The 457,883-nt window shown below is 69.9% G+C and carries 423 protein-coding genes, 5 tRNA genes, 9 pseudogenes and 1 riboswitch (2 of these 438 only partly in view); of the genes and pseudogenes, 183 read left to right on the forward strand and 254 right to left on the reverse strand.

The window, feature by feature from the left end; all coding sequences use genetic code 11:
* From U8D42_RS17815 to U8D42_RS17840, 6 genes are all read right to left on the reverse strand, one after another.
* Positions 1-430 carry the 5' portion of a PE family protein gene (locus tag U8D42_RS17815; protein ID WP_085240534.1) on the reverse strand. The gene continues 323 nt to the left of window position 1, outside the view, so the window shows 430 of its 753 coding nt (coding positions 1-430); it begins with the start codon at positions 428-430; its stop codon lies off the left edge, out of view.
* A 132-nt stretch (positions 431-562) separates the two neighbouring features.
* Positions 563-1,753, reverse strand: a complete 1,191-nt coding sequence (gene tuf / locus U8D42_RS17820) for an elongation factor Tu (protein WP_067921884.1) — start codon at positions 1,751-1,753, stop codon at positions 563-565.
* A 110-nt stretch (positions 1,754-1,863) separates the two neighbouring features.
* Positions 1,864-3,969: an elongation factor G gene (gene fusA, locus U8D42_RS17825; RefSeq protein ID WP_085240535.1), complete on the reverse strand. Its 2,106-nt coding sequence runs from the start codon at positions 3,967-3,969 to the stop codon at positions 1,864-1,866.
* Positions 3,970-4,053: 84 nt separating this feature from the next.
* The gene (rpsG, locus tag U8D42_RS17830) at positions 4,054-4,524 is read right to left on the reverse strand and encodes a 30S ribosomal protein S7 (protein WP_007167813.1); all 471 of its coding nucleotides are present in this window, start codon (positions 4,522-4,524) and stop codon (positions 4,054-4,056) included.
* Positions 4,524-4,898, reverse strand: a complete 375-nt coding sequence (gene rpsL / locus U8D42_RS17835) for a 30S ribosomal protein S12 (protein ID WP_007767794.1) — start codon at positions 4,896-4,898, stop codon at positions 4,524-4,526. The genes rpsG and rpsL overlap by 1 nt, the downstream gene beginning before the upstream one ends.
* Before the next feature lie 301 nt (positions 4,899-5,199).
* The gene (locus U8D42_RS17840) at positions 5,200-5,844 is read right to left on the reverse strand and encodes a TetR/AcrR family transcriptional regulator (RefSeq protein ID WP_085240536.1); all 645 of its coding nucleotides are present in this window, start codon (positions 5,842-5,844) and stop codon (positions 5,200-5,202) included.
* Between the two features lie 138 nt (positions 5,845-5,982).
* Here U8D42_RS17840 and U8D42_RS17845 point away from each other — a divergent pair, with 138 nt between their 5' ends.
* The 3 genes from U8D42_RS17845 (at position 5,983) to U8D42_RS17855 (ending at position 7,723) form a co-directional block, all read left to right on the forward strand.
* Positions 5,983-6,351 carry a DUF3060 domain-containing protein gene (locus U8D42_RS17845; RefSeq protein WP_085240537.1) on the forward strand — a complete coding sequence of 123 codons (369 nt, stop codon included), beginning with the start codon at positions 5,983-5,985 and terminating at the stop codon, positions 6,349-6,351.
* Between the two features lie 63 nt (positions 6,352-6,414).
* Positions 6,415-6,900, forward strand: coding sequence for a DUF3060 domain-containing protein (locus tag U8D42_RS17850; RefSeq protein ID WP_431523785.1), 486 nt, complete (start codon positions 6,415-6,417; stop codon positions 6,898-6,900).
* Between the two features lie 88 nt (positions 6,901-6,988).
* Positions 6,989-7,723 (forward strand): DUF732 domain-containing protein, encoded by a 735-nt coding sequence (locus U8D42_RS17855; protein WP_322858755.1) that lies wholly within the window; start codon positions 6,989-6,991, stop codon positions 7,721-7,723.
* A gap of 20 nt (positions 7,724-7,743) precedes the next feature.
* On the opposite strand, the gene U8D42_RS17860 is transcribed toward U8D42_RS17855, so the two are convergent.
* From U8D42_RS17860 to U8D42_RS17905, 10 genes are all read right to left on the reverse strand, one after another.
* A complete protein-coding gene (locus U8D42_RS17860) occupies positions 7,744-8,511 on the reverse strand; it encodes a crotonase/enoyl-CoA hydratase family protein (protein WP_085240539.1) in 768 nt (255 codons plus the stop codon).
* Positions 8,508-9,227, reverse strand: a complete 720-nt coding sequence (locus tag U8D42_RS17865) for a PaaX family transcriptional regulator C-terminal domain-containing protein (protein WP_085240540.1) — start codon at positions 9,225-9,227, stop codon at positions 8,508-8,510. Before U8D42_RS17865 ends, U8D42_RS17860 begins: the two co-directional genes overlap by 4 nt.
* Positions 9,228-9,229: 2 nt before the next feature.
* Complete coding sequence (locus U8D42_RS17870) at positions 9,230-10,168, reverse strand: crotonase/enoyl-CoA hydratase family protein (RefSeq protein WP_322858754.1); 939 nt, start codon at positions 10,166-10,168, stop codon at positions 9,230-9,232.
* Entirely contained in the window at positions 10,165-11,793 is a 1,629-nt protein-coding gene (locus U8D42_RS17875) for an acyl-CoA dehydrogenase family protein (RefSeq protein ID WP_085240542.1), read from the reverse strand. The genes U8D42_RS17870 and U8D42_RS17875 overlap by 4 nt, the downstream gene beginning before the upstream one ends.
* 53 nt (positions 11,794-11,846) lie before the next feature.
* Complete coding sequence (locus tag U8D42_RS17880) at positions 11,847-12,677, reverse strand: alpha/beta hydrolase family esterase (protein ID WP_322858753.1); 831 nt, start codon at positions 12,675-12,677, stop codon at positions 11,847-11,849.
* 9 nt (positions 12,678-12,686) lie between these two features.
* Positions 12,687-13,442, reverse strand: coding sequence for a deoxyribonuclease IV (locus U8D42_RS17885; RefSeq protein WP_322858752.1), 756 nt, complete (start codon positions 13,440-13,442; stop codon positions 12,687-12,689).
* A gap of 122 nt (positions 13,443-13,564) precedes the next feature.
* Positions 13,565-17,515 (reverse strand): DNA-directed RNA polymerase subunit beta', encoded by a 3,951-nt coding sequence (locus tag U8D42_RS17890; RefSeq protein WP_322858751.1) that lies wholly within the window; start codon positions 17,513-17,515, stop codon positions 13,565-13,567.
* Between the two features lie 40 nt (positions 17,516-17,555).
* Positions 17,556-21,077, reverse strand: coding sequence for a DNA-directed RNA polymerase subunit beta (locus U8D42_RS17895; RefSeq protein ID WP_090421541.1), 3,522 nt, complete (start codon positions 21,075-21,077; stop codon positions 17,556-17,558).
* Between the two features lie 392 nt (positions 21,078-21,469).
* A complete protein-coding gene (locus U8D42_RS17900; RefSeq protein WP_068061608.1) occupies positions 21,470-22,480 on the reverse strand; it encodes an ABC transporter ATP-binding protein in 1,011 nt (336 codons plus the stop codon).
* A 169-nt stretch (positions 22,481-22,649) separates the two neighbouring features.
* Positions 22,650-24,146, reverse strand: a complete 1,497-nt coding sequence (locus tag U8D42_RS17905) for a carotenoid oxygenase family protein (protein WP_322858750.1) — start codon at positions 24,144-24,146, stop codon at positions 22,650-22,652.
* A gap of 62 nt (positions 24,147-24,208) precedes the next feature.
* On the opposite strand from U8D42_RS17905, the gene U8D42_RS17910 reads away from it, so the two are divergent.
* Entirely contained in the window at positions 24,209-24,919 is a 711-nt protein-coding gene (locus U8D42_RS17910; protein ID WP_431523786.1) for a TetR/AcrR family transcriptional regulator, read from the forward strand.
* 55 nt (positions 24,920-24,974) lie between these two features.
* Here U8D42_RS17910 and rplL read toward each other — a convergent pair whose 3' ends face one another.
* From rplL to U8D42_RS17935, 5 genes are all read right to left on the reverse strand, one after another.
* Complete coding sequence (gene rplL, locus U8D42_RS17915; RefSeq protein ID WP_083073979.1) at positions 24,975-25,367, reverse strand: 50S ribosomal protein L7/L12; 393 nt, start codon at positions 25,365-25,367, stop codon at positions 24,975-24,977.
* A 36-nt stretch (positions 25,368-25,403) separates the two neighbouring features.
* Positions 25,404-26,027 carry a 50S ribosomal protein L10 gene (rplJ, locus tag U8D42_RS17920; protein WP_085240548.1) on the reverse strand — a complete coding sequence of 208 codons (624 nt, stop codon included), beginning with the start codon at positions 26,025-26,027 and terminating at the stop codon, positions 25,404-25,406.
* Positions 26,028-26,287: 260 nt separating this feature from the next.
* Entirely contained in the window at positions 26,288-27,193 is a 906-nt protein-coding gene (locus U8D42_RS17925; RefSeq protein ID WP_322858748.1) for an ROK family protein, read from the reverse strand.
* Positions 27,194-27,198: 5 nt separating this feature from the next.
* Positions 27,199-27,810, reverse strand: coding sequence for a DUF7158 domain-containing protein (locus tag U8D42_RS17930; protein ID WP_322858747.1), 612 nt, complete (start codon positions 27,808-27,810; stop codon positions 27,199-27,201).
* Positions 27,807-31,988, reverse strand: coding sequence for an NEW3 domain-containing protein (locus tag U8D42_RS17935; protein ID WP_322858746.1), 4,182 nt, complete (start codon positions 31,986-31,988; stop codon positions 27,807-27,809). The genes U8D42_RS17930 and U8D42_RS17935 overlap by 4 nt, the downstream gene beginning before the upstream one ends.
* A 59-nt stretch (positions 31,989-32,047) precedes the next feature.
* Between U8D42_RS17935 and U8D42_RS17940 the strand changes: the two genes are divergently transcribed.
* The 7 genes from U8D42_RS17940 to U8D42_RS17970 all read left to right on the forward strand — a co-directional run bounded on the left by U8D42_RS17940 (position 32,048) and on the right by U8D42_RS17970 (position 38,909).
* Entirely contained in the window at positions 32,048-32,632 is a 585-nt protein-coding gene (locus U8D42_RS17940; RefSeq protein ID WP_322858835.1) for a DinB family protein, read from the forward strand.
* A 40-nt stretch (positions 32,633-32,672) separates the two neighbouring features.
* A complete protein-coding gene (locus U8D42_RS17945) occupies positions 32,673-34,019 on the forward strand; it encodes an ABC1 kinase family protein (protein WP_322858745.1) in 1,347 nt (448 codons plus the stop codon).
* Positions 34,019-34,924, forward strand: coding sequence for an alpha/beta fold hydrolase (locus U8D42_RS17950; protein WP_322858744.1), 906 nt, complete (start codon positions 34,019-34,021; stop codon positions 34,922-34,924). The genes U8D42_RS17945 and U8D42_RS17950 overlap by 1 nt, the downstream gene beginning before the upstream one ends.
* A gap of 86 nt (positions 34,925-35,010) precedes the next feature.
* Positions 35,011-35,871 carry a cyclopropane mycolic acid synthase family methyltransferase gene (locus U8D42_RS17955; protein WP_322858743.1) on the forward strand — a complete coding sequence of 287 codons (861 nt, stop codon included), beginning with the start codon at positions 35,011-35,013 and terminating at the stop codon, positions 35,869-35,871.
* 116 nt (positions 35,872-35,987) lie between these two features.
* Positions 35,988-36,884 carry a hydroxymycolate synthase MmaA4 gene (gene mmaA4, locus U8D42_RS17960; protein WP_322858742.1) on the forward strand — a complete coding sequence of 299 codons (897 nt, stop codon included), beginning with the start codon at positions 35,988-35,990 and terminating at the stop codon, positions 36,882-36,884.
* Between the two features lie 105 nt (positions 36,885-36,989).
* Positions 36,990-37,682 carry a YciI family protein gene (locus tag U8D42_RS17965; protein ID WP_322858741.1) on the forward strand — a complete coding sequence of 231 codons (693 nt, stop codon included), beginning with the start codon at positions 36,990-36,992 and terminating at the stop codon, positions 37,680-37,682.
* A gap of 9 nt (positions 37,683-37,691) precedes the next feature.
* Entirely contained in the window at positions 37,692-38,909 is a 1,218-nt protein-coding gene (locus U8D42_RS17970; RefSeq protein WP_322858740.1) for an RNA polymerase sigma factor, read from the forward strand.
* Positions 38,910-38,921: 12 nt separating this feature from the next.
* On the opposite strand, the gene rplA is transcribed toward U8D42_RS17970, so the two are convergent.
* The 12 genes from rplA to U8D42_RS18030 all read right to left on the reverse strand — a co-directional run bounded on the left by rplA (position 38,922) and on the right by U8D42_RS18030 (position 43,867).
* On the reverse strand, positions 38,922-39,629 hold the full coding sequence (rplA, locus tag U8D42_RS17975; RefSeq protein WP_007167783.1) for a 50S ribosomal protein L1: 708 nt from the start codon (positions 39,627-39,629) through the stop codon (positions 38,922-38,924).
* A 70-nt stretch (positions 39,630-39,699) separates the two neighbouring features.
* Positions 39,700-40,128 carry a 50S ribosomal protein L11 gene (gene rplK / locus U8D42_RS17980; RefSeq protein ID WP_068087268.1) on the reverse strand — a complete coding sequence of 143 codons (429 nt, stop codon included), beginning with the start codon at positions 40,126-40,128 and terminating at the stop codon, positions 39,700-39,702.
* 43 nt (positions 40,129-40,171) lie between these two features.
* Positions 40,172-40,924, reverse strand: a complete 753-nt coding sequence (gene nusG, locus U8D42_RS17985) for a transcription termination/antitermination protein NusG (RefSeq protein WP_085240557.1) — start codon at positions 40,922-40,924, stop codon at positions 40,172-40,174.
* 26 nt (positions 40,925-40,950) lie between these two features.
* Positions 40,951-41,397, reverse strand: a complete 447-nt coding sequence (secE, locus tag U8D42_RS17990) for a preprotein translocase subunit SecE (protein ID WP_085240623.1) — start codon at positions 41,395-41,397, stop codon at positions 40,951-40,953.
* 93 nt (positions 41,398-41,490) lie between these two features.
* Positions 41,491-41,563: transfer RNA gene (locus U8D42_RS17995), tRNA-Trp, on the reverse strand.
* 149 nt (positions 41,564-41,712) lie between these two features.
* Positions 41,713-42,213, reverse strand: coding sequence for a (3R)-hydroxyacyl-ACP dehydratase subunit HadC (hadC, locus tag U8D42_RS18000; RefSeq protein WP_322858739.1), 501 nt, complete (start codon positions 42,211-42,213; stop codon positions 41,713-41,715).
* Positions 42,214-42,227: 14 nt separating this feature from the next.
* Positions 42,228-42,656, reverse strand: a complete 429-nt coding sequence (hadB, locus tag U8D42_RS18005; protein ID WP_067211706.1) for a (3R)-hydroxyacyl-ACP dehydratase subunit HadB — start codon at positions 42,654-42,656, stop codon at positions 42,228-42,230.
* On the reverse strand, positions 42,643-43,122 hold the full coding sequence (hadA, locus tag U8D42_RS18010; protein WP_085240559.1) for a (3R)-hydroxyacyl-ACP dehydratase subunit HadA: 480 nt from the start codon (positions 43,120-43,122) through the stop codon (positions 42,643-42,645). The genes hadB and hadA overlap by 14 nt, the downstream gene beginning before the upstream one ends.
* A 47-nt stretch (positions 43,123-43,169) precedes the next feature.
* Positions 43,170-43,337 (reverse strand): 50S ribosomal protein L33, encoded by a 168-nt coding sequence (rpmG, locus tag U8D42_RS18015; protein WP_007167776.1) that lies wholly within the window; start codon positions 43,335-43,337, stop codon positions 43,170-43,172.
* Positions 43,338-43,383: 46 nt separating this feature from the next.
* Positions 43,384-43,457 (reverse strand) — tRNA-Met (locus U8D42_RS18020).
* A gap of 52 nt (positions 43,458-43,509) precedes the next feature.
* Positions 43,510-43,582, reverse strand: a tRNA-Thr gene (locus U8D42_RS18025).
* 75 nt (positions 43,583-43,657) lie between these two features.
* Positions 43,658-43,867, reverse strand: coding sequence for a type II toxin-antitoxin system VapB family antitoxin (locus U8D42_RS18030; protein ID WP_085240560.1), 210 nt, complete (start codon positions 43,865-43,867; stop codon positions 43,658-43,660).
* A gap of 99 nt (positions 43,868-43,966) precedes the next feature.
* Between U8D42_RS18030 and U8D42_RS18035 the strand changes: the two genes are divergently transcribed.
* The 3 genes from U8D42_RS18035 (at position 43,967) to U8D42_RS18045 (ending at position 46,292) form a co-directional block, all read left to right on the forward strand.
* Entirely contained in the window at positions 43,967-44,680 is a 714-nt protein-coding gene (locus U8D42_RS18035; RefSeq protein WP_085240561.1) for an MBL fold metallo-hydrolase, read from the forward strand.
* 62 nt (positions 44,681-44,742) lie between these two features.
* Positions 44,743-45,600 carry a hypothetical protein gene (locus U8D42_RS18040; RefSeq protein ID WP_322858738.1) on the forward strand — a complete coding sequence of 286 codons (858 nt, stop codon included), beginning with the start codon at positions 44,743-44,745 and terminating at the stop codon, positions 45,598-45,600.
* Positions 45,597-46,292, forward strand: coding sequence for a crotonase/enoyl-CoA hydratase family protein (locus U8D42_RS18045; protein WP_322858737.1), 696 nt, complete (start codon positions 45,597-45,599; stop codon positions 46,290-46,292). The genes U8D42_RS18040 and U8D42_RS18045 overlap by 4 nt, the downstream gene beginning before the upstream one ends.
* Before the next feature lie 271 nt (positions 46,293-46,563).
* On the opposite strand, the gene U8D42_RS18050 is transcribed toward U8D42_RS18045, so the two are convergent.
* The 3 genes from U8D42_RS18050 to U8D42_RS18060 all read right to left on the reverse strand — a co-directional run bounded on the left by U8D42_RS18050 (position 46,564) and on the right by U8D42_RS18060 (position 48,616).
* A complete protein-coding gene (locus U8D42_RS18050) occupies positions 46,564-47,577 on the reverse strand; it encodes a patatin-like phospholipase family protein (RefSeq protein WP_322858736.1) in 1,014 nt (337 codons plus the stop codon).
* Position 47,578: 1 nt separating this feature from the next.
* Positions 47,579-48,034: a cyanase gene (gene cynS / locus U8D42_RS18055; protein WP_322858735.1), complete on the reverse strand. Its 456-nt coding sequence runs from the start codon at positions 48,032-48,034 to the stop codon at positions 47,579-47,581.
* A gap of 66 nt (positions 48,035-48,100) precedes the next feature.
* On the reverse strand, positions 48,101-48,616 hold the full coding sequence (locus U8D42_RS18060; protein ID WP_322858734.1) for a nitroreductase family protein: 516 nt from the start codon (positions 48,614-48,616) through the stop codon (positions 48,101-48,103).
* A 189-nt stretch (positions 48,617-48,805) separates the two neighbouring features.
* Here U8D42_RS18060 and U8D42_RS18065 point away from each other — a divergent pair, with 189 nt between their 5' ends.
* A complete protein-coding gene (locus U8D42_RS18065; RefSeq protein ID WP_322858733.1) occupies positions 48,806-49,672 on the forward strand; it encodes a cyclopropane mycolic acid synthase family methyltransferase in 867 nt (288 codons plus the stop codon).
* Between the two features lie 18 nt (positions 49,673-49,690).
* On the opposite strand, the gene U8D42_RS18070 is transcribed toward U8D42_RS18065, so the two are convergent.
* Positions 49,691-50,125: an SRPBCC family protein gene (locus tag U8D42_RS18070; RefSeq protein ID WP_085240568.1), complete on the reverse strand. Its 435-nt coding sequence runs from the start codon at positions 50,123-50,125 to the stop codon at positions 49,691-49,693.
* Positions 50,125-50,958, reverse strand: coding sequence for a lysophospholipid acyltransferase family protein (locus tag U8D42_RS18075; protein WP_085240569.1), 834 nt, complete (start codon positions 50,956-50,958; stop codon positions 50,125-50,127). The genes U8D42_RS18070 and U8D42_RS18075 overlap by 1 nt, the downstream gene beginning before the upstream one ends.
* An 84-nt stretch (positions 50,959-51,042) precedes the next feature.
* Here U8D42_RS18075 and recC point away from each other — a divergent pair, with 84 nt between their 5' ends.
* Genes recC through U8D42_RS18095 form a run of 4 tightly spaced genes read left to right on the forward strand, consistent with a single transcriptional unit; the run spans position 51,043 to position 60,126 of the window.
* Positions 51,043-54,324 carry an exodeoxyribonuclease V subunit gamma gene (gene recC / locus U8D42_RS18080; RefSeq protein WP_322858732.1) on the forward strand — a complete coding sequence of 1,094 codons (3,282 nt, stop codon included), beginning with the start codon at positions 51,043-51,045 and terminating at the stop codon, positions 54,322-54,324.
* Entirely contained in the window at positions 54,324-57,617 is a 3,294-nt protein-coding gene (locus U8D42_RS18085; RefSeq protein WP_322858731.1) for a UvrD-helicase domain-containing protein, read from the forward strand. Before recC ends, U8D42_RS18085 begins: the two co-directional genes overlap by 1 nt.
* On the forward strand, positions 57,614-59,374 hold the full coding sequence (gene recD, locus U8D42_RS18090; protein ID WP_322858730.1) for an exodeoxyribonuclease V subunit alpha: 1,761 nt from the start codon (positions 57,614-57,616) through the stop codon (positions 59,372-59,374). The genes U8D42_RS18085 and recD overlap by 4 nt, the downstream gene beginning before the upstream one ends.
* Before the next feature lie 38 nt (positions 59,375-59,412).
* Positions 59,413-60,126, forward strand: coding sequence for a TVP38/TMEM64 family protein (locus U8D42_RS18095; RefSeq protein ID WP_322858729.1), 714 nt, complete (start codon positions 59,413-59,415; stop codon positions 60,124-60,126).
* On the opposite strand, the gene U8D42_RS18100 is transcribed toward U8D42_RS18095, so the two are convergent.
* Complete coding sequence (locus U8D42_RS18100) at positions 60,123-61,070, reverse strand: class I SAM-dependent methyltransferase (RefSeq protein ID WP_322858728.1); 948 nt, start codon at positions 61,068-61,070, stop codon at positions 60,123-60,125. The genes U8D42_RS18095 and U8D42_RS18100 overlap by 4 nt on opposite strands.
* Before the next feature lie 158 nt (positions 61,071-61,228).
* On the opposite strand from U8D42_RS18100, the gene U8D42_RS18105 reads away from it, so the two are divergent.
* A complete protein-coding gene (locus U8D42_RS18105) occupies positions 61,229-63,607 on the forward strand; it encodes a lysylphosphatidylglycerol synthase transmembrane domain-containing protein (RefSeq protein WP_322858727.1) in 2,379 nt (792 codons plus the stop codon).
* A gap of 14 nt (positions 63,608-63,621) precedes the next feature.
* Here U8D42_RS18105 and U8D42_RS18110 read toward each other — a convergent pair whose 3' ends face one another.
* Positions 63,622-66,252 carry a GH92 family glycosyl hydrolase gene (locus U8D42_RS18110; protein WP_322858726.1) on the reverse strand — a complete coding sequence of 877 codons (2,631 nt, stop codon included), beginning with the start codon at positions 66,250-66,252 and terminating at the stop codon, positions 63,622-63,624.
* 189 nt (positions 66,253-66,441) lie between these two features.
* On the opposite strand from U8D42_RS18110, the gene U8D42_RS18115 reads away from it, so the two are divergent.
* Entirely contained in the window at positions 66,442-67,119 is a 678-nt protein-coding gene (locus tag U8D42_RS18115; protein ID WP_322858725.1) for an LpqN/LpqT family lipoprotein, read from the forward strand.
* A 66-nt stretch (positions 67,120-67,185) separates the two neighbouring features.
* The gene (locus U8D42_RS18120) at positions 67,186-67,671 is read left to right on the forward strand and encodes a hypothetical protein (RefSeq protein ID WP_090420486.1); all 486 of its coding nucleotides are present in this window, start codon (positions 67,186-67,188) and stop codon (positions 67,669-67,671) included.
* Between the two features lie 5 nt (positions 67,672-67,676).
* Here U8D42_RS18120 and U8D42_RS18125 read toward each other — a convergent pair whose 3' ends face one another.
* The 5 genes from U8D42_RS18125 to galT form a co-directional block, all read right to left on the reverse strand.
* Positions 67,677-68,357 (reverse strand): PAS and ANTAR domain-containing protein, encoded by a 681-nt coding sequence (locus U8D42_RS18125; protein ID WP_322858724.1) that lies wholly within the window; start codon positions 68,355-68,357, stop codon positions 67,677-67,679.
* Positions 68,342-68,707: a hypothetical protein gene (locus U8D42_RS18130; protein ID WP_322858723.1), complete on the reverse strand. Its 366-nt coding sequence runs from the start codon at positions 68,705-68,707 to the stop codon at positions 68,342-68,344. The genes U8D42_RS18125 and U8D42_RS18130 overlap by 16 nt, the downstream gene beginning before the upstream one ends.
* A gap of 68 nt (positions 68,708-68,775) precedes the next feature.
* Complete coding sequence (locus U8D42_RS18135) at positions 68,776-69,534, reverse strand: Mut7-C RNAse domain-containing protein (protein ID WP_322858722.1); 759 nt, start codon at positions 69,532-69,534, stop codon at positions 68,776-68,778.
* Positions 69,531-70,622 (reverse strand): galactokinase, encoded by a 1,092-nt coding sequence (locus U8D42_RS18140; protein WP_322858721.1) that lies wholly within the window; start codon positions 70,620-70,622, stop codon positions 69,531-69,533. The genes U8D42_RS18135 and U8D42_RS18140 overlap by 4 nt, the downstream gene beginning before the upstream one ends.
* On the reverse strand, positions 70,619-71,698 hold the full coding sequence (gene galT / locus U8D42_RS18145) for a galactose-1-phosphate uridylyltransferase (protein ID WP_431523787.1): 1,080 nt from the start codon (positions 71,696-71,698) through the stop codon (positions 70,619-70,621). The genes U8D42_RS18140 and galT overlap by 4 nt, the downstream gene beginning before the upstream one ends.
* Before the next feature lie 114 nt (positions 71,699-71,812).
* Between galT and U8D42_RS18150 the strand changes: the two genes are divergently transcribed.
* Both U8D42_RS18150 and U8D42_RS18155 read left to right on the forward strand, forming a co-directional pair.
* Complete coding sequence (locus U8D42_RS18150) at positions 71,813-74,056, forward strand: FUSC family protein (protein WP_322858720.1); 2,244 nt, start codon at positions 71,813-71,815, stop codon at positions 74,054-74,056.
* 146 nt (positions 74,057-74,202) lie between these two features.
* A complete protein-coding gene (locus U8D42_RS18155; RefSeq protein ID WP_322858719.1) occupies positions 74,203-75,456 on the forward strand; it encodes a cytochrome P450 in 1,254 nt (417 codons plus the stop codon).
* Here the strand turns inward: U8D42_RS18155 and U8D42_RS18160 are convergent.
* Together U8D42_RS18160 and U8D42_RS18165 are read right to left on the reverse strand one after the other, a co-directional pair.
* A complete protein-coding gene (locus U8D42_RS18160) occupies positions 75,453-76,823 on the reverse strand; it encodes a cytochrome P450 (protein WP_322858718.1) in 1,371 nt (456 codons plus the stop codon). The genes U8D42_RS18155 and U8D42_RS18160 overlap by 4 nt on opposite strands.
* 59 nt (positions 76,824-76,882) lie before the next feature.
* Entirely contained in the window at positions 76,883-77,755 is an 873-nt protein-coding gene (locus U8D42_RS18165) for an alpha/beta fold hydrolase (RefSeq protein WP_322858717.1), read from the reverse strand.
* A 110-nt stretch (positions 77,756-77,865) separates the two neighbouring features.
* On the opposite strand from U8D42_RS18165, the gene U8D42_RS18170 reads away from it, so the two are divergent.
* From U8D42_RS18170 to U8D42_RS18185, 4 genes are all read left to right on the forward strand, one after another.
* Positions 77,866-78,765: an NYN domain-containing protein gene (locus tag U8D42_RS18170; protein WP_085240586.1), complete on the forward strand. Its 900-nt coding sequence runs from the start codon at positions 77,866-77,868 to the stop codon at positions 78,763-78,765.
* Positions 78,752-79,942, forward strand: a complete 1,191-nt coding sequence (locus U8D42_RS18175; RefSeq protein WP_431523788.1) for an MFS transporter — start codon at positions 78,752-78,754, stop codon at positions 79,940-79,942. Before U8D42_RS18170 ends, U8D42_RS18175 begins: the two co-directional genes overlap by 14 nt.
* Positions 79,943-80,100: 158 nt before the next feature.
* Positions 80,101-81,339: a cytochrome P450 gene (locus tag U8D42_RS18180; protein ID WP_322858716.1), complete on the forward strand. Its 1,239-nt coding sequence runs from the start codon at positions 80,101-80,103 to the stop codon at positions 81,337-81,339.
* 113 nt (positions 81,340-81,452) lie between these two features.
* Positions 81,453-82,802 (forward strand): hypothetical protein, encoded by a 1,350-nt coding sequence (locus tag U8D42_RS18185; protein ID WP_322858715.1) that lies wholly within the window; start codon positions 81,453-81,455, stop codon positions 82,800-82,802.
* Positions 82,803-82,937: 135 nt separating this feature from the next.
* On the opposite strand, the gene U8D42_RS18190 is transcribed toward U8D42_RS18185, so the two are convergent.
* Entirely contained in the window at positions 82,938-83,882 is a 945-nt protein-coding gene (locus U8D42_RS18190) for a ferritin family protein (RefSeq protein ID WP_322858714.1), read from the reverse strand.
* Positions 83,883-84,055: 173 nt separating this feature from the next.
* On the opposite strand from U8D42_RS18190, the gene U8D42_RS18195 reads away from it, so the two are divergent.
* The 3 genes from U8D42_RS18195 to U8D42_RS18205 all read left to right on the forward strand — a co-directional run bounded on the left by U8D42_RS18195 (position 84,056) and on the right by U8D42_RS18205 (position 85,533).
* A complete protein-coding gene (locus U8D42_RS18195) occupies positions 84,056-84,799 on the forward strand; it encodes a hypothetical protein (RefSeq protein ID WP_158089963.1) in 744 nt (247 codons plus the stop codon).
* A gap of 229 nt (positions 84,800-85,028) precedes the next feature.
* Positions 85,029-85,211 carry a hypothetical protein gene (locus U8D42_RS18200; protein WP_249025861.1) on the forward strand — a complete coding sequence of 61 codons (183 nt, stop codon included), beginning with the start codon at positions 85,029-85,031 and terminating at the stop codon, positions 85,209-85,211.
* A 76-nt stretch (positions 85,212-85,287) separates the two neighbouring features.
* Complete coding sequence (locus U8D42_RS18205) at positions 85,288-85,533, forward strand: hypothetical protein (RefSeq protein ID WP_141659179.1); 246 nt, start codon at positions 85,288-85,290, stop codon at positions 85,531-85,533.
* Between the two features lie 82 nt (positions 85,534-85,615).
* Here the strand turns inward: U8D42_RS18205 and U8D42_RS18210 are convergent, their stop codons facing one another.
* The 3 genes from U8D42_RS18210 to U8D42_RS18220 form a co-directional block, all read right to left on the reverse strand.
* Complete coding sequence (locus U8D42_RS18210; RefSeq protein WP_085240590.1) at positions 85,616-85,837, reverse strand: hypothetical protein; 222 nt, start codon at positions 85,835-85,837, stop codon at positions 85,616-85,618.
* Positions 85,838-85,856: 19 nt separating this feature from the next.
* A complete protein-coding gene (locus U8D42_RS18215) occupies positions 85,857-86,045 on the reverse strand; it encodes a hypothetical protein (RefSeq protein ID WP_322858713.1) in 189 nt (62 codons plus the stop codon).
* A 149-nt stretch (positions 86,046-86,194) separates the two neighbouring features.
* The gene (locus U8D42_RS18220) at positions 86,195-86,482 is read right to left on the reverse strand and encodes a hypothetical protein (RefSeq protein ID WP_322858712.1); all 288 of its coding nucleotides are present in this window, start codon (positions 86,480-86,482) and stop codon (positions 86,195-86,197) included.
* Between the two features lie 186 nt (positions 86,483-86,668).
* On the opposite strand from U8D42_RS18220, the gene U8D42_RS18225 reads away from it, so the two are divergent.
* The gene (locus tag U8D42_RS18225) at positions 86,669-87,718 is read left to right on the forward strand and encodes a cation diffusion facilitator family transporter (protein ID WP_322858711.1); all 1,050 of its coding nucleotides are present in this window, start codon (positions 86,669-86,671) and stop codon (positions 87,716-87,718) included.
* Positions 87,719-88,158: 440 nt separating this feature from the next.
* Here U8D42_RS18225 and U8D42_RS18235 read toward each other — a convergent pair whose 3' ends face one another.
* The 5 genes from U8D42_RS18235 to U8D42_RS18255 form a co-directional block, all read right to left on the reverse strand.
* Positions 88,159-89,241: a PDR/VanB family oxidoreductase gene (locus U8D42_RS18235; protein ID WP_322858710.1), complete on the reverse strand. Its 1,083-nt coding sequence runs from the start codon at positions 89,239-89,241 to the stop codon at positions 88,159-88,161.
* A gap of 4 nt (positions 89,242-89,245) precedes the next feature.
* Positions 89,246-90,166 (reverse strand): alpha/beta fold hydrolase, encoded by a 921-nt coding sequence (locus U8D42_RS18240; RefSeq protein WP_431523789.1) that lies wholly within the window; start codon positions 90,164-90,166, stop codon positions 89,246-89,248.
* Between the two features lie 4 nt (positions 90,167-90,170).
* Entirely contained in the window at positions 90,171-91,079 is a 909-nt protein-coding gene (locus U8D42_RS18245) for a metal-dependent hydrolase (protein WP_322858708.1), read from the reverse strand.
* A gap of 25 nt (positions 91,080-91,104) precedes the next feature.
* Positions 91,105-94,344: a thioester reductase domain-containing protein gene (locus U8D42_RS18250; RefSeq protein ID WP_322858707.1), complete on the reverse strand. Its 3,240-nt coding sequence runs from the start codon at positions 94,342-94,344 to the stop codon at positions 91,105-91,107.
* A gap of 458 nt (positions 94,345-94,802) precedes the next feature.
* Complete coding sequence (locus tag U8D42_RS18255) at positions 94,803-95,789, reverse strand: diacylglycerol kinase family protein (protein ID WP_322858832.1); 987 nt, start codon at positions 95,787-95,789, stop codon at positions 94,803-94,805.
* A gap of 92 nt (positions 95,790-95,881) precedes the next feature.
* Here U8D42_RS18255 and U8D42_RS18260 point away from each other — a divergent pair, with 92 nt between their 5' ends.
* The 8 genes from U8D42_RS18260 to U8D42_RS18295 all read left to right on the forward strand — a co-directional run bounded on the left by U8D42_RS18260 (position 95,882) and on the right by U8D42_RS18295 (position 103,819).
* Positions 95,882-96,778, forward strand: coding sequence for an oxidoreductase (locus tag U8D42_RS18260; RefSeq protein ID WP_322858706.1), 897 nt, complete (start codon positions 95,882-95,884; stop codon positions 96,776-96,778).
* A gap of 9 nt (positions 96,779-96,787) precedes the next feature.
* The gene (locus tag U8D42_RS18265) at positions 96,788-97,714 is read left to right on the forward strand and encodes a DMT family transporter (protein WP_322858705.1); all 927 of its coding nucleotides are present in this window, start codon (positions 96,788-96,790) and stop codon (positions 97,712-97,714) included.
* A 143-nt stretch (positions 97,715-97,857) separates the two neighbouring features.
* Entirely contained in the window at positions 97,858-98,934 is a 1,077-nt protein-coding gene (locus U8D42_RS18270) for a cytochrome P450 (RefSeq protein ID WP_322858704.1), read from the forward strand.
* Between the two features lie 288 nt (positions 98,935-99,222).
* Entirely contained in the window at positions 99,223-100,143 is a 921-nt protein-coding gene (locus tag U8D42_RS18275; RefSeq protein ID WP_322858703.1) for a universal stress protein, read from the forward strand.
* 107 nt (positions 100,144-100,250) lie between these two features.
* On the forward strand, positions 100,251-100,934 hold the full coding sequence (locus U8D42_RS18280) for a class I SAM-dependent methyltransferase (RefSeq protein ID WP_322858702.1): 684 nt from the start codon (positions 100,251-100,253) through the stop codon (positions 100,932-100,934).
* 442 nt (positions 100,935-101,376) lie between these two features.
* On the forward strand, positions 101,377-102,075 hold the full coding sequence (locus U8D42_RS18285; RefSeq protein WP_322858701.1) for a metal ABC transporter ATP-binding protein: 699 nt from the start codon (positions 101,377-101,379) through the stop codon (positions 102,073-102,075).
* Positions 102,076-102,081: 6 nt separating this feature from the next.
* Positions 102,082-102,849, forward strand: a complete 768-nt coding sequence (locus tag U8D42_RS18290) for a metal ABC transporter permease (protein WP_322858700.1) — start codon at positions 102,082-102,084, stop codon at positions 102,847-102,849.
* Between the two features lie 244 nt (positions 102,850-103,093).
* Positions 103,094-103,819 carry a peroxiredoxin gene (locus U8D42_RS18295; protein WP_322858699.1) on the forward strand — a complete coding sequence of 242 codons (726 nt, stop codon included), beginning with the start codon at positions 103,094-103,096 and terminating at the stop codon, positions 103,817-103,819.
* Positions 103,820-103,844: 25 nt separating this feature from the next.
* On the opposite strand, the gene U8D42_RS18300 is transcribed toward U8D42_RS18295, so the two are convergent.
* The 3 genes from U8D42_RS18300 to U8D42_RS18310 all read right to left on the reverse strand — a co-directional run bounded on the left by U8D42_RS18300 (position 103,845) and on the right by U8D42_RS18310 (position 104,956).
* Positions 103,845-104,399 (reverse strand): DUF2202 domain-containing protein, encoded by a 555-nt coding sequence (locus U8D42_RS18300; protein ID WP_322858698.1) that lies wholly within the window; start codon positions 104,397-104,399, stop codon positions 103,845-103,847.
* 162 nt (positions 104,400-104,561) lie between these two features.
* A complete protein-coding gene (locus tag U8D42_RS18305; protein WP_322858697.1) occupies positions 104,562-104,840 on the reverse strand; it encodes a hypothetical protein in 279 nt (92 codons plus the stop codon).
* Positions 104,841-104,872: 32 nt separating this feature from the next.
* A tRNA-Tyr gene (locus tag U8D42_RS18310) sits at positions 104,873-104,956 on the reverse strand.
* Between the two features lie 69 nt (positions 104,957-105,025).
* Here U8D42_RS18310 and U8D42_RS18315 point away from each other — a divergent pair.
* On the forward strand, positions 105,026-105,517 hold the full coding sequence (locus U8D42_RS18315; protein WP_068062458.1) for a YajQ family cyclic di-GMP-binding protein: 492 nt from the start codon (positions 105,026-105,028) through the stop codon (positions 105,515-105,517).
* 96 nt (positions 105,518-105,613) lie between these two features.
* Positions 105,614-107,125, forward strand: a complete 1,512-nt coding sequence (locus U8D42_RS18320) for a flavin-containing monooxygenase (RefSeq protein WP_322858696.1) — start codon at positions 105,614-105,616, stop codon at positions 107,123-107,125.
* Positions 107,126-107,146: 21 nt separating this feature from the next.
* On the opposite strand, the gene U8D42_RS18325 is transcribed toward U8D42_RS18320, so the two are convergent.
* A complete protein-coding gene (locus tag U8D42_RS18325) occupies positions 107,147-108,490 on the reverse strand; it encodes a trypsin-like peptidase domain-containing protein (protein ID WP_322858695.1) in 1,344 nt (447 codons plus the stop codon).
* Positions 108,491-108,803: 313 nt separating this feature from the next.
* On the opposite strand from U8D42_RS18325, the gene U8D42_RS18330 reads away from it, so the two are divergent.
* Positions 108,804-109,829: an NAD(P)H-dependent glycerol-3-phosphate dehydrogenase gene (locus U8D42_RS18330; RefSeq protein WP_322858694.1), complete on the forward strand. Its 1,026-nt coding sequence runs from the start codon at positions 108,804-108,806 to the stop codon at positions 109,827-109,829.
* 244 nt (positions 109,830-110,073) lie between these two features.
* On the forward strand, positions 110,074-111,627 hold the full coding sequence (locus U8D42_RS18335; protein ID WP_322858693.1) for a SulP family inorganic anion transporter: 1,554 nt from the start codon (positions 110,074-110,076) through the stop codon (positions 111,625-111,627).
* A gap of 12 nt (positions 111,628-111,639) precedes the next feature.
* Here U8D42_RS18335 and U8D42_RS29390 read toward each other — a convergent pair.
* The 3 genes and pseudogenes from U8D42_RS29390 to grcC1 all read right to left on the reverse strand — a co-directional run bounded on the left by U8D42_RS29390 (position 111,640) and on the right by grcC1 (position 114,151).
* Positions 111,640-111,996, reverse strand: a pseudogene (locus tag U8D42_RS29390) (type II toxin-antitoxin system HicB family antitoxin).
* A gap of 198 nt (positions 111,997-112,194) precedes the next feature.
* On the reverse strand, positions 112,195-113,055 hold the full coding sequence (htpX, locus tag U8D42_RS18350) for a zinc metalloprotease HtpX (protein ID WP_322858691.1): 861 nt from the start codon (positions 113,053-113,055) through the stop codon (positions 112,195-112,197).
* A 79-nt stretch (positions 113,056-113,134) separates the two neighbouring features.
* The gene (gene grcC1 / locus U8D42_RS18355; RefSeq protein ID WP_085240897.1) at positions 113,135-114,151 is read right to left on the reverse strand and encodes a nonaprenyl/(2E,6E)-farnesyl/geranylgeranyl diphosphat synthase; all 1,017 of its coding nucleotides are present in this window, start codon (positions 114,149-114,151) and stop codon (positions 113,135-113,137) included.
* 21 nt (positions 114,152-114,172) lie between these two features.
* Between grcC1 and menJ the strand changes: the two genes are divergently transcribed.
* Positions 114,173-115,414, forward strand: coding sequence for a menaquinone reductase (gene menJ, locus U8D42_RS18360; RefSeq protein WP_322858690.1), 1,242 nt, complete (start codon positions 114,173-114,175; stop codon positions 115,412-115,414).
* 92 nt (positions 115,415-115,506) lie between these two features.
* Complete coding sequence (locus U8D42_RS18365) at positions 115,507-115,860, forward strand: DUF732 domain-containing protein (protein WP_085240896.1); 354 nt, start codon at positions 115,507-115,509, stop codon at positions 115,858-115,860.
* Between the two features lie 7 nt (positions 115,861-115,867).
* On the opposite strand, the gene U8D42_RS18370 is transcribed toward U8D42_RS18365, so the two are convergent.
* On the reverse strand, positions 115,868-116,560 hold the full coding sequence (locus U8D42_RS18370) for a demethylmenaquinone methyltransferase (protein WP_322858689.1): 693 nt from the start codon (positions 116,558-116,560) through the stop codon (positions 115,868-115,870).
* A gap of 55 nt (positions 116,561-116,615) precedes the next feature.
* On the opposite strand from U8D42_RS18370, the gene U8D42_RS18375 reads away from it, so the two are divergent.
* Positions 116,616-117,437, forward strand: coding sequence for an SDR family oxidoreductase (locus U8D42_RS18375; RefSeq protein WP_322858688.1), 822 nt, complete (start codon positions 116,616-116,618; stop codon positions 117,435-117,437).
* Between the two features lie 8 nt (positions 117,438-117,445).
* Here U8D42_RS18375 and U8D42_RS18380 read toward each other — a convergent pair whose 3' ends face one another.
* Genes U8D42_RS18380 through U8D42_RS18405 form a run of 6 tightly spaced genes read right to left on the reverse strand, consistent with a single transcriptional unit; the run spans position 117,446 to position 124,194 of the window.
* Positions 117,446-118,600, reverse strand: coding sequence for a glycosyltransferase family 4 protein (locus U8D42_RS18380; protein WP_322858687.1), 1,155 nt, complete (start codon positions 118,598-118,600; stop codon positions 117,446-117,448).
* A gap of 38 nt (positions 118,601-118,638) precedes the next feature.
* Complete coding sequence (locus U8D42_RS18385; protein ID WP_322858686.1) at positions 118,639-119,172, reverse strand: DUF3592 domain-containing protein; 534 nt, start codon at positions 119,170-119,172, stop codon at positions 118,639-118,641.
* A 7-nt stretch (positions 119,173-119,179) separates the two neighbouring features.
* Positions 119,180-120,805, reverse strand: coding sequence for a 2-succinyl-5-enolpyruvyl-6-hydroxy-3-cyclohexene-1-carboxylic-acid synthase (gene menD / locus U8D42_RS18390; RefSeq protein WP_322858685.1), 1,626 nt, complete (start codon positions 120,803-120,805; stop codon positions 119,180-119,182).
* Between the two features lie 28 nt (positions 120,806-120,833).
* Positions 120,834-121,616, reverse strand: coding sequence for an alpha/beta fold hydrolase (locus U8D42_RS18395; protein WP_085240891.1), 783 nt, complete (start codon positions 121,614-121,616; stop codon positions 120,834-120,836).
* The gene (locus tag U8D42_RS18400) at positions 121,613-122,539 is read right to left on the reverse strand and encodes an o-succinylbenzoate synthase (protein WP_348636979.1); all 927 of its coding nucleotides are present in this window, start codon (positions 122,537-122,539) and stop codon (positions 121,613-121,615) included. The genes U8D42_RS18395 and U8D42_RS18400 overlap by 4 nt, the downstream gene beginning before the upstream one ends.
* A 50-nt stretch (positions 122,540-122,589) precedes the next feature.
* Positions 122,590-124,194, reverse strand: a complete 1,605-nt coding sequence (locus U8D42_RS18405) for an amidohydrolase (protein WP_322858683.1) — start codon at positions 124,192-124,194, stop codon at positions 122,590-122,592.
* 66 nt (positions 124,195-124,260) lie between these two features.
* On the opposite strand from U8D42_RS18405, the gene fadD8 reads away from it, so the two are divergent.
* Entirely contained in the window at positions 124,261-125,862 is a 1,602-nt protein-coding gene (gene fadD8, locus U8D42_RS18410; protein WP_322858682.1) for a fatty-acid--CoA ligase FadD8, read from the forward strand.
* Positions 125,863-125,974: 112 nt separating this feature from the next.
* Here fadD8 and U8D42_RS18415 read toward each other — a convergent pair whose 3' ends face one another.
* Positions 125,975-126,514 (reverse strand): TetR/AcrR family transcriptional regulator, encoded by a 540-nt coding sequence (locus U8D42_RS18415; protein ID WP_322858681.1) that lies wholly within the window; start codon positions 126,512-126,514, stop codon positions 125,975-125,977.
* Between the two features lie 82 nt (positions 126,515-126,596).
* Here U8D42_RS18415 and U8D42_RS18420 point away from each other — a divergent pair, with 82 nt between their 5' ends.
* From U8D42_RS18420 to U8D42_RS18470, 11 genes are all read left to right on the forward strand, one after another.
* Positions 126,597-127,517 carry an aldo/keto reductase gene (locus tag U8D42_RS18420; protein ID WP_322858680.1) on the forward strand — a complete coding sequence of 307 codons (921 nt, stop codon included), beginning with the start codon at positions 126,597-126,599 and terminating at the stop codon, positions 127,515-127,517.
* Between the two features lie 11 nt (positions 127,518-127,528).
* The gene (locus U8D42_RS18425) at positions 127,529-127,984 is read left to right on the forward strand and encodes a nitroreductase family deazaflavin-dependent oxidoreductase (protein ID WP_322858679.1); all 456 of its coding nucleotides are present in this window, start codon (positions 127,529-127,531) and stop codon (positions 127,982-127,984) included.
* 13 nt (positions 127,985-127,997) lie between these two features.
* Positions 127,998-128,900, forward strand: a complete 903-nt coding sequence (locus U8D42_RS18430; protein WP_322858678.1) for a 1,4-dihydroxy-2-naphthoyl-CoA synthase — start codon at positions 127,998-128,000, stop codon at positions 128,898-128,900.
* Between the two features lie 42 nt (positions 128,901-128,942).
* Positions 128,943-129,839, forward strand: a complete 897-nt coding sequence (locus U8D42_RS18435) for an SDR family oxidoreductase (protein WP_322858677.1) — start codon at positions 128,943-128,945, stop codon at positions 129,837-129,839.
* A gap of 27 nt (positions 129,840-129,866) precedes the next feature.
* Positions 129,867-130,274, forward strand: coding sequence for a VOC family protein (locus U8D42_RS18440; protein WP_085240882.1), 408 nt, complete (start codon positions 129,867-129,869; stop codon positions 130,272-130,274).
* Positions 130,275-130,370: 96 nt separating this feature from the next.
* A complete protein-coding gene (locus tag U8D42_RS18445; protein WP_090420331.1) occupies positions 130,371-131,609 on the forward strand; it encodes an inorganic phosphate transporter in 1,239 nt (412 codons plus the stop codon).
* Complete coding sequence (locus U8D42_RS18450) at positions 131,606-131,905, forward strand: hypothetical protein (RefSeq protein WP_322858676.1); 300 nt, start codon at positions 131,606-131,608, stop codon at positions 131,903-131,905. Before U8D42_RS18445 ends, U8D42_RS18450 begins: the two co-directional genes overlap by 4 nt.
* Positions 131,906-131,961: 56 nt before the next feature.
* Entirely contained in the window at positions 131,962-132,264 is a 303-nt protein-coding gene (locus U8D42_RS18455; RefSeq protein ID WP_322858675.1) for a DUF3349 domain-containing protein, read from the forward strand.
* A gap of 68 nt (positions 132,265-132,332) precedes the next feature.
* Positions 132,333-133,415 (forward strand): o-succinylbenzoate--CoA ligase, encoded by a 1,083-nt coding sequence (gene menE, locus U8D42_RS18460; RefSeq protein WP_322858674.1) that lies wholly within the window; start codon positions 132,333-132,335, stop codon positions 133,413-133,415.
* An 11-nt stretch (positions 133,416-133,426) separates the two neighbouring features.
* Positions 133,427-134,779, forward strand: coding sequence for a hypothetical protein (locus tag U8D42_RS18465; RefSeq protein ID WP_322858673.1), 1,353 nt, complete (start codon positions 133,427-133,429; stop codon positions 134,777-134,779).
* 105 nt (positions 134,780-134,884) lie between these two features.
* A complete protein-coding gene (locus tag U8D42_RS18470; RefSeq protein ID WP_322858672.1) occupies positions 134,885-136,333 on the forward strand; it encodes a nitrate/nitrite transporter in 1,449 nt (482 codons plus the stop codon).
* Between the two features lie 12 nt (positions 136,334-136,345).
* On the opposite strand, the gene U8D42_RS18475 is transcribed toward U8D42_RS18470, so the two are convergent.
* The 3 genes from U8D42_RS18475 to U8D42_RS18485 are packed head-to-tail and all read right to left on the reverse strand — an operon-like array spanning position 136,346 to position 139,354.
* Positions 136,346-137,008, reverse strand: a complete 663-nt coding sequence (locus tag U8D42_RS18475) for a TIGR04282 family arsenosugar biosynthesis glycosyltransferase (protein ID WP_322858671.1) — start codon at positions 137,006-137,008, stop codon at positions 136,346-136,348.
* Positions 137,005-137,658: a glycosyltransferase family 2 protein gene (locus U8D42_RS18480; RefSeq protein WP_322858670.1), complete on the reverse strand. Its 654-nt coding sequence runs from the start codon at positions 137,656-137,658 to the stop codon at positions 137,005-137,007. The genes U8D42_RS18475 and U8D42_RS18480 overlap by 4 nt, the downstream gene beginning before the upstream one ends.
* A gap of 7 nt (positions 137,659-137,665) precedes the next feature.
* Positions 137,666-139,354 carry a hypothetical protein gene (locus tag U8D42_RS18485; RefSeq protein ID WP_322858669.1) on the reverse strand — a complete coding sequence of 563 codons (1,689 nt, stop codon included), beginning with the start codon at positions 139,352-139,354 and terminating at the stop codon, positions 137,666-137,668.
* A gap of 374 nt (positions 139,355-139,728) precedes the next feature.
* Here U8D42_RS18485 and U8D42_RS18490 point away from each other — a divergent pair, with 374 nt between their 5' ends.
* Positions 139,729-141,303 carry a hypothetical protein gene (locus tag U8D42_RS18490; RefSeq protein ID WP_322858830.1) on the forward strand — a complete coding sequence of 525 codons (1,575 nt, stop codon included), beginning with the start codon at positions 139,729-139,731 and terminating at the stop codon, positions 141,301-141,303.
* 5 nt (positions 141,304-141,308) lie between these two features.
* Here U8D42_RS18490 and U8D42_RS18495 read toward each other — a convergent pair whose 3' ends face one another.
* Positions 141,309-142,340 carry an NAD-dependent epimerase/dehydratase family protein gene (locus U8D42_RS18495; protein WP_322858668.1) on the reverse strand — a complete coding sequence of 344 codons (1,032 nt, stop codon included), beginning with the start codon at positions 142,338-142,340 and terminating at the stop codon, positions 141,309-141,311.
* Positions 142,337-143,113 (reverse strand): S-methyl-5'-thioadenosine phosphorylase, encoded by a 777-nt coding sequence (locus tag U8D42_RS18500; protein ID WP_322858667.1) that lies wholly within the window; start codon positions 143,111-143,113, stop codon positions 142,337-142,339. Before U8D42_RS18500 ends, U8D42_RS18495 begins: the two co-directional genes overlap by 4 nt.
* Positions 143,114-143,187: 74 nt before the next feature.
* Here U8D42_RS18500 and U8D42_RS18505 point away from each other — a divergent pair, with 74 nt between their 5' ends.
* Positions 143,188-144,060, forward strand: a complete 873-nt coding sequence (locus U8D42_RS18505) for a 1,4-dihydroxy-2-naphthoate polyprenyltransferase (protein ID WP_322858666.1) — start codon at positions 143,188-143,190, stop codon at positions 144,058-144,060.
* A 166-nt stretch (positions 144,061-144,226) separates the two neighbouring features.
* Complete coding sequence (gene fabH / locus U8D42_RS18510) at positions 144,227-145,234, forward strand: beta-ketoacyl-ACP synthase III (protein WP_322858665.1); 1,008 nt, start codon at positions 144,227-144,229, stop codon at positions 145,232-145,234.
* A 6-nt stretch (positions 145,235-145,240) separates the two neighbouring features.
* Here fabH and U8D42_RS18515 read toward each other — a convergent pair whose 3' ends face one another.
* A complete protein-coding gene (locus tag U8D42_RS18515; RefSeq protein WP_322858829.1) occupies positions 145,241-145,558 on the reverse strand; it encodes a DUF4229 domain-containing protein in 318 nt (105 codons plus the stop codon).
* Between the two features lie 99 nt (positions 145,559-145,657).
* Here U8D42_RS18515 and U8D42_RS18520 point away from each other — a divergent pair, with 99 nt between their 5' ends.
* Positions 145,658-145,816: a hypothetical protein gene (locus U8D42_RS18520; protein ID WP_142274984.1), complete on the forward strand. Its 159-nt coding sequence runs from the start codon at positions 145,658-145,660 to the stop codon at positions 145,814-145,816.
* A gap of 8 nt (positions 145,817-145,824) precedes the next feature.
* Here U8D42_RS18520 and U8D42_RS18525 read toward each other — a convergent pair whose 3' ends face one another.
* The 8 genes from U8D42_RS18525 to U8D42_RS18560 all read right to left on the reverse strand — a co-directional run bounded on the left by U8D42_RS18525 (position 145,825) and on the right by U8D42_RS18560 (position 153,560).
* Complete coding sequence (locus U8D42_RS18525; RefSeq protein WP_431523790.1) at positions 145,825-147,186, reverse strand: AAA family ATPase; 1,362 nt, start codon at positions 147,184-147,186, stop codon at positions 145,825-145,827.
* Positions 147,170-148,147 (reverse strand): c-type cytochrome biogenesis protein CcsB, encoded by a 978-nt coding sequence (gene ccsB, locus U8D42_RS18530; protein WP_085240865.1) that lies wholly within the window; start codon positions 148,145-148,147, stop codon positions 147,170-147,172. Before ccsB ends, U8D42_RS18525 begins: the two co-directional genes overlap by 17 nt.
* Positions 148,144-149,733 carry a cytochrome c biogenesis protein ResB gene (gene resB, locus U8D42_RS18535; protein WP_322858828.1) on the reverse strand — a complete coding sequence of 530 codons (1,590 nt, stop codon included), beginning with the start codon at positions 149,731-149,733 and terminating at the stop codon, positions 148,144-148,146. Before resB ends, ccsB begins: the two co-directional genes overlap by 4 nt.
* 122 nt (positions 149,734-149,855) lie before the next feature.
* Positions 149,856-150,635: a cytochrome c biogenesis CcdA family protein gene (locus tag U8D42_RS18540; RefSeq protein WP_322858663.1), complete on the reverse strand. Its 780-nt coding sequence runs from the start codon at positions 150,633-150,635 to the stop codon at positions 149,856-149,858.
* Positions 150,632-151,219 (reverse strand): TlpA disulfide reductase family protein, encoded by a 588-nt coding sequence (locus U8D42_RS18545; RefSeq protein ID WP_322858662.1) that lies wholly within the window; start codon positions 151,217-151,219, stop codon positions 150,632-150,634. The genes U8D42_RS18540 and U8D42_RS18545 overlap by 4 nt, the downstream gene beginning before the upstream one ends.
* A 2-nt stretch (positions 151,220-151,221) precedes the next feature.
* Positions 151,222-151,830: a histidine phosphatase family protein gene (locus tag U8D42_RS18550; protein ID WP_322858661.1), complete on the reverse strand. Its 609-nt coding sequence runs from the start codon at positions 151,828-151,830 to the stop codon at positions 151,222-151,224.
* Positions 151,830-153,164 carry a glutamate-1-semialdehyde 2,1-aminomutase gene (hemL, locus tag U8D42_RS18555; RefSeq protein WP_322858660.1) on the reverse strand — a complete coding sequence of 445 codons (1,335 nt, stop codon included), beginning with the start codon at positions 153,162-153,164 and terminating at the stop codon, positions 151,830-151,832. The genes U8D42_RS18550 and hemL overlap by 1 nt, the downstream gene beginning before the upstream one ends.
* 51 nt (positions 153,165-153,215) lie before the next feature.
* Positions 153,216-153,560 (reverse strand): hypothetical protein, encoded by a 345-nt coding sequence (locus tag U8D42_RS18560; protein WP_322858659.1) that lies wholly within the window; start codon positions 153,558-153,560, stop codon positions 153,216-153,218.
* A 73-nt stretch (positions 153,561-153,633) separates the two neighbouring features.
* Here U8D42_RS18560 and U8D42_RS18565 point away from each other — a divergent pair, with 73 nt between their 5' ends.
* Positions 153,634-154,029: a nitroreductase family deazaflavin-dependent oxidoreductase gene (locus U8D42_RS18565; RefSeq protein ID WP_322858658.1), complete on the forward strand. Its 396-nt coding sequence runs from the start codon at positions 153,634-153,636 to the stop codon at positions 154,027-154,029.
* 107 nt (positions 154,030-154,136) lie between these two features.
* Here the strand turns inward: U8D42_RS18565 and U8D42_RS18570 are convergent, their stop codons facing one another.
* Together U8D42_RS18570 and U8D42_RS18575 are read right to left on the reverse strand one after the other, a co-directional pair.
* Positions 154,137-155,495, reverse strand: coding sequence for an amino acid permease (locus tag U8D42_RS18570; RefSeq protein WP_322858657.1), 1,359 nt, complete (start codon positions 155,493-155,495; stop codon positions 154,137-154,139).
* Between the two features lie 21 nt (positions 155,496-155,516).
* Positions 155,517-156,257: a class I SAM-dependent methyltransferase gene (locus U8D42_RS18575; protein WP_322858656.1), complete on the reverse strand. Its 741-nt coding sequence runs from the start codon at positions 156,255-156,257 to the stop codon at positions 155,517-155,519.
* Positions 156,258-156,616: 359 nt separating this feature from the next.
* On the opposite strand from U8D42_RS18575, the gene U8D42_RS18580 reads away from it, so the two are divergent.
* Both U8D42_RS18580 and U8D42_RS18585 read left to right on the forward strand, forming a co-directional pair.
* The gene (locus U8D42_RS18580; protein WP_276327150.1) at positions 156,617-157,483 is read left to right on the forward strand and encodes an alpha/beta hydrolase; all 867 of its coding nucleotides are present in this window, start codon (positions 156,617-156,619) and stop codon (positions 157,481-157,483) included.
* A gap of 9 nt (positions 157,484-157,492) precedes the next feature.
* Positions 157,493-159,640: an acyltransferase family protein gene (locus tag U8D42_RS18585; protein ID WP_322858655.1), complete on the forward strand. Its 2,148-nt coding sequence runs from the start codon at positions 157,493-157,495 to the stop codon at positions 159,638-159,640.
* A gap of 201 nt (positions 159,641-159,841) precedes the next feature.
* On the opposite strand, the gene U8D42_RS18590 is transcribed toward U8D42_RS18585, so the two are convergent.
* A complete protein-coding gene (locus U8D42_RS18590) occupies positions 159,842-160,528 on the reverse strand; it encodes an Rv0518 family GDSL lipase (protein ID WP_085240945.1) in 687 nt (228 codons plus the stop codon).
* Positions 160,529-160,619: 91 nt separating this feature from the next.
* Positions 160,620-161,855, reverse strand: a complete 1,236-nt coding sequence (locus U8D42_RS18595) for an acyltransferase family protein (RefSeq protein ID WP_322858654.1) — start codon at positions 161,853-161,855, stop codon at positions 160,620-160,622.
* A 324-nt stretch (positions 161,856-162,179) separates the two neighbouring features.
* On the opposite strand from U8D42_RS18595, the gene U8D42_RS18600 reads away from it, so the two are divergent.
* Positions 162,180-162,596 carry an STAS domain-containing protein gene (locus U8D42_RS18600; protein ID WP_322858653.1) on the forward strand — a complete coding sequence of 139 codons (417 nt, stop codon included), beginning with the start codon at positions 162,180-162,182 and terminating at the stop codon, positions 162,594-162,596.
* Here the strand turns inward: U8D42_RS18600 and U8D42_RS18605 are convergent.
* From U8D42_RS18605 to U8D42_RS18635, 7 genes are all read right to left on the reverse strand, one after another.
* Positions 162,583-162,846 (reverse strand): hypothetical protein, encoded by a 264-nt coding sequence (locus U8D42_RS18605; protein WP_322858652.1) that lies wholly within the window; start codon positions 162,844-162,846, stop codon positions 162,583-162,585. The two genes, U8D42_RS18600 and U8D42_RS18605, sit on opposite strands and share 14 nt — an antisense overlap.
* On the reverse strand, positions 162,843-163,355 hold the full coding sequence (locus U8D42_RS18610; RefSeq protein ID WP_085240941.1) for a DUF3093 domain-containing protein: 513 nt from the start codon (positions 163,353-163,355) through the stop codon (positions 162,843-162,845). Before U8D42_RS18610 ends, U8D42_RS18605 begins: the two co-directional genes overlap by 4 nt.
* Positions 163,356-163,404: 49 nt before the next feature.
* Positions 163,405-164,394 carry a porphobilinogen synthase gene (hemB, locus tag U8D42_RS18615; protein ID WP_322858651.1) on the reverse strand — a complete coding sequence of 330 codons (990 nt, stop codon included), beginning with the start codon at positions 164,392-164,394 and terminating at the stop codon, positions 163,405-163,407.
* Between the two features lie 94 nt (positions 164,395-164,488).
* Positions 164,489-166,150, reverse strand: a complete 1,662-nt coding sequence (locus U8D42_RS18620) for a uroporphyrinogen-III synthase (RefSeq protein WP_085240850.1) — start codon at positions 166,148-166,150, stop codon at positions 164,489-164,491.
* 23 nt (positions 166,151-166,173) lie between these two features.
* Positions 166,174-167,118, reverse strand: coding sequence for a hydroxymethylbilane synthase (hemC, locus tag U8D42_RS18625; protein WP_085240849.1), 945 nt, complete (start codon positions 167,116-167,118; stop codon positions 166,174-166,176).
* A gap of 14 nt (positions 167,119-167,132) precedes the next feature.
* Positions 167,133-168,512 (reverse strand): glutamyl-tRNA reductase, encoded by a 1,380-nt coding sequence (locus U8D42_RS18630; RefSeq protein WP_322858650.1) that lies wholly within the window; start codon positions 168,510-168,512, stop codon positions 167,133-167,135.
* 102 nt (positions 168,513-168,614) lie between these two features.
* On the reverse strand, positions 168,615-168,884 hold the full coding sequence (locus U8D42_RS18635) for a glutaredoxin family protein (RefSeq protein WP_085240847.1): 270 nt from the start codon (positions 168,882-168,884) through the stop codon (positions 168,615-168,617).
* Positions 168,885-168,943: 59 nt separating this feature from the next.
* Between U8D42_RS18635 and U8D42_RS18640 the strand changes: the two genes are divergently transcribed.
* The 5 genes from U8D42_RS18640 to U8D42_RS18660 all read left to right on the forward strand — a co-directional run bounded on the left by U8D42_RS18640 (position 168,944) and on the right by U8D42_RS18660 (position 172,090).
* On the forward strand, positions 168,944-169,252 hold the full coding sequence (locus U8D42_RS18640; protein ID WP_322858649.1) for a WXG100 family type VII secretion target: 309 nt from the start codon (positions 168,944-168,946) through the stop codon (positions 169,250-169,252).
* On the forward strand, positions 169,245-169,535 hold the full coding sequence (locus U8D42_RS18645) for a WXG100 family type VII secretion target (protein WP_322858648.1): 291 nt from the start codon (positions 169,245-169,247) through the stop codon (positions 169,533-169,535). Before U8D42_RS18640 ends, U8D42_RS18645 begins: the two co-directional genes overlap by 8 nt.
* 151 nt (positions 169,536-169,686) lie before the next feature.
* Entirely contained in the window at positions 169,687-170,598 is a 912-nt protein-coding gene (locus tag U8D42_RS18650; RefSeq protein ID WP_090420274.1) for an HAD family hydrolase, read from the forward strand.
* 45 nt (positions 170,599-170,643) lie between these two features.
* Positions 170,644-171,153 carry an FAS1-like dehydratase domain-containing protein gene (locus U8D42_RS18655; RefSeq protein WP_085240841.1) on the forward strand — a complete coding sequence of 170 codons (510 nt, stop codon included), beginning with the start codon at positions 170,644-170,646 and terminating at the stop codon, positions 171,151-171,153.
* A gap of 10 nt (positions 171,154-171,163) precedes the next feature.
* Positions 171,164-172,090, forward strand: a complete 927-nt coding sequence (locus U8D42_RS18660) for a cyclopropane mycolic acid synthase family methyltransferase (RefSeq protein ID WP_322858647.1) — start codon at positions 171,164-171,166, stop codon at positions 172,088-172,090.
* A gap of 81 nt (positions 172,091-172,171) precedes the next feature.
* On the opposite strand, the gene U8D42_RS18665 is transcribed toward U8D42_RS18660, so the two are convergent.
* The 9 genes from U8D42_RS18665 to U8D42_RS18705 all read right to left on the reverse strand — a co-directional run bounded on the left by U8D42_RS18665 (position 172,172) and on the right by U8D42_RS18705 (position 179,670).
* Positions 172,172-173,257 (reverse strand): lysophospholipid acyltransferase family protein, encoded by a 1,086-nt coding sequence (locus U8D42_RS18665; protein ID WP_208859336.1) that lies wholly within the window; start codon positions 173,255-173,257, stop codon positions 172,172-172,174.
* On the reverse strand, positions 173,239-174,366 hold the full coding sequence (locus tag U8D42_RS18670; protein WP_085240838.1) for an SDR family oxidoreductase: 1,128 nt from the start codon (positions 174,364-174,366) through the stop codon (positions 173,239-173,241). The genes U8D42_RS18665 and U8D42_RS18670 overlap by 19 nt, the downstream gene beginning before the upstream one ends.
* A 52-nt stretch (positions 174,367-174,418) precedes the next feature.
* Positions 174,419-174,520, reverse strand: coding sequence for a 30S ribosomal protein bS22 (locus U8D42_RS18675; protein WP_003402602.1), 102 nt, complete (start codon positions 174,518-174,520; stop codon positions 174,419-174,421).
* Positions 174,521-174,679: 159 nt separating this feature from the next.
* A complete protein-coding gene (locus U8D42_RS18680) occupies positions 174,680-174,934 on the reverse strand; it encodes a cell division/environmental response transcriptional regulator (protein WP_085240837.1) in 255 nt (84 codons plus the stop codon).
* Between the two features lie 140 nt (positions 174,935-175,074).
* Complete coding sequence (proC, locus tag U8D42_RS18685) at positions 175,075-175,950, reverse strand: pyrroline-5-carboxylate reductase (RefSeq protein WP_208859335.1); 876 nt, start codon at positions 175,948-175,950, stop codon at positions 175,075-175,077.
* Positions 175,951-175,977: 27 nt separating this feature from the next.
* The gene (locus U8D42_RS18690) at positions 175,978-176,820 is read right to left on the reverse strand and encodes a thioesterase family protein (protein WP_090420271.1); all 843 of its coding nucleotides are present in this window, start codon (positions 176,818-176,820) and stop codon (positions 175,978-175,980) included.
* A 16-nt stretch (positions 176,821-176,836) separates the two neighbouring features.
* Complete coding sequence (locus U8D42_RS18695) at positions 176,837-177,679, reverse strand: sugar phosphate isomerase/epimerase family protein (protein ID WP_085240834.1); 843 nt, start codon at positions 177,677-177,679, stop codon at positions 176,837-176,839.
* A gap of 24 nt (positions 177,680-177,703) precedes the next feature.
* Positions 177,704-178,657 (reverse strand): hypothetical protein, encoded by a 954-nt coding sequence (locus tag U8D42_RS18700; protein WP_322858646.1) that lies wholly within the window; start codon positions 178,655-178,657, stop codon positions 177,704-177,706.
* Entirely contained in the window at positions 178,654-179,670 is a 1,017-nt protein-coding gene (locus tag U8D42_RS18705; RefSeq protein ID WP_085240832.1) for a Ppx/GppA phosphatase family protein, read from the reverse strand. Before U8D42_RS18705 ends, U8D42_RS18700 begins: the two co-directional genes overlap by 4 nt.
* A gap of 242 nt (positions 179,671-179,912) precedes the next feature.
* Here U8D42_RS18705 and U8D42_RS18710 point away from each other — a divergent pair, with 242 nt between their 5' ends.
* Positions 179,913-180,698 (forward strand): hypothetical protein, encoded by a 786-nt coding sequence (locus U8D42_RS18710; RefSeq protein WP_085240831.1) that lies wholly within the window; start codon positions 179,913-179,915, stop codon positions 180,696-180,698.
* A gap of 4 nt (positions 180,699-180,702) precedes the next feature.
* Here the strand turns inward: U8D42_RS18710 and U8D42_RS18715 are convergent, their stop codons facing one another.
* Complete coding sequence (locus tag U8D42_RS18715) at positions 180,703-181,425, reverse strand: FadR/GntR family transcriptional regulator (RefSeq protein WP_322858645.1); 723 nt, start codon at positions 181,423-181,425, stop codon at positions 180,703-180,705.
* A 42-nt stretch (positions 181,426-181,467) separates the two neighbouring features.
* On the opposite strand from U8D42_RS18715, the gene U8D42_RS18720 reads away from it, so the two are divergent.
* The 3 genes from U8D42_RS18720 to U8D42_RS18730 are packed head-to-tail and all read left to right on the forward strand — an operon-like array spanning position 181,468 to position 184,612.
* Positions 181,468-182,424, forward strand: a complete 957-nt coding sequence (locus U8D42_RS18720; RefSeq protein ID WP_322858644.1) for a hypothetical protein — start codon at positions 181,468-181,470, stop codon at positions 182,422-182,424.
* Positions 182,421-182,750 (forward strand): hypothetical protein, encoded by a 330-nt coding sequence (locus U8D42_RS18725; RefSeq protein WP_085240828.1) that lies wholly within the window; start codon positions 182,421-182,423, stop codon positions 182,748-182,750. The genes U8D42_RS18720 and U8D42_RS18725 overlap by 4 nt, the downstream gene beginning before the upstream one ends.
* The gene (locus U8D42_RS18730; protein ID WP_322858643.1) at positions 182,747-184,612 is read left to right on the forward strand and encodes a GMC family oxidoreductase; all 1,866 of its coding nucleotides are present in this window, start codon (positions 182,747-182,749) and stop codon (positions 184,610-184,612) included. The genes U8D42_RS18725 and U8D42_RS18730 overlap by 4 nt, the downstream gene beginning before the upstream one ends.
* A 74-nt stretch (positions 184,613-184,686) precedes the next feature.
* Here U8D42_RS18730 and U8D42_RS18735 read toward each other — a convergent pair whose 3' ends face one another.
* Complete coding sequence (locus U8D42_RS18735) at positions 184,687-187,653, reverse strand: RND family transporter (protein WP_322858642.1); 2,967 nt, start codon at positions 187,651-187,653, stop codon at positions 184,687-184,689.
* Positions 187,650-188,072 (reverse strand): MmpS family transport accessory protein, encoded by a 423-nt coding sequence (locus U8D42_RS18740; protein ID WP_322858827.1) that lies wholly within the window; start codon positions 188,070-188,072, stop codon positions 187,650-187,652. Before U8D42_RS18740 ends, U8D42_RS18735 begins: the two co-directional genes overlap by 4 nt.
* A 445-nt stretch (positions 188,073-188,517) precedes the next feature.
* On the opposite strand from U8D42_RS18740, the gene U8D42_RS18745 reads away from it, so the two are divergent.
* A complete protein-coding gene (locus tag U8D42_RS18745) occupies positions 188,518-188,736 on the forward strand; it encodes a ferric uptake regulation protein (protein ID WP_085240824.1) in 219 nt (72 codons plus the stop codon).
* 93 nt (positions 188,737-188,829) lie between these two features.
* Here U8D42_RS18745 and regX read toward each other — a convergent pair whose 3' ends face one another.
* From regX to U8D42_RS18775, 7 genes and pseudogenes are all read right to left on the reverse strand, one after another.
* The gene (regX, locus tag U8D42_RS18750) at positions 188,830-189,513 is read right to left on the reverse strand and encodes a two-component sensory transduction protein RegX (protein WP_007167631.1); all 684 of its coding nucleotides are present in this window, start codon (positions 189,511-189,513) and stop codon (positions 188,830-188,832) included.
* A pseudogene (locus tag U8D42_RS29395) lies at positions 189,513-189,584 on the reverse strand (16S rRNA (guanine(966)-N(2))-methyltransferase RsmD); the annotation flags it as partial. The pseudogene U8D42_RS29395 and the gene regX, both read right to left, overlap by 1 nt.
* A 2-nt stretch (positions 189,585-189,586) precedes the next feature.
* The gene (locus U8D42_RS18755; RefSeq protein WP_090420257.1) at positions 189,587-190,807 is read right to left on the reverse strand and encodes a sensor histidine kinase; all 1,221 of its coding nucleotides are present in this window, start codon (positions 190,805-190,807) and stop codon (positions 189,587-189,589) included.
* A 151-nt stretch (positions 190,808-190,958) separates the two neighbouring features.
* The gene (locus U8D42_RS18760) at positions 190,959-191,708 is read right to left on the reverse strand and encodes a phosphoglyceromutase (RefSeq protein ID WP_322858641.1); all 750 of its coding nucleotides are present in this window, start codon (positions 191,706-191,708) and stop codon (positions 190,959-190,961) included.
* 10 nt (positions 191,709-191,718) lie between these two features.
* On the reverse strand, positions 191,719-192,228 hold the full coding sequence (locus U8D42_RS18765) for a YbjN domain-containing protein (RefSeq protein WP_322858640.1): 510 nt from the start codon (positions 192,226-192,228) through the stop codon (positions 191,719-191,721).
* Positions 192,225-193,496, reverse strand: coding sequence for a D-inositol-3-phosphate glycosyltransferase (gene mshA, locus U8D42_RS18770; RefSeq protein ID WP_085240820.1), 1,272 nt, complete (start codon positions 193,494-193,496; stop codon positions 192,225-192,227). The genes U8D42_RS18765 and mshA overlap by 4 nt, the downstream gene beginning before the upstream one ends.
* A gap of 59 nt (positions 193,497-193,555) precedes the next feature.
* The gene (locus U8D42_RS18775; RefSeq protein ID WP_322858639.1) at positions 193,556-194,866 is read right to left on the reverse strand and encodes an ROK family protein; all 1,311 of its coding nucleotides are present in this window, start codon (positions 194,864-194,866) and stop codon (positions 193,556-193,558) included.
* Positions 194,867-195,042: 176 nt separating this feature from the next.
* On the opposite strand from U8D42_RS18775, the gene U8D42_RS18780 reads away from it, so the two are divergent.
* Entirely contained in the window at positions 195,043-195,792 is a 750-nt protein-coding gene (locus tag U8D42_RS18780; protein ID WP_322858638.1) for an SDR family oxidoreductase, read from the forward strand.
* On the opposite strand, the gene U8D42_RS18785 is transcribed toward U8D42_RS18780, so the two are convergent.
* Both U8D42_RS18785 and U8D42_RS18790 read right to left on the reverse strand, forming a co-directional pair.
* The gene (locus U8D42_RS18785) at positions 195,776-197,137 is read right to left on the reverse strand and encodes a L,D-transpeptidase (protein ID WP_211279230.1); all 1,362 of its coding nucleotides are present in this window, start codon (positions 197,135-197,137) and stop codon (positions 195,776-195,778) included. The two genes, U8D42_RS18780 and U8D42_RS18785, sit on opposite strands and share 17 nt — an antisense overlap.
* Positions 197,138-197,170: 33 nt before the next feature.
* On the reverse strand, positions 197,171-198,277 hold the full coding sequence (locus U8D42_RS18790; protein ID WP_322858637.1) for a UDP-N-acetylmuramate dehydrogenase: 1,107 nt from the start codon (positions 198,275-198,277) through the stop codon (positions 197,171-197,173).
* Between the two features lie 26 nt (positions 198,278-198,303).
* Here U8D42_RS18790 and U8D42_RS18795 point away from each other — a divergent pair, with 26 nt between their 5' ends.
* Genes U8D42_RS18795 through U8D42_RS18805 form a run of 3 tightly spaced genes read left to right on the forward strand, consistent with a single transcriptional unit; the run spans position 198,304 to position 200,711 of the window.
* Positions 198,304-198,828: a DUF2505 domain-containing protein gene (locus U8D42_RS18795; RefSeq protein ID WP_322858636.1), complete on the forward strand. Its 525-nt coding sequence runs from the start codon at positions 198,304-198,306 to the stop codon at positions 198,826-198,828.
* Positions 198,829-198,852: 24 nt separating this feature from the next.
* Positions 198,853-199,683: a carbon-nitrogen hydrolase family protein gene (locus tag U8D42_RS18800; RefSeq protein WP_322858635.1), complete on the forward strand. Its 831-nt coding sequence runs from the start codon at positions 198,853-198,855 to the stop codon at positions 199,681-199,683.
* The gene (locus U8D42_RS18805; protein WP_322858634.1) at positions 199,680-200,711 is read left to right on the forward strand and encodes an LmeA family phospholipid-binding protein; all 1,032 of its coding nucleotides are present in this window, start codon (positions 199,680-199,682) and stop codon (positions 200,709-200,711) included. The genes U8D42_RS18800 and U8D42_RS18805 overlap by 4 nt, the downstream gene beginning before the upstream one ends.
* A gap of 60 nt (positions 200,712-200,771) precedes the next feature.
* Here the strand turns inward: U8D42_RS18805 and deoC are convergent, their stop codons facing one another.
* From deoC to U8D42_RS18835, 6 genes are all read right to left on the reverse strand, one after another.
* Positions 200,772-201,449: a deoxyribose-phosphate aldolase gene (gene deoC, locus U8D42_RS18810; protein ID WP_322858633.1), complete on the reverse strand. Its 678-nt coding sequence runs from the start codon at positions 201,447-201,449 to the stop codon at positions 200,772-200,774.
* Positions 201,449-201,862 carry a DUF2599 domain-containing protein gene (locus U8D42_RS18815; protein ID WP_322858632.1) on the reverse strand — a complete coding sequence of 138 codons (414 nt, stop codon included), beginning with the start codon at positions 201,860-201,862 and terminating at the stop codon, positions 201,449-201,451. Before U8D42_RS18815 ends, deoC begins: the two co-directional genes overlap by 1 nt.
* A 4-nt stretch (positions 201,863-201,866) precedes the next feature.
* On the reverse strand, positions 201,867-202,154 hold the full coding sequence (locus U8D42_RS18820) for a DUF2516 family protein (protein ID WP_067920761.1): 288 nt from the start codon (positions 202,152-202,154) through the stop codon (positions 201,867-201,869).
* Positions 202,155-202,232: 78 nt separating this feature from the next.
* A complete protein-coding gene (locus U8D42_RS18825) occupies positions 202,233-202,838 on the reverse strand; it encodes a heparin-binding hemagglutinin (protein ID WP_322858631.1) in 606 nt (201 codons plus the stop codon).
* Positions 202,839-202,980: 142 nt separating this feature from the next.
* Positions 202,981-203,403 carry a helix-turn-helix domain-containing protein gene (locus U8D42_RS18830; RefSeq protein WP_085240809.1) on the reverse strand — a complete coding sequence of 141 codons (423 nt, stop codon included), beginning with the start codon at positions 203,401-203,403 and terminating at the stop codon, positions 202,981-202,983.
* A gap of 83 nt (positions 203,404-203,486) precedes the next feature.
* Positions 203,487-204,713: a DUF445 domain-containing protein gene (locus U8D42_RS18835; RefSeq protein ID WP_322858826.1), complete on the reverse strand. Its 1,227-nt coding sequence runs from the start codon at positions 204,711-204,713 to the stop codon at positions 203,487-203,489.
* 288 nt (positions 204,714-205,001) lie between these two features.
* On the opposite strand from U8D42_RS18835, the gene U8D42_RS18840 reads away from it, so the two are divergent.
* Both U8D42_RS18840 and pcaA read left to right on the forward strand, forming a co-directional pair.
* Positions 205,002-205,724, forward strand: a complete 723-nt coding sequence (locus U8D42_RS18840; protein WP_322858630.1) for a TetR/AcrR family transcriptional regulator — start codon at positions 205,002-205,004, stop codon at positions 205,722-205,724.
* 186 nt (positions 205,725-205,910) lie between these two features.
* The gene (gene pcaA / locus U8D42_RS18845; RefSeq protein WP_085240806.1) at positions 205,911-206,774 is read left to right on the forward strand and encodes a cyclopropane mycolic acid synthase PcaA; all 864 of its coding nucleotides are present in this window, start codon (positions 205,911-205,913) and stop codon (positions 206,772-206,774) included.
* A 26-nt stretch (positions 206,775-206,800) separates the two neighbouring features.
* On the opposite strand, the gene U8D42_RS18850 is transcribed toward pcaA, so the two are convergent.
* The 4 genes from U8D42_RS18850 to U8D42_RS18865 all read right to left on the reverse strand — a co-directional run bounded on the left by U8D42_RS18850 (position 206,801) and on the right by U8D42_RS18865 (position 211,181).
* On the reverse strand, positions 206,801-207,661 hold the full coding sequence (locus tag U8D42_RS18850) for a cyclopropane mycolic acid synthase family methyltransferase (RefSeq protein WP_322858629.1): 861 nt from the start codon (positions 207,659-207,661) through the stop codon (positions 206,801-206,803).
* 115 nt (positions 207,662-207,776) lie between these two features.
* Positions 207,777-208,640, reverse strand: coding sequence for a 3-hydroxybutyryl-CoA dehydrogenase (locus U8D42_RS18855; protein ID WP_322858628.1), 864 nt, complete (start codon positions 208,638-208,640; stop codon positions 207,777-207,779).
* A 191-nt stretch (positions 208,641-208,831) separates the two neighbouring features.
* The gene (gene aceA / locus U8D42_RS18860; protein ID WP_085240803.1) at positions 208,832-210,118 is read right to left on the reverse strand and encodes an isocitrate lyase; all 1,287 of its coding nucleotides are present in this window, start codon (positions 210,116-210,118) and stop codon (positions 208,832-208,834) included.
* 268 nt (positions 210,119-210,386) lie between these two features.
* Positions 210,387-211,181: an acyl-[acyl-carrier-protein] thioesterase gene (locus tag U8D42_RS18865; protein WP_085240802.1), complete on the reverse strand. Its 795-nt coding sequence runs from the start codon at positions 211,179-211,181 to the stop codon at positions 210,387-210,389.
* 163 nt (positions 211,182-211,344) lie between these two features.
* Here U8D42_RS18865 and ramB point away from each other — a divergent pair, with 163 nt between their 5' ends.
* Both ramB and U8D42_RS18875 read left to right on the forward strand, forming a co-directional pair.
* The gene (gene ramB / locus U8D42_RS18870) at positions 211,345-212,769 is read left to right on the forward strand and encodes an acetate metabolism transcriptional regulator RamB (protein WP_085240801.1); all 1,425 of its coding nucleotides are present in this window, start codon (positions 211,345-211,347) and stop codon (positions 212,767-212,769) included.
* A complete protein-coding gene (locus U8D42_RS18875; protein WP_085240800.1) occupies positions 212,766-213,326 on the forward strand; it encodes a carboxymuconolactone decarboxylase family protein in 561 nt (186 codons plus the stop codon). The genes ramB and U8D42_RS18875 overlap by 4 nt, the downstream gene beginning before the upstream one ends.
* 7 nt (positions 213,327-213,333) lie before the next feature.
* On the opposite strand, the gene U8D42_RS18880 is transcribed toward U8D42_RS18875, so the two are convergent.
* The 6 genes from U8D42_RS18880 to exaC are packed head-to-tail and all read right to left on the reverse strand — an operon-like array spanning position 213,334 to position 217,902.
* A complete protein-coding gene (locus U8D42_RS18880; RefSeq protein ID WP_085240799.1) occupies positions 213,334-213,606 on the reverse strand; it encodes a hypothetical protein in 273 nt (90 codons plus the stop codon).
* Between the two features lie 7 nt (positions 213,607-213,613).
* Entirely contained in the window at positions 213,614-215,008 is a 1,395-nt protein-coding gene (gene lpdA, locus U8D42_RS18885; RefSeq protein ID WP_085240798.1) for a dihydrolipoyl dehydrogenase, read from the reverse strand.
* 33 nt (positions 215,009-215,041) lie between these two features.
* Entirely contained in the window at positions 215,042-215,608 is a 567-nt protein-coding gene (locus tag U8D42_RS18890) for a hypothetical protein (protein WP_322858627.1), read from the reverse strand.
* Positions 215,601-215,879 (reverse strand): putative holin, encoded by a 279-nt coding sequence (locus U8D42_RS18895; RefSeq protein WP_322858626.1) that lies wholly within the window; start codon positions 215,877-215,879, stop codon positions 215,601-215,603. The genes U8D42_RS18890 and U8D42_RS18895 overlap by 8 nt, the downstream gene beginning before the upstream one ends.
* A gap of 10 nt (positions 215,880-215,889) precedes the next feature.
* Positions 215,890-216,378, reverse strand: a complete 489-nt coding sequence (locus tag U8D42_RS18900) for a DUF779 domain-containing protein (protein WP_085240795.1) — start codon at positions 216,376-216,378, stop codon at positions 215,890-215,892.
* Positions 216,379-217,902, reverse strand: coding sequence for an acetaldehyde dehydrogenase ExaC (gene exaC / locus U8D42_RS18905; RefSeq protein WP_322858625.1), 1,524 nt, complete (start codon positions 217,900-217,902; stop codon positions 216,379-216,381).
* Between the two features lie 67 nt (positions 217,903-217,969).
* On the opposite strand from exaC, the gene U8D42_RS18910 reads away from it, so the two are divergent.
* The 4 genes from U8D42_RS18910 to U8D42_RS18925 are packed head-to-tail and all read left to right on the forward strand — an operon-like array spanning position 217,970 to position 221,760.
* On the forward strand, positions 217,970-220,015 hold the full coding sequence (locus tag U8D42_RS18910; protein ID WP_322858624.1) for a prolyl oligopeptidase family serine peptidase: 2,046 nt from the start codon (positions 217,970-217,972) through the stop codon (positions 220,013-220,015).
* Between the two features lie 10 nt (positions 220,016-220,025).
* Complete coding sequence (locus U8D42_RS18915; protein WP_085240792.1) at positions 220,026-220,337, forward strand: hypothetical protein; 312 nt, start codon at positions 220,026-220,028, stop codon at positions 220,335-220,337.
* A 7-nt stretch (positions 220,338-220,344) separates the two neighbouring features.
* Positions 220,345-221,262, forward strand: a complete 918-nt coding sequence (locus tag U8D42_RS18920; protein ID WP_085240791.1) for a crotonase/enoyl-CoA hydratase family protein — start codon at positions 220,345-220,347, stop codon at positions 221,260-221,262.
* 51 nt (positions 221,263-221,313) lie between these two features.
* On the forward strand, positions 221,314-221,760 hold the full coding sequence (locus tag U8D42_RS18925) for a DUF5078 domain-containing protein (protein WP_085240790.1): 447 nt from the start codon (positions 221,314-221,316) through the stop codon (positions 221,758-221,760).
* 63 nt (positions 221,761-221,823) lie between these two features.
* Here U8D42_RS18925 and U8D42_RS18930 read toward each other — a convergent pair whose 3' ends face one another.
* The 3 genes from U8D42_RS18930 to U8D42_RS18940 form a co-directional block, all read right to left on the reverse strand.
* Positions 221,824-224,754, reverse strand: coding sequence for an RND family transporter (locus tag U8D42_RS18930; protein ID WP_322858623.1), 2,931 nt, complete (start codon positions 224,752-224,754; stop codon positions 221,824-221,826).
* Positions 224,751-225,302, reverse strand: a complete 552-nt coding sequence (locus U8D42_RS18935; protein ID WP_322858622.1) for an MmpS family transport accessory protein — start codon at positions 225,300-225,302, stop codon at positions 224,751-224,753. The genes U8D42_RS18930 and U8D42_RS18935 overlap by 4 nt, the downstream gene beginning before the upstream one ends.
* Positions 225,303-225,365: 63 nt before the next feature.
* Complete coding sequence (locus U8D42_RS18940) at positions 225,366-226,052, reverse strand: TetR family transcriptional regulator (RefSeq protein ID WP_322858621.1); 687 nt, start codon at positions 226,050-226,052, stop codon at positions 225,366-225,368.
* Between the two features lie 82 nt (positions 226,053-226,134).
* Here U8D42_RS18940 and U8D42_RS18945 point away from each other — a divergent pair, with 82 nt between their 5' ends.
* Entirely contained in the window at positions 226,135-227,865 is a 1,731-nt protein-coding gene (locus tag U8D42_RS18945) for a cytochrome c biogenesis protein DipZ (protein ID WP_322858825.1), read from the forward strand.
* Here the strand turns inward: U8D42_RS18945 and U8D42_RS18950 are convergent.
* Together U8D42_RS18950 and U8D42_RS18955 are read right to left on the reverse strand one after the other, a co-directional pair.
* Complete coding sequence (locus U8D42_RS18950) at positions 227,862-228,722, reverse strand: hypothetical protein (protein WP_322858620.1); 861 nt, start codon at positions 228,720-228,722, stop codon at positions 227,862-227,864. The genes U8D42_RS18945 and U8D42_RS18950 overlap by 4 nt on opposite strands.
* Positions 228,723-228,740: 18 nt before the next feature.
* A complete protein-coding gene (locus U8D42_RS18955; RefSeq protein WP_322858619.1) occupies positions 228,741-229,265 on the reverse strand; it encodes a mycothiol transferase in 525 nt (174 codons plus the stop codon).
* Between the two features lie 54 nt (positions 229,266-229,319).
* Between U8D42_RS18955 and U8D42_RS18960 the strand changes: the two genes are divergently transcribed.
* The 4 genes and pseudogenes from U8D42_RS18960 (at position 229,320) to U8D42_RS18975 (ending at position 232,706) form a co-directional block, all read left to right on the forward strand.
* Complete coding sequence (locus U8D42_RS18960; protein ID WP_322858618.1) at positions 229,320-231,050, forward strand: N-acyl-D-amino-acid deacylase family protein; 1,731 nt, start codon at positions 229,320-229,322, stop codon at positions 231,048-231,050.
* A gap of 38 nt (positions 231,051-231,088) precedes the next feature.
* A pseudogene (locus U8D42_RS18965) lies at positions 231,089-231,661 on the forward strand (PPE family protein); the annotation flags it as partial.
* A 63-nt stretch (positions 231,662-231,724) separates the two neighbouring features.
* Positions 231,725-232,123, forward strand: a complete 399-nt coding sequence (locus U8D42_RS18970) for a hypothetical protein (RefSeq protein WP_085240781.1) — start codon at positions 231,725-231,727, stop codon at positions 232,121-232,123.
* A 22-nt stretch (positions 232,124-232,145) separates the two neighbouring features.
* On the forward strand, positions 232,146-232,706 hold the full coding sequence (locus U8D42_RS18975; protein WP_322858617.1) for a carboxymuconolactone decarboxylase family protein: 561 nt from the start codon (positions 232,146-232,148) through the stop codon (positions 232,704-232,706).
* Here the strand turns inward: U8D42_RS18975 and U8D42_RS18980 are convergent.
* From U8D42_RS18980 to U8D42_RS18990, 3 genes are all read right to left on the reverse strand, one after another.
* Positions 232,695-233,519, reverse strand: coding sequence for an SDR family NAD(P)-dependent oxidoreductase (locus U8D42_RS18980; RefSeq protein WP_322858616.1), 825 nt, complete (start codon positions 233,517-233,519; stop codon positions 232,695-232,697). The two genes, U8D42_RS18975 and U8D42_RS18980, sit on opposite strands and share 12 nt — an antisense overlap.
* 138 nt (positions 233,520-233,657) lie before the next feature.
* Entirely contained in the window at positions 233,658-235,283 is a 1,626-nt protein-coding gene (gene groL, locus U8D42_RS18985; protein WP_083177286.1) for a chaperonin GroEL, read from the reverse strand.
* Between the two features lie 203 nt (positions 235,284-235,486).
* Positions 235,487-236,053: a TetR/AcrR family transcriptional regulator gene (locus U8D42_RS18990; protein ID WP_322858615.1), complete on the reverse strand. Its 567-nt coding sequence runs from the start codon at positions 236,051-236,053 to the stop codon at positions 235,487-235,489.
* Between the two features lie 103 nt (positions 236,054-236,156).
* Here U8D42_RS18990 and U8D42_RS18995 point away from each other — a divergent pair, with 103 nt between their 5' ends.
* Complete coding sequence (locus U8D42_RS18995) at positions 236,157-237,071, forward strand: SDR family NAD(P)-dependent oxidoreductase (protein ID WP_322858614.1); 915 nt, start codon at positions 236,157-236,159, stop codon at positions 237,069-237,071.
* A gap of 54 nt (positions 237,072-237,125) precedes the next feature.
* Here the strand turns inward: U8D42_RS18995 and U8D42_RS19000 are convergent, their stop codons facing one another.
* Positions 237,126-237,821 carry a M24 family metallopeptidase gene (locus U8D42_RS19000; protein WP_322858613.1) on the reverse strand — a complete coding sequence of 232 codons (696 nt, stop codon included), beginning with the start codon at positions 237,819-237,821 and terminating at the stop codon, positions 237,126-237,128.
* A 30-nt stretch (positions 237,822-237,851) separates the two neighbouring features.
* Here U8D42_RS19000 and U8D42_RS19005 point away from each other — a divergent pair, with 30 nt between their 5' ends.
* Positions 237,852-238,349 carry a cupin domain-containing protein gene (locus U8D42_RS19005; protein WP_322858612.1) on the forward strand — a complete coding sequence of 166 codons (498 nt, stop codon included), beginning with the start codon at positions 237,852-237,854 and terminating at the stop codon, positions 238,347-238,349.
* Here U8D42_RS19005 and U8D42_RS19010 read toward each other — a convergent pair.
* Positions 238,334-239,773, reverse strand: a complete 1,440-nt coding sequence (locus U8D42_RS19010) for a flavin-containing monooxygenase (RefSeq protein ID WP_322858611.1) — start codon at positions 239,771-239,773, stop codon at positions 238,334-238,336. The two genes, U8D42_RS19005 and U8D42_RS19010, sit on opposite strands and share 16 nt — an antisense overlap.
* Positions 239,774-239,931: 158 nt before the next feature.
* Here U8D42_RS19010 and moeA point away from each other — a divergent pair, with 158 nt between their 5' ends.
* Positions 239,932-241,137 (forward strand): molybdopterin molybdotransferase MoeA, encoded by a 1,206-nt coding sequence (gene moeA, locus U8D42_RS19015; protein ID WP_322858610.1) that lies wholly within the window; start codon positions 239,932-239,934, stop codon positions 241,135-241,137.
* On the opposite strand, the gene U8D42_RS19020 is transcribed toward moeA, so the two are convergent.
* On the reverse strand, positions 241,134-242,339 hold the full coding sequence (locus tag U8D42_RS19020) for an MFS transporter (RefSeq protein ID WP_322858824.1): 1,206 nt from the start codon (positions 242,337-242,339) through the stop codon (positions 241,134-241,136). The genes moeA and U8D42_RS19020 overlap by 4 nt on opposite strands.
* Before the next feature lie 66 nt (positions 242,340-242,405).
* On the opposite strand from U8D42_RS19020, the gene U8D42_RS19025 reads away from it, so the two are divergent.
* From U8D42_RS19025 to U8D42_RS19035, 3 genes are read left to right on the forward strand one after another with little or no spacing between them, the layout of a single operon-like run.
* Positions 242,406-243,128: a phosphatidylserine decarboxylase gene (locus U8D42_RS19025; protein WP_085240771.1), complete on the forward strand. Its 723-nt coding sequence runs from the start codon at positions 242,406-242,408 to the stop codon at positions 243,126-243,128.
* A complete protein-coding gene (pssA, locus tag U8D42_RS19030; protein WP_322858609.1) occupies positions 243,125-243,988 on the forward strand; it encodes a CDP-diacylglycerol--serine O-phosphatidyltransferase in 864 nt (287 codons plus the stop codon). Before U8D42_RS19025 ends, pssA begins: the two co-directional genes overlap by 4 nt.
* Positions 243,985-246,162, forward strand: a complete 2,178-nt coding sequence (locus U8D42_RS19035; RefSeq protein ID WP_322858608.1) for an AAA family ATPase — start codon at positions 243,985-243,987, stop codon at positions 246,160-246,162. Before pssA ends, U8D42_RS19035 begins: the two co-directional genes overlap by 4 nt.
* Here the strand turns inward: U8D42_RS19035 and U8D42_RS19040 are convergent.
* Positions 246,136-246,744: a TetR/AcrR family transcriptional regulator gene (locus tag U8D42_RS19040; protein ID WP_322858607.1), complete on the reverse strand. Its 609-nt coding sequence runs from the start codon at positions 246,742-246,744 to the stop codon at positions 246,136-246,138. The genes U8D42_RS19035 and U8D42_RS19040 overlap by 27 nt on opposite strands.
* Before the next feature lie 21 nt (positions 246,745-246,765).
* Between U8D42_RS19040 and U8D42_RS19045 the strand changes: the two genes are divergently transcribed.
* Together U8D42_RS19045 and U8D42_RS19050 are read left to right on the forward strand one after the other, a co-directional pair.
* A complete protein-coding gene (locus U8D42_RS19045) occupies positions 246,766-247,551 on the forward strand; it encodes a DUF2867 domain-containing protein (protein ID WP_322858606.1) in 786 nt (261 codons plus the stop codon).
* Entirely contained in the window at positions 247,548-248,477 is a 930-nt protein-coding gene (locus U8D42_RS19050) for an SDR family NAD(P)-dependent oxidoreductase (protein ID WP_322858605.1), read from the forward strand. The genes U8D42_RS19045 and U8D42_RS19050 overlap by 4 nt, the downstream gene beginning before the upstream one ends.
* On the opposite strand, the gene U8D42_RS19055 is transcribed toward U8D42_RS19050, so the two are convergent.
* From U8D42_RS19055 to U8D42_RS19085, 7 genes are read right to left on the reverse strand one after another with little or no spacing between them, the layout of a single operon-like run.
* Positions 248,431-249,243 (reverse strand): enoyl-CoA hydratase/isomerase family protein, encoded by an 813-nt coding sequence (locus tag U8D42_RS19055; protein ID WP_322858604.1) that lies wholly within the window; start codon positions 249,241-249,243, stop codon positions 248,431-248,433. The genes U8D42_RS19050 and U8D42_RS19055 overlap by 47 nt on opposite strands.
* A complete protein-coding gene (locus U8D42_RS19060; RefSeq protein ID WP_322858603.1) occupies positions 249,240-250,262 on the reverse strand; it encodes a TIGR03617 family F420-dependent LLM class oxidoreductase in 1,023 nt (340 codons plus the stop codon). The genes U8D42_RS19055 and U8D42_RS19060 overlap by 4 nt, the downstream gene beginning before the upstream one ends.
* A gap of 21 nt (positions 250,263-250,283) precedes the next feature.
* On the reverse strand, positions 250,284-250,922 hold the full coding sequence (locus tag U8D42_RS19065) for an LON peptidase substrate-binding domain-containing protein (RefSeq protein WP_322858602.1): 639 nt from the start codon (positions 250,920-250,922) through the stop codon (positions 250,284-250,286).
* Complete coding sequence (locus U8D42_RS19070; RefSeq protein ID WP_085240762.1) at positions 250,922-252,052, reverse strand: glutamate--cysteine ligase; 1,131 nt, start codon at positions 252,050-252,052, stop codon at positions 250,922-250,924. Before U8D42_RS19070 ends, U8D42_RS19065 begins: the two co-directional genes overlap by 1 nt.
* Positions 252,042-252,761, reverse strand: a complete 720-nt coding sequence (gene sodC, locus U8D42_RS19075) for a superoxide dismutase[Cu-Zn] (RefSeq protein WP_085240761.1) — start codon at positions 252,759-252,761, stop codon at positions 252,042-252,044. Before sodC ends, U8D42_RS19070 begins: the two co-directional genes overlap by 11 nt.
* Positions 252,762-252,785: 24 nt before the next feature.
* Positions 252,786-253,262, reverse strand: coding sequence for a LytR C-terminal domain-containing protein (locus tag U8D42_RS19080; protein ID WP_322858601.1), 477 nt, complete (start codon positions 253,260-253,262; stop codon positions 252,786-252,788).
* An 18-nt stretch (positions 253,263-253,280) separates the two neighbouring features.
* A complete protein-coding gene (locus U8D42_RS19085) occupies positions 253,281-253,589 on the reverse strand; it encodes a DUF3263 domain-containing protein (RefSeq protein ID WP_007167558.1) in 309 nt (102 codons plus the stop codon).
* A gap of 202 nt (positions 253,590-253,791) precedes the next feature.
* Between U8D42_RS19085 and U8D42_RS19090 the strand changes: the two genes are divergently transcribed.
* From U8D42_RS19090 to U8D42_RS19110, 5 genes are all read left to right on the forward strand, one after another.
* Positions 253,792-254,385, forward strand: a complete 594-nt coding sequence (locus U8D42_RS19090; protein ID WP_085240759.1) for a peptide deformylase — start codon at positions 253,792-253,794, stop codon at positions 254,383-254,385.
* Entirely contained in the window at positions 254,385-255,161 is a 777-nt protein-coding gene (locus U8D42_RS19095) for a GNAT family N-acetyltransferase, cg3035/Rv0428c family (protein WP_322858600.1), read from the forward strand. Before U8D42_RS19090 ends, U8D42_RS19095 begins: the two co-directional genes overlap by 1 nt.
* 110 nt (positions 255,162-255,271) lie before the next feature.
* Positions 255,272-256,078, forward strand: a complete 807-nt coding sequence (locus U8D42_RS19100; protein ID WP_322858823.1) for an exodeoxyribonuclease III — start codon at positions 255,272-255,274, stop codon at positions 256,076-256,078.
* 166 nt (positions 256,079-256,244) lie between these two features.
* A complete protein-coding gene (locus tag U8D42_RS19105; protein WP_085240757.1) occupies positions 256,245-256,688 on the forward strand; it encodes a hypothetical protein in 444 nt (147 codons plus the stop codon).
* 50 nt (positions 256,689-256,738) lie between these two features.
* Positions 256,739-261,154, forward strand: coding sequence for a cation-translocating P-type ATPase (locus U8D42_RS19110; RefSeq protein ID WP_322858599.1), 4,416 nt, complete (start codon positions 256,739-256,741; stop codon positions 261,152-261,154).
* Here U8D42_RS19110 and U8D42_RS19115 read toward each other — a convergent pair.
* Positions 261,120-261,197 (reverse strand): annotated as a pseudogene (locus U8D42_RS19115) (hypothetical protein); the annotation flags it as partial. The gene U8D42_RS19110 and the pseudogene U8D42_RS19115 sit on opposite strands and share 35 nt — an antisense overlap.
* A gap of 63 nt (positions 261,198-261,260) precedes the next feature.
* On the opposite strand from U8D42_RS19115, the gene U8D42_RS19120 reads away from it, so the two are divergent.
* A complete protein-coding gene (locus tag U8D42_RS19120; RefSeq protein ID WP_090421510.1) occupies positions 261,261-261,536 on the forward strand; it encodes a hypothetical protein in 276 nt (91 codons plus the stop codon).
* On the opposite strand, the gene U8D42_RS19125 is transcribed toward U8D42_RS19120, so the two are convergent.
* The 3 genes from U8D42_RS19125 to U8D42_RS19135 form a co-directional block, all read right to left on the reverse strand.
* Positions 261,533-265,387 (reverse strand): SpoIIE family protein phosphatase, encoded by a 3,855-nt coding sequence (locus U8D42_RS19125; protein WP_322858598.1) that lies wholly within the window; start codon positions 265,385-265,387, stop codon positions 261,533-261,535. The genes U8D42_RS19120 and U8D42_RS19125 overlap by 4 nt on opposite strands.
* The gene (locus U8D42_RS19130; protein WP_322858597.1) at positions 265,384-265,740 is read right to left on the reverse strand and encodes an STAS domain-containing protein; all 357 of its coding nucleotides are present in this window, start codon (positions 265,738-265,740) and stop codon (positions 265,384-265,386) included. Before U8D42_RS19130 ends, U8D42_RS19125 begins: the two co-directional genes overlap by 4 nt.
* A gap of 103 nt (positions 265,741-265,843) precedes the next feature.
* Positions 265,844-266,485: a PAS and ANTAR domain-containing protein gene (locus U8D42_RS19135; RefSeq protein ID WP_244275253.1), complete on the reverse strand. Its 642-nt coding sequence runs from the start codon at positions 266,483-266,485 to the stop codon at positions 265,844-265,846.
* 139 nt (positions 266,486-266,624) lie between these two features.
* Positions 266,625-266,735, forward strand: a riboswitch (TPP riboswitch).
* On the opposite strand from U8D42_RS19135, the gene thiC reads away from it, so the two are divergent.
* The 5 genes from thiC (at position 266,727) to U8D42_RS19160 (ending at position 271,295) form a co-directional block, all read left to right on the forward strand.
* A complete protein-coding gene (gene thiC, locus U8D42_RS19140) occupies positions 266,727-268,394 on the forward strand; it encodes a phosphomethylpyrimidine synthase ThiC (protein WP_431523791.1) in 1,668 nt (555 codons plus the stop codon). It overlaps the preceding riboswitch by 9 nt.
* The gene (gene thiD, locus U8D42_RS19145) at positions 268,391-269,218 is read left to right on the forward strand and encodes a bifunctional hydroxymethylpyrimidine kinase/phosphomethylpyrimidine kinase (RefSeq protein ID WP_322858596.1); all 828 of its coding nucleotides are present in this window, start codon (positions 268,391-268,393) and stop codon (positions 269,216-269,218) included. Before thiC ends, thiD begins: the two co-directional genes overlap by 4 nt.
* Before the next feature lie 73 nt (positions 269,219-269,291).
* The gene (locus U8D42_RS19150) at positions 269,292-269,924 is read left to right on the forward strand and encodes an alpha/beta hydrolase family protein (RefSeq protein WP_322858595.1); all 633 of its coding nucleotides are present in this window, start codon (positions 269,292-269,294) and stop codon (positions 269,922-269,924) included.
* 46 nt (positions 269,925-269,970) lie between these two features.
* Positions 269,971-270,405 (forward strand): MarR family winged helix-turn-helix transcriptional regulator, encoded by a 435-nt coding sequence (locus tag U8D42_RS19155; RefSeq protein WP_322858594.1) that lies wholly within the window; start codon positions 269,971-269,973, stop codon positions 270,403-270,405.
* A gap of 20 nt (positions 270,406-270,425) precedes the next feature.
* The gene (locus tag U8D42_RS19160) at positions 270,426-271,295 is read left to right on the forward strand and encodes an LLM class F420-dependent oxidoreductase (RefSeq protein ID WP_322858593.1); all 870 of its coding nucleotides are present in this window, start codon (positions 270,426-270,428) and stop codon (positions 271,293-271,295) included.
* Between the two features lie 16 nt (positions 271,296-271,311).
* Here U8D42_RS19160 and U8D42_RS19165 read toward each other — a convergent pair whose 3' ends face one another.
* The 8 genes from U8D42_RS19165 to U8D42_RS19200 form a co-directional block, all read right to left on the reverse strand.
* Positions 271,312-272,811 (reverse strand): peptidase, encoded by a 1,500-nt coding sequence (locus tag U8D42_RS19165; protein WP_322858592.1) that lies wholly within the window; start codon positions 272,809-272,811, stop codon positions 271,312-271,314.
* 194 nt (positions 272,812-273,005) lie between these two features.
* On the reverse strand, positions 273,006-273,257 hold the full coding sequence (locus tag U8D42_RS19170) for a hypothetical protein (RefSeq protein ID WP_208859332.1): 252 nt from the start codon (positions 273,255-273,257) through the stop codon (positions 273,006-273,008).
* A 113-nt stretch (positions 273,258-273,370) separates the two neighbouring features.
* A complete protein-coding gene (locus tag U8D42_RS19175) occupies positions 273,371-274,822 on the reverse strand; it encodes an HNH endonuclease signature motif containing protein (RefSeq protein ID WP_322858591.1) in 1,452 nt (483 codons plus the stop codon).
* A gap of 71 nt (positions 274,823-274,893) precedes the next feature.
* Positions 274,894-275,334, reverse strand: a complete 441-nt coding sequence (locus tag U8D42_RS19180) for a hypothetical protein (protein WP_322858590.1) — start codon at positions 275,332-275,334, stop codon at positions 274,894-274,896.
* A 34-nt stretch (positions 275,335-275,368) separates the two neighbouring features.
* Positions 275,369-276,841, reverse strand: coding sequence for a M28 family peptidase (locus U8D42_RS19185; protein ID WP_322858589.1), 1,473 nt, complete (start codon positions 276,839-276,841; stop codon positions 275,369-275,371).
* Complete coding sequence (locus U8D42_RS19190; RefSeq protein WP_322858588.1) at positions 276,838-278,331, reverse strand: M28 family metallopeptidase; 1,494 nt, start codon at positions 278,329-278,331, stop codon at positions 276,838-276,840. The genes U8D42_RS19185 and U8D42_RS19190 overlap by 4 nt, the downstream gene beginning before the upstream one ends.
* A 53-nt stretch (positions 278,332-278,384) precedes the next feature.
* Positions 278,385-278,810 carry a DUF2752 domain-containing protein gene (locus U8D42_RS19195; protein WP_322858587.1) on the reverse strand — a complete coding sequence of 142 codons (426 nt, stop codon included), beginning with the start codon at positions 278,808-278,810 and terminating at the stop codon, positions 278,385-278,387.
* A gap of 15 nt (positions 278,811-278,825) precedes the next feature.
* Entirely contained in the window at positions 278,826-279,161 is a 336-nt protein-coding gene (locus U8D42_RS19200) for a CD225/dispanin family protein (RefSeq protein ID WP_085240741.1), read from the reverse strand.
* Between the two features lie 382 nt (positions 279,162-279,543).
* Here U8D42_RS19200 and U8D42_RS19205 point away from each other — a divergent pair, with 382 nt between their 5' ends.
* Both U8D42_RS19205 and U8D42_RS19210 read left to right on the forward strand, forming a co-directional pair.
* Complete coding sequence (locus tag U8D42_RS19205) at positions 279,544-280,071, forward strand: serine/threonine protein kinase (RefSeq protein WP_322858586.1); 528 nt, start codon at positions 279,544-279,546, stop codon at positions 280,069-280,071.
* Positions 280,072-280,135: 64 nt separating this feature from the next.
* On the forward strand, positions 280,136-280,657 hold the full coding sequence (locus U8D42_RS19210; protein ID WP_085240739.1) for a serine/threonine protein kinase: 522 nt from the start codon (positions 280,136-280,138) through the stop codon (positions 280,655-280,657).
* A 4-nt stretch (positions 280,658-280,661) separates the two neighbouring features.
* Here U8D42_RS19210 and U8D42_RS19215 read toward each other — a convergent pair whose 3' ends face one another.
* The 4 genes from U8D42_RS19215 to thiO form a co-directional block, all read right to left on the reverse strand.
* The gene (locus U8D42_RS19215) at positions 280,662-281,390 is read right to left on the reverse strand and encodes an SGNH/GDSL hydrolase family protein (RefSeq protein ID WP_348636925.1); all 729 of its coding nucleotides are present in this window, start codon (positions 281,388-281,390) and stop codon (positions 280,662-280,664) included.
* Between the two features lie 64 nt (positions 281,391-281,454).
* Complete coding sequence (locus tag U8D42_RS19220; RefSeq protein ID WP_322858584.1) at positions 281,455-282,213, reverse strand: thiazole synthase; 759 nt, start codon at positions 282,211-282,213, stop codon at positions 281,455-281,457.
* Positions 282,206-282,403, reverse strand: a complete 198-nt coding sequence (gene thiS / locus U8D42_RS19225; protein WP_085240736.1) for a sulfur carrier protein ThiS — start codon at positions 282,401-282,403, stop codon at positions 282,206-282,208. Before thiS ends, U8D42_RS19220 begins: the two co-directional genes overlap by 8 nt.
* On the reverse strand, positions 282,400-283,413 hold the full coding sequence (thiO, locus tag U8D42_RS19230) for a glycine oxidase ThiO (RefSeq protein ID WP_085240735.1): 1,014 nt from the start codon (positions 283,411-283,413) through the stop codon (positions 282,400-282,402). The genes thiS and thiO overlap by 4 nt, the downstream gene beginning before the upstream one ends.
* Positions 283,414-283,552: 139 nt before the next feature.
* Here thiO and thiE point away from each other — a divergent pair, with 139 nt between their 5' ends.
* Complete coding sequence (gene thiE / locus U8D42_RS19235) at positions 283,553-284,233, forward strand: thiamine phosphate synthase (protein WP_322858583.1); 681 nt, start codon at positions 283,553-283,555, stop codon at positions 284,231-284,233.
* Here the strand turns inward: thiE and U8D42_RS19240 are convergent.
* Positions 284,205-284,831 (reverse strand): NUDIX hydrolase, encoded by a 627-nt coding sequence (locus U8D42_RS19240; RefSeq protein WP_322858582.1) that lies wholly within the window; start codon positions 284,829-284,831, stop codon positions 284,205-284,207. The two genes, thiE and U8D42_RS19240, sit on opposite strands and share 29 nt — an antisense overlap.
* 134 nt (positions 284,832-284,965) lie before the next feature.
* Between U8D42_RS19240 and glnX the strand changes: the two genes are divergently transcribed.
* Genes glnX through U8D42_RS19255 form a run of 3 tightly spaced genes read left to right on the forward strand, consistent with a single transcriptional unit; the run spans position 284,966 to position 289,544 of the window.
* Complete coding sequence (gene glnX / locus U8D42_RS19245) at positions 284,966-286,285, forward strand: protein kinase G-activating protein GlnX (protein WP_322858581.1); 1,320 nt, start codon at positions 284,966-284,968, stop codon at positions 286,283-286,285.
* Positions 286,285-287,262 (forward strand): glutamate ABC transporter substrate-binding protein, encoded by a 978-nt coding sequence (locus tag U8D42_RS19250; RefSeq protein ID WP_322858580.1) that lies wholly within the window; start codon positions 286,285-286,287, stop codon positions 287,260-287,262. Before glnX ends, U8D42_RS19250 begins: the two co-directional genes overlap by 1 nt.
* Positions 287,262-289,544 (forward strand): serine/threonine-protein kinase PknG, encoded by a 2,283-nt coding sequence (locus U8D42_RS19255; RefSeq protein WP_322858579.1) that lies wholly within the window; start codon positions 287,262-287,264, stop codon positions 289,542-289,544. Before U8D42_RS19250 ends, U8D42_RS19255 begins: the two co-directional genes overlap by 1 nt.
* Here the strand turns inward: U8D42_RS19255 and U8D42_RS19260 are convergent.
* Positions 289,541-290,794 (reverse strand): low temperature requirement protein A, encoded by a 1,254-nt coding sequence (locus U8D42_RS19260; RefSeq protein WP_322858578.1) that lies wholly within the window; start codon positions 290,792-290,794, stop codon positions 289,541-289,543. The genes U8D42_RS19255 and U8D42_RS19260 overlap by 4 nt on opposite strands.
* A gap of 133 nt (positions 290,795-290,927) precedes the next feature.
* Between U8D42_RS19260 and U8D42_RS19265 the strand changes: the two genes are divergently transcribed.
* The 3 genes from U8D42_RS19265 to U8D42_RS19275 are packed head-to-tail and all read left to right on the forward strand — an operon-like array spanning position 290,928 to position 294,343.
* Entirely contained in the window at positions 290,928-291,815 is an 888-nt protein-coding gene (locus U8D42_RS19265; RefSeq protein WP_322858577.1) for a hypothetical protein, read from the forward strand.
* Between the two features lie 22 nt (positions 291,816-291,837).
* Positions 291,838-293,151, forward strand: coding sequence for a DUF1800 domain-containing protein (locus tag U8D42_RS19270; RefSeq protein ID WP_322858576.1), 1,314 nt, complete (start codon positions 291,838-291,840; stop codon positions 293,149-293,151).
* Between the two features lie 10 nt (positions 293,152-293,161).
* Positions 293,162-294,343, forward strand: coding sequence for a DUF1501 domain-containing protein (locus U8D42_RS19275; protein WP_322858575.1), 1,182 nt, complete (start codon positions 293,162-293,164; stop codon positions 294,341-294,343).
* On the opposite strand, the gene U8D42_RS19280 is transcribed toward U8D42_RS19275, so the two are convergent.
* From U8D42_RS19280 to fgd, 3 genes are read right to left on the reverse strand one after another with little or no spacing between them, the layout of a single operon-like run.
* Positions 294,332-295,489 carry an acetate kinase gene (locus U8D42_RS19280; RefSeq protein WP_431523792.1) on the reverse strand — a complete coding sequence of 386 codons (1,158 nt, stop codon included), beginning with the start codon at positions 295,487-295,489 and terminating at the stop codon, positions 294,332-294,334. The genes U8D42_RS19275 and U8D42_RS19280 overlap by 12 nt on opposite strands.
* Entirely contained in the window at positions 295,482-297,560 is a 2,079-nt protein-coding gene (gene pta / locus U8D42_RS19285) for a phosphate acetyltransferase (RefSeq protein ID WP_322858574.1), read from the reverse strand. Before pta ends, U8D42_RS19280 begins: the two co-directional genes overlap by 8 nt.
* Positions 297,553-298,563 (reverse strand): glucose-6-phosphate dehydrogenase (coenzyme-F420), encoded by a 1,011-nt coding sequence (gene fgd / locus U8D42_RS19290; RefSeq protein WP_322858573.1) that lies wholly within the window; start codon positions 298,561-298,563, stop codon positions 297,553-297,555. The genes pta and fgd overlap by 8 nt, the downstream gene beginning before the upstream one ends.
* A gap of 29 nt (positions 298,564-298,592) precedes the next feature.
* On the opposite strand from fgd, the gene U8D42_RS19295 reads away from it, so the two are divergent.
* The 3 genes from U8D42_RS19295 to U8D42_RS19305 are packed head-to-tail and all read left to right on the forward strand — an operon-like array spanning position 298,593 to position 301,848.
* Positions 298,593-299,333 (forward strand): MBL fold metallo-hydrolase, encoded by a 741-nt coding sequence (locus U8D42_RS19295; RefSeq protein ID WP_322858572.1) that lies wholly within the window; start codon positions 298,593-298,595, stop codon positions 299,331-299,333.
* 47 nt (positions 299,334-299,380) lie between these two features.
* Complete coding sequence (locus U8D42_RS19300; RefSeq protein ID WP_322858571.1) at positions 299,381-300,823, forward strand: amidase family protein; 1,443 nt, start codon at positions 299,381-299,383, stop codon at positions 300,821-300,823.
* A gap of 29 nt (positions 300,824-300,852) precedes the next feature.
* Positions 300,853-301,848 (forward strand): NAD-dependent epimerase/dehydratase family protein, encoded by a 996-nt coding sequence (locus U8D42_RS19305; protein ID WP_322858570.1) that lies wholly within the window; start codon positions 300,853-300,855, stop codon positions 301,846-301,848.
* A 15-nt stretch (positions 301,849-301,863) separates the two neighbouring features.
* Here the strand turns inward: U8D42_RS19305 and U8D42_RS19310 are convergent, their stop codons facing one another.
* From U8D42_RS19310 to U8D42_RS19345, 8 genes are all read right to left on the reverse strand, one after another.
* Positions 301,864-307,128 carry a non-ribosomal peptide synthetase gene (locus U8D42_RS19310; protein ID WP_322858569.1) on the reverse strand — a complete coding sequence of 1,755 codons (5,265 nt, stop codon included), beginning with the start codon at positions 307,126-307,128 and terminating at the stop codon, positions 301,864-301,866.
* Entirely contained in the window at positions 307,125-313,901 is a 6,777-nt protein-coding gene (locus U8D42_RS19315; RefSeq protein WP_322858568.1) for a type I polyketide synthase, read from the reverse strand. Before U8D42_RS19315 ends, U8D42_RS19310 begins: the two co-directional genes overlap by 4 nt.
* A complete protein-coding gene (locus tag U8D42_RS19320; RefSeq protein WP_322858567.1) occupies positions 313,898-314,989 on the reverse strand; it encodes an ATP-binding cassette domain-containing protein in 1,092 nt (363 codons plus the stop codon). The genes U8D42_RS19315 and U8D42_RS19320 overlap by 4 nt, the downstream gene beginning before the upstream one ends.
* 2 nt (positions 314,990-314,991) lie before the next feature.
* Complete coding sequence (locus U8D42_RS19325) at positions 314,992-316,035, reverse strand: ABC transporter permease (protein ID WP_322858820.1); 1,044 nt, start codon at positions 316,033-316,035, stop codon at positions 314,992-314,994.
* Between the two features lie 307 nt (positions 316,036-316,342).
* Complete coding sequence (locus tag U8D42_RS19330) at positions 316,343-316,861, reverse strand: GNAT family N-acetyltransferase (protein WP_322858819.1); 519 nt, start codon at positions 316,859-316,861, stop codon at positions 316,343-316,345.
* A 45-nt stretch (positions 316,862-316,906) separates the two neighbouring features.
* Positions 316,907-319,141 carry an MMPL family transporter gene (locus tag U8D42_RS19335; RefSeq protein ID WP_322858818.1) on the reverse strand — a complete coding sequence of 745 codons (2,235 nt, stop codon included), beginning with the start codon at positions 319,139-319,141 and terminating at the stop codon, positions 316,907-316,909.
* 130 nt (positions 319,142-319,271) lie between these two features.
* The gene (locus tag U8D42_RS19340) at positions 319,272-320,135 is read right to left on the reverse strand and encodes an SAM-dependent methyltransferase (protein WP_322858566.1); all 864 of its coding nucleotides are present in this window, start codon (positions 320,133-320,135) and stop codon (positions 319,272-319,274) included.
* A gap of 3 nt (positions 320,136-320,138) precedes the next feature.
* Positions 320,139-320,501, reverse strand: a complete 363-nt coding sequence (locus U8D42_RS19345; protein WP_085240721.1) for a DUF3054 domain-containing protein — start codon at positions 320,499-320,501, stop codon at positions 320,139-320,141.
* A gap of 68 nt (positions 320,502-320,569) precedes the next feature.
* Here U8D42_RS19345 and U8D42_RS19350 point away from each other — a divergent pair, with 68 nt between their 5' ends.
* The 6 genes from U8D42_RS19350 (at position 320,570) to U8D42_RS19375 (ending at position 326,823) form a co-directional block, all read left to right on the forward strand.
* The gene (locus tag U8D42_RS19350) at positions 320,570-321,316 is read left to right on the forward strand and encodes an SDR family NAD(P)-dependent oxidoreductase (RefSeq protein WP_322858565.1); all 747 of its coding nucleotides are present in this window, start codon (positions 320,570-320,572) and stop codon (positions 321,314-321,316) included.
* Between the two features lie 38 nt (positions 321,317-321,354).
* Positions 321,355-322,539 (forward strand): acyl-CoA dehydrogenase family protein, encoded by a 1,185-nt coding sequence (locus tag U8D42_RS19355; RefSeq protein ID WP_322858564.1) that lies wholly within the window; start codon positions 321,355-321,357, stop codon positions 322,537-322,539.
* Positions 322,540-322,550: 11 nt separating this feature from the next.
* The gene (locus tag U8D42_RS19360) at positions 322,551-323,696 is read left to right on the forward strand and encodes an acyl-CoA dehydrogenase family protein (RefSeq protein WP_322858563.1); all 1,146 of its coding nucleotides are present in this window, start codon (positions 322,551-322,553) and stop codon (positions 323,694-323,696) included.
* Positions 323,696-324,367: a TetR/AcrR family transcriptional regulator gene (locus tag U8D42_RS19365; protein WP_322858562.1), complete on the forward strand. Its 672-nt coding sequence runs from the start codon at positions 323,696-323,698 to the stop codon at positions 324,365-324,367. The genes U8D42_RS19360 and U8D42_RS19365 overlap by 1 nt, the downstream gene beginning before the upstream one ends.
* Positions 324,364-324,981 (forward strand): hypothetical protein, encoded by a 618-nt coding sequence (locus tag U8D42_RS19370; RefSeq protein ID WP_322858561.1) that lies wholly within the window; start codon positions 324,364-324,366, stop codon positions 324,979-324,981. The genes U8D42_RS19365 and U8D42_RS19370 overlap by 4 nt, the downstream gene beginning before the upstream one ends.
* Before the next feature lie 462 nt (positions 324,982-325,443).
* Positions 325,444-326,823, forward strand: coding sequence for an NAD(P)/FAD-dependent oxidoreductase (locus U8D42_RS19375; RefSeq protein ID WP_085240715.1), 1,380 nt, complete (start codon positions 325,444-325,446; stop codon positions 326,821-326,823).
* On the opposite strand, the gene U8D42_RS19380 is transcribed toward U8D42_RS19375, so the two are convergent.
* The 6 genes from U8D42_RS19380 to U8D42_RS19405 all read right to left on the reverse strand — a co-directional run bounded on the left by U8D42_RS19380 (position 326,820) and on the right by U8D42_RS19405 (position 332,835).
* Positions 326,820-328,046, reverse strand: coding sequence for an O-succinylhomoserine sulfhydrylase (locus tag U8D42_RS19380; protein ID WP_322858560.1), 1,227 nt, complete (start codon positions 328,044-328,046; stop codon positions 326,820-326,822). The two genes, U8D42_RS19375 and U8D42_RS19380, sit on opposite strands and share 4 nt — an antisense overlap.
* Complete coding sequence (locus tag U8D42_RS19385) at positions 328,043-328,468, reverse strand: rhodanese-like domain-containing protein (RefSeq protein ID WP_085240713.1); 426 nt, start codon at positions 328,466-328,468, stop codon at positions 328,043-328,045. Before U8D42_RS19385 ends, U8D42_RS19380 begins: the two co-directional genes overlap by 4 nt.
* Before the next feature lie 40 nt (positions 328,469-328,508).
* The gene (gene purT / locus U8D42_RS19390) at positions 328,509-329,723 is read right to left on the reverse strand and encodes a formate-dependent phosphoribosylglycinamide formyltransferase (protein WP_322858559.1); all 1,215 of its coding nucleotides are present in this window, start codon (positions 329,721-329,723) and stop codon (positions 328,509-328,511) included.
* 44 nt (positions 329,724-329,767) lie between these two features.
* The gene (locus U8D42_RS19395) at positions 329,768-330,406 is read right to left on the reverse strand and encodes a PaaI family thioesterase (RefSeq protein WP_085240711.1); all 639 of its coding nucleotides are present in this window, start codon (positions 330,404-330,406) and stop codon (positions 329,768-329,770) included.
* The gene (locus U8D42_RS19400) at positions 330,403-331,701 is read right to left on the reverse strand and encodes an adenylosuccinate synthase (RefSeq protein ID WP_090420120.1); all 1,299 of its coding nucleotides are present in this window, start codon (positions 331,699-331,701) and stop codon (positions 330,403-330,405) included. Before U8D42_RS19400 ends, U8D42_RS19395 begins: the two co-directional genes overlap by 4 nt.
* 255 nt (positions 331,702-331,956) lie before the next feature.
* Positions 331,957-332,835: a histidine phosphatase family protein gene (locus U8D42_RS19405; protein ID WP_431523883.1), complete on the reverse strand. Its 879-nt coding sequence runs from the start codon at positions 332,833-332,835 to the stop codon at positions 331,957-331,959.
* A gap of 330 nt (positions 332,836-333,165) precedes the next feature.
* Between U8D42_RS19405 and U8D42_RS19410 the strand changes: the two genes are divergently transcribed.
* The 3 genes from U8D42_RS19410 to U8D42_RS19420 are packed head-to-tail and all read left to right on the forward strand — an operon-like array spanning position 333,166 to position 335,530.
* On the forward strand, positions 333,166-333,810 hold the full coding sequence (locus U8D42_RS19410; protein WP_431523793.1) for a peptidase M50: 645 nt from the start codon (positions 333,166-333,168) through the stop codon (positions 333,808-333,810).
* Between the two features lie 9 nt (positions 333,811-333,819).
* On the forward strand, positions 333,820-334,593 hold the full coding sequence (locus U8D42_RS19415) for a site-2 protease family protein (RefSeq protein ID WP_085240707.1): 774 nt from the start codon (positions 333,820-333,822) through the stop codon (positions 334,591-334,593).
* Positions 334,594-334,633: 40 nt separating this feature from the next.
* Positions 334,634-335,530, forward strand: a complete 897-nt coding sequence (locus U8D42_RS19420) for a cation diffusion facilitator family transporter (RefSeq protein WP_322858557.1) — start codon at positions 334,634-334,636, stop codon at positions 335,528-335,530.
* On the opposite strand, the gene U8D42_RS19425 is transcribed toward U8D42_RS19420, so the two are convergent.
* Positions 335,527-335,940 (reverse strand): DUF3151 domain-containing protein, encoded by a 414-nt coding sequence (locus U8D42_RS19425; protein ID WP_322858556.1) that lies wholly within the window; start codon positions 335,938-335,940, stop codon positions 335,527-335,529. The genes U8D42_RS19420 and U8D42_RS19425 overlap by 4 nt on opposite strands.
* A gap of 124 nt (positions 335,941-336,064) precedes the next feature.
* Here U8D42_RS19425 and U8D42_RS19430 point away from each other — a divergent pair, with 124 nt between their 5' ends.
* Entirely contained in the window at positions 336,065-336,895 is an 831-nt protein-coding gene (locus U8D42_RS19430; protein ID WP_322858555.1) for a hypothetical protein, read from the forward strand.
* Between the two features lie 140 nt (positions 336,896-337,035).
* Complete coding sequence (locus U8D42_RS19435) at positions 337,036-337,728, forward strand: DedA family protein (protein WP_085240704.1); 693 nt, start codon at positions 337,036-337,038, stop codon at positions 337,726-337,728.
* Positions 337,729-337,743: 15 nt separating this feature from the next.
* On the opposite strand, the gene U8D42_RS19440 is transcribed toward U8D42_RS19435, so the two are convergent.
* Both U8D42_RS19440 and U8D42_RS19445 read right to left on the reverse strand, forming a co-directional pair.
* On the reverse strand, positions 337,744-339,093 hold the full coding sequence (locus U8D42_RS19440) for a 3-oxoacid CoA-transferase (protein WP_085240703.1): 1,350 nt from the start codon (positions 339,091-339,093) through the stop codon (positions 337,744-337,746).
* Positions 339,090-340,220, reverse strand: a complete 1,131-nt coding sequence (locus tag U8D42_RS19445; RefSeq protein WP_085240702.1) for a glycoside hydrolase family 76 protein — start codon at positions 340,218-340,220, stop codon at positions 339,090-339,092. Before U8D42_RS19445 ends, U8D42_RS19440 begins: the two co-directional genes overlap by 4 nt.
* 28 nt (positions 340,221-340,248) lie before the next feature.
* Here U8D42_RS19445 and U8D42_RS19450 point away from each other — a divergent pair, with 28 nt between their 5' ends.
* Together U8D42_RS19450 and eutC are read left to right on the forward strand one after the other, a co-directional pair.
* On the forward strand, positions 340,249-341,655 hold the full coding sequence (locus tag U8D42_RS19450; RefSeq protein WP_322858554.1) for an ethanolamine ammonia-lyase subunit EutB: 1,407 nt from the start codon (positions 340,249-340,251) through the stop codon (positions 341,653-341,655).
* A pseudogene (eutC, locus tag U8D42_RS19455) lies at positions 341,655-342,380 on the forward strand (ethanolamine ammonia-lyase subunit EutC); the annotation flags it as partial. The gene U8D42_RS19450 and the pseudogene eutC, both read left to right, overlap by 1 nt.
* Here eutC and U8D42_RS19460 read toward each other — a convergent pair.
* From U8D42_RS19460 to U8D42_RS19495, 8 genes and pseudogenes are all read right to left on the reverse strand, one after another.
* Positions 342,355-343,545, reverse strand: coding sequence for a vWA domain-containing protein (locus tag U8D42_RS19460; RefSeq protein ID WP_322858553.1), 1,191 nt, complete (start codon positions 343,543-343,545; stop codon positions 342,355-342,357). The pseudogene eutC and the gene U8D42_RS19460 overlap by 26 nt on opposite strands.
* Before the next feature lie 5 nt (positions 343,546-343,550).
* Positions 343,551-344,198, reverse strand: coding sequence for an SRPBCC family protein (locus U8D42_RS19465; protein WP_085240698.1), 648 nt, complete (start codon positions 344,196-344,198; stop codon positions 343,551-343,553).
* Between the two features lie 13 nt (positions 344,199-344,211).
* On the reverse strand, positions 344,212-345,099 hold the full coding sequence (locus U8D42_RS19470) for an AAA family ATPase (protein WP_322858552.1): 888 nt from the start codon (positions 345,097-345,099) through the stop codon (positions 344,212-344,214).
* A gap of 143 nt (positions 345,100-345,242) precedes the next feature.
* Positions 345,243-345,977: pseudogene (locus U8D42_RS19475) on the reverse strand (XdhC family protein); the annotation flags it as partial.
* Entirely contained in the window at positions 345,977-348,376 is a 2,400-nt protein-coding gene (locus U8D42_RS19480) for an aerobic carbon-monoxide dehydrogenase large subunit (protein ID WP_322858550.1), read from the reverse strand. The pseudogene U8D42_RS19475 and the gene U8D42_RS19480, both read right to left, overlap by 1 nt.
* On the reverse strand, positions 348,373-348,861 hold the full coding sequence (locus U8D42_RS19485; RefSeq protein WP_322858816.1) for a (2Fe-2S)-binding protein: 489 nt from the start codon (positions 348,859-348,861) through the stop codon (positions 348,373-348,375). Before U8D42_RS19485 ends, U8D42_RS19480 begins: the two co-directional genes overlap by 4 nt.
* A 2-nt stretch (positions 348,862-348,863) precedes the next feature.
* Positions 348,864-349,742 carry an FAD binding domain-containing protein gene (locus U8D42_RS19490; RefSeq protein WP_090420092.1) on the reverse strand — a complete coding sequence of 293 codons (879 nt, stop codon included), beginning with the start codon at positions 349,740-349,742 and terminating at the stop codon, positions 348,864-348,866.
* 43 nt (positions 349,743-349,785) lie between these two features.
* Positions 349,786-350,946, reverse strand: a complete 1,161-nt coding sequence (locus U8D42_RS19495) for an XdhC family protein (protein WP_322858549.1) — start codon at positions 350,944-350,946, stop codon at positions 349,786-349,788.
* Positions 350,947-350,969: 23 nt separating this feature from the next.
* On the opposite strand from U8D42_RS19495, the gene U8D42_RS19500 reads away from it, so the two are divergent.
* The gene (locus U8D42_RS19500) at positions 350,970-351,935 is read left to right on the forward strand and encodes a LysR family transcriptional regulator (protein WP_085240693.1); all 966 of its coding nucleotides are present in this window, start codon (positions 350,970-350,972) and stop codon (positions 351,933-351,935) included.
* 170 nt (positions 351,936-352,105) lie between these two features.
* Here the strand turns inward: U8D42_RS19500 and U8D42_RS19505 are convergent, their stop codons facing one another.
* Genes U8D42_RS19505 through ttfA form a run of 5 tightly spaced genes read right to left on the reverse strand, consistent with a single transcriptional unit; the run spans position 352,106 to position 355,885 of the window.
* Positions 352,106-352,750, reverse strand: coding sequence for a TrmH family RNA methyltransferase (locus U8D42_RS19505; protein WP_322858548.1), 645 nt, complete (start codon positions 352,748-352,750; stop codon positions 352,106-352,108).
* Positions 352,747-353,655: a hypothetical protein gene (locus U8D42_RS19510; RefSeq protein WP_322858547.1), complete on the reverse strand. Its 909-nt coding sequence runs from the start codon at positions 353,653-353,655 to the stop codon at positions 352,747-352,749. Before U8D42_RS19510 ends, U8D42_RS19505 begins: the two co-directional genes overlap by 4 nt.
* Entirely contained in the window at positions 353,656-354,204 is a 549-nt protein-coding gene (gene pyrE / locus U8D42_RS19515; RefSeq protein ID WP_322858546.1) for an orotate phosphoribosyltransferase, read from the reverse strand.
* The gene (locus U8D42_RS19520; protein WP_322858545.1) at positions 354,191-354,964 is read right to left on the reverse strand and encodes an SDR family NAD(P)-dependent oxidoreductase; all 774 of its coding nucleotides are present in this window, start codon (positions 354,962-354,964) and stop codon (positions 354,191-354,193) included. Before U8D42_RS19520 ends, pyrE begins: the two co-directional genes overlap by 14 nt.
* Positions 354,965-355,018: 54 nt before the next feature.
* Complete coding sequence (ttfA, locus tag U8D42_RS19525; protein ID WP_090420086.1) at positions 355,019-355,885, reverse strand: trehalose monomycolate transport factor TtfA; 867 nt, start codon at positions 355,883-355,885, stop codon at positions 355,019-355,021.
* A gap of 238 nt (positions 355,886-356,123) precedes the next feature.
* On the opposite strand from ttfA, the gene U8D42_RS19530 reads away from it, so the two are divergent.
* Positions 356,124-357,968: a DUF2207 domain-containing protein gene (locus U8D42_RS19530; protein WP_322858544.1), complete on the forward strand. Its 1,845-nt coding sequence runs from the start codon at positions 356,124-356,126 to the stop codon at positions 357,966-357,968.
* Between the two features lie 33 nt (positions 357,969-358,001).
* Entirely contained in the window at positions 358,002-358,571 is a 570-nt protein-coding gene (locus U8D42_RS19535; protein ID WP_322858543.1) for a LemA family protein, read from the forward strand.
* Positions 358,572-358,590: 19 nt separating this feature from the next.
* Here the strand turns inward: U8D42_RS19535 and clpB are convergent, their stop codons facing one another.
* Positions 358,591-361,137, reverse strand: coding sequence for an ATP-dependent chaperone ClpB (gene clpB, locus U8D42_RS19540; protein WP_322858542.1), 2,547 nt, complete (start codon positions 361,135-361,137; stop codon positions 358,591-358,593).
* 126 nt (positions 361,138-361,263) lie between these two features.
* Here clpB and U8D42_RS19545 point away from each other — a divergent pair, with 126 nt between their 5' ends.
* The 3 genes from U8D42_RS19545 to U8D42_RS19555 are packed head-to-tail and all read left to right on the forward strand — an operon-like array spanning position 361,264 to position 363,827.
* Positions 361,264-361,710, forward strand: coding sequence for a DUF3060 domain-containing protein (locus U8D42_RS19545; protein WP_322858541.1), 447 nt, complete (start codon positions 361,264-361,266; stop codon positions 361,708-361,710).
* A gap of 42 nt (positions 361,711-361,752) precedes the next feature.
* Positions 361,753-362,925: an FAD-binding oxidoreductase gene (locus U8D42_RS19550; RefSeq protein WP_322858540.1), complete on the forward strand. Its 1,173-nt coding sequence runs from the start codon at positions 361,753-361,755 to the stop codon at positions 362,923-362,925.
* Positions 362,926-362,936: 11 nt separating this feature from the next.
* Positions 362,937-363,827 (forward strand): aldose 1-epimerase, encoded by an 891-nt coding sequence (locus U8D42_RS19555; RefSeq protein ID WP_322858539.1) that lies wholly within the window; start codon positions 362,937-362,939, stop codon positions 363,825-363,827.
* On the opposite strand, the gene U8D42_RS19560 is transcribed toward U8D42_RS19555, so the two are convergent.
* The 4 genes from U8D42_RS19560 to dnaK are packed head-to-tail and all read right to left on the reverse strand — an operon-like array spanning position 363,828 to position 367,940.
* Positions 363,828-364,214: a heat shock protein transcriptional repressor HspR gene (locus U8D42_RS19560; protein WP_085240918.1), complete on the reverse strand. Its 387-nt coding sequence runs from the start codon at positions 364,212-364,214 to the stop codon at positions 363,828-363,830.
* Positions 364,214-365,392, reverse strand: coding sequence for a molecular chaperone DnaJ (gene dnaJ, locus U8D42_RS19565; RefSeq protein WP_068051208.1), 1,179 nt, complete (start codon positions 365,390-365,392; stop codon positions 364,214-364,216). Before dnaJ ends, U8D42_RS19560 begins: the two co-directional genes overlap by 1 nt.
* A gap of 50 nt (positions 365,393-365,442) precedes the next feature.
* Positions 365,443-366,084: a nucleotide exchange factor GrpE gene (grpE, locus tag U8D42_RS19570; protein WP_322858538.1), complete on the reverse strand. Its 642-nt coding sequence runs from the start codon at positions 366,082-366,084 to the stop codon at positions 365,443-365,445.
* A complete protein-coding gene (gene dnaK / locus U8D42_RS19575; RefSeq protein ID WP_085240662.1) occupies positions 366,081-367,940 on the reverse strand; it encodes a molecular chaperone DnaK in 1,860 nt (619 codons plus the stop codon). Before dnaK ends, grpE begins: the two co-directional genes overlap by 4 nt.
* Positions 367,941-368,309: 369 nt before the next feature.
* Between dnaK and U8D42_RS19580 the strand changes: the two genes are divergently transcribed.
* Positions 368,310-369,734 (forward strand): amino acid permease, encoded by a 1,425-nt coding sequence (locus U8D42_RS19580; protein ID WP_322858537.1) that lies wholly within the window; start codon positions 368,310-368,312, stop codon positions 369,732-369,734.
* 11 nt (positions 369,735-369,745) lie between these two features.
* On the opposite strand, the gene U8D42_RS19585 is transcribed toward U8D42_RS19580, so the two are convergent.
* Positions 369,746-370,309 carry a nucleotidyltransferase family protein gene (locus U8D42_RS19585; RefSeq protein WP_322858536.1) on the reverse strand — a complete coding sequence of 188 codons (564 nt, stop codon included), beginning with the start codon at positions 370,307-370,309 and terminating at the stop codon, positions 369,746-369,748.
* Between the two features lie 51 nt (positions 370,310-370,360).
* On the opposite strand from U8D42_RS19585, the gene U8D42_RS19590 reads away from it, so the two are divergent.
* From U8D42_RS19590 to U8D42_RS19605, 4 genes are all read left to right on the forward strand, one after another.
* Positions 370,361-372,709 carry a xanthine dehydrogenase family protein molybdopterin-binding subunit gene (locus U8D42_RS19590; protein ID WP_322858535.1) on the forward strand — a complete coding sequence of 783 codons (2,349 nt, stop codon included), beginning with the start codon at positions 370,361-370,363 and terminating at the stop codon, positions 372,707-372,709.
* Positions 372,706-373,593, forward strand: a complete 888-nt coding sequence (locus tag U8D42_RS19595; RefSeq protein ID WP_322858534.1) for an FAD binding domain-containing protein — start codon at positions 372,706-372,708, stop codon at positions 373,591-373,593. The genes U8D42_RS19590 and U8D42_RS19595 overlap by 4 nt, the downstream gene beginning before the upstream one ends.
* Entirely contained in the window at positions 373,586-374,071 is a 486-nt protein-coding gene (locus U8D42_RS19600; RefSeq protein ID WP_085240666.1) for a (2Fe-2S)-binding protein, read from the forward strand. The genes U8D42_RS19595 and U8D42_RS19600 overlap by 8 nt, the downstream gene beginning before the upstream one ends.
* A gap of 149 nt (positions 374,072-374,220) precedes the next feature.
* Entirely contained in the window at positions 374,221-374,769 is a 549-nt protein-coding gene (locus tag U8D42_RS19605; RefSeq protein WP_420845668.1) for a hypothetical protein, read from the forward strand.
* 30 nt (positions 374,770-374,799) lie between these two features.
* Here U8D42_RS19605 and U8D42_RS19610 read toward each other — a convergent pair whose 3' ends face one another.
* Positions 374,800-375,330, reverse strand: a complete 531-nt coding sequence (locus U8D42_RS19610; RefSeq protein ID WP_322858533.1) for a DUF488 domain-containing protein — start codon at positions 375,328-375,330, stop codon at positions 374,800-374,802.
* Positions 375,331-375,371: 41 nt separating this feature from the next.
* Here U8D42_RS19610 and U8D42_RS19615 point away from each other — a divergent pair.
* The 7 genes and pseudogenes from U8D42_RS19615 to U8D42_RS19645 form a co-directional block, all read left to right on the forward strand.
* Positions 375,372-376,061, forward strand: a pseudogene (locus U8D42_RS19615) (BadF/BadG/BcrA/BcrD ATPase family protein); the annotation flags it as partial.
* 138 nt (positions 376,062-376,199) lie between these two features.
* Positions 376,200-377,102: an N-acetylmuramic acid 6-phosphate etherase gene (gene murQ, locus U8D42_RS19620; protein WP_431523884.1), complete on the forward strand. Its 903-nt coding sequence runs from the start codon at positions 376,200-376,202 to the stop codon at positions 377,100-377,102.
* 64 nt (positions 377,103-377,166) lie between these two features.
* The gene (locus U8D42_RS19625) at positions 377,167-377,691 is read left to right on the forward strand and encodes a hypothetical protein (protein ID WP_431523885.1); all 525 of its coding nucleotides are present in this window, start codon (positions 377,167-377,169) and stop codon (positions 377,689-377,691) included.
* 55 nt (positions 377,692-377,746) lie between these two features.
* Complete coding sequence (locus U8D42_RS19630) at positions 377,747-379,471, forward strand: Hsp70 family protein (RefSeq protein ID WP_322858531.1); 1,725 nt, start codon at positions 377,747-377,749, stop codon at positions 379,469-379,471.
* A gap of 126 nt (positions 379,472-379,597) precedes the next feature.
* Entirely contained in the window at positions 379,598-382,492 is a 2,895-nt protein-coding gene (locus U8D42_RS19635) for a (Fe-S)-binding protein (protein ID WP_322858530.1), read from the forward strand.
* 32 nt (positions 382,493-382,524) lie between these two features.
* Positions 382,525-383,814: a pyridoxal phosphate-dependent aminotransferase gene (locus U8D42_RS19640; RefSeq protein ID WP_085240675.1), complete on the forward strand. Its 1,290-nt coding sequence runs from the start codon at positions 382,525-382,527 to the stop codon at positions 383,812-383,814.
* A 26-nt stretch (positions 383,815-383,840) separates the two neighbouring features.
* A complete protein-coding gene (locus U8D42_RS19645) occupies positions 383,841-385,118 on the forward strand; it encodes a YibE/F family protein (protein WP_322858529.1) in 1,278 nt (425 codons plus the stop codon).
* Here U8D42_RS19645 and rfbA read toward each other — a convergent pair.
* From rfbA to U8D42_RS19660, 3 genes are read right to left on the reverse strand one after another with little or no spacing between them, the layout of a single operon-like run.
* Positions 385,060-385,935 (reverse strand): glucose-1-phosphate thymidylyltransferase RfbA, encoded by an 876-nt coding sequence (gene rfbA / locus U8D42_RS19650; protein ID WP_085240677.1) that lies wholly within the window; start codon positions 385,933-385,935, stop codon positions 385,060-385,062. The genes U8D42_RS19645 and rfbA overlap by 59 nt on opposite strands.
* A 22-nt stretch (positions 385,936-385,957) precedes the next feature.
* Positions 385,958-386,332 carry a nuclear transport factor 2 family protein gene (locus U8D42_RS19655; RefSeq protein WP_322858528.1) on the reverse strand — a complete coding sequence of 125 codons (375 nt, stop codon included), beginning with the start codon at positions 386,330-386,332 and terminating at the stop codon, positions 385,958-385,960.
* Between the two features lie 36 nt (positions 386,333-386,368).
* Positions 386,369-387,124 (reverse strand): maleylpyruvate isomerase family mycothiol-dependent enzyme, encoded by a 756-nt coding sequence (locus tag U8D42_RS19660; protein ID WP_322858527.1) that lies wholly within the window; start codon positions 387,122-387,124, stop codon positions 386,369-386,371.
* A 121-nt stretch (positions 387,125-387,245) separates the two neighbouring features.
* Between U8D42_RS19660 and U8D42_RS19665 the strand changes: the two genes are divergently transcribed.
* The 3 genes from U8D42_RS19665 to U8D42_RS19675 are packed head-to-tail and all read left to right on the forward strand — an operon-like array spanning position 387,246 to position 388,394.
* Complete coding sequence (locus tag U8D42_RS19665; RefSeq protein WP_322858526.1) at positions 387,246-387,743, forward strand: hypothetical protein; 498 nt, start codon at positions 387,246-387,248, stop codon at positions 387,741-387,743.
* Complete coding sequence (locus tag U8D42_RS19670; protein ID WP_322858525.1) at positions 387,733-388,077, forward strand: hypothetical protein; 345 nt, start codon at positions 387,733-387,735, stop codon at positions 388,075-388,077. The genes U8D42_RS19665 and U8D42_RS19670 overlap by 11 nt, the downstream gene beginning before the upstream one ends.
* Positions 388,078-388,085: 8 nt before the next feature.
* Positions 388,086-388,394 (forward strand): hypothetical protein, encoded by a 309-nt coding sequence (locus U8D42_RS19675; protein WP_322858524.1) that lies wholly within the window; start codon positions 388,086-388,088, stop codon positions 388,392-388,394.
* Here the strand turns inward: U8D42_RS19675 and U8D42_RS19680 are convergent.
* The 6 genes from U8D42_RS19680 to U8D42_RS19705 form a co-directional block, all read right to left on the reverse strand.
* Positions 388,391-389,716, reverse strand: coding sequence for a UDP-glucose dehydrogenase family protein (locus U8D42_RS19680; RefSeq protein ID WP_322858523.1), 1,326 nt, complete (start codon positions 389,714-389,716; stop codon positions 388,391-388,393). The two genes, U8D42_RS19675 and U8D42_RS19680, sit on opposite strands and share 4 nt — an antisense overlap.
* A gap of 96 nt (positions 389,717-389,812) precedes the next feature.
* The gene (locus U8D42_RS19685) at positions 389,813-391,216 is read right to left on the reverse strand and encodes a DUF7159 family protein (protein ID WP_431523794.1); all 1,404 of its coding nucleotides are present in this window, start codon (positions 391,214-391,216) and stop codon (positions 389,813-389,815) included.
* A 145-nt stretch (positions 391,217-391,361) separates the two neighbouring features.
* On the reverse strand, positions 391,362-392,504 hold the full coding sequence (locus tag U8D42_RS19690; RefSeq protein WP_322858522.1) for a DUF7159 family protein: 1,143 nt from the start codon (positions 392,502-392,504) through the stop codon (positions 391,362-391,364).
* Between the two features lie 194 nt (positions 392,505-392,698).
* Positions 392,699-394,900, reverse strand: a complete 2,202-nt coding sequence (locus tag U8D42_RS19695) for a DUF7159 family protein (RefSeq protein WP_431523795.1) — start codon at positions 394,898-394,900, stop codon at positions 392,699-392,701.
* A 107-nt stretch (positions 394,901-395,007) separates the two neighbouring features.
* A complete protein-coding gene (dcd, locus tag U8D42_RS19700; RefSeq protein ID WP_085242786.1) occupies positions 395,008-395,580 on the reverse strand; it encodes a dCTP deaminase in 573 nt (190 codons plus the stop codon).
* A gap of 34 nt (positions 395,581-395,614) precedes the next feature.
* On the reverse strand, positions 395,615-396,271 hold the full coding sequence (locus tag U8D42_RS19705) for a hypothetical protein (RefSeq protein ID WP_322858521.1): 657 nt from the start codon (positions 396,269-396,271) through the stop codon (positions 395,615-395,617).
* A gap of 183 nt (positions 396,272-396,454) precedes the next feature.
* Here U8D42_RS19705 and U8D42_RS19710 point away from each other — a divergent pair.
* The 3 genes and pseudogenes from U8D42_RS19710 to U8D42_RS19720 all read left to right on the forward strand — a co-directional run bounded on the left by U8D42_RS19710 (position 396,455) and on the right by U8D42_RS19720 (position 398,170).
* Positions 396,455-396,528 (forward strand) — tRNA-Gly (locus U8D42_RS19710).
* A gap of 19 nt (positions 396,529-396,547) precedes the next feature.
* Positions 396,548-396,917 (forward strand): annotated as a pseudogene (locus U8D42_RS19715) (hypothetical protein); the annotation flags it as partial.
* A 344-nt stretch (positions 396,918-397,261) separates the two neighbouring features.
* Complete coding sequence (locus U8D42_RS19720) at positions 397,262-398,170, forward strand: DUF732 domain-containing protein (RefSeq protein ID WP_322858520.1); 909 nt, start codon at positions 397,262-397,264, stop codon at positions 398,168-398,170.
* 68 nt (positions 398,171-398,238) lie between these two features.
* Here the strand turns inward: U8D42_RS19720 and iniR are convergent, their stop codons facing one another.
* Together iniR and U8D42_RS19730 are read right to left on the reverse strand one after the other, a co-directional pair.
* Positions 398,239-400,665 carry an isoniazid response ATPase/transcriptional regulator IniR gene (iniR, locus tag U8D42_RS19725; protein ID WP_322858519.1) on the reverse strand — a complete coding sequence of 809 codons (2,427 nt, stop codon included), beginning with the start codon at positions 400,663-400,665 and terminating at the stop codon, positions 398,239-398,241.
* Between the two features lie 8 nt (positions 400,666-400,673).
* A complete protein-coding gene (locus U8D42_RS19730; protein ID WP_322858518.1) occupies positions 400,674-400,841 on the reverse strand; it encodes a hypothetical protein in 168 nt (55 codons plus the stop codon).
* A gap of 256 nt (positions 400,842-401,097) precedes the next feature.
* Between U8D42_RS19730 and U8D42_RS19735 the strand changes: the two genes are divergently transcribed.
* Together U8D42_RS19735 and U8D42_RS19740 are read left to right on the forward strand one after the other, a co-directional pair.
* Positions 401,098-401,652 carry an Rv0340 family IniB-related protein gene (locus U8D42_RS19735; RefSeq protein WP_085242791.1) on the forward strand — a complete coding sequence of 185 codons (555 nt, stop codon included), beginning with the start codon at positions 401,098-401,100 and terminating at the stop codon, positions 401,650-401,652.
* Between the two features lie 281 nt (positions 401,653-401,933).
* Positions 401,934-402,026 (forward strand): annotated as a pseudogene (locus U8D42_RS19740) (IniB N-terminal domain-containing protein); the annotation flags it as partial.
* Between the two features lie 138 nt (positions 402,027-402,164).
* Here U8D42_RS19740 and U8D42_RS19745 read toward each other — a convergent pair.
* Complete coding sequence (locus U8D42_RS19745) at positions 402,165-403,568, reverse strand: hypothetical protein (protein WP_348636986.1); 1,404 nt, start codon at positions 403,566-403,568, stop codon at positions 402,165-402,167.
* Between the two features lie 297 nt (positions 403,569-403,865).
* On the opposite strand from U8D42_RS19745, the gene U8D42_RS19750 reads away from it, so the two are divergent.
* The 6 genes from U8D42_RS19750 (at position 403,866) to U8D42_RS19775 (ending at position 411,550) form a co-directional block, all read left to right on the forward strand.
* Complete coding sequence (locus U8D42_RS19750) at positions 403,866-404,765, forward strand: hypothetical protein (RefSeq protein WP_322858838.1); 900 nt, start codon at positions 403,866-403,868, stop codon at positions 404,763-404,765.
* Between the two features lie 99 nt (positions 404,766-404,864).
* Positions 404,865-406,697, forward strand: coding sequence for a dynamin-like GTPase family protein (locus tag U8D42_RS19755; protein ID WP_322858517.1), 1,833 nt, complete (start codon positions 404,865-404,867; stop codon positions 406,695-406,697).
* Positions 406,694-408,193 (forward strand): dynamin-like GTPase family protein, encoded by a 1,500-nt coding sequence (locus U8D42_RS19760; protein WP_322858516.1) that lies wholly within the window; start codon positions 406,694-406,696, stop codon positions 408,191-408,193. Before U8D42_RS19755 ends, U8D42_RS19760 begins: the two co-directional genes overlap by 4 nt.
* A gap of 127 nt (positions 408,194-408,320) precedes the next feature.
* The gene (locus U8D42_RS19765) at positions 408,321-410,147 is read left to right on the forward strand and encodes an Hsp70 family protein (protein WP_322858515.1); all 1,827 of its coding nucleotides are present in this window, start codon (positions 408,321-408,323) and stop codon (positions 410,145-410,147) included.
* A gap of 122 nt (positions 410,148-410,269) precedes the next feature.
* A complete protein-coding gene (locus tag U8D42_RS19770; RefSeq protein ID WP_322858514.1) occupies positions 410,270-410,515 on the forward strand; it encodes a hypothetical protein in 246 nt (81 codons plus the stop codon).
* Between the two features lie 213 nt (positions 410,516-410,728).
* Entirely contained in the window at positions 410,729-411,550 is an 822-nt protein-coding gene (locus U8D42_RS19775) for a L,D-transpeptidase (protein ID WP_085238488.1), read from the forward strand.
* Positions 411,551-411,748: 198 nt separating this feature from the next.
* Here the strand turns inward: U8D42_RS19775 and U8D42_RS19780 are convergent, their stop codons facing one another.
* The gene (locus U8D42_RS19780; RefSeq protein WP_322858513.1) at positions 411,749-412,300 is read right to left on the reverse strand and encodes a hypothetical protein; all 552 of its coding nucleotides are present in this window, start codon (positions 412,298-412,300) and stop codon (positions 411,749-411,751) included.
* A 325-nt stretch (positions 412,301-412,625) separates the two neighbouring features.
* On the opposite strand from U8D42_RS19780, the gene U8D42_RS19785 reads away from it, so the two are divergent.
* A complete protein-coding gene (locus tag U8D42_RS19785; RefSeq protein WP_085238499.1) occupies positions 412,626-412,970 on the forward strand; it encodes a DUF732 domain-containing protein in 345 nt (114 codons plus the stop codon).
* 160 nt (positions 412,971-413,130) lie between these two features.
* On the forward strand, positions 413,131-413,475 hold the full coding sequence (locus U8D42_RS19790) for a DUF732 domain-containing protein (RefSeq protein WP_431523796.1): 345 nt from the start codon (positions 413,131-413,133) through the stop codon (positions 413,473-413,475).
* Positions 413,476-413,482: 7 nt separating this feature from the next.
* Here U8D42_RS19790 and U8D42_RS19795 read toward each other — a convergent pair whose 3' ends face one another.
* A complete protein-coding gene (locus U8D42_RS19795) occupies positions 413,483-414,973 on the reverse strand; it encodes a bifunctional phosphatase PAP2/diacylglycerol kinase family protein (RefSeq protein WP_322858512.1) in 1,491 nt (496 codons plus the stop codon).
* A gap of 28 nt (positions 414,974-415,001) precedes the next feature.
* On the opposite strand from U8D42_RS19795, the gene U8D42_RS19800 reads away from it, so the two are divergent.
* Entirely contained in the window at positions 415,002-415,775 is a 774-nt protein-coding gene (locus U8D42_RS19800) for a hypothetical protein (RefSeq protein WP_322858811.1), read from the forward strand.
* Here the strand turns inward: U8D42_RS19800 and U8D42_RS19805 are convergent.
* From U8D42_RS19805 to U8D42_RS19815, 3 genes are read right to left on the reverse strand one after another with little or no spacing between them, the layout of a single operon-like run.
* On the reverse strand, positions 415,763-416,434 hold the full coding sequence (locus U8D42_RS19805) for a GAP family protein (RefSeq protein ID WP_322858511.1): 672 nt from the start codon (positions 416,432-416,434) through the stop codon (positions 415,763-415,765). The genes U8D42_RS19800 and U8D42_RS19805 overlap by 13 nt on opposite strands.
* Before the next feature lie 10 nt (positions 416,435-416,444).
* Positions 416,445-417,095 (reverse strand): GAP family protein, encoded by a 651-nt coding sequence (locus U8D42_RS19810; RefSeq protein WP_322858810.1) that lies wholly within the window; start codon positions 417,093-417,095, stop codon positions 416,445-416,447.
* A 40-nt stretch (positions 417,096-417,135) separates the two neighbouring features.
* Positions 417,136-417,444, reverse strand: a complete 309-nt coding sequence (locus U8D42_RS19815) for a hypothetical protein (RefSeq protein WP_322858510.1) — start codon at positions 417,442-417,444, stop codon at positions 417,136-417,138.
* Positions 417,445-417,551: 107 nt separating this feature from the next.
* On the opposite strand from U8D42_RS19815, the gene U8D42_RS19820 reads away from it, so the two are divergent.
* Both U8D42_RS19820 and U8D42_RS19825 read left to right on the forward strand, forming a co-directional pair.
* The gene (locus U8D42_RS19820) at positions 417,552-417,779 is read left to right on the forward strand and encodes a hypothetical protein (protein WP_322858509.1); all 228 of its coding nucleotides are present in this window, start codon (positions 417,552-417,554) and stop codon (positions 417,777-417,779) included.
* A 57-nt stretch (positions 417,780-417,836) separates the two neighbouring features.
* Positions 417,837-419,354 (forward strand): glycosyltransferase family 39 protein, encoded by a 1,518-nt coding sequence (locus U8D42_RS19825; RefSeq protein ID WP_322858508.1) that lies wholly within the window; start codon positions 417,837-417,839, stop codon positions 419,352-419,354.
* Here U8D42_RS19825 and U8D42_RS19830 read toward each other — a convergent pair whose 3' ends face one another.
* Positions 419,355-420,185 carry a glycoside hydrolase family 16 protein gene (locus U8D42_RS19830; protein WP_085238481.1) on the reverse strand — a complete coding sequence of 277 codons (831 nt, stop codon included), beginning with the start codon at positions 420,183-420,185 and terminating at the stop codon, positions 419,355-419,357.
* A 152-nt stretch (positions 420,186-420,337) separates the two neighbouring features.
* On the reverse strand, positions 420,338-421,357 hold the full coding sequence (locus tag U8D42_RS19835; protein ID WP_322858507.1) for an NADP-dependent oxidoreductase: 1,020 nt from the start codon (positions 421,355-421,357) through the stop codon (positions 420,338-420,340).
* A gap of 56 nt (positions 421,358-421,413) precedes the next feature.
* On the opposite strand from U8D42_RS19835, the gene U8D42_RS19840 reads away from it, so the two are divergent.
* The gene (locus U8D42_RS19840; RefSeq protein WP_322858506.1) at positions 421,414-422,109 is read left to right on the forward strand and encodes a DUF3060 domain-containing protein; all 696 of its coding nucleotides are present in this window, start codon (positions 421,414-421,416) and stop codon (positions 422,107-422,109) included.
* 15 nt (positions 422,110-422,124) lie between these two features.
* Here U8D42_RS19840 and U8D42_RS19845 read toward each other — a convergent pair whose 3' ends face one another.
* The 4 genes from U8D42_RS19845 to U8D42_RS19860 all read right to left on the reverse strand — a co-directional run bounded on the left by U8D42_RS19845 (position 422,125) and on the right by U8D42_RS19860 (position 427,404).
* Positions 422,125-422,535, reverse strand: coding sequence for a hypothetical protein (locus U8D42_RS19845; protein ID WP_322858505.1), 411 nt, complete (start codon positions 422,533-422,535; stop codon positions 422,125-422,127).
* A 67-nt stretch (positions 422,536-422,602) separates the two neighbouring features.
* Positions 422,603-423,952, reverse strand: a complete 1,350-nt coding sequence (locus U8D42_RS19850; protein WP_322858504.1) for a DUF7159 family protein — start codon at positions 423,950-423,952, stop codon at positions 422,603-422,605.
* A 151-nt stretch (positions 423,953-424,103) separates the two neighbouring features.
* The gene (locus tag U8D42_RS19855; protein WP_322858503.1) at positions 424,104-426,023 is read right to left on the reverse strand and encodes an Hsp70 family protein; all 1,920 of its coding nucleotides are present in this window, start codon (positions 426,021-426,023) and stop codon (positions 424,104-424,106) included.
* 157 nt (positions 426,024-426,180) lie between these two features.
* Entirely contained in the window at positions 426,181-427,404 is a 1,224-nt protein-coding gene (locus tag U8D42_RS19860) for a hypothetical protein (RefSeq protein ID WP_322858502.1), read from the reverse strand.
* A gap of 37 nt (positions 427,405-427,441) precedes the next feature.
* On the opposite strand from U8D42_RS19860, the gene U8D42_RS19865 reads away from it, so the two are divergent.
* Both U8D42_RS19865 and U8D42_RS19870 read left to right on the forward strand, forming a co-directional pair.
* A complete protein-coding gene (locus U8D42_RS19865; protein ID WP_322858501.1) occupies positions 427,442-428,086 on the forward strand; it encodes a TetR/AcrR family transcriptional regulator in 645 nt (214 codons plus the stop codon).
* A gap of 105 nt (positions 428,087-428,191) precedes the next feature.
* Positions 428,192-428,683, forward strand: coding sequence for a nuclear transport factor 2 family protein (locus U8D42_RS19870; RefSeq protein WP_322858500.1), 492 nt, complete (start codon positions 428,192-428,194; stop codon positions 428,681-428,683).
* Between the two features lie 4 nt (positions 428,684-428,687).
* Here U8D42_RS19870 and U8D42_RS19875 read toward each other — a convergent pair whose 3' ends face one another.
* Complete coding sequence (locus U8D42_RS19875; RefSeq protein WP_322858499.1) at positions 428,688-429,344, reverse strand: L,D-transpeptidase family protein; 657 nt, start codon at positions 429,342-429,344, stop codon at positions 428,688-428,690.
* Between the two features lie 59 nt (positions 429,345-429,403).
* Positions 429,404-430,081 carry a phosphatase PAP2 family protein gene (locus tag U8D42_RS19880; protein ID WP_322858498.1) on the reverse strand — a complete coding sequence of 226 codons (678 nt, stop codon included), beginning with the start codon at positions 430,079-430,081 and terminating at the stop codon, positions 429,404-429,406.
* Positions 430,082-430,163: 82 nt separating this feature from the next.
* Between U8D42_RS19880 and U8D42_RS19885 the strand changes: the two genes are divergently transcribed.
* A complete protein-coding gene (locus tag U8D42_RS19885) occupies positions 430,164-430,646 on the forward strand; it encodes a hypothetical protein (protein ID WP_322858497.1) in 483 nt (160 codons plus the stop codon).
* Here the strand turns inward: U8D42_RS19885 and U8D42_RS19890 are convergent.
* On the reverse strand, positions 430,630-430,914 hold the full coding sequence (locus U8D42_RS19890; protein WP_085241788.1) for a hypothetical protein: 285 nt from the start codon (positions 430,912-430,914) through the stop codon (positions 430,630-430,632). The two genes, U8D42_RS19885 and U8D42_RS19890, sit on opposite strands and share 17 nt — an antisense overlap.
* Positions 430,915-430,987: 73 nt before the next feature.
* On the opposite strand from U8D42_RS19890, the gene bluB reads away from it, so the two are divergent.
* The gene (bluB, locus tag U8D42_RS19895; RefSeq protein WP_322858496.1) at positions 430,988-431,665 is read left to right on the forward strand and encodes a 5,6-dimethylbenzimidazole synthase; all 678 of its coding nucleotides are present in this window, start codon (positions 430,988-430,990) and stop codon (positions 431,663-431,665) included.
* A 39-nt stretch (positions 431,666-431,704) separates the two neighbouring features.
* The gene (locus tag U8D42_RS19900; RefSeq protein ID WP_322858495.1) at positions 431,705-433,108 is read left to right on the forward strand and encodes a sulfatase family protein; all 1,404 of its coding nucleotides are present in this window, start codon (positions 431,705-431,707) and stop codon (positions 433,106-433,108) included.
* On the opposite strand, the gene U8D42_RS19905 is transcribed toward U8D42_RS19900, so the two are convergent.
* The gene (locus tag U8D42_RS19905; protein WP_322858494.1) at positions 433,105-433,890 is read right to left on the reverse strand and encodes a trans-aconitate 2-methyltransferase; all 786 of its coding nucleotides are present in this window, start codon (positions 433,888-433,890) and stop codon (positions 433,105-433,107) included. The genes U8D42_RS19900 and U8D42_RS19905 overlap by 4 nt on opposite strands.
* Positions 433,891-433,972: 82 nt before the next feature.
* Here U8D42_RS19905 and U8D42_RS19910 point away from each other — a divergent pair, with 82 nt between their 5' ends.
* Positions 433,973-435,193 (forward strand): alpha/beta hydrolase family protein, encoded by a 1,221-nt coding sequence (locus U8D42_RS19910; RefSeq protein ID WP_322858493.1) that lies wholly within the window; start codon positions 433,973-433,975, stop codon positions 435,191-435,193.
* Here the strand turns inward: U8D42_RS19910 and eccE are convergent.
* The 15 genes from eccE to U8D42_RS19985 form a co-directional block, all read right to left on the reverse strand.
* Positions 435,183-436,160 (reverse strand): type VII secretion protein EccE, encoded by a 978-nt coding sequence (eccE, locus tag U8D42_RS19915; protein ID WP_322858492.1) that lies wholly within the window; start codon positions 436,158-436,160, stop codon positions 435,183-435,185. The two genes, U8D42_RS19910 and eccE, sit on opposite strands and share 11 nt — an antisense overlap.
* On the reverse strand, positions 436,157-437,551 hold the full coding sequence (mycP, locus tag U8D42_RS19920; RefSeq protein WP_322858491.1) for a type VII secretion-associated serine protease mycosin: 1,395 nt from the start codon (positions 437,549-437,551) through the stop codon (positions 436,157-436,159). Before mycP ends, eccE begins: the two co-directional genes overlap by 4 nt.
* On the reverse strand, positions 437,548-438,966 hold the full coding sequence (eccD, locus tag U8D42_RS19925; protein ID WP_322858809.1) for a type VII secretion integral membrane protein EccD: 1,419 nt from the start codon (positions 438,964-438,966) through the stop codon (positions 437,548-437,550). Before eccD ends, mycP begins: the two co-directional genes overlap by 4 nt.
* Before the next feature lie 66 nt (positions 438,967-439,032).
* The gene (locus tag U8D42_RS19930; RefSeq protein WP_322858490.1) at positions 439,033-439,902 is read right to left on the reverse strand and encodes an ESX secretion-associated protein EspG; all 870 of its coding nucleotides are present in this window, start codon (positions 439,900-439,902) and stop codon (positions 439,033-439,035) included.
* Positions 439,903-439,912: 10 nt separating this feature from the next.
* On the reverse strand, positions 439,913-440,203 hold the full coding sequence (locus tag U8D42_RS19935; RefSeq protein ID WP_007172528.1) for a WXG100 family type VII secretion target: 291 nt from the start codon (positions 440,201-440,203) through the stop codon (positions 439,913-439,915).
* Positions 440,204-440,244: 41 nt separating this feature from the next.
* Entirely contained in the window at positions 440,245-440,538 is a 294-nt protein-coding gene (gene esxG, locus U8D42_RS19940) for a type VII secretion system protein EsxG (RefSeq protein WP_085241797.1), read from the reverse strand.
* A gap of 62 nt (positions 440,539-440,600) precedes the next feature.
* Positions 440,601-442,079 carry a PPE domain-containing protein gene (locus tag U8D42_RS19945; protein WP_322858489.1) on the reverse strand — a complete coding sequence of 493 codons (1,479 nt, stop codon included), beginning with the start codon at positions 442,077-442,079 and terminating at the stop codon, positions 440,601-440,603.
* A gap of 2 nt (positions 442,080-442,081) precedes the next feature.
* Positions 442,082-442,390, reverse strand: a complete 309-nt coding sequence (locus U8D42_RS19950; protein WP_085241798.1) for a PE family protein — start codon at positions 442,388-442,390, stop codon at positions 442,082-442,084.
* Between the two features lie 10 nt (positions 442,391-442,400).
* On the reverse strand, positions 442,401-446,375 hold the full coding sequence (gene eccCa, locus U8D42_RS19955; RefSeq protein ID WP_322858488.1) for a type VII secretion protein EccCa: 3,975 nt from the start codon (positions 446,373-446,375) through the stop codon (positions 442,401-442,403).
* Positions 446,372-447,991: a type VII secretion protein EccB gene (gene eccB / locus U8D42_RS19960; protein WP_085241800.1), complete on the reverse strand. Its 1,620-nt coding sequence runs from the start codon at positions 447,989-447,991 to the stop codon at positions 446,372-446,374. The genes eccCa and eccB overlap by 4 nt, the downstream gene beginning before the upstream one ends.
* Positions 447,988-449,841: a type VII secretion AAA-ATPase EccA gene (gene eccA / locus U8D42_RS19965; RefSeq protein WP_322858808.1), complete on the reverse strand. Its 1,854-nt coding sequence runs from the start codon at positions 449,839-449,841 to the stop codon at positions 447,988-447,990. The genes eccB and eccA overlap by 4 nt, the downstream gene beginning before the upstream one ends.
* A 346-nt stretch (positions 449,842-450,187) precedes the next feature.
* Complete coding sequence (locus U8D42_RS19970; RefSeq protein ID WP_322858487.1) at positions 450,188-451,627, reverse strand: PPE family protein; 1,440 nt, start codon at positions 451,625-451,627, stop codon at positions 450,188-450,190.
* Between the two features lie 193 nt (positions 451,628-451,820).
* Positions 451,821-452,726 carry a class I SAM-dependent methyltransferase gene (locus U8D42_RS19975; protein WP_322858486.1) on the reverse strand — a complete coding sequence of 302 codons (906 nt, stop codon included), beginning with the start codon at positions 452,724-452,726 and terminating at the stop codon, positions 451,821-451,823.
* Between the two features lie 10 nt (positions 452,727-452,736).
* Entirely contained in the window at positions 452,737-454,332 is a 1,596-nt protein-coding gene (locus U8D42_RS19980) for a PPE family protein (protein WP_322858485.1), read from the reverse strand.
* Between the two features lie 97 nt (positions 454,333-454,429).
* Positions 454,430-455,341, reverse strand: coding sequence for an oxygenase MpaB family protein (locus U8D42_RS19985; RefSeq protein WP_322858807.1), 912 nt, complete (start codon positions 455,339-455,341; stop codon positions 454,430-454,432).
* A gap of 82 nt (positions 455,342-455,423) precedes the next feature.
* Between U8D42_RS19985 and U8D42_RS19990 the strand changes: the two genes are divergently transcribed.
* The gene (locus tag U8D42_RS19990; protein ID WP_090420004.1) at positions 455,424-456,092 is read left to right on the forward strand and encodes a TetR/AcrR family transcriptional regulator; all 669 of its coding nucleotides are present in this window, start codon (positions 455,424-455,426) and stop codon (positions 456,090-456,092) included.
* A gap of 7 nt (positions 456,093-456,099) precedes the next feature.
* Here the strand turns inward: U8D42_RS19990 and U8D42_RS19995 are convergent, their stop codons facing one another.
* Both U8D42_RS19995 and U8D42_RS20000 read right to left on the reverse strand, forming a co-directional pair.
* A complete protein-coding gene (locus tag U8D42_RS19995; protein ID WP_322858484.1) occupies positions 456,100-457,449 on the reverse strand; it encodes a hypothetical protein in 1,350 nt (449 codons plus the stop codon).
* 27 nt (positions 457,450-457,476) lie between these two features.
* Positions 457,477-457,883: the 3' portion of a condensation domain-containing protein gene (locus U8D42_RS20000; RefSeq protein ID WP_322858483.1), read on the reverse strand. The gene runs 1,015 nt beyond the window's last position; 407 of the gene's 1,422 nt are visible here — the last part of the coding sequence; its start codon lies off the right edge, out of view — the gene reads right to left on this strand; it ends in the stop codon at positions 457,477-457,479.

Here is a 457,883-nt window from a genome sequence, read left to right on the forward strand (position 1 = left end):
CCGGGGCGCTCGCCGCCGCCGACGCCGGCGCGACGGCGGACATCAGGGGCCCCGCCGGTACGCCCGGCGCCGCGCCGCCCGCGGCCGTCGCCGCCGGCAGCTGCGCCGCCATCGACGCGGGCGCCCCCGCGGCCTGCAACGGCGTGGTGTTGGCGGCCTCGGTGGCCAGATATTGCGCCGCGCCGCCGTTCATCAGCTGCACGAACTGGTTGTGAAACGCCGTCGCCTGCGCGCTGAGCGCCTGGTACACCTGCGAGTGCGCGCCGAAGAGCGCGGCAATGCTCGCCGACACCTCGTCGGCACCCGGGGCCAACACGGTCGACGTGGGGCCCATCGCCATTGAGTTCGCCGACGTGATCGTCCAGCCGATCCTGGCTAGATCCGACGCCGCGGCGGCGACATACTCAGGCGTCGCGAATACGAAGGACATCCGAACCTCCCGGCCATCTTCCGCCCCGACTCCTTATTGAGGAATCGTAGCGGAGCCGCCCGCGTTCGGCCCGGTAAAACGCATAAAGCCCGGATTGCCGTGATCGGCAATCCGGGCTTTAGCGCTGAGGAACTACTTGATGATCTTGACGACCCGGCCGGCGCCGACGGTGCGGCCACCCTCGCGGATCGCGAACCGCAGGCCCTCGTCCATGGCGACGGGCTGGATCAGCTTGACCGAGATGTTGGTGTTGTCGCCGGGCATCACCATCTCGGTGCCCTCCGGCAAGGTCACCACACCGGTCACGTCGGTGGTGCGGAAGTAGAACTGCGGACGGTAGTTGTTGAAGAACGGCGTGTGCCGGCCGCCCTCATCCTTGGACAGGATGTAGACCGAGCCCTCGAACTCGGTGTGCGGCGTGGTGGTGCCAGGCTTGGTCACGACCTGGCCGCGCTCGACGTCCTCGCGCTTGATACCGCGCAGCAGCAGACCGACGTTGTCGCCGGCCTGCCCCTGGTCGAGCAGCTTGCGGAACATCTCCACACCGGTGACCGTGGTCTTGGTGCTGGTCGGCCGGATGCCGACGATCTCGACTTCCTCGTTCACATTGATCACGCCGCGCTCCACACGACCGGTGACCACGGTGCCACGACCGGTGATGGTGAACACGTCCTCCACCGGCATCAGGAACGGCTTCTCGGTCTCGCGGACCGGGTCCGGGATCGACTCGTCGACCGCGTCCATCAGCTGCTCGACGGACTCGACCCACTTGGCGTCACCCTCGAGCGCCTTGAGCGCCGACACCCGAACCACCGGGGCGTCCTCGTCGAACTCCTGGGCGGCCAGCAGCTCGCGGACCTCCATCTCGACGAGCTCCAGCAGCTCCTCGTCGTCGACCATGTCGGCCTTGTTCAGCGCCACCAGGATGTAGGGCACGCCGACCTGACGCGCCAGCAGCACGTGCTCGCGGGTCTGCGGCATCGGGCCGTCGGTCGCGGCGACCACCAGGATCGCGCCGTCCATCTGGGCGGCGCCGGTGATCATGTTCTTGATGTAGTCGGCGTGGCCGGGGGCGTCGACGTGGGCGTAGTGCCGCTTGTCGGTCTGGTACTCCACGTGGGAGATGTTGATGGTGATACCGCGCTGACGCTCCTCGGGCGCGTTGTCGATCTGGTCGAACGCACGGGACTCGTTCAGGTCCGGGTACTTGTCGTGCAGAACCTTGGTGATAGCCGCGGTCAGCGTCGTCTTGCCGTGGTCAACGTGACCGATGGTCCCAATGTTGACGTGCGGCTTCGTCCGCTCGAACTTCGCCTTCGCCACTTCGTTGTCCTCCTGGACTTGTTGGTGCTTGTTAAAGCAGTGTTGGTGTTTTCAGTTGTGCCGCGCCCAAGGCTTTGCAATGACCCGGCAAGATTACTCCGAGCAGATGTTTACTGACCCGTCGCCTTCGCGATGATCTCCTTCGACACGTTCGCCGGCACTTCGGCGTACGAGTCGAACACCATGGAGTAGTTCGCCCGGCCTTGGGTCTTGGACCTCAGGTCGCCCACGTAGCCGAACATCTCCGACAGCGGCACGTGCGCCCTGACGACGCGTGCACCGCTCCGCTCCTCCATGGCCTGGATCTGGCCACGGCGGGAGTTCAGGTCCCCGATCACGTCGCCCATGTAATCCTCGGGCGTGGTGACCTCGACGGCCATGATCGGTTCCAGGATCACCGGCTGTGCTTGCGCGGCAGCCTTTTTCAGCACCTGCGAACCGGCGATCTTGAACGCCATCTCCGACGAGTCGACCTCGTGGAAGGCGCCGTCGAGCAGCGTGACCTTGAGGTTCACCAGCGGGTAGCCGGCCAGCACGCCGTACTGCATCGCGTCCTGCGCGCCCGCGTCCACCGACGGGATGTACTCCCGCGGGATGCGGCCACCGGTGACCTTGTTCTCGAACTCGTAGGTGGCACCGTCCTCGCCGGTGAACGGCTCGAGGTTGATGATCACCTTCGCGAACTGGCCCGAGCCGCCCGTCTGCTTCTTGTGGGTGAACTCGACGTTGTTCGCGGCCCGCTTGATGGTCTCCTTGTAGGCCACCTGCGGCTTACCGACGTTGGCCTCGACCTTGAACTCGCGGCGCATGCGGTCCACCAGGATGTCCAGGTGCAGCTCGCCCATCCCGCCGATCACGGTCTGGCCGGTCTCCTGGTCCAGGTGCACCTTGAACGTCGGGTCCTCTTCGGCGAGCTTCTGGATCGACAGCGACAGCTTCTCCTGGTCGCTCTTGGTCTTGGGCTCGATCGCGACCTCGATGACCGGGTCGGGGAACGTCATGGACTCGAGCACGATCTGCTGGTTCGGGTCACTCAGGGTGTCGCCGGTGGTGGTGTCCTTCAGCCCGATCACCGCGTAGATGTGGCCGGCCGAAGCCGTCTCCACCGGGTTCTCCTTGTTGGAGTGCATCTGGAACAGCTTGCCCAGCCGCTCCTTCTTGCCCTTCGTCGAGTTGATGACCTGGCTGCCGGAGTCGACCTTGCCCGAGTACACCCGGACGTAGGTCAGCTTGCCGAAGAACGGGTGGGTGGCGACCTTGAACGCCAGCGCCGAGAACGGCTCGTCGGTGGACGGCTTGCGCGTGATCAGCTCGTCTTCCTTGCCGGGCACGTGGCCTTCGGCGGGCGGCACGTCCAACGGCGAGGGCAGGTAGTCGATGACCGCGTCCAGCATCGGCTGCACGCCCTTGTTCTTGAAGGCGCTGCCGCACAGCACCGGGTAGGCCTCCGAGCTGATGGTCAGCTTGCGGATCGCGCCCTTGATCTCCTCGACGGTGAGCTCCTCGCCGCCGAGGTACTTCTCCAGCAGCGCCTCGTCGGTCTCGGCGACGGCCTCGAGCAGCTTGGTGCGGTACTCGTCGGCCTTCTCCTGCAGGTCGGCGGGGATGTCGACGACGTCGTACTTCTCGCCGAGCTTGGCCTCCGCGCTCCACACCTTGGCCTTCATCTCGACCAGGTCGACGACGCCCTCGAAGTCACCTTCGGAGCCGACGGGCAGCTGGATCGGGATGACGTTGGCGCCCAGCCGCTCCTCCATGGTCTTCACCGAGAAGTAGAAGTCGGCGCCGATCTTGTCCATCTTGTTGACGAAGCAGATCCGCGGGACGTCGTACTTGTCGGCCTGCCGCCACACCTGCTCGGACTGCGGCTCGACACCCTCCTTGCCGTCGAAGACGGCGACGGCGCCGTCGAGCACGCGCAGGCTGCGCTCCACCTCGACGGTGAAATCGACGTGCCCGGGGGTGTCGATGATGTTGATCTGGTTGTCGTTCCAGAAGCAGGTGGTGGCCGCGGAGGTGATGGTGATCCCCCGCTCCTGCTCCTGCTCCATCCAGTCCATGGTGGCGGCGCCGTCGTGGACCTCACCGATCTTGTAGCTGATACCGGTGTAGTAGAGGATGCGCTCGGTCGTCGTCGTCTTGCCGGCGTCGATGTGCGCCATGATGCCGATGTTGCGGACCTTGGTCAGGTCGGTCAGCACGTCCTTCTGTGCCACAGAAGTCTTCCCACTCTTTCGATTGCTTGGTTGCTGTCTTGGTTGCGTCCGGCCACTACGCCAATTTGGCGCCCGGCGCCGCCTCTACCAGCGATAGTGCGCGAACGCGCGGTTGGCCTCGGCCATCTTGTGGGTGTCCTCACGCCGCTTGACGGAGGCTCCCAGGCCGTTGCTGGCGTCCAGGATCTCGTTCGCCAGCCGCTCGACCATCGTCTTCTCCCGGCGCTGCCGCGAGAAGCTGACCAGCCAGCGCAGGGCCAGCGTGGTGGACCGGTCCGGACGGACCTCGACCGGCACCTGGTAGGTCGCACCGCCGACGCGGCGACTGCGCACCTCCAGCGCGGGCTTGACGTTGTCGAGGGCACGCTTGAGCGTGATCACGGGATCGGTGCCGGTCTTGTCCCGGGCATTCTCGAGCGCTCCATAAACAATGCGCTCGGCCAGCGATTTCTTCCCTTGCAGGAGAACTTTGTTCACCAGCTGGGTGACCAGCTGCGACCCGTAGACGGGGTCGTTGACCAACGGACGCTTCGGCGCGGGCCCCTTGCGCGGCATCAGCTCTTCTCCTTCTTTGCGCCGTAACGGCTGCGAGCCTGCTTGCGGTTCTTGACGCCCTGGGTGTCCAGCGAACCGCGAATGATCTTGTACCGCACACCGGGCAGGTCCTTGACTCGGCCACCGCGGACCAACACCATCGAGTGCTCCTGCAGGTTGTGGCCCTCGCCCGGGATGTAGGCGGTGACCTCGACCTGGCTGGTCAGCTTCACGCGCGCGACCTTCCGAAGCGCCGAGTTCGGCTTCTTCGGGGTGGTGGTGTACACGCGGGTGCATACGCCACGGCGCTGCGGGCTGCCCTTCAGGGCCGCGGTCTTGACCTTGGCGACCTTGTCGCGGCGACCCTTGCGGACCAGCTGCTGAATCGTTGGCATCTAGGACGCTTTCTGTGTTCGTGTTCGGTGTCTGTCGGCTGTTCTCAAGTCTTCGTACTGCAGTTATGCCCCGCCGCACTACCCCGCGGCCGGGTGTGTCGCACGCGCTGGGCACCCGAAGAAGATCCGATGCGTCGTAGACATGCGAATTCGCCCGGCATCCACTTCCTTACGGTTAGGCGCCGTAAGCCGCCAGGCACGAGCCTCCACAATACCCGGCGCCGGTCTCGCAGGTCAAAGCGGCGGCTCGTGGCGATCGCGAGCGCGGCGCAGCCGGGCGAAGCGGGTCGCCACCATCGGGTTAGGACCTCGCGCCGTTGTGCGCGACGCGCCGCTCGAGGCCGGCCGCCAGGCGCAGCACCATGTCCGAGAACAGCGCGTCGGTGTCGATGTCGTCCATGACACCCGTCATCTCCAGCAGCACGAAGCCGTGCAGCGCGGACCAGAACTCCAGCGACGCGTGGAAGGCCTCCTCGCCGTCGAGACCATAGGAGGACAGCACCGAGATCACCGGCGCGGCCGCTCCCCGCGTCGCGGCCGTGTACTCGGGGTCGTCACCGCCCAGCGGCATCCGGGTGAACGCCGAGTACCGGCCGGGATGGTGGTGGGCGTAGCTGCGGTACGCGCCCGCCATGACCAGCACCGCGTCGTCGCGGGCACGACCCTCGCCGACCCTGTTCAGCATCGTGATGATGTCGTCGATGACGCGGATCCGCACGGCGCGGCGCAGGTCCTCCAGGCTGTCCACGTGGTTGTACAGCGACGGACCCTTGGTGCCGAGTTGGGTCGCCAGCGCGTTGATGGTGAGGGCATCCCAGCCCTCGCGGTCCAGGAAGGTGAGCGCGCCGTCGATGATGCCGTCGCGGCTCAGCTTGGCTGGGCGCGAGCCCGTTCTCCCCGCGCGCGGGCGCCCGGCCGCCGCGGGCGTTTCCGGCTGAGCTGCCATGGCGGGGGCCCTTCGCTTGCGTTCATCGGGGTGCTTAACTAATGACTCTAGTTGACGCCGGGCACGAAACTGTTTCAGCCATGGCCGGATGGACGTAATCTCATCGAGCAGATCCACCCGTCACAGAGGGGGCCCGCAGTGAACTGGACAACCGCCGCCGGGTCGTTGGCAACCTGCATCATCACCGTCGCCGCCATTCCCGCACCCGCCGCGCACGCCAAGAATGGCGACACCCACGTGATCGGGGAGGGCATCGAGCAGACGCTGGACTGCAACGACGCCACCCTGCTGGTCAACGGGACCCGTAACAACGTGACGGCGCTGGGCAACTGCTACGCGGTGACGGTGATGGGATCGTCCAACACCGTCGTCGCCGACTCGGTCTCGCACGACATCACCGTCTACGGCTACGACCAGACGGTGTTCTACCACAGCGGCACGCCGTTCATCTGGGACCGCGGCCGCGAGCTCGGCATGACCAACCGGCTCCAGCAGGTGCCCGGCTGAGCCGGACCCCCGCACCGCCATCCAGGCGAACAGGCCATTCAAATCGAGGGGAATCGAGGAACATTGTCCGCCCACATCTTTGACCGCCCCGCGGGGCTGATCGCACTCGCCGTGGCCTCGGCCGTCGCCGCCGTCACGGTGGCCGGCTGCAGTTCGACGGCCAATCCCCCCGCGGGATCGACCACGACGACGAAGAGCACCACCACGACGACGAGCGCCGGGGCGGCGCCGACGACAGAGTCGGGCGGGGCGAGCACCACCGCGTCGGTGGAGATCGGCAACACACTCAACTACGGCTCGATGGGCACCACCACGACGCTCGACTGCGCCAGCGGCAAGTCGCTGAACGTGGGCGGCTCGGAGAACACCCTGACCGTCACCGGAGACTGCGCGACGGTGACCGTCGGCGGCACCAACAACAAGATCACCCTGGACAAGGTCGACACCCGCATCACCGTGGTGGGGCTCAACAACACCATCACCTACAAGGACGGTGAGCCCAAGGTCGACAACCTCGGTTCGGGCAACACCATCACCAAGGGCGGCTGACCGGTAGTCGTTCGCCGGCATCGGTTTTCGCCGAGATGCTGCGGGGGTGGCCGGGGCATATGATCGTGCCAGCAGAACGGATCCAGCCATGTTCCCCAGTACCACCAACCGCGCCGGCGCGCTGGTGACGGCCTTCGTGGTACTGACCGGCGCCGGCATGCTTCCCGCGGCGGCGGCCGACCCCAACCCCGACGACCAGTTCGTGGCCCTGCTCGATCAAAAGGGCATCCCCGCCCTCGAGAACGTGCCGAGCCTCATCGCCACGGCCCATAGGATTTGTCGCCAACTCGATGGCGGGATGCCGGCCGACGGCGTGGTCGACGACATGAAGCGACGGGCGTTCAACGCCAACGCGGCCGGCGGCCCGTACCCTCCGGACCGCGTCATGCGCACCGTCGCCCGATTCATCTCCGCCTCGGTCGAGGCCTACTGCCCGAACAATCAACCCAAGATCGCTGCCCTGCAATCCATGGCCAATCCCGTGCCCGGCTCGAGCGCACCGTCGCAGCGGAGCACCGTGGACACGCACACCGCCGCCTTTCGGGCGATCAGCTTGGTGCGGGGACCGTTCCCCTCGGGGGAAACCGGCGAGCCCGACCCACCGCAGCTTCCGCCCCCGCCGCCGCCGACGGCCCAGATCATGACGCCACCCCGGCCGGTCACGACCCCGTCTCCGCCGCAACGACCGCTGCCGGCGCAGCAGTCGCCATCGGGACCGCCACAGGAGCCCGGCGGCCCTCAGCCGAGCGGCCCTGCCGGCGGTGGTGGCGCCGGTCCGGAGCCACCCCCCATGCCGCCCGGCAGGGTGCGGCTCGCGCCGTAGGCCGTGCGCCCAGGGGTTGGCTAGCCCGCGGGCGCGCCGTGCCGGCCGGCGCCCGCGGCGAACCGCCCGGCCCCCTCGTTCGCCTCGGCGGCGACACGGGAGATGCTGGCGAACTCGAAGTCGATCGCCTCGGATTCCGTTGCACCCCATTGATTTAACGCCGAAAGCCGGTCCGATCGCAGGCACTGCTGCGGCAGCGCGGCCAGCTGCGCCGCCAGTTCCTCGGCCGCCTGCCGCGCCTGACCGGTGGGCACGACGCGGTTGGCCAGCCCCATCGCGAGCGCCTCATCGGCCCTGACACCGCGGCCGGTGAGAATCATGTCCATCGCGCGGCTGTGCCCGATCAGCCGCGGCAGCCGCACGGTGCCGCCGTCGATCAGCGGCACCCCCCACCGCCGGCAGAACACCCCGAACACGGCGTCCTCCTCGGCAACCCGCAGGTCACACCAGATGGCCAGCTCCAGGCCTCCTGCGACGGCGTAGCCGCTCACCGCGGCGATCACGGGTTTGGACAACACCATTCGGGTGGGGCCCATCGGCCCCGGGCCGGTCCGGTGCACGGCGTTCGCGTCGGGTGTACCGAAGGCCTTCAAATCGGCTCCGGCGCAAAAGGTTCCACCGTCTCCCCACAACACCGCGACGGATGCCGTCTCGTCACGGTCGAATTCGTCGAATGCCGCGTACAGCGCGGCGGCGGTGGGGCCGTTGACCGCGTTGCGCGCCGCCGGCCGGTTCAAGATGACGGTCGTCACCGGGCCATTGCGCTCGATACGCACCGGATCGCTCATTGTGCCTCCGCAAATAGTGGTTCCCGCCGCTCGAGCAGCTCGGTGGCGAAGTCGTGGTAGGCCGCACGCAGCCGGGCGCCGGGCCAGTCGCCCGGCAGCAGTTCGTCGGGCAGCACCGGGTCGGTGAGCAGGTGTCGCACCGTGGCCGCCGCCACCACGAAACGTCCCGGAATGTCGCGCGCGGCGGCCATCGCGTCGAGCAACTCCCGGCCGGCGCGCGCCCAGGCGGGCAGGTCCCACAGCTGGGCGGCCAGCCCGGCCGGGTCGTCGTCGCGGGCCCGCAGGACCCGGACCCGGGCATCGATCTCGGGGTCCAGGTCGAACTCCAGGTTGTCCGGCCGCATCCAGACGCCTTCGCGCAGCTCACCGAAGCGCTTGGCGTGCAGAGCGGTCCGCAGTGCGGCCCGGGTGCGCGCGTCGCCGCCCACGCTGGTCACGATCAGCGTGACCCAGTCCCCGCGCCACGTTCGCAGCCGCGGGTCGATGGCGTCGTCCTGCCGCCGCTGGCGGGCCAGCAGCCGGTCCGAGAGCCGGTAGCCGTCCGCGGAGCGGATCAGGTCGCCGGCGCCGACCATGCGGGTCAGCGCCACCCGCAGGGTGGTCTCCTTGATACCGAAATCGGAAGTGAGCCTTATTAATTCACTCGCGCTGGCACACGCCGGGTGGGCCCCCAGCAGCACGCTGAGCACCACCGACCGGGCCGTCATGGTGGGCATGGCTATACCTGTGACGCCCGGCGGCCGTAGTCGCCGAAGGGCTCGTCGCGATGCCGCACCGCGTCGCGGAAGCCGTGCTCGGTGGCGTCGGCGACGAAGGCGTGGCCCTCCGGGGTGTGCCGCGCGACCCCGTCGAACACGGTGCTGACCATCCTGCTGGTGGCCACACCCTGTTGCAGCAGAGCCGAATTCAGTGCCAGCTTGACCATGATCAGCTGGTTGACGGGCACCGCGGCGATGCGTTGCACGAGCCGCTCGGTGCGCTCGTCGAGGTCGGCCGGGTCCGGCGCCTCGACCGCCAGGCCCCATTCGGCGGCCTGTGCGCCGGTGATGCAATCGCCGGTGAACAGCAGGCGCTTGGCGCGCTGATCGCCGAGCCGGTGCGCCCACAACCCCGCCGCCGGGACGCCCCACACCCGCGTGGGCGGGTAGCCGATCTTGGCATCGGCGGCGGCGATCACCTGGTCGGCGTGCAGCGCGATGTCGGTGCCCCCGGCCACGCAGTAGCCGTGGATCTTGACCACCGTCGGCTTGTCGGCGTGCATCAGGCTGGAGAAGCCGCGCACGAACCGGCTCATCATCTGGTAGTCGATCATCGGATCCCACGGCTGATTCGGTAAGTGGTTGACCGCCTGGGTTTTTCCGTCCAGCACCGTGTCCCGATAGGCGCCGGTCCCGCCGGCCGAACCGGTGCGGTCGGCATAGGCGGACAGGTCGAAACCCGCGCAGAACCCCTCCCCGCGGCCCGAGACCAGGATGACGTGCACTTTCGGGTCGAGGTCGGCGCGCTCCACCAGGGCCGAGAGCTCCAGCGGGGTGTCCGCGACGATCGCGTTGCCCTTCTCCGGCCGGTTGAAGGTGATCCGGGCAACCCGATCGGTGACCTCGTAGGTCATCGTCTTGAGGTTGTCGAAGTCGACCGGCCTGATCGCGTGCGTCATCCCTTGACCAGGGCGCGCTCGAGGATCGGGGCCAGGTCCAGCCCGACGGGCATGGTGCCGTAGGCGCCGCCCCACTGCCCGTCGAGCCGGGTGGTCAGGAAGGCCTCGGCGACGGCGGGGTGGCCGTGGCGCACCAGCAGCGATCCCTGCAGCGCCAGACAGATGTCCTCGGCGACCTTGCGGGCCCGGTGGGCGATGGTGTCCAGGTCGGTCAGGTCGCGCCGCAGCCGTTCGACGTGCGCGCCCAGTCGCGGGTCGGCGCCGGCGCTTTCGGCCAGCTCGTCGAACAGCACCTCGACGCATTCGGGCCGGGTGGCCATGGCGCGCAACGTGTCCAGCGCGCTGACGTTGCCCGAGCCCTCCCAGATGCCCATCAGCGGCGCCTCACGGAACAGCCGCGGCATGCCCGAGTCCTCGACGTAGCCGTTGCCGCCCAGGCATTCCAGCGCCTCGGCGGCGTGCGGGGTGGCGCGCTTGCACACCCAGTACTTGCTGGCCGCCAGACCGATGCGGCGCAGCAGCGCCTCCCGGTCGTCGCCCCGCAACGCCTTGTCGGTGGCGCCGGCCATCCGCATTGCCACGATGGTGGCGGCCTCGGCCTCCACGGCCAGGTCGGCCAGCACGTTGCGCATCAGCGGCTGATCGATCAGGTAGGCGCCGAACGCCTTTCGGTGCTGGGCGTGGTGGATGGCCCGGGTCAGTCCGGTGCGCATGCTGGTCGCGCTGCCCAGGGTGCAGTCCAGCCGGGTGAGGTTGACCATCTCGATGATGGTGGGCACTCCGCGGCCCTCCTCGCCCACCAACCACGCGGTGGCGCCGTCGTATTCGACCTCGCTCGACGCGTTGGCGTGGTTGCCGAGCTTGTCCTTGAGCCGCTGCAGGAACATGCGGTTGCGGGTGCCGTCGGGCAGTATCCGCGGCAGCAGAAAGCAGGACAGCCCGCCCGGGGCCTGCGCGAGGACCAGGAAGATGTCGCACATCGGCGCCGAGGTGAACCACTTGTGCCCGGTCAGGCGGTAGCTGCCGTCGCTGTTGGGGGTTGCCTGCGTGGTGCCGGCGCGCACGTCGGACCCGCCCTGCTTCTCGGTCATCGACATGCCGGCGGTGATGCCGCGCTTGGTGGTGGCGAGCTTGAGTTCGGGGTCGTATTCACGGCTGGTGAGCAGCGGCTCGTAGACCGCCGCGAGTTCGGGGTGATAGCGCAGCGCGGGGACGACGGCGTAGGTCATCGAGATCGGGCAGGTGTGGCCGGGCTCGACGTTCCAGACCGACATCTTCGCGGCACGCACCACATGCGCGCCCGGGCGGTCGTCGGCCCACGGCGCGGCGTGGATGCCGGCGGCGATCGCCGTGCGCATCAGCTCGTGGTAGGCCGGGTCGTACTCGACCTCGTCGACCCGGTGACCGTACCTGTCGTGGGTGTGCAGGATCGGACGGTTGCGGTCGGCGAGCTCGCCCCAGCGCTGCGCCTCGTGGCCGGCGGCGATCGCCCCCACCTCGTTCACCTCTTCTGAGCCCCATTCCCCGCCCTCGCGGATCAGGGCCTCCATGAGCACCGCGGACGTCGCGGGGTTGTAGTTTTCCAGCGGGGGAACCTGGTTGGTGACGACATGCGTATCCGACATCCCCTCATGTTACATTTTCACGACAGTTGCACAAGAGGTGTAATGCCCGTCCGTCAGCGGGTATGAGCTCGAAAGAAGCCCCACAGCGCCCGGCTGGCGAACGCCGGCCACTCGTGGCCGCCCCGGTCGATCGTGATGAGCGTGACGCCGCGGTTGCCGGCGCATTCCGCCGTCGACGTGGTGATCGGTCCATCGGTCGCGCTGGCCGGGCTCGCACACCGGTCGACGTTGCGCCAGAACGCGTTCACGCTCGGCACCGGGGGCCCGTTGATGACGCTGAAACCCTGCCCGCCGTTGTAGGGCACCAGCCGGTCCGCCGTGCCGTGGATGTGCATGATCGATACCGGGCGCGGGTTCGGGCATTCGTTGAGCTGGGTGCCGGCCACCGGACCGATCGCGGCGAAGATGTCGGTGGCGCACGCCAGCGTGTAGGACATGATGCCGCCGTTGCTCATGCCGGCGACGTAGACCCGGGCGGGATCGGTGCCGACGTTCTTGGCGATGTCGGCCACCGCCGCGGCGATGAAGGCGACGTCGTCGACGCCTTCCCGTCCCGGCCGGCCGCAGCACGACTCCCCGTCGACGTTCCAGGCGCCGTCGAGTCCGTCGGGGTAGGCGACGACGAATCTGGCCGAATCGGCCAGTTGGTCCCAGCCGTAATCCCTTTCGACCTGCCTCGCGCTACCGGAATAGCCGTGCAGGACGACGACCAGCGGAGCCGCGTTCGGTGTTCCCGCGGGCTTGTAGAGCCGGTAGCTGCGGCCGTGCCCGCCCGCCCGCAGATGGTGCAAACTGGTGCCGGTCACGAAGCCCGACGGCGGTGTCGGCGAACAGCCCGCGACCAGTAGGACGACCCCGACGAGGGTGGCGAGCCGACCGGGCACGGCCGTGGCTCAGCCGCTGGTCTTTTCCCGCAGGAACGCGATGTCGTCCTTGCGGCCCTCGTCGGCGGTCTCGCAGATGACCGGAGCGTCGGCCGCCTTGACGACCGCGGCCAGCAACTCGGGGTCGATCTGGCCGGTGCCGAAGTTGGCGTGCCGGTCGGCGCCCGAGCCCGCCGCGTCCCGCGAGTCGTTGCAGTGCACCAGGTCGATGCGCCCGGTCAGCGCCTTGATCCGGTCCACCGCGTCGATCAGTTGCTCACCGGCCGCCCACGCATGGCAGGTGTCCAGGCAGAACCCAATCCCCTTGTCGCCGATGTGGTCCCAGAGCCTGCCGATGGTGTCGAAGTGGCGGGCCATCGCGTGGTCGCCGCCCGCGGTGTTCTCCAGGTACACCTGCATGTCGGTTTCCAGGTAGTCGAGCGCTTTGACCCACCGCTCGAAACCGGCCTCCATGTCGTCGTCGTCGGCGTGGCCGCCGTGCACGATCACCGCCGTCGCGTCGATCTCCGACGCGGCGTCGCAGGTGTCCTGCAGGATCTTGCGCGACGGGATGCGGATCCGGTTGTTCGCCGATGCCACGTTGATGAGGTAGGGCGCGTGCACGTACAGCGGCACGGTGGACGCCTTGAGCGCCTCGGCGTCCTCGCGGGGCTTCGGTTTCTTCCAGCTCTGCGGGTTGCTGAGGAAGAACTGCACCACGTCGGCGCCGTCCGCCTCCGCGGCGGCCAGCGGGTCGTCATTGCGGACATGTGAACCGATCAGCACGCGGCCCAGTCTAGTGCGGCGAGCAGACGCAGAATCGCACTGCGGGAGCCCGCGGCGTGCGACTTTGCGTCTGCTCGGCATAGAAAAAGCCCCCGCACGGGGCGGGGGCTTTCCCTGAGTGACTAGCGGTAGTCGCTGTAGCCGTAGTCGTCCAGCGGAACCGCGGCACCGGTCGCCTGGCCGAAGTCCGGGCTGTAGTACTGATCCTCGTAGGACGGGATCGTGTACGCGGCGGCCCGGGCCTCCTCGGTCGGCTGCACCTGGATGTTGCGGTACCGGTTGATCCCGGTACCGGCCGGGATCAGCTTTCCGATGATCACGTTCTCCTTCAGACCGTTGAGCTTGTCGCTGCGGCAGTTGATGGCCGCATCGGTCAGCACTCGCGTGGTCTCCTGGAACGACGCCGCGGACAGCCACGAGTCGGTGGCCAGCGACGCCTTCGTGATACCCATCAACACCGGGCGGCCGGCGGCGGGCTCGCCACCCTCGGCCACCACCCGACGGTTCTCCGCCTCGAACTCCGCGCGGTCGATCAGCGATCCGGGCAGGAACTCCGTCGCGCCCGAGTCGATGATGGTGACGCGGCGCAGCATCTGGCGAACGATCACCTCGATGTGCTTGTCGTGGATCGACACACCCTGGGCGCGGTAGACCTCCTGGACCTCGCGGACCAGGTGGATCTGCACCTCGCGGGGGCCCTGCACGCGCAGCACCTCGTGCGGGTCGGCCGAGCCTTCCATCAGCTGCTGGCCCACCTCGACGTGGTCGCCGTCGGACAGCACCCGCTCGGAGCCGTCCTCGTGCTTGAACACCCGCAGCCGCTGGCGCTTGGAGAGCTTGTCGTACACGACCTCCTCGCTCCCGTCGTCGGGAACGATGGTGATCTTGTAGAAGCGCTCACCCTCCTCCAGCTGCACCCGCCCGGTGACGTCGGCGATCGGCGCCTTGCCGCGGGGCACCCGGGCCTCGAACAGCTCCTGCACCCGGGGCAGACCGCCGGTGATGTCCTCACCGACACCACCCTGGTGGAAGGTACGCATGGTCAGCTGCGTGCCGGGCTCACCGATGGACTGGGCCGCGACGATACCGACGGCCTCGCCGATGTCGACCAGCTTTCCGGTCGCCATGGACCGCCCGTAGCAGGTGGCGCACACGCCGGTGCCCGTGGTGCAGGTCAGCACCGAGCGCACCTTGACCTGGGTGATGCCCGCCGCCAGCAGCGCGTCGATCTCCGGGTCACCCAGATCCTCGCCACGCGCGACGACGACGTTACCGGCCTCGTCCACCGCGTCGGCACCCAAAGTCCGCGCGTACGCCGAGGTTTCGATGTACGGGTCTCGGATCAGGGTGCCGTCGGGCTGACGCTCGGCCAGCTCGACGATGATGCCCCGCTCCGTCTCGCAGTCGTGCTCGCGGACGATGACGTCCTGGCTCACGTCCACCAGACGACGGGTCAGGTAACCCGAGTCGGCGGTGCGCAACGCGGTGTCCGCCAGACCCTTTCGGGCGCCGTGGGTGTTGATGAAGTACTCCAGCACGGTCAGGCCCTCGCGGAACGACGACTTGACCGGGCGCGGGATGAACTCACCCTTCGGGTTGGTCACCAGGCCCTTCATGCCGGCCAGCGTTCGGGTCTGGGTGAAGTTACCCGTGGCGCCCGAGTCGACGATCGTGATGATCGGGTTGTCGCTGGGGTAGTGCTCGCGGAGCGCCTGACCGACCTCGTCGGTGGCTTCCTTCCAGATCTCCACCAGCGCCTCGTTGCGCTCGTCGTGGTTCAAAGCGCCGCGCTGGAACTGCTTTTCGACCTTCTCCGCCCGCTCCTCGTAGTGGTCGAGGATCTCCTTCTTGCGCGGCGGGACCAGCACGTCGGCCATCGACACGGTGACACCGCTGCGGGTCGCCCAGTAGAAGCCGGCGTCCTTGAGCTTGTCGACGGTCTGCGCGACCACGATCATCGGGTAGCGCTCGGCCAGGTCGTTGATGATCGCGGCCTGCACCTTCTTGTGCATCTGCTTGTTCACGAACGGATAGCCGTGCGGCAGCAGCTCGTTGAACAGCACCCGGCCCAGCGTGGTCTCGGCCATCCAGGCGTCGCCGGGCTGCCAGCCGTTGGCACCGAACAACTCCGCCTCGATCTCGGCCGGCGGACGCAGCTGCGTCAGCCGCACCTTGATCTTGGCCCGCACCGAGAGCACGCCGCGGTCCGCGGCCATGATCGCCTCGGCCGGCGAGGAGTACACGCCCACCTCCGGCTGGTCCTTGGCGGCGGGTGAGAACTCGCCCTTGTCGCCGTCGACCTCGGTGGTCAGGAAGTACAGCCCGGTCACCATGTCCAATCGCGGCATGGCCAGCGGACGCCCGGACGCGGGCGACAGGATGTTGTTCGAGGACAACATCAGGATGCGCGCCTCGGCCTGCGCCTCGGCGGACAGCGGCAGGTGCACGGCCATCTGGTCACCGTCGAAGTCGGCGTTGAACGCCTCACACACCAACGGGTGCAGCTGAATCGCCTTGCCCTCCACCAGCATCGGCTCGAAGGCCTGGATGCCCAGTCGGTGCAGGGTGGGCGCGCGGTTCAGCAGCACCGGGTGCTCGGCGATGACCTCTTCGAGGACGTCCCACACCTGGGGGCGCTGCCGCTCGACCATGCGCTTGGCGCTCTTGATGTTCTGCGCGTGGTTGAGGTCGACGAGCCGCTTCATCACGAAGGGCTTGAACAGCTCGAGCGCCATCAGCTTGGGCAGGCCGCACTGGTGCAGCTTGAGCTGCGGGCCGACCACGATGACCGAACGGCCCGAGTAGTCGACGCGCTTACCGAGCAGGTTCTGCCGGAACCGGCCCTGCTTGCCCTTGAGCAGATCCGACAGCGACTTCAGCGGACGGTTGCCCGGCCCGGTCACCGGGCGGCCGCGGCGGCCGTTGTCGAACAGCGCGTCGACGGACTCCTGCAGCATCCGCTTCTCGTTGTTGACGATGATCTCCGGCGCGCCGAGATCGATCAGCCTCTTGAGCCGGTTGTTGCGGTTGATCACCCGGCGGTACAGGTCGTTCAGGTCGCTGGTGGCGAACCGGCCACCGTCCAGCTGCACCATCGGGCGCAACTCCGGCGGGATCACCGGGACGGCGTCGAGCACCATGCCCATCGGCGAGTTGCCCGACTGCTGGAAGGCGGCGACCACCTTCAGCCGCTTCAGCGCGCGAAGCTTCTTCTGCCCCTTGCCGTTTCGGATGACGTCACGCAGCTGCTCGGCCTCGGCGTCGATGTCGAAGTTCTCGATGAGCTTCTGGATCGACTCCGCGCCCATGGCGCCGGTGAAGTACTCGCCGTAACGGTCGACGAGCTCGCGGTAGAGGTTCTCGTCGACGATCAGCTGCTTGGGGGCCAGCTTGGTGAAGGTGCTCCAGATGTCCTCCAGCCGGTCCAGCTCGCGCTGGGCGCGGTCGCGGAGCTGACGCATCTCCCGCTCGCCGCCGTCGCGAACCTTGCGGCGGGCGTCGGCCTTGGCTCCCTCGGCCTCCAGCTCGGCCAGGTCGGCCTCCAGCTTCTGCGCGCGGGCCTCCAGGTCGGCGTCGCGCTGGTCCTCGACGGCCTTGCGCTCCACCATCATCTCGGCCTCGAGCGTGGACAGCTCGTTGTGCCGCATCTCGTCGTCGACCGACGTGATCACGTACGCCGCGAAGTAGATGATCTTCTCGAGATCCTTCGGGGCGAGGTCGAGCAGGTAACCGAGCCGGCTCGGCACACCCTTGAAGTACCAGATGTGGGTGACCGGTGCGGCGAGCTCGATGTGGCCCATCCGCTCGCGGCGCACCTTGGCGCGGGTCACCTCGACGCCGCAGCGCTCACAAATGATGCCCTTGAAGCGGACGCGCTTGTACTTGCCGCAGTAGCACTCCCAGTCGCGAGTCGGTCCGAAGATCTTCTCGCAGAACAGGCCGTCCTTCTCCGGCTTGAGCGTGCGGTAGTTGATCGTCTCCGGCTTCTTGACCTCGCCGTACGACCATTGCCTGATGTCCTCCGCCGTGGCCAGGCCGATACGGAGTTCATCGAAGAAGTTGACGTCTAACACGTAACTTCCTTTCCCCTTGCGGGATTAGTGACTAACTGAATTAAGCAAGATCCTCAACGGAGGCGGATTCGTTGCGCGACAAGTTGATTCCCAGGTTGGCCGCGGCCCGCTCCAGGTCCTCGTCCTCGCCTTCGCGCAGCTCGATCGCCGCGCCGTCGCTGGAGAGCACCTCGACGTTCAGGCACAGCGACTGCAGCTCCTTGAGCAGCACCTTGAACGACTCCGGGATGCCCGGCTCCGGGATGTTCTCGCCCTTGACGATCGCCTCGTACACCTTGACCCGGCCGACCGTGTCGTCGGACTTGATGGTCAACAGCTCCTGCAGCGTGTACGCGGCGCCGTAGGCCTGCATGGCCCAGCACTCCATCTCACCGAACCGCTGGCCACCGAACTGCGCCTTACCACCCAGCGGCTGCTGGGTGATCATCGAGTACGGGCCGGTGGAGCGGGCGTGGATCTTGTCGTCCACCAGGTGGTGCAGCTTCATGATGTACATGTAGCCGACCGTCACCGGGTACGGGAACGGCTCACCGCTGCGGCCGTCGAAGAGCACCGCCTTGCCGTCGCCGTCGACCATGACCTCGCCGTCGCGGTTGGGCAGCGTGCACGACAGCATGCCCTGCAGCTCCTCCTCCTTCGCGCCGTCGAACACCGGCGTCGACACGATCTGGTTCGGCTGCGCGTGCAGCAGACCCTCGGGGAGGTTGGCCGCCCATTCGGGTGAACCCTCGATGTTCCAGCCGGACTTGGCCACCCAACCGAGGTGGGTCTCCAGGATCTGGCCGATGTTCATCCGTCGGGGCACACCGTGGGTGTTCAGGATGATGTCCACCGGGGTCCCGTCCGGCAGGAACGGCATGTCCTCCTGCGGCAGGATCTTGCCGATCACGCCCTTGTTGCCGTGCCGGCCGGCGAGCTTGTCGCCGTCGGAGATCTTCCGCTTCTGGGCCACGTACACGCGGACCAGCTCGTTGACCCCGGCCGGCAGCTCGTCGTCGTCCTCGCGGGAGAACACCCGGATGCCGATGACCTTGCCGGACTCGCCGTGCGGCACCTTCAGCGAGGTGTCGCGGACCTCGCGGGCCTTCTCACCGAAGATCGCCCGCAGCAGCCGCTCCTCCGGGGTCAGCTCGGTCTCACCCTTCGGGGTGACCTTGCCGACCAGGATGTCGCCGTCGCGAACCTCGGCGCCGATGCGGACGATGCCGCGCTCGTCGAGGTCGGCGAGCACCTCGTCGGAGACGTTCGGGATGTCCCGGGTGATCTCCTCGGCGCCCAGCTTGGTGTCGCGAGCGTCGATCTCGTGCTCCTCGATGTGGATCGAGGTGAGCACGTCCTCCTCAACCAGGCGGTTGGAGAGGATGATCGCGTCCTCGTAGTTGTGGCCCTCCCACGGCATGATCGCCACGAGCAGGTTCTTGCCGAGCGCCATCTCACCGTTCTCGGTGCACGGCCCGTCGGCGATCACCTGGCCGGCCTCGACCCGGTCGCCGGCGTCCACGATCGGCGACTGGTTGGCACAGGTGCCGTGGTTGGAACGCTCGAACTTGCGCATCCGGTAGGTCTGCCGGGTGCCGTCGTCGGCCATCACGGTGACGTAGTCGGCGGACACCTCCTCGATCACGCCGGCCTTGTCGGCGACGACCACGTCGCCGGCGTCGATCGCCGCGCGCAGCTCCATCCCGGTGCCCACCAGCGGCGCCTCGCTGCGGACCAGCGGAACCGCCTGGCGCTGCATGTTGGCGCCCATCAGGGCACGGTTGGCGTCGTCGTGCTCGAGGAACGGGATCATCGCGGTCGCCACCGACACCATCTGGCGCGGCGAGACGTCCATGTAGTCCACCTCGGACGACGGCACGTACTCGACCTCGCCCGCCTTGCGGCGGACCAGGACGCGCGGCTCGACGAACCGGCCGCTGGAGTCGATCGGCGAGTTGGCCTGCGCCACGACGTGGCGGTCCTCCTCGTCGGCGGTCAGGTAGTGGATCTCGTCGGTGACGACGCCATCCACCACCTTGCGGTAGGGCGTCTCGATGAAGCCGAACGGGTTGACCCGGGCGTACACCGACAGCGAGCCGATCAGACCGATGTTGGGACCCTCGGGGGTCTCGATCGGGCACATCCGGCCGTAGTGCGACGGGTGGACGTCGCGGACCTCCAGCCCGGCCCGCTCACGGGACAGACCACCGGGGCCCAGCGCCGACAGGCGGCGCTTGTGGGTCAGCCCCGACAGCGGGTTGTTCTGGTCCATGAACTGCGACAGCTGGCTGGTGCCGAAGAACTCCTTGATCGCGGCGACCACCGGGCGGATGTTGATCAGCGTCTGCGGCGTGATGGCCTCGACGTCCTGGGTGGTCATCCGCTCGCGGACGACCCGCTCCATCCGGGACATGCCGACCCGGATCTGGTTCTGGATCAATTCGCCCACGGTGCGCAGCCGGCGGTTGCCGAAGTGGTCGATGTCGTCGGTCTCCACCGGCACCTCGATGCCGCCGGGGACAGTCATCACAGCGGGCTGGCCATCCGTACGGGCGTGGTGCAGGCGCACCAGGTACTCGATGGTCGCGACGACGTCTTCCTCGGTCAGGGTCGACGACGTGATCGGCTCGCCCGCGTGCAGGCCCAGCTTCTTGTTGACCTTGTAGCGGCCGACGCGGGCCAGGTCGTAGCGCTTCTCCTTGAAGAACAGGTTCTCCAGCAGCGTCTGCGCGGACTCCTTGGTCGGCGGTTCGCCCGGCCGCAGCTTGCGGTAGATGTCCAGCAGCGCCTCGTCGGTGCCGGCGGTGTTGTCCTTTTCCAGCGTCCCCATCATGATCTCGGAGAAGCCGAACCGCTCGTGGATCTGCTCGTTGGTCCAGCCGAGCGCCTTGAGCAGGACGGTGACCGGCTGGCGGCGCTTGCGGTCGATGCGCACGCCGACGGTGTCGCGCTTGTCGACGTCGAACTCCAGCCACGCACCGCGGCTGGGGATCACCTTGACGCTGTGCAGCAGCTTCTCGGTGGACTTGTCGATGGTCTCGTCGAAGTACACGCCGGGCGAGCGCACCAGCTGGCTGACGACCACACGCTCGGTGCCGTTGATGATGAAGGTGCCCTTCTCCGTCATCATCGGGAAGTCACCCATGAACACCGTCTGGCTCTTGATCTCGCCGGTGTTGTTGTTGATGAACTCGGCCGTGACGAACAGCGGGGCCGCGTACGTCATGTCCTTGTCTTTGCACTCCTCGACCGGCGCCTTGACCTCGTCGAAGCGGGGGTCGGAGAACGACAGCGACATCGAGCCGGAGAAGTCCTCGATCGGCGAGAGCTCATAGAGCACCTCTTCGAGGCCGCCGACCGGTTGGGGCTCGCCACGCTCGGCGGCGGCCGCACGCCACCGCGGCGAGCCGATCAACCAATCGAAGGAATCGATCTGCACGTCGAGCAGGCCGGGAACCTCGAGCGGTTCGCGGAGCTTGGCAAAGGACACTCGGTTGGGTGCCCCGGGCACGGAGCCGTTTAAGGAACTTCCATTAGAGGAACTCTGTGGGCGATCCGTTTTGCTCTGGCGAGAATCAGCCAAGATGCATCCTTCCAGCACCTCGTGCGACTCACGAAAACCGGAACCCGGTCTGTTCGCCGCGAATTGTGTCGGTTAGGCCGGCGAACGATCTGTCCGAATCTCACGCGCACAACTAAAGAACTAAGCCGCTAGAGGGGGCTCAGGCTTAGACCACAGTGTCAAGTGGCGGGTGAGGTGGGCAGGAGGTAGCCAGCGCAACGTCCAACAATAGCGTAGGACCGCGCATTCCTCAACTGCCCAGCACAGGCAATCCAGGGACATCGGCGCTGGCTGGCATCTCGACTTTCCACTGGATACATGCTGCCCAACAGACTGACCCGTTTACGGCCCGTCGTCAAGAGGGCGGGCCGCCGAGTTACGCGAAGTTATCGCGAAACTCGCGGGCCGGCCTCCTAGTCGCCGACCTCGTGCGGCCGGTACTTGTGGGTTCCCTCCATGTCGTCGAGGATCGCGGCCTGCGCCTTCTGCGGCAGGGTGTGCAGGATCTCGCGCACTCGCGCCTGGCGCCGGGCGACGGCCTTGCGCTCCGGCATGCCCGGCGAGGCGACGATCTGCGGCGGCACCCCCTCGATCTCCTCCACGCCACCGGCGTGCTGCCCGGCTTCGAGGGCGGCCTGCTCTTCGGCCATGGTCGACTCGTCCTTTTCCTCCGACATGCCGATCGGGCCGATGCGGCGGCCGTTGAGGAACTGCCGCACGACCGGCTCGTCACTGGTCAGCAGCACCTCGCGCGGGCCGAACATGACGAGCTTGCGGCGGAAGAGCATGCCCATGTTGTCCGGGACGGTGCGGGCGATGTTGATGTTGTGCGTGACGATCAGGACGGTGGCGTCGATCTGGGCGTTGATGTCGAGGATCAGCTGGCTCAGGTAGGCGGTGCGAACGGGGTCCAGACCGGAGTCGGGCTCGTCGCAGAGGATGATCTGCGGGTCCATCACCAGGGCACGGGCCAGGCTGGCGCGCTTGCGCATACCGCCGGAGATCTCGCCGGGGAACTTCTTCTCGTCGCCGCCCAGACCCACCATGGTCAGCTTCTCCATGACGATGTCACGGATCTCGCCTTCCTTCTTCTTGGTGTGCTCGCGCAGCGGGAAGGCGGCGTTGTCGAAGAGGTTCATCGAGCCGAACAGCGCGCCGTCCTGGAACATCACGCCGAACAGCGTGCGGATCTCGTAGAGCTCCTTGGCCGAGCACTGCAGGATGTCGGTGCCGTCGATGACGACCGAGCCGCGCTCCGGCCGCAGCAGGCCGATCAGGGACTTCAGGAACACCGATTTGCCGGTACCCGACGGCCCCAGCAGGACGCTGACCTCGCCGGCGGGGATCTCCAGCGTCACGTCTTCCCAAATCCTGGATGACCCGAAGGACTTCGTGAGGCCGTTCACTTCAATCGCGACACCCATGGGAGATCCTTCCGTCGACGCTCAAGCCCGCCACCTGCCCTTTTATGTGGCATGAGTCACTGTAGCGCACGCTTGCTGCGCGGCATCAGGGTTGCATGGGACAGCCGGCAAAAATTGGCTGACCTGAGATCCCGCCGCCCCCGGCGGGGGGTGTTCTATTCAACGCGCGTTAGCCAGTGGGCGCCCAGTTCCCATGGAAACCCATCGGCACCCGCTGCGGCAGGTGCACGGTGGCCACCGACTCGAGCGTCGCGGCGTCCAGCAACACCAGCCGGCCTTCGTCACGCCCGCGGTGATAGCCGTAGCCCATCAGGACCCCGTCGTCCTCGGAGCGGGAGCCGGGGTTGGGCACGAAGGACATCTCACCGAGCAAAAGGTCGGGGTCCAGCGGCGCGACCGCGCGGCCGCCGGTCGCGTAGTCGTGCTTGTAGAGCGCGGAGGCGCCGCCGGAGAAGTACGCCCCGACGGTGTAGCCGAACCGGTGCGGCCCGCCCAGCAACTCCTCGTTGATCCGCGGAAATTCCTGCGGCTGATCGTCGCGGCATTCGGCGCCCACCGCGCCGGTCGACAGGTTGATGGTCCACCGGTCCAGCGTCGGCGGCGTCTCGCCGGGCCCGCGCCGGTCGCGCTCGAACATCCGCGAATAGCGCACCACGTCGAGCACCAAGACCTCGCCCCCGTCCCGCATCTCGGAGTAGGCGTTGAGCGGGTGGTACACGTAGCAGGGCTCGATGTCGAACCAGCGGACCGGGGCGTCTCCGGCGGCGTTATCGCCGGTCTCGCGGGGCATGACCCCGATCCGCGCCGGGTAGCCCGGGTTCCAGGCGTACGGCATCCGGTCGGAGTGCTTCGGGTTCCGGTTCATCATCGCGTTGACCGGGCTCGGTACCCGGACGCGTCCGATCAGCGACTGCATCACCAGCCGGGCCGGCATCGACAGCCAGCGGGGCATGGTCACCGGCAGCACCTGCCCCGGGTCGAAAGTCACCGGCAGGTCGTAGATGACGACGTATTTCTCGGTCAGCGAGAAGTCGTGCATCATCGGCGACCCCGACACCTCGATGTCGACCGTGCGGCGGGCGCGGCCCCGGGTGTCGATCACCGAGTACTGCACGGTCCGCCCGCGGGCGAATGAGTAAGAGACGGCGTGCAATTCGCCGGTGCGCGGGTCGCGGTGCGGATGAGCGGTGTAGCCGCCGGCCAGCGTGCCGTCGAAGTCACACGTCCCGACGGTGTCCAGCTCGTCGCTCAGCTCGTAATTGGCCACCCCGCCCTCGACGAGCGCCAGCGTGCGCCCGGCGTGGGTCAGCACGTTGGTGTTGGCGCCCAGCGAGAGCATGCCCGCCCGCGGATCGAGCCGCCCCGGTGGCGGCTCGCCCAGGGCGGCGCACACCGACAGGCTGCGCACCCAGCGGTTGCGGTACCACCGGGCCCGGCCGTCGCGCAGCGCCACGCCGTGCACCATGCCGTCGCCGCTGAACCAGTGGTACGTGGCCGGGTCGACCTCTTCGGCCGGGTTGGGCCCGTTGCGCAGATAGCGCCCGTCGAGGTGCTCCGGGATGTTCCCGGTGACGCGCAGTTCGGTCGCGGTCACCTCGGCGCCCACCGGCGCCAGCAGGCCCTCCAAATAGGGGTTGCCGGTTTCGGCGGTTTGCACGGACGTCATGTCTGAGCTCCTATAACATTGATATGACGTTGTTATAGGGACCGTACGCCGTGGATGGGAAGATGGCAACGATGACTTCGGAAGCGACGCCGCGCCCGACGCCGGCCGAACAGCGCAGTGTCCGCGACGAGATGCTGTCCGCCGCGGTCGGCCTGCTGCACGAGCACGGCCCCGATGCGCTGCAGACCCGCAAGGTGGCCGGCGCCGCCGGAACCTCGACGATGGCGGTGTACACCCATTTCGGCGGGATGCGGGGCCTGATCGCCGAGGTGGCCGCGGAAGGGTTGCGGCAGTTCGACGCCGCGCTGACCGTGCCGCAGACCGCCGACCCCGTCGCCGACCTGTTCGCGACCGGCGCGGCCTACCGCCGCTACGCCATCAAGCACCCGCACATGTACCGGCTGATGTTCGGCAGCACCAGCGCGCACGGCATCAACGCGCCGACCGGCAACGTGCTGACCCTGACCGTCGCCGAGATCGACCAGCACATTCCCAGCTTCGCGCACGTGGTGCGCGGTGTGCATCGGTGCATGCTGGCGGGCCGGATCAGCGCCGGCTCGGCGGACGACGACGCGGCCGTGGTGGCCACCGCCGCGCAGTTCTGGGCGTTGACCCACGGGTTCGTGATGCTGGAGCTGGCCGGCTACTACGGCCACGACGGGGCCGCGGTGCTGCCGCTACTCGCCTCGATGAATTCGAATCTGCTGGTGGCGCTTGGCGATTCGCCCGAGCGGGTGGCGCAATCGGTGCGGTCGGCGATGCTGGCGGGCTGAACACGCGCAAACCCCCCGGGGCCGCGGCGCGGTCCCGGGGGGTTTGCGCGTGGTGCTACTTGACGGTGACGGTGGCGCCGGCGGCCTCCAGCTTGGCCTTGGCCTCCTCGGCGGCCTCCTTGGCGACCTTCTCCAGCAGCGGCTTGGGCGCGCCGTCGACCAGGTCCTTGGCCTCCTTGAGGCCCAGGCCGGAGACGATCTCGCGGACGACCTTGATCACGCCGATCTTCTTGTCGCCGGCAGCCTCGAGGATGACGTCGAACTCGGACTGCTCCTCGGCGGCCTCGGCGGGCGCGCCACCGGCGGCCGGGCCGGCCGCGGCGACGGCGACCGGAGCGGCCGCGGTGACCTCGAAGGTCTCCTCGAACTTCTTGACGAAGTCGGAGAGCTCCAAGAGGGTCATTTCCTTGAAGGCGTCGAGCAGGTCGTCGGTGGACATTTTCGCCATGGTGTGTGGGTCCTTCCTAATTTCGGCGGTTGGGGGTTATTCGGCTTCGGCCGGGGTTTCCGGGGCCTCGGTGGGTGTCTCCGAAGCTGGTTCTGGGGCCGGCTCGGCGGCGGGCGCCGCCTCCGCGGCGGGTGCCGCAGGCGCTTCGGCGGCCTTCTTCTCCTGCAGCGCGGCCGCGAGGCGGGCGACCTGCGAGGCGGGGGCATTGAACAGGCCGGCCGCCTTGGCGAGGTTGCCCTTCATCGCGCCGGCCAACTTGGCCAGCAGCACCTCGCGCGACTCCAGGTCGGCGATGCGCTCCACCTCGGCGACCGTCAGCGCGCGGCCGTCCATGTAGCCGCCCTTGATGACCAGCGCCTTGTTGTCCTTGGCGAAGGTCTTGATGGCCTTGGCGGCGTCCACCGGTTCCCCGGTGACGAACGCGATCGCGGTGGGCCCGGCGAACAGCTCGTCGAGACCTTCCACGCCCGCCTCGGACGCCGCCCGCTTGATCAGCGTGTTCTTGGCCACCGAGTAGGTGGCCGATCCGCTGAGCGACCGGCGCAGCTCGGCCAGGTTGGCCACGGTCAGACCGCGGTACTCGGTGATCAGGGTCGCGGTCGCCTCCCTGAACTGCTCGGCGATGTCTGCAACGGCGGTGGCTTTGTCAGCCCTGGCCATGCGTACCTCCTGAAGTGAAAGCCATGCGACGTGTCGTCTGCGATCACCAAAGGCGCGCCTGAAAACGAAGTACGCCCCGGCGCAGGATGCGGCCGGGGCGTGAAAAGACGCCGGCACATGCCGGCGCTGCTGCCTCGTCCTCCTGCGTGGGCCGCCGGGATGCTCCCGGACCTTCGACCGATTTCTCGGTGACCGACGGTCTTCGGTGGATCGGCCACCAGGATAGCCCGGCCCGGCCCTGTCGACCAAAACGCGGTCAGTTACAGGGTGGCGAGCCGGGCGGCGCCGACCAGCCCGGCGGAGCCGCCGAGTTCGGCGGGCACCACCCGCAGGCCGGCCAGAAAGTCCAGCCTGGCGTATTCGGCCAGCTTCTCCCGCAGCGGTTCGAAGAGCAGGCGACCGGAGTTGGCCACGCCGCCCCCGATGACGACGAGATCGAGGTCGCAGACCGCGCCGACCGAGGCGATCATGGCCGCGAGCGCGGTGGTCCCCCGACGGAATGCCCGCTCCGCCAGCGGATCCCCGCCCGCCGCGGCGGCAGCCAGGTCCCGGGCTCCGGCACCGGGCGGCGCGGACCAACCGTTGGCCCGCGCCCAGCGCACCATCGACGGCCCGGACGCGATGGCCTCGACGCAGCCGCGGCCGCCGCAGGTGCAGGGCGGGCCGCCGTCCTCCACCACCACGTGCCCGACGTGACCCGCGTTGCCGGTGCGGCCGGTGTAGGGGACACCGCCGAGCACCAGCCCGCCGCCCACGCCGGTGGACACCACCATGCCGAGCAGGAAGTCCGCGCCGCGGCCCGCGCCGCGCCAGTGCTCCCCCAGTGCCATGCACAGGCCGTCGCCGCCGAGCCGAACGGGCACGCCGGGAACCGCGGCCGCCACCCGGTCGCGCAGCGGGAAGCCCCGCCAGCCTTTGATGTTGATGGGGCTGGCGGTTCCCTCGCGCAGGTCGATGGGCCCGGCCGAGCCGATGCCGACCGCGGTGACCGCGCCGTCGGCCGCGTGCAGCACGTCGGCGATCGTCGCGTCGACCGCGCCCCAGACCTGCTCGGCCGCGGCGCCGCTCGGCGTGGGCCGGATGACGGTGTGCACCAGCACGCCGTCGGGGTCGGCGAGGCCGGCGGCGATCTTGGTGCCGCCGATGTCCAGGCAGAGGGTGAGCATCGCGATCAGTGCCGGTGGACGTTGTCGGGTTGGCGGGGGTCGCCGGGATGCTCGTAGCCCGGGGCGAGGCGCACCAACTCGGCGCGCCGCGCGTCCAGCCACACCCGGAAGGCGCGTCGGCGCGCGGCGCCCCGCAGATGGCCCGCGATCGCGCACCGCACGTCCTCCAGCGCCGGCCCGGCCGGCGCCGGGACGTGCCAGCCGTGCCGGTCGCGGCGCGGCGCGGCGAATCGGAGCGGGTTGCGGGCGTGGTAGGCGGCCACCTCCTCGTCGGTGACCCTTACCGCGGCGGTGACGTCGGCGAACAGCGCCCGCGCGCGCGGGTCGGCCAGCACCGCCGCGGCCACGCTGCCGAGCTCCAGCCGGGCCGTAACGTCGGGCAGCAGCTCTGCCTCGCCCGGCGCGCCCCGCCCCGTCAGGCCACGCGCGTCGGCCTCGGCCGCGACCACCCGCTCGGTGACGATCAGCTGGGTCAGCCAGCGCCGCAGCTGGCGGCCCTCCCCGGTGCCGCCGGCCGGCAACGCGGCCGCGCCGGGTCCGCCGCGCAGCCGCGCCTCGGCCGCGTCGACCTCGTCGACACCGACCGGAACCCCGGCAACGGTCGCGACCACGCTCATGTCACGGTCACCCGCACGGCCGGGGTGTACAGCAGCCGGCCGGCGCAGCCGACCCGGATCAGGGCCCACCACTGGCCGGGTTCCAGCCAGGCCGGCGGGCGCACGTCGAAGCCGAGGTCCGCGGCGCCCCCGGCCGGCAGCACCGCGCCCACCGCTGCGGGACCCAGCCATTCCCACGTGCCCCACGGGCTGATCAGGTGCGCCTCCAGCGCCAGGTCCGCCCCGGCGTGGCTGCCGACCCGGACGGTCAGCGCCGCCGTGTCGCCGGCGCTCACCTCGACGTCGGCCGGGCCCTCGAGCAAAGAGAGCAGCTCCGGGCCGGCGGGCGAGCCGACCTCGATGACGCACACGTCCTCGACGACCTGGCGCCACGCCGCCGGGATCCCGTCCCCGGCGAGGCGAAGCTGAGCACGGACCGGGTACCGGCCGGGGCCGGCGGCGGCGGGCACCGACACCGCCACGTCGGCCTCGCGGTAGTCACCGCCACGCAGGGTGACGGGCAGCTCGTCGGGCTTGGCCGACCAGCCCTCGGGGCAGAGCAGGGTGACGGTTGCGGTCAGGGTGGCATCGCTGCAGTCGCTGGCCGCAGTGAGCCGCACGGTCACCTCGCCGCCCGGTTCGGCGCTCGCGTGCGCGGGGTGCAGATGGGCGATGGCCGGCAGCCCGCCGAGCGGCGCGGGCCCGCGGTTGTGCAGCCAGTAGCGCGCGTAGAGCGGCTGGGCGGCTTCGGCGTGCGGGGCCGCCGCGCCGGACACCGTCGCCGCGCCGGGCGCCTCGAACCGCGCCAGCACCGTGGCCACCTGGTAGCCGTGCAGGTCGAGCGGGCGGTGGCCGTCCCGTGGCGCCTCGAGCAGGTCGGCGTCACGGAAGCCGCCGACCCGGGCGACGTCCGAGCCGATGACCACGCCGGCCCCCGCCCCCGTCGTCTCCACCAGGCGCAGCGCCACCTCGCGCGGGTCGACCGGCCGGGCGCTGCCGGCCGTCAGCGGGTTGCCGGCCGCCTTGAGGGCGGCCAGCTGCACCCGGTCGGCGGGCTCGACGCGCAACAGCGACCCCGACGGGGGCAACGTGCCGGCCGCCCGCCCGGAGACACACGCGCGCAGCGGGTGGGAGAACTGCGCGCTGCGGGCGCAGATGTCGGCGCGCCGCCAATCCCCCGCATCCGCGACCAGCGCGTAGTCGAAGGCGTGGGTCCAGTGCTGGAGCTGGAAATTCGAGCCGTCCGGTGCGGTGCGGCGCGGTTCGTCGATCCAGACACCCGACGGCCAACCGGTACAGGACCGAAGCAGCGCGGTGTGCAGGGTGCCCTCGGTGTCGACGGCGAAGCTGGGCACCCCCCGGTTGAGCAACGCGACGGTGCGGTCCTGGTAGTCGTCGCCGCCCGCCGGCGGCCGCTGGGTCACGATCACTTCGGCGTCGCCCAGATCCTCGGCCACCGACGCGATCGCGGCGGCCAGGCTTTCGTCGTTACGGCCGGCGATTACCAGCACCGGCAAAGCCCGTACCGCGCGCAGGTCCGCACCGGGCACCCACACCGCGGCCAGCGGCGTGGCGGCCGGCACCCAGACCCGGGCCTGGCCCGTCGCCGCCAACTGGCGGTCCAGCTCCTCGGCATACACCGGATCGGCGTGCGCCAGCACGTCCCGGGTGAAGGCGTTGCGGCCCGGCCCGCCCAGCGCGATGCGCGCGTCGGGCAGGTTGGAATCGACCTCGAGGTGGCCGTAGCGCGGCTTGTCCGCCCCGCTGCAGGTGGCCGTCACCCCGGCGCGGACCAGCGCGACCATCAGGCCTCGGGCCAGCGGCGCCGACACCGCCTCGTCCGGCGCCACCACCTCGGCCACCGAGATCGCCCGCACGGCTTGGCTGTGCGGCGGGCCCACCCGCACCCGGGCGGCCGACGACAGGCCGAACCAGCCGTAGGCCGGGTTGTCCAGCGTCCAGGGGTGCTGCGCGGTGTCCACCGACTCGGGCGCCCCACCGGGCGGGTGCAGCAGCGCGAAGCCCCGGCCGACGACGGCGTCACCCACCTCGCTGACCGGCATCGCGCCCGGCACCGGGCACGGCCACCGCAGCCGCACCAGGCGGTCCGCCCCGGTGAATTCGTCGATCGTGGTGCGGCAGTCCACCCTCGGCACCCCGCGCCACAGGGTCAGGGTTTGGGTGTAGCGCAGCAGCGCGCCGAGCCGCCCGCTGACGACGATCCGCTGCCCGAGCGGGCCGTGGTAGGCGCGCGCCCGGGCCGGGAAGTCCGACGAGCACACCACCGGCCCCTTGGGCAGCAGGTGCCACGGGCCCTCGGCGTGCGTCGGGTGCGCCGCGTATTCCTCGTAGACCGCCAGCTCGTTGCCCACCCGGCCGGGGGCGATCAGCTCGCGGCCGTCCCGCAGCAGGGACACGACTCCCCCGCCACGCGCCGGGTCGACGGTGACGCGGTAGTGCTCGTTGGCGATCGCCGAGCCGGGCAGCGGTTCCCAGCCGGCCGATTCGGCGGCGGGGACCAGCCGGTAGGCCCGCCAACCCATCGACGGCACGTCGCGCGCCAGCCAGGTGACCGACCGGCCGCCGTGCTCGACGTGCGCGGGCACCTCGGCACCGTCCGCGTCCAGCACCCTGACGCCCGCGGCCGGCGGCGGGTCGAGCCGCGCGGTGACGATGTCGGTGCGCCGCTGGGCCAGCGGGTTCCACACCACGACGTCGCCGCCGACCGCGTCGGACAGCAGCGTCAGCGAGGCGTCGCGGGTCGCGCGACCCAGCTCCCACGCGTCGCGCCAGCCGGTCAGCAGGTCGAGGTAGACCTGGTCGGATTCGGAGCCGGTGATCCCGTCGTGGTGCGCCCCGTACGCCAGCTGCACCCACGCCTTGGCCAGCGCCGCCTGCGGGTACTCGGCGCCGGCCAGCAACCCGGCGAACACGGCGAACCGCTCGGCCTGAAGCACCGCGTTCTCCGCGGCCCGGTTGGCCTGTTTGGTGTCGATGTACGACACGTCCTTGCCCGTGTAGATCGGGTTCATGTCGCGGGTCTGCGGCGACGGCGCGCGGCCGCGCCCGGCCAGTTCGGCGCGCACGGCCGCGAAGAACTCCCGCGGCAGCGCACACACGAAGCGCGGCCAGGTGTAGCGCGCGGCCCAGTCGCGGTGGATGGCGGTGACCCACTTGTTCGGCGGCGTGTAGTCGGTGCCGACGGGCAGCAGCACGTTGCGCGTCAGCGCGACCTTCTTGAGCTGATCGAAGAGCGCCAGCGTGGCGTCCTCGGCCTCGGCCAGCGAGGTCGACGAGTCCATCCACCAGCCCGCCGAGTAGTGCGCGGGCATGTAGTGGGTGAGCAGGCCGCGGCCCGACGGCGCGATCCACTCGAACTCGCTGCTGAATTGCATCCGCTCGACGTCCCCGTCGCCCAGCGCCGGGCCCCACTGGTGGTGCGGGCCGCGGGCCCACGAGCTCGAGGTCAGCCCGGCGTCCGCGGCCAGCCCGGGGAACTGCGGGTCGTGGCCGAAGACGTCCAGCTGCCAGGCGGTGGCCGGGTCGGCGCCCAGGACTTCACGCTGAAAGCCCATGCCGTGCACCAGGTTCCGGATCGTTGTTTCCGGGCTGGTGAGGTTGGTGTTGGGTTCGTTGTACGTGCCGCCCATCACCTCGACGCGGCCCTGCGCGATGAACCGGCGCAGGTCGGCGCGGTCCTCGGGGCGGGTGTCCCAGTAGGGCTTGAGGTAGTCGACCTCGGCCAGCACGAACTTGTACTCGGGCTCGCGGCGGGCCATCTCCAGGTGGGCGTGCACCAGCTCGAAGCCGTTGGCTTGGCGGGCGCGCCCCGGCGGGTCCTCGGTCCACTCGCTGGTGTAGGCGCCCTGGGTGTTCCACCAGACCGGGTCGTAGTGGAAGTGGCTGACCATGAACATGGTCCAGCCGGGCTCGGCCACGACGAACTCGAACGGCTCGGCTGCGCCGGCGGCCAGCACCCGCGCCGCGCGCCGCTGCCCGACGACCGGGCGGTCCACCCGGACGGGAACCTCGACGACCTCGTCGCCGACCGCGGCGACGCCCTCCCCGCGCAAGCCGTCCCCTTCGACGCAGACCGGCGTCGGCCCGGCCGCTCCGGAGATCACGACGCGGACGACCTGCGAAGGCGCGTCCGGCGGCCCGACGAATAGCTGCGTCGAGTCCGCCGAAACCAGCTGCATCCCCGCACCTTACGACCCGGGGGACCTAATATCCGAGAATGCCCGCTCTCGCCCGGCCCGTGGCCGACGAACGCAGTGCCCTGCGCGAATTCCTGCAGTTTCATCAGAGCGCCTACTTCGCCGTCAGCCACGGCCTCACCGACGAGCAGGCCCGGTCCAGCCCTTCGGTCAGCGCGCTGTCGATCGGCGGGCTCATCAAGCACGCCACCGGGATGCAGCGCAGCTGGATGGCGCGGGTCGCCGCCGCGCCGGGCGCCCCGCCGAAGGACCCCCGCCCGTTCGAGCAGATCACCAGGGAGTTCGCCGACCAGCACGTGATGCGGCCCGACGAGACGCTGGACGGGCTGCTGCGGGCGTTCGGGGACCAGAACGCGACGTCGCTGCGGCTGGTCGAGACCGCGGACCTCGACGCCGCGGTGCCGGTGCCACAGGACATCCCCTGGTTTCCCAAGGATCAGGAGGCCTGGTCGGTGCGCTGGGTGATCCTGCACGTGATCAACGAGTTGGCCCGGCACGCCGGGCACGCCGACATCATCCGCGAAACCATCGACGGCGCCACCATGTACGAGCTGATCGCGGCCCTCGAGGGCTGGGCGATCCAGGGCTGGGTGCAGCCCTGGAACGGCGGGGAGCGGCCCGGCTAGAGAATTGGGCCTGACTGCGCCGATTTGGCAGACTGCTGGGATGAGTTCCACCAAGCATCGAGAGGTGGCCAGGCTGGACCGGGTGCCGCTGCCGGTCGAAGCGGCCCGGGTGGTCGTCACCGGTTGGCAGGTCACCCGCACCGCCGCCCGCGTCGTCACCAAGCTGCCGGGCAGGGGCCCGTGGCAGCAGAAGGTGATCAAGCAGCTCCCGCAGACCTTCGCCGACCTCGGTCCGACGTACGTGAAATTCGGCCAGATCATCGCCTCGAGCCCCGGGGCGTTCGGCGAATCCCTGTCCCGCGAGTTCCGCGGCCTGCTCGACCGGGTTCCGCCCGCGGACACCGACGAGGTGCACAAGCTGTTCGTCGAGGAGCTCGGCGGCGACCCCGCCGAGCTGTTCGCCAAGTGGGAAGAGGAGCCGTTCGCGTCGGCGTCCATCGCCCAGGTGCACTACGCGACGCTGCACACCGGCGAAGAGGTGGTCGTCAAGATTCAGCGCCCGGGCATCCGCCGCCGGGTCGCCGCCGACCTGCAGATCCTCAAGCGCTTCGCCCAGGCCGTCGAACTGGCCAAGCTGGGCCGCCGGCTCTCGGCGCAAGACGTGGTCGCCGACTTCTCCGACAACCTGGCCGAGGAGCTGAACTTCCGGCTCGAGGCGCAGTCGATGGAGGCGTGGGTGTCGCACCTGCACGCCTCCCCGCTGGGCCAGGGCATCCGGGTGCCGCAGGTGTTCTGGGACTTCACCAGCGACCGGGTGCTGACGATGGAGCGGGTGCATGGCATCCGCATCGACGACGTCGCCGCCATCCGCAAGGCCGGGTTCGACGGCACCGAGCTGGTCAAGGCGCTGCTGTTCAGCCTGTTCGAGGGCGGGCTGCGGCACGGGCTGTTCCACGGCGACCTGCACGCCGGCAACCTCTACGTCGACGATCAGGGCCGCATCGTGTTCTTCGACTTCGGCATCATGGGCCGCATCGATCCGCGTACCCGCTGGCTGCTGCGCGAGCTGGTGTACGCGCTGCTGGTCAAGAAGGACCACGCCGCGGCGGGCAAGATCGTGGTGCTGATGGGCGCCGTCGGCACCATGAAGCCCGAGGCCCAGGCCGCCAAGGACCTGGAGCGCTTCGCCACCCCGCTGACCATGCAGACGCTGGGCGACATGTCCTATGCCGACATCGGGCGGCAGCTGTCGGCCCTCGCCGACGCCTACGACGTCAAGCTGCCCCGCGAGCTGGTGCTGATCGGCAAGCAGTTCCTCTACGTCGAGCGGTACATGAAACTGCTCGCCCCCAAGTGGCAGATGATGTCCGACCCGCAACTGACCGGCTACTTCGCCAACTTCATGGTCGAGGTCAGCCGCGAGCACTCCTCCGACATCGAGGTCTGATGCAGGTCCGCACCGGCAACGCCATATCCGGCGACCTCAAGCTGTACTACGAGGACATGGGCGACATCGACGACCCGCCCGTGCTGCTCATCATGGGGCTGGGCGCCCAGTTGCTGCTGTGGCGCACGGCGTTCTGCGAGCAGTTGGTCGGCCACGGGCTGCGCGTCATCCGCTACGACAACCGCGACGTCGGCCTGTCGAGCAAGACCCGGCACCGCAGCTCGGGGCAGCCGCTGCCGGCCCGGCTGGCGCGCTCCTGGCTGGGCCTGCGCAGCCGGGCGGCGTACACGCTCGAGGATATGGCCGACGACGCCGCGGCCGTGCTCGATCACCTCGGCATCGCAGACGCGCACATCGTCGGCGCGTCCATGGGCGGCATGATCGCCCAGATTTTCGCCGGACGGTTCCACGAGCGGACGAAGACGCTCGCGGTCATCTTCTCCAGCAACAATTCGGCCTTTCTGCCGCCGCCGGCCCCGCGCGCGTTGCTGGCGCTCCTGAAGGGCCCGCCGCCGGGTGCGCCGCGCGAGGTGATCCTCGACAACGCGGTGCGCGTCGGCAACATCATCGGCAGCCCGCGCTACCGGGTGCCGGAAGAGCAGGCGCGGGCCGAGGCCGCCGAGGGCTACGACCGCAACTACTACCCGCAAGGCGTCGCGAGGCATTTCGGCGCGGTGCTGGGCAGCGGGAGCCTGCGCCGGTACAACCGCCGGACGGTCGCGCCTACCGTGGTGATCCACGGGCGGGCGGACAAGCTGATGCGGCCCTTCGGCGGCCGCGCGGTGGCCAGGGCCATCGACGGCGCTCGATTGGTGTTATTCGACGGGATGGGACATGATCTGCCACAACAGTTGTGGGACCAGGTGATCGGCGTACTGACAAGCAACTTCGCCGAGGCAAACTGAGCAAAAATCACTCGAAGAAACGCTTCCCCTGGGATCTCAGTCCGAATCACAGGGTTGTACGGTTGTCGAAGGAGGTGGGTTCACCAATGGCCAAGCTGAAGCCGTATTACGAAGAGTCGCAGGCAACCTACGACATTTCAGACGACTTCTTCGCGCTATTCCTCGACCCCAACATGGTTTACACCTGCGCCTACTTCAAGAACGACGACATGACGCTGGAAGAGGCACAGCTCGCCAAGCTCGATCTGGCGCTGGCCAAGCTCGACCTGGAGCCGGGAATGACGGTGCTGGACGTCGGCTGCGGCTGGGGCGGGGCGGTGGTCCGGGCGGTCGAGAAATACGACGTCAACGTCATCGGCATCACGCTCAGCCGCAACCACTACGCGCGCACCAAGGCAAGGCTGGCCGCAATCCCGACGACGCGGCGGGCCGAGGCCCGGTTGCAGGGTTGGGAGGAGTTCGACGAGCAGGTCGACCGGATCGTGAGCTTCGAGGCCTTCGACGCGTTCAAAAAGGAACGTTGGCCGGCGTTCTGGGATTGGGCCTACAAAACCCTCCCCGGTCACAGCCGAATGCTGATGCACAGCATTTTCACCTACCCGCAGTCGGAGTGGAAGCAGCGCGGCGTCCAGATCACCATGTCGGATCTGCGTTTCTTTCACTTCCTCGGCAAGGAGATCTTTCCCGGCGGGCAGATGTGCGGCGAAGCCGACATCGTCGACAATGCGCAAGCCAGCGGTTTCTCGGTCGAGCAGATTCAATACCTGCAGCCGGATTACGCTCGGACCCTGGACATATGGGCCTCCAATCTGGAGGCCAACCGCGAACGCGCCGTCGCCATCCAGTCTCAAGAGGTGTACGACCGGTTCATGCGCTACCTGACCGGCTGCGCGGACCTGTTCCGCAAGGGCATCTCGAACGTCGCGCAGTACACCCTCACCAAGTAACGGCCGCGCCTCATACGGGTGGGGCTGGACAAGTTCGGTATCGTTGCACGTCAAACCCGCCGAGCAGTGCGTGGGGTAATCGGCAGCGAACTCCATCGGAGCAGAACAGGACGAAAATGGCTGATCAACCGGCTAGCCCGACGAAGATCCGGACGGCTCCCGAGGACATTCAGGCGCACTACGACGTCTCCGACGACTTTTTCGCCCTGTTCCAGGACCCCACCCGGACCTACAGCTGCGCCTACTTCGAGCGTCCGGACATGACGCTGGAAGAGGCGCAATACGCCAAGGTCGACCTGAACCTGGACAAGCTGGACCTCAAGCCGGGCATGACGCTGCTGGACATCGGCTGCGGTTGGGGCACCACGATGAAGCGCGCCGTCGAACGGTTCGACGTCAACGTCATTGGCCTGACGCTGTCCAAGAACCAGTACGCCCGCTGTGAGGAGCTGCTGGCCTCGATCGACACCAACCGCTCGCGTGAGGTACGCCTGCAGAACTGGGAGGACTTCAGCGAACCGGTCGACCGGATCGTGTCGATCGAGGCCTTCGAGCACTTCGGGCACGAGAACTACGACGACTTCTTCAAGCGCTGCTACGACATCATGCCCTCCGACGGCCGGATGACCGTGCAGAGCAGCGTGAGCTACCACCCCTACGAGCTCGCTGCCCGCGGCAAGAAGCTGACCTTCGAGACGGCCCGGTTCATCAAGTTCATCGTCACCGAGATCTTCCCGGGCGGCCGCCTGCCGTCGACACAGATGATGGTCGACCACGGCGAGAAGGCGGGTTTCATTGTGCCCCAACCGCTTTCGCTGCGTCCGGACTACATCAAGACGCTGCGCATCTGGGGCGACAACCTGGAGTCCAACAAGGACAAGGCCATCGAGGTCACCTCCGAAGAGGTCTACAACCGCTACATCAAGTACCTGCGCGGCTGCGAGCACTACTTCACCGAGGAAATGCTCGACGTCAGCCTGGTGACCTACCTCAAGCCGGGAGCGGCCAAGTAGTTCGGGCCTGACCGGGTCCGCGCTGTCGGATCCGTCGCGCGCCGTTCGTCAAAGAGGTAGAGAGTGAAACAGCCGGTTTCGCTCGCTACCCGGAGGTGACGACACATGCAGTACTTCGCGTTGTTGATCAGCAAGGAGCAAGACCGCACGCCCGACGATGCGGCCGCCGCGATGGCCGCGTTCGAGAGCTTCCACGCCAAAGCCGGCGCGGCGATCCGGGCCGGTGACGCGCTGGTACCCGCCGCGACGGTCATCACCGGCGGCCCGGACGCGCCGCTGACCACCGACGGCCCCTTCGCCGAGTCCGCCGAGGTCGCCTGCGGCTACTACGTGTTCGAAGCGGAGAACCTGGACGAGGCGCTGGCGCTGGCCCGCGACATCCCGGTCGCACAGTTCGGCGCCGTCGAGATCTGGCCGGTGGTCCACTCCATCGAGCCGTCCCGCAGGCTCACCGGCAACGACTGGCTGGCGCTGCTGCTCGAGCCCCCGGCATCGGCGCACACACCGGGCACCCCGGAATGGGAGGCCGTGGCGGCGCGGCACGCCGACCTGCACTCGGCCGCGGGCGACCACATCATCGGCGGAGCCGCGTTGCACGACCGCTCCACCGCCACGACGGTGCGGGTGCGCGACGGCGAGGTCCTGATCACCGACGGCCCGTACGTGGAAGGCGCCGAGATCGCCACCGGGATCTACTTGCTTGCCGGCGCCGACCGCGACGAGGCCGTCAAGCTGGCGTCGATGATCCCCGCGTCCACCGTGCAGCTGCGGCAGCTGGCCGGGGTCTCGGGGCTCTAAGCGCCCGCGATGTCCGACCTGGACGGCGTCTTCCGGCGGGAGTGGGGGCCCGCCGTCGCCGCGCTCGCGCGGTGGTCCGGCGACCTGACCATCGCCGAGGACGCCGTCCAGGAGGCCTGCGCCGAGGCGCTGCGCAGCTGGAGCCGCGACGGCGCCCCGGACAATCCCGGCGGCTGGCTGGTGACCGTCGCCCGCAACCGCGCGCGCGATCGCCTGCGCCGCGAATCCGTCCGTCCCGGAAAGGAAATGGCGGCCGTGATCGACGAAATCCGGGCGCGCACCGACCACACCGACCCGTCTCCGGTTCGCGACGACGAGCTGCGGATGATGTTCACCTGCGCGCATCCCGCCCTGGACCGTCAATCGCAACTGGCGCTCACCCTGCGGCTGGTGTCCGGCTTGACCGTCACCGAGATCGCCCGCGCGCTGCTGCAGACCGACGCGGCGGTCGGCCAGCGAATCACGCGCGCCAAGAACAAGGTTCGGCACGCCAACATCCCGCTGCGGGTGCCGCCCGCCGAGCTGCTGCCCGAACGCACCCCGCACGTGCTGGCCTGCGTCTATTCGGTGTTCACCGAGGGGTATTGGTCCACCGCCGGCCCGTCGGCGATCCGCGACGAACTGTGCGACGAAGGGATCCGGCTGGCCGGCGAGCTGTGCGCGCTGATGCCGCAGGAGCCCGAGGCCCACGCGCTGGCCGCCCTGATGCTGCTGCACGATTCGCGGCGGGCCACCCGGGTCGACGACGCTGGGGCGCTGGTGCCGCTCGAGGAGCAGGACCGCGGCCGGTGGGACCGCGGCCGCATCGCCCGCGGCCTGGATCGGCTCCGCCGGGCCGAGGGCTCGACGGGCCCCTACCTGCCGCAGGCGGTGATCGCCGCGTTGCACGCGACGGCGCCGTCCTGGGAAGAGACCGACTGGGTCACCATCTGCGCGGCCTACGACCGGTTGTTGCGGCTGACCGACTCACCGGTCGTGCGGGCCAACCGCGCGCTGGCGGTCGGCTTCCGCGACGGCCCCGACGCCGGCCTGGCGGCCCTGGACGAGGTGGCGCACGACCCGCGGTTGGGCCGCTCGAATCTGGTCGCGACGGTGCGCGCCGACCTGCTTCGGCGTGCCGGCAGGCCGGCCGACGCCGTCACCTGGTACCGAAAAGCGCTGGACGCCAACGGTTCCGAGCCGGGACGCGAGTTCCTGCGGCGGCGCATCACCGAGTGCGGCGGGTAGCCCGCCGACTCCCTAGGCCTCCGCGAAGTTGCGGGTGACCGACGGGTCCACCGGGATGCCCGGGCCCGTGGTGGTCGACACGGTGATCTTCTTCAGGTAGCGGCCCTTGGAAGCGGACGGCTTGAGCCGCAACACCTCGTCGAGCGCCGCGCCGTAGTTCTCCGCGAGCGCCTTCTCGTCGAAGGACGCCTTGCCGATGACGAAGTGCAGGTTGGCCTGTTTGTCGATGCGGAAGTTGATCTTGCCGCCCTTGATGTCGGCCACGGCCTTGGCGACGTCGGGGGTGACGGTGCCCGTCTTCGGGTTGGGCATCAGGCCGCGCGGACCGAGCACGCGGGCGATGCGGCCGACCTTGGCCATCTGGTCGGGCGTGGCGATCGCGGCGTCGAAGTCCAGGAAGCCGCCCTGGATCTTTTCGATCAGGTCGTCGCTGCCGACGATGTCGGCGCCGGCGGCCTGCGCCTGCTCGGCCTTGTCGCCGACCGCGAACACCGCGACGCGGGCGGTCTTGCCGGTGCCGTGCGGCAGGTTGACCGTGCCGCGGACCATCTGGTCCGCCTTGCGCGGGTCGACACCGAGCCGGATCGCCACCTCGACCGTCGCGTCCTGCTTGGCCGACGCGGTCTCCTTGGCGAGCTTGGCCGCCTCCAGGGGGCTGTACAGGTTGTTGCGGTCCACCTTCTCGGCGGCGGCGCGATATGCCTTGCTGTTCTTGCTCATTGATTCATCCAATCGGGTGTTGGGTCGTGGTTAAGCAGCGGGCCGAAGCTGGCCCTCCCACGGGGTCGAACTATTCGACGGTGATCCCCATCGACCGGGCGGTGCCGGCGATGATCTTGGCGGCCGCGTCGATGTCGTTGGCGTTGAGATCGGTCTTCTTCGTCTCGGCGATCTCCCGAACCTGGTCCCAGGTCACCTTGGCGACCTTGGTCTTGTGCGGCTCGGCCGAACCCTTGCCCACGCCGGCGGCCTTGAGCAGCAGCTTGGCCGCGGGCGGCGTCTTGAGCGCGAAAGTGAAGCTGCGGTCCTCGTAGACCGTGATCTCCACCGGGATGACCTGACCGCGCTGGTTCTCCGTGGCCGCGTTGTAGGCCTTGCAGAACTCCATGATGTTGACGCCGTGCTGGCCGAGCGCGGGTCCGACCGGCGGCGCAGGGTTGGCCTGCCCCGCCACGATCTGCAGCTTGATCAGCCCAGCGACTTTCTTCTTCGGGGCCATGAGATGTTGGTGTTCCTTCCTGAACTGGGCGTAGCTGCCCGAGCTAAATCTTGGAGACCTGGCTGAACGTCAACTCCACCGGCGTCTCGCGGCCGAAGATCGACACCAGCACCTTGAGCTTCTGCTGTTCGCCGTTGACCTCGCTGATGGTCGCCGGCAACGTGGCGAACGGCCCGTCCATGACGGTCACCGATTCACCGACCTCGTAGTCGACCTCGACGGCCGGGCGCTCCAGCCCGCCGGCCTCGGCGGTGGCCGCCGTGGTGGCCGCGCCCTTGGCGGCCTTCTTGGTGGCGCCCCGCGGCAACAGGAACTTGACCACGTCGTCGAGCGTGAGCGCCGACGGCCGCGACGTCGCGCCGACGAACCCGGTGACGCCGGGCGTGTTGCGCACCGCGGCCCACGAGTCGTCGGTCAGGTCCATGCGAACCAGGATGTAGCCGGGCAGCACCTTGCGATTGACCTGCTTGCGCTGGCCGTTCTTGATCTCGGTGACCTCTTCGGTGGGCACCTCGACCTGGAAGATGTAGTCGCCGACATCCAGGTTCTGCACGCGGGTCTCGAGGTTGGCTTTGACCTTGTTCTCGTATCCGGCGTAGGAGTGGATGACATACCAGTCGCCGGGCTTGCTGCGCAGCTCCGCCTTGAGCGCGGCCGCCGGGTCGACGTCCTCGGCCGACTCCTCGGGAGCCTCGGCCGCCGCGGTTTCCGGGGCTTCGGCGACCTCGGCGCCCTCGGCGCGCTCTTCTACGTCGACCGCTTCACCCGCGGACGTGTCACCGTCGAAGGTAGTCACGGTTCTCAGTCCTCTCTATCTGTCGCTCAGCCGAACACCAGCAGCACAAGCTTGGTGAGGCCGAAATCCGCGAGGCCGACCAGCGCCACCATGAAGGCCAGGAACGCCAGCACCACCGTGGTGTAGGTGAGCATCTGCTTGCGGTTGGGCCAGATGACCTTCCGCATCTCCGCAACCACCTGCTTGAGGTAGTTGTAGACGAAGACGAACGGATTGGCCGACCGGTCCCCGGGCTTCTTCGGCTTTTTGGCCTTCTTGGCCTTGGCGCCCTTGTCCTCCTTGGCGGCCTCGGCCTCGTCCACCGACTCTACGTCCACGTCCTCGCCGGCCTCGGCCGCTCGCTGGCGGGATCGTTTGCCTGTGGGGCGCTGCGGCCGCGTCACCACAGCGGTCCGGCCGCCACTCGCGCGGTCGTCCTCCCTGTCAGCGACGTCGCTTGTGGCGTCGTTGGCAGCATCGCCTTCGTCGCTCACCGCATGCTCCTTAGTTTTGCTAGTATCCCGCGGGCCGTCCCGGGTGTGATGGCCACCATTCCAGTGTCCACCATGGCACGGCTTCGTGTTCAGCAGGGGCGACAGGACTTGAACCTGCAACCTGCGGTTTTGGAGACCGCTGCTCTGCCAGTTGAGCTACGCCCCTTCGCGGTTGGCAGGCCAACCTGCGCTTACCTACCGGGGCTTACATGACACGCGCGCTCCCCGTTCTTTCGACTCACGGAAAGCGCGCTGATGCTGGGAAAACCCCGACGTCCGAGTGTACTCGATTCCCCTCAAACCCAGGAAATCCGATTACGCCGTCCGGACGACCTGGCCGGATTCCGAGTCCCAGCGCAGGTTCTCCGACTGGTCGGCGTACTGGCTCATCAGCGTGGTGTAGGCCTCCAAGACCAGCTCACCCTGATCGTTGGTGCAGATGTTCTTGGTGACGACGATGTCGGCCCCGAACCGCTCGTCCACCGACAAGATGTCCATCCGGGCCCACAGCTTGTCGCCGGCCTTGATCGGCTTGGCGAACACGAACCGCTGGTCGACCTGGACGATCACCAGGGTCTCCATGCCGATGTCGACGTGCCGGAAGAAATCCAGTTGGACCAGCTTGGCGAAGATGGTCGCGAAGGTCAGCGGCGCCAGGATCGCGTCGTGGCCGAGTGCGGCGGCCGCGTCTTCGTCGTAGTGGGCCGGGTGGCGGTCCTTCACGGATTGCGCGAACTGGCGGAGTTGTTCCCGCCCCACAACGAAGTAGTCCGGGTAGCGCCAGATCATCCCGCGGATGTCGGTCTTGAGAGCCATTAACCAGGCCCGCCCTACGCGAGCGTTGCGGACGCGATCGCCCTGCCGAAGATCTTCTTGCCGCCGGTGGTTGCCGTCAACGCGATGGTCACGGACTTGGTCTCCGGGTCGACCGACTTCACCCGGCCGTTGAAGACGAGCTCGGCGCCCTTGCCGTCGTTGGGCACCGGCACCACTGCGGTGAACCGCACGTTGTACTCGGTGACCGCGCCGGGGTCACCGATCCACGCGGTGACATAGCCGCCGCCGATGCCCATGGTGAGCATGCCGTGCGCGATCGCGGTGTCCAGCCCGACGACCTTGGCCATCTCGTCGTCCCAGTGAATCGGGTTCAGGTCGCCCGAGACGCCCGCGTAGTTAACCAGATCCTGACGGGTCAGCGGGTAGGTCCGCTCGGGGAGCTGGTCACCCACCTTCACGGAGCTGAACTCACGCAGTGGCATTAGAAAATCCCTCTTCTCCATCATCACCGGCACGGCCCGCCAGGGTCGTGTAGGTCTCCTGCACGACGTCACCGGCCTCGTTGGTGATGACGTTCTTGGTCACGATGATCTGGGTGCCGTGCGACACCCGCACCGAATCCACGTAGACGTCGCAGTACAGCTTGTCGCCGGCCACGATTGGCGCGCTGAATATCAGCACCTGGTCGACCTGAACGATCTGCGCGTCCTTGACGGCAACATTCGCGTGTTCGAAGAACGCGGTCTGCGCCTTGTAACCGAACACGCAGATGAACGTCAGCGGCGCGAGCAGTCCGCCGTAGCCGAGCTCTGCCGCCGCCTTCTCCTCCATGAACGCGGCGTCGTCGTTCTGCACGGCGACAGCATGCTCGCGGATCTTCTCGCGCTCCACGACGTAATGGTCGGGATAGCGGTAGTGCATCCCGACGATGCTTTCGGATAACGGCACGGCTGAAATCTACCTAGTCGGTCTGAGAAAACGGTCGCCGGGCGCGGCTAGCGTGTCTCTCGGTGCGCCTGGTGCTTGCCGCAGTTCGGGCAGAACTTCTTCAGCTCCATGCGGTCCGGGTCGTTCCGGCGGTTCTTCTTGGTGATGTAGTTACGGTGCTTGCACACCTCGCATGCCAAAGTGATCTTCGGCCGCACGTCGGTACTGGAAGCCATGACGGTTCTCTCTCAAATCTCTCAAGGTGTGCACTGTGTTGTGTTGTAGCGATGGCCGGACTCGAACCGGCGACCTAACGATTATGAGTCGTTCGCTCTAACCGACTGAGCTACATCGCCTCTGCCCGCCCCCATCGGGGTCGGGGCCGCCACGCCTGCTCGGCGTCCGCCGAGCCCCCTAACGGAATCGAACCGTTGACCTTTTCCTTACCATGGAAACGCTCTACCGACTGAGCTAAGGGGGCCGTTCACCCGAATCGGCAGTGCCGCGGGCCTAAAAGAGGGTACAACCTGGCTCGCAGCCGGACCAAACCACGGCCTCAGGGGCCGCTGTCGCCGCCTCGGTGGGGCTGCCACGCGCTGAGGTCGCTGAACTCGTCGTACTCCTCGGCGGGTTCGTCGGCCTCGGCTTCGGTGAGCAGGGTGCGCAACGCGAGGTTGACGGCCTCGCGGGCATCGGCGAGATGGAAGCGGCGTATCGCCTCGTCAATCAGATCGACGTCGATCTCGATTTCGACCTTCCGGATCATGCGGCAACCATACCCACTGAATACAACGTCAATCGTTGCTCGCAGGCGGTTTTGCGGCGGCGCTGCCGGGCCCGGACGGGCACGCCCTAGGCTGGTCACGTGTCAGACGAACGGCTCTACTTTCGTCAACTGCTCGCCGGCCGCGACTTCGCCGCCGGCGACATGTTCGCGACCCAGATGCGCAACTTCGCCTACCTGATCGGGGACCGCCAGACGGGCGACTGCGTGGTGGTCGACCCAGCGTACGCGGCGGGCGACCTGCTCGACACGCTCGAGGCCGACGGCATGCAGCTGTCCGGGGTGCTGGTCACCCATCACCATCCCGACCATGTGGGCGGATCGATGATGGGCTTCTCGCTGCAGGGCCTGGCCGAGCTGCTGGAGCGGAAAGCCGTGCCGGTACACGTCAATACCCATGAGGCGCAATGGGTTTCGCGAGTCACCGGCATCAGCATGGGCGACCTGACCGCCCATGAGAACCACGACAAGGTCAGCATCGGCGATATCGAGATCGAGTTGCTGCACACCCCCGGCCACACCCCGGGCAGCCAATGCTTCCTGCTCGACGGCCGCCTGGTGGCCGGTGACACGTTGTTCCTGGAGGGCTGCGGCCGGACCGATTTTCCCGGCGGGGACTCCGACGAGATGTACCGCAGCCTGCGGCAACTGGCGACCCTGCCCGGCGACCCGACCGTTTTTCCCGGGCACTGGTATTCGGTGCAGCCGAGCGCGTCGCTGTCGGAAGTCAAACGCTCCAACTACGTATACCGGGCCACCGACCTCGCCCAGTGGCGCATGCTGATGGGCGGCTGAGGCGATCCCTCGACCACGCCGAATCGGCGACCGGGCTGTGATATAAGCGGAGGGTGGATTCCATGGGGTGGTTCCAGGACGGCTGGAACGGAATCACGCACACCGGGTCCGGCACCTGGATCGCGTGGGCGGCGTGGGCGGCGATCGCGCTTGCCGTCGCGACCCTGATCTTCACCAACGGGCAGATCACCCGCAACCGGCGACTGGTGGCAGAACAGACCCGGCCGCAGGTCGCGATGTTCATGGAACCGCATCCCGCCGACTGGCACGTGATCGAGCTGGTGGTCAGGAACTTCGGCCAGACGGCGGCCTACGACATCACGTTCTCGTTCATGAATCCGCCGACGGTGGCCCAATACGAAAACGCCACCGACGGGTACGCCGACGTCGCCGAGCTGCGCCTCCCCCGCGAGTTGCCCGTGCTGGCTCCCGGCCAGGAATGGCGCATGGTGTGGGACTCGGCGCTCGATCGCGCCGAGATCGGCAGCGGGATCGAGTCCCGCTTCACCGGCACCATCACCTACTACGACCGGCCGCAGCACGCGCACGAGCGGCGGTTCTGGGAGCGCGACCGCGTGCCGCTGGAGACCCAGGTGGTGCTGGACTGGGACTCCCTGCCGCCCGTCCAGCGCATCGAGTTGATGACCACCCATGACCTGGCGAAGCGGGAGAAGCAGAAGCTGGAGTTGCTGCGCGGGCTGCTGACCTACTTCCACTACGCGAGCAAGGAAACCCGCCCCGAGGTGTTCCGCAGCGAGATCGAACGGATCAACACCGCCGTGCGCGAGACGCAGGACAGGTGGCGCACCCGCCAGCTCGACGAGCCCACCGACGTCAGCCTGCGCTGGGGTGAGGCCGAAGACGACCTGGGCAAACACCACAGCGGACCCGCGGGACGGCAAGGAGCCAGCAACCAATGACCGGCCCGGTCCACTACACCCTCAAGGATTCCGTCGCCGTCATCAAGATGGACGACGGCAAGGTCAACGCCCTGGGGCCGACGATGCAGCAGGCCCTCGGCGAGGCGATCGACCGCGCCGACGCCGACAACGCCGGGGCGCTGGTGATCACCGGCAACGAGCGGGTGTTCAGCGGCGGATTCGACCTGAAGATCCTCACCTCCGGCCAGGCGCAGCCGGCGATCGACATGCTGCGGGGCGGCTTCGAGCTGGCTTACCGGCTGCTGTCTCATCCCAAGCCGGTCGTGATGGCCTGCACCGGCCACGCCATCGCCATGGGGGCGTTTCTGCTGTCGTCCGGCGACCACCGGGTGGCCGCGCACGCCTACAACATTCAGGCCAACGAGGTGGCGATCGGCATGGTCATCCCCTACGCGGCCCTGGAGATCATGAAGCTGCGCCTGACCCAGTCGGCCTACCAGCAGGCCGCCGGGCTCGCGAAGACCTTCTTCGGCGAGACCGCGTTGGCCGCCGGCTTCGTCGACGAGATCGTGCTGCCGGAGATGGTGGTCCGCCGCGCCGAGGAGGCCGCGCGCGAATTCGCCGGTCTGCACCAACACGCCCACGCCGCAACCAAATTGCGCGCCCGGGCCGATGCCCTGAAGGCCATTCGGGCCGGGATCGACGGCATCGAGGCCGAGTTCGGGCTGTAGCGCCCCCGCCGCGCTGCCCAGGACGTTTTGGACCCCGGCCGCCGGGTACGCCGGCCAGGGCGCGCAGGCCGCCAAGGACGCCGAACTGCTGGGCCTGGCGTCGCGCTGCCATCCTGAGACGTTGCGCCAAATGCGCTGGGCCAACGCGATGCTCAACGAGCTGTCACCGCAGGTGTTGATGACCTGAACGGCGAACGCGGTGGCCGCTGCCCGCCGCCACCGCGTTCCCTTCGCCTCCTCGCGGCCAGTGTGACACGTGCGCGACGAGGCGTCACTTCACTACGTCGACGCGGCGGAACCGCTCCCGATACGCCGGCCAATCCCAGGTCGACAAGAAATCCTGCGCCGCCGCATACCCCCTGTCGTAGAGCTCTTCCAGGCGGCCCCGGGAGATGCCGAAGTCGAGCACGCTCACGTCGGTGGAGGCGACGCCGATGGTGCGGCACTTCACCCACGGCAGGCTCAGCTGGGCCTGATCGTGGCCGACCATCATGGTGGTGAAGAGGCTTTGCAGCAGGGCGGATTGTTTGAGGAAGCGCAGCGGGCGCAGGGCGGGGAACACCTGGTCGATGCCCTCGGCGAGCTTGGGCATCACCGTGATGCCGAACGTGGGCCAGCGCGGCGGCTTGCCGTCGGTGCGGTCCAGCGAGTCGATCGGGAAGTTCGACAGGACGCCCCCGTCGACCAGGCAGGAGCTGAGCCCCATGGTGTTGGTCAGCGCGACCGGAGGGTAGAAGAACGGGATCGCCATCGAGGCCCGGACCGCGTCGGCAACGGGCTGCTCGTCGGGATCGAGCCCATAGAGCCGGCGATAGTCCCAGGGCAGTCGTACCAGCTGCGCCGCGGTGACGTCGGCGACGGTGACCGCCACCCGGTAGCGCCGTTCCGGTGGGAGCTCGTCGTCGTCCATGGCCAGATCACCGAACGTGACCACCCCCAGGTTCTTCAGCTCGCTGCGAATCCAGTCGTGGGCGAAGTCGCCGCGGTACATGGCGGTGTCGTGCACCAGCCCCCACGCGGAGCCGACGACGGGCAACGGCCCCGCGTCGCGCCATTTGCGCAACGGCACCGACAGCGCGAGCTCCTTGACCTGACCGCTGGTCAGTTGATCGCCGTTGGACGCGGCCGCCGAGATCACCGCGACCACCGACCCCGCCGAAACGCCCGACACCCGATACGCCGTGTAGCCGGCATCCATCAGCCCGCCGACGGCGCCGACCAGGCCGATGAACTTCACGCCGCCGCCGGAAAGGACCAGGTCTACCGGCTTCTTCTCGGCCGCCATCTCAGTCGTTCGCCGAAACCCATTGATAGGGAAGGAATTTGCCATCCAGAGTCACCACGACGCGATCGCCCGACGGGTGTGGTTTCTTCTGGAGGTCGACACTGAAGTTGATCGCGCTCATGATGCCGTCGCCGAACTGTTCGTGGATCAGCTCCTTGATGGCGCCGCCGTAGACCTGCAGGGCCTCGTAGAAGCGATAGATGGTGGGATCGGTCGGCACCGCGGTGGGCAGCCCGCCACGCATGGGGGCCGCCGCCAGCACGGGCACCACGGATTCGTCCAGGCCCAGCTTCTCGACGAGGATGCGGGCCAGCTCGGCGGGAATGGGGTGCTGGCCGAGCAGTGCCGAGGTGGTCCACAGCACCGGCCGGTCGATGGCTTCGGCCAGCTGCTGCCACGTCAGGCCAAGCCTCAGTCGGGCCAGGACGATCTGCTCGGTGATCTCATGTCTGTTCATGGCCCCAAGTCTGCACGGACGGGGTCGGCCGCGCCGCGCCGGAACCTTGAGGCGCCGCGGGGGTCGTCACCACCGGCCGTGGTGGACGACCTCGGAGAAGGGGCGCCGATTCGGGGTGCGGATCGGGGCGAGCGGACGGTCTGCGGGATAGCCGACGCCGAGCAGGAAGGCCACCAGCCGGTCCTCGGGAACGCCGAGGATGGCCCGCGCCTTCTGCTGGTCGCCCACCGACGAATGCCCGGTCCCTATCCCCAGGTCGGTGGCCGCGATCATCATCGCCATCGTGGCCTGCCCGACGTCGTAGTTGTCGGTGACCACCCGGCGTTCGTCGGGCGGCACGGGCACGACGATCGCGATCGCCGCGGCGGCGCCGGCGATGTGCCCGGCGCCCTGCCAGACGGTCGACAGCTCGTGCAGCTGAGCCCTGTCGGTGACGATCACGAAGTCCCACGGCTGCCGGTTCTTCGCCGACGGCGCCCGCCACCCGGCCTCGGCGATGCGGTTCAGGTCGTCTTCGGAAACCGGGTCCGGCTTGTACTGCCGGACGTTGCGCCGGGCGCGGATCGCGTCCCAAGCCTCCATGCGTGCCCTCCTCAGCTCCAGCTCATTCCCCAGCCGACTCCGGGTAAACGGGGGTAACGTCGGCGGAATTCCCCGGATATGCGCGCTGAAAGTTTGATTCCGGCCCATTCGGGAAGCCGTGGTGAACCAGCTGCGCCCCCCTTTCGTGTCCAGCTGAATGGCCCCGATTCAGAAAGGCGCGTAGCCGGCATGGCAGAGAACCTGACGCCGCACTTCGAGGACGTCCAGGCGCACTACGACCTGTCCGACGACTTCTTCCGGCTGTTCCTCGACCCCACCATGACCTACAGCTGCGCGTACTTCGACCGCATGCGCGACATCCCGCTCGAAGAGGCGCAGCTGCGCAAGATGGACCTGGCGCTGGGAAAGCTGGGCCTGCGGCCCGGGATGACGCTGTTGGACGTCGGCTGCGGGTGGGGCGGCACGATGCGCCGCGCGCTGGAGAAGTACGACGTGGACGTCGTCGGGCTGACGTTGTCCGAGCACCAGGCCGCGCACGTGCAGAAGATGTTCGACGCGATGACCACCCCGCACAGCCGGCGGGTGCTGCTGCAGGGCTGGGAGCAATTCGACGAGCCCGTCGACCGGATCGTCTCCATCGGCGCGTTCGAGCACTTCGGGTACGACCGCTACGACGATTTCTTCCAGATGGCCTACCGGGTCCTGCCCGACGACGGGGTGATGCTGCTGCACACCATCACCATGCTGACCCCGGAGCAGATCACCGCCCGCGGCCTGCCGATGACCGAGAAGCAGGCCGGCTTCAACGACTTCATCGCCCGCGAGATCTTCCCGGGTGGTCAGTTGCCGCCGATCGAGATGGTGGAGTTCCACGCGTCGAAGATGGGATTCAACCTGGCCCGCAGGCAGTCGCTGCAGCTGCACTACGCCCGCACGCTCGACCTGTGGGCCGCGGCGCTCGAGGCGCACCACAGCGAGGCCGTCGCGATCCAGTCCGAAGAGGTCTACCAGCGGTACATGAGGTATCTGACCGGGTGCGCCGACGCATTCCGGGACGGCTACATCGACATCAACCAGTTCACGCTGGCCAAGTAGGGACGGGGCTCACCGGCCCTACGACTCGACAAGGCGGCGCAGGTTTTTCAGGCTCTCGTCGAGTGAGCGGCCGACCCAGAAGGCCGCCACCCGGTCCGCGATCAGGCCCAGCAGGCCGCCCTCGGAGCTGTAGGCGAGCCGGAACGTCACGCGGGTTCGGCCGGGCCCGGCGTCGCGCAGGCGGAACCGCCCGCGCTGCGTCACGCCGGTGATGTTGATCCAGGCCAGGTCCCGCGCGGAATCGAACTCCACGACCTCGGCGACGCCGCCGACCGGGATCGAGCCGATCTTCCACAGCACCGTGTAGCGGGCGCCCACCCGCACCGGACCTTCCGTCAGCGTCTCCCAGCGCTCCAGGTGCGGGAGGAACGACGGGTAGCGATCCGGGTCGCTGAGCACCGTCCACACGGTGTCGCGGTCGGCGTCGACGACGATCCGGCGTTCGACGCGCATCAGCCGATCACCGGGAATCGGCGTTGCGCGGCAAGCCGGTCCACGCCGGCCTGCAGGCTGGCGATCACCTGGTCGTACACCGCCTGGTCGTCGTCGCCCACGGTGATCGGCTCCTGCACCTCGATGACGATCTTGGCGGGCAGCGGGATGTGCCCCAGCAGGTCGCCGACGTTGAGCCCCCACGGCGGCGCCAGCGAGATGGGCACGCTCTTGAGCCGGAGCACCTTGTCGAGCAGCAGCAGTTTGGCCAGCCACTGCGCGCGGCCGAGGAAGAGCGCGGTCTCCTGCCCGCCGACGCTGGCCACCGGGACGATCGGCACGCCGGTCTCGCGCGCGAGCCGCACGAACCCTTGGCGGCCACCGAAATCGACGACGTGCCGCTGCCAGGACGGGCGGAAGACCTCGTAGTCGCCGCCCGGGTAGACCAGTACCGCGGCGCCGGATTCCAAAGCGAGCCGGGCGTTTTCGGGGCTGGCCGCCACGGTGCCGAACTTGCGCAGCCAGCGCAGCGGCGGGTACAGGGTGACCAGGTTGTGCGCCAGCTGGTAGAACGGGCGCTCCACACCGAAGTAGGAGCAGAACGCCAGGGTGAACACGAAGGTGTCGGGCGGGACGTTGCCGCCGCTGTGGTTGCCGACCAGCAGCACCGGCCCGTGCGGGGGGATGCGGTCGAGTCCGCGGACGTCGGCCCGGAAATAGAGCGAGGCCACCAGCCAGGTGGCCGGTAACTGGTCCCGGATGAAGTCGGGGTCGCGCTGGTCGAGGTCCGCCTTGGGCACCCGGTCGGCGATCTGCCTGCCCACCCACCCGATGGCATCCGCGACTGTCGCCATGGTGTCAGCCTGGCACAGCGGAGCCCTCCGGTGGAGGGGCTTTCGTCGCCCGGTGTCGGTGCGGGGGTCTATCGTTGCACCGCAATGGCGCTTCATCTCCACCGTGCCGAACGCACCGATGTCCTTGCCGACGCTCTCGGGGCCCTGCTGGCCAATCCGCAAACCGACCCGTTCGCCCAAGAGTTGGTGCTGGTTCCCGCGCGCGGCGTGGAACGTTGGCTCAGTCAACGGTTGTCACACGTGCTCGGCCGTTCCCGGGGCGGCGACGGCGTGTGCGCGGGGGTGGCGTTTCGCAGTCCCGGCTCGCTGATCGCCGAGATCACCGGCGCCGCCGACGCCGATCCGTGGTCGCCGGACGCCCTCGCCTGGCCGCTGCTGGAGGCGATCGACGGCGCCCTGGACGAGCCCTGGTGCCGAACGCTGGCAACGCATTTGGGCCACTTCGACACGGGGCCCGAGGCGGAACTGCGCCGCGCCAGGCGCTATTCGGTGGCGCGGCGGCTGGCCGGATTGTTCGCCTCGTACGCAAGCCAGCGTCCGCAGTTGCTGGCCGACTGGCTGGGCGGTGCACCGGGCGACCTCGACCCCGACCTGGCCTGGCAGCCGGAACTGTGGCGCGCGGTGGCCGCCCTCGTCCCGGCCGATCCCCCACACATCCGCCATCGGCACACGATCGCCCGGCTGCGGGAAGGCCCGGCCGACCTGCCCGCGCGGTTGTCGCTGTTCGGCCACACCCGGCTGTCGCGGACCGATGTGGAACTCCTCGAGGCGGTGTCGGACCACCACGACCTGCACCTGTGGCTGCCGCACCCCAGCGACCGGTTGTGGCGCGGGCTGACCGGTGTTCATGGCGTGGTGCGGCGTCGCGACGACGACAGCCGGCGCGCGGCCCACCACCCGCTGCTGGAGACCCTCGCCCGCGACGTCCGCGAACTGCAACGCACCCTGCCGGTCCAACCGGCGACGGATGAGTTCATCTGCGCCACAACAGCATCCGACACCCTGCTGGGCTGGCTGCAGTCCGACATCGCCGCCAACGCGGTCCGGCCGGCGGGCCGCACACCGTCGCCCACCGACCGCTCGGTGCAGGTGCACAGCTGCCACGGCGCGGGCCGGCAGGTCGGCGTGCTGCGCGAGGTGCTGCTCGGGCTGCTCGAAGACGACCCGACGCTGGAGCCCCGCGACATCGTCGTGATGTGCCCCGACATCGAGACGTACGCCCCGTTGATCGTCGCCGCTTTCGGGCTGGGCGACCTGGCCGGAGAAGGCCACCCCGCGCACCGGCTGCGGGTGCGCCTGGCCGACCGGTCCCCCGCCCAGACCAACCCGCTGCTCGCGGTGGCCGGGCAGTTACTGGGCATCGCGGGGGGCCGCGCCACGGCCACCGAGGTGCTGAACCTGGCGCAGGCCCCGCCGGTGCGGGCCCGCTTCGGGTTCACCGACGACAACCTCGACTCGATGACGGCGTGGGTGCGGGAATCGGGCGTCCGGTGGGGCTTCGACAAGGAACAGCGGGCGCCCTACGGCCTGGACCACATCCTGCACAACACCTGGCGTTTCGGGCTCGACCGCATCCTCACCGGCGTCGCGATGTCCGAAGACTCGCGGGCCTGGCTGAACACCGCGCTGCCGCTGGACGACGTGGGCAGCAACAAGGTCGAATTGGCCGGGCGATTGGCCGAATACGTCTCCCGGTTGCAGGGCGCGGTCGAGTCGCTGGCCGGACCGCGGCCCCTGACCGAGTGGATCGACGCGCTCACCGGCGGGGTCGCCGCCCTCACCCGGGTGGGCGCCGGCGACGCGTGGCAAACCGGGCAGCTCCGCCATGAGTTCGCAAAAGTGTTGGAGCAGGCCGGCTCCCGCGACTCGACCATGATGCGCCTGCCCGACGTGCGAGCGCTGCTGGCCGGTCGCCTGGCCGGGCGGCCGACGCGCGCGAACTTCCGCACCGGCACGTTGACCGTCTGCACCATGGTGCCCATGCGTTCCGTTCCCCACCGGGTGGTGTGCCTGGTCGGACTTGACGACGGCGTCTTCCCCCGCTTCAACCGGCCCGACGGCGACGACGCGCTGGCACGGGCACCGATGACCGGCGAGCGCGACATTCGTTCGGAGGACAGACAGTTGCTGCTGGACGCGGTATGCGCGGCCACCGAGACCCTGGTGATCACCTACACCGGCAACGACGAGCACACCGGCCATCCGCGGCCGCCGGCGGTGCCGCTGTCCGAGCTGCTCGACGCGCTGGACCAGACGACGACCGAGCGCGTGCGCGAGCGCGTCGTCGTGCATCATCCGTTGCAGCCGTTCGACATTCGCAACGTCACCCCGGGCGAGCTCGTCCCGGGCCGGCCGTTCACCTTCGACCCCACCGCTCTGGTGGCCGCCGAGGCCGCCGCCGGCGACCGGCACGCCGGCCGCCCGTTCTTCGCCGACCCGCTGCCCGAGCCACCGCGCGACGACGTCGCCCTGGCCGATCTGCTCACCTTCTTCCGGGACCCGGTGAAGGGCTTCTTCCGCGCGCTGGACTACGCGCTGCCCTGGGAAGTCGAGGACCTCGATGACGAGATGCCGGTCCAGATCGACAGTTTGGCGGAGTGGACCGTCGGCGATCGCATGCTTCGCGACATGCTGCGGGGTATGCACCCGGACACCGCCGCCAACGCAGAGTGGCGACGGGGCACGCTGCCGCCCGGCCGCCTGGGGATGCGCAAGGCCGTGGAGATCCGCGACCAGGCCGCCGATTTGGCGCGCACGGCGTTGCGGCACCGCCAGGCCGACGCCGACGCCTACGACGTCGACGTGGACCTCGGCGCCGGGCGGCGGCTCACCGGCACCGTGACACCCGTCTTCGCCGAGCGCACGGTGTCGGTCACCTATTCCAAGTTGGGTGGCAAACACCTGATGGAGTCGTGGATTCCGCTGCTGGCCTCGAGCACCGCCATGCCGGGCCGCGGCTGGACGGCGCTGTGCATCGGTCGCGCCAGAACCGATCACCGCATCGAACAGCGGCTGCTGGGACCGCCGGCGGATCCCGGTGAGACGATCCGCGACCTGGTGCGCCTGTACGACGCGGGCCGCCGAGAGCCGCTGCCGCTGCCGGTACGAACGTCGTTCGCCTGGGCCGACGCCCGCCACGGCGGCAGGGACCCGGTGCGGGCGGCCGGCTGGCGCTGGCAGTCACAGAACAACTTCCACGGCGAGGACGCCGAGCCCGCGCACGAAAAGGTCTGGGGCAAACGGGCGCCGCTCAGCGTCTTGCTCGGCGCGCCGCATCTCGGCGAGGAGGTCGCCGGGGAGGACTCCCGCCTCGGCGCGCTGGCAGCGCGGCTGTGGTTGCCGCTGCTTCGCTCGGAGGTGCGTTGATGGATCGGTTCGACCTGCTCGGCCCGCTGCCCGGGCCCGGACGCACGACGGTGCTCGAGGCCAGCGCCGGCACCGGAAAGACTTTCGCGCTGGCCGGTCTGGTCACCCGCTACCTCGCCGAGGGCGTGGCCACCCTCGACGAGATGCTGCTGATCACGTTCAGTCGCGCCGCCAGCCGTGAGCTGCGCGAACGGGTCCGCGCGCAGGTCTCGCAAACCGTTGCCGCGCTGTGCGATCCGACGGCCGACGCCCCGAACGAGCTGGTGGCCCACCTGATGCGCGGCAGCGCCGCCGACCGCGACCAGCGCTGCCGCAGGCTTCGGGACGCGCTGGCGGGGTTCGACGCCGCCACCATCGCCACCACCCACGAGTTCTGCAGCATGGTGCTCAAATCCCTCGGCGTCGCCGGTGACACCGACGCCGGGGTGACGCTGGTCGAGAGCCTCGAGGACCTGCTCACCCAGATCGTCGACGACCTCTACCTCGCCCGGTTCGCATCGGAGCGCGACGACGCCGCGCTCAGTCACCCCGACGCGCTGGCGCTGGCCCGCGCGGTGGTCCGCGACCCGTGCGCCGAACTGCGGCCGCAACGGCCCGACGCGGATTCCGTTGCCGCGGTGCGGCTTCGCTTCGCCAACGATGTGCTCGACGAGCTGGAGCTGCGCAAGCACCGGCTCGCCGTCCTAGGTTACGACGACCTGCTGCGCAGGCTCGCCACCGCGCTGCGCGCGCAGGATTCCGATGCCGCCAACCGGATGCGGGCCCGCTGGCCGATCGTCATGGTCGACGAGTTCCAGGACACCGATCCCATTCAATGGGAGGTCATCGGGCGCGCGTTCGGCGGTCACTCCACCGTGGTGCTCATCGGCGATCCCAAGCAGGCCATCTACGGCTTCCGCGGCGGCGACATCTACACCTACCTCGAGGCCGCCCGCACGGCCGGCGAGCGGCGCACGCTGGACGTCAATTGGCGCAGCGACACCGCGTTGGTCGAGCGTCTGCAGACCGTGCTGCGCGGTGCGGCGCTGGGCGATCCGGGCATCGTCGTGGGCGCGGTGGAAACCCGCCTCGTCGGGCACCGGCTGGCCGGCGCGCCGCGCAACGCGCCGTTTCGACTGCGGCTGGTCAACCGGTCCCTGTTCGGTGTCGACCAGTCGAGAACCATTCCGATGTCGGAGCTTCGCCGCTTCATCACCGCCGACCTGGCCGCCGACATCGGCGCCCTGCGGGCCGCCGGCGCCACGTTCGACGGTGTCCCGGTCGAGCCGGGTCACGTGGCGGTGATCGTGGAGAAGGGTGAGGATGCCCGGGCGTGCCAGAGCGCCCTGATCCAGGCCGGGATTCCCGCCGTCTACACCGGCGACGCGGATGTGTTCCTGTCCCAGGCCGCCGAGGATTGGCTGTGCCTGCTCAACGCGTTCGATCAGACCCACCGCAGCGGGATGGTGCGGGCCGCCGCGGCGACGGTGTTCTTCGGCAAGCTGGCCGACGCGTTGGCCGCCGGGGGCGACAAGCTCACCGACGAGGTGGCCGCCACCTTGCGGGACTGGTCCGGCCAGCTGCGCGAGCGCGGGCCGGCGGCGGTGTTCGAGGCGGCGCAGTTGGCCGGGATGGGCCGGCGCGTGCTCGCGGAGCAGGGCGGCGAGCGCACGATGACCGACCTCGCCCACATCGCCCAACTGCTGCACGACGTTTCGCACCGGGAGCGGCTGGCCCTGCCGGCCCTGCGCGATTGGCTCCGCCGGCAATGCGCCGAGCGCAGCAGCTCGTCCGGGGGTGCCCCGGAACGCAATCGCCGCATCGACAGCGACTCCGCCGCGGTACAGGTCATGACCGTGTGGGGGGCCAAGGGCCTGCAGTTCCCGATCGTGTACCTGCCGTTCGCGTTCAACCGGCACGTCTTCATCGACGACATCCCGATGTTTCACGACGACGCCGGTGTCCGCTGCCTGCACATCGGCGGCCCGCAGAGTCCGGACCTGGCCGAGACCGAGCGGTTCAGCCGGGCCGAGGCGGCGCGCAACGACATCCGGCTGACCTATGTCGCGCTGACCCGGGCACAGTCGCAGGTGGTGGCCTGGTGGGCGCCGTCCTGGGACGAACCCAACGGCGGGTTGTCGCGGCTGATGCGGGGCCGGCGCCTCGGCGAGGCCGTGGTGCCCGACCGCTGCGAGCCGAAGACGATCTCCGACGAGCAAGCGCGGGCCTGCTTCGGTGCCTGGGAGGCCGCGGGCGGCCCGGTGATCGAGGAGGCCGCCGTCGCCGCCGTGCCCGTGCCCGCCGGGACGGCGCCGCCGAACAACCTGGCGGTGAGGCACTTTCACCGTGTCATCGACACCACCTGGCGGCGCACGTCGTACTCGGCGCTGATCCGCGACGTCGATCAGCCCGCCTTCGGTAGCGAACCGGAGGCCGGCGCTCGCGACGACGAGGTCGAGGTGACCCCGGCGGCGATCCCGCCGGCCGTCGGCGCGGACGTCCCCTCCCCGATGGCCGACCTGCCGGCGGGTGCGACGTTCGGGTCGTTGGTGCATGCCGTGCTGGAGAGCGCCGACCCGCTCGCCCCGGACCTAGCGGCCGAGCTGGAAGCGCAGATCCGGACGCATTCGGCATGGTGGCCGGTCGACGCCGATCCCGCGGTGCTGGCCTCGGCGCTGGTGCCGATGCACGACACGGTGCTGGGGCCCTTGGCCCCCGGTGTCACCTTGCGGCAGATCGCGCTCCCGGATCGACTGCGCGAGTTGGCCTTCGAGATCCCCCTGGCGGGCGGCGACATCCGTGGGGAAGTGACCGACATCCGGCTCTCCGACGTCGGCGATCTGCTGGGCCGATACCTTCCCCCGGACGATCCCCTGGCCGGTTACGCCGACCGGTTGAGGTCCGACGGGCTGGGCCGCCAGCCGCTGCGCGGTTACCTCTCCGGGTCGATCGACGCCGTGCTGCGGTTGCCGGGGCAGCGCTACCTCGTTGTCGACTACAAGACCAATCTGCTGGGTGACACCGCGGCCGACTACAGTTTCGGATCGCTGACCGAGGCGATGTTGCACTCCGACTATCCGCTGCAGGCGCTGCTGTATCTGGTTGTGCTCCACCGCTTCCTGCGGTGGCGCCAGTCCGGTTACGACCCCGGGCGGCACCTGGGCGGAGTGCTGTACCTGTTCGTGCGTGGCATGTGCGGCGCCGCCACACCCGCGCCGGGCGGCCAGCCCTGCGGGGTGTTCAGCTGGGGCCCGCCGGCCGAGCTGGCGGTCGCGCTGTCCGATCTGCTCGACGACGGGCCGCGCGCCGCATGAGCACCGCCGAGGAAATTCCCCAGGATCGATACGATCACCGAATCGCGCTGGCCGCCGGCGGCCCGCTCGGCGAATTCAACCGCGCCGGGGTGCTGGATGCCGCGGATGTGCATGCGGCCCAACGGATCACGGCGCTGGCCGGCGAGTCGGACGACGCGGTGGCGCTGGCGCTCGCGCTGCTGGTTCGTGCGCTGCGGGGCGGGGCGGTGTGCGTCGACCTGGCGACCGTCGCCGCCGACGCCGACGCACCGGAGTTGCCGTGGCCGGAGCCGGTGTCGTGGCTGACGTCGGTGCGTTCGAGCCGCCTGAGCGCCGACCCCCCGGTGCTTCGGCTGTACCAGGATCGCCTGCTGTACATCGACCGGTACTGGCGCGAGGAGACCCAGGTCTGCGTCGACCTGCTGGCGCTGTCGGCGCCCGGGGCGTCCGTCGAAGCGGGCATCCTCGATCGACTCTTCCCGGCCGGCTACGAGGAACAGCGGGCGGCGGCCCAGATCGTGCTGTCGCAAGCGGTTACGGTGCTCACCGGCGGTCCGGGCACCGGGAAGACGACGACCGTCGCCCGGCTGCTCGCGCTGTTGACCGAACAGGCGGACCGGTCGGGCAGGCCGGGGCTGCGGATCGCGATGGCCGCGCCGACCGGCAAGGCGGCCGCGCGGCTGACCGAAGCGGTGGCGGCGGAGGTCGCCCGGCTCGAGCCCCCCGACCGCCGGCGCCTGGCCGGGCTGGAGGCGGTGACATTGCACCGGCTGCTCGGCAGCCGGCCCGACACGTCGGTGCGGTTTCGTCACCACCGGGCCAACCGGTTGCCGCACGACGTCATCGTCGTCGACGAGACATCGATGGTGTCGCTGACGATGATGGCGCGGCTGCTCGAGGCGGTGCGCACGGACGCACGACTGATCCTGGTCGGCGATCCCGATCAACTGGCGTCGGTGGAGGCCGGAGCGGTGCTGGCGGACCTGGTCGACGGCCTGTCCGCCCGCGACGACAGCCGCGTCGCCGCGCTGCTCTCCTCGCACCGGTTCGGCGAGTCGATCGGTGCGCTCGCCGACGCGATCCGCAGCGGCGACGCCGACCGGGCGATCGCGGTATTGCGGGCCGGCGGCGATCACATCGACTGGGTGGACGACGAGGACCCAACGGATCGCCTGCGCGCGATCCTGGTGCCGCACGCCCTTCGCGTGCGGGAGGCCGCCGTGTTGGGCGCCGAGGCGGCGGCGTTGCAGGCCCTCGACGGGCACCGGCTGCTGTGCGCGCACCGCCACGGACCCTCCGGGGTGGAGCACTGGAACCGCCAGGTCCATCGATGGCTGACCGAGGACAGCGGCCTGCCGGTGTGGTCCCAGTGGTACGCGGGCCGGCCGCTGCTGGTGACCGCCAACGACTACGGGCTGCGGGTGTACAACGGCGATACCGGTGTGGTCGTCGCCCGCCAAGAGGGGCTGCGGGCGGTCATCGCCGGTGCCGCCGGGCGGCTGGAGTTCGCGACCAGCCGGCTCTCCGACGTCGAGACCATGTACGCGATGACCATCCACAAGAGCCAGGGCAGCCAGGCCGACGAGGTCACCGTGCTGCTCCCGCCGCAAGGCTCTCGCCTGCTGACCCGTGAACTGTTCTACACGGCGGTGACGCGCGCCAAAACCAAGGTGCGCGTGGCCGGTTCGGAGAGCGCGATACGGGCCGCCATCGGCCGCCGCGCGGTGCGCGCGAGCGGCCTGCGACAACGCCTCAAGTCCGGTGCCGGGCTGGGCTGACGCCGCCGTCATGCCGGTACGGAAGAATCGTGATCGACATGACTGACGACGACGGCGCGATCGAGCCATCCCGCCGGCCCCACATCCTGCGGCTGGCGGTGTTCGCCGCTTTCCTGCTCGCAATGTTCTTCCTGGTCGCCGTCGCACACGTCATCGACGTCGAGGACGTGCGGCGCACCGTCTCGGCGACCGGTTCCGCCGCGCCCGCGACCTACGTCGTGGTGTCGGCCGCGCTGGGCGCGGTGTTCGTGCCGGGCTCGATACTGGCCGCGGGCAGCGGGCTGTTGTTCGGCCCGGTCCTGGGCATCGCCGTGACGCTGGGCGCGACGGTCGGCACCGCCGTCGTGGCCAGCCTCGTTGGCCGTCGGGCCGGGCGGAACAGCGCGCGGGCGCTGTTGGGGCCGGCGCGCGCCGACCGCATCGATGCGGTGATCGAACGCCGCGGACTGTGGGCGGTTGTCGGGCAGCGCTTCGTCCCGGGCCTGTCGGACGCGCTGGCCTCCTACGCGTTCGGGGCGTTCGGAGTCCCGTTGTGGCAGATGGCCGTTGGCTCCTTCATCGGTTCGGTGCCGCGGGCGTTCGCCTACACCGCGCTGGGGGCGTCGATCGCGAATCGGTCGTCCTGGCTGGCGTATTCGGCCATCGCGGTGTGGTGCCTGACCGCCGCCGTCGGTGCGGTCGCCGCGCGGCGCGGGTACCGGAAGTGGCGCACGCACGGCCGTCGCGCGCCTTCGGAAGCCGAGGGCCGCTAGTTGTCCGGCCGCTGCGCGGCCACGAACAGGTTTCCCGGCACGGCGTCCTCGACCTCCTTGGGCGCCGCTCGGTCGTAGCCGGCCATCAGCTCGGCGGACGCGGTCACCGTCACGTCCCAGCCGTGGCGGCGGAACCACTCGCCGACGTCCTCGCGCTCCTCGAAGTACCACAGCTCGTCGGTCCTGGGCACCTCCCGGTCGGGGTCCACCCGCGCCATCAGCGCGCGCACCCGGTCCATCCGCTCACGGCGCTTCGCGCGGAACTCCGGGTCGAGAAACTTCGGTCCCAGCGCCTCCACCGCGACCCGGCTGCCGGGCGCGGTGAGCTGGTGCACGCGGTCGAACAGCAACTCCTGGGCGGCGGCGGGCAGATACGGCATCAGCCCCTCCGCCGACCACACGCTGGGCAGCGAAGGGTCAAAACCGGCCTGCCGCAACGCCGCCGGCCAATCGTGGCGCAGGTCCACGGGAACGGCGACGCGGTGGCACGCCGGCTGCGCCCCGTGCTGGGCCAGCGTCGACAACTTGAAGTCCAGCACCCGGGGCTGGTCCAGCTCGTAGACCGTCGTGCCGTCCGGCCAGGGCAACCGCCACGCGCGCGCGTCCAGGCCCGCCGCCAAGATCACCGCCTGCCGGATGCCCGCGCCCGTCGCGGCGAGGAAGAATTCGTCGAAAAAGGCTGTGCGGCAGGCCATGTAGCCGACCATCGCCCGCATCTGCAGCGGCAACTCCGGTTCGGCCTCGACGAGTTCGTCCGGCAGCTGCGGCGCCGAGTGCCAGTTCCACACCCCGTCACCGGCGGCGTCCAGGAAGACCTGCGCGAACGGATCGCGGATCAACGGATTCTCGCTTCGCGTTTCCGCGGCGCGCGCCGACGCCACGCCCAGCGCGGTCGCCCCGACGCTCTCGGTGATCTCCCAGCTGTCGTTGTCGGTTCTGCCCACGGCACGCCCTCCGTTCGCTAGCTCGCCTACCTAACCGACCCTACGCGCGCGCCGGGCGGGTGCGAGCTGTCGCGCGGCGGGCATCGGCGTTAAGTTGTCGGCGAGCCGGCGAGCGGGTCGAGCAGCGGCGCCGAACGGATCCGAAGGATCATTACCACATGCGAGTCGACGGGCGCGAGGTGAGCGTTTCCGGCAGCTTGCTGCAGCCGCTGACCCGGCGCACCAACGACATCCTGCGGCTGGCGGCGAGCGTGACCTTCCTCGCGGTGGTGATCACGAGTTCGCTGATCACCCGGCCGCAGTGGGAGGCGCTGGAGAAGTCGATCTCGCAGATCGTCGGGGTGCTCTCCCCCCGCCAGTCCGATCTGGTGTACCTCGCGTACGGGGTGGCGATCCTGGCCCTGCCGTTCATGATCCTGATCGGCCTGATCGTCGGCCGGCAATGGAAACTGCTCGGGGCCTACGCGGCCGCCGCACTGCTGGCGGCGCTGCCGCTCTCGGTGGGCGGCAACGGGTTTTCGGCTCCCCGCTGGCACTTCGACCTCTCCGAACGCCTGCAGACCGTGTTGGGCCAGTTCCTCGACGATCCGCGCTGGATCGGCATGCTGGCGGCGGTGCTGACCGTCTCCGGTCCGTGGCTGCCCGCGCGCTGGCGGCATTGGTGGTGGGCGCTGCTGCTGGCCTTCGTGCCGATCCACCTCGTGGTCAGTGCGATCGTGCCCGCCCGCGCGCTGCTGGGGCTGGCGGTCGGCTGGCTGGTCGGCTCGCTGGTGGTGCTCGTGGTCGGCACCCCGGCGCTGGAGGTGCCCCTGGAGTCCGCCGTGCGCGCGATGGCCAGGCGTGGGTTCGTCGTCTCGCGGCTCACCGTGGTGCGGCCGGCCGGGCGGGGCCCGCTGGTCCTTTCGGCGGCCTGCGGGCGGCCCGAGCGCTCGGCGTTCGTCGAGTTGTACGGGCCGCACCAACGCAGCGGTGGCACGCTGCGCCAGCTGTGGATCAAGCTGCGGCTGCGCGATGCCGAGACCGCGCCCCTGGTGACCTCCATGCGCCGCGCCGTCGAGCACCGCGCGCTGATGACGATCGCCATCGGGGAGGTGCATCTGGCCAACACCTCGACGATCGCCGTCGCCACCCTCGACCGGGGCTGGATTCTCTATTCGCACCAGCCACCTCACGGCGTGCCCCTGGCCCGGTGCGCGCAGTCCACGCCGGTTGACCGAGTGTGGCAGGCGCTGCGGACCCTCAACGACCAGCAGATCGCGCACGGGGACCTGCGCGGCAACGAGATCACCGTCGACGACGACGCCGTGCTCTTCGGCGGCTTCCACAGCGCCGAATACGGCGCCACCGAAGCCCAGCTGCAATCAGATATCGCCCAGCTGCTGGTGACCACCGCCGCCCTGTACGACCCGAAATCGGCGGTGGCCGCCGCGATCGACGCGTTCGACCGGGACACCATCCTGACCGCGTCGCGCCGCCTGACGAAAGTGGCCGTGCCCCGGGCCATTCGGAAGTCGGTACCGGATGCGGGCACGGTCATCTCCGCCGCCCGCGCGGAGGTGAAGCGTCAGACCGGCGCCGACCAGATCAAACCCGAGACCATCACCCGGTTCACCCGCAGCCAGCTCATTCAGCTGGTGCTGTTCGGGGCGCTCGTCTACGTCGCGTATCCCTTCATCAGCACCGCGCCCACGTTCGTGTCCCAGCTGCGGAGCGCAAACTGGTGGTGGGCACTGCTGGGCCTGGCGGTGTCGGCGCTGACCTACGTCGGGGCGGCCGCCGCGCTGTGGGCGTCCGCGGACGAGACGGTGAGCTTCTGGAAGCTGTCGGTCGCGCAGGTGGCCAACACCTTCGCCGCCACGACGACGCCTGCCGGGGTCGGCGGGTTGGCGCTCAGCACGAGGTACCTGCAAAAGGGCGGCGGGCTGTCCGCCATGCGGGCCACCACGGCGGTGGCCCTGCAGCAATCGGTGCAAGTGATCATGCACCTGGTGTTGCTGATCCTGTTCAGCACGGTTGCGGGCGCGTCGATGAACCTCTCGCACTTCGTCCCCACCGCCACGGTCCTGTACCTGATCGCGGGTGTGGCCCTCGGGATTGTCGGCACCTTCTTATTCGTGCCCAAGCTGCGCCGCTGGCTGGCGACGGACGTGCGCCCCAAACTCAAGGAGGTGGCAACCGACCTCGTCGAGGTGGCCCGAGAGCCCCAGCGACTGGGGCTGATCATACTCGGTTGCGCCGGAACGACTCTGGGTGCCGCCCTGGCGCTGTGGACCAGCGTCGAGGCGTTCGGTGGCGGCGCTTCGTTCGTCACCGTCACCGTGGTCACCATGGTCGGCGGGACGCTGGCCTCCGCCGCGCCGACCCCCGGGGGCGTCGGCGCCGTCGAAGCGGCGTTGATCGGTGGGCTCGCCGCCTTCGGCGTGCCGCCGGCGACCGGCCTGCCGTCGGTGCTGTTGTACCGGGTGCTCACCTGCTGGCTGCCCGTGTTCGCCGGCTGGCCGGTGATGCGGTGGCTGACCAGGAACGAGATGATCTGAGGTCCGCCACGGGATCACTCGGACGGGGATTGCACCACCACGAGAACGGTTGACGTGCGGGCGCTTTGGCCGACGGTAGAGGTCAAGAACGCCAGGTAGTACTCGTCGGACACCGATCGCGCCACCGTGATGGGGACGTCAATGCTCGCCGATCCGTCGGGGGAGAACTGGCCGGTCGAGGGCGTCACGGTGATACCGCCGTCCGAGGCGGTGCCGGTGACCGTGTAATCGCCGGCATCACCGATCATCCGCTGAGCGTCGAGCCTAACCGTGCCCGTGCTGCCCGGGGCGATGGTGACGATGGGGCTGGGGACGTTGACCGTCACCGCCGAACTACCGGCGCCGAACGAGGGCGGGGCGGAGGATTCGCTTGTGCCCCAACTCCGGTCCGGATAGGCGGCGAGCGTGAAGCTCAGTTCCCCGCCGGTGCGGACGAACGACTCCGGCAGCCACGTGTGATCGGTGGGCTGCCCGTCGACGCGCAGCCCGCTGACGTAGTTGAGGTGACGCGGCCCGGACGCGCCGGGCGCCGAGATCCGGATCGTCTTGCCGCCGGGAAGCGCGATCACGATCCGGTCGAACAGCGGTGCGGCCACGGTGAGGATCGGCGTTCCGGGAGTACTCGGATACAGTCCCAGGGCCGCCCAGACGTACCAGCTGGCCATCGCGCCCAGATCGTCGTTGCCCGGTTCCCCGTCGGCCGTCGGGCCGAACAGCCCGCGCACCCGATCGACCGTGCGCTGCGTCTTCCACGGTTGACCGATGTAGTTGTACAGCCATGGCACCCCGAAACCGGGTTCGTTACCGGCCCACAGGTAGGGCTCGTTGGGACCCACGTTGAGCTTCCGGGTGAAGCCGTCGAGCCGTCCGGCGACCGCATCGCGCCCGCCCAGCGCGGTCACCAGGCCGGCCACGTTGTGCGGCACCCACCAGACGTACTGCGCGGCATTGCCCTCGTCGAACCCGACCTGGCCGAAATCCGAGGGCGAGACCACGAATGCGGGGCCGGCGCGGAAAAAGCTGGTCCAGTTGCGGGGCGAGATGTACCCGGTGCTCGGGTTGAACAGGTTCTGCCAGTACTGCGACCGGCCCTGGAATTCGGCGGCGGTCGCGGTGTCGCCGAGCGAATCGGCGAACCGGGAGATGGCGAAGTCGTCGACCGACCATTCGAGCGTGATCGACGCGGCGGCGATCCACCCGTCGGTGCGGAACTCGAAGGAGAACGGCGCGTAGCCGAATTCCAGGTACGTCTCGATCCCCGGCCGTTCGACGTAACCGCCCAGTCCGACACCGCCTTTCGTCGCCGCGTTCACCATGTAGCGCAGGGCCGTCCGGGTGTCGAAATCCTCGGCGCCGAAGGCATGGAGGTTCACGATGAGCGGTACCACGTTGTCGCCGCTCATCTCCGCGGTCGCGGCGTTGGCCAGCGCCCAACGCGGCAGCGCTCCGCTCTGCTCGGCGTCGTTCACCAGCGACTGGGCCATATCGCTCGCCCGGTCGGGAAAAAGGAGCGCCTGCAAAGGCGCCAGACATCGGTAGGTGTCCCAGTCGGAGAAGTTGGCGTACTGGGTGTGCCCCGCGGCCACGGTGTGCACGGCGCCGTCGAACCCGATGTAGCGCCCGTCCGCGTCGTTGAAGGTGTTGGGGTGCAACAACGACCGATACAGGGCGGTGTAGAAGGTTTCCAGGTCGTGGGCGTTGCGGCCGGCGACCGAGATGCGCGACAGCGTGGCGTTCCACGACTTCGAGGCGGCGTCGCGCACGTCGTTGAAGCTCGCCGCGCCCTCGGCCGCCAGGTTCGCCCGCGCCCCCTCGATACCGACATAGGAGATCGCGGTCCGCACCTCGAGCACGGCTCCGGCCGGGAACTCGACGTATCCGCCGCTGAATGGCGAATTCGCGCCGCGGGCACCGGGATACACCGCGGTGCCGTCCCATGTCCCGTAGGAGGTGAACGGCTGGCTGAACTTCATCGCGAAATAGACGGTGTAGGTGTTGTTCTTGCCGCAGAACCCGCCGCTGGTGGCCCAGCCGGTGATCGTGGTGCCGTCCTCGCCGATCTGGATGCTCGCGCGAGAGTTGCCCGCCAGCGACGCCCCGGAGCGCACGTGCAACAGCGCGGGCCGGCCGTTGCGCGGGTAGCTGAACCGGCCGACGCCCGTGCGCGTGGTGGCGGTCAGTTCGGCCTTCACCCGCGTCCCCGGGAATCGCACCGTGTAGTAGCCGGGCACGCCCCGCTCGGTGTCGTCGTGGGCGATCCGTTCCCAGGCTTGCCAAGGCTGTGAGCCAATTGCGTTGGTGGTCGGCAGCATTGAGATGTCACCGAACGCGGCGCAGCCGACGGAGGCGTGGGTCATGCTGAAGCCGGTGGAGCGGGAATTCCCGTAGTTGTAGCCCGCGTAATTGCCGACGGTGTCCGGCGAGTACTGCACCATGCCGAACGGCACGGTGGCGCCGGGGAAGTTGTTGATCTCCCCCACGGTCTGGCCACCGGTTCCGGTGCCGATCAGCGTGGCGACGTGGTCGACCGGGTCGGTCACGAATCCGGGGTCGCCGTCGTAGGCGATGGGCGGCGCCGCGGCGACGAACGCCATGAAAATGACCGACGCCGCCAGGATCGCGACGAGGGCCCTGCGTGACCGCATACCTGTCTCTTACTGGACGAGGGTGTATTGGATGGCTGTTTTTTCGAACGAATCGGATAACGATTTGCGGCCCCACCGCGGCCGGGCTGGAAAGTCAAAAGATACCGGCAAAGCTGCGCGCCATTTCGGTTACTGTCATTTCGGCGTGGCCGACGCTGGTAACAGCCCCAATTTTCGGGAGATTGGATTATGAAACATTTGACGCTAGCAACCATTTCCGTGTCGCTCAGTTTGGCGCTCGTCGGGTGCGGCCACGACCAGAAATCCGGCAATCAGACGTCGGCCTCGACGACCACCCCCGCCTCGACGTCCGCGACGACGTCGTCGGGCACCGGCGCGGCACCGGCCGCGAAGGCCAAATACACGATCGCCGACTACGTCAAGGACAACCACATCACCGAGACGCCGATCCATCACGGTGATCCCGGGCCGAGCGTCGACCTGCCGGTGCCGCCGGGCTGGCGGCTCGACCAGAAGGCCGGCACGTCGTATGGCGGCATCGTTTCGACCCAGCCCAGCGACCCGGCCGACCCGCCCACCGTCTCGGCGCTGTTCTCCAGGCTCAGCGGTGACGTGGACCCGGCCAAGATCATCCAGTACGCCCCGGGCGAGGTGCAGAACCTGCCCGGATACGACGGCAACGGTGACGGCAGAGCGTCGACGCTCGGCGGCTTCCAGGCGTGGCAGATCGGCGGCACCTACCAGCGGGACGGCAAGACTCGGATGATCGCGCAGAAGACGGTGGTGATCCCCAGCCAGGGCGCGGTGTATGTGCTTCAGCTCAACGCCGACGGACCGGAGGCCGACCGGGGACCGTTGATGGACGTCACGAAGATCATCGACCACCAGACCACCATCACCCCCTGAGCGAGGAGCGCGACGCCGCCGCGCGGATCGCTGCGCGGTGGTGCCGAATGGCTTTACGGTAAGCGCATGGCAGAGCAGCCGTATGCGATAGACGCCGGGCACCCGCCGTCGGTGCTGCTGCGCTTGATCAACCCGATGATGGGGTTCTTGCTGCGCAGCCCGCTCGCCGGCCCCGCCCGCAAGCAACTGATGGTGCTGAGCTTCACCGGGCGCAAGACGGGCCGGCCGTTCTCACTTCCGGTCAGCGCCCACGTGATTGACGGTCAGCTGTACGCGCTGACGGGCGCTCCCTGGAAGCAGAACTTCCGCGGCGGCGCGCCCGTTGAGGTCGTCTACGACGGCAAGACCATCGCGATGCGCGGCGAGCTGATCCGTGACCGCGCCGCCGTGTCCGATCTCTTCCTGCGCTGCGCCGAGTCCTACGGCGTCCAGCGTGCCCAACGGATGATCGGACTGAAGTTCCGCGACCGACGCATACCGACGCGCGAGGAGTTCGCCGAGGCGGTCGACCGGATGCACTTGGGCGCGGTGCGCCTGGCGCCGGCCGGCTAGCGGCGCTACCCGGTGGGGTCGCCCGCGCGCAGGTGGGCGGCGAGCAGGCTCTGGTCGAATCGTGAGCGCGAGGCGATGGCCTCCTGGCCCACCTTCGGGAAGTCGTTCGCGATCTGCTCGGCGAGCACGCCCAACTTCATGTTGCGCACCTGGGACAACGACTTGAGCAGGTCGAACGCAGCCGTCTCGTCCACGCCGTAGACCAGCATCAGCATCCCTTTGGTGCGCTCGATGGCGCCCCGACGTTCGGCGATCTCGGCCACCTGCGCACTGATGGACTCCTCCCGCTTACGGCTCGACGTCGACGTGACGTCGACGTAGAAACCGTGGGTGCCGATGACCTCGCCGTTGTCGTCGCAGAATTGATCGCCCACCACGACGACGTCATGGGTGTTGCCGCGGGTGTCGACGATGCGGTGCCTGGTGCTGAACGCGCGGCGACGCGTGATCATGTCGTCGATGCCCTGGGCCACCCGGTCCCGATCGCCGGGGTGCTTGTGGGACAGCACCAGCTCGGTCGTCGGCGTCACCGTTCCCGGCTCGTAGCCGTGCATGCGATGCACCTGGTCGGACCATTCCCACCGCTGGTCCTCGAAGTAGAAGCGGAACCAACCCGCCCGCTGCGGAATACCTCCCGCGAGGGCCCGCTCGACCGCCGCCGTCTGGCCGTCTAGATCCCAGGCCACGACGCACGCTCCGGATAGGACCTCGACGACCCGCTCTCGAGCGACGCCCGCCGGATGGCGTCGCTTTCCCGCAGCCGCAGCTCCGACGCGCGGCACAGTTCGCGCGATCGGTCGACCTGCCGTCGCGCGCGTTGCACGGCGTCGGCCACCGAACGCTGCAGCGACCGGGCGACGTCGGAGGGCGTGTCCCGGGCCGTCCCGGCGCTGCGCCGTAGGGAGTCCCGCAACGCGGCCGTGCGGCGCGCCGACCGGGCGCGATGAGCCCTCTGCCGACAGGCCGACGAGCAGTAGACGGCGTCGGACCGGCCCGAGAACCCCGACCCGCACACCGCACAGGTCATCCGCCGCATATCCGTTACGTTACAGCTATCGCCGGTGGTCACGGCTAGTCCGCGGGGAATCGCGGGGCGCCGGGCGGTCACCCGAGCCGGTCGCGCAGCGTTTGTACGAGCCGGATCAATTTCGTGTAATGCGACCCGGGCCAGTAAATCCGCCCGCAATCCGCGCACCGGGCGAACTCGTCGTAATGCTCCCGCGTCAGCGGCTCCAACTGGTCGATCACCTCGTCCTTGCGCACCGGGGCCAGCGTGCCGTTGCAGCGCACGCAGCGGGTGAGCGGCGCGAGCCGCTGTCCCAGGTCCAGCCGGCGCAGCACATCGAGTGCCTGCTCCTCGGGATCGTCGGAGCGGATGAACAGGGCATGCGTGATGGCGCGGCGCTTCAGCAGGCCGCGATCGCGGGTCAGCAGGATTCGGTGCTGTGCGGCGCTGACGTCGGCCAGCGTCTCGTCGGCGGCGTCATTCGACCACCACACGTCCAACCCGAGCAGGCGCAGCAGCCACGCCAGCCGGCCGAGGTTGACGTCGACGACGAACCGCGGATCGCGCAACGGAACCGGGCGCAGCCGGGCGGTCTCCCCCACGTCGAGCGACTCGAAAGTCGGGTAGGCGGCGATGCGGTCGCCGACACTCGGGCGGTACGCGAAGTCCCTCGGGGATCCGTTGACGAGGATGAGGTCGACCTCGGTGTGCGGTATGCCCATCGCCTCCAGGACGTCTTTGACGGTCTGGTGTGGCCGGAACGTGCGGCGCACCGTCATCCCTCGCGACTCGGCCGCCAAAAAGTCGTTGAGTTCGGCGTACACCCGAACTTCGACGTAGCCGGTCGGCTCGTTCACGCGCCCGGTCCCGCGCCGGCGGCGGCGCGGGTCCGGGTGATGAGCGGTTGGCCGAAGCCGGCGGCGCCCACCGCGCGTCGCACCGCCTCGTCCACCGCGGCGGTGCGGTCCTCCGGCACCAGCGCGATCACGCAGCCCCCGAATCCACCCCCCGTCATCCGCGCGCCCAGGGCGCCCGCGCGCACCGCGGTGTCGGCGATCAGATCGATGTGGTCGGTGGTGATCTCGAAATCGTCGCGCATGGACGCATGCGAGGCGGTGAAGATCCGCCCCGCTTCGGCGAAGTCCGAAACACTTAGGGCCCCAACACAATCGATGACCCTCTGATTTTCGGTGAGCACATGCCGGGCACGGCGGCCGTCGACCGGGTCGCGCACCTCGGCCAGCACGGCGGGCCCGCGGTCCTGCAGTTCGCGCAGCGACGACGCCCCGAGGTCCGCGGCCGCCCGCTCGCATGACGCGCGGCGCGCGGCGTAGTCGCCGCCGAGGTGACTGTGGCGGGCGCGGGAGTCGATCAGCAGCAGCGCCACCCCGGCGGCGTCGGGGTCGAAGGCCACCGGCGCGACCGTGAGATCGCGAAAGTCGATCAGCAGCGCCGTCGCCGGACGGCCGAACAGCGCGGCCAGCTGGTCGAGCAGACCCGTCGGGGCACCGACGTAGTCGTTCTCGGCGCGCTGAGCCAGGCGCGCCTGCTCTTTGGCGTCGATGCGCGCGCCGGCGGCCGTCGCGATCGCGCCCAGTGCCGCGCACTCCAGCGCCGCCGACGACGACAGGCCCGACCCGATCGGCACCTCGCTGGTGATCCGCATCGCGCCGCCGGGCACCGGGTGCCCGGCCTGCCGCAGCGCCCAGATCACCCCGGCCACGTAGGCGGCCCAGCCGGCCACCCCGCCGGGAGCGGTGTCCAGCGGAATGCGCACCGTCCCGTCCGCGCGGTCGCTGGCCACGGTGATCGCGTCGCCGCGGTCGGGCGTGAACGCCACCACCGTGCGCTGCGGCAGCGCGATGGGCAGCGCGAAACCCAGGTTGTAGTCGGTATGCTCGCCGATCAGGTTGATCCGGCCGGGCGCGCCATAGCGGACCGTCATCCGAGCTGGCGCAGTCGCTCGGCGACGCTTTCGGGCGTCACATCGCTGATGAACGCGTCCATCCCGGATTCGGACCCCGCCAGGTACTTCAGCTTGGTGGCGCTGCGCCGGATCGACATCAACTCGACGTGGAAGTAGCCGTCGGCCTGGGAGTCGGTGTCGGTGTACTGGTGCAACGCCGAAATATAGGGCAGCGGTGCGGAATACATCCGGTCGAACCGCCCCAGCACGTCGAGGTAGACGCGTGCGAACGCGTCCAGTTCTTCCCCGTCGAGTTCGGTGATGTTGCGCACGGACCTGTTCGGGTAGATGTGCACCTCGACCGGCCAGCGCGCGGCGAACGGTACGAAGGCGGTGAACAGGTCGTCGCGCACCAGGATTCGGCCGCCGTCGGCGAGTTCGGCGGCCAGGAGGTCGCCGAAGAGGTTGGTGCCGTGGCGTTTTCGGTGCCGGCGGGCCCGGTCCAGCATCACGGCGGTCCGCGGCGTCAGGTAGGGATAGCCGTAGATCTGACCGTGCGGGTGGGTCAGCGTCACCCCGATCTCTTCGCCGCGGTTCTCGAAACAGAACACCTGCTCGATGCCCGGTGTGGCCATGAGCTCGGCGGTGCGGTGCCGCCACGCCTCGATGACCAGCCGGGCGTGGGCGGGCTCCAGTCCCGCGAAGGAGCCGGTGTGGTCGCTGGAAAAGCAGATGACCTCGCAGCGGCCCTGTCCCGGGGCGGACACGAACCCGTCGCCGGGGGCGGCGAGCGCCGGCCCGGTGCCCGACAGGCTGGGGAACCGGTTCTCGAACACGACGACGTCGTAGTCGGGGGCGGGCACCTCGCTGGTCAGCCCGGTCGGGCCCGGGCACAGCGGGCACTGGCCGGCCGGCGGCTTGTAGGTGCGATCTTGGCGCAGGGCGGCGACGATCACCCACTGCCCCGTTGTCTGGTCGAACCGCAGCTCGGTGTGCTGCCCGGCGCGCGCCGGCAGCGGCCGGCGATCTTCGACCGGCGCCGGGCGGTGGCCGGGCAGCGCGAAGAACAGCAGGTCACGGCCGTCAGCCAGCTTCGCCCGCGTCGGCGCTGTCACGATCTCGAAGACTAGCTTGGCCGCCGCGGCGCCGTTCGGGTAACCATGATGGGTCCGGCGGGCGAGAAGGGGGGCACGGCGATAACCGTTCTCTACGAACGAGCCAGCAACTGGGTGATCGGCTCCGATCCCGGTCTGCTTCGGCTGCGGATGGCGACGCGGACGACGGCCGCGCTCGGCTGTTCGCTGCTGGCCCTTTATGTCCTGACCCGGGCGACGGGGCAACCCCTGACCGTCGCCCTGCTGGGCGTCGTCATCACGATGGTCGCGTCGCGCTCCGTCAACGAGCCGGACCCGCGCCAGCAGCGGATCACGATGGCGCTGCTGCCGGTGCCCGCCGCCGTGGCCATCACCGCGGCCGCGGTGCTCGCGTCCCATCGGGTGGTCAGCGACGCGGTGTTCGTGGTGGTGGTGTTCGCCGCGGCCTACGTCCGCCGCTTCGGGGCCCGCGGCCGGGCGCTGGGCATGGTCGCCTTCATGTCCTACTTCTTCACGTTGTATCTGCGGGCGCGGATCTCGGAGCTGCCGTGGATGATCGGAGCGGTCGCGGTGGGCACGGTGTGCACGTTCGTGATGACCACCTATGTCATGCCCGATCGGCCGGAGCGGGTGCTGCGCGCGACCGTCCGGGCGTTGCGGGCGAGGATGGCGATCGTCGTCGACACGACGGCCGAAGCGGTGCATACCGGCCGGCTCGACGAACGACGCCGGCGTCGGATGCGGGCGCGCACCTTGCGGCTCAACGAGACCGCCCTGATGGTGCAGAGCCAGATCGAGGACAAGGCCGACCCCGCCACGCTGTGGCCGGGCGTCACCGCCGAACAGCTGGCCCCGTGGCTGCTGGACGCCGAGCTGGCCATCGAGTGGGTGGCCACGGCCGGCCGGCGGGCCGCCGCGCTGGCGTCGGAGAACCCGGGCGCCATACCCGCCCGCACGCGGGCCGCGCTCGTCGACGCGCTCTCCACGTTGGGGCGGGCCATCCGCCTCCCCGAGCCCGACGGCCTGCGGCGGGCCGCCGACCAAGCGCAGCGGCTGCTGGACGAGCAGTGCCGCCCGGCGGTCTCCGCGGACGACGACCCCGGTGAGGCCGCCGTGCGCCGCCTCGCCCTGGCGATAGTCAACGCCGCCACGGCGACGTCGGACGTGCGGGCCATCGTCGACCGGGCCGCCACCCATGGCCCCCTGGGGAGCGCGGACAGCGAGCGGCCGCCCGCGTCCGGCGGCGCGCCCGCCGACGAGCCGACCGAAGAAGCGCAGCCGGCGGGCCTGCGACCGACCACCCGGCAGGCCGTCCAGGTCAGCGTCGCCGCGTCGCTGGCCATCGTCGCCGGCGAGCTGGTGTCACCGGCCCGCTGGTATTGGGCGGTGATCGCCGCGTTCGTCATCTTCGCCGGCACGAACTCGTGGGGCGAGACCTTGACCAAGGGCTGGCAGCGCCTGCTCGGCACCCTGCTCGGCGTGCCGTGCGGCGTGCTGGTGGCCACGCTGCTGGCCGGCGACAAGACCGCCGCGCTCGCCGGGATCTTCGTGTGCCTGTTCTGCGCCTTCTATTTCATGACGGTCACCTACAGCCTGATGACGTTCTGGATCACCACGATGCTGGCGTTGTTGTATGGCCTGCTTGGCCAATTCTCTTTCGGCGTACTGATGTTGCGGATCGAGGAGACGGCGATCGGCGCGGTCATCGGGGCCACCGTGGCCATCGTGGTGCTGCCGACGCACACCAGAGCCGCGATCCGCGACGACACCCGCACCTTTCTGGCCGGCCTGTCGGTGCTGATCGACGTGTCCACCGCGGCCATGTTCGGCGAAGGCGAGAGCGTGAGCCCGTCCGAGCAGGCGCGCCAGGTGGACCGGGACCTGCAGCAGTTCCGGGTCACCGCCAAGCCGCTGCTGGCGGGCGTGGCCGGCCTGGCCGGGCGGCGCAGCATTCGCCGTGCGCTGCGGATCTTCGCCGCGTGCGACCGGTACGGCCGCAGCCTGGCGCGCAGCAGCGAGCAATACCAGGACCGGGAGGGCTCGCAACCCGTGGAACTGGCTCAGGCCATTTCCGCGGCCGCCGCGCAGACACGGCGCAACATCGACGCGCTGTCCGCCGCCATCGGCACCGGCCGCGGGCCGACCGTGATCTCGGCGGCCGACGACCTCGATACCGCCGAAACCCTGGCGCGCCAGCGCGACGGATCGGCGCATCAGCCGCCGCCGGACACCCGGCGACTCCTCACCGCGGTGCATGCGCTGCGCCAGATCGAGCGGGCGGTGGTCACCGCGGCCACCAACCTCGGCGGCCGCGAAACCGCCGGCGCCGAATTCCACACTGACGGATTTCAGAGGCCGGGCAGGCACGCGGGGAAATAGCGGGGCCCGGTCGGAGGAGCGGGCCGTCGCCATCCGGTGATTCTCACGGAGGCTTCTTTTCTTCGAGGCCCGGCTTTAGGGTGCTGGCAGTAGGGCGCGCGGGCTTTGCTACCGATCCCGATGGGCACGTCTGCAGGAGAACTCCGATGGCCACTCCGAACCTCCCGCCGGGCTTTGATTTCACCGACCCCGACATCTACGCCCACCGGCTGCCGGTGCAGGAGTTCGCCGAACTGCGCGCCACGGAACCGATCTGGTGGAACGAGCAGGCGCCCGGTGCGGGTGGGTTCGGCGACGGCGGCTACTGGGTGGTGACCAAGCACCGCGACGTCCGCGATGTCTCGCTGCGCAGCGATGTCTTCTCCTCGGCGGCCAAGTCGATCGTGCCGCGCTACCAAGAAGAACTGGCCGCCGGTCAGATCGAGGCGGGCCGGGCGTCGATGATCATGATGGACGATCCCGAGCACAGCCGGCTGCGCAAGATCGTCTCACGGGCCTTCACACCCCGCGCGGTCGATCGGCTGCGCGCCGAACTCGCCGAGCGGGCTCGGCGCATCGTGACCGACGCCGCGGCGGCCGGTTCCGGCGACTTCGTCCGCCAGGTCGCCTGCGAGCTACCGCTGCAGGCCATCTCGGGGTTGTTGGGAGTTCCGCAGGAGGACTACGACAAGCTGTTCGACTGGACCAACAACATGATCGGCAGCGACGACCCGGAGTTCGCCGGCAACGACGCGCTCACCTCCGCGGGCGAATTGATGTGGTATGCAATGCAATTAGCGGCTCGCAAGCGTGACGAGCCCGGGGACGACATCGTCACCACGCTGATCCGGGCCGACGCCGAGGGCCAGCACCTGTCGGAGGCGGAGTTCGGCATGTTCGTCGTCACGCTGGCCGTCGCCGGAAACGAGACCACCCGCAACTCCATCACGCAGGGAATGATGGCCTTCACCGATCACCCGGCGCAGTGGGAGTTGTTCAAGGCGCACCGCCCCAAGACCGCGGCCGACGAGATAATCCGTTGGGCGACACCGATCACGGCGTTTCAGCGCACCGCGTGCGAGGACACCGAACTCGGCGGGGTCCGGATCGGCAAGGGGCAGCGCGTGGTGCTGTTCTACCGCTCGGCGAACTTCGACGAAGAGGTCTTCGACGACCCGGATGCCTTCGACGTGTTGCGCAGCCTGAACCCGCACGTCGGTTTCGGCGGGACCGGGGCGCACTACTGCATCGGCGCGAACCTGGCGCGCATGACGATCGACCTGATGTTCAACGCGCTCGCCGATCACGTGCCCGACCTGACTCCGCTGGCGGATCCGCAGCGGCTGCGGTCGTCGTTCATCAACGGCATCAAGCACTGGCAGGTCGATTACCGGGGCGCGCGAACGCCCGCTCCCCACTAGCCGGCCGACGCCCGGGTGTCCGCGGCCGCCGGCGCGGGAACGTCTCTGATCGCCCGCAGCCGAATGCGGGCGCCGCGATGCGGCACCAGCACAACGAACTTCAGCTGCTGTCGTTCGCCGGCTGCGGCGGTGGTGTCCAGCTCGGCGCGGCGCAGGATCTCGCGCAACACCACGCGCATCTCGACCAGGGCGAAGCCGGCGCCCAGACAGCGGCGGTTGCCGCCCCCGAACGGGAACCAGGTCGTGGGGCTCAGCGTGGCGCCCAGCATCCGGTCCGGATCGAAACGGTGGGGATCCGGGTACAGGGAGGCACTGGTGTGCACCAAGCCGATTCCGGGCGCCACCATCACCCCGGCCGGCAGCCGGTACCCGGCCACGTCGGCCGGTTGGGTGAGCACCCGCCCCACGTCGAAGACCACCGGACGAATCCGCAGGGTCTCCTTCACCAGCGCGTCGAGATACTCGTCGCCGGCCGGATCACCCGCGGCGCTGGCCTCGGCGGCGGTCACCGCCTTGGCCAACACGGCCGGGTGACGGGTCAACCGCTCGAGCGCCCAGGACAACCCGTTCGCGGTGGTGTCGTGCCCGGCCACCAGCAGCGTCATCAGCTGATCCCGCAGCTCGTGGTCGGACATCGTGCGCCCGCCGTCGTCGGCGCGGACGAGCATGGCCAGCACGTCGGTGCGAGCGGCCAGGTCCGGGTCAATGCGGCGCTCAGCGATCTCCGCGTAGAGCAGGCGGTCGGCCTCGGCCATGCGCCGGCGCAGCCCACGCCAGGGGAGGTGGCGCTGCAGTTCCGGCTTCGCCAGCGCCAGCGTCGCCCACGGACCCACGCTGAGCAGCCGCGGCATGATCGCCCGCAGTGCCGCGAGCCGGGCCGGGTCGGTGGCGCCGATGACCGTCCGCAGGATCACCTCGAGCGTGATCTCCGACATCTTGGGCGCGGCGGCGAAGCTCCTGCCCACCGGCCACCCCGCGATGTTCGCCGCCGCGATCTCGGCCATCACCCCGGCTTGGCGTGCGACGGCGTCGCGATGGAACGGCGGCAGCATCAGCCGGCGGCGGTCTCGATGGACGTCTTCATCGATCACCAGAAGAGAGGTGTCGCCGAGCAGCCCGCTCAGGATCGAGTTCGCTTCGCCGGCGTGGAAGACGTGGGGGTCGCCGGCGAACACCGTCTTGATGTCGGCCGGGTCGGCCAGATACACCAGCGTGCCCATGCCCGCGATGCGCAGCGTGAACACGTTCCCGTAGCGGCGCCGGCAGGCGTCGACGAAATGCGACCCACGGTGCAGCATCAAGGCGGCCTGTACCGCGCGGGGCAGCCGTGGCCCCGGCGGAAGCACCACACCCGCGGTCTTGGGCATTGCCGCAATTTTACGACCGGCGGCCGCGGTGCGGCGAAGCCGATTTTCGGCGCCTCAGGTCACAGACGCGCCTGCGCGCTCCCCGTTTCGTGACGGTCGCCGCTCGCGATGAAGTCCTCGATCAGCTCCACCACCTGGTTGGGCGCCTCGACCTGTGCGAAGTGGCCGACGTCGGGCAGGATTTCCAGCCGGGCGTCGGTACGGGCCTCGTGGGCGGCGTATGCGTGATCGACGGGAATGATGCCGTCGCGCTCCCCCCAGATGGCCATGACGGGGAGGTCCTCCCGCAGCCGCAGCCTGCTGAGCGCGCTGACCGCCTGCCCGCGGTAGTCGACCACCGAGCGCAGCGTCCGGAGAAACGACTGGCGCGTCTCGCCATCCGACAGCGAGGAGTAGGCGCTCCAGATCTCGGCGCCGCGCGGCGACTGGATGCCGGCGCTGCGCAACCAGGACCGGAGCCGGTTGCCGACGGACAGCACGGGCTTCGGCGCGATGATCGGCAGCACCAGCTCGGCCCCGGGCGCCGACAGCAGCCGCAGCACCCAGCCGACGTCGGGGCCCAGGCCGCCGCTGCTGATCAGGATCAGCCGCTTGGCGTAGTCGGGGTGCTGGTAGACGAACTGCATCGCGACCCCGCCGCCGAGCGATTGACCGACCAGGGTGGCCTGGCTGACGCCGAGTTCGTCGAGCAGGTCGCGCAGCCACACCGCGAACGCGCCCAGCGAATAGTCCGTGCGGGGTTTCGCCGATTCGCCGTGGCCCAGCAGGTCCGGGGCGATGACCCGGAATTTCTTCGAGAGCGGCGGTATCACCGATCGCCACGTCTCCGAACTGCCCGCCATGCCGTGGATGAGCAGGAGCACCTCACCGTCACCCTCGTCGCGGTAGGCGACCCGATCGCCGTGCAGCTCGAGGAACTTCAACTCACTCATGGCCCCGGTGTACCCGCTCTGGCGCTGTTTAGGGACCCGCACGGGGCAAATCGTGACGGAAAACGCTTCCGGCCCCCACAGTGCCGGACACCTCAGCGATGATCTAGTCCATGACAGAACCGGTCGCGGCCCGCGTGGCCGTCTACCTCGACTTCGACAACATCGTGATCTCGCGATACGACCAGGTCCATGGCCGCAGCTCGTTCCAGCGGGACAAGGCCAAGGGTCTCGAGCAGTATGCCGAGCGGCTGGACCGCGCCACCGTCGACGTCGGGGCGATCCTCGACTTCGCGTCGTCGTTCGGGACCCTGGTGCTCACCCGCGCCTATGCGGACTGGTCGGCGGACATCAACGCCGGATACCGGGGGCAGCTGGTGGCCCGCGCGGTCGACCTGGTGCAACTGTTTCCCGCCGCGGCCTACGGCAAGAACGGCGCCGATATCCGGCTGGCCGTCGACGCGGTCGAAGACATGTTCCGGCTGCCCGACCTCACCCATGTGGTGATCGTGGCCGGCGACTCCGACTACATCCCGCTGGCCCAGCGCTGCAAGCGGCTGGGCCGGTACGTGGTGGGCATCGGGGTGGCCGGCGCGTCGAGCCGGGCGCTGGCCGCGGCCTGCGACGAGTTCGTCATCTACGACTCGCTGCCCGGGGTGCCGGCGCTCGAACCGGAGCCCGCGGCCGACGACGCCGCTGCCGGGGCGAAGTCACCCAAGCGCCGGGCCGGCCGCGCCAAGGAGGCTCAGTCCGGGGAACCGGAACCACCCGATCCACAGGCCGGCGCCACGGCGCTGCTGACGCGCGCGCTGCAGATCGGCCTGGACAAGGACGACGCCGACTGGCTGCACAACTCCGCGGTGAAGGCACAGATGAAGCGGATGGATCCGTCGTTCAGCGAAAGGTCTTTGGGCTTCCGGTCATTCAGCGACTTCCTGCGTTCGCGCTCCGACGTGGTGGAGTTGGACGAGACGTCGACGACGCGTATGGTCCGGCTTCGTGCGCCAGCGTGAAATCCTCTCGGGGCCCCACTGGCTCACCCGCAACGTTCGGGTGCTCTCCGCGGTGTCGTTCTTGCAGGACGCCGCCAGCGAGCTGTTGTATCCGCTGTTGCCGATCTACCTGACGGCGGTGCTGGGAGCTCCGCCGTCGGTGGTGGGAGCCGTCGAGGGTGTGGCCGAGGGTGCGGCGTCGGTGACCAAACTCGCCTCGGGCCCGCTCAGCGATCGGTTTGCGCGACGCCCGTTGATCGCCGCCGGGTACGGCATGGCGGCGCTCGGGAAGGTGATCATCGCGGTGGCCTCGGCGTGGCCGGGTGTGCTGGCGGGTCGCGTCGTCGATCGGCTGGGCAAGGGCGTGCGCGGCGCACCACGCGATGCGCTGCTGGTCGACGACGTGGACGACGCGCTGCGCGGCCGGGTTTTCGGCTTCCACCGCGCGATGGACACCCTCGGTGCCGTCGCCGGTCCGCTGCTCGGGTTGGTGGGCTACGAGCTGCTGGACCACCGCATCGCGCCGCTGCTGTATGTCGCCATCGTGCCCGCGGTGCTCAGCGTGGCGCTCGTCTGCCTGGTGCGCGAGCGGGGCCGCGGCGCGCCGCGAGCGCAGCGGCCGTCCATGTGGGCCGGTGTGCGCTCGCTGCCGCGACCGTACTGGCGGGTGACCGCGCTGCTCGTGGTCTTCAGTGTGGTGAATTTCCCCGATGCCCTGTTGCTGTTGCGGCTCAACGAGATCGGCTTCTCGGTGGTGGAGGTGATCCTCGCATACATCGGATACAACGCGGTCTATGCCCTGGCCAGCTACCCGGCCGGATCGCTGGCCGACCGCATCGGCAGGCCGGCGTTGTTCGGCCTGGGCCTGACCTTCTTCGCGGTGGGCTACATCGGGCTGGGGCTGACCACCGACATCGTGACGGCCTGGCTGCTGATCGGCGCCTACGGATTGTTCACCGGGTGCACCGACGGCGTCGGGAAGGCCTGGATCTCGGGCCTGGTCGATCAGCCGCATCAGGCCAGCGCGCAGGGCGTGTTCCAGGGCGCCATCGGGCTGGGCGTCCTGGTGGCGGGCTTGTGGGCGGGCCTGCTGTGGGGTCCGAACGGCCAACTGCCACTGCTCATTTCGGGAATCACCGGTGGCGTGTTCGCGGTCGTGCTGGTCGGCGGCCGGCTGGTCCGCCGCCGGCTCGGGTAGCCGCCGCCGGCGTGGCCACACATCGGTTCCCTTCTGTATGGCGTTGTCCCCGGGAATGGCCGCGGCCGCCCAGCAACGTCGTTGACAGCTCCCCGGCCCGGCCATACATTGTGTGAAAGTTGTCCCGCGCCGGTTCGGGCAACCTCGAGGAGACCGTCATGACCGTCGGTACCGCTCCCACAAGCATTTTCGATGCCGATCTGCCGGCGCTGGCGTACGGCCCCGAGGAAGCCCCGGCCGAGGTCTACCCCCGGCTCCAGGAGGCGCAACGACGCGCGCCCGTCGCCCTCGGGCCGCACGGACCCGAAGTCCTCTCCTACCACCTCGTCCGCGCCGTGCTGCGCGATCCGCGCTTCCAGATCCCGCCCGGCATCAACCTGCTCGTCCAGGGCGTCACGTCGGGTCCGCTGTGGGACAAGGTGGTCAACAGCCTGTTGTGCCTGGAAGGCGACGCACACCACCGGCTGCGCAGCCTGACCGCCAAGGCGTTCACGCCCCGCGCGACGCTGCGGCTGCACGACACCATGGCCGCGGTGATGAACGAGCTGATTGATGGCGTCATCGACGCGGGCCGCTGTGACGTCGTCACCGACCTCGCCCGCCCTTACCCGGTCCCGATCATCTGCGCGTTGCTCGGCGCACCACGCGAGGATTGGCAACAGTTCTCGTTGTGGGCCGACGACGTCTTCAAGGCGTTCAGCTTCAATGTGGACCTCCGGGAGGTCGAGCCCGTCGTCATGCGGGCCTGGGGGCAGCTCGACGACTACGTCGATGAGATGGTCGCCCGGCGGCGGCACAGCCTCACCGACGACCTGCTCTCCGACCTGATTCGCGCCGAGGACCCGACTTTCCCGGGCGACCGCCTCAACAGCGCCGAGTTGCGGATGCTCGCGGGCGGCCTGCTCCTGGCGGGGACGGACACCACGCGGAACCAGGTGGCCGCGTCGGTGCACGTCCTCTGCGAGCACCCCGAGCAGTGGGGCCTGCTCCAGGCCCAGCCCGAACTGGCGATGCGCGCCGTCGAGGAGACCATGCGCCACTCGCCGATCGCGTGCGGGACCCTTCGGCTAGTGGCCGAGGACGCCGAGCTGGACGGCTACCTATTTCCCGCCGGCACGATGGTGCTGGTGAACACCGCCGCGGCCAACCGCGACCCGGCCGTCTACGAGGACCCGGACCGGGTCGACATCACGCGTGCGGGGGCGCCGCCCATCTTGACCTTCGGCGGCGGTGTGCACTACTGCCTGGGGGCCAACCTGGCCCGGCGCGAGATCGCCGAGGCCCTGAACGTCATCGCCGCCCGCCTGCTCAACCCGCGCACCGCCGGGCCGGTTCCGTGGAAACCGATGGTGAGCCTGAGCGGCCCGAAGAGCCTGCCCATCGAGTTCGACCGGTAACCGGCTGGTGGCGGTCGGCGCGCCCGGTGTGACGAAGACCGCCTGACACAAGTCGCGGCCGACCCCGGCCCGCCTTACGCTCGTTGGTTACACGAACTTAACGGGGGTTTTCGATGCGGGCAGTTCCGGGGCACAGCGCGCCCACATTCGGGCGCGCCCTCGTCGCGTCGGTCATCTGCATGGCCGTGGCGTCCTGCTCGGCAACGGCGTCCCCGCCCGCGGCGGCGCCGACGACCTCGACGTCGTCGGCAAAGAAGGCCGTTAGCCCGGCCCCCGCTCCGGCCCAGATCACCGGCCCGTTGGAGAAGGATTGGAAAAGCTACGGCGGAACGGCGTACTTCGGTTGCCCGGAGAAACTCTCGGTCAGCAAATCCGCACTCGAGGAGATCCGCCCCAAAATCTTTGACCCGAAGACCGGGCAATACGTCGCGCCGGCCGTCCCGGCGGTGGCCGCCGGCGAGAACCTCACCGGCGCCATCTGCGCGCTGACGGGCACGCCGGACGACATGAAAGTCGTCTACCTCGTCACGACCGTCAAACCCGGGCCGGCGCAACAACCCGAAGCCACCAAGACCACGGCATACACCTTCGACTTCAAGGCGGCCCAGCCGCTGGCGACGAAGGAGCTGCAACCGCCGGCGCCGGACCTGAAGATGACCGCCGCCAAGGACTGGGGCCTGGCCTCCACCGCGTCGGGCGTGGCGTGGATCAACGCCTTCACCGACGGGCACGCCCCCGCGTCACCTCCCCGGACGGTGCTCCTTTCCGGCGCCGATTTGTCGATGCCGTGGAATGACCCGCAGGCCGGACGCGTCTGGCAGGACGTCCTCGCGTTCCAGCGCAATACCGATCCCGCCAAGACATCGGGCGCCGAACTGCGCCGGCCCAGCGGAGAGCCGATCTACCAGGACAACGACATCCGGAGTGTGGACGCCGAGTTATCCGACGGCCCGGACAAACTCGTGAAGATCACCCACTCGGATTCCTCTAACCCCCCGGTGCTGTCGACGATGTTCTACGACCTGAACGCGAAGTCCGTCATCAAGATCGGTGACTCCGACCGCATTCCCGGTGGCGGGCTGTCCGCGACGCTGTCCGACGGGAAATTGTTTGTCGATGGCCACGATTCGGACAACTCCCCGTTCGGCTTCGGGGTGTGGAACCTGCGCAGCCAGCAATGGGATCTGCTGAAGAGCCGAGACGAGGTCAAGCGGATGTCCATTGCCAAGATGGCCTTCTTCGAAGACCACCTCTACATCACCAACGTCGGCAACACGTTCACCGTGCTGGCGTTGCCTGCCACCGATCCGATCGCGACCACCTGGTCGGTCCGGCCCTTCGCACGGATATCGGGCTGGACCCTGGTGTGCCGCGGCGAGAATGCCGCGGCCCTGGGCGGCGATTGCAAGGACATCGTGATGGTGCAAGACCAGGACGGCCACTTCCCCGGCCCGTGGACCTGAGACCCCGCCGGGATCCCCTATCAAGTGGCGGGCGCAGAGACTGGGTCTCCACCGCGCTGATCTCCTGGAACGGCGTTCCCCTGTACACGTCGAAGTGCCCTACCGGATAGCGGTGCGGTTCAACGCTTTTCATCGTCACGACGCAGTCAGCGTGGCTTGGAATTTCTGCTGGTGACTCTTCTCGTCGCCGGCGATTTCCCGGAACAGGTTGGCGGCCTGAGCATTTCCCGCCTGATCGGCCTGACGGGCGTAGTCAGGATACATGACGTCCGCCTCGTGCTGCTCACCGTTGATCGCGTCTTGCAGGTTGGCGTTGGTGTCGGTGGCCACCAGCCCCGCCAGGGTGGCCAGCATCGCGAAATGCTCGTTCAATTCGACGTCGGCGGTGTTGGTGAACAGCTGCGCCACAGCAGGGTTTCCGGCTCTTCGCGCCTGATCGGCGTAACGCATGTACTTGGCGTACGCGAACGCCTCGCCCTGCATCGCCGTGCGCAGGTTCGCCAGCGTGACGCCGGACGACCGTGGGGGCCCGGCCACGATAGCCACCGGTGGCGGCGTTGGGCCGGCGGGTACCGACGCGCCACTGCCCGGGCTGTTTACCGCGTTGAGTGCGGCCTGAAAGTCCTTGAGGTGAGCTGCCTCGTCGGTGCCGAGTTCGCTGAAGGCGGCCGCCGCGGCCGGGTCATTGTCGGCGGTGGCCTGCTCGGCGAAACCCGGGTACATGGTGGTGGCCTCGTTGCTCTCGCCGTTGATCGCGTCGCCCAGGTTGGCCGCGATGTCGCTGCCCAGGCCGACCAGATCAGCCTCGCGCGCAAAGTGATCCATGTGCTCGGTTTGGGCGGCGTCGGTGAAGTCCTGCGCGGCCCGGGCCCGCCCTGCCTGCTTCGCCTGAGCGGCGTACGCAAGATACTTAGCATGGGCTAACGCCTCACCGTGCATGGCTGACAACGCATTCGATCGGGTGGAATCGGCTCGCGCGGAGGTGGACGGTGCTGCCGTCGGCGCCGGATGGCTCGAGCATGCCGCCACCAGCAGCGCGGCCGCGCACACCACAACCAACGACCACTTGGACTGAGACATGGTTAACCCCGCAGTTGATGTGCCAATCGTCTTGCCATTGGACAGACGGTAACGGTGTGCGGCAGGCCGGCCCTAGAGGCGGAAGTCCCGCAATCGGTGATGGCGACTGCTTGGATGCGGGCCGGCGCCGAAAGCGGCTCCCGCGTCGATTGAGCCGAGGTACCGTGTCGATCATGCGCGCTAGCTCGGCGCGGTCGCGGGCGCAACTGCTGCTCGACCAACTGCGCGACGAGCGCGGTCGGCGGGTCGTGCTGGTGTCGCACTGCCTGCTCAACGAGAACACGCGTTACGCCGGCGGTGCCACCCGGCCGGGGGCGGTGCCGGAGGCGGTCGAGGAGCTGATCGGCGCGGGTTACGGAATCCACCAGCTGCCCTGCCCGGAGCGGCTGGCCTGGGGTGGGGTGCTCAAGCCGCACAGCCTGCCCCTGTACCACTCCAAGGGGGGATTGCTGTACCCGTTGCGCGGTCTGTTGCTACGCGGGTTCGTGTTCTGGACCCGCCTGGTCTACAGGCGGTTGGCGCGGCAGGTCGCCCGCGAGGTTGCCGACTACCAGCGGTCCGGGATCGCGGTCGCCGGCATCGTCGGTATCGGCGCCTCGCCGTCGTGTGGGGTGACCACGACGCTGGATATGCGGGCCTCGCTGGAGGTGGTCGCGGCCTGTCCTGCCGCCGCCCTCACTCGCGACGTCATGAACGAGCGCGCCGTGCTCGGGTGCCGCCGCGAGGGCGAGGGCCTGTTCATCGCCGCGCTGGGCCGAGCGTTGCGCAGGCGCGGGTTGGCGGTTCCGGCGTTCGAGCACGACCTCACCGCGGAGCTTCACGGTGCGCGGCAGAAGCCGCTCGCCGCGGGCGCCGTGCGGACCCTGGGCGAGAGCCGCAACCGCGAGACCCGTTCCACCGGCACCGGAAGCCACTAACCGGCCTGCGGATTCCCCGGCCGGTGCCCGATCGGCGCGCGCGCCCGCAAATCATCCGCCAAACCGCTTGCTCTCTGTACCCTACGGGGGTATCGTCATACGCATGGAAGCAGCGAGATCGTGCTGCTGCAAATCCACCGGTTGCACCCGTGGTGGTGAGGCCGATCGCGCCGCCGGCCGAAGCCCGTAAATGAGTCGTTTCCAAGTGATTACGAGACTCATTGTCAGTATGGCGATCCTCCTCGGCGCCGGCGTGGAGTTCGCGCCAGTGGCCGGCAGCGACCCCAACCCGTTCAGCAACCTGAGCTGTCATTGCCAGTCGCCGCCCGGTGTCAGTTCTGATGTCCGCGGTCAAATCGCCCGGGGAATCGACGATGGCCTTTCTCGACTGCATGCCCGTGAAGGCGGCTAGCGATGCAGACGACTCAAGCCCTGTGGGTTAGACGCGCCACATTCGGCGTTGCGCACAACCGAGAACGGAGGCTGTGATGACATCTCGAGCGAGGACGGGCATCGTGCTGTTCTGCGGTGCGACGGTGCTGACTTTGGCGGCGGGCTTCGGCGTCGGCGAATTGCTCGGCGACACAACCACACCGATGGCCACCCCGACGTCTACCGTAACGCCGGCACCGCCGGCCACAGCCGGTCAGGGAGCCCCCGCAACCAGTGAGCCCACCCGTGACTTCACCGGTCCCGGCGGCGACCAGGGTTGCATTCCCCATATCAACTGCTAGGCCCCCGCTGGGCCGTTGGCGCGCCGCGCCACGCGTGGCCTATTGGCGCCCGAGCGCACTCGGGCGCAGGCGGGTCGAGTCGCTAGAAGAGGTGGGGAGTGCTTCTGTGATGTCGGTGGTCGTAGTGCACGACCGCCCCGACCACGCCGGCCCCTACGCCGACGCAGGACAGCAACGCGGCGACCGCCACCATCGCCCAGCCGGCGTGGCCGGTGCCGGCCGCGAACAAGGCCATCGGCAGTGCCACGAAAGCAAGGAGTGCGGACAGCCACCCGGTCCAGGCGGCGAACCTGTTGAGCATCATGATCGACCCTCCTCAGCCGTCAGTCACGATCATCGTCCTTGTCTTGACCGGCCGGCAAGGTGCCAAATGCCGGGAAATCCTCATCGAGGTGTACCTCGGCCGTTGGGCGGTCGGGCTGGATGACAGCCAGCGCCTCACCCTTCTTTCCGCTCAAGGTCTCGCTGCGGGCCGCGCCCCTCGGCGACAGATCATCAGGCTCGACGGCCATGTGTTTGACGAAGTAAGGGTAATAGTCTGGTGCACACTGTCTCTCGGTTGCATCGCGACTTGCATTCACTATTGATCGCGTCGCCACGCAAACGAATTCGATCACATTAATCCCGGCTTCATGTGCCGGCGCCAGCTTTACTTCGACGATCAGGGTAGGACGAGAAGGGATGCATCGATGACGATCGGAACAAAGATCGCCATCGGCGTGGCCAGCCCCGCCCATGACCAGGAGATCACCGGGGCCATGATGGAGTAGGCCGGTGACTCCACGCCATTGAGCGCGGAAAGTGTCGACGCCCTGACCCGACGCAACCGCGGAACCGTTACCGCCCAAAACCATTCGGGCGGCGGCGCCGAGGTCACCGTCAGATTGCGTGGCGCGTCCGCGTAGCGCCGCGAGGCTTCGATCGGACGGACGAGCCCGCTTGGCACCACCCGGCCTATTATCTAGTATCTATTTATGGATGCAGGTAAGCGGACACGCCCTATCGGCGACAGCCTGGTGGCCGTGGCGTTCCGCATGCCTGGCCGACGGTGAGCTCTCGGTCAACGAATTGGCCGACCTGTTGGCAATCCGGTGTTGACCACCGACCGCCACCGAACACGACGGGCAGGGCAGCGATGACCAGCGAAAGCACCGACCAGCATCACCACGAACACGGCCACGAACACGAACACGACCACGACCACGACCACGGACACGACCACGAACATCCCAAAGGAATCCGCGGCTTCGTGACGCAGCTTTTCGCCCCGCACAGCCACGACGCAGCCGACAGCCTCGACTCCGCACTGGAAACCAGCGCCGTAGGCATCCGGGCGGTCAAGATCAGCCTGATCGCGCTGGGTGCGACCGCGATGGTGCAGGTGGTGATAGCGGTCATCTCCGGATCGATCGCGCTGGCCGCCGACACGATCCACAACTTCTCGGATGCCCTGACCGCGGTGCCGCTGTGGATCGCATTCGCGTTGGGCAGGCGCGCGGCGACGCGGCGCTACACCTACGGCTACGGCCGCGCCGAAGACCTCGCCGGCTTGTTCGTCATCGGCATGATCACCTTGTCCGCGATCATCGCCGGCTACGAAGCCATCCGACGGCTTATCCATCCCATTGCCATCGGCCATATCGGCTGGGTCGCCGCCGCCGGCTTGATCGGCTTCCTCGGCAACGAACTCGTCGCCGTGTACCGGATCCGGACCGGTCGCCAGATCGGCTCGGCCGCCCTGGTCGCCGATGGCTTGCACGCACGCACCGACGGATTCACCTCGCTCGCCGTGCTTTTCGGGGCCGGCGGCGTTGCCCTCGGTTACCCGCTAGCCGACCCGATCGTCGGCCTTGTCATCACCGTGGCGATCCTGGCCGTGCTGCGAACCGCGGTGCGCGACATCTTCCACCGGCTCATGGATGCGGTGGAGCCAGATCTCATCGACACCGCCGAAGCATCTCTGGCTGCCAGACCGGGCGTCCGCAGCGTACGCAGTATCCGGATGCGCTGGATCGGGCACCGCCTGCACGCGGATGCAGAGCTGGACATCGACCCCAACGTCAGTCTCGAAGACGCCCACCGCATCGCCCACGACGCCGAGCACCAGCTCGCACACGACGTTCCCAGGCTGAACAGCGCTCTCGTGCACGCTTACCCCGCACACCGGGGCGACGCACGCCCGTAATCGGTACGGGCTCTATCGCGCCTGACGGTCGATTCGTCCCATTTGCTGGGCGCTGCTTGACCTTTCGTCTACGCGAGACCTCTGCCAGCTTGGAGCCACCTACGCGATCGCGCGGCCGGCAAGAGAAATTCCAATAGTTTCATCGTGGCTTCATGTGCCGGCGATAGCGTCGCTGACACCACGACGACCACGACGAAAGGGGCGCCGGGAAGGTCGAAAAGGAGACCAACGAAGGCGCCGCCTATTACGGCGTGCTCGCCACGAAAGGCGACGGCACTCGGGTGCAAGTGCACTTGGACCAGAGTTTCCACTTCCTGGGCAACGAAGCGCCCGATAACGACTGACGTCGCGGTCTCACCTCGGGCGGTTGCCGGTCCAGGCGCGGCAGCCCGCGACTGGTGCGCTACTCCGGGATACCGGTGTGCCCCTACTCGGCGTTATCAGGCGTCGATTACCAGGCGTTCGCCTTTGGCCCGGGAGACGCAGACCAGCATTTCGCCGTCGCCCTCCAGGGCACGGCCGTGGCGATCCACCTGCCCCGCAAGCACTTTCACCTTGCAGGTGCCACAGAAACCTTGCTGGCACGAGTATGCTGCCGCCGGATCGGCGTCGAGCATGACGGCGAGCGCCGACCGGTTCGCCGGGACGGCGAGCACGCGCCCCGACCTGGCGAGTTCGAGCTCGAAGGGGGCTCCGCCGACGACGGGCGGCGGCCCGAAACGTTCGTAGTGCAGCGGCGCGTCGGCGTGTTCATCGCGCGCCCTGCGCACCGATTCGAGCATCGCGGTCGGCCCGCACACGTACACGGCTGTCGCCGGCCCGGCGTCGGCCAGCAGTTCCTCGACGGTGGGCATGCGGCCGCGCTCGTCGTCGGCCCACACGGTGACCCGGTCGGGCGCGACCGCCAGCAACTCGTCGAGCAGCGGCATGAACTCCCTGCTGCGGCCGCAATACACGGCCCGCCAATCGATTCCGCGTTGCTGGGCGAGCCGGATCATGGGCAGGATCGGCGTCACGCCGATGCCGCCGACCACGAACAACACCTCGCGCTCGTCGGTGACGAGATAGAAGGCGTTGCGCGGACCGTCGAACTCCACGGTGTCCCCGACGGCGAAGGTGTCGTGCATTTCGATCGAACCGCCGCCCCCGTCGGCGATCCGGCGCACCGCGATGCGGTAGTCGGTGCGCCGCCCGGGCGGCCCGCACAGGGAGTACTGGCGGCGGCGGCCCGACGCCAACCGGACGTCGATGTGCGCGCCGGGGGTCCACGACGGCAGCAACCCGCCCCGGGCGTCGGCGAGGGTCAGCGCGACCACGTCGGGCGTGAGGAGTTCACGCTTGGTGACCACCGCGGTGTTGGTCCGCCGCACCGGCACCACCCTCGAGGGAGTCCACCGCGACGCCGACGCCAACCCGCCGAACAGCGTGCCCACCCCCCACAACGCCGTGTAGAGGCGATCGCGCCTGCGCCGACCGTAGAGGTCGGCGGGCCTGCTACTCCAAATCGCTTGTGCCACAGCCAATGTCCTATGCCTGTCGGATGTCGGTGCCGGTGACCTGACTGACCCACTCGCTCGTCAGCTTGGCAATCACACCGGGGTGGGAGGACACCACCCAGTGTCCCCCTTCGATTTCGACGACCCTGCCGTGCGGCGGTATCGCCCCGGTGAACCGCTGCAGGGGCGGTGAGACGAAATAGTCCTTCCTCGCCACCAGCACCTGCACTGGGACGGCCGTCTGCGGCAGCTGCTTCGGCGGAGCCAGAAACGGCGCCGGCATGTTGGCGCGGTAGAGGTTGAGACCGTTGACATAGTCGCGGATCGACCGGGTGGTCGCCGCGCGCCCGCGGCCCGTGCCGCGCGGGCGTCCGATCAGTTCGACCCCCGCGAAGACCGCCACCGTCGCGCGGGACCAGATCGACAGCTCCGGCACCCCCGGGCACAGGAAGAACCAGATGTAGGACGACGCCAAAGCCTGCTTGAGGACGTCGAGCACCCCACGGGGTGTGCGCGCGGACCGCAGGAACCTGCCCGCGTAGTTCAGGTGCGGGCCGGAGATCGACGTGAACGAGGCGACCTTGCGCATCACCGTGTCGTCGGTGACCGCGGCCCAGGCCTGGATGGAACCCCAGTCGTGAGCCACCAGGTGCACCGTGCCCACCCCGAGGCTGTCGATCACCGCGCCGATGTCGGAAACCAGTTGCGGCAGGCGGTATCCCGAGCGCCGCCGCGGCTTCGACGACTCACCGGCCCCGCGCACATCGTAGGCCACGACGTTGAACCGCCCGCCGAGTTCGTCGGCGACCGCGTCCCACACGTGGTGGTTGTCCGGGTAGCCGTGGATCGCCAAGATCGTCGGGCGCCCCGCATCGATCTCCGAGTGGGCGTGGACGGCCAGCGACACACCGTCGGAGGCGATCACGGTGCTGGATCGAGTCATCTCTCGCATGCCCTCAGTGCGCCGCGCGCGCCGCGGGCGATCGGGCCAGGTAGTCGACCGCGCGACCCACCCCGCCCAGCTTGGACGGATGGAAACTCGGCAGGTAGTAGGCGCCGATCACCCGCAGGAACTGGAACGGTCCGGGCACCAGGCCCCGGCGCGCCGCGCCGAAGTAGTCGCGCCAGCGTGGCTTGGTACCCGGCGGCAGGTGCGGGTCGACCGAGTACATGAACCGCACGCCGCGGACGAACAACCACAGCAGCGCCGGCGTCACCAACAGCTGGGTGCGCACCTGGCGCCAATACCCGGCGCCCAGGTGCTTCATGGTGTCGAAAGCGACCGCCTTGTGTTCGACCTCTTCCGCGCCGTGCCAGCGCAGCAGGTCCAGCATCACCGGGTCGGTGCCGAAGGCGTCGTGTTGCGGGGTGTCCAGGATCCATTCGCCCAGGATGGCGGTGTAGTGCTCGAGGGCCGCCACCATCGACACCCGCTCGAGCAGCCAGCTCTGCCGCCGCCGCCGACCCCAACCGGGCCGGTCGCCGATCAGTTGGGAGAACAGCCAGGCCATCTGGTCGGTGAACGGCGTGACGTCCACGCCCTTGGCCGCGAAGTGGTCCAGCACCCCCGAATGCGCCTGGGAATGCATGGCCTCCTGGCTGATGAAACCCTGCACGTCCAGCCGCAACTGATCGTCTTTGATCAGCGGCAGCGTGTTCTTGAACGCGTCGACGATGAACTCCTCGCCGGCGGGCAGCAGCAGGTGCAGCACGTTGCAGAAGTGGGTGGTGAAGGGCTCGCCCGGCACGTAGTAGAACGGCAGCGCCGCCCAGTCGAAGTCGACGTCACGCGCCTGCAGGACGATGCGCTCGTGGTCGAGCGACGCGTGATGCGGACCCGTGGCCTGGTCATCGACGGTGAACATGGTGGACCCCCTAGGTGGTTCGCGGCTAGGCGCTGCGTGCCTGGTCTTCAGCCTCCGTGATCAGGCGCTCGCTACGCAAGAACCGGACGAGGTTGTCGACCGTCTGGGTCAGCGCGGGTTCACGCAGGCGGACGTCGGCCAGCGCGCGCGCACGCTGGTACTGGGTGTTGCCGTAGCGCTTGTCCCGCATCGCCGCGATCTTGTCCGCCGAGCGGGTCAGGAAGTCGACCAGCGGGTAGATCGGGTCCCGCGGCGTGCACCGACGGTTCATCTCAGCGGCGAACGATCCGATGTCGTGGTAGTCGAAGCGGTAGCCGTAGCGCTCCGACAACACCCGGGTGATGTCGGTCAGGTTGTAGTAGTCGTCGGCGGTCATGTTGAACACGGTCCCAGCCTCGGCCGGCAGGTCCATCAGCGCCACGATGTGGTCGGCGATCAGGTCCGCCGGCAGCAGGCTGAGCTGGTTGAGCGCGTCGGCGGCGACGCCGTGCTCGATCATGAACGCCACGGTGCGCACCAGGATGTCGTCCTGGCTGCCGAAACCCGCGCCGGTCGGCGAGATCAGCGAGGGCCGGAAGATGCGCACGTCCAGCCCTTGCCGCCGGGCGGCGAACGCCAGCTGCTCGGCGACCCACTTGGTCTGCGAATAGCCGAAGTCCAGGGCGTTCATCTCCAGGTTCGCGTCGGACTCCCCGACCACCGGCTTGACGCTCCACCCGTAGATGAAGGTGCTGGACACCAGGTGGAAGGTCTTGCGGTGCCCCGTCATGGCCAGCCGCAGCAGCTCGTGCGTCCCGGCCACGTTGGCGGGTCGCAGGGCGTCGTAGGTGCGCACGTAGTTGACGAGGGCGCCGTTGTGGACGACGGCGTCGACGCTGTCGGCCAGCCGCCGGAACCCGGCCTCGCCCAAGCCCAGCTGCGGCTCGGCGAGGTCGCCGCAGACCACCCGCACCCGCTCCCGGGCCTGCGCTTCCAGCGCCGGAGACCACAGCCGGGCCTTGCGCAGCGACGCGACGATCCGGTCGAGCCCGTGCCCGGAGTCGGTCGCGCGCACCAGCGCGTGCACGGTGTAGGAGGTCCGGCCGAGCAGGCTGGCGATCAGGAACGGCCCCAGGAATCCCGTCGCCCCCGTCAATAGGATGTCGCTGACGGCACCCGGCCGCGCGGGCGGCAGCGCCGGCAGGGGAAGCCGGGCGTCGGCCCGCATCCGGGCGACCTCGTAGGCCTCGTACTCGGCCGAAATCTGGTCCAGCGCCTGACGCAGCGCCTCCACCGGCTGCCCGGATCCCTCGCCGAACTGCCGGATCAGCCGGAAGAACTCGGCCACCGTCAGCCGCTGCAGCAGGCGCGTGTTGACGTCCTCGGTCAACTCCCCGGCGCCGTGCTCTTCCAGCAGGGCCTGCAGGTCCGCGCGGAGCTCGGCCAGCGCCAACGAGTCGATGCCGAGGTCCGCGAAGGAGCAGTCCTCGTCGCCGGTGAGGTCGTAGCTCTCGATCAGGTTGCGGAACCGATCCAGCGGGCCCGCACTGTCGTCGTGCGTCGCGTCGTGGGGCTGGTGGGTGTAGGTGGCCAGCACAGGCAGCTCGCCGTCCAGCCAGAGCTGGCGCGTGGACGCGCGCCTGATCTTCCCCGAGGTGGTCTTCGGGATGCTGTGCGAAGGCACGAACACGATGGTGTGCGGGTCGATGTGGCCGTGCCGGCGGATGGCCCGCGCCAGCGCCTTGCCGTCCGGCAGCGTCTGCGCGTCGCGGACCTCGGCCACCACGGTCAGCACTTCCTGGTCGTCGTGCTCCACCGCGAAGGCGGCGACGCAGCCGCCGCGGACCTGCGGGGCCGACCGCTCCACGATGCCCTCGATGTCCGAGGGGTAGCAGTTGACGCCGCGCACGATGATGAGGTCCTTGCTGCGGCCGCAGACGAACAGCTCGCCCTCGTACAGGAAGCCGAGGTCGCCGGTGCGCAGATAGGTGTGCGCGTCGTCGCCGGGGATGCGGGCGGCGAAGGCCTCCGCCGTCAGCTCGGGGCGGTTCCAGTAGCCAGCCCCCTTGGAGGGCCCGTCCAGCCATACCTCGCCGACCCGCCCCTCGCCGAGCGCCTGCCGGGACTCCGGGTCGACGATGCGGACCACGTTGCCCTCGATCGGCTTGCCGCAGCTCACCACCGGGGCCTGGTTGCTGTTCTCGGGCTGGGCCTTCTCGACCCGCGCGTGGTTCCTCTCCAGCGCGCGCTTGTTCAGGGCCAGCGTCTGTCGTCCGCGAAGCGAGACGATCAGCGTGTTCTCCGCCATGCCGTAGGCGCCCGTGAGGGCGTTGGGCTCCAGGCCGTAGGGGGCGAAGCGCTGCCGGAAGCGCGCGAAGGTGCTGGCGCGCAGCGGTTCCGCGCCGACGACGATGCTCTCCAGGCTGCTGAGGTCGATCCCGGCGAGCTCGGACGTGGGCAGCTTGTCCTCGCGCAGGCACAACTCGAGGGCGAAGTTGGGCACCGGCGTGTGGGTGGCGCGCACGTCGCTGATCAGGCGCAGCCACGCCGACGGGCGTTTGAGGAAGTCCAGCGGCGACATCGCGTGCGTGGTCCCGCCGACCAGCAGGATGAACAGGTAGGCGGAGATCAGGCCCATGTCGTGGTGCTGGGGCAGCCAGCTGACCAGCACCTCGCCGCCGCCAAAGGCCGACGCGTTGGCGATGACGTTGGCGTGGCTGACCACCACGCCCTTGGGGTCGCTGGTGGAGCCGGACGTGTACTGCAGGAAGAGCACCGGTCCGGGCGTGTCGGGCACGGGCGTGCCACCGAAGTCCTGCGTGCCGTCGGTGCCGAACCAGGGCAGTTCCGGCGGGCGTTGCGCGTCCTGCCACGGCGACCCGCCGTCGAGGTGGTTGAGCAGCAGGCGGTAGTCGTACTCGAACTGCTTGGTCGACAGCACCGCCTTGGCCTGGCAATCGCGCGCGATGAAGGCCAGTTTGGCCAACCCCGACTCGAACGACATCGGCAGCGGGGGACTGACGGGCACGGCGATCACCCCGAGGCGGGCGCACGCATAGAACGCCGCGATCATCTCCAGGCCGGGCGGGTAGACCAGCAGCGCACGATCCCCCGGTCGCAACCCGGCCTCCGCCGACAGGTAGGCGGCCAGCTCGCGCGTCCGCTCGGCGAAGCTCTGGTACGTGTAGTGCTCCTGCTCGCGACCGTCGGCGTCGACGAACCGGAAGAGGGTCTTGTCCGGGGTCAGCGCTTCCCGCATGTGCAGGTGATCAATGAGCGTCTCCATCGCAGGAGCCACCCCCTTCCGGGTTCATTATGAGCGATAAGGGCTTGCGTACCAATGGATAATGTCAATGTAGCGCCGCTAAAGGACACTCGGCAAAGCAAGTTGGCGCATTATTGGCGGTCCACATTGATCTCACAGGATAGCCTGGGCTACGCCGTAGGAATTCCGGGAGACAACGTCGTGAGTACGCGTTTCAGTATGTACGGTAACCGCTTCGAACAGGCCATTTAACCCGGAGCATGCTCCGCATTCGCGGGAATACTGATATACGTAATTGCTCCTATCCTGAATTGCCTTTTCGCTAACGACGCGGAATTTTGGTTCATTTCGTATTGCCACCGCAAACGACATTCACGCGCCCCAGCGGGTGTGTAATCGGCGCCTCTGATTCCGGCGTGAAAGTGATGTCCGCCACGGCACAGCCCGGGCAGCGCGTGCTGATCTACTGAGATACGGAGTCAGCCGGTCCGGGCGACCCGGATGAGCGGGCCGGCGCGGGCCACCAGCCTGGTGATGCCGACGTATCGTTCGCCGTCGATGATCGGCGACAGCGGCTCGCCCTCGGCCTCGATGACCATCTCGCGGCCGTTGACGTCGCGTACGCGACGGCCGTGGACCGTGCCGTTGGTGAGCGCCGCGGGAAGCTGCACGACGATCCTCGAGGGTCGTATCTCGCCGGCCTGGAAATGCAGCGCGCCGGGGTTCTCGGCCTTCGGGAAAAGCCGGAACGGCCCCCCGATCCGCAGGTCGATCGCGCCCGCGTGCAGCACGCGGTGCGTTCGCGACGGAACCTCCTCGCCGTCGATGACGACCCGGGCGCGCGTCGGGGTGAACAGCACCGACGAGTAACTGGACGCCTGCGAGCGGCCGACCTTGGACGCGAGGTAATCGCGGAACGAGCGGCCGATCACCCGGACGACCTCTGTCCGGCCATGGTCGGGCTTTCCGTAATACATGTCGTAGAACCGGTTTCCGACTCCGCCGGCGGCCAGCCCGAAACACAGGCGATGAAACGGCGCTCCGTCCGCGGTTTCGCCGTCGAGTCGCAGCGTGTCCAGGCGTATCTCGGGTGGCGGCCGGTCGGCCGCCGCGGCGGCGGCCAGCTCGCGGATGACGGCGTCGGGCCGCCCGCGCACCCGCGCCTTGCGGGCGACGGCGTTGACGCTGCCCCCGTTGGTGGGCACAAAGGCCGGCCAGCGTGCCGGGTCGCTCTCGCAGCGCTCGATCTCGTTGATCAACCAGTGCAGCGCGCCGTCACCGCCGTCACCGACGAGGTGGGTGACCCGCGGATGGATCCGGTCCAGCGTCTTGCCGAGGTCCTCGATCGACGCCGTCTCGTGCACCTCGCCCCACGGCCCGACGATGCGGCGCAACTCGGCGACGCGGTCGCCCCGCCCTCGTCGGTTCCGGCGCGCGAGCGGGTTGACGATGACCCCTAGATACATCCGCCGGCGTCCAGGTGAGGTTCCGTCGGCCATCCCACGCACGATACCTGCGGCGTTCGGATGGGCGGGATCACCTGGTTAGGGTGGGCTGCATGCCTGGTTGGACCGCAGCGCAGCTGCCTTCGTTCGCCGGACGCACCGTCGTGATCACCGGGGCCAACGCCGGCCTGGGGGAGGTCACCGCCCGCGAGCTCGCGCGGGTGGGTGCCCGCGTCGTGCTGGCGGTGCGCAACACCGAGAAGGGCAAGGCCGCCGCCGAGCGGATGACCGGCGACGTCGAGGTGCGCCAGCTCGACCTGCAGGACCTGGGCTCGGTGCGGCGGTTCGCCGACGAGCTGGGCACGGTCGACGTGCTGGTCAACAACGCCGGCATCATGGCCACCATGCACGCGGTGACCGCCGACGGCTTCGAGGGCCAGATCGGCACCAACCACCTCGGCCACTTCGCGTTGACCAACCTGCTGCTGCCCAAGCTCACCGACCGGGTGGTGACGGTGTCGTCGCTGATGCACCACTTCGGCTACATCAGCCTGCGCGACCTGAACTGGCGATCCCGCCCGTACTCGGCGTGGCTGGCCTACAGCCAGTCCAAGCTGGCCAACCTGCTGTTCACCAGCGAGCTGCAGCGGCGACTGGAGGCCGCCGGTTCTCCCCTGCGCGCGCTGGCCGCCCATCCCGGCTGGTCGCACACCAACCTGCAGGGCAACTCAGGCCGCAAATGGGGCGATGCGGCGGTCCTGGCCGTCGACCGCATCGTGTCCACCGACGCCGACTTCGGGGCGCGGCAGACGCTGTACGCGGCGTCGCAGGACCTGCCGGGCGACACCTTCGTCGGCCCGCGCTTCGGTCTGTACGGCCGCACGCAACCGACCTGGCGCAACTGGCCCGCCAAGCGGGCGGGCACCGCCGCGGCGCTGTGGGAGCTTTCCGAGGAGCTCACCGGCACCACGTTCCCGCTCTCGGCAGGCGGTTTTTTGTCGCCCGACTAGATTAGTGGCATGTCAAGGGCTGATCTGGCGGCGATTCTGGCCTTGTGCGCCGCGCTGGCGTCGGCGATCGGCAACGTGGTGCGCCAGCGCTCCGCGCAGGAGGTCACCGACAAACCGGTCGGGCATCTGGCGCTGTTCGGCATGCTGTTGCGCGATACCCGTTGGTGGATGGGTGGTCTCGGAGACATCGCCAGCTACTGCCTGCTGGCCGCGGCCCTGGACAAGGGCTCGGTGCTGTTGGTGATGTCGCTGCAGGTGACCGCGCTGCTGTTTGCCCTGCCGCTCTACGCGCGGATGAGCCGCCATCCGGTCACCCGCGGCGAGTGGACGTGGGCGGTGCTGCTGGCCGCGGCACTGGCGGTCGTCATCGCGGTCGGCCAGCCGGTGGGCGACCAGGAGCGCGCGCCGGCGCAGACCTGGCTGGTGGTGGCCCTGGTGATGGCCCCGCCGCTGTTGTTGGGATTGCTGGGCGCCCGGATCTGGTCGGACCGCCCGGTGTCGGCCGTGTTGCTCGCGGCGGTCGCCGGCTCGTTGCTGGCCGCGTTCGCGGTGCTGATGAAGGGCGTCGTCGACATCCTCGAACACAACCCCGAACAGTTGTGGACCAGACCCGAACTGTACGGCTGGGTGTTCTGCGGGGTGGCCGGCATGATCTTCCACCAATCGGCCTACCGCGCCGGCGCGCTGACCGCGTCGTTGCCGACGATCATCGCCGCCAAGCCCATCGTGGGCGCGGTGCTCGGGATCACCGTGCTGGGCGAGACGCTGGACGCCCACGGCTTCGACTGGGTGGTGCTGGCGGTGGCGACGGTGTTGGTGATCGTCGCGACGGTGGGCCTGGCCCGCGGCGAGGCCGCGACGGTGTCGGCGGGCGCGGGACGCGACGCCAGATTCGCCGACGAACCGAAAGCGTCTCCGCAACGCTTGAGCGGGTAGCGATGGCCGGTACCGACTGCCCCGCAGTCCAACTGCCGTTGCCGCGCCCTAACGTCTTGGCCCTCGCGCCGCAATACCATGCGCTTCGCCGCGACGCGCCGCTTACCAGGGTTTTGACGCCGACGGGTCAGCCGGCGTGGTTGGTGACTGCCTACCACGAGGCCCGGGAGATATTCGCCGACGCGACGCGATTCGGTGTTCATGCCCCTCTGGATCCAGAGTTCTTGGGAGACAACGCCTTCGAACGCGAAATGGCGAGAACGATCACGAACTACGAAGGTCAGATAGCCAGATTGCGCAAGCTGATGTTGCCGTGGTTTGCGCCGAAGCGGCTCAAGCACTTGAGTGGCCAGATCCAGGAGTTGATCGACGGCTGCTTCGACGAGATGGCCGCCGCGCACGCCCGAAACCCCGACCACACCGTGAACTTTCATGACCTGGTGGGATTCCGACTGCCGGGCCAGGTGATCTGCGCCCTGCTCGGGGTACCCGATGCCGACCGCGACTACGTGATCGGTCTGTCCGGCCGCCTGGGCAGCACCGCCGACCCGGCCGACAAGATGGCCGCGATCGCCGAACTCAGGCAATGCGTGGCACGCTTGCTCGCGCTCAAGCGGCACGCCCGGGGCGAAGACATCTTCTCGTATCTGTTGGCCGCTCAGGACTCCGATCCCCATCAGTTCTCCGATTCCGACCTGAATTACTTCGCGATGGGTCTGGTCTCTCCAGGCCATGAGACCGTCGTGGCCCGAATGGATTTCGCCGTGCTCTACCTGTTGAGTGAGCCGAGCCGGCGCGATTGGCTTTTGGCCGACGTCGCCGCACGGTTGGACAAGACCGTCGAGGAAATCCTGCGGATGACCTCGCCCCACCACACGGGCCGGCCGCGGTACGCGCTCGAGGACGTCGAGATCGGCGGTGTGACCGTCGGCCACGGGGATCTGGTGATCGTCTCCGAAGGCGCGGCCAACCGTGACCCGTCCGTGTTCGACGACCCCGACGTGTTCAACCCCGACCGAACGCCCAACAGCCATATCGCCTTCGGTCATGGGCCGCATTACTGCATCGGGCAGAACCTCGCGCGCATCGAGCTGCGGATGATGGTCAGGTCGCTGTTCCAGCGGTTCCCGGACATACGCCTGGCGGTCGACGTCGAGGATCTCGAGATCATCACCGACCGCATCGACGGCGGTGTCGCGGCCGTTCCGGTCACCTGGTGACTGGCAGCCGCGAGCTTGTGCCTGTGGCCGACAACGAGAAACTCGGACTACGCGCCGCAGGAAGCCGAACGCGACGAGCACCCCGATGACGCCGGGGCCTGACCAACGCTGCCCGAGATGGACCGCGCTGCGGTGGGGTCTCGGGTTGGTTCTGGGGGCATTAGTGCCTACCGGTTGGGGACCAACGCCTCCTGTCCGGGTTTCGGTGGTCGCCTAACACTAGCGATATCCCGGTCCGTGACCTTGTTCACGTGATGCGCCAGTGGTCCACCCGCAAAGGAGATCGGTATGTCATCCCAACACACCCAGCGCGGAATTGTGGTCGGTGTCGACGGTTCGCCGTCCTCGCTCGTGGCCGTGGAGTGGGCGGCGCGGGACGCGCAGATGCGCAACGTGCCGCTGAAGTTGGTGCACGTCGTACCCGCCATGGTGGTGGCCGGGGAAGGGTGGTCGGAAATCGCCGTGCCTGCCGACTATGCGCGGATGCAGGAAGACCGAGGGCGCCAATTCATCGAGCAGGCCCACAAGGCCGCCGTGGAGGCCTGCTCGCCGAGTCGCGCGTCGCACGTCACGAGCGAGGTGCTGCACGGCACGATCGTGCCGGCCCTGGTGGACCTGTCGCAGCACGTCGACATGGTCGTGGTGGGTTGTCGCGGCCAGGGCGCGGTGGCCCGGGCCTTGCTGGGATCGGTTAGCGCCGGGCTGGTCCATTACGCGGACTGCCCGGTCGCGGTCATCCACGATGAGGATCCGCTCACGGCGCGCTCGCCGCAGGCGCCGGTGGTGGTGGGTGTCGACGGTTCGCCGACTTCGGAGTTGGCCACCGAGATTGCTTTCGATGAGGCGTCGCGCCGCGGTGTGGACCTGGTCGCGCTGCACGCCTGGAGTGACATGGGGCCCCTTGATTTCGCGAGCGTGAACTGGGCTCCCATCGAGTGGCGAAATATCGAAGACCAGGAGAAAGAAGTCCTGGCCGAGCGGCTGTGCGGATTTCAGGAGCGCTATCCCGACGTGGTCGTGCGCGAGGTCGTGGTGTGCGATCGGCCTGCGCTCAGGTTGCTCGAACAGGCGCAGAAGGCTCAACTCGTGGTGGTGGGCAGCCATGGCCGCGGCGGATTCCCCGGCATGCTGCTGGGCTCGGTCAGCACCGCAGTGGTCAACACCGCCGGCATCCCGGTGATCATCGCCCGCATGCCCCACCACCATTGAGCCACACCGAATCCCAACCAATACGGCACGATGACCTACCCACCTCAAGGTGACACTGCGCCACACCCGCACCGCGCAGGCGGCAACAACCGAGGAGTCCACCCGCGATGCAGGAGCTGACGGCAGTTCAGGCGCGGGCTTACGACACGTGGTTCGAGACGCCCTGGGGAGCCCACGCGTGGGCGGTGGAATTGGCCGCGGTCGACGATGCCCTCCCCCGATGCCGGGACCAGATCGCGGTGGAAGTCGGATGCGGCACGGGCCGTCTCGTCGCCCACCTGGCTGCTGAAGGTTCACGCGTGCTAGGGGTCGACCTTTCGGCGGGGATGCTCACGGTCGCCGCCGGCCGCGCCCCTGGTCGCCTCGTGCGCGCCGATGCACGCCGACTGCCGCTGCCGGACGCCATCGCTGATGCCGCAATCACCATCGCCACAATGGAATTCGCCGATGCGGCCGCCGTGCTGGCCGAACTGGCACGCATCACCTGCCCCGGCGGCCGCATCATTGCCCTTGCCCTCAACCCCGCCAGCCTGTGGGGCCTGCTTGACCGGCCCACCCGCCGGCCCCCCTTCTCGACGGCCACCTACCTGACCCGCCGCCAGCTGCGGCGCCTAGGCCGCCGCCACGGCGCGGCGCGGGTGCGCGGCCGGCTGTTCACCGCGGCGCACCCCAAGTTCCTCCACCACCTCGAGCCGTTGGCCACACTGCTCGGGCACGCCGCACCCGGGCTGGGCGCCGTGCAGGTCCTCACCATCGACACGCCTCCTGAGGCCAGCACCGATCTACGGTGAAGACCGAGAACAGGGGTGTTCGCCTCCACGACAATCGCCATGAACTCGTGGCGCGGTGCATGAGCGAGAACCCAGTGCGAAGACACTGCCCAGGCGTAAGCTGCCCACGTGGCGGGCTTTGCCCTCGCCGCAACGATGACCCGCCGAACCCGACAGGACGAAAGTCGACACCAAAGGGGGTCGCATGCCGCGAAGCGTCGGAGAACGATACGAGTGCGACCAGTGTGGAGCGGTGCTGGTTTACGAAAAGCCATGCCCATGCTCGCCCGAGATGGAGCATGCGGAGATCTGCTGCGACAAGCAGATGACGCAAGTGGCGCAGGAGAAGTAAGTCCGGCCCTGCGCTTCGTGAACACGATCTCGGCTCCGCAGTCCTTGCCGCGCGGCCGCTCGCCTGCATCTGGGCCAGACCTTTTCGTCAAGCCCTACCTTGGTCGCGCCGATGTCGGATGATGGCGAACCAGTCCTGAAGGTCTGCGACCTGAAGGTGACCCTCGAAGGGCAGGCGGTCCTGGCGAACCTGTCGTTCGTTGTGCGGCGCGGCGAGGTTCTGACCATCCTGGGCCCGAACGGCGCGGGCAAGACGGTTCTGCTGCGCGCGCTTCTCGGCACCGTGCCCTACGAGGGTTCGGTGACGTGGAAGAAGGGCACCCGCATCGGCTATGTCCCACAACGGCTGCCCTACATCAAAGACATCCCGTTGTCGGTCGCGGACTTCTTCGCGCTCAAGGCAAATCCACGAGGAGACGTCGACGCAATGCTGCGCACCGTCGGACTCGCCGGCGAGCTTGCCAACAAGCGGATCGGTGACCTGTCGTCCGGACAATTTCAGCGGGTCCTCATCGCGTGGGCTCTTGCGGGGGATCCTCACGTCCTGTTGTTCGACGAGCCCACAACCGGAGTCGACATCACCGGGGAGGAGACGGTCTATGCCCTGCTCACGCGACTGCATCAGGAACGCAACCTCACGATGCTGATCGTCACCCACGACTTAGCGGTGGTGCACCGCCTCTCCTCGACCGTGCTGTGTGTGAACAGACAACCGATCTGCCAAGGCCCGCCCATCTCGACGCTCACACCCGAAAACCTGCAGCGCCTCTACGGGGCTGAGGTGAAGTTCTACGAGCACAAGCACGAGTAGCGGCCGATGCCCACCTTGCTTCTCAGCGTGATCTCGGGGGCGTTCATCGGCGGCGCCGCCGCCTATCTCGGCTCCCTGATGCTCAGCCGCAGGATGGCGCTGGTGGCCGGGCCGCTCGGCCATCTGACCCTGCCGGGAATCGCCCTGGCGCTACTTTGGGGTTTCGACGTCGCCCTCGGGGCGTTCCCCTTTGTCATCCTCGGGGTGATCTTGATCTGGCTGCTCGAAATGCGAACGAAGCTGCCAATGGAAGCGCTGACCGCCCTCGTGTTCGCCTCCGGCGTAGCGGTCGCCTTCCTATTTCTGCCGATCGATCAAGCCGAGGCCGCCCTGGTAGGAGACATCTCCAAGGCCAGCCTGGGCGGCACCGCACTATCCGTCACCGCGTCGCTCGCCGTCATGGTCGCCGTCAATCGCGCCTACCCAAAACTGGTGCTGGGAAATATCTCGGAAGAACTCGCCGCTGCCGAGGGGGTCGACGTCAAGCGGTACAACCTGCTCTACCTGTTCTTAATCGCAGTCATAGTGGCGCTCGGGGTGAAGATGGTGGGCGGGCTATTGACCGCAGCGCTTGTGGCGATTCCCCCTGCCGCCGCGCGAAACGTCGGTAAGGACCTGCGACAGTACACCCTCGGCGCGACCACGATCGGTGTCGCATCAGCGATGCTCGGCATCGCCCTATTCCAGGTCACGCGATTCCCGGCCGGGCCGCTGATCGTTCTCGTGAGCGCTGCAGCGTTTCTGCTCACGTTGCCGTGCGCCCGGTACCGGTAGCTCAGCTCTTTCGTCGTCCCTGCATGGACCGCAAAGAGGTAGGGCAGCGGCGGGGCCGAGGCAGGGTTTCCCGTAAACCAGCACCGCCCCACACTTTTCACACTCGGACCCCAACGCTTCGGGCCGGCCGAGTGGTACGACTTCGCCGATCACCGGTGCGCAGACCCCAAACCGTTCGGCTGGAAAACCGCCGCCGACATCCAAGCGGTGGACTCCGGCGATCGACTGACGCACAGTAAGCGCTATGACGGAAATCGATTCGCCCGCCCAGATCGTGTTTGCGATGCCCAGGATCGGCGATCCCGCCCCCGAATTCACCGCGGACACCACGCAAGGCCCGATCAACTTCCCCGCCGATTACAAAGGGAAGTGGGCCATTTTCTTCTCACACCCCGCCGACTTCACCCCGGTGTGCACCAGCGAATTCATCACCTTCGCCTGGATGCAGCAGCAGTTCCGGGACTACAACACCGAACTGGTGGGGCTGTCGGTGGACGGTCTCTACAGCCACATCGCCTGGCTGCGCACCATCAAGGAGAAGATCACCTTCAACGGCATGAGCGGTGTCGAGGTGACCTTCCCGCTGATCGAGGACGTCACCATGGAGGTCGCTCAGAAGTACGGCATGATCATGCCCGGCGAGGCCTCCACCAAGGCCGTGCGGGCGGTCTTCGTCATCGACCCGGCGGGCGTCATCCGCACGATCATCTACTACCCGCTGAGCACCGGCCGCAATTTCGATGAGCTGCTGCGCTTGATCAAGGCACTGCAGACCGCCGACGCCTTCGGGGTCGCCACCCCGGCCGACTGGCGACCCGGCGACCCGGTCATCGTTCCGCCGGCGGAGTCCTGCGGTGTGGCAGCCGACCGCATGGCCGGCGCCGAAGAAGGCCTCGAGTGCGAGGACTGGTTCTTTTGCACCAAACAGATCAGCGAGACCGACGTGGAGAACGCCATCCGCGCCAAGTGACGCCGAACGCCGGCGCCCACCCGCCTCAACTATCGCGGCGTGCGCGCCCACCGCCGCAACCATCCCCACCGCGCCGGCGCCACCCTCGACCGCCGCCTATCGGCCGCCCTGAGACCGCGGCTTCGAACGCCCGCAGGTGGTTCTCGGAAGCGGCCCGCAAGTTCTCATACACCCTATGGATGGCTGCCTGGTCACTGCCTTGCACGGCCGCAGACAGGTCGGCTATGTCACCGGTTTCGAGTTCGACTCCGGCCGCGTACGCCCCTTCGACCGAGGACAGTCCCCGGGCGAGCCAGGCGTCGTAGGCGCCCTGCAGTTCAGTGTCGGCGTAGGTCCCGGGCGGCTGGCCTACCGACGGATCGGGCACGTCGTAGCGCTCGAGCAGTCGCCCGATCGCGTCGTAATGACGCTGCTCGCTGGCGGCAATGTTGTCGAAGATCGGCACGCCCCACGCCTGGTGGAACCGCCGGTACAAATCGCGCGCCAGCCGTTCCTCCTCGCGCATCAGGACCAGATCCGCCCGCTCGCCATCGGATAACGGACCACCGGCCGCCGGTCGCGAGCTGTCGTCGACATTCATCCGATGACTCCGTTCATGTTCGGCCACCCGATACCGGTCGGATCGACTACGCATATTCGGCAGCCATGTTCAACGCCAACCGAACGCAGGAGGCAGGAACATACTCGCCTGACGTCAGGATATTTAACGGTGATCCCCGGCACTAGGACCGCCATGTCGGATTCATCGCCCGCTACGGCAGCTCAGCCTCGCCGGGCCTGAGACCTCAGTGAAGAAGGGGTCTGCTGCACGGAGAAGTGACACCTGCGAGTTAACCTGCGCCGCAACCTCAAAAAAGACATACGGCTTGAAGATGTCCCAAGAAGTCAAGGCGGCCTGGTAGGGATCAAGAGCGTTCACGGCGAACTCAGACTCGGTGACGATCCGGTTCGCGACATCTAACGCCGACACGTCGACGCATCTGCTCAGCCCACCAGTAACGTCGGCCCAGTAGTCGTCCACAAGTCGCAAATCAAGAACCTGGGTATCGACGGTGGTGGCAGGTACAGGATTCGAACCTGTGAAGCTTTCGCGACGGATTTACAGTCCGCTCCCATTGGCCGCTCGGGCAACCTGCCGCCAGACAGGTTACAACGAGGGGGTAGACAAAGCACAAACGGCCATCACGGGATGAAGGGACGGATCGCATGGCGGACTCATCGTTCGACATTGTCAGCAAAGTCGAGCGCCAAGAGGTCGACAACGCACTCAACCAGGCCGCCAAGGAGCTGGCCACCCGCTTCGACTTTCGCGGCACGGACACCACGATTGCGTGGAAGGGCGAGGAGGCTATCGAGCTGACGTCGTCCACCGAGGAACGCGTCAAGGCCGCCGTCGACGTCTTCAAGGAGAAGCTGATCCGCCGCGACATCTCGATGAAGGCCTTCGACGCCGGCGAGCCGCAGGCGTCCGGCAAGACCTACAAGGTCAGCGGCACCCTCAAGCAGGGCATCGACAGCGAGCACGCCAAGAAGATCACCAAGCTGATCCGCGACGAGGGGCCCAAGGGCGTCAAGACGCAGATCCAGGGCGACGAGATCCGCGTGACCAGCAAGAAGCGCGACGACCTGCAGGCCGTCATCTCGATGCTCAAGCAGGCCGACCTGGACGTCGCGCTGCAGTTCGTCAACTACCGGTAGCGGACCCGGCGAACGCTCGGTGTGACCATTACTGGCCCGGCCAACCGGTGGGTGCCTAATCTAGTGACCAGCCCCACAATGTGAGCGAGGTTCACGATGACCGTGACTCCCCAGGAAGCCGGCGACGCGACACCGACCGAGGCCGACTACTCCGACGTCATCATCGTCGGCGCCGGCATCTCCGGCATCGATGCGGCCTACCGGATCAGCGAGCGCAACCCACAGCTGACCTACACCATCCTGGAGCGGCGCGCGCAGATCGGGGGCACGTGGGACCTGTTCCGCTACCCGGGCGTGCGCTCGGACAGCAGCATCTTCACGCTGTCCTTCCCGTTCGAGCCGTGGACGCGCAGGGAGGGCGTGGCCGACGGTGTCCACATCCGCGAGTATCTGGTCGCCACGGCGCGCAAGTACGGCATCGACAGCCACATCCGGTTCAACGCCTACGTCCGCTCGGCCGACTGGGATTCGTCCACCGACACCTGGACGGTCACCGTCGAGCAGGACGGGGCGCCCAAGCTTTACCGCGCCCGGTTCCTGTTCTTCGGCAGCGGCTACTACAACTACGACGAGGGCTACACCCCCGAATTCCCCGGCATCGAAACGTTCGGCGGCACGGTGGTCCACCCGCAGCACTGGCCGGAGGACCTGGACTACACCGGCAAGAAGATCGTGGTGATCGGCAGCGGGGCCACCGCGGTCACGCTGCTGCCCTCGCTGTCGGACCGGGCCGCCAAGGTGACCATGCTGCAACGCTCCCCCACCTACCTCATCTCGGCGTCGAAATACGGCACGGTCGCCGCGGTCGCGCGGAAAGTGCTGCCCCGTAAGCCGGCTCACCTCGTCGTCCGGATGTACAGCGCGCTCACCGAGGCGGTGTTCTTCGCCCTGTCGCGCAAGGCGCCGGGGCTGGTGCGGTGGCTGCTGCGGCGCAAGGCGATCAGCAGCCTGCCCCCCGGCTATGACGTCGACACCCACTTCAAGCCGCGGTACAACCCGTGGGACCAGCGGATGTGCCTGATCCCCGACGCCGACCTGTACAACGCCATCACCGAGGGCCGCGCCGACGTGGTCACCGACCACATCGACCACTTCGACGCGACGGGCATCGCGCTGAAATCGGGCGGGCACCTCGACGCCGACATCATCGTCACCGCGACCGGCCTGCAGCTGCAGGCCCTGGGCGGGACCGCGATCAGCCTGGACGGCACCGAGGTCAAGACCAACGACCGCTTCGTCTACAAGGCGCACATGCTCGAAGACGTGCCCAACCTGTTCTGGTGCGTCGGCTACACCAACGCTTCGTGGACGCTGCGCGCCGACATCACCGCCCGGGCCACGGCAAAACTGCTGGCGCACATGGCCGCTCACGGCTACACGCACGCCTACCCGCATCGCGGCAACGAGCCGATGACCGAGAAGCCGTCCTGGGACATCAACGCCGGCTACGTGCTGCGGTCGGTGCACGCGCTGCCGAAATCGGGCACCAGGCGGCCGTGGAACGTGCGGCAGAACTACCTGGCGGACGCCATCGATTACCGCTTCGACCGCATCGAGGAGGCGATGGTGTTCGGGCGCGTCGCCGACTGGGCGGCATTGGCGGGCTGAGCCGGACCGGCACGCGCCGGATCACCCGGCAGAGATCTGCTTCCCGCAGTTCGGGCAGAACTTCTCGGCGGGATGGTGCTCGGCTCCACAGCTCGCGCAGAAGTGGGGTTCGGTTGAAGTCGACGGTTGCGCGACGGCTATGCCCCCGGGCTGGACGGTGCCGGGCGTTTCCGGCGTGGGCGCCGGGGCAACCGGTGGCGCGGCCTGCGGAGGGAGGGTTCCGGCTTGCGGCCCGCCCACCGGGACCGGCCCGCCCGGGAACGGCTGGAACCCCGGGACCCCGGCTGGAGCGGGTCGACGCCGACGGCGTGTCAGCGCAACGAGGACGACACCGCCGCCCACGGCGAGCAGCAGCGCAATGCCACCCAAGAGGTACCACCGCGATTTCGAGGTTCCGGGCACCGACACATCACCGTACTTGGCCCGCAGATTGACCGCGTTGGTCTTCAGATCGGCCACGCCGGGATAATCGGGTGACATCGAGAGGGCCTGGTCGAAATCCTTGATCGCGTCGGTGTAGTGACCCGCGTAGTACGCGTCGAGTCCTTTGCGGTAGGACACGTCGGCCGGTCCGAGCGTCGCCTTGACGCCCTTGCCTGCCAGGATCGCGGCCAGGCCGTCCGCGGGTGCGATGAAGTTGAACGCCTGCGGTTCGCCGGTGGGGCCGAAGCTGTTCAGCCCGATCACTTTGCCGTTGAGCTCGATGGTCGGCCCGCCGCTCATCCCCGGGGATACCGCTGCATCGATCTCATACTCCGGGATGGTTCCCACGGAGGACTTTTTGCTGACCTTGCCGCTCTTGTTCGTCGGGTCCAGGGAGGGATCGGTGACACGCTCGGTGCTCCCCGGGAAACCCACGGCGAGAACCGAGGTGCCGATGTTGACGTCGGCGTCGGTGGCCAGCTCGGACGACGGCAGGTTGTGCTTCTCCACCTTCAGCAGGGCGACATCGCCCTTGTCGAGCGGCTTGAAGTCGACGACGTTCGCGGGCATCTTGCCGGCGACCTTCGTACCGCTGCCGTAGAGCAGCGTGATGCTGATCTCGGGGCCGCGGTCGGCGGTGGTTCCTTCAACGTGCGCGTTCGCACGCAGCCAGTCCACCGCTTGCTCAGGGTCCGCCGCCTCGGGCGAGTCCGGGAATTCGGCGATGTAGTCCGTGGCGGCATGTCGCAGGATCGCGTTCTTGGCCTCCTCCGGGTCGACGCAGTGGCCGGCGGTCGCCACCCAGCCGTCGGGATTCACGACGAAGGCCGTGCAGCCCCAGGCGGCGTCGAAGGCCCGGTTGGTGTTGGGTTCGCTGTAGTGCGGCAGTATCTTGCCGGTGGGCAGCCGGACCCACCCGGCGGCTTCGGCAGTGAAGTACATGACGGCGGGCCGTATCATGGCCGCCGCCCTTTCCTCCGGGTTGGTCTGCGGACGGCCGCCATCGGCGGATGCGATGCCTGGCGACCCAAGCAGCGAGAGGGCGGTAGCAGACAGCAACGCCAAGCTGCGGCTCGGCGGGCGCCTCCTGGTCAAGAGGCCGGCTCGGCGGGACATGATTTCTCCCTTCGCGGGTTCTTGACGTTGACGATCCGGCGCGCCGCGCCACGGGACTAGGGACCGAAGTCCCCGGGTGCCGGGTCATTGGTTCGTGAACTGCTACTAAATCTGAGGTGTCGGCAATACGCTGATCGCCATGGCAGTGCAGACGCGCGAACCCAACGTCGTTGTTCTCGGTGGCGGCTCCTGGGGAACCACGGTGGCCTCCATCTGTGCGCGCCGCGGACCGACGCTGCAATGGGTGCGCTCGGAGGAGACCGCCAAGGACATCAACGAGAACCACCGCAACAGCCGCTACCTCGGCAACGATGCGGTGCTCAGCGATACCCTGCGCGCCACCACCGACTTCGCCGAGGCGGCCAGCTGCGCCGACGTCGTGGTGATGGGCGTTCCCTCCCACGGGTTCCGGGGTGTGCTGACCGAGCTGGCCAAAGAGCTGCGGCCCTGGGTGCCGGTGGTGTCTCTGGTCAAGGGCCTCGAGCAGGGCACCAACATGCGGATGTCGCAGATCGTCGAGGAGCTGCTGCCGGGTCATCCGGCGGGAATCCTGGCGGGGCCGAACATCGCGCGCGAGGTCGGCGAGGGCTACGCCGCGGCGGCGGTGCTGGCCATGCCCGACCAGCATCTGGCGACCCGGCTGTCCGGGCTGTTCCGCACCCGGCGTTTCCGGGTGTACACCACCGACGACGTCGTCGGCGTGGAGATGTCCGGGGCGCTTAAGAACGTCTACGCCATCTCGGTGGGGATGGGCTACTCGCTGGGCATCGGGGAGAACACCCGGGCGCTGGTGATCGCCCGCGCGCTGCGCGAAATGACCAAGCTCGGCGTGGCCATGGGCGGCAATCCCGACACCTTCCCCGGCCTGGCCGGCCTGGGCGACCTCATCGTGACGTGCACCAGCCAGCGCAGCCGCAACCGGCACGTGGGTGAGCAACTGGGCGCCGGCAAGCCGATCGACGAGATCATCGCCTCGATGAACCAGGTCGCCGAGGGGGTCAAGGCCGCCAGCGTGATCATGGAGTTCGCCAACGAGTTCGGGCTGAGCATGCCGATCGCCCGCGAAGTCGATGCGGTGATCAACCACGGTTCGACCGTCGAAGAGGCCTATCGCGGCCTGATCGCCGAGGTGCCCGGCCACGAGGTGTACGGTTCGGGCTTCTGAGCTGGCCGTTCGGCGGCGCGGAATTTAAATCTTTGGATTCCATATGGGCTTGTCCCATCGGCTTGACCCGGCGTTTGCCAGCAAAATACGGTCGATCGGGCAGCCAGAGGTTCCCGGCCGCGGACCCATGGGCCCGGCCGGGTCGTAACTTGCTGTGCGCCAAGGTGTTACGTCGACGTAATACAGCGCCGCACGGGCGGGTATCGGAACCTCCCCCGCTAACTCCTAACGAGGGACGAGACCGATGCAGGACATCGAACAGCTCGGCAATCAACCTCAAGACCACGGCGCGCACGGGGGCAAGGACCGGGTGCGGTCGATCATCCGACATGACCTGCCTTCCTCGCTCGTCGTTTTCCTGGTTGCACTCCCGTTGTCATTGGGGATAGCGATCGCCTCCAACGCCCCGGTGCTCGCCGGGCTGATCGCCGCGATCGTCGGGGGCATCGTGGTGGGCGCCCTCGGCGGGTCACCGCTGCAGGTCAGCGGCCCGGCGGCCGGGCTGACCGTCGTCGTCGCCGACCTGGTCTCCGATTTCGGTTGGGGCGTAACATGTTTGGTCACCGTAGCCGCGGGCGGGCTGCAGGTGTTACTGGGACTCAGCCGCGTCGCACGGGCGGTTCTGGCGATCTCACCGGTGGTCGTGCACGCCATGCTGGCCGGCATCGGCATCACGATCGCGCTCCAGCAAGCCCATGTGTTGCTGGGCGGAAAATCCAAGAGCACGGCGTGGCACAACCTGATCGGGCTGCCGGGCCAGATCATCGGCGCGCACCGCCCCGGCGTCGTCCTCGGCGCCCTGGTGATCGTCATCCTCGTCGCGTGGCGGTGGGTTCCGGCCACGGTGCGCCGCATTCCGGGCCCGTTGGTCGCGATCGTGACCGTGACGCTGGTGTCGGTCGTCTTCCCGTTCGAGGTGCGCCGGATCGACCTCGAGGGCTCGCCGCTGGACGCGCTGCAGCTGCCCGACCTCCCGCACGGCAACTGGGGCGCGATCGCGATCGGAGTAATCACCGTCGCGCTCATCGCCAGCGTGGAGAGCCTGCTGTCGGCCGTCTCGGTCGACAGGATGCACCACGGGCCGCGCACCGACTTCAACCGGGAGTTGGTGGGACAGGGCGCCGCCAACATGGTCTCGGGTGCCGTCGGCGGATTGCCGGTCACCGGCGTGATCGTCCGCAGCTCGACCAATGTCAACGCGGGCGCAAAAACGCGGGCCTCGGCCCTGCTGCACGGCGTGTGGATCCTGCTGTTCACCATTCCATTCGCGGCGCTGGTCGAAGAGATCCCCACCGCCGCACTCGCGGGGCTGCTCATCGTCATCGGCATTCAGCTGCTCAAGCCGGCCCACATCGAAACCGCAATGAAGCACGGCGATCTCGCGGTGTACGTCGTGACCGCCGTCAGCGTCGTCTTTCTCAACCTGTTGCACGGCGTGATGATCGGCCTGGCGCTGGCCATCGCGTTGACCGGTTGGCGGGTGATCCGTGCCCGGGTCGAGGCCAAGCCGGTCGGCGACGAGTGGCAGGTGGTGATCGAGGGTGCGGCGTGCACGTTCCTGGCGCTCCCGCGGCTGACGCGGGTGCTGGCGTCGATCCCGAACGGAAGCGTTGTCACCGTGGAGGTTTCGGTGCACTACCTGGATCACGCGGCGCATCAGGCGGTCAGCGACTGGCAGCACCAGCACGAGGCCAACGGCGGCACGGTCCGAATCCTGGGCAGGCTGGAGACCGGCCACGCCGCTCGCCAGGATCCGGGCGAGCTGATCGAACCCGAAAGGCCCGAGGCGGCCGCCTGATTGGGCGCCGAGCTAGTCATAGCCCGAGAGGCCGAAGGTTTCGCTCGGCGCCCGGCCGCTGAGCTTCTGGACTATCCACTGGTTCATCGGCACGCCCTGCTCGATGGCTTCCAGCGCGAGGCGGGCATGCAGTTGCGGCGAGGTTCTGACGAGAAACTTCCCGCTGTAGCGGCGTTCGGAGAGCGATTCTGGCGGCAGCTCTCCGGTTGCTCACAGGGCTTCCACGTGCTCCTTGACGGCCTGCTCGATGGCGGCGACGGCCTGAGGCGCCGTGGGCGCTTCGCGCCTCATATAGGGCAATTCGATACACACGCCCAGGTATTCGTTGTAGTCGGGCAGCCACTGCGCGCGGTAGGTGTAGCGGTTCACGCGGGATTTGATAGCACGGGCGATATCAAATCCGGGAGTCACTCATCCCCAGCGGGGGCGGGGGCGGGGGGCGACGAGTGTTGGATGCCCGGGGGCCGTGCTCCGGCGGGCCCGGGTCTCCAGACCATGCGGCTCACTTCGAACTTGATAGCGCGGGCGATATCAAAATCGGCGACGCAAGCATCCTTAGGGAGAGCGCTAACCCCGCGCCATCGCCTCCAGCCGGCGGATGCGGTCCTCGATCGGCGGGTGCGTCGAGAAGAGCGACCCGATCCGCTCGCCCGCGCGGAATGGGTTGGCGATCATCAGGTGCGCCTGGCTGGCCAGCTGCGGCTCCGGCGGCAGCGGGGCCATCTGCACCCCGCCGGAGATCTTGCGCAGCGCCGAGGCCAGGGCCAACGGGTCGCCGGTCAGCACCGCGCCCGATTCGTCCGCCTGATACTCCCGAGACCGCGACACCGCCAACCGCACCACGGTCGCGGCGATCGGCCCCAGCAGCGAAACCAGCAGCAGCGCAAAGGGATTCTCGCCGTCCCGGTTACCGCCGAACATGCCGGCCCACATGGCCATGTTGGCCAGGGCGGTGATGATCGACGCCATCGCGCCGGCGACGCAGGAAATCAGGATGTCGCGGTTGTAGACGTGGGAGAGCTCGTGCCCGAGCACCGCGCGCAGCTCACGCTCGTCGAGGATGCCCAGGATGCCCGTGGTGCAGCAGACGGCGGCGTTGCGCGGGTTGCGGCCGGTCGCGAAGGCGTTCGGGGCGTTGGTGTCGCTGATGTAGAGCCGGGGCATCGGCTGGTGCGCGGCGGTGGCCAGCTCGCGCACGATCCGGTACATCACCGGCGCCTGCAGTTCGGACACCGGTTGTGCGTGCATGGCCCGCAGCGCGAGCTTGTCGCTGTTGTAGTACGTGTAGATGTTCATCCCGACGGCGAACAGCACCGCCAGGAACATGGCCGTCCTGCCGAACAGCGATCCGACAAACACGATCAACGCGGACATACCGACCAACAGGGCGAAGGTCTTCAGCCTGTTGGCATGGGGATGCCAGGTCATCGGTGTCCTCCTACGACACGAGTTCCGCTCAGTACATCCCATTCAACGCCCGAGGCGGGCCCCACGGTTCCGCGACGCGTCAGCCGTGTCGGCTGATGGTGTAGTCGACCAGCGTCTGCAGTGCGCGCCGGCCGGCCACGTCGGGCAAAAGGTCCAGCTCGTCGCGCGCCTGGCCCGCATATTCCGCCAGCGTCTGCTTGGCCCTCGCCATGCCGGCCGACGCCCGCAGCAGCGCGAGCGCCTCGGCCACCGCGTCGTCGTCGTCGATGGGACCCGCCAGCAGCTCGGCCAGCCGCGCCGCGTCGGGCCCCGGTTCGCGCAGGGCGTAGAGCATCGGCAGGGTCTGTACCCCTTCGCGCAGGTCCGTGCCGGGCAGCTTGCCCGACTCGTGCGAGTCGCTGTCGATGTCGATGATGTCGTCGGAGATCTGGAAGGCGGTGCCCACGATGCCGCCGAGACGGCTCAGCCGCTCGACCTGCTCGGCATCGGCGCCCGAGAACATGGCGCCGAACCGGCCCGCCGCGGCGATCAGGCAGGCGGTCTTCTCGTACACCACCTTCAGGTAGTGCTCGACGGGGTCCGCCCCCTCGGCGGCGCCCGTCAGGCCACGCGTCTCGCGCATCTGGCCCGTCACCAGCTGGGCGAACGTCTCGGCGATCAGCCGGACCGCCTCCGGCCCCAGCAGCGAGACCAGCCGCGACGCCGTGGCGAACAGGTAGTCGCCGGCCAGGATCGCGACGTTGTTCCCCCAGCGGACGTTCGCGGTGGGCGCCCCGCGGCGCACCTCCGCCTCGTCCATCACGTCGTCGTGGTAGAGCGTGGCCAGGTGCACCATCTCGATGACCGCGCCGGCGATGGTCACATCGTGCGCGTCGGGGTTCGGCCCGATCTGGGCGGACAGCACCGTGAACAAGGGCCGGAATCGCTTGCCGCCGGCCTTGAACAGGTGCGTCAGCGACTCGGTCATCACCTCGTCGGCGCTGCGCAGCTCGGTGTCCATCAGCTGCTCGATGCGCCCGACGCCGTCGCGCACGGTCGCCGCGAACGCGGCGTCGCCGAAGTCCACGCCCGCCACCACCGTCGCCGGAGTCCTCACGCGACCAACATACTGGTGGACATGAAGACCCGAGCCGACCTGGTGGTCGTCGGCGCCGGACCGGCCGGTTCCGCGGCCGCCGCCTGGGCCGCGCGCGCGGGCACCGACGTGCTGGTCATCGACTCCGCCAGCTTTCCCCGGGACAAGGCTTGCGGCGACGGGCTGACCCCGCGCGCGGTCGCGGAGTGCGAACGCCTCGGGCTGGGCGACTGGCTGGACACCCGCATCCGCCACCGGGGCCTGCGGATGAGCGGGTTCGGGGGCGAGGTGGAAGTCGGCTGGCCGGGGCCGTCATTCCCGTCGACCGGCAGCGCGGTGGCCCGACTCGAGTTGGACGACCGCATCCGCAAGGTCGCCGAGGATTCCGGCGCGCGAATGATGTTGGGAACGAAAGCCGTTGCGGTTCATCATGACTCGTCGAGGCGTGTGGTCTCGCTGACGTTGGCGGACGGCACGGAGGTGGGCTGCGGGCGGTTGATCGTGGCCGACGGGGCGCGGTCTTCGCTGGGCCGCAAGCTGGGCCGGCGTTGGCATCAGGAGACCGTGTACGGCGTCGCCGCCCGCGGATACCTGGCCACCGCGCGCGCCGACGACCCATGGCTGACGTCCCATCTCGAGCTGCGCGGACCCGACGGCTCCAAGGACAAGGTGCTGCCCGGCTACGGCTGGATCTTCCCGTTGGGCAACGGCGAGGTGAACATCGGCGTCGGGGCGTTGTCGACGTCCAAACGGCCGGCCGACCTGGCGCTGCGACCGTTGATCGAGTACTACACCGACCTGCGCCGCGACGAGTGGGGCTTCGAGGGCCCGCCGCGGGCCGTGTCGTCGGCGCTGCTGCCGATGGGTGGCGCCGTGTCCGGGGTGGCCGGACCCAATTGGATGCTGATCGGCGACGCCGCCGCCTGCGTCAATCCCCTGAACGGCGAGGGCATCGACTACGGCATGGAGACGGGGCGGCTGGCCGCCGAGCTGTTGGGCTGCCGTGGCCTGTCTCAAGACCTGTCGCAGGTGTGGCCGTCGCTGCTGCAGGAGCACTACGGCCGGGGGTTCTCGGTGGCGCGCCGGCTGGCCCTGTTGCTGACGTTCCAGCGGTTTCTGCCCGCGACCGGGCCGATCGCGATGCGGTCCCCGAGGTTGATGACGATCGCGGTGCGGGTGATGGCCAACCTGGTCACCGACGACGACGCCGACTGGGTGGCGCGGGCCTGGCGGGGCGCCGGACGGCTGTCCCGGCTGATCGATCGCCGGGCGCCGTTCAGCTGAAGGCCGTTGACCTGCGCGAACGGCGGGCCGGGCGGACAGCGGCCGTCGGCAATTTTCCGCACGGTTCAGGCGTGCGGTGTATAGTCCGGCTAATGAAGGGAACGAAGCTGGCTACTATCGGCGGCCTGGCCGCCGCCGCCATCGCGCTGGCCGCGCCCGCGCTGGCCTCGCCGCCGCCATCCAACGACTACGACGCGCCGTTCAAGAACACCGTCAACGGCTTCGGCATCTATCAGCCGCAGGACCAGTTGGCGTGGCTGGGCAAGATCACCTGCGACCGGATCGGCCGCGGCGTGGACGGCGACCCGTACAAGTCGGCCAATTTCATCCAGCGCAACCTGCCCCGGGGCACCACCCAGGGCCAGGCGTTCCAGTTCCTCGGCGCCGCGGTGGACCACTACTGCCCGGACCAGATCGGCTTCGTGCAGCGCGCCGGCACCCACTAGGTCCTTCTCAACGCAGGGTCTTGTAGCCCGCGTGTAAGGCAACGATCCCGCCGGTCAGGTTGCGCCACCGCACCGCGGCCCAACCGGCCCGGGATATCTCGCGCGCCAGGCCGGCCTGGTCGGGCCATGCCCTGATCGACTCGGCGAGGTAGACGTAGGCGTCGGGATTGCTCGACACCGCGCGCGCCACCCGGGGCAACGCCCGCATCAGGTACTCCTTGTAGACGGTGGCGAACAGCGCGTTGGTGGGCGTGGAGAATTCGCACACCACCAATCGGCCGCCCGGCCGCGTGACCCGCAGCATCTCGCGCAGCCCCGCCTGCGGATCGACGACGTTGCGCAACCCGAAACTGATTGTGACAGCGTCGAATACGTCATCGCCGAACGGCAGCCGGGTGGCATCGGCGGCGACTTTCGGCACGTGGCGTGCCGCGCCCGCCGCGAGCATGCCGACCGAGAAATCGGCCGCCGCACACCAGGCCCCCGACTTCTGCAGCTCGACGGTGGACACCGCGGTGCCCGCGGCCAGGTCCAACACCCTCTGGCCCGGCCCGATCGCCAGCGCCGACCGGGTGGCCTTGCGCCAGTACCGGTCCTGCCCCAGCGACAGCACGGTGTTGGTCACGTCATAGCGGCGGGCGACGCCGTCGAACATCGACGCTACGTCCCGGGGATTCTTGTCCAAGGCCGCGCGACTCATGACAGAGACGCTACCTCTCGGGAATTAGACGGCGACATCGGCGTTGCAACACTGCGTGACTGAAAAAGTGTGGTTCATCACCGGTACATCGCGCGGTTTCGGGCGGGCATGGACGATCGCGGCGCTGGAACGCGGCGACAAGGTGGCCGCGACGGCGCGCAACACGGCGTCACTCGACGACCTGGCCGAGCGCTACGACGCGCTGCTGCCGATCGAGTTGGACGTCACGGACCGAGACGCCGATTTCGCCGCGGTCAAGCGCGCCCACGACCACTTCGGCCACCTGGACATCGTCGTCAACAACGCCGGCTACGGGCAGTTCGGGTTCATCGAGGAACTCTCCGAACGGGACGCCCGCGATCAGATCGAGACGAACGTCTTTGGGGCGCTGTGGATCACCCAGGCCGCGCTGCCGTACCTGCGCGGGCAGGGCAGCGGGCACATCGTCCAGGTGTCCTCGATCGGGGGCATCACCGCGTTCCCCTTGGTCGGCATGTACCACGCGTCCAAGTGGGCGCTGGAAGGCTTTTCGCAGGCGCTGGCCCAGGAGGTCGCCCCGTTCGGGGTGCACGTCACGCTGATCGAGCCGGGCGGCTTCGACACCGACTGGGCCGGCGACTCGGCCAGGCACGCCGATCCGCTGCCGGCGTACGACGACGTGCGCGCGGCCGTGCAGGCCGAGCGCAGCAAGCGCTGGGCCAGCCCGGGCAACCCGGAGGCGTCCGCCGCAGCGCTGCTGAAGGTGGTCGACGCCGAAAAGCCACCGCTGCGAGCGTTTTTCGGTACGTCGCCGCTGGAAACGGCGAAGGCCGACTACGAGAGCCGGTTGCGCAGCTGGGAGGAATGGCAGCCCGTCGCCGAACTGGCGCAGGGCTGACCGTCAGCTCACTGGCCCTGCGCGTACCGCTTGGCGAACGCCCGCCGGCGGGCAAACGGCGACAGCACCGCCTCGTAGTGGCCGAGCAGCTCGTCGCAGATGACCGGCCAGCTACGGCCGAGCACGCTGCGCCGGGCGGCCAGTGCGTAACGCTGCCGTTCGTCGATCAAATGGGCGACGGCCGCGGGCAACTTCGACTCGAACTCGTCGACGCCCAGTAACAAACCGGTGCGCCACGGCGTGACGAGGTCACGTGGGCCGCCGGCGTCGGGGGCGATCACCGGCAACCCCGACGCCAGCGCTTCCTGCACGACTTGGCAAAACGTCTCGTGCTCGCCGGGATGCACGAAGACGTCCATGCTGGCATACGCCGCCGCGAGTTCGTCACCGTACAAAGCCCCGGTGAAAACCGCTGTGGGCATGGCCTTTTGCAACTTGGCGCGGTCGACACCGTCACCGACGATGACGAGTTGTATCCCGTCCCGCACCGCCAGCGGGATCAGCCGCTCGACGTGCTTCTCCGGCGCCAGCCGGCCGACGAAGCCGACGATCGGCTTGCCCTGCGGCGACCAGCGCCGCCGCAGCTCCTCGTCACGCGCCGACGGGGCGAACCGCAGCACGTCCACCCCCCGCGCCCAGTGGTGGACCCGCGGGAAACGATGTGCTACAAGAGATTCCATCGTCACGCTGGACGGCGCCAGGGTGCGGTCGGCGAGGCTGTGCAGATGGCGGAACCAGGCCCACGCGGCGCGTGACGTCATCGGGATGCCGTAGCTGGCCGCGAAACCCGGTACGTCCGTTTGATACACGGCGACCGTCGGCACGCCCAGCCACCGGGCCGCCTTCACCCCGCCGTAACCCAACAACGCCGGCGAGGCCAAATGCACGACGTGCGGGTCGAATCCGCGCAACACCTTCACCATCCGCGGCATCGGCACGCCGAGCGGCAACGTGGTCACCTTCGGGAACATCCGGGAGGGAACGCGATGCACGCGGATCCCGTCGTAAATCCGGTCCGCCGGGACCGCACCGGGAGGGGTGTCCGGGGCGATGACGAGGGCCTCGTGACCCGTCCGGCGCAGGTGCTCGAGAACCCGGATCACCGAGTTGCTGACACCGTTGACTTCCGGCAGGAACGATTCGGCGACGATGGCAACGCGCACAACACCACAGTGTCAGCGCCGACTTTCGGCAAGGTTGCCTACGGGCATACGTCGTGCGAAATCTGCTGGTCGGACGTCTCAGCACGCCGGTCCAGCAGCTTGTCCAGCACCGCCAGGCCGATCAGCAGGAGCGTCGCCGCCACCCAGCACACCACCGCGATCGAGCCCGCCGGGATGATCGCCAGCCCCGCGTTGCGGTGCTGCACGCGAACCAGATTGGGGTCGTTCTTGTTGTACTCGACGTAGATGCGCATGCCCGTGGCCAGATGCGACGGGTACAGCACGCCGAGTTCCGGACGATACGTGACCCGTTCGGGTGTGACGAATTCGATGGTGGAGCGGCGCGGACCGGCGCTGAGCACCTCGGCCTGCGCCACCCCCATGTTGTGTTGAATCGCAAGGTCGTTGCGCCAGGCGCCGGCGACCAGCAGGACCGACTGCAGCGTGACCAAGGCCGTCACGATGAGCACCGCGACGCGGGCCCAGCGCAACGCAATCCTGGAGCGCGTGCTCGGCGGCCGGTCACTGCGGCCGTGAATCAGGATGTGCAGCAATCTCTTCGCGTAGTTCACCGGGCCCTCACAGGGCCGCCTTGATCGCGGCGTGCAACTGCCGCAGCGACGAGCGGTCGGCCTTGACCTCGAGCACCCGCATGCCGGCCGCGGGCTCGTCGAGGGCGGCGCCGAGCTGGTCAACCTCGATCTGCCGGCTCTCGACGTGATAGGCGCGGCACAGGGCCCCCACGTCGACGTCGTGCGGTGTGCCGAAGACCCGCGACGACACGTCGGAGAACCGCGGGTCGCCCTGCTCGAGCAGTTCGAAGATGCCGCCGCCGTTGTCGTTGGAGACCACGATGGTCAGCCCGTGCGGTGTGGGCTCGGTCGGGCCGATCAGCAGCCCGGAGCTGTCGTGCACGAACGTCAGGTCGCCGATCAGCGCGACGGTGCGCCCCTCGTGGGCCAGGGCGGCCCCGATCGCGGTGGAGACGGTGCCGTCGATGCCGGCGACCCCGCGGTTGGAGCGCACCCGGATGCCGTGGGTGTCCAGGCCGACCAGCGCGGCGTCGCGGACCGGATTGGACGCCCCCAGCACCAGCTGGTCGCCGGGCCGCAGCGCGTCGGCCACGGCCGCCGCGACGTGCAGGCCCGTGGTGAGCGGGTGCGCCCGGAGTTGGCCGCGCACCGCGTCGTTGGCGTGCCTGTTGACCTCCGCGCAGCGCTGCAGCCAGGCCGGATTCGGGGTGCCGGTGGTGACCGCCCGGGTGCCGGTGGCCTGCGAGTTGCCCGAGACGTCCGGCCAGCGCGGCCCGGTGGTCAACGCGTAGACCGGCACCTTCGGGTCGGCCAGCAGCGCCGACACCGGCCGGTGCAAGGTAGGGCGGCCGAGCATGATCACTTGTTTGGGGCGCAGCAGCGGCAGGGCCAGCGGGTGCAGCGGGTTGGCGGGGGCCGGGGCCGTCGGCTCGGCGACGGTCGGCAACTCCGCGAGGTTGGGCTGCGCGCCGGCGCCGTGGCCGGCGATGACGACCGTGTCGGGCGTCAGGTCGATGTCCAGCGGCTGGTCGAACGTGACCGGCGGCGTGTAGGTCCACGGCCGCCCGCCGGCCCGTCCCTGCGGGACGGCGGCGCCGTGCGGCTCGGGATCGGGCACCAGCGGTTCGCGCAGCGGGATGTCGAACTGCACGGGGCCGGCGTTGGCGGTGCGAGATCCCGTGGCGGCCGCCAGGACCCGGCAGGTGGCCGATCGCCAGGTGGCGTTGAGGGCGTCCAGCCGTTCGGGGGCGTCCTCGGCCAGGCCGAGGCTGATGGCCGCGCGGACCTGGGTGCCGAAGTAGCCCAGCTGCTCCATGGTCTGGTTGGCCCCGGTGCCCAGCATTTCGTAGGGCCGGTTGGCCGACAGCACGATCAGCGGCACCCGCGCGTAGTTGGCTTCCACGACGGCCGGGCCGAGGTTGGCCACGGCGGTGCCCGACGTCATCGCGACACACACCGGGGCGCCGGCCGCGATCGCCAGCCCGATGGCCAGGTAGCCGGCGGTCCGCTCGTCGATGCGGACGTGCAGCCGGATCCGCCCGGACCGGTCGGCGTCGGCCAGCGCGAACGCCAGCGGCGCGTTTCGCGACCCGGGGCACAACACCACGTCACGGACGCCGCCACGGATCAGCTCGTCGACGACGACGCGGGCCTGTGTCGTCGAGGGGTTCACCAGTACAGCCTGTCACAACCCGAAAGAACTAGTTGCTGGCGAAGAACTTCAGCGCCGCCTCGTTGACCGCATCCGGGCGCTCGAAAAACCCGAGATGGCCGGCGTCGGCGATCTGCAGGTAGCGGCCGTTGGGCAGCGCGTCGGCGACCTCTCGGCCCAGATAGGGCGGCGTCAAGACGTCGTCGGAGAAGCCGATCACCAGCACCGGCGTCGCGATGCTGCGGTAGGCCGGCAACCGGTTGGTGTACGGCGCGACGTCCAGCTGACAACGCATCCCCGGGGTGGACTTGACCGGCCACATGGAGAACATCGCGATCCAGTCCGCGACCGCGACGTCGTCGTTCAGCGTTTTATGCGAAAAGTTTTCCAGCAGACGGATTTTCGCCTCGTACGAGCTCGGCACCTGGACGCCGGCGTCGGCCAGTTCGGCCTCGGCGTCGCGGAAGAACTCGCGGGTCTTGTCCATGCGGCCCCGGGTGCCCATCAACACCGCCGAGCTGACGAGCTCGGGCCGGGCGAGCATGAGTTCCTGGGCGATGAACGCACCCATCGACATCCCGACGACGCGGGCCGGGGCGGCGCCGAGCCCCTCGATCAGCGCCGCGGTGTCGGCCACCATGGTCTGCGTCGTGAATCCCTGGGCGTTCTCGGTGGCGCCGATCCCGCGGTTGTCGAACGTGATGACGCGGTATCCGGCCGCCAGGAACGCGGGAACCTGGTACGGGTGCCAGGTCCGGCCGGCGCCGCCATGGCCGCTGATGAAGACCACGGGCTCGCCCGAGCCGCGGTCGTCGTAAGCCAGGTTGATCACTCCAACGACGGTACAAGCAGCGCGTGGCAGGCCTTGACCCGGTCGATCCACCACTGCCGCCGCTGCGCGGGCGCCGCCAGGGCGCGCAGCCGCGCCGGATCGGGCGTGACCTGGCCGACCGGCAGGGTGCCGTCCGTGGGCGGGGCGACGGCGGCCACGTCTTCCACGAACAGCCCACCGGTACCCAGGCCGCAGGCATGGTCCAACTCCGGCAGGGCCGCCGCGGCGGCCAGCCCGGCGGCGATTCCCACCGCCGAGTCGATCGCGCTGGAGACCACGACCGGGATGTCGATCTGCGCGGCGATCGCCAGCATGGCCGAAATGCCGCCCAGCGGGGCCACTTTCAGCACGGCGATGTCGGCGGCGCGGGCGCGGACCACGGCCAGCGGGTCGTCGGCCTTGCGGATGCTTTCGTCGGCGGCGATCGGAACGTCCGGCAGGTCCGGCCGCCGGCGCAGCTCCGCGAGTTCCTCGACGGTCGCGCACGGCTGTTCGAGGTATTCCAGCGGGCCGTCGGCGGTCAGGGCGGCCGCCGCCCGCACCGCCTGCTCCACGCTCCACCCGCCGTTGGCGTCCACCCGCACCGTCGGCACGCGTCGACGCACGGCGTTGACCCGCGCGACGTCGTCGGCCAGCGTCTGACCGGGTTCTGCGACCTTCACCTTGGCCGTGCGGGCCCCCGGGAACCGGGCCAGCACCTCGTCCACCCGGGCGGCCTCGACGGCCGGCACGGTGGCGTTGATCGGGATGCGGTCGCGCCGCGGCGGCGGCGGGCGGCGGTAGGCGGACTCAATGGCCGACGCCAGCCAGTGCGCGGCCTCGGGCGGCGCGTATTCCGGGAAGGCACCGAACTCCCCCCAGCCAGCGGGTCCCTCGATCAGGGCGACCTCGCGGGTGGTGATGCCGCGGAACCGCACCCGCATCGGCAGCGCGACCACGTGCAGGCGGTCGAGCAGGTCCGTCAGGGACGGCGTCACTCGCCGTGGACCCGGCGGCCCGCCAGATAGGTCGCGCGCACCTGCAGGTCGGCGATCTCCTCGGGCGGCACCGTCCGCGGGTCGGCGGACAGCACCACCAGGTCGGCGTACTTGCCGACCTCCAGCGAGCCGGTCACGTCGTCGGCGAACAACTGCCAGGCCGCGTCGATGGTCTGCGCGCGGATCGCCTGCTCGACGGTCAACCGTTCCTCGGGTGCCAGCACCCGGCCGCTGGGCGCCGTGCGGGTCACGGCGACGCTGATGTTGCGCAGCGGCTCCTCGGGCGTGACCGGGGGGTCGTTGTGCAGGGAGATGCGCATTCCGGTGGCCACCGCGGAACCGGCCGGCATCCAATGGGATCCGCGCTCGGGCCCGAACAGGCCGTCGACGATGATGTCGCCCCAGTAGTGGATCTGGTCGACGAAGATGCTGCAGGTGACCCCGAGGTCGGCGGCGCGTTGCAGCTGTTCGGGGCGGATCGCGCCGACGTGCTCGAGGCGCAGCCGGTGGTCGGGGCGCGGGTGGCGGCGCAGCGCTTCCTCGTAGACGTCGAGGATCAGGTCCACACCGGCGTCGCCCTGCACGTGGCAGGCCATCGGCCAGCCCAGCGGGAAGTAGGCGCCGACGATCTCGGCCAGCTGCTCGCGGGTGTAGTTGGCGTGGCCGCAGGAGCCGGGCGGCACCCCGATGGTGCGGGTGGCCTCGGTGTCCAGGTACGGGAAGGACAGGGCGATGTTGCCCACCCACGGCGAACCGTCCACCCAGATCTTGATGCCGACCTGGCGCAGCATGTCGTCGCCCTGGCCCGGGGTGGCGTCGGTGCGCATCTGCGGGTTGGAGATCTCGTACGTGCGCAGCCGGACGGTCAACTCGTCGCGCAGCTGCTCGACCAGCGGCCCGAACGTCGGGTCGAAGGCCATCTCCGAGCAGGTGGTCAGCCCGGCGCGGTTGAGCCGGGCGCATTCGGCGCGCAGCATCGCCGGGAAGTCGCTCGGTGCGATGGCGCCGGCCAGCAGCGGGAACACCGCGCCGGTCTCCTCGGCGGTGCCGTCCAGATCGCCGTGGGCGTCGCGGCCGAAGCGGGCCCCCTTGGGATCCGGGGTGTCGCGGTCGAGGCCGACGCGCCGGGCCGCGTGGGAGTTGAAGAAGGCCTTGTGCCCGGAATTGTGGATGATGATCAGCGGCCCGTCCGGCGCGATGTCGTCGAGCCAGGCCAGCGTCGGCCGGGGCAACCCGTGCTGCAGCAGCGGATCCCAGCCGTTCAGGTAGGCGCCGGCCGCTCCCCTGGCGGCGACCTCACGTCGCACCGCGGCGACGACGTCGTCGGCATTGGGCAGCGTGACCGGCCGGATGTCGACGATCCGGTCCGACAGCGCCAGCGCCTCCATCAGCGGATGGCCGTGCGCCTCAACGAATCCCGGCATGACACAGCCGTCGCCGATGTCGACGGTTTGAGTCTCGGGACCGATGTATGCATCGACGTCCGACCGGCTCCCCACGGCGACAATGCGCCCGTCGGCGACGGCGAGCGCCTCGGCGGTGGGGCGCGACTCGTCGACGGTGAGAACGGTTCCGATGACGACGAGATCTGCGGCGACCATGCGCAGGAATGCTAGTGGGTCAAGGGGGCGGCTGACGCGAATTGCAACACGTTCTAGTCTTGGCCCATGAGTGACGAGTTGCTACGCCATCCGATTCATTCCGGACACCTGACAGTCGGTGCGCTCAAGCGCAACAAGGACAAGCCGGTGCTGCATCTCGGTGACACCACGCTGACCGGTGGACAGCTCGCCGAGCGCATCAGCCAGTACATCCAGGCGTTCGAGGCGCTCGGCGCGGGTACCGGAGCGACCGTCGGGCTGCTGTCGCTGAACCGGCCCGAGGTGCTGATGATCATCGGCGCCGGCCAGACCCAGGGTTACCGGCGCGTGGCGCTGCACCCGCTGGGCTCCCTGGACGACCACGCCTACGTGCTGGGCGACGCCGGCGTGACGTCGCTGATCATCGACCCCAACCCGATGTTCGTCGAGCGGGCGCTGGGCCTGCTGGAGAAGGTGCCCGGCCTCAAGCAGGTCCTGACCATCGGCCCGGTCCCCGAAGCGCTCGCCGACTCCGCGGTGGACCTGGTGGCCGAGGCCGCCAAGTATGCGCCGAAACCGTTGGTGGCGGCCGACCTCCCGCCCGATCACATCGGCGGCATGGCCTACACCGGCGGCACCACCGGCAAGCCCAAGGGTGTGCTGGGCACCGCGCAGTCGATCACCACGATGACCACGATCCAGCTCGCCGAGTGGGAGTGGCCGGAGAACCCACGCTTTTTGATGTGCACCCCGCTGTCGCATGCCGGGGCGGCGTTCTTCGTGCCGACGATCATCAAGGGCGGCGAGCTGGTGGTGCTGACCAAGTTCGATCCCGCAGAGGTGCTCCGGGTGATCGAGGAGCAGAAGATCACCGCGACCATGCTGGTGCCGTCGATGATCTACGCGCTGATGGACCACCCGGATTCGCACACCCGCGACCTGTCCTCGCTGGAGACCGTCTACTACGGCGCCTCGGCGATGAACCCGGTGCGGCTGGCCGAGGCGATCCGCCGCTTCGGACCGATCTTCGCCCAGTACTACGGGCAGTCCGAGGCCCCGATGGTGATCTCGTATCTGGCCAAGAAGGACCACGACGAGAAGCGGCTCACCTCGTGCGGGCGGCCCACCCTGTTCGCCCGCACGGCACTGCTGGACGCCGACGGCAACCCGGTGCCACAGGGCGAGGTCGGCGAGATCTGCGTGTCCGGGCCGCTGCTTTCCGGCGGCTACTGGAACCTGCCCGAGGAGACGGCCAAGACGTTCAAGGACGGCTGGCTGCACACCGGCGACATGGCCCGCGAGGACGAGGACGGCTTCTGGTTCATCGTCGACCGGGTCAAGGACATGATCGTCACCGGCGGGTTCAACGTGTTCCCGCGCGAGGTCGAGGACGTCGTCGCCGAGCACCCGGCCGTGGCGCAGGTGTGTGTGATCGGCACGCCGGACGAGAAGTGGGGCGAAGCCGTCACCGCGGTGATCGTGCTGCGACCCGACCATCCCTCCGACGAGGACTCGGTGGCAAAGGTGACCGTCGAGATCCAGTCGGCGGTCAAGGAGCGCAAGGGTTCGGTGCAATCGCCCAAGCAGGTGATCGTCGTCGAGTCGGTGCCGGTGACCGCGCTGGGCAAGCCGGACAAGAAGGCCGTGCGGGCGCGGTTCTGGGAGGGCGCCGGCCGCGCGGTCGGCTAGGTCGCCAGCCGCCTCGATGCCGAGCGTGAAACTACCTTCACGCTCGTCCCCGAGCGTGAAGTTGGTTTCACGTTCGACGGGGAGATCGGGCCAGAGAAGCGCGAGTGCCCGGCTAGACCGCGATGCCCGCGACCAGCAGGTCGAGCATGCGACCGGTCTGCTCCGCCGAGCCGCTGGCCAGGAAGATGCCGATCAGGCTGGACACCACATCGTCGGCCCGCACGTCGGGACGCAGGCTGCCGTCGTCGGCGCCGGCCCGCAACAGCGTGTCGACGGCGCCGACGATGCTGTCCCGAGTCTGGCTGGGCTGCATGGCACCGGAGTCGAAGATCGCGTGCAACGACTCGGCCATGCCGCGCTTGGCGGTCACGAAGGCGGCGTAACGGTCCATCCAGTTGCGCAGCGCGGTCTTGGGTGGGTACCGCCCGAGCAGCCGTTCGGCCGCCGCGGCCACCTCGGCGAGCTCGGCGCGGTAGATGGCCTCGACCAGCGCCTCCCGGTTCGGGAAATGGCGGTAGAGCGTGCCGATCCCGACACCGGCCTCGCGCGCGATCGCCTCGAGCGACACCGGCCCGCCGCGCGAGAACGCCGCCGTCGCCGCCTCGAGCAGCCGCTCGCGGTTACGGCGCGCGTCGGATCGGATCTCGGCCAAAGCGGAGGAACCTCCGTTTCTCCTACGCTCAGATAAGCGGAGGTCCCTCCGCATCTTCTCCAGTGTGGCACGAGGGAGCACGATGACGGACAAACCCCAACCCGGCGGTCTCGGCGACATCGGCGGGTCGACCGTCGCCCGCCTGGGCTACGGAGCGATGCAGCTGTTCGAGGCCCCACCCGAGGACGCCGCCGGCGTCTTGCGCCGCGCGGTCGAACTCGGCGTCAACCACATCGACACCGCGTCGTTCTACGGCCCGGGCGAGGTGAACCGCCGGATCCGCTCGGCGCTGGCGCCCTACCCCGACGAACTAATCATCGTCAGCAAGGTCGGCGCGCGATACACCGGCGCACAGCCGATCCCCCTGGCCGCCGCCCAGAAGCCGGCGGAGCTGCGCGCCGCAGTCGAAGACGACCTGCGCCAGCTCGGCCTCGAGCGCATCCCGGTGGTCAATCTGCGGCGCATGGACCTCGGGCCCGGCGTGGCCGCCGAGCGCGACCAGGCCGTCGACCTCGACGACCAGCTCGCCGAAATGATCGCGCTGCGCGACGAGGGCAAGATCGGCGGCATCGGCATCAGCGCCGTGCCGCTCGACGTGGTGCGGCGGGCGTTGCCGGCCGGCATCGTCTGTGTGCAGAACGCCTACAGCGTGCTCGACCGTTCGCAGGAGGACACGCTGCAGCTGTGCGCGGCCGAGGGCATCGCGTGGGTGCCCTACTTCCCGCTGGGATCGTCGTTCCCGGGCTTCCCGAAGGTCGCCGACGATCCGGTGGTGGCCGCGATCGCCGGCGAGCTCGGCGTGACGGGCGCCCAGGTCGGCCTGGCCTGGCTGCTGGCCCATGCGCCGAACGCGCTGCTGATTCCGGGCACGCGGTCGGTCGCGCACCTGCGGGAGAATCTCGGCGCGGCCGATGTCACCCTCGGCGCCGAAGCCCTGGACAGGCTGGACGCCGTCGGCGCCACCGAGCCCCAGCCCGAGGGGGTCGAGCCGGTCCAGCGGTAACGTCGCTGCCTATGGGAAGCGGCAAACCGGTCAAGCCGCCGTGGTGGCTGAAGCCGGCCAACAAGGTGTTCATCCAGATGTCGCGGCTGGGGCTGAGTTTCGGCGGTGAGAGCCCGGTCGTGCTGACGGTGGCCGGCCGCAAGTCCGGCGCACCGCGGTCGACACCGGTGACCCCCATGACGGTCGACGGGCGGCAGTACGTCGTCGCCGGGTTCCCGGGCGCCGACTGGGTGGCCAACGTGCGGGCCGCCCGGGAGGCGACGATCGCGCGCGGCCGTCACGTCCGGAAGGTCCGGATGGCCGAGCTGTCCGCCGACGACGCGCGGCCCATCCTGCGCGCCTTCCCGACCGAGGTGCCCACGGGTGTCGGCTTCATGAAGCGGGCCGGACTCGTCACCGAAGGCCGGCCCGAGGAGTTCGAGGCCCTGGCCGGCCGCTGCGCCGTCTTCCGCCTGGACCCGGTATAGGAGTTGGAACACGTTGACTGACAATCCCTTTGATGCTCAATCCTGGCGACCGGTGGCCGGGTTCGACGACCTGACCGACATCACCTACCACCGCCACGTCAGCGACGCGACCGTGCGGGTGGCGTTCGACCGGCCCGAGGTGCGCAACGCGTTTCGGCCGCACACCGTCGACGAGCTCTACCGGGTGCTCGACCACGCCCGGATGTCGCCCGACGTGGGCGTCGTGCTGCTGACCGGCAACGGGCCGTCACCCAAAGACGGGGGCTGGGCCTTCTGCTCGGGTGGCGACCAGCGCATCCGCGGCCGCAGCGGTTACCAGTACGCGAGCGGAGAAACCGCGGACTCCGTCGACCCCGCCCGCGCGGGGCGGCTGCACATCCTCGAGGTGCAGCGGCTGATCCGGTTCATGCCCAAGGTGGTCATCTGTCTGGTCAACGGCTGGGCGGCCGGGGGCGGGCACAGCCTGCACGTGGTCTGTGACCTCACCCTCGCCAGCCGCGAGCACGCCCGCTTCAAGCAGACCGACGCCGACGTCGGCAGCTTCGACGGCGGCTACGGCAGCGCGTACCTGGCGCGTCAGGTGGGCCAGAAGTTCGCCCGCGAGATCTTCTTCCTCGGCCGCGCGTACACCGCCGAGCAGATGCACCACATGGGCGCGGTCAACGCGGTCGTCGAGCACGCCGACCTGGAGCGGGAGGCGATCGCGTGGGCCGCCGAGATCAACGCCAAATCCCCTCAGGCGCAACGGATGCTCAAGTTCGCGTTCAACCTCCTCGACGACGGGCTGGTCGGACAGCAGCTGTTCGCCGGCGAGGCCACCCGGCTGGCGTACATGACCGACGAGGCCGTCGAGGGACGCGACGCGTTCCTGGAGAAGCGGCCGCCGGACTGGAGCCGGTTCCCGCGCTACTTCTAGCGCCGAACGGGCCGGCGGGGCGCGCCCCTAGACTGCCCACCCGTGAGCAAAAGCCCGTTGCGCCGATTGACCGATCAGCTCGTCCTGGCCACCATGCGGCCGCCGATGGCCCCGCAAGTGCTGGTCAACCGGCCCGCCATGAAGCCGGTCGAGCTCGAGGGCAAGCGTGTCCTGCTCACCGGGGCGTCATCGGGCATCGGTGAGGCCGGCGCCGAACTGCTGGCCCGCGCGGGCGCGACGGTGGCCGTCGTCGCCCGCCGCACCGAACTGCTCGACGCGCTCGCCGACCGGATCACCGCGGCGGGCGGCACCGCGCTGGCCATGCCGTGCGATATCTCCGACATGGAGGCGGTCGACGCGCTGGTCGCCGACGTCGAAAACCGACTCGGCGGGGTGGACATCCTGATCAACAACGCCGGCCGGTCGATCCGCAGGCCGCTGGCCGAATCGCTGCAGCGCTGGCACGACGTGGAGCGGACCATGGTGCTCAACTACTACGCGCCGCTGCGGCTGATCCGCGGGCTCGCGCCCGGCATGCTCGAGCGCGGCGACGGCCACATCATCAACGTCTCGACGTGGGGGGTGCTGTCGGAGGCCTCGCCGCTGTTCGCGGTGTACAACGCGTCGAAGGCCGCGCTGTCGATGGTGAGCCGGGTCGTCGAGACCGAGTGGGGCGGCAGGGGCGTGCACTCCACGACGCTGTACTACCCGCTGGTGGCCACGCCGATGATCGCGCCGACGAAGGCCTACGAGGGCATGCCGGCGCTCACGTCCGAGGAGGCCGCCGAATGGATGCTGACCGCCGCACGCACCCGGCCGGTGCGGATCGCGCCGAGGATGGCGATCGCCGCCAAGGCGCTGGACACCTTCGGCCCGCGCTTCGTCAACGCGCTCATGCAGCGACAGAGAATCCAGCCCAACCGAGAAACCGGTAGCTGAACCGCCGCGTGTGATAGACACGAGGTCATGGAGATCCTGGCCAGCCGGATGCTGTTCCGGCCGGCGGACTATCAGCAGTCGCTGTCGTTCTATCGGGACCAGGTCGGCCTCGCGATTGCCCGTGAATACCCCGGGGGCACAGTATTTTTCGCCGGTCAGTCCTTGCTGGAGCTGGCGGGCTACGGCTCACCGGACCATTCCCGGGGGCCGTTCCCGGGCGCGCTGTGGCTTCAGGTCCGCGACATCGAAGCGACCCAGGCCGAGCTTCGCAGCCGGGGCGTGGCGATCGCCCGCGAGGCACGCCAAGAACCATGGGGCCTATACGAAATGCACGTGACGGACCCCGACGGCATCACGCTGATCTTCATCCAGATCCCGCCGGACCACCCGCTGCGCCGCGACATCAGAAATGAACGACAGGGAAAATCCGGTTAACTGAGAGGTAACATCTGGCGACGACTCAAAATACTGACGCGTTTCGCCCTCCCAGCATTCGACAATGGAATCCCCCTACCACGAGAATCAGGCGCTGTGAACATCCAATTGTTCCTCTTGATCATTGTCGTAATCACGGCATTGGCTTTCGATTTCACGAATGGCTTCCACGACACCGGCAACGCGATGGCGACCTCGATCGCCAGCGGCGCGCTCAAGCCCAAGGTGGCGGTCGCGCTCTCCGCGGTGCTGAACCTCGCGGGCGCGTTCATGTCCACCGCCGTCGCCGCCACCATCGCCAAGGGCCTCATCGACGGGCACATCGTGACGCTGGAGCTGGTGTTCGCCGGCCTGGTCGGCGGCATCGTGTGGAACCTACTCACCTGGCTCCTCGGTATCCCCTCCAGCTCGTCGCACGCCCTGATCGGCGGCATCGTCGGCGCCACCATCGCGGCCGTCGGCGCGCACGGGGTGATCTGGAAGGGCGTGGTGTCCAAGGCGATCATCCCGGCCGTCGTGTCGGCGATCCTGGCCATCGTGGTCGGGGCGGTCGCGACCTGGCTGGTCTACCGGATCACCCGCGGCATCCCGACCAAGCGCACCGAGGCCGGCTTCCGGTACGGCCAGTGGGGCTCGGCGTCGCTGGTCTCGCTGGCACACGGCACCAACGACGCCCAGAAGACGATGGGCATCATCTTCCTGGCGCTGATGTCCTACGGCTCGGTCAGCAAGACCGCGTCGATGCCGCCGCTGTGGGTGATCGTCGGCTGCGCGATCTCGATGGCGTTGGGCACCTATCTGGGCGGCTGGCGCATCATCCGCACCCTGGGCAAGGGGCTGGTCGAAATCCAGTCGCCGCAGGGCATGGCGGCCGAGTCCTCCTCGGCCGCGGTGATTCTGCTGTCCGCCCACTTCGGCTACGCGCTCTCGACCACCCAGGTCTGCACGGGCTCGGTGCTCGGCAGCGGGCTCGGCAAGCCCGGCGGCGAGGTCCGCTGGGGCGTCGCCGGCCGCATGGGCGTCGCCTGGCTGGTGACGCTCCCGTTGGCCGGGCTGGTCGGTGCGGTCACCTACTGGATCGTGCACCTGATCGGCGGCTACCCCGGCGCCATCGTCGGCTTCGGACTGCTGGTCGCGGTCTCGGCCACGATCTACATCCGGTCGCGCAAGGTCAAGGTCGACCACAACAACGTCAACGCCGAATGGCAGGGCGACCTGACCAGCGGACTCGAAAGCGCCGACGACATGCACGTCCCCGCGGCCGCCGGGCCGGTGGCCGGCGCCACGCCTCGCCGAGACGACTCCGATGACCCCACGATGAAGGCGAACGCATGAGTCACTTGGGCGACTGGTTCAACTACGAGGCATCCCTGAAGATCCTGCTCTTCGCCATGCTGGCCGGAGCCGCACTGCCGGGGCTGTTCGCCCTGGGGCTCCGATTCCACGCGGTGGGTGCCGGGCAGGTCACGACCGATGGCGGCCCGCCACGGAAGAACCCCGCGTTGCTCGCGCTCGCCTGGTTGATCTATGCGGTGGTGCTGGTCGTGATCGCCTTCGCCCTGCTCTACATCTCCCGAGACTTCATCGCCCACCACACCGGCACCGCTTTCCTGGGAGTCAAGCCGAAGTAGCATCGAGTGATGCCCACCGCGTTACGGAGCCGGACACCGGGGGGAGCTTTACCAGCGTGAACGGATTTCTCAGCTCGATCGTCTCGTGGCTGCGCGCGGGATACCCGGAAGGCGTCCCACCCACGGACACCTTCCCGGTGCTCGCGCTGCTGACTCGCCGGCTCTCCCATGACGAGGTCAAAGAGGTGGCCCGCGAACTGATCCGGCGCGGCGAGTTCGACGACGTGGACATCGGGGTGCTGATCACCCAGATCACCGACGAGCTGCCGACGCCCGACGACGTCGAGCGGGTCCGGGTCCGGTTGGCGGCCGTGGGCTGGCCGTTCGACGACGCGGAGCAGGCCGAGGACCCCGCATAGCCGTACTGCGCGCCCTCATCGTCCCGCCGGGCTCGGCCGTCTCGACGCTGTTACCCGCCCTGGAGCGGGTGCTCGACGGCCGCGACCCCGCGCTGGTCGCCCTCGCCCCCGGCTCGGAGGCGCTGGCGGCCGGCCTGCGGGTCGGGGAGGACATCGACGACGACGTCGCCCTGGTGGTGACGACCTCGGGAACCACGGGTCCGCCCAAGGGGGCCCTGCTCCCCGCGGCCGCGCTCACGGCCAGCGCGACGGCCACCCACGACCGCCTCGGCGGGCCGGGCAGTTGGCTGCTGGCGCTGCCGCCGCATCACATCGCCGGGCTGCAGGTGCTGGTGCGCAGCGCCCTCGCCGGCACGACGCCGATCGAACTGGACGTCTCAGAAGGCTTCGACGTCGCCCAATTGCCCGGCGCGACAAGGCGATTGGGAACCGGCCGGCGCTACACGTCGCTGGTCGCCACGCAGTTGGCCAAGGCGCTGACCGACCCGTCGGCCGCGGCCGCGCTCGCCGAACTGGACGCCGTTCTGCTCGGCGGCGGACCGGCCCCGCAGGGCGTGCTCGACGCCGCCGCGGCGGCCGGTATCGCCGTGGTCCGCACCTACGGCATGAGCGAGACCGCCGGCGGCTGCGTGTACGACGGCGTGCCGCTGGCAGGCGTCCTGGTCCGGGTGGCCGACGACGGGCGCATCGCCCTCGGCGGCGCGACCCTGGCGAAGGGCTACCGCAACCCGGTGGAGCCCGACCCGTTCGCCGAGCCGGGCTGGTTTCGCACCGACGACCTCGGCGTGCTCGACGAGGCGGGCGTGCTGACCGTGCTGGGCCGCACCGACGACGCGATCAGCACCGGCGGGTTGACCGTGCTGCCGCAGCTGGTCGAGGCGGCGCTGGGCAGCCACCCCGCCGTCGGCGACTGCGCGGTTTTCGGCCTCACCGACGACCGGCTGGGCCAGCGGGTGGCCGCCGCGATCGTGGTGGCCGAGGGCTGCCCGGCGCCGACGCTCGACGCGCTGCGCACACACGTGACACGGACCCTGGACGCCACTGCCGCTCCGCGCGAGCTGCACGTCGTCGATGCGCTGCCGCGACGCGGCATCGGCAAGGTGGACCGGACGGCGTTGGTGCGCCGCTTCGCCGGTCCGGGCGATCAATAGGCTGGTCCACCGTGAGGGTGGCACGTCGGGAGTTACCGGCCGTCGCGATCGGGGTGATCCTGGTGGGCGCGGCGTTCGTGTTGCCGCGGCTGCACTGGGGCGTCCGGCCGCGCACCGATGTGGGTGAGGAACGGTTCGGCACGCACGCGGGCGCCGCGCCGATTTTCGGCGCCTGGGAGATCCACGCCAGCTGGGGCACCGGGCCGGCCATCGCCATCGCGGTGGCCGCGGTGATTTGGGGATCGACCCTGGCGCAACGTGTTTCGTGGCGAGCGTTGACGCTGGGCAGCTGGGCCACCGCCTGCGGTTGGGCGTTTGCGCTGGCGATGATCGACGGCTGGCAGCGCGGCTTCGCCGGCCGGCTGACCACCCGGGACGAGTACCTGTCACAGGTGCCGGGCATCACCGACATCCCGGCCGCGGTGCGCACGTTCTCGAGCCGGATCGTCGACTACCAGCCGAACTCGTGGACCACGCACGTCTCCGGGCACCCGCCCGGCGCGCTGCTGACATTCGTCTGGCTCGACCGGATCGGCCTGCACGGGGGCGCCTGGGCTGGGCTGCTGTGCCTGCTGGCCGGGTCCAGTGCGGCGGCCGCGGTGCTGATCGCCGTCCGCGCGCTGGCCGACGAGCAGACCGCGCGCCGCGCCGCGCCGTTCGTCGCCGTGGCGCCGACGGCGATCTGGGTGGCGGTGTCGGCCGACGGGTACTTCGCCGGGGTCGCCGCGTGGGGTATCGCGCTGTTGGCCGTGGCGGTGCACCGGCGCGTCCGCTTTCCGGCGTGGGCGGCCGCCGCGGCGGGCCTGCTGCTGGGCTGGGGCGTGTTCTGCAACTACGGCCTGATGTTGATGGGGCTGCCGGCGGCGGCGGTGCTGGCATCGGTCGCCGACTGGCGGGCCGCGCTCCGGGCGCTCGGCCCGGCGACGCTGACGGCCGTGGCGGTGGCGGTGGCTTTCGCGGTCTCGGGGTTCTATTGGTTCGACGGCTATACCCTTGTGCAGCAACGCTATTGGCAGGGCATCGCCAAAGACCGGCCATTTCCGTACTGGAGCTGGGCCAACCTGGCGTCCGTCGTGTGCGCGATCGGGTTGGGCAGCGTCGCCGGCGTCAGCCGGGTGTTCGACCGGGCCGCCATCCGGCGCCGCTCCGGGTTCCACCTGCTGCTGCTGGCCGTGCTGGCCGCGATCGCCTGCGCGGATCTGAGCATGCTCAGCAAGGCCGAGGTCGAACGGATCTGGCTGCCCTTCACCATCTGGCTCACCGCGGCGCCCGCGCTGCTGCCCGTCCGGTCGCACCGGGTGTGGCTGGCGCTCAACGCCGCGGGAGCCCTGCTGCTCAACACCATCATCGTGACCAACTGGTAGGTCGACGTGGGCCGGGATTCACCGGTTACTCACAGCTTTCGCGAACCTTACGAACGATTCCCCGGTCTACCGTCGACGTCGGCAACTGTTTGATTAGGGGGTTTAATGGGCCGCGCGCACCGACTCGTCGACTGGAATCCCGAGGACGTCATCGCTTGGGAGGGCGGCAACAAAAAGATCGCGCGACGCAACCTGCTCTGCATGATGGCGGCCGACCATGTCGCCTTCTCGATCTGGGCCCTCTGGTCGGTGATGGTGCTGTTCATGCCCCAATCCGTGTACGGCTTCTCGACGGCCGACAAGCTACTGCTCGGCGCCATCGCCACGCTGAGCGGGGCGTCCCTGCGCATTCCCTACACGTTGGGCATTGCCAGCTTCGGCGGCCGCAACTGGACCACGTTTTCGGCGGCGGTGCTGCTGATCCCCACCGCCGGAACCATGGTGCTGCTGGCCAACCCGGGCCTGCCGCTGTGGCCGTATGCGGTGTGCGCGGCACTGACCGGATGCGGGGGCGCGAACTACGCCGCGTCGCTGGCCAACGTCAACGCCTTCTACCCCCATCGGCTCAAGGGCTCGGCACTGGGGCTCAGCGCCGGTGTAGGCAACCTCGGCGTGGCGGGCGTGCAGCTGGTCGGGTTGTTGGTGATCGCCGTCGCCGGAAACCGCCAGCCCTACTGGGTGTGTTCGGTGTACCTGGTGCTGCTGGCGGTGGTCGCGATCGCGGCGGCACGGTTCATGGACAACCTGGAGCACGGCATCGAGGTGGCCACCGTGCGGTCGGTGATGTTCGAGCGCGACACCTGGGTACTCGCGCTCCTCTACGTCGGCACCTTCGGCACCTTCATCGGGTTCTCGTTCGCGTTCGCACAGGTGCTGCAGATCAATTTCGTCGCCAGCGGGCAGGGCGCCGCGCAAGCGTCGCTGCACGCCGCCCAGCTCGCCTTCGTCGGCCCCCTGCTGGGATCCCTGTCCCGGATCTACGGCGGCAGGCTGGCCGACCGCTACGGCGGCAACCGCGTCACCCTGGCCGTTTTCGCGGGGATGGTCGTCGCGACCGCGGTGCTGACCGGTGTCGCGACTCACGATGACCACAGTCACCGCCCGACGAGCGGTGCCACCATGGCCGGCTACATCGTCTGCCTGCTCGTGCTGTTTCTGCTGGCCGGCCTCGGCAAGGGGTCCGTGTTCAAGCTGATCCCGGCGGTGATCGAAGCACGCAGTCACACGCTCGACGTCACCGAAGCCGAGCGTTGCCATTGGTCACGCAACATGTCGGGGGCGTTGATCGGGTTCGCCGCCGCCGCAGGCGCGTTCGGTGGCGTCGCGGTCAATCTCGCGCTGCGGCAGTCCTATCAGAGCACCGGCTCCGACTCGGCGGCGTTCGGTCTGTTCTTGGTGATGTATGTCGCCGCCGCCATCATCACGTGGACCATGTACGTCCGGCGCCCCTTCGCCGGGAAGTCTGCCGCGGTGCTCACCCGGCCGGTGGCCGAACCGGCGCTGGTCGATGCGGGCGTCGGTCCATCGCCCGCGCCGACGCAAGCCGATTTCTGACGCATAGTGGCTTCACAGGCCGGCCGCGCGGGTGACTCGCGCGAAACGACTGGCCTGCCCGCACGCCTGGCGCACCGCGGCGACGTCGCCCAGCACGTCGATGTCGGCTAACCGCGGCACGGGCGTGACGTCAATGTTGTTGTCGCGCAGGGCTTTCAGGGTGAGTGTGCCGGTATCGGGCTGAGACATCGGGACGGTGCGCAGGCATTCGGCCATGGCGGGCGCCGCCACGCCGAGCACCCACCAACCGCCGTCGTGGGCCAATCCGAGCACGGCCGGCGCCGCCAGCAGCCGGCGCGCGCAATCGGTCAGGAGCTCGGCGGTCACCTGCGGGGTGTCCATCCCGATCTGCAGCACCGGGAACCCGTCCGCGGCGTCGGCGTGGGCGTTGGCGAGCCGGTCGGCGAAGTCCTCGCCGCGCTGCGGAATCACCGTGAAGGACCGCAACCGGTGCCCGATCTCGCCGGCGCCGGCCGCGCGGTCGAGGTCACCGGTCATGGCGACCACCCGGTTGGCCACCGGCGCGGCGGCCACCGCGTCCAGCGTGTCCAGCAGCGCGGCCGCGGCGATCTCGGCGGCGACGGCGTCCCCGACGCTGGCCGCGAGCCTGGTCTTGGCCCGGCCCGGCTCCGGCGCCTTGGCGACCACCAGCAGCGTCACCGGCAACACGCTCACGAGATCACCTTCCAGAAGTCGAGGATCGCGGTGATGCTCCCCCGCAGCGAACCGCTGACCTTCGACTTACCGCCCGTGCGGGGACCGTAGCTGACGTCGAGTTCGACCACGCGCCAGCCGGCCGCCGCGGCGCGCACCAGCAGCTCCAGCGGATAACCCGAACGCCGGTCGACGACGCCGAGGTTCAGCAGCGCCTCGCGCCGGGCCACCCGCATCGGCGCGATGTCGTGCACCGGCAGTCCGTGGCGGGTGCGCAGCCGCCAGCTCATCACCACGGTGCCGACCCGGGCGACCCACGGCCAGTGCAGGCCGGCCACCGGCCGGCGCCGCCCGATCACCAGGTCCGCACCCTGCTCGAGCGCGTCGACCAGCCGCGGCAGGTCGCCGGCGTCCATGGAGCCGTCGGCGTCGATCACCGCCACGATCGGGGTGGTCGCCGCCACCACGCCCGCGTGCACCGCCGAGCCGTAGCCGGCCCGCGGCTCGGCGACGACCTGGGCGCCGTGTCGCCGCGCGACGCCGGCGGTGTCGTCGGTGCTGTTGTTGTCGACCACCAGCGCCCGATATCCGGCGGGTATACCCGCCAGCACGCCGGGCAGCGACTCCTCTTCGTTCAAACAGGGCAGCACCACCGTGACGGCGTCGGGCATGGAGGTCTCAGAACCCGCGATGGCTGCGCGGCTGCTGTGGGACGAGCGTCTCCTGCGAATGCGTGGGCGGCGCGGTCTCTTGCGTCTGTGTGTGCGGCGGCGGCGAGTAGGTGGTGGTGGGCTGCTCGTACGTTGTCGTCGGAGGCGAGTACGAGGTCGTCGGCGGCGAATACGAGGTCGTCGGCGGCGAGTACGAGGTCGTCGGCGGCGAATACGACGTCGTCGGCGGCGAATACGACGTCGTGGGAGGCGAATACGAGGTCGTCGGCGGGCTGTTCGTCGTGGTCGGCGGCGAATACGACGTCGTCGGCGGCGAGTACGACGTCGTCGGCGGGCTGTTCGTCGTGGTCGGCGGCGAATACGACGTCGTCGGCGGCGACGGCGTGATCGTCGTCGTGGACGGCGGGTTGTACGGCGGCTGCGGGTAGCCCGGTTGCCAGCCCGGGAAGGGAACGATGATCGGGACGGGAACGGGCACAGCGGGATTCGGGTTCGGCACGACGCCCGGGGCGCCGGGCGCGACCGGCGCGGCGGGAACGGGTCCCGACGGTGGCGCCACCTGTTGCGGAACGGCGGCGGGAGCCGGGATGGTGCCGCCCTGGAATCCGGCGTTGGGCTGGTCCACGGGGGGCGGCGGCACGGGCGCCTGCTGCTGCGTCGGCAACAGCGGCATGAACTTGCCCGGAGCGGCGTTCTGGTGCCCGACGACGGGCTGTTGACTCGCGGTGGGACGCACGGCGATGGCGATCGCGGCGGCCAGCGACGCGAACCCGATGACGGCGAAGGCGATCACGGCGTTGCCGACCACCAAGGACCGGCGGCTCAGGCGCGAGGGAATGGCCTCGGTCTCGTCGACGGGGTCGTATTCGTCGAATCCGGGGCCGTATTCGTCGCCGGCGAACGGCTCGGCGTCATCCGCCATCGAATAGGCCAGCTGCGGTTCCTCTGCGGCCGGCGGCGGCACGACCGTCGTCTCGTCCCCGGTTGGCGCGGGTGCCATCGCGGTCTCATCTCCGGTGAGGCCCAGGGCCGGCGCCATCGCCGTCGCATCGCCGGCGGGCAGGGCGGCCATCGCGGCGCCGCGGGCGACCGCGAACGCGGGTTCGTCGGCCAGCTGCACCCGCATGGTGGACGCGTCGCGGAGCTGGTCGGCGACCTGGGCCAGCTCGGGGGAGGCGCCCACCAGGTAGACCTCGCCCGGGGCGTCCGGCCGGGCGCTGAGCTGGGCCATCATCGTGTTGAACGTCGCGGTCGCGTCGCCGCCCGCGAGCGGTTCGCCGGCCAGCACGGTCGGTGGGGAGCCCTGGTCGTCGGGGGCGCCCGGCACCGACAACGTCGCCGTCGCGTCGTCCATCACCAGCGCCGCGCCCGGCCGGCCGGCCGCCCGCATCAGGGCGGCCACGGCCTGCGACTGCGAGAGCACCTCGACGTTGGGAACACCGGAGTCTTCCAGCGCCTGGCGCAGCTGACCGGCCCGCGGATCGTCGCTCCAGCACACGCGGGTGCCGACCAGCCGGTGGTTCTCGTCGGCCAGCAACCGATTGGTGCCGACCACCGTCTCGGTGAGTTTGGCGACCGGGTTGTCCTCCAGGTTGACCACGGATTGGTCGATCACGTCGGCGCCCCGCGCGCCCGGCCCGACAAGCGCCAAGCGGGCAACGGGGCCCGTTACCGCGACCCCCAACACGACGTCCATCCCGGTTCTCCTTCGGCCGGTTACCCCACAACCAGCAATGTCCCGGCATCATTACACTTGCGATACCGTTGGCAGTATCCGTTATTCGGGCGACAAGGTTTGCCCCAAGCGCAGCGTAACCAGCTTCTCGAACTACAGAACGGTCGCCGCGGAATCCGCCGCGGCGAACGAACGGAGAATATGTTCGCAAGCGAGCAGTGCGGCCGGCCCGGCAGGGTAATCACCCGCCGCGCAACCGAACCAGCACCGCAACGGACCGTCGTCGAATCCCGGGGGGCATGGTGAGCCAGAGCAGCGACGACACGCCCACCGGCCCCATCGATCCCGGGCAGGCGCACCGGACCACTCGCATCATCCGTGCGGCGCCAGGCGATTTGGCCCCGGCCGGCAATCCGACGCGACGCTGGCACGTCGTCAGCGACCTGATCGCCGTGGCGCTGCTGGTGATTGCCCTGTTCCTGCCGTGGAACCTGTACTTCGGTGTCGGGATCCCCGGCAGCAGCCCGGCGCTCTTCGCGGTGCTCGTCGCGGTCACCGCGCTGTCCGTCATCGCCGTCGCCGTGGCCGGTTCCTGGCGGTCCTCCGGCGCGCGGTTCAACCCCGCGGCGGCGGGCCGGCTTCGCCTGGCGCTCAACATCCCCTATGCGCTGCTGGTGCTGGGCTTCGTGGCGTTCGACGCGTTCCAGACCGTCCGGTTCGGCGGCACGGTGAACGTGCCGGGCGGCGTGGGGCCGGGCGCGTGGGCGGGAATCGCCGGCTCGTTGCTGAGCGCGCAGGCGGTGGCCACCGGCGCGCGCTCGGGACCGGTTCCCGAAGGCGACGAGTACACCGGCTGGCTGAGGTCGGCCCGGGTCATCGGCTATGCGTCGATGGTGTTGGCGGTGCTCAGTTTCGGCTTCAACCTGTATTGGCGGATGCGCTACGCGCTGCAGAACGTCGGCGGCGCCGCCGCGTTCGGCACGCAGAACGTCGCGGTCATCGTGACGGCGCTGGTCTACGGGGTGGTGGCGTTGGTCGCCGTGCTGGTCGCCGCCAGGTGGCTGCTGCGCGGCACCCGGGCGACCCGGCTGGCCACCGTCGCGCTCGGCGCGTCGACGCTGGTCGCCGGGATCCTGGTGTGGAGCCTGCCGTCGGGGCGCAACATCGACGCGTTCCACGGCATCGCACAGAACACCTCGACCGCCGGGGTGGGGTTCGAGGGCTATCTGGCGTGGGCGGCCGCCGCGGGCATCTTCGCGCCGCGGACGCTGTTCGGTCACCGCAACACCACCGGGGCCGAGGAGAGCGCCTGGCGGGTGGCGGCCCGAAACGGCTTGCTGCTCATCGCCGTATGGGGCCTGGGTTCGATGGCGATGCGGCTGACGGATCTGTTCGTCTCGGTGAGCCTGGACTACCCCTTCTCCCGCTACGACAGTGTGGTGCTGGCGGCGTTCGACCTGGCCACCGCGGTCCTGGCGATCTGGCTGCGCATCAACCTTGGCGACGCCGCCCGCTCCGCGCGACTGATCTCGGCGCTGTGCGGGCTGGTCGCCACGCTGAGCGTCGCACGCGTCGTCGTCGGCGTGGCGCTCGCACCGCGGTTCGCGGACACACCCAATTCGCCTGCGCGGCATCCGGTCTACGGCAACGACCTCGCCCAGCAGATCACCAGCACCTTCGACGTGACGCTGTGCGGCCTGGCCCTGTGCATCCTCGGGGCCGCCGTCGTGACCGGGCAGCTGCGCGGCCGGCGCCTGCGCCGCCGCCGCGCCGTGCCCGGGCCCGCCGTCGCGGCGCCCAGCGCTCCCGCCGCCCCCAGGGCGCGCGTCCCGGTGGGCCACGCGGCCGCCCCGTCGGGCACGGAGACCACGCGGCTCACCACCGGCCCGCGGATCTTCCGGGGCGACGACTCCGCCACGCGCCAGATCCCGGTGCAGCGGCCCAAGATCTACCGGCCGCCGCAGGGGTAACACGCTCAGCGAAGCGGCGCGAAGGCGAATTCCCGCAGCCCCTCGGCGGGGTCGATGGCCGCGCGGAAACCCAACACCTGCTCCGCCCGCGACGGGTCGGCGACGATGTGGCGCACGTCGCCGCTGCGGTACTGGCCGGTGATCACTGGCGAGAGCGCACCGCCGCGCGCATCGCACAGCGCGCCGGCCACCTGCACGATCGACACCGGCCGCCCCGAACAGACGTTGACCGCGGCGAAGCCGTCGACCCCCGCGGTGACGGCCGCCAGGTTGGCGGCGGCCACGTCGTCGACGTGCACGAAATCGCGCATCTGGCCGCCGTCCTCGAAAACCCTTGGCGGCTGACCCTTTTCGAGCGAGGACCGGAAGATCGCCGCCACCCCGGAATAGGGGGTGTCGCGCGGCATCCCGGGGCCGTACACGTTGTGATACCGCAGCGCCACCACCGAGCCGCCCGTCGCCTCCGACCACGCCAGCGCGTAATGCTCCTGCGCGGTCTTGCTGGCCGCGTACAGGCTGCGCGGCCGCAGCGCGGCGTCCTCGTCGACCAGGCGCCACCGGAGCTCCTCGCCCCCGACCGGGCAGCGGTGTTCGAAGCGCCCCGCGTCGAGGTCGGCGCGCCGCCGCGGCAGGGGGTCGACGAACCCGTGTACCCCGCAGTGGTACCGGCCCTGGCCGTAGACCACCATCGACGACGCCAGCACCAGCCGGCGCACCCCGGCGGCGAACATCTGCGCGATCAGCACCGTGGTGGCGTAGTCGTTGTGACCGCCGTAGGCGGGGGCGTCGGCGGCGTCCACGCCCGCACCCACCATCGCCGCCTGGTGGCACACCAGGTCCACCCCGTCCAGCAAGGGCGCCAGGGCGTCGGCGTCGCGGACGTCGACGCGGTGACATCCCCGCGGCAGCACCGGATTCGGGCCGTGCGCGGCGGGCAGCAACGCGTCGACGCCCACGACGTCGTGCCCCGCCGCCCGCAGCGCCGCGTCCACCCGCGAGCCGATGAAACCGGCCGCGCCGGTGAGCAACACCCTCATGGCAACTCGACGGGCAGCGTGACGCCGGTGTGCGGCAGGCAGTGTGCGCAGTCGCGATCACCGGCGACGCGGCCGATCGCCTCGCGCACCAGTTCTTTGAACGGACCAATGTTCTTCTCGAATTCGGCGAACACCTCGACGGTCGTCACGCCCTGGCCTACCGTCACGCCGGCGTCCAGGTCGGTGACCAAAGCGATTGCGGCGTAGCAGATCTCGAGCTCCCGCGCGAGCACCGCCTCGGGGTAGCCGGTCATGTTGACCAGCGAGAAGCCGGCCGACGCGAACCATTGGCTCTCCGCGCGGGTGGAAAACCGCGGCCCCTGGATCACCACCATGGTGCCGCCGTCGACCACGCCGGGCAGCCCGGTGACCGCGGCGCGCAGGGCGGGACAGTACGGGTCGGCGAAGTCGACGTGGACGCCGCCGGAGTCGAAGTAGGTGTCGGGGCGGCCGCTGGTGCGATCGACCAGCTGATCGGGCACCACGATCGCGCCGGGACCGTTCTCGGGTTTGAGGCTGCCGACGGCGCACGGGGCGAAGATCCGCCGCACCCCGAGCTTGCGCAACGCCCACATGTTGGCCCGGTAGGGCACCGTGTGCGCCGAGAACTGGTGGCTGGCGCCGTGCCGGGGCAGGAAGGCGACCTGGTGTCCCCCGACGGCGCCGACCGTCACCGGGGCGCTGGGCGGGCCGTACGGGGTGTCGACGTCGACGGCGCGGGTGTCGGAGTCGAAGAAGGTGTAGAAGCCGCTGCCACCGATGACTCCGAGCATCCGCCCATTGTGGTGCATGGCCCGCGCCCGATCGCGGGTGCGGGGGCGCCGCCGGCTCCTGGCAGGATGCGTGCGTGGCCAATTTCGGGCAGTGGATCTCGGGCGCGCGGCCGCGGACGCTGCCCAACGCGGTGGCGCCGGTCGTCGCGGGCACCGGCGCGGCGGCGTGGCTGCACGCCGCGGTGTGGTGGAAGGCGCTGCTGGCGCTGGCCGTGGCGCTCGCGCTGACGGTCGGGGTCAACTACGCCAACGACTACTCCGACGGCATTCGCGGCACCGACGACGACCGGGCCGGCCCGGTGCGCCTGGTGGGTTCGCGGCTGGCCACCCCGCGGTCGGTGCTGGCAGCCGCCATCGCCAGCCTGGCGATCGGGGCGGCCGCCGGTGTGGCGCTCGCTCTGGTCAGCGCGCCATGGCTGATCGCGGTGGGCGCGGCGTGTATCGCCGGCGCGTGGCTGTACACCGGCGGCTCGAAACCATACGGCTACGCCGGCTTCGGTGAAATCGCGGTGTTCGTGTTCTTCGGCCTGGTGGCCGTGCTCGGCACGGAGTACACGCAGGCGTTGCGGGTGGACTGGGTGGGGCTGGCGCTGGCGGTGTCGATCGGGGCGCTGTCGTCGTCGGTGCTGGTGGCCAACAACCTGCGCGACATTCCCACCGATGCGCGGTCGGGGAAGATCACCCTGGCGGTGCGCCTGGGCGATGCCCGCACCCGCGCGCTGTATCAGGCGCTGCTGGCGACCGCCGGGGTGTTGACCCTGGTGCTGATGGCGGCCACGCCGTGGTGCGCGGTGGGACTGGTCGCCACGCCGCTGGCGCTGCGCGCGGCCCGTCCGGTGCGCTCGGGACGCGGGGGCCCGGAGTTGATTCCCGTGCTGCGCGACACCGGCCTGGCCATGGTCGTCTGGGCCATCGCGGTCGCCGCGGCGCTGGCGCTGGCCGGCTGATCGGCCGTGCGCCGGCGGCGTTGACCGTGCGCCCACGGCCGGGCTGTTCGGCGTGTCGGCCGCCGCAAAGGCACACTCGAGTGCACCGGCGGGGGCGGATTCGATAACAATGGGTGACCGGCGTCGGGACGATGGCCGTTGTAGCGAGCACCGATCGGGGACAGCAATGAAGCAGATCGCCGCAACCAGCGGACCGAAGAACATCGGGTTGCTCAGTGTCGGGGCGTACCGCCCCGAACGAGTGGTCACCAACGACGAGATCTGCGAGAACATCGACTCCTCCGATGAGTGGATCTTCACCAGGACCGGGATCAAGACCCGCCGATTCGCCGCCCGGGACGAATCCGCCGCGTCCATGGCCACCGAGGCCGGTCGCGAGGCCATCGCGAGGGCCGGGCTGACGCCGTCGGACATCGACTGCGTGATCGTCGCGACCAGCACGCATTTCCTGCAGACCCCCGCCTGCGCGCCGGCGGTCGCCGCGGCGCTGGGCGCCACCGGCGTGCCCGCGTTCGACGTCTCGGCGGGGTGCGCGGGCTTCGGTTACGCGCTCGGCGTCGCCGCGGACATGATCCGCGGCGGGACCGCTACCAAGGTGCTGGTCCTCGGCTCGGAGAAGCTGTCGCCCACGGTGGACATGCAGGACCGCACCAACTGCTTCATCTTCGCCGACGGAGCGGCGGGCGTGGTGGTCGGCGAGACGCCCGATCAGGGGATCGGCCCGACCGTCTGGGGCAGTGACGGCGAGCAGGCCCTGGCCATACGCCAGGACATCGACTGGATCGACTACATGGACGCCCCGACGGGCCCCCGCCCATTCCTGCGGCTGGAAGGCAGCGCGGTGTTCCGGTGGGCCGCATTCGAGATGGGCAAGGTCGGCCGGCAGGCGATGGACGCCGCGGGCATCCGGCCCGACGAGATCGACGTGTTCGTGCCCCACCAGGCCAACAGCCGCATTAACGAGGTCCTGGCCAAGAGCCTGGAGCTGCGGCCGGACGCCGTCCTCGCCAACGACATCGAGCACACCGGGAACACCTCGGCGGCGTCCATTCCCCTGGCGATGGCCGAACTGCTGGCCACCGGGGCGGCCAAGCCGGGCGACCTGGCGCTGCTGATCGGGTACGGCGCGGGCCTCAGTTACGCCGCGCAGGTCGTGCGGATGCCCAGCCGCTGATCGGTCTCACGCATCGTCGCTGCCCGCGTCGGGCGGCGCCTCGCCGTGCAAGCGTGCCCGTAGCTGTTCGCGCTCCCGGCGCCGCCGCTCACCGGCGATCGCCAACGATGCGGTGGCGCGCCGGCGCAGCGGGCCGAACAGCCAGATGCCCAGGGGCATCGCGATGATCAGGGCGAACAACGCGGCGACCGCGATCGGGAATTCGCCCACGCCCATCAGGCGCGCCGCCCCGTAGATGGCGGCGGCGAGCGCCACCGCCAGCAGCAGTCGCGCGGCCGCGTAGAGCGAGACGTCGACGACCGCCCGATGGCGGGTGCCCTGCACCCGGCCCTCGTCCGCGCGGTCCCCAGTGCTGTTGTCGCTAGCTCCTTCTGGCACAGGGAGAGCCTACGACGCGGGTATATTCGTCAGAGGAGGTGTTGAGTGCTCTACCTGCTGCTCGTCCTGATGTTGGGGACGCTGATCTACGTTGGCTGGCGGACGGCGCGGTCGCAAATCAACCGGCCCAAGACGCGCGTCATCGGGCCCGACGACGATCCAGAGTTCTTGCGGCGGTTGGGTCACGGGGACAACCCCCGCTAAGCGTCGCTCTATGCGACCCCGGGGTTGCGCTGGTCGCCCGGGAATCCCTCGGCCACAATGGCCGCCAGCTCGGTGAGCGCCTCGCGGGTCGACCGCTTCAGCCGGTCCAAGTCGATCTCGGCGCCCTCTTCGAGGTGCGGGTCGAACGGCACCACCTGGACCGCGCGGCAGCGTCGGGAGAAGTGGTCGACCACCTTGTTCATGTCGACCTTGCCTGTCCGTGGCCGGACCCCGTTGATGACCGCGATCGAGTTGCGGACCATGTCCTCGTGGCCGTGCGCGTCCAGCCAGTCCAGCGTCGCCGACGCGCTGCGCGCGCCGTCGATGGACCCGGAGCTGACGACGACGAGCACGTCGGCCTTGTCCAGCACCGCGGACATCGCCGAGTGCAGCAGCCCCGGGCCGCAGTCGGTGAGCACCAAGCCGTAGAACCGTTCCAGGACGTCCAGGACCCGATTGTAGTCGTCGGCGCCGAACGCCTCCGAGACGGCCGGGTCGGTCTCCGAGGCCAGCACTTCCAGCCCGCTCGGACCCTTGGAGGTGTAGCGGCGGACATCGCTGTAGCGCTCGATGCTCCCGGCGTCGTGCAACAACTGACGCACCGTCGCCGCCGTCTCCAGCGGAATCTTCTGGCTCAGCGTGCCGCGGTCGGGGTTGGCGTCGACCGCGATCACCCGGTCACCGCGGATGGAGGCGAAGGTCGCGCCCATGGTGGCGGCGATGGTCGTCTTGCCGACGCCGCCCTTCAGCGACACCAGCGCGATCCGGTAGCACCCGCGCAACGGCCGGTTCACCTGCGCCACCAGGTTGTTGTAGCGGGCGGCCCGGGGGCTCTCCCCCAGGTTGATCAGGTGGCCGGACACGTCGTAGAGCAGCCGGCGCCAGCCCTCCGACGGTGGCGGCTTGACCGGCCGCAGCAGCATGCCGGTGGACAGCTCCGGGTATGGCGTGTGCGGCAGCGGCTCGGGCCGCGGCGGGGGTTGCATGGGCGGCGCCTCGACCGGCCCCGTGTAGTAGGCGCCGTACGCGGTCGGGTCGACCCGCGGGATACCGGTCATCGGGGTGGGATCCCACGGCGGCATCCCGGCCGGCCTGGGCATGGTGGGGGGCGCCGCCTCGCGCCGCTCGGGGCCCGGAACCCGCCGCTCGGTGCGGAACCCGGCGAAGACACGGGTCGGCGCCTCGCCGACGTCGGCCGGCGGCTCGTCGGCGTTCGGTGCTGGTGACGGCGGGTCGGACAGCCCCTGCGGAGCCAATTGCGTGGTCGGTTGATCGGGCGCCCCAACGCCCGTCGATGGCTGATCGGACACGTGCACTCCCCCTTGTCGTGTTACCCGGGTCGGTCGCTGGCGGTCACCCCACGCCCGCATACGAATGCAGGCCCACAGTGACCAGGTTAACGAAGAACAGATTGAAGACCATGGCCACGAATCCCGCGACGTTGATCCAGGCCGCCTTCCTGTCCCGCCATCCCGCCGTCGACCTGGCGTGCAGATAGGCGGCGTAGATCACCCATGCGACGAAGGACACGGTCTCCTTGGGGTCCCAGCCCCAGTACCGGCCCCAGGCCTCCTCCGCCCAGATCGCCCCGAAGATCACCCCGAAGCCGAACACCGGGAAGGCGAAGATGGTGGTCCGGTAGGCGACGCGGTCCAGCGTCTGCGCGTCGGGGAACCGCCGCACCATCCGGGCCAGGGCGCCGTCAGCGTCCTCGTCGCCGAGCCGGGAGGTGCGCAGCAGGAAGAGGATGCTGGCGATGCCGGCGACCATGAAGACCCCGGAACCCAGGCTGACCACGGACACGTGGATGGGCAGCCAATAGGACTGCAGCGCGGGCATCACCGGGGCGGCGTTGGTGTAGAGCCAGCGCCCGGAGACGGTCAGCAGGATCAGCACCGGCACCAGCAGGAAAACCCACAGCGGGCGGTATTGCGGGCGGCGCAGCACGAAGGCCCCGGCCAGCAGCCCGCACATGCAGGTCAGGTTGATGAACTCGTACATGTTGCCCCACGGCGCGCGCAGGGTGGCCAGGCCGCGCAGCACGATGCAGGCGAACAGCAGGCCGATGCCGAGGTAGACGACGGCCAGCCCCGCCCGCCCGACCCGCTCGTCCAGCGGCCGGCGGGGGGCGTCGTCCACGATGCCCGGAGTGAAGCTGTCGGAGGACACCGCGCCGGCCAACACCCGCTCACGCTGGTCGACGCGGCGGCCGCCGGCATAGGCCAGCTCGAAGGCCAGCAGCAGCAGCGCGATGACCAGCGCGACGACGGCGGACGTGAACGCCCAGTCGGAGTAGCGCGCCAAGCCGATGTTGACGTGCACCGTGTTCATTTGACGTCCACCTGTGAACTCCTTCCGGAGGCGGGGGGCTTGAGTGACCGCGCCGCGCCGGGCTCGCCCAGGCCGTTCAGCACCCGCTCCGTCAACCGCTCGAACTCGTCGCCCCACCCGGAGTTGTCGGTGCGCGCGAGCCCGCCCAATTCGACGTTCACCGTACCGGCCGCCTCGCCACCGGCCTCGGTGAGCCTCACCCACACCCGGCGGCGGCGCACCAGCAGCGATACCACCAGCCCGGCCATCATCGTGATGGCGAAGACCAGCACCCAGCTCTGCCCGGGGTCGTGGGAGACCTGCAGGTTGACGAAGGGCACCGCGCCGTCGAAGCGGACGACGGTGCCGGCCGCCGGGCCCTGGTCGATGCGCACTTCCTGCCCCGCGCGCAGGTTGACGCGCTTCTCCCTGGTCAGCCGGCCCTGCTGGATCAGCCGCGGATCCAGCGTGAACAGCGATTGCGGCCGCCCGGTGTCCAGCCCGGTGTCGCCCCGGTAGATGTCGACGGCCACCGCCGGCGCGTTGAGCGCCGGGAAGCGCGACGACAACAGCGTCCCGTCGAGTTGCTCGGTCGGCGCCAGCAGGCCCTGGATGGCGATCTCGTGCTGGCGGCGCTCGACGGCGCCGGGGTAGCTGCCCGCGGGCGGGTCGATGCGCGCCACCCCCGACGAGAGCAGCGTCTGCGGGTTGTCGGGCCGCCACTGCACGGTCGACGTGCGCGTCTGCCCGTCCGGGAAGGTCACGGTGAAGGTGGGCGCGTAGCCGTGGCCCTGCAGGTACACCCGGTCACCGCCGACGCGCAGCGGGTGGTTGACCTCCAGCAGGTAGTGCCGCCAACTGTTGGCCGCCAGGTCCCGGCCGGCCTGGTAGTCGATGTCGGCGGCGAACGAGGTGGCCTGCCCCGACGGCAGGTAGTGGGCCTGAAAATCGTTGACGCGAATACAGATCGGGGTCAGCGAGGTGCCGTCGACGGTGTTGCCGGCGCGGAACGAGTCGAACGCGGCCGGGGAGGCCGAGCAGAAGCCCGGGCCGGAGTCGGCGATCACGATGACGTTGCCCTCGTACCCGAACAGCTTGCCGACGGCCACCGCGACCAGCAGGCCCAGCAGCGAGAAGTGGAAGACGATGTTGCCGAATTCGCGCAGATAACCCTTTTCGGCGGACACCTCGACGACTTCACCCTCGTGCCGGATGGCCGTGCGCCAGCCGCGGAGCCGGCCGGTGATGGTGTTGGCCAGCGCGTTGAGCTCGTCGGCGTCGGCGTGGATCCGGGCGCTGGCGTGCTTGGGCAGCCGGGCCAGGTTGCGCGGGGCGGCCACCGGGATGGCCCGCAGGCTGCGGGCGTGCTCGATCATCCGCGGCGTCAGGCAGCCGACCAGCGAGACGAACAACAGCACGTAGACGGCGGTGAACCAGAAGCTGGAGAACACGTTGAACGCCTGCAGCCGATCCAGCCACGGCCCGATGACGGGGTGGGCCTTCAGGTAGTCGTCGACCTTGCCGGCGTTGAGACTGCGCTGCGGCAGCAGCGCGCCGGGGATCGCGCCCAGCGCGAGCAGGAACAGCAGCACCAGCGCGGTGCCCATCGAGGTCAACGCGCGCCAGGTGTTGCGGGCCCGGGCACCAAGTGGCGCGAGCAGACGCAAAATCGCACTGGGACGGGCCTTTTCGTGCGATTTTGCGTCTGCTCGCGGTTCTACGGGGGCGCTCAAATCGGCAGCCTCACGTCGGACACGAAGGCGTCGCGCAGCCAGGAGACGAAGTCGTTCCACACCCCGGTCACCAGCAGGGCACCGACCGTGATGAGCAGCGCGCCGCCGAAGATCTGGATGGCCCGGGTGTGACGCCGCAGCCAGCCCAGCGCCCCCACGGCGCCCGCCGAGCCGAAGGCCAGCAGGACGAACGGGATGCCCAGGCCCAGGCAATAGGCGATCACCAGCACGATTCCCCGGGCCACGCTCGCGCCGTCGGTGGCCGAGGCCAGGGTGATCACGCCGGCCAGCGTCGGCCCCAGGCAGGGCGTCCAGCCCAGCGCAAACACCGCGCCTAGCAATGGCGCCCCGGCGACCGTCGTCAGCTGCCGCGGGCTGAACCGGGCCTGGCGTTGCAGGGCCGGGATCAGGCCGACGAAGACCAGGCCCATGACGATCGTCAGCACGCCCCCGACCCGCTGCAGCAGCAGCTGGTTGGTGATCAGCGTGGTCGTCATGCCGAGCACGGCGACGGTGCCCAGCACGAACACCGTGGTGAAGCCGGCGACGAAGAGCCCCGCCGAGCCCGCCACCCGCCACCGCGCCGACGGCGGGGCCTTGACGGCGCCCGGGGGCGGCTGCTCGTCCACGCCGACCACCGCGGCCAGGTAGGACAGGTAGCCCGGCACCAGCGGCACCACGCAGGGCGAGGCGAACGACACCAACCCCGCCAGCAGGCACACGCCCAGGGCCATCAGGAGCGGCCCGGCGGCGGCGATCTGGGTGAACCCGGTCATTCCTGGGCCACCTTCTGCACCACGGGCTGCAGGTCGGCGGCCAGCAACTCGCGCAGGAACACGGCCGCGACCCGGTGCTGACGGTCGAGCACGAGCGTGGACGGGATGACGGTGGTGGGGTACTTGCCGCCGAACGCGATCAGGGTGCGCATCGCCGGGTCGTAGATGGAGGGGAAGGTGACGCGGCGGTCGTTGACGAAGTCCAGCGCCGCCTGCCGGTTGCTGTCGCGCACGTCGATGCCGAGGAAGGACACCCCGGCGTCGCGGGTGGCGTCGTACACCTGCTGCAGCTGGCTGACCTCGGCCCGGCACGGGCCGCACCACTGCCCCCAGATGTTGATGACGACGACCCGGCCGGCGAAGATCGGGTCGTCCAGTGACAGCGTGTGCGCAGGGTCCGCCAGGTCGGGGCCGGACAGCGGGCCGGGGTGGCCGCGGCCCGACGGCGGGTTGTAGTAGATGTCGGTCTTCCCGCCCGGAGAGACGAATTCGAAGGTGCCGCCCTGGGCCACCGCGTCGCGACCGGACGAGCAGCCGGTGAGCAGGGCCGTCAACACGACCCCGGCCATCGCCAGTCGCCGCATGATTAGGGTGCCGCCGGTTCGGCGTATTCGACGTCGACGAGCCGGTCGCCCTCGTAGACCAGGGTGGTGATCGAGCACAGCCCGCACTCGCGGCGCCGCGGGTCATGCCACAGCCGCCTGCCGGTCAGGTGCAGCCGCAGCGTCCACACCGGCAGCTGATGGCTGACGCACACCACCTCACTGCCGGCGCCGCGGGCGCGGGCCTTGTCCACCGCCATGCCCATCCGCGCGGCGATCTCGGCGTACGGCTCCCCCCACGACGGGGTGAACGGGTTGCGCAGGTGCCACCAGAACCGTGGGTCGCGCCAGGCGCCGTCGCCCGGGCTGACGCGGCGGCCCTCGAAGAAGTTCGCCGATTCGATCAGATCGGGGTCGGTGTCCACGGCGACGTCGTGCCTGGCGGCGATGGGTGCGGCGGTCTCCTGCGCCCGCTGCAGCGGGGAGGCGACCACCGCGACGATATCCCGGCCGGACAGGGCGTCGGCGACCGCGGCAGCCTGCTCGCGGCCCCGGTCGGACAGGTGGAATCCGGGCAGCCGGCCGTAGAGGATGCCGCCGGGGTTGTACACCTCGCCGTGGCGCACGACGTGAACCCGGGTCTGCTCGGCCATCAGGGCTTGTCCTCTCCGGCCGCCGCTTCGGCCGCCCGGCGGGCGGCAAAGGGCACTGCGTCGGCGATCCGCTCGAACGCCGCGTCGTCCAGCGCCGCCGAGACGAACCAGGCCTCGAAGGCGCTGCACGGTGGGTAGACGCCCGCGTCGAGCAGGGCGTGGAAGAACGGCGGGTAGCGCCACGTCTGGCTGGCCCGCGCGGATGCGAAGTCGGTCACCGGCGTGTCGGAGAAGAACACGCTGAGCATGTTGCCTGCCCGCGAAAGTTGATGCGGCACACCGGCGTTCGTCAACGCCTCGGTCAGCAGGGCGGCCAGCCGGTCGGCGTTGGCGTCCAGGGCGGCGTAGACCGCGGCGTCGGCGGCACGCAGTGTCGCCAGCCCGGCGGCCACCGCCACCGGGTTGCCGGACAACGTGCCGGCCTGATACACCGGCCCCAGCGGCGCCAGCCGCTCCATCACCTCGGCGCGCCCGCCGAACGCGGCCGCGGGCAGCCCGCCGCTCATCACCTTGCCGAAGGTGAACAGGTCGGCGGCGACGGGATCGATTCCGTACCAACCGCTTCGGCTGACCCGGAAACCGGTCATCACCTCGTCGACGATCAGCAGCGCGCCGTGCTCGGCGGTGATCGCGCGCAGCCCGGCGTTGTAGCCGGCCGCGGGCGGGACGACGCCCATGTTGCCGGGGCTGGCTTCGGTGATCACCGCGGCGATCTGGTCGCCGAACTCGGCGAACGTCTGGCGCACGGCGTCGATGTCGTTGTACGGCAAGACGATCGTGTCGGCGGCCGCCGCACCGGTGACCCCGGGCGAGGACGGCAGGCCGAGGGTCGCGACCCCCGAACCCGCGTCGGCGAGCAGCGCGTCGACGTGGCCGTGGTAGCAGCCGGAGAACTTGACGATCTTGGGCCTGCCGGTGAACCCGCGGGCCAGCCGGATCGCGCTCATCGTGGCCTCGGTGCCGGAGTTGACCAGCCGTAGCCGTTCGACCGGCGGCATCCGCGCGATGATCTCGGCGGCCAGCTGACTCTCCCCCGGCGTGGGCGCTCCGAACGACAGCCCGTGCGACGCCGCCCGGGCGACCGCCTCGACGACGGCCGGGTGGGCGTGCCCCAGGATCATCGGCCCCCAGGAGCAGACGAGGTCGACGTATCGGTTGCCGTCGGCGTCGGTGAGCCAGCACCCGTGCGCCTCGGTGATGAAGCGCGGGGTTCCGCCCACCGCGGTGAACGCCCGCACCGGCGAGTTCACCCCGCCGGGGATGACGGCGCAGGCGTCCTCGAACAGCCTGGCCGACGCCGCCGTCGTCGCGGTGGCCTGGTCACTGCTACCCATGACTACCAGTGTCCCAGCCTCCGCGGCCGGTTCAACTACAGGGTGTAGCAGTCAGGCTTCGCCTTGCCGCCCGGCTTCCTGCGCGGACTGAAAATTCCGGCGGGCGGCCTCGCGTTCTCGTTCGGCCGCGCGCCGGTGCGCGTCGACGTCCCCCAGGCCCTCGGCGACGGCGAGTTCGTGGATTTCGGCGGCCCGCTCGTGCGCGGTGGCGGCCTCATAGTGGCGGTCCCGCTCGCGGCGGTGGGCGTCTTCGTCGCGCTCGTGCGCGTGCTCGGCGCGGTGGGTCGCGCGCTCGACGTCTTGAGGGGTGATCGGTTTGCGCGCGGCGAGGTCTCGAGCCCGGCGCAGCAACTCGTCAGCGCGCTGCGCCGCCTCGTTACCCGCCGAGTCGCCCATGTTAAGACAGTAGACCCGTTCGTCGCGAAAAGTTCGGTTGATACCAGGCGGCGCAGACGAGTTGGATGGCGGTATGCAGATGCCACAAACGCTCGCCCGGTTCAACCGTCACGTCACCAACCCGGTTCAGCGGCTGTGGGCCGGCTGGCTGCCGCCGTACGGGATCGTGGAGCACGTCGGTCGCCGCTCGGGCACGCTCTACCGCACCCCGGTGACGGTGTTCAGCGCCGACGTCGACGGCAAGCCCGGCGTGGCGATCATGCTGACCTACGGGCCGGACCGGGACTGGCTGAAGAATCTGACCGCCGCGGGAGGCGGGCGGATGCGCCGCAACGGCAAGGACTTCGGCATCACCGACCCGCGGGTGGTCAGCAAGGCCGAGGCGGCCCAGCACGTCAATCCGCGGGCACGGGGGGTTTTCGCGAGGTTGCCGTTCGACGACGCGGTGCTGCTCACCACGGCCGACTGAGCCGCGACGCGGGTGTCACACCCGTCACCTCAGCACCAGCACGTGGCCGACATGCGGTCGCGAAAAGCGATAGCGCCTGCGCTATCACGCTGCGCACGCGCAGTCCCTCAATCCCCGGGAGCGGCGGGGATCCGGCCCCGGACCCGGCCGGCGAAGTACAACCCGGCCACCACCGCCCAGGACAGCAGGCTGAGCCACAACTGGCTGCGCGCCGAGCGGTCGAACGCCATCTCTACCAGCACGGCGGTGATCCCGGCGAGGGTGAGGATCGACAACACCGGGAAGAACCACATCTTCACGCGCAGCTTTTCGGCCGGGGTGCGGCGGCGCAAGACGATCTGCGACAACGCGATCAGCCAGTAGACGAACAGGATGACGGCGCCCGACGAGTTGAGCAGGAAGAGGAACACCGTGTTGGGCGCGACGCGGGCCAGGACGACGCAGCCGAACCCCACCGCCGAGGAGCACAGGATGGCGATGTGCGGAACGCCACGCCCGCTCAGCCTGACCAAACGCGCCGGGGCCTCGCCCCGCTCGGCGAGCACGAACAGCATGCGCGACGCCGTGTAGAGCCCCGAGTTCAGGCAGGACAGCACCGCGGTGAGCACCACGGCGTTCATCACCTGATCGGCCCCGCGCAGCCCCAGGTGGCTGAGCGCGGCCACATACGGCGAGGCGCCGACTTGCACTGAGTCCCAGGGCAATATCACCACGAGCAGGAACACCGAACCGACGAAGAAGACCCCGATCCGCGCCACCACCGATCTGGTCGCCTTCCGGACCGCCAGTTCCGGATCCCGGCTTTCGGCCGCGGCCACGGTGACGATCTCGGCGCCGACCATCGAGAAGATCACCACCACGATGGCGGCGAAGACGGCCCCGAGGCCCTTGGGGAAGAACCCACCGTGCGAGGTGAGGTTGGTCAGCCCGCCGGCATGGCCCGGCACCACACCCAGGACGAACGCCGTCCCCCCGACGAGAAAGAGCACGATCGTCGCGACTTTGATTCCGGCGAACCAGAACTCGAATTCGCCGAACGACGACACCGAGAACAGGTTGGTCAGCGTCATCAACACCATCAGGCACAACGACAGCAGCCACAGCGGCGCGTGGAACCAGTAGTTGAGGACCTTCCCGCCCGCGACCGCCTCGAAGCCGACGACGATCACCCAGAAGTACCAGTACAGCCAGGCGGCCGAAAACCCCGCCCAGCCGCCCAGGGCCTTGGCCGCGTAATCGGCGAACGATCCGGTCGACGGGTCCGCGGCCGCCATCTCGCCCAGCATGCGCATCACCAGCACGATCAGCAGCCCGCACAGCGCGTACGTCAGGAACGCCGCGGGGCCGGTGTCCTTGATCACCACACCGGAGCCGACGAACAGGCCGGCGCCGATGACGCCGCCGAGCGCGATCATGCTGAGCTGGCGCTGCGACAGGCCGTGGCGCAGTTGTCCAGTGCCGGCCATGCTCCGTCGGTGCCGCCGCGCTCAGTCCAGGCGGGTGGCCACGACGGACCACACCGGCAGGTGCACCCGGTGGTCTTCCAGCAGCGGATCGATGACGCCCAGCCGGTGCACCAGTGGCCGCATCCGCTGCAGGATCTCACCCTGCTGCTCGGACGCGAACGTCTTCATGGTGTCGAACGTCTCTTTGAGGAAGCGGGCCTGGTAAGTCGTGCTGCCGAGGTAGTCGATGCGCCACCCGTTGCCGGCGAACACCCGCTCGAAGTTGTCGGCCGGTATGGCGGTCCACTGCAGCCCGTTGACGTTGTGGGGGCTGAACTCGAACATGTACAGCCGGGCCCCCGGCTTGGTGGCCCGGTGCAGCGCCTCCGCGTACCGCGTCTGGACGGCCTCGTCATTGAGGAAGACGTGATAGAAGGCGCTGTCCACCACCGTGTCGAACCGGCCCTCGAAGCCTTCCAGCCTGGTGGCGTCGGCCACCTGGAAATCGACCTGAACCCCGGCCCGCTCGGCGTTGCGCTTGGCGAGCTCGATGGCCGACGGCGAATCGTCGATTCCGGTCGCCGAATACCCATGCGCGGCAAAGTGAATGGCATGGTAGCCGGGCCCCGTCCCCGGATCGAGCACCTCGCCGCGGACCCCGCCGTAGGCCACCAACTGCTGCACCGCCGGCTGCGGGCCGCCGATGTCCCAGGGGATCCGCCCGCCCGGATGTGCCGCCTCGTCGTACAGCGGCTCGAAACCGGCGACGTTCGCGTCAGTCATTGCCCTCTCGCTTCCTCGCGGCTCCCCGACGGGAACGACAATAGTGCGAAGTCAACTCAAAGACGGGGGTTTGCCCGCGGATCGGCGCCGTGGCAACCACGCCAAGGCGGCACAACGGTATGGCGGACGCCGACGGGAAGCGGCGCCGCAGCGCGCCGAACCGTGTGCTGCGGCCGTATTTGGTTGTCATACAAGGGATGAGGTCGACGCAACCCGGCCGCCGCACCCGCCGCGAAGCGGTGAGAAGGTGCACCGCAGGTAACCGGACGGAAACCGACAGATCACGCGAGATCACACAATGCTTCCATTTCGGCGTGGCTCGGGCGGGAATGCCCGGTCAGCGCGGCATTATTGCGATCATGCCTGACCTGACACGCCGGGCGGTGCTGCGGATGGGAGCCGGCACCGGCCTGGGAGCCGTTGGCGTGTTCGCCCTCAGCGCGCTGCTCGATCCGGCCAGGCCGCTCGCCGCGACGTTGCCGCAAGCTCCTGCCCCGTTCGAGCCGTCGGCGGCGAGCAGCAACCTGCCCACGAGGCTCACGGGCTCGTTCGTCTCCGCCGCCCGCGGGGGCGTGAAGACCAACTATGTGATCGCGTTGCCGCCCGGCCAAACCGGGACGTTGCGCCCCGTGATCGCCCTGCACGGCAAGGACGGCGACGCCACCATGATGCTCGACTGCGGGGTCGAGAGGGGCCTGGCCCAGCTGGTCAAGGAGGGCAAGCCCCCGTTCGCGGTGGTGGGCGTCGACGGCGGCAGCGATTCCTATTGGCACAAGCGGGCCGACGGCACCGACGCCGGCGCCATGGTGCTCGACGAGCTGTTGCCGATGCTTTCGTCGATGGGCTTCGACACGTCCCGGGTGGGCTTCCTGGGGTGGTCGATGGGCGGGTACGGGGCGCTGCACCTGGGCGCCAAGCTGGGACCGGCGCGGACCGCGGGGATCTGCGCCATCAGCCCGGCGCTGTACACCTCCTTCGCCGACAGCGCCCCCAAGGCCTTCGACAGCGAAGACGACTGGGCGAAGAACACCGTGCTGGGCGTGCCGGCGTTGTCGCAGATTCCGCTGCGCGTGGACTGCGGCACCTTCGACCGGTTCTATTTCGCCACCCGGCAATTCGTGAACCAACTGAAAACGCCGCCGGCGGGCGGTTTCTCGATGGGCGGCCACGACATCGGCTACTGGCGGGCACAGTTGCCCGGCGAACTCGCCTGGTTGGCGACCTAGCGGAGAGCGATGACCGTCCGGCCCGGCCAACTCCCCACCCGCCCCCAACAGCGGGCGGTGCAGCGGACCGGATTTCGACCCGACATCGAGGGGCTGCGGGCGGTCGCCGTCATCGCGGTCGTGCTGTATCACGCGGGCATCCCCGGGGTCACCGGGGGCTACATCGGCGTGGACGTGTTCTTCGTCATCTCCGGTTTCCTCATCACCGGGCTGCTGTTCCGCGAGGTGACCACGACGAATACCGTTGCGCTGGGCCGCTTTTACGGCGCGCGCGCCCGGCGTCTGCTGCCGGCCGCCGCGGTCGTCGGCGTGGTCACCGCGATCGGTGCGGCCGTGGTGCTGCCGCCACTGCAGGCGCGAAGCGTGTTCCTCGACGGCATCGCCAGCGCCCTCTATGTCGGCAACTACCGATTCGCCACCCAGGGCACCGACTACCTGGCCCCGCACCTGGCCTCGCCGTTTCAGCACTACTGGTCACTCGGCGTCGAGGAGCAGTTCTATCTGGTGTGGCCGGTGCTGCTCATCGGCACCGCCTGGCTGGCCCGGCGCGCCCCGGCCCTGCGCGGCGCCACCCCGTATGCGGTGACCCTGGGCGTGGTCGGGGCGGCGTCACTGGCGGCGGCCGTGCTGTGGACCCGGACGTCGCCGCCCTGGGCGTTCTTCTCGCTGCCGACCCGTGCCTGGGAACTGGCCGCCGGTGGCCTGCTGGCCCTGTCGATCCGGCACTGGCGGCACCTGTCGCTGCTGACCGGGTCGATCGCCGGGTGGGGCGGGCTGGCCCTGATCGTGGTGACTTGCACCCAACTCGACGCCCGCACCCCCTACCCCGGCACGGCGGCGCTGCTGCCCGTGCTGGGTACCGCGCTGGTCATCGGCGCCGGCAGCGCGACCCGCGGCCTCGGGGCCGGTCGGCTGCTGTGCCGGCCTGAGATGCGCGCGATCGGGCGGATCTCCTATTCCTGGTACCTGTGGCACTGGCCGGTGCTGCTGCTGATGCCGGCGCTGCTCGGCCAGCCCGCCGGCCTGCCCGCCCGGCTGACGGCGACGGCCGTCTCGGCCGGGCTGGCCATCATCACCCTGCACCTGGTCGAGAACCCCGGCCGGTTCGCCGCCGCCCTGCGCCAGTCGGCGAGGGCCAGCCTGGCCGTCGCCGGCGCCGCCAGCGCGGTCGCGGCCTGCGCCTGCATGCTGCTGTTGAACGTGGTGCCGGTGCCGGCGGGTCACGGGGCCGCCGCCCCACGGGCCAACATCGTCGCGGCGCCGCCCAGCGCCGTCGCGACCGTCAGCGCGCAAGAGGCGGCGGTGCGGCAGGCCGTCGCGCAGGTGCGCGCGGCCGTCGCCGCATCGGCGAACCTGAAAGCCGTTCCGGTCAACCTGGATCCGCCGCTGGCCAAGGCGCCCGCCGACAAGTCCGCCGTCTTCGTCAACGGCTGCGTGCGGTCCTGGCGCGAGGTCGGGCAAAACGACTGCGCGACCGGCGATCTCGCCTCGCCGACGACCGTCGCCTTGATCGGCGACTCGCACGCCGCCATGTGGGACCCGGCGTTCGCACAGGCCGCCGGGCAACGGCACTGGCGGCTGGAGACCCTGGCCAAGGTGACCTGCCCGATGCAGGATCTGCACATCGTCAGCCCCTACCTGGGCCGCGAGTACACCGAGTGCGAACAGTGGCGCGCCCAGATCATGGCCCGCGTGGCCGCCGAACACCCGCGGCTGGTCATCGTGGACATGAGCCGGCGCTACGGCGCGGACTTCAGCTTCACCTCCTACGACCCGGCGTGGATCGACACCCTGGGCCGCACCGTCGCGGCGCTGCGCGGCACCGGCGCGGCGGTGCTGGTCCTGGGTCCCGCGTCGGATCCCCGATCCTCGGTGCCCGCCTGCCTCTCCGCCCACCTCGACGACGCCGGCGCCTGCGCGCCGGCGCGGTCCGCCGCGGTCGATGACGACGGCATCGCCGCCGAGCGGGCGGCAACCATGGCCGGCGGCGGCCAGTACGCCGATCTCACCGACCTGTTCTGCACTCCCGACCGCTGCCCGGCGATTGTGGGCAACACCTTGGTGTTCCGCGATGACAACCACGTGACGACCGAGTACGCGCAGTTGCTGGCGCCGGTGATGGGCGCCCTGGCGGACCGCGCCCTGGCGGGTGGGTGAGCGGCAATGAACCTCTGGTGGTCGACGAACGTCATATCAGCGAAGGGTTTTGGGAGGTTGAGGGGATGACTCCGCTGCTGCTGGTCTGCATCGCGGCCGCCGCCCCGGTCGCGGGGTTCGGCTTGCTGAACTTGCAGGCGCGCCTGGAGCGATGGGACTACGAGCGGCACGCCGAGGACTGAACCGCCCGGCACGGCGCGCTCAGGTCGACAGCTGCGTCCTGATGAGCGGCGCGATCTTGTCCGCCATGTATTGATGCCCGGCATCGTTCGGGTGCACGCCGTCCGCCCCGATCAGGTCGGGCCTGCCGACGAACCAGCGCTCGGCGATCGGGTCGACCCACGTCGCCCCCGCTTCGGCGGCCGCCGCGCCGAGCGCGTCGCGGATCTGCAGGATGGGCAGCGGCACATCGGCCGTCGGCCACGGCGGCCCGATCACCAGGAACCGCGCGGACGGCGCCAGGCGGCGAGCCAAATCGAATGTGCTGCGGGCCTTTTGCCCGATCACATTCGCGTCGATGGGCTCGTCGTTGCGGGAGCCGAAGAACACCACCAGCACATCGTCGCCCTGGACGGCCCGGGCGGTCAGGTCCTCGAACACGCTGCCGTGATCGCCCGGCATGCCATAGCCCGCCCTGCCTTCGGCGGAGACGTCGGCCGAGATCCGTTCGCCCCGCGCGGCGAGCAGGTCCCAGGCGCGGGCGGGCCACGACCTCGGGCCCAGGCCACCCTCGCCGGTGCCGGTGGTGTAGGAGTCGCCGACGACGGCCAGGTGGTTCAGCCGGAAATCGAGGGTCAAGGTGTCGTATGTGCGCACCTGAGCGGGGTATGCGATGCCGATTCCCACCAGGAAGGTCAGGCCGATGACAAAGGTGGCCAGACGACTCACCACTACCTCCCCCGTCAACGGCATCGTCACGCGCCACCGCTTTTTCATCAATTATCCGCCGGCCATCCGCGGCCGGGCGCTAAGACAACCGTCACACCGCGCGAGCCGACACCGCTCCCAGCGAGCGGTCGATCGGGTGAACCTTGCCGCTCGGCGAGTCGGGTTCGCTTGTGGCCGTGACGGCTTTGACGTCGACCATCTTGCGCATCCAACGGCGGGCAGGCTCTTCGACGAAGTGATACATCGCGACGGAAATCAGCACGGCGATCGCCAGCAGGCCAATGACGTTCCATTTCCAGGGATTGTCCTGCGGTCGGAGCTCGAACTGCTCCACGGACCAGCCCCACGCGGTGTGCACCAGTTCGTGAACCATGTACAGGCAGAACGAGATTTGCCCGCCATACACCATCAACCTGGTTGAGAGCGCCCTGGGCAGGCTGCCGACGCCGATCGCCAGCGTGATCACCAACGGAATGAACAGGATGTCGACCACCCCGCCGCTGTCGTTCTCCACGACACCGGAGATGGGGTGCGCGTCAAACCAATACAGGACGCCCACCATGGCGCCCAGCAGAAGCAGCGACAGGTACCCGGCGACGCGGCGGCCGCGATCGGTCAGCCGCAGCCTGCGCACCGCGGCGCAGGCCAGCGCGCCCGCGGTGAACTGCGTGACGATGCGCGGCAGCCAGCTCCACGGTGTGTAGAAGTGACCACTGGCCAGCAACATGATCACCGGAGGCAACGCCGCGGCGAACGCCAGCACCATCAGGCTCCGCGCCCGCGTCGCCTGCTTCATCCGCAGAATCACCAGCACCAAGAGGCCGAAGAGGAGGTAGGCCAGCCATTCGGCGCTGATCGACCAGGCCGGCCCGTCCCAACTCGAGTCGTCGAAGAACGGCACGAACCACAGTTGCACCAGCAGGATCTGGCGGACGTAGCTGATCGCGGTGAGCTGGCCGGCGTCGGGCGACGGCACGTGACCGACGTGCAGGGTGAAGATCACCCACAGGGCGGCGAGGTGCAGGGTGACCAGGTACACCGGCCACACCCGGGCCAGCCGCAGCCACAGGAAGTGCAGGGTCGCGCGTGTGGACCACGACCGGCCCATCCGGTCGAGGTAGTTCCACGTCAGCACGAACCCGCTGAGGATGAAGAACAGGTCGACGCCCTGGGCTCCGCAGTTGAGCACCGGCGCGAGGGCGTCGCGGAAATCGGGCCCCACGTCGCCCAGCATGGGCCGGAAGTGAAACAGCACCACCCAAAGCGCCGCGACGATGCGCAGTCCCGTCAGGGCCTTGATCTCTCCCCTGATCTCTGCGCCGCGCACGATGCTCTTTCCGCCTGGACTCTGCTGTTCCGTTCGCCTTGAAGCTCGGCTGACCGGGCGACCACGCGATTCCTGTAAGCCCCCCGCCTCACAACCGGCAGCCCTGGCAGCCTAGCAGCGCAATCGCCCCGGCGCGCGGACGGTTGTGGTGTGGCATGCGATCTTTCGGCGGGAATCCGCACGCGCCGGCCTTTGCTCGAACTCCGCGAAAACCGGGGCGAGAATGGCTTCTTACCAAACCGTTAGTTGCGGCTTCCAGCCTCCTTAAGCTTGGGGTTTAGCGTCAGAAGGCACAGCGAGCGGCACGGAGAATGAGGGGTGCCCATGACGATCGCCGATGTGCTGACGCGGGAGCAAGACGGCGTCTTTCGCTGCGGCGGAGCCTGGGTCCGGGCGCACCGCCGTCAGTTGGCGACGGTGGTGACCGTTCGGGGTGAAATCGACGCCCTCAATGCGGACCAAGTCGGCGACCACATTCGGCATTTCATCGTCGGCGCGGACCGTGTGGTGCTCGACATGGCCGGCGTGAACCAATTTGCTGAGGCGGGCATTGCGCTCCTGCAATCCTTCGACGAGGGGTGCCGCGCCGAAGGGGTGCAGTGGACGTTGGTCGCGAGCCCGGCGGTGGCCGAGTCATTGGGTGACGGCGCCAGCTGCTCGGTGCACGAGGCGCTGCACGACCTGGCCGACGCCATAGCGAGGCGGCGCCGGCTGGCGCTGTCGCTGGTCAGGACCTCTTAGCGCGGCGCTCACGGCGCCGCCTGGCGGTGCCGATCACCGCCAGCACCCCCGCGCTCGTCAGCAGCAGCAGGGTCAGCAACAGCAGCTGAGGGTCGAACACGACTGACGTGGTGAACGGCTGCCCGTCGGCGATGGGCGCCACCGCCACCGTGTGCTGGGAACGCGACCAGCTCACCCCCGCGCCGATCAGCGCCGCGCAGGCCAGGCCGAGTTCCACCAGGGCCCTGGGACTCCCGTACCGGGCGCTCACGGCGCGGCTCCGGCGTCGTCGTCACGATCGGAGTCGGTGACATCGGCGGGTTCGACCCGCTCCTGGACCAGCGGGGTCAGCGCCGCGCGCAGGGCGCGGTGCCGGCGCGCCCAGGCCTGCGCGTAGCGGTCGCCGGTGAGTTTGAGGCCGATGCCGATCCGCCCGCGGGGCACCCCGACCAGTTCGCCGAGCGCCCGCGCCGACTGCCATCGGGCCAGCTCCTTGCCGGACGCTTCGTGGTTCTCGGGTTCGGGAAACACCCGCAGGATTTCGCGCACCAGGATCGTCTCCGTGCCCTGACGCAGGGCGTCGTCGGTGAGCTCGACCGAGACGTGGATCCGTGCCGCCTTGACCTGCAACCCGACGAACCCCGACACCAGGACCAGGAAGATCACCGGGATGAGGAAGGACACGGGGGCGCCACTCCAGACTTCGATCAGGATCATCGCGCCCGCGGCCACCGGGCCCCAGCCCACCCACCACCAGCTGGCACCCGACTCGTAGAACAGCGGCTTCGGTTCGGTGGCTGTCGACTCGGAATTCACAGCAAGCCCCATCTCACGAAAGCCAACCGGCCGCGTCCGCGGCCCAATAGGTCAGCACGATATCGGCTCCGGCGCGGCGGATGCTGGTCAACGACTCCAGCGCCGCCTGACGCTCGTCGATCCAATTGTTCGCGGCCGCGGCGCAAATCATGGCGTACTCCCCCGACACCTGGTAGGCGGCCACCGGCACCGGTGAGAGCTCCGCCGCGGCGGCCACCACGTCGAGGTAACTCATCGCGGGTTTGACCATGACCATGTCCGCGCCCTCGTCGAGGTCGAGCCGGATCTCGCGGAGCGCCTCGCGGAAGTTGCCCGCCTCCTGCTGATACGTGCGCCGATCGCCGGACAGGCTGCAGCTGACGGCCTCGCGGAACGGGCCGTAGAACGCCGAGGCGAACTTCGCGGCGTACGCCAGGATCACCACGTCGGTGTAGCCCGCGGCGTCCAGGCCATCGCGGATCGCTGCCACCTGCCCGTCCATCATTCCGCTCGGCCCGACCACGTGCGCGCCCGATTCAGCCTGCGCCACAGCCAGTTTGACGTACCGAGCCAGCGTCGCGTCGTTATCCACCCGGCCCCTGGCGTCCAGGACGCCACAGTGGCCGTGGTCGGTGAACTCGTCGAGACAGGTGTCGGCCATCAACACCGTCGCGCCGCCGAGGTCCTTGGCCAGGTCCCGCAGGGCGAGGTTGAGGATGCCGTCGGGGTCGGTGCCGGCCGCCCCCGTCGGATCCTTGTCCTCCTCACGCGGCACACCGAACAGCATCAGCCCGCCCACCCCGGCGGCGACGGCATCGGCCGCCGCGCTGCGCAGCGAATCGCGGGTGTGCTGCACGACGCCGGGCATCGACGCGATCGGGCGCGGTTCGTCGATACCGTCGGCGACGAACATCGGTAGCACCAAATGCCTTGGCTCCAAGGATGTTTGCGCCACCAAACGGCGCAACGCGGGGGTGGAGCGAAGCCGGCGCGGGCGCTGCCGCGGGTAGCCGCCGACGCTCATCGCGACGCGCCGCCGCGAGCGTGCACAGATTGCCGGCCCCGACGGCGTGCCGGTGTACAAACCCGCGCCTTCGCCGGTTCGGCGGCCACAGCCACTAGCGCCTGCGGCTCTTCTTACGCGGCGGCGGCAGCGCGCCCTCGGCGCGCAACCGCGCGGCGTGTTCGGCCAGCGCGTCGACCAGCGGACCGACGGCGGCCGTTTCGGGCTGCACGTCCACCCGCAGACCGAACTCGGCGGCGGTCTCGGCGGTCTTGGGACCGATGCAGGCGATGATGGTCCGCGCGTGCGGCTTGCCGGCGATGCCGACCAGGTTGCGCACCGTGGAGCTGGAGGTGAAGCACACGGCGTCGAACCCGCCCGTCTTGATCATCTCCCGGGTCTCCGCCGGCGGCGGGGCGGCCCGCACCGTCCGGTAGGCGGTGACATCCTCGATCTCCCAGCCGCGTTCGCGCAGCCCCTCGGCCAGCGTCTCGGTGGCGATGTCGGCACGCGGCAGCAGCACCCGGTTCACCGGGTCGAAAATGCTGTCATACGGCGGGAAGTCGTCCAGCAGACCCAGCGACGACTGCTCGCCGGCCGGCACCAGCTCGGGGCTGATCCCGAACGCCCGGACCCGGTCGGCCGTGGACTCGCCGACACAGGCGATCTTCACGCCCGAGAACGCGCGGGCGTCCAGACCGAACTCGCCGAACTTCTCCCACACCGCGCGCACCGCGTTGGTGGAGGTGAACACCACCCACTGGAAGCGGCCGTCGACCAGGCCCTTGACGGCCCGCTCCATCTGCGCGGGGCTGCGCGGCGGCTCGACCGCGATGGTCGGCACCTCGATCGGCAGCGCACCGTAGGCCGTCAGCCGCTCGCTCATCTCGCCGGCCTGATCCTTGGTCCGGGGCACCAACACGGTCCAGCCGTAGAGTGCGCGGCTCTCCCACCAGTTCAGCTTCGCCCGGCTGGCCACCGTCTTGCCGATGGTCACCACCAGCGGTCCGGTCAGCGGGCCGGCCGGGTCGGTACCGCCCAGCACGGCCGAGTCGGTCAACCCGCCCAGGGTGGTTTCGATCGAACGCTGCTGGCACGTGGTGCCGTGCGCGGTCACCACGCACGGGGTGGTCTCGGCCAGCTGGTGCTCGATCAGGGCCCGCGCGGCGTCGGCCAGGTGCGACGTGGTGGCCTGCAGGATCAGCGGACCGGGCGCGGCGGCCAAAGCGTCCCAATCCACATGGGGGTCGCGCACGTCGGCGACCGTGTGCGACGAGCCCAGCGGCAGCCCCGCATACGTGGGCACGGCGCCCGTGGGCGCCAGGCCGGGCACGATCTCGAGGTGCAGGTGGCTTCGCGCGACGGCGTTCACCTCGGTGATGACCGCGTCGACCGTCAGCGGGTCACCCGCCACCAGGCGGACCACGTCGGCGCCGGCACGGGCCTCGGCGGTCAGCGTCTTGGCCACCTCGGCCGGCTCGCCCAGCGCGGGGCGGACATCGGGGCCGGCCGATATCACCGCGGGTTGCTCGGCGCCACCCGGGGTGGCGTCGCCGTTGCCGGCAGCGGCGTCGGCGGGGGCCGCCGGGCCCGAAACCGGTGGCAGATCCTTGCCGATCAGCGCCAGCACCGCCTCCGGCACGTCGGGGTCGGTGAACACCAGGGCGGCGTTCGCCAGTACGGTCGCGGCCCGGGTGGTCAGCAGCCCGGGATCGCCGGGGCCGGAGCCCACGTATGTGATGCGGCCGGGTCTCGGCTTACGCCCTCGCGTCGTCATTGTCGCTCCCACGTCACTCGCAATTAATTTCCTCGTGCCGGGTCCTGCCGCGCCTCCGCCATGAGTTCTCGGGCGCCGAGTTCGAACAACTCTGCGGCGACCGAAACCCCCAGCTCCCTCGCCCGATCGGCGGCGCCGATGCCGGACGCGCGGATCACGTCGGACCCGTCCAGCGCCGCCACACAACCGCGCAGCGACAGCTCGTTGAAGACGCGGCCCTCCTCATCGATGGACTCGACCACCTCGGCGATCGCGCCCACCGGTGCGGAGCAACCCGCCTCCAGTTCGGCCAGCAGGGCTCGCTCCGCTGTGACCGACGCGCGCGTGTCGGCGTCGTCCAGCTCCGCCAGCACTGCCGCCAATTCATCACCGGCGCGGCATTCGACGGCGAGCGCGCCCTGAGCCGGTGCTGGCAACATCTGCACCGGCTCTAGCGTCTCGGTGACATCGTCGAGGCGACCGAGCCGGGCCAGTCCGGCCCTGGCCACCACGATCGCGTCAAGATCACCACTGCTTACCCTGTTCAACCTGGTATCTAGGTTGCCTCGTAGGGGGCGGATTTCCAAACCGAGACCCAATGCTCTAAGCTGCGCGGCCCGCCGCGGGGACGACGTCCCCACCAGCGAACCCGGCGGCAACTCTCCGAGCACCAGCCCGTCACGGGCCACCACCACGTCGCGGGGATCGTTGCGGGCGGGTATCGCCGCGATGGTGAACCGGGGGTCGTCCGCCGTGGGCAGATCCTTGTGCGAGTGCACGGCGGCGTCCACCCGGCCGTCGCTCATCGCCTCGCGCAGTGCGGTGGTGAAGACGCCGACACCCAGGGTCTCGATGGGCGCCGACGAGCGGTCGCCCGCGGTGGTGATGATCACCAATTCCGCGGGATGACCGTTGGCGATCAAGGCGTCCCTGACGACGCCGGCCTGGGTGGTGGCCAGCAGACTGCCCCGGGTGCCTATCCGGATCACGTTCGCCAATCGGGCTACTCGGCGGACGCTTCGTGCGTTCCGGCGTCGAATCCCGTTGAGATGACGGGCAATTCGCCGGCAGCGACGGCGGCTACGGAGTCGATGGCGGTCTGGTCGAGTTCGAAGAGTTCACGCAGCGCCTCGGCGTAGCTGTCCCCGCCGGGTGCGCTGGCGAGTTGTTTGATCCGCACGGTGGGCGCATGCAGCAGCTTGTCCACGACCCGTCGCACGGTGCGCGCCACCTCCTCACGGTGGGCACTCTCCAGGCCGGGCAACCGGTTGTCCAGGCGCAGCAGCTCCGCCTCCACCACGTCGGCGGCGCGCTGGCGCAACGCGGTGACCGTCGGGGTGACCTCGGCCATCCGCTGCCCCGCCAGGTAGGCGGCGACCTCGGCCGCCACGATGTGGCGGGCGGCGTGCACGTCGGAGGCCGCGGCGTGCGCCGACGGCTCGTGCTGGACGCGGTCCACGTCGACGACCCACACACCGGGCAGACCGGCGACCGCCGGGTCCACGTCGCGCGGCATGCCCAGGTCGCAGATCACCAGGGGGCGGGTCGACTCGTCACGGCGGGCGGCGGCCAGCGCGTGGTGCACGTCGGCCAGCGTGACCACCGGGCTCACCGCGCCCGTGCAGCTGACCATGACGTCGGCGTCCGCGACCGCGTCGGCCAAGCGGTCGAGCGGCATCGCGTCGGCCCGCACGCCCGATTCGCGGAGCTTGCGGGCCAACCGCTGGGCGCGCGACAGCGACCGATTCAGCACGTGCACCTGGCCGATGCCGGCCCGGGTCAGGTGGGCCGCCGCCAGGGCGCCCATCGCGCCCGCGCCGACCAGCGCGGCCGTCTTGCCCTCCAGGCCGTCCAGCCGGCGTTCGGCCATGTTCAAGGCGACCGACACCACCGAGGCGCCCGCCGCGTCGATGGCGGTCTCCGAATGCACCCGCTTGCCCACCGACAGCGCGCGCTGGGCCAGTTCATGCAGCACCCGGCCGACGGTGCGATTGGTTTCCGCGGTGGCATACGCGCGGCGCACCTGGCCGAGCACCTGCTGCTCACCGACCACCGCCGAGTCCAGGCCGCTGGCCACCGCGAACAAGTGCTCGACGGCGGCCTCGCTGTAGCGGACGTACGCGTACTTGGTCAGGTCCCCCATGGACATTCCGGAGTGCTCCGACAGCACCTGCCCGATCGCCGCCAGGCCGCCGTGGAACGCATCCACCACCGCGTACACCTCGACCCGGTTGCACGTCGAGAGCACCATCGCCTCGGTCACCAGCGGCGACTGCAACACCCGGTCGACGATCTTGCCCTGATCGGTCTCGTCGATGGTCAGTTGTTCCAGGACGGAGACCGGCGCACTGCGGTGCGAAACCCCGAAAAGCAAGACGCTCACGGCAGCATCACCTGGCCAGCTCCCTTGCTTTCTCCAGTAATTGAACTGGTTTCCAAGGTAATCGTTTATCTGGTGGGCTACCAAATAATCGCCCGGCCGGCCTCATCGAGCGAGATCCGCCCGCAGCCGCGCCTCGTCGATATCCCAGTAGCTGTGCTCGCGGCCGTCGAGCAGGACCACGGGCAGCCGGTCGCCGAACTCGGCCCGCAGCGCCGGGTTGCCCGCCGACGCGGCGGCGTCGACATCGGTCATCGACAGGTCGAAGCCCAGCTCAGCCGCCAATTCGGCCAGCCGGGCATGTACGCGCTCGCAGATGGTGCAGCCGTCGCGGGTCAAGAGCTCCACGTGCGGGCGGCCGGTCGCTTCGGTCATGGGCACCAGTGTGGCATCGGTGACTTGTGGGGGCATCTACCAGGCGTTATGTTCCGGTTATGGCCGACGAGACGGTGCGGGTTGACCCGGTGGTGATGCAGGGCCACGCGGTTTCCATCGGCGGCGCCGCCGAGCATCTTTCGGCTGAGCTGGCGCAGCTCGACGATCAGGTGGGTCAGTTGCTGGGCAGTTGGCAGGGCGCGGCGGGGACCGCGTACGGCTCGGCGTGGGAGCTGTGGCATCGGGGCGCTCGCGAGGTGCAACAGGGCTTGTCGCTGTTGGCGCATCTGGTGGGTCAGGCGGGCGAGGGCTATCAGAGCAACGAGGCCGGGTCCGCCCAGGCGGAACGGGCGGTGCGCGGTGGCTGACGCATTTCGGGTGGACCCCCAGGCGCTGGCCGACGCGGTGCAGCGAATGGCGGCGTTCCAACGCTATGCCGAGGACATGATCACCGAGATCGATTCTCGCGTAAAGCGGTTGCACACCACGTGGACGGGTCAGGCCGCGGCCGCCCACGCCGAGGCGCACCAGCACTGGGTGCGCGGCGAGGCGATGATGCGCGAGGCGCTGGCGCAACTCGAGAAGGCGGCCACGACAGCGCACGGCAACTACACCGGGGCCATGTCGACGAATCTCGGGATGTGGTCGTGACCGTGCGAGCGTGAACTTAGCTTCACCCTCGGCGCCGAACGTGAAGCTAACGTCACACTCGGCATGAACCACTCCCCGCCCCCGCCGGATAGGGTTGGACACCGGGACCCACCGGGTCGCCAGGCAACACAGCGATCTAGGAGGTTTGGCGATGACTTCCTCTGACCCGGGCAACGGAGACGTCGGTCGCGTTGACTTGGAGTCGCTGGCCGCCGACGCCAGCGCCGCCCGCGCGCTGGAAGGCCTGCAGGCCGAACAGGCCGGGGTCGACGAGGACCGCCCCCAGCCGCCGATCGACCTGACCGCGGCCGCCTTCTTCGACGTCGACAACACTCTGGTGCAGGGCTCCTCGGCGGTGCATTTCGGCCGCGGCCTCGCGGCCCGCAACTACTTCACCTACCGCGACGTGATCGGCTTCATCTACGCCCAGGCCAAGTTCCAGATCCTCGGCAAGGAGAACAGCAACGACGTCGCGGCCGGCCGACGCAAAGCGCTCGCCTTCATCGAGGGCCGATCGGTCGACCAGCTGGTGGCCCTGGGCGAGGAGATCTACGACGAGATCATCGCCGACAAGATCTGGCCGGGCACCCGGGAACTGACGCAGATGCACCTCGACGCGGGCCAGCAGGTGTGGTTAATCACCGCCACGCCTTACGAACTCGCGGCCACCATCGCGCGGCGGCTCGGCCTGACCGGCGCCCTGGGCACCGTCGCCGAGTCGGTCGACGGCGTGTTCACCGGGCGGCTCGTCGGCGACATCCTGCACGGCACGGGAAAGGCGCATGCGGTGCGTTCGCTGGCGATCCGGGAGGGCCTCAAACTCAAACGCTGCACCGCTTACTCCGACAGCTTCAACGACGTGCCCATGCTGTCGCTGGTGGGCACCGCCGTCGCCATCAATCCCGACGCCCGGCTGCGCACCCTGGCCCGCCAACGCGGCTGGGAGATCCGCGACTTCCGCACCGCCCGCAAGGCCGCCAGGATCGGTGTGCCGTCGGCGCTGGCGCTGGGGGCGGCCGGCGGGGCACTGGCCGCGGTGGCATCCCGGCGGCAATCCCGCTGATAGGCTGCGCCGCTGAGACCTATTCGAGCGGAGAGCAACAGCGGCATGACGACCCCCAAAGAAGCCGAAGGACTCATCGGCAGCCACTACCGCGCACCGGACCACTTCCTTGTCGGGCGCGAAAAAATCCGGGAGTTCGCGCTCGCCATCAAGGACGACCATCCGACGCACTTCAGCGAGGAGGCCGCCGCGGCCGCCGGGTACGACTCGCTGGTGGCTCCGCTGACGTTCCTCGCCATCGCCGGACGGCGCGTGCAGTTGGAGATCTTCACCAAGTTCAGCATCCCGATCAACATCGCGCGGGTGATCCACCGCGACCAGAAATTTAAATTTCACCGGCCGATCGTCGCCGGCGATAAGCTGTACTTCGACACCTATCTCGACTCGGTGATCCAATCCCATGGCACCGTGCTCGCTGAGATCCGCAGCGAAGTGACCGATGTCGATGGGAACCCGCTTATCACCAGCGTCGTCACGATGCTGGGGGAAGCGTCAACCGAAGCTGACACTGAGGCAACAGTGGCCGCGATTGCATCGATATCTGCAGGAAAGTAGGGTCCAATCAATGACTTCACAGGGGGAAATGGGTAGCACGCAGCTGAAGCCGCCGGTCGAGGCGGTCCGATCCCATTACGACAAGTCGAACGAGTTCTTCAAGCTCTGGCTCGACCCGTCGATGACCTACAGCTGCGGCTATTTCGACGAGAATCCGGATCCCAACAACCTCACCAAGACGCTGGAAGAGGCGCAGTACGCCAAGCGCAAGCTCGCGCTGGACAAGCTCAACCTCGAGCCCGGCATGACCCTGCTCGACATCGGCTCCGGGTGGGGCTCGACCATGCGGCACGCCGTCGCGGAATACGACGTCAACGTCATCGGGCTGACGCTCAGCGAGAACCAGTACGCCCACTGTGTGGCCGAGTTCGACAAGATGGACAGCCCCCGCCGCAAAGAGGTGCGGATCCAGGGCTGGGAGGAATTCCCCGACGAACCGATCGACCGCATCGTGTCGCTGGGCGCATTCGAGCACTTCGCCGACGGTGCGGGCGACGCCGGGTACGAGCGGTACGCCACCTTCTTCAAGAAGTACTACGACTTGCTGCCCGACGACGGCCGCATGCTGCTGCACTCGATCGTGGTGCCCTCCGCCGAAGAGGGCAAGGCGATGGGTTTGCAGGTGAACATGACCCTGCTGCGGTTCATCAGCTTCATCTTGAAAGAGATCTACCCGGGCGGAAAGTTGCCCCAGGTCGACCTGGTCGACAAGTACGCGACCGACGCGGGTTTCAAGATCGAGCGCCACCACTTCATCGGCAAGAACTACGTTCCGACGTTGACCGCCTGGGGGGATGCGCTCGAGGCGCACAAGGACGAGGCGATCGCCCTCAAGGGGCAGGAGACCTACGACATCTACCTGAAGTACCTGCGGGGCTGCTCGGACCTGTTCCGGGACGGCTACACCAACGTCTGCCAGTTCACGCTGGTCAAGTAAGTCACCCGAGAAACGCCCCGGAAGCCGTTGGCTCCGGGGCGTTTTCGCGTCAACGAACGATCAGGAAAAGCGACGCGAGCTTCAGCCGAAGAAGATGTTGCGACGGCCCGCGAGCAACCGGTACAGCGTCTGCTGGATGGTCTCGCGGACCTGGTCGGTCAGCTCGAAGGTGACCATCGGGTCCTCCGCGTCGGAAGCGGCGTAGTCGTTGGTGTATATCGGCTCACCGAAGGCGATGCGCCACTTCGACGGCAACGGCACCAGACCCGCGGGACCGGCCAGCGGGAAGAGCGGCGTGATCGGGAAGTAGGGCAGGCCGAACAGGCGGGCCAGCAGCTTCACGTCGGTGAGCATCGGGTAGATCTCTTCCGAACCGATGATCGAGCACGGGATGATGGGCGCCTTCGTGCGCAGCGCCGCCGTCACGAAGCCGCCGCGGCCGAATCGCTGCAGCCGGTAGCGGTCCTCGAAGCGCTTGCCCAAACCCTTGTAGCCCTCCGGGAACACGGCGGTCAGCTCGCCGGCGGCGAGCAGCCGGTGCGCGTCCGCCGTGCAGGCCATCGTGTGGCCCGCCTTGCGGGCGGCTTCGCCCACGACGGGCAGGTCGAACACCATGTCGGCGGCCAGCAACCGCAGGTCGCGGTGGGCGGGATGCTCATCGTGCACCGCCACCGACAGCATCAGCCCGTCGAAGGGCAGCACCCCGGCGTGATTGGCGACCACCAACGCGGGCCCGTCGCCGGGCAGGTTCTCCACACCGCTGACCTCCACCCGGAACCAGGACCGGAAGAAGAACCGGAGCAGGGGCCGGACGATGGCGCTGTTGAAGTGCGGATCGAAGCCGAACTCGTCGACTGCGTAGTCGCCGGTGATCCGCTGGCGCAGGAACCCGGCTACCGCGGCGACGCGTTGAGCCAGTTCGTTGAGCGGCACCTCCGACGACCCCGCGGCGGCGCGACGGTGCTCATCGATCTCGCGGACGACGGCGGCGATTTGTTCGGCGGACCCCCGGCCGTGGGGATCCGAGAGCGAGGACGGATGCTGGCGAGATGACTCCGCGCGCTGGTCGGCTCTCCGACGTGCCGCTACCCGCCCCCGATTCGTGTGCAGTGGAATAACATTCGCTCTGTTCTCACCCGCCACGATACCTACCTGACCCCACCCCACGTAACTGGATTTCGGCTACCCCAGCGCTGAGCTAAAGAGATGGCGCGACCCTCCAGGGAGCGTACCCGATGCGGGTCGATAATGGGAGTCATGCCGCGGCCGCGAACGTAGTCGTCGAAGGCCTCGGCCGTCGTCCATTTCGGCTGGTAGCCGAGCTCCGAGCGCATCCGCGTGGTGTCCATGACCCGGCCGTAACTCAGGTAGGCAAACTGATCGCGGCTGATCTCGTTGTAGCGATTGGCCCGCCTCAGCGAATCCAGCGCCCAGACGCCAAACCCTGGCACCGGCAATGGAATCCGGCCGGCGCGACGAATCGCCTGCGACAACATGATGATCCCGTCGGCCCCGATGTTGAAGGTGCCGGCCTTGCCGGCCATCGCCGCGCGCTCCAGTGCACCCAGCGCATCCTGCTCGTGCAGCAACTGCAGTCGCGCGTCGCGGCCGAACATCGTGGGCACCAACGGCCCGGCCAGATACCGCGAGAGCGTGGTATCCATCGCCGGCCCGATCATGTTCGCCAGCCGCAGGATCGTCACGGCGATATCGGGCCTGCGCCGCCCCAGACCGCGCGCGTAGGTCTCGATGTCGAGGCTGTCCTTGGCGAAACCCCCGCGCAGCGGACGGCGGCTGGTGCTGTCCTCGGTGAACATCACCGGATCGTGCGCGCTGGACCCGTACACCTCAGACGTCGACTTCAGCACGACGCGGCGCACCGAGGGCGCCTTCTGGCAGGCCGCGAACAGCTGCATCGCGCCCATCACGTTGATTTCCTTGAGCGCCGCGGTGCCCCCGGACCGCGGCGCGTACGACGCTGCCGCCGCATGCACCACCGTGTCGACGTCGCCGTTGCGAATCACCTTGGCTATGAAGGGATTGCGGATGTCGGCACGAACGAACTCGGCGCGGCCCATCCGGCGCAACATGTCCTTGCTGGGCGCGATCGCGTCCACCGCGATGACCCCTGTGATCATCGGGTTCTGCACGAGCCGCGCGGTCAGGTAGCCACCCAGGAACCGGCACGCACCGGTAACCAGCACAACCTTGGGGTAATGCACCGTGTTGCTCGCGGTGTCGCCGGTTCCGGCGCCTTCCCCACTCGACTGATCCACCCAAACAGCCTATCGACCGGGAGAGACCGCAGCACTACGCCGCGGCTGGGCCCTACTTACCGAGTTTTCTGCGCTGCACCCGGGTGCGGCGCAACAACTTGCGGTGCTTCTTCTTCGACATGCGCTTGCGCCGCTTCTTGATTACTGAACCCATGAACTCCGCTATCTGACCCGTGACCTGCTTGAGGATTGACCGGGACACTTTACCCGGCGGGACGCACCGAACACCAAACCGGTGGGGGCGACCGCCGCGTAACCGCGAAGCGCACGGCTGGCCGGTTGGACGCGCACTCAGCGCACGGCCAGTTCCAGATCAGCCCGCGTCGAAGTAAGAGGTCTCGAGCATGTCGTGCACCGCCTTGGCGTGCACCCGGAACGAGCGCCCGACCCGGACCGCGGGCAGCTCGCCGTTGTGCACCAACCGGTACACCGTCATCTTCGAGACCCGCATCAACGCCGCCACCTCGGCGACGGTCAAGAACTGCGTCCTGCCCTGCTGGCCGTCGCCGGGACCGGTGTCCCGCTTACCAGCAGAATCTCGCGCCGATGGCCCGTTCGTAGACGTCATCGCAACCCAATCGTGTCAGGCCCGCGCAATGCCAGCGGCTTCCCCTCCGCTGGCACCCACACGTGCATACAAAGAGGAGAATAGCGGGACTAATGGGGTTACTGGTACTGGTGGGGGACAATCAGTTCAAATTTCTTGGATTACTCCGATGTAATTCTTAGCTGCTCAGAGCGCGTTTTGGCGGCCTGGACCGCCGCGTCGACGGCCGCCCGCAGGCCGCCGCGTTCCAGTTCGCGAAGCCCCGCGGCGGTGGTGCCGCCGGGCGAGGTGATGGTTGCGCGCAGCTGCGTCGGGGTGGCGTCGACGCGCAACCCCGGCGCCTCCCCTTCGCCCGGCCGCCGCTCGGCGTCCATCCGTTCCAGCAGCATGGCGGCCGAGCCGGCCATCGTCTGCGCCGTCAGGTCGGTCGCCACCTCACGGCTCAGCCCGGCCGCGACCCCGGCGTCCACCAGGGCCTCGACCATCAGGAAGAAATACGCCGGCCCGGATCCCGAGAGGGCGGTGACGGCGTCCATTTGGGCTTCCGGCACCGTCAGCACCCCACCGACCGAGTCGAACAGGGCCGAGACCCCCTCGAGCTGCGGGGCCGTGACGAACCGGCCCTTGGCCAGCGCGGTCACCCCGGCACCCACCAGCGCCGCCGCGTTCGGCATCGCCCGGACCACCGGCGTGCCGGCGGGCAGCCTGGACTCGAAATACGAGATGCTGATCCCCGCCGCCACCGTCACGAAGACCTGCTCGGCGCTGTCGCTCGCCGACGCCGCGGCCACCCGGGCCAGCTCGGCCATCACCGGCTCGACGTCGGCGGGCTTCACAGCGACCACCACGAACGACGCGTTCTCCACCGCGTCGGCCACCGAGGTGACCAACACGGAGTAGGTGGCGGCCAGATACTCGGCGCGCTCCGGCACCCGCTCAGCCACCACCAGGTCCTTGACCTGCCGACCGGCCCGCAGCAGACCCGACAGCAGAGCCTCCCCGATGCTGCCGCCACCGACGATCGCGATTCTTGCCATGCCCGACAGCATCGCAGACAGCGGCGGCTACCCGGCGGCAGGGACCAACGCCAGCTGGCGGGCCTGCACCACCAAGCGGCCCAGACTGTCGACCACGGTGTGGTCCTCGTCGAACCAGTCGTGGCCGATCTCCGTGCACGTCGCGATGATTCGCAGCCACCCGTCGGCGGGCAGGCCGCGCAGGAAGGCGGTCAGCTGGATGGTGGGCGCCCAGCCGGTGCGCTCCACCGCGAAGGTCACCGGCGCCGACAGATCCCCGCACATGAGCGCGAACAACCCGTCCGGCGCCACTCCGCGCGGGCGCGCCCACATCTGGATCACCGGCGGGCCGCCGTCGGCGGGCGGCTCCAGGCTGGACAGCACCGGCCGCACGTCGCACCCTTCGCCCAGGTGCACCAGGCCGGCCAGCGGGTGGCCGGGCCCGATCGGCGCGATGTCGTCGGGGGGCTCTGGCGCCATCAGGCCCACCACCGGGTTGGCCGACAGCAGCGGCTTGGCTTCGCCATCGGGCGGGAAGTGCTCCGGCTCGCCGAGGTTGACCACCGCGTGCACCGCCGTCCGGTCGCCCTGGGTGAGCTCGACGTCGACGACGCTGATCCGGCGGCCCCGCTTGCGGATCGAGGTCACCAGCCGCATCGGTCCCGGATCGGGCGCCCACAGGAAGCTGGCCGACACCGCGACCGGTTCCAGGACCCGTTCCAGGCCGGACGATTGCCCGCCGCAGGCTGTGCGGGCCGCTTTGGCGCACAGCGCCAGCATCGCGCCGCCGTGCACCTTGGGTCCGATGGTCCAGTGCTTGTTCAGCTCGCCTTCGAAGACGCCGGGGCCGACCTCCCGCAACGCCATCGCGGTGGTGAATAACGCGTTCATGGTCTCCTGGATCAGATCAGCGCAGCAGGTGCGTGCGGGCGAACTGCAACGACTCGGCGAGCATGCCCTCGCGCTCGTTGGCTGAACGCGCGCTGGACGTCGACACTTCCAGAATGACGTGGCCGGCGAAGTGGCTGCCGGCCAGCAGCTGGCACACCTCGGCGGTGGGCTGCGTGCCGCGCCCCGGCACCAGGTGTTCGTCGGCGGGCAGGCCGCTGCCGTCGCACAGGTGCAGGTGGACCAGCCCGTCCGCCATCCGTTGCGCCATCTCCAGCGAGTCGCTGCCCGCGGTCGAGGTGTGCGACAGGTCCAGCGTGTAGTGCGCGTGGTTGCCGTCCAGCGGGTCGTAGGAGGGCGCGAACGCCGAGATCGCCGGGCCGGGGCCGCCGCCACGCCGGCGCATCCGCTCGCGTGACTGGCCCGACCCGAAAAACCGGTCGGCCCGGAACGGGAACATGTTCTCCACCGCGATCATCACGTCGCTCGACGCTTCCAGCGCGGCGACCTGGTCGCTGAACCCCTCGGCATAGCGCCGCTGCCAGCGAAACGGCGGGTGCACGACGACGGTCTGCGCGCCCAGTTGTTCGGCGGCGCGCACACTGCGGTCCAGCTTGGGGATCGGGTTGGCTCCCCACACCCGCTGCGAGATCAGCAGGCAGGGGGCGTGCACGGACAACACCGGCACGCGGTAGCGCCGGGACAGTTTGGCGATGGCGTCGATGTCCTGACTGACCGACTCGGCCCACACCATCAGCTCGACGCCGTCGTAACCCAGCCTGGCCGCGTACTCGAACGCGGCCTCGGCCCGCAACGGGTACACCGAAGCCGTGGAGAGTCCGACTTTGATAGCTGGGCGCAACGGTCTGTGGGGTTCCGGGTCCGCCTAGCCCGACTGCAACGACAGCGCCAGGGGGCCCAGGGTGATCAGTGCCCCCACCGCGACGGCGATCAACGTGCTCGCGATGTCCTCGGTTTTGCGCACCACCCGGACCCCGACCACCAGGCCGAGGATGACCAGCACCGAGAGCACCAACGCCACGATCCTGTTCCAGCGCCACAGCTCGTCGAAGGCGACGAACAATCCGGCGCCGAAGGCGACGGCCAGGATGGACTGGAACACCACCAGGCTGCCGCGCCACAGCGCCTCGAGCCGGCCCGCCGGGTGAACGTCGGCGGCCCGCCCGGCCTCGTCCCCGAAGTGGTCCTCCTCGCGCTCCTCGTGCGGTAAGAACCCGGCGGCCAGCGGGTCGGCGTCCTCTTCGACCTCGTCGGTCTCGGTCCGCAGGAAGGAGCGGACGTATGCAGAGTCCTCCAGCGCGGGTTCGGCGTCGCGCACCTCCGAATCCATCACGTCCACCGGCAGGTCGGTGTAGTGGTCCAGCGGGTCGGGATTCATGCCCTCGGCGCCGGATCGGCCGGCGCCGTTGGTGTCCCCGGCCTCGCCATGGCTCAGCGGGCGCGGGTAGGCGCTGCGCTCCGGCCCCGTGGCCGTCTTCGGCTGTGCGGGCGACTTGGGCCAGCGCGGCTCCGGCTGCGACCAATAGGCGGCGGGCTTGCCTTCGCTTTGCCGCTCGGGCGCGGCCGGCTCGGCGACGCGCTCCTCGGCCACCGGTTCTGCGCTGGTCCGCCCGGCCGTGCGCGGGTCCTCGTGGTCGTCGCGGATGACCGGGATCTCCCCGGTCAGCTCGGCGACGGTCACCGCGTCGCTATCGCCGCGGCGGCGGCGCCGCCGCCGGGTGACCGCCGGGGCGCCGATGGTTCCGTTCTTGGCCAGAAGTTCGGCCACCGAGATAGGCCGAGTGCCGGGGCTCTCGGTCTCGGAATGTGGTCCGGTCATGCTTTGTCGCCTCTCGATCGGTTGCCGTCCCGATCACCTGCCTGGCCTCCAGCATCGCGCACGGATCGATTCATGAGGGGCGTTCCGTCGGCTTCGCTGTCGAGTTTGCGCAAGATGAGACCCTCCCGTAACGCCCACGGGCAGATATCCACCGATTCAATCGCCAGCGCTCGCATACTCGCCTCCGCCACCAACGCACCCGCCACGATCTGCGGCGCCCGCTCGGCGCTCACCCCTTCCAGTTCTGCCCGGTCGGCGGTCGTCATCCTAGAGATGAAAGATATGAGTTGCCTGAGGCCGTTTGCTGTGAGCGTCCTTTTCACCCGCGGTCCGGCGGCCGACGGCGCCGCGCCGGTGAGCCTGGCCAGCGAGCGGAACGTCTTCGACGTCGCCACCGCCAGGTCGGGTGCGCCGGCTTCGAGCACGGTGACGGCGGAATCGGCGAGCTCGGCGTCCAGCCAATCCCGCAGCATGCCGACCCGGCGCCGGCCGGGCGGGTCGTCGGGCAGCCACTCGCGGGTCAGCCGGCCGGCGCCCAGCGGCAGCGACAACGCCACCTCCGGCTCCTCGTCGACCCCGCTGGACATCTCCAGCGAGCCGCCGCCGATGTCGAGGTTGATGATCCGACCGGCGCTCCACCCGTACCACCGGCGCACGGCCAGAAAAGTCAGCCGGGACTCGTCGACCCCGCTCAGCGCCTCCAGCTCGACGCCGGTCTCTTTGCGGACCCGGGTGAGCACCTCCTCGGAGTTCACCGCGTCGCGCAGCGCGGACGTGGCAAACGCCATCAGCTCCGCACAGCCCGAGCTGTCGGCGATCTTGGCGAACTCGTCGATCGTGGAGATCAGCTTCTCCGCGCCCCGCTTGGTGATCTTGCCGGAGCTGTCGATCGACTCGGCCAGCCGCAGCGTCGCCTTCGTCGAACTCATGGGCGTGGGGTGCCCACCACGGTGCGCATCAACCACCAGCAGGTGAACCGTGTTGCTGCCCACGTCCAGCACGCCCAATCGCACGCCAAACAACCTAGTCGGGCGACGATGCGGGCCGCGTTGCGGCCCGCTGAGGAGCACGACAATTTAACCTTGCGGGCGACGATGCGGGCCGCGTTGCGGCCCGCTGAGGAGCACGACAATTCAACCTTGCGGGCGACGATGAGTGCGGTGTCGCGGGCCGCTGGGTCGTTCGGCGATCTCGCACCGCCGGGACCCGAGTGTCAGCGGGCCGAACGGCCGGAATCGTCGTCTAACGTGGACCCGTGGCGAATTCGTACCCGGAGCCGGGACACGAGGTCGAACTGGACTTCGCCCGGGAGTGGGTGGAGTTCTACGACCCGGACAATCCCGAGCACCTGATCGCGGCCGACCTGACCTGGTTGCTGTCCCGCTGGACATGCGTGTTCGGCACGCCCGCCTGCCACGGCACGGTGGCCGGCCGCCCAGATGACGGGTGCTGCTCGCACGGGGCGTTCCTGTCCGACGACGACGACCGCGCGCGGCTCGACGACGCCGTGCAGCAGCTGACCGACGAAGACTGGCAATTCCGCGAAAAGGGCTTGGGCCGCAAGGGATACCTGGAGCTCGACGAGCACGACGGACAGCCCCAATACCGCACCCGCAAGCACAAGGACGCCTGCATCTTCTTGAACCGGCCCGGCTTTCCCGGCGGCGTCGGGTGCGCGCTGCACAGCAAGGCCCTCAAGCTGGGCGTCGCCCCGCTGACCATGAAGCCCGACGTCTGCTGGCAGTTGCCGATCCGGCGCAGCCAGGAATGGGTGACACGGCCCGACGGCACCGAGATCCTCAAGACCTGGGTCACCGAATACGACCGCCGAGGTTGGGGTTCCGGGGGCGCCGACCTGCACTGGTATTGCACCGGCGACCCGGGCGCGCATGTCGGGGCCACGCAGGTCTGGGAGAGCATGGCCGACGAGCTGACCGAGCTGCTCGGCACGAAGGCGTATGCCGAGCTGGCGGCGATGTGCAAGCGGCGCAGCAAGCTGGGCCTGGTCGCGGTGCACCCGGCCACCCGCCTCGCCGAATAGCCCGTCAGGTCGCTTGGTTCTTGTTGTACGACAACACCATTCGCTGCGCACTCGCGCCCAGGTAGTCCTCGACCGCGGCGGCGGCCGCGGCCTCGTCGCCCGCCAGGACGGCGTCGGTGATCGCAGCCAGCCCGGCCACCACGGGGGCGGCGTCGTCGTAGGCGGCGGTGAGCTCGTGCTCGCGGCCGCCGAAGGCGTGCTCGACCCAGCGGTACAGCAACGCCAGGGCCCGGTTGCGGCTCTGCTGGATCAGGACCCGGAAGTAGGCGAGGTCGGCGGCCTGGCGCGCCGCCGCGCTGTCGGCCTCCCGGACCGCGGCCAATGCGCCGCGCAGGGCCGCCGCGTCCTCGGGGGTGCCGCGTCGCGCGGCGGACCGCCCGATCAGCGGGCCCAGGGCGGCCCGGATCTCGAACAGCTCCACCAGGAACTCCGGCCCCAGCCTGCGGACCAGCGCCTCGACCACCGCGGGGTGGGTGAGCGCCTGCGGGTCCGCGACCACGTTGCCACTGCCGTGCCGGGCCTCGATCAGGCCCATCTGCTGCAGCCGGGCCAGGCCCTGCCGCAGCGACGTGCGGTTGACGCCGAGCTGTTCGGCCAGGTCGCGCTCGGGCGGTAGGGCCGAGCCCGGCGGAAACGCCCCGTCGAGGATGGCGTCGGCGATCGACGCGGCGATCTGTTCATCGACGCGCTGGCGGTCGGGCGGACGCAGCGGACTTGACTGGTTCATTGGCTCAACCAATATAGTGGACGAACTGACGGGAGGTGAGCGATGGACGGCGACACGCGGTCGGCGGTGACGCCGCGCTGGCGCGGCACGGCCGGCCGGCTGGAGGTCTGGTACGCCACGCTGTCGGACCCCAAGACACGCGCCGGGCTGTGGGTGCACTGCGAGACGGTGGCCCCGATCGCGGGCGGCGGTGACCCCTACGCGCACGGCTGGGCCACCTGGTTCGCCCCCGACGGCCCGCCCCGCACCGAGCGGTTCGGGCCCGTGCCCACCCGGCCGGCGACCGGCCCCTGGTGGTTCGACGCCGCGGGGGTGCGGGCGGGCGAGATGCGGCTCGAGGGACGCGCCGGATCCATGGCCTGGGAGCTGTCGTGGACGGACGCGGGCGCGCCGCTGTGGACCTTTCCCCGCGCGGCCTGGGAGCGCGAACTGCTGCCGGGCGCCCAAGTCGTCGTCGCCCCCACCGCCGACTTCACCGGCTCGTTGACCGTCGCCGACACCGCTTTGCGCCTCGAGGGGTGGCGCGGCGGCGTCGCGCACATCTACGGGCACGGCAACGCCAAACGCTGGGGCTGGGTCCACGCCGACCTCGGCAATGGCGACGTCATGGAGGCCGTCACCGCGGTCTCGCACAAGCCCGGGCTGCGCAGGTTGGCGCCGATGGCGTTCATCCGGTTCCGGATCGACGGAAAGGATTGGCCCGCAGGCCCTTTACCGTCGCTGCGGATGCGGACGACGCTCGACGTGGCGCACTGGCAACTGGAGGGACGCATCGGCGGTCGCCGGGTGCTCATCCGGATCGACCAGCCGCCGGAGCGGTGCGTGAGCCTGCAATACACCGATCCCGACGGCGGCAAAGCGGTGTGCACGAACACCGAACAGGCCGACATCCACCTCGAGATCGACGACCGCCGGTGGTCGGTGCTGGGCACCGGGCACGCCGAGGTGGGCCTGCGCGGCAGCGCCGCACCCGCCGTCAACGAAAGGATTCCGACATGAGCTTTCTGCTCGACCCACCACTGCTGTTCGCCTCCGGCGTGCTGATCGAGCGGCGGCTGCCCGCCGACCGGCGCGACGTCGCCGAGGCCGCCACGCTGGGCGTCTTCTTCGGCGGGTCGTTCGGGCTCTACAACAACGTGCCGGGCCTGGGCCTGCTGTGGCGGCCCTTCCGCGCCCGCAACGGCCGCGACTTCATGTGGAACAGCGGGGTTTTCAGCGTGCAGACCGAACAGCTCGACTGGCCGATGCACGCCGCCGCGGGGGCCATTTTCGCCACCTATCCCTTCTTCATCAAGATGGGCCGCCGCCTCGGGCGCCTGCTGTGAGCCGTCTCGCCGGCCGGGCAACCGCCTCGTTCGGCACCGCGCTGCTGCCCGAGGAGTACGGCGGGCCGGCCGCGCCCGAACTGACGCAGCGCGTGGAGCGCTACCTGCGACAGTTGCCGACGACATCGCGCGTGGCGATGCGCACCGGGCTGCTCGCGCTGTCCGCCGCGAGCTATGCCACCACCGGCCGGCCGCTGTCGCGGCTCGACCCGGACCGGCGCGAGCGGGTGCTGCGGCGGGTCGCCGCGCTCAGCCCGGACGCCGGTGCGGCCGTCGAGGCGATGAAGGCGATCGTGCTGCTCGCCAACGGCGCCGAAACCTATGCGGCCGAACTGCTTTCGCATGCCACGCGGCACGACCCGGCCCGGCCCGACGCGGCGCTGAACATCGTCTCCTCGGCCGAGAGCCGCTCCGTCGTCACCGCCGACGCGGTGATCGTGGGATCCGGCGCCGGCGGCGCGATGGTGGCCCGCACGCTGGCGCGCGCGGGGCTGGACGTCGTCGTTCTCGAGGAGGGACGCCGCTGGACAGTCGAGGACTTCCGCACCACCCATCCGATCGACCGCTACGCCGGGTTGTACCGCGGCGCCGGGGCCACCATCGCCCTCGGACGCCCGTCGGTGGTGCTGCCCATCGGCCGGGCGGTCGGGGGCACCACGGTGGTGAACTCCGGCACGTGTTACCGCCCGCCGCCGGCCGTGCAGCGGCGCTGGCGCGACGAATTCGGGCTCGCCCTGGCCGATTCCGACCGGCTGGCCGAGCACCTCGACGACGTCGAAGCCACGCTGCGGGTGGCCCCGGTGCCGCTGGACGTCATGGGCCGCAACGGGCGCCTGCTGCTGGACGCCGCCGCCACGCTGGGCTGGCGGTCGGCGCCCATTCCGCGCAACGCGCCGGGCTGCGAAGGGTGTTGCCAGTGCGCGATCGGCTGCCCCCGCAACGCCAAGTTCGGCGTGCACCTCAACGCCCTGCCCGAGGCGTGCGCGGCGGGCGCGCGAATCATCTCCCACGCCCGCGTCGAGCGGGTGCTGCAGCGCAACGGGCGCGCCCGGGGCGTGCGCGCCCGCCGGCCCGACGGCACGGCGCTGGACGTCCTGGCCGACACCGTGATCGTGGCGGCCGGTGCCACCGAAACACCGGGATTGTTGCGGCGCAGCGGTTTTGCCGCTCACCCGCGGCTGGGCCGTAACCTGGCGCTGCATCCGGCGACGATGCTCGCCGGACGCTTCGAGGACGACGTGGTCGCCTGGCACGGGGTGCTGCAAAGCGCCGCGGTTCACGAGCTGCACGAATCGCACGGGGTGCTGATCGAGGCCACCTCCACCCCGCCCGGGATGGGTTCGATGGTGTTCCCCGGCTACGGCGCCGAGCTGCTGGGCTGGCTGGACAACGCACCGCGGGTGGCGACGTTCGGCGCGATGGTGGCCGATCGCGGTGTCGGCTCGGTCTCCACGGTCCGCGGCGAGACACTGGTGCGCTACCACATCGCCCCCGCCGACGTCGCCAAGCTGGTGGCGGCTATCGAGGCCATGGGCCGGCTGCTGTTCGCCGCGGGCGCCGTCGAGGTGCTCACCGGCTTGCCCGGCGCGGCGACGGTGACCTCACTGCCCGCCCTGCAGGATGCGTTGCGGCGCAGCGACCCGAAAGGGTTGCACCTGGCCGCCTTCCACCCGACGGGCACGGCCGCCGCGGGCGCCGACGATCAGCACTGCCCGGTCGACGAGACCGGCCGGCTGCGCGGCGCCGACGGGGTATGGGTCGCCGACGCCTCCATCCTGCCGAGCTGCCCGGAGGTCAACCCGCAGGTGTCGATCATGGCGCTGGCCCTGGGGGTGGCCGACGAGGTGGTGGGCGCGCGGTAACCCCGGGTGCATTCAGGGCTTTGCTCGTGAGTTCAGGGCGGCCCTGGGCCGCTCGTGCCGCCCTGGATACCCAGCTAATGCCCAGGGGGCACACTCGTCGCGTGCTGCGCCTGCGAATCCGCCGCGACCCCGTGCCGCGGCTGATGCAACAACGCACGCACCAGCGGGCGCGGCCCGACGGAGCGAAGCATCAGGCTGGCCGGGCGCACCCGTACCCGTTTCGGCCACCAGAACCAGCGTCCCATCACCGTCATGATCGACGGCGTGATGAGCGATCGGACGACGAAGGTGTCGAACAGCAGGCCGATGCCGATCGTCGTGCCGAATTGGCCGATCGCCCGCAGATCGCTGGTGATCATCGCGCCCATCGTGACGGCGAACACCACACCGGCGGCAGTCACCACCGGGCCGGTGACCCCCATGCCGCGGATGAGCCCCGTTTTCAGGCCGGCCCCGATCTCCTCCTCGATGCGCGACACCAGCATCAGGTTGTAGTCGGACCCCACCGCCAAGAGCACAATCAACGCGAATTCCGTTGCCACCCAGTGCAGCTGGAACCCACCGAGGTGCTGCCAGATCAGTGTCGAAAACCCGAAAGCGGCCCCCAGCGACATGACGATCGTGCCGACGATGACGCCGGCAGCGACCAGAGCGCGGGTGACGATCACCATGATGATGAAGATGAGCACGATCGATGCGACCGCTGCGATCATCAGGTCATATTTGGCGCCGTTGGCGATGTCGTAGAACGTCGCGGCCGTCCCGCCGAGGTAGATGTCGGCATTCTCCAACGAGGTGAGCTTCAGCGCCTCCTTGGCCGCTTGGCGCTCCTGGTCGACGGACGCGATGCCCTTCGTTGTCGCCGGATCCACTGCGTGGGTGATGATGAAGCGAGCGGCTTTGCCGTCCGGCGACACCATCAAGCGCAACCCCAACTGGAAGTCCGGGTTGCCGAAGATCTCGGGCGGCAGGTAGAACAGGCTCTCCACCTGAGAGTCGTTGAACGACTTGCCCATTACGGCGTTCGTGTCGGTCAGCCGGTCGAACTGATCGATCAAACTGTCGAACGAGCTGTAGATCGTCAGCGTCGTATCCCGGATCGACTTCGAGACAGCGATATTCTCGGGAATGATCGCCAGCAACTCGCGCGTGGCCGTCGCCGTGTTGGTGAGGTCGCTAGTGAGGGCGTGGAACTTCTCGGCCAGCTGATCGAACCCGTCCAGCGCGTCGAACAGGCTTCGTAGCGACCAGCAGATGGGGATGTCGTAGCAATGCCTCTCCCAGTAGAAGTAACTGCGAATCGGTCTCCAAAAATCGTCGAAATCCGCGATATGGTCCCGGATCTCGTCCGTGATGGCCGCCGTCTCCCCCGTCGTTTTCGAGCTGTCGTCCGCGGCGTTCGCGAGCTTCTGGGTCACGGCGTACTGGCGCTCCAACAGGGCTATCTGAGTGTCGAGAAAACCGGTGATCTTCTTGATGTCGCCGACACGGGCCTTCAGGTAAGTGAGGTTGTCGCGGATGGGCGCGCTCTGCACGCTGAGCTGGAACGGAACGGATCCGTCTTGGATTGGTGGGCCAAGCGGTCTGGTGATGCTCTGCACCCGTTCGATCCCGGGCACCCGGAAGATGGCGCCGGCAACCTTGTCCAGGACCAGCATGTCGGTGGGGTTGCGCAGATCGTGGTCCGATTCGATCATCAGCAGGTCCGGATTCAGACGGGCCTGGGTGAAGTGCCGATCGGCCGCGGTGTACGCCTGCACTGAGGACGCGCTCTGCGGCAGGTAGTACAGGTCGTTGTATCGGGGGGTGAAGCCCATCAACCCCAGGGCGCCGACGATCGCCAGGATGACGGACGTGGCGAGGATGGGCGCCGGCCACCGCACGATGGCCGTCGCCAGGCGGCGCCAGCGGGTGTAGTTGAACTTTCGTTTCGGATCGAAAAGGCCGAAACCGCTTGCGACCACGATCAGGGCCGGCGTCAGGGTCACTCCGGCGGCCACGACGACCAGCAGACCCACCGCGCACGGAAACGCCAGCGAACTGAAGTAGGGCAGCCGGGTGAACTTCAGACACGCCAGCGCCCCGACAATCGTCAAACCCGAGCCCAGCACCACCTTGGTGACCCCGGCGAAGGTGTCGTAGTAAGCGGCTTCGCGGTCCAGGCCCCGTTCGCGACCCTCCTGGTAGCGGCCCACCATGAATATCGCGTAGTCGGTACCCGCCGCGATGGCCAGCGCCGTCAGCAAGTTGACGGCGAAAGTCGACAGCCCCATGATGCCGGTTTCGCCCAGCAGCGCCACCACGCCCCGGCCGGTGGCCAGTCCGACGAACAGGATGACCATCGTCAGCAGCACGGTGCCGATGGATCGATAGACGAACATCAGCATGATCGCGATGATGACGATGGTGATGATCGTCATCTTGGCCAGACTCGCATCGCCGACGACGATCGTGTCGGCGGTCAGGGCTCCCTGACCGGCGACATACGCCTTGACCCCCGGCGGCGGCTTGGAGTCCGCAACGATTTTGCGTACCGAGGCAACCGACTTGTCGCCGACGGCGCCGCCCTGGTCGCCGCGCAGGTTGACCTGGAAGTAGGCGGCCTTGTGGTCGTAGCTCTCGACCCCCGAGGACGTGAATCGCTGCCCCCAGAAATTCAGCGCGTGCTCGACGTGCTGGGTGTCCTGTTGCAGCTTCTTGACCAGCGCGTCGTAATACCGGTGAGCGTCCTCGCCGAGAGGTTTGTCACCGACCAGGGTCACCAGGACGAGGTTGTCGGAGTCGTACTCCTTGAACTTCTCCCCGATGTGCTTCATCCCGGTCACCGACGGCGCGTCGGAGGGCGAGAGCGGCACCGACACTTCCTCGGCGACCTTCTCCAACTGGGGGACGAAGACGTTGACGCCGACCGCGATCAGTACCCAGAACACGACGATCGGCAGCGCCAGGATGCGGATGGTGCGGGCCAGACGCGGTTTGTGCTCAACGTCGGTGCGCGGGGCGACGGGGATTTCGTCCGTGTCGCTGGTGCCGTCGGTCACGCGGACTTGTCCAAGCAGGAAACCTGGGCATCACGCGTGTCGACCTGGTGTTGATCGACCAATTTGCCGTCGACGGTGATCCGGCAACCGAGGGACGGGCTGTCACCCTGGGCGACGACGTAGGCGAATATGCCCGGCATCTGGGCGACTATCGTCTGCGACCACGGCAACGTGGTGAAGCTCGCCTTCCGCGGTTGCGCGTCGGCGTCCATCCAGTTGACGACGCCCGTCGTCCCGGGCGGTCCCAGGATTTCGTAGATGGCGGTCTTGGCCGCGTACGGCGGGGTCGCATCCCGCGGATCGGGCTTGGGCAGCCCGGGCCCCGGGAAGACGCCGTTGAGGCGGTCCACCGCGATGCCGCCGACGATGACTGCCACCACCACGACGAGCGGAACCCATGCCCGTCTGAGAAGGGTCAACACCGTTCTCTCCGATCGTGATTGCCCGACGGGCCGATGCTAGGACACTTCATCCGTTCGGGCATTTCGTCGCGAGAGCCACGGCTAGGCGAACGCCTTGGCCGCCGAATTAATTCCTGCGTGTGCGCAGCACGAGGCGACGCCCGACGGCGCGGCACCCCCTCGTGCATCGGACGGTTTTGCGCGACAGGTCTTTTCGCCACCCGGAGCCGATTTACCGCCTATTGACCTGTGGCGTCGTCGATTTCATTGAGGTACCGCGCCGGTCGTGCCGAATTGCGTCGCAAGCGACAATGGGCTACGGCTGAGTTAGTTTCCGAAAGCAATTCGCTGGCGCAGACCATTTCGGTCGAATTGCACACCTGGAGTTTTTGCAAGTCGTCGATCTCCGCCGTCCATCTGGAACCAGCATAAATTTGACGTCACGACGCGTACCCTGACCGACATGGCTACCAAGACCAAGGTCAAGACCTGCGTGCATTGCGGCCACACCTTCGATCCCGACGACCGACGGCGCGACCTGTCCGATCCCGGCTGGCTTCCGGCCGCGTCAATTTATTGTTCACATGAATGCAGTGACCGGTTCCATTGCGATCTGACGCATTGCTGCTCAACCCATGCGAAAGACAAGGCTCGCCATAAAGGCGACAAGGCGGCGCGGTAATCCGCGCTTTGCACCAAATCAACGGACTCACCACTTCCTGCAAGAAAGCGGCGACAACTCCGCCGGGCCAGCGCGGGCCGGTGGGCCCCCGAACTAGCCCTCCAGCTTGTAGCCGAGCCCCCGCACGGTGACCAGGTGGACGGGGTTGGCCGGGTCGGCTTCGATCTTCGACCGCAACCGCTTGACGTGCACGTCGAGCGTCTTGGTGTCGCCGACGTAGTCCGCGCCCCACACCCGGTCGATCAACTGCCCGCGGGTCAGCACCCGGCCACTGTTGCGCATCAGGTACTCGAGCAGGTCGAACTCCTTGAGCGGCAAGGTGATTGTGTCGCCGTTGACCGAGACGACGTGTCGCTCGACGTCCATCCGCACCGGGCCGGACTCCAGCACACCATCGCTGATCTCCGAGTCGTCGTCACCGCCACGGCGCAGCACCGCGCGGATCCGGGCGATCAACTCGCGCGCCGAATAGGGCTTGGTCACGTAGTCGTCGGCGCCGAGCTCCAGGCCGACGACCTTGTCGATCTCGCTGTCGCGCGCGGTCACCATGATCACCGGCACGCTGGAGCGCGCACGCAGCTGCTTGCACACATCGGTCCCGGACATGCCGGGCAGCATCAGGTCGAGCAGCACGATGTCGGCGCCGCCACGATCGAACTCGGCCAGGGCGGCTTGTCCATCGGTCACGACCGTGGCCTCGAAGCCCTCCTTGCGCAACAGGAATGCCAGCGGATCGGCCAGCGACTCCTCATCCTCCACGATCAGCACACTGGTCATCAGCGCGACTTCTCCTCATCGCTTCGTCCCCCGCAAGCGGGCGGTACCCCCACTGCATCGTCGTACGCGCGGGTCATCGACTTAGTTCTTCCTCTCGTTGTGACCTGTTGGGCCGCACGTCGCGACCCTGCGGTTGATCGGGTTGTTCGTCCTCGTCCCGGTAGGCCGGAATCGACAGCGTGAAGGTGGATCCCGTCCCCGGCTTGCTCCACACTCCGATGCTGCCGTTGTGGTTGGCCGCGACGTGTTTGACGATGGCCAGGCCCAGCCCGCTACCGCCAGTGGCGCGCGAGCGTGCCTTGTCCCCCCGGAAGAACCGCTCGAAGACGCGCTCCTGATCCTCCAGCGCGATCCCGATGCCGCGGTCGGTAACGGCGATCTCGATGTTGTCGCCGCGGCGGCGTCGACTGATCGAAACCGGCGAACCCGGCGGCGAATAGGCGATCGCGTTGGACACCAGGTTGGCCAACGCGGTGACCAGAAGCGTTTCGTCGCCCAGCACCCGCAGACCGCTGGGCGCATCGGTGCGAATCTCGATGTGGGCGTTGTCGGCGCCCACCTTGTGACGTGAAATCGCTTCCGACACAACGGTGTCCACGTCGACCTCGGTGACGTTGGGCAACCGCTCCGCGCCCTGCAGGCGCGACAGCTCGATCAGCTCGGCGACCATGTCCCCCAGCCGGTTGGCCTCGACGAGCACCTTCTCGGCGAACCGGCGAACGGTTTCGGGGTCGTCCGCCGACGCCAGCAGGGCCTCGGCGAGCAACGCCATGGCGCCAACCGGGGTCTTGAGCTCGTGGCTGACGTTGGCCACGAAATCGCGCCTGGTGGCTTCCATGCGCGCATAGTCGGACTGGTCGTGGGCGAACACGACGGCGAACCGGCGGTCTTCTTCGCTGAGCAACCGGGCCTGCCCGTGCACCGACAGCCCGGACCGGCCCGCCGCCCGTTTGGCCGGCCGCAGATCGAATTCGACGTCGATGCCCCCGAGCGCCCGCTGCGCCGCCTCCCACGCCTGATCATCGAGCTGCCGATCGCGCACCAGGCCCAGTTCCCTGGCCCGATCATTGAGGTAGACGACGTCGCGGTGGGAATCCACCACCGCGACACCCAGCGGCATCAGGGCGACGATGCGCTGCAGCATCTGCGCGACGGTGATCCCGGTCCATTCCGTGCTGACTCGCTGCCGGCGCTGGGCCGCTTTCGGGGACAGCCGGGTCCCGGCCGCTACACCGACGGCCAGTCCCAGCACGGACAACACCCCGGCCAGCAACAGCGCCGAGAACACAGTCACATAGCAAATCCTACAAATCTTCCTGAACGCAGCCCTAGCGGAACGAGGCCAAAATCGAACAAGTCACACCCTGCGCTTCAGGTGTTCCACTGCCGTTCACGCGATGTTCGGCAAACAGGCCTATGGATATTGCCCAAGACTGTGACGTGCGTCAGCCGCGTCCCTGGCTCGCGACGGCCGCCGCGCCCGCTGCGGCCGCCTCCGGGTCGAGGTAGGTACCGCCCGGCACCACCGGCTTCAGGTCGGCGTCCAGGTCGTAGCGCAGCGGAACCCCGGTCGGAATGTTCAGCCCGACGACGTCGTCGTCGGACATCCCGTCGAGGTATTTGACCAGGGCTCGCAATGAATTGCCGTGCGCGACGATCAACACCGTCTTGCCGCTGCGCAGGTCGGGGACGATGACGTCGGTGAAGTACGGCAGAAACCGGACCACCACGTCGGCCAGGCATTCGGTCAGCGGGCCGCCGCCGATGTTGGCGTACCGCGGGTCGGTGTCCTGGCTGAACTGGCTGCCCTTCTCGATCGGCGGCGGCGGCGTGTCGTAGCTGCGCCGCCACGTCATGAACTGCTCGTCGCCGTAGCGCTCCTTGGTCTCCGCCTTGTTCAGGCCCTGCAGCGCGCCGTAGTGCCGTTCGTTGAGTCGCCAGCTGCGCCGCACCGGGATCCACAGCCGGTCGGCGGCGTCCAGCGCCAGGTGCGCGGTGGTGATCGCCCGGCGCAGCAGCGACGTGTAGAGGACGTCGGGCATCAGGCCCTGCTCGACCAGCAGCTCGCCGCTGCGCACCGCCTCGGCCCGGCCCTTCTCGGTCAGCCCGACGTCCACCCAACCGGTGAACAGGTTCAGGGCATTCCAATCGCTCTCGCCGTGGCGGAGCAGGACCAGCGTGGCAGTGTCTCCCATGCCGGCTAGCTTATTCGTCGTCTTCGTCGATCAGGTGAGCGAACGCCTCGAGGTTCTTCAGCGACTCGCCGCGGGACACCCGCCACTCCCATTCTTTCTGAATCGATGAGCGAAAACCCAACTCCAGCAACGTATTGAAGTCCGAATCCACCGCTTCGAGCACCTGTCCGAGCACTCGGTCGATCTCGTCGGCGTCCACCGACGCCAGCGACATGCGGCCCACCAGGTAGATGTCGCCGACCTTGTCCAGGGTGTAGGCCACCCCATAGAGGCGGCGGTTCCGCCTGAGCAGGAAGCGGTAGACGCCCTCGTGGTTCTCGTCGGGCTTGCGGCACACGAACGCCTCGACCCGCACCGAATGCTCGCCGATGCTCAAGATGGTGTTCGTCTTGAGTTTGCGCTCGCCGGGCAGCTCCACCACCAGGCCCGACAGGCCGCCGTGCGCCCCGCCGTGTTTCGAGTAGGTCAGGCCGCTGGCCTGCAGCGCCTCCTCGATCACCCGCTCCACGGTGGAGGTCACGCGCCCACCCCCCGGCGCTCGGCGATGTACCCGCTGATCGCCCGGCGATAGCTGGCCAGCAGCGCATCGGTGGTGTTCTCCCAGGAGAAGGTGGCCGCGTGCGCGGCGGCCGCGCGGCTCATCGCCTCGGCCTGGGGGGCGCGCAGGCGCAGCAGCCGGTCCAGGGCGTCCGCCCACCGGTCGACGCCGTGGCCGGGCACCAGCGTGCCGGTGATCCCGTCGCGCACGGCCACCGGCAGGCCGCCGACCGCGGCGGCGACCACCGGGGTGCCACACGCCTGGGCCTCGACGGCCACCAGACCGAACGACTCCGAGTAACTCGGCACGGCGACCAGGTTGGCCGCCTGGAACAGGGTGGCCAGGTCGGTGCGGGACTGCGGGGGCAGGAAGGTCACCCGCGCCGCGATGCCCAGGTCGTCGGCCAGCCGCCGCAGACCGTCCGGGGACGCCAGGCCGCTGCCCGACGGGCCGCCGGCCACCACGATGCGCACGCCCGGCAATTGCGCGGCGGCCCGCAACACGATGTCGGGCGCCTTCAACGGCTGGATCCGCCCGACGAACGCGACCACGTCCTCGTCGAGCGGCAACCCCAGCGCGGCCCGGGCCGCCCGGCGGTCGCCCGGGTGGAACACCTCGAGATCCACCCCGGGGTGGACGACGTCGATGCGCGCCGGGTCGGCGCGGTGGAGCGAAATCAGTTGCCTGGCTTCGTCATCGGTGTTGACGATCAGCCGGTCCGACTCGTCGACGACCTGTTGCTCGCCGACCGTGCGCAGTGGCGGCTCTGGCGCGTCGCCGGCCGCGAGCGCCGCGTTCTTCACCGCGGCCAGCGTGTGCGCGGTGTGCACCAGCGGCACCGCCCAGCGGTCGCGGGCCAGCCAGCCGACCTGTCCGGACAGCCAATAATGCGAGTGCACGATGTCGTAGTGGCCCGGTTCGTGCGACGCTTCGGCGCGCAGCACCCCGGCGGCGAACGCGCACAGCTGGGTGGGCAGGTCGTATTTGTCCAGGCCCTCGAACGGCCCCGCCACCACGTTGCGCACCAGCACGCCGGGCGCCACCCGCGCGACCGGCGGGTCGGCGGATGCGGTGGCCCGGGTGAAAATCTCCACCTCGATGCCCCTGCGCGCCAGGTGCAACGCGGTTTGCAGCACGTAGACGTTCATGCCCCCGGCGTCGCCGGTGCCCGGCTGGGCCAGCGGTGAGGTGTGCACCGCCAACACGGCGACACGGCGCGGTTTCAGCCGGAAGACGTCATCGTGGCGCACTCTGTCATCTTTACAGGAGGCTCCATTCACGAGCCCAACGCCCAGCACAGGACTTCGCGCTAAGCGGACGGCTCGTCGGCGGCGACATCGCGCAGCCGCGCCCCGACCCGCCGCATCGCACCGAGCGGGTCGGCGTACAGGCCGCCCAGCGACACGGTGCCCGCGCCGGACTCCTGCACCCGATTGCCGAAGACGGTGACGCGGATGTCGCGCGGGGGCAACACCGAGCGCTCGGCGAACGCCGCCTCCACGTGCGCCATTCCCTCCGGGTACTCGGTGAAGGCCTGCCCGCCGACCACCAGCTCGTCGGGGTTGAGCATGTCGCGCAGCAGCGCCACCGCCTCCCCGAGCACCCGGCCGCGCTCGTTCAGCAGCTCTTGGGCCTGGTCGTTGCCGGCCCGGGCCAGCCGCAGCAGGTCGGCGATGCCCGCGGCCGGCGCGTTGGCGCGGCCCGCGGGCGAAAACGGCAGGATCCGCAGCCGGCGCGCGGCGGCAAGCACCGCCTCGTCGCTGACCGTGGACTCCAGCTGGCCGGTGCCGCCGAGCAGCTCGGAGTGGGCCGGCAGGGCCGCGATGGTGCCGGGGCCGCTGGCCGGGCAATGCACCCGTCCACCGATCACCAGCGCGTAGCCCACGGTCTCGCGCGCGTAGACGTAGAGACTGGTCGGCGAGCTGGGCAGGAATCGCCGCATGCCGAGCAGCAGCTCGGCCCCGGCCATGGCGTCGACGTGGGAGGCCACCGAGACGGGCAGCCCCAGCGCGTCGGCCAGGACCGGGCCGACCGGCGCCTGCCGCCAACCCAGCCGCGGGTGGTCGACGTGCCCGGTGGCGCTGTCGACCGTGCCACCGATGGCGACGCCGACCCACAGCGGGCGGCGCCGATGCCAACGGCGCAGGTAACGGGCGGCGCTGTCGGCCAGCGACGCCAACGCGGGCCCGGCGGAGCTCAGCGGTGTCGGTGTCTCGACGGTGTCGAGCGTGCGACCGAACAGGTCGGTGGCCACGATGCTGGTGGTCCGCGCGCCCACGTGGATGCCCAGCGTCACGAACGGTTCGTGGTTGACCTCCACCGGCACGCGGGGCCGGCCGATCGCGCCCGCGACGGCCAGGTCCGCGCGTTCGCGCAGCAAGCCGGCGTCGAGCAGGGCGATGACCTGGCGGTTGACCGTCGCGATGCTCAGCGAGGTGACGCCGGCGATGACGTCACGCCCGACGGGGCCGCGCAGCCGGACGGCCCGGAACACCGAGGCGGCCGCGGAGTCGGGGATGTGCAGCGCCGGCGGCAGGATCTGCCGGCGCACCGTCCGGTGCCCCTTGCGGCCGGCACGGTTGGTCGAATCGTGAGTCTGGGTGAGGGTATTCGTGCGCACGAGCGTCCTTTTGTCCGATTTTCGTTGGCCGTCACTGGCCACACCTGAAAGTCAGGAGCGGCAAAGTGCGCGACAACAACACGCACCCGCCGCGCAAAGACACGCGGTGGTCGTGGTGCTGGACAGGGCGCTGAGGTGCACCCCAAAAATTTAGCACGTTCATTAAGGTTGTTTCGATGGTGGGAAAAATCAGGAATGAGCGGGTCGCGGTGGTCACCGGCGCCAGTTCCGGGATCGGGGAGGCGACGGCCCACACCCTTGCCGCCCAGGGCTTCCACGTGGTCGCGGTGGCGCGGCGGGCAGACCGGATCAACGCCCTGGCCAGGGAGATCGGCGGAACGGCGATTGCGGCCGACGTCACGGACGACGCCGCGGTCGCCGCGCTGGCCGATGAGTTGAGCCGGGTCGACGTGCTGGTCAACAACGCCGGTGGCGCCCGCGGGCTGGCACCGGTCGCCGACGCCGACCTCGAGCACTGGCGATGGATGTGGGAGACCAACGTGCTGGGCACGCTGCGGGTCACCCGCGCGCTGCTGCCCAAGCTCATCGATTCCGGCGACGGCCTGATCATCACGGTGACTTCCGTTGCCGCACTTGAGGTTTACGACGGCGGCGCCGGGTACACCGCGGCCAAACACGGCCAGGGAGCGCTGCACCGCACGCTGCGCGGCGAGCTGCTGGGCAAGCCGGTGCGGCTGACCGAGATCGCGCCGGGCGCGGTCGAGACCGAGTTTTCGCTGGTGCGCTTCGACGGCGATCAGCAGCGGGCGGACGCCGTGTACAGCGGCATCACCCCGCTGGTCGCCGAGGACGTCGCCGAGGTGATCGGCTTCGTGGCGTCCCGGCCATCCCACGTCGACCTCGACCTGATCGTGATGAAGCCTCGCGATCAGGCGTCGGCCACCCGCTTTAACCGCCGGGGCTAGTGCTCGTGGTCGTGGTCGTCGGCGTGCCGGACAGGCTGGGAGCGGTCGACGGGGTGACGGGCGCGGTGACCGGGATCTGCGTCGACGGCTGACGCGCGGTCGGCGGCGGCAGCGCCGACATGGCGACCCAGGTATCCCAGTCGACCGCCCAGTCCCAGATGTCGCCGTCGGAGTAGGACAGCTGGATGGAGCTGCCGGTCACCTCGACCGGGTCGCCGTACATCGCCGATTGGTAGTACTGCTCCGCGTCGCCGGTCGACAGGTTGATGCAGCCGTTGGTGACGTTGGTGTTGCCCTGCGCGCCCGCGCTCGCCGGGTTGGCGTGGATGAACTCGCCGTTGTTGGAGATCCGCACCGCCCACCGCTCGTGCACATGGCTGTAGCCGGCCGCTGGGTTGGACATGTAGAAGTCGGCGTACTTCTCGGTGACCACGTGGATGCCGTTGCGGGTGACGTTGCGCGCCTTGTCGGCCTCGCCGTAGCTGCACGGAAAGTCCATGATGACGCCTTCGTCCCTGATCACCTGGATGCGGTGCGACGAGACCTCGGCCTTCACCACCTGCCGGCGACCGATCGCGATATTCAGCGAGATGTCCTCGGCCCCGTACGCGCTGTCACCGAACGGCAGGCCGTACAGCTTGGCGTCGACGTTGACGGTCGTGCCCGCGGGGTAGTACTCGCGGGTGCGCCAGTGCACCCGGGCGCCGGCCGCCTCGTCGGGCAGCCAGGCCCAGCTGCCCTCGACGGGCGGATTCGTGGTGACGGTCAGCGCCTTCTCGACGGCGGCCTTGTCGGTGATCGGCGCGTCGAACTGGATGATGATCGGCGCCGCCACCCCGACGGTCTGCCCGTCGGCCAGCTGAAACGCCCCGCTGATCTTCTTGGTGGGCGACACGGTGGTGAATTTGCCCGCGACCGGGATCGCCTTGCCGTCGTGCCCGACCGCCGACCCGGTCCAGGTGTAGGTCGAGTCGTAGCCCAGCGGCTCGGTGGTGGTGTAGACGGTGCGGTCGGAGTTGAACTTGCCCGCCACCACTTTGCCCGCGGAATTCGTCAGCGCCACGTGCTGGAACCAACCGTCGCTGATCTGGACGCTGATCGGCGCGATCGGCACCACGTTCTCGGTCGCGTCGGCCGGCTGGAACTTCAGCTGCGGGCCGGGCTGCTCCTTCTTCTGGGCCTGCCTGGACGTGGTGCCGCTGCAGGCGGCCAACAGGCTCGGGGCGAACACCCCCAGTCCGAGGGTCGCCAAAGCCACGCGCCGGTTGATCGGCGGCGGGTTCTGCGACGTGCTCACGAAAAACAAAGATACCGGGCAAAATCCATCAACCCCGCCGCGACAAATCGCCGTCGGGGCGGTCGTGGGAGGGATTCCGAGCTACAGCCTGCAGCCCAGCAGCACCGGCTCGGGTTTCAGTGTGACACCAAACACATCGCGGACGCCGTCGCGGATGGTGCGGGCCAGTGCGAGCACGTCTTCGGTGGTGGCGCCGCCGCGGTTGGTCAGCGCCAATGCGTGCTTGGTGGACAGCCGGCACCGGGCCGCCGGATCGGCGGGATAACCCTTGGCGAAGCCGGCCCGCTCCACCAGCCAGCCGGCGGCCAGCTTGACGCCGTCCGGTGCCGGATAGTGCGGGACCGGCCCCTCGAAGCCGGCGGCCAGCCGCTCGTAGACCTCGGGCGCGACGACCGGGTTGGTGAAGAACGAACCCACGCTCCACGTGTCGTGGTCGCCCGGGTCGAGCACCATGCCTTTGCGGCCGCGCAGCGTCAGCACCGCCCGGCGCACCGCCCGGGGATCGGCACGCTCCCCGCCGCCGGCGCCCAGCGCGGCCGCGAGTTCGCCGTAGCGCAGCGGCGCGCTGCGCCCCGAGGCGTCCAGCGCGAACTCGACTTCCAGTACGAGCCAAGGCATTTCGAAACCGGCGTGACCGGTCCGCCTGAACACGCTGGTGCGGTAGCCGAAGCCGAGCTCGCCGCCGGGCACCCAGCGGACCTCGCCGCTGCCGCGGTCGAGTATCCGGACCCGCGTGATGGTGTCGGAGACCTCGGCGCCGTATGCCCCGACGTTCTGCACCGGGGTCGCCCCGGCCGAGCCGGGGATCCCGGACAGGCATTCCAGCCCACCCAGACCGTGCTCGATGGCGGTGACCACGACGTCGTCCCATACCGCACCGGCCTCCGCGCGCACCAGGTTGCCGTCGACGGCGATGCCGTCGTTGGCCAACCGCACCGCGGTCAGGTCGGTCAGCGTGTCGGCGATCACCAGGTTGGAGCCGCCGGCGAACACCAGCACCGGGCCACGTTCTCCCCCACGGCTTTCGGCGTCCAGCTGTCCCAGCACGTCGAGCACCTGCTGGGTGCTGGCGCAGGTGATCAGGCGGCGCGCCACCGGCCCGATCCGCAGCGTCGTCAGCGGCGCGAGCGACACCGCGTCGGCGACATGCGCGCCGGCGAATGTCGAACCGGCATCGCTGGATTTCATGGCCCGTAACGGTAGCCTCACCTGCTATGCCGCGTTCATTCGACTTGTCGGCCGACTACGACGGCAGCGTTGAAGAGGTGCATCGGGCGTTCACCGACGAGACCTATTGGCTGGCACGGCTGGCCGGATCCGGCGTCGACCTCGCAACGCTGGAGTCGATGCGGGTCGGCGGCGAGACCGGGGACGAAGACACCGTCGAGGTCGTCACCGTCCAGGTGATCCACAGCCACAAGCTGCCGGGGATGGTCACGCAATTGCACAGCGGCGACCTGCGCATCCGCCGCGAGGAAACATGGGGACCGGTAGCCGACGGCGCGGCGCGGGGTACGGTCGTCGGCTCGATATTGGACGCCCCGGTGCATCTCACCGGCACCGCCATGCTGTCGTCGATCCCGAAGACCGGCGGCGCGCGACTGAGCTTCCGGGCCACCGTCCAGGTCCGGGTCCCGATCATCGGCGGCAAGCTGGAGAACATCATCGGCACCCGGCTGGCCGAGCTGGTGGCGGCCGAACAACGGTTCACCACGGAGTGGATCGCCGGAACGGTGTGACCGGCCCGGCCTAAGCTGGCGCCCATGCGAATCGCGTTGGCGCAGATCTCCAGCGGCACCGATCCGGTCGCGAACCTGGAGCTGGTGCGCGAGTACAGCGGACGGGCCGCCGACGCGGGCGCGGACGTGGTGGTGTTCCCGGAGGCGACCATGTGCCGGTTCGGCGTTCCGTTGGCGCCGATCGCCGAGCCGCTCGACGGCCCATGGGCGACGAGCGTGCGGCGCACCGCGACCGACTGCGGGATCGCGGTGATCGCCGGCATGTTCACCCCGGCCGGGGACGGCCGGGTGAAGAACACGCTGATCGCGGCCGGCCCGGGCAGCCCCAACGAACCGGACACCCACTACGACAAGATCCACCTCTACGACGCGTTCGGGTTCACCGAGTCGCGCACCGTCGCACCCGGCCGCGAGCCGGTGGTGATCACGGTCGCCGGCGTGCGGGTGGGGTTGACCGTCTGTTACGACATCCGCTTCCCGGCGCTGTACACCGAGCTGGCCCGCCGCGGCGCGCAGCTGATCGCCGTGTGCGCGTCCTGGGGCGCCGGCCCCGGCAAGCTCGACCAGTGGACGCTGCTGGCGCGGGCGCGCGCGCTCGACTCGATGACGTACGTCGCGGCCGCCGGCCAGGCCGACCCCGGCGCGACATTGACGAACACGGGCGCGCCCACCGGGGTGGGCGGCAGCCTGGTGGCGTCCCCGTTCGGTGAAGTCGTCGCGTCGGCCGGCCCGGAGCCGGAGTTGGTGGTCGCCGACATCGACGTCGAACGGGTGGCCAAGGCCCGCGAGAGCATCGCGGTGCTGCGCAACCACTCAGATTTCGCTCAGCTCGATAGGGCAGAATCGGTCGGGTGACGAACCCACAAGGACCACCGAACGACCCGTCGACGTGGGGCCGTCCTGGCAGCCCGGGGGCCTTCGGCCAGCCCCCCACCGAGCGGCCAACCGAGCAGATCAATACCGGCGGTGCCGCCGCGCCGCCGCCGTCCGCCGGTCCGCCGCCGGGTCAGACCGAGCGGTTGGGCACGCCCCCGCCGAGCATGCAGCAGCCCGATTACCCGCCGCCGCCTCCACCGATCCCGCCTGCAGGCCCGACGGAGAAGCTGGCCACACCCGGCGGGAACGCGGCGCCGGGGAAGAAGCGCCGCTTCCTGCGCGATCCGCTTTCGGTCGTGCTCGTCTGCATCATCGTGGTCTGCCTGGTGATCGCCGGGCTGGTCGGCGCCGAGCTGTATGTCCGCCACATCGCCAACAGGAAGGTCGCCGAGGCGGTGGCCTGCGAGGTCAAGGATCAGGCCACCGCGTCGTTCGGGGTGGCGCCGCTGATGCTCTGGCAGCAGCTCACCAAGCACTACACGAACATCTCGGTGACGACGGCGGGCAACCAGGTCCGCGACGCCAAGGGCATGAAGATCGCCATCGACATCCGTAACGTCCAGCTCAAGAACACCGCGAACTCCAAGGGCACCATCGGATCGCTCGACGCGACCATCACGTGGACGTCGGACGGGATCAAGGAATCCGTCCAGAACGCGATTCCGGTGCTCGGCCCGTTCGTGACCAACACGGTGACCACGCATCCCAACGACGGCACCATCGAGCTCAAGGGCATGCTGGACAACCTCACCACCAAGCCGGTGGTGTCGGGCACCGGCCTGAAGCTGCAGATCGTGAGCTTCAACGCGCTCGGGTTCACGATGCCCAAGGAGTCGGTGCAGTCGACGCTGGACGACTTCACGTCGCAATTCACCAAGAACTACCCGCTGGGCATCCACGCGGACAGCGTCCAGGTCACCTCGACCGGTGTGACCAGTCACTTCTCGACGCAGAACGCGAGCATTCCCACCGGCAACAACAACGACCCCTGCTTCGCCAACCTCTGACGGTCTGAGCCGTCCGGCAACGATGCGCGCCGGCGCCGGCGCGCTGAGGCGCCGGACCATTCAGCCCAGCCCGTCGAGCACCGCCCGGGTGCCGGACAGGCCCAGCCGGGTGGCGCCCGCGTCCAGCATCGCCAGTGCCGCGGTGGCGTCGCGGATGCCGCCGCTGGCCTTCACGCCCAGCCGGCCGCCGACGGTCTGGCTCATCACGGCGACCGCGCGCACCGACGCGCCGCCCGCGGGATGGAACCCGGTCGACGTTTTCACGAAGTCGGCGCCGGCATCCTCGGCCGCACGACACACCTGGACCAGCGTGCCGTCGTCCGTCCCGGACAACAGCACGGCCGACTCCACGATCACCTTCAGCACGGCATCGGGGACGGCGGCGCGCACGGCCGCGATATCGGCCCGCACCGCGCCGATGTTCCCGGCCAGTGCGGCGCCGATGTCGATGACCATGTCGACCTCGGCGGCGCCGGATGCCACGGCCTGTTTGGCCTCCTGCGCCTTGATCGCCGACGTGTGCTTGCCCGACGGGAAACCCGCCACGCTGGCCACCGGTAGGACTCCCCCGGCTCGCACGGCGACGGGCACCATCGACGGCGAGACGCACACGGCGTAGACGCCCAGCTCCGCGGCCTCGGCGACCAGGGCGGCCACGTCCGCCTCCGTGGCCTCGGGCTTGAGCAGGGTGTGGTCGACCATGGCCGCCAATTGGGCGCGGGTGGGTTTGCTCGCCACTAGAACCTCTCCTCGGGTCCGCCCGGGTTGCATCCGGACGCCACCATCTCGGCGTCGTCGACGACGGGTCGCCACGGCTCCAGGTTCCAGCTGACCTTGCCGGGCTCCGCCAGTTCGGCGAACTGCCAGTGACAGATGAACTGAGCGCGCATGCCGGGGGTGTCGGCGTTCGGTGACAGCGCCAGCACCTCGCCCCACGCCTCGTCGGCGAGGGCGGCGTTGGCGGGCTGTGTGGAGGCCAGCCGGCCCGACGGTGTCGGGTAGACGCGCAGGCTGGCCAGGCCATGCCACTGCGCCCACTGGGTGTGGTCGACGAACGGGGGCGACATCGTGACCGGGTCGGCCGCCGCCGCACTGCCCGGGCCCCACAGCGCGACGAGCGCCGCCGCCGGCGCCGTCAGCAGCGCCTTCATCGCGCTAGCGCGACTTACCTTGAATTTCCAGGAGTTTGGGTCGCACGTCGACCAGATACACGCCCGCCGCACACGCGGCGATGGCCATCCCGAGTACCCCGAAGACGAAACTCAGAATGGACGTCAGCGCGACGGCCCCGCCGAGGATCACCAGCCACACCGGCTTGGTCAGCTTGTCGGCGGCGGTGTAGGCGTCGGGCCGCTGCAAGGCGGCATGCACGAACGCATATACCGCCGTGACCAAGACGGCGATCTGCAAGACCAACATGACGGTACCCACGAGGTGGCTCACGCCTTAAGCGTATGCGGGCGCCATCGGAAACGTCGACTCAGAGTTGCCCGATCGACAACTCCGAGTCGGCCGCTCGACTTACTTCTGGGTGACCTTCTTGGCGGCGGCCTTCTTGGCCGGAGCCTTCTTGGCCGGAGCCTTCTTGGCGGGCGCCTTCTTGGCGACGGCCTTCTGCGCCTTCCCGGCGGCCTCGTCGGACTTCTTCGGCAGCTCGATGCCGACCAGCTTGGCCGCGCGCTCACCGACGGCGCGGGTCTGCGACGCGACGGTGCCCAGCGCCTCCTGGGTCAGCTCGACGGCCTGGTCCACGTAGCCCTCGGCGCGGGCGGAGGCGTCGTCCAGGCCCGTCTGGCTGCGCAGCCGCTGCAGGGCGGCCTCGCCCCGCTCGACCAGCTCGTTGTAGCGGTTGGTCGCCGCGTCCAGGTAGCCCTCGGCCGCCTTGCGCAGTTCGTCGCTGGTGAACCGCTCGCGAAGCTCGCCCAGCTGCTCGGGCAGGTCCTCCTGCAACTTGGTCAGGCGCGCGCGGCTCTCCTCCACCCGCGAGCGGGTGTCGGCGCGGGTCTCCTCCGCGCGGTCACGCAGGTTGGCGATCAATTCGTTGACCGTCGCCAGAGCCAGGTCTGCCGCGCCGAGGGCCGCCAGCAGGGGAGCCCGCAAGTCCTCGATATTCGTGTTGTCCGCCATGGTTCTTCCTTTCATGGTTTTCCGTTGTCGGCGTTCTTGGTGTTGTTGTGGGAGCCAGGCGAGCGGGTGTTTCTCCTCCGGGGACCGTCGGATCCTCGCTTCTGGGTAACCCGGGCGGTCGGTGGTCTATACGTCACCAGCGCTACCCGATGGGTTCGGACGAACACTCCTCGCTGGTTGGCTCACTGGATTCGTTTTGTTGGGTGAACGATGTGTAGATGTCGAGCAGAACCTGCTTCTGTCGCTCGGTGATCGCGGTGTCGGTGATGATGGCGTCGCGCACCTGGCTCTTGTCGCTGGGCTCGAGGATTCCGGCCCGCACGTAGAGCACCTCGGCGGAGACGCGCAGCGCCTTCGCGATCTGGTTGAGCACGTCGGCCGACGGCTTGCGCAACCCGCGTTCCACCTGGCTCAGGTACGGATTGCTGACACCGGACTTCTCGGCGAGTTGGCGCACCGAGACCTGCGCGAGTTCGCGCTGGCTCCGGATGAAACTCCCGATGTCCGACGCCATGTCGGAGGCGGCGTTGGACACCTTGGCGGAGAGCTTCTCCTCGGGCCCCATCGCGTGCTCCTGGGTCGGACGATCGATCGTGACGACCACAGACTACTACAAGTGCTTGCTATTGCAAGCACTTGTTAGCACTACTAGAAAAGTAGCTGCGCGACGGCGTAGATCACCAGGCCCGCCAGGGAGCCCACCACGGTGCCGTTGATCCGGATGAACTGCAGGTCACGGCCCACGTGGAGCTCGATGCGCCGGCTGGCCTCGTCGGCGTCCCAGCGCTCGATGGTTTCGGTGATGATCGCCGTGATCTCCACCCCGTATTGCGAAACCAGGTGCTGGGCCGCGCGCACGATCCAGTTGTCCACCTTGTCGCGCAGGTCGGCGTCGTCGCGCAGCGACTCCCCGATGCGGACCACCGTGTCGGCGATGCGGGTGCGCAGCGTGCTGGAGGGGTCATCGACGCCCTCGAGCACCAGCCGTTTCAGGGTCTTCCAGGCCGTCGCGGCGGCGTTGGCGATCTCGTCGCGCGCCATCAGCTGTTCTTTGATCGCGTCGGCGCGCGCGATGGTCTCCGCGTCGTTCTGCAGGTCGTCGGCGAATTCGAACAGGAACCGGGTGGCCGACCGGCGCAGCTCGTGATCGGAATTTCGGCGCACCTTGTCGGTGAAGTCCATCAGCTCGCGGTGAATGCGGTCGCCGACCAGGTGGTCGACGAAGCGCGGCGACCACGTCGGCGAGTCGCGCTCGACCACGCGCTGGATGACCTCGCCGGCGTTCAGCGACCACTGGAAGGCGCGGTCGGCCAGCAACTGGATCAAGGCCTCCTGCCGGTTCTCGGCCAGCAGGGTCGCCAACACCCGCCCGACCGGCGGCCCCCACTGCGGCTCGGCGATGCGGCGGACGATCATCCGGTCGATCACCTGCTGAACGTCGTCGTCACGCAGCAGCTCGACCAGCACCCGCAGCACCGTCGCCGTCTCGCCGGCCACGCGCTGGGCGTGCGCGGTCTCCGACAGCCACTTGCCGAGCCGGCCGGGCACCTGGGCGTCTCGCAGCTTGGTCTCCACCACCGGCGGCGACAGGAAGTTCTCCCGCACGAAGGTGCCCAGCCCCTCGCCGAGCTGATCCTTCTTGCGCTTGATGATCGCCGTGTGCGGGATGGGGATGCCCAGCGGATGCCGGAACAGTGCGGTCACCGCGAACCAGTCGGCCAGCGCGCCCACCATCCCCGCCTCGGACGCGGCTCCGACGAAGCCCACCCAGGCCCCGAGGTGGGCGTGCGCCTGGGCCCAGCGGCAGGCGAGGAACAGGACGGTGGCGCCGACCAGGAAGCCCAGCGCCACGGCCTTCATCCGGCGCAGCGCCACCCGGCGCTCCGCGTCGGCCTGCGGGTCGGCGCCGGCGAAGGATTCGGCGAACGAGGTGTGTGGACGCCCCGTTCCGGTCGACGGTGGCGTCGGGCTCGGCGCCGCGGCGTGCGGTCCCGACGCTTCGCCTCGAGGCGAGGCTCTGTGTACCACCACTCCATCATCTATCGTTCGCGGGCGATTAGTGTGACGACACTGGTCGGCGGCCCGCGCCGGGATGCGGCCGGAGCCCCAAACACGTCCGCACGCCGTAGTATCGAGGCGTCTAGTGAATGGGATTCGGCGACAGTGGCAGAGCGAATGTTGGCTGCGGCGGTTAAGACGGATGGCCGCAAGCGGCGCTGGCACCAGCACAAGGTGGAGCGCCGCAACGAGTTGGTAGACGGCACGATCGATGCGATTCGGCGGCGGGGCGGCACCCTGAGCATGGACGACATCGCCGCGGAGATCGGCGTCTCCAAAACCGTGCTGTACCGCTATTTCGTCGACAAGAACGACCTGACCACCGCCGTGATGATGCGGTTCACCCAGACCACGCTGATTCCCAACATGGCCGCCGCGCTGACGTCCAACCTGGACGGCTTCGACCTGACCCGCGAGGTCATCCGGGTGTACGTCGACACCGTGGCGTCCGAGCCCGAGCCGTACCGGTTCGTGATGTCCAACAGCTCGGCGAGCAAGAGCAAGGTGATCGCCGACTCCGAGCGGATCATCGCCCGCATGCTCGCGGTGATGATGCGGCGCCGCATGCAGCAGGCCGGGATGGACACCGGCGGTGTGGAGCCGTGGTCCTACCTGATCGTCGGCGGCGTGCAGCTGGCCACGCACTCCTGGATGTCCTCCCCCCGCATGAGCCGCGACGAGTTGATCGACTACCTGACGATGCTGAGCTGGAACGCGCTGAAGGGCATCGTCGAGGTCGGCGGCTCGCTGCAGAAGTTCCGCGCAGAGCCCCACCCGTCCCCGATCGTGCCGCCCCGTGAGCATTCGGATCGATCCCCGCTCGAGTGAGCTGCGACGCAGCGCGGCCGGATTTTTTGTCAATGCGGTCCGTCTCGTGTGACGCTATGACCGGCTAGGGAGAGCGACTTGCATCGCCGCAGCGGCTAGCATGCAGGGGTGCATCGGGGGTGACGCAGGGTTGCGTCGTGCTGGCCGGCGATCCCTGCCTCCGCATAACGAAAGGCTCTTCTCGACATGTCCGTGCAGCTCACGCCGCATTTTGGAAATGTGCAAGCCCACTACGACTTGTCCGACGACTTCTTCCGCTTGTTCCTGGACCCCACCCAGACGTACAGCTGCGCCTACTTCGAGCGTGACGACATGACCCTGGAAGAGGCGCAGCTGGCCAAGATCGATCTGGCGCTGGGCAAGCTGAAGCTCGAGCCGGGGATGACGCTGCTCGACATCGGCTGCGGCTGGGGCGCCACCATGCGGCGGGCCATCGAGAAGTACGACGTGAACGTCGTGGGCCTGACGTTGTCGGAGAACCAGGCCGAGCACGTGCAGAAGACGTTCGACGCGATGGACACGCCCCGCACCCGGCGAGTGCTGCTGGAGGGGTGGGAGAAGTTCCACGAGCCCGTCGACCGCATCGTCTCGATCGGCGCCTTCGAGCACTTCGGTCGCCAGCGCTACGGCCGCTTCTTCAAGATGGCCTACCAAGCGCTGCCGTCCGACGGTGTGATGTTGCTCCACACCATCGTTCGCCCGTCTTTCAAAGACGCCCGCGCGCGGGGCATGAAGCTCACCCGCGAGATCGTGCACTTCTCGCAATTCATCCTGACCGAGATCTTCCCCGGGGGCTGGCTGCCCACACCGCAGACCGTCGGGGAGTACGCGGTCACGGCCGGGTTCGAGCTGACCCGGGTGCACTCGCTGCAGCTGCACTACGCGAGGACGCTGGAGACCTGGGCGGCCGCCCTCGAGGCCAATCGCGAGCAGGCCATCGCCATCCAGTCCCAAGAGGTCTACGACCGTTACATGAAGTACCTGACGGGCTGCGCGAAGCTGTTCCGCCAGGGCTACACCGACGTGGATCAGTTCACGCTGGAAAAGTAGCGGAACGAACCCCGGTCCCTCGCCGCCTACTTCACGAGGGTGAACTGGCCGACATTGCTGATGCCCTTGCGGAAGAAGTCCTCACAGCCGGTCAGGTAGTGCATATACCGGTCGTAGACCTCCTGCGACTGGATCCTGATGGCCTCTTCCTTGTTGGCCTCCAGATTTGCCGCCCATATATTGAGAGTCCGCTCGTAGTGCTCACGCAGTAATTGCACCTTTTCGACCGAGAACCCGGCGGGCTCAGCGAATTTGAAAATATCTTCCTGCGTCGGCAACTGGCCGCCTGGGAAAATCTCGGTGCCGATGAATCGCGCGAATCTTATATCGCTCATCGTCAGCTTGATGCCGAGTGCGGGCATCTGCTGCCATTGATAGGTCAAAATGGTGTGCAAGAGCATCCGGCCGTCGTCGGGCAGGATGTGGTGGGCGCGTTCAAAAAACGCCGGCCAGCGGTCCGCCTTGAAGGCTTCGAAGGCGCCGATGGAGACAATCCGGTCGACCTTGTCCTCGAACTCTTCCCAGCCCTGCAGTCGGACTTCGACGTTGCGCTCGGTGGGGATGGCGGCGAGTTTGGCCTTACTGTAGGCAAACTGGTTGCGGCTCAGCGTGATCCCGATCACGTTGACGTCATACTTCTCGATCGCCCGCTGCAGCGCTCCCCCCCAGCCGCAACCGATGTCGAGCAGCGTCATCCCCGGCTCGAGATTCAATTTGCCCAGCGCCAGATCGAACTTCGCATTCTGCGCCTCTTCGAGCGTCATGTCGCCGCGTTCGAAATAAGCGCACGTATAGCCCATTGTCGGATCTAGGAACAGCGCAAAGAACTCATCCGAAACGTCGTAGATGGATTGCGATTCTTCATAGAACGGAGTCAATGTGGTCATGGGGTTCCCGATTACCCTTTCGTGTATTTAACACGAGCATACTAACCGGAAAACCCAACGCTGTCTTGACTTTCCGAGCGGAATATCGGCGTCGTCGGCGTTGCGCGGCGGGGCGTCAGTAGCTGTAGAAACCCCGGCCCGCTTTTTTGCCGAGCCGGCCGGCCTCCACCATGCGCAGCAACAGCGGCGGCGGACCGTACTGCGGCTCCTTGAATTCCTCGAACATCTTGTCCGCGATCAGCTTCAGGGTGTCCAGACCGACGAGGTCGGACAGCCGCAGCGGGCCCATCGGGTGTGACAGCCCGGCGACGACCGCCTTGTCGACGTCTTCGACGGTGGCAAAGCCGGCCTCGACCATCCGGATGGCCGACAGCAGGTAGGGAACCAGCAGCGCGTTGACGACGAAGCCGGACCGGTCCGAGCAGCGCACCACCTGCTTGCCCAGGACGGCGCTCGCGAACTCCTCGGTGCGCGCGGCGGCGGCTTCGTCGGTGACCAGGGTGCTGACCAACTCGACCAGCGGCAGCACCGGCACGGGGTTGAAGAAGTGCAGCCCCAGCACTCTCTGCGGGTTCTTGGTGGCGGCGGCGATCTTCATGATCGGAATGCTGGAGGTGTTGGACGCCAGGACCGCGTCGGGGTCGCTGATGACGCGGTCGAGTTCGGCGAAGATGTCCGCCTTGACGGCCTCGTCCTCGATGATCGCCTCGATGACCAGTTGGCGGTCGGCGAGGTCCTCGAGGTCGGTGGTGAAGGTCAGCTTGCTCAGCGCGCGGTCACGCTCGCGCTCGGTGACCTTGCCCGCGCTGACCCCGCGCTCCAGGGACTTCACGATGCGGTTGCGTCCGGCCGTGATCAGGGCCTCGGTGGTCTCGAACACCGTCACGTCGACACCGGCACGCACCGAGACTTCGGCGATGCCGGATCCCATCTGGCCGGCCCCGACAACCCCTACCCGCTGAATCGCTGCGTCGCTCACTGTCATCTCTTTCGGTGTCGTATCGTCTTGCACCGCAATAGGCCCCGCCCAGCATCAACTGGGCGGGGCCTACGCTACTTCATCGCCGAACAGGCGCGGAATCGCCTCAACTGGGCCGCAGAAGAACGATTCCGTGCCTGCTCAGCACCCCTCAGTGACTCAGTGACTCGCGGGCCAAAGCCCGCTCGTCCTCAGTGAAACTGACCCTCTTCGGTGGAGCCGGTCAGCGCGGTGGTCGACGAGGTGGGGTCGACCGTGGTGGCGATGCGGTCGAAGTAACCGGCACCGACCTCGCGCTGGTGCTTGGTCGCGGTGTAACCGCGCTCCTCGGCGGCGAACTCGCGCTCCTGCAGCTCGACGTAGGCGCTCATCTGGTTACGGGCGTAACCGTAGGCCAGATCGAACATCGAGTAGTTCAGCGCGTGGAAGCCGGCCAGCGTGATGAACTGGAACTTGAATCCCATTGCGCCAAGCTCCTTTTGGAACTTCGCGATGGTGGAGTCGTCCAGGTGCTTCTTCCAGTTGAAGGACGGCGAGCAGTTGTAGGCCAGCATCTGGTCGGGGAACTCGGACTTGACGCCCTCGGCGAACTTGGCCGCGAGCTCGAGGTCCGGGGTCCCGGTCTCCATCCAGATCAGGTCCGAGTACGGCGCGTAGGCCTTGGCCCGGGCGATGCAGGGCTCGAGGCCGTTCTTGACCCGGTAGAAGCCCTCCTTGGTCCGCTCACCGGTGATGAACGGCTGGTCGCGCTCGTCGACGTCCGAGGTGATCAGGGTGGCGGCCTCGGCGTCGGTGCGGGCGATCACCACCGTCGGCACGTCGGCGACGTCCGCTGCCAGCCGGGCCGAGGTCAGCGTGCGGATGTGCTGCTGGGTGGGGATCAGCACCTTGCCACCGAGGTGGCCGCACTTCTTCTCCGAAGCCAGCTGGTCCTCCCAGTGCGACCCCGCGACGCCCGCGGCGATCATCGCCTTCTGCAGCTCGTAGACGTTCAGCGCGCCACCGAAGCCGGCCTCGCCGTCGGCGACGATCGGCGCCAGCCAGTTCTCCACCGAGGTGTCGCCCTCCACGCGGGCGATCTCGTCGGCGCGCAGCAGCGCGTTGTTGATGCGCCGCACCACCTGCGGCACCGAGTTGGCCGGGTACAGGCTCTGGTCGGGGTAGGTGTGGCCGGACAGGTTGGCGTCACCGGCGACCTGCCAACCCGACAGGTAGATGGCCTTCAAGCCGGCGCGGACCTGCTGAACGGCCATGTTGCCGGTCAGGGCGCCCAGGGCGTTGATGTACTCCAGGTCGTGCAGCTGCTCCCAGAGCACCTCGGCGCCGCGGCGGGCCAGCGTGTGCTCCTCGACGACGCTGCCCTGCAGGGCCACGACGTCCTGAGCGGTGTAGGTACGGCTGACGTCCTTCCAACGCGGGTTGGTGTCCCAGTCCTTCTGGATCTGTTCGGCGCTCTTGGGGGTGCCAACGGCAGACATTGCGCATGCTCCTTAACGATCTTCACTACAGAGGTGGGTGAACGCGTCACCGGCGGTAGCTAGCGGCTCAACTTCGCTGGTGTGCTAACTCGAAGATGGCACAGCCTGACCACGCATTTCCACCCATTTCATTTGCCAATTTCGGCAACGACTCGGCGTGGATTAGCAAATCTTGCGAAGATGAACGGCAACTGAACCGTTTCAGAATCTACCCGCCGGTAACCAGAATCCGCAGGTCAGCCGGTGAATTAACGGGACGCTTGTCCGGTTAGCGGTTGAAGAGCGCGGCGACCGCTTTGGTCTCGTCGCCGACCGCATATGTGAGCGTTGTAACAGGCCGATCGACGAGCCCAGGACCGAATTGGTCGGTCGATCCGGCCGGATGGAGGTGCGAGATGATCTCGAGTTTGTCGCCCAGCGCCACCGGCGCCTCGTGCTCGATGGTGATGCGCAGCGGCCGCGCCATCAGCGCCAGGTGAGACGCCAGGTAGTCCTCGACGACGCTCCAGTACACCGAGTTGTTCATGTGGTCGAACAGGTCGATGTCGGTGACCCGGACGGGAAACTCGTGGATCTCGACCGCGTCGTCGCGGCTACCCGGCTTCAGGTAGCCCTTCCACCGCAGCCGGTCCACCGACGTCGTCTTGTGCAGGCCGGCCAGGAAGTCGTCGGAGATGCGCGACGGCATCTGGGTCTCCCGGTTGATGTTGATCCAGAACGCCTCGGACTCGATCAGCCCGCCCTTGCGTCCGTCGACGCGGACCCGCATCTCGCACCACCGGTTGGAGGTGCCCGAACACCACCGCCGGCACCGCAGCATGTCCTGGAATTCGATCGGGCGGAGCAGGTCGACCATGGTGCGCCGGACGATCCACAGCGGGTGGGTCTCCTCGAAACCCATCTCGCGCAGCTGGTCCTGGCCGATGTCCTGGATGTGCCGCGCGGCCGCGTCCAGCCGCAGCCGGCCCGTGCGGTCGATGTCGGCGACCCGCAGCGGCCACTCGCGATCGAACACGTCGGGGTGACCGTCGGGCACCGGCATCAGTTCTTTGTCCAGGCTCACGGCTTCGCTCCCCGTTTCCTCCTCGTACGCAACCCCAGGCTTAGCCCTGAGGCCTCCGCTGCGAATCATGCCAACGACCTGGGGCAAAAACCAATTCCGACGCGACCGGCGCCGCTGCGAACTCTGCCAATTTCCGCTTAGCAGGCCCGGTAAGCTGGGTGAAGTGTCCAAGACGTTCGTGGGCTCCCGGGTCCGCCAGCTGCGCAGCGAGCGCGGGTTCTCCCAGGCCGCCCTGGCCCAGATGCTGGAGATCTCGCCGAGCTACCTCAACCAGATCGAGCATGACGTCCGCCCCCTGACGGTGGCGGTGCTGCTGCGGATCACCGAGGTGTTCGGCGTCGACGCCACCTTCTTCGCGCCCCAGGACGACACCAGGCTGGTCGCCGAGCTGCGCGAGGTCACCATGGACCGCGACCTGGACATCGACGTCGACCCGACCGAGGTGGCCGAGATGGTCAGCGCCCACCCCACCCTGGCCCGGGCGGTGGTCAACCTGCACCGGCGCTACCGGATCACCACGGCGCAGCTGGCCGCCGCCACCGAGGAGCGGTACTCCGACGGCAGCGGCACCGGGTCGATCACCATGCCGCACGAAGAGGTGCGCGACTACTTCTACCAACGGCAGAACTACCTGCACGAGCTGGACACCGCCGCCGAAGACCTGACCATCCAGATGCGGCTGCACCACGGCGACCTGGCCCGCGAGCTGAATCGCCGGCTGACCGAGGTGCACGGGGTGCACATCAACAGGAGGATCGATCTCGGCGACACGGTGCTGCACCGGTATGACCCGCAAACCAAGACGCTGGAGATCAGCAACCACCTCTCGCTGGGTCAGCAGGTCTTCAAGATGGCCGCCGAATTGGCCTACCTCGAGTACGGCGACCTCATCGACGCCTTGGTGGAGGAGGGCAAGTTCACCAGCGACGAGTCGCACACGCTGGCCCGTCTCGGGCTGGCCAACTACTTCGCCGCGGCCGCGGTGCTGCCCTACCGCCAGTTCCACGACGTGTCGGAGAATTTCCGCTACGACGTCGAGCGGCTGTCCTCGTTCTACTCGGTGAGCTATGAGACCATCGCGCACCGGCTTTCGACGATGCAACGGCCGTCGATGCGCGGGGTGCCGTTCTCCTTCGTCCGGGTCGACCGGGCCGGCAACATGTCAAAGCGCCAGTCCGCCACCGGCTTTCACTTCTCCTCCAGCGGCGGCACCTGCCCGCTGTGGAACGTGTACGAGACGTTCGCCAACCCCGGCAAGATCCTGGTCCAGATCGCCCAGATGCCCGACGGCCGCAACTACATGTGGGTGGCCCGCACGGTGGAGCGCCGCGCCGCCCGGTATGGTCAGCCCGGTAAAACCTTCGCGATCGGACTGGGTTGCGAGCTTCGCCACGCGCACCGGCTCGTCTACTCGGAAGGACTCGACGTCTCGGGGGATTCAGGAACAGTGGCCACACCGATCGGCGCGGGCTGCCGGGTCTGCGAACGCGACAACTGCCCGCAGCGGGCTTTCCCGGCCCTGGGGCGCGCGCTGGATCTCGACGAGCACCGCAGCACCGTCTCCCCCTACCTGGTGAAGCAGCCGTGACCGCACCTCGGCACGGCCGCATCCCGTCGGGGCGGTTCCGCGAACTGGGCCCGATCAACTGGGTGCTGGCGAAGGCGGCCGCGCGCACGGTGCGGGCTCCCGAGATGCACCTGTTCACCACGTTGGGCCAGCACCGGTTGCTCTTCTTGGCGTGGAGCATCTACAGCGGCCGCGTGCTGCGCGGCCGGCTGCCCGCGATCGACACCGAGCTGGTGATCCTGCGGGTCGCCCACCTGCGCGCCTGCGAATACGAGCTGCAGCACCACCGCCGGATGGCCGCGAAGCAGGGCCTGAACGCGGACCTGCAGGCCGCCATCTTCGCCTGGCCCGAGCGGCTGGACCGCGTCGAGGCGCGCCTGACCGTGCGGCAGCAGGCGCTGCTGGCGGCGACGGACGAGCTCATCAAGGACCGCACCATCACCGACGCCACCTGGCAGCGGCTCGCCGAGCACCTCGACCGGCGTCAGCTGATCGAATTCTGCTTGCTGGCAAGCCAATACGACGGGCTGGCCGCGACGATGGCGGCACTGGACATCCCGCTGGACAACCCGCGCTAGCCCGCGGTCAAAGGTAGACGTTGGCGAAGACGGCCAGCGTCAGCAGCAGCGGCGGCAGGGACAGCGCGAACCCGAACCCCGACCACGCGTAGTTACGGCGCCGGCGCATCAGCGACGCCCACGTGGTGGCGCAGACGGCCAGGGCGAGCGAGAGCAGCAACACCGTGGGGGCCCACCGGCCCACCGCCGCGTTGTCGTCGGCGATCGAAAAAGCCGCCAGCCACAGGACATAGCCCGCGGCCAGGCCGCCGACGGCCCCCAGAACGACGTCGCTGCGCATGCGGCTGCTAGAAGTTGATCATGTGGCCGACCAGGCCGTGGAAGCACTCCTGCAGCGCCTCGGACATGGTCGGATGGGTGTGCACGTTGCGCGCCAGCTCGGTGGCGGTCAGGTCCCACTTCTGCGCCAGCGTCAGCTCGGGCAGCAGCTCGGACACGTCGTGGCCGATCAGGTGCCCGCCCAGCAGCTCGAGGTGTCTGGCGTCGGCGACCAGCTTGACGAAGCCGCTGGGGTCGCCCAGGCCGTGGGCCTTGCCGTTGGCGGTGAACGGGAACTTGGCCACCACGACGTCGTAACCTTCGTCGCGGGCCTGCTGCTCGGTCAGTCCGAAGCTGGCCACCTGCGGCTGGCAGAAGGTGGCCCGCGGCAGCATCCGGCAGTCGCCGAGCGGCAAAGTCTCGGCGCCGGCGATGGTTTCGGCCGCCACCACGCCCATGGCCTCGGCGACGTGGGCCAGCATGAGGAAGGCGGTGACGTCGCCGATGGCGTAGATGTGGGGCACGCTGGTGCGCATGTACTCGTTGATGCCGATACCCCGGTGTTCGTTCAGCGCCACGCCGGCCTTCTCCAGCCCGTAGCCCTCGACGTTGGGCGCGAACCCGATGGCCTGCAACACCTTTGCGGCCTTGAGCTCCTCGGGCTTGCCGTCCTTGCTGACGGCCACGGTGACCTCGCTGCCGTTGTCGTCGATGGACTCGACCTTGGTGCCGGTGAGGATCTTGATGCCCAGCTTCTTGAACTGCTTCTCGATCTCCTTGGAGACCTCGGCGTCCTCGTTGGGCAGCGCGCGCGGCAAGAACTCCACGATGGTCACGTCCACGCCGTAGTTGCGCATGACGTAGCCGAACTCCATGCCGATCGCGCCGGCGCCGGCGATGACGATCGACTCCGGCAGCTCGCGGGACAGGATCTGCTCTTCGTAGGTGACCACGTTGGCCGACAGCGACGTCCCGGGGACCAGCCGGGTGCTGCTGCCGGTGGCGATGATGGCGTTGTCGAACGTCACGGTTTCGGTACCGCCGTCGTTGAGGTCGACGGACACCGTGTTGGCGTCGGTGAACCGGCCGTAGCCGTGGATCTCGGTGATCTTGTTCTTCTTCATCAGGAAGTGCACGCCGGCCACCCGGCCCTCGGCCACCTTGCGGCTGCGGTCGAAGGCGGCGCCGTAGTCGAACGTCGCGTCGCCGCTCATCCCGAAAGCCTTGCCCTCCTTGGTGAAGATGTGCACCAGCTCGGCGTTGCGCAGCAACGCCTTGGAGGGGATGCAGCCGACGTTGAGGCAGACTCCGCCCCAGTACTTCGGCTCGATGATTGCGGTGTTCAGGCCGAGCTGTGCGGCGCGGACGGCTGCGACATATCCGCCGGGACCGGCCCCGAGGACGACGACGTCAAAATGGGTCACGGCCCCTACCCTAGTGGCCGCCCGGGTCCGGCGTTAATACGGAATGAGGCCGACGAGACAGTGGCCCACCCGGGCGCAGTGGTAATACCCGTCCAGGGGCGCCGCGGCGGCCAGGGAGGCGAACGGCCCCGACATCACCGCCAGCGACAGCGCGGCGACCAGCGGCCTGCCCTCGACCATCGCGAGCAGCACGCCGGCGACCGCGCAGGCCACCACATAGACCAGGATCACGAACAGCACCGGGGTGACGTCGGCCGAGTGATACCACCAATAGAACAGGCCGAACCCGACGACGGCCGCCACCGACCACACGCCGATGACGACCAGCAGCAGCTTCCACCACTTGAGGTAGAGGTAGCGGCCGGGAACGGTGACCGGCTGCACCGGCCCGACAGCGGAGTCGGCGCCGGAATCCTCCCCGGCGGCGGCCGGCGCGGGCGCCTCGGGCTCGTCGGTCGCCGCGGCGGCCTCCTCACCTTCCTCCTCGTCGTCGGAGAAATCCGGTATCCAGGACTGCGTCCCGGTGTCCTCGTCGGAATCGGAGAAGTCCGGCACCCAGGACTGGGTGCCGGGGCTGGACGGGGTTTCGTCGTCAGCCACGGGCGGTCACCTGGAGGGCGACGAGCACGCCGAACCAGCCGGTCGCCAGGGCCAGGACAAACGCGCCCAGCGTCGTCACCCACCGGCGTCCGGAGAACAGGATCGTCACCAGCCCGGCCACGCTGGGAATCCCGACCACTGACGCCAGGGCGAACGCGGGGCGCACGCCCGGATGGGCCGCCACGGCGAATCCCACCCCGGCGAGTAACCCGACCGCGGCGCCGATCAGCATGGCGGCGGCCAGCGACCGTGGACGCGGGAGGGGGATCACGATTCCGACATTACTGCGGTCGCCCGCGGGGAGCGCCCGTTCGGAATGCCGCGTCCGCCACCACCTCACCGCGCGCGGCGGGGCGCTCGCCACGTTCGTAGTCGGCCCCGGTGATGACCGGCGCCCGGCGCAGCTCGGCCTGTTCGTCGTCGGTGAAGACGCGGCCGCGGGACAGGAACCGCAGCCCCTCGGGCGCCTCCAGGCTGAACCCGCCACCGCGGCCCGGGACCACGTCGATGACCAGCTGCGTGTGCTTCCAGGTCTCGTACTGCGGCCCCGAGATCCAGACCGGCACCCCGTCTCCGACGTCGAGCACGCCCAGCAACACGTCGCGGTCGCCGACCAGGAAGTCCCCGCGCGGGAAGCACATCGGCGACGACCCGTCGCAGCAGCCCCCGGACTGGTGGAACATCACCGGGCCGTGGCGGTCCTGCAGGCGGGCCAGCAGCTCCGCGGCCGGAGCCGTGATGACAACTCCTGTTGGAGGCCCGGAACCCATCTAGAAGAACCCCTGCGCCTTCTCGGAGTAGGACACCATCAGGTTCTTGGTCTGCTGGTAGTGGTCGAGCATCATCTTGTGGTTCTCGCGGCCGATGCCGGACTGCTTGTACCCGCCGAACGCGGCGTGCGCGGGATACGCGTGATAGCAGTTCACCCACACCCGGCCGGCCTGGATGTCGCGCCCGGCCCGGTAGGCGGTGTTGCCGTCGCGGCTCCACACCCCCGCGCCCAGCCCGTAGAGGGTGTCGTTGGCGATCGAGATGGCGTCGTCGTAGCCGGAGAACGACGTCACCGCCACCACCGGGCCGAAGATCTCCTCCTGGAAGATCCGCATCTTGTTGTTGCCGGCGAAGATCGTCGGCTGCATGTAGAAGCCGCCGGACAGGTCGCCCCCCAGCTCGGCGCGCTCCCCGCCGGTGATGATCTTGGCGCCTTCGTTTCTGCCGATCTCGATGTAGGACAACACCTTTTCCAGTTGGTCGTTGGAGGCCTGCGAGCCCAGCATGGTCTCGGTGTCCAGCGGGTCGCCCTGGCGCACCGCCTTCGTCCGGATCGCGGCGAGCTCGAGGAACTCGTCGTAGATGTCGGACTGGATCAGGCTGCGCGACGGGCAGGTGCACACCTCACCCTGGTTGAGGGCGAACATGGTGAAGCCCTCGAGCGCCTTGTCCTGAAAGTCGTCGTGCTTGGCCATCACGTCGGAGAAGAAGATGTTGGGGCTCTTGCCGCCGAGCTCCAGCGTGACCGGGATCAGGTTCTGCGAGGCGTACTGCATGATCAGCCGCCCGGTGGTGGTCTCGCCGGTGAAGGCGATCTTGGCGATCCGGTTGCTCGAGGCCAGCGGCTTGCCCGCCTCGGCGCCGAACCCGTTGACGACGTTGACGACCCCGGCGGGCAGCAGGTCGCCGATCAGCGACATCAGATAGAGCACCGAGACCGGCGTCTGCTCGGCGGGCTTGAGCACCACCGCGTTGCCCGCCGCCAGCGCGGGCGCCAGCTTCCAGGTGGCCATCAGGATCGGGAAGTTCCACGGGATGATCTGCCCGACCACGCCGAGCGGCTCGTGGAAGTGGTAGGCGACGGTGTCCTCGTCGATCTGGGACAGCGAACCCTCCTGGGCGCGGATTGCCCCGGCGAAGTAGCGGAAGTGGTCGACCGCCAGCGTGATGTCGGCGCCGAGCGCCTCGCGGATCGGTTTGCCGTTGTCCCACACCTCGGCCACCGCCAGCGCCGCCTTGTACTCCTCCATCCGGTCGGCGATCTTGTTCAGCACCGCCGCCCGCTCGGCCGGTGCGGTCCTGCCCCACGCCCGGGCCGCCCCGTGGGCGGCGTCGAGCGCCTTCTCGACATCGGCCTCGCCGGAGCGGGCCACCTCGCAGAACGGCTGGCCGGTGACCGGCGTCGGGTTCTCGAAGTAGCGGCCCTGCGCGGGCCGGACCCACTGGCCCCCGATGAAATTGTCGTAGCGGGATTCGTACGACATCAACGCCCCAGCGGAACCTGGACGTGCGAAAACAGTCATCCGCTCTCACTCCTCGTTCGCCTGTGTAATACACCTCACACTACCGCCGGAGGCCACAATGGCTTCCATGACGCCACCAGCCGCCGCTACCCCCGACGACGCCCAAGACCCCTACCTCTGGCTCGAGGACGTCACCGGCGACGAGCCGCTGGACTGGGTGCGAGCGCATAACGAACCGACGCTGGCGACGTTCTGCGACGCGGACTTCGAGCGGATGCGCGCCGAGGCGCTCGAGGTGCTCGACACCGACGCCCGCATCCCCTACGTCGTGCGCCGGGGCGAGTACCTGTACAACTTCTGGCGCGACGCCGCCAACCCGCGTGGGTTGTGGCGGCGCACCACGCTGGACAGCTATCGCACCGATTCCCCCGAGTGGGACGTGCTGATCGACGTCGATGAGCTGGGGCGAACCGACGACACGAACTGGGTGTGGGCCGGCGCCGGCGTCATCGAGCCGGAGTACACCCGCGCGCTGGTCGCGCTGTCCCGAGGCGGCTCGGACGCCTCGATCGTGCGCGAATTCGACATGGGCAGCCGCAAATTCGTCGCCGAAGGATTCCGGCTGCCGGAGGCCAAGTCGCAGGTCGCCTGGGTGGACCCCGACACCGTCCTGGTGGGCACCGACTTCGGCGACGGCTCGCTCACCGACTCGGGCTACCCGCGGGTGATCAAGCGGTGGCGCCGCGGCACCCCGCTGGCCGACGCGGAAACCGTGTTCGAGGGCGCGCGCACCGACGTCCGCGTGTCCGCCTCGGTGGATCGCACCCCCGGCTTCGAGCGCACCCTGCTGGGCCGCGCCCTCGACTTCTGGAACGAAGAGATCTACGAATTGCGGGGGCCGGAGCTGATCCGGATCGACGCGCCCACCGACGCCAGCCTGTCGATACACCGGCAGTGGCTCCTGATCGAGCTGCGCACCGATTGGTTCTACGGCGCACAGAGCTATCCCGCGGGCGCCCTGCTGGCGGCCGACTACGACGAATTCTTAGCGGGCACAGCGGAATTGAGCGTGGTGTTCGAGCCCGACGAGCACACCGCGCTGAATCACTACGCGTGGACGCGGGACCGTCTGCTGTTGGTCACCCTCGCCGACGTGGCCAGCCGGGTGGAGATCGTCACGCCGGGCACCTGGCGGCGCGAGCCGGTCCCCGGCATCCCGCCGGCGACCAACACCGTCGTCGTGGCCGCCGACGACACCGGCGACGAGTTCTTCCTCGACTCCAGCGGCTTCGTCACACCCTCGCGGCTGCTGCGCGGCACCGGCGAGGGGCCGCTGCAACAGATCAAGTCCGCGCCGGCCTTCTTCGACGCCGAGAACATCACCGTCGCACAGCATTTCGTGGCATCCGACGACGGCACGCAGATCCCGTACTTCGTGGTGCGGCCCGCCGGCGCCGAAGGCCCCGGGCCGACCATGCTGTACGGCTACGGCGGGTTCGAATCCGCCAACACCCCCGCCTACAGCGGCGTGCTCGGGCGGCTGTGGCTGGCCCGCGGGGGCACCTACGTGCTCGCCAACATCCGCGGCGGCGGGGAATACGGGCCGCGCTGGCACACCCAGGCGATGCGCGAGGGGCGGCACAAGGTGGCCGAGGACTTCGCCGCCGTGGCAACCGATCTGGTGAACCGTGGCATCGCAGGCGTCGACCAGCTCGGCGCGCAGGGCGGCAGCAACGGCGGCCTGCTGATGGGCATCATGCTCACCCGGTACCCGGAGCGGTTCGGCGCGCTGGTCTGCAGCGTGCCGCTGCTGGACATGAAGCGCTACCACCTGCTGCTCGCGGGCGCCTCGTGGATGGCCGAGTACGGCGACCCGGACAACCCGGAGGACTGGGCGTTCATCTCCGAATACTCGCCCTACCAGAACATCACGGCGACGCGCCACTACCCGCCGGTGCTGATGACCACGTCGACCCGCGACGATCGGGTGCATCCGGGCCACGCCCGCAAGATGACGGCGGCGCTGCTGGCCGCGGGGCATCCGGTCTATTACTACGAGAACATCGAGGGCGGGCACGCCGGCGCGGCCGACAACCAACAGGTCGCGTTCAAGGCGGCGCTGACCTATTCGTTCCTGTGGCGAATGCTGGGCCGCGCCGCGTGCGGCTCATAAGATCGTCAACGTGTCGGCGACCCAACGCATCGAGCTCACCCTGCTGGCGACCGGATTGATCTTCATCCTGGCTTCGGCGGCGCAGGCACGCTACCGCTTCATCGGCCACCGCCGCGCCGGCCGGCGGTTCTACTGGGCGACCGCGATCATCGGCACCGCCTGTTTCGCGGTCGGCACCGGCAGGCTCTGGCCCAACGCCGTCTGCGTGGCGCTGATCTTCTCCGGCCTCCTCGTCCTGTCGGCCTACCTGACGACGCCGTATCTCAAGATCGGCGACCGGATCTACGCGTCGTTACCGGAGAACCGCCAGCCCGACCCGTAAGGACGCCATGACCGCACCCGACTTCGAGACGCTGCTGTACACGACGGCCGGCCCGGTCGCCACCATCACGCTGAACCGTCCCGAGCAGCTCAACACCATCGTGCCGCCGATGCCCGACGAGATCGAGGCGGCCGTCGGCCGGGCGGAGCGCGACCCGGCGGTCAAGGTCATCGTGCTGCGCGGCGCCGGCCGCGCCTTCTCCGGCGGCTACGACTTCGGCGGCGGCTTTGCGCACTGGGGCGATTCGATGATGACCGACGGCCGCTGGGATCCGGGCAAGGACTTCGCGATGGTCACCGCCCGCGAGACCGGGCCGACGAGCAAGTTCATGGCCATCTGGCGGGCGTCCAAACCGGTCATCGCCCAGGTGCACGGCTGGTGCGTCGGCGGGGCCAGCGATTACGCCCTGTGCGCGGACCTGGTCATCGCCAGCGACGACGCGGTGATCGGCACCCCCTACAGCAGGATGTGGGGCGCATACCTGAGCGGGATGTGGCTCTACCGGCTCAGCTTCGCCAAGGCCAAGTGGCATTCGCTGACCGGGCGGCCGCTGACCGGTGCCCAGGCCGCCGAGATCGAGCTGATCAACGAGGCGGTGCCGTTCGAGCGCCTCGAGGCGCGGGTCGCCGAGATCGCCGCCGACCTGGCCCGGATCCCGCTGTCGCAACTGCAGGCGCAGAAGCTGATCGTCAACCAGGCCTACGAGAACATGGGTTTGGCGTCCACCCAGACGCTGGGCGGCATCCTCGACGGCCTGATGCGCAACACCCCCGACGCCCTCGACTTCATCAAGACCGCCGAAGCCCAGGGGGTGCGGGCGGCAGTGGAGCGCCGCGACGGCCCGTTCGGCGATTACAGCCAGGCCCCGCCGGAGCTGCGGCCCGACCCGACGCACGTCATCGTGCCTGATCGCGACCAATGCTGAGCTGAGCTAGGGACTGTCCGCGGCCGGCGAAAAAGTGTTACCGTAACAACTATGTCTCGGCTGAACACCGGCTTGCGCGCAGGCGCCGCCTTCCTCGCCCTCGGCATCGCTGCCGCCGTCTTCCCGAAGACGGCCGTGGCCGACTCCACGGAAGACTTTCCGATTCCGCGCCGCATGATCAACACCACCTGCGACGCCGAGCAGATCATGGCCGCCACCCGCGACACCAGCCCGGTGTACTACCAGCGGTACATGATCGACTTCAACAACCACCCGAACGTCCAGCAGGCGACGATCGACAAGGTGCACTGGTTCTACTCGTTGTCGCCGGAGGACCGCCGCACCTACTCCGAGAACTTCTACAACAACGATCCGCTGTGGTACGCGTGGCCCAACCACATGAAGCTCTTCTTCAACAACAAGGGCGTCGTCGCGAAGGCCACCGATGTGTGCAGCCAGTACCCGCCCGGCGACATGTCGGTGTGGAACTGGGCCTAAAGGCTTAAAAATCCGCGCGTCCCTGAGGGGGACGCGCGGATTTTTTTATCTGCACGCGGGCGCTCAGCGCGGCTGTACCACTCCGCCCGCCGGGTGCTCATCGACGTTCTTGAGGAGCAAATCGCGCACAGCCGGACGCGGCCCGTACGGTCGCAGCATGGTGCTGGCCGGCCGTGGACGCACGTGCTGCGGCCACCAGAACCAGCGTCCGAGCAGGGTGGCCAGCGACGGCGTCATGAACGACCGCACGATCAAGGTGTCGAACAACAAACCCAGCGCGATCGTCGTACCCACCTGGGCCATCACCAGCAGCGGGCTGAACATGAACGTGGCCATGGTCGCGGCGAACACCAGACCGGCGGAGGTCACCACCGAGCCCGAACCGGCCATCGCACGGATCGTCCCCGTTTTGAGCCCGGCGTGGATTTCCTCCTTGAACCGCGATATCAACAGCAGGTTGTAGTCGGAGCCGACCGCCAGCAGCAGAATGATCGCCATCGCCAGCACCATCCAGTGCAACTTCATGCCCAGGATGTACTGCCATAGGAGCACGGAGAGCCCGAAAGAGGCGCCCAGTGACAGCAACACCGTACCGACGATCACGACGGCCGCCACGGCGCTTCGGGTGATCACCAGCATGATGATGAAAATCAGTGTGGCGGCGGCAATTCCGGCGATCATCAGGTCGATGTTGGAGCCGTCGTGCATGTCCTTGTACGTCGCGGCGGTGCCGCCGAGATAGACCTTGGCGCCCTCCCAGGGCGTGCCCTTGATCGCCTCGTGCACGGCCTGCTTGATCGGTTCGATGTGGCTGATGCCTTCGGGAGTCGCCGGGTCGCCCTCATGGGAGATGATCAACCGGACCGCGTGCCCGTCCGGCGAGATGAACTGTTTGAGACCCCGTGCGAAATCCGGGCTCTTGAACGCCTCCGGCGGAAGATAGAACGTGTCGTCGTTCTTCGCTTTGTCGAAGGCATCGCCCTGGGCGGTGGCATTGTCGGACTGCGCTCTGGCCTGTTCGTTGAGGCCCATGGTGGTCGCGTAGTTCGACATGATGGTGTCGAGGTTGCGCTGCTGACTCTCGATCTGCGGCGGTATCAGCGCCACCAGCTTCGGCTGGATCTGATCCAACTTGTCCAGGTTCGCACTGAGGTCCACGATGTTCTGGGCCACCTGGTCGATGCCGTCGAGCGCGTTGAAGACCGACCGGAGCGCCCAGCACACCGGAATGTCGTAGCAGTGCCTCTCCCAGTAGAAGAAGCTGCGGATCGGCCGGAAGAAGTCGTCGAAGTTGGCGATGTCGTCGCGTAATGCCTCGGTGATCCTCACGGTTTCTTTGGTGAGCCTGGTGGTTTCGTGCGTCGTGTTGCTGAGGTCCTGGGTGACCTGCATCTGCTCGTGCAACGTCGCCATCGTCTTGCGCAGCTCGTCCGCCTGCTTGAGCAGGTTCTTCGCCTGTTCGTCTTGATAGTGCTGGGTCTGGATCCGCGCTGCGGCTTGCGCACTCATCTGAAAACCGAGGGTGCTGTGGTCGAGCGGCGTGCCCAATGGTCGGGTAATGGTCTGCACCCGGCCGATACCGGGAATGTGGAAGACCGCCTTGGCGACCTTGTCCAGGACCAGGAAATCGGCCGGGTTACGCAGGTCGTGATCGGTCTCGATCATCAACAGCTCGGGATTGAGCCGAGCCTGGTCGAAGTGCCGGTCCGCGGCGGCATAACCGACATTGGCCGGGGTGTCCGCCGGCAGGAAGTGGCGTTGGTCGTAGTCCGTCTTGTAACCGGGCAGGGCGAGCAGACCGACCAATGCGACACCGATGGTCACCGCGAGAACCGGTGCGGGCCAGCGGACGACCGCGGTGCCGATGCGACGCCAGCCCCGGGTCTGCAGCTTGCGCTTCGGGTCGAGCAGCTTGAAGAACGATGCCACCGTCAGGACCGCCGGAGCCAGCGTCAAAGCCGCCAACACCGCGACCAGCATGCCGACCGCACAAGGCACCCCCAGCGACTCGAAGTACGGCAGCCGGCAGAAGCTCAGGCAGTACATCGCGCCGGCGATGGTCAGGCCCGACCCGAGGACGACATGCGCGGTGCTGTGGAACATGGTGTAGAAGGCTTGTTCGCGGGTCTCGCCGAGGCCGCGCGCCTCGTGGTAGCGGCCGACCACGAAGATCGCGTAATCCGTCCCGGCGGCGATCGCCATCAGCACCAGCATGTTGTTGGCGAACGTGGAAAGCCCCATGACGCCGTAGTTACCGAGCGTCGCGACGACGCCCCGAGCCGCAGCCAACTCGATGAACACCATCGCCAGCATGATCAGCATGGTGATGACCGAGCGGTAGACGAACAGCAGCATCACCACGATCACCAAGAAAGTGATGAGAGTGACGATCGCGACGCCCTTCTCGCCCGCGTGGGACTGATCGGCGAACAGCGGACCCGGGCCGGTGACGTAGGCCTTGATTCCCGGCGGCGCGGGCACCGAGTCCACGATCTTGCGGAGGGCCAGGGCAGACTCGTTCGCCTGCCCGCCGCCCATGTTGCCGGCGAGGTAGACCTGGACGTACGCGGCCTTTTGATCGTGGCTCTGGGAACCCGCCGCCGTCAGCGGATCACTCCAGAAGTCCTGCACGTGCTGAACGTGTATCTTGTCTTGCTCGGCGCGCCTGACGATCTCGTCGTAGTAGCGGTGTGCTTCGGCCCCGAGTGGCTTGTCGCCCTCCAGCAAGATCATGGCCGAGTTGTCGGAGTTGAACTCTTTGAACGTCGATCCGACTTTCATCATCGACTGAAAGGACGCCGCGGCAGTCGGACTCATCGACACCGAGTGCGTTTTGGCGACGACCTCCAGCTGTGGCGAGATGGTGTTGGTGACGAAGACAATGCCCAACCACACCAGGACGATCGGCAGGGCGAGCCGATGGATCATCCGCGGCAGGAAGGGCGGGATCAGCGGCTGATCGACGCGCGGCGGAGCCTCGCTCGGCTCGCTCATGCGGACTTGTCCAGGCAGTAGACGAAGGGGTTCACGGTTTCGTTGGAATCCGAGCGATTCGGGGCCTTGATGACGTCACCGTGCCCGTCGTGGTTGTTCACGACGAACCGGCAGGCGATCCAGCTGCCGTCTCCTTGCGCCACCAGGTTTGCCGGGATGCCGGGCTTCGTTGAACTCAATGTTTTGCTCCAGGGCAAGGGCACGTTCAGTGCCTGCTGCGGATGGGTGTTTTCGTCGAGGTAGTTGATGGTTGCGGTGCTGCCCGGTGAGCCCCAGACCTCGAGCGTGATCGTCTTGGCGTTGAACTGGTCGAGGACCTCGCCCGAGGTGCCACCACCGAACGAACCCTTGTGGACGCCGAAGACGCCGTGCAATCGGTATACGACGAACCCCGACACCGCGACGACAGCCGCGATCGTCAGCACCAACCAGAAGCGCCCCAAGATCCCCTGTTTCTTGGCGCGCCGCGGCGGGCCGACCGTGTCGCCCTCGCTGCCGGCGGAGCCCTGCTTCTGCAGCGGTTCGGTCCTGGGCTCAGTCGTCGTCATCGGCGCTTGAAGTCCTTCACTGGTTGCAGTTCGCCAAGCCATGGCGCCCCCTCCTTCCTGCGTTCATTCCGAACCCGACATGAGGCCGATGCACGTCGCGGTCAGCAAGCGGGTGAGGGCGGACGCGAAGTCCAGGTTCCACTCCGGCGGAATCACTTCCGGCTCCTCGGCGTAGGCGTCGGTCAGGCGCGCCGGTGGGTTGGCGACCTGCCACAGCGTCGCCGCCAGCGAGTACGCGGCCAGCAGGATGTCCAGCGACCCCGAGCGGCCGAGTTCCGGCAGCGCGCTCTCGATGGATTCGGCGAGCGAGAGCGTGGCGGCGGTGCTGATCCGCTTGACCTCGACGACCCGCTCCGCGTCCACCTCGTGTTCGAGGTGCAGGTGCAGGTTGGCCAGCAGGTCGCAGAACAGCGGGTCGTCGGCCAGGGCTTCGGCCAGCGTCTCGGCGATTCTCGACGGCGACTTCGGCCCGGGCTCGGCCAGCTTGTCCGACACGGTGGTCGACCAGCGCACCCACCCTTCGGCGGACAGGTGCAGCAGGACTTCCTTGTGCGAGCTGAAGTAGCGGCGGACCGCGGAGTAGTGAATGCCGGCCCGGCTGGCGACGGCGGTCAGGGTGACCGAGGCGACGCCCGTCTCGAGCGCCAGCGAGCGCGCGGCTTCCACGAGTGCCTCCGCACGTTGGCGCTTCTTCTCCTCGGTGCGGGCGCGCTGGAAGGTGAGTTGCGCCACCGGCAGAGCGTAACGCACATGGTGTGATTTGTATAACGCACGGGACGTGATTTGTGCCCGATCACTGAACCGTTCGCGGCGGGGAAAGGTGTATATGGATATGCACACCATCGCGCTCATCGGCTTCCTCGGCGGCCTCATCACCGGCATCTCGCCGTGCATCCTGCCGGTGCTGCCGGTGCTCCTGCTATCGGGCGCGGGCAGCACCCGGGGGATCAGCGCCGCCGCACGGCCCTACCTGGTGATCGCCGGCCTGGTGTGCAGCTTCTCCGTCGCCACGCTGGTCGGCTCCGGTTTGCTGACGGCGCTGCATCTGCCGCAGGATGCGATCCGGTGGGCGGCCCTGGTGGTGTTGGTGCTGATCGGCCTGGGATTGATCTTCCCGCCGCTGCAGCACCTGATCGAGCGACCGTTCGCGCACCTGCCGCAGCGTCAAATCGGCGCCAACGCAGACGGTTTCGGGCTCGGCCTGGCGCTGGGCGCGCTGTATGTGCCCTGCGCGGGCCCGGTGCTCGCGGCGATCGTGGTCGCCGGTGGCACGCAATCGATCGGGCCCGGCGCGCTGGTGTTGACCGGGACGTTCGCGCTGGGCAATGCGCTGCCGCTGCTGGCATTCGCCCTCGCCGGGCGGCGCGTCGCCGAACGCGTCGCCGCGTTCCGCCGCCGCCGGCGCGCGATTCAGGTCGCCGGCGGGATCATGATGGTGGTGCTGGCCGTGGCGCTGGTCTTCAACCTGCCGGCGATGTTGCAGCGCGCCATCCCCGACTACACCACGGCGATGCAGAGCAAGATCGGCGCCGACGACCTCCAGCGCACGCTGAACCCCACCCCGGCGACGCCGCCGCCCGGATCGAGCGGCTTGCGGCTGAGCCCGACCGGGGCGAGCGCCACCGGCGCACTGGCCGACTGCCTGGACGGCGCCACCCAGTTGCAGCAGTGCGGCCCCGCCCCCGCCATCGCCGGCATCACCGAGTGGCTGAACACCCCGGACGGCCAATCGCTCGACCGGGCGGCGGTGCGCGGCAAAGTGGTCCTCGTCGACTTCTGGGCCTACTCCTGCATCAATTGCCAGCGCGCGATCCCGCACGTCGTGGACTGGTACAACCGCTACCGCGACAGCGGATTCGTCGTCGTCGGCGTGCACACCCCCGAGTACGCCTTCGAACGGGTCCCGTCCAACGTGGCCAGCGGCGCCGCCGGACTGCACATCACCTACCCCGTCGCGCTCGACAACGACTACACGACCTGGAACAACTTCTCGAACCTGTACTGGCCGGCCGAGTACCTGATCGACGCCAACGGAACGGTCCGGCACACCAAATTCGGGGAGGGCGACTACGACGGGACCGAGAAGCTCATCCGCGACCTATTGGTCGACGCCCACCCCGGCGCCCAACTGCCCGCGGCGACGCGGGCGCCCGACACCACCCCGCAGACTCGGCTCACGCCCGAGACCTACCTTGGCGTCGAGCGGGCCGGAAACTACGGCGGCACAGGCGATTACAAAGCGGGCACCGCGACATTCGACTACCCGCCGCAGTTGGCCGGCGACAGGTTCGCGCTAGCCGGACGGTGGAAGCTCGACGACCAGGGCGCCACCGCCGACAGCGACGACGCGGCCATCCGGCTGGACTACACCGGCAAGGACGTCTACGTCGTCGCCGGCGGCACGGGCACTCTCACGGTGACCCGGGACGGCAAGACCAGCACGACGGCGATCGGCGGACCGCCCAACCTGCACCAGATCGTGGCCGACGAAGCCGCGCGCAGCGACCGGCTCGACATGCGGGTCAGCCCTGGGCTGCAAGTCTTTTCGTTCACCTTCGGCTAGCTCGCGGGCGTCTTGCGCAGGCTGCCCAGCATGGCGACGAGCACGCCGGCGACCGCCAGGGCCACGCCGGTGAGCAGCGTCAGGTTGAGCCACTGGTGCAGGCTCGCCTCGGCGTGGCCGGCCATGGCCTCGGCGATACGGCGGATGTCGCCGGTGGTGTGGTTGAGCGCGGCGTCGACGTAGCGGCGGCCGACCTCGATGCCCGCCCATCCGCCCGCACCGACCAGCAGCGCGCAGACCCCCAGGCTGGTGAGCGCCTTGCCGCGGCGCCGGGCGGTGGCCAGCGTCAGCACGGCGCAGACCACGCTGAGGGCCGCCGCGCCGACGCTCACCCACGGCCCCCAGGTGGCGAGCGGGCTGAGCCGCCCCGGCCGCAGCGATCGCGGCGCCGACGCCGTCAGCGGAACGCTCAGCGTCGCAGGCACTTCCACGTTGTGGCTGCTCAGTATCCGCGCCACCGACTCGTCCTGCAGCATCGGCGCCACATCGATCGCCCACGATCCGCCGGCCCCGTCGGCGCTGAACAACCAGCGGTGCGCCGCCCGGTTGGCCCGGGCGAACAGCGCCGGAAAGGCCGGCCCGGCGGTGAACGCGGCGGCGGCCCGGTGCAGCTGCGCGGCGTCGACCGCTCGGCGTCCCCCGGTGCGATCCGCGATGAGGGCGAGCGCGCGGTTGGTCAGTTCGTCCGCGGCCGCGGACTGCAGCGCGGGATCGCCGGCGGCCCGCTGGGCCAGCGCGGCGTAGCCGGCCTCGCTGACGACGTTGCACTGCAGCCACGCCGCCGGGACCGCCACGGCCAGCGCGACGGTGGTCGCCAGCCACAGCACCACCCGAAAGACCGCGGACAGGAATCGCACGCTGCGAAAACCCAAGCCCTACGGCGCGATTCCGCGAACGTAGGCGGCCTGGCCCAGGTGCTGGGCGCAGTCGTCGATGATGCTCACCAACCGCGCGCTGGCCGTCACCGGCGGGTCCCAGTTGGTGTCGACCACCCGCTCCAGCTCGGCGGCGGTCACGCCGGCGACGTACTCGAGGGTGAGCTTGTGCACCGCGTGGTAGTAGCCCGACAGCAGGTCCACGGGCGCCCTTACCTTGCCGACCTGCTCGGGGCCGTGCCCGTAGCCGGTGTCGTTGCGCGGCAGGTCGAGCCCGAACCGGTCCACCCAGCCGTCGCGCAGCCACACCTGCTCGACGCCGGCCACGTCGGCCAGCTGGATGTCCTGCACCCGCGCGCTGTGCCACAGCAACCAGGCGATGCTGTTGGCGTCCGGGGTGACTCGATAGTTGGCGACCTCCTCGGTCAACCCGTCGGCGATCCCGTCGACGTGTTCGATAAACCGGGTGAAGGAGTCGCGGAGCAGTTCTTGGGCGGCGGAGTCGGGGCTGGAGGTGTTGGCCATACCAGCGACATTAGATCCTGGCACCAGCGGCGGGCGCGGTCGTAGATTATTTGGATGACCTACGACCTCATCATCCGCAACGGCACCATCGTCGACGGGCTGGGCGGTGAGCCGATCGTCGGCGACGTCGCGGTGAAAGACGGCATCATTGAGGCGGTCGGACACGTCAACGGCCACACCGCCGCACGCGAAATCGACGCCACCGGGCTGCTCGTCACGCCGGGCTTCGTCGACCTGCACACCCACTACGACGGCCAGTCCATCTGGTCGGAACGCCTCACGCCGTCGTCGGCGCACGGGGTGACCACCGTGGTCATGGGCAACTGCGGGGTGGGCTTCGCCCCGTGCCGGCAGGAGGACCACGACGTGCTCGTCGACGTGATGGCCGGCGTGGAGGACATCCCCGGCGTCGTCATGACCGACGGCCTGCCCTGGACGTGGGAGACGTTCCCCGAATACCTGGACGCGCTGGACGCCGGCCGGCGTGACATCGACGTCGCCGCGTACCTGCCGCACTCCCCGCTGCGGGTGTACGTGATGGGCGAGCGCGGCGCCAACCGCGAGCCGGCCACCGCCGAGGACCTGGCGAAGATGCGGGCGCTGGCCAAGGAGGCGATCGAGGTGGGGGCGCTGGGCTTCGCGTCGTCGCGGCTGACCATCCACAAGACGGAAAGCGGTTCGCCCATCCCCAGTTACGACGCCGCGCGCGAGGAGATCGAGGAGATCGCCCGCGGGGTGGTCGACGGGGGCGGCGGCCTGCTGCAGTTCGTGCCGGACATCCCGGCCGGCGGTTACGAACCGGTGCTGCAGATGGTGTTCGACGTGGCCGAGGATGTCGGCCTGCCGCTCACCTTCACGCTCGTGGTCGCCAACGCCGGCGACCCGACGTGGCCGGACGCCATCACCATGATCGAGAAGGCCAACGCGGCCGGGGGCGACATCACCGCGCAGCTGCTGCCGCGACCGATCGGGTTGATCATCGGGCTGCAGCTGTCCGCCAACCCGTTCGTGCTCTACCCGAGCTACCGGGAGATCGCGCACCTGCCGCTGGCCGAGCGGGTCGCCGAGATGCGCAAGCCGGAGGTGCGCGCCCGCATCCTGGCCGACAAGCCCGGCGTCGGTCACCCGATCCTCTACGTGGCGCAGATGTGGGACTGGATCTTCCCGCTGGGTGACAACCCGGACTACGAGCCGGACCCGTCGACCAGCATCGGGGCCCGGGCCCGCGCCCGCGGGGTCGACCCGATGGAGGAGGCCTACGACCGGCTGCTCGACGACGAGGGCCGCGCCATGCTGTTGGTGGCCACCAGCAACCTGCAGGGCAATTCGCTGGACACCGTCGGCGAGCTGCTGCACCGCGACGACGTGGTCCTGGGGCTCGGCGACGGCGGCGCGCACTACGGGATGATCTGCGACGCCAGCTATTCGACGTACTTCCTGGCGCACTGGGCCCGCGACCGCAAGTCCGGGCGGTTCACCGTGCCGGAGGCGGTCCGCGAACTCACCTCGGTGCCGGCCCGCATCGCCGGGCTGGGCGACCGCGGCCGCATCGCCGTCGGGTACAAGGCCGACCTGAACGTCATCGATCACGCCGCGCTGCGGCTGCACAAGCCGGTCATCAGCTACGACCTGCCCGCCGGCGGGCGGCGCCTGGACCAGACCGCCGACGGGTACGTCGCCACCGTCGTCGCCGGCGAGGTGATCGCGGAAAACGGCGTGCCGACCGACGCCCGCCCCGGCAGATTGGTCCGTGGGCGGCAGCCCCGGCCAGCAGCCCGGCAATAACGCCACCGCAACGGCCGGATCCCGGGTAAGTTAAGCCGGTGACGAGCCCGCATTTTGCGTGGTTGCCGCCAGAAATCAACTCGGCACGAATCCATTCGGGTCCCGGAGCCGGGCCGTTGCTTGCTGCCGCGGAAGCCTGGGACGGCCTTGCCGAGGACCTGGCATCGTCAGCATCGTCGTTTTCTTCGGTCACGTCAAATCTTGCCAACGGGTCCTGGCAGGGCCCGTCGTCGGCGGCGATGATGGCCCTCGCCACGCATTATGTGAGCTGGCTCAGCGCCGCGGCGGCGCAGGCGGAGGCGGTGTCCAGTCAGGCCTCGGCCGTCGCGGCCGCGTTCGAGGGTGCCCTGGCGGCGACGGTCCAGCCGGCGGTGGTCGCGGCCAACCGCGCCCTCGCGCAGGCGCTGGCGGCCAGCAATCATCTGGGTCAGAACACCCCCGCGATCGCCGACATCGAGGCCGCCTATGACCAGATGTGGGCGTCGGACGTCGCGGCGATGTACGGGTACCACGCCGACGCGTCGGCGGCCGTGGAGAAATTGGCGCCCTGGCAGCAGGTCCTGCAGAACCTCGGTTTCCACTTCAGCAGCAGCGGCCAGCTGACGTTCGGCCTGCCGGCGGCGCGGGTTCCGCGCACGCTGTAGCGGCCCGGCCCGCGCCTATCCTGGAGCACCATGCGCACGAAGAAGAGGGTGGACATCGAGCGGCTGGGGGCGGCTCTCCCCGGCTACCCGTACGCCTACCTGGTCACGGTGGACGACGACTATCGCGTGCACACCGTGACGGTCGAGCCGCAAATGCGCGAGGCGCGGATCGACGTCGGTCTGATCGGCGGTCGCACGCAGCAGAATCTGGCCCGGCGCCGCGACGTCACCCTGCTGTGGCCCCCGACGGAGCCCGGCGGCTATTCGCTGATCGTCGACGGCGCCGCGGAGGTGACCCCGGCCGGGGATGCCGTCCGCCTCGAGGTGACGCCCACCCGCGCGCTGCTGCACCGCGATGCCGACCCCGATTCGCCGGAGGCGGCCAAGGGCTGCCTGCACGACTGCGTGGTGTTCTCGCTGCCGGGTTAGGGCGCGCCGTACAGTCTCATCCGTGAGCCGCGTCGCACCGCTCGCCCCGCCGTGGAGCCAGGAAGATGCCGCCGGAATCAACAGCTGGGGTCATCCGGACCGCAGCTATGAGCCGCTGCTGCTGGTGCGCTGCCTGCAGCGCCACCCGGCGCTGGCCACCCGGTTGCGCAAGCTCGGCGAATCGCTCTATGTCGCAGCGCTTTTGCCGGCCCGAGTCCGAACGATCGCGATCCTGCGCATCTGTGCGCTGGTCGGTTGCGAGTACGAATGGGGCGGGCAGGCGGCGTTCTGGGGCCCGATCGCGGGCGTCAGCGACGACGAGTGCGACGCGCTGGTCACCAGCGACGCCGACGATCCGCGGTGGAGTCCGGCCGAGCGAACGCTGATCGGGGCGGTGGATGAGCTCGAGGCCACCGGCTCGTGGTCGGAGGCGACCTGGACGGCGTTGGGCCGCAACCTCAGTGACGAGCAGCGCATCGAATTGCTCACCGCAGTCGGCTGGTATCGCACCATCTGCACGCTGTGCAACGCGCTCGCGCTTGACGTGGAGGGCTGGATGCGGCGCTGGCCCTCAGCTCGCTGACCGGTCCCTTTTGAGGCCCGGATGCTGGTTCTTCAACAGCGGCAGCAGCACCCGTCGCGGCATGAACTGGAAAAGCCGGGTGGAGAGCCGGCTCGGCAGCCCGGCGATGACCGTGCCGCGGTCGTGCTCGAGCGCGTCGACCCCGGTGCGCGCCACGTCGCGCGACGGCATCCACATGAACTTCGGGAAGGCGTCGGCGAATGTGCGCTCGTCCATGCCGGCGTTCTTGAGGAACTCGGTGCGCACCGGCCCCGGGCACAGCAGCGCGACGGTGACGCCGGTGCCGGCGAGCTCACCGCGCACCCCCTCGGTGTAGGTCTTCACGAACGCCTTCGTGGCGGCGTAGCCCGCTTGCCCCGGGAAGGGGTGGTAGCCCGCGGTGGATCCGACGTTGAGGATCGCGCCGCGGCCGCGTGGCACCATCCGCTGCACGGCGCGGGTGGTCAGGTCGATGACCGCCTCGACGTTGACCCGCACCTGGGCGATCTCGTCGTCGACGCGCGTCTTCGTCACCGAGCCGATGGTGCCGATGCCGGCGTTGTTGACGAGGATGTCGGTGGTCAGCCCGCGGCGCTCCACCTCGTCGAGGAGGCCGGCGCGGGCTGTCGCGTCCGCGACATCGCAGGCGATCACTTCGACGCGCACACTTTGCGCCAGTTCTTCGGCCAGCTCACGCAGCCGGTCTTCGCGGCGGGCGACCAGCGTGACGCCGTGGCCGCGATCGGCCAGCTCGCGCGCGATGTCGGCCCCGATGCCCGACGATGCGCCGGTCACGACGGCGGTGCTGGTGGGCGAGGGGGTCGGAAGGGCCACGCGGTCAAACGTACAAGGCGGGCCAGCGCCGAACGTGAAACCGGGGCGGAAAAATCGCCGAAATCCCGCCCTGAGCTCACGCTCGGCGGACACGAAAAAGCCCGGCCTGCAAAGCAGACCGGGCTTTTCGTTGACTTCCTAGAAGTCCATCCCGCCCATTCCGCCGGTCGGGTCGCCCGCGGGAGCGGCCGCCTTCTCCGGCTTGTCGGCGACGACGGCCTCGGTGGTCAGGAACAGCGCCGCGATGGACGCCGCGTTCTGCAGCGCCGAGCGGGTCACCTTCACCGGGTCGGCAACGCCGGCCTTGAGCAGGTCCTCGTACTCACCGGTGGCGGCGTTCAGGCCGGTACCGGCGGGCGAGTTGCGGACCTTCTCGGCCACCACTCCGGGCTCCAGACCACCATTGAAGGCGATCTGCTTCAGCGGAGCCTCGAGCGCCACGCGCACGATGTTGACGCCGGTCGCCTCGTCGCCGGAGAGCTTCAGCTCGTCCAGGGCCGGGGCCGCGTGCAGCAGGGCCACGCCACCACCGGCGACGATGCCCTCCTCGACGGCCGCCTTGGCGTTGCGGACCGCGTCCTCGATGCGGTGCTTGCGCTCCTTGAGCTCCACCTCGGTGGCGGCGCCGGCCTTGATCACCGCAACACCGCCGGCCAGCTTGGCCAGGCGCTCCTGCAGCTTCTCGCGGTCGTAGTCGGAGTCGCTGTTCTCGATCTCCTGGCGGATCTGGGCCACCCGCCCGGCGATGGCGTCGGTGTCACCGGCGCCCTCGACGATGGTGGTCTCGTCCTTGGTGACGACGACCTTGCGGGCCTTGCCGAGCAGGGCGACGTCGGCGCTCTCCAGCGACAGGCCGACCTCCTCGCTGATCACCTGGCCACCGGTGAGGATCGCCATGTCCTGCAGCATCGCCTTGCGGCGGTCACCGAAGCCGGGGGCCTTGACCGCCACCGACTTGAAGGTGCCGCGGATCTTGTTGACGACCAGGGTGGAAAGCGCCTCGCCCTCGACGTCCTCGGCGATGATCAGCAGCGGCTTGCCGGCCTGGATGACCTTCTCCAGCAGCGGCAGCAGGTCCTTGACCGTCGACACCTTCGAGCTGACCAGCAGGATGTAGGGGTCCTCCAGGACCGCTTCCTGCCGCTCGGCGTCGGTGACGAAGTAGCCCGAGATGTAGCCCTTGTCGAACCGCATGCCCTCGGTGAGCTCGAGCTGCAGGCCGAAGGTGTTGGACTCCTCGACGGTGATGACGCCCTCGTTGCCGACCTTGTCCATCGCCTCGGCGATCAGGTCGCCGATCGACTGGTCGCCCGCGGAAATGGCCGCGGTGGCGGCGATCTGGTCCTTGGTCTCGACCTCCTTGGCCGACTTGAGCAGGGTCTCGGTGACCTTCTCGACCGCCTTCTCGATGCCGCGCTTGAGGCTCAGCGGGTTGGCGCCCGCCGCGACGTTGCGCAGGCCCTCCTTGACCAGCGCCTGGGCCAGGACCGTGGCCGTCGTCGTGCCGTCACCGGCGACGTCGTCGGTCTTCTTGGCGACTTCCTTGACCAGCTCGGCGCCGATCTTCTCGTACGGGTCCTCCAGCTCGATCTCCTTGGCGATGGACACACCATCGTTGGTGATCGTGGGGGCGCCCCACTTCTTCTCCAGGACGACGTTGCGGCCCTTGGGACCCAACGTCACCTTTACCGCGTCGGCGAGGGCGTTGAGCCCCCGCTCGAGGCCGCGACGGGCCTCTTCGTCGTACGCAATTGTCTTGGCCATTGCGAAGTGATTCCTCCGGATCGGGGATGACACCGGGTGACCACGGATGGCCACCCCATTACTTACGCTGGCCGGGTGCAGTGCCCGCGACGGACGACCCCAGGTGCCTGCTGGTCTCACCGTCCCGACCTAGCACTCGCCAGTCGCGAGTGCCAAAGTCATTCTTAGCACTCGCCTATGCCGAGTGCAAGAACAGTTGTCCCCTATCGCGGCGGGCGTAAACCGTCGATGACGACGCCGGTCGCCCGCTCGGCCAGCGCCGAGTCGTACGCCTGCATCGCCTGGCATCCGACGAGGATCGCCTTCACATCCCGCATGTCGATGTCCCGCCGCGCCGTGCCCGCTTCCTGCGCGGCGCGCAGCAGCTCGCCGAGCATCGCCTTGAAGGCGTCTTCCGCCTCGGGCGCGGCGCAGGCGACGTCGATCCCGTAGCCGGCCAGGGCGTCGACCAGGCCGCGGTCCGCGGCCCCCCACTGCAACACCAGCGAGCGCAGGAAGGCGAAGAGCGCCTCCCCCGGGCCCTCGGACTCCAACAGGGCGTGCCCGTCGTCGACCATCCTGCCCATGCGGTCCGCGATGACCGCGGTGAACAGCGCCTCCTTCGTCGGGAAGTGCCGGTAGACGGTGCCGGCCCCGACCCCGGCACGCCGGGCGATCTCGTCGATCGGCACGGACAAGCCCTCGGCCGCAAAGGTTTCGTAGGCGACGTCCAGCACGCGGGCGCGGTTGCGCGCCGCGTCGGCGCGCAACGGCCGTGTCGGTTGCGCCATCTGTTCTTCACCATCCAGCCGTTGACAAAACGGGGCGCACGTTCCGTATAGTAGGGCAACCGGAGCGCTCGCCCCGTTTACCTTACTAGGTTAGGAGCCTTCCATGGCCAAATGGACCGCAGCGGACATCCCCGACCAGACCGGCCGCGTCGCCGTCATCACCGGGGCCAACACCGGCCTGGGTTACGAGACCGCCGCCGCGCTGGCCGACCACGGCGCCCGCGTCGTGCTGGCCGTGCGCAACCTGGACAAGGGCAAGGACGCCGCCGCCCGGATCACCGCCAAGAGCCCCGGCGCCGACGTGGTGCTGCAGGAGCTCGACCTGACGTCGCTGGACTCCGTCCGCGCGGCGGCCGAACGGCTCAAGGCCGACTACGACCACATCGACCTGCTGATCAACAACGCCGGCGTCATGTACACGCCGAAGGAAACCACCAAAGACGGCTTCGAGCTGCAGTTCGGCACCAACCACCTGGGCCACTTCGCGCTCACCGGCCTGCTGCTGGAGCGGCTGCTGCCGGTCCCCGGATCGCGGGTCGTGACGGTGAGCAGCATGGGCCACCGCATCCTCGCCGACATCCACTTCGACGACCTGCAGTGGGAGCGCTCTTACAACCGGGTCGCGGCCTACGGGCAGGCCAAGCTGGCCAACCTGCTGTTCACCTACGAGCTGCAGCGCAAGCTCGCCCCCCACGGCACGACGATCGCCGCCGCCGCCCACCCCGGCGGGTCGAATACCGAGCTGGGCCGCTACACGCCCACGGTGTTCCGGCCGCTCGTCAACGTGTTCTTCTCGGTGATCGCTCAGGACGCGGCCATGGGCGCCCTTCCCACGCTGCGGGCCGCGACCGACCCGGGCGTGCTCGGCGGCCAGTACTACGGCCCCGACGGATTCGCCGAGACCCGCGGCTATCCCAAGCTCGTCGGGTCCAGCGAGAGGTCCCACGACGTCGACATGCAGCGGCGGTTGTGGGCGGTGTCGGAGGAACTCACCGGCGTCACGTATCCCCTCGACTGAGCCAACGGTGCCGACCCGCTGCGCCCGGCGCATGCACCGCGCTTGCGATCGGCACTAGGGCAAGTCGAGCAGCTGCTCGTAGAAGCCGCCGAAGCCGCGGGCCCGGTCGGCCAGGTGGATCTCCAGGATCCAATGGCAGACGCGGCCGGCGGGGTCCGTGCGCCGCATCGGCCTGTTCGACCCGGGCGCGATGTACCACTGGAGGCCCGGGCCGGCGATCTTGCGGTGCGGGAACTCCCCGACCAGGTGCCCGGCGATGGAGCTGGCGAAGTCGAAACCTTCGGCGTGCGCGACGCCGACGACGAAGTCGTACAGCTCGGCCCCGGTGACGTCCGGGTGCTCGTCGAAGTACTCGCGGCCGGCCTGCCACACCCGGGGCAGCGCGTCGCGGAGCGACGTTTTGTCCGGGTCGTCGCCGAGCACGAAGGTGCGGCCGAAGTCGGCCTCCCACTCGGCGAAGATCGGCCCCAGGTCGAGGAAGACGACGTCGCCGTCGGCGACCACCCGATCCGGCGGCCGCTCGTTGAACGGTTGCAGCGTGTTCTCCCCCGCCCGCACGATCCGCCGGTGCCAGTGCCGGGTGACGCCGAGCAGCTCCGCGGCGAGTTCGTTGATCTCGTCGGACAGCTGCTTCTCCGAGACGCCCGGGCGGATCATGGCGCGCCGCTCGATCTCGTCGAACAGCCGCTCCGCCCCGGCCTGCGCGTCCAGCAGCCGTTCCACCCGCACCTGTTCGTCCGCCCCCTGCACACCGGCGATGCTAACTGGCAGGCTGGGCAGATGTCTTTCGTCGTGCCGCCGTATCCGCCGCCCCGCTACACCGCCGACCAGCCCGAGGTCAGCGCCTGGCTCAAGCGGGCCGACTCGCCGCCCGACTATGAAACCGGGGGCGTCAAGTACCACTACCTGGCCAACCAGCGCGACACCGGCGGCGACTACGGGCTCTACCGGGTCGACATCCCCGCGGGCGGCGGCGGCCCCGGGCCGCACTTTCACCGGGCGATGTCCGAGGCGTTCTTCGTGCTGTCCGGGACGATGAAGCTCTACGACGGCACCCAGTGGGCCGACGGCCGGCAGGGCGACTTCCTCTATGTGCCGCCGGGCGGCGTCCACGGCTTCCGCAACGGGGGCGACGACGAGCCGGCGTCCATCCTGATGCTGTTCGCCCCGGGCGCCCCCCGGGAGGCCTACTTCGAAGGCTTCGCGGCGCTGGCCGACATGACCGACGACGAACGCAGGGAGTGGTTCGTTCGCCACGACAACTACTGGATCCAGTAGTCGGCGTCGACCAGTTTGCGGGTGCGCTCGAAGAAAGTCCGCCCGCTGTACGGGAATTGGGTGACCACCTTCCCGCTGGGGTGCCGGAAGTAGTTGTCGCACGCCAACCACACCTTGCCCGCCATCGCGGCCTGGATCTCGTCGTTGTAGCGGCGCTGCGCGTCTGGAGTCACCTCGACGGTGCGCGCGCCGCGACGGTTCAGCACGTCGAGGATGTGCCGGACGAACGTCGTCTGCGCCTCGTGGATGTAGATGATCGAGTTGACGCCGTTCGTGTTGGGGCCGTACAGCGTGAAGAAGTTCGGGTAGCCGGCCACCAGTGTGCCCAGGTAGGCCTCGGCGCCGTCGCGCCACACGTCGGCGAGACGACGGCCGCCGGTTCCGTACACGTCGATGCTGGCCAGATAGTCGGCGGCGGTGAACCCGGTGCCGTAGATGATGGTGTCGACGGGGTGCTCGACGCCGTCGGCGGTGCGCACGCCGCGCTCGGTCAGCTCGGCGATCGCGGTCGTCTCCAGGGAGACGTTGGGCAGCGCGAACGTGGGGTACCAGTCGCGCGACATCAGCGGCCGTTTGCAGCCGGCGGGGTAGTCCGGCGTCAGCTTGGCGCGCAGCTCCGGGTCGGCGACCTTGCGCATCAGGTAGCTGCGGGCCAGCTCGGTCGCCTCCCGGGTCTGGGCGGCGTCGACGTCGAAGCTGGCCGACTCGTAGGCGTCGAAGGCCTCGTCGCGCAGCTTGCGCGCGGCGGCCGGGTCGCGTTCGAACAGCTCGTGCTGCTCGGGGGTGAACGGGAAGTCGAAGCGGGGCGCGATCCAGATCGGCGTCCGCTGAAACACGGTCAGGTGCGCGGTTTCTCGCGCGATCGCGGGCACGTACTGGATCGCGCTGGCGCCGGTGCCGATGGAGGCGACCCGTTCCCCGGCCGTCGACTTGGTGTGGTCCCAGCGCGCGGAGTGGAATCGGCGGCCCCGGAACCGCCGCGTCCCGGGGATGTCGGGGATGTGGGGCACGTCGAGCATCCCCACGGCGCTGACCACCACGTCGAACTCGTGCTCGGCGCCGTCGTCGTCGGTCAGCGTCCAGCGGCGCCGGGTGTCCGACCAGCGCGCGCTGGTGATCGCGGTGTTCGCCCGCAGCCGCGCACCCAGCCCGTACGCGGCGGCCACGTTCTCGAGGTAGGCCAGGATCTCGGGCTGGTTGGCGTAGGTCTTGCTCCACCGCGGGTTGGGCGCGAAGGAGTACGAATACAGGTGCGACGGGACGTCGCACGCCGCGCCCGGGAAGGTGTTGTGCCGCCAGGTCCCGCCGAAGCCGTCGGCCCGGTCGAAGAGGGTGAACCGGTAGCCGCCCTCGGCCAGCTGGATGCCCATGGCGATGCCACCGGCGCCCGCGCCGATGATCCCGACGGTCGGCCGCTCACCCATTCGGGCCCGACACGTCGCGGGAGAACGCCACGGCGGCCTCGCAATCCGGGACGCGCACCCGGGTGTGGGCCACTCCGGTAACCACGTTCTCGACTCTACGTCGGCACGCCCGCCTCACCGGGTCGGCCCGGGAAATCCGACCGGCCGATAATGGCCGGGTGCGGTCGGTAACTGAGCATCAACGTGTCGTAGCCGAACTCATCCGGGCCCGGCCGGCGGCCACCGCCGCGCTGGCCGAGGCGCAAGGGCTGGTGCTGGCCGAGGATGTGGTCGCGCGGCTGGCGTTGCCGGTCTTCGACAACTCCGCGATGGACGGGTACGCGGTGCGGGCCGAGGAGACGTCCGGCGCCACTGCCGAGACGCCGGTGGTGCTCGAAGTCGCCGAGGACATTCCCGCCGGGCGCACCGACGAGTTGACGCTGCGACCGAACACCGCGCACCGCATCATGACGGGTGCGCCGCTGCCCGCCGGTGCGACGGCCGTCGTGCCGGTCGAAGACACCGACGGCGGTGTGGAGGTGGTGTCGATCCGCGCGCCGCGTTCGGCCGGCGCGCACATCCGCCGGGCGGGCGAGGACGTCGCCCCCGGTACCACCGTGCTGCGGCGGGGCCAGGTGGTGACGCCGGCCGTGCTGGGCCTGGCCGCCGCGCTGGGAATGGCCGAGCTGCCGGTGCTGCCGCGCCAGCGGGTGCTGGTGATGTCCACCGGCTCGGAGCTGGTGGCGCCGGGCGGCCCGCTGCGGCCGGGGCAGATCTACGAGTCCAACTCGATCATGCTGGCCGGGGCGGTCCGCGACGCCGGCGCCGACGTGGTCGCCGTCGTGACCGCCGAAGACGATGTGGCGCAATTCAGCGCGCTGCTCGACCGGTACGCCGCGGACGCCGACCTGATCATCACCAGCGGCGGGGTCAGCGCCGGCGCCTACGAGGTGGTCAAGGACGCGTTCGGGCGCGCGGGCGACCAGGGCGTCGAGTTCGTCAAGGTGGCGATGCAGCCGGGCATGCCGCAGGGCATCGGCCGGGTGGCCGGCGCGACCATCGTCACCCTGCCGGGCAACCCGGTCAGCGCCCTGGTGTCCTTCGAGGTGTTCATCCGGCCCGCGCTGCGCAAAGCCATGGGCCTGCCCGACCCCGACCGCCCACACCGGGCCGCCGTGCTCACCGAGTCGTTGACCTCGCCGCGCGGCAAGCGGCAGTTCCGCCGCGCGGTGCTCGACCGCGACTCCGGCACCGTCACCAGTTACGGGCCGCCGGCGTCGCATCACCTCCGGTGGCTGGCGTCGGCGAACGCGCTGCTGGACATCCCCGAGGACGTCGTCGAGGTGTCCGAGGGGACCGAGCTGCAGGTCTGGGACCTGGCCTAACCGGCGGGGCTGGCCACCTGCCGATGGAAGTCGTCGGCCCGGTCGAAGGCGGTGGCGCAGCGGATCGCGACAGCCACGACCGTCATCAGCACCGGGATCGTCACCAGGGCCGCCGCCAGCCCGAGCCGGCCGGCCAGGTGGCCGATCAGCGGCGGGCCCAGCAGGTAGCCCAGCCAACCCGTCGCCGCGACGATGGCGATCGCCGAGCCCGCACCGCCCGCGCCGTAGGCGGCGCTGAACGCGGTCGGCACCAGCAGCGCCACCCCGACCCCCAGGCACGCGAAACCGGCCACGCCGACCGCGGCGTTGGCGGTGGCCAGCGTGACGCCCATGCCCGCCGCGGCGAACACCGCGAGGGCCGGCAGCAAGCGGCGGGCCGAAAGCCGGGAATGCAACCGGATCGCGCCCAGGCGGGTGATCACCATCGTCAACGTGTAGGCCGCATAGCTCAGCGCGGCGATCCCGGGGCCGGTGCCCACGACGTTGCGCAGGTAGTTGGCCGACCAGTCGGTGGCGGCGCCCTCGCAAAGGAAGGACACGAAGGCCACCGCCGCAAGGATCGCCACCGTCGGCGTCATCCAGGCCGCCCTGGCCCCGTCCGTCGCGGCCGCGACCGCGGCCTCCCGGTCCGGGATCAGCCGCCGGGTCAGCGGCCCGACGACGATCAGGGCCACCAGCCCGACGGTCGCCAGCTGCGGCGTCAGCCCGACGCCCGCGCTGACGCACGCGGCGCCGATCAGGGCGCCCAGCAGCGCGCCGAGGCTCCACATGCCGTGGAAGCGGGCCATGATCGGCGCCCGCGCCCGCCGCTCGACGGTGCCGGCCTGGGTGTTCATCGCGACGTCCAGGCCGCCCTGGAACATCCCCCACAGCGCCAGCGCCGCAAACAGCGACACCCCGGACCGGGCCAGGCCCACGGTCGTCCCCGCAAGGGCGTAGCCGGCGGCGGTCACCGGGATCAGCCGGTGGCTTCCCCAGCGGGGCAGCGCCCAGTGGCTGCCCAGCGTGGCCACCACCGAGCCCAGCGGCGCCCCGAACAGCGCCGTGCCCAACGCCGCGTCGGACAGGCCGAGCCCGGCCTTGACGGACGGAATGTGGGCGGCCCACGAGGAGAACCCGACGGCGTGGGCGATGAACACGGCGGTGACGGCCATCTGGGCGCCGCGCAGCCGCGGCGTCGCCGTCTCGTCGTTGCGATGCATGTCGAGGGTGGGCGTTCCCCCTGCGGGCGGCAACCAACCGGCCCCCGCCTTTCGTAAGATGGCCGCGTGGCACGACGCCCCCGCCCTATCGGCCCCACGGCCGAGGATCCCACCTTCAGCCCGCAGCACGCGTTGGAGTTGGTGCGCTCGACCATTCCGCCGGTTCACCCGGCCGGCCGCCCGTTCATCGCCGGTGGGCTGGCGGTGGCGCTGGCCGGCCGCAGGCACCGATGGGTGCGGCGGGCCGGTCTGCTGGCGGCGGCCGCCTGCGCGGGCTTCTTCCGCCACCCGCCGCGGGTGCCGCCGGCCCGGCCGGGCGCGATCGTCGCGCCCGCCGACGGGGTGGTGTGCGTGATCGACTCCGCCGCCCCGCCCGCCGAACTGGGCATGGGCGACGCACCGCTGCCGCGCGTCAGCATCTTCCTTTCCCTGCTCGACGCCCACGTGCAGCGCGCGCCGGTGAGCGGCGAGGTGATCGCCGTGCAGCACCGGCCCGGCCGGTTCGGCTCGGCCGACCTGCCCGCGGCCAGCACCGAGAACGAGCGCACCAGCCTGCGCATCCGCACCCCCAGCGGCGCGGAGGTGGTGGCGGTGCAGGTCGCCGGCCTGCTGGCGCGGCGCATCATCTGCGACGCGCGCGTCGGGGACAAGCTGACCATCGGCGACACCTACGGCCTGATCCGGTTCGGCTCCCGGCTCGACACCTATCTGCCGGCGGGTACCCAGCCGCTGGTTCACGAGGGCCAGCGCGCGATCGCCGGCGAAACCGTGCTGGCCGAGCTGCCATGATCAGCAAGCCGCGCGGCAGGCCGTCGGTCAACCTGCAGATCCTGCCCAGCGCGATGACCGTGCTGTCCATCTGCGCGGGCCTGACCGCCATCCGGTTCGCCCTCGAGCACCAGCCCAAGGCGGCGATGGCGTTGATCGCCGCGGCCGCCATCCTGGACGGGCTGGACGGGCGGGTGGCCCGCATCCTGGACGCGCAGTCGCGGATGGGCGAGGAGATCGACTCGCTGGCCGACGCGGTCAACTTCGGGGTGACACCGGCGATCGTGCTCTACGTGACGCTGCTGACGACGTCGCCGGCCGGTTGGGTGGTGATCCTGCTCTACGCCGTGTGCGTGGTGCTGCGGCTGGCGCGGTACAACGCGCTGCAGGCCGACGGCAGCCAGCCCGCCTACACGCACGAGTTCTTCGTCGGGATGCCGGCGCCGGCGGGCGCGATCTCGATGATCGGGCTGATCGGGCTCAAGCTGCAGTTCGGTGAGGGCTGGTGGACCTCGACGACGTTCCTGTGCATCTGGATCACCGGGACCTCGATGCTGATGATCAGCAAGATCCCGATGCGCAAGATGCACGCCGCGGCGGTGCCCCCCAGCTGGGCCGCGCCGCTGCTGGCGCTGCTGGCGATCTGCGCGGCCGCGGCGGTGCTGGCGCCCTACGTCCTGATCTGGGTCATCATCGTCGCCTACCTCTGCCACGTGCCGTTCGCGGTCCGCAACCAGCGCTGGCTGGCCGCCCACCCCGAGGCGTGGTCGGACGAGCCCAAGCAGCGCCGCGCCGCCCGCCGCGCGATCCGCCGGGCCCAACCGAACCGCCGGTCGATGGCGCGGCTCGGGCTGCACAAACCGGGTGGGCGCGTGCGATGAGCCGGCCGGGCGACGATGCGGCCCGTCAGCTCACGCTCACCGCGCGGTTGAACACCTCCGCCGTCGATTCGCGCCGCGGCGTAGTCCGGTTGCATCCGAGCGCGGTCGCCGCGCTCGGCATTCGGGAGTGGGACGCGGTGGCGTTGACGGGCTCGCGGACCACGGCCGCGGTGGCGGGCCTCGCCGGTCCGGACACCCCGGTCGGCACCGTGCTGCTCGACGACGTGACCCTGTCGAATGCGGGGCTCCGCGAGGGCACCGCGGTGATCGTCGGCGCGGTCACCGTCTACGGCGCCCGGTCGGTCACGCTGTCCGGCTCGTCGCTGGCCAGCCAGGCGATTTCACCGGTCACCCTGCGGCAGGCCCTGCTCGGCAAGGTGCTGACCGTCGGCGACGCCGTGTCGTTGTTGCCGCGCGACCTCGGTCCGCCGTTCTCGACGTCGGCCGCCGCCCGCGCGCTGGCCGCGTCGGTCGGCATCAGCTGGACGTCGGAGCTGCTGACGGTCACCGGCGTCGACCCGGCGGGACCGGTCAGCGTCCAGCCCAACTCACTGGTCACCTGGGGCGCCGGCGTGCCGTCGGGGGCCGGGCCGTCGCAGGAGTTCGTCGACGTCGCCAGCCCGGAGACCGTCGTCGAGGAGCTGAAGGGGTCCCAGCCGCAGGCCGCCAAACTCGCCGAATGGCTCAAGCTCGCGCTCGACGAGCCACACCTGCTCAAGACGCTGGGCGCCGGCGCCAACCTCGGCGTGCTGGTGTCGGGCCCGGCCGGCGTCGGCAAGGTGACACTGGTGCGGGCGGTCTGCGACGGGCGCCGGGTGGTGAAGCTGGACGGGCCGGAGGTCGGCGCGCTGACCGCCGAGGACCGGCTCAAGACCGTGAGCGCGGCGGTGCGCGCCGTCCGCGACGGCGGCGGCGTGCTGCTGATCACCGATGTCGACGCCCTGCTGCCGGTCGACCCCGAGCCGGTGGCCGCGCTGATCCTGGGCGAGCTGCGCACCGCGGTGGCGACCGAGGGCGTCGCGCTGATCGCCACCTCCGCCCGGCCCGACCAGCTCGATGCCCGGCTGCGCGCGCCCGACCTGTGCGACCGGGAGCTGAGCCTGCCCCTGCCCGACGCCGGCACCCGCAAGGCGCTGCTGGAGTCGCTGCTGAAGTCGGTGCCCGCCGGGGACCTGGATCTGGTTGAAATCGCCTCCCGGACTCCGGGTTTCGTGGTCGCCGACCTGGCCGCGCTGGTGCGGGAAGCGGCGCTGCGGGCGGCGTCGCGCGCCAGCACCGACGGGCGCCCACCCGAGCTGAACCAGGAGGACCTGCTCGGGGCGCTGACCGTCATCCGGCCGCTGTCCCGTTCGGCCAGCGAGGAAGTGGCCGTCGGCAACATCACCCTCGACGACGTCGGCGACATGGTCGAGGCCAGGCAGGCGCTCACCGAGGCCGTGCTGTGGCCGTTGCAGCATCCCGACACCTTCGCCCGGCTGGGCGTCGAACCGCCCCGCGGCGTGCTGCTGTACGGGCCGCCGGGCTGCGGCAAGACGTTCGTGGTGCGCGCGCTGGCCAGCACCGGGCAGTTGTCGGTGCACGCCGTCAAGGGTTCCGAGCTGATGGACAAGTGGGTGGGCAGCTCGGAAAGGGCTGTGCGGGAACTGTTTCGGCGCGCCCGCGACTCGGCCCCGTCGCTGGTGTTCCTGGACGAGATCGACGCGCTGGCGCCCCGGCGCGGGCAGAGCTTCGACTCGGGCGTGACCGACCGGGTGGTGGCGGCGCTGCTGACCGAGCTCGACGGCGTCAATCCGCTGCGCGACGTCGTCGTGCTGGGCGCCACCAACCGCCCGGACCTGATCGACCCGGCGCTGCTGCGCCCGGGCCGGCTGGAGCGGCGCGTGTTCGTCGAACCGCCCGACGCCGCCGCCCGTCGCGAAATCCTGCGCACCGCGGGCAAATCCGTCCCGCTGAGCGACGACGTCGATCTCGACGAGGTGGCCGCCGCGCTCGACGGCTACAGCGCCGCGGACTGCGTGGCGCTGCTGCGCGAGGCGGCGCTGACCGCGATGCGGCGATCCATCGACGCCACCGACGTGACGGCCGCCGACATCGCGGCCGCGCGCCAAATCGTGCGCCCCTCGCTGGATCCCGCCCAGCTTCAGGCGCTACGCGCCTTCGCCGAAGCTCCCTAGCACCGCCCGCGCCGACGCCGCGACGTCGCGTTCCAGCCAACCGGGCATCGGGTCGTCGTGGGCGTGGCGCCGGACCACGGCATACGGCAGGTCCGCGACCGCCCGCGCGACGGCGTCGACGGACCGGGGCCGGCTGTTCCCGTACAGCCGGCGGGCCAACACCGCGATCCGCTCCGTCAGCGGGGCGTTCATCGCGGCCAGCGTCTCGCGGAACGCCGCGTCGGGTTCCTCGTCGAGCAGGTCACCGGGCCGGATCGTCAGCAACAGCCGGGCGTCGTCGGGCAGCTCGCGCGCGAAGCTGACGGCGGCCACGGCCATCGCTATCGCCGTTTCCGTGGCGCCGTCCGCCGAGGTCTCGCCGCCGGCCGCCAGCGCCCGCGCCTGGAACCGCTCCAGCGCCCGCAGCCACGCCGCCGTCAGGATGCCGTCGCGGTTGCCGAACCGGTGATACAGCGTGCCCGCGGGGGCGCCGCTGGCCTTGGCGATCGCCGCGACGCTCGCCGCGCGCGGGCCGCCGTCGAGCACCAGCGCCCGGGCGGCGTCGAGGATCACATCGGTTTCGTGCTTCCGCGGAGGTGCCATGATCTAGTACATTCCTTCTATATGGAACGATTACCCTATATCGATGAGCATGCCATAACCGTCGACGCGAATCGTGACGACACGTGGTCGGCGCTGCTTCAGGTGCTGTGCCGGGACCCGGGCGATCCGTCGACCGTGCCGGCCGGCTTCGTGCTGGACGAGGCGCGCGCGCCGGAGCGGTTCGCGCTGAGGGGCCGCCACCTCTTCGCCGTGTACCGGTGGGTGTTCGAGCTACAGGGAGCCGGCGCGGGCCGCAGCCGGGTGCGCGCGGCCACCTGGGCGGCCTTCCCGGGCGCGCACGGCAAGGCCTACCGGGCGCTGGTCATCGGCACGGGCGTCCACCGCGTCGTCACGCGGTGGACGCTCAACCGCATCGCGAGGGCCGCCCAGCGGGCCGACTACACCGACGTCTTCGAAGTCCCCCTCCCGCAAGGAGACTCACGCACCGCCGAGGAGACCTTCCGCGACGCCCTCAGGGACGCGCCGGGCGGGGGCGCGGTCCGGTGGATCCACCGCCACGTGCTGAGGTTCGACCTCGGGCCGGCTTCGTCGCCGGATCACCTCATCGGCTGGACGATCGTGCGCTCGAATCACGACGAACTCGTGCTGAGCGCGCGGGGGCCGCTGATGCGCGGCGAGCTGACGCTGCGGCGCGAGCACGATCGGCGGGCCGGCCTCACCACTCGCGTGCACTACCGCCACCGGCTCACCGCCCGCACGGTCTGGGCCGTCGTCGGCCCGCTGCACAGGATGGTGGCGCCGCGGCTGATGGCCCGGGCGGCGGTGTGGCAACGTATTCCGGCATGATCGAGCATCCGACCGCGCTGGACATCGTCGAGGGAATCAACCTGTCCGGCAAGGTCTGCGTGATCACCGGCGCGTCCTGCGGGCTGGGGCGCGAATCGGCCCGGGCGCTGGCCGCCGCGGGCGCCCACGTCGTCCTGGCCGCCCGCAACCCGGCGGCGCTGGCCGAGGCGGCCCAGTGGATCGCCGCGGAAGTGCCGGGCGCACACACCTCGACCGTCGGGCTCGACCTGACCTCGCTGGCGGCCGTGCGGGCGGCGGCGGCCGCCATCCGCGAGATCGCCCCGGCCGTCGACGTCCTGATGAACAACGCCGGGGTGATGTTCACCCCGTTCGGCAGGACGCGCGACGGCTTCGAGATGCAGACCGGCACCAACCATTTCGGGCACTTCGAGCTCACCCGGCTGCTGGTTCCGCAACTCGCCGCCGCCGGCGGGGCCCGCATCGTCAACCTGTCGTCCGCGGGCCACGTGCTCGGCGACGTCGACTTCGACGATCCGCATTGGGAGCGCCGCGAATACGACAAGTTCGCCGCCTACGGCGCCTCGAAGACGGCGAACATCCTGCACGCCGTGGCGGCCGACCGCCGCCTGCGCGACAAGGGAATTCGCGCGTATGCCGTCCATCCCGGCACGGTGGCGACGTCGCTGGCGCGGCACATGTCGCGTGCGGACTTCTCGCGGCTGCGCACACCGACCGGCGAGCGGCTCGACGTCACCACGCCCGACCGCGGTGCGGCGACCCAGGTGTGGGCCGCAGTGAGCCCGGAGCTCGCCGGCCGCGGCGGGCTGTATCTCGAAGACTGCGGGGTCAGCGACAGGGCGGCGCCCTACGCCCGCGACGAGCAGCGGGCGGCCCGGTGGTGGGAGCTCTCCGCGGAGTTCACGGCTCGGGCAGCGGGGTCCACTCGCGGGACAGCCGCGACGTGAACGACGGGGGCCGGCGCTCGAGGAACGCGGCCACCCCCTCGCGCGCGTCGGCGCCGCCCATCACGCGGTGGTGCAGCCGCGTTTCCAGCGCGGCGACCTGCCGCGGGCCGTAGTTGTTGATCGCGGTGTCCCACAGCAGCCGCTTGCTCAGCGCCGCCGACATCGGCGCGACGTTGACCGCGATGTCGCGGGCCACCCCGACCGCGTGGTCGAGCACCTGCCCGGCGGGCAGCGCCCGGTTGGCGATGCCGAGCGCCACCGCCTCGGCCCCGCCGAAGGTCCGCCCGGTCAGCAGGATGTCCGCGGCCACCCCCAGCGTGGTCAGCTGCGCCAACGTCCAGTGCGACATGCAATCGGGCAGCACGCCCCGGCGCACCTGCACCACACCGTATTTCGCGTCCTCGGCGACGATGCGCAGGTCGGCCTGCAACGCGATGGTCAGCCCGATGCCGATCGCGTGCCCGTTGACGGCCGCGATCACCGGCTTGCGCAACTCGAACGCCGCCGGGGTGATCGGTGACGCCGAGAACCCGTCGGCCGGAGTGTCGAACGGGCCGGCATCGCCGGAGAAGTCCGCCCCGGCGCAGAAGGCGTCGCCCGCCCCGGTCACCACGATGGCCCGGACCTCGTCGTCGCCATCGCAGTCGGAGTACGCCCGGCTCAGCAACGCGCCCATGTCGGCGGTGTAGGCGTTGAGCCGCTCGGGCCGATTGAGCGTGAGCACCGCCACGCCGGCGTCGACGTCGACCGTCACATCGGGGCTCATCGCAGGACGGGTGCCCGGTGCAGGGCGCCGATCAGGTCGGCGACGTCCGCCGGGCGCGGCGTGTAGCCCGGGAAGTAGCAGCACACCTCCGCCGCGTGCTCCCCGAACCGTTCGGCGATCTGCCGCGCGCACTCCTCGGGGGTGCCGACGATCCCGATCCGCGCCACCACCTCGTCCCCGACCAGCCGCCGCATCTCGGCGAACCGGCCCTGCTTGGACAGCGCGTTGAGCTCGGGCTGGATGTCGGCCCACCCCTCGGCCTCCAGCACGGGCAGGTAGGCCGGGGTGGAGCCGTAGAACGAAATCAGCGCCGCCACACCGTCGATCGCGGCCGCCAGGTCGGCCTCGTCGCGGCCGACGGCGACCATCGCCTGGGCGATGATCTGGAATCCGTCGGGGGTCCGGCCCGCGCGGCGCAGCCCCTCGGCGACCGCCGGGACGGTGCGTTCGGCGAAGTGGCGGCCGCTGTTGAACGGCATCACCAGCAGCCCGTCGGCCACCTCCGCGGCGGTGCGCGTCATCACCGGGCCCAGTGCGCCCAGCAGCACCGGCGGCGGCCCGAACGGGTTGGGCCCGGGGTTGAAGTTCGGCGCCATGATGGTGTGGGTGAAGAACTCGCCGCGAAAGTCCAGGCGGTCCTGCCCTTCCCAGGCGGCGAAGATGGCCTTGATCGCGCGCACGGTTTCGGCCATCAGCTTGGCCGGCTTCGCCCACCTACTGCCGTAACGCTTTTCGATGTGGGCCTGCACCTGCGAGCCGAGCCCCAGCCGGAACCGGCCACCGCTGTACAGTTGCAGGTCGTAGGCGGCGTGGGCCAGGTGCAGCGGGCTGCGCGGCGGGGCGATCGCCACGTTGGTCATCAGCCCGAGGTCGGTCGCGCCGGCGGCGATGAGCAGGGGGAAGAAGACGTCGTGCTGGCCCTCGAAGGTGAACAGGCCGTCGGCGCCCGTCGCGGCGACGTCGGCGGCGCTGGCCGCGGCATCCACCGGTGAACCATTGACCTGCAGCTGTACCTTCATCTGAACCCCTGTCGCACAGTCCTATTCGGAGAGCTGGAACTCAACCACCTCGGCGACCGCGGCCACGGCATCGCGGACCGCGGCCAGGCGCGCGGCGGCCGACGGCGCCGCCAGCACCGAGTACCGGTCCGCCGTGCCGATGGGGATGCGAGAAGCCAAGTCCCACAAACGTTGCCCGGGATCACCGCCGGCGTGCTCGCCCAGCAGCGCCGCGCGGTCGGGCAGGCTCACCCCGCGCGCGTCGGCGATCCGCTCGAACAGGGCCATCACCCGGTCCTCGACCTCGAGCAGCTGGGCGGGGGTGACCGGATCGCCCGGCTCGTCGGGCCACAGCGTCACGGTGGCCCGCGGGTAGGGATCGTCGGGCAGCCATTCGGAGACCTTGATCCGCTCCCCGGTCCGGCAGCGCATCGAGTACCGGCCCGCGCCGTGCTCGACGCATTCGGTGATCCGGGACAACACCCCGACATCACAACGGGATTCGCCGCCGCCGACCTCGCGGCCCCGGGCGATCAGCACCACGCCGAACGGGTCCCCGGTGTCCAGGCAGTGCCGCACCAGCGCGCCGTAGCGCGGCTCGAAGATGCGCAACGGCAGCTCCTGGTCGGGCAGCAGCGCCGACTCCAGCGGAAACATCGCCAACTCGAGGGGTTCGAACATCAGATTTCCAACTCGGCCACCAGCGCGTCGACGACGGCCCCCAGGTCGCCGTCGTGTTCCTCGGCGACCCGGCGCTGCCGCTGATAGGACGCGCCGAGCCTGGGGATCTCGGCCACCGCGGCCAGCTCGTCGACGCAACCGAGCGACTTGGCGACGGGCTCCAGCCGGTTCAGCACGTCGTCGAGATCCTCGGTGACCAGCCGCTCGTTGCTGTCGGCGTCCTGGATGATGATCGCGTCCAGCCCGTAGCGGGCGGCGCGCCACTTGTTCTCCTGGTTGTGCCACGGCGGCATGGTCGGCAACGTCTCGCCGGCCTCCAGCCTGCGGTCCAGGTCCACCACCAGGCAATGCGTCAACGCGACCAGCGCGCCCAGCTCGCGCAGGTTGGACACGCCGTCGCAGACCCGCACCTCGAGGGTGCCCAGGTGCGGCGAAGGCCTGATGTCCCAACGGACTTCGTCGACGTGATCGATGATGCCGGTCTTCTTCTGGTCGTAGACGAACCCTTCGAACTCCGCCCAGGTCTGGAACTGGAACGGCAGGCCGGCGGTGGGCAACTGCTGGAACATCATCGCGCGGTTGCTGGCGTAGCCGGTGTCCACACCGGTCCACCACGGCGAGGATGCCGACAGCGCCAGCAGGTGCGGGTAGTACTTCAGCAGCGACGTCATGATCGGCATCACCTTGTGCGCCGAGGAGATTCCGACGTGCACGTGCACGCCCCAGATCAACATCTGCCGGCCCCACCACTGGGTGCGCTTGATCAGTTCGGCGTAGCGGGGCGCGTCGGTGAGCTTCTGGGTCGACCACTGCGCGAACGGGTGGGCGCCGGCACTGAACAGCTCCATGCCCCGGTCCCGGACGATCCGGTGCGCGGGCCCCAGCGTCTGCCGCAGATCGTCCATCGCCTCCCCGGTGGAAGCGCACACCCCGCTGACCACCTCGACCGTGTTGCGCAGCAACTCCTTGTGCACGCGCGGGTTTTCGCCGATCTCGGCGATCACCGCCGTGGCCTCGTTGCTCAGGTCGCGGGTCTGCGCGTCGACGAGCGCGAACTCCCACTCCACGCCCAGGGTCGGCCGCGGAGAACGGGCGAAGTCGATGCGCGCGTTATCCCGGTTAGCCGGCACCGATCACACCGCACGCGACCCGCTTGCCGGCGTCACCGGTGCTCATCGTCGTCTGGTCGGGGCCCGGGGTTCCGTTGCTCTGGTTGTAGCGCTCCGGCGGGATGTTGGCGAAGTTGTCGGCGCCGGCGTGGATGATGATCGCGGTCTTCTCACCGGTCAGCAGGTCGTCCATGCCGAACGCGTCGGTGGTGGTCATCATCATCCCGGACCCGTCCTTGCGCACCTGCAGCGACGTCAGGTCACCGCTGGCGGGTTCGGCGGTGTGACCGGGCGTTTGGAAGTGCCCGCCGGCGGACAGGAAATCGCCCGGCGCGCCACCGGTCGGGGCGACGGAGTTGGGCTCACACTTGCCGGTTTTGTGGATGTGCACCCCGTGGAAGCCGGGCGTCAGCACCCCGTTGGCGGTCGTCTCGATGGTGACGGTGGCGTAGCCGTTGTTGAACTGGAACGTCGCGGTCGCGACCTCGGTGCCGTCGGGCGCCTTCAGGTGGGTGGTGATGTTCTTGCCCGACGGCGCGGCGACGGGCCCGCCCTCGGGTATCGGGGTGCCGGTCGGTGCCGGCGATCCGGTCCACACGGCCGGCGTGGTGCCCGGTGAGGTCGATGCGTGCTGAGGCGACGAGCACGCGCCCAGCAGTACGGCGCACGTGGCTGCGGAGAGCGCGGAAACGGTGACGGCGACTGTGCGGTGACCAGCGAGCGGAGGCATAGCGGAAGCCTAGCCGCTGACGGCTCACCCCGTAACGAGGACGATGACCCCGGGCGGTTCGCCGCTCAGCGCGGGGATGCGCGGTTCGACCGGCGCCCCCAGGCTCTTGCCAACCGCGTCGGCGGTCGCGTGCTCGTCGTCGGCGTCGGTGTAGTACACCGTCGTCGCCGTGACGTCCGGCACGGTCATGTTGTCGACCCTGGTGACGTTGAAACCGGCGGCGGTGAGCTGGTCCTTGGTCTTGGCGGCCACGCCCTCTTTCGAGGAGATGTTGTAGACCTGCACTTCGGCGCGGTTCGCCGCGGGCTTAGCGCTCGTCGACGTGGGCGACGAGCTGGTGGCCGAGGACGTGGAGGCCGCCGACGCCGAGTCGTCGTCGGAGCTGCCGGACGAGCCCAGCGCCTGCCAGCCGAGCAACAGGAAAATGACCCCCAGGAACAACAGCACCATCACCATCGCCCGCAGGGGAAGCCCGGTGGAGTCGGGGACTCGCTCTTTCATCGAGCCCACTGTAGCGAGTCAGGTCACCTCGAAGCCCAGGCGCCGCGCCGCCCGCGCCTTCTGGCGGCTGGCGCGCAGCCGCCGCAACCGCTTCACCAGCATCGGGTCGGCGGCCAGCGCCTCGGGGCGGTCGACCAGCGCGTTGAGCACCTGGTAGTAGCGCGTCGCCGACATCGAGAACAACTCTTTGATCGCTTCTTCTTTTACGCCCGCAAATTTCCACCACTGACGTTCAAAGGCGAGGATGTCGTGTTCGCGGCGGGTGAGCCCATCTGCGATCTCGGCATCGTCCCCCGATCGATTTGCCCGCGCCATGGCGCTGTCCATATAGCTTCCCCTGGACCCTTCCGGCGAATTCTCGGCTGCTCTAATGACTTGACTTACCTAAGGGCGTGTTTCGGCGAATATTGAACCACGGCCCAAACCCTCAAGCCGTCATCCAGACCCGCGAGTCGGCCGATTGGCTCAGATTGCCCGCACCGCGATCGCCGGCCCGGGCGCGCACGCGCGTGCGGTAGCTTAGCCGACCATGGCAGTCGTACCGATCCGGATCGTCGGCGATCCGGTCCTGCACACCCCGACCCAGCCGGTGCCCGTGGGCGCCGACGGTTCGCTGCCGGCGGACCTGCGTGAGCTGATCGCCGACATGTACGACACCATGGACGCCGCGCACGGAGTGGGCCTGGCCGCCAACCAGATCGGGGTCGGGCTGCGGGTCTTCGTCTACGACTGCGCCGACGACCGCGGCAGGACCGACCGTCGCCGCGGCGTGGTCGTCAACCCGGTGCTGGAAACCTCCGAAGTGCCCGAGACGATGCCCGATCCCGACACCGACGACGAGGGTTGCCTGTCGGTCCCGGGCGAGTCCTTTCCCACCGGCCGCGCCACCTGGGCGCGGGTCAGGGGTCTGGACGCCGACGGCCGACCGGTCGAACTCGAGGGCACCGGCCTGTTCGCGCGCATGCTGCAACACGAGACCGGCCACCTGGATGGCTTCCTGTACCTGGACCGCCTCGTCGGCCGTCACGCGCGCAGCGCCAAGCGCGCCGTCAAGGCGCACGGGTGGGGCGTTCCCGGCCTGTCGTGGATGCCCGGCGAAGGACCGGACCCCTTCGGTCACTGATGATCTCGTGGCCGGACCCGGGCACGCGGGTGACGCTTCGCTACCGGCGCCCCGCCGGTTCGGTGCCCCCGCTGACCGACGCGGTGGGACACCTGCTGGCGGTCGAGCCGTCGGTGCGGGTGCGGACCAAGGCGGGCGCGGTCGTCGAGGTGGCGGCCGGCGACGTGGTCGCACTGCGGGTGCTGACCGACGCGCCGGTCCGCACGTCCGAAATCCGGGCACTCGAGCACGCGGCCGCCGCGGCCGCGCCCGGCGCGGAACGGGCCTGGCTCGAGGGCTGGCTGCTGCGCGCCGGTGCCGGCGTCGATTACGCCGTGCCGCTTGATGTTTCGGCGCACGCCGGAACCGTCGCGGCCATCGCGGCCTGGTATGAGGCGCGCGGGTTGACCGCGCGGCTGATGATTCCGGATCGCCTGTTGCCGACGCCGGCGGGGCTGAACGCCGAACACACCGAGCGCGTCTGGGTGCGCGACCTGTCCGCTGCGGCCCCGCCCGAAGCCGACCCCGAGGACACGGCGCTCGCGCGCGCGGCCGTGACCGACGCGCCCGACGGCACGCGCTGGGTGGGCCTGACGGCGACGGGCCCCGCCGACGACCACGCCACCACGGCCGCGTGCGAAGCGCTGTTGGCGTGGGCCGCGGCGCGCGGCGCGACCCGCGGATATCTGGTCGCGCCCGGCACCGGGTCGATGGCGCTGGCCGAGGCGCTCGGCTTCCGCGCGCATCATCGCCGCCGCTATTTCCCGGCGCGCTCGCCGGCCTGGGATACCGTCTAGCGATGACTGATGGCGGCGACCCGCAGCGCCCGGCTTCGCCGCGCTTGCGATCGCCGCTGCTTGATGGCGGCGACCCGCAGCGCCCGGCTTCGCCGCGCTTGCGATCGCCGCTGCGGCTGGCCACCTGGAACGTGAATTCGATTCGCAGCCGCCTGCCCCGCGTCGTCGACTGGCTGGCCCGCGCCGACGTCGACGTGCTGGCCATGCAGGAGACCAAATGCTCCGACAGCCAATTTCCCGCGCTGCCGTTCTTCGAACTCGGCTACGAGGTGGCGCACGTCGGCTTCAACCAATGGAACGGCGTGGCGATCGCCTCCCGGGTGGGCCTCGACGACGTGCAGGTCGGCTTCGCCGGCCAGCCCAGCTGGAGCAGCAAGCCGGAGGTGGCCGCGACGGCCGAGGCCCGCGCGCTCGGCGCCACCTGCGACGGGGTCCGGGTCTGGAGCCTTTACGTGCCCAACGGCCGCGCGGTGGGCGATCCGCATTACTTCTACAAGCTGGAGTGGCTTGCCGCGCTGCGTGATACGGCGGCCGGGTGGCTGCGCGACGATCCCACCGCCCAGATCGCGCTGGCCGGCGACTGGAACATCGCCCCGACCGACGATGACGTGTGGAGCACCGAATTCTATGCCGGCGCCACGCATGTCTCCGAGCCGGAGCGCCGCGCGTTCGACGCCATCGTCGAAGCCCAATTCTCGGACGTGGTAAGGCCTTTCGCGCCCGGGCCCGGCGTCTACACCTACTGGGACTACACCCAGCTGCGCTTCCCGAAACGGCAGGGCATGCGCATCGACTTCATCCTCGCCTCCCCGGAATTGGCCCACCGCGTCACGGACGCCCAGATCGTCCGCGACGAGCGCAAGGGCAAGGCCGCCAGCGATCACGCACCTGTGCTGATCGACATAAGGCCTGCCTAATTCAAATTGCATCCGGTGGTGCGTTGTCTGCGCGTTTGCAAGATGGCAGGCTTTCTTTTGTTAGAAGCAGATACAATGTTTTTTTGCTGTTAACGATGCGTTCAGGCGGGTACACCTCGCGCGCGACGCGGAATTCGCGGCATGGACAGGAAGTCAGGGAGTCAGCATGAGTGTCATCGGCGGAGCGGTCCGGGGCGTGGGTCAGGCGGTGAGTCGCGTGGCGACCACGACGACCGCGGCCGCCGGCGCAGTGGGTGGCGCGGCGGTCAACGGGGTCATCGGAGGCGTCACCGGCGCCGCCGAGGGCATCAAGAAGGGCATGAGCAGCGGCAGCCATTCGGCGCCCGCGGCCGCGGTGGCCTTCGGCGCGCTGGGCGTCGCGGGGTTGGTCGAGTGGCCGGTGGTGCTCGCGGTCGGCGGCAGCGCCCTGTTGTTGCAGCGGCTGAGCCGCAAGCACGAACCCGCCAAGTCCACCAAGGCCAGCCTCAAGGCGGTGCCGGTGGAACCGGCGCCACAGAAGGCGGCGCCGCAAAAGGCGGCCGCCAAGTCGACCGCCAAGAAGGCAGCGGGGAGACGGGCCGGCAGCGCCGAGTTGCGTAGCACCAACTGACGCGACCCCTCGACAACGCTTTGGCCATTGCGACCGCAATACGGCAATCCTTGCCGTTGCGCGCCGTCGCGACCGGCATCCAGGCGACCACCTCGCTGGTCGAGTCCGGCATCACCATCGCCGCGATTCCGCTGCGCGAGGGCGCGCGGGCGATCTCGGGCGAGCTGCCCGGGGGCACGCCGGCGACACTGACCCGACGGTGCTGGCGCGGCCGGGACCGCGCCTGGATCGAGGTGCGCGGGCTGGACGGCGCTGGCGGCGACGACCTGGGGCGCACGGTCCTGCACGCGGTGCTGGCCCAGCCCGGGGTGGCGTCGGCCGCCCTGAACTACCCGCTATCGCGGGTGGTGATCACCATCGGCGACGCGGAGACGTCGCTGCGCGACCTGTGCCGCGTCGTCGATGCCGCCGAGAAGCGTTGCGCGGCAAGGGCCCCCGCGAAGCCGTCGGCGCCCCCGACGAGCCTGCCGGGCGACGGCGTGGTGCTGGCCACCCGCGCCGCCACCGCGGCCGCCAGCGCGGCCGGGCTGGGCGTCGCCCTCACCGGCCGGGCGCTGCGCTGGCCGCGCATGCCCATCGGCGTCCTGGCGGGCGTGGTGGCCCTCGACTACCAGCCGTGGCTGCGCCGCCTGCTGGAGGACCGCATCGGCCGGCCCGCCACCGACACCGTGCTGGCGCTGGCGGTGACGGCCGCGGAAACCGTCACCCTGTCCCCCGCGTCGTTGTCGGTCGGCCTGCTGATGCAGTCGCTGAAAGCCGCCGAATGCCGCGCGCAGGCGCGCGCGTGGGTCCGCCACGAGCCGCAGCTCGCCGGCCACGCCGATCACCCGCACACCGACCCGTCCGCGGCGTCGAAGCCGCCGCGCGGCCGGCCCGCCGACCACTACGGACATCGATTCGCACTGGTTCAGGCCGTCAGCGCCGGGATCGTCGGCGCCACCACCCGCAACCTGCACCAGGCGGCCCTGGCCGTCCTGGTGACCACCCCGGCGGCCAACCGCACCACCCCGGAGGCCTTCGCCGCCGCGCTCGGCCAGGGGCTGGCCGAGCGGCACGCGGTGCTGTCGTTGCGCCCGGAGGCGCTGCGCCGCCTGGACCGGGTGGACGCGATCGTCGTCGACCCCCGGGTGTTGTGCACCCGCAGCCTGCGGGTGTCGATCATCCGCGGCGCGAAGGAGGCCGAGCTGCCCGCGGCGTGGTCGCGCGCCCAGCTGATGCTGGAAAACCAGCGCCTACGGCCCGGCTGGCACCCGGTGCCCGGGATCTCGGCCAGTAAGCCGAATGGCGAAGTGGAGGCGCTGTTCTGCTTCACGCACGACCCGTTGGCGTCGGCCGTCGTCGCCGAGGCGCACCGGACGAAGGCCGAACTGGTCTCCGTCGAGGACGACTCGCTGGGCGAATTGCGGCCGGCGTTCGACGACATCAGGCCGCTGGAGCGGGGCTCCATCGACGACGCGCTGTCCGGTACCGTCACGGCTCTGCAGGAGGCGGGCCGCACGGTCGCGGTGCTGTCTTCGGCCGGCGCGCAAGCGGTTTGGTCGGCCGACGTGGCGCTGGGCATGATGCCCGAGCCGGGGGACGGCCCGCCGCCGTGGTACGCCGACCTGCTGCTGCCCGACCTCGCGGCGGCCTGGCGGGTGCTGCACGCGCTGCCGGCGGCGCGGGCCGCCGCCCAACGCGGCGTCGGGATCTCCGCCGGCGCAACGGCGATGGGTTCGCTGCTGATGATCCCCGGCGTCCGCGGCATCGGGCGCGGACCGGTGACCAGCGGGGCGGCGGCCGGCCTGTTGTCGGGATATCTGCTGGCGCGCGGCATCATCCGGGCGGACGCGCCGCGCCCGGCTCCCGTTCAGGAATGGCACGCGATGGCGGCCGAGCATGTCCGCAGGGCGTTGCCGCCGCCCGACTCGGAGCCCGCCGGCGATCCCAGGGCGCTCGCGCTGGCCACCCTGGGGGCGGCGCAGCCCCAAACCCGCGCGCACGCCGTGCTGCAGTTCCTGGGCGCCGTGCGCGCCGAGTTGACCGACCCGCTGACCCCGGTGCTGGCGCTCGGCTCGGCGGCCAGCGCGGTGCTCGGCTCGCCGGTCGACGCCGTCCTGGTGTTCTCGGTGCTGACCGGCAACTCCATGCTCGCCGCGAGCCAGCGGCTGCGCGCCGAGAACCGGCTCAATCATCTTCTGGCACAACAGATCCCACCCGCACGCAAGGTGGTGTCCGACGTGGACGGGGAGCGGGTGTACACCGACGTCATCGCGGCGCAGCTGCAGCCCGGTGACGTCATCGAGGTGCGCACCCACGAGGTGGTGCCCGCCGACGCCCGGATCATCGAGGAAGTCGACGTCGAGGTCGACGAGTCGACGCTGACCGGTGAGTCGCTGTCGGTGGAGAAGCAGGTCGAGCCGACGCCCGGCGCCACCCTCGCCGAACGCCGCTGCATGCTGTACGCCGGGACGACCATGGTGGCGGGCACCGCGGTGGCGGTGGTGACCGCGGTCGGGGCCGACACGCAGGAACGCCGCGCCGCCGAACTGGTGTCGGGCGACCTGTCCTCCGACGTCGGTCTGCAGCACCAGCTCAGCCAGCTCACCAACCGGGCCTTCCCGGTCAGCATGACCGGCGGCACGCTGGTCGGCGCACTGGGGCTGTTGCGAGGGTCGGTCCTGCGTCAGGCGGTCGCCAGCGGGATCGCCATCGCCGTCGCGGCGGTTCCCGAGGGGATGCCGCTGGTGGCGACCCTGGCGCAGGCCGCGTCGGCGCGGCGGCTGACCCGGTTCGGCGCGCTGGTCCGCGTCCCGCGTTCGGTGGAGGCGCTCGGCCGCATCGACGTGGTCTGCTTCGACAAGACCGGCACGCTCAGCCAGAACCGGCTGCGGGTGGTCGAAGTGGTTGCGGTGCAAGGAAGTTCGCGCGACGAGGTGTTGCGCTGCGCCGCGCACGCCGCGCCGCCGTCCAACGGCGAGCCGCATGTGCACGCCACCGACGTCGCCATCGTGGAGGCCGCCTCGGCCGCATTGGGGGCCGCCTCGGCCGTGAATGGCCACAACGCGACCGCACCCGTCGCGCACCTGCCCTTCCGCTCCGGCCGATCCTTCTCCGCCTCCGTGACGGACACCGAGCTGGCCGTCAAGGGTGCCCCCGAAGTGGTGTTGGCCGCCTGCGGGGACGTGAGCCCCGCCATGGAGGAGACCGTCGCTCACATGGCAAGCAGCGGCCTGCGGGTGATCGCGGTGGCGCGGCGGCAGCTGAGCCCCGCCCAGGCGCGGGCCATCCGGCACGAGCCCGACGACATCGCCGACTTCGCCGGCGACGGGCTGACCCTCACCGGGTTCCTGGGCTTGTCCGACACCCCGCGCGCCGAGGCGGCCGGGCTGCTGGCGGATCTGCGCCGGCTTTCGGTGGGCGTCAAGCTGATCACCGGCGACCATCCGATCACCGCGAAGGCCATCGCCGAGGAACTCGGGATGAGCGTGACGGCCGGACAGGTGATCAGCGGCGCCGAATGGGACGCGTTGTCGCGCAAGGATCAGGAGCGCGTCGTGACCGAGCGGGTGATCTTCGCCCGGATGACGCCGGAGAACAAGGTCCAGGTCGTTCAGACGCTGGAGAGCGCGGGCGTGCGCACCGCGATGGTCGGCGACGGGGCGAACGATGCGGCGGCCATCCGGGCCGCCACGGTCGGCATCGGCGTCGTCGCCGGCGGCAGCGACCCGGCGCACATGGCGGCCGACGTGGTGCTGGTCGACGCCCGCATCGAGGGCCTGCGCAACGCCATCGAGGAGGGCCGCCAGCTCTGGCAGCGGGTGCAGGCGGCCGTGTCGGTGCTGCTGGGCGGCAATGCCGGCGAGGTGTTGTTCGCCATCGTCGGCAGCGCGATCACCGGGACCTCGCCGCTGAACACGCGGCAGCTGCTGTTGGTGAACATGATGACCGACGCGCTGCCGGCGGCGGCGCTGGCGGTGAGCAAGCCCAGCGGCCCGGTCGACCCCGGCATCCGGGGCCCCGACCAGCCCGCGCTGTGGCGTGCCGTCGCCATCCGCGGCGTCACGACGGCCGCCGCGACCACGGCGGCATGGGCGATGGGCAGCGTCACCGGCCGCCCGCAACGGGCGTCCACCGTCGCGCTGGTCGCCCTGGTGGGCGCCGAGCTGGGTCAGACGCTGCTGGACTCACACGCCCCGTTGGTGGTGTTCACCGCGGCGGGCTCGCTGGCGGCGATGGGGACGCTGATCAGTATCCCGGTGGTCAGCCAACTGCTGGGATGCACACCGCTGGGTCCGGTCGGCTGGGCGCAGGGGCTGGGATCCGCTGCCGCGGCGACCGTGGCGATCGGTGTGCTGAATCGTGCGCTGACGGGTCCGGACAGACCTGCCGATGCACCCGCTCCGGTGGGCGAACCTCGACGACCCCGACCCGCCACAGCAGCGCATAGAGTTCCAGTAACGGCACCTTCAGCACCACAGCAATAGATGAAACCAGCGGATCGCCCCCGGTGTCTGTCATCGTCGACATAGGTCCGACGGTGGCCGGAGTACCCGGCGGGTCGGCAAACCCTCCGTTACTGAAAGGCAAATGATGGCGGAAAAGAAGTCGCGCAGAGGGACGACGCAGCGCGAGGCGGTGCAGAAGATCCGCGAGGGCGAAACCTTTCACGTGAACCTGCCGGTGCTCGGGCAAATGGAGATTCCCCGGCCCGAACAGCTGGCCTATTTCGGGGGCCTGGCCGCCCTGGCGGCGCTGGAACTCATCGACTGGCCGGTGGCCGTCGTCATCGCCGCCGGACACCTGCTGGCCAGCAACCACCACAACAAGGTCTTGGAGGAGCTCGGCGAGGCCATGGAGGAGGCCTAGCGAACCTGGTCGAAGCGCAGCGTGACCCGGGTGCCGGCGAGCGTGCGGAGGGTGTCGACGTGGTCGGCCAGCCCGCCGATCAGGGAAAGACCGCGGCCGCGGCGCCGGCTGCGCAGGCTGGCCGAGGAATCGCCCACCCACCGCCCGGTGTCGCTGACCGTGACCGCGACCGTCCGCTGGTGCGCAAAGGCCTCGACGGAGACGGTCCGGCGGGGCTCGCCGTCACTGCCGTGCTCGATCGCGTTGGTCACGGCTTCGCCGGTCGCCAGCAGGATGTCCAGCTCGCGTTTCGGGGCGACGCCGATTCGGGACAGCCATGCGCGTAGCCGCTCGCGCACGACGGGAATCTGACCCGCACCGGCCGTCACCACGGTGGCGAAGCTGCCCGGGGCCTCGTGACTCGTGCGCAGCGCCAGCACGACGACGTCGTCGCGGTAGCCGGTGGGCGGCGCCAGCCGGGACAGCAGCTCTTTGCAGATGGTCTCGACCGGCAGGTCGGCGCATTCGGCGGCCGCGGCCCTGAGCCGGGCCAGCCCCCGGTCGAGCGTCTCGCCGGCGCGCTCGACCAGTCCATCGGTGTAGAGCAGGATCAGGCTGCCCGGCGGCATGTTCGCCGTCGCGGTGGCGTCGGCCGGATAGCTTTGCGCATCGTGTTCCTTGATGGCGACCGGGAGACGCCGGCCGGCCGTCAGGAAGATCGCGCGACGATCGGGCAAGACCAGCAAGGGATAGGGGTGTCCGGCGCAGCTGTAGTTGACGGTGGCGCAGCCGGTGTCCGGCTCGGCCTCGATCAGGGCGTAGGCCACCGTCGCGCAGCGCGCCCCGGCGACGCTGGCCCCGTACCGGTCCAGCGCGCCCAGGACCGCACCCGGTTCGCCCGCGGTGAGGGCGGAGGCCGCCACCGCGGCGCGCAGCCGGCTCATCACGATCGCCGCGGGCAACCCGTGGCCGACGACGTCGCCGACCGAGATCGCGACCCGGCCGCCGCGGTCCAGCGGCGTGACCGAATACCAGTCGCCGCCGACCCGCATCGCCTCACCGGCGGGCTCGTACACGGCGGCCACCACCGCGGCCGTCGATCCCCGGTCCAAATCCAGCAGGTGCTCCTGGAAGTCGATGGCGATGCGGTGCTCGCGCTCCATCACGCGGACCCGGTCCAGGGCCGAGGACGTCAGCTCCGCCATGCGACCGAACACGTCGAGTTCGGCGGCGTCGAACTGGCGCGGCGTGGACCACAGCAGGCCCAGCATTCCGACGACGCGGCCCGAGGGGTCCCGCAACGGGTGGGCGACGCACGCGCGGACGCTGGCGGCGGTGTCGTGCACCGCGTGCTCGTAGCGCGGGGGCAGGTCGAAGGTGTCGGTGATGACCATCGACTCGCCGGTGCGCACGACGTCGGCGCCCACCACCGGGGAGTCCAGCCCGGTCACGTGGTAGCGGTCGCGCAGTTCCCCGGGCAGGTGGCCGGCGTACTCGAACCGGATGTGGCGTTCGCCGTCGAGGACGCCGATGGTGACGGTGGCGGCATCGGCCGAGCCGAACGAGGATTCCAGCAACGCGTCCAGGATCCCGGCGACCGAGTCGGAGGCCTGCAGCGCGGAGTCGAGCTGCACCAGGTCCGAGGCCGCCGCGCGGCGCTGGCGATCGCGCTCGCGGGCCACCGCGGACAGCCGCGACTTCACCCGGTCGACGAGCTCCTGGGACCGGAACGGCTTGGGCAGGTAGTCGTCGGCCCCGGCGGCGTAGCCCTCGTCGACGGCCTCCACCCCGGCCCGCGCGGACAGCATCAGGACCGGTGTGGCCGCCAGTTCCGGGTCGGCGCGGATGGCCGCCACCAGTCCGAAGCCGTCGATACCCGGCATCATGACGTCGGTGACGATCGCGTCGGGGCGCAAGGTCCTGGCCGCCGCGAGCGCCGACTCCCCGTCCGCGGCCAGGACGGTCTCCCATTGGGCCGACAGCACCCGGTCGAGATGGTCCCGCATGTCGGCGTTGTCGTCGGCGATCAACACCAGCTGGCGCGACCTCTCGGGAACCGCCGTCGCCCCGTCGGGTTGGTCGACCGGCGTCAGCCACTGCCGGGCCTCCGCCACGTAGGGGTTGGTCTCGTCCAGCAGGCCGGCGGGTGACTGGCCGGCCGGCGTGCCGATCGATTGCGGCAGCCGGATGGTCACCGTCGTGCCGCGGTCCAGTTCGCTGGAGATGCCGACGGTCCCGTCGTGCAGCTCGACGAGCCCGCGCACCAGCGAGAGGCCGATCCCGGTGCCCTCGACGCTGCGGCCGCGGAAGTTGTCGGCCCGGTAGAAGCGGTCGAACAGGCGGTCCAGGTCCTCGGCGGCGATCCCCACCCCGGTGTCGCGCATGGTGACGACGCAGTGGCCCGGCTCGGCGCGCACCTCGACCGAGATCGAGCCGCGCAGCGTGTATTTGACCGCGTTCGACAGGAGGTTGAGGATGATCGTCTCCCACATGCCCGGGTCGACATCGGCCAGCACCGGCGCGCAGTCCACCACGAGGTCGAGCCCGGCCCGATGGCACAGCTCGGTGAAGGACGACGCGATGTGGGCGGTCAGCGCGCCGACGTCGGTGCACGCCAGTTTCGCGTTGGCGCGGCCGGCCTCGATCCGGGAGAAGTCGAGCAACGAGTCGACCAGGCGCTGCAGCCGCCGGGCGTTGCGGACGGCCGTGCCCAGCCGATCCGCCAGCACGCTCGCCGGCGCCGCCTCGGACAGCGCATCGTCGAGCGGCCCGAGCAACAGCGTGAGCGGGGTGCGGAATTCGTGGCTGACGTTGGTCAGAAACGCCGTCTTCGCCCGGTCCAACTCGGCCAGCGCGTCGGCCCGCTGCCGTTGCTGGTCGTAGGAGACGGCGGAGGCGAACGCCGCGGACAGCTGATCGGCGAGCAGCTGGCAGAACCCGCGGTACATCGAATCGAGGGGCCGCCGCGGATTGACACCGATCACCAACGCCCCGCCGCCCGCGGTTTCCCCGAGCGGCAATACCAGCGCCTGGCGGGGACCGGCCTCGCCGAAAAGTGCGGTGACGCCCGGGATTACGTCCTCGAGCCGGTCGATGACGCGCACGGCCCGGTCGCGTGGCGTCTCGTCGCCACCCGTGAGGCCGGCCAGCGAACCGGGCAGCAGCGGGCGAATCGCGGGTGTGGCGCCGCGCAGCGTGGCGCCGCGCAGCGTGCTGCCGCGCGCCCGCTCCCCGGCGTCGCCCACGTACACGGCGACGAAGGGCAGGTCCAGCGGCTGCGCGCCGCAGACGGCGACGGCACTGTCCACCGCGTCGTCGATGGTGTGCGCGTCCATCACCGCGGTCGCCACCGCGTTGAGCAGGTGGAGGCGCCGCTGACTCAGCACCCGGTCGGTCGTTTCGATCACCGCGCAGAAGACGGCGGTGACGGCGCCCTCGCCGCCGATGATGGGGCTGTAGGTGAACGTGAAGTACCGCTCCTGAGACTGGCCGCCGGTCATCAGCGGCAACATCAGGTCGTCGGACCAGGTCGCGACGCCGGTGTCGATCACGCTGGTCAGCATCGGCGAGATCTGCGGCCAGATCTCCCACCAGACCTGCTGCGCCGGGCGGCCCAGGGCGGCCGGATGTTTGTCCGCCAGGATCTGGGCGTAGGCGTCGTTGTACATCAAGAACAGATCCCCCGGCCGCAACCAGAGCACGATGGGGAACCGCGAGGTCAAGGCGACGGCCACGGCCACCCGCACCTCGGCCGGCCAGTCCCGCGGCGCGCCCAATGGGTGGGCGTCCCAGTCGAATTCGGCGAACCGGCGCCCCATCTCGCCGCCCAACCCGACCGCAGCCGCAAGATCGGCCGGCAGCGCCGGGTTCATTGCCGTCGCTTGTGTTGCAACGCCTCGGCCAGCGTGGGGTAGATGTCGAGGATGCGATCGAGTTCGGTCACCTCGATCGGGCGGAGCACTTGGTCGTGGTCCGCGATCAGCCGGACCGCCGTCCCGGCTTCCTTGCCCGCGTCGTGACAGTCGAGCACGGCGTTCAGCGCCGCGCTGCCGAAGAAGTCGACCGCTTGCAGGTCGACCAGGACCAGCCGGGACGGGTGGGTCTCGGCCAGCTTGAGCGCGGCGGTCAGGTGGGCGGTTACCTCATCGACGGTACTGGAGTCGACGCCGCCCTTAACGCGTACGACCACAGCGTCCTCGAGTGCCTCGTGTTCGACCGCCAACACCTTCGATGCCTTTCGCCGCTCGCCCGGATGCGCGGCGACCGCCGCCCCGAGTGTCTAGGAACACTAACGGTTTGCGGGCCGCCCCGCCCACGTATCACGCTGGTTACCCAGCAGACTCGGCGGATATCCGTTCGTGCACCGTGAGCAGCACGTGATCAAACTGACTTTGCAGGGCCGCGGTCGAACCGTCTAGGGTTGTCACCTCGGCGAGCAGTTGCCTGGCCAGCGCCCGCAGCTTCACGTTGGTCTCCTGCGACCGCCACTGCAGCACGCGAAATGCCTGCTCGGCGTTGACCCGGTAGACGTACATCAGCACGCCCTTGGCCTGTTCGATCGCCGCCCGGTTTTCCAAGAGGTCCGGCAGCGCCTCGTCGAGCACCTCCTGCCGGGCCTCGTCGAAGGTATCGGTGAGGTCGATGTAATACCCCGCGGTGCCCACCACGGCACCCGACTCGTCGTGCATGCGGTCGGCCACGACGATTGCGTCGTGCACCTTGCCTGCGGTGTCGATGAACCGGTGCCGGCTGGAGAACGACTCCGCCGACTGCAGCGCGTAGTCGAGCACCTCCTGAACGTGCGCGCGGTCGTCGGGGTGCTTGTGCGACAACAACAACTTCGTCGTCGGCTCCACGGTGCCCGGTTCGTAGCCGTGCATCCTGGCCACCTCGTCGGACCACTCCCAGCGCTCACCGATGAACCAGAAGCGGAACGTTCCCACGTTCAGATGCCGGGCCACCGCCTCCACCGGGCTGAGCTGTCGGCCGCGGGGTCCGGCGGGCGTCGCCCCGTCCGCTTCCCCTTGCTCGTGCACGTTTGCATCCTCGCACCCAGGGGATACCACCGGCTACCACCCTGGCCAAATGGGGGTAACGTCGCGTGCGGACCATCCACAACGCGGGAGCGCACGTCCAATGCGCTGAGAGGACGGCTCGGGGCCGTCGACCGTACGAACCTGACCGGGTAATGCCGGCGTAGGGAGATGAGCAATGACCTTGGAACAAACCCCCGTCCTGTCCACAGCCGTCGAGGCCGCCGTGACCACCGGACCCATCGCGGGCAGCAGCAAGGCCTACCGCGAGGTGGAGGCACCCGGCGCCGGTGCCCGCCTTCAGGTTCCGTTCCGGCGCGTGCACCTGTCCACCGGCGACCACTTCGACCTGTACGACACCTCCGGCCCCTACACCGATCCGGACGCGGTGATCGACCTGACGGCCGGGCTGCCGGCTCGGGCCGGCGTGGTCCGCGACCGCGGCACCCAGCTGCAGCGGGCCCGCGCCGGGGAGATCACCGCCGAGATGGCGTTCATCGCCGCCCGCGAGGGCGTGCCCGCCGAGCTGGTGCGTGACGAGGTCGCCCGGGGCCGCGCGGTGATCCCGGCCAACCACAACCACCCCGAGAGCGAGCCGATGATCATCGGCAAGGCCTTCGCGGTCAAGGTCAACGCCAACATCGGCAACTCCGCGGTGACCAGCTCGATCGCCGAGGAGGTCGACAAGATGGTGTGGGCCACCCGGTGGGGCGCCGACACCATCATGGACCTGTCCACCGGCAAGAACATCCACGAGACGCGCGAGTGGATCCTGCGCAACTCCCCCGTGCCGGTCGGCACGGTGCCGATCTACCAGGCGCTGGAGAAGGTCAAGGGCGACCCGACAGAGCTGACGTGGGAGATCTACCGCGACACCGTGATCGAGCAGTGCGAGCAGGGTGTCGACTACATGACCGTGCACGCCGGCGTGCTGCTGCGCTACGTCCCGCTGACCGCCAAGCGGGTGACCGGCATCGTGTCCCGCGGCGGTTCTATCATGGCGGCATGGTGCCTGGCGCATCACCGGGAGTCGTTCCTCTACACCAACTTCGAGGAGCTCTGCGACATCTTCGCGCGCTACGACGTCACCTTCTCCCTCGGTGACGGCCTGCGGCCCGGCTCGATCGCCGACGCCAACGACGCCGCCCAGTTCGCCGAGCTGCGCACCCTGGGCGAGCTCACGAAGATCGCGAAATCCCATGGCGCGCAGGTGATGATCGAGGGCCCCGGGCACGTCCCGATGCACAAGATCGTCGAGAACGTGCGGCTGGAAGAGGAGCTGTGCGAGGAGGCGCCGTTCTACACGCTGGGCCCGCTCGCCACCGACATCGCGCCGGCCTACGACCACATCACCTCGGCGATCGGCGCGGCGATCATCGCCCAGGCCGGCACCGCGATGCTGTGCTACGTGACCCCCAAGGAGCACCTGGGGCTGCCGGACCGCAAGGACGTCAAGGACGGGGTGATCGCGTACAAGATCGCCGCCCACTCCGCCGACCTGGCCAAGGGGCATCCACACGCCCAGGAGCGGGACAACGCACTTTCGCAGGCGCGCTTCGAGTTCCGCTGGAACGACCAGTTCGCATTGTCGCTGGACCCGGACACCGCCAAGGAATTCCACGACGAGACGCTGCCCGCGGAGCCCGCCAAGACCGCGCACTTCTGCTCGATGTGCGGGCCCAAGTTCTGCTCGATGCGGATCACCGCCGACGTCCGGGCCTACGCCGCCGAGCACGGGCTGGACAGCGAGGAGGCGATCGAGGCCGCCATGCAGGCCGGGATGGCCGAGAAGTCACAGGAGTTCGCCGAGCACGGCAACCGGGTGTACCTGCCCATCACCCAGTGAGCTACCTGCCGCTGCCTGCGCCCGGCACCACGCCGCTGCGCGTGCTGACGATCGCCGGGTCCGACTCGGGCGGCGGCGCGGGCATCGAGGCCGACATGCGCACCATGGCGCTGCTGGGGGTGCATGCCTGCGTCGCGGTCTCCGCGGTGACCGTGCAGAACACGCTGGGCGTCAACGGCTTTCACGAGGTACCCGGCGAGGTCGTCGCCGGCCAGATCGACGCGGTGGTCACCGACATCGGCGTCCAGGCCGCCAAGACCGGGATGCTGGCGTCGTCGGCCATCGTCGACACGGTCGCGGCCACCTGGCGGCGGTTGCGGCTGACGGTGCCGCTCGTCGTCGATCCGGTCTGCGCGTCCATGCACGGTGACGCGCTGCTGGAGGCGTCCGCGTTGGATTCCCTTCGCGACCAACTGTTTCCGTTGGCCACGCTGGTGACGCCCAACCTCGACGAGGTCCGGTTGCTGGTCGGCATCGACGTCGTGGACGTGGAGTCGCAGCGGGCGGCCGCCAAGGCGCTGCACGCGCTGGGACCGCGCTGGGTGCTGGTCAAGGGCGGGCACCTCCGATCGTCCGACCGCAGTTGCGACCTGCTCTATGACGGCGCCGGGTTCCACGAGTTCGACTCGGAGCGCCTGCCCGGCGGCAATGACCACGGCGGCGGCGACACGCTGGCCTCCGCCGTGGCGTGCGCGTTGGCGCACGGGTACTCGGTTCCCGACGCGGTCGGGTTCGGGAAGCGATGGGTGACCGAATGCCTGCGCGCCGCCTATCCGCTGGGCCACGGCCACGGCCCCGTCTCCCCCCTGTTCCGGCTGACATGATTGCCCGCTTCTCCCCCGCAAGTGGGCGGTGCCCCCACCTCGGTCCGTTCCGGATCGCGTCGTCAACGGGCGCATGAACCTCGATCCGATCGCCGGTGTCGCGCACCAACCCGACGGGCCACCCGCCGGAGTGGTGGTGCTGACCCACGGGGCCGGTGGCAACCGGGATTCGCCGTTGCTGCAGCAGGTTTGCGACGAATGGGCACGCCGCGGCTGGCTCGCGGTCCGCTACAACCTGCCGTACCGGCGACGCCGGCCCACCGGCCCACCTTCGGGCTCGGCGGCCGCCGACCGCGCCGGGATCGTCGAGGCGATCACGCTGTGCCGCGGCCTGGCCGACGGTCCGTTGATCGCCGGCGGGCACTCCTACGGCGGGCGGCAGACGTCGATGGTGGTGGCCGCCCGCGAAGCTTTTCCTGTTGAAGTCGACATGCTGACACTGTTCTCCTACCCGGTGCATCCGCCGGGGAAGCCGGAGCGGACCCGCACCGAGCACCTGCCCGACATCAGGGTGCCGACGGTGTTCACGCACGGGACGTCGGACCCCTTCGGCACGCCCGACGAGTTGCGCGCCGCCGCCGCGCTGGTCACCGGCACGACCGCCGTTGTCGAGATCGCCGGCGCGCGACACGATCTACGGTCCAAGACCCTGAACGTGCCCGCACTGGCGGTCGACGCCGCGCTGCAGTTGCTCGGCCGCAATTAGACAGTCTGGACTGGACAGTTTCAGCTGTCTAATCTAGGCTGGTGTGGTGGACGGCATCACCGAATCGGCAGCCGCGGCGGCCCGCGATCTGCGGGTGGTCTTCAGCCGGCTGCGACGCCGGCTGAAGGACCTCGCCACCGACGACGACCTGAGTCCGTCGCAGACGGCGGTGCTCAACCGGCTCTGGAAAGAGGGCGCCTCATCGGCGAGCGTCCTGGCTTCGGCCGAGCGGGTACGTCCACAGTCCATGGCCACGATAGTGGCCGCCCTCGAGCAGCGCGGGCTCATCGCGCGCACACCCGACCCGGAAGACCGGCGGCGACAACTGATTTCGCTGACGGCGGCGGGCCGGCGGCGCGCCGAGAGCAACCGGCAGGTCCGGGAGGAGTGGCTGGCGCGCGCCATTCACGAGCGGTATTCCGAACGCGAGCGTCGCGTCATCCTCGACGCGTTGGCGCTGCTCGAGCGCTTGACTGATTGACGAGAAGGGCAAGGGCCACAATGGAACTGGCAATACACTTCATCGACTTTCTACCCGGCAACCCCGCGGCGCTGGGCCCCACGCTGGCCGACGCGGCGAAGGCCGCCGAGCAGGGCGGGGCGACGCTGTTCACGCTGGCCGACCATTTCTTTCAGATGGAGGCCGTGGGACGCGCCGAGGACCCGTTCCTCGAGGGCTACACGTCGCTGGGTTTCCTGGCAGGGCAGACCGCCAGCATCGACCTGAGCCTGCTGGTCACCGGGGTCACCTACCGCTATCCGGGGATGCTGGCCAAGGCGGTCACCACGCTCGACGTCCTGTCCCAGGGCCGCTCGATGCTGGGGCTCGGCGCGGCCTGGTACGACCGCGAGCACGCCGCCCTCGGCTTCCCCTATCCCCCGGTGAGCCAGCGCTTCGAGATGCTCGAAGAGACGCTGCAGATCTGCCGGCAGATGTGGAGCGACGACGACGGGCCCTACCACGGCAAGCATTACCAGCTGGCCGAGACGATCTGTTCACCCCAACCGATTCGGCGCCCGCCGATCCTGATCGGTGGGAACGGCGAGAAGAAGACGCTGCGCCTGGTGGCCCAGTACGCCGACGTCTGGAACAGCACCACGAGCGACGCCGACGAACTCGAGCACAAGATCGAGGTGCTGCACCGCCATTGCGAGACGGTCGGCCGGGACCCGAGCGAAATCCGCAAGACCGTGGGCCATTTCGTGAATCCCTTCGAGGACCCCGACGGCTACCTCAAGACCGCCGAGCGCTACGCCGAACTGGGCGTCGAAATGGTCAACGGCGGCCCGTTCCCGGGTAACCCTGATCCGGTCGGCTTCATCCGCCGCCTCGGCGACGAAGTGATACCCAGGCTCGCGGAAATCGGCTGACAGAGCGGCCGTTCGCTCACCCCGGATAGCGGGAGTAGCACGCGTCCATGTTGCCGGCCACGCCGCCGCGAAAGGCCGCTATCCGGGTGAAACCGGCCGGCACGCTGGTGCCGTCGGCGTCACTGGCGACGACGTGGTTGGTGAGCAAGCCCGCCACCGCCTCGTCGAGATCGCCGGCCGTGAGCAGCAACTGCTTCTGCGACGACAACTCGATGGGTTCGGCCATCTTGCGGTGCACCACGCCGGTCAGGCACGCGGTGCGCAGCGCGGTCCACGGGCTCTGCATGGCCAGCCCGCGTTCGTGCTGCACGGCCAGCGCGTACCGCGACATCACGATCGAGAGCGCGGTGTCGTCGCCCTGCGGCAGGGTCTGTTCGTTCTCGCCGGCGACCTTGCCCATCGCCGCCAGCTTGGGCAGGTCGACGACGATCGTGTTGCTGGCCGGGCAGTAGGACGCCGGCGGGCTGGCCTTGGCGTCCGGGCAGCCGGCCGCCCGGTAGGACAACGCGGGCGGATTCTTCGGGGAGAACACCTTTCCCAGGAGTTCCATCAGGGTGGACAGGGTGTCCCGGTCGAGCGGGACTTCACCGGTCTCCGGGTTCCCGGTGCTGGTGTCGACCCGCAGCGCGTTGGGCAGGTCGCCGCGGCGCTGCTCGATTTCCGCCTTGTCGATCCCCGCGCAGGCCTGGGCGCCGTCGATGAAGCCCATCTGGAAGGCGCTGACGCGGTCCAGGGCCGACCCATGTTCGTCGTCGTTGTCGATGTCATTGTCCAGGACGGGGTCCCGGGTGGTGATGATGCCCGCCAGCACGTGGTCGAGCCCGTCGGCGGTGCTCAGCGTGAACCGCGGCGACTTGCCGTCGGCCACCCAGAACAGGTAGACACCCGCGAAGCAGTCGGCCTGCTGCTCGCGCACGATCGTCGGGTCACGCCTGGTCACCAGCTTCGCCATGGCCTGCAGGGCGTGGCCGAATTCGTGGGCCAGCACACCGTTGACGGACATGTCGCCGAAATACCGCTGCGCGACGGGCATGAACACCCCGCGGTCCCAGGCGATCAGGTTGCACCGCGACGTGTAGAAGGCGTTGACGAGTTCGTAGGTGTCGTTGTGGCAAACGATGGGGCTGGCCGGATCCTTGGAGTTGTACGAGACCATCTTGCCGACCGGAACGAAACGCCCCTTCAGCGATTGGCCGTACACCGACTTCCAGTATTCCTCGATATCGTTGACCGACAGCAACGACAATTTGTCGATCTCGCCGTGGTCGGTGTTGACCACCGTCCCGGTCGGGTCGGGCGCGTTGGTGCGGATCCCGCTGGGGCCGTTCGTCGCGGGCAGGCCGCCCACCCGGAACGGGTCGTTGAGCATCGACAACGCGCGACCGTCGACGAAGGATGTGCAGCCCGCCAGCACGATCGCCGCCGCCGCGCAGCTCCACGCCGCCCGCAGCAAGGCGGCCGCCCGGTGGGGGCGGCGGCCGTCCGGCCGACGTCGACTGCGCGCGCGGCTGTTCATACCAACCCCATCCCGACCGGCTGCAGGGCAGCACCAAAGGGATTCATTCTAGAGCGGTTGGCTAACTACGACAGCACGAATGCGTACGCCGGTGAATGCCGGCCCCGCAGCGGATGCTCGCCGTCGCGCGCCGGTGACCACCGAGGAACGGGCAATCTCCCGGCGGGCGGTCCCGGCGCAGACAGCGAACTTTCCTACGGGCGCGGCGTGGGCGTCTGCTGGGGTCCCATCGGGCCGCCCGGACCCATGCCGCCGGGGCCCATCATGCCGCCCGGACCCATCATTCCGCCGGGGCCCATCATCGGGCAGGTGCCGGCACGGCCGGGGCCGTACCCGTGGTGCCACCCGTCGTGGTGGGCCGAGGACCAGCCCAGGAGCAGCCCCGAGAAGAAGATCACCGCGACGACGAACACGATGCCGGCGACGATGACCACCCACGCGGCCACTTGACCCAGCCGACTGTGCGCGCCCAAACGATGTTCAACACTGGTTTCAGGAGTTTGTGTCATATCCCGAACGATGTCACACGCATACCCACCGGGGGTAGGGACCATTGGCCCTAGAAGGGCGGCGGTTCATCGTCGTCCGGTGGTGCGGGGCCGGCGGGTGACGGTCGGGTGGCCAGTCGGCGCCGACGGTTGCGCCGGCGTTCGGCGGCGACGTGGTGGGCCCGGTTCTGGGCGCGGGTGCGGACGCGGAGGGGCATCCTCGCGGTGCGCTGGCCGCAGCGCTCGCGCGGTGTCGGGGCGGGCACGTCGCCGGTGGGCGCGCACAGGCCGGGGAACAGCAACGCGCTGCCGGGGGTGGTGACGTAGCCGTGCCCGTCGGGCAGCCGCCAGATGACGGTGCCGTCGGGCAGCTGTTCGTCGTGCCAGCCCCAGAACGTCTTGAGTAAATGATGTTGGCGGCAAAGGGCTTTCAGGTTGGATGGATGAGTCAAGCCGCCCTCGGCGTACGGGATCGTGTGGTCGATGTCGCAGTCGGCGGCGGGCCGGTCACACCCCGGCGCCCGGCAGGTCAGGTCGCGGCAGCGTACGAAGTCGGCCAGCCGGGTCGAGGGGGTGTAGCGCTGTTCGGGCTGGGTGGGGATGCTCAGCGGGACCAGCTTGGCCGAGCGCGCCAGTTCGACGATCAGCTCGGCAGAGATCAGTCCGTCGGCACCCAACTCCGAGCCCGGAGCCGACCCGTGTCCCCGGATGCTGGCCTGCTCGGCGATGACATGGATGACGACCGGCGTTGCCGGGGGCCGCTTTCCGGCCGCACAGTCGGGGCGGCCGCAGCGGCAGCCCAGCCGATCGGCTGCGGCCGCCAGCGCCCCCAGCGCGTCGGCGCGCCGCTGGTCGCGGCTGCGCGGGTCATGCTCGCACACCGTGTCCGCGACCGCGCCCAACCGCCGCTCCAGGGCATGGGCGTCCGGGCTGGACAGGCTGCCGCGAATCTCGGACATGCCCCCCTCGAGATCGTCGATCCACACCCCGCGCTCGGTCTGGCACTGCGCGCGACGGCGCACCGCATCGACATCGGCCTTCGCCACGACCCTGTCGACCTCGCCCGCCAGCCGGCCCCGGGTCATCGAGGGCCACCGCGCCGCGCGCGCCGCCAGCTCGGCGTCCACCGCGGCCAGCACCTCGGCATCGGTGATCAGATCGGTGCGATACACGATGGTCTGAAACAGGCGGAAACCGATGTCGCCGGCCCGAAACACCGCCGCCACCCGCGGCAGCCGCTCGCGCATGGCCAGCGCATAGCGCATGAAGCTGCCGGCCATCGCCAAGCTGACCCGGAACGCCGCGGCCACCTCGGCCCCCACCGCCGCCCAGGTGTCCACCGCCCAATCCGCTTCCTCGCCCCGCTGAGCGCGGCGCAGCTCGAACAGATCCCCGATGGCGTCCAACCGATCCGCCACCGCCTGGGCCTCCAAGCGCCATGACGCACACATCCGGTCCACCAGCGCGCGCGACCGCTCGCAGCGCGGTGGCTCCCAATACTCATGTGTCCGGCTATCGAACATGTGTTCGATCATAACCGATGCCACTGACGGTTCAGATCGGGAAAGCCGCGGGTTGTGGATAACCCCGCCGATCACATCCCCGCGCCGAGGCCCATCGCGACGAGCGCCGCGGCCACCAACGCGACCAGCATCAGGATTTCAGGCCACGGTCGCCACGGCCGGGCTTCGATGGCGTACGACATGACCTTGATCGGCCCGGCCGGCGACGGGGGTTCCTGCTCGCGGGTCAACGGTGCGTAGAACTGGTGAAAGTACAGCTGGATCAGCGTCGCGCCGACCCAAAGCCCGATGAGGAAACTCACCGGCTCCACCCCAGCGAGGAACAGCACGATCACCATCGCGGCGGCGAGCATGAGTGACGCCGCATCCGATTTCGCCGTCGCCCGGACCTTACCGCCGTAAGCCTTGTCCAGCGCGGCGCGGCGACGCCGGTACGGCAGCATGAAGAAGGTGAACTTGCCGAGAATGTGCGCACCGGCCAGGACGGCGAGCACGGTAGCCGCGATGGTCACCGACACAGTCTCACAAAACGGGAGTCCGATTGCGCTACGGCACCCGGGTCCGATGCCGTTTGTCGTGCGGGGGCACGCCGTTGACGCCGCCGATCGACTGGGCGTAGCTGCCCACCGCGTATGCGACGCCGGAACCCATGACGGCCAACGCATCCCGGTTGATGTTGTCGACGGTCTCGCGGGGGCCCTGGTAGTTGGGATCGAACGGGACGCCGGCCTGACCGCCCCATAGCCGGGCCTGCACCGTGGTCTTCTGCTGCGTGGCGCCCGCGGTCATGCCTCCGATCGGCACCCCCGCGACCATGAAGGGGTGATAGTCGGCACGAGTGCTCAGCGGCATGTCGGCGGGTCGCTTCCCGGCCAGGTTCAGATAGGCGGCCAGGGTGCGCTCGATGCCGGCCGACCCGTCAGGCACGTCCGCGTAGGTCACCCCCGGCGCAGGCGGGCCGGACTGGTCACCGTCTTCGGTGAAGAAGCCCGCGTTGGGTGAACCCAGCGTGGTGAAGTTCAGGTACAGCGCGATGTCGTTGAGCTGGTCGCTGTTCATGCCGAACACGTAGTCCATCACGCCGTTGAGCCCGTCCTCGTCGGCACCCCAGAACGCGAACCTGACCGCGTTGTTCACCGGCGCCAGGGGGCCCAGCTGCAACGCCGTCTCCAGCACCGCGGCCACACCGGTACCGTCGTCGTTGATGCCGGGACCGCCGCGGGGGCCGTCGAGATGCGCGCCGACCATGACCACTTCGTGCGGCGATCCGGTCTTGGTCTGCGCCAACACGTTTCGCGATGTGATCGTCATGTTGCGGGCGTCGAGCACCAGGCGGATGGGCGCGCTCGCGTCGGCGAGCGCGGTCGCGGCATACGGACCGGCGACGGCGACCGGCACGGTCAGCTGCTTGAAGTAACCCGGGGTGAACAACGTGGGCGGGGCGCCCTGGCCGGCCGGGGCGCTGAGCACGATCAGCGCGGCCGCCCCCTTGGCCACCGCGACGTTCTGCTTGTCCACCACCGAACAACGCGCGTCGTCGACGACGGCGATCGAGCCCTTGGGCAGCCCGGAAGGGTAATCGCCGGCCGCACAGCCCGAGGGCTGGCTGGGCCGGACCGGTTGGCCGCTCAGGCCGCCGGGCGGGGTCTGCACCAGCAGCGAGGCCTGGTCGACGGCATAACTGCGGCCGGCCACGGTCATCGCCGGCCTGCCCGGGGAGACGGTGTACACCCGGTCGAACTGGGGCGTCACCACCTCGAAACCCCTGTCGCGCAAGGCCTTCGCCACGTAGTCGACGCTGGCGTCGTAGCCGGGTGTGCCGTCCGCGCGGTTCCCCTTGTTGGCGTCGGCGATGTTCTGCAGCGCGTGCAGGTGGGCGAGCATCCGGTCGGCGGTCACCTTCTCCGCCAGCGCCCGACCCAGGTCCGGTGCGGCCGCGGGCGCCCCCGGCCGGTGCGACGAGCAGCCGGCCAGCAGCGCGGCCACCAGCAGCAGTGTCACCCCCAGGCGGCGGGTCATGGCTTGCTCAGCGTGTGACGTGTGCGGTCCTCCCGCACGGGAACCCCGTTGCGACCGTCGACGTCCTGGGCGTACAGACCCACGGCGTAGGCGACCCCGCCGCCGTTGACCCCCAGTGCCGACCGGTCGATGTGCTCGAGGGTGTCGGTCTTCTGGTGATAGTTGGGGTCGAACGGCTGGTCGGCCGTCCCGCCCCACAGCTTGGCCTGGTCGGCGGACATCTTCGCCTCGGCGCCGGAGAACAGGCCGCCGGCGGGGACGCCCGCAAGGGTGAATCCGTCGTAGTCGGAGCGGCCGTCGAACGCGGTGTCCTGGGCGGTCTTCCCGGCGGACTTCAGGTAGGCCACCAGCGTGCGCTCGATGCCGGCCGACCCCTCCGGTACCACCGGCTGGCCACGGGCGTCGGCCGGCAGCGATTGGTCCCCGTCATAGGTGAAGTAGCCGGGATTCGGGGACGCGAGCATGTCGAAATTCAGGTAGAGCGCAATGCTTTTGAGCGCGGCCAGGTCCAGCGACTCGACGTAGTTGCGCGAGCCGATCAGGCCGAGTTCCTCCGCGCCCCAGAACCCGAACCGCACCGCGTTGCGCACCTGTGGCGAACTCCCCAGCCGAAGCGCGGTTTCCAGCACCGCGGCCACCCCCGAACCGTCGTCGTTGATGCCCGGCCCGTCGGGCACGCTGTCCAGGTGCGCGCCCGCCATGACGACGTTGGCCGTCGACCCCGTCTTGGTCTGCGCAATCACGTTGCGGGCCTTGAAGCTCTGGACGCTCGCGTTCAGTTTGATGGTGGCGGGCCCGGGCCGGGTGCGCAATTGCACGCCCACTGACTTGGTCACGCCCACCACCGGGATCTTGACGTACGTATCCGGCCCCAGGGTGCCACCCATCTGTTGTTCGTCGACGTTGTCGGCGACGATCATCGCGGCCACCCCGTGCTGCGCCGCGACGTCCTCCTTCTGGGCGAAGGGGCAGGTGCCGCGGTCCACGAGCACCACGGCCCCCTGCACCGGGAGGTTGCCGTAATCCGATGCCGCGCACCCGAGGGCGTTGCTGGCGGGCAGGGCCACCAGCGGCCCGCTCACCCCCTCCGGCGGGGTGCCGAGGCTGAAGTCGAGCGCGCGCGCCTCCACCTCCAGGCCACCGACGGTCACCACCGGCTTGTCCCCGTGGAACACCCGCGCCGAGAACTCGGGGGTGGCCACGTCGAAACCGCTGCCGCGCAACGCGTTTACCACGTAGTCGACGCTCGCCTCGTAGCCGGGGGTGCCCACCGCCCGGGTCCCGTTGTTGGCGTTGGCAATGTCCTGGAGCTTTGCCAGGTGGGCCATCATCGCGTCGGTCGTGACTTTGTCGTGCAGGGCGCCGGCGAACTTGACCGCGTCGGGGTTACCGGTCGCCGGTTGCGAGGTCCGATGGAAGCAGCCGGCCGAGAATGCGGTCAGGGCGACCAAGACGAGCGCCGCCGGGATCGTCGCGCGTTTCTTCACCATCGCGCCCCAGGTTAGACCGCGTCACCAGCGGCCGGGTTCAGGACACGGCGGTGTCAGACGTAGAGCGCATTGAAAGGCGCAACGGGAATGTTGCGCACCACAAACCACGCCGCGACCAGCGCCAGCGTCACGGCCGCGGCCCAGCGGCGGTGTTGCCAGCTGCGGACCCGCCGGCCCGCCAGGCGTCCATAGGTCCAGGCGAGGTACGCCCACACCAACAGCACGACGGCCGCCAGGCCCAACGCGTTGAACCTGGCGGCCGCCATCACATTGCCGTGCATCAGGGAATACAGCATGCGCAGGCTGCCGCATCCCGGGCAGTCGATTCCCAACAGCGCCTTGGTGGGGCACACGGGCAGCGGTCCGTTGGGGGTGGTCGGGTCACCCGCCCAGATGGCGGCGCACATCAACGTCGTGGACGCCGCCACCACCAGTGGCGCGCCCAGACTCTGCGGCACCGATACCGGGCGGGTCACCATGGTCGCGAGCCGGGCTTAGAACATCGCGGCCAGCGCCGCATTGGTGTTGGTGTTCAGCGCGCCGACCGCCATCAAGATGCCGTAGATGATGCCGACGACGACGCCGATGACCGCCGACCAGATCACCCACTTCTTGGCGCTGTCGGCGGATGCCTGCGCCTCGGCATAACGGCCTTGTGCCCAAAGACCGTTGACTTGGCTGGACTTGACGATCGCCACGATCCCGAACGGGAGACAGCAGAACAGGGTCACCAGGATGGACCACACCAAGTAGTTGTTCGGTGCTTGTCCGGCGGGCTGCGGCGGCGGATAACCAGGCGGCGGTGGGGGTGGTGCCGGCGGCTGTGTCATGGGTTCTCCAGTCCCGAGAAGTTAGCTGGCGTGAAGCGGTGCTAACCATACCCGCGCACACTCGCGGCGGCACTGGCAATTTGAAAATCTCCCCTGCACGCGCCGGCGCGCGGCACAACGCTCTCGAGGGGCTCAAGCCCCGGCCGGCCCCGCCGCCTTCCCGGCGATCGCCGGAAGCACACGTGAGACACGTGCTCTAGCAAAGGTTTTGGTGACCAACGATTCGTCTGCACCGCGCCGCGGTGTCGAGAAGGATGCCCAGACAGACAATTTCCAGCGGAATGTGTTGCTTTGTCACGACATAGCTCTACGATCCCTACATAGCGGACGCGTGTTTCTCCGGTGAGCGACGCCGGTTCGACAACCGCCTAGGAGTCACAGGATGGTGCATCCCGGCAACGCGCTGCGGGCCGCGACGGCCGCGGTGCTGGCGGGCGGTTTCGCCTTAGCGGGCGCGGTCACCGCAACCGCGGATCCCGCCAATATGGGTAGTACGTCGGACATCAACACGCTCGCGGCATCGCTGTCGAAGGGCTACGGCCTGAACAACTGCACCACCCAGAGCATCACCACCGGCGAACTGGCTTCGCTGACCTGCGGGCAGAGCCCGGACCCGAGCGGACCGGTCCAGGCCAAGTACATCCTGTTCAACAACGCCGACAACCTGGCCGGCTCGTTCAAGGCGAGCATCAATGACGACGTGCTGGGCGCCTGCGGGGACAGCGGCCAATCGCCCACCAACTGGCACCAGGGCAGCAACAGCGGCAACGCCGGGCGGGTGGCGTGTGGGACGTATCGAAACGCCGCCGAGATCATCTGGACCACTGAAGCCAAGAACATCTTGAGCTACATCCGCGGATCCAACGCCGACGCCGCGGCGCTGTACCAGTGGTGGCGGGCCAACGGCTGACATTTTCGTTGGGGGGCAACGGTTTTCTGCACCACCCATCCAACAACCGCAAGGAGTCAACCACATGTCACATCCCACCACCGCGCTGCGCGCCGTGTCCGCCGCAGTGCTCACCGGCAGCCTGGCCCTGGCGGGTAGCGCACCCGCGGCCGCCGAACCCAACACCGGCAGCGCCGCCGACATGAACACGCTGGCCGCCAACCTCTCGAAGGGTTACGGCCTGAACAACTGCAAGCCGCAGGAGCTGACCGAATCGGGCGAACTGGCCGAACTGCTGTGCGGTCAGAGCCCCGACCCGAGCGGACCGGGCTCCGGTGTCTACGCCCTCTTCTCCAACGGCACGAACCTGGCCTCCGCGTTCAGCTCCACCATCAAGGACGTGTCGCTGGCCGCGTGCGGGGACGCCGGGCAGTCACCGGGGACCTGGAAGCAGAACGGCCAGACGGGCGGGCAGATCGCCTGCGGCACCTACAAGAACTACGCGACGTTGACCTGGACCACCGACGCCAAGAACGTGCTGGGCCACCTCACCTCGTCCAGCTCCGACGTCAACGCGCTCTACCAGTGGTGGCGCACGAACGGCTGACCCGTCACCACAGCGCGGCCACCAGTCCGGCGACGGCGCGCATCCCGGCGGCGTTCGGGTGCAGCGGCGCCGCCCGACCCGGCAGCGGCACACCGGGTCTGGTGGTCCACGGCTCGGCCGACCACGCGTGGTGTTCGCGGCTGGCCGCCGCGGCACGGACCACCTCGCACCCCGTTGCGCTCGCCGCGTCGGCCGTGAGCCCTTCCAGCGTCGCGGCCACGTGGCGACCGAGGTCGGCGTCCGCGCCCGAAAGTGGGGCGGCCGGCGTGCCCGCGGGCGGCAGGACGGTCAGGTAGTCGACGAACATCACCCGGGCCCGCGGGGCACGCCCGCGCGCCGCGTGACCGACCGTGCACAACGATTCGAACACCGCGTCCAGGGCCCGATTCCGCGCGTCGGTGTCGAGCAACTCGGAGATGCGCGCACCCAGCAGCGGCAGCCGCCGGAACGGGCGCGGCAGGGCGGCCGCCATCAGCAGCGGGATGTAGCCGACGTCGTTGCCGCCGATCGTGATGGTCACCAGGCTTTCCGAACCGTTCAGGGCGGTGATCTGGGGCGGCGCGCCGCGCTGGCGGTCGGCGAGGACGTGGGCGGTGGTCGCGCCGGAAAAGGTGGCGTCTACCAGTTCGAGGCCGCACCGCCGCGCGACCAGGTGCGGATAGTTGCGCGCGGACCGGCCCGAGCCCCAGGGAGCCCCCGCGGCCCTGGGCCGGATGCCGGGACCGGCAGCCATCGAACTCCCCAGCGCCACATACCGTTTCGATGGACTCTTCGCTTCGCTCATCGCCCGGCGGTTTTCATCGATCGGGGCTGGATGCCTGCGCCCAGAAGCGTTTGGGAATCCGGCCGGCCCGGCGGGCCAGGTAGCCGGCGGTGACGGCGGCGGCCATCGCGGCCGCCATCGCCGCCGGGTCGGCTGCCCGGGTCACGGCGGTGGCCAAAAGCACGGCTTCGCAACCCAGTTCCATCGCCAGCGCGGCGTCGCTGGCGGTGCCGATGCCGGCGTCGAGCACCACCGGGACGCCGGCCCGGGCAACGATCATCTCGATGTTGTGCGGGTTGGTGATGCCCAGCCCGGTGCCGATCGGCGAACCGAGCGGCATGACCGCCGCGCACCCGGCGTCTTCGAGCCGGCGCGCCAACACCGGGTCGTCGTTGGTGTAGGGCAGCACGACGAACCCGTCATCGACCAGTTGCTCTGCCGCCCGGACCAATTCGACCGCATCGGGCAGCAGCGTGCGTTCGTCGGCGATGACCTCCAGCTTGACCCAGTTCGTGTTCAGCGCCTCGCGGGCCAGTTGCGCGGTGAGCACCGCCTCGGCCGCGCCGCGGCACCCCGCGGTATTGGGCAGCGGCGTGATGCCAAGCCGGTTGAGCAGGTCCAGCAGCCCCGTCCCGCCGTCGGCGTCGACGCGCCGCATCGCGACGGTGGTCAACTCGGTGCCCGAGGCGACCAGCGCCTCTTCCAGCGCCGCCAGGCTGCTCGCTCCCCCGGTGCCCATGATGAGCCGCGAGGCGAAGCTGCGGTCGCCGATCGTGAGTTTCGCTTCAGCCACCCTGCACCGCCGTCACCACCTCGAGTCGAGCGCCATCGAAAAGTGTTGTTGTCCAGCTGGATCGGGGCAGAACGGCGTCGCCCATCGCCACCGCGACGCCCCGGTCCGGGTAGCCCAGCGACGCCAGCAGCGCGGCCACCGTGGTCTGCTCGTCGATCTCGACCTGCTGCTCGTTCACCACGACGATCATGACGGGGCTCCGACCGGGGCCAACTGGGAGACGATTTCTTCCGCAGTCCACGGCGCCAGCAGAAACCCGGACCGGCCGTGGCCGCCGGCGACCAGGGTTCGCTCGTCCAGGCGCCGCACCAGCGGCAGGTTGTCGGGTGTCATCGGGCGCAGCCCGGCGGCGCACTCGGCCAGCTCGTACTCGCCCAGCGCCGGCAGCACCGCGCAGGCGTCGTCGAGCAGGTCGCGCACCCCGGACACGACCGGGGCGGTGTCGCGCCCGTGTTCGTACTGGGTGGCCCCGACGACCACCCCGTCCGGGCGCGGCACCAGGTAGACCTGCCGCCCGCGCACGCGGGCGCGAATGACGCGCTGCGGCACCGGCATACAGCCGCGCCGCCAGCGCAGGCGCAGCACCTCCCCCTTGACCGGGCGCACGGGCAGGCCGGGCCACAACGCGGGGGCGTCGATGCCGTTGGCGATCACCACGGCGTCGCCCTCGACCGCGGACAGCTCGTGCGCCGGCGCCGCCCAGCACACCCCCAGGCGCTCGCACTCCGCCGAGAGGGCTTGCAGCACCGCGCGGTTGTCCACCGCCAGCTCCGTGGGCGCCCGGAAGCCGTGCCGGATGCCCTGGGCCAGCAGCGGTTCGATGTCCCGGGCAGCCGACTCCCAGATCACCGGGTGCCCCTGCGCGGACAACCACTCGGCGACGGTGCGCAGGTCCGCGACGTCGGCCCGGTCGACGGCCACCACCAGCGACTCCCGGGCGGTGACCACCTGCGGCGGCAGGCCATCGAGGAAACCCTCACGCCACAGCCGCAGCGACTCGCACCCCAGCCGCAACAGCCGTTCCTCGCCGGGCCAGCCTTCGCTGTGCGGGGCCAGCATGCCGCCGGCGACCCACGACGCGCCCTTGTCGGCGGTGCGGTGCACCCGCACCGACCAGCCGGCCTGCGCAGCGCGGCGCGCCACCGCGAGCCCGATGACGCCGCCGCCGATGACCGCCAACGACCCAGGGTCTGTTGGCATCCTTGGCCTCCCTTCGCCGGCATGACCCGGATCAGGTGTGACGGTAAGGGCAGGCGCGCCCACTCTCAGACCCCGTTCCTGGGACTCCCGTGTCTCACTGAGTTCTTCGGCTTCCACGCTAGCGCGCTAGCGTCGCGGTGTGCATCAGCGAGTTAGGCGGCTGGCGGCCGCGCGCCTGTATTTGTGCACCGACGCGCGCCGGGAGCGTGGTGATCTGGCCCAATTCGCCGACGCCGCCCTGGCCGGCGGTGTCGACGTCATCCAGCTGCGTGACAAGGGGTCGCCCGGCGAGCAGCGGTTCGGGCCCCTCGAGGCGCGCGAGGAGCTGGCCGCGTGCGAGGTCCTGGCCGACGCGGCCCGGCGGCACGGCGCCCTGTTCGCGGTCAACGACCGGGCGGACATCGCGCGCGCGGCCGGCGCCGACGTGCTGCACCTCGGGCAGGGTGACCTGCCGCTGGACATCGCGCGCGGGATCGTCGGCCCGGGCACGCTGCTCGGCCTGTCCAGCCATGACGTCGACCAGGCCGCCGCGGCCAGTTCTTCGGGGCCCGCGGGGCCGGACTACTTCTGCGTCGGCCCGTGCTGGCCCACCCCGACCAAACCGGGCCGCGAGGCGCCGGGCCTGGAGCTGGTGCGGGCCGCCGCGCGGCTCGCACCCGACAAGCCGTGGTTCGCGATCGGCGGGATCGACGAGCAGCGGCTGCCGGAGGTGCTCGCAGCCGGCGCCCGCCGCATCGTGGTGGTGCGCGCGATCACCGCGGCCGATGACCCGCGGGCCGCGGCGGAGCGGCTCAGCTCAGCGCTTGCAGCAGCGAGTTGATCCGGGGATGCATGGGCGCCTCGTCGGCGTCACCCGGCACGCACCAGACGAAGACGCCGGCCTCGATCTCCAAGGTGCGGGGCAGGTGCCGCCGCCGCTCGTCGCCGTGATGCAGCGGCACCAGGGCCGTCGCCGTGCGCAGCCGGTGCCAGCTGGCCGCGAAACCGGGATGCAGTGGCAGCCCGGCCACCTCGTCCTCGGCGACCCAGCGCATCTCGGAGCTCTCCCCGTTGGGCACGGTGTTCAGCAACTCGGGCGCGTCGGCGACGACCGTGGTGTAGGTCCAGCGCGCGCCGCCGGGCCCCGCGACGTCGGCGGTGACCAGCGTCGACCGCACCGTCACCAGCTCGCCCGCCAGGCCGGCCTCCTCGTGGGCCTCGCGGACCGCGGTCTCCTCCGGGGTCTCGTGGCTGTCGCGGGCGCCGCCCGGCAGGCCCCAGGTACCGCCCTGATGGCTCCACACCGCGCGGTGCTGCAGCAGCACGGCGGGGGTGCCGTCCGGCCGCGGGGCCCGCAGCAGCAGACCGGCCGCGCCGAAGCGGCCCCAGTACGGGGTGCCGCTGCTGGAAACCACCCAACCGTCGCCGTCGCCGTGCACGCGTTCAGGATATGCGGGTGATCGCCTGGTCAATCGGTCTGCCTCCGCCCATCCGCCGGAAGATTCTCTTAGAATTCGCTTATAGAGTTTCGTGCAGCGTTCCAGTGGCCGCGAAAGATGAGGGCTGATCACACGTGACGGTTGAGCTGGCGCACCCGTCGACAGAGCCGCAGGGGTCGCGGTCGCCGGCCGAGCCAGCCCATCCCCGCTGGTGGTTCATCTCCACCACGCCGGGCCGGATCCTGACCATCGGCATCGTGCTGGCGGTGCTCGGCGGCATCTGCGCCTTCGCCACGTCGACCACCATCAACCACCGCCAGCAGGTGCTGACGACCGTGCTCAACCACACCGAGCCGCTGTCGTTCGCCGCCGGACGGCTCTACACCACCCTGTCGGTGGCCGACGCGGCGGCGGCCACGGCGTTCATCGCCGAGGCCGAGCCGCCGCCGGTGCGGCAGCGCTACGAGCAGGCCATCACCGACGCGGCGGTGGCGGTGACCCGGGCGTCGAGCGGGCTCACCGACGAACCGCTGGTGCAGCTGCTGGGCCGGATCAACGCCGAACTGGCCGTTTACACCGGCCTGATCGAAATAGCGCGGACCAACAACCGGGAGGGCAACCCGGTCGGGTCGTCGTACCTGTCGGAAGCCTCGGGACTGATGCAATCGACGATCCTGCCGGACGCCGCGCAGCTGTATCAGGCCACGTCCGAGCGGGTGGACGCGGAAACCACCGCGTCCACGCAGATCCCCGCGCCGGTCATCCTGGTGGTCACCGCCACCGCGGTCTTCGGCGCCTTCGCCCATCGCTGGCTGGCCAGGCGCACCCGGCGCCGGATCAATCCGGGCCTGGTCGTGGGCGGCCTCGCTATTCTCGTCATGGTGGTATGGGTCGGAACAGCGCTGACCATCTCCACGACCGCCAGCCGTAGCGCCAAGAACACCGCCGCCGACTCGCTGCGGATCGTGACCAACGTCGCGATCACCGCACAGCAGGCGCGGGCCGACGAGACGCTATCGCTGATCCGTCGCGGGGACGAGGAGAAGCGCAAGCAGTCGTTCTATGAGCGGATCGACTCCATGCACCAACAGCTCGACCAGTACATGGTGCGCAGCGACGCCGTCGACAAACCCGACCTGCAGGGCGCCGACCAGCTGCTGCTGCGCTGGCGGCAGGCCAACGACCGGATCAACTCCTACATCTCGGTCGGCAACTACCGGGCGGCCACGCAGGTCGCCCTGGGCAGCAGCGAAGACGATTCCACCCCGGCGTTCGACAAGCTGGAGGGCCAGCTGGTCAAGGCCATGGACCAGAGCCGCACCCACCTGCGCAACGACGTCCTGAACGCCCGCAGCGGGCTGTCCGGCGCCCAGGTCGGCGGCGTGGTGCTCAGCCTCGGCGCCGCCATCGCGGTGGCGCTGGGCCTGTGGCCGCGGCTGAAAGAGTATCGATAATGACGCGGCCGGCCCGGTTGCGGCGGGCGGGCGCCGCGCTCGCCGCGGTGGCCGTGCTGGCGGGCTGCTCGCACACCGAGTCGCTGACGGTGGCCAAAGTGCCGACGCTGCCGCCGCCCACGCCGGTCGGCATGCAGCAATTGGCGCCGGAGCCGCCGCTGCCGCCGGACGACCCGAGCCAGGGGTGCGACCTGACCGCGAGCCTGCGGCCCTTCCCCACCAAGGCCGAGGCGGACGCCGCGGTCGCCGACATCCGCGCCCGCGGCCGGCTGATCGTCGGGCTGGACATCGGCAGCAACCTGTTCAGCTTCCGCGACCCCATCACCGGGGAGATCACCGGTTTCGACGTTGACATCGCCGGGGAGATCGCGCGCGACATCTTCGGCGCCCCGTCGCACGTGGAATACCGCATCCTGTCGTCCGACGAGCGTGTCACCGCGCTGAAGCACTCCGAGGTCGACGTGGTGGTCAAGACCATGACCATCACCTGCGAGCGGCGCAAGGAGGTCAACTTCTCCACCGTCTACCTGGACGCCAACCAGCGCATCCTGGCCCCGCGGGACTCGCCCATCGCCAAGGTCAGCGATTTGTCCGGCAGGCGGGTCTGCGTGGCGAAGGGAACCACGTCGCTGCACCGGATCCGTCAGATCGACCCGCAGCCCATCATCATCTCGGTGGTCAACTGGGCCGACTGCCTGGTGGCGATGCAGCAGCGCGAGATCGACGCCGTCAGCACCGATGACTCGATCCTGGCCGGGCTGGTCGAGGAAGACCCCTACCTGCACATCGTCGGGCCCAACATGGCCACCCAGCCCTACGGCATCGGGGTCAACCTCACCAACACCGGCCTGGTGCGGTTCGTCAACGGCACGCTCGAGCGGATCCGCCGGGACGGGACGTGGAACACGTTGTACCGCAAGTGGTTGACGGTGCTGGGGCCCGCGCCCGCCCCGCCCACGCCAAGGTATCTGGACTGATGACCGAGTCGGAGAAGACCCAACGGCCGGAACCGGGCTCCGAAGACGTGAGCCCGGGCACCCAACCGCCGGACACCCAGGGCGGCGGCCCGACGACGGGCCGGATCCAGGCGACGCAGGCGCTGTTCCGTCCCGATTTCGACGATGACGACGATGACGATTTTCCGCACATCTCGCTCGGCGCCCTGGACAGCGATTCGCAAGACCGGGTGACGATCGGGACGCGGGTGCTGCCGCCGGTCAGACAGCTCGGCGGTGGGCTGGTCGAGATCCCCCGGGTGCGCGACATCGACCCGCTCGAGGCGTTGATGACCAACCCGGTGGTGCCGGAGGCCAAGCGGTTCTGCTGGAACTGCGGCAAGCCGGTCGGCCGGTCGAAGAAGGGCGTCAAGGGCGAGTCGGAGGGTTGGTGCCCCGCCTGCGGCAGCGCGTATTCGTTTCTGCCACAGCTGAATCCGGGAGACATCGTCGCCTACCAGTACGAGGTCAAGGGCTGCATCGCGCACGGCGGACTGGGCTGGGTGTACCTGGCGGTCGACCACAACGTCAACGACCGCCCGGTGGTGCTCAAGGGCTTGGTGCACTCCGGTGACGCCGAGGCGCAGGCGATCGCGATGGCCGAACGGCAGTTCCTCGCCGAGGTGGTGCACCCGCAGATCGTGCAGATCTTCAACTTCGTCGAGCACAAGGACCGGAACGGCAACCCGGTCGGCTACATCGTCATGGAGTACATCGGCGGGCAGCCGCTCAAGCACGGCAAGGACCAGAAGCTGCCCGTCGCCGAGGCCATCGCCTACCTGCTGGAGATCCTGCCGGCCCTGACCTATCTGCACTCGATCGGCCTGGTCTACAACGACCTCAAGCCGGAGAACATCATGCTCACCGAGGAGCAACTCAAGCTCATCGACCTGGGCGCGGTGTCGCGGGTCAATTCGTTCGGCTATCTCTACGGCACCCCCGGCTTCCAGGCGCCCGAGATCGTGCGCACCGGCCCGACGATCGCCACCGACATCTACACCGTCGGCCGCACCCTGGCCGCGCTCACGGTGAACCTGCCCACCCGCAACGGCCGCTACGTCGACGGCCTGCCCGAAGACGATCCCGTGCTGACGAAGTACGACTCCTACCGCCGGCTGCTGCGCCGGGCCACCGACCCCGACCCGCGGCGCCGCTTCGCCACCACGGAGGAGATGTCCGCGCAGCTGATGGGCGTGCTGCGGGAGGTGGTGGCCCAGGACACCGGGGTGCCGCGGCCCGGGCTGTCGACCATCTTCAGCCCCAGCCGCTCGACGTTCGGGGTGGACCTGCTGGTCGCACACACCGACGTCTACCTGGACGGCCAGGTCCACTCGGAGCGGCTGACGGCCCGCGAGATCGTGACCGCGCTGCAGGTGCCGCTGGTGGACCCGGCCGACGTCGCCGCCCCGGTCCTGCAGGCGACGGTGCTCTCCCAGCCGGTGCAGACCCTGGATTCGCTGCGCGCCGCCCGCCACGGCACGCTGGACGCCGACGGCGTCGAGGTGTCCGAGTCGATCGAGTTGCCGCTGATGGAGGTCCGCGCGCTGCTGGACCTGGGCGACGTGGCCAAGGCCACCAGGAAGCTGGACGACCTGGCCGAGCGGGTGGGCTGGCAGTGGCGGTTGGTCTGGTACCGGGCCGTCTCGGAGCTTCTGACCGGCGACTACGACTCCGCCACAACGCATTTCACCGAGGTGCTGGACACGTTCCCGGGCGAGCTGGCGCCCAAGCTGGCACTGGCCGCCACCGCCGAGCTGGCCGGCAACGTCGACAATCAGAAGTATTACCAGACCGTGTGGAATACCAACGACGGGGTGATCTCGGCCGCCTTCGGTCTGGCCAGATGGCTTTCCGCCGAAGGCGATCGAGCCGCCGCCGTGCGCACGCTGGACGAGGTGCCGCCCACCTCAAGGCATTTCACCACCGCGCGGCTGACCAGTGCGGTGACGCTGCTGTCCGGGCGGACGAAGAGCGAGATCACCGAGGAGGACATCCGCGACGCCGCCCGGCGTGTAGAGGCACTGCCGCCCACCGAACCACGCGTGCTGCAGATCCGCGCGCTGGTGCTGGGCTGCGCCATGGACTGGCTGGAGGACAACAAGGCCAGCACCAACCACATCCTCGGCTTCCCGTTCACCGAGCACGGGCTGCGGCTGGGCGTGGAGGCGGCGCTGCGCAATCTGGCCCGCGTCGCCCCCACCCAACGGCACCGCTACGCGCTGGTCGACATGGCGAACAAGGTGCGGCCCACGAGCACGTTCTAGGGCTGCGCCGGTGCTTCCGCCGTAGGCCCATGCCCCAACAGCTCGTACCCGACAACCGCCACCATCGGTGCCAGCATGACGACCAGCAGGCAGGTGGCCATCGACACCCCTGCGTCAGCGAGCAAGACCGCACCGGCCAGCACAGCTGTGCTGAGCCATACGAGCAGGAAGTGGACAGTGTCGACGGTGCGCACCAGGACCACATACAGGACGTACATCGAGGCGACATAGACCCCAATCGGGATGGCCACCGCCAACACCGTTCCGACTGAAGTCAACCCAGATTGGTGTTGGATGTAATAGGCGGCGGCGTGTAGTCCCGCACCGGCCGCAACGATAGAACCGAACACCACCAGCTGGAAGTAACCAACCCAGAAGGACCGCTCACGGTGCGCGTGCAACAAATCCGCTTGTGGCACCATGAAATACACCCACCACATGCCGAACGTCAGGCCCGTGCCGGCCACCGCCACCAATACGGCCTCGAGCGTCCAGCCTTGGGCGCTGACGACCGCCGACAGTGACGCAACCGCTCCGACCATGCCCTCGCCCAATGCGATGATTGCAAACAGGCCATAGCGTTCGGCGATGTGATGTGCGTGCCACGGCGTGCCGCCCATACGAGTCTCGGCCGCCACGGGGCCCGTCGTTTCCATGAGGATCAGCAGCAACACGAGCACCAAGGTCACGGGCATGGACGTGTGCAGGAAGATGGTGCCAATCCAGCCGATCTGCGTTACGGTGACCCATCCTGCGTAGGTCAGGCATGCGGAGCGGTGAACGTGATCGCGCTTGGCGGCCCGTAACCACTGTCCCACCAATGCAATTCGCATGACCACATACCCCGCCACCAAGACACTGTTGTCGAGGTGGCGGCCGTGCCCGACTGACGCGAACATCTGCGGCAAGCCGAGCGCGACGATGATGACGCCAACCATTTGCAGCATGGTCATAATGCGGTATATCCAGTCATCGGTGTCGTAGGCAGACGCGAACCAGGTGAAATTGATCCACGCCCAGCCGATCGCGAACCAGGCGAACGTGAAAGCGAGCAGCCCCGGGCCGATGTGATCCTCGGCCAGCGCGTGCGCGAATTGCGATGCGGCGATGCCGAAGGCGACGACGAACGTCAAGTCGAACAGTAGCTCCAGGGGCGTCGCCGCGCGGTGCTCTTCCTGCGGGTCCCGCCCCGACATCGGGCGGACCCGATGCGCCGCCGTAATCCTTCGCTGCCGCTGGGGCTCGGTCATATGATCCCGTCCTTTCCGGCTACATTTCACACCCATAACGGGCGGGAAGACGTTGGTGGGCTGGGCGAGCGCCCACACCACGACGTCATTCGAACAAGCCTGATAGCTCGAAAACCGTTAGATTGGTCGCGACATGTCCAGCGCAGCCGACCATGCCGACGCACAGGTCGCGGCGGTGCGCGAAGACCCTGCGGCACGGCTGGCGCTGATGGCATCGCTATACGAAGCGCCACCCGGCAGGCCCGAGCTGCATTTGCCTTACCGGCGCGCGGCATTGGCGTTTATGGCCTGGGAGCTGCGCCGTGGCCTGCTTCGCCCGGTGAACGATCCAAAACCGGGCAGTCCGTGGTGGCGGGCCATCAATGAACGGTTGCTACGCGACACCGCAGAAGCCCGCGGGCATCTGCTCGGCCTTGGCGGCCCGATATCGTGTTCAAGCGTCGTGCAGTCAGTCGAGTTTGCCCGCCACCCGTCGGTGCGGACTTGGTATCGCGCGCACAACACCACCATCGTGCAGGCCTACCTCGATCACCGCGACCTTGCAGAAGCAGAGTCGCGCGTGGAGCGATTCTTCATCAATCTCGTGCTGATCCGGGTCCTCTACGCCCACGCGCTGGTGGCTGTACCCCGCCTGGCGATGAGCTGGCTATGGCCGGTCGCCCCGCTGCTCGGTGACCCGCGACTGACGGTTACGGGCATTTTTATGTCGCTGTCCCGCGTATTGCCGGACAAATACCCCCTGCGAGGAGACCTCCAGGGTTACATCAGCAACGAGAACAGATTTAGTCGTCTCCTTGACATCGGAGTGATCGTGCCACGGATCGGGGAGCTTTACGCATGGTCCGCGCGGGAACTAGCCATCCCCGAAACGAGCACTTTGGTGAGAGATTCGGTGCCCGCCTACGCCTGGGACTACCACGACACCGAGGGCTGGCACCAGAAACCCAGAGTGCCGGCCCGGGCGCTCCGCAACCTGCTACCCGCCCACGGTTCGACCCGTGGACGCACAGACAAAACATAGGTTCATGCCGCACAGTTAATCCATGCCGGGGGAGTCGACGCGGTGGATCAGCACCGCCCGCGGGCTGCGTCGCGCCGGGTTCGGGGTGACCGGGCCCGAGGTCGACGCTGCCCTAGCCCGAGACTGGCCGAGCCAAATCGATACCATGCTGGGCGCCAACCCTGATGCGGACCCGGGCGCGATCGCCACCCCGATGCCCTCCCTGCAGGCGCCGCGCGCGCCCGGCAAGGGCGCGACGCCGGCGGCCCGCAAGCAATACAACGGTCAGCTTTCCGAGCAGCAGCGCGCGCTGTCGGACTGGTGGCTGAGCCGCATGATCAGCGTGCGGCAACCGGTTGGGGAAAAGCTGACCCTGTTGTGGCACAACCACTTCGCCACCTCGGCACAGAAGGTCCGGGCCGCGGCGTACATGGCCGCACAGAACCAGAAGCTGCGCACCCTGTCGCTGGGTAACTTCCGCGCCCTGGCGTACGCGATGCTGACCGACGCCGCGATGCTGCGCTGGCTGGACGGGCAGAGCAGCACCGCCAGGGCACCGAATGAGAACCTCGCGCGGGAGTTCATGGAGCTGTTCACCCTGGGCCACGACAACGGCTACACGGAGGACGACGTGCGCAACGGCGCCCGCGCGCTGACGGGGTGGGTGATCGGTGCCGACGGCCACACGTCGCTGGCCCCCAAACGGCATGACGGCACGGCGAAGACGCTGTTCGGGCAGACGCGCGACTTCGACGCCGCCGGGTTCTGCGATGCCGTGCTGGCGCAACCGAAGTCGGCGGAGTATGTCGCGGAACGGCTGTGGCGGCAGTTGGCGTCCGACGATCCGCCGTCGCGCCCCGCACTCGACAGGCTCGTCTCCGCGTACGGCCCGGGCCGGAACCTGCGCGCACTGACCCGGGCGATCCTCACTGACGACGAATTCGTCCACGGACGGGCCACTGTCGTCAACCCGCCGGTCGAATGGCTCGTCGGCGTCATGCGGGCGCTGCGGGTGCCCCTCGACCCGTCCACCCGGAAGCTCGCCGACGCGACGTTGCGCGCGCTCGGGCAGCGGCCGTTCTATCCGCCGAGCGTCGGCGGCTGGCCACGGGGTCAGGTGTGGCTGTCCACGGCCAGCGCCGAGGCGCGCCTGCGGGCGGCCGGCCGGCTCGCGCACGCCGGCGACCTGTCCGGCGTCGAGAGCGCCGCCGTCGGTGACCGCATCGACGCGGTCGGCTACCTGATCGGCGTCGGCGACTGGTCGGACCGGAGCGCCGATGCGCTGCAGCCCCTGGTGCGCAACCCTCCGCAACTGGTCGCGGCCGCGGTCAACACCCCCGAATACCTGACGTCCTAGCGAGAACATGATGCCCGAGATGAACCGCCGCAGATTCCTGGTCGCCAGCGCGGGGGTGGGCGCGGCCGGCCTGTTGTCGACGGCGGTGGCGGTCAGCTGGCCCGACCTGATGCGCGCGGCCGAGGATCGACCGCTGGCCGACGGCGCGGGCGTGCTGGTGCTGGTCACCCTCTACGGCGGCAATGACGGTGTTAATACCCTGATCCCGTACGCCGACAACGCGTATCACGATGCCCGGCCCGAACTGGCCTACGCCCCAGGTGACGTCCTGCAGCTCGACGAGGCGCTGGGTCTCAACCCCGCCCTGAAGGGCCTGGCGCAGTTGTGGGGGCGGCGGCAACTCGCCATCGTGCGCGGCGTCGGTTATCCGCGGCCCGACCACAGTCACTTCCGGTCCATGGATATCTGGCAGACGGCGTCGCCCGCCGAGCCCGTGTCGACAGGCTGGATCGGCCGTTGGCTCGACGCCACCGGCGACGACCCGCTGCGGGCGGTCAACATCGGGCCCGTCCTTCCGCCACTCGCAGTGGGCGAAAAGCACACCGCCGCAGCGCTTTCCATGGCTCCGGAGCCGCCCCGACAGGGCCTCGACACGCTGATGGGCGCGCTGGGTGCCGACGACCCCGACGACACCCCAGCGATGGCCGCGGTGTGCAAGGCCTACCGGGCCGCCCACACCACCGCCAAGACCTTCGGGTCGGTGAAAGCTACGGGCAGCCAACGAAATTCTCTGTCCGCGCAGCTACACTTGGTGGCTGAGGCGGTGCGAGCGCGCGTGCCGACGCGCGTGTACACGGCGCAGTTGGGCGGTTTCGACACGCACGCCGGGGAACGGGGCACACAGCAGCGCCTGCTCGCGGCGTTCGACGAGGCGGTGACCTCGTTCCTGCAACGGGTCGCCGGCCGCAACGTCGTCGTCGTCGCGTATTCGGAGTTCGGCCGACGGGTCCGCGCCAACGCGTCCCAGGGCACCGATCACGGCACGGCCGGTCCCGTCTTCGTCGCGGGCGCGCCCGTTCGGGGCGGTTTCTACGGCGACGAACCCAGCCTGACCGACCTCGATAACGGGGACTTGAAGTACACCAACGACTTTCGCGATGTGTACCACGAGCTGCTCGCGCGGACCGTGGGGACGGATCCCGCACCGTCAGTGGGCTCCGGACGGAAGAGCCTCGGCTTCCTAACCGCTTAGCGCGCTCACGCAGTCGCGGGCGATGGCCAACTCCTCGTTGGTCGGGATCACCAGCACGGCGATCGGGGATTCGTCGGCGGAGATCTGCCGGGCGCCCCTGCCGCCGCCGAGGTTGCGGCGCTCGTCGAGCACCACGCCCAGCTCCTCCAGCCCCGACACTGCGTCGCGGCGGACCGCCGCGTCGTTCTCCCCGATGCCGGCGGTGAAGGTGATGATATCGGTATGCCCGAGCACCGCCAGGTAGGCGCCGATGTACTTGCGCAGCCGGTGGGTGAACACGCTGTAGGCCAATTGCGCTGCGGTGTCACCGGATTCGATCATGGCGCGCAGTCGCCGGAAGTCACGCTCGCCGGACAGGCCGAGCACCCCCGACCGCTGGTTGAGCATGGACTCGACCTCGTCGACGCCCATCTTGGCCATGTGGCACAGGTAGCTGACGATGCTGGGGTCGATGTCGCCGCTGCGGGTGCCCATCACCAGGCCCTCCAGCGGCGTCAGGCCCATCGAGGTGTCCAGCGGCCGGGTGCCTGCGATCGCGGAGGCCGAGCAGCCGTTACCCAGGTGCAGCACAATCTGTTTCAGGCTCTGCAGCGGCCGGCCCAGGAATGTGGCGGCCTGCTGGCTCACGTACCGGTGCGACGTGCCGTGAAACCCGTAGCGGCGGATCTTCCAGCGCTCGGCCAACCCGCGGTCGATGGCGTAGGTCGCGGCCGCGGGCGGCATGTCGTGGAAGAACGCGGTGTCGAAGACCGCGATGTGCGGAACGTCGGGCAGCAGCTTGCGCGCCACCTCGATGCCCTTGACCGCGGGCGGATTGTGCAGCGGCGCCAGCTCCGACAACTCGTCGAGCTTGTCGATCACCGCGTCATCCACCGGCGTGGGCCGGTAGAAGGTGTTGCCGCCGTGCACCACTCGGTGGCCCACCGCCACCAGGCCGCAGGCACGCAGGTCGATGCCCTGCCGCGACAGCGTGTCGAACGCCTGACGCAGTGCGGCGTCGTGGTCGCGGACGGGCGAGGACTGCTCGCCGATCCGCTCGACGTTCCCGGTCGCCCGGGCCGTGCCGGAGTCGGGGTCGAGCAACTGGTATTTCAGCGAGGACGAGCCGGAGTTGATGACCAGCACGACCCGGTCAGCGCTAGCCACGGACGCCCTGCGCCTGAATCGCGGTGATGGCGACGGTGTTCACGATGTCCTCGACCAAAGCGCCGCGGGACAGGTCGTTCACCGGCTTGCGCAGGCCCTGCAGCACCGGCCCGATCGCGATCGCCCCGGCGCTGCGCTGGACGGCCTTGTAGGTGTTGTTGCCGGTGTTCAGGTCGGGGAAGATCAGCACCGTGGCGCGGCCGGCGACCGCCGAGTCACGCAGCTTGGTGGCCGCGACCGACGGCTCTATCGCGGCGTCGTACTGGATGGGCCCCTCGACGGGCAGTTGCGGCTCCCTGCGCCGAACCAATTCCGTTGCTTTCCTGACCTTTTCGACATCGGCGCCGGTGCCGGACTCACCGGTGGAGTAGGACAGCATCGCGACCCGCGGCTCGATGCCGAATTGTGCCGCGGTGCGCGCGGAGGAGATCGCGATGTCGGCCAGCTGCTCGGGCGTCGGATTGGGGATGATCGCGCAGTCGCCGTAGGCCAGTACCCGATCGGGCAGGCACATCAGGAAGATGCTGGACACGGTGGAGACGTCGGGGACGGTCTTGATGATCTCGAAGGCCGGGCGCACGGTGTGCGCCGTGGTGTGGGCGGCGCCGGACACCATGCCGTCGACCATGCCGTTGTACACCATCATCGTACCGAAATAGGTGGCGTCGCACATGATCTCGCGGGCGTGCTCGACGGTGACGCCCTTGGCCTTGCGCAATTCGGCGTACTGGTCGGCGAACCGGAAGCGCAGATCGCTGGTGCGCGGGTCGATCACCTGCGCGCCGTCGAGGTCCACGCCGAGTTCGCCGGAGCGCTGGCGGATCTGCGCCTCGTCGCCCAGCACGGTCAGGTCGGCGACGCGGCGCTGCAGCACGCGGCCGGCCGACTTGAGGATGCGGTCGTCGTCCCCCTCGGGCAGCACGATGTGCTTGCGATCCGCCCGGGCCTGGAGCGTCAGCCGGTGGATGAACATCTGCGGCGTGGTCACGGTCGGTATCGGAATAGCAAGCTGCTCAAGCAGATCCGAGACGTCGACGTAGCGTTCCATCAACTCCAGCGCGGTGTCGATCTTGCGCTGGGAGTTCGCCGTGACGCGGCCGCGGGCCGCGGCGGCCGCGCTGGCGACGTCGTAGGTGCCCAGCGCGGTGGCGACGATCGGTAGCCGCAGCCGCAGGCCGGCGACCAGCGCCGCGATGGACGGGTGCAGCGGGAAGCCGCCGTTGAGGACGATGCATGACAGGGACGGAAAGCCTTCGGCCGCATGGGCGCTGGCCACGGCGAGCACCACATCCGACCGGTCACCGGGGGTGATGACCGCCATGCCGTCGCGAAGCCGCTCCAGGACGTGGTCGGCGGTCATCCCGGCGACCAGCACGCCGGTGACCTCGCGCTCGCGCAGCGACGCCTCGCCGCTGACCGGCCTTCCGTCGACCGCCCTTTCGAGTTCGGCCACCGTCGGCGCGGACAGCAGCGGCTCCTCGGGCAGCACGTAGCTGCGCTGGGTGAAGGCCTCCAGCGCCTCGGCGACCTCCCCCAGCCGCGCCGGGTCGCAGCGGTTGGCCACCACCGCCGCGGCGTGGGCGCGCTGGACGGTCAACTCGGCCAGGCACGCCTCGACGACGCGCGCCACCTCGTCGGGGGTGCGGCCCCGGCCGCTGACCGTGAGCAGCACCGGCGCGCCGAGGTTGACGGCGATCCGGGCGTTGACCGAGAGCTCGGCGGGCTGCGCGACGTCGGTGTAGTCGCTGCCGACGATCACCACCGCGTCGCAGTCGTCGGCCATCGCGTGATAGGCGTCGACGATGGTGGCGATCGCGGCGTCGCTGTCGGCGTGCAACTGCTGATACGTCACGCCGACGCACTGCTCGTAGGACAGGCCCGCGGTGGTGTGCCGCAGCAGCAGGTCCAGGATGTAGTCGCGATCCTTACCGTCGGTGACCCGGGTGATGGGCCGGAACACGCCTACCTTGGCGACGGTTGCGGTCAACCGGTGCAGCAGCGCCAGCGCGACCGTCGACTTGCCGGTCTCCGGTTCCGGAGCGGCGATGTAGATAGCCGAGGGCTCAGGCAAGTCGCCGCAGCCTGGGGGCCAGGTCCTTTTCGAAGAGCTCCAGGAACCGGCGCTGGTCGTGGCCCGGGGCGTGGAACACCAGGTGGTTGAGCCCCCAGTCGACGTACTGCTTGACCTTCTCGACGGCCTCGTCGGGATCGGACGCGACGATCCAGCGCTTGGCGACCTGCTCGATCGGCAACGCGTCGGCGGCCTTCTCCATCTCGATCGGATCGTCGATGCTGTGCTTCTGCTCTGCGGTCAGCGACAGCGGCGCCCAGAACCGGGTGTTCTCCAGCGCCAGCTCGGGGTCCGGGTCGTAGGAGATCTTGATCTCGATCATCTTGTCGACGTCGTCGACATTGCGCTCGGCGGCCGCCGCGCCCTCTTGCACCGCCGGCATCAGCTTGTCCTGGTACAGCTCCTCGCCCTTGCCGGAGGTGCAGATGAAGCCGTCCCCGGCCCGCCCGGCGTACTTGGCCACCGCCGGGCCGCCCGCGGCGATGTAGATGGGCACACCGCCCTGGGGCACGTCGTAGATCGAGGCGCCCTTGAGCCGGTAGTACTCGCCGTCGAAGTCGACGCGGTCGCCGCGCCACAGCTCGCGCATCAGCCGGACCGATTCGCGCAGCCGGGCGAACCGCTCCTTGAACTCCGGCCACTCGCCCTCGTATCCGGTGGCGATCTCGTTGAGCGCCTCGCCGGTGCCCACACCGAGGAAGATCCGGTCCGGGTACAGGCAGGCCATGGTGGCGAAGGCCTGCGCGACGACCGCGGGGTTGTAGCGGAAGGTCGGCGTGAGCACCGAGGTGCCCAGCACGATCCGCTCGGTGCGTTCGCCGACGGCGGTCATCCACGCCAGCGAGAACGGCGCGTGCCCGCCCTCGTGCCGCCACGGCTGGAAGTGGTCGCTGACGGTCGCGCTGTCCATGCCGTGACCTTCGGCGGCGACGGCGAGTTCGACGAGTTCACGCGGTGCGAATTGTTCCGCGGATGCCTTGTACCCAAGTTTCAGTTCAGCCACGGGTCATTTCTACTCCTACGCTGATGGGCATGGCGCAGCTAGTTCAGGTCACCGACACCGTGTACCTCGCTCAGGGGCACGCGGTGAACTGGACGCTGGTCGCCGACGGCGCCGGCGTCATGCTGATCGACGCCGGCTATCCCGGGGACCGCGAGGACGTGCTGGCCTCGCTGGCCAAGCTGGGCTACGGCGTGGCCGACGTGCGCGCCGTCCTGTTGACCCACGCCCACATCGACCACCTGGGATCGGCGATCTGGTTCGCCCGCGAGCACGGCGTGCCGGTGTACTGCCACGCCGACGAGGTGGGCCACGCCAAGCGGGAGTACCTGGAGCAGGTGTCGACCATCGATGTGGCACTGCGGATTTGGCGCCCGCGCTGGGCGCGGTGGACCGCCCACGTGGTCCGCAGCGGCGGCCTGATCCGCGACGGCATCCCCACCGCGCAGCCGCTGACCGCCGAGGCGGCCGCCGGCCTGCCCGGTCAACCCCGCCCCGTTTTCAGTCCCGGCCACACCAACGGGCACTGCTCGTACCTGGTCGACGGCGTGCTGGTCAGCGGCGACGCGCTGATCACCGGCCATCCCCTGTTGCGGCACCGCGGGCCGCAGCTGCTGCCGGCGATTTTCAGCTACAGCCAACAGGATTGCCTGCGCACCCTGTCCGCGCTGGCGCTGCTGGACACCGAGGTCCTGCTGCCGGGGCACGGCGACGTGTGGCGGGGCCCGATCCGGGAGGCGACGGCCGCGGCGCTCGCGCTGGCCGGCGCCTGAGGAAGGTGCGCCTACACTCGGCTGGGGGTGGGCGCGAAAGGGCACGGATGACCACCGTGGACGAGCATGACCTGATCTTTGCCGGGGTTTCGCTGCAGGCGCGGTTGGTGCGCGATCGTGAGGTTTCGCCGCGGGAGCTGGTGGCGCTGCACCTGGAGCGGATCGCGCGGCTGGACCCGGTGCTGAACGCGTTTCGGGTGGTGCTGGCCGATCGGGCGATGGCGGAGGCGGCGCACGTCGAACGCCGACTGGCCGCCGGGGAGACGCTGCCGCTGGCCGGCGTCCCGATCGCCGTCAAGGACGACACCGACGTCGCGGGCGTTTCGTCGATGTGCGGCACCGGGATTGACACGGGCCCGGCGAGCACCGACAGCGCCGCCGTGCGGCGGCTGCGGGCCGCCGGGGCGGTGATCGTCGGCAAGACGCACCTGCCCGAGTTCGGCGCCTACCCCATGTGCGAATCGCCGACGTGGGGGGTGACCCGCAACCCGTGGCACCCGCACCGGACAACGGGAGGTTCCAGCGGCGGTTCGGCGGCCGCGGTGGCGGCCGGCCTGGTGCCCGGGGCCCTGGGCACCGACGGGGGCGGGTCGATCCGCATCCCGGCCGCCTGCTGCGGACTGGTGGGCCTCAAGGGCCAGCGCGGATGGATCAGCACCAAGCAGTCGCCCGAGCGGGCCTACCGCTTCCACGGGCTGCATCACGTCGGGACGCTGGCCCGCAGCGTGGCCGACGCGGCGCTGCTGCACGACGCGATGACCGGCCCGGAGCCCGACGACGAGATCCCCTTCCCGCCGCCGGTGCCGCCGCTGACCGACGCCGTCTCGCGCGCGCCGCGCCGGCTGCGGATCGCCATGTCGTTCAAGCCGGTGGTGCCCGTGCCGGTCAGCGAGGAGGTGCGCCGACCGGTGCTCGAGACCGCCGAGTTGCTGCGCTCGCTCGGCCACGAGGTCGTCGAGCTCGACCCGCGCTACCCGCCGGCCGCGGTCCTCTCGGTGTTCGCGCTGATGATGAACGGCCTCGCCCACGAAATCGACCGGCTGCCCACACCGGAGCTGCTGGAGCGCAGGATCCGCGCGGAGGGTCGCACCGCCCGGCTGGTTCCCGACTGGCTGGCTCGCCGCGCGCTCGCGGCGCGCGACCGGCTGAGCGAGCGCGGGCTGCGGCCCATCGCCGGCTGCGACGTGCTGATGACACCCGTGCTGGGCAAGCCGCCGGTGCCGGTCGGGCACCTCGAGGGGCTGGGACCCGGCCGCGCCCTGGCACGGACCTTGGCGTTCATGCCGTTCACCCCGCCGCAGAACTTCACCGGGCAACCCGCCATGTCGATTCCGGCCGGGATCTCGCCCGACGGCCTGCCCGAAGCCGTCCATCTGGTGGGCCGCCCCCACGACGGATCCACCCTCGTTTCGCTTGCCGCGCAACTGGAATCGGCGCGACCCTGGGCCCACCGCCAGCCGCCGGCCGCGCGGTACCGCGCCCCGGCCTGAACCGGAGCCCCGAAGCGATGTCGCACGCCGTGATCACCGGAGCAAGCGGGCTGCTGGGAGCCAACCTGGCCGCCGAGCTGATCGCGGGGGGCCACACCGTCACCGCGACGCGACGCGCGAGCACCGATACCGGTTCGCTGTCCGACCTCCCGGTCACGTGGGTTCCCGCCGACCTCGGTTCGGCCGCCGAACTCCGCGACGTGTTCGCCGGCGCTGACGTCGTATTTCATTGCGCCGCATGCGTTTCGACCAGGCGAACGGTCACGCCCGCCGTTTCGGCCGTCAACGTCGACGCGACGCGGGCCGTGGTCGAAGCCGCGATCGCCGTCGGCACCCCACGGCTCGTGCACACCTCGACGGCGAACACGATCGGACCCACCTCCGACGGCTCACCCGCCGACGAGCAGACCCCGTGGGGATGGGAGCAGGCTGGGCTGGCGGGGGCCTATCCGGTCACCAAACGGCGCGGCGAACTCCTGGTGCGCGCGGCGTGCGACGACCTGGATGCGGTCATCGTCAACCCCACCTACCTGGTCGGCCCGCGCGACGCCAGGCCCAGCTCCGGCCGCCTGATCATCGAGATCGCGAACCGCAAAATCCCTTACTGGACACCGGGATACAACAATTTCGCCGACGTCGGCGAGGTGGCGCGCGGGATGATCGCCGCCTGGCTGCGCGGCAAACGCGGTGAGCGCTACATCCTGGGCGGCCAGGAGCTGACGTATCGCGACTACATCGAGCGGGTGGCACGCGTCGTCGGCGTCGACCCGCCGCGCCGACAGCTGCCCTACCCGGTCGCCTGGCTCGGGGGCAAGGCCGGCGACCTGATCGAGGCCGTCACCGGCCGGGAAACCACGGTGAACTCGATGTCGGTCGGATACGCCTACACCGACCGTTACCGGTACCGCAGCGACAAGGCGGTGCGGGAACTGGGCTACGTGCTGGCCCCGATCGAGCCCGCGATCCGCAACGCCGTCAGCTGGTTTCGCGCCCGCGGCATGATCCGGTCCCCAAAAGACGCCTGACCCGCCGGCCGGGAATCAGAACCGGTAGGTGGCGCAGCCGACCTGGACGCCCGAGCCGGCGGCGAGGATCAGCGCGACGTCGCCCGGGTGCACCAGCCCGCTGCTCCTGGCCCGCTGCAGCCCGTAGGGCAGGGCCGAGGTGAACGGGTCGAGTTCCCCGTCGGAGCCGAGGTCGACGAACCGCGACCTCGCGATGCCGGTCTGGGCGGCCAGTTCGTCGAGCGCCGACGGGGACAGATACGGCGGGAACACGACCGCGACGTCCGAGGGGTCGAGCCCCTCGACCGTCAGGAGTTCCTTGGCCGCGGCGGGCAGACAGCTCAGATAGATGGCCTCGAGGTTGGGGTCCCGGTCGATGTGCAGCCGGGTCCGGCCGTCCTGTGGCTGCGTGTAGGTGGCCAGGGCCCCGCCGTGCTCGGGGTGATACTGAAAGACGAACCGGCCGAAGCCTTCCGCGCCCCGGCTCGGGCTCAGCAGCACCGCCGAGCCCGTCTGGCTGAACCCGTTGCGCGGATGGCCGCTGCCGGGGGCGTTGTTTTCGATCTCCGAGGCGACCACCATCGCGTGTTCGGCCTTTCCCGCCGCCATCATGGCGGCGGCGACCTGGCAGGCGTTGAGGAAGCCGACCGCGCCGTTGACGACGTCGAAGGCGAGGGTCTTGGGGCCGTCCGGGGACTGCACCTCGCCGTTGACCCCGAGTTCGCCGGCGACCAGCGCGGCAATCGCCGGTTCGCTGAGGAAGTCGTCGCGGTAGACGCCGGTGTGGATGATCAGATCCAGCGCGCTCCGGTCGAGACCGCTGCGGTCGAGGCAGTCCGCCGCCGCCTGCGCCGCGAGCCGGATCGAACTCGGATGCGCCGATTGCCCAGCGGGAGCGATGCCCACGCTGTCGATGCGCACGCGCGGCGTCGCCGGCGCCTCGTGCCGGTAGCCGTCGCCCCGCGCACCGCGGCCGCGTGGGTCGCCGGCGCCCCGGCGCATCCGGTCGGGCAGGTCGTCGAAGGTGTACAGCGCGGCGCCGACCGTCTGGCCCGAGCCGGTGATGGAGAACACCACGTTGTCCCCGGACTTGATCCGGCCGCTGCGGATGTGGTCGTCGAGCGCCACGAAATGCGTTGTGGTCGCGGTGTTTCCCCGCTCGGCGACGTTGTAGATGGTGTTGTCCCGGCTGGCCGCGCCCGGTCCGAACATCCCGTTGACGGCGACGACCGCGTCGTTGAGGGACGCCTCCGAGGTCTGGTGCATCACCAGGTGGTCGGTGGTCTCCGGCCGCCAGCCGTGCCGCTGCATGACCGCGGCGACGTAGGGCACCGCGTGCTTGACCGCGATGGCGGTCTGCGTGACGGAGTCGGTGAGCATGATGGCGCCCCCGTGCGGGCCGTCGGTCGCCTTGGCGATGCACAGCTTGCTGTAGTTGCTCAGGGTGGCCATGTCGATGTCGTGGAAGCCGACCCGGCCGTTGGGGCCGCGCTCGAGGACCACGGCCGCACCCGCGTCACCGAGGGTCAGGCAGGCCAGCCGCGGGTCCATCGGACCCTCGATCTCCTGCTGCGCGGTCTCGGTCAGGTGGCTGATGTATTCGCCGCTGACCACCAATGCGTTTCGCACCAGCCCGGTCTGCAGGAAGGCGTCGGCCACCGTGATGCCGGTGAACATGCCGGCGCACGCGTTGCCGATGTCGAAGGCCAGCGCATTGTCCAACCCGCATTGGTCTCGCAGCCGCGACGCCGTGCTGGGCTCGAAGGTGAACCGGTGCCCCATCCCGTCGCGACGGGAGATGTTGCACGCGATCACCAGGTCGATCTCCTCGCGGCGATAGCTCGAGCGGGACAGGCAGTCGTCCGCGGCCTTCCTGGCCAGGTCGATCGAGAACTCGTCCTCGCCGACCACCCGGCGGTTTCTGATGCCGGTGAGACGTTCCAGGGGTATGCGAATCTCGTTGGCGCACTCCGCCATCACCGTCGCGGTCGACACCGTCCGCGCCGGCAGGTACACGCCGAGGCTTTCGATCACCGTGTTGCGCTTCTCGTCGGGTGGGGCCGGCGCCAGCTGCGTGCCGTCGCCGGGGAGCGGGCCGTACTCGGCGGCGAGCTCGGCGATGGTGCCGTAGACGAACATGGACTCGGGGCGCAGCGGCAGGCCGGCCGCGTTCGCCCGCATCGCGACCTCGAGGCTCTGGGTCGAGGCGCCGCCGAGCGCGAAGAAGTCGTCGTTGACGCCGACCCGGTCCAAACCCAGTACCGCACACCAGATCTCGGCGAGCACCCGTTCGGTCGGTGTGCGCGGAGCGATGAATGCCGACTCCTGCGGCCCGACGGCGGTGCCGGCGGCCATCAGGGCGCGGCGGTCCACCTTTCCGCTCGTGGTGAGCGGCAGCGTGTCGGTCATCTCGAAGACGGCCGGCACCATGGCGGCGGGAAGCAGCTCGAGCAGGAAGCGGCGCAGCTCGGTCGTCGAGGGTGCGGCGCCCCCTGCCGCCACGATGTGGGCGACCAGGATGGTGTTCCCGCGGCTGTCGGTTCTGGTCACCACCGCGTTCTCGGCCACCGCGGGGTGTTGCGCCAGCGCGGCCTCCACCTCGCCGGGCTCGATCCGGAAGCCGCGGATCTTGACCTGGAAGTCCAGGCGGCCGAGGTAGTCGATGTTGCCGTCGGGCAGGTACCTGGCCCGGTCTCCGGTGCGGTAGAGCCGGTCACCGCCGAACGGGTCGGCGACGAAGATGGCGGCGGTCAGGTCCGGCCGGTTGAGGTAGCCGCGGCCCAGGCCGACACCGCCGATGAACAGCTCGCCGGGCACACCGACGGGCACCGGCTGCAGATGCGCGTCCAGGATGTGCGCGCGGATGTTGGCGATCGGGCGGCCGATCGGCACCACGGTCCCGGATTCGCCACGGCGGCAGTGGAATCCGGTGACGTCGATCGCCGCCTCGGTGGGCCCGTAGAGGTTGTAGAGCTCGGCGCGCAGCGCGGTCAGGAAGTGGTCGCGCAGGTCATACGGCAGCGCCTCGCCGCTGCAGAACACCCGGCGCAGCGAGGTGCAGGCGGCCACGCCGGGCTCGGCGAGGAAGCGGCGCAGCATCGACGGCACGAAATGCATTGTGGTGATGCCCCGCTCGACGATGGTCGCGACCAGGTACGCGGCGTCCTTGTGGCCCTCCGGTTTGGCCATCACCACCCGGGCGCCGACGATCAACGGCCAGAAGATCTCCCAGACCGACGGGTCGAAGCTCACCGGGGTCTTGTGCAGCACGCGGTCGTCGCCGGTCAGCCGGTAGGCGTCTTGCATCCACAGCAGCCGGTTGCGGATCCCGGCGTGGGTGTTCAGCGTGCCCTTGGGCTTCCCGGTGGACCCCGAGGTGTGGATGACGTAGGCGAGGTTCAGCGAGGTCGCGCCGGCCGCGACGGGTACGGCCGGACCCTCGTCCGAGGGGTCCGGCGGCACGTCCAGGCAGAGCCGGTGGCCGGTGAACTCGGGCGGCAGGTGCACCAGCTTGTCCTGGTGGGTGACGCAGACCGGCGCGTCCGGCACGTCGGCCAGCATCACGGCCATGCGCTGCGCGGGCTGCGCCGAGTCCAGCGGCAGGAAGGCGCCACCCGCCTTGAGGACGCCCAGCAGCGCCACCACCAGGTCTTCCGAGCGGTCCAGCAGGACCGGCACGATCACCTCGGGCCCCACCCCGAGCCGCCGCAGCCGCCGCGCGAGTTCCTCGGCCCGGCGGTCGAGTTCGGCATAGGTCAGCTCGCGGTCGTCACACGTCACCGCGACGGCGTCCGGGACGCGCGCGACCGTCGCCGCCACCATCTCGTGCAGGCAGGCCGGGCCGTCGTAGGCGACCTCGGTCCGGTTCCAGGCGGCCCGCCGGCGGTCTTCCGCCTCGGTGAGCAGCGGTAGCCGCGAGACCGGCCGGTCGGGATCGGCGACCGCACCGCGCAGCAGCGTGGCGAAGTGCCCGGCCATCCGCTCGATCGTGGTGCCGTCGAAGAGGTCGGTGTTGTATTGCAGGACGCCCGACAGCTTCCCGCCGTGTTCGCCGATCTCCATCATCAGGTCGAACGGCGCGCCGCCCTGCCCGACGTGCAGGGTCTGCAGCGGCAGCCCGCCCGGTGCCGCGCCGGGCTCGTCGGAGAAGCGGCGCGTTTGTTCCCAGGCGAAGGAGACTGAGAACAGCGGCGTGCGGCCCGGGTCGCGCACCGGTCGGAGCCGCTCGACCAGCAGCGCGAACGGGTAGTCCTGGTGTTCCAGGGCGCCCTGCACGGTGTCCTTGACGCGGCCGAGCAGCGACCTGAACGTCGGGTCGTCGTGCAGGTCGGCGCGCAGGGCCACCGGATTGGTGAGGTAGCCGACCAGACCCTCCACCGCGACCCGGTCGCGGCACGCGAACGGCGAGCCCACGACCACCTCGCCCTGGCCGCTGTAGCGGTGCAGCAACGCGGCGTAGGCCGCCAACAGCGTCATGTAGGGCGTCGCACCCATGCTGCGGCCCAGCTGCTTGATCCCGGCCGTCACCGTGTCGTCGACGGTGAACCGGTGCACGGTGCCCGCATAGGTCTGCACGCCCGGTCGCGGCCGGTCGGTGGGCAGCTCGAGAACCGGCAGCTCGCCGGCGAGCTGGTCGCGCCAGTACTCCCAGAGGCGTTCGCCGTCCGCGCCGGCCAGCATCCGGGCCTGCCGGTCGGCGTAGTCGACGAAGCTTTCCGCCGGCGGCGGGGGCGGGGTCGCGCCGTGCTCGGCGGCGTACAGCAGGCGCAGCTCGTCGAGGATGATGTCGATGGACCAGAAGTCGACGGCGATGTGGTGCAGACCCAGCAGCAGCACGTGCTCCTCGGGGGTGCGCTCGAGCAGGGTGAACCGGAAGACCGGCCCGGTGTACAGGTCGAAGGGCCGATCGGCCTCCCGGCGGATCCAGTCGTCGAGCTCGGCCTCGCCGGCGCCGACGTGGTGGCGGGCGATCCGCACCGGCCAGTGCGGATGAACCAGCTGCACCGGCTGCCCGTCGCGTTCGGCATACGTGGTCCGCAGCATCGGGTGCCGGTCGACGAGTGCCTGGGCCGCGCTGGTCAGGGCCGGCACGTCCAGCGGGCCGGCGATCCGGCCGGCGTAGGTGATGGTGTACGCGGCGCTGGCCGGTGCGAGTTTGTGGATGAACCACATGGACCGCTGCCCGTACGACAGCGGATAGACCGAGGCCGACTCCTCCGCCTCCTGCATGAGCAACTGGGACAGCAGCGCCCGCTTCTTCTCAGGAGACAGGCCGGAGATGTCGATCGACTTATCCGTCATTGCTCGGCTCCCCTTTCGGCCAGGACCTGTTGGAGCAGTTCGTCGACGGCTTCGTCGGACAGCTCGGGCAGGCGGGCCAGCAGGTCCACACCGCGCGCGGGTGTGCCGCCGGCCTGCTGCGGGGACGCTTGCCGTGGGGCGGTCGGCGCCGGCGGCGCCGCGTCGGGTTGCGGTGCGCCTGCCGCGACCTGCTCGGCGAGCCAGCCGGCGAGGTCGACCACGCTGGGCCCCTTCATCAGCCGGGAGACCGGCACGACGACGCCCAGATCGCGTTCGACCTGCATGCGCAGCTCCAGCGTGATGAGGGAGTCGACGCCGAGGCTGCCCAGCGGGGCCTGAATGTCGAGGGTCGACGGGGACAGGCCGAGTTTGCCGGCGGCGAGTTCGCACAGGTAGGACTCGAGCAGCCGCCGGCGCTGCTCCGGCGCGGCTTCCCGCAGCGCGTCGCGCAGGCCGCTTCCGGGCCCGGGCGCATCCCCGTCGCGCGGCTTCTCGTCCGGGCGCGCGACGCCCAGCTCCGCCAGCAGCGGCGGCCGCAGGTCGGTTTCCCAACGCGCCCAGTCGATGTCGAGGACCACGGCCTGGGTGGCCGAGTCCGCCAGCAAGGACGACAGCGCCCGTAGGTTGTCGGTCGCGGACATGGCCTCGACGCCGTATTGGGCGAAGTAGCTTTGCAGTTCGGTCCGGGTGAAGAAGCCGAGCTGCGCCCACGGACCCCAGTCGACGCTCAGCGCGGGCCGGCCTTCGGCGCGGCGGTGCCACGCCAGCGCGTCCAGGAAAGCGTTCGCCGCCGCGTAGTTCGCCGCCCCGGGCGGGCCGAGCAGCGAGGCGGCCGACGAAAACAGCACGAAGAAGTCGAGTTTCGCGTCCTTGGTCTGCTCGTGCAGGTTCCAGGCGCCCTGAACCTTGGGCGCCAACACCTTTCGCAGCTTCGGCTCGTCGAGGCATTGCAGGATGGCGTCGTCGGTGGTCCCGGCCGCATGGACCACGCCGCGCAGCGGTGGCATGGTCGTGCGGATCGACTCGAGGACGGCCGCGACCTGGTCGGCTTTGGCGACGTCGCCGTGCGCGACGGTCACCTCGGTGCCGCCGGCTCGCAGCGCGTCCAGCGCCTCCTGCGCCGGCGCCGTGGGCTCGCCACGGCCCATCACGACCAGATGCCGGGCGCCGCGTTCGGCCAGCCATCGGGCCACCACGAGGCCGAGCGCGCCGAGCCCGCCGGTGACGAGATAGGTGCCGTCGTCCCCGAATTCGGGGGTCGCGACCTGCTCGGGTGCGTCGTAGCGGGTGAGCCGCTCGACGTAGCGGTTGGCGCCCCGCAGCGCCACGGCGCCGTCGCGGTGGTCGGCCCACACCTCCCGGGACAGGGCCTGGGCCTCTCGTGCGGCGTCGTCCGGGCCGCCACCCGCGGACAGGTCGACACACGTGCACCGCAGTTCCGGATGCTCGTGTTCGATGGTGCGGGCCATACCCCACACCGGCGCCTGGGCGATCGACACGGGCTCGGTGCCGGTCTGTGTCACCTGTGCCCCGCGGGTCACCAGCCACAGCCGCGGCGAGGGCGACCAATCCGCGTGGGCCAGCGCCTGCACGAGGTGCAGCACGCTCACCGGGCCCAGCGTGGTCGCGGACTCCAGCGACTCGAGCGTGGTGTCGGCCGGCGGTGCGGCCAGCAGGTCCCACAGGTGCACCACGCCGCGGCACGGCGGCCGCCGGTCGGTGAACGCGTCGGCGAGCAGCTGGTCGAAGTGTTCGGGCCGCGCCGGGTCGACCCGATAACGGTCGGGTGCCAGCCGCTCGAAGCCCCGGCCGGCCTCGACCAGAACGCATGTCTGGGAAAGGGATTCGAGGTGGTCCCGGAGGGCCTGCGCGGCCACGCCGCCGTCGTCGAGGATGAGCCAGCTTCCCGGTTCGGCCGGCCGGCTCTCCCCGTTGTGCTCCGGCGCGCCGGCGGCGGGCTGCCACCGCACGTGGTACATGCGGTCGCGCAGACCCGCCGGCCGCTGCGGCGGGCCGGCGCCGCGCGGCGGCGCGCTGACCGTTCCGCCGTCCAGCCACGAGTGGACGCGCTGCCACGGGTAGGTCGGTGCCGCCACGCAGTGGCTGCCCGCGGGGTACAGCCGCTCCCAGGCGACCGGTTGGCCGAGGGTGTACAGCGTGCCGAGCGACGCCAGCGCGGTCGCCCGTCCCCCGTCGTCGCGGCGCATCGACGGCAGCGCGGTGCAGCCGCGCCCCACGTCCAGCGCGTCCTCGCGGATGGAGGTCAGCAGGACCGGGTGCGGGCTGATCTCGACAACGGCGTCATGCCCGGCGTCCAGCAGCGTGCGCAGCACGGGCGAGAAGTGCACCGGCGAACGCAGGTTCTGCGCCCAGTAGTCGGCGTCGGTCAGGCGGTCGGTCAGCAGTTCCCCGGTCACCGTGGAGTAGAGGGGGACCGCCGGCGCGGTTGGCCGCAGTCCGGCCAGCCCGGCGCGCAGCGCCGGCACCAACGCGTCCATCTGCGGGCTGTGGGCGGCCACATCGACGTCGACCCACCGGCAGAACCGGTCCCGCTGCTGCAGCACCGCCATCAGCTCGGCCAGGACCTCTCGATCCCCGGACAGCACCGTGGAGCGGTGGCTGTTGCTGGACGCGATCGAGACCTGTGCCTCCCGGCCGGCGATGAGTTCCTGCGCTTCGGGGAGGCTGAGCTCGGCCGCCATCATGTTTCCGCGGCCACGCACGGTGCGCAGCATCAGGGCGCGGGTGCAGATCACCCGGGCGGCGTCCTCGAGGCTCAGCGCGCCGGCGACATGCGCCGCCGCGACCTCGCCCATGCTGTGCCCGACCACCGCGGCGGGCTCGACGCCCCACGAGCGCCACAGCGCGGCCAGCGCCACCTGGATGGCGAAGATCGTGGGCTGGATCAGGCCGATGTCGGTGAGTTCGTCCTCGTCGGCCAGCGCCTGCAGCACGGAGCTGCCCAGGCAGGGCTCCAGCGCGCGGTCGCACGCCGCCAGGGCGTCGCGGAACACCGGCTCCTCGTCCTGCAGTCGGCGCCCCATGCCGGTCCACTGCGAGCCCTGGCCGGGGAACACGAAGACCACGGCCGGCCGCTGCCCGGGCCGGACCTGTCCGGCGGCGAGCCCGGGCCGCGACTGGCCGTGCCGGTAGGCGGCCAGGGACTCCGACATCGCGGCGGCGGAGTCCGCCACCACGGACAACCGCTGCTCGAGGTGGCCGCGGCGGGCCCCGGCCGTGTAGCACAGGTCCTCTAGCCCCACCCCGGACGCCAGCGCCGACTCGTACCGCTCGGCCAGTGCGGCCAGGGCCTCGGGCGCCCGCGCGGACAGCGGCAGCAACGTGACCCGGTCCGGCGCCGTGCCGCGCTCGGGCACGGCGGCCCGCACCTGCGGGGCCTCGGTGAGCACGGCGTGCGCGTTGGTGCCGCCCATGCCGAACGAGCTGACGCCCGCGACCGCCCGCCCGCCGTGCTCCGGCCACGCGGTCAGGGTTTGCGCCACCCGCAGCGGCAGGCTGTCGAAGGGGATCTCGGGGTTGGGATCGGTGAAGTTCAAACTCGGCGGAATCGCCCTGTGCTGCAAGGCCAGCGCCACCTTGATCAGCCCGGCCACCCCGGCCGCCGCCTCCAGGTGGCCGATGTTGGTCTTGACCGAGCCGATCAGGCACGAGCTGCCCGGCGGACGGCCGTGCGCCAGCACGGTGCCCAGCGCGTTCGCCTCGATCGCGTCGCCGAGGAACGTGCCGGTGCCGTGCGCTTCCACGTATTGGGCGCTCCCGGGGGAAAGACCGGCGCGGCGGTAGGCCGCGGCCAGCACGGCCTCCTGCGATTGCCGGCTGGGTGCGATCAACCCGTTGGTCCGGCCGTCCTGGTTGACGGCGGTCCCGCGGATCACCGCATAGATCGGGTCGTTGTCGGCCAGCGCGCGGCTGAGCGGCTTGAGGACGACGACCCCGGCGCCCTCACCCCGCACGTAGCCGTCGGCGCCGGCGTCGAACGTCTTGGCGTGCCCGTCCGGCGCCATCAACCTGGCCTTGGTGAAGTTGATCATCAGCGCCGGCGACAGGATGACGTTGACCCCGCCGGCCAGGGCCAGCGAGCACTCACCGTCGCGCAGGCTGCGGCACGCCAGGTGCACGGCGACCAACGACGACGAGCAGGCGGTGTCGATCGCCATGCTCGGCCCGTGGAAGTCGTAGAAGTAGGACAGCCGGTTGGCGGCGATGCTCAACGCGTTTCCGGTGCCGGTGTAGGCGTCGACGAGCTGCAGCTGGCCGGCCCGCAGGTTCGCGTAGTCGGTGGTGGAGATGCCGACGAAGACGCCGGTGTCGCTGCCGGCGAGCCGCTCGGGCACCTGCCCGGCGTCTTCCAAAGCCTCCCAGGCGGTTTCGAGGACGAGGCGCTGCTGGGGGTCCATCTGCGCCGATTCCCGCGGCGAGATGCCGAAGAACGGGAAGTCGAACTGGTCGATGCCCGGCACGAAACCGGCCCGCCGGGTGACCGAGGTGCCCGGCACGGACGGATCCGGGTTGTAGAAGGCGTCGGCGTCCCAGCGGTCCGGCGGGATCTCGCTGATCGCCTCCACGCCGCCGGACAGCAGCCGCCAGAAGCCTTCGGGCCCGTCGGCGCCCGGAAACCGGCAGCCGATGCCGATGATGGCGATCGGCTCGTCGGCGGAGCGCGCACCCTCGCCGTCCCCGGCCGGGGCGGCGGCGCGGTCGTGCGCGGGGGCCTCGTCGGCCAGGTGCCGGGAGAGCAGTTCGATCGAGGGGTATTCGTAGGCGAGCGTGGGCGAGAGTTCGCGCCCCAGCCAGGATTCCAGTGCCGCGGTCAGCCGGATGGCACGGACGGAATCCAGGCCGTAGTAGGCGAACGGGCGGGACGGGTCGATATCGCTTGCCGGGACGCCGAATTCACCCGAGAGTTGGGCGGCGAACCAGTCCGCGATCTCCGCGGCGCTGCGCCCGTGGTTTTCGGACGGGACGGTGACCGGAGCGCCGTCGGGCAGCGGGGCGCGCCATTCGGCGACCGCGTCGAGGCGGCCGTCGAGGAACTGCTCGCGGCAGGCGGAGCGCTGGATTTTGCCGCTGGAGGTGGTGGGAATCCGCATCGGCTTCACCAGGACGACGGCGTCCGCCCGGATCTCGTGGTGTTCGGTGATCGCGGCCCGGATGGTGTCCACGATCTCGTCGAGTTCGGCTTCGCCGGCCTCGGGGTTGTTCACCTCCTGCACGACGACGAGTTGCTCGACGGCATCCGGCCGGGGCGCGATCGAGAAGACCGCGCCCCGCCCGCGCAGCAGCGCCGGGTGACAGGCCTGCACGGTGAGCTCGATGTCCTCGGGGTAATGGTTGCTGCCGCGGATGATGATCAGGTCCTTGCGGCGTCCGGTGACGAAGAGTTCGCCCGACCCATAGAAACCCAGGTCCCCGGTGCGCAGGAACGGGCCTGCCCCGGTGTCGGCCAGGTACGCGGCGAATGCCGCTTCGGTCTGTTCGGGGCTCCGCCAGTAGCCGTGTGCGACGCTCGGGCCGGCGATCCAGATCTCGCCGACCTCGTCGGCCCCGCACTGCCGCCGGGCTTCCGGGTCGACGATGATCACCTGCTGGCCGCCCTGGGGCTGGCCGCATCCGACGAGCGTTGTGGCGCTTGGGCTTTCCGGCGCCGCCTCAACGACCCGCCGCTCGCGCAACGCGGCGCGGTCGAGGTGCCGAACCACCGGTTCCGGGGAGTCGGAGCCGCCGGAGACCAACAGCGTGGCCTCCGCCAGGCCGTACACCGGATAAAACGCCGCCGGCCGAAATCCGGCCGGGGCGAAGGCTTCCGCGAAACCCTCCAGGGTGGTGGTGCGCACCGGTTCCGCGCCGCACATGGCGGTCGACCAGCTGGACAGGTCGAGCGCCGCGCGCTGCTCGGGCGTACTGAGTTCGACGCAGATGTCGTAGGCGAAGTTGGGGGCGGCGGTGATCGTGGCGCGGTGCCGGGACATCGCCTCCAGCCACCGCATCGGGCGCTTGATGAACGCGCTCGGCGGCATGAGGAAGGACGTGCCCCCGACGTACAGCGTCTCCAGGAGACCGCCGATGAGGCCCATGTCGTGGTAGGGCGGCAGCCAGAACACCCCGGTCGCGGCCCCGCCGAAGCCCGACTTCCACGTCTGGCGGATGGCTTCCAGGTTGTGCACCAGGTTGCCGTGCGACAGCACAACGCCTTTCGGCAGCGCGGTGGAGCCCGAGGTGTACTGCACCATGGCGATCGTGTCGGCCTCGACGTCCGGTGGCACCCACCGCGCCCCGTCGCCGGGGGTGTCGGTGACGGACCACCGCAGTGGCCGTCCCTTGGCCAGGCCGTCCACCCGGTCCCGGATCCTGGCCTGCATTTCGGTGTTCGACAGCGCGAACTCCGGCTGCGCGTCGGCGACGATCGACTCGACGCGCGCGACCAGGTGATCGCGCACCGGCGGATGCACCGGTACGGCGATGGACCCGGCGTAGAGGCAACCGAACAAGCCGGCGACGAAGTCCAGGCCCGGCGGGCACAGCACCAGGACGCGCTCGCCGGCGGCGCCCTGCGCCTGCAGGCCGGCCGCGATCCGTCGCGCGCGGACGTCCAGCTCGTCATAGGTGAGCCGGCTGAGGTCCGTTTCCTCGCCGTCGCGGGAGAAGGCGAACGCCAACTTGCCCGCATAGCGAACGGCGCGCTGCTGCAGCTGCTCGACCAGCGTCGGCGCCATCGGCGGCGCGTGATCGGCGGTCTCCCCGTTCGATGTCAACTTGCTCCCCCTATCGGGCTCGGGGTGGGCACTTCGTCACCGACCCCAGCCACCAGCTTCGCCCCGTCGGATGGCTGCTGGTGATCCGTATATTGCTGCCGCACAGCGTCTTCGGGCTCCTCGACGAACCGGCTGTCGGTGCGGGTCTCGAGCAGCCCGCGGAACGCCTCCACCGTGTAGCCGGTGACGATCGCGTCGGTGCGCGCCCGCACCGTCGCCGAGCGGGCCATCCGGAACAGCGGCCCGAGCTCGCCCACGTACTCGCCCGCGGTGGCGACCTTGATCAATTCCTCGGTGCCGTCCGCCGATTCGTGCACGACTTCCAACTCGCCATCGGCGACGACGTAGATCAACTCCCCCATGCTGCCCTGCTCGAACAACACCGAACCGCTTGTCAGGCTGACGGTTTGGGGCTCCTCTTCGACCGCGGCGGCGTCCGGCAGCAGCCGGACCACCTGATCGGCGAAGGGGAGGATCCGCGTGTCGTGGGTGGCGACCACGACGATGCGCTCGCCGGTGGCCAACCCCCGGAGCAACCGCAGCACCGCCTGCACCTGGGCCTGGTCCAGGTGCGCCGTGGGCTCGTCGGCCAGGATCAGCGACGGGTCCAGCGCGATCGCGCGGGCCACGGCCACCCGTTCCCGTTGACCGCCGCTGAGGTCGCCGGGCCGATGCGTCGTGCGGTCCTGCAGCCCGAATTCGGTCAACAGTTTCTCGGCGCGCTCGCGCGCCGCCCGCCGCGACCACCCGGCCGCCCACAACGGCACCGCCACGTTCTCGACTGCCGTGAGGCTTGGCACCAGGTTGAACGATTGGAAGACGAAGCCGACGGTGTCGCGCCGGTAGGTGGTCAGCCTGCGGCGATCGAGCGTGGTGACGTCGATGTCACCGACCTGGATGCTCCCGCTGGTAGGGCTGAGGATGCCGCCGATGCACGACAGCAGCGTCGTTTTCCCACATCCACTGGGGCCCAACAAGATCACCAGGGAACCCGCCTCCACCTGCAGGTCCAGGCCGTCGATGACGCGAAGCGCCTCCCCGCCGACCGAGTACTCGACGACGAGGTCTTTGATGCGCAGATCCCCCACGGCTACGCCCCCCCGAACGCCAGGACCGGGTCGATCGCCACCGCGCGCCGCAGCCCCGCCAGGCTCGCCAGCAGTCCGATGACCACCGCGGTCCCCATCAACGACAGGAACGTCGATGCGGTCACCGCTACCAGCATCGGGAACAGCGGGCCGATCAGCACCGCCAGCAGGCCGCCGAGCATCGCCGCGACCGACGCGACGAGGACCGCCTGCAGGACGAGCCCGGCCAGCACCGAGTGCGTGGCCACACCGACGGCTTTGAACACCGCGAAGTCGCGGGTCCGCTCCAACGCGGACAGATAGACCAAGGATCCGACGATCTGCGCCGCCACCGCCCACAGCAGAATCGCCAGGTACGACATCGCCAGGCGGGCACCGTGCAACGGGCGCACCATGTCGTCGACCGCGGCGCGGCGATCGACGAGACGGTAGCCGTCCGGTATCTGCTTGGGCTGGCCGCGCAGACCGATCGCGGAGATCACCGGCTGCCCGGAAAACATCAACCGCTGGGCTCCCGCGACGGTCAGAAACGCGTTGGGCTGACCCGCGAGCGTGGTCGATTTGTCGACCAGCCCCACGATCCGCAGCCGCTGCGGGCCCACCTCGACGTCGTCGCCGATCGATCGTCCCAGCGTGTTCGAGACGACGGCCTCGCCGGGATTCGCCGGCGGCCGCCCCGCCGCTATCCGCGGCATCGCCTGCTCGGGCACACCGTAGACGTTCAGGTTTTCCGGTGAGCGCCGATCTTGCATGATCGTGTTCCCGTAAACGACGGGGATCGCCGATTCCACCCCCGGGAGCCGGGCGACCCGCTGCGCTTCCGCCTCCGGGAACCTGGTCGACCCGAGGAACGGACCCACCGCGCCCGTCTGGATCAGGTAGCTGTCGATGCCCATCGAGTCGACGACGCGCTTGGCCTCGACCCGAAAGCCCAGCGTCAGTCCGGTGAGGATGAGGGTCATCGCGAATACCATGCCGGTGCCGACGACCGCGATGATGAAGCGTCGCTGACGCCACTGGATATCGCGTATCGCGGTGATGAGCATCGGTATGCGCGCCCGCTGCTGCAGAGCCCCGACATGCGACACGAATCGACCTCCGATCTGACTTCCTAGGCCAGAATCCCCAGATCCGGCGCCGGCACGTAGAGCCGAAGGGCCTTGATCGGGCTGACTTATGCCCCGATCGCGCAGCGGCCGGGCGATTTTGAGCGGGCCCGGTCCGTGAGTATCGCCACACCGGCCACAGCTGCCCCTACTCCTGTGCTACGGGCAGACCCAGTTTTTGATATCGCCCGCGATATCAAAAATCCGGAAAGGACATGCCTCCAAAGCCGTTGGGGGCGCGACGAAGTCACCGACCGTCGGCAACCAGCCACTTCTCGAACGCGATCGGCACAAACGGGCCCCAGGACGGCAGCGGGTCGGCGGGCACCCGGGCGTAGCCCGTCGCGTCGTACAGCGCCTCGGCCTCGGGTTGCCGGTTGCCGGTGATCAGGTAGAGCCGCCGGTACCCGCGCGCGGCGGTTTCGGCCTCGAGGGCCGCCAGCAGGGCCCGGGCGTAACCGCGGCGCCGGTGGGCGCGGTCGGTCCAGATCCGCTTGAGCTCGGCGGTCTCGGCGTCGTAGCGCAAGAACGCGCCGCCGGTGACGGGCACGCCGTCCAGCACGCCGATCAACAGGCCGCCGTCCGGGGGCGCCAACTCGCCGGCCGGCACGGGCAGCCAGGACAGGTGCGTGGTGGGCGTGCCGCCGTAGCGCTGCGCGTACTCGTCGGCCAGCTCGGCCAGCAGCGGCCGCGCCAACGGATCGTCGTGCGTGGCCGACACGAACCGCAGCTCGCGATCCGCGGCCGGCGCGCTGGACGGGTGCACCACGTCACCATCCAACGCCTCCGGCCGCGACACATTCCACCCGGCTCACCCGACCACGTCGGCCGCGCGCGGCGCCTCCGGCCGCCGGGCATCCGCTCGTCGGCGGAGCCGGGCCAGCGGTGCGGGCGCCCACCAGTTCAGGCGACCGAAGACGTGCATGAAGGCGGGGACGAGCAGCACCCGCACCAGCGTGGCGTCCACCAGCACCGCGAGCGTCAGCCCGACCCCGAACATCCGCATGAACGAGACGTCCGCGGACGTCAGGGCCGCGAACGAGATCGACATCAGCAGCGACGCCGCCGTGATGATCCGGCCCGTCCGGGCGACGCCCAACGCGATGCTCTCGTCGTTGTCGGAACGCGTGCGCGGCGAGTCCAGCCAGTACTCCCGGATGCGGGCCAGCAGGAAAACCTCGTAGTCCATCGACAATCCGAACGCGATGCAGAACATCAACACCGGGATGTTGGCGACCAGCGTGCCGGTCGGGGTGGTGCCCAACGCCCCCAGATGCCCGTCCTGGAAGATCCACACCAAAGCGCCGAACCCCGTCGTCAGCGACAGCACGTTGAGCACCACCGCCTTGACGGGCAGCACCACGCTGCCCGTGAGGGCGAAGAGCAGCACCAGCGTGACGCACGCGACGAAGCCGAACAGCAAGGGCAATCGCGACGTAATCGCTTGAACCGAATCACGATTCATCTGGGCCATGCCGGTCATCTCGGGCCGCCGGTCGCCGGGCACCGGAACCGCGTGCAGGCGGTCCAGCTGGGCCTCGGAGGCCGCGGAATACAGCGGCGCCCCGCTGGCCACGGTGAGGTAGGCGCTCCCGCCCGCCAGGCCGGCCGGCGCGGACGCCGGTCCCCTGCGCTCGCCGGCGACGAAGGTTGCCGTCGGCGAGGACACCACCGACACGTCGGGAACCCGCGACAGGCGCGCGGCGTACTCCTCGAGTTCGCCCGTCGTCAGACCCTCGGCGCGCGCGATGACGACCCGCACCGTGGTCGCGGCGTCGGCACCGAAGTCTTGCCGGATCCGGTCGCTGACTGCCCGCGCCGACGAGGACGCCGGGAGCACCCGATCGTCGGGATAACCCCATTTGATGCCGAGGAACGGCGCCCCCAGCGCCAGCAGGAGGGCGATGATCGCCAGGCCGACCGGGAGCGCGTGCCGCATGGCAAGCGTGGCGGTGCGGTACCAAAAGGTCTGTTCGATGGCTACCGGCGGCGGCGCCGGGCGCCGAAACAGCTTGCGCCCCAGATCCCAGACGTTGAGCGCGTCGAGCCGGTCGCCCAACACCACGATCACCGCGGGCGCGATCACCATCGCGGCCAGCGCCGCGAACGCCACCACCGCGACCCCGGCGTAGGCGAACGACCGGAGGAAGTACATGGGGAAGATCACCAGCGCCGAAAGCGCTAGGGCCACCGTCATCGCGGAGAACAGCACGGTGCGGCCGGCCGTGGCCATGGTGCGGGCGAGGGCGTCGTCGGGGCACCGCCCCTCGGCCAGCTCGTCGCGGTAGCGACTGATGATCAGCAGGGTGTAGTCGATGCCCAACGCCAACGCCAGCGCCACCGAGACGTTGACCGCGAAGATCGACACGTCCGCGACCACCGCCACCGCACGCAACACCGCGAGCGCCCCCAGGATGGCGAAGCCGCCCACCAGGATCGGCAGCGCCGCGGCGAGCAGCCCGCCGAATACCCATACCAGCGCGGCGAAACTCAACGGTATGGCGACGAATTCCATTCGCAGTAGGTCATTTTCGGTCTGCCGGTTGAGCTCTTCGTAGATCATGGCCATCCCGCCGGCCTGCACGGTCACACCGTCGCGGTCGCGCACCAGCCGGTCTGCCAGTTCCCGGGCGTGCTTCGGCGCGCTGCTTTCCCCGCCGTTGAGCGCGGCCACGATCAGCGCGGACCTGCCGTCGGCGCTGATCAACCCGGGCCGCGGCGCGTTCCAGGGGGATGCCACCTGGGCCACGAACGGCGACCGGGCCAGTTGTTCGACGATGTCCGTGCCCACCATCCGGGCGGGGCCTTCGTTGACGCCGCCCGGCGAGCTCACCAGCAGGGTCATCTCCATGTCACCCTGGCCGAACTTCTCCCCCAGAATGGCCGCCGCGCGCGCGGATTCGGCCGTCTGGTCCAGAAATCCGCCGCCGGGCAGGGTCGCCGCGGCCGGGACACCGAAGACGGCGGCCAGGACGGCGACGAAGAGCGCGCCCGCGATCACCCGTCGCGGAGCGGCGATGGCGATCAGGGCCAGTCGCGTCAGCATGGGCTCGGACCCCTTCTCGTCGCGGCTCACACAGCGTGTTACGACGGTAGGCCGCACGGGGTTCACGGATCGGGCCGACGAATTTAAGTTAATTAAACGTTAACCAACTTAAACGGGGCCGGCGCCGCGACTAGGAGCGCGTCGCGGTGAGGTATTCCGGCACGAACTCGGTGCCGCCGCCCTGCCTGCCCGGCAGCCCCATGCCGCCGAGCAGGCCGGCGACGTTGCGCTGCACCGTCTCCCAGCCGCGGGCGGCCAGATAGTCGGGGACGTAGTGGTACTGCCCGGCATGGGTGAGGCTGGCCAGGTCGACGTCCAGCCCGTGGCGGTGCCAGCCCTCGACGAACGACCTCTCCGCCTCCAGCTGCAACGGCGTCCACGTCGGCATGTGGTCGGCGGCCAACCGGCTGCCCGCGGCGCTCATCGCGGTGACCCCCTGCAGCACGCGGTCCTGGACGCCGGGCGTCAGGTACCCGATCAGCACCTGCTCGGCGATCCACACCGTGGGCGCGGCGGCGTCGAAACCGACCCGCAGCAGCGCGGCCGGCCAATCCCGGTGCAGGTCGACGCCGACGGCGCGCCGGCTCGCGGTCGGCTCGGCACCCAGCCCGCGCAGCACCTCGGACTTGAAGTCGAGCGCCTCGGCCCGGTCGACCTCGTAGACGGTCGTGCCGGGCGGCCACCACAGCCGGTAGGCCCGGGTGTCGAGCCCCGCCGCCAGGATCACCACCTGGCGCAGGCCCGCCCTCCCGGCCTCGACGGCGAACTCGTCGACGGACCGGCACCAGGCCGCGCAGACGTCCAGGAAGCGCGGGCCGGCGGTGTCGTCCGCGGCGAACCGGTCGTCGTCGACCACCCGGACGAGGCGGTCGACGCCGGCGGCGCGCAGCAACGGCTCGGCGAAGGGATCGCTCAACTGCCCCTTGTTGGTGGCGACGGCCCGGGCCGCGGCACCGAATGCCGCGGTCGCCGCCACGCCCACCGTCGCCGCCATGGGTCAGACGCCGGACCGGCGCCGCAGGGCCAGCCCGGCGAGCGCGCGCCAGCCGAGCAACAACAACGCGGTGACCGACGCCGCCACCACCACGAAGCTGGCCGCCACGCCCGCGGAAGTGACCTTGCGCAACACCATGCCGACGACGACGGTGCACAGCCACACCACCACCCCGGTCGGCACCACCGCCGTGGGGCGCCGCCACGCGCGCGACGCCAGCCACCCGACGACGGTTCCGGTGAGAAACGGCCAGGCGGTGGTGGCGACGCCGGCGACGTTGAGTCCCTCGTCGTGGCTGCGACGGCCGACCGCGCAGAAGACCACCACACCGATGACGTCCAGGCCCAGCCACACCAGCCGCCGCATGTCGCGAGACTACCGGGGCGGGCGCCGGCCTTGACCCCACCGCCACGCTGAACTTAGATTCGTCGGCAATGAATGCGCATTCACCGGGGCGCCTGGCCCTCGTGACCGGTGCCGGTTCGGGCATCGGCAGGGCGATAGCGCTGGCGTTCGCCGCACAAGGCGACCGGGTGATCGCCGCCGACCTGGACGAGGCCGCCGCGGCGGCCACCGCCGGACAGCGCCCCGAGCTGGTCACCGCGCTGCCGGTCGATGTCGCCGACCCCGCCCGGGTCGACGCCCTGCGGGACGCCACCCACGCCCAGGCCGGGGTCCCCGACATCGTGGTCAACGCCGCCGGCTGGGACCGCACCGATCAATTCCTCAATGCCACACCGGAATTCGCGGCGAAGGTGGTCGCGATCAACTATTTGGGGCCGGTGCACGTCTGCGCCGCGTTCCTGCCGGGGATGATCGAAACCCACGGCGGCGGGCGCGTGGTCAACCTGGCCAGCGATGCGGGCCGCGTCGGCAGCGCCGGGGAATCCATCTACGCGGGCGCCAAGGGCGGGGTGATCGCGCTGACCAAGTCGCTGGCCCGGGAGATGGCCCGCTACCGGATCACGGTCAACTGCGTGTGTCCCGGCCCGACGGACACACCGCTGTTCCACGCCCAGCCGGAGAAGCTGAAAGAGGCGCTGGTCAAGGCCATCCCGTTTCGCCGGCTGGCCCGGCCCGAGGAGGTCGCGGCGCCCGTCCTGTTCTTCGCCTCGCCCGCCGCGTCGTTCATCACCGGACAGGTGATCAGCGTCAGCGGCGGCCTGACGATGGCTGGTTGAGGGCCGGCCGAAGGCGCGGTGGTGGCAGGCTGAGACCCATGAGCACGCACCAACCTCCCGCCTTCGACCGGTACGACCCGCTGGGCCTGGACGCCTCCCTGTCGGACGACGAGCGCGCGCTGCGCGACACCGTCCGAAGGTTCTGCGCCGAGCACGTCGCGCCCCACATCGCGGAGTGGTTCGAGATCGGCGACCTCCCGGTCCGGGAACTGGCCAAGGGTTTCGGCCAGCTCGGGCTGCTCGGCATGCACCTGGAGGGCTACGGCTGCGGCGGGTCCTCCGCCGTGCACTACGGCCTGGCCTGCGTCGAGCTGGAGGCCGCCGACTCCGGCCTGCGCTCGATGGTCTCGGTGCAGGGCTCGCTGGCGATGTTCGCGATCTGGAATTTCGGGTCCGAGGAACAGAAGCAGGAGTGGCTGCCGGCCATGGCCACCGGCGAACTGCTGGGCTGCTTCGGGCTGACCGAGCCGGACGTGGGATCCGACCCCGCCGCGATGAAAACCCGTGCGCGGCGCGACGGTTCGGATTGGGTGCTGGACGGCCGCAAACTGTGGATCACCAACGGCTCGGTCGCCGACGTCGCGGTCGTGTGGGCCGCCACCGACGACGGGATCCGCGGCTTCGTCGTCCCCACCAAGACGCCGGGCTTCTCCGCCAACACCATTCACCACAAGCTGTCGCTGCGGGCCTCGATCACCAGCGAATTGGTGCTCGACGGCGTGCGGCTGCCCGCCGACGCGATGCTGCCCGGGGCGAGAGGGCTGCGGGGACCGTTGTCGTGTCTGTCCGAGGCGCGTTACGGGATCATCTGGGGTTCGATGGGCGCGGCGCGGTCGGCCTGGCAGGCCGCCCTCGACTACGCCACCCAGCGCACCCAGTTCGGGCGCCCGATCGCCGGGTTCCAGCTGACCCAGGCCAAGCTCGTCGACATGGCGGTGGAGTTGCACAAGGGCCAACTGCTGTCGCTGCACCTCGGCCGCCTCAAGGACAGCGTGGGGCTGCGCCCCGAGCAGGTGAGCTTCGGCAAGCTGAACAACACCCGGGAGGCCATCAAGATCTGCCGCACCGCTCGAACCATTTTGGGCGGCAATGGGATATCGCTGGAGTACCCGGTGATCCGGCACATGGTCAACCTGGAGTCGGTGCTCACCTACGAGGGCACGCCCGAGATGCACCAGCTGGTCCTCGGCCAGGCGTTCACCGGCAGCGATGCCTTCCGGTAAAGGGGAAAGACATGGCACGCCTGGAATACACGTCGGAGCACCGGCAATTCCGGGTGCTGGTCCGCGACTTCGTGCGGCGGGTGGTGGTCCCGGCGCACGAGCGGGCCGAACGGCAAGGCCAGTGGGACCGCTCCCTGTTCGTCGAGGCGGGCCGGCTCGGCCTGCTCGGCTTCTCGGTCCCCGAGCACCTCGGCGGCCCCGGGGTCAGCGACTTCCGCTATAACGCGATCCTGATCGACGAGTTGCAGCGGGCGGGAGCGGCGGCCGAGGCCATCGCGTTCACGCTGCAAAACGACGTGGTGCTGCCCTATCTCACCGACCTGACCACGCCCGAGCAGCAACGGCGCTGGCTGCCCGGCGTGGTGACCGGCGAGACGGTGCTGGGCATCGCCATGACCGAGCCCGGCACCGGCAGCGACCTGGCCGGGATCCGCACCGCGGCGGTCCGGGACGGGGACCACTACGTGGTCAACGGCGCCAAGACATTCATCTCCAACGGCCAGTGCGGCGACCTGTTCGTCGTCGCGGTGCGGACGTCACCCGATCGGCACCACGGGCTGTCGCTGCTGGTCATCGACGCGGACACCCCGGGATTCGCCCGGGGCCGCAACCTGGAGAAGATCGGCCTGCACGCCCAGGACACCAGCGAGCTGACTTTCACCGACCTGCGGGTGCCGGCGGCCAACCTGCTCGGCGAGGAGGGCAGGGGCTTCTACCAGCTGATGCAGAACCTGCCGCAGGAGCGGCTCGCGCTGGGGGTGGGGGCGGTCGCCGCCGCCGAGGCCATCCTGGCTGAAACGCTGGACTACGTGCGCGAGCGCACCGCCTTCGGGGCGCCCATCGGCGGGTTTCAGCACAGCCAGTTCGTGCTCGCCGAGGTGGCGACCGAAATCGACGTCGCCCGAACGTATCTCGACGACTGTTTGGCCCAGCACCTGGCCGGCGAGCTGACGGCCGCGCGGGCCGCGCGACTGAAGTGGTGGACCACCGACCTGCAGGTGCGGACCGCCGACCGCTGCCTGCAACTGCACGGCGGCTACGGCTACATGCGCGAGTACGCCGTCGCGCGCGCCTTCGTCGACGCCCGCATCCAGACCATCTACGGCGGCACCAACGAAATCATGAAGACGATCATCGCCAAGGACCTGGGCATCTGATGGCCCTCGATTACGGCGAGCTCCCGGTACATGAGGCGGTCCGCGCGGCCCGGGCCACCGCGCGCCGGCGCCAGCTGCTCGACGCCGCGGTCAAGGTCATGGGAACGCACGGCTTCCACCAGATGTCCATGCAGGACCTGGCCGCCGAGGCCAAGGTCAGCGTCGGCCTCATCTACACCTACTTCGGCGGCAAGGAGGACCTGCTGCTCGCCACGATCGTGCGGATCCTCGACGTGTTTCGCGACCAACTGGCGCCGGTCATGGCCGCCGCCGGCGACGACGTGGTGGACCAGCTGGCCGCCGGCATCCGCCGCTACATCGAGATCGTGGACGAGAACCTCGACGGGGTGGTGCTGACCTATCGGGAGAGCCGGACGCTGGCGCCCACCGACCGGGCGCGGATCAAGGAACTCGAAATCGCCACCGCCGCACCGCTGCGCGCGGTCATCCAGGCCGGCATCGGCCTGGGCGTCTTCCGCGACGTCGACATCGACCTCACCGTGGTCGACATCATGCTGCTGGCCCACGGCTGGGCGCTCAAGCACTGGCATTTCGGGCCGGCCTACACCTGCGAGCAGTACATCCGGCTGCAGACCCGCCACGTGCTGGACTCCTTGGTGCGCGAAGACCGTCGCGCCGAGTACGCGCACGTGCTGGAATGGGAGGCATGACAGGCACCGCGCACCGGATCGGCGGCATCATCGCGGCGTTGGCCCTGGCTGCCGCGGCCATCGTGCCCCCGGCCGGCGCCGACCCCACCGCCGCGCTGCCCCCGATGACGTCGACCGGCGGCGGGCCGATCATCGGCGGCGGCAGCAACGCCGGCATCGCGGCGCAGCTGTTCAGCTTCGGCACCCCCAACGTGCAGGAGGTCGACGGGTCGGACGCGGCCCAATTCGTCACTGCGGCCGCCGGCACCGCCAATCAGCAACTGGCCGCGCCCTTCTCGCTCATGCGCCGGGCGCTGGCCTGCCAGACCAACAATGCCGGGTTCGGGGCGCGCGCCTATCGGCGCAGCGACGGGCAATGGGGAGGCGTGATGGTGGTCGCCGCCAAGAGCGCGACACCCAACGTCGACGGGCTGGTGGGCTGCGTCAAGACCAACTGGCGCAGGGCCACGGTCGGCACGCAGAGTTCGCTCTGCAACAGCGGCTGGAGCACCCCCAACACCTACGAGAGCCGCCGCGGCGAGACCTACTACGTCCTGCTGGCCGGCACCGCCGACGACTTCTGCACCGCCGTCAACGACAAATTCAAGGACAATTCCAACGGATGGCCGTTCTAGCGCCCAGCGCGAAACTCATTGCGCACGTGGCCAATTGGTCCACTGTGCGCTGGCCGCCGACGATGACGCGGCGCGGGCGGGCGCCGTTTTTCGAAATCCGTTCGCGCAACGGGAATCACAACGTACACTTCCGCCATCGGGCAATCAGGTAGCCAATGAAATTGGCCTCTCAGAACGGGTGGTGTCGTGTCAAGATTCACCGGAAAAATTCTTCTCGCAGCGATGCTCGGCTTCACCGTATGCGCGGCTTCGGGTTGTACGGCGCCGGTAACGGTTAATTGCGGGCCGTCCTTGACCTGCCAATAATTCAGGGTGGCGGCTTGGTGCCGGATTGTCCTGTGCGACAGCCGGTTCTGTCGACCCTTGGGCCGATCGGGGTCGCGCCGTGACGTTCCCCCGGTCGAAGTCGTACGGTGGACATACATTCTGCGTCCAGAACGACACGGCCAATAAGGGGTGAGCATGTCTCGTCATCGCGTCGTCATCATCGGAAGTGGGTTCGGTGGCCTGAACGCCGCGAAGGCACTGAAACGCGCCGACGTCGACGTCACCCTGGTCTCGAAGACCACGACCCACCTGTTCCAGCCGTTGTTGTACCAGGTCGCCACCGGCATCCTGTCCGAAGGCGACATCGCCCCGACCACCCGGCTGATCCTGCGTCGGCAGAAGAACGTCCGGGTGCTGTGGGGGGAGGTCACCGACATCGACCTGACCGCCAAGACCGTGACGTCGCACCTGATGGGCATGGAGACGGTGACGCCGTTCGACAGCCTCATCGTGGCCGCCGGCGCCCAGCAGTCCTACTTCGGCAACGACCAGTACGCCGCCTTTGCGCCCGGCATGAAGAGCGTCGACGACGCCCTCGAGCTGCGGGCCCGCATCCTCGGCGCGTTCGAGGCCGCCGAGGTCGCCACCGACCCCGAGGAACGGCGGCGCCGGCTGACGTTCGTCGTCGTGGGCGCCGGGCCGACGGGCGTCGAGCTGGCCGGCGAGATCGTCCAGCTCGCCGAGCGCACCCTGGCCGGGGCGTTCCGGACCATCACTCCCAGCGAATGCCGGGTCATCCTGCTCGACGCGGCGCCGGCGGTGTTGCCGCCGATGGGCGAGAACCTGGGCCTCAAGGCGCAACGCCGGCTGGAGAAGATGGACGTCGAGATCCAGCTCAACGCGATGGTGACCGCGGTGGACTACATGGGCATCACGGTCAAGGACTCCGACGGCACCGAGCGGCGCATCGAGTGCGCCTGCAAGGTGTGGGCGGCCGGCGTGCAGGCCAGCGGCCTGGGCAAGATGCTGGCCGAGCAGTCCGACGGCACCGAGACCGACCGCGCCGGGCGGGTGATCGTCGAGCCGGACCTCACCGTCAAGGGCCACCCCTACGTGTTCGTCGTCGGCGACCTGATGTCCGTGCCCGGGGTGCCGGGAATGGCCCAGGGCGCGATCCAGGGAGCGCACTACGTCAGCGCGCTGATCAAGGACGCGGTGAAGGGCCACGACGACCCGGCCAACCGCAAACCGTTCAAGTACTTCGACAAGGGCAGCATGGCCCTCATCTCGCGGTACAGCGCCGTCGCGAAGGTCGGCAAGCTGGAGTTCGGCGGTTTCATCGCCTGGCTGGCGTGGCTGCTGCTGCACCTGTACTACCTGATCGGCCACCGCAACCGCATCGCCGCGATGTTCGCCTGGGGCATCTCCTTTTTGGGGCGCAGCCGCGGCCAGATGGCCATCACCAGCCAGATGATGTACGCCCGCCCGGTGGTCGACTGGGTGGAGCGGCAAGCGCAGGAGGGCACGCTGGCCGCGGCCGAACGCATCGAAGCGGCCGAGAAGCAGGCCGGCTAGCTCAGCGCCCGGTCGAGGTCGGCGATCAGGTCGTCGGTGCCCTCGAGCCCGACGGAGATGCGGACCACGTTGTCGCCGAGGCCGATCGCCGCGCGACCCTCCGGGCCCATCGCGCGGTGGGTGGTGGTGGCGGGATGTGTGACAAGGGATTTGGCGTCGCCCAGGTTGTTGGAGATGTCGATCAGCCGCAGCTTGTCCAGCACCTCGAAGGCCCGCTGTTTGGCCTTGTCGTCCGGGCAGTCCAGCGCGAAGGTGATCACCGTGCCGCCGCCGGACATCTGGCGCTTGGCCAGGTCGTATTGCGGGTGCGACGGCAGATACGGGTAGCGCACCCAACTCACCGCGGGATGGGTCTCCAAGAATTCCGCGATGCGGTGCGCCGAGGAATTGCTGTGCTGGACCCGGATGGCCAGCGTCTCAAGGCCTTTCACCAATACCCAGGCGTTGAACGCGCTCATCGCCGGTCCGGTGTGCCGCATCAGCTTCTGCACCGGGCCGTCGATGTACTCCTTGTCGCCGAGGATCGCGCCGCCCAGCACCCGGCCCTGACCGTCGATGTGCTTGGTGCCCGAGTACACCACCACGTCGACGCCCAGCGGGAGGCCCTGCTGCAGCAGCGGCGTGGCGAAGACGTTGTCCAGCACCACCTTTGCCCCCGCGGTGTGCGCGAGCTCGACCACCGCGGCGATGTCCACCAGGGACTGCATCGGGTTCGACGGGGTCTCGAAGAACACGGCCTGGGTGGGGACGGACAGCGCCCGCTCCCACTGCGCCAGGTCGTCGCCGTCGACGAAGACGGTCTCGACACCCCAGCGCGGCAGGATCTCGCTGCACACCACGAAGCAGGACCCGAACAGGCTGCGCGAGGCGACCAGCCGGTCCCCGGCGGCCAGCAGCGCGCCCAGCGAGGTGAACACCGCCGCCATCCCGCTCGCGGTGGCGAACGCCGCGGGCGCGCCCTCGATGAGGCGCAGCCGCTCCTCGAACATGGTCACGGTCGGGTTGCCGTACCGCGAGTACACGAAGTGGTCCAGCTCGCCGGTGAACGAGCGCTCCGCGACGGCCGCCGAGGAGTAGACGTAGCCGGACGTCAAGAACATCGCCTCGGCGGTCTCGTCGAACTGCGACCGCAGCAGCCCGCCGCGCACGCCGATGGTGGCCGGGCTCACGCCGTCGGGCAGCGCCTTGGCCGCGCGGACGGGGTCGCCCGGCGGCGAGCTCACAGCTGCTTCCAGGGCAATCCGATGGCGCGCCAGCCGGACTCTCCGGCGGCGGCCGCGTGCCCTTCAAACCCTTCCAGCACGTTGTAGGCCGGGGTGATGCCGGCCCGGGTGGCGGCCTCGGCCGCGCCGATGGAGCGGTTGCCCGAGCGGCACAGGAAGACCACCGGCCGATCGGCCTCGGTGTCGGGGACGCGGTCGCGGAGCTCGTCGGTGAAGTTGGCGTTGAGCCTGCCGTCGGAGGTGTTCCATTCGATGAACACCGCCTCGCGGCCCAGGCTGGACAGGTCGGGCACGCCGACGAACCGCCATTCGGCGTCGGTGCGCACGTCGACCAGCACCGCATCGGGGTTGTCGCTGAGCAGCTGCCATGCCTGCTGGGGCGTGATGTCTCCGGCGTAGGGGCCCGGGCGCTCTGTGCTCATGACCCCGAATCGTAACGAGGTGACCGCGCCGGGGGATAACTCAGTGCGCGGGGTCGCGCGCGGCCAGCCGGCTGGCGACCTCACGGGCGCGGTCGCGGGCCGCCGCCACCTCGGGGGCCGTCGCCAACGCCTGGAACCCCCGCCCGACGACGCGCAGGTCGCTCTCCGGCACGCTCAGCGCCCGGACCAGCGCGGCCGCCGGAGCGTCGGCGCGCTCCACCCGGTGCGCCGCGCCCGGCGAAATCATCATGGTGTCCACCGGCAGGCCCAGGACGGCGCGGGCCTGCAGCTCGAACGCCGACAGCCGCTGGCTGCGCACCGTCGCCCAGACGCTGTCGGCGGGGCCGGGCGCGACGTCGGCGAAGTACACCTCGTCGCCGTTGACCATCAACTCGACGGCGAACACGCCGCGCCCGCCGAGCGCCTTGACGATGCGCGCGGCAATCGACTTGGCGGCGTCCATCGCCGCCGGGCTCATCTTCTGCGGTTGCCACGACTCCAGCCCGTCGTCATGGCCGCCGCGATGGCCGATGGGCGAGCAGAACTCGATCACCGGCCCGTGCGGCCCGTCGCTGCGGACCGCCAGCAAGGTGACGTAGAACTCGACCTCGACCACGGTTTCGGCCAGCACGCGGTGCTGTTCGCCCGGGCCTGAAGTGGCGCGCTGCCAGGCCGGCGCGATGTCGTCGGGCCCCGACGCCACCGACTGCCCCCGCCCGGCGGCCGCATGCGCCGGGCGCACCAGCAGCGGGTAACCGGCGTGGGCGCCCACCGCCTCGAGTTCCGCGACGGAGCCGACGAACCAGAACGGCGCCGTGGGCAGCCCCAGCTCGTCGGCGGCCAGCCGGCGCAGGCCCTCGCGATCGCCGGTGAGCCGCACGGCGCGGGCGCTGGGCACCAACTGGGTGTGCGCGTCCTCGAGGGCCTCGAGCGCCCGGGGCGCGACCGCGTCGGTGGCGGTGACGACGACGTCGGGCCGCAGCCCCCGGACCGCGGCGGCCAGCTCGTCGGCGCCGGTCATCGGGACCACCAGCGCCTGATCGGCCACCCCGTGCGCGGGCGCGTCCGCGCGCTCGTCGACGGCGATCACCCGAGCGCCCAGGCGCCGCAGGGCGATCGCCAGTTCCCGGCTGAGCTCACCGGCACCCAGCAACACCACCCGGGGCCCGGCGGCGGCCCGGTCGGCCGGGGCTTGCGGGGGCACGGCGAGCACCGTCGTCCTGTCGTCTTGTCCTTGGGTCGGGCCGTCAGTCACCGCTCAAGGATAGGTCGGCGGCGCGGGTGGCAGGCCCGAGCGCGCTAGGGCTGACCCGGCAGCAGCCGCACCATCAGCCCGTTTGCCTCGGCCAGGACCGCGTCGGCGCCGTCGAGCAGTTCCGCGGCCACGAACGCCTTGCGGCCCTCGGTGCTCGTGACGCGGCCGCGCACCACCAGCGGCGCGTCGATCGGGGTGACCTTGCGGTAGTCCACGTGCAGGAAGGCCGTCCGGCTGATCGGCCGCCCCGCGGCGTGCGAAATCATGCCGAACATGTGGTCGAACAGCAGCGGCAGCACGCCGCCGTGCACGGCGTGGTTTCCGCCGACGTGAAACCGGCTGAAGTGCCCGGTCATCTCGACCCCGTCCGGCGCGTAGCGGGTCAGCGTCCACGGCGGCAGCAACAGGCTGCCCATGCCGGGCAGGTCGGGTGTGCGCCCGGCCGGCGCCTTGCCCTCGTCGGCCTCGAACGGGGTGAGCAGCCGCACCAGGGCGGCGGCGCGGTCGGCCGCGTCGTCCCACACATCGTCGCCGGGGTCGGCGGACACGGCGAGGTCCTGTAGCGCGCGCATGGCCGCGACGAAGCGGCCGAATCCGGGGCCGGGGCTGGCCGGTCCGTATTCGGGAAAGCCGCCGTGGTGGTCGTATTCGGGATCGAGCTGTTTGGGATCCGGCTCCGTCACGGGCGGGCCGCCAGGACGTCGCGGCGCACGATCGTCTGTTCCCGTCCCGGGCCGACGCCGATGCACGAAACATGAGCGCCCGCAAGCTCTTCCAGCCGCAGCACGTAGTCGCGCGCCTTGGCGGGCAGGTCGTCGAATTCGCGCGCCGTCGAGATGTCCTCCCACCAGCCCGGCAGCTCCTCGTAGATCGGCTCGGCGCGGTGCAGGTCGGTCTGCGTCATCGGCATGTCGTTGGTGCGCTCGCCGTCGATCCGGTAACCGACGCAGATCGGGACCGTTTCCAGGCTGGACAGCACGTCGAGCTTGGTCAGGAAGAAGTCGGTGATGCCGTTGACCCGCGTGGCGTAGCGGGCGACGACGGCGTCGAACCAGCCGCAGCGGCGCCGCCGCCCGGTGGTGACGCCGAACTCGCCGCCGGTCTTGGACAGGTATTCGCCGTTCTCGTCGAACAGCTCGGTGGGGAACGGCCCGGAGCCCACCCGGGTGGTGTAGGCCTTGAGGATCCCGAGCACGGTGGTGATGCGGGTGGGGCCGATGCCCGACCCGACCGCGGCGCCGCCGGCGGTCGGATTCGACGACGTCACATAGGGATACGTGCCGTGGTCGACGTCGAGCAGGGTGCCCTGCGAACCCTCCAGCAGCACCGTTTCGCCGGTCTCGAGCGCGGCGTTGAGCAGCCGCCGGGTGTCGCGGATGCGGTGGCGGAAGCCCTCCGCCTGCTCCAGGAGGGACTCGACGACCTGCTGCGGGTCCAGCGCCTTGCGGTTGTAGATCTTGACCAGGATCTGGTTCTTCAGCTCGAGTGCGGCCTCGACCTTGTGGGTCAGCTGCTCGGGGTCGAGCACGTCGGCGACCCGGATGCCCTGGCGGGCGATCTTGTCCTGGTAGCACGGCCCGATGCCGCGGCCGGTGGTGCCGATCTTCTTGTTGCCCATGTAGCGCTCGGTGACCTTGTCGATGGCCACGTGGTAGGGCAACAGCAGGTGGGCGTCGGCGGAGATCAGCAGCTTGGTGGTGTCCACGCCGCGGTCCTCGAGGCCCTTGAGCTCGTCGAGCAGCACCCCGGGGTCGACCACCACCCCGTTGCCGATGACGTTGGTGACGCCGGGGGTCAGCACCCCCGAGGGGATCAGGTGCAGCGCGAAGTTCTCGCCGCTGGGCAGGACGACGGTGTGGCCGGCGTTGTTGCCCCCCTGATAGCGCACCACCCACTGCACGCGCCCACCGAGCAGGTCAGTGGCCTTACCTTTGCCCTCGTCGCCCCATTGGGCGCCGATGAGGACGATTGCCGGCATGACTCGCTCCCGCCTGCTTACTGTGGTTCGACTGGCAACGCGCCGTATCTTGCGGCGCTGCAACGGTTTGCGGCATCACCCGGTGGCTCGAGCTGCCCACCCGCACCAGCGCCTCGGTTGACCACTGCGGGACCGTGCGCGTAGCTGGAGGCATCTTTGCTTGCCGCGCTCACGTGGCGATCCTAAACGTCGGGTGGCGACGTACCTGCGCCAAGGGCCGTTTGACCCCGACTCGTGTCCCGGGTCGGGCCCGGCTCACGGCGTCGCGGGCGGTTTAGCCGCGCATACCCCGCTGGCGGTCGGCTCGTCCAACATCAGGCACAGGGGCTGCCTGGGGTCGCGGCCGGTCCTCTTGGCGGCCCAGCCCGGCCACACCGGTTTCCCGTTCCAGCTGACCAGCCTCCAGCCATCGTGCGGGTTGCCCTGGATCACGACGATGCCGGCGTTGGGCAGCGGGTCGAAGAGCAGGAGCAGCGGATCGGGGTTCTTGACGGTCATCATCGTCCCGACACCGATCGCGAACTCGCTGGAGAACGCCACTTCGGTGATCGTGCCGCCCGCGGTCCGGACCGGGTTCGTCATGGCGTTGCCGTACATCATCTGCAGGGTGCCGTTGAAGCGGCCCGCGTCGGTCACCGCGTTGCCGTACATCGTTTGCAGCGCGCCGTTGAAGCGGTTGTGGAATTCGAACCCGTTGGTGTCGGCGGAGCCCGGGGCCAGCATCGGCACGATGCGCAGCCCCAGCAGCCACGCCACCGGGCCCAGCAGGTATACCAGCCCCGCGAGGCTGAACTGCGGTCGGCCGTTGAAAATGCCGGCGTCGATCTCGTTGAGGCCGGGCAGTGCCTGGACGTTCATCCCCAGCGTGGCCGCCAGCGGCGCCGCGGTCTGCTGCGTCCTGATCAACTGCGACGCGAAGATCCCGGCGAACGGGGCCTGGGCGGCGAGCACGTTGCCGACGTTCTGCGCCTGCTGCTGGCCGAGCGCAGTGAGTAGCGTTCCGGGCACCGCCGTGTCGATCACGCGCGCCGCGTTGGCCTCCGACTGCCCATGGCGCACCAGGTCGATCACGATCGATTCGTCGGCCGAGGCCGTCGCCGGCCCGACGCACAGCAGGACAGCCGAAAGCGCCACCGCGCCAACACGGCGGAGTTGCTTGGTCAACAATGGACGCGCGTGGGGCCGGTACCGGAGACGGGCGGCGCGGCTCGCGCGGTTGAGAAGACGGCGATGAGGCGGCGAATGGCAGTTCTCCGTTCTGTTGGCCACCCATTCGTTGACCCCGTGGCAGGAGTAAAGTATCCGGCTGTTACCGTGCGGCGGCGCAACAACTTTCGTAGTCCGAAACCATGTTGTGACTGTGTCGTGACGACGAGATCATGGCGCGCCCAAACGGTCTGGCCGCCCAGCAGCCGAGAAGTGTTGGGTGACAAGGGTATCTATCCGGCTTTGATGGGATGACGGGTGAGGCAAGAAGATCGCGCCGTAGCGGTGTTGCTGTTCGGCGATCGTCGTGCGCCGCGCTCGTTGACCGGTTCGCCCCTGCGCCGCGTCGTCGATGTGGCCGACGTGGACGCCGCGATCGGGCCGCACCGACGGCTGGTGGTGGTCGGCGGCGACGCCGACCTGGCGACCGTGCTGACCCGGCTGCTGCGCGCCGGCCGGCTCGACGTGGAGGTGGCCTACGTGCCGCGCCGCCGCACGCGAGCGAGCCGCGTCTACCGCCTGCCCGCCGGGCGGCAGGCGGCGCGGCGCGCCCGGCGGGGGGCCGCCCGGCGGGTGACCCTGGTCCGCGACGAGACCGGGTCGGTGGTCGTCGGGCGGGCCGGCTGGGTGCCCGCGCAGGGGCCGCTCCTGCACGGCGAGGCGGTCGTCGACGACACCACGTTGTTCGACGGCGACGCCCCCGCCGTCGACATCGAGCCGACGCTGGCCGTGCCGGGCCTGCGCGCCCGCGTGCCGACGGGCTGGCGCCGCTGGGTGGCCGGGCGCGCGGTCCAGCTGGGCAGCACCGGCGTCACCGTGGTGCGCGATGGCGTGCCCGCGCCGCGCCCGGCGCGCCGGTCGTCGTTCTACCGCAACGTCGAAGGCTGGTTGGCGGTCCGCTAGTTTCGACCGGTGAGCCTGCCCGCCCGGCGTGAATCGGTGCGCCCCAGTCCCATCTTCCTGGCCCTGCTGGCCCTGACGGCGACCGGCGGCGTGCTGGCGTGGCTGGCGGGCAGCACCGTGCGGCCCCTGGCGTACTTCGGGGTGTTCACCTTCGTCATCGCCGGCTGGCTGGTGTCGCTGTGCCTGCATGAATTCGGCCACGCCGTGACCGCTTGGCGATTCGGCGACCACGACGCCGCCGTGCGCGGGTACCTGACGCTGGATCCGCGCCGCTACAGCCATCCGGCGCTGTCGCTCCTGCTGCCGATGGTGGTCATCGCGCTGGGCGGGATCGGCCTGCCCGGCGCCGCGGTGTACGTGCGGACCTGGTTCATGACGCCGCGCCGGCGCACCATGGTCAGCCTGGCGGGCCCGGCGGCCAACCTGGTGCTGGCGGTGCTGCTGCTGGCGCTGACGCGGCTGTTCTACGACCCGTTCCACCAGGTGCTGTGGGCCGGGGTGGCGTTCCTGGGGTTCCTGCAGCTGACGGCGGTGGTGCTGAACGTGCTGCCCATCCCGGGCCTGGACGGCTACGACGCCCTGGAACCGCACCTGAGCCCCGAGACGCAGCGCGCGGTGGCGCCGGCCAAACAGTGGGGCTTCGTCATCGTGCTGTTCCTGCTGTTGCCGGCCAGCCACTGGTTCTTCCAGCTGGTGCTCTGGCTGTTCGAGTTCTCCGGGGTCCAGCCCTGGCTGGTGTCCGCGGGCAACCTGCTGACCCGGTTCTGGAGCCGCTGGATCTGACCCTTGCCATATATGCGTGGATCCGCATATATTGCACGCCATGGGTGCCGGTCACAACCACAGTCCCGCCGAGACCGACGGGTCCAGGCTGATTCCCCGCATGATCGCCGCCGCCGCGATACTGGCGGCGTTTTTCGTGGTGGAGCTGACCACCTCGTTGCTGATCAACTCCATCGCGCTGCTGGCCGACGCCGGGCACATGCTGACCGACGTCGTCGCCGTCTTCATGGGCCTGGCCGCGGTGACGCTGGCCCGCCGGGGCAGCTCGTCGCCGTCGCGGACCTACGGCTGGCACCGGGCCGAGGTGTTCACCGCGGTCGCCAACGCGGGGCTGCTGATGGGCGTCGCCCTGTTCATCCTCTGGGAGGCGATCCAGCGGCTCCGGGAGACGCCGTCGATCCCCGGCGTGCCGATGATCGTGGTCGCGCTGGCGGGGCTGCTGGCCAACCTGGTGGTCGCGCTGCTGCTGCGGTCCCACTCGGGGCAGAGCCTGGCGGTCAAGGGCGCCTACATGGAGGTGGTCGCCGACAGCGTCGGCAGCCTGGGCGTGCTGATCGCCGGTGTGGTGACCGTGACGACGCACTGGCCCTACGCCGACGTGGTGGTCGCCGTGCTCGTCGCGCTGTGGGTGCTGCCGCGGGCGATCTCGCTGGCCCGCGACGCGTTGCGCATCCTCTCCGAATCGTCACCGACCCACATCGACGTCGAGGAGCTGCGCTCCGCGCTGGGCGCCCTCGACGGCGTGACCGAGGTGCACGACCTGCATGTCTGGACGCTGTCGCCCGGCAAGGACATGTGCACCGCGCACCTGCGCAGCGACGGCGACTCCGCCCGGGTGCTGCAGGACGCCCGGGCGGTGCTGTCGGCCCGCGGGCTGGAACACGCCACCGTCCAGATCGACACCCCGGGCGACACGGGGTGTTCGGAGACCTTCTAGAGCCCCAGCGCCGGGCGCGCCGCGGGGTCGCAATCGTCGAGCAGGTCCAGGCAGCGCTGGTACTCGTCGGACTCGCCGATCGTGTCGGCGGCCCGGGCCAGCGCCGCCACGCAGCGCAGGAACCCGCGGTTGGGCTCGTGCACATACGGGACCGGGCCGAAACCCTTCCAGCCGTTTCGCCGCAGCTGGTCCAGGCCCCGGTGATAGCCGGTGCGGGCGTAGGCGTAAGCGGTGATGGCCTGGTCGTCGGCCAGCGCCTGCTCGGCCAGCGCCGCCCAGGCCACCGACGCCGACGGGTGCGCGGCGGCGACGATCCCGGGCTTCTCGCCGGCGAGCAGTTCCGCCTCGGCGTCGGGATCGCCCGGCAGCAGGGTCGGTTCGGGTCCCAGAAGGTCTCGCATCGGCGTCATGGCTCTTATACTCCCAGCCGCCCCTTTTCCCGGGGCCGCCGGACCTCGACGATCACCCCATCCAGGGGCGATGGTCGCTAAGCTCTCCAACTAGCCCACCCGATAGCGGAGGACAGCTGTACTCATGCCCCAGCCACCCGAGCCCGACCGCGGCGGCACGCCGAATCCGCGCGGGCACGAATGGGCCGCGTCGTCAGGCGAGGACGCGACCGAGAGCGTCCCGCTGGTACCGAGCGACTCCGAGACCGAGACCGTGGTGATCAGACCCGAATCGGGCGGCGATCCGGTGGATCCCGCCGACGACCCGGACGGCGCGCAGCGCGAACGGCGCTTCACCGCGCCGGGTTTCGACGCGAAAGAGACCACGGTGATCGCCACCACGCCGGAGCCCGCCACCGAGGTCTTCGCCTCGCCGCCACAGGGCATGCCCGCACAGCCCGGCCTGCATCCCAAACCCGCTGTGCCGCAGTCGATCCCGCCGCGCCTCGGCGCGAAGCTGCGCACCTCCCGGCAGTTCAACTGGGGCTGGGTGCTGGCGCTGGTGCTGATCGTTTTGGCGCTGGCCGCGATCGCGATCCTGGGCACCGTGCTGCTCACCCGCGGCAAGCACACGAAAGTGTCGCAGGAGGACCAGGTTCGGACCACCATCCAGAGCTTCGACACCGCGATCCAGAAGGGCGACCTGACCACGCTGCGCACCATCACCTGCGGCACCACCCGCGACGACTATGCGGACTACGACGAGCACCAGTGGGACGAGACCTACCGTCGCGTCTCGGCGGCCAAGCAGTATCCGGTGATCGCCAGCATCGACCAGGTGGTGGTCAACGGCCAGCACGCCGAGGCCAACGTCACCACGTTCATGGCCTACGACCCGTCGCTGCGCTCGACACGCAGCCTGGACCTGCAGTACCGCGACGACCAGTGGAAGATCTGCCAGTCGGCCAGCGGCTAACTCGATTCCCGCGCCGAGTGTGAAGCTAGCTTCACGTTGGGCGCCGAATGTGAAGCTAGCTTCACACTCGAGCGGTTCGGCATGTGCTCCTCCTGGCGAGCGGCCCATCCGGTATCGCAACACCGGTATGTTGAACCATCGTGAGCACCACGGTGACGGCCCTGCCCCACATCTTCGACCCGATGTACTGGCTGGGCGCCGACGGCGTCTTCGGGTCCGCGGTGCTGCCCGGCATCCTGCTCATCGTCTTCATCGAGACCGGCCTGCTGTTCCCGCTGCTGCCCGGCGAATCGCTGCTGTTCACCGGCGGTCTGCTGGCCGCGCACCCCAACCCGCCGGCCAGCATCTGGGTGCTGGCCCCGGCCGTGGCCACCGTGGCGATCCTGGGCGACCAAACCGGGTATTTCATCGGCCGGCGGATCGGGCCTGCGCTGTTCAAGAAGGAAGACTCCCGGTTCTTCAAGAAGCACTACGTGACCGAGTCGCACGCCTTCTTCGAGAAATACGGGCCGTGGGCGATCATCCTGGCGCGGTTCGCGCCGTTCGTGCGGACGTACGTCCCGGTGGTCGCCGGGGTGTCCTACATGCGCTACCCGGTGTACCTGGGCTTCGACATTGTCGGCGGCATCCTGTGGGGCGGCGGCGTCACGCTGGCCGGCTACTTCCTGGGCTCCGTGCCGTTCGTACACCACAACCTGCAGAAGATCCTGCTGGCCATCCTGGTCATCTCCCTGATGCCGGCGTTGATCGCGGCCTGGCGGACCTACCGGGGCCGGCGGCATGTGGCGGCCGAGCCCGACAAGCACCCCGAGCGGCTGACGGCACCCGAGTAGCCGGCGGTGTTCGGCTCAGATCGCGACGTTGAAATCGCAGCCGGTTTTGGCGCGGACCTCCTCGACCGTCACCCCGGGATGCAGTTCGGTCAGCGTCAGCCCCTGTCCCGGCTCGACGTCGAAAACGCACAGGTTGGTGATGATCATGTCGACCACGCCCTTGCCGGTCAGCGGCAGCGAGCATTGCCGCAGGATCTTGGGGCTGCCGTCTTTGGCGGTGTGGTCCATGGTCACGATCACCCGCTTGACACCCGACACCAGGTCCATCGCACCGCCCGGCCCCTTGACCATCTTGCCCGGCACCATCCAGTTGGCCAGGTCGCCGTTCTCCGCGACCTCCAGGGCGCCCAGGATGGAAAGGTCGATGTGGCCACCGCGGATCATCGCGAACGAATCGGCGCTGCTGAAGAAGCTGGATCCGGGGAGGGTGGTGATGGTCTGCTTCCCCGCGTTGATGAGATCGGGGTCGACGGCGTCCTCGCTCGGGTAGGCCCCGATGCCGAGTAGGCCGTTCTCGGATTGCAGCGTGACGCTGATGTCGTCGGGAATGAAGTTGGCCACCAACGTCGGAATCCCGATCCCCAGGTTGACGTAGTAGCCGTCCCGCAACTCCCGGGCGGCGCGTTGGGCCATCCGCTCGCGGATGGGGCTGTCGTGCTTGAGCGCGGCGCCGCCGCTGGTGGTGCGGAACTCGATGCGCTTCTCGTAGTCGGTGCCCTGGATGATCCGGTCCACGTAGATGCCGGGGGTATGGATCAGGTCAGGGTCGAGCTCGCCGACCTCGACCAGCTCTTCCACCTCGGCGACCGTCACGGCGCCGCAGGTGGCGATCATCGGGTTGAAGTTGCGCGCGGTCTTGCGGTAGACGAGGTTGCCGGCCTTGTCGCCCTTCCAGGCTTTGACGAGCGCCACGTCGGCCCGGATGCCCTCTTCCAGAACGTATTCGGTGCCGTCGAAGACCCGGGTGTCCTTGCCTTCAGCGAGATTGGTTCCGTAGGCCGTGCGGGTGTAGAAGCCGGGGATGCCGGCGCCGCCGGCGCGCAACTTCTCCGCGAGCGTGCCCTGCGGCGTCAGCACCAGGTCCAGCTCGCCGGCCAAGACCTGGCGCTCGAATTCCTTGTTCTCGCCGACATAGGAGGCGATGACCTTCCGCACCTGCCTGCCCTTGAGCAGCAGACCCATCCCGAAATCGTCCACTCCGGCGTTGTTTCCGACGATGGTGAGGTCCTTGATGCCGCTGTCGACCAGCGCCTGGATCAGCTTCTCCGGAATGCCGCACAGACCGAAACCGCCGGACGCGACGGTGATGCCGTCGTGCAGCAGCCCGTGCAGAGCCGACTCGGCGTCGGGGTGGACTTTACTCACTGAGCGCTCCTGTCCTGGTGCGACGGTTCGGCGGTGACGTTACAGGCGGCCTCCATCAGCATCCACGCCGACAGCTGCACCGACAGGTCCCGTTCGGCGACCTCGGAACTGTTCACCGCGCCGTCGACGGACCGGGCCTCCTCGCCGGCCCGGGTGGGCAGCTGCGCGTCGCGGTCCCAGAACGGCCCGAACAGCGGCAGCCCGTCCACGGTTTGCCGGTAGTCCCACGCCGACTTCGCGCTGGCCAGCACGATCCGGCGCGCGGTCTCGCGGGCGGCGGCGTCCTCGGCCGAATCGCCCGGCAGGGTGGTGGCCACCAGCGCGAGGTAGCGCGCGGTGATGCCGGCGAACAGGCCGCCGTCCCCGCCGCCGGCGCCGGCCAGCACGCCCGCCGGGGCCATGTGCTCGCCGACGGCCGCGACCAGCCGGTGCACCCGGGGCGCGTGTCGGTCGTCATGGGTGCGCGCCGCGAGTTCGGTTTCCAGCCCGAGCACCACGCCCTGGCAATAGGTGTACTGGGCGCGGACCAGGGAGCCGGCCTTGATGCCGTCGAACACCAGGTGCGTCTCCGGGTCGATCAGGGTCTCGTCGATCCAGTCGGCCATCTGCTGGGCGCGCCGCATCCGGTCGGAGTAGCGGGCCAGGAAGATCCCGGCCGGGCCGTTGGCCGGGGCGTTGAAGAACTGCTCCCCCTTGCGCCACGGGATGCCGCCGCCGTCCTCGGGCACCCAGGCGTCGAGGAACTGCTCGGCCAGCTTGGGCAGGGCGCGGTGGCGCTCGACGCCCGCGATGCGGGCGGCGCGTTCCAGCGCCAGCGCCAGCCACGCCATGTCGTCGTAGTAGTTGTTGGTCCAGCGGAAGTTGTTGCGCAGCCGGTGCGAGCGGACCTGCCGGTTGATGCTGGTGTGCCGCTGCGGTTGCGGGTCACGCAGCTGCGCGTCGACCAGGCAGTCCAGCAGGTGCGCCTGCCACCAGTAGTGCCACGTCCCGAACGACGAGTCGCGCCGCGTCGGCGGCCAGGCCACCACGCCCAGCTGGGTCCCGGGCAGCCCCCACAGGCGTTTCAGGTGTCGTTGCGCGACAGCGGCTTCGGCGCTGGCCGCCCGGTTGGCCCATAGCTGATCCATAGTCCCCGATCCTGCCTCATACTGAAATATGCGCTACCGGCAAACCATTTCGGGGACCACGCACACCTTCTCCGGCCTGGTCGACGTGATGGCGAAGGCGACGCCGGTGCGCTCCGGCGACCAGCTCGCGGGGTGCGCCGCCGGTTCTGACGCCGAACGGGCCGCGGCCGCCTGGGTGCTGGCCGACCTGCCGCTGGCGACGTTCCTCACCGAGGCGGTCGTGCCGTACGAGACCGACGAGGTCACCCGGCTGATCATCGACGGTCACGATCGCGGGGCGTTCGGACCGATCGCGGGCCTGACCGTGGGCGGCTTCCGCGACTGGCTGCTGGACGCCGCCTGCCGCGACGACGCCGCGGCGCGGATCGCCGCGGTCTCCCCCGGGCTGACACCGGAAATGGTTGCGGCGGTGTCGAAGATCATGCGCAACCAGGACTTGATCCTGGTGGCCGCCGCGGCCACGGCCACCGCGGCCTTCCGGACCACGATCGGATTGCCGGGCACGCTGGCGACCCGCCTGCAGCCCAACCACCCCACCGACGACCCGCGCGGGATCGCCGCGGCGGTGCTCGACGGCCTGTTGATGGGCTGCGGTGACGCGGTGATCGGCGTCAACCCCGCGACCGACTCGCCGCAGGCGGCGGCGGACCTGTTGCACCTGCTCGACGACATTCGCCAGCGGTTCGCGATTCCGGTCCAGTCGTGCGTGCTGTGCCACGTCACGACCACGATGGAGCTGATCGACCGGGGCGCGCCGGTCGACCTGGTCTTCCAGTCGATCGGCGGCACCGAGGGCGCCAATGCGTCGTTCGGGACGTCCGTCGCGATGTTGACCGAGGCCAACGAGGCCGCCCGGTCGTTGCGCCGCGGCACCGTCGGCGACAACGTCATGTACCTGGAGACGGGTCAGGGCGCGGCCCTGTCGGCCGGGGCCCACCTGGGGGTGGGCAACCAGCCGGTCGATCAGCAGACGCTGGAGGTGCGCGCCTACGGGGTGGCCCGCGCGCTGCAGCCGCTGCTGATCGACACCGTCGTCGGCTTCATCGGCCCGGAGTACCTCTACGACGGCAAGCAGATCATCCGCGCCGGGCTCGAGGACAACTTCTGCGGCAAACTGCTCGGCCTGCCGATGGGCGTCGACGTGTGCTACACCAACCACGCCGAGGCCGACCAGGACGACATGGACACGCTGCTCACCCTGCTGGGCGCGGCGGGCACCGCGTTCGTGATCACGGTGCCCGGCGCCGACGACATCATGCTGGGCTATCAGAGCCTGTCGTTTCACGACGCGCTGTACGTGCGAAAAGCGTTGGGGCTGCGGCCCGCACCCGAATTCGAGGCCTGGCTGGCCGGCCTGGGCATGGCCGACGCCGCCGGCCGGATCCTTCCCGTCGACCTCTCGACGTCGCCGCTGCGCGCGCTGGCGGGGGGCTGATGAGCGACCTGTGGGCGCCCCTGCGGGCCACCACGCAGGCGCGCATCGGGCTCGGGCGGGCAGGAAACTCGCTGCCGACCCGACGCCTGCTGGAGTTCCAGGCCGCGCACGCCGCGGCCCGCGACGCCGTCCACGAGCCGCTCGACGTCGACGCGCTCACGGTGCGGCTGCGCGACATCGGCGCCGGACTCGGCGAGCCGCTGCGGGTGTGCAGCCGGGCGGCCTCGCGCGCCGAGTACCTGCGCCGGCCCGACCTCGGTCGCAGCCCGGCCGACCTGTCCGGCCTGCCGCACACCGGGGCGGACATCGGGATCGTCCTGGCCGACGGGCTCTCGCCGCGGGCGTTGACCGATCACGCCGCCGGCACGGTCGGCGCGCTGGTCCGCGAATTCGGCGGCCGCTACCGGATCGCGCCGCCGGTCATCGCCACCCAGGCGCGCGTCGCGCTGGGCGACCACATCGGCCAGGCCCTGGGCGTCACCACGGTTCTCGTGCTCATCGGCGAGCGCCCGGGCCTGTCGGTGGCCGACAGCCTGGGCATCTACCTGACGCACCGGCCGGCGCCGGGGCTCACCGACGCCGACCGCAACTGCGTGTCCAACATCCACCCGCCCGACGGCCTCGACTACGCGGCGGCGGCCGCGGTCACCGCCGCGCTGGTGGCCGCGGCCCGCAAGCTCGGCCGCTCGGGTGTCGTCCTCAAGGACACAACGCGAGCAGCAATTGGCGTAGCCCGGCCAGCGAATGCGCTGGCAGGAATAGATCGCAGTACGGCAGGGCCGCGGCCATCGAGCCGGCCAGCGGCTGGAACTCCTGCTGCGCCGCACGCGGATTGAGCCACACCACCACCTCGGCGCGGCGCCGCAGCCGTTCCATCGCGTGCGCGAGCGCATCGGGCGCAGCGCTGTCCCAGCCGTCCGAGGCGATGATCACCACGGCGCCGCGCAGCGCGTTGCCGTGCGGCGGGGCCAGGAGGGCGGCCACGCTGCGTCCGATGAAGGTGCCGCCGTAGCGGTCGGTGACTTTGGCGTTGGCCCGTTGCAGCGCCACCTCGGCCGACTGGTGCGACAGCACCGGGGTGAGCCGGGTCAGCGACGTCGAGAACGCGAAGACCTCGGCGCGGGTTTGCGCCTGGCGCGACACCGCCCGCATCAAGTGCAGATACACCGCGGCATAGGGCTGCATCGAGCGGCTCACGTCGCAGACCAAGACGATTCGCCGGGGCTTGCGGCGGGGTCGCGCGCGGGCCAGCAGCACCGATTCCCAGCCGGTCTTGCGCGACGCGTTCATGGTGGCCCGCAGGTCGATTCGCTTGCCGGCGTGGCTGGGCTCGAATCGCAGGGTGCGCCGCTGCGGCCAACGCGCGACGGTCGCCTCCAGCCAGCTGCCGAGCAGGCGAAGGTCTTGCGCGTCGAAGCGGTCGAAGGGTTCGTCGGCCAGGGCGGCGATCCGGCTGGGCAGCACGTCCGGCAGCCGCAGGCTCGAGCCCGCGGTGTCGTCGGCGGCCGCCACCGCCCGCGTCGCCCACGGCAGCTTGTGGACGGAAGCAGACCCACTGGCGGCCGACCGCGGCGTGCCGGCCGCGGGCGTTTTGGGGCCGGGCAGCGGCAGGGGGGGCTCCGGGCGGCCGGTGCCGTCGGGTTGGGCCGCGCCGAAGACCGCCGCGAAGAGCGCGTCGAAGGCGCCGAGATCCTCCATCCGGTTGACCAACGTCAGCCGGGCCGCCCAATACAGGGCCTTCGTGTTGTCCGGCGCCAGCATGCGCAGCGCCTGCACGAAGCTCGCGGGGCCGCTGGCCGACACCAGCACTCCCGCACCGCGCAGCCGCGCGACCAGTGCCGCCGCGAACGCCGCCAGATCGACGCCCCGCAACAACACGGGAGTGCCCACGGGCGCTAACGCCTCCGGCCGAGCAACCAGCCCAGCACCAGCCCGACGAGCACGGCCAGCAGCAGCGGGGCGTACTTCTTGAGCTGATCTCCCCCGGCGAGCTCGAGGAGATCGATGGGCTCGGGCTCGGCGGCGGGGGCGGCGTGGCGCGGCTCCGGGACGCGCCCGACCTGCGGGGGGCCTTCCGGGGTGGCCGGCGCCGCCCCCGATTCGGCGGCCAGCTTGGCTTCGAGCGACTCCACGAACTGCCCCAGCAGCTTCTCCGACACCTGCTGCAGCATGCCGCTGCCGAACTGGGCCAGCTTGCCGACGATCTTCAGATCGGTGTCAACGGAGACGCTGGTCTTATCGCCGTCCGGCTGTAGCTGGGCGGTGACCGTCGCGGCCGCGTTGCCGGTGCCGCGCGTCTCCTTGCCCTTGGCGTCGATGACCGCGCGGTACTGGCCGCGGTCCTGCTCGACGAAGCGCACCTTGCCGCTGAACTCGCTGGTCACCGGCCCCACCTTGACCTTGACCTTGCCGGAGTAGTCCTCGCCCTCGTGGCCGGTGAGCTGCGCGCCAGGCATCAGCGGGATCACCTGCTCCAGGTCGCACAGCACGTCCCACGCCTGGTCGATCGGCGCGCTGACGGTGAACCGGTTGGCGATCTTCATGCTGCGGGTCCTCTCACGTAAGGCGGCATTGCGCAAAACTCTTGTACGCGTCGCGAATCAGCGTACGGTCGTCCGGCGTCTTGGCCAGCGCCCCCAGGGTCATCAGTGCGGCCGGGTCCACCAGGTCCGCGACCCCGAGCGAGACCAGCGCGGCGACCCAGTCGATGGTCTCGGCCACCCCGGGCGGCTTGTCCAGGTCGAGATCGCGTGCGCTGCCGACGAATTGGGTGACGTGCTCGATCAGCGGGGTGGCGGCGCCCGGCACCGTCCGGCGCACGATCGCGGCCGCCCGGGAGGCCTCCGGGTAGTCGATCCAGTGGTAAAGGCAGCGGCGGCGCAACGCGTCGTGCAAGTCGCGGCTGCGGTTGGAGGTGAGCACCGCGATGGGTGGCCGCTCGGCGACGAAGGTGCCCAGCTCGGGGACGGTGACGGCGGCTTCGCCGAGGAACTCCAGCAGCAGCGCCTCGAATTCGTCGTCGGCCCGATCGATCTCGTCGATCAGCAGCACCGGTGGGCTGGGGCCGCGGTGCCGCACACAGCGCAGGATGGGCCGGTCAACGAGGTAGGCCTCGGTGTACAGATCGGCCTCGTCGAGCGCGTCCCCGCGGGCCTCGGCCAGCCGGATGGATAGCAACTGGCGCTGGTAGTTCCAGTCGTAGAGGGCCTCGTTCGCCGTCAGGCCCTCATAGCACTGCAGCCGGACCAACGGTGTATCCAACACCGCCGCAAGGGTTTTCGCCGCGGTGGTCTTGCCGACGCCCGGCTCGCCTTCCAGCAGTAACGGCCGGCCCAGCGTGACTGCCAGATAGATGGCGGATGCGGTCCCGGTGTCGAGCAGGTAGTCCCGCGCATCGAACCGGGCGATCACGTCACCGACGTCGCTGAACACCGCCGGCGTCATGCGCCGGCTTTCCCCGCGAACGCCGTGCGGCATCCGGGGCCGCAGAACCAGTAGTCGGTGCCGGCCAGCCGCAGATGCTCGGCGGCGGGGCCGATCGGCACGGTCATGCCGCAGACCGGGTCGACGGCCTCGTGGCGGCCGCACTCGGCCACCACCGCGCGGCCCAGGCCGCCGCGCACGCCGGCGACGAGTTCGGCGGCGATGGACACGGCGATCTCCGCCGGGGTCTTGGCGCCGATGTCCAGTCCGACCGGTGTGTGTATGCGGGCCCGTTCGGCGTCGGACGGTTCGACTGCGTTGAGGATCGCGGCGCCGCGTATCTTGCCGGCCACCAAGCCGATATACCCGACGCCGTTGTCCAGTGCGGTCCGGATGATTTCGGCTTCCGGGCCGCCATGGCTGGCGATCACTATGGCGGTTGCCAAGACGGTGGCGTCGGCCATGTGTGCGTCGCGATCGACTTCATAACCCAGCACACCGCAGATCTGCGCCAAGGCGTCGGCGATCGGCGTCGCGCCGTAGATCCGGATCAGCGGGGCAGGCAGTTGCGGCGCCAGGAAGATCTCCAGCGACCCGCCGGACAGGCACGGGTTGACGACCACGCACGCCCCGGGCGCCTCGGGGAAGTGCACGTCGCCGTCGGGCAGCACCCGCAGCAGCACGCTTTCGTTCGTCTGCAGCGCGCCCAGCGCCGCCTTGCGCACGGAGTTCTGCGCGCACTGGCCGCCGACGAAACCCTCGATCGTGCCGTCCGCCAACAGGATCGCCTCGTCGCCGGGGTAGGCCGAGGTGGGCGGCTGGGCGCGCACCACGGTCGCGTGCACGAACGGTGTGCGCGCGGCCAGCAGTTGCTGGGCCCTTTCGCTGATGACGCTCATCAGATCGGGGGCCTCGCTCTGCCCTGCATGGCCTCCCACACCCGCGACGGCGTCAGCGGCATGTCGGCGTGGCGAACCCCGAACGGCGCCAGCGCATCCACCACCGCGTTCACCACGGCGGGCGGGGACCCGACGGTGGCCGACTCGCCGATCCCCTTCGCACCGATCGGGTGGTGCGGCGACGGCGTCACGGTGTGCCCGGTCTCCAGGTGCGGCACCTCCATGGCGGTCGGGATCAGGTAGTCCATCAGCGAGCCGCCCAGGCAGTTGCCGTCGTCGTCGAAGGCGATCCACTCCATCAGTGCCATCCCGATGCCGTCGACGATGCCGCCGTGCACCTGCCCCTCGATGATCATCGGGTTGATCCGGGTGCCGCAGTCGTCGACGGCCAGGAAGCGCCGCACCTTGACCACAGCGGTGCCCGGATCGACGTCCACCACGCAGAAATACGCGCCGTAGGGATAGGTGAGGTTCGAGGGGTTGTAGCAGACCTCGGCGTCCAGGCCGCCCTCGATGCCCTCGGGCAGGTCGCCGGCCCCGTGCGCGCGCATGGCGATGTCGGCGATCGTCACCGACGCCGACGGGTCGCCCTTGACTCTGAACGTGCCCTTCTCCCACTCCAGGTCGGCGACCGAGACCTCGAGCATGCCCGAGGCGATGATCTTCGCCTTGTCGCGGACCTTGCGGGCCACCAGCGCCGCGGCCGCGCCCGAGACCGGCGTCGAGCGGCTGCCGTAGGTGCCCAGCCCGAACGGGGTCTGGTCGGTGTCGCCGTGCACGACATCGATGTCGTCGGGCGGGATGCCCAGCTCCTCGGCGACGATCTGGGCGAACGTCGTCTCGTGGCCCTGCCCCTGGCTCTGGACGGACAGCCGCACCACGGCCTTGCCGGTCGGGTGCACGCGCAGCTCGCAGCCGTCGGCCATGCCGAGGCCGAGGATGTCCATGTCCTTGCGCGGGCCGGCGCCGACGGCCTCGGTGAAGAACGACATCCCGATGCCCATCAGCTCGCCGCGGGCGCGGCGCTCCTGCTGCTCGGCGCGCAGCGCGTCGTAACCGACCATGTCCATGGCCTTGCGCAGCGTGGTCTCGTAGTCACCCGAGTCGTACACCCAGCCGGTCTTGGTGGTGTACGGGAACTGGTCGGGGCGCAACAGGTTTCGCAGCCGCAGCTCGGCGGGGTCCATCTTGAGCTCGTAGGCCAGGCAGTCCACCAGCCGCTCCACCAGGTACACCGCCTCGGTGATCCGGAACGAGCACGCGTAGGCCACCCCGCCGGGCGCCTTGTTGGTGTACACCCCGGTCACCCGCGAGTACGCCGCCTCCAGGTCGTAGCTGCCGGTGAACACCCCGTAGAACCCGGCCGGGTACTTCGTCGGGGCGGCCTGGCCGTTGAACGCGCCGTGGTCGGCCAGCACATTCGACCGCACCGCCAGGATTTTGCCGTCCTTGGTGGCCGCGATCTCGCCGACCATGATGTAGTCGCGCGCGAAGCTGGTCGAGGTCAGGTTCTCGCTGCGGTCCTCCATCCACTTGACCGGCTTGCCCAGCACCAGCGAGGCCACGATCGCGCACACGTAGCCGGGATAGATCGGCACCTTGTTGCCGAAGCCGCCGCCCACGTCGGGGGAGATCACCCGGATCTTGTGTTCGGGCAGGCCGGCCACCAGCGCGTACAGGGTGCGGTGGGCGTGCGGCGCCTGCGAGGTGGTCCACAGGGTCAGCTTGCCGGTGACCGGGTCCAAATCCGCGACCGCGCCACAGGTTTCCATCGGGGCGGGATGCACGCGCGGATAGACCATCTCCTGCTTGACGACCACGTCGGCCGTCGCGAACACCGCCTCGGTGGCGGCGGCGTCGCCGGTCTCCCAGTCGAAGATGTGGTTGTCCTTTTTGCCGTCGAGGTCGGTGCGGATGACGGGCGCGGACGGATCGAGCGCGGTGCGCACGTCGATGACGGGATCCAGGGGGTCGTAGTCGACGTCGATGAGCTCCAGGGCGTCGCGCGCCGAATAGCGGTCCTCGGCGACGACGAACGCCACCTCCTGGCCCTGGAAGCGGACCTTGTCGGTGGCCAGCACGGCCTGCACGTCGTTGGACAGCGTCGGCATCCAGGCCAGGCCCTTCTCGGCCAGGTCCGCGCCCGTCACCACCGCCTTGACCTTCGGATGGGCCAGGGCCGCGGTCACGTCGATGCCGACGATGCGGGCGTGCGCATACGGCGAGCGCAGGATGGCCAGGTGCAGCATGCCCGGCAGCGCGACGTCGTCGACGTAGGTGCCGCGCCCACGGATGAAGCGGGGATCCTCCTTGCGCAGCATTCGGCCGTGGCCGCAGGGCTTTTGGTCGTTGTCGGCCGTGTCTTCGGGTGAGGGGGGCCGTGATTCGATCGTGGTCATGAGGTGGCCTCCGCAGTTTGGGATGCCGCGCCGTTCTTGGCGGCCCATTGGATCGAGCGCACGATCGTGGTGTATCCGGTGCACCGGCAGATCTGACCGGAGATCGCCTCGCGGATGGTTTTCTCGTCGGGATCGGGGTCGCGGTCGAGCAGCGCGCGGGCGGTGATCATCATTCCCGGTGTGCAGAAACCGCACTGCAACCCGTGACAGCGCATGAACCCTTCCTGCACCGGGTCGAGTCGGCCGTTCACGGCCAACCCTTCCACGGTTCGCACGGTGTGCCCGGAGGCCATCACGGCCAGCATCGTGCAGGACTTCACCGGCACGCCGTCGACGTCGACCACGCACGTCCCGCAATTGCTGGTGTCGCAGCCCCAGTGAGTTCCGGTGAGCCGCAGCTGATCCCGCAGGAAATGCACCAGCAGCATCCGGGGTTCGACATCGGCGCTCACCTGCTCGCCGTTGACCGTCATGTTCACCTGCATGGTCAATTCCCTCCTGCGCGAGCGCGTTGCGCGGCGGTGCGCAAGGTGCGGATGGTCAGTTCGGCGGCCAGGTGGCGCTTGTACTCGGCCGTGCCGCGGATGTCGGAAACCGGCTCGCAGGCCTGTGCGGCGCGCCGGCCCGCCTCGGCGAAGGTCTCCTCGGTGGCCGGCCGGCCGACCAGGGCCGCCGAAAGCTCGGCCAACGCGGCTGGATCGGAGTTCACCGCCGTCAGGTCGACGCGTGCGGCGGCGATCTGTTCGCCGTCGAGGGCGATGGCCGCCCCGGCGGCCGTGACCGCCCAGTCGCCCACCCGTCGTTCGACTTTGGCATACGCGCTGGAGCTGTTGTGCCGCAACGGGATCCGGACCTCGATGAGCATCTCGTTGGGGGCGAGCGTGGTCTCGTACGGCCCGGCCAGGAAGTCGTCGATCGCGATCTCGCGTTCACCGGACGGCCCCCGGGCCAGACACACCGCGTCCAGCACGGTGCAGACCGTCGACAGGTCCTCGGCGGGATCCGCCTGGCAGAGCGAACCGCCGAGGGTGCCGCGATTGCGCACCACCGGGTCGGCGATCACGCGCTCGGCGTCCCGGAAGATCGGGCACACGGCGGCCAGGGTGTCGGACTCCAGGATCTCGCGGTGCCGAGTCATCGCTCCGATGCGCACCAGGGTCGGATCGGTGATCACGTATCCCAGCTCGAGCGCAAGATCGTTGATGTCGACGAGGTATTCCGGGTTGGCGATGCGCAGCTTCATCATCGGCAGCAGGCTGTGCCCGCCGGCGACGATGCGCGCCCCCTCCCCCAATCGATCCAGCAGGCCGATGGCGTGGTCGACGCTGGTCGCGCGTTCATATTCGAAGGGCCCGGGTACTTGCATGCGCCACAGTGTCAGCCGCGCTGACAGGGGCGTCAATAGCGAGTTAAGTAATCCCTGAACTAGCCGTGAAGTCGTCCTCCACCTGCGCGTCGTGGTGGATCCTCCCGACGATCTGGGCCAGCGGGCGGCCCCCGCCGCCCCAGCGCTTGGCGATGATGTCGGCGGCGATCGAGACCGCCGTCTCCTCCGGGGTGCGCGCGCCGAGGTCCAGCCCAATGGGGCTGGACAGCCGGCTCAGCTCGGCGTCGGTCAGCCCGGCGGCTTTGATCCGGTTCACGCGATCGTCGTGGGTGCGGCGCGACCCCATCGCCCCGACGTAGCCGACCTCGGGCAGGCGCAGCGCCACCTCGAGGACCGGCACGTCGAACTTCGGGTCGTGGGTGAGCACGCAGATCACCGTGTGGCGGTCGATGGCGCCCGCCTCGGCCTGCGCGGCCAGATAGCGGTGCGGCCAGTCGACGACGACGTCGTCGGCCGTCGGGAAGCGCGCCCGCGTGGCGAACACCGGGCGGGCGTCGCACACCGTGACGCGGTAGCCGAGGAACGAACCCTGCCGCGCCAGCGCGGCAGCGAAGTCGATCGCGCCGAACACCAGCATGCGCGGCGGCGGCGCATAGCTGCAGACGAAGACCTCCATGCCGTCGCCGAGCCGCTGCCCGTCCGGCCCGTACTTGAGGACCTCGCTGCGGCCCAGCGCGAGCAGGCCGCGCGCGTCGTCGGCGACCGCGGCGTCGGCTCGCGCCGAACCCAGCGAACCCGCCACCCCGTCGGGCCGGATGACGACCCGCCGGCCGATCCACGCCGGGTCCGGGTGGGCGATGACCGTCGCGGTCGCCACCGCGCGCCGCTCGGCGATGTCGTCGGCCACCGCGCCGAGGTCGGGAAACGACGCGCGCGAAACCGGCTCGACGAACACGTCGATGATCCCGCCGCACGTCAGGCCGACGGCGAACGCGTCGTCGTCGCTGACGCCGTAGCGTTCCAGCCGCGGCGAGCCGGTCTTCGCCGCCTCGGTGGCGAGGTCGTACACGGCGCCCTCCACGCAGCCGCCCGACACCGACCCGGTGACGGCGCCGTCCGGCGCCACCACCATCGCGGCCCCCGGCGCACGCGGCGCGGACCGGAAGGTGCGCACCACGGTGCCCAGCCCCGCGGTTTCGCCGGCGCGCCAGATCGACATCAGCTCGGCAAGCACGTCACGCACTCTTTTAAATTAGGCTGCCTTCCATGACCCCGGCTCAACTTCGGGCCTATTCGGCGGTGGTTCGCCTCGGCTCGGTGCGGGCCGCGGCCGCGGAGCTGGGTGTTTCCGATGCCGGCGTCTCGATGCTGGTGGCGGCGCTGCGCAAGGAGCTCGACGACCCGCTGTTCACCCGGACCGGCGCCGGGTTGGCGTTCACGCCCGGGGGGCTGCGCCTGGCCAGCCGTGCGGTCGAAATCCTGGGCCTGCAGCAACAAACCGCGATCGAAGTCACCGAGGCCGCGCACGGGCGCCGGCTGCTGCGGATCGCGGCGTCCACCACCTTCGCCGAGCACGCCGCGCCCGGGCTGATCGAGCTCTTCTCGTCGCGGGCCGACGACCTGTCGGTCGAGTTGAGCGTGCATCCGACGAGCCGGTTTCGCGACCTGATCTGCTCGCGCGCCGTGGACATCGCGATCGGCCCGGCCAGCGAGAGTTCGATCGGCGCGGACGACTCGCTGTTTGTGCGACCCTTCCTGAAGTATCAGATCATCGCCGTCGTGGCGCCCAATAGCCCTCTGGCCCTTGGCGTTCCGACTGCCGCGTTGCTGCGTCAGCAGCAGTGGATGCTGGGCCCGTCGGCGGGCGGGGTGGACGGCGAGATCGCAACGATGTTGCGCGGCTTGGCGATTCCGGAGTCGCAACAGCGGATCTTTCAGAGCGACGCGGCCGCCCTCGAGGAGGTACAGCGGGTCGGCGGGGTCTCGTTGACCATCGGCTTTGCGGTCGCCAAGGACCTGGCCGCCGGGCGGCTGACCCATGTGCCCGGTCCGGGGCTGGACCGGTCGGGCGAGTGGTGCGCTGCGACGCTGGCACCCTCGGCGCGTCAGCCGGCCGTCTCGGAACTGGTCCGCTTCATCACCACCCCGCGCTGCACGCAGGCGATGATCCGCGGATCCGGCGTGGGCGTCACCCGGTTTCGTCCGAAGGTGCACGTAACGCTGTGGAGCTGAACGGGTTCAAGCCCACCCGTCACAGCAGCACCAGATTCCGGACCGCATGTGGTCTGCGGATTTGATATCGCATGCGATATCACGTTTGACGATGAGCGCATGGTGCCCCAAGCCATTTCGAGTGTGGATCGTTGGCATTGACCCGACGCCGCGCACCCGCGACGGCTCAGCTACCAGGCCTCGGACAGTTCGGCGTGCTGGCGAATCCAGGCGTGCATCGCGATCCCCGCGGCCACGGCGGCGTTGATACTGCGGGTCGAGCCGAACTGGGCGATCGACACCGTCGTCGCCGCGCCCGCCCGGGTGTCGTCGGTGATGCCCGGACCCTCCTGCCCGAACACCAGCAGGCACTCCCGCGGCAGCGCGGTCTCCTCGAGACGGGCCGCCCCCGGGACGTTGTCCACCGCAACCACCGCCAGCCCGGCACCGGCCGCGAAGCCCATCAGGTCGGCGGCGCTGTCGTGATGGCACAGCCGCTGATAACGGTCGGTCACCATGGCGCCGCGGCGATTCCAGCGTCGCCGGCCCACGATGTGCACGGTGTGCACCGCGAAGGCGTTGGCGGTGCGCACCACCGAGCCGATGTTGGCGTCGTACCCGAAATTCTCGATCGCCACGTGCAGCGGGTGCCGGCGCCGGTCGATGTCGGCGATGATCGCCTCGCGCGTCCAGTACCGGTAGGCGTCGACGACGTTGCGGGTGTCGCCCTCGCGCAACAGGACCGGGTCGTAGCGCGGGTCGTCGGGCAACTCGCCCGCCCACGGCCCCACCCCGCCGGCCGATGCGCCCCACTCGGTCGGCCCGGGATCGCTCATCGCGGCGTCCACACGCCGGCGTGGGTGCCGTCGACCGCCACCGTCGCGTAGAGCAGCGCCTCGTTGATCTCGCCCTGGGTGCACAGCGAGGCGCTGACGTGTACCGCGTCCAGCGCGGCGTCGGGCAGGACCAACACCGACGACCCGTACGCCGCGCACGCCGGATTCAGGCCGGCGCCCGGCAGCGTGGGCGACACGAGCAGCATCAACGGGCCGCCACGTTTGGCCGAGTCGTCGCGATACCGGGCCGCCAGGCCGTCGGCCTCCAGGCCGAGCAGCATGTAGCCGTTGCCGCTGAAGGCCCCGGGATCACCGAGCTGCGCCTTGGTCATCGGGGCGCCGTCGGCGCGCCACGCCGACAGGCTGGTGGTCTTGACCGCCAGCCCGGTGTCGTTGGCGTTGGTGGGCATGAGCCCCACCGGGAACGCGGCCGGGTAGGCCGCCGACGTGTTCGGGATCCGGTCCCGCGGCGAGTAGACGTAGACACCGCGGACCTGACTCCGATCCTTCAGCGGCCCAAGGCAAATCGTGCCGGTGAGCCGGTCGCCGGGCGCCGACAGCGGCGAGTGGACGTCGGGCACCTTGGCCGTCGCGCGGTCACAACTGCCCACCCCGGTCGACTCGATCGGGTGCGAAAGCGCGCCGTAGAGCCCGAACCGGATGTCGCCGGGCTTGGCGTGCGGCGCGTGCGGGTCCGCCGCGGCGGCGTCGACGTCGACGAGCACGTAGTCGTCGCCCCAGCGCAGGTTCGACACCGACATGTTCCAGCCGAGCAGCGACAGCGATTCCCCGAGCCACGCCCCCTGGGCGCCGTAGGGGCGCACCGGATGGCTGGAGCCCGAGCAGGCCGTCAGACAGGCCAGCACGCAGGCCGCTATCGCGAGAAGGCTAGCGCGGCAATGCAACTAGCTGAGCCCCAGATCGGCGAGGGCCAGCACGCTGCGGTACGGCAGGCCCTCGGCCTCGATGGCCTCGGCGGCGCCGGTGGACCGGTCCACGACCGTGGCCACGCCGACCACCTGTCCGCCGGCCTCTTGGACCGCGCGCACCGCGGTCAGCGCCGACGCGCCCGTGGTGCTGGTGTCCTCGACCACCAGCACCCGCTTGCCGGCAACCTCGGAGCCCTCGATGAGCCGTTGCAGCCCATGGGTTTTCGCGGACTTGCGCACCACGAACGCGTCGATCGGGCGTCCCGGCGCGTGCATGACGGCCGTGGCCACCGGGTCGGCGCCCAGGGTCAGCCCGCCGACCACGTCGTAGTCCCAGTCGCTGGTCAGGTCGCGCATCAGCGCGCCGATCAGGGCCGAGGCCCGGTGGTGCAGGGTCGCGCGGCGCAGGTCGACGTAGTAGTCGGCCTCCTTGCCCGACGAGAGCGTCACCCGGCCGTGCACCACCGACAACCGGCGCACCAGCTCGGCCAGTTCCTCGCGCGGGGATGACTCAGGTTCGGCCACGGCCGCCCCCGATTCGCTTGGTCACGGCCCGCATCAGGCTCCGCGGAATCATCCGCTCGGCGGCGATGATCGCCTTGTATTGCAGGCCCGGGATGCTGATCACCTTGCCGCGGGCGACGTCGGCCAGGCTCTGGTTCACCACGTCGTCCACCTCGAGCCACATGAACGACGGCGACTTGGCCATGTCGATGCCGGCCCTGGCGTGGAATTCGGTGTGCACGTATCCCGGGCAGACGGCGTGCACGCCCACACCGGTGCCCTGCAGGCCGACGGACAGGCCCTCGCTGAAGGAGATCACCCACGCCTTGGACGCCGAATAGGTCGATCCACGGCCCGGCACCAGCCCGGCGACGCTGGCGATGTTGATGACGGTGCCTGCGCCGGCGTCGAGCATGGCCGGCAGGGCCGCACGGGTCAGGTGCATGACCGCCGTGACGTTGACGTCGAGCTGTGACTGCAGCACCGCGGGGTCGGTCGCCCAGAAGTCGCCGGAGGTGCCGAACCCGGCATTGTTCACCAGCACGCGGACGCCGCGCGCCAGGCGTTCGCACACCTGGTCGCGACCGGCGGGATCGGCCAGGTCGGCCGGCAGCACCTCGACGCCGCCGGCCTCGCCTTCGAGTTCGCCGGCCAGCTGCGTCAGGCGGTCGACGTCGCGGGCGACCAGGACCAGGTCGTAGCCGTCGCGGGCGAAGCGGCGCGCGTAGCCGGCGCCGATCCCGGACGTGGGCCCGGTGATCAGGGCTACGGGACGAGGCATGAGCGACATCCTAATGACGGCGGCCGCGCCGCCCGCCCGGCGCCCGGCGGGCCGTCAGTGCTGATAGTTCGTGGCCTGATGGCCGTTGCGGCCGCCCGGCGGCGGTCGGCGAACGGCGTCCGAGCCGCGCTGCTCCCGGCGGATCGGTTCGGCCGGCCGGCGAGGCGCCTGGGCATCCGAGCCCAGCAGCCCCGCGACGTCCTGCTGGGGGCGCCGGGGCGGCAGCTCCGCGCGGCCGGCGGGGGCGAGCGGGCGGCTCGGCGACGCGTTGCGCAGCCCCGCGGGCGCGCCCGCCTCCTGCTGGGTCTCCTCCGGCAGCGGCGGCAGCACCCGCAGCAGGTCGTTGAACTGCCGCACGGTGCGCAGCCCCTCGTCCCACTGGGTGCGGGTGCTGGTGATGGGCATCGCGACCAGCGTCCAGTTCTGCTCGTTCCACATGATCTCGGCGCAGTCCGGTGCGGTGTGCGCGAAGGTGACCATGCGGCGGTCGCAGGCCCGCCGGGCCGCGTCCAGGTTGGTGGAGTACACCATCCGCGGGCCGATCGCGCCCAGCAGCCAGATGTCGCTCTCCCGTGGCTCTTTGAGTCCCTTGAGCCGCAGGTCCACCACCACGTTGGTGCCCACCTTGCGGTGCAGCGCGATGACGGTGGCGACCTCCTCGAGGTCGAAGATGTACACCGCCTCGCCGCGGATCTGCCCCAGCACGACGTTCTCGGCGGCGATGTCGCCCACCGTCGAGATCACCCCGCGCTTCCAGCGCTTGAGGATGTCGGCGGATTCACGCTCGTAGTCGAAGCCGTGCGACCGCGCCCATGACTTGCGGCGCCTGCTGCGGCCGCGGCGCCGATCGAGGTCGACGTACAGCAACACGCCCGCGCCGACGAAGCACAGCGCGGACAGCGTGAACCAAAGGGGGACCATCCCACACAGGGTATCCGGAATTGCGCCGGAATAAAGAAGTCCGCCTGGTCACAACCGCGCATCAGGCTCATGACAACCAGCGCCACGGCGGACCGGGCGGCGCCGCGGGCGGATGCCGCCCTCCGCGGACCGCGGAGCGATCGACCGCTTTCGGGCCGAAACGGCGCACATTCGTGGGAGAATCGCCGCGTTCCCAGCACCCGGCGATCGGGCCGGCCACCCCGGAGGAACCGTTGCGATGAAGGCGTTTCGCCACTCGTTCACGCTCCCCAGGGCCGTAAAGAAGCTTTTCGCGTCGCTGGTGCTCATCGCCCTGTCGTGCCTCGGCGTGTTCTGGCCGCTGGCACTGGGGGCGGGCTCGAAGTCCGCAGCCGCGGTGGATTGGCAGTCGGAGATCACCGACTACGCCGCGACCTATCGCGTGGCCGCCGACGGTCGCATCGCCGCCACGGAGGCGCTGACGGTGCGAATGGGCGCATACCGGCACGGCATCTTCCGGTTCTTCCCCGTCGCCGACCCCACCGACCCGCACGCGCGGATGGTCCCCACCATCGCCGGCATCACGATGGACAACCAGTCGGTACCGGTCAGCTATGAATGGCGCAACAACCGCCGTTTCTACGTCGCCCGGATCGGCGATCCGGACGTGACCGTGAGTGCGGGGGTGCACACCTACTCGATCAGCTACACCGTCGACGGCGGACTCGTGCGGCCACCATCTGCGCCCGGACACTTCACCACCCGCGCCGGGGCCAACCCGAGCGCACCCACCGCGTCGTTCTATTACAACGTGGTCGGCTTCTGGGCGATGAAGATCGATGCCGCGCACGTGGATATCGAGCTGCCCGGACCGTCCGGGCTGGTGCAGTGCGCCGCCGACAACACCGGGGCGATCCCGTGCGCAATCGCGGGAGCCGGAACCGACCATGTCACGGTGACCGCGACGGGCCTACCGCCGCAGAACCCGGTCACCGTGCGGCTCGATCTGCAGGTTCCGCTGCCGCACCGGTCGACGCTGCCGTGGACGGCGCCCTTCGACAAGGTCTTCGGCCGGTCGGTTCCGGTGGTCGGCGTGGTGGCCCTGTTGTCGGTGCTCGCCGCGCTGGGCGGTTACCTGTGGGACCGACGGTCGCGCGAGGCGCCCCCCGGCACTCCGGTGCTCTACGTCCCGCCCGAGGGGCTCGGACCCGTCCAGACCGCCTACATCGTCAACGAGAACGTCGGCGACCACGCCCTGGTGGCGACGTTGCTGTACATGGCCGAGCGCAAACTGGTGCGGCTCGAGCGCGCCAGGGCGACGCGCTGGACCCTCACCGGGCTTGGCACGCCCGAGCAGTGGGCCGCCGTCGACCCGGTGACCCGGGCGGTCGGCGACGCGCTGGGCGTCAGCACCGCGGGCGCCACGTTGCGCGTCACCGGCAGCCAGGCGGCCGGAGAGAAGCTGTCGGAAGCCAAGGGTCGGCTGGTATCCAGTTGCCGATCCTGGGCGCGCACCCGGGCACTCGTGGTGACCGCCGCCGCGGAGTGGGCCGGCCGGGTGCTGGTCGTCGTCGGCATCGCATTGGCCGTCGTCGGGTTCGCGGGCTTTTTCACGTGGACCATGTGGGGCCTGCCGTTCGCGGCGTTCGCGATCGCCGGCATCGGGTTGCTCGCCGGCGGCGTCGGCACCCGCCGCACTCCGTCGGGTCGCCGGCTGTGGTCCCGCGCGGCCGGCTTCGAGCGGCTGCTGGCCACACCGTCGGCCGAGGACCGGTTCGACTACGCCGCGCACCGCGACCTGTTCATCGCCTACATCCCCTATGCCGTGGCCCTGGGCGCCGCCGAGGCGTGGGCCGCCAAATACCGCACTGCGACGGGGACGGAGCCGCCGATCCCCGACTGGTACCCGGCGTCCCGCGACAGCAGCCCGGCCACGCTGTACTCGTCGTCCGGCGGGTTCACCAGCTTCGACTCCGCGGTGTCGGCGTCGATCAGCGCCTACACGGCTGCGCAGAGTTCCTCCTCGAGCTCGGGCGGGTCAAGCTTCAGCAGCAGCGGCGGCAGCTGGGGCGGCGGCGGTGGCGGGGGTGGCGGTACGTGGTAGACCGGACCGGCTTGGGCCGAAGGAGGTAAGGACATGTCAATCGGTATCACCGTGATCATCGTTGTGATCGTGCTGGCCGGGCTGGTCATGCTCGGCATCGTCGCGTTCAACTCGCTGCGCACGCTCGACGTGAAAGCGCAGGAGGCGCTCGGCGGTATCGACGTGCAGCTGACCCGCCGTGCCGACCTGGTGCCCAACCTGGTCAACACGGTCAAGGGTTACGCGGCGCACGAGAAGTCGGTGTTCGAGGAGGTCACCGCCGCCCGCGCGGGGGTGGCGCATGCCGCGGCGTCAAGCAGCGTCGACGAGAAGGCCCAGGCGCAGGGCCGGCTGGACCGGGCGATCGCCAACGTGCTCGCCGTCGCCGAGAACTACCCGGACCTGAAGGCCTCGACCAACTTCCTGCAGCTGCAGGAGCAGCTCGCCGACACCGAGAACCAGTTGGCGTTCGCGCGCCAGTACTACAACGACGCGGCGGCCAGCCTGAACCAGCGTGTGGTGACCATCCCGTGGACGTTCTTCACCGGCATCGCGGGAGTGCACAAGCGGCCGTTCTACCAAGCGCCGGAAGGGCAGCAGACCCCGCCGCAGGTGCAGTTCTAGGCGTGAGCAGACGGAGAACTCAGCCCAGGATCAGCGAGTCGCCGTCCGGGCTGACGTTCACCGGGACGGTGTCGCCGTCGTGCACGTCGCCGGACAGCAGCTGCTTGGCCAGCTGGTCGCCGATGGCCTGCTGCACGAGCCTGCGCAACGGCCGGGCGCCGTAGACCGGGTCGAACCCGCGCTGGGCGAGCCACTGCTTGGCCGGCAGCGACACCTCCAGCGTGAGGCGGCGCTGCGCCAGCCGCTTCTGCAGCTGGGCCAGCTGGATGTCGACGATCGACACCAGCTCGCCGGGCTCGAGGCCGTGGAAGATGATCACGTCGTCGAGCCGGTTGATGAACTCCGGCTTGAACGCCGAGCGCACCGCGGCCATCACCTGCTCCTCGCTGCCGCCCGACCCGAGGTTGGACGTCAGGATCAGGATGGTGTTGCGGAAGTCGACCGTGCGGCCCTGGCCATCCGTCAAACGGCCCTCGTCGAGCACCTGCAGCAGCACGTCGAACACGTCCGGGTGCGCCTTCTCGATCTCGTCGAACAGGATCACCGTGTACGGCCGGCGGCGCACCGCCTCGGTCAGCTGACCGCCCTGGTCGTAGCCGATGTAGCCCGGGGGCGCACCGACCAGGCGGGCGACGGAGTGCTTCTCGCCGTACTCGCTCATGTCGATGCGCACCATCGCGCGCTCGTCGTCGAACAGGAACTCCGCCAGCGCCTTGGCCAGCTCGGTCTTACCGACACCGGTCGGCCCGAGGAACATGAACGAGCCGGTCGGCCGGTTCGGGTCGGCGACGCCGGCCCGGCTGCGGCGCACCGCGTCGGACACCGCCGTCACCGCCTTCTTCTGGCCGATGACGCGCTTGCCGAGCTCGTCCTCCATGCGCAGCAGCTTGGCGGTCTCGCCCTCGAGCATGCGGCCGGCGGGGATGCCGGTCCACGCCGACACCACGTCGGCGATGTCGTCGGGTCCGACCTCCTCCTTGAGCATCACGTTCTCGCGCGCCTCGGCGTGCGGCAGCGCGGCGTCGAGCTTCTTCTCGACCTCGGGGATGCGCCCGTAGCGCAGCTCGGCGGCCTTGGCCAGGTCGCCGTCGCGCTCGGCGCGCTCGGACTCCCCGCGCAGCGCCTCCAGCTGCTCCTTGAGCTCGCGGACCACGTCGATCGCGCTCTTCTCGTTCTGCCAGCGGGTGGTCAGCTCGGCCAGCTTCTCCTTCTGGTCGGCCAGCTCGGAGCGCAGCTTCTCCAGCCGCTCCTTGGACGCCTCGTCCTCCTCCTTGGCCAGCGCCATCTCCTCGATCTCCAGGCGGCGGACCAGGCGCTCGACCTCGTCGATCTCGACCGGCCGGGAGTCGATCTCCATCTTCAGCCGGCTGGCGGCCTCGTCGACCAGGTCGATGGCCTTGTCCGGCAGGAAGCGGGCGGTGATGTAGCGGTCGGACAGCGTCGCCGCGGCGACCAGCGCCGAGTCGGTGATGCGCACGCCATGGTGCACCTCGTAGCGGTCCTTCAGGCCGCGCAGGATGCCGACGGTGTCCTCCACCGACGGCTCGCCGACCAGCACCTGCTGGAAGCGCCGCTCCAGCGCGGCGTCCTTCTCGATGTACTTGCGGTACTCGTCGAGCGTGGTGGCGCCGACCAGGCGCAGCTCGCCGCGGGCCAGCATCGGCTTGATCATGTTGCCGGCGTCCATCGCGCCCTCACCGGTCGCGCCGGCGCCGACGATGGTGTGCAGCTCGTCGATGAACGTGATGATCTGACCGGCGGAGTTCTTGATGTCGTCGAGGACGGCCTTCAGCCGCTCCTCGAACTCGCCGCGGTACTTGGCCCCGGCCACCATCGAGCCCATGTCCAGGCTGATGACGGTCTTGTCGCGCAGGCTCTCGGGCACGTCGCCGGCGACGATGCGCTGGGCCAGGCCCTCGACGATCGCGGTCTTACCCACACCGGGCTCGCCGATCAGCACCGGGTTGTTCTTGGTGCGGCGGCTCAGCACCTGCACGACGCGACGGATCTCGTTGTCGCGGCCGATGACCGGGTCGAGCTTGCCTTCGCGGGCGCGGGCGGTCAGGTCGGTGGAGTACTTCTCCAGCGCCTGGTAGGTGGCCTCCGGCTCGGGGCTGGTGACCCGGGCGCTGCCGCGCACCTTGACGAATGCGTCGCGCAGGGCCTGCGGAGAGGCGCCGTGGCCGGTCAGCAGCTTGGCGACGTCGGAGTCGCCGGTGGCCAGGCCGACCATCACGTGTTCGGTGGAGACGTACTCGTCGTCCATCTCGGTGGCCAGCTGCTGGGCGGTGGTGATGGCGGCCAGCGATTCGCGCGACAGCTGCGGCTGCGAGCTGGCGCCGCTGGTTTGCGGGAGCCGTTCGACCAGGTGCTCGGCCTCGGTGCGGATGGTCGCGGGCTGGACACCGACAGCCTCCAACAGCGGTCCCGCGATCCCGTCGGCCTGCGTCAACAGGGCCATCAGCAGGTGCGCGGGGCGGATCTCGGGGTTACCGGCGGCCGAGGCCGCCTGGAGCGCCGAGGTCAGCGCCGCCTGGGTCTTGGTTGTCGGGTTGAAAGAGTCCACGACGCCTCCGTTCGCATAGGTAGGGAAAATGCTTGTCGCGTTGTGCAACGCCGTCAAGGTTGAGTGTGTTCCGCTCAACTCTAACGAGTTTTGGAGACCGCGGCGCACGGGGTACCCCCCGAAGCGATGACGCAGATGCAGATGACGCAGACCGAGCAGCACCGAGACCCACCCGGCGGCCAGAGCCGGCCCCGCACCGCCCTCAGGCTCGCCATCGCCGGCGGGGCGCTGGCACTGGCGGGCCTGGCCGTCGCCGCGTTCCACACCGACCTCGCCGGCGCCGGCCCGTCGGCGACGACCGTCCCGGAGTCGGGCACCTTGCAGGTCAACGGGACCGGCACGACGAAGACCATCGGCTGCCACGGCGGCTACCTGTCGGTCAGCGGCCAGACCAACACCGTCACCGTCACCGGCCACTGCACCAGCCTGAGCGTCTCCGGCCACGGCAACCGCGTCGCGGTCGACAGCGCGGACGCAGTGAGCGCCTCGGGAACCGGCAACGCGGTCACCTATCACTGGGGCTCACCGAACGTCGTCAGCACCGGGACGGCCAACACCGTCGGTCAGGGCTGAGAGCGGGCTCGGCGGCGCGCGACCAGCCTAGAATCGGGCCCCGTGGGGCTCGAGGACACCGATGCGTTGCGGGTACTGCGCGACGCCTTCGCGCAGGACGACTTGGGGCCCGGCAACGAGCTCGTGAGCCGGTTCTACACCCAGTGGTTCGGCCTCGACGTCTCGGTGCGTGACCTCTTCCCGCCCGAAATGGGCGGGCAGCGGGCCGCTTTCGCGCACGCCATGCACTGGGTGTACGGCGAACTCGTCGCCCAGCGCGCCCAGGAGCCGGTGGCGCTTCTCGCCCAGCTCGGCCGGGACCACCGCAAATACGGTGTGCTGCCAGAGCATTACGACACGTTGCGCCGCGCGTTGCTGTCGACGCTGCGGACCCGGCTCGGCGACGCCTGGACCGACGCCGTCGACGACGCGGCCCGCCAGTCGCTCAACCTGATCACCGGGGTGATGAGGGGTGCCGCGGAGGCCGACGAGGGGCCGGCGTGGTGGGACGGCACGGTGATCGAGCACATGCGGGTGTCCCGCGACATCGCGGTGATCCGGCTGCAACTCGACCGGCCGATGGATTACCACCCGGGTCAGTACGTGAATGTCCAGGTCCCGCAATGCCCGCGCCGCTGGCGCTACCTGTCGCCCGCCATCCCGGCGGATCCGGGCGGCGGCATCGAGTTCCACGTCCGCGTGGTCCCCGGCGGATTGGTCAGCACCGCCATCGTCGGCGAAACGCGGCCCGGCGACCGGTGGCGGCTGTCCAGCCCGCACGGCGGCCTGCGGGTCGACCGGGACGGCGGCGACGTCCTGATGGTCGCCGGCAGCACCGGCCTGGCGCCGCTGCGGGCGCTGATCATGGACCTGTGCCGGTTCGCGGTGAACCCACGGGTCCACCTGTTCTTCGGTGCGCGCTACCGCTGCGAGCTCTACGACCTGCCGACCCTGTGGCAGGTGGCCTCCCACAATCCGTGGCTGTCGGTCTCGCCGGTCTCGGAGTACAGCGCCGACCCGGCGTGGGCCGCCGACTATCCCGACGTCACGCCGCCCCGCGGCCTGCACGTGCGCCAGACCGGGCGGCTGCCCGACGTGGTGACCAAATACGGTGGGTGGGGCGACCGGCAGATCCTGATCTGCGGCGGCCCGGCGATGGTGCGGGCCACCAAGGCCGCGCTGATCGCCAAAGGTGCTCCGCCGGAGAGCATTCAGCACGACCCGCTGTCGAGGTGAGTGGAGGAAGCATGCGCGTCGTCACCCTGCGCGACCCGGCCTCGTCGGTGGCCGCGCAGTTCGTGCCCGAGGCGGGCATGATCGGCACCTCCCTGAGCGATGCCGGCATCGAGCTGCTGGGGCAACGGCGCGGGCTGGACGCCTACGTGACGGCCGGCAAGACGATGGGCATCCCGATCCTGTATCCCTGGGCGAACCGGTTGGGCGCGAACACCTATACCGCCGAAGGCGTGACGGCGACGCTGACACCGGGCGAAAACGGCGTCCGCGCCGACCCCAACGGGTTGCCGATCCACGGGGTGCTGGCCGGCCACCCGGGCTGGCGGGTAACCACCGAAGCGGCCGACGAGTTGATCGCCGAGCTCGATTTCGGCGCCGACCCGCAACTGCTGGCCAGCTTCCCGTACCCGCATGTGCTGACGGTGTCGGTGCGGCTGGCCGCCCGGACGTTGACGGTGCGCGCCACGGTGACCGCCACCGGTGCCCAGCCCGTCCCGCTGTGCTTCGGGTTTCACCCCTACCTACAGCTCCCCGACGTACCGCGCGCCGAATGGGTGATCGAGACACCGCCGCTGCGGCATCTGCAGCTCGACCACCTCGGGCTGCCCACCGGCGAATCCGAACCCCAGCCGGCGCTGTCAGAGCCCTTGGGGGACAAGGCCTTCGACGACGCCTATGACCAGGTGCCCGACGGCGCGGTGTTCGCGGTGTCGGGCGGCGGCCGGCGCGTGGAGGTGCACTTCGAACGCGGCTATCCGGCGACACAGATCTTCGCGCCGAAGGCCGAAGAAATCGTCTGCTTCGAGCCGATGACCGCGCCGACGGACGCCCTGCGCCGCGGTGGCTACCATCGCGCGCGGCCGGGCGAGCCTGCGGTCGCGCAGTTTTCGATCAGGGTCTGATCAGCCGCGCCGTCTGCGCGGCTGCCACACCACCACGGCGGTGCTCTTGGGCACCACCGCCAGATCGCGGCGCTGGCCGGCGCGCACCTGCGTCAACTCCTCGGTGAGCTCCTGCACGCGGGCCTGCAACGCCTCGACCTGGTTGGTCAGCTCGATGATGCGTTTGATGCCGGCCAGGTTGACGCCCTCGTCCTGGGACAGCCGCTGCACCTCGCGCAGCAGGTCGACGTCGTGCTCCGAATAACGCCGTCCCCCACCGGAAGTGCGGCGCGGGCTGACCAGACCGAGGCGGTCATAGGTGCGCAGGGTCTGGGCGTGCATGCCGGCCAGCTCGGCGGCCACCGAGATCAGGAACGTCCGGGATTCCTCCCGTGAATTCTTGGCCATCAGCGATTGCCCGCCCATCCCGCCCGGGGATCGAACCCGCTGGCCCGCTCCGCGGCCGCGTAGGCCTCCAGCGCCTCGGCCGCGGCGCCCTCCACGTTCGGCGGCACGGCGACCTTGACGGTGACCAGCAAGTCCCCGTTGCCGCCGCTGCGCTTGGGGACGCCCCGCCCACGCACCCGCAGGATGCGGCCGTCGGAGGTGCCCTTGGGCACCCGGACGCCGACCTTGCCGTCCAGCGTGGGCACCGAAATCGTTGAGCCCAAGGCCAATTCGGTGAAGCTGACCGGAACCGTCACGGTGAGATCGTCGCCGTCGCGGCCGAAGACCTTGTCCGGCCGCACGTGCACGGTGACGTACAGGTCGCCCGACGGGGCGCCGCGCAGGCCGGCCTCGCCCTGTCCGGGCAGCCGGATGCGCTGCCCATCCTCGACCCCGGGTGGAATCCGCACGTTGATGGTGCGGGTGCGGGTGGTGACCCCGGTGCCCTTGCACTCCTCGCAGGGGTGCTCGATGATCGAGCCGCTGCCCCGGCAGTCGGTGCACGGTTCGGAGAACCCGAACGCGCCCTGGTTGCGGCTGATGACGCCGGAACCGTTGCACGTGGGGCACACCTTCGGGCTGGTGCCCGGCCGCGCCCCGCTGCCATGGCAGTTGGTGCACGGCGCCGGGCTGGTCAGCCGCAACGGCATGGCCACGCCCTTGGCAGCCTCGACGAAGTCCAGCTGCGTCTCGGTCTCCAGGTCGTTGCCCCGGCGCGGCCGGCTGGGACGCGCGCCGGCGCCGCGCCCGAACAGGCCGCCGAACAGGTCGCCGATGTTCGCGCCGCCGCTTCGGCCGGCGGCGTCGAACAAATCGTTGAGGTTGAACTCGGCGCCGTCACCGCCGGCGCCGAATCCGCCGAAACCGCCCGCGTCGAACCGGCGTCCGCCGAAGCCGCCGCCCGCGAACAGGCGGCGGGTCTCGTCGTACTCCTTGCGCTTGGCCGGATCCGACAACACGTTGTGCGCCTCGGAGACGGCCTTGAATCGCTCGCCGGCGGCGGGGTTGTCGGGATTGGCGTCCGGATGCAGGTCGCGCGCCAGCTTGCGGTAGGCGCGCTTGATCTCTTCGGGACTGGCGTCAGAGGAGACGCCCAGCTCCTTATAGAAGTCCTTTTCGACCCATTCTCGCTGGGCCATGTCGCGTCACCCCCTCCCACCTTTCTGCTGTGTTGTGCTGATTGTGTGGTCTATTCACCGGACGCGCCGGGCTTATCGTCCGATTCGGCCGCCTCGGCCGCCGCGGAACCCTCGTCCTCGACCGTGTCCACGACGCCGACCAACGCGTGCCGCAGGACCTGGTCGCCCAGCTTGTAGCCCTGCCGCATGACCGTGCCGATCACCGGCTTGGAGCCGCCGTCGCCCTCGTGCTGCACGGCCTCGTGCAACACCGGATCGAAGTCCTCGCCCTCCTCGCCGAACGCCGTCAGACCGAGCCCGGTCAGGGCGCTGTCGAGCTTGTCGGCCACCGACTTCAGCGGGCCGGACTCCAGGTCGCCGTGTTTGCGCGCCCGCTCGAGATCGTCGAGCACGCCCAGCAATTGGGTGACCACGGCGGCCTTGGCCCGGTCGGCCGCGGCCTGCTGGTCGCGCAGCGCGCGCTTGCGGTAGTTGGCGAAGTCGGCCTGAACCCGTTGCAGGTCGGCGAGCAACTCGGTGGCCTTGCCGGCCTCCTCGGGGCTTTCGCCGGCGAACTCGTCGGCCGGCGCCGCCTCGCCCGACGTTGCGCCGGGCGAGGCGTGCCGTACTTCACCGGTCTGCGGGTCGATCCGCCGCTTGTCGGTGACGGTCACCTGCTCCTGTGGGTTGGCCTCTTGATTTCCCTGGGTCACTTGGACTCCCGGTCGTCGTCGACCACCTCCGCGTCCACGACGTCATCGGCGGAACCGGACGGGCCTCCGGCGGCGTCAGCGCCGGCCCCACCGGCCGCTTGAGTGGCCTCGTAGATCGCCTGACCGAGAGCTTGGGACTCCTGGCCCAGCTTCTCCATCGCCGCCTTGATCGCGGAGATGTCGGTGCCGCCCAGCGCGGTCTTGGCCTCGGCGATCGCGCCGTCGACCTTGGACAGCGTCTCCTCGGGGACCTTCGACCCGCCCTCGGCCTCGCGCTGGTCGGAGACGAACTTCTCCGTCTGGTAGACCAGCGACTCGGCCTGGTTGCGGATGTCGGCCTCCTCGCGACGCTGCCGGTCCTCCTCGGCGTGCGCCTCGGCGTCCTTGATCATCCGGTCGATCTCCTCCTTGGACAGGCCGGAGCCCTCCTGGATCTTGATCGTGTTCTCCTTGCCGGTGCCCTTGTCCTTGGCGGTGACGTGCACGATGCCGTTGGCGTCGATGTCGAAGGTGACCTCGATCTGCGGCACGCCGCGCGGGGCCGGCGGGATGCCGGTCAGCTCGAAGGAGCCGAGCAGCTTGTTGTGCGAGGCGATTTCGCGCTCACCCTGGTAGACCTGGATCTGCACCGACGGCTGGTTGTCGTCGGCCGTGGTGAAGGTCTCCGACCGCTTGGTGGGGATCGTGGTGTTGCGCTCGATGAGCTTGGTCATCACGCCACCCTTGGTCTCGATGCCCAGGCTCAGCGGCGTGACGTCAAGCAGCAGAACGTCTTTCACCTCGCCCTTGAGGACACCGGCCTGCAGCGCGGCACCCACGGCCACCACCTCGTCGGGGTTGACGCCCTTGTTGGGCTCCTTGCCACCGGTCATCTCCTTGACCAGGTCCGACACCGCGGGCATGCGGGTGGAACCACCCACCAGCACCACGTGGTCGATCTCGGAGACCGAGATGCCGGCGTCCTTGATCACCGACTGGAACGGCTGGCGCGTGCGGTCCAGCAGATCCTGGGTGATGCGCTGGAATTCGGCGCGGGTCAGCTGCTCGTCGAGGAACAGCGGGTTCTTGTCCGCGTCGACGGTGATGTAGGGCAGGTTGATCGAGGTGCTCTGCGAGCTCGACAGCTCGATCTTGGCCTTCTCGGCGGCCTCACGCAGCCGCTGCATCGCCATCTTGTCCTTGGTCAGGTCGATGCCGCTGGTGCCCTTGAACTTGTCGACCAGCCAGTTGACGATCCGGTCGTCCCAGTCGTCCCCACCGAGGTGGTTGTCACCGCTGGTGGCGCGGACCTCGACCACGCCCTCGCCGATCTCGAGCAGCGAGACGTCGAAGGTGCCGCCGCCCAGGTCGAAGACCAGGATGGTCTGTTCCTTCTCGCCCTTGTCCAGGCCGTAGGCCAGCGCGGCCGCGGTCGGCTCGTTGACGATGCGCAGCACGTTCAGGCCGGCGATCTGGCCGGCTTCCTTGGTCGCCTGCCGCTGGGCGTCGTTGAAGTACGCCGGCACGGTGATGACGGCGTCGGTGATGTCCTCACCCAGGTACGCCTCCGCGTCGCGCTTCAGCTTCATCAGCACGCGGGCGCTGATCTCCTGCGCGGTGTACTTCTTGTCGTCGATCTCGATGGACCAGTCGGTGCCCATGTGCCGCTTGACCGAACGGATCGTGCGGTCGACGTTGGTCACCGCCTGGTTCTTGGCGGGCTGGCCGACGAGCACCTCACCGTTGCGCGCGAACGCGACGATGGACGGGGTCGTCCGTGAGCCCTCGGAGTTGGCGACGACGACGGGGTCACCGCCCTCGAGAACTGCGACGACGGAGTTGGTGGTCCCGAGGTCGATACCGACCGCACGAGCCATAGTGATTCCTCCTGATTGAGTAGAGCCTTCTTTGGTGCCACTATGCTGAGTGAACCCCGCTCAAGAGTCTCCCGGACCGCACGGTGGTGTCAACCCAGGATTGAGTCTGGTTCGCTCAACTTGTCGATCATGCTAACGGCACGCGCCGCCGTCTTGTTCCCGGGGGCGGACCGATTCGGAATGACCGGTGTTTAATGAGGGCGTGTGCCGTGCACACACGGCGGAAATCGCGGCGAAATCCCGCCTCGAGCGCACACTCAGCGCCGCCAGCGCACACGGAGCCGCCGGCGCCGGCGGCCACCGAGCGACCGCTTCGGCGCATCGGTGGGTTAGCCTGAGCCGTTCCCGGAGCCGACACGGCAGGACTCAATGCCACTGCAAGACACCGCCGCCGCGCGGCTCACCCGCGAAGAGTCGGGCTATCACAAGGCGCTCAAGCGCCGTCAGGTGCAGATGATCGCCCTGGGCGGGGCGATCGGGACCGGCCTCTTCCTGGGCGCGGGCGGGCGCCTGTCGTCGGCCGGCCCGGGGTTGTTCCTGGTCTACGGCGTCTGCGGCATCTTCGTGTTCCTGATCCTGCGCGCCCTGGGCGAACTGGTGTTGCACCGCCCGTCGTCGGGATCGTTCGTGTCCTACGCCCGCGAGTTCTTCGGCGAGAAGGTGGCCTTCGCGGCGGGCTGGATGTACTTCATCAACTGGGCCATGACGGGGATCGTGGACACCACCGCGATCGCGCACTACTGCCACTACTGGAAGGCGTTCCAGGTCGTCCCGCAGTGGACGCTGGCGCTGATCGCGCTGGTGGTGGTGCTGGCGATGAACCTGATCTCGGTCAGGCTCTTCGGGGAGCTGGAGTTCTGGGCCGCGCTCATCAAGGTGGCGGCGCTGGTGACGTTCCTGATCGTCGGGACGGTCTTTCTGGCCGGCCGTTTCAAGATCGACGGCCAGGACACCGGCGTCAGGATGTGGGACGCCCATTCCGGGATGCTGCCGGCCGGCGTGGTTCCCCTGGTCCTGGTCACCTCGGGGGTGGTGTTCGCCTACGCCGCCGTCGAGCTGATCGGCATCGCCGCGGGCGAGACGGCCGAACCGGAGAAGATCATGCCGCGGGCGATCAACTCGGTGGTGTTCCGGATCGCGGTCTTCTACGTCGGATCGACGGTGTTGCTGGCCCTGCTGCTGCCCTACACCACCTATCGGGCCCACGTCAGCCCGTTCGTCACGTTCTTCTCCAAGGCGGGTTTCGGCGGGGCGGGCACGCTGATGAACCTGGTGGTGCTCACCGCCGCGCTGTCCAGCCTCAACGCCGGGCTGTATTCGACGGGCCGGATCCTGCGGTCGATGGCGATCAACGGCAGCGGCCCGAAGTTCACCGCGCCGATGTCGAAGAACGGCGTGCCGTACGGCGGGATCCTGCTGACCGCGATCATCGGCCTGTTGGGCATCGTCCTCAACGCGGTGGAACCCAGCCAGGCCTTCGAGATCGTGCTGCACATCGCCGCGACCGGCGTCATCGCGGCCTGGGCCACCATCGTGGCCTGCCAGCTGCGGCTGCACCGGCTGTCGACCGCGGGGACGCTGCGGCGGCCGCACTTCCGGATGCCGCTGGCCCCCTACAGCGGGTACCTGACCCTGGCCTTCCTGGCCGGGGTGCTCGTCCTGATGATGTTCGACCGGGAGCAGGGCCCGTGGATGCTCGGCGCGCTGGCGATCGGCATCCCCGCCCTCTTCGGCGGCTGGTTCCTGGTCCGCCACCGGGTCAGGGCCGCGGCGGAGGCCGGCGCGGCCGGCTGAGGTCCGGCGGCTCAGGGCTCGTCGATGTCCTGGCCGCCGGCGAGATCCGTGCAGTCGACCTTCTCGACGTCGCGCCGGGTGCGCAGGTATGCGCCGGCGCCGGCATCTCCGGAGATGCGCGAGAGGACCTCGGGCCAGTGCCGGCGCGCGATCACCACCGGATGCCCCGGCCGGTCGCCGAACACGGCGCGCGCCAGGCCGCTGGCCGACGCCACCGCGCGGTCGACGACGCGTGCCACCACGGCGGCGCCGACGTCGGGGGTGTCGATGACGTGCAGGACCGCGTAGTCCGCCCCCATGCGGTCGGCCTGGCCCAGACCGGCGCGCACCGAGGCGCTCAAACCCTCGCGCCAGTCGGGCGCCACGATCGTCGTGACCCCGGCCGGGGCCGCGACCTGCGCCGCGCCCAGCACCAGGACGACGCCCGCACAACCGCCGTCCTGCAGCGCGTCCACCGCGACCTCGAGCCAACCGTCGACCAGCACCTTCGGTTTGCCATAGCGGCTTCCGGCACCCGCGGCCAGCAGGACCCCGAGGATGCGCGGCGCGGGGCCGATGGACTGCGATAACGGCACTCTCCTATGATGACATTGAGCTTCTCGCACAGCGACAACGATGGAGCGTCGATGACTCAGGACGTGCAGGCGACCACCGCCGGCCCGGTCACCCCGGCGCCCCGCTACGCCGGCACCCGCGTCCAGCGGGTGGAGGACGCCCGGCTGCTGACCGGCCGCGGCAGCTTCGTCGACGACATTTCGCGGCCCGGGATGCTGCACGCCTGCTTCGTGCGCAGCCCGTTCGCGCGCGCGGCGATCAACGGCATCGACGCCTCGGCCGCGCTGGCGCTGCCCGGCGTGCGCGCGGTGTTCACCGCCGCCGACCTCAACCCCGAGGTGAAGGAGGCGTGGCATGCCGTCGCCGGCAAGGACGTCGCGGACACCCCGCGCCCGCCGCTGGCCGAGGGCGAGGCCAAGTTCGTCGGCGACCCGGTCGCGCTGATCGTCGCCGAGAGCCGCTACATCGCCGAGGACGCGCTCGAACTCGTCGACGTCGACTACGAGCCGCTGCCCGCGGTCACCGACTTCACCCGCGCGCAGGACTCCGAGGTGCTCGTGCACGACGCCTACCCGAACAACGTCGCGGGCGGCATGGGCGGGGCCCCGCCGGACGAGGAGCTGTTCGCCAACGCGCCGCATGTCGTCAAAGAGCACATCTACCAACAGATCTACGCGCCGGTGCCGATCGAGACCCGCGGCCTGGTCGTCGAATGGACCGCCGCCACCGGGGAGCTCACGATGTGGGCGTCCACCCAGACCCCGCACGAGCTGCGCGCGTTCTGCGCCCGGCTGTTGGGCATTGCGGCGCAACGGGTTCGGGTCATCATGCGCGACACCGGCGGCGGCTTCGGCCAGAAGGTCGTGCCGATGCGCGAGGACATGTGCATCATGCTGGCCGCCCGCAAGGTGCCGGCGGCGCTGAAGTGGATCGAGGACCGGCGCGAGAACCTGATGTCGGCCGGGCAGGCCCGCCACGTCGACGGCACCGCGCGGATGGCGTTCGACGGCGAGGGCAACATCGCGGCGGCCGACATCGACTTCGTCCAGGACATCGGCGCCTACCCGACGCCGTACCCGGTGCTGACCACGGCCGCCATCGGCATGTTCTTCCCCGGCCCCTACCGGGTGCCCAAGGCCAGCTTCAACTACAAGACGGTGTTCTCCAACACCAGCGGCCTGGCCGCCTACCGCGGCCCCTGGCAGTACGAGACGCTGGCCCGCGAGATCCTGCTCGACATCGCCGCCCGCAAGATGAACGTCGACCCGGTCGAGCTGCGCCGCCGCAACCTGTTGCGCCGCGACGAGATGCCGTACGTCAACCCCAACGGCATGCCCTACGACCACGTCGCCCCGATCGACACGTTCGAGCAGGCGGTGAAAATCCTTGACCACGAAGGGTTTCGCAAGGAGCAGGCCGAGGCGCTGGCGCGAGGCCGCTACCTGGGCCTGGGTTTCTCGGCCTACATCGAGCCCACCGGCGCGGCGACCGGCCACCTGGCCACCGAAGGCGCCACCATCCGCATGGAGCCGACCGGCAAGATCAACGTGTACGTCAACGGCGGCTCCAGCGGAAACAGCATCGAGACCACCGTCGTGCAGCTGACCGCCGACGCGCTGGGCGCCGACATCGACGACGTCGCCACCATCCAGGGCGACACCGCGATCACCCCGTACGGCGCCGGGACGCAGGGCAGCCGCAGCGCACCGATGACCGCCGGGGCGGTCAACGAGGCGGGGGCCATCCTGCGCGAGAAGATCGTGGCGCTGGCCGCCCACCACCTCAAAGTGCCCGAGGCGCAAGTGGATCTGGCGTTCTCGGTCGCCAGCGTGCGGGACGACCCGGGCACGTCGGTGTCGTTCGCTGAGCTGGCCTACGTGGCGTACTACTCGCCGCAGCAGCTGCCGCCGGGGCTGTCGACCAACCTGGAGGCCACCGCCCGGTTCAACTCGACGAACCCCATCCACTGGTCCAACGCCACGCACGCCTGCACCTGCGAGGTGGACGTGGCGACCGGCAAGGTCACGCTGCTGCGCTACATCGTCAGCGAGGACGTCGGTCCCATGATCAACCCGTCGGTGGTCGAGGGCCAGATCGCCGGCGGCACGGTGCAGGGCATCGGCGGCGCCCTGATGGAGGACATGGTCTACGACGACGACGGCAACCCGCTGGCAACGACTTTCGTCGACTACCTGCTGCCCACGGCCACCGAGGTGCCGCCGATCGAATTCGGGCACGTCGAGATCCCCGGGCCGGGGCCGGGCGGCTACAAGGGCGCCGGCGAGGGCGGGGCCATCGGCTCGACGCCCGCGGTGATCAACGCCATCAACGACGCGCTCGCACCGCTGGGCGTGACGATCACCCGGCTGCCGGCCAGCCCGGCGTCGATCGCCGCCCTGCTGGAAGGGGTGCAACGGTGAAGCCTGCGGCATTCGACTACCACCGTCCGGACGACATCGACGACGCCGTGGGGCTGCTGGCCGAGCTGGGCGACGACGCGAAGATCCTGGCGGGCGGCCAGAGCCTGGTGCCGATGCTGGCGATGCGGCTGGCCTACTTCGACCACCTCATCGACATCTCTCGGCTGCCCGAGCTGCAGGGCATCGACCGCAGGGGCGACGAGCTGTGGATCGGCGCGGGCACCACCGAGACCACCGTCGGCGCCGATGCACAAGTGCGCCAAGATGTTCCGTTGTTGACCAGGGTGACCCCGTTCGTCGGGCATTTCCAGATCCGCAACCGTGGCACCCTCGGCGGGTCTATCGCCCACGCCGACGCCGCCGGCGAATACCCGGCCGTGGCCCTGACCCTGGATGCGGTGATGGAGGTGCAGTCGCCGCGCGGGTGCCGCGAGATCGCGGCCGCCGACTTCTTCGCGGGGGTCTGGGAGACCACCATGGATCCCGACGAGGTGCTGACCGGGGTGCGGTTCCCGGTGTGGGACGGCAGATCCGGGTTCGCGGTCGAGGAATTCTCGCGCCGGCACGGTGATTTCGCGATCGCGGGTGCGCTGGTCGCCGTCCAGCTCGACGACCGGGATCGGGTCTCGCGCTGCGCGATCGGCCTGCTGGGCATGGGGTCCGCGGTCCGGCGTGCGACGGCGGCCGAGGTGGCGGCGGTCGGCAGGCCGGTCGGTGAGCTGGTGCCCGAGGAGATCGGTGAGGCGGCGATGAGCGGGCTCGACGACGTTCCGAACGACCTGCAGGGCTCGGCGTCGTACCGGTTGAAGGTCGGCGCGGCGATGGCCACGCGCGCCTGGACCCGAGCGACGGCCGAAGCAGCCACGGGGGCAAGCGATGCGTGAACACCCAATCGAACTGTCGGTCAACGGGACTCCGGTCACGGCGGCCGTGGAACCGCGGATGACGCTGGCGGACTTCCTGCGGGACAGGTGCGGGCTGACGGGCACCCACCTGGGCTGCGAGCACGGGGCGTGCGGGGCGTGCACCGTGCTGCTCGACGGCGACGCCGTGCGCTCGTGCCTGATGTTCGCGGTGCAGGCCGACGGGACGGAGGTGACGACGGTCGAAGGCGTCGCCGCACCGGACGGCACCCTGTCGCCCGTGCAGTCGGCGCTCCGCGAGTGCCACGGGCTGCAATGCGGCTTCTGCACGCCGGGTTTCGTGATGTCGCTGACCGCGCTGCTGCGCGACAACCCCGACCCCAGCGAGCACGAGATTCGCGAGGGCCTGTCGGGCAACTTCTGCCGGTGCACCGGTTACCAGGGCATCGTCGCCGCGGCCCGCCGGGCCGCCGAGACCCAGTCGGTCACGCGGCGATAAAGCTTCCCCATCGGCGCGGCATCGTGGGCGCGCGGTTGCCGGGGGTTTCGCCGCTTCACGCGTAATCTGATTTCCCGGTATCGGGTGATCATCGGGAGTGACGCGTGCGGTTTTCGCAAAGGGCACGGTGGAGCCTTGCCGGTGGATCCCTGCTGATCGCGCCGGTGTTGATCAGTCCCGCACTGATCGACGCCTGTTCCTCCACCATCGCCGGCCGGCCGGTCGCGGCGCCGGGCGCCGGCCCGGTCGAACCCACGTTCCCCACACCGAGGCCGACCACGGTCCCGTCGGCGCCCACCGCCAGCCCCGCCCCCGGCCTGCCGACCACGCCGGCCAACCCGACCGCACCGGCCGGCGCCATCCCGCTGCCGCCCGACCAGAACGGTTACGTGTTCATCGAGACCAAGTCGGGCACCACGCGCTGCCAGATCAACAAGGACACCGTGGGCTGCGAGGCGCCGTTCACCAACTCACCCCTGCAAGACGGCGAACACGCCAACGGCGTGAGCGTGGACTCGGGCGGCAAGGTGCAGTGGGTGCTGGGCAACCTGGGCGCCATCCCGACCGTCCAGATCGACTACAAAACCTACAACGCCGCGGGCTGGACGATCGTCGCCACCGCCGACGGCACCCGGTTCACCAATGACCGCACCGGCCACGGCATGTTCGTCAGCCTCGACAAGGTCAACACGTTCTGAAGGCCAAAGTCCGGCCTGGCGACCGCCGGATCAGCCGTCCCACACCAGGTGGCCGTCCGGGCGGCGGCGAGCACCTTCGGCGGGGCGGTGGGGGGTGAGGCGGCCGTCCGGCATGAGGTGCCGCACCGGCACTGCGCGGCCGAGCTCCGCTACGTCGGCGATCAGCCGCCGGTGGCAGCGCCACCAGACACTCTCGCTGCACATCACCGCGGTGGTGCGCCGGGCGGCGTCGGCCAGGACCTCGTCCAGCGCGGTGACGAACTCCGGCGTCCGGGTGTACGCCGCGTACGCCCGGAATGCGGCCACCTCCCACCAGCTGTCCGGCTCCTGTTCTCCGGCCGCGACATGACGCCGCCCACCCAGGCGGGGCTCCCACCGGTATTCGATGCCGCGTTCGGGCAGCCAGCATTCCAGGGCCTCCCGGCGCACGTCCGGATTCGTCCGACTGGCCGGATATCGCCGCACATCCACCACCAGCGCAATCCCGGCGCCGGCAAGCAACTCCGCCAGCCGCTCACGGCCGGCTGTCCCGTGCCCCACGGTCAGCAACGCCCGCCCCACTAGACCAGTTTCGCTCGACACCCTGCCCGGGCCGATCAAGGATGGGTGCGGTGATCCTCGCCGTCGACTTGGGTAAGACGTCGTGCCGGGCGTCGGCATGCGGCCGCAGGGCGGAGGGGCCGGGCGCGCCGGGGCTCGCGGCGCCCGGCGGTGTGCGCGCCGCCGAGGCGGCGATCCTGCCCTTGGCCAACGAATTGGCGCGCGAGCTGGGCGCGGTCGACGAGGTGATCGTGGGCGCCGCCGGGGCGCTGGCGGCGCCCGATGCGGCGCGTGCGCTGGGCGATGCGCTGCTGGCCTCGCTGCGCGCCGAGCGCGTCGCGGTGACCAGCGACGCCGTGATCGCGCATGCCGGTGCGCTGGCCGGGGAGCCGGGCGTCGTGCTGATCGCGGGCACCGGCGTGGTGGCGCTCGCCCTCGACGCGCACGGCGCGCTGCGGACTGCCGACGGCTGGGGCCCGTGGCTGGGCGACGAGGGTGGCGGCGGGTGGATCGGCGCCGCCGGGTTGCGCGCGGCGCTGCGCGCGCACGACGGCCGCGGCCCGGCCACCACGCTGCTCGACGCCGCCCGCGCCCGCTTCGGCGCGCCGGAGACGTGGCCCGCGCGGCTGACGGATGCCGCCGCGCTCGCGTCCTTCGCACCCGACGTCCTCGCCGCGCGGGGCGACGCCGCCGCGCTGGCGATCGTCGGCGCGGCGGCTGAGGCGCTCGCCGCCACGGCTCGCGCGGCCGGGGACGGCCCGGTCGCAATGGTCGGCGGGCTGGCCGGGTTCACAGCGCTGCGTGAGCGGCTCGACCTCGTCCCCGCCGCCGGCGACGCGCTCGACGGGGCGCTGCGGCTGGGGGCGATCCACGAGCCGCACGTGATCCGCGTGCGGGCGGCGCCGAAAACCTTTGCCGGGCAAGGGCTCGACGCGCTGGCCACCGAAGCCGTGCGGCCAGGCCTGCACGACCTCGACGCGCGGTCCATCGGGGAGGTCGTCGCGCTGCTGGTCGCCGCCGAGGGCGACGCGCACCATGCGGTGGCGGCTGCCGTCCCGCGGATCGCCGCGGCGGCCGAGGCGATCGCCGCGCGGCTCGAGCACGGCGGCCGGCTGATCTACGCCGGTGCCGGAACGCCCGGGCGGCTCGGCGTGCTCGACGCGGCCGAGTGTGTGCCCACGTTCGGCACCGACCTCGTGCGCGGTGTGATCGCCGGCGGGCCGGCGGCGCTGACCGAGGCGGTCGAGGGCGCCGAAGACGCGTTCGACCCCGCCGATCTCGCCGACCTGACCGCCGCCGACGCGCTCGTCGGGATCAGCGCGTCGGGGCGCACGCCTTATGTGCTCGGTGCGCTCGAGCATGCGCGCGCGGCGGGCGCGCTGACGGTCGCGATCGTCAACAACCCCGGCAGCGAGGCATCGGCCGACGTGCTGATCGAACTGCTGACCGGGCCCGAGGTGTTGGCCGGCTCGACGCGGCTGACCGCGGGAACGGCTCAGAAGGTCACGCTCAACGCGCTCTCGACGAGCGTGATGATCGCGCTCGGCAAGGCCTACGGACCGCGGATGGTTGACGTGCGGCCGACCAACGCGAAGCTGCGCCGCCGCGCGGTGCGGATGGTCCGCGACGCGGCCGGCGTCGACGAGGAAAGCGCGACCGCCGCGCTCGCCGCCGCGGGAGGTCACGCCAAGACGGCGATCGTCGCGCTGCTCGCTGGCGTCCACGCGGACGAGGCCGCCGTCCGCCTCGACCGGGCGCGGGGACGCGTGCGGGACGCCCTCGGTGGGAACTGAGGCGTCGACGCCCGAGGCGCGTTCTGACGGCAGGCTCAGGAGCCTGCCAGGCGGTGTCAGTACCATCGGTGCCGTGGAACGCAAAGGCCCACCCGACGATTTCCACGAGCAGGCGACGCATCATGCCGACTACGGCATGGCCGACCCGCCCACGTCCGGCGAAGTCCCGCTGTACTCGCCCGACGCGCCCGGGCAGCCCGACGCCTTCGATGACCTGGACAGCGAACCCACCCCGTGGTATCGCAAGCCTCCGCTGCTGATCGCCTGGCTGGTGTTCGTCGTGATCCTGCTCGGGCTGATCGCCTACGGCATCACCGAGCTGCTGAAGGGCGGGCAGGGCACCAGCCCCACCCCGAGCACCAGCAGCACGAGTTCGACGACCACCACCACCACGACGACGACCACCACCACCACGACACCGACCACCAGCAGCGCGGTCGAGGCGCCGGCGCAGCAGCCGACACAGCAGCCCACCCGCCAGCCGACGCAACAGGCGCCAACGCACCGGCATCACCTGCCGGAGCTACCTTCGGTGATCACGATTCCCGGGGTGCCCACGGTGATCACGGTCCCGCCCGGCCTGCGCTGACCCCGTCGGCCGCTATGGTGAGGACCACCGGGCGATCGGAAATGGGGTGTGGGGCATGAGCGAGTCGCTCGGACTGTCGATCGGTGCGGCCAACCTGGTGGCGGCCCGCGCGGGCAGCGCCCCGGTGGTTCGCAGTGCGGTGTTGACCCTCTTCGAGAACCGGCCGACCGAAGTTGGCCTGCCGGAAGAAAACCCGAACCTGACCGGGGACGGGATGGTGCTGCGCGGGTTCGTCGAGCGGGTCGGCGACCGGGCCCCTTTGGTGGCGCCCGACGGGACGAAGTACCTCGGCGAGGTGCTCACGGTCGAGGCGATCGAGGCCATGGCCCGCACCGTCGGCTACGGCGCACCGATCACCATCGCCGTGCCCGCGTACTGGTCCGACGCCCAGTTCAGCGCGCTGCGTGACGAATTCTTCGCCCAGCCGGACCTGGCCCGCGGCGGCGTGTCGCCGGTGCTGGTGTCCGACGCCACCGCCGCGCTCGCGGCGCTGCGTGGCAGCGCGGGATTCCCGCGTGCGGGCGTGGTCGCGTTGTGCGATTTCGGCGCGAGCGGCACCAGCGTCACCCTGATGGACGCCGGATCCAACTTCGCCCGCATCGGCCCGTCGGTGCGGTACGCGGATTTCTCCGGCGACGCGGTCGACCGGCTGGTCCTGGGCCGCCTGCAAGCCTCCGATGACACGATGGCCGACCTGGGCGGCACCATGCGGATCGGCGCGCAGACCCGCCTGCTCGCGGAATGCCGGCGCGCCAAGGAGCAGCTGTCGACCGCCGCGACGGCCTCCGTCGCCGGGGTGCAGCTGTCGCGCGCCGAGCTGGAGCGATTGATCTCCGAACCCCTGGACCGATTCCTGGGAGCCCTTGAGGAGACGTTGCGGCGCAACGGAATTCCGACGAGCAGGCTGGCCGCGGTGGCAAGCGCTGGCGGCGGCGCCGGCATCCCGCTGGTCGCCGCGCGGCTCTCGGATCGTTTTCGGGTGCCCGTACATTCCGCACCGCAGCCCGCGGCTAGCGCCGCCGTCGGCGCAGCGACACTCGGCGAGCAGCAGGCGTCGGCCGGTGCCGCGGCCGCGGGGGCCGGTGCCGCGACGGCGGCGGGCGCCGTCGTCGAAACGCCGACCGAGATGGTCGGCACTGCCGGAATCGACATGACCCAGGCCGCGTGGGCAGCCCGCGCCACGGACGTGGACGGCGCCTTGGCCTGGTCCCAGGACACCGACGGCGCCGACGAGCCGGTGCCCTACACCGGGCGCGACGCCACCGGCGAGTACACGGACGAGGCAAAGGATTTCGACGCCGGCCCCGACGACCGCCGCCCCGCCCAGGAGGCCGGGCTGCCCTGGTACAAGCGCACGGCGCTGGTCCTCAGCGTCGCCGGCGCCGTCGCGGCGGTGCTGGTGGCCATCGTGTTGGCTCTCACCCTCGGCAAGTCCAAGCCCGCTTCGGTCAGCCCCACACCGGCCCCCCCGCAAACGTCGCAAACCGTGACCATCACCGGGCCGGACAACAGCACCACCGTGACGGTCCTCCCACCGCCACCGCCCCCACCGTCGTCGTCGTCCGAGCCACCGCCCGCAACGACGACGACCGAGCCGCCGACCACCACCACGACCACGACGACGGCTCCGCCGACAACGACGACCACCACGACGGCCCCGCCGACGACGACCACGACCGCCGCGCCCACGACGACATCGCAGGCGACCACCTCGGCCGCGCCGCCCACCACGACCCGGTTGCGGCCGCTGCTGCCCTTCGTGCCGCAGCCCCGGCCCTGACGCGGATAACCTCCGAAGTTAGGGCAGCCTTTCTCGCGGCGGAAGCTGCGGAGATGTAACTATGAGCAGGGCTAAGCAGGCAAACAAAACGCAGGCTGAATCAACAATGCATTGGGGAGACCTTCGGTGACGACGCAGATGCTCATCAGACTGGTCGTGGGCATGGGCATGACGCTGGTCGTGGCCGCACTCGCTGGCCGCCGCGTCCTGTGGCTGTTCAAGCTGGTCACGTCCGGCAAGCCCGCCCCGGGGCACACCGACGAGCCCGGCAAGCGAATCTGGGCGGAGGTCTCCGAGGTCTTCGGGCAGCGCCGGCTGCTCAAGTGGTCGCTTCCCGGCCTGGCGCACTTCTTCACCATGTGGGGCTTCTTCATCCTGCTGACGGTCTACATCGAGGCCTACGGGCTGCTGTTCCAGGACAACTTCCACATCCCGATCATCGGGCGCTGGGACGCGCTGGGCTTCCTGCAGGACTTCTTCGCCACCGCCGTCTTCCTGGGCATCACGACGTTCGCCATCATCCGGCTGCGCACCGAACCCAAGGAGTACGGCCGCTCGTCGCGGTTCTACGGTTCGCACACCGGCGGCGCCTGGCTGGTGCTGTTCATGATCTTCAACGTCATCTGGACCTACGTCCTGGTGCGGGGCTCCGCGGTCAACAACGGCACGTTGCCCTACGGCAACGGCGCCTTCCTCTCCCAGCTGTTCGGCGCGATCCTGCGGCCGCTGGGCCAGCCCGCCAACGAGATCATCGAGACGACGGCCCTGCTGCTGCACATCGCGGTCATGCTGGCGTTCCTGATCATCGTGCTGCACTCCAAGCACCTGCACATCTTCACGGCGCCCATCAACGTCATCTTCAAGCGGCTGCCCAACGGGCTCGGGCCGCTGCTGCCGCTGGAACACGACGGCCAGCCGATCGACTTCGAAAACCCGCCCGACGACGCCGAATTCGGCCGCGGCAAGATCGAGGACTTCAGCTGGAAGGCCATGCTGGACTTCGCCACCTGCACCGAGTGCGGGCGCTGCCAGTCGCAGTGCCCGGCGTGGAACACCGGCAAACCGCTCTCGCCCAAGCTCGTCATCATGGACCTGCGCGACCACTGGATGGCCAAGGCGCCCTACATCCTCGGCGACAAGGAGTCGCCCACCGAGAACACCCCGGAGGGCGGGCTCGGCGAGAAGCTGGCCGGCGAGAAGCACGCCGAGGCGCACCACGTCCCGGAGTCGGGCTTCGGCCGCATCACGGGGTCCGGCCCGGAACAGGCCACTCGCCCGTTGGTCGGCACCGCCGAACAGGGCGGCGTCATCGACCCCGACGTGCTGTGGTCCTGCGTGACCTGCGGTGCCTGCGTGGAGCAGTGCCCGGTGGACATCGAGCATGTCGACCACATCGTCGACATGCGCCGCTACCAGGTGATGATGGAGTCGGAGTTCCCCTCCGAACTGTCGGTGCTGTTCAAGAACCTGGAGACCAAGGCCAACCCGTGGGGCCAGAACGCCGCTGACCGCACCAGCTGGATCGACGAGGTGGACTTCGACGTCCCGGTCTACGGCGAGGACGTCGACAGCTTCGACGGCTTCGAGTACCTGTTCTGGGTTGGCTGCGCGGGCGCCTACGACGACAAGGCCAAGAAGACCACCAAGGCCGTCGCCGAGCTGCTGGCCATCGCCGGCGTGAAGTACCTGGTGCTGGGGACCGGCGAAACCTGCAACGGCGACTCCGCGCGCCGCTCGGGTAACGAGTTCCTGTTCCAGCAACTGGCCGCCCAGGCCGTCGAGACCCTGGACGGCGTCTTCGAGGGCGTAGAGACGGTCGACCGCAAGATCGTCGTCACCTGCCCGCACTGCTTCAACACGCTGGGCCGCGAGTACCGGCAGCTGGGCGCGAACTACTCGGTGTTGCACCACACTCAGCTGCTCAACCGGCTGATCCGCGACAACAAGCTGGTGCCGGTGACGCCGGTGTCGCAGGACATCACCTACCACGACCCGTGCTACCTGGGCCGGCACAACAAGGTCTACGAGGCGCCGCGCGAGCTGATCGGGGCCGCCGGGGCGACGCTCACCGAGATGCCGCGCCACGCCGAGCGCAGCTTCTGCTGCGGCGCCGGCGGCGCGCGCATGTGGATGGAAGAGCACATCGGCAAGCGCATCAACCACGAACGCGTCGACGAGGCCCTGGCCACCGGGGCGTCCACGATCGCCACCGGCTGCCCGTTCTGCCGCGTGATGGTCACCGACGGCGTCAACGACCGCTCCGAGGAGGCCGGCCGCACCGGCGTCGAGGTGCTCGACGTCGCCCAGATACTGCTCGGGTCACTCGAGTACGACAAGGCGACCCTGCCCGAAAAGGGCACGGCCGCAAAGGAAGCCGAAAAGCAGGCGGCTCAGGCGCCCAAGGCCACCGCGACCGTCGAGGCACCGGCCAAGGAGGCCGAGGAGGCACCCGCCGAGGCAGCCCCGAAGGCGGAGGCCGCCCCCAAGGCCGAGGCGGCCGCGCCCGCGGCCCCCGTGAAGGGGCTCGGCATCGCGGGCGGCGCCAAGCGTCCCGGCGCCAAGAAGGCCGCGCCCGCCCAGGCCGAGGCCAAGACGGAAGCGGCCCCGGAGTCTGCCGCCGCGCCGGCCGCCCCGGCCAAGGGGCTGGGCATCGCCGCGGGCGCCAAGCGTCCCGGCGCCAAGAAGGCCGCGCCGGCGGCCGAAACACCGAAAGCCGAGGTACCCAAGGCCCAGGCCGCGCCCGAGGCCGAGGCCGAGGAGGCCAAGGCGCCCGCGGCGCCGGTCAAGGGACTCGGCATCGCCGCCGGGGCGAAGCGCCCCGGCGCCAAGAAGGCCGCGCCGGCAGCAGAGGCACCCAAAGCCGAGGCACCCAAAGCCGAGGCACCCAAGGCCGAGGCGGAGCCCGAGCCCACGCCGAAAGCGGAGCCGGCAAAGCAGGCCGACGGCGACGGCGCCCCGTCGGGGCCGCCGGTCAAGGGGCTGGGTATCGCGCGCGGCGCCCGCCCGCCCGGCAAGCGCTGACCTGCGATTTGATCGCTTGACGGCAAAATTCAGTGGACAGTAGTGGCACCATTGGTGACGTGACCACGCACCAACTGCCCCTGCATGCTTCCGGCCACCACCGGCAGCGTGTCTTCGCGCAGTCGTCCAAGCTCCGGGACGTCCTGTACGAGATACGCGGCCCGGTGCACCAGCACGCGGCGCGGCTGGAGGCCGAGGGGCACCGCATCCTCAAGCTCAACATCGGCAACCCGGCACCGTTCGGCTTCGAGGCGCCCGACGTGATCATGCGCGACATGATCCAGGCGCTCCCCTACGCCCAGGGGTACTCCGACTCGCAGGGCATCCTGCCCGCCCGGCGGGCGGTGGTCACCCGCTACGAGTTGGTCGAGGGCTTCCCCCGGTTCGACGTCGACGACGTCTACCTGGGCAACGGCTGCTCCGAGCTGATCACCATGACGCTGCAGGCCCTGCTCGACAACGGCGACGAGGTGTTGATCCCGTCGCCGGACTACCCGCTGTGGACGGCGTCGACGTCCCTGGCGGGCGGCACGCCCGTGCACTACCTGTGCGACGAGACCCAGGGCTGGCAGCCGGACGTCGCCGACCTGGAGTCCAAGATCACCGAGCGCACCAAGGCGCTGGTCATCATCAACCCCAACAACCCGACCGGCGCCGTCTACAGCCGCGGGATCCTCACCCAGATGGTGGAGCTCGCGCGCAAGCATGAACTGCTGCTGCTCGCCGACGAGATCTACGACAAGATCCTCTACGACGACGCCCAGCACATCAACGTGGCCACGCTGGCGCCGGACATGTTGTGCCTCACCTTCAATGGGCTGTCCAAGGCCTACCGGGTCGCGGGGTACCGCGCGGGCTGGCTGGCGATCACCGGCCCCAAGGACCACGCCGAAAGCTTCATCGAGGGCATCAGCCTGCTGGCCAACATGCGGCTGTGCCCCAACGTGCCCGCCCAGCACGGGATCCAGGTGGCCCTCGGCGGGCACCAGAGCATCGAGGACCTGGTGCTGCCCGGCGGCCGGCTGCTCGAGCAACGCGACGTGGCGTGGCAGAAACTCAACGAGATTCCGGGGGTGTCCTGCGTGAAGCCGGAGGGCGCGCTGTACGCGTTCCCGCGGCTGGATCCCGAGGTCTACGACATCACCGACGACGAACAGCTCGTCCTCGACCTGCTGCTGCAGGAGAAGATCCTGGTCACCCAGGGCACCGGATTCAATTGGCCGGCACCGGATCACCTGCGCATCGTCACGCTGCCGTGGGCCCGCGACCTGGCCGCGGCGATCGAGCGGCTGGGCAACTTCCTGGTCAGCTATCGCCAGTAAGCGTCCTCGCAGCCGGCGCCTCTACGGTGGACCGGGTGACGCACTCGCACTCCCACTCCCACAGCCTGTCCGGACCGGCCCCGGTCGACGCGCTGCCCGCCAGGATCGTCGTCGGGCTGCTGGTGGCGATCGGCCTCGCGGTGCTGGCCGGCGCCGTCGTGCTGTGGCCCAGCCGGGAGCACGTCGACATCCCCCTGCCCTTCCAGAACGCGGCCGGCGGCGCCGTGAGCACGCAGGCCGGGCACGTGCTGTCCAGCGGCATCGGCGACTGCGGGAGCCCGTCGGTCGGTCAGGTGCTCACCACCGCGCCGCAACCGGCGCCGCCCGGCGCGGGCCGCTGCGTGCTGACCCAGGTGGCCGTCGACTCCGGCCCCAACGCCGGCGCCGCCACGTTGCTGGAGTCCTCCCCCGGCCCCGGCCAGCCGAAATTCGCGGTGGGCGACCACGTCCGGCTGGTCCGCCAGGTCGACGACCAGGGCGCCACCAGCTACGCGTTCTACGACTTCGAACGCGGCTGGTCGCTGGTCGCCCTGGCCATCGCGTTCGCGGTGGTGATCGTCGCCGTGGCCCGCTGGCGGGGGCTGCTCGCACTGGTCGGCATCGTGGTGGCGTTCGCGGTGCTGGTGGTGTTTCTGCTGCCGGCCCTGCGCGACGGCGCGCCCGCAATTCCGGTGGCCCTGGTGGCGTCGGCGGCCATCCTCTACGCGGTCATCTATCTGGCCCACGGCGTCAGCCTGCGGACCAGCGCGGCGCTGCTGGGCACCCTGACGGCGTTGCTGCTGGCCGCCGGATTGTCTTGGGCGGCGATACAACTGGCGCACCTGACCGGCCTGTCCGACGACCAGAACGCGACCGTGAGCGCGTACCTCGGCAACGTCTCGATCGGCGGCTTGCTGCTCGCCGGTTTCATCATCGGCTCGCTGGGTGTGCTCAACGACGTGACGGTGACCCAGGCCTCGACGGTGTTCGAGCTCGCCCACCTCGGCGGCTCCCGACGCGCGATCTTCCTCGGTGCCATCCGAGTCGGTCGCGACCACATCGCCAGCACGGTGTACACGCTGGTGCTGGCCTACGCCGGCAGTTCGCTACCCCTGTTGCTGCTGTTCAGCGTCGCCAACCGCTCCCTGACCGACGTGCTGACCAGCGAGAGCGTGGCCATCGAGATCGCCCGGTCGGCGGTGGGCGGCGTCGCGCTGGCACTGTCGGTGCCGCTGACGACGGCGATCGCCGCGGCGCTGGCGCGACCTAGTGAAACCGGCTCCGCTCCAACAGATCCAGCAGATAGCCGCCGTAGCCGGACTTGAGCATGGTGTGCGCGCGCTCGGCCAGCTGCTCGTCGGTGATCCAGCCCTGCTGCCAGGCGACCTCCTCGGGGACGCTGACCTTCAGGCCCTGCCGTCGTTCCAGCGTGCGCACGAAGTCGCTGGCGTCCAGCAGGGAGTCGAACGTGCCGGTGTCCAGCCAGGCCGTTCCGCGAACCATCACCTCGACCGAGAGCCGGCCCCGATTGAGGTAGATCTGATTCACCTCGGTGATCTCGTACTCGCCGCGCGCTGATTTCTTCAGCCCCTTAGCGATCTCGATCACGTCGTTGTCGTAGAAGTACAACCCCGGCACCGCGTAATTGGACTTCGGCGTCTTGGGTTTCTCCTCCAGCGACAGCGCCGTGCCGTCGTCGCTGAACTCGACGACGCCGTACGCCGAGGGATTGGCCACCCAGTAGGCGAAAACCGCTCCCCCGCTGATGGTTTGGAAGCGGCTCAGGCTGGTGCCCAGCCCGGGCCCGTAGAAGATGTTGTCTCCCAGGACCAATGCCACTGTGTCGTTGCCGATGTGTTCGGCGCCCAGCACGAAGGCCTGGGCCAGGCCGTCGGGCTGTTGCTGCGCGACGTAGCTGATGTCGATGCCGAATTGTGAGCCGTCGCCTAGCAGCCGCTGAAAGCCCGCCGCGTCGTGCGGGGTGGTGATCACCAGGATGTCCCTGATGCCGGCCATCATCAGGGTGGACAGCGGGTAGTAGACCATCGGTTTGTCGTAGACCGGCAGCAACTGCTTGCTGATGCCGACGGTGATCGGGTGCAGGCGAGTGCCCGAGCCCCCGGCCAGGATGATCCCACGCATGGGTGGTCCCCCTATTCCACGCTCAATTGACGAGGTCGGATTCGGTGAGTTCGGTGGCGGCCAGCGCCGACGCCAGGTCCTCGTGCCGGAACACGGACGTGACGTGGTCGTGGACCACCCGGAACGCCGACGCCGCGGTGGTCACGGCCCCGGGATTGTCCGGGGCACTCACCTTCTGCTCGACGACCACGACACCGTCGTGGACGTACATCCGGCCGACTTCGGCCGTGCCGTGGCGCGAGGCGGCCCACCTGAGCAGCGCCTCGTGGCCCTGCGCGGCGCCGTGCGCGTCGCCGATCTCGATGTCGTCGCTGGACAACGCGACCAGGGTTGCCGAGTCGGCGGCGTTGAGCGCGTCGTGCCATGCCAGGACGGTGGCGATCTCCGAAGTGGTCATGGTGTGCAAGTTACCGTGTGCGCCCGGATGGCGGGGCTAGAGCGGGGTGCGGTCGAGCCAGTTCTGCCACACCCCCTCGTCGCCGAACAGCGCGATGCCCGTGTCTGCCAGCGGCATCCGGCGCAGGATGGCCAGCAGCAGCTCGGCCGCCCCGCCCTTCAGCGCCGCGGTGCCCTTGCCGTGCTCGTGCGACCACGCGATGCGGCCGTGGTCGACGCGAATCGTCCATTCCCCGGCTTCGCCGAGCCCGGGGTCGGTGGCGTGCAGGTGCAGGGTGTTGTCCCCGTCGAGCGGCAGCGGCGCCCCCTCCGCGCCGGCCTGGATCGCGACCCGCTCGAGCCATTCGGTGATCCCGTCGGCGGCCACGTCGGCGGCCAGCGTGTAGTCGGCTCCCAGTGCGATGGCCGCGTCGGCCCGGTGCACGGCCACCTCGTGCAGGCGGCGGCGGATCCACCAGTTCGCCGGCCGGGGCCCGAGAAACGTCCACACCGGGGTTTGCACGCCCGTCAGCTCGACGGCATCGACGAGGCGCTGCGCGCCGCCGCGCAGCCAGGAGATCGCGTCGGCCGGATCGGGCGGCGGCTTGCCGCCCTCGACGGACCGGGGGTCGAGAAACTCCTCGAGCCGCTCGCGCACGATCTGCGCCGCCCAGCGGTCGCCGCGCCCGACGTGGCGCAGCAGTTGGTTCAGGCTCCACCCCGGGCAGGTCGGCACCGGCTTGGACTGGTCGACATCGCGGAACAGCTCCGAAAACGCGCGGTTCTCTTCGAGGAATGCACCGGCATAGTCCACGCCGGTCAGGCTACTCGCCGGCGCGTGCGACCAAGGGCTCCCCGGGCAGGGGACTTCGCCCCTGTTGGCGGGCTGCGGCGATGTGGTGCAATCGAACCACCACGGACTACCGGAGACGACCATGGGCATGTCCGCCATCCGCACCGCTCAGGAGCGCGAGAACGTCGCGTTGGAGCGCGAACGGATCGCCGAGGAGCGGGAAGGCATCGCGAACGAACGCGAACACCTTGCGCATGAGCGTGAACTGGTGGCAGCGCGCCGGGAGCGGCTGACCGAGGGCGTGGAGCGCTGGGTGCGCTACCTCGAGTCACGCACCATCCTCGCCAACCGCCGGGAGGCACTGGCGGACGAGCGCGAACGGATCGCGGACGACCGCGAGGCGCTGGCCGACGAGCGCGAACAGATCGCGGACGAACGCGAACCCACCACCAATCACACCGCGGCGGGTGAGCGGCGGGCGGCCGAACAGGTGGAGCGACAACACGAGGCGGCGCTGCGCGAGCAGGCCAAGGTCGAACGGGAGCAGGCCGCCAGCGAACGCCGACTCGCGCGGCAACGGGCCGAGCACGAAAGTCAGCAGATCACGCAACGTTCCGAGGGAAAGCGTCGTGCCAACTGAGCCCAGCGACGTCGACGAGCAGCCGGACGAAGGGGACGGGCGCGAGCAGGCCTTCACGCAGCGGGAGGCACAGCTCACGCGGCGCGAATGGTTCGCCGACGAGCGGGACCGCATCGCCGACGAGCGGGACCGAATCGCTAATAACCGCGAACAGCTGGCCAATCAGCGCGAGGCGCAGGCGGACGAACGGGAGGGCACCGCGCTCGAGCGGGAACGCGAGCGGCTGCAGCGCGCCGAAGACGAGGAAGAGCGCGCGCGAGCCGAAGCTGAGCGCGAACAAGCGAGCATCCGGCGTGAGATGGCCGAGACCGAACGTCACACCGACGAACGGTAGCGACGGCAATGTCTGGCACCGATGGCCTCGCCGAAGCCGAGCGGAACCCTGAATCGCTCGCCGAAGCGGCATTTCGCGCCGGTCAGAAGGCCCGGGCAGCCCGAAAGGCGGCACAGGCTGCTCAATGGTCTGCCGCCCAGAGCGTGGACGAATCCGCAGCCAGTCACGACCGAACGGCGGACGCCTACGAATCGGCGGCCGAAGGGAACGAAGGTCGCAGGGATGAGTACCGGAAGCACGCGGCTGTGCACCGCCAATTCGCGGAAGAGGATCGCGACATGGCTCAGCGGCTCCGGCGAATGGCAGAAAGCGACTAAGGCCGGGGCGCGCCCAGCCGGAACACCCGCCAGCCCGCCTCGGTCCAGCGGGCCGCGTCGAGGCAGTTGCGGCCGTCGACGATCACCCGGGCCCGCACGCAGTCGGCCAGGTCGGCGGGGTCGAGGTCGACGAACTGGCGCCACTCGGTCAGGACGAGCACCGCGTCCGCGCGTTCGCAGGCCTCTTCGACCGAGACCGCGTAGTTCAGCGTCGGGAACAGCCGCTGCGCGTTGTCCAGCGCCTTCGGGTCGTAGACGTTGACCGCGGCGCCGTTGAGCTGCAGTTGGCCGGCGACGTTGAGCGCGGGCGAATCCCGGACGTCGTCGGATTCGGGCTTGAACGCCGCGCCGAGCACGGCGATGTTGGCGCCCAGCAGCGAGCCGCCGCAGGCGGCGGTGGCCAGTTCCACCATCCGGGTGCGCCGGCGCATGTTGATGCTGTCGACCTCGCGCAGGAACGTCAGCGCCTGGTCGGCCCCCAGCTCACCGGCGCGGGCCATGAAGGCGCGGATGTCCTTCGGCAAGCAACCGCCGCCGAAACCCAAACCGGCGTTGAGGAATTGGCGACCGATCCGCGGGTCGTAGCCCAGCGCGTCGGCCAGCATGCTGACGTCGGCTCCGGCGGCCTCGCAGACCTCGGAAATGGCGTTGATGAACGAAATCTTGGTGGCCAGAAACGCGTTCGCGGAAACCTTGACCAACTCCGCGGTCTGCAGGTCGGTCACCAGGAACGGCACCCCCTCGGCGAGCAGCGGGCCGTAGAGTTCGCGGACCGCCGTTTCGGCGCGCACCGAATCCTGTTGCACGCCAAGCACGATGCGGTCCGGATGCAGGGTGTCGTGCACTGCGTAGCCCTCGCGCAGGAATTCGGGGTTCCAGGCGATCTCGACGTCGACCCCGCGTTGCCCGAGGGCGGCCGCCCGGCGGTTGAGCTCGGCGGCGGTTCCGACCGGAACGGTCGACTTACCCACCAGCACCGACGATCTCGTCAGCCGCGGCACCAGCGCGTCGACGACGGCGTACACATGGCGCAGGTCGGCGCCGTACTCGCCCTTCTTCTGCGGCGTCCCGACTCCGAGGAAATGCACGTCGGCGAACTCGGCCGCCACGTCGTAGTCGGTGGTGAACCGCAGCCGCCCCGCCGCCAGGTTCTTCGTCAGCAGCTTGCGCAGGCCGGGTTCGTAGAAGGGAATGTCACCGCCGGAGAGCTTGGCGACCTTTCCCGCGTCGACGTCGACGCCGACGACCTCGTGTCCCAACTCCGCCATTCCGACGGCGTGGGTCGCACCCAGGTAACCGGTACCGAAGACGGTGCATCGCATACCTCCGGTGTAGGCGGCCGCGATGAGCTGACTGCGTCGCGACGCTAAGCGGGAGGCAAACGGAAGATGACAGATGCCACCGAACGGCCAGGTGTACTACAGCCCGGGGATACCCGGGATGCCGATGTGGGGGCCGAAGCCGCCGTGACCGTGACCGCCACCGAACCCGGGGAATCCGCCGCGGTCGTCGTCGCCGCCTCCGAACGGACCTCTTGGTGCCGGCGGCCCGCCGATGATGATCGGGGGAAGTTGTAGCGGCGGTGGCGGGGGCGGCGGGGCGACCGGTGCCGGGGCAGGTGCACGCACCGGAGCCTCGGGAATCGGGGCGGGAGCCACGGGAGCCGGGGCCGGCGCGGGCGGCGCGGCCTCGGGTGCGGGTGCCGGAGCCTGTGGGGCGGGGGCCGGAGCCGCCGGTGCGGGCGCGGGTGCCTCGGCCGGCGCGGGCGCCGCCGGGGCGGGCCGGGTGGGCGCGACGACCACGTTCTGGTTCGGGCTGGGCCGGACGTTGGCCGTGGGCCGGATGGCGATCGCCAGGGAGACGACGAGGGCCACCACACCGATGACGAACACACCCGCCACGATGCTGCCCACCACGCGGAACGAGCTGCGCTCGGGATAGCCCGCGTTGACGAGCGCGGTGGCGCCGGTGTGCGCGCCGGTGTACAGGTCGTCGATCTCGTCGGGCACGGCGCTGTAGGCGAGGCCTTCCTCGCCGGCGCCCGCGGGGATGTCGAAGTAGCCCGGCGCAACCGCGAACGGGTTGATGGCCCCGGTCCCGGGGTCTTGCGCGTAGGCCAGCGCCGCGGTGGACGACGAGAACAGCGGCGCGTGAGCCGAGGCCAGGGCCGCGCCCCGGGCCAGCGCCGTCTCGGGCTCCTCGGGCGCCGACAACGGCAGCGTGGTCGCGGCCTCCAGCGCGGGCTTGATCAGGGGGATGTCGACGCCGGAGCCGACGACGAACACCCCGTCCGGGCGCGTCTCGAGCGCCTCTACGTCCGACACCATCGCGGCCAGCTGGGCCACGGCGGCCTCGTCATCGGCGGGTAGGGGCTGCCGACGCACGTCGGCGATCGACCCGTCGGCGCTGTTGACGACGGCCAGGGTCGCGGTGTCGGGCTCGATGTAGAGCAGCGCCGTCTGCGCGTAGTTCGTCTGGCTGCCGACCGCTTGGGCCAGCGCCGCCGCGGCCAGGAAGGCCGAGACCAACATCACGTTCTCGACCTTGTGGGCGGCCAGCGCATCCCGCAGGGCGGCGGCCTCGATCGGATCGGTGAAAGTCACGCCGGTCGACGCCAGTTGGTAGCCGCCTTCGGCCGCGCCCTCGCGCGTGCCCAGGATGGCCGAGACTACCTGGTTAGCCGCCGTGAGCGTTGCGGCGTCGTCTTCGGGCGGGACGTTGAAATTGTCTTCGTCGACGGTGGCGCCTTCGCCATTCTGGCCTTCTACCAGCACCATCCGGACTGCCGTCGGCGCCATTGACACGCCAAGTACGGTGTCCAAAGCTCCTCCAAGGTTCGATTGCTAGCCCTGATGATGAGGACGTGGCCGCCGCACCCCGCGAAAACGCCAGAGGTCACTGAGTCCCCACCCTATATTCCCCTAGAGCCACTATTTTACGCGCACTCGCCGCTTTCAGTTCCGGGCGTTACGGCTGGGGGATCGGGATGCCGTGTGCCCCGAGGTGCCGGCGCAGCCAGTCGTCCCACTGATCGCCGTGGGACGGGCCGGGCCCCGGTTGGGGTGCTGCCGGAGCGGGGGCGGGCGCCGGCGGGGCCGACGCCGGGGGCGGTGGGACGGCCGACGGCGGCGGCGCCGGGTTGGCCGGCTTGGCCGGGGCCACGACGTTCTGGGTGATGTCGGGACGCTGGGGCGCGTGGGGCCGGATGTTCAAGGCCAGGGCGATGGCCAGGGCGACCACGCCGCCGACGAACACGAGGGTCACCGCGACGACGGCCAGCACCGATCGTCGGTTCTGTCGCTCGCCCGACGCGGTTTTGCGGTCGACGGCGGTCCCCCGGCCCGCCCCGTTGGCCGATTCGGCGCTGTAGGCGAGCTCCCTACCGTCCGCCGAGGGATCTCCGACGTAGGGCATCGCGATCGTCGAGGGTGCGCCCAGCCGGGCGTTGGCCGCCGCCAACGAGGCGCCCCGCGCCAGCGCCATCTCGGGTTCCTCGGGCGTGGTCACCGACAGTGAGGTCGCCGCCTCAAGCGCCGGCTTGATGTAGGGGATGTCGACGTCCGAGCCAACGAGGAACAGCCCGTCCGGGCGGGCCCGCATCGATTCGGCGCCTGAGACCATCGCGGCCAGCTTCGCCAGGGCTTCCTCGTCACTGCTGGGCAGCGGATGCCGGCGCACGTCGGCGACCGAACCGTCGGCGGTGTCGACAACGGCCAGCGTCGCCGTGCTCGGCTCCACGAAGAGCAGTGCAGTGCGCGCGCAGTTGGTCGCGCTGCCCGCCGCCTGAGCGAGCGCCGCGGCGGCCATGACCGACGACACCAGCATGACGTTCTCGATCTTGCGTTCCGCCAAGGCGTTTCGCAGCGCTGCGGCCTCGGCCGGATGGGTCCAGGTCACTCCGCTCGACTTCAGCTGATAGCCGCCCCGGGCCGCGCTCTCCCGGGTGCCGAGAATCGCGGCGACCACGCGATCCGCCGCGGCAACCGCCGTCGTCTGACCGGCGAGGGGGAAGCCGTCCTGGTCGACGGTCACGCCACCGGCGGATTCCCCTTCCACCAGCACCATGCGGACCGTCTCAGGCGCCATAGACACGCCAAGTACGACGTCCACCGCTCCTCCAAGTCGTCGAAATCGATTGCCGTGCCGTGCGAGCGACGCCCGCGGGGGGCTTCGTCACATCAGGATTGGCCGGGTGCATTCGCAGCCATCTCGGCCGCACCCCACCCCGATTCGCCACCCTAGCGCGCGAACTTGAGTGCCTCCGGCAGCCGAGGCCGCCGAGTGGCGTTCCCGTTTATCGCGGGCTACTTGTGCCCGCCGCCACCGCCGCCGCCGTGGCCACCACCGAAGCCACCACCGCCGAAGCCGCCGCCACCGCCCAGCCCTCCGCCGTGGCCACCACCGAAGCCACCGAAGCCGCCGAATCCGCCGCCCCCGGGAGCGCCGCCGTGGCCACCACCGAAGCCACCGAGGCCGCCGAGGCCGCCGACGGGTCCGCCGCCATGGCCACCACCGAAGCCGCCCAGGCCGCCGCCGAAGCCACCGAGGCCGCCGCCGGAGCTGGGAGACGGGACGTGCCCGCCGCCAAGGCCGCCCGGACCCGAACTCGGAGGCGACACATGCCCACCGCCCAGACCGCCCGAACCGGGCGGGGTCACATGCCCGCCACCGAGACCGCCCAGACCGCCCTCACCCGGCGGGGACACATGCCCGCCACCGAGACCGCCCGGACCCGAACTCGGAGGCGACACATGCCCGCCACCGAGACCGCCCGGACCCGAACTCGGAGGCGGCACGTGCCCACCGCCCAGACCGCCGGGACCCGAACTCGGCGGGGCCACATGCCCGCCACCCAGACCGCCCGAACCCGAACTCGGCGGCGGTTCGTGCCCGCTGGTGCCACCCGTGCCCGAGCCGGGCGGCGGAACATGCCCACCGCCCAGACCGCCCGAACCCGAACTCGGCGGCGGTTCGTGCCCGCTGGTGCCGCCCGTGCCCGAGCCGGGCGGCGGAACATGGCCGCCGGTCGAGCCGCCGGGGTGCTCGGGGATCGGCGACGAACCTTGCCCTGGGGGCACCTGATGAGGCGGCGACTGCGGGGTGCCGCCGACCGACGGCGGCGACTGCGGTTGCGGGAGACGCACCGGCGGCTGGGGCAGCACCGGCTGCGGTGGCGACACGCGCGGCGGCGGTACCCGGATGACCGGCGGGCTCACGACCGGGTTGGGCATCGCGACGTGGACCGGCGGCAATATCACCGGCGCGATCGGCGGGACCACGACGGGCACCGGCACCACCGGCGCGGGCATCGGGGCAGCGGGGATCGGAGGCGCGGCGGGTGGCGGTACCGGCAGCGGAGCCGCCGGCGGATTCATCGGCATCGGCGCCGCCATCGGCACCGGCGGGTTGATCCGCTGCGCCGGGGCCGACGCCTTAACGGGCGCGGGCGCCGGCGCCTCCTGCGTCGGAACGATGAGGTGCTGCCCGGGGGTGGGCTGCAGGGCGATGGTGCCCGTCGTGCGGATGCCGATCGCCAGCGCGATCTCGAGCGCCAGCACCGCGCTGATGCCGGCGACAGCCAGGCCGCTCCCGATCAGCAGGGCCGGCCGGCGCCGCGGTTCGCGCTCTTCGGGCAGGAAGAGCTTTTCGATCACGACGGTCGGCGAGTCGGAGTCCTCGTCGGGCACCGCGCTGTAGGCGAGCTCGTCGTCGCCGGCCTCCGGCCCGAATGGCACGTAAAGGTATTCCGGCAGCGAGTGCTGACCGACGGCACCGGTGCCGGGGTCCTGGGCGTAGGCCAGCGCGGCGGTCGACGAGGCGAACAGCGGCGCGTTGGCCGACGCCAAGGCGGCGCCGCGGGCCAGCGCCGTCTCCGGCTCCTCCGGCATGCTCACCGCGAGTGAAGTCGCCGTCTGCAGGGCAGGTTTCAGCGGGGCGACGTCGATGCCTGAGCCCACCACCAGCACGCCGTCCGGCGCCGCTTCCAGCTTCTCCAGCCCGGCGATCATGCCGCCGAGTTGCGCGGCGGCCTGGTCGTACGACTCGGCGTAGATCGGTTGCTTGTAGACGTCGGGGATAGAGCCGTCGGAAGTCTCGACGACGGCCAGCGTCGCGGCGTCGGGCTCGATGAACATGACGGCGGTTCGCTCGTAACCCATTGCGCCGCCAACGTTTTGGGCCAATGCCGTCGCGGCGAGAAACGCCGACACCAACATGACATTCTCGACCCGGTGGGCGGTCAGCGCGTCGCGCAACGCCGCCGCCTCGAGCTGGTCGGTCCACGTCACGCCGATGGACGACACCTCGAGCCCCGCCTCGGCCGCGCCCTCGCGGGTGCCCAGGATGGCGGCAAGCACCTGGTCGGGCGCGCTCGCGGTGGCCGCTTCGTCGGCGGCGGCGACGTCGAACACGTCCTCTTCCACCGTGGCTCCGTCGGCGTATTCGCCTTCCAGCACGACCATTTGGATCGACGCCGGTGCCATCGACACCCCGAGCACGATATCCAAGACCAACCCCTCCAAAGGTATTGCTCGACGAACCACGGCTAGGCGGAGGAAAAAACCATGGCTAACTAAGTATCGCGCAGAACGTGGGCGGGGGTGCCCCGCAGAACCTATGTAGTCCTTATGAAGTTCTGATAGGAACGCGACGGCGTGGGTCCGCGCTGGCCCTGGTACTTCGAACCTACTTGCGAACTGCCGTAAGGATGTTCGGCCGGACTGGTCAGCCGCAGGATGCAGAGTTGACCGATCTTCATGCCCGGCCACAGCGTGATCGGCAGGTTGGCGACGTTGGACAGCTCCAGGGTGATGTGACCGCTGAAGCCGGGATCGATGAAACCGGCGGTCGAGTGCGTCAACAGTCCGAGCCGGCCCAGCGACGACTTGCCTTCCAATCGGCCCGCCAGGTCCTCGGGCAGGGTGAACAGCTCCAGCGTGGAGCCCAGCACGAACTCCCCCGGGTGCAGGACGAACGGCTCGCCGTCGACGGGTTCGACCAGCGTCGTGAGCTCATCCTGCTGCTTGGCGGGGTCGATGTGGGTGTAGCGGGTGTTGTTGAACACCCGGAACATGCAATCCAGGCGTACGTCGATGCTGGACGGTTGCACCAGGGTGTCGTCGTACGGGTCGATGCCCACCCGGCCGGCGGTGATTTCGGCCCTGAGGTCTCGATCGGAGAGCAGCACCCGACGAGCCTAACCGCTGCTCACCGTCGAGCGGTCAGTCGGCGAGATACATTTCGCCACCCTTGGGGTAGCCGCCCCCGGTGGTCGTGACGTGGACGTGGTCGTAGTGGCCGAGCCGGCTCGGCTGCGCCCCGCCCGGCGTGTAGTAGACACCGCGCCAGATCGCGTCCTGGATCCCGAAACGACGGGCGTTCTTCATCACGTAGGCGACGATCTCGTTGCCCAGGGCGATGCCGTCGGCGCTCTGCGGGTTGGGGATCATCACATCGATCGCCAAACCGAGTGGATGCCAGGGCAGCGGATCCGGTCGCACTCCGCCCATTTCGTGGATCTGGGGGAAGTTGGCGCTGATGCTGCGGGAAACCTGGATCGTTCGCACCTGCAGGCCCTGCTCCGGGGCGAGCCCGGCGGGCAGGAACCGCGACCTGGTGTGATACCGCGACGCGGCGACGGGCTCGGCCGCGCCGTCGCCGCGGGACACATCCGACGCGAGCGCAATCGCCACCGGTTTTGCCGCCACGATCTCGAGGCAGCAGGGGCCCGTGTCGCCAATAACGGGTACGGGGTCGTGGCGGGGAACGAATGGGCCGGCATCACCCGCCGCCGCGAAGAAGGCCGCCGCCGGGGCCAGCGCCACTGCCAGGATGAGCGGCGATTTCCGCCGCTCCTTGGCTAATCTGTGCCGACCCACCCCAGGCACATTACGACAAGATCACGAAAGAATAAACATCGTCCGGGAATTTGCCAGAAGTCCGCCATTCCTCGTCGACGTGCATTTGCACCCCTGGCCGGACCGGCGCTGGGCCGTTGGTGTTCGGCCGCACCACTCGCCCGACGGATCCGCTCTTCGATGCTAGTCTTCGATGCCGACACCGCCGATGTAGTTCAATGGCAGAACATCAGCTTCCCAAGCTGAATACGCGGGTTCGATTCCCGTCATCGGCTCCACATCAAGCGCCCCCTCCTCATGGTCGCGGCCGTCGCCCCCGTGGGTCTTGTAGCCGAACCGCCGCGGGTCAGTCCCGGCCCGGCGATCCGGCTGGCCGGTGACGTCGATCCGTTGGCCGAGGCGCCGGTCTTACATCAATCCCACCTCGGCGGCCACGCGCGCCGCGCAGCACGCCGACCCGCCGAGCCCGGAGCTGACCGCAAGCACCAACACGCCGCAGGCGCCCGGCGGACATGGCCGCCCGGCTCAACGACGCCGGTGTTGGCCACACGCTGGGTTCAGCGTCAACACCGCGAACTTCTTCACCACCGAGGACGAAATCGGTTATGGCGAGGAGATTTCGGCGCTGACGAACGGTTCGCACCACGTCATCGACACGTCGCGCAACGAAACGCCCCGGTAAATCCGATGGAATATCCCGCGGCTGGGACCTTTGGCCCTCACAATTGGCGATCTGGGCAGCGATAGTCGATGCCGTACAGCCCTGTCCGCGCACGGTTTGAGTACCGAAATATCAAGGGCTTGGACCCGATGCTCCCGAGGAGTGCGCATGTCCGCTCTGGAAGACCGACAAAATATGCACGACGACGGTGGCGCGGTGAGCAGCAACCCGCGGGAATCCTTTCAGCACACGCCGTCTCGGCCGCCCCGGAGCGCCGCACCGTGCTACCTCCCGAATGCGATCGCAGCCATCGCCGCGAGCGTGGGCATCATGGTCGGCAGCGCCGGCCCATGGGCAAGCCGTGCTTGGGTCACCGCGAACGGCGCCACGGCCAGCGTGTGGTGGCAGGGAAAACCACCTTTGTCCTCGGGGCAGTCGCCGGCATCGCGTTGTTCGCCTTGCTGAACCTTGCACGAATCGGGTCCGGCACGCGGTGGCTGGCCCCGTTGGCATGGATCGCCTCGATCGCCGGACTCGTATGTCTTCTCACCGCGATCGTCAACATCGTCAACGTGGCATCGACCAGCCACCGACTTGTCGGACTTCAAGTCGAATGGGGTCTGTGGCTGGTCGCCATCTCTGCCGTCGTTCTGTGCGCCATGGGGTCGGTGGCCGCCGCACAGGTCGGCACGGTGACCAAGGCAGGGATGCGCACGGCGATCGTCATCCCTGTACTCATAGCACTCGGCGTCGCCCTGTATTTCCCGATCCGGTGGGCCGCGCTAGACCCGTGGTCGAGTCGGGACCCGCACCTGCCGACCAGCCCGGCGGCACCGTTGCCATCAACCCAGTCAGTACCACCGGCCCTCATTCCGATCCCGGCCACGCCCGCGCCCGAAGATGGCGAGATCGCGGAGGTTCAGCAGCTGTGGCAAACCTCCCTGCAGAAACATCACCCAGTTCAGGACTTCTTGGCCGCCGTGCAGGCGGCAGGGATCACCGGACTGCAACCGGCACTATTGAACAACGGTTACACGGTTTGCGGCGAGCTCTGGAACAGCGGCTTGGACGGTGTTCAAGCGGCCAAGGCCCTGCAGAGGACCTATCCGACGCTGACCCTCAAACAGGCGGCTCAGTTCGTTCTTGCTGCGGCTGAGGACCTGTGCCCGACGAGTGCCTATTCCGGTGTCTATAGCTGGTGGCAATCCGGTGGCGGCGGTGATGCCGGTGGTGGTGGCGCTGCCGCCGGCGGCGGATGATCGCGAAACCAAGCGCCCGCACGGGTCGGCGGCGTGGGTTTGCGCCACCACGGGTGAGCGTCGAAGCGCTATGAAGCCAATATTGCGCGCAGCATCGACAACATCTCGGAACGCGAGCCGGCGCCGAGCCGGCGGCGGATCCGCGCCACATGGTGTTCGACGGTCTTGGCTGAGATGAACAGCTGACGGCCGATGTCGCGGTACGGCAAGCCCAGGAGAAGCAGTTCGGCGACTTCGCGTTCCCGCGCGGACAACGGAGAGGCCGACGGCGGCCGTCGGGTCGTTTTCGGAGCGCCAGACCCGGGCTCGTCATCGGGGGTCTCCTCCACCGCGGCGACCAGCTTGAGATCGCGAGCGAGCTGCAGCATGTCGCCCGATACACGGGCATCCGGCGTCTGCAGCGCGGCTTGACCGGCAAGGCGGGTCGCATCCCAGGTCAACCCGAACTGGGCCAGGGAGCGGGCGGCCATGGTCACCTCGTCGGCGTCGACCTGGTCGGCGAGCACCCGCAGCCAGGTACGACCGGCACCCGCCAGCGCTTGGGCGAAGACGCTCTCGGAGGCCGCCGCGGTGAGGGCACGCCCGTGCGGGGCCACGGATTCCGGTGAACCCGTCAGGATTCCGGCGTGCACCCCTGCCCAGTGCAGCGGCACCGACCACAAGACCGGGTTGCCCAGCGAGTCCAACAAACCGAATGCCAGATCGAGGGTGTGGCGCAGCCGGGCCACCTGGCGCATCCTTGCCGCGGCGACCCACAATTCGCCCAAGGGCAGCAGGGTGAACAAGTCGATGGAGTACTCGGCGAGCACCTCCATCGCCGCATACCAATGCTTGTGCAGCGCGCCGGTGTCGCCGCTGCGACGCGCGATCGCGGTGCGCAGCGTCGCCGCCCATAGCGCGTCACGCCGATGCAGGTCGGTGGCCGCACCCGAGCAGGCGGCGTCGGCGTCAGCGCCGGCCGAGGCGAGTTGGCCTTCGCACATCTTCGTCCAGCCGAGCAACAGCAGATGCCGTCGCTCGAAGAACCCGTCACCGTCGGTGCGCACCGCGCGACCGATGATGCTGCGCGCCCGCACCGGATCGCCGCCGTGCAGCGCCGCCAGGGTAACCAACGCGGCCGGGCTATCGGGGATGACTTCACCGATCGATCCGCCCACCGCGATCGCCTGCCCAAGCTTCGCCACCGCGGCCGGGTACGGCTCATTCATGCTCATCAGCAGGCCTTCGGCGAGGCCGCGGGCGGCGCGCGCGGCAGCCGTCGGCGGCCCCTGTCCCGGGACCCGCAGCGCAGCGCGCGCCGCCGTGAGGTCTCCCGTCGCGGCCAGCGTGATCGCGCCGGCGGCGCTGACCACCGGGTCCGGGTAGGGCCCCAGCCAGCCGAACAACTCGGCCGCCTGCCCCGCATGGCCGTCGTGGGCGGCGACGCTGGCCGCCACCCGCACCGCGGCGGCACGTTCGGCAACATCGGCCGAACTCAGCAGATCATCGGCCAAGGCCGCCGCCCCCGCGCAGTCTCCGGTCAGGGCCAGGGCGTCGGCCAGCCGGCGCGACAGCCCTTCGGCGCCGGCGCCGACCGCCGCCCGGTACAGCCGGGCGGCACGGCCGGACTCGCGGGCCTCGGTCGCCGCGCGGCGCAGGGAACTCGCCAGATCGGCGTCTCGCAGTCCGTGTTCGGCGAGACGCAGCGCGAGGTCCGGTGACAACGTGGACATGGCGAGCTGGGAACGCAACAGTGCGATCTCGACTTGGTGGTGATGCGCGGTGCCGACGAGCTGGGCAACGGCGTCGTGCACCAACCGGACGAAGCCCGGGCTGTGCGACGGCTCGATCAGCCCGCTGGCGCGCGCCCGGTCGACAAGCAGCAGCCCTTCGGTCGTCGAGATACCCAGTGCCGCAGCGACATCGGCGGCACCCAAACCGGGGCTCAACGACGCGATCAGCAGAGTGTCCAACGTTGATTCGTCGAGGCGGCGCAGCCGGTCGATCAACGCAAACTTGGCCGCCTGCAATGGGTCCTGCGCGGTCTCGGTCACCGCCCGCACCAAAAACGGCAGACCCGCGGTGCTGTCCACGAAGTGGTCGGCGACGGGCAGCGGACCCAACGATAAGCGCGGCCACTCCCGTTCGAGGGCCGCGGCCAGCGTCCGCAGCGTGGTGTGCTGCTCGCACGGTTCGGCGGCCACCACGACCGTCGCCGCGGGGTCAGCGATGCGCTCAGCGAGCGCCAGCAACTCGGTGTCGGTTAACAATTGCGCGTCATCGATGACCACCGCCGCGTCCGGCCGGTCCCCGTCGCGCGGGGGGCGCGTCAGCACCGTCACCCCGGCACCGCGCAGGGCATCCCGAACGGCGGCGAGGACGGTGGTCTTTCCGGTGCCGATCCCCCCGCTGACGAGGACCTTGACCGGGGTTTGCGCGGCGTCCGCCAGCGCGTTGACGATGCGACGCGCGTCGGGGGGGACCTCGGTGGAGGCCGCAATGTCCGGACTGGCCACGGTGAGGGCTACTCGGGCGTGGCGCGTTTGGGCGACCGGTGATCGGTGCGCACCCTCGCGCCCGTGGGCGTGTCGGGCAGGTGGTTCTCGGGTGGCCGGTGGCCGAGGCGCGCCGAGCCGTCGGCGTCCGGCTCCCAGGCACCCGACCCGGCGCCCAACCCGAGCGAGTTCCCCATGTGCACGTCCCTGCGTCGATGTGGGTGACTGGCGTCGGCGGCCGTTGCCTACCCTAGCGCTCCCCCGCCGTGCCGGTCATCATAATCCCCGTAGGCACCGAGATCCCCTAATGGGGGATCCCCTAACGCGGCGGCCGGGCAGGGTGGGCGCACACCGATCACGGCGGTGCCATCGGCAGATAGCATTCCGGGAAACGGCTGGTTTTGGGCTGCGGGTAGGCGTTGATGGTGACGGAGCGCACGCTGGAGGCGTGTCATGGCAAATGCATTGCTTGACTTTGTGATGTCACTCGTGCGCGACCCGCAAGCCGCCGCGCGCTACGCGGCGGATCCCGCGCAAGCGATCGCCGACGCTCACCTGACGGGTGTCACCAGCGCCGATGTGAATCATTTGATCCCGATGGTGTCGGACTCGCTGTCGATGTCCACTCCGGGCGGTACCGGCGGCGCCTCCGAGCACGGCAATGTGTGGGCAAGCGGTGCGGCCACGGCCGCGTTCGACGCGTTCCCGGCGCACGCGCCGGCCCAAAATTCGGGGGCAGCCGATGGGCACGGCCTGACCGGCCACGTCATCGATGCCCCGCCGGCCGGTGACGGCGGCGAGGCCCACGGCGCGTGGACAGATCCCAATCCGGCGCCACTCCAGCCGCATGATCCCTCGGCGACGATCGCTGCGTCCGACGAAATGCCTCATCAGCCAGTCCACGACGGCGGATTCGGAATGCACGGCCCGGAAGGATGGGATCACCCCGTGGCCGACAGCCACCCCGTCGAACATGAGCATCATGGATTCGACCCACACTTCGGGTGATTTCGATTCGTTATCGACTTGGGCGACGACCGCAATTGTCGGCCGTTATGGTCCTGAAGTGGGCAAATGTCGTCGATGGGGGGTTATCCGACCAAGCTCCACCTGTCCCTAACCACCCCCTAATCCCCTAACGGCATGGACTGAGTGATCCCGCCAAGGGCGCAAACGACTGGGGGATTCGGCCCCGTTACCGGCCTGGAAAGAAGCGCCTAGCTTGAGTGTCGGAACGTCGGCGTAGCACCGGCAAAGGCTCAAACGAGTCACAATCGAAAGGCACTGACGTGAGCTCTCTGATCGACTACATCCTTAACCTGTTCCGCAGCGAAGACGCGGCCAGGGCCTTCGCTGCCTCTCCGCACCAGGCGCTGAATGATGCCGGGTTTGCTGACGTGTCCCCCGCCCAGGTCTCCTCCGTGGCGGCCAGCGCGGTGCCGGGGCTGCAACTAGGTGGCGGCGACCCCATCGTTGGTCTGCAGCAGGCGGTGGCCAGTCAGTTCGGTCTCGCGGCGGCCTCAGACGTTTCCGCGGCGGCTGGCGGTGAGGCTGCTGCTGGGCTCGGCGCCGACGTCGGTGCCGGCTTGGCTGGCGGCGCGGGGTTGTCGGACGCGGTGGGGCTGGGCGCTCAGGTTGGCTACGGCGTCGGTGGGGGCTTCGGCGGTGAAGCCGGCGGCGGCTTCGGTGTCGGTGGCGGCTTTGGCGGCCAGGCCGGCGGCGAAGTCGGGCTCGGTGGCGAAACCGGCGCGGGCATCGGTGGTGGCTTCGGCGGCCAGGCCGGCGGTGGCTTCGGTCTCGGTGGCGAAGCGGGCACGGGCATCGGCGGCGGCTTCGGCGGCCAAGCCGGCGGCGAAGCCGGCGGAGGTTTCGGTCTCGGTGGTGACGCCGGCGCGGGCCTCGGCGGCCAGGCCGGAGGTGGCTTCGGTCTCGGTGGCGAAGCGGGCACGGGCATCGGCGGCGGCTTCGGCGGCCAAGCCGGCGGCGAAGCCGGCGGAGGTTTCGGTCTCGGTGGTGACGCCGGCGCGGGCCTCGGCGGCCAGGCCGGAGGTGGCTTCGGTCTCGGTGGCGAAGCGGGCACGGGCATCGGCGGCGGCTTCGGCGGCCAGGCCGGCGGTGGCTTCGGTGTCAGTGGTGAAGCGGGCGCGGGTATCGGCGGCGGCTTCGGCGGCCAGGCCGGCGGCGAAGTCGGCGGTGGCTTCGGTGTCGGCGGCGACGCCGGCGCGGGCATCGGCGGCGGCTTCGGCGGCCAGGCCGGCGGCGAAGCCGGCGGAGGTTTCGGTCTCGGTGGTGACGCCGGCGCGGGCCTCGGCGGCCAGGCCGGAGGTGGCTTCGGTCTCGGTGGCGAAGCGGGCACGGGCATCGGCGGCGGCTTCGGCGGCCAGGCCGGCGGTGGCTTCGGTGTCAGTGGTGAAGCGGGCGCGGGTATCGGCGGCGGCTTCGGCGGCCAGGCCGGCGGCGAAGTCGGCGGTGGCTTCGGTGTCGGCGGCGACGCCGGCGCAGGCCTCGGCGGCCAAGCCGGCGGTGGCTTCGGTGTCGGTGGCGACGCCGGATGGCAGGGCGGTATCGGCGGCGAAGCCGGTACGGGGATCGGCGGTGGCTTTGGCGGCCAAGCCGGCGGTGGCTTTGGTGTCGGTGGTGACGCCGGATGGCAAGGCGCCGTTGGCGGCCAAGCCGGCGGCGGCGTCGGTGTCGGTGGCGACGCCGGATGGCACGGCGGGGCCGGCGGCCAGATCGCAGGCGGTAGTCGCGGCGAAGCAGGTGGGCGTGCCGGCGGCGGCTTTGGCGGCCAGGGCGGAGCTGGCGGCCAGGCCGGAGGTCGCGGTCATGTCGGAGCTGGTGGTCAGGCGAGCGCCGAGGGTGAGGCTGGCGGTGGCTTCGGCGGCCGCGTTGGCGGCGGCTACGGCGGCCAAGCCAGCGGCCAAGCGGGAGGCAGCTACGGCGGCCAAGCCAGCGGCCAAGCGGGAGGCAGCTACGGCGGCCAAGCCAGCGGCCAAGCGGGAGGCGGCTACGGCGGCCAAGCCAGCGGCCAAGCGGGAGGCGGCTACGGCGGCCAAGCCAGCGGCCAAGCGGGAGGCGGCTACGGCGGCCAAGCCAGCGGCCAAGCGGGAGGCGGCTACGGCGGCCAGGCCAGCGGCCTGGGCGCCGGGGGAGCTCAAATCGGCGGCTCGTCAGGTGGCGTCGGTGTAGGCGGCCAGGTCGGCGCCGCCGGCGGCGCGACCTTGGGCACCAGCGGTAGCGCGTTCGGCTCGGGTGGCGGCTCCGCGGTTGGCGGTGTCAGCGGCGCTACTGCCCTCGGCGGTGGTGCCGGCGCTCAGGCGGCAGCCAGCTCGTTAGGTAATGCCGGCCTGGGCGCCCAGGCCAGCGCCGCCGGAAACGCAGCGCTCGCAGCCAACGCCGGCGGTCACGCCAGCTTCCTGGGCAGCGAAAGCGCAGCGCTCGGCGGCGGCGCACAGCTGACCAGCGCACAAGGCGGAGTCGCCGCGGGCGGCCAAGCCGGCGGTGGTGCAGCGACCGCAGCCGGTGGCGGCGCACACGGCGGCATCCTCGCTAGCGAAGGCGCCGCGCTGGGTGGCCACGCCAGCGCTCAGCCGATGGCTCCGTCCGCCGAAACCGGCATGTCAGGTCAGGTCGCGGCCAGCGGTGGCGCAGCGGTCGGCGCCGGCGGTAACGCGCAGGGCAACATTCTCAGCCACGAGGGCGCTGCGTTGGGCGGCGGCACCACCGCCGGCGGCACCGCCGCGGGCACCAGCCACGTGTCCGCAGGCCAAAGCGGCGTCATCCACGACAGCAGCTCCGCCGCCACGGCCGGTGGCCACGCGGCAGTCGCGGGCGGCAGCTCCTCTGTCATCCAGAGTCCCAGCACCCCCGCGCACGCGGATCCGAGCGCGGCGGCTGGCCAAAGCGCGGCCTCGGTCGACGCCCACTCGGCCCTGCAAGGCACGTCGGCGGTCGCCGACCCGTCCGGCCACACGGCGTTCGACGCGTCGGGCCAGTCGGCCGCCGACGCCTCGAGTCACTCGGTGTTCGACCACAACAGCTACGACCCCGCGGCATCGCACACGCCGGTCCAAAGCGACCCGATGACGCACCACCCGGTGGACCCGCACACCGGGTTCTGATCAGGGCATCGCCGTGAACCGGCGGGGACCTTACGGGGTTCCCGCCGGTTGGTGGGCATACGGTGTTTCGGAGTTCAACGCAGAAAGTAGGGCGACCCGGTGACTCAGCCCGATGACCCGCGCCGGGTCAACGTGATCGTCGAACTGATCGATCACACCAGCACGATTGCCGACCTCAACGGCCGCGGCGACCTGAGCCAGCGGCTCGCGTGGGCCCGCGAACGCGTCACCGACCCCCACACCCGGGTGGTGATCGCCGGCCAGCTCAAGCAGGGCAAAAGCCAGTTGCTCAACTCGCTGCTCAACATGCCCGTCGCGCGCGTCGGTGACGACGAGGCCACGGTGCTGATCACCGTCGTCGCCTACGGCGATCCGCCGTCGGCGCGGATCGTCCTGGCGGGCCCCAACGGCGAACCAGAAACCGCTGACGTCCCGGTTGCCGAACTGCAGACGGACCTGCGTCAGGCTCCGCAGGCCGCCGGTCGCGAGGTCCTCCGGGTGGAGGTCGGCGCGCCCAGCCCGATGCTGCAAGGGGGGCTCACGTTCATCGACACACCCGGCGTGGGCGGTCACGGTCAGCCGCACCTGTCGGCGACGCTGGGATTGTTGCCCGACGCCGACGCGATCCTGATGGTCAGCGACACCAGCCAGGAACTGACCGAGCCGGAAATGCGGTTCGTGCAGCAGGCCCATCAAATCTGTCCGGTCGGGGTGCTGCTGGCCACCAAGACCGACCTGTATCCGCATTGGCGCGAGATCGTCAACGCCAACATCGGACACCTGCAGCGCGCCCGGGTACCGATGCCGGTGCTTCCGGTGTCCTCCCTGTTACGCAGCCACGCCATCACGCTCAACGACAAGGAACTCAACGACGAGTCCAACTTCCCGGCGATCGTCAAGTTCCTCAGTGAGGACGTGCTGGCCCGCCGCAACGACCAGCTCCGAGACCAGGTGCTCGATGAAATCCGCTCGGCTGCAGAGCATTTGACGCTCACGGTGCGCTCTGAGCTGGCCGCGCTCAGCGACGCCGACGTCGGTGGGCGGCTCACCGAGGACCTGGAGCAACGCAAACGCGAGGCCGAGGACGCGCTGCAGCAGACGGCGTTGTGGCAGCAGTTGCTCAACGACGGAATCACCGACCTGACCGGCGACGTGGACCACGATCTGCGGGCACGCTTCCGGGCCATCACCGAGCACGCCGAGCGGGTGATCGACTCGTGCGACCCCACCCGGCACTGGGCCGAAATCGGGGTGGATGTGGAGAACGCCGTCGCCACCGCCGTCGGCGACAATTTCGTCTGGGCCTACCAGCGCGCGAAAGCCCTCGCCCAGGAAGTGGGCCGCGTCTTCGTCGAGGCGGGGCTGGGTGCGGTGGCCATGCCCGAACTCAGCGCGCAAGCCATGGGCGCGGACTTCGGGCAACTCAAGTCACTGGCCCGGCTGGAGGCCAAACCCATGGGCAAAGGCCACAAGGTGGTGACGGGCATGCGCGGCTCCTACGGCGGCATGGTGATGGTCGGCATGCTGTCCTCGGTCGCCGGGCTGGGTCTGTTCAACCCGCTGTCGGTCGGGGCCGGGTTGGTGATGGGCCGCATGGCCTACAAGGAAGACAAGGAGAACCGGCTGCTGCGGGCCCGCAACGAGGCCAAGACCAACCTGCGCCGTTTCGTCGACGATGTGTCCTTCGTGGTCGGCAAGGAGTCGCGCGACCGGCTCAAGACGATCCAACGTCAACTGCGGGACCATTACCGCGACATCGCCAACCAGGCCACCCGCTCGCTCAACGAATCGCTGCAGGCGACCATCGCCGCCGCGCGGTTAGAGGAGACCGAGCGCGACAACCGAATCCGCGAGTTGGAGCGGCAGTTGAACATCCTGACCCAGGTCACCGACAACGTCGACAAGCTCGCGCCCGCGGTGACACGGGTGTGAGCACCAGCGAGCAGGTCCGCGCCATCCTGGGCGGAACCATTCGCGCCTACCAGGCGGAGCCGGCCTACCGCGAGCGGCCCGACGTCTTCCATGAATTGCACCGCATCGCCGCCCGGCTCAACGAACCGATGCGCATCGCACTCGCCGGCACCCTCAAGGCCGGCAAGTCCACCCTGGTCAACGCGCTGGTCGGGGAAACCGTCGCGCCCACGGACGCCACCGAGGCCACCCGGATCGTCACCTGGTTTCGGCACGGCCCGACACCGAAGGTCATTGCCAACCATCTTGGGGGGCGTCGTTCTCATGTGCCGATCATGCGCGACGGCGGACTCGGCTTCGACCTGAGCAGGCTGAACCCGGACGACGTGGTTGACCTCGACGTTCAATGGCCCGCCGACGAGCTGATCGCCACCACGATCATCGACACGCCGGGGACCTCGTCACTGGCGCGTGACGTCTCCGCGCGCACGCTGCGGCTGCTGGTACCCGAGGACGGGATGCCGCGGGTGGACGCGGTGGTGTTCTTGCTGCGCACCCTCAACGCCGCCGACATCGCGCTGCTCAAACAGATCGGTGACCTGGTCGGAGGGGCGGCCGGAGCGCTGGGCATCATCGGTGTGGCGTCGCGGGCCGACGAGATCGGCGCCGGGCGGCTCGACGCCATGCTCTCGGCCGAAGACGTGGCCAAAAGGTTCACCCGCGAGTTGAGCCAGACGGGCGTCTGCCAGGCGGTGGTGCCGGTGTCGGGGCTGCTGGCGCTGACCGCCCGCACGCTGCGCCAGTCGGAGTTCGTCGCGCTGCAAAAACTCGCCGGTGTCGACGCCGCCGAGCTGCACAAGGCCATGCTCAGCGCCGACCGCTTCGTCCGTCCCGACAGCCCGTTGCCGGTGGACGCCGGCACGCGCGGCCGGCTGCTCGAGCGGTTCGGCATGTTCGGCATCCGGATCTCGATCGCCGTGCTCAAGGCCGGCGTCACCGACGCGGCGGGGCTCGCCGATGAGCTGCTGGAACGCAGCGGGCTGGTCGCATTGCGCAACGTCATCGATCAACAGTTCGCGCAGCGCTCCGACATGCTCAAGGCGCATACCGCGCTGGTCTCGTTGCGCCGGTTCGTCGAGGCGAACCCGATCGCGGGTACGCCGCGCATCCTCGCCGACATCGACCCGTTGCTGGCCGACACCCACGCGTTCGAGGAGCTGCGCCTGCTCAGCCAACTGCATTCACGCTCGACGGCGTTCCATGACGAAGAGCTCGCTTCGCTGCGGCGCATCATCGGCGGTTCGGGAACCGACGCGGCCAGCCGGCTGGGGCTGGCCCCCGAGGCGCACGATGACGCCCCGCGCGCCGCGTTCGCCGCGGCGCAACGTTGGCGCCGCCGCGCCGAGCACCCGCTCAACGACCCGTTCACCACCAGGGCATGCCGCGCGGCCGTGCGCAGCGCCGAAGCGATGGTGGCGGCTTTCGCCGCGCGCGATGGCGGCGTCCGGCCGCGTTGACGCCCCGGCGCCGGCGCCCGCGATTGCCGTGTGAATCGGAGGACGGCGCCGACCTGCTATAGGTTGGCTGCCGATACCTTGTCGTGGCCGCGCATACGCACGCCGGCGGACACCTGAATTGGACGATATGTCAACGGAAGCAAGACGGGGGCTGGGGCTGTCGGCCGGGACCGCCAACCTGGCAGCCATAACGGCCGATCGGGCAGTGACACGCACGTCGGTGCTGACGCTGTACCAACACCGCCCGCCCGAGGTTGGCGTTCCCGCCGAGAACCCCCGCCTCGACGAGCCCGGCTTGGTGATCACCGACTTCGTCGACCGGGTGGGAGACCCGGTTGGGATCGTGGCCGCGGACGGCTCCACGCATCGCGGCGAGGCGTTGCTCGCGGACGCCTTGCGTGCCCTCGCCTACGCCGCGACCGCCGGGCAACCGCTGCCGGAGGCGACGGCCGTGGCCTATCCCGCGCACTGGCGCCCCGCCGCGGTGGACGCGTTGCGCACGGCGCTGAGCCGAGTGCCCGAATGGTCGGGCGGTTCGGAATCCCTGTCGCTGATCTCGGATGCCGAAGGGGCGCTGACCGCCCTGCAGACGAACCCGGGTCTGCCCATCCGCGGGATCGTCGCGGTGTGCGACTTCGGCGCCGGCGGAACCAGCATCACCCTTGTCGATGCCGCCAACGGCTACCAGCCCATCGGTGCCACGGTGCGGCACACCGATTTCTCCGGGGAACTGATCGACCAAGCCCTGCTGGCCCACATCGTGGCGGATTTGTCGTCCGCGGGTTCCATCGATGTCTCGGCCACATCGGCGATCGGATCGCTGACCCGACTGCGGGCCGAATGCCGGGCGGCCAAGCAGCGGCTTTCGGCCAGTACGGCGACCACGCTGCCCGCCGACCTGCCGGGCTTCCGCGGAAATATCCGGCTCACCAGAATCGAACTCAACGAAGCGATCAATCAGCCACTCGACCAGTTGGTTCATGTCCTACAAGACACCCTGGCGCGCAACGGAATCCGCGCGACCGACCTGGTTGCCATCGCCTCCGTGGGCGGTGGCGCGGCGATCCCGGAGGTCACCGCGCGGCTGTCCGAGCGGTTTCGCGTGCCGGTCACCACGCCACCACGGCCGCACCTGGCGGCCGCCACCGGTGCGGCGCTGCGGGCAGCGCGCGGGCCGGCAGACAACAGCGAAACGAAAATGGCCGCCGCGGCAGTCGTGGCGGCGCCACCGCCACTCGCGGAACCGACCCTGCAGGACGTGGCACCGGTGTCCACCGCCATGCCCGCACTGGCATGGTCGGAAGCCGGCGACGAATCGGGGGTGTTGCCCCCGGCCGTCGACGAATTTCCGGGCCGGGCCGGCGATGACGCCAAACCGCCATCTGCCGCGCCGCCGTTTCAGTTCGGCGACGAGACCGGTTACGCCCGGCCCGATCTGCGGTTCGAGCAACAACCCCTCCCCGACGAGGCCCGCCCCGCCGACACCGCCTGGTATCGGCGCCCTGTGGTGCTGGTTCTCGCCGCGGCCGCGGCGGTGCTGGCCCTCAGCGCGGTGATCATGCTGGCTTTGAGCCACGGCTCCACCAACACACCGGTCGCGCCGAAACCCGGCGCCACCACCACGCCGCAACCGTCACCGCCGCCTTCGACGGTGCAGACAAACCCCGCCCCGGCGCAGCAGGCCCCCGTTGAGACCAGCACGGCGGCGCCTGCGCCGCCGCCGGCGAGCGCTCAGCCGGCGCCCACCACTACCGAACCGCCACCGACCACCACCGAACCACCACCGACGACCACCGAACCGCCGCCGCCGAGCAGCGCGTCGACAGCCACGACGTCGCCACCGGCACCGCCACCACCGTCGTCTACGGACAATCCGCCGCCTTCGGTTCAGGTACCACAGATTCCGCGCATACCACGGATCCCTGCGATCCCGGCCATCCCGCCCATCCCGTAGCTCGGTCGACCCTTGGCGACACGCAGACCACTGAACCATCGAAAAGCGCTGGGCGACAACATCTCTGTGCAGTGCCGTGGCGAGCTGCTCGCCACCACCTCCCCCGCAACACTCGAGGACAAATGGCCCTGCTCTTGCTGATTCTCAAGGTCGCGCTGATCGCCTTCCTCGCCGGCGGCGTCGTCGTCTTGATCGCCCGCGGGGTGCGTCGCTCGCGGGCCAACAGGTCCAACCCGCAGTGGAGGGGCGGCCGCACCCAGCCCGGTTACGAGGCGTCCATCAACGGCGCCATGCCGAACACGCCACTTCCCGAGTGGGCCTACTGGCCCGACGAAGACCAGGACGACGGCCGGGCTACACGCAACTGATCCGGGCCCACCCGGCCCAGCGATCGCCTTCGCAAGGGCGCCATCCCGCGCGTGGAGAATTCCCAGCGCAGGGCCGCATCCGCGGGCTAAACCCCCCGTGGCCGAAACGTGACCGATGCTTGATCAAATGCTAACGCGCCCTTGCGCTTCCGCAGGTCAACGGGGCTTTACGATCCTCCTATTACAACCATGTCAGTTAGAGGAATCGGAGCCATGCGGGCGGACGTTCGGTGTGTTCTTGCGGCGGTCGGGATAGCCGCGGGTGTGATTGCGGGGCCGGCCGGCACCAGCATGGCGGCGGCGAACCAGCCGCATGACTTCACGATCGCGTCGGTGCTACCGGCCCGGGGCGCGACCGTGGGTGTGGCGCATCCGGTGGTGGTGACGTTCGACGCCCCCGTCGCGAACCGGCACGCCGCCGAGCGCACCATCGCAGTCAAGTCGACGCCCGCGATGACGGGCACATTCGAATGGCTCGACAGCAAGGTCGTGCAGTGGGTTCCGGCCCACTACTGGCCGGCGCACAGCACGGTGGCGCTCTCGGTGGAGGGCCGGTCCACGGAATTCAAGACCGGGCCGAAGGTCGTCGGCGTCGCCAACATCACCGACCACACCTTCAAGGTGAGCGTCGACGGAGTCGACGCGGCCCCACCGCCGACTCCGCACCACCGTCCCCACTTCGGCGAAGAAGGCATGCTGCCGGCGTCGATGGGCAGGCCCGAGTACCCGACCCCGGTCGGCAACTACACCGTGTTGTCCAAAGAGCGCTCGGTGCTTATGGATTCGAGCAGCGTCGGCATCCCGGTCGACGATCCCAACGGTTACCTGCTCAACGTCGATTACGCGGTCCGGATCACCAACCGCGGCCTGTTCGTGCATTCCGCCCCGTGGGCCGTCCAGTCGATGGGGCTGGAGAATGTCAGCCACGGCTGCATTGGCCTGAGCCCCGAAGACGCCGAGTGGTACTACAACACGGTCAACGTCGGCGACCCCGTGATCGTCAAGCAAGACCTTTGGGAGCGGCCTCCCTCCTGACGGGGCCCGGACCGGCCCGCACGCTCCGATCACCGTGAGCGCGCGGGCTTTTCGCCGCTCGCCTGCTGCCGAATGTGAAGTTGGTTTCACGCTCGCGGTCGGCTGTGAAACCAACTTCACGCTCGACGGCCAAAGCACCCTCCACATGCGAAAGGACCCGCTGGTGGCCGCCAGCGGGTCCTTTCTTTAGGGATGGGCTCAGTGCGCGCCCGGGCCGGGTGCGACCGGCTGACCGGGCTGGGGCCCGCCGGTGGGCGCCGGCCCCGTCGGGGCGTCCTTGACGCCGGACATGTCGATGAGCGGTGCCCCGGCAACCCCGTCGAGGGGGGCGCCGGCCGCCAGCGGCCCACCGAGGGCGACCAACGGGGCACCGGCCGGCACCACCGGGGCGATGGGCAACGGAGCGCCCAGCGGCAGCGGCAGCGGGGCGCCCAGAGGCAGGGGCACGGGCGCGCCCACCGGCAACGGGCCGGGCACCGCCAGGGGGACACCGGCCATGTCGGTGAGCGGTGCGCTGGCGGCGCAAACCTCCGCGGTCGGCGCTCCGCCCGCGGCCGCCGCCCCGCCGGCGGCACCGGCGGCCCCCGGTCCGGCGAGGGGCGCGCCGGCTGCGCCGGCCTGCCCCTGGATGCAGGCGTAGCCGCCCGTCTTGAAAGGCGCGGCTGCCGCCTCCGGGCTCAACGCAAGTGCGGCTCCGCACAACCCCAGGGTGGCAACTACTTTCATGTTGAACCGATCGACGATCGCCATCAGCGTCGACTCTCCTTTATTCGCGCTCACATAACAGTCTGGTGCAGCAGAACCGTGTAGCCGTCTTCCGGCGACCGAGCCAATTGTCGTCAGCGGCCGCGAGACGCCGGACGCGCCGCACCGCACCGTATCCAAACGGTGACGTCACAAGGGCGTCACGAAGTCCGTTGCGGCCGCGCGTGTTTGCCCACCCCAGCGCGGCCGCGGCCGGCCCGGTTTTGCGCAGCTTATTCACAGGAAACTTTCGGCGAATCGATACATTTCGGAGGTCCCATATAAGTGAACAGTGGACAAACACACGGCTAACGGACAGGGAGAGGCAGCCATGACGGCACAGCGGCTCTGCGGCCGACTCAGGACCACCGCGCTGGTGGCAGGCCCACTCTTCGTCGCCGGGGTGATGTGGGCCGGCCCGGCACAGGCTGACGCCACCAGCTTCGTCAATGACCTGCACAAAGTGGGGATCCACGCGGTCACCGGCGGCGACGAGGCGCTGGTGCAGATGGGCTTGAACGTCTGCCAGCAACTGTCGTGGGGCGCTCCCCCGGCGCAACTCGAGGGCCTCGCGGTGCAACGCTCCGATGGCACGCAGGGCGCGAGCGGGATCACGCCCCAACAGGCCGACGACGTCGTCGGCTTCGCCGTGCGCGATCTCTGCCCGGACGCATAACCGGCGCGCCCAGACCCCCGGCCGGCGGCCAAACCCGTTCGGCCATCGGTCTTTGCCGACTATTCACCCTCGGGATTTCTCTTCGGCAACGTGTGTCGCGGTGCTTTGGTGTAAAAGTGCATCATCGTTGATCGGGACACGGCACGAAGGAGAGAATCGAATGGCGGCAAAGCGGCCCTCTGGCCGGCTCATGGGTGCGGCTCTCGTAGGTGGCCCACTGCTGGCCGCGGCGATCGGCTGGGCCGGCCCGGCCCGGGCCGATGAGACTGCTTTCCTCAATGACCTGCACAACGCCGGCATCCACGCCGTCAACGGCGGCGACGAGGCGCTGCTGCAGATGGGCGCGGATCTGTGCCAGCAGCTTTCCTGGGGCGCCTCTCCGCAACAGCTGGAAGAGCTGGCAATACAACGCTCGGACGCCGGCCAGGGCACCGGCGGGATCACTGGACGGCAGGCCGCAGACGTCGTCATCTTCGCCCAGCGCGACCTGTGCCCCAACGCCTAGCGGGGGACTAGTCGCAGGGCCGGAACACCGGCAGGGCGCGGTATTTGGCGGTGAAGGTGGCCTTCTCGTATTCGTCGCCGACCTCGCCGTCGCACGCGATGACCGTCGGGCCGTCGACCGCGGCGAAGCTGAACTCCGGCACCTGCAGCTCGTGGTAGAGCGGGCTGCGCTCCAACCGTCCCAGCGCGAGCGCGGCCAGGATCCGGGTGCGTGCCCACCGCCGGCCCGCCTCGAGCATGCGGACATCGATCAGCCCGTCGTCCATGCGGGTCCGGCGCGACGGGGCGAACCCGGTCGGCAGGTACAGCGAGTTCCCGAGGAAGAACAGCGACGTCAGCAGCGTCTTGTTGTCGTATGAGATCCGCACCGGCTGGTCGTGGCGCAGCGTGTGCAGCATCGCGTACATGCCGGCCAGCGGCTTACCGATGCGTTTCTCCAGTTTTTCGCGCTGCTGCACGAAGGCCGGGTAGGCGCCGATGCTGGCCGTGTTGAGGACCATCTGACTTTCGTTGAGGCACACCAGGTCCACGCACGCGACGCTGCCGCGGCGGATCGCGTCGACGGTCTTGGCCACGGTGTCGCAGCCGATGTCCTTCGCGAAGTGGTTGAACGTGCCGGCGGGAAACACGGCCAGTGGCAGCCCCGCCTCGACGGCCACCCCCGCCGCGGCCGCCACGGTGCCGTCGCCGCCGCCGACCGCGAGCACCTCGGCGCGCGCCGCGGCGTCGCGCAAGACGTCCTCCGGATCGTCGTCGGGGCCCAGCTCCCGGATCTCCACCTTCGGCAGCGCATCCCGCACCTCGTCGACGACGCGCGCCCCGGTGCCGCTGCCCGACTCGGGGTTGATCACCAGCACCACCCCGCCGCCGTCGGGCCGCTCGGGCGTCGCGACGCGAAGGGGTTCGGTGGTGGGCAGGGCGGTGTCGACGATCGGCGGGACGAGCCGACCGCCCAGCACCGCCATGCCCGCACCGATGCCGAACCCGGCGACCACGTCGCCCGGGTAGTGCGCGCCGGTCGCCACCCGCGACAGGCCCACCAGTCCGGCCAGCAGCGCCAGCCCGAAACCCAGCATCGGGTTCTCCAGACCGACCCCCACCGCGAACGCGGCGGCGCTGGCGGAATGCCCTGACGGGAAGGAGTTCGACGTGGGGCGGCGGCGGACCTGCCTGACCAGCGGCACCAATTCGTAGCCGGGACGCGCGCGGCGGCGGATGCGTTTGGCGACCTGGTTGGTGACCAGGCTGGTGGCCGCGAGCGTCACGGCACCGCGCGTCGCGCCGCGCTGGGCGCTCTGGTTCCCCGAGGCCATCAGCGCCGCGGCGATGGCGAACCACAGCTTGGAGTTGTCGGCCGCCCGGGTCAGCGGCGGCATGACCATGTTCAGCAGCGGGGTGTCCGTGTCGGCGACCGCTTCGAAGACCTCGCGGTCCAGGGTGCCCAGCCCCCGGGTGATCTGGTTGATGCCGCGCGCGCGTCGCCAGGGCCGCCTGTTCATTCGCTACACCCTAAATTGGTTGGCGGACATGGACGCAGCGGGCTACTTCGAGGCATGGCGGGCCAACGCCGCACGGCGGGGCGTGGCCCCGGACGTCGTGGCGGAGGTCGCCCGCCGGCACGCCGTCACCCCGGCGAGCTTCCGGGTGCTCGGGCGCATGGCCCAGATCACCGACCCGGACGGCAAATCCTTCTTCCTCCTGCCGCGCGGCACCAGCGGCGGCGACGCCCGCGCGGCGGCGCTGTGCACCTACATCCTGAACGCGGGCACCGGCTACGGCGGCAAGGGGACGCAGCGCACCGATTTCCCCCCGACGCCCTACAGCGCCGCCGAAGTCACGCGAATCACGCTGCGGCAGCAGGCGAACCGCTGGAGCTACACCCGCGACGTGCGGTTCGTCGACCGCAACGGCGGACGCCTGGTGGCGACGCCGAACGGCATCCTGATGGGCTTGGGCGGCAACTGGGTCCAGCGGCAATTCTGCCGACGCGGGGGCACCACCTGGGGCGACATCTTCATGGTCAACCTGGGCGCCCTCTCCGACCCCGCCGCCTGGCTGAGCCGGATCGTGGAGTCCGGGCATGCCTGGTACCTCGGCGCCGACGGAAGACCGGTGGAGAGCGTCCTGGACCTGGACCGGGTGCTGCACCACGAAGAACGCCACTGCCGGCAGTGGGCGGCGAAGGGCTACGCGGGCATGCTGGCCGACTACGGTCGCGAGCTGGTCCGCGAATACGCCTTCGGCGCCATCAACAGGCTCGAGGAGGACGCCGGCCTGGCCGATGGCGGCTACAGGGCGTGAATGCCGTGGTAGAGCAGCATCGCGCCGATCACCACCAGGACGGCCGCGAGCAGGGCGGCGTTGTTTCGGTCCATCCAGTCTTTGAGCCGCGCCAGGGTGTCGTCGAGGCGGCTCCCGGCCGCCGCGTAGGCCAGGATCGGGATCGCGACGCTGGATACCGCGATGACGACGAAGAACGCGGCGGCCACCCAGTCGCCGACCAGGCCCAGCCCGGCGGTGCCGATGCCCAGTCCCGCCGGGACGCAGATGAGCAGCACGTCCGGCCGCACCACGGCCAGCGCCGCCCCCATGATCCCCGCGCGGGGCGGGGTGATGCTGGCGAACGAGCGCATCCAGGCCGGCGACTCCGCGTTGCCGCGCCGGTTCAGCCATTTGTAGATGCCGTACACGATCAACGCCGACCCCAGGACGACGCGCAACCACGACGACCACCGCGGCGGCGACTTGTCCAGGCCACCGAGCAGGTGGGAGGTCGCGACGGAGACCGCCGTCAGCGCGGCCAGGCTCAGCGTCCAGCCGCCCAGGAACGCCAGGCCGCTCGGCCGTGGGCGCGGCGCCTGCAGCACCAGCACCGCCGGGATCACCGTGAGCGGCGAGAGCGAGACGACCAGCCCGAGCGGGACGAGCCCGGTCAGCACGGTGCCCCAGCTTCCTGCCATGGGCAGCAATCTACAGGGCGCGAATCCCGTTGTGGAGCACGAACAAACCGATCAGAACGAGGATGATCGCGAGCAGCGCCGCGTGATGATCCTCCATCCAGACCTTGAGGCGTTCCAGCGCGTCGTCGAGGCGGTCCCCGGCCCAGACGTAACCCAAGATCGGGAGTGCGACCGTCGACGCGGCGATGGCGAGATAGAACGCGCCGGCCAGCAACTGGCCGGCGGCACCCAGGGTGCTGTTGCCGATGGCCAGTCCGGCCGCGACACAGACCAGGAGCACCTCGGGCCGCAGCACCACCAGCACCGCGGCGGTCAGCCCGGCGCGCGCCGGGGTGAGCGTGGCGAACGAACGCATCCAGCGCGGCATGTCGCCGTGCCGATGCCGGATCAGCCAGTGATAGACGCCCAGGGCGATCAGCGCCGACCCCAGCGCCACGCGCAGCCACGACGCCCACGTCGGTGGCGCCTTGTGCAGGCCTTCGAGCAGCCCCGAGCCGCCGACGAAAATCGCGGTCAGGCCGGCCAGGCCCAGCACCCATCCGGCGAGGAACGCCAGGCCGGTGGGCCGTGGACGGGGCGCGTGCAGGACCAGCACCGCCGGGATCACCGTGAGCGGCGAGAGCGCGATGACCGCCGCCAGCGCGACGAGCTTGGTCAGCACCGAACCCCAACTTACGTCCACGGACAGCAATCATCGCATCTCATAACCGGTTTCGGCGCAGCGTCCAGGCGGGCACCCAATGCGTCACGGTTTTGCGCTCGGAGCCGTAGTCGACCGGGTAGGTCACCAGGCCCCACCAGTCGCCCTGCTCGCAGAGGCCCCAGCAACTGAGCAGGCCCTCGACCACCTTGTGCAGTTGCAGACCGTTGGGCTGATACCGGCCGGAGCGGTGCGGCTCGCGCGGGAACAACACCGTCAGGTCCACCAGGACCGTGATCGCCGGACGCACCACCCGGAACGGGCTGCGGACCGGTTGGCCGTTGTACCCGATGGACGCAAACTGCCCCATCGATCGATCATACGTTCGAATGAAGGGCGGGTTGCCGAGTTATTCGTTTTCGCGCCGCGGCCGGAGCCCGTCGATATAGTCGGCTCAGCCACCAACGGGAGGTCCACATGAAGATGGCTTGCGCCGCCGGCCTATTGGCGTTGGCCGGGCTGCTCACCACCGGGGTGGGCGTCGCCGGTGCCGACGAGATCGAGGTCGAGGGCAACTACTCGAGCCAGGCCGGCTGCGAAGCGGACGCCCCGCACGTCGAGCTCACGCACAACGACAACCTGTACACCCATTGGAACTGCCGCCTGGGCTCCGACGGGTTCTGGCACGTCTGGCTGCTCAACTAGCTTCGGCCGGCGGCGGGGCCGGACGGGCCCACACTCCGCTTCTGGCACCATAGCGGCGTGCGGAACCCGCTTCGCCGCCCGCCGGCCGCGCTGGACCCGCTGCTCGTCGGGGTGCTCGCCGTCGCGGTGAGCCTGGGCGGCGCGTCCCGCCCCTCGTTCTGGTACGACGAGGCCGCCACCATTTCCGCGGCCTACAGCCGTTCGCTCGCCCAGCTGTGGCGGATGCTGGGCAACGTCGACGCCGTGCACGGTGCGTACTACCTGCTCATGCACGCCTGGTTTCAGGTCTTTCCGCCCACCGAGTTCTTCTCGCGCGCGCCGAGCGGGCTGGCCGTCGGCGCCGCCGCCGCCGGAATCGTGGTGTTGGGCAGACAGTTTTCGTCGCGCACGGCCGCGGTCGCGGCCGGCGTCTTCTGCGCCGTCCTGCCCCGGACGACCTGGGCGGGCATCGAGGCCCGTCCCTATGCGCTGTCGATGATGGCGGCGGTGTGGCTGACGGTGTTGCTGGTTCGCGCCATGCGCCGCGACACCGGCTGGCTGTGGGCGGCCTACGGGGCCGCCCTCGCGGCGTCGATCACGCTCGAGGTCTACCTCGCGCTGCTGGTCGCCGCCCACCTGGTCCTGGTCATGGTGTCCCGTTGCGGGCGAACGGTCGTGCTGCGGTTCGCCGCCACGGCGGCCGTCGCGGTCTGCGCCATGACGCCGTTCTTGCTGACGGTCGCCGGGCAGGCGCACCAGATCAGCTGGATCGCGCCGATCGGCCGACGGACCCTCGAAGACGTCGTGGTGCAACAGTATTTCGAGCGCAGCCCGCCGTTCGCCGTGCTGTCGGCGCTGGTGATCGCGGCGGCTATCGCGTTGTGGCTCAGCGGGTCCGCGGCCCTGGCGCGGGCCGACGGGCAACTGCTGGCGCTGGCGACCGCGTGGCTGGCCCTGCCGACCGCGGCCATCCTGGCCTACTCGGCTTGGGTGCACCCGATCTACACCCCGCGCTATATGACGTTCACGGCGCCGGGAATGGCGCTGATCCTGGGGGTCTGCGCCGCCGCGGTCACCGTGCGGCCGTGGCGGACGGCGGCCCTGGTCGCCCTTTTCGCCGCCGCCGCGGCACCGAATTACCTGTTCGCCCAACGTAACCCGTACGCCAAGTACGGGATGGACTACAGCCAGGTGGCCGATCTGATCGGCGCCAAGGCCGCGCCCGGCGATTGCCTGCTGGTGAACGACACGGTGACGTTCATGCCCGCCCCGATGCGCCCGCTGCTGGCGGCGCGCCCGGACGCCTACCGCAGGCTGATCGACCTCACCCTGTGGCAACGGGCCACCGACCGCAACGACGTCTTCGACACCAACCTCATCCCCGAGGTCGTCGCGAACCCGCTGAGCCACTGCGGCGTCGTGTGGATCATCACCCAGGCCGACCCGGCACAGCCGGCCCACGAGCAGGGTCCGGCGATTCCGCCCGGCCCCCGCTACGGGGCGACCCCCGCCTTCGCGGTGCCGCACGACCTGGGCTTCCGGCTGGTCGAGCGCTGGCAGTTCAACCTGGTTCAGGTGCTCAAAGCCGAGCGTTAGTCACCAGATCCGGATGTAGTCCACCAGCATCGAGGCCGGGAAGGTGCCGGCCGCGGGATCGCCGGCGCCGACGCCGCCCACGGCGAGGGTGAACATCGGCGTCATCCAGTAACCGGGAATGTTGAACGGCCACCGGAAATCGTCGGGGGCGCCGCCGGCGACGTGGATGGGCTTGTTGGGAACCTTGAAGTACTCCGCCCCGTCCCGGGCGAACTCGAATCCCTCTTCACCCCAATGCATTCGCCAGGTGTGCCAGTTGCTGTCGACCAAGCCCGGGATCGACTTGCCCTCCCAGGTCTTGCCGTTGGACGCCGCGTGGACGGTGGTGCCCGGGGCCCACTGGCCGTTGCCGTACCACTCGAAGATGTCCACCTCGCCGTCGGGCAGCGGGTCCTCGTTGACACCCCAGAACGACGGCCACAGGCCGGGGTACAGGCAGTCGAGCTTGATCCGCGCCTCCCAGGTCTGGTTGATCATGCTGCGGAAGTTGCCGCGCAGCTTGCCGCTGTAATAGGTGTTGCTCAGCAGGTCGTGGGTGGCGCACAGGACGAGGTTGGAATGCCCGTCCTGGAACACGTTTTGCCGGTCGTCGCGGTAGATGCCCTCGACCGGAGGGAACACGTCGTCCTGCCAGGTCTGGATCGTCCACTTGCCCGGATCGGGCGGCGAGCCCGCGGGCCCGTCGAACTCGTCGGCGAAGATGTACGGCCCGCCGGGACCGGCCGACGGGGGCGCCTCCGGTGCCGCCGGGGCGGCCCAGGCGCCCGGCAACCGCATCGCAGCCCCCAGCATGCCGAGCCCGGACATCAACATCATGCTGCGACGATCCATCTACCAACCCACCAATCGTGAAAGCCGTGTTACGACCTAGCGCGATACCCCTAAGCAACTTTTGCAAACGGTGTTATGAAACCACGCGGCGGGGTGCCGTGCACCCCGCATCCGGCCCGCGGCGGCGAGTTTTGCGCGCCGAGATCGACGGTTCAGCGGGCAGCGGGTTCGCTGAGCTTGACCAAGGTCTTACCGATGTTGACCCCGGTGAACAGGCCGTTGAGGGCGTCGACGCACGACTCGATGCCCTCGAAGATGGTCTCGCGGTGCTTGAGCCTGCCCTCGGCCTCCCACTGCCGCAGCGCGGCGAAGGCCTCGTCGAAGCGTCCCCACTGGTCCAGGGCGTTGAACCCCTGCATCAACGCCGTCTTGGACAGCAGGTTCACGTAGTTGGCCGGACCCGGGTGCTCGCCGGTCAGGTAGCTGGAGATCACCCCGCACAGGACGACGCGGGCGCGCGGGGCCAGGCGGCCCAGCACCGCATCGAGGATCGGGCCGCCGACGTTGTCGAAGTAGACGTCGACGCGCTGCGGACAGTGCCGCTTGAGCGCCGCCGTCAGGTCGTCGTTCTTGTAATCGATGCACGCGTCGAACCCGAAGTCCTCGACCACGGCCCGGCACTTCTCAGGCCCGCCCGCGATCCCGACCACCCGGGCGCCGGCGATCTTGGCGATCTGCCCGGCCACCGATCCGGTGGCACCCGCGGCCGCCGAGACCACGACCGTCTCCCCGGCCTTCGGCTTGCCGATGTCGGTCATCCCGAAATAGGCGGTGGCGCCGGTCGGCCCGTACACCGACATGATCGCCAGCTGGTCGTCCTCGCCCGGGATGGGCGTGCTGAACAGGTCGTCGCGGATGATCGCGTACTCGGCGAAGCCGGTCAGCGTGGTGACGACGTCGCCGACGGCGTAGGCGTCGCAGCGCGATTCGACCACCTCGCCGATCCCGGCCGCGCGGATGACCTCGCCCAGCTGCACCGGCGGGAGGTAGCCGGGCTGATCGTCGAGCCAGGTGCGGGCGGCGGCGTCGATGCCGACGTAGGTGGTGCGCAGCAGCGCCTCCCCCTCCGCCGGTTCCGGCGCCGGCGTGGTGACCAGCTCCGTGTCGCCGGGCCGGATCAGCCCGGTGGGACGGCGACGCAACACGACCTGACGGTTTGGCAACTCGGGCACGAAGCAGAAACTACCGAACCGCACGAAACTACCGACGCGAATGGCATATTCAACGCATGCCAGCAAACGACGACCCGGAGGAACGGATCCGGGAACTCGAGCGCCCGCTCGCCGAGGCGGCCCGGGCATCCGAAGTGGGCAGCGCGCAACCCGCCGCCCAGCCTTACCCGCCCGGGCCGGTGGCCGGCCCTCCGCCACCGCCGCCGTGGAGCTACGGCGGCCCGTTGATGGGCCCGCCCCCGCGGCCCCCGTCGGGCAACCGCATGTGGTGGATCGTGGGCACGGTCATCGTGGTCGGCGTCATCGCCCTCGCCGGCGGCATCGCCGCCTTTGCGGCGCACCAGCTTTCCGGTGTCCGCTCCATCATCACTTCCCCGCCGGCCATCACCGACACGTTCGGTCCCGCGACCACCACCCCGGGCGCCACCGCCCCGTCGACCACCCGGGCCCGAACGCCCGGCCCGTCGACGTCACCCGCCCCGCCTCCGGGCGCCAAGCTCAGCGTCTCCGGGATCGGCGAGAACCGGACGATCGCCTGCAACGACAACGTCATCAGCGTCAGCGGGGTCTCCAACACGGTGGTGATCAGCGGCCACTGCGCGAGCCTCACCGTGTCGGGCGTGCAGAACGAAATCACCGTCGACGCGGTCGACAGCATCGAAGCGTCCGGCTTCAACAACAAGGTCACCTACCACACGGGGACGCCGAAGGTCAGCAACTCCGGGGGGTCGAACGTCGTCGGGCAGGGCTGAGGCCGGGCGCCGGCGTCAGGAGTCGTGCGGCGCCTCGCCGGATTCCTCGCCGGTCGAATCGCCGTCGAGGACGCTGACCGCGATGCCATACGGCAGGAACCGGACCTTGCGTTGGGGGTCGACGTTGTCCTTGTTGGCGCGCAGCGCGTCGAGTTCGGTCGCATAGACCTGTTCCACGTGCGCGCCGCCGTCGGCGTCGGTGGTGTAGATGGCCCAGACACCATCGCCCGCCTCGCCGGCGGTCTCGGGCTCGGGGCGGGGGCGCCGCGACAGGTCGTCGAAGAACGACGACCACCCGGGCCGGGCGCCGGGCGCCGCCACGAATTTGCTGACCCGCTCGAAAACCTCGCGCAGGCCCTCGCTGCCCTCGCGGATCATCCGATCGATCTCGTCGGGGTCAAACCCGAACGCACCGTATTCGCCCACGGGACCTCCTCGCCGCTCGTGCCGTCACCGCCCAGTGTGCGCGCACGCGCCGTCGCGCGCCACGTCCTCAGCGCCCCGGCGGGGGCGGCGGGTTGAGGGGAATCGGCACCGTCACGAAGGGGAAATGCAGATACATCGTCACCGGGGGCATGGCCGGCAGTGGCGGCGCGGCCGGCGGCGGAGGCGGCGGAGGAGCCGCCGGGGGCGGTGCGGGAGCCGGTCGTTCGACGGGGGCGGGGGTGTACTGCGGGGCGGGCCGGCTCGGGGCGCGGTAGACCGGCGCGGCCGGCGGCGGCTTCGCCGGGGTTTGGGGCGCGGGCTGCTCGGCGACCGGCGGGGCCGGCCGCGGGGCGGCCACCACGGTCGGCGGTGGCGGAGTCGGGGCGGGTGGCTGCGCTTGCGGCGGCGCGCTCGGCGCGTGGGCCGGCAGCTGCCTGGCCGGGGTGGCGACGCTGACCCGCGGGTTCTGCGGCACGCTGGGCCGGTCGGAGGTCAGCGAAAACAGCACCACGCCGGCGACGCTGGCCGCGATCGCGGCCAGCGCGCTGCCGGCGAGGAACATGGGCCTGCGCCGGCGCGGAATCACCTCGTCCTCGTCCTCGATCGCGCTGTAGGCCAGCGCGCCGGGGTCCGCGTTGCCCCACACGTCGAGGTAAGCGGGGCCGAGCGGACGCGGGCTCACCTCTCCGGTGCCCGGGTCCAGGGCGTACGCCAGGGCGGCCGTGGACGAGGCGAACAGCGGCGCGTTCGCCGACGCCAGCGCCGCCCCGCGGGCCAGGGCCATCTCCGGTTCCTCCGGAGCCGTCACCTCGAGCGGGGTGGCCGCCTCGAGCGCCGGCTTGACGGCCACGATGTCCGTGCCGCAGCCGACCAGGAAGACGCCGTCCGCCCGCGCTCCCCGCGTGTCCAGGCCGGCGACCATCGTCGCCAGCTCGGCGACCAGCGACTGCGGGTTGGCCAGCTGCTGGCGGTGCAGGTCGACGATCGAACCGTCGGTGACGTCCACGACGGCCAGCGTCGCGGTCTCGGGCTCCACGAACAGCATCGCGATGTGCTCGTAGCCGAGCGCGGAACCGACGGTCTGGGTGAGTGCGGCCGCGGCCAGCAGCGGGGACACCAGCATCACGCTGCCCATGCCGTTGCGGGCCATCGCATCCCGCAGTGCGCCCACGCCGGCGGGATCCGTCCAGGTCACTCCCGTCGACACCAGGTTGTAGCCGCCCGCGAGCGCGCCTTCGCGGGTGCCGCCGATCGCCGCAAGCACTTGGTCGACCGCACCGGCGGCCACCGAGCCCCCGCCGGTGGCGGCCACCTCGAACTCGTCCTGTTCGACGGTGACGCCGTCGGCGTCCTGCCCCTCGATGACCACCAGGCGGACCGTCTCGGGAGCCATTGAGACCCCAAGCACGATGTCCACGTATGCCTCCACAGTCCGCTGGTGTGCGCTGATTTCTCCGCCGCCCGGGGTGAGGCCACCGCCGATGAACCCGCCCCGACCGGGTGACACCACGCTACCCGCGCGGGCGCGGGCGCGCTTCTTCCGCGTGCCCGCCAGGACGGACGCCGGACTAGTAGCCGGGGCTCAGGAACGGATTCTGGGCGTTCCCCGGGTACTGCGGGTATTGCGGATACGGCGTGTACTGCGGCGCCTGGGGCGCCTGCGGGGCCTGCGTCTGCGGCACCGGAACCGGGATGGGCACCGGCAGCAGCGGGACGTGGATCCACTCGGTGGTCATCGGCACCGTCGTGGTGGTGGTCGTGGTGGTCGACGGCGGGGGTGGCGTCTCGGTCGTGGTGGTCGGTGGGGGTGGCGTCGTCACGGCCGTCGTGGTCGGCGGCTGGGTCGACGGCGGCGCGGTGTGCCGCGGGGTGTAGACGGGCGGTGCCTGCGTGGTGACCACCACCGGCGGCGGGGGCGGCGGCGGCGGCGATGGCGGTGGTTGCGGCGGCGGGGGCGCGGGGCTGGGCACCGGCGCGGCGCTGGGCGGGGCCGGCACGGCGGTCGGGGGCGGCGGCGCGACGGTGCGCGGGACCAGGGGGCTGGCCGGCGGCGCCGGCCGGGGCGCCACGCTGGGCGCCGGGGGGGCCTGGCGGTTTTCGATGCCGGTCAGCGTGTAGGCCACCCCGCCGATCGCCGTCATGGCCACCAGCGCGGACATGCCGATGATCAACTGCGACAACCGCAGGCGGCGCCACGACCGGTCCCGGGGCGGGTCGATCACGTTCAGCCGCATCGACCAGCCGGCCGGACCGTCCTCGTCGTAGATCTCGCCGCCGAACCGCACCCGCAGGTCCCCTGGGTCCTCCGTCTGCGACCACGCCAGCTCGCGGTCGGTCAACGCCTCGTCGTCGATCACCAGCACGTCACCGGCCCCGAGGTCGATGACGTCGCCGGCGGCGTTGGCGGCCGCGAGCAGGCCTATCGACGTGCGCGTGCGCAGGCTCAGCCCTTCGCCGCGGGACGCCAGCAGCAACGCGCCGCCGGCCGCCGAAAGCGCGGGCTGCGACGGTGCCAGGACCGGGGTGCGCCCGTGGATCGAAAGCCGTTCAGCGACAAGCGGAATGTGTGCACCCCCACCGACGGTCACCACCGCCGCGAGGTCGGCCCAGCTCTTGCGGTAGCGCACCAGCATGTCGTCGAAGGCGTAGATGAAACCGGTCAGCCGGTCCGCCATCAGGTCTTCGAGATCGTCGCGCCGGAGCGTGAAATTGCAGCTGCGACCGCCGAGTTCGGCGGCGATCTCGGTGACCACGTCGACGGACAGCCGTTCCTTGGCCAGGCGGCACTGTTCCCGGAGTTCGCCGAGCTGCCCCACGGCGGCCGTGCTCCCCGGGTCCATGCCACTGCCGCGGCCGAGCTCCTCGAAAACCCGCAGCAGCAGCTCCTGGTCGATCTCGTCACCGGATAGGCCCGCGTAACGCATTGTTGCGCTGATGATTTCGAAGTCGCCCGCGACATCGACCAGCGTCGCCGAGGTGCCGCCACCGCCGAAGTCGAGCAGCCCCACCACACCGTCCTCGGGCAAGCCGAGCTCGGACTTCACGGCGGCCAACGACGCGATCGCATCCGAGATCAGCCGGGGCGCCGTGCCGCTGCGCACGAATCCCAGGTGGGTCCGCAACCCGTCGCGCAATGCCTGCACCGTCGCGGGTTTCCAGTACGCGGGCACGGCAATGGAGATGTCCGAGGAGGATGCGTCCGCGCCAGCGGCGCACACCATCGCGTCGAGGGCCTCCACCGTCAGCAGTTCGGGGTCGTGCGCGGACCCGTCGGCCGACACCAGCGCCACCGAGTCACCGATGCGCTCGACGAAGCCTCTCATCATCACGCCGGGCTCGGCGAGGTATGAATCTCCCTCGAGCAGGCCGACTTTCGGCGCACAGTGCGGATACAGCGTCAGCACCGAACGCCGGGTAACCGGCGGGCTTTCGTTGCGCGCAGCGACCAGGTTCGTGGTCCCGATCGACAACCCGAGTGGGTCGTACATAGAGCGAAAACCTTCGTCTATAGGGGTCGGTGGCCAGCGTTAACCATAGCCGCGGACACGCCGAAATCCGATGGCTTGCAACGTCATCGGTATCCGGTCGATGCCACCTCGTCACCGAAGTGGTACCGGCGGCCCCTTGACAAATTCGCGCGGGTGCCTACACCACGGTCAGCGGGAGCGACCGCCTGGGCTCGAACTGGAATGTCGCTCCGCCACTGACCTTCGTTACCGACACCTCGGGCAGTTCCGCCGCGGCGGTGTCGGTTTCGACCAGTTCGGCGGTCCAGTCGGTGTCGGTGCCGCTGACCCGAACCTCGATGCGCGGGTCGACGGCGGTGGCGATCGCCTGCAGCGGTTGGGTGGCTTCGGGTGAGCACAGCGCGATCCAGGCGGCGTCGTCATGGGCCGGCGAGCGGTGCACGACGAGCCGGTCGGCCGTTTCCGCGCGGACATAGCCCGCGGGGTTCAGCAGGGGGTGCAGTTCGAGCACCTGCAGCACCCCCTCGACACCGCCCGGCAGCCCCAGCGCGCGGTGAATGCGCTCGGCGGCCACGCCCGCGATGCCGGTCAGGCCCTGGGTGCACACCGACACGGCCTGCGCCTCGTCGGCGGCGCGCGCCCGCACCGCGATGGCGAACGACAGGTAGAGCAGGTGCATCTGCAGGCAGACCTCGTCGGCCATCCGGACCAGCGCCGAATGCGAGAAGCCGGCGAAGTCGAAGTCGGACAGCAACGGGCCGGAGTAGTCCGCCTTGCCCTCGTCCGAGCGGTCGATCGGATCGAGTTCCCAAGTCGCGGCCCGGGTTTCGCGAACGATATCCAGCGCGGGAATGCTCTGGGCCTCGGGATAGGACTCGTCGATGATGACCGTCCACGCGCAGTGCGGATGCCGGTCCTTCGGCGTCCGCGGCGGCCGGTGGATGGGGCGGACCTGGGCGCGCGCGTTGGTCGCCACCGCGGTGGCGTCGAAGGTGGGGTCCTCGATGGTGTGGCACATCCCGAAGACGTACTTGTCCCCCATCGGTTCCACGTCGAGCAGCGCGCCGCAGTGGTCGAGCTGGAATTCGCCGTGCCAGCGGTCGTGGACGGTGTAGCGAAAGTCCATGAATTGCGGTGGGGCGCCGATGTCGAGCTGCAGCCCCTTGAAGATGGTCGGCACGTCGTCGCCGGTGAAGTTGAGCGCTTCCTGCATGCGCCGGGTGTAGATCGGGCTGGCGCCCGCCCACTCCTCGATGGCGATCTGCACCATCTCGTCGCGGCCGAAGGCGCTGATGCACCACGCCATGCCGGAGCGGTCGATCAGCTGCCCGATCAGGAGGAGTTCGGGAACCAGCACGGCCAACTGCTCGCGCGTCAACCGCGCATATCGGGATCGGCTCACGCCCAAAAATAGGCATGACTATGTTATAAAGTCAACAATGTCCATTGCCCCAGGTCAGGCGCCCGGGAGCTCCGTTGGCCCCACTCGGCGCACCAGCGCGCCGCGCAAGCGCGGCGACGACACACGCGCGAAAATCATCGACGAGACGGTCCGCTGCATCACCGAGGAAGGTTTCGCCGCGGCCACCGCCAAACACGTGGCCGAACGCGCGGGCGTGACATGGGGGGTCATCCAGTACCACTTCGGCGACCGCAACGGCCTGCTGATGGCCGTGGTGGACGACGGGGTGGACCGGCTGATCGAGAGCCTGTCGTCGGCCGACGTCAGTGAGCTGCCCCTGCGCGAGCGGATCGGGGTGGTCGTCGACACCGCGTGGAGCTGCTACAGCAGCCCGACGTCGACGGCGGCGTTCGAGATCCTGCGGGCCACCCGCGGCGGGCCGGGCGAGTCGCCGCGGCGGCATCTGCTGGAGATGAACGCCGCGATCGGCCAGCTGGGCCGGCTCATCACCGATGATCCGGCGAACGCCGGTGTGCCCGAGGTCATCTGGGCGACGCTGCGGGGTGTGGTGCTGGCGCAGATGGTCACCGGTACGGCGATCGACTGGAGCCTGGAACGACGCGCTCTGATCGAGATGGTCACCCGCCACCTCTCCGACGGTCAGGGCCACCGCGACACTTGAACCACGCACCCGACACGCCGCACACTTCGACCGTGGTTGACGTCTCGGCGACCGGCGCTCCCATGCGGGCGCGGGCGGCGCGTGGGCGTGTGCTGCAATGACCCAATGAGCACCCTCAGCCTCGACGATCTCGCCGCCATCGAAGCCATCAAGCAGGTCAAGTACCGGTATCTGCGCGCGCTGGACACCAAGCACTGGGACGACTTCGCCGACACCCTCGCCGAAGACATCAAGGCCGACTACGGGCCGTCGCTGGGCAACGAGCTGCACTTCACCAACCGTGACGACCTGGTGGAGTACATGCGCACGTCGCTGCCCGCGAACGTCATCACCGAGCACCGGGTGACCCATCCGGACATCACCGTGACCGGCGACACCGCCACGGGCAGTTGGTATCTGCAGGACCGGGTGATCGTCGCCGACCTCAACTTCATGCTGATCGGCGCCGCGTTCTACCGTGACACCTACCGGCGCACCGACGCCGGCTGGAAGATCGCCGGGACGGGCTACGACAGGACCTACGACGCCACAATGTCGTTGGAAGGCATGAACTTTCAGGTCAAACCCGGCCGCGCGCTGGCCACCGACGCCGGCTGACCCGCTACTTGGTGATGGCGATCACCGCGCCGGGCCGCAGCCACTTCATGATCGACACCAGCTGAGCGTCGTCGACCGCGACGCATCCCTCGGTGGGCTTCCCGTCGGTGGTGTGGAAGAAGAAGGCAGCGCCGCCGCCCGGGGTCTTGTTCTTGTTGACGCCCATCACCACCGCGTGCTTGTACTGCGGGATCTGCAGGTTCTCGCTCTCGGCGGTGTTGAACGGGCACTGCGCCTTCTGGCACACCTGCATGGAGTTGAAGGTGGGGCTGTGGTCGTCCCCGCTCCACCAGTGGTTGGACCCCACCTGCGTATAGGGCAGCCCGGTACCGGGATTGGGCGCGGTGCCGAACGCGGAGTCCAGGGTGTAGACCCCCATCGGGGTGGCCGGCACCCCGCTCTTGGCCTGCGGCGCCATGCCCGCCGAACCGACGTGGGTGGGAATGCCGGTCCGCAGCGCCTGCCAGCCGGCGGCCGTGCGCTGATAGATGTCCATCGTCGCGTTCGATCCGCCGGTGCTCATCACCGAGACCACCTGCGTCGCATTGCCGACGGAGTTGGCGAACCAGGGGGCGCCGGCCGCGGCGGCGAGCGGCGCGAGGGCCAGCGACGCGAACAGTGCGCACGCCGAAGCGGCCAGCGAAGCGAGCAGTCGGCGCATGACCTCAATCGTCAGACCCCCGCAGCGCAAGGTCAAGTAAAGGTTCGGCCCCGGTTGGGTCACCGGGCCGTGATCAAATCGCCGGGCTCGCAGGCATTTCGGGAGCGGGTCGCGTCCGGAGGCCGAATCACGGTGAAGCACACCAGGAAATACAGGTAGCCCAGCGACCAGCCGGCCAGCACGTCGGACGGGTAGTGCACGTTCAGCGCCACCCGGGAGATCCCCACCGCCAGCACGCTCAGCCCGACCAGCGCCACCGCGACGCCGCGCACCGCCCGGCTCATCGCCGGCAACGCCAGGGACAGCGCGGCGCAGAGCGCGGCCGTCACCTCCAGCGCGTGCCCGGACGGGAAGGAGGTCTCGGCCGCGACCGCCAGCATGGTCGGCGGGCGCGGCCGGTCCGCCAGCTTCTTCGCCGCCACCGTCACCAGCCCGCTCAGCGGCGCGCAGGCCAACAGCAACAGCCCCGCCCGCACCCGGCGCACGATCAGGGCGGCCGCCGCCACCACCGTGCCCAGCACGCGCAACGGAAGCGGCCCCAGCGCGAAGGAGACGTCCGCCCAGAACCGCACCCAGAACGGGTGTTTGACGGCGCGGTCGTGCGCGGCGTTAAGCAGCGACCAGTCCATGCGCTGCTGCCAGTGCCAGTCCTGCGCGTAACCCACCCACATCAGGGCGTAGATCAGCGCGGCGGTCAGCGCGATGCACAGGGCCGCAAGGGTCCGCGAACGGGTCATGACCCCACCGATACCAGCCGCGCCGCGCCGGGGATCGGGCGGCCCGACCAGCGGGTCAGCCGACCGGGTCCATACTGGCGTCATGGCCGTCTTCGTCCGGAGGTTGTTCGGCATCGGCAAGCTGCCCGACAACGTGTACGCGCAGGTCAAGGCCGAGGGACTGATCTTTTTGGCCGACTATGTCGCGGTGACCCGGCGGTTCCGCGGCACCATTCCCGGGGTGCGAGTGCCGCACAGCGTCGCCAGCTACACGGGTTCGCTGGTGTTCACCTCCGAGCGGGTGCTGGCCACCCTGTCCATGTTGCCCCGGCTGGCGGGCCCGACCGTCGACGTGCGCTGGGACGCGCCGCAGACCGGCTCGGCGCGGGTCGAGATATCGCCGACCGGTGTGCGGGTGGACGTCGACGTCTCGCGGGTGGACCCGAGGTTCAGCGGCGAGCTGTCGCTGCGCTACAAGGCCGCCATTCCGGCCGACGTGCTCAGCGGCCTGCCGCGGCGGTCGCTGGCCTTCGACATGCCGCCCGACTACGTCTTCCGCGCGGTCGGCGTCACCTATAGTCCGTGATCGTCATCCGCGGCCAGGGCGGCTGCCGCAGCACCGCCAGGCTGCCGATCACCGCGGCCAGCAGGCCGGTGATCACTCCGATCAGCGCGATTCGATTCGCGTCGATGGCGGGCTCCCAGGACGCCCGGCCGTTGCGGATGACGAAGACACCGCGCGGCCTGACGACGGGAATCACGGTGGTGCCGTCCGGTGTCTGATAGGGCTCGCCGTACACGCGGCCGGCGGCGCGGTCGGTGGGCAGCTGGTCGAGCAGGTCGAAGGGCTTCACGGAACACTCCTTTCTCGGGTGTTCGGCGGGTCCGTGCCGCGGACACGGTTCACGCTAACGCGGATTTCCTACGATGAGCCCCGTGAGCGACGAGGCCTTCAGCCCGCAGGAGCGCCGTGCCGTCTACCGGGCGATGTTCCAGCGGCGGGACATGCGCCGGTTCGTGCCCGGCGGCGTGGTGGGCGAGGACGTGCTGGCACGCCTGCTGCAGGCGGCCCACGCGGCGCCCAGCGTCGGCCTGATGCAACCGTGGCGGTTCATCCGGATCACCGACGACTCGCTGCGCCGGCGCATCCACGCCCTCGTCGACGAAGAGCGCCCGCTCACCGCGGCCGCGCTGGGCGAGCGGGGCGAGGAGTTTCTCGCGCTGAAAGTCGAGGGCATCCTCGAGTGCGCCGAGCTGCTGGTGGTGGCGCTGGGCGACGACCGGGAAAAGCACGTGTTCGGCCGGCGGACGCTGCCGCGGATGGATCTGGCGTCGGTGTCGTGCGCGATCCAGAACCTGTGGTTGGCGGCGCGCGCGGAAGGCCTTGGCATGGGCTGGGTTTCGTTGTTCGAGCCGCAGCGGTTGGCGGCCCTGCTCGAGATGCCCGCCGGGGCGGAGCCGGTGGCCATCCTGTGTCTGGGCCCGGTGCCCGAGTTCCCCGACCGGCCGGCGCTGGAGCTGGACGGCTGGGCCGTCGCCCGCCCGTTGTCGGAGTTCGTCTGCGAGAACCGCTGGAACCGGTACCCCCAGGATCCGCCCAAGTAGCTGCGGTATCGTCGCCCGTCGCGGGGCGAGTTGGAGAGGGTGACGCAATTGGGGCCGGGCGAAGCGGCGGGCCGCCAGGACAACGTGCTGATCGTGCACTGGCACGACCTGGGGCGCTATCTCGGTGTCTACGGCCACCCGGACGTGTCCAGCCCCCGGCTGGACCGCCTTGCCGCCGAGGGCATTCTGTTCACCCGGGCGCACGCCACCGCGCCGCTGTGCTCCCCGTCGCGCGGATCGCTGTTCACCGGGCGCTACCCGCAGACCAACGGCCTGGTCGGGCTGGCGCACCACGGCTGGGAATACCGCAGCGGCGTGCGCACCCTCCCCCAGATCTTGACCGACGCGGGTTGGTATTCGGCGCTTTTCGGTATGCAGCACGAGACGTCGTATCCGCAGCGGCTGGGCTTCGACGAGTTCGACGTGTCCAACTCGTACTGCGATTACGTGGTCGACAGGGCCTCCCAATGGCTGCGTGAAGGCACCGAAGACCGCGGGGGCCAGCCGTTCCTGCTCACCGCCGGGTTCTTCGAGACGCACCGGCCATATCCCCGGGACCGCTATGAGCCGGCGGACACGGCGGTGGTCAACCCGCCCGGCTACCTGCCCGACACCCCCGAGGTCCGCGGCGACCTCGCCAGTTTCTACGGGTCGATCGCCACTGCCGATGCCGCCGTCGGCCGGCTCCTGGACACGCTGGCCGAAACGGGACTGGACGCCACCACGTGGGTCGTCTTCTTCACCGACCACGGCCCGGCTCTCCCCCGGGCCAAGTCCACGCTCTATGACGCGGGAACCGGCATCGGCATGATCATCCGGCCCCCCACCGGCCGGGCCCTGGCCCCGCGCGTCTACGACGAGCTGTTCAGCGGCGTGGACCTGCTTCCGACGCTGCTGGACCTGCTCGGTCTCGGCGTTCCCCCGGATGTCGACGGGGTCTCGCACGGCCCCGCCCTGCTGGCGCCGGACCCCGACACGGCGCCGGTCAGAGACCACGTGTACACGACGAAGACCTATCACGACTCGTTCGATCCGATCCGCGCGATTCGCACCAAGGAATTCAGCTACATCGAGAACTACGCGGCCCGGCCGCTGCTCGACCTCCCGCTGGACATCGAGGAAAGCCCCTCCGGTCACGCCGTGGCAGCGCTGATCACCGGCCCGCGTCCGAAGCGCGAGCTCTACGACTTGCGCGCCGACCCCGCCGAGACCACCAACCTGCTGACCGGAGACGACGCGGGTGCCCGGGAGATCGCGGCGGATCTGGCCGTGCGGCTTCATGATTGGCGGCAGCGGACGGGCGACGTCATCCCGTCGGAATTCGCCGGAACCCGCATCGTGGAGCGTTACACCGAGACGTATCTGCAGATTCATCGGGTGCAGCCGACCGCCCGGTCGGCGATCGCCGCGGACCGCGGCATCGAGGAGCAGGCGAGCGGTTAGCCCGCCGAGCGCTGGGAGCCGCCCACCTCGGCGACGATGAACACCCGGCGGAACGGGAAGATCGTCGTCCCGTCGGCCCGGGGCGGGTAGGCGTCGTCGAGCAGCGGGATGAGTTCCCCGCGGAACCGCTCCCAGTCTTCTGCGCTCAGCCGCTCGCGCACCGGCACCAGCGCCGTCCCGGTGATCCATTCCAGCACCGGGTTGTCGCCGGTCAGCTGGTGCAGGTAGGTGGTCTCCCAGACGTCGACCTTGCATCCGGCGTCCAGCAGCATGTTGGCGTACTGGATCGGCGGCTGTACGACTGCGCCGACCCGAAACGGGATGTCCCGCATGACTTTTGCGTAGGGCTCCCGGCGGGCCAGGGTGCGCACGGTGGCGTGTGACGGCGTCTCGAAGTTGCCCGGGATCTGCACGGCGATCCACGACCCGGCCGGCAGCTCGTCCGCCCACCGGAGCAGCAGGCCGGCGTGTTCGGGCACCCAGTGCAGGGCGGCGTTGCTCACCACGACGTCGGTGTCGGGCTTGGGCTTCCAGTCCCGCAGGTCGCCGACGACGGCGTCGATGCCGCGTTCCTTTGCGGCGGCGACCATTTCCGGCGAGGTGTCCACGGCCTCGATCACCGCTTCCGGCCAACGCCGGGACAGGTACTTGGTCAGGTGGCCGGGCCCGCAGCCGAGGTCGACGACCCGCCGGGCACGCTCCGCCCCCACCCGGGACAGCAGGTCGTAGAAGGGCCGGCTGCGATGGTCCGCAAAGGCCAGGTAGACATCGGGATCCCACATGTCGGTCCTCCTGATCGATGCACGTCGCCAATCGGCGGAACAGCCCAACCGTATTACCGCATCCCGGTTAGCATCGGCGTTCGTGGCGCCCGAAACTTCGATTGATCCGCCCATTCCCGTTCCGGACATCCCCGGAACCTTCAAGGATGCCTTCCAGGGCGCAGACGTACCGATCGACGTCGGCGGGTTACCCCCGGCCGCCGCGTTGTCCCCCCGCCAGCGCATGGTAGTCGAGGGCTCGGCCGTGGGCGACCTCGCGCTGCGCACCTGGGTGTCGTCGCTACTCACCGCGACGGTGGCGCCGGCCGTGGTCGCCTCCACCCTGCGGCACTCGAACGCCCGCGCCGAGCGCGCCAACCTGAACTTCTACGCCGAGCTGGGCGCGCAGCGTGATCCGGTCAAGTCGTTTCCCGCACCCACCGCGCCGCCGCGGGTGTCGTCGCGGCGCGCCAGCCCGCTGACCGAGTGGGCCGCCGGCGGCACGGTGGAAAACATCGCGTTTCAAAGCGGCTTCACCGCCGTCAACCCCGCAATGCGCGAACAGTGGAGCGCGTGGAAGTCCAACAACGTCGTGCGCGCGCAGCACTGGCGCCACAACGACGGGCCCCGCCCCACGCTGTGTGTCATCCACGGCTTCATGGGGTCGTCGTATCTGGCCAACGGACGGTTGTTCACCCTGCCCTGGTACTACCGGTCCGGCTACGACGTGTTGATGTACACCTTGCCGTTTCACGGCAGGCGTGCCGAAAGATGCTCGCCGTTCAGCGGTTTCGGCTATTTCGCCGGCGGGCTGAGTGGCTTCGCCGAGGCGATGGCCCAGGCCGTGCACGACTTCCGGTCCATCGTCGACTACCTGCGCGGCACCGGGGTCGACCGGATCGCGCTGACCGGCATCTCGCTGGGCGGCTACACCTCGGCGCTGGTGGCCTCGGTCGACGACCGGCTCGAGGCCGTGATCCCGAACTGTCCTGTCGTCACACCGGCGACGTTGTTCGACGAATGGTTCCCGGCCAACAAACTCGTGCGGCTGGGGCTGCGGCTGTCCCGCATCAGCCGCGCGGAGTTGTCGGACGGGCTGTCCTACCACTGCCCGCTGAGCTATCGGCCGCTGCTGGACAAGGACCGCCGGATGATCATCACCGGACTCGGTGATCGCATGGCACCGCCGGACCATGCCGTCAAGCTGTGGGAGCACTGGGATCGTTGTGCGCTGCACTGGTTTCCGGGCAGCCACGTGCTGCACGTCAGCCAACTGGACTATCTGCGCCGAATGACCGCTTTCCTGCAGACCGTCATGTTCTAGCGGTCTCGGTGACCGGCGCCCCCACCGTCGGCCAGTCCAGCTCCGCCAGCAAGCCCGCCGGCGCATCGGTGTGCCCGTCGAGGCGCTGCGTGGACAGCAGGTCCAACGCGGCAAGCGCCGGCCGGTGGTTGCCGCGCTGCGGGATCAGGCCGGCCGGCGGCGCGGTCCGCCCGGGCGGGGTGTCGGTGAGGAATGCGCACGCGGCCGCCACGGTGTTGCGGGTTGCGTCGCCGGCGATCTCGAGCGCCGTGCAGGTCTCGCGCGCCGGATGCGCGCGGATCGCCCGCAGGGTTTCGGCCAACTGCCCGTTTAACGGAACCTGGTATGCGGCAAGGTAATCCGAAGCTCCGCGGTGCACCCCGGACCAGCTCTCGCGGGCGTTGGCGGTGAGCAGCCGCGGGACGTCGTCGGCAGCGACGCCGGTGACCTCCCAGCCGAGCTCCCGCAGGTGGTCGGCCAGCCGGCGCGCGACCACCTGCGCGGTCTCGTGCAGGGGGACGCGCGCGGAGCGGGCCCGCAGCGCGGCCAGGTTGTCGGCGGCCGAGATGGTGAGCCCGATCCACGTCTCGCGCCGGGACGCATCGGATGCGTTGTCGCGGCTGGTGATCCGGATCTTGTCCGCGCGGATGCCGTAGCGGTCCAGGTAGCCGGCGAGCAGCGGCAGCGGCAGCGCGTCGGCGTCGCCGCCCGGCGCGCCGACCCGCAGCAGCGCGGTTGTCGCGGTGGGGGATTCCGGCGCGGCCGCGCCGCGGCGCGACACGATGGCCAGCCGGCGTCGCAGCAGCGTGGTGAAATACAAGCCGCGCCAGCAGCCGAACAGCACGAGCACGACGGCCGCGGCGATGCCGAGCAGCCAGTAGTCCCGCGACGACCGCCAGGGGTAGGCCATCACCGCGGGGATGACCGCCAGCAGCGCCAGCGTGACGCGCCCGGGTCCGGGGGTGGGTATCCAGCGCTGCAGGCTCACGGGGTGGGGTCCTTTCGACGGCGGGTGGCGGTGGCGGCGATCGCGCCCGCGACCGCGACGAGCACGGCCAGCGCGGCGGTTCCGATCAGCGCGACGGTCCGCGGGGTGGTGTCCTTGGGCGCCGGTGCCGGCGGAACGGCGACCGGCTTGACCGCCGCGGCGGCGGGCGGGTCGCCGGCGGGCAGTTGCCAGGTCAGGGCGGCCACCGGGTCCACGCTGCCGGCGCCGACGACGTTGGACGGTGCCCGCGCGCCGTTGTGCGCGGTCGCGGTGATGCGGTGCACCACCTGGGTGGCGGTGAGGTCGGGGTACTTGCTGCGGACCAGCGCCGCGACGCCGGCGACGTAACCGGCCGCATAGCTGGTGCCGCTCAGCGCAACCTGTTGCTGGTGGTCGTCGGGCAGCCCGTTGGCCAGGCCGCCGCCATCGCCGTTGCCGATCGACGTGATGCGTTCGCCGGGGGCCGCGATGCCCACCCACGGCCCGGCCATGGTGAATTTCGACGGCCGGCCGTCCGGGGTCAGGGAGCCCACGGACAGCACGTACGGCTGCCACACCGACGGGATGGAGACCGAGGTGACGCCGGCCCAGTTGCGCGGATCGTCCGGGCGGCTCAGGTCGGTGAGTGGGTTGGACTCACACGACGTCCCGCCGGCGACCGATCCGGTGGGGCCGGTGTTGCCCGCGGCGGCCACGATCACCGCGTCCTTCTCCACCGCCGCGTAGCGGATCGCCGCCCCCAGCGCCGCCTGGTCGACGGGCCGGTCGGCGGGCAGGCAGGTGAGCGTGGAGATGTCGATCACCCGGGCGCCGAGGTCGGCGGCGTGCACGATGGCGCGGCCCAGCGTCGTGACGTCCAGGGACGCCCGCGCCATCAGCGGGTCGCCGCCGGGCGTGCGCGGCGAGAACTTCGCCGACGTCGTCCTGATCGACACCACCCGGGCCGCGGGCGCCACCCCGGCGAAGCCGTCGTCCCCGGGCTGGCCGGCGATGAGGCCCGCCACCAGGGTGCCGTGGCCGTCGCAATCGGTCAGGCCGTCGGTCGCCTCGACGAAGTCGCCGCCCGGGTCGACGTTGGGCAGCCGCGGACCGGGCCGCACCCCGGTGTCCAGCACCGCCACCAGTTGACCCTCACCGCGCGAGAATTGCCACGCGCCGGGAAGATTCAGCGTGGCCTGGCTGGGCGTGACGGCCGCGGGGTCGCTGCCGGGGATGACCCCGGAGACGCTGCACGGGCCACGCTGCTCCATCGGTTGCACGGGGCCCGGGGCCCCGCTGGGCGGCGGCACGCCCGGATCGACCTTCGGCGCCTCGATGGCCAGCGCCGACGGGCACGTCCACAGCATGGCCGCCAATGCCGCTGTGAGACAAGCTGATCCGGACCGAATCATCGATTGAGTATCCAGGTGAAGATGCCGACGAGGTAGGCCATGACGGGGATGAGCGACGCGTCGAGTCCGGCCGCGACGAAGCCCGTCAGCCGGCGCACGGGCAGCGAATAGCTCTCCGGCTCAGCGATGTGCGGGTTGAGCGCCACCACGACCCACGCCAGGGCCAGCGCGGTCAGGACCAGCGCGGCGCCCAGGGCCGCGGCGTAGCGTCCGGTCGCGGTGTAGAGCACCAGCAGGACGCCGCCGGCCAGGTAGGGCTGCGCGAGCAGCCACGCCTTGCACGCGGCCGAATCCCACACCCGGGCGCGCAGCACCGACGTCGCGGCCGTGGCGCCCACCACGTACCAGCCCACCCCGCTCAGGGCCTCGGGGCGCAGCGCGATCGCCACCGAACCCAGGACGCTGAGCAGCACTGCGGCGGCGATGAATCCGTTCTGATGGGCGTCGCTGATCCGCACCCGTCGCGGCAGATCCTCGAGCACCCGCAGCGAGGGGGCCGACGGCGTGGGGTCGCCGGGCGCCGGGATGACCGGCAACGGGAAGCGCGCCCACAACGCCGAGAGCGGGGCCGCCTCGACGGTGACGATCAGGGCGGCGACGATCAGGCCGCAGCCGATCGCAAGCGGCGGCAGGTGCCAGAGCACCTCGGCGCCCGCGGCCAGCAGCACCCCCGCGCCCAGCACCGCGGTCGCGGTGAAGAAGCCGACGACGCGCTCGCGTTCGGCGCCGGGGACCATCAAGGCGATCAGCGACCACGCGGTGACGCCGGCCGCGGCGAGCATGATCTGCGCCGGCCCGAACCGTCCGGGCACCGCCAACGCCAGCGCGGCGCCGATGGGCACCAGCGCGGCGATGGAGCACGCCATACCGGTGCGCGGCGAGCGGGCCGCGACCAGCAGGCCGACGATGGCGGTCACCGCCGCGACCGCGCTGACCGCGACCAGCCCGGCCAGCGCGCCGGTGGCGACGCGGTAGGCGACCGAGAGGCCGGTGGCCAGCAGCGCCACGGCGATCACCGCGGCCAGCGCCCCCCGCCGGATGTGCGTTGCGCCCCAGGGCTTCAGCCGGGAGGTCGAGAAGATCATGGCGGCGTCGGCGATGTCCTCGACGATGCCGGGCGCCGCCTGTCCCACGGGCACCGGCTGCAGCGCCAGCAGGTCGCCGTCCACGACGCCCACGGTGTCCAGGCTGGCGTCCAGGCTGAAGGGCGCCCCGCCGATCGGCGCCAGGCTCAACTGGATCGCCGCGCCGACGTCGGCGGTTCCCCGGCCGGTGTCGTCGGACTCGCCGTTCGACGCCGCCGGAATCACCAGCCGCTGGACGGCGGGCAAGATCTCGCGCAGCGGCAACTCGGCGGGCAACGCCATCTCCGTCAGCCTGCTGTCCGCGAGGATTGCCACGCGGACGATCGGCATGACGGCGCCGGACGTCACCGGTCCCTCGATTCCTGGAACATCGTTGCTCTCTTCTCTGTTGCTGGGTTAGGCGTGTTGGGCGGTGAAGTCTCGGGCCAACCGGTGGCCGGGGAACCAGTCCGACTCCGGCAGTAGCGCGGTCAGCTGTTCGATCGCGACGGCGATCGCGAAGGGCGTGCCGGGCGCGAAGGTCGACACCCACTCGCCGTCGAAGGCGCGCGACGGGCTCACCAATACCCGTCCGGCCGCGGCGTCGACGATGCTCATCCCCACCTCGGTGGTGGCCTGGCGGCCGTCACGGCGGCAGCCGGCGACGATTTCGACGTAGCTGCGCGGACCGGTGAACACCGATTCCACCACCGGCCGCGCCGATTGCGGGATGCCCAGGTAGTCAACGACTTCGGTGAGCGATGCGCCCGAACGCAGCCGTTCGTCGGCCCGGGCGCCGACCCGCGCCGGCATGCTGAACTCGTCGAATCGGGCCGGTGGTTGCTGCGCCAGACCGACGCCCAGGACCGGGACCAGCGCGCGCGGATCGTCGATGTCCATGGCGGTGAACGTGATCAGCTGTGCGCTGCGCAACGCCACGATCGTCTTGGCGGTGGTGGCGGAGCGCTGCGCCACGATGCCGCGCAGCAACTCTCCGGCGCCGCCGTCCTTGGCGGGGCCCACGTATCGCAGGTCGAGCCATCGGTCCGGAAAGCACACCACCCTGATCCAGTCGGCCACCGCCGGGTTGACGACCCCGCCCTCGGACACCAGACCCATCCGGGTCAGCTCGTCGCGCTGACGCTCTCCGAACGCGTGACGCTGGGCGGCGTCGGTGTAGGGCGAGGTGATCGCCAGAACCCACGGGAAGCTGCCCGCCCCAATGGTTTCCGCGATGAACCACGCGTGATTGACCGTCAGCTCGACGGCGTTGGGCTCAGCGCTCATCGCACCGGGACTAGCCGCCCCATTTGGCGGCTTCGGCCTGGTCGCGGGCGAGCATGGACATGGTGTTGGCTTCGTGGGTGCTGGCCATCGCCTGGTAGGCACGCACCAGGCTCTCCATCGCCTGGTTCCACTGGGCCTGCCACGCCTGGTAGGTCATACCGGTGTCACCCTGCCAGGCGTTGGACAGCGTGGCCTGCTCGCTGGCGATGTCGGAACCGAGGCCCTGCAGCGTGCCGGCGTAGCCCGACATGTCGGCGGCGTGGCTCAACATCGCCGGGTAGTTGTACATGATCTGGGACATGACAAGTCCTTTCGCGGTTGATGGCGGCTAGCGGGGTGGGATCAGATGGCGGTGTAACCGGACGCGGCGGCCGCGTCGGCGGCCACGTAGGTGCCGGCGGCGTCACCGAGGTTGGCCTGTGCGATGTCGAGCAGGGTGTTGACCCGCGCGGCCGCCTCGACGAAGCGCGCGTGCGCGGCCTGGAACGCCGCCGAGGCCTCGCCCTGGTGGAACGCCTGCGCCGACATCGCTTCCTGCTCGGCCTGACTGATGGTGCTGCGCATCAACGCCGCCTTGGCGCCGAACGCCGACTGCGCGGCCACCAACTGGGGAATGTGAGCGTCCAACATGCTCATGCTGCTTCCTTTCTGTTCGGTCTCATGGGGTTTCGCTGACTGCCAGGCATCGCGCTGATGCCTTACCCCCCTTCCCTCGGCTCGGTCGGGCCCGCCGGGTCGTGCTCGGTGTCGTGGTCCCAGGTGCCCGGCATCATCGGCCTCCTGGGGCCGCCGCCGAACTCGCCGTCGGTGAGCTTGGTCAGTCCGGCCGCCCGGAAGGCGTGCTCTTTGCGCGCCGTGCCGGCGAAGCCCAGGGCGCCGGCCCCGGCCCCGGACGCGACGGCGTCGGCGTGGTCGGGGGGAACGCCGAAGTCGGCATCCATGTCCGCGAACTCGTCGGCGTGGTCGCGCATCGCGGCGCGCTTGCGCCGCCGCGCCCGCGCCTCGGCCCGGCTGGCGGACGCCGCGCCGGCCGCCGGGATGGTCGCCGCCGGTGCCTTGGCGCCACCGCGGCCCCCCAGCGTCGGGCCGACACCGGTCTCCGGGTCACCGCCGTAGGCGACCACGACCAGGTAGGCAAGAGTGCCCGGCGCGGGGGCCGGGGCCGGCGCGGGAGCCGCAGCCGAGCCCGCTGAGACCGACGTGGCCGGGGCCCCGGCGGGGGTCGCGACCGTGGGCGCCAGCGCGACCGCCGGCAGCAGCGACGCCGGCCTGGTCGACGTGACGAGCGGCGTCGCCGCGGCCCCGGCCGCGACCGGCGCGATCTCGGCCGGCGTGGTGAGCAAGGAACTCAGGCCGATGCCGAGCAGCAGCGGAATGAGGAAGGGTGCGGTCAGGATCGCGCCCCAGGTCGGCCAGCCGACCGCGTTGAAGAACACCTGGTAGGCGACGAAGAACAGCAGCGGGCCGTTGGCGGCCAGCAGCGCCGGCAGGTTCGACCAGGACTCCTGCAGCATCCTCGACAGGTTCTGGAAGAAGTCCTGCAGGAACTGGGACAGCTGCCTGAAGAAGTCCGAGATCGCGTTTGCGGGGTCGGACGAGCTCTGCACGGCGTTGTTCGCCTCACCGCCCGGCCGCACGATGGACGGTGCCGGCGCGCTGCGCGGCGCGGAGGCGAGCGCCGCACCCGAGGTGGCCTGATAGGCGCCCATCACGGTGGCGGCCTGCGCCCACATCCGCGCGTAGTCGGCTTCGTTGAGCGCGATCGGAATCGTGTTGATGCCGAAGAAGTTGGTCGCCACCAGCACCCCGTGGACGGCGTGATTGGCGGCCAGCTCGCCGAGCGTCGGCATGGCCGCCAGGGCGGCGGTGTACGCCGCCGCCGCGACCTCGTGCTGCGCGGCCAGGCCCGCGCTATCGGCGCTGGCCTGCTGCAGCCACGCCAGATAGGGCCCATGCGCGGCCGCGTACTGCTCGGCGGCCGGCCCCTCCCAGGCAACCGCCTGCGTCTCCCCCAGCATCCCGGTGAGTTCGGCCGCCGCCGTTGCGTATTCGGCACTCAGCGAGCTCCACGCGCCGGCGGCCGCCAGCAGCGGTCCCGGTCCGGGACCGGCGCTCAGCAGCGTCGAATGCACCTCGGGCGGCGAGGCCATCCAGACGGGCGCAACGGGGGACGTCATGGTCAGGCGCCCGCGAACCCGTACGTCGCGGCGGCCGAGGCGTCTCCGGCGAGATAGCTGGCGCCGGCTTCGCCGACACCCACCCCGGCGCGGCCGAGCTCTTCGACGCCCTGGGCGGCGACGGCGGCGTGTTCCTGGCCCTGGGCACTGAACCCGAGGGCCGTCTGCAGCGACACCGGATCCGCCGCCGGCGGGACCACCGCCGTGATGGCCGGGGCGGCCGCCGCGTGCGCGGCCGCCAGCCGCGCCGTCAGCGCCTCGACCGCGGCGCTGGTCGCGGCCAGGCCCTCGGGAACCACTCGCAACGTCATGACTCTCCCCTTACTGTTGCGTTTCACCGGACATCGCGGCCTCACCCACCAACGGGTTGACCAACTGCACATAGGTCGGACTGTCGCTGTCGCCCAACAAGATCGCCCGCCCGGCCGGCAACCGGCCGAACCGCTGGCCCCGGATCTTGCCGCTGTCCTGCGGGTTGCCCGCCAGCATCAGCGTGGTCGCCTGCAAGTCGTTCAAGCGGCGCAGCAACGGGTTGGTCATCAGGGCGTGGCCGGATCCGGTGGCGCGCGCCGTCACGATCACCCGCAGCCCTAAATCGGCTGCCTGCGAGAGGATTCCGATCAGCGGGGTCCACGGCCGCTGCCCGATGTACGGGCCGCTCATCGCCGGGGAGTCCGGTATCTGGTCCACGTCGTCGATGATCAGGTAGTGGGTGTGACCCGTATGCGCCCAGCGGGCCAGCTCGGCGGGCGTCAGCCCGGCCGGCGGACGCCGCGATTCGATGATGCTGGCCAGGCCCAGCATCGCCGGGATGACGCGGTCGACGTTGGCGGTGTATTCGTTGTCGGCGAACAACGGCTCGTCGACCAGGTGCAGCCGCCGATCCAGCACGGTGAAGGCCACCCGGTCGGCGGTGGAGTTCTCGCGGATGGTGCGAATGATGTGGCGCAGCAAGGTGGTTTTGCCGGACTTGCTGTCGCCGAACACCATCAGCAGCGGCTCGTCGGCGAAGTTGACGACGACGGGCGCGAGGTCCTCCTCCCGCTGCCCGATGACCACCTGTTCCGGGCCGCGATACAGGGCGCCGACCGCGTCGGGGGCGAGGTTGGTCGGCAGCAGCCGCACCGGCGGCGCGGCCATGCCGGGGTAGCGGGCGTTGAGCGCGCCGATCTGGTCCAACTCCGGGGCGGCGAACAGGAAGTGCTCGGCGGCCATGGTCAACCCGCGGCCCGGCTGGTCGTGGGGCACCGCCTCGGCGGGGCGCCGCAGCGCGCCGACGACGCGCACATTGCTGTCCCGCGGATCGTGCAGCTTGAGCTCGAGGCGCAGGCCGAGGCCGTCGCGCATGGCCAGCGGCACCTCGAGCCAGCTCGGGGTGGTGATGACGACGTGGATGCCGTAGGCGAGCCCGACGTTGACCAGCTCAGTCACCTTGGCCAGCAACGGGTTCCGGGTGTTGAACTGGTCGGTGTTGTCCCGGCCGAACGCGTAGAGGTTGTCGATGACCAGGAACACCTCGCCGTACCCGTCGTCGGGGGCGGTGCCGCGGGAGTCGCGGAACATCTCGCGCCGCTGCCGCGACAGCAGCAGCTGCTCCAGCTCGCCGAAGGTGCGCCGGATGCGCTCGGGCTCCAGCGCGGAGGCGACGCTGCCGACGTGCGCCAGGTCTTCCAGCTCGCGCAGCTTGCCCCCGCCGTAGTCCAGGCAGTAGAACGTGACGTCGCGGGGCGAGTGCAGGCTGGCCGCCGACAGGATGAACGTCTGCAGGGCGGTCGATTTCCCGGACTTGGGGCCGCCGTGGATCACCACGTTGCCGGCCGACGACGTGGCGTCGAACACCAGTGGGTCGCGGCGCATCTCGAAGGGTTTGTCGATCTCGCCGAGCGGCCACTGCCACTGGCGCTGCGGCACCCCGGCCCGCGCCAGCACCGCGGTCAGCGGGATCGGCTCGTCCAGCGGCGGCAGCCACAACTGCGGCGCCCTCGGGCCGTACCGGGCCAGCTGGTCGCCGATGGTGGCGATCAGCTTGCGCGGGGGCCCGGTGAGGTCCTCATCGTCGGTGACCGGGATGACGATGTCCTGGTCCGGCTCCACCCGCCCGGCGGTGAACAGCTTGGGCTCCGGCGCGGCCTGCACCACAAAGGATCTCGCGCGTTGCGGCGGCTCGTAGATGCCGTCGACATAGGTGCTGCGGAATTTGATCGGGGTCGCGCCCGGGGCGGGCACCAGGAAGCCCACGCCCTTGTGTTCCTTGCCCGATTCGATGTGGTAGGCGTCCTCCACGCCGATGATCTGGCGGGACACGCTGGGACTGGCCACCTTCAACCCGATGCGGTAGGAGGTGTTCTTGTCGATGTCCTTGATCTTGCCCACGTCCAGCGTCTGCGACGCGAACAGGATGTGGATGCGGAACGAGCGGCCCTTGCGCGCAACGTAATCGAACAGCTCCGCGTATTCCGGGTGGTCGGCCAGCATCAGGGTGAACTCGTCGGCGACCACGAACAGCGTGGGGATGGGCGGCAGGTCGTGGCCCGCGGCGATCGCGTCCTCGTACTCGACCACCGAATTGAACGCGCTGCCCTGCACGCGGCGCCCGGCCTCGCGGAGCAGCGTTTCCCGGCGGGCCACCTCGCCGCGCAGCGTGTCGGCGAACCGGTCGGCCAGCGACTTCTTCTCGGCCATGTTGGAGATCACCGCGACGACCTGCGGGAAATGGCGGAAGCTGTCGGCCCCGGCCTCCCCCTTGAAGTCGGCGTAGATCACGATCAGCCGGTCGGCCGAATGGGTTGTCAACAGCGACAACAGGATCGACATCAAGGTCTGGGACTTGCCGGAGCCCGTCATGCCGATCATCAGGCCGTGCGGCCCCATTCCGCCCTCGGCTTCGTCCTTGAGGTCGAAGTACAGCGGCTCGCCGGTCGCGGTGACGCCGATGGGCACGCGGAGCTCGTCCTCGCGCCGGCGCGGCGCCCACAGGGTGGGCACGTCCAGCCGGGAGGCGTCCGGGATGCCCAGCAGCGTCGTGAAGCTGGCGCCGCGGGTGGCCGCCGAGCGCAACCCGGTGTGAGTCGGGTTGGAGTCCCAGCGCGACAGTTGGCGCGCCAGGTGCGCGGCCTCGTCGGCGCCGAGCCGGTCGGCGTCGTCGACGTAGGGCTGCCAGCCGCCGGTCTGCCACCGCACCAGGGCCCCCGTTCGGCTGCCCTCGCCGATGACGCGCAGGATCGGCTTCTCCGGATCCGAGTACTGCTCGCGGTGCGGCGGCGTGGTGCCGCGGTGCACGACGGTGACGCCCGCGCGGCCCAGCCCCAGCGTCGAGGTGTTCAGGTCGAAGTCGGGGTCGTCGATCACGATCAGCAGGTGCCGCAGCGCGTCGGCGGGCTCGCCGGTGAATGCCGGGCGGTCGACGAACGCGGGCCCGAGCAGCAGGACCAGCTCGTCGGGGTTGGTCGTCAGCAGGCGGGCCGGCCCGACGCCGTCGAGCTCCCCCGGAACGTCAACGTGCGGAAGCCATTTCAGCCAGGACCAGTCCGGGGCCTCCAGGTCGCGCGCGACCAGCGCCACGCCCAGCACCGTGGGGTCGTGCCACGTCACCGCCTGGGCGATCCAGGCGCGCATCGCCGCCTTGGCGTCGTCCTCCTCACCCAGCACGGTGATCCGCGAGACCTTGGTCAGGTCGATGCCGGTCGGCACGTCGCGCACGATGCGGTGGGTGTCGAGCAGGCTGCGTAACGCGCTGTGTGACACCGGTTCCAGGTCGATCTCGTCGGCGGTGTCGTTGACCCGCAGCGCGGTGGTCAAGGGGACCTGGTGGCGGCCGGCGCGCAGCACCAGGAAGTCCGGGTCGTGCGGGTCGCGCTCCCACTGGCGGCGCGATCCCGCCACGCTGGCCAGCGCCGTCGGCTCCGGGTGCGACCACTCGGCCGCCGCCCGCTGCTGGGCGGCGGCGGTGCGGATGTTGTCGCGGACCACCGACAGGTAGCGCAGGTAGTCGGCGCGTTCGGCGTCGACCTCCTCGGTGCGGGTCTTGCTGTCGTTGCCGCGGTACATCGCGGTGGCGGCCAGCAGCAGCACGAACGGGAAGAAGAGCGTTTGTGGGGAGATCAGCCGCATGCCCGTGGCGAAGAGCGCGACGACCATGCCGACGATCAGGATCACCAGCACATAGGGCATCGCCCGGCGCAGGAACGACGGCGGGATGACCCGCGGCAGTTCGGGCGGCGCCTCGATGTTGATGGTGCCCTTGCGGGTGACCGGGGGCGCCAGTCGGCGGCGGGCTTCGAAGATGAGTCGGCTCATCGGGGCGCTCCCTCTGCTGATGCCACGCGGCCGGGCCTGCTGTCGGGCGGCAGTCCGTCGTGCGCCAGCAGCGCGTCGGCGCGCGACAGCGCCGGGCCGCTCGCGAACAGTGCCAGCACCGACCACGGGACCGGCACCGCCGGCTCACTCAGGCCAAGGGCCTCAACGGTTTTGCCGCGCCCGGCGGCCGAGCTCTCGGCCTCGTTGTCGATGCCGTAGCGGACGCCGGTGTCGGAGACCCAGAACAACGAACCGGCGCCGGGCGCGCCGGCGCCGCCGGCGACGGTCTGGGCGAAGTAGCCGGTGCCCGGCGCCAACGCGACGCGGGCGGCGATCGAACCGTTCCGCGCGGAGGCGCCGACCAGGTCGACGGTGTGGATCGATTCGGGCACCGGCAGCGCCGAGCCGGCCAACAGGCTCAGCGAGCTGGTGGCGGCGCCGGCCGGCTTGCTCCAGTACGCGCACGTGACGGGGTCCGTGGCCGCGTCGACGAGGGTGACCTGCTGGTCGGGGTAGCGGGAGGTGTCCAGCATCCGCGACACCGGCAGCTTGGCCACGGCGTCGGCGCCCAGCCGCGGCGGTTGGTCCAGCCCGTAGGAGTTGGTGTTGCGCAGGATCGCGGCGAGCACCGGGGAGATGGGCTGCAGCCCGTCCGGCAGCACCGCGTAGTAGCGGGCGCCGCCCGCCGAGTTCTGGTCCAGCGCATAGGAAACCACGACCGCCCCGATCGGGGCCGGCACGGCGAACCCGGCCGGCGCACCGGCGTTCGGGATGCCCGGCGCCGTCAGCGCCGGCGCCTCGGGGACCGCGTTGAACAGGCCCGGCGCGATGGGGCGCGGCGCGGGGATGTCGGAGTTGTTCAGCCCCAGGCCGAGCGCGTTCGTGACGGCGTGGTCGGCCAGGTTGATCTGGCTGCGCCTGCCGTCCCAGAGCAGCCAGGTGGTGTCGCCCCTGTCGGTCGGCGAATCGACCAGGATCGCCCGGTTGGCGTCGAGCCTGGCCGCCCGCGCACCGCTGCTGTCGGGCCGGCCGGCGATGACCGTGACACCGGTGCTGTGCACGGCGCGCGCGGTCCCGGCGATCCCGTCGCACACCGTCCAGTTGGCGTCGCGGGTGGTGTTCTGCACCATGCGCTCCGGCGCACCCGGGATGCCGATCAGGTTTCCGCGCGGAAAGCGGTCCAGCTCAGCGCTTTTCACCGTGACGGGGTTGACCGGCTTCCCGACGATCAGCCGGGCCGAGGTCAGGTTGAGCACCGGGTGGAGCTGGTCGCCCACTCGCACGTAGAGGGCGGCGGTCGACCGGTCGGCGAGCACGGCGTTGGTGCCCACCGTCCCATTGGGCCGGATCAGCGAGAACACGAAGCAGCCCGCCAACGCGGTGGCCAGCAGCACCACGCCCATCAGCACCGCGCGCGACTGGGTGCGCAGCGGGTCGACGAGCATCCGGGTGTCGTGCAGGGCGATGCCGGAGGCGATGCGGCGCATCACGAACCGCCAGCCACTGACCTGGTGGCGGGTGACGAAGCCGCGGCGATACTCGACCTGGTCGGGATTGTCGTTGACCGGGGTTCGGGACGCGAACGAACGGCGGTCGTCCGATTCAGGAGTCGTCATGCCGGCACCGACAGCCCGAGCCCGCGCAACAACGGCTCCACCGAGTTCTCGACGTCTTGGTCGGTGATCGTCATCAGCTCCTCGTCACTGAATTCCCCGGTCCCGGCGTGATCCGAATGGTCGAGCCGGAATTCGCGTTCTTCCTCGGAGCGTTCGACGATGTTGCGGACGAATCGACCGTTGCCGGCGATGTCGAGGTTGCGCCGGGAGATTCCGTTGGCGTCCGGCGTCGACTCGGTGGCCAGCCTGGTGAACAACGCTTCCATGTGGTCGAGCGCGGCCGGTTCGAAGACGCTGTCGCGCTGCTCGGCCATCTTGGTCGCGATCTCGACGAGCTCCGACGGCGCGTAGGACGGGAAGTCGATGTTGCGGGTGAAGCGGGAACGCAGGCCCTCGTTGGTGTCCAGGAACTTGTCGAGATCGGCCCGGTACCCGGCGATGATGACCACCAGCCGGTCGCGGTCGTTCTCCATCCGCGCCAGCAGGGTGTCGATCGCCACCAGCCCGAAGTCGTTCTTGGCGCCCGTGGCCACCAGGGCGTAGGCCTCGTCGAGGAACAGCACCCCGTCGAGCGCGCTGTCGATGATGGCGTTGGTCTTGGCCTCGGTCTCGCCGATGTGCTGGCCGATCAGGTCGGCGCGGTGCACCTCCCGGATGTTCTCCCGCTTCAAAAGCCCGAGCCCGCAATAAATCTTGGCGACCACGCGGGCGATGGTGGTCTTACCGGTGCCGGGCGGCCCGGCGAAGACGAGGTGGTGGGCGCGCTGGGCGACGGCCAGCCCGCGCTGCTTGCGCACGAGTTCCATGGCGACCGAGCTCTTCAGCCGCGACACCTGGTTCTTGACCTCGTCCAGGCCGATGAACTCGGCGAGCTGGAGTTCGGCCTCGTGCAGCAGCACGGACTTGCGTTCGTGCGCCGCGGGGTCGACGAAGTCCTCCGCGCTGGGCTCGGTGTCCGGGTCCCAGGGGTCGGTGCGCGCCTCGATGCGGGCCGCGGTGGTGGTCACGATCCCGAAGCTGGTGTCGGACAGGGCCTCTTCGATCTGTTCGTTTTCCGGATGGGCCGCGTAGAGGTCCTGCAGCACTTCACTCGCGGATTCCTCGTCGACGTGCGCGCGCAACACCAGCGCCTTGGCCAGCGCCCCGTCGACCGCGGCCACCGCGACGGGACCGTCGGGTTCCTCGAGATAGGACAGCGCCGGGGCGAACATGCCCAGCCGCGCCAGGGCGGTGCCCAACGCGATCCTGGCCGCGTGCGCGTAGGCCTCGTCGAGACCGGCGTCGTTGACGACCGGCGTCAGCAACTTGACGACGTCCGACCACCGCTCGGCGCGGTAGTTGACGACGACGGCGACCCAGCGCGCCTCCTGCCAGTTCGGGCGGCGCGCGGTCAGGCCGGCGACGATCCGGTCGGCATCGGCGAACCGTCCTGCCGTCCCCAGGGCCGCGGCGTGGGCGAGGTGGAAGTCGTCGGGGGTGGCGGCGCGGAACTGCAGATACAGGCCGGCGTCGTAGCGAAAGCCCAGCGCGCCGGGCGCCAGGTCCACCCTGCGCTGCAACGCGCCGGCCGTCGCCGCGGTCCGCGACACCGCCTCCAGCACCCGCAGCGACACGTCGCCGGCGGCCGCCAGCCCCGTCCAGGCGTCGCACTGGTCGTGCGCGATGCGGGTCAGCGCGGTGAACCCGGAGCGGGCGGCGGCCAGGTCGGCCGGTCGCTGCCGCTGGTACACCGAGATGCCGAGTGCACGGCAGCACGTGGCGAACCGGCTGACGACGTCGCCGTCGACCCGCGCCTCGGCTCGAGCATTGACGGGCTGAGCGGCCAGCACGCCGGTGTCACCGAACTCCACGGCCACGTCTTTCCATTTGTGTAGCCTCCCCTAACCTAACCCGCCTGAAGTTAGCATTGCATAAGCTAAGTGTCGAGGCGTCGAGGGCCTTCCGGGTTACCACGCCACAGCCCGCCCATTTCCGCTGATAAGGATCGTAACCGGGGATATCGTCCGCATCTTCGGTCTCTGTCCCCGTCTCAGTAGGTTTGCATGCCTTTGACAGCAGCTTCTCAAGCGGCCCGAGCTTATCGAAAATCATTTTCATTAGCAATCCGCGCGCTACCGTCACGCGGTCGCCGGACAAGCCAGTAGTCGTCCGTCGCACCGGGAAAGTTCCGCTCCCGGCGACGCGGATGGGGCTCGGTCAGTCCGGCGCCCAGTTGCCCGGGACCATGGGCAGCGGCGGGCCACCGCCGAAACCGTCGCCGGCCAGCGTCGCCAGTCCGGACGCGTCGGCCGCGGCCCTGCTCGCCGTCCCGGCGAAACCCAGCGGCCCCGCCCCCCGGTCCGAAGCCAGCGACGACACCGCCGCTTCGGGCGGATCCGGCTCGAGGTCGACGAATTCGTAACCCCGGTAGTGGTCTTCGATCGCCACCCGGCGACGCCGCCGGGCCCGCCGCTGCTCCCGCGCCGACGCCGCCGCCACCGCCGCGGCCGTTGCGCAATCGGGCTCCGGCGCCTTGCGTTGCGCGCCGGCGCCCAGGCCCGTGCCGGACCCGACGGTCGGACCGCCCACCAGATACGGGAAGGGGGCGCCCCCGACGCCGACGGGCGGCGGGCCCCCGGTCGCCGCCACCGAGGCGGGCGCGGGCGCCGGGGCCGGGGCCGGGGCGGGGGTCGACGGCGCCGGGGCCGTGGCCGCGACGCTCACCGGCGGCCCGGCCGCCACCGGGATCAATTTCGGGGCCGCGGGTGCCGGCGCGGCGGCCGCGACCGGGGCCGGCTGGGGCTGGATCGCGGTCAGCCCCACCAGCCCCACGAGACCGGCCGCGGCGCCGGCCGGCAGGGCGAGCGTGAACGCCGCGATCTGGGGGGCGAACGCCTGGAAGGCCTCGATCGCATGGGTGAACTCGTCCGCGATCAGCAGCCCGATGTCGTTGAGCAACTGGGTCAGCGCCTCGGACGGGTTTTCCGGAAACTCCTCCAAATCCCGTGCGATGGTCTGGAAGATCTCCGTGAATCGGTTGATCCACCAGCTCAGCTGGTAGGGGTTGCCGCCGTCGTTGTCGACGATCCCGGTGTCGTCGGGTTCGTCGCCGCCGTCGGCGTGCAGGATGACCGGCGCCGGGTCGGTCTGCGGCGTCGAGGCCACCGCCGCGGTCGAGACCGCCTGGTAGGTGGACATCGTGGTGGCGGCCTGGACCCACATCCGCGCGTAGTCGGCCTCGTTGACCGCGATCGGGATGGTGTTCACGCCGAAGAAATTGGTCGCCACCAGTGCGCCGTGAACCGCGTGGTTGGCGGCCAGCTCCGGCACGGTCGGCATGGCCGCCAGCGCCGCGGTGTAGGCCGCGGCGGCGGTCTCGTGCCGGGCGGCGGCCGCGGCACTGTTGGCGCCGGCCCGCGTCAGCCACGCCAGGTAAGGCGCGTGGGCGGCCACGTACTGCTCGGCGGTGGGGCCCTCCCACGCCCCGGCCTGCGCCGCCGCCAAGGTCGCCGACAGCTCGTCCGCCGCGGAGGCATAGGTGGCGCTCAGCGAGCTCCAGGAGGCCGCCGCGGCCAGCAGCCCGGCCGGGCCGGGGCCGCTGCTCAGCTGTGCCGAATGGACCTCCGGCGGTAGCGCCATCCACACGGGGGCAGTCACCGCCGACCGCCGGCCGGACCGTCGGAAAAAGCGCGCAGCGTCACGCCGGAACTCCTCGCCGGGCCGAGACCGACGCCGCCCGGGCTGTTGGGCGGCGCACCGATCAGCCCGGTAGTAGTCGCAGCACGGCGCGGGAAAGTTCCGGCGCGCGCTCAACTCATGGAGAACTCATCACGCGCCCGACCGGGCCGGGTCAGCCTTTGACGGCGCTCACCAGGGTGTTACGGGCGACCATCGGCCCGGCGTCGATGTGCGGCCCGGGAACCGGCCTGCCGTTCTGGCGCAGAAAGTCGGCCAGCGGGGTGCCGACCGCGGTCCAACCCCGCTCGCCGAACCATTCGGTCGCGGGCGCGATCCGCTCGTTGTAGACCAGCTGGTAGAAGGGTCGCTCGGCGCCCTCGGCCATCTTGGCGCGCTCTTCCTCGCGTTTTGCCTCGAAGTCGTCCTGGTCGAGAGGGGCCCCGTCCTCGACCGCGACGTGGCTGCCCGGGGCGGCCAGCCCGTCGATGCCGGTGAACAGCTGCTCCTGTGCGGCGGCCGGGAGGTAGATCAGCAGGCCCTCGGCTATCCACGCCGACGGCCGGGTGGCGTCGAAGCCGCTGTCGCGCAACGCCTGCGGCCAGTCGTCGCGCAGGTCGACCGCGATCTCGCGGCGCTCGGCGTTCGGCCGGGCGCCCTGCGAGGCGAGCACCTCGCGCTTGAAGTCGAGGACCTGCGGTTGGTCCAACTCGAAGATGGTCGTGCCGGCCGGCCAGTCCAGGCGGTAGGCGCGGGAGTCCAGGCCGGCCGCGAGGATCACCACCTGCCGGACGCCCGCGTCGGCCGCGCGCCGGAAATATTCGTCGAAGTATTTGGTGCGGGCGCCCTGGAAGTTGACGAAATGCTGGCCGAAGTCGGCCGTCGTCAGCTCGTGATCGGGGGCCTTGCCGTCCAGGACGTCGGCCGCCCATCCGCCCACGGCGCGGCAGAACACCTCCGCATAGGGGTCGACGGCCAGCGGGACCGGCTTGCGCGCCTCCAGCGCCCGCGCCGTCGCCACGAACAACGCCGTCGAACCGACACTCGTTGTGATGTCCCAGGTATCGCCTTCGCTACGCACGGAGTCGACATTACCGGCGCCCGGTGACGGGCGGATCCGGCTCCGCGGCGCCGTCGGCGTCCCAGGTGCCCGGCGTCATGGGGACTTGCGGGCCGCCGCCGAACCCGTCCCCGGCCAGCGTGGCCAATCCCGCCGCGGCGGCGGGCGCGTGCCTGAGCGCGGTCCCGGCGAACCCCAGCCTCCCGGCGCCGAGGTCGGATGCGACCGACGGCCCCGGGCCGGCCGGCGCGCCCCAATCCGGATCGACGGCGACATTCATGTCCGCGAACTCGTCGCCGTAGTCGCGTCGGGTCGCGCGCCTGCGGCGCCGCGCCCTGGCTCGCCCCCGAGCCGCCGCGGCCGCCGCGGCGGCGGCGCTATCGGGCTCCGGCGCTTTGCGTTTGGCGCTCGAGCTCGCGGCCGCACCCATCCCGGAGCCGGTTCCGAGGCCCGGCGGGGCGACGGCGTAGGGCGGCGCGAAACCCGCCGCGTGCGGCGGCGGGGCGGAGGGCGCGGTTGTGGTCACCGTGGTCGCCGTCGGCGCGGGAGCGGACGCGGGCGCCGAGGCGGGAGCCGCCGCTGGCGCGGCGGCGGTCGGTGTCATCGCGACGGCCGGCATCGGGGCGGGCGGTGGGGCGGGTGCCGGCACCGCCGCCGGCACGACCTGGGGCTGCGGTATCCCGGCCAGGCCGGCCAGTCCGGCGAGGCCGCCGACGGCTCCGAAGGGGGCGACGGCGAGCAGCAGCGCGGGCGCTAGCAGCTGCGGCGCCGTGGTCAGGATCTCGAGGATGTGCGTCGGCCAGTCGAACAACGCGAGCTGGACGATGTACTGGAAGGCCAGCGCCGGATTGTGCACCAGGTAGTAGCCGAACTGCTCGAAATCCTCGAGCAGTTCGAGCGCCCGAACGACCCACCAGATCGGTTGCGACGCGTTGGTGTAGGAGTCATAGGTCAGGCCGTTCACCGTGCCCTGCGCGGGGTCCCAATTGATGCCGAGGTTTCTCAGGATCTTCGCAATGAAGTCGTCGAGCGGATTGTCGATCGTGGGATCGTGGAAGCTGCTGCCCGAGTTTTGTTTGTTGGCATCGGTTTTCACGATCTGCGGAGCCGGGTCGGTCTGCGGTGTCGCCGCGACGGCCGCGGTCGAGACCGCCTGGTAGGTGGTCATGGTGCCGGCGGCCTGCACCCACATCCGCGCGTAGTCTGCTTCGTTGACCGCGATCGGAATCGTGTTGACGCCAAAGAAATTCGTCGCCAGCAACGCGCCGTGGACGGCGTGGTTGGCGGCGAGCTCCGGTAGCGTCGGCATGGCCGCCAGCGCCGCGGTGTAGGCGGCAGCCGCGGTCTGGTGTTCGGCGGCCGCCGCCGCGCTGTTCGCACCGGCCCGGGTGAGCCAGTCCAGGTAGGGCGCATGCGCGGCCACATACGACTCCGCGCTGGGCCCCGCCCACGCACCGGCCTGCGCCGCGGCCAAGACACCGCTGAGTTCGGCTGCGGCCGAAGCGTATTCGGCGCTCAGTTCGGACCAGGCACCCGCCGCCGTGAGCAGCGGCGCCGGACCGGGGCCGCTGCTGAGCAGCGCGGAGTGCACCTCGGGTGGCGAAGCCATCCAGATCGGCGCCGTCATAGGTACTCCTCGGGCTGGAGGGCTTACCAGGCAGAGGAGAGCTTAATGAATATGATTGTCGTTATCAACACGACGCGGTGCGGCGCGCCCCCGCGCCTCAGACCAGCGGGCGCCCCGTCCTGATCCGGCGATCGACGTCGGCCAGCAGGACGTTGAACGGGAACCGGCGAACGAACCGCGGCAGGCTCCGGTTCACCAGCGCAAGCGCCGCCATGAGGCGGTCGAAGCGCCGTTGCCTGGCGGCGTCCCAGGGCAGGCGCATCTCGTCGCGGAACCGCTGCGGCAGAAAGCCCGTGGTGATCAGCAACGCGAAGTCGTCGAAGGCGCGCTGCAGCCGGCGCGGCAGCGCCAGCCCGGGCATGCGGCCCGCCGCGATGGGGTAGAGATACTCCCGGACCGCGTCGTCGATGTGGACCTTGGCCAGCGACTCCTGCCAGTACCGGTCGAACGCGGCCCGGTCCGCCGGCCACATCTCCGGCGGCACCTGCAGGGTGGTGGCCAGCGCCATGCCCTCCCGGTAATGGCGGTCGGCGTCCTCGCCTTCCAGCTCGCCGACGAACAAGCGGTAGATGTCTACCCCGCCCTTGTACAGGCATGCCCCCACCCACAACTGCAGTTCGGGGTCGAAGGCGTTGTATCGCACCGGGCTTTCAGGCGTGGAGTAGACCTGCGCGTGGGCGCGGTTCACCGCACGACGGAAGGCGTCCTTCTGGGCGTCGCTGCCGTTGGTCGCCACGGCCAGGTAGGTGAAGGTGGTGCGCGCGCGCTTGATCGGATGCAGGTCGACGCGCCCGCTCTCGACGCGGCTCTCCATGACGCCGTAGCCGACACCGGGGCGGGCCAGCTGCATGACCACGTTCGCCGGGCCGGCCAAGAGCGCGACGCCCATCAACCCCTCGTCGATGCCCAGCGCCCGCCGGCGCCGCAGTCCGGGGGATCGCCGGGGCGGGTCGGCGATGGGGCGCTCGACATGCCGCGCCGGTTCGTGAGCAGCCTCGCGCATCGCCATCGTCATCCCCTCCCGCGGCACCGCCCGCGAATGTGCGAACGTGTGTTTCCCGATATTGTCGCGGCGCCCCGCCGGTGTCAAGATGGGTGGCATGAGCGAGACCTCCAGCGCGCGGCCGTACCGCGGCGTCGAGGCCGCGCAGCGCCTGGCGACGCGGCGCAACCGACTCTTGGCCGCGGGCCTCGAGCTGCTCGGCGCCGAGCAACAGAGCGTCTCGGCGGTCACCGTGCGCGGCGTGTGCCGTCAGGCCGGGCTGGCGGCCCGGTACTTCTACGAGAGTTTCGCCGACAAGGACGAATTCGTCGCCTCCGTGTTCGATTGGGTGGTCGCCCGGCTGGCCGCCACCACGCAGGCCGCGGTGGCGGCGGTGCCGGCGCACGAGCAGACCCGGGCGGGCATGGCCAACATCGTGGGCACCGTCACCGACGACCCCCGCCTCGGGCGCCTGCTGTTCAGCACGCAGCTGGCCGATCCCGTGATCGTGCGCAAGCGCGCCGAGTCCAGCGCGCTGTTCGCCATGCTGTCCGGCCAGCACGTCGGGGACGCGATGCGGGTTCCGGCAAACGACCGCATCAAGGCGGCGGCGCACTTCGTGGTCGGCGGCGTCGGGCAGACCATCAGCGCCTGGCTCGCCGGCGACGTCCGGCTCGAACCCGACCAGCTCGTCGATCACCTGGCCGCCCTGCTCGACGAACTGGCCGAGCCAAGGCTCTACCGGGCCACGGAAGCACGGGCGTCGGCCGACGCCTAGCGGAGCGTCACGCCGGGCAGACCGCGCGCCAAGCCGTGGTGGCGGTGAGCCCGAAGTCGCTCAGCGCGCTCGAAACATTCTGCCGCAGTTGCTCGATCGAGTTGTGCCGGCCGAGCTCGTAGGCGAGGAACGAGACGAACACTTGACCGTTCACCCGCCCGGACAACAACGCCAGTGCGCCGTTGGTGCGGTACATGGTCGCGGTGGTCACCCCCGGGTACACGGTCCTCATGGCGAAGTGATCGGCGTCGGTCCCATCCGGCCGGTTGACGGACGGTTCGAGCGGCCCGAGGTTGGACGACACGACGGTGGTTGAACCGCCGGTGACCACGCCGATCAGCCGCCGCATGACGCGCTTCGGGATCAGCGGAACCAGCGGCAGCAAAGCCCAGCGCTCGTCGGGCTCGTCCAGGTGGCGGGTCAGGGCCTCCTTGACCCCGGCGCGGATCTGGCGCAGGTCGGTCGTCGCGGGACCGGGGTCGACCGTGATGTCGACGTTGACGACCGCGTTCGCCCGGGTGTCGCCCGGGGTGCGCTCGTTGACCGGCATTCCCACGGTGACCGTCCCGTCCGCGGCGACCCGCCCCACTCGCCGGGCGAGGTGCGCGGCCAGTCCAGCGAGCAGCGCGTTGCTCGTTCCCCCGAGCGCCTCCGCGCGCGCGTCCCACTCGTCGGCGTTGATGAACAGCGTCGCCATCGGCAGCGTGATGAGTTCGTCCGCCCCGATGGGGGGCGCGGGCCGCTTGGCGGCCGGCGCCGCGCCGCCAGCGTGACGCGCGGTCCCGGCCAGGCGGATCGCGGCGACCACGGCACGGCCCACACTCGATGCGTCGCATGCACTTTGGTGCGCGTCCTCGCGCAGCGCCCGCCACCGCGGCCGTGCCGCCGGGGCCGGCCAGTCGATGGTGTCGTCGCGCCCGCACGCCGCGTCCGCCAACGCCTCGCAGAGCCCGACGCCGTCGGTGAGGCAATGGGTGGTCACCAGGCTCACCACCGCGCCGCCGTCGGTCAACGGGAGCACGGCAAGGTGGTAGCCGGGCCCGTGCTCGGCGTCGGGCCGCCTTCCCGCCTGTTCTTCCAACCAGTCGCCGATCGCCTCACGGGGTCGTGGCGCCGCGACCATCTCGAGCTCCGACTGAGCGGTGGGGGCCACCCAGCGATGCCTGCCGAACGGCAAGGGGGACCGTTCGATGCGGCGACGCAACCGGCCCCGACCGAGATGGCGGTGGAACCGTCGCAGACCGTCGACGTCGACAGCGCGGTCGTATACCCAGACGCATTGCAGCACACTGGTAGCGGCGGTCGCCCGCTCGCCGAGAAAGAGCGTCTGGTCGGCCAGGTCCAGCACGTTGCTCATCATCGCGACTCCCGCCGTCTTGTGCGCCTAGGCCGCAACCACGTCGGGCTGGTCGGGGGTGGTCTCGATGACGCGGGCGAACTCCCGGATCAGCGCGGCCAGGTAGCAGTGCACCGACTCCCGGGCTATCTCGTTGTCCGGGAAGGAGATCGTCACCGTGGTGCGTTCGACGTGCCGGTTGATCCACATGTTGATCCCGCCGGCGGACAGGCTGTCGCCATAGGTCCCGAAATTCATCTCCGCCCACATCCCGACGAGGGGAATCTTCCGGAAGTCGAGGAACGACACCATCATCGGCAGTCGGGTGGGCAGCTTGATGCCCAGCTCATCCGGGGTCGCCAACTCCAGCACCCGTTCGACCGGCACCGCGGCGAGGTCCTTGGCGGAGTCGAAGGACTTCTGGGCCGCCCGCGCCGCCTCCGGGAACGAACCGC

Source organism: Mycobacterium europaeum, from assembly GCF_034555895.2.
Taxonomy (GTDB): Bacteria; Actinomycetota; Actinomycetes; order Mycobacteriales; family Mycobacteriaceae; genus Mycobacterium; species Mycobacterium europaeum.

Bases quoted from the DNA above. Each gene is read 5' to 3' on its own strand.
- rpsG (WP_007167813.1), bottom strand. From the start codon at position 4,524: ATGCCGCGCAAGGGGCCCGCGCCGAAGCGTCCGTTGGTCAACGACCCC.
- rpsL (WP_007767794.1), bottom strand. From the start codon at position 4,898: ATGCCAACGATTCAGCAGCTGGTCCGCAAGGGTCGCCGCGACAAGGTC.
- U8D42_RS17840 (WP_085240536.1), bottom strand. From the start codon at position 5,844: ATGGCAGCTCAGCCGGAAACGCCCGCGGCGGCCGGGCGCCCGCGCGCG.
- U8D42_RS17855 (WP_322858755.1), top strand. From the start codon at position 6,989: ATGTTCCCCAGTACCACCAACCGCGCCGGCGCGCTGGTGACGGCCTTC.
- U8D42_RS17860 (WP_085240539.1), bottom strand. From the start codon at position 8,511: ATGAGCGATCCGGTGCGTATCGAGCGCAATGGCCCGGTGACGACCGTC.
- U8D42_RS17865 (WP_085240540.1), bottom strand. From the start codon at position 9,227: ATGCCCACCATGACGGCCCGGTCGGTGGTGCTCAGCGTGCTGCTGGGG.
- U8D42_RS17870 (WP_322858754.1), bottom strand. From the start codon at position 10,168: ATGACGCACGCGATCAGGCCGGTCGACTTCGACAACCTCAAGACGATG.
- U8D42_RS17875 (WP_085240542.1), bottom strand. From the start codon at position 11,793: ATGTCGGATACGCATGTCGTCACCAACCAGGTTCCCCCGCTGGAAAAC.
- U8D42_RS17900 (WP_068061608.1), bottom strand. From the start codon at position 22,480: ATGGGTGTCGCGATTGAAGTGAACGGCCTCACGAAGTCCTTCGGGTCA.
- U8D42_RS17905 (WP_322858750.1), bottom strand. From the start codon at position 24,146: ATGACGTCCGTGCAAACCGCCGAAACCGGCAACCCCTATTTGGAGGGC.
- U8D42_RS17910 (WP_431523786.1), top strand. From the start codon at position 24,209: ATGGCAACGATGACTTCGGAAGCGACGCCGCGCCCGACGCCGGCCGAA.
- rplL (WP_083073979.1), bottom strand. From the start codon at position 25,367: ATGGCGAAAATGTCCACCGACGACCTGCTCGACGCCTTCAAGGAAATG.
- rplJ (WP_085240548.1), bottom strand. From the start codon at position 26,027: ATGGCCAGGGCTGACAAAGCCACCGCCGTTGCAGACATCGCCGAGCAG.
- U8D42_RS17925 (WP_322858748.1), bottom strand. From the start codon at position 27,193: ATGCTCACCCTCTGCCTGGACATCGGCGGCACCAAGATCGCCGCCGGC.
- U8D42_RS17930 (WP_322858747.1), bottom strand. From the start codon at position 27,810: ATGAGCGTGGTCGCGACCGTTGCCGGGGTTCCGGTCGGTGTCGACGAG.
- U8D42_RS17935 (WP_322858746.1), bottom strand. From the start codon at position 31,988: ATGCAGCTGGTTTCGGCGGACTCGACGCAGCTATTCGTCGGGCCGCCG.
- U8D42_RS17945 (WP_322858745.1), top strand. From the start codon at position 32,673: ATGAGTTCCACCAAGCATCGAGAGGTGGCCAGGCTGGACCGGGTGCCG.
- U8D42_RS17950 (WP_322858744.1), top strand. From the start codon at position 34,019: ATGCAGGTCCGCACCGGCAACGCCATATCCGGCGACCTCAAGCTGTAC.
- U8D42_RS17955 (WP_322858743.1), top strand. From the start codon at position 35,011: ATGGCCAAGCTGAAGCCGTATTACGAAGAGTCGCAGGCAACCTACGAC.
- mmaA4 (WP_322858742.1), top strand. From the start codon at position 35,988: ATGGCTGATCAACCGGCTAGCCCGACGAAGATCCGGACGGCTCCCGAG.
- U8D42_RS17965 (WP_322858741.1), top strand. From the start codon at position 36,990: ATGCAGTACTTCGCGTTGTTGATCAGCAAGGAGCAAGACCGCACGCCC.
- U8D42_RS17970 (WP_322858740.1), top strand. From the start codon at position 37,692: ATGTCCGACCTGGACGGCGTCTTCCGGCGGGAGTGGGGGCCCGCCGTC.
- rplA (WP_007167783.1), bottom strand. From the start codon at position 39,629: ATGAGCAAGAACAGCAAGGCATATCGCGCCGCCGCCGAGAAGGTGGAC.
- rplK (WP_068087268.1), bottom strand. From the start codon at position 40,128: ATGGCCCCGAAGAAGAAAGTCGCTGGGCTGATCAAGCTGCAGATCGTG.
- hadC (WP_322858739.1), bottom strand. From the start codon at position 42,213: ATGGCTCTCAAGACCGACATCCGCGGGATGATCTGGCGCTACCCGGAC.
- hadB (WP_067211706.1), bottom strand. From the start codon at position 42,656: ATGCCACTGCGTGAGTTCAGCTCCGTGAAGGTGGGTGACCAGCTCCCC.
- rpmG (WP_007167776.1), bottom strand. From the start codon at position 43,337: ATGGCTTCCAGTACCGACGTGCGGCCGAAGATCACTTTGGCATGCGAG.
- U8D42_RS18030 (WP_085240560.1), bottom strand. From the start codon at position 43,867: ATGATCCGGAAGGTCGAAATCGAGATCGACGTCGATCTGATTGACGAG.
- U8D42_RS18040 (WP_322858738.1), top strand. From the start codon at position 44,743: ATGGGGTGGTTCCAGGACGGCTGGAACGGAATCACGCACACCGGGTCC.
- U8D42_RS18045 (WP_322858737.1), top strand. From the start codon at position 45,597: ATGACCGGCCCGGTCCACTACACCCTCAAGGATTCCGTCGCCGTCATC.
- U8D42_RS18050 (WP_322858736.1), bottom strand. From the start codon at position 47,577: ATGGCGGCCGAGAAGAAGCCGGTAGACCTGGTCCTTTCCGGCGGCGGC.
- cynS (WP_322858735.1), bottom strand. From the start codon at position 48,034: ATGAACAGACATGAGATCACCGAGCAGATCGTCCTGGCCCGACTGAGG.
- U8D42_RS18060 (WP_322858734.1), bottom strand. From the start codon at position 48,616: ATGGAGGCTTGGGACGCGATCCGCGCCCGGCGCAACGTCCGGCAGTAC.
- U8D42_RS18065 (WP_322858733.1), top strand. From the start codon at position 48,806: ATGGCAGAGAACCTGACGCCGCACTTCGAGGACGTCCAGGCGCACTAC.
- U8D42_RS18070 (WP_085240568.1), bottom strand. From the start codon at position 50,125: ATGCGCGTCGAACGCCGGATCGTCGTCGACGCCGACCGCGACACCGTG.
- U8D42_RS18075 (WP_085240569.1), bottom strand. From the start codon at position 50,958: ATGGCGACAGTCGCGGATGCCATCGGGTGGGTGGGCAGGCAGATCGCC.
- recC (WP_322858732.1), top strand. From the start codon at position 51,043: ATGGCGCTTCATCTCCACCGTGCCGAACGCACCGATGTCCTTGCCGAC.
- U8D42_RS18085 (WP_322858731.1), top strand. From the start codon at position 54,324: ATGGATCGGTTCGACCTGCTCGGCCCGCTGCCCGGGCCCGGACGCACG.
- recD (WP_322858730.1), top strand. From the start codon at position 57,614: ATGAGCACCGCCGAGGAAATTCCCCAGGATCGATACGATCACCGAATC.
- U8D42_RS18095 (WP_322858729.1), top strand. From the start codon at position 59,413: ATGACTGACGACGACGGCGCGATCGAGCCATCCCGCCGGCCCCACATC.
- U8D42_RS18105 (WP_322858727.1), top strand. From the start codon at position 61,229: ATGCGAGTCGACGGGCGCGAGGTGAGCGTTTCCGGCAGCTTGCTGCAG.
- U8D42_RS18110 (WP_322858726.1), bottom strand. From the start codon at position 66,252: ATGCGGTCACGCAGGGCCCTCGTCGCGATCCTGGCGGCGTCGGTCATT.
- U8D42_RS18115 (WP_322858725.1), top strand. From the start codon at position 66,442: ATGAAACATTTGACGCTAGCAACCATTTCCGTGTCGCTCAGTTTGGCG.
- U8D42_RS18120 (WP_090420486.1), top strand. From the start codon at position 67,186: ATGGCAGAGCAGCCGTATGCGATAGACGCCGGGCACCCGCCGTCGGTG.
- U8D42_RS18130 (WP_322858723.1), bottom strand. From the start codon at position 68,707: ATGCGGCGGATGACCTGTGCGGTGTGCGGGTCGGGGTTCTCGGGCCGG.
- U8D42_RS18140 (WP_322858721.1), bottom strand. From the start codon at position 70,622: ATGACGGTCCGCTATGGCGCGCCCGGCCGGATCAACCTGATCGGCGAG.
- U8D42_RS18155 (WP_322858719.1), top strand. From the start codon at position 74,203: ATGGCCACTCCGAACCTCCCGCCGGGCTTTGATTTCACCGACCCCGAC.
- U8D42_RS18160 (WP_322858718.1), bottom strand. From the start codon at position 76,823: ATGCCCAAGACCGCGGGTGTGGTGCTTCCGCCGGGGCCACGGCTGCCC.
- U8D42_RS18165 (WP_322858717.1), bottom strand. From the start codon at position 77,755: ATGAGTGAGTTGAAGTTCCTCGAGCTGCACGGCGATCGGGTCGCCTAC.
- U8D42_RS18170 (WP_085240586.1), top strand. From the start codon at position 77,866: ATGACAGAACCGGTCGCGGCCCGCGTGGCCGTCTACCTCGACTTCGAC.
- U8D42_RS18180 (WP_322858716.1), top strand. From the start codon at position 80,101: ATGACCGTCGGTACCGCTCCCACAAGCATTTTCGATGCCGATCTGCCG.
- U8D42_RS18185 (WP_322858715.1), top strand. From the start codon at position 81,453: ATGCGGGCAGTTCCGGGGCACAGCGCGCCCACATTCGGGCGCGCCCTC.
- U8D42_RS18190 (WP_322858714.1), bottom strand. From the start codon at position 83,882: ATGTCTCAGTCCAAGTGGTCGTTGGTTGTGGTGTGCGCGGCCGCGCTG.
- U8D42_RS18195 (WP_158089963.1), top strand. From the start codon at position 84,056: ATGCGCGCTAGCTCGGCGCGGTCGCGGGCGCAACTGCTGCTCGACCAA.
- U8D42_RS18200 (WP_249025861.1), top strand. From the start codon at position 85,029: ATGGCGATCCTCCTCGGCGCCGGCGTGGAGTTCGCGCCAGTGGCCGGC.
- U8D42_RS18205 (WP_141659179.1), top strand. From the start codon at position 85,288: ATGACATCTCGAGCGAGGACGGGCATCGTGCTGTTCTGCGGTGCGACG.
- U8D42_RS18210 (WP_085240590.1), bottom strand. From the start codon at position 85,837: ATGATGCTCAACAGGTTCGCCGCCTGGACCGGGTGGCTGTCCGCACTC.
- U8D42_RS18215 (WP_322858713.1), bottom strand. From the start codon at position 86,045: ATGGCCGTCGAGCCTGATGATCTGTCGCCGAGGGGCGCGGCCCGCAGC.
- U8D42_RS18225 (WP_322858711.1), top strand. From the start codon at position 86,669: ATGACCAGCGAAAGCACCGACCAGCATCACCACGAACACGGCCACGAA.
- U8D42_RS18240 (WP_431523789.1), bottom strand. From the start codon at position 90,166: ATGCGAGAGATGACTCGATCCAGCACCGTGATCGCCTCCGACGGTGTG.
- U8D42_RS18245 (WP_322858708.1), bottom strand. From the start codon at position 91,079: ATGTTCACCGTCGATGACCAGGCCACGGGTCCGCATCACGCGTCGCTC.
- U8D42_RS18250 (WP_322858707.1), bottom strand. From the start codon at position 94,344: ATGGAGACGCTCATTGATCACCTGCACATGCGGGAAGCGCTGACCCCG.
- U8D42_RS18255 (WP_322858832.1), bottom strand. From the start codon at position 95,789: ATGTATCTAGGGGTCATCGTCAACCCGCTCGCGCGCCGGAACCGACGA.
- U8D42_RS18260 (WP_322858706.1), top strand. From the start codon at position 95,882: ATGCCTGGTTGGACCGCAGCGCAGCTGCCTTCGTTCGCCGGACGCACC.
- U8D42_RS18265 (WP_322858705.1), top strand. From the start codon at position 96,788: ATGTCAAGGGCTGATCTGGCGGCGATTCTGGCCTTGTGCGCCGCGCTG.
- U8D42_RS18275 (WP_322858703.1), top strand. From the start codon at position 99,223: ATGTCATCCCAACACACCCAGCGCGGAATTGTGGTCGGTGTCGACGGT.
- U8D42_RS18280 (WP_322858702.1), top strand. From the start codon at position 100,251: ATGCAGGAGCTGACGGCAGTTCAGGCGCGGGCTTACGACACGTGGTTC.
- U8D42_RS18285 (WP_322858701.1), top strand. From the start codon at position 101,377: ATGTCGGATGATGGCGAACCAGTCCTGAAGGTCTGCGACCTGAAGGTG.
- U8D42_RS18290 (WP_322858700.1), top strand. From the start codon at position 102,082: ATGCCCACCTTGCTTCTCAGCGTGATCTCGGGGGCGTTCATCGGCGGC.
- U8D42_RS18295 (WP_322858699.1), top strand. From the start codon at position 103,094: ATGACGGAAATCGATTCGCCCGCCCAGATCGTGTTTGCGATGCCCAGG.
- U8D42_RS18300 (WP_322858698.1), bottom strand. From the start codon at position 104,399: ATGAATGTCGACGACAGCTCGCGACCGGCGGCCGGTGGTCCGTTATCC.
- U8D42_RS18315 (WP_068062458.1), top strand. From the start codon at position 105,026: ATGGCGGACTCATCGTTCGACATTGTCAGCAAAGTCGAGCGCCAAGAG.
- U8D42_RS18320 (WP_322858696.1), top strand. From the start codon at position 105,614: ATGACCGTGACTCCCCAGGAAGCCGGCGACGCGACACCGACCGAGGCC.
- U8D42_RS18325 (WP_322858695.1), bottom strand. From the start codon at position 108,490: ATGTACTTCACTGCCGAAGCCGCCGGGTGGGTCCGGCTGCCCACCGGC.
- U8D42_RS18330 (WP_322858694.1), top strand. From the start codon at position 108,804: ATGGCAGTGCAGACGCGCGAACCCAACGTCGTTGTTCTCGGTGGCGGC.
- U8D42_RS18335 (WP_322858693.1), top strand. From the start codon at position 110,074: ATGCAGGACATCGAACAGCTCGGCAATCAACCTCAAGACCACGGCGCG.
- htpX (WP_322858691.1), bottom strand. From the start codon at position 113,055: ATGACCTGGCATCCCCATGCCAACAGGCTGAAGACCTTCGCCCTGTTG.
- menJ (WP_322858690.1), top strand. From the start codon at position 114,173: ATGAAGACCCGAGCCGACCTGGTGGTCGTCGGCGCCGGACCGGCCGGT.
- U8D42_RS18365 (WP_085240896.1), top strand. From the start codon at position 115,507: ATGAAGGGAACGAAGCTGGCTACTATCGGCGGCCTGGCCGCCGCCGCC.
- U8D42_RS18370 (WP_322858689.1), bottom strand. From the start codon at position 116,560: ATGAGTCGCGCGGCCTTGGACAAGAATCCCCGGGACGTAGCGTCGATG.
- U8D42_RS18400 (WP_348636979.1), bottom strand. From the start codon at position 122,539: ATGCGGGTGCGGTTCCGCGGCATCACCACCCGCGAGGTCGCCCTGATC.
- U8D42_RS18405 (WP_322858683.1), bottom strand. From the start codon at position 124,194: ATGGTCGCCGCAGATCTCGTCGTCATCGGAACCGTTCTCACCGTCGAC.
- fadD8 (WP_322858682.1), top strand. From the start codon at position 124,261: ATGAGTGACGAGTTGCTACGCCATCCGATTCATTCCGGACACCTGACA.
- U8D42_RS18420 (WP_322858680.1), top strand. From the start codon at position 126,597: ATGACGGACAAACCCCAACCCGGCGGTCTCGGCGACATCGGCGGGTCG.
- U8D42_RS18425 (WP_322858679.1), top strand. From the start codon at position 127,529: ATGGGAAGCGGCAAACCGGTCAAGCCGCCGTGGTGGCTGAAGCCGGCC.
- U8D42_RS18440 (WP_085240882.1), top strand. From the start codon at position 129,867: ATGGAGATCCTGGCCAGCCGGATGCTGTTCCGGCCGGCGGACTATCAG.
- U8D42_RS18450 (WP_322858676.1), top strand. From the start codon at position 131,606: ATGAGTCACTTGGGCGACTGGTTCAACTACGAGGCATCCCTGAAGATC.
- U8D42_RS18470 (WP_322858672.1), top strand. From the start codon at position 134,885: ATGGGCCGCGCGCACCGACTCGTCGACTGGAATCCCGAGGACGTCATC.
- U8D42_RS18480 (WP_322858670.1), bottom strand. From the start codon at position 137,658: ATGCCCGACGCCGTCACGGTGGTGCTGCCCTGTTTGAACGAAGAGGAG.
- U8D42_RS18485 (WP_322858669.1), bottom strand. From the start codon at position 139,354: ATGGACGTCGTGTTGGGGGTCGCGGTAACGGGCCCCGTTGCCCGCTTG.
- U8D42_RS18495 (WP_322858668.1), bottom strand. From the start codon at position 142,340: ATGAGGGTGTTGCTCACCGGCGCGGCCGGTTTCATCGGCTCGCGGGTG.
- U8D42_RS18500 (WP_322858667.1), bottom strand. From the start codon at position 143,113: ATGCTCGGAGTCATCGGTGGCAGCGGCTTCTACACCTTCTTCGACTCC.
- fabH (WP_322858665.1), top strand. From the start codon at position 144,227: ATGAAGCAGATCGCCGCAACCAGCGGACCGAAGAACATCGGGTTGCTC.
- U8D42_RS18525 (WP_431523790.1), bottom strand. From the start codon at position 147,186: ATGCGGGCGTGGGGTGACCGCCAGCGACCGACCCGGGTAACACGACAA.
- ccsB (WP_085240865.1), bottom strand. From the start codon at position 148,147: ATGAACACGGTGCACGTCAACATCGGCTTGGCGCGCTACTCCGACTGG.
- resB (WP_322858828.1), bottom strand. From the start codon at position 149,733: ATGGGCACCGCGCTGGTGCTGCTGTTCCTGCTCGCGCTGGGCGCGATC.
- U8D42_RS18540 (WP_322858663.1), bottom strand. From the start codon at position 150,635: ATGACCGGGTTCACCCAGATCGCCGCCGCCGGGCCGCTCCTGATGGCC.
- U8D42_RS18545 (WP_322858662.1), bottom strand. From the start codon at position 151,219: ATGCGGCGACTGGCGATGGCCGGGGTCGTGTTGACGGCCCTGCTCACC.
- U8D42_RS18550 (WP_322858661.1), bottom strand. From the start codon at position 151,830: ATGGCCGAGCAGACCCGGGTTCACGTCGTGCGCCACGGCGAGGTGTAC.
- hemL (WP_322858660.1), bottom strand. From the start codon at position 153,164: ATGGGTAGCAGTGACCAGGCCACCGCGACGACGGCGGCGTCGGCCAGG.
- U8D42_RS18560 (WP_322858659.1), bottom strand. From the start codon at position 153,560: ATGGGCGACTCGGCGGGTAACGAGGCGGCGCAGCGCGCTGACGAGTTG.
- U8D42_RS18565 (WP_322858658.1), top strand. From the start codon at position 153,634: ATGCAGATGCCACAAACGCTCGCCCGGTTCAACCGTCACGTCACCAAC.
- U8D42_RS18570 (WP_322858657.1), bottom strand. From the start codon at position 155,495: ATGGCCGGCACTGGACAACTGCGCCACGGCCTGTCGCAGCGCCAGCTC.
- U8D42_RS18575 (WP_322858656.1), bottom strand. From the start codon at position 156,257: ATGACTGACGCGAACGTCGCCGGTTTCGAGCCGCTGTACGACGAGGCG.
- U8D42_RS18580 (WP_276327150.1), top strand. From the start codon at position 156,617: ATGCCTGACCTGACACGCCGGGCGGTGCTGCGGATGGGAGCCGGCACC.
- U8D42_RS18585 (WP_322858655.1), top strand. From the start codon at position 157,493: ATGACCGTCCGGCCCGGCCAACTCCCCACCCGCCCCCAACAGCGGGCG.
- U8D42_RS18600 (WP_322858653.1), top strand. From the start codon at position 162,180: ATGACGATCGCCGATGTGCTGACGCGGGAGCAAGACGGCGTCTTTCGC.
- hemB (WP_322858651.1), bottom strand. From the start codon at position 164,394: ATGAGCGTCGGCGGCTACCCGCGGCAGCGCCCGCGCCGGCTTCGCTCC.
- U8D42_RS18620 (WP_085240850.1), bottom strand. From the start codon at position 166,150: ATGACGACGCGAGGGCGTAAGCCGAGACCCGGCCGCATCACATACGTG.
- U8D42_RS18635 (WP_085240847.1), bottom strand. From the start codon at position 168,884: ATGACCGAAGCGACCGGCCGCCCGCACGTGGAGCTCTTGACCCGCGAC.
- U8D42_RS18640 (WP_322858649.1), top strand. From the start codon at position 168,944: ATGGCCGACGAGACGGTGCGGGTTGACCCGGTGGTGATGCAGGGCCAC.
- U8D42_RS18650 (WP_090420274.1), top strand. From the start codon at position 169,687: ATGACTTCCTCTGACCCGGGCAACGGAGACGTCGGTCGCGTTGACTTG.
- U8D42_RS18655 (WP_085240841.1), top strand. From the start codon at position 170,644: ATGACGACCCCCAAAGAAGCCGAAGGACTCATCGGCAGCCACTACCGC.
- U8D42_RS18660 (WP_322858647.1), top strand. From the start codon at position 171,164: ATGACTTCACAGGGGGAAATGGGTAGCACGCAGCTGAAGCCGCCGGTC.
- U8D42_RS18675 (WP_003402602.1), bottom strand. From the start codon at position 174,520: ATGGGTTCAGTAATCAAGAAGCGGCGCAAGCGCATGTCGAAGAAGAAG.
- U8D42_RS18680 (WP_085240837.1), bottom strand. From the start codon at position 174,934: ATGACGTCTACGAACGGGCCATCGGCGCGAGATTCTGCTGGTAAGCGG.
- proC (WP_208859335.1), bottom strand. From the start codon at position 175,950: ATGGCAAGAATCGCGATCGTCGGTGGCGGCAGCATCGGGGAGGCTCTG.
- U8D42_RS18690 (WP_090420271.1), bottom strand. From the start codon at position 176,820: ATGAACGCGTTATTCACCACCGCGATGGCGTTGCGGGAGGTCGGCCCC.
- U8D42_RS18700 (WP_322858646.1), bottom strand. From the start codon at position 178,657: ATGACCGGACCACATTCCGAGACCGAGAGCCCCGGCACTCGGCCTATC.
- U8D42_RS18715 (WP_322858645.1), bottom strand. From the start codon at position 181,425: ATGAACCAGTCAAGTCCGCTGCGTCCGCCCGACCGCCAGCGCGTCGAT.
- U8D42_RS18720 (WP_322858644.1), top strand. From the start codon at position 181,468: ATGGACGGCGACACGCGGTCGGCGGTGACGCCGCGCTGGCGCGGCACG.
- U8D42_RS18725 (WP_085240828.1), top strand. From the start codon at position 182,421: ATGAGCTTTCTGCTCGACCCACCACTGCTGTTCGCCTCCGGCGTGCTG.
- U8D42_RS18745 (WP_085240824.1), top strand. From the start codon at position 188,518: ATGGCTACCAAGACCAAGGTCAAGACCTGCGTGCATTGCGGCCACACC.
- regX (WP_007167631.1), bottom strand. From the start codon at position 189,513: ATGACCAGTGTGCTGATCGTGGAGGATGAGGAGTCGCTGGCCGATCCG.
- U8D42_RS18760 (WP_322858641.1), bottom strand. From the start codon at position 191,708: ATGGGAGACACTGCCACGCTGGTCCTGCTCCGCCACGGCGAGAGCGAT.
- U8D42_RS18780 (WP_322858638.1), top strand. From the start codon at position 195,043: ATGGTGGGAAAAATCAGGAATGAGCGGGTCGCGGTGGTCACCGGCGCC.
- U8D42_RS18790 (WP_322858637.1), bottom strand. From the start codon at position 198,277: ATGAAATCCAGCGATGCCGGTTCGACATTCGCCGGCGCGCATGTCGCC.
- U8D42_RS18795 (WP_322858636.1), top strand. From the start codon at position 198,304: ATGCCGCGTTCATTCGACTTGTCGGCCGACTACGACGGCAGCGTTGAA.
- U8D42_RS18800 (WP_322858635.1), top strand. From the start codon at position 198,853: ATGCGAATCGCGTTGGCGCAGATCTCCAGCGGCACCGATCCGGTCGCG.
- U8D42_RS18815 (WP_322858632.1), bottom strand. From the start codon at position 201,862: ATGAAGGCGCTGCTGACGGCGCCGGCGGCGGCGCTCGTCGCGCTGTGG.
- U8D42_RS18825 (WP_322858631.1), bottom strand. From the start codon at position 202,838: ATGGCGGACAACACGAATATCGAGGACTTGCGGGCTCCCCTGCTGGCG.
- U8D42_RS18830 (WP_085240809.1), bottom strand. From the start codon at position 203,403: ATGGGGCCCGAGGAGAAGCTCTCCGCCAAGGTGTCCAACGCCGCCTCC.
- pcaA (WP_085240806.1), top strand. From the start codon at position 205,911: ATGTCCGTGCAGCTCACGCCGCATTTTGGAAATGTGCAAGCCCACTAC.
- U8D42_RS18850 (WP_322858629.1), bottom strand. From the start codon at position 207,661: ATGACCACATTGACTCCGTTCTATGAAGAATCGCAATCCATCTACGAC.
- aceA (WP_085240803.1), bottom strand. From the start codon at position 210,118: ATGTCTGCCGTTGGCACCCCCAAGAGCGCCGAACAGATCCAGAAGGAC.
- U8D42_RS18880 (WP_085240799.1), bottom strand. From the start codon at position 213,606: ATGCGCAGCGACGTCGTTCTGGGGGCCGTCGGCGGCCTGGCCGCGGGC.
- U8D42_RS18900 (WP_085240795.1), bottom strand. From the start codon at position 216,378: ATGGGTTCCGGGCCTCCAACAGGAGTTGTCATCACGGCTCCGGCCGCG.
- exaC (WP_322858625.1), bottom strand. From the start codon at position 217,902: ATGACTGTTTTCGCACGTCCAGGTTCCGCTGGGGCGTTGATGTCGTAC.
- U8D42_RS18910 (WP_322858624.1), top strand. From the start codon at position 217,970: ATGACGCCACCAGCCGCCGCTACCCCCGACGACGCCCAAGACCCCTAC.
- U8D42_RS18920 (WP_085240791.1), top strand. From the start codon at position 220,345: ATGACCGCACCCGACTTCGAGACGCTGCTGTACACGACGGCCGGCCCG.
- U8D42_RS18925 (WP_085240790.1), top strand. From the start codon at position 221,314: ATGTCTCGGCTGAACACCGGCTTGCGCGCAGGCGCCGCCTTCCTCGCC.
- U8D42_RS18930 (WP_322858623.1), bottom strand. From the start codon at position 224,754: ATGAGCGAGCCGAGCGAGGCTCCGCCGCGCGTCGATCAGCCGCTGATC.
- U8D42_RS18935 (WP_322858622.1), bottom strand. From the start codon at position 225,302: ATGACGACGACTGAGCCCAGGACCGAACCGCTGCAGAAGCAGGGCTCC.
- U8D42_RS18945 (WP_322858825.1), top strand. From the start codon at position 226,135: ATGCACACCATCGCGCTCATCGGCTTCCTCGGCGGCCTCATCACCGGC.
- U8D42_RS18955 (WP_322858619.1), bottom strand. From the start codon at position 229,265: ATGGCCAACACCTCCAGCCCCGACTCCGCCGCCCAAGAACTGCTCCGC.
- U8D42_RS18960 (WP_322858618.1), top strand. From the start codon at position 229,320: ATGACCTACGACCTCATCATCCGCAACGGCACCATCGTCGACGGGCTG.
- U8D42_RS18970 (WP_085240781.1), top strand. From the start codon at position 231,725: ATGCGCACGAAGAAGAGGGTGGACATCGAGCGGCTGGGGGCGGCTCTC.
- groL (WP_083177286.1), bottom strand. From the start codon at position 235,283: ATGGCCAAGACAATTGCGTACGACGAAGAGGCCCGTCGCGGCCTCGAG.
- U8D42_RS18990 (WP_322858615.1), bottom strand. From the start codon at position 236,053: ATGGCGCAACCGACACGGCCGTTGCGCGCCGACGCGGCGCGCAACCGC.
- U8D42_RS18995 (WP_322858614.1), top strand. From the start codon at position 236,157: ATGGCCAAATGGACCGCAGCGGACATCCCCGACCAGACCGGCCGCGTC.
- U8D42_RS19005 (WP_322858612.1), top strand. From the start codon at position 237,852: ATGTCTTTCGTCGTGCCGCCGTATCCGCCGCCCCGCTACACCGCCGAC.
- U8D42_RS19010 (WP_322858611.1), bottom strand. From the start codon at position 239,773: ATGGGTGAGCGGCCGACCGTCGGGATCATCGGCGCGGGCGCCGGTGGC.
- U8D42_RS19020 (WP_322858824.1), bottom strand. From the start codon at position 242,339: ATGCATCGCAACGACGAGACGGCGACGCCGCGGCTGCGCGGCGCCCAG.
- pssA (WP_322858609.1), top strand. From the start codon at position 243,125: ATGATCAGCAAGCCGCGCGGCAGGCCGTCGGTCAACCTGCAGATCCTG.
- U8D42_RS19035 (WP_322858608.1), top strand. From the start codon at position 243,985: ATGAGCCGGCCGGGCGACGATGCGGCCCGTCAGCTCACGCTCACCGCG.
- U8D42_RS19040 (WP_322858607.1), bottom strand. From the start codon at position 246,744: ATGGCACCTCCGCGGAAGCACGAAACCGATGTGATCCTCGACGCCGCC.
- U8D42_RS19045 (WP_322858606.1), top strand. From the start codon at position 246,766: ATGGAACGATTACCCTATATCGATGAGCATGCCATAACCGTCGACGCG.
- U8D42_RS19050 (WP_322858605.1), top strand. From the start codon at position 247,548: ATGATCGAGCATCCGACCGCGCTGGACATCGTCGAGGGAATCAACCTG.
- U8D42_RS19055 (WP_322858604.1), bottom strand. From the start codon at position 249,243: ATGAGCCCCGATGTGACGGTCGACGTCGACGCCGGCGTGGCGGTGCTC.
- U8D42_RS19060 (WP_322858603.1), bottom strand. From the start codon at position 250,262: ATGAAGGTACAGCTGCAGGTCAATGGTTCACCGGTGGATGCCGCGGCC.
- U8D42_RS19065 (WP_322858602.1), bottom strand. From the start codon at position 250,922: ATGTTCGAACCCCTCGAGTTGGCGATGTTTCCGCTGGAGTCGGCGCTG.
- sodC (WP_085240761.1), bottom strand. From the start codon at position 252,761: ATGCCTCCGCTCGCTGGTCACCGCACAGTCGCCGTCACCGTTTCCGCG.
- U8D42_RS19080 (WP_322858601.1), bottom strand. From the start codon at position 253,262: ATGAAAGAGCGAGTCCCCGACTCCACCGGGCTTCCCCTGCGGGCGATG.
- U8D42_RS19085 (WP_007167558.1), bottom strand. From the start codon at position 253,589: ATGGACAGCGCCATGGCGCGGGCAAATCGATCGGGGGACGATGCCGAG.
- U8D42_RS19090 (WP_085240759.1), top strand. From the start codon at position 253,792: ATGGCAGTCGTACCGATCCGGATCGTCGGCGATCCGGTCCTGCACACC.
- U8D42_RS19095 (WP_322858600.1), top strand. From the start codon at position 254,385: ATGATCTCGTGGCCGGACCCGGGCACGCGGGTGACGCTTCGCTACCGG.
- U8D42_RS19105 (WP_085240757.1), top strand. From the start codon at position 256,245: ATGAGTGTCATCGGCGGAGCGGTCCGGGGCGTGGGTCAGGCGGTGAGT.
- U8D42_RS19120 (WP_090421510.1), top strand. From the start codon at position 261,261: ATGGCGGAAAAGAAGTCGCGCAGAGGGACGACGCAGCGCGAGGCGGTG.
- U8D42_RS19125 (WP_322858598.1), bottom strand. From the start codon at position 265,387: ATGAACCCGGCGCTGCCGGCCGATCTTGCGGCTGCGGTCGGGTTGGGC.
- thiC (WP_431523791.1), top strand. From the start codon at position 266,727: ATGACCTTGGAACAAACCCCCGTCCTGTCCACAGCCGTCGAGGCCGCC.
- U8D42_RS19150 (WP_322858595.1), top strand. From the start codon at position 269,292: ATGAACCTCGATCCGATCGCCGGTGTCGCGCACCAACCCGACGGGCCA.
- U8D42_RS19160 (WP_322858593.1), top strand. From the start codon at position 270,426: ATGGAACTGGCAATACACTTCATCGACTTTCTACCCGGCAACCCCGCG.
- U8D42_RS19165 (WP_322858592.1), bottom strand. From the start codon at position 272,811: ATGAACAGCCGCGCGCGCAGTCGACGTCGGCCGGACGGCCGCCGCCCC.
- U8D42_RS19175 (WP_322858591.1), bottom strand. From the start codon at position 274,822: ATGTTCGATAGCCGGACACATGAGTATTGGGAGCCACCGCGCTGCGAG.
- U8D42_RS19185 (WP_322858589.1), bottom strand. From the start codon at position 276,841: ATGACCCGCCGCCTGGGGGTGACACTGCTGCTGGTGGCCGCGCTGCTG.
- U8D42_RS19190 (WP_322858588.1), bottom strand. From the start codon at position 278,331: ATGGTGAAGAAACGCGCGACGATCCCGGCGGCGCTCGTCTTGGTCGCC.
- U8D42_RS19195 (WP_322858587.1), bottom strand. From the start codon at position 278,810: ATGGTGACCCGCCCGGTATCGGTGCCGCAGAGTCTGGGCGCGCCACTG.
- U8D42_RS19200 (WP_085240741.1), bottom strand. From the start codon at position 279,161: ATGACACAGCCGCCGGCACCACCCCCACCGCCGCCTGGTTATCCGCCG.
- U8D42_RS19205 (WP_322858586.1), top strand. From the start codon at position 279,544: ATGGTGCATCCCGGCAACGCGCTGCGGGCCGCGACGGCCGCGGTGCTG.
- U8D42_RS19210 (WP_085240739.1), top strand. From the start codon at position 280,136: ATGTCACATCCCACCACCGCGCTGCGCGCCGTGTCCGCCGCAGTGCTC.
- U8D42_RS19215 (WP_348636925.1), bottom strand. From the start codon at position 281,390: ATGGCTGCCGGTCCCGGCATCCGGCCCAGGGCCGCGGGGGCTCCCTGG.
- thiS (WP_085240736.1), bottom strand. From the start codon at position 282,403: ATGATCGTCGTGGTGAACGAGCAGCAGGTCGAGATCGACGAGCAGACC.
- thiO (WP_085240735.1), bottom strand. From the start codon at position 283,413: ATGCCAACAGACCCTGGGTCGTTGGCGGTCATCGGCGGCGGCGTCATC.
- U8D42_RS19250 (WP_322858580.1), top strand. From the start codon at position 286,285: ATGACGCGGCCGGCCCGGTTGCGGCGGGCGGGCGCCGCGCTCGCCGCG.
- U8D42_RS19255 (WP_322858579.1), top strand. From the start codon at position 287,262: ATGACCGAGTCGGAGAAGACCCAACGGCCGGAACCGGGCTCCGAAGAC.
- U8D42_RS19260 (WP_322858578.1), bottom strand. From the start codon at position 290,794: ATGACCGAGCCCCAGCGGCAGCGAAGGATTACGGCGGCGCATCGGGTC.
- U8D42_RS19265 (WP_322858577.1), top strand. From the start codon at position 290,928: ATGTCCAGCGCAGCCGACCATGCCGACGCACAGGTCGCGGCGGTGCGC.
- U8D42_RS19270 (WP_322858576.1), top strand. From the start codon at position 291,838: ATGCCGGGGGAGTCGACGCGGTGGATCAGCACCGCCCGCGGGCTGCGT.
- U8D42_RS19275 (WP_322858575.1), top strand. From the start codon at position 293,162: ATGCCCGAGATGAACCGCCGCAGATTCCTGGTCGCCAGCGCGGGGGTG.
- U8D42_RS19295 (WP_322858572.1), top strand. From the start codon at position 298,593: ATGGCGCAGCTAGTTCAGGTCACCGACACCGTGTACCTCGCTCAGGGG.
- U8D42_RS19300 (WP_322858571.1), top strand. From the start codon at position 299,381: ATGACCACCGTGGACGAGCATGACCTGATCTTTGCCGGGGTTTCGCTG.
- U8D42_RS19310 (WP_322858569.1), bottom strand. From the start codon at position 307,128: ATGACGGATAAGTCGATCGACATCTCCGGCCTGTCTCCTGAGAAGAAG.
- U8D42_RS19325 (WP_322858820.1), bottom strand. From the start codon at position 316,035: ATGCTCATCACCGCGATACGCGATATCCAGTGGCGTCAGCGACGCTTC.
- U8D42_RS19335 (WP_322858818.1), bottom strand. From the start codon at position 319,141: ATGCTGACGCGACTGGCCCTGATCGCCATCGCCGCTCCGCGACGGGTG.
- U8D42_RS19340 (WP_322858566.1), bottom strand. From the start codon at position 320,135: ATGGCGGCGACGGTGGGCGTGGCGGCGACCGCGGCATTCGGTGCCGCG.
- U8D42_RS19345 (WP_085240721.1), bottom strand. From the start codon at position 320,501: ATGCGGCGGCTGGTGTGGCTGGGCCTGGACGTCATCGGTGTGGTGGTC.
- U8D42_RS19350 (WP_322858565.1), top strand. From the start codon at position 320,570: ATGAATGCGCATTCACCGGGGCGCCTGGCCCTCGTGACCGGTGCCGGT.
- U8D42_RS19355 (WP_322858564.1), top strand. From the start codon at position 321,355: ATGAGCACGCACCAACCTCCCGCCTTCGACCGGTACGACCCGCTGGGC.
- U8D42_RS19360 (WP_322858563.1), top strand. From the start codon at position 322,551: ATGGCACGCCTGGAATACACGTCGGAGCACCGGCAATTCCGGGTGCTG.
- U8D42_RS19365 (WP_322858562.1), top strand. From the start codon at position 323,696: ATGGCCCTCGATTACGGCGAGCTCCCGGTACATGAGGCGGTCCGCGCG.
- U8D42_RS19370 (WP_322858561.1), top strand. From the start codon at position 324,364: ATGACAGGCACCGCGCACCGGATCGGCGGCATCATCGCGGCGTTGGCC.
- U8D42_RS19375 (WP_085240715.1), top strand. From the start codon at position 325,444: ATGTCTCGTCATCGCGTCGTCATCATCGGAAGTGGGTTCGGTGGCCTG.
- U8D42_RS19385 (WP_085240713.1), bottom strand. From the start codon at position 328,468: ATGAGCACAGAGCGCCCGGGCCCCTACGCCGGAGACATCACGCCCCAG.
- U8D42_RS19400 (WP_090420120.1), bottom strand. From the start codon at position 331,701: ATGCCGGCAATCGTCCTCATCGGCGCCCAATGGGGCGACGAGGGCAAA.
- U8D42_RS19420 (WP_322858557.1), top strand. From the start codon at position 334,634: ATGGGTGCCGGTCACAACCACAGTCCCGCCGAGACCGACGGGTCCAGG.
- U8D42_RS19425 (WP_322858556.1), bottom strand. From the start codon at position 335,940: ATGACGCCGATGCGAGACCTTCTGGGACCCGAACCGACCCTGCTGCCG.
- U8D42_RS19430 (WP_322858555.1), top strand. From the start codon at position 336,065: ATGCCCCAGCCACCCGAGCCCGACCGCGGCGGCACGCCGAATCCGCGC.
- U8D42_RS19445 (WP_085240702.1), bottom strand. From the start codon at position 340,220: ATGGATCAGCTATGGGCCAACCGGGCGGCCAGCGCCGAAGCCGCTGTC.
- U8D42_RS19450 (WP_322858554.1), top strand. From the start codon at position 340,249: ATGCGCTACCGGCAAACCATTTCGGGGACCACGCACACCTTCTCCGGC.
- U8D42_RS19465 (WP_085240698.1), bottom strand. From the start codon at position 344,198: ATGAAGATCGCCAACCGGTTCACCGTCAGCGCGCCGATCGACCAGGCG.
- U8D42_RS19470 (WP_322858552.1), bottom strand. From the start codon at position 345,099: ATGACGCCGGCGGTGTTCAGCGACGTCGGTGACGTGATCGCCCGGTTC.
- U8D42_RS19480 (WP_322858550.1), bottom strand. From the start codon at position 348,376: ATGACCACGATCGAATCACGGCCCCCCTCACCCGAAGACACGGCCGAC.
- U8D42_RS19485 (WP_322858816.1), bottom strand. From the start codon at position 348,861: ATGCAGGTGAACATGACGGTCAACGGCGAGCAGGTGAGCGCCGATGTC.
- U8D42_RS19490 (WP_090420092.1), bottom strand. From the start codon at position 349,742: ATGCAAGTACCCGGGCCCTTCGAATATGAACGCGCGACCAGCGTCGAC.
- U8D42_RS19500 (WP_085240693.1), top strand. From the start codon at position 350,970: ATGACCCCGGCTCAACTTCGGGCCTATTCGGCGGTGGTTCGCCTCGGC.
- U8D42_RS19505 (WP_322858548.1), bottom strand. From the start codon at position 352,750: ATGAGCGATCCCGGGCCGACCGAGTGGGGCGCATCGGCCGGCGGGGTG.
- U8D42_RS19520 (WP_322858545.1), bottom strand. From the start codon at position 354,964: ATGCCTCGTCCCGTAGCCCTGATCACCGGGCCCACGTCCGGGATCGGC.
- ttfA (WP_090420086.1), bottom strand. From the start codon at position 355,885: ATGGTCCCCCTTTGGTTCACGCTGTCCGCGCTGTGCTTCGTCGGCGCG.
- U8D42_RS19530 (WP_322858544.1), top strand. From the start codon at position 356,124: ATGAAGGCGTTTCGCCACTCGTTCACGCTCCCCAGGGCCGTAAAGAAG.
- U8D42_RS19535 (WP_322858543.1), top strand. From the start codon at position 358,002: ATGTCAATCGGTATCACCGTGATCATCGTTGTGATCGTGCTGGCCGGG.
- U8D42_RS19545 (WP_322858541.1), top strand. From the start codon at position 361,264: ATGACGCAGATGCAGATGACGCAGACCGAGCAGCACCGAGACCCACCC.
- U8D42_RS19555 (WP_322858539.1), top strand. From the start codon at position 362,937: ATGCGCGTCGTCACCCTGCGCGACCCGGCCTCGTCGGTGGCCGCGCAG.
- U8D42_RS19560 (WP_085240918.1), bottom strand. From the start codon at position 364,214: ATGGCCAAGAATTCACGGGAGGAATCCCGGACGTTCCTGATCTCGGTG.
- dnaJ (WP_068051208.1), bottom strand. From the start codon at position 365,392: ATGGCCCAGCGAGAATGGGTCGAAAAGGACTTCTATAAGGAGCTGGGC.
- dnaK (WP_085240662.1), bottom strand. From the start codon at position 367,940: ATGGCTCGTGCGGTCGGTATCGACCTCGGGACCACCAACTCCGTCGTC.
- U8D42_RS19580 (WP_322858537.1), top strand. From the start codon at position 368,310: ATGCCACTGCAAGACACCGCCGCCGCGCGGCTCACCCGCGAAGAGTCG.
- U8D42_RS19590 (WP_322858535.1), top strand. From the start codon at position 370,361: ATGACTCAGGACGTGCAGGCGACCACCGCCGGCCCGGTCACCCCGGCG.
- U8D42_RS19600 (WP_085240666.1), top strand. From the start codon at position 373,586: ATGCGTGAACACCCAATCGAACTGTCGGTCAACGGGACTCCGGTCACG.
- U8D42_RS19630 (WP_322858531.1), top strand. From the start codon at position 377,747: ATGAGCGAGTCGCTCGGACTGTCGATCGGTGCGGCCAACCTGGTGGCG.
- rfbA (WP_085240677.1), bottom strand. From the start codon at position 385,935: ATGCGTGGGATCATCCTGGCCGGGGGCTCGGGCACTCGCCTGCACCCG.
- U8D42_RS19655 (WP_322858528.1), bottom strand. From the start codon at position 386,332: ATGACCACTTCGGAGATCGCCACCGTCCTGGCATGGCACGACGCGCTC.
- U8D42_RS19665 (WP_322858526.1), top strand. From the start codon at position 387,246: ATGGGCATGTCCGCCATCCGCACCGCTCAGGAGCGCGAGAACGTCGCG.
- U8D42_RS19675 (WP_322858524.1), top strand. From the start codon at position 388,086: ATGTCTGGCACCGATGGCCTCGCCGAAGCCGAGCGGAACCCTGAATCG.
- U8D42_RS19680 (WP_322858523.1), bottom strand. From the start codon at position 389,716: ATGCGATGCACCGTCTTCGGTACCGGTTACCTGGGTGCGACCCACGCC.
- U8D42_RS19720 (WP_322858520.1), top strand. From the start codon at position 397,262: ATGGGCAAGCCGTGCTTGGGTCACCGCGAACGGCGCCACGGCCAGCGT.
- U8D42_RS19730 (WP_322858518.1), bottom strand. From the start codon at position 400,841: ATGGGGAACTCGCTCGGGTTGGGCGCCGGGTCGGGTGCCTGGGAGCCG.
- U8D42_RS19735 (WP_085242791.1), top strand. From the start codon at position 401,098: ATGGCAAATGCATTGCTTGACTTTGTGATGTCACTCGTGCGCGACCCG.
- U8D42_RS19765 (WP_322858515.1), top strand. From the start codon at position 408,321: ATGTCAACGGAAGCAAGACGGGGGCTGGGGCTGTCGGCCGGGACCGCC.
- U8D42_RS19770 (WP_322858514.1), top strand. From the start codon at position 410,270: ATGGCCCTGCTCTTGCTGATTCTCAAGGTCGCGCTGATCGCCTTCCTC.
- U8D42_RS19775 (WP_085238488.1), top strand. From the start codon at position 410,729: ATGCGGGCGGACGTTCGGTGTGTTCTTGCGGCGGTCGGGATAGCCGCG.
- U8D42_RS19780 (WP_322858513.1), bottom strand. From the start codon at position 412,300: ATGGCGATCGTCGATCGGTTCAACATGAAAGTAGTTGCCACCCTGGGG.
- U8D42_RS19785 (WP_085238499.1), top strand. From the start codon at position 412,626: ATGACGGCACAGCGGCTCTGCGGCCGACTCAGGACCACCGCGCTGGTG.
- U8D42_RS19790 (WP_431523796.1), top strand. From the start codon at position 413,131: ATGGCGGCAAAGCGGCCCTCTGGCCGGCTCATGGGTGCGGCTCTCGTA.
- U8D42_RS19795 (WP_322858512.1), bottom strand. From the start codon at position 414,973: ATGAACAGGCGGCCCTGGCGACGCGCGCGCGGCATCAACCAGATCACC.
- U8D42_RS19800 (WP_322858811.1), top strand. From the start codon at position 415,002: ATGGACGCAGCGGGCTACTTCGAGGCATGGCGGGCCAACGCCGCACGG.
- U8D42_RS19805 (WP_322858511.1), bottom strand. From the start codon at position 416,434: ATGGCAGGAAGCTGGGGCACCGTGCTGACCGGGCTCGTCCCGCTCGGG.
- U8D42_RS19815 (WP_322858510.1), bottom strand. From the start codon at position 417,444: ATGGGGCAGTTTGCGTCCATCGGGTACAACGGCCAACCGGTCCGCAGC.
- U8D42_RS19820 (WP_322858509.1), top strand. From the start codon at position 417,552: ATGAAGATGGCTTGCGCCGCCGGCCTATTGGCGTTGGCCGGGCTGCTC.
- U8D42_RS19830 (WP_085238481.1), bottom strand. From the start codon at position 420,185: ATGGATCGTCGCAGCATGATGTTGATGTCCGGGCTCGGCATGCTGGGG.
- U8D42_RS19840 (WP_322858506.1), top strand. From the start codon at position 421,414: ATGCCAGCAAACGACGACCCGGAGGAACGGATCCGGGAACTCGAGCGC.
- U8D42_RS19855 (WP_322858503.1), bottom strand. From the start codon at position 426,023: ATGTACGACCCACTCGGGTTGTCGATCGGGACCACGAACCTGGTCGCT.
- U8D42_RS19865 (WP_322858501.1), top strand. From the start codon at position 427,442: ATGTCCATTGCCCCAGGTCAGGCGCCCGGGAGCTCCGTTGGCCCCACT.
- U8D42_RS19870 (WP_322858500.1), top strand. From the start codon at position 428,192: ATGAGCACCCTCAGCCTCGACGATCTCGCCGCCATCGAAGCCATCAAG.
- U8D42_RS19875 (WP_322858499.1), bottom strand. From the start codon at position 429,344: ATGCGCCGACTGCTCGCTTCGCTGGCCGCTTCGGCGTGCGCACTGTTC.
- U8D42_RS19880 (WP_322858498.1), bottom strand. From the start codon at position 430,081: ATGACCCGTTCGCGGACCCTTGCGGCCCTGTGCATCGCGCTGACCGCC.
- U8D42_RS19885 (WP_322858497.1), top strand. From the start codon at position 430,164: ATGGCCGTCTTCGTCCGGAGGTTGTTCGGCATCGGCAAGCTGCCCGAC.
- bluB (WP_322858496.1), top strand. From the start codon at position 430,988: ATGAGCCCCGTGAGCGACGAGGCCTTCAGCCCGCAGGAGCGCCGTGCC.
- U8D42_RS19905 (WP_322858494.1), bottom strand. From the start codon at position 433,890: ATGTGGGATCCCGATGTCTACCTGGCCTTTGCGGACCATCGCAGCCGG.
- mycP (WP_322858491.1), bottom strand. From the start codon at position 437,551: ATGATTCGGTCCGGATCAGCTTGTCTCACAGCGGCATTGGCGGCCATG.
- eccD (WP_322858809.1), bottom strand. From the start codon at position 438,966: ATGCCGATCGTCCGCGTGGCAATCCTCGCGGACAGCAGGCTGACGGAG.
- U8D42_RS19930 (WP_322858490.1), bottom strand. From the start codon at position 439,902: ATGAGCGCTGAGCCCAACGCCGTCGAGCTGACGGTCAATCACGCGTGG.
- U8D42_RS19935 (WP_007172528.1), bottom strand. From the start codon at position 440,203: ATGTCCCAGATCATGTACAACTACCCGGCGATGTTGAGCCACGCCGCC.
- esxG (WP_085241797.1), bottom strand. From the start codon at position 440,538: ATGAGCATGTTGGACGCTCACATTCCCCAGTTGGTGGCCGCGCAGTCG.
- U8D42_RS19945 (WP_322858489.1), bottom strand. From the start codon at position 442,079: ATGACGTCCCCCGTTGCGCCCGTCTGGATGGCCTCGCCGCCCGAGGTG.
- U8D42_RS19950 (WP_085241798.1), bottom strand. From the start codon at position 442,390: ATGACGTTGCGAGTGGTTCCCGAGGGCCTGGCCGCGACCAGCGCCGCG.
- eccCa (WP_322858488.1), bottom strand. From the start codon at position 446,375: ATGAGCCGACTCATCTTCGAAGCCCGCCGCCGACTGGCGCCCCCGGTC.
- eccB (WP_085241800.1), bottom strand. From the start codon at position 447,991: ATGACGACTCCTGAATCGGACGACCGCCGTTCGTTCGCGTCCCGAACC.
- U8D42_RS19980 (WP_322858485.1), bottom strand. From the start codon at position 454,332: ATGACGGCGCCGATCTGGATGGCTTCGCCACCCGAGGTGCACTCCGCG.
- U8D42_RS19985 (WP_322858807.1), bottom strand. From the start codon at position 455,341: ATGGCGATGCGCGAGGCTGCTCACGAACCGGCGCGGCATGTCGAGCGC.
- U8D42_RS19990 (WP_090420004.1), top strand. From the start codon at position 455,424: ATGGGTGGCATGAGCGAGACCTCCAGCGCGCGGCCGTACCGCGGCGTC.
- U8D42_RS19995 (WP_322858484.1), bottom strand. From the start codon at position 457,449: ATGAGCAACGTGCTGGACCTGGCCGACCAGACGCTCTTTCTCGGCGAG.